Source organism: Halovulum sp. GXIMD14794 (assembly GCF_054457455.1).
On record NZ_JBTLNF010000004.1, the window covers coordinates 389173 to 839495 of the forward strand.

Consider the following 450323-nt stretch of genomic DNA (forward strand, 5'->3'; position numbering starts at 1 on the left):
TGTTGAACCAGAAGTACCCGCCGACATAGTCGGGCTTGTCGACTTCGACCGCTTCTCCCGTGTAGAGGTCGCCGTCGATGTCCAGGACCATCTCGCCGCCGCCCGCAGGCACAAGACCGAGCGATGATGGCGCGAAGACCGCCATGTATCCGCGCGCATCAACCTTGTTGATGCCGATCTGCAGATCGACATCGTCTTCGAGGCGCTTCTCGATAAGGCAGCCCTGCATCTTGGTATTTGCCAGAACGCGCCAACCGCCGGCTTCACCATAAGGTTCGAAAGTCTGGGAAAGCCCCATAGTGGCACTCCCCGCAAGGGCGAAAGAAGCGATAGCAATTGAACGGAACATGTTTCCCCCAGTGTTGAAAATAGCAATCACCCTACATGATTAAACAGGTGCTTGCGACAGGGGTGTGACCCTTTCAGAATGCCGCGAAACAAGCAGGATATCGTGGGGCAGATCATGAAGACGGCAGTTGTCGGTTGCGGCGCAATGGGCGCGCCAATGGCAGAAGCGCTCATGAACGCAGGGGCCGACATCATCGGTCTGGATGTCCGGCCGAGCGATGCGTTCGGACCGCTCATGCCGGTGATGACCAGCGACCCCAAGGCGCTTGCGGATCGGCAGGTGGTGATCTCGGTTGTTCGGGATGTATTGCAAACCGAACAGATCCTGTTCGGACCTGACGCATTCCTGCCCCATGCCGCAGCGCTGGAAACACTTGTCATTAGCTCGACCCTGTCTCCGCGTTACACTCGGTCGCTGGCCTCGCGCCTCCCCGCCAGCGTCACCCTGATCGACGCCCCCATGTCCGGCGCTCCGGTCGCCGCGATCGAACGTCGACTTACGTTCATGCTTGGCGGCGACAGCGACCGGATCGGACAGCTCATGCCTCTCTTTGAGGCGATGGGCACCAGGTTCCACCATATGGGCGGGACCGGCGCCGGAATGACTGCCAAGGTGCTCAACAACCTGATCGCCGCCAGTTCCACCGCCGCCACCCGCACGGCTCTCGAGATCGGCAAAGCGCTGGATGTCGACGACGAACGATTGCGCGCGGTCTTCGCCGACAGCTCGGGACAGACATGGTTTGGCAGCAATTTCGACCGCATATCATGGGCACGCGAAGGATTTGATCCCGAGAATACGATGGGCATTCTGAAAAAGGATGTAGAGGCAGCCATCGACGCCGCGACCGAAGACGCAGAAGTCGAGTTGCCACGCGCCATTATCGCCGCAATCAGCCGGCTTGCGCCGTTCGACTAAGACAGCATGCTCCCGCAGCCCATCCAGAACTGGTTCGCGGCGCGCGGCTGGTCTCCGCATCCTCACCAGCTCGCACTCCTGGACCGGGCGGCGGAACCTGCAACGCTGCTGGTCGCACCAACTGGCGGCGGCAAGACGCTGGCGGGTTTCCTTCCGACGCTGGTCGATCTGAGCGAGGCCACGCACAAGGGCATGCACACGCTCTATGTCTCGCCACTCAAGGCATTGGCCGCCGATATACGCCGCAACCTGCAGGTCCCGGCGGATGAACTGGGCCTCGACATCCGCATCGAAGATCGCACCGGCGACACCCGGCAGGCGGCACGCGCCCGCCAGCGGGTAGACCCACCGCAGATCCTGCTGACCACGCCCGAAAGCCTTGCGCTTCTGCTCAGCTACGAGGATGCGCCGCGCATCTTCGCGGGCCTGCGCCGTGTCATCGTGGATGAGATCCACGCGCTCGCCGAAAGCAAGCGCGGCGACCAGCTGATGCTGGGGCTTTCGCGCCTTCAGGCGCTGCGCCCAGACCTGCGACGAGTGGGCCTGTCGGCGACCGTCGAGAACCCGCCGCGGCTCGCCGAATACCTCGCCCCCGCGCGCGGCGCCTGCGCGGTGATCCACGCCGATCCAGGTCCCGAGCCGGACATTTCGCTGCTGGAAACGCCCGAGCCGCCACCATGGGCAGGTGCCGGCGGGCGTTACGCTGCGGCGGCGGTGATGGAGCGTATCCGCGAGGCCCGCACGACGCTCGTATTCATCAACACCCGCGCCCAGGCCGAGCTGTTCTTCCAGGCGCTCTGGGCCGAAAACCACGAGGCACTGCCGATCGCGATCCACCATGGCTCGCTGGCGCGCGAGGCGCGCGAACGGGTCGAACAGGCGATGGTCGCGGGGCAGCTCAAGGCCATTGTCTGCACCGGCTCGCTGGACCTTGGGATCGACTGGGGCGATGTCGATCTGGTTATCCAGATCGGTGCGCCGAAGAACGTCAAACGGCTGGTGCAACGAATCGGCCGAGCCAACCACCGCTACGACGAGCCCTCTCGCGCGCTGCTGGTCCCCGCAAACCGTTTCGAGGTCATCGAATGCCGCGCCGCACTGGAAGCGGTGCACGAGCGCGACCTTGATGACGACGGTCGCGGCGACGGTCCGCTCGACGTGCTTTGCCAACACATACTGCTGACCGCCTGCGCCGGGCCGTTCGACGCCGCAGAACTGTACGAAGAGGTGCGCGGCGCTGGTCCGTACCGCGACCTCGACCGCACGGATTTCGATGACTGCCTGCAATTCTGCGCCACCGGCGGCTATGCGTTGCGGGCCTACGACCGCTGGCAGCGCCTCATGCAGACCGGGGGGCGCTGGCACCTGCGCGACCCGCGCACCGCCCGAAACCTGCGCATGAACATCGGCACGATCGTCGAGACGGAAACACTTTCCGTTCGCATGCGCGGCCGCGGCGGCGCCCCCCTTGGCGAGGTCGAGGAAGCCTTCGCCGCCACGCTCACCCCCGGCGACACATTCCTGATCGGCGGCCAGACCGTGCGCTACGAGGGCCTGCGTGAGATGGTCGTCGAGGTCTCGCGCAAGCCTGACCGCAAGCCGCTTATCGCGGTGTTCTCGGGCGTGAAGATGGCGACCTCGGTGGAACTGGCAACGCGGGTTGTCACGTTGATCTCCGATCCGTCGCACTGGCGCGACCTTCCCACCCATACGGCCGACTGGCTAGAATTGCAGAGCCAGATCTCGGCCCTGCCCCGCCCCGACCGGTTGCTCGCCGAAACTTTCGAGCGCGCGGGGCTCAACTATCTCTGCCTCTACAGTTTCGCCGGGCGCAACGCCAACCAGACCCTCGGCCTGCTGGTCACCCGCCGGATGGAGGAGGCGGGCCTCGGCCCCATCGGTTTCGTCGCAACCGACTATGCTCTGCTGATCTGGGGACTGGAGCGCGTGACAGACCCGGCGCCCCTGCTCAGCCCCGAGAATCTGCGCGCGGGGCTGGACAGTTGGCTGGCCGACAACGCGGTGATGAAACGGACCTTCCGCACCGCCGCCGTCATCGCCGGACTGATCGAACGCAACATGCCCGGCCGCCGCAAGACCGGGCGGCAGGCGACGTTCTCGTCCGATATTCTCTACGATACGTTGCGCAAGTATGACCCCGACCACCTGCTGATGCGCATCACGAGGACCGAGGCCGCGCGCGGCCTTGTCGACTATGGCCGGATCGAGGAAATGTTGGCCAGAGTTCAGGGTCGGATCGACATGGTTGCCGCACCCCATGTCACCCCGCTGGCCGCGCCACTGCTGCTGGAGATGGGCAAGGTGCCGATCAAGGGTGCGGCACAGGAGAGCGCACTGGAACTGGAGGCCGAGCGCCTGATGCAGGAGGCCGGCCTCGGTTGAACCGCTTGGCGTTTCTTTCGCAGGAGTTGTGACATCCCTGCATCACACCGCAGAAGTGCGCTTGCATCCACCCCTATGTTCTTGTTTTGTATTTTCATGACCGACACTCGATTTTCCCTCTGTGGCGCCGCCTTGTCGGCACGGCCTTCCGGCGCCTTGTGGTGGGCCGATGCCGGGATTCTGTGTGTGGCAGACCTGCACCTAGGAAAATCAGAACGGTTGGCTCGTCGCGGCGGCGCGCTTTTGCCACCCTACGAGACGCGCGCCACGCTTGATCGGCTTGAGGGGGAGATCGCGGCACTCGATCCGCGCAGCGTGATCTGCTTGGGCGACAGTTTTGACGATAGCACCGTGCTGGAATCACTGGACGACGCGACACGCTGGCAACTCAGCACCCTGATGTCGGGCCGCCGGTGGATCTGGATCCTTGGCAACCACGACCCTCAGGCTCCCGGCCTCGGTGGCACGGCGATGGAGGAAGTTTCTCGCGGCCCGCTGACTTTCCGCCACATCGCCCATCCTCGTACAGAACCGGGCGAGGTCTCGGGCCACTATCATCCGAAGATGAGCGTTCCGACGCGTGCCGGCACTATATCTCGTCCCTGTTTCGTGCATGACACGCGGCGGCTGATCCTGCCTGCCTTCGGCACCTATACCGGCGGGCTCAGCTGCACCTCGGGCCCGTTGCAGACCCTGTTCGAAGACGATGCCGTGTGCATCTTGACCGGCAGCAAGACCGCCGCCGTTCCGCTACGCCGCTGCGAAGAGTCCGCCTAGACGGTCAGGCCCTCGGGCTCCGGCAGGCCGTTGATGCGGCAGCACGCCGTCACCGTGTTGGCCAAAAGACAGGCGATGGTCATGGGGCCGACACCGCCCGGCACAGGCGTAATCGCGCCCGCGACCTGCGCCGCGCTTTCGAAATGCACATCCCCGATCAGCTTCGTGCTACCGGCTTTCTCGGGGTGAGGCACGCGCGTGATCCCCACGTCGATCACCGTCGCGCCCGGCTTGACCCAGTCGCCCTTGACCATCTCGGCACGGCCCACTGCGGCCACGAGGATATCGGCACGCCGACAGACCTCCGGCAAGTCGCGTGTGCGCGAGTGGGCCACGGTTACCGTGCAGTTCTCCCTGAGCAGCAACTGTGCCATCGGCTTGCCGAACAGGTTTGAGCGACCAATGACGACCGCCTCAAGGCCGGACAGGCTGTCAAACCGGTCGCGCAGCAACATCAGGCATCCCAACGGCGTGCAACTGACCAGCGCGTCCAGTCCGGTCGCAAGACGCCCCGCATTGGTCACACTCAGCCCGTCGACGTCCTTCGCCGGATCGATCCGGGCGACGGTACGCCTTTCGTCCAGATGGTCCGGCACCGGGAACTGGCAGAGAATCCCATGCACCGCCGGATCCGCATTCAGCTTGTCGATCAGCGCAAACAAGTCTTCTTCGGACGTATCCGCAGGCAGCCTATGTTCGAACGAAGCCATGCCTACGGCAACGGTCGCCTTGTGTTTGTGGCTGACGTAGACCTCGCTCGCCGGATCCTCGCCGACGAGGATCACCGCAAGACCGGGACGGATACCGTGTTGGTCCCGCAGTTTCGCGACCTCGGCCGCCACGCGCTCGCGCACGTTGGCCGCGAAAGCCTTTCCGTCAATGATTTCCGCCGTCATGAGCTACTCCTGAGTACCGGTTCTGCCGAAGCCGATCAGTCTGGACAGGCGCGGCTTGCGCGTGGCCACGGTCGGTTCTTCCGGCCGGACAAGCCCGAGCAATTCCAGATCGGACCTGTAGATCTGCCTGATCCGTGCCTCTTGCTCCGGCGTCAGCGTAATGTCCACCTTGGTGCTCTTCTTCTTGTGCGGATAGGTGATCGGCGTACCGTAGCGGCGGTCCAGGAACCCGGTCACTTCGTCGAAGCGCTCCAGGTGAAAGACGTGGTCGAACCAAGCCAGATCACTGCCCAAATAGTACGTCATCGGCATGAAATGACGCTTGATCATTCCGGATTTCGCCCGGTAGCGGTCGAACTTCCTCAGGAACAGATCTAGGTCAGGCTCGGTCGGCAGCTTGCTTGACTTCACGGTGTCCGCACCGTCCATCAGCCGTCGCAACTGTCCGCTCAGGATCTTGTTGACATATCCGGAGACGAACCGCTTTACCGGCTCGCGCACGATCGCCACGGTCTGGTAGGAGCGGCCCTTGCGTTCCAGATCAGCTTTCGACTCCTCGAAGGACCGCGCGCGGATTTCGGCCGTAGTCTTATCCGCCGCCCGGTAGGCATCGACCTGCGAGACGTCGAGGTCGTTGTTCACCGCGTACAGCACCGAACGCATCGTCGAGGATCCGATCTTCGGCACGGGGAAGTACGCGATGTTCAGGCGGTCGGAGTATATCGGCATATCGGTCCGGATTCTGGTTCCGCCGCAAGATCGTGGAGAACCGTGGTCAGAACAACCCCTCGATTTGCCCCGCGTCATTGAAGCGGATCTGCTCGGCAGAGGGCAATCGGGGTAGACCCGGCATGGTCATGATCTCACCGCAGATCACCACGACGAAGCCTGCACCGGCCGAGAGCCGGACCTCGCGCACCGGGACCGAGTGGCCGGTCGGCGCGCCGCGCAAGTTCGGATCGGTCGAGAAAGAGTATTGCGTCTTCGCCATACACACCGGCAGATGCCCGTACCCTGCATCCTCCCAAGCGCGCAGCTGGTCACGGATCTTCTTGTCGGCAAGCACCTCGTCAGCACGATAGATCCGCTTCGCAACGGTTTCGATCTTCTCGAAAAGGCTCATATCGTCGGGGTAAAGCGGCGCGAACTGCGACATGCCGCTGTCAGCCAGTTCGGCAACCCGAGTCGCAAGATCACGGATCCCCGCGCTTCCCTCGGCCCAGTGGCGGCACAAGATCGCCTCGGATCCCTGACCTGCGACGTAGTCCTTCACCGCAGCGATTTCGGCATCCGTATCTGTGACAAAGTGGTTGATCGCGACGACGGCCGGCACACCAAATGACCGCACGTTGGCGACGTGCCGCCCGAGGTTGGCGCAGCCTTTCTTGACCGCATCTACGTTCTCGGTTCCAAGGTCTTCTTTCTTCACGCCGCCGTTCATCTTCATCGCGCGGACCGTCGCGACGATCACGACCGCATCCGGCGCGAGATCAGCCATCCGGCACTTGATGTCCATGAACTTCTCGGCGCCAAGGTCCGCGCCAAACCCCGCCTCGGTCACGACGTAGTCCGCCAGCTTCAGCGCTGTTTTGGTCGCGATGACGCTGTTGCAGCCATGGGCGATATTGGCGAACGGACCACCGTGCACGAAAGCCGGGTTGTTCTCGAGCGTCTGCACCAGGTTGGGTTGCATCGCCTGGGCAAGCAGCACGGTCATCGCACCGTCAGCCTTGATGTCGCGCGCATAGATCGGCTCTCGGTCGCGCGTGTAGGCGACGATGATCCGCCCCAGACGCGTCTGCAGGTCCTTCAGGTCGGTCGCCAGGCACAGGATCGCCATGACCTCCGAGGCGACGGTGATGTCGAAACCGCCCTGGCTCGGGAAGCCGTTCGCGACGCCGCCTAGGCTGGTCACGATGTCCCGCAGCGCACGGTCATTCATATCCATGACCCGCCGCCAGACGACACGACGCTGGTCAATACCAAGCTCGTTGCCCCAGTAGATGTGGTTGTCGATCATCGCCGACAGCAGGTTGTGAGCGCTGGTGATGGCGTGGAAATCACCTGTGAAATGGAGATTCATCTCTTCCATAGGGACGACCTGCGCCATGCCGCCGCCCGCGGCGCCGCCCTTCATGCCGAAGCATGGGCCGAGGCTGGCCTCGCGGATGCAGATCACCGCCTTCTTGCCGATCGCGTTCAGCCCGTCACCGAGCCCGACGGTCGTCGTGGTCTTGCCCTCGCCCGCGGGGGTCGGGTTGATCGCGGTGACCAGGATCAGCTTTCCGTCAGCCCGATCCCCAAGCGAGCCGATGAACTCGGCCGAGACCTTGGCCTTGTCGTGCCCGAAAGGCAGCAAATCGGCCTCGGGGATTCCCAGCCGGGCGCCGATCTCCTGGATCGGTTTCTTGTTCGCCTCGCGAGCAATCTCGATATCAGTCTTGTACGCCATCGGTGTCAGGGCTCCCTTCCCGAGGATTGTTTCCGCCATAAGGGGCTACCTGCGCAATCTCCGGTATCGGATTTCCGACAGAACATCGGGCAAATTCGACCGTCTGTTGCACCGTCCGTTTCGGAACGGAAACCTGCGCCTGCGTTCCCGGCTCCGAGACCGCGCAAAAGAAAACCCCCGGACCTTGCGGGTCCGGGGGCTGGCGTTCACGTTAGCGTCAGGCGCTGGGCTCGGGTTCCAGCGGGCCGTCACCTTCGGGGCGCTTGCGCGGCCGGCCGGTCTTCGGGATCGCCGCGACGCTCGGCTTGTCGCCGCCACCCTCATCCGAGCCTTCGTCCGAACCACGGTTCAGCGGCTCGCCATTGATCACACGGGTGATCTCGGGGCCGGTAAGTGTCTCGTACTCAAGCAAGCCTTCGGCGAGGCGCTGCAGATCGTCGGATTTCTCGGTCAGGATCCGCTTGGCGGTGTCGTAGCCCTCATCGACCAGCCGGCGGACCTCCTGGTCGATCGCCTCCTGCGTATCCGGTCCAGCGTTCACGCCACCCTGTTGCGGGCCGAGATAGCTGAACTGTTCGTTCGCATAGTCGATGTTGCCCAGCGTCTCGGACATGCCAAAGCGCGTGACCATCGCGCGGGCGATGCGCGTCACCTGCTGAATGTCGCTAGCCGCACCGCTCGTGACATTGTCGGCACCGAAAGTCAGTTCCTCGGCAACCTTGCCGCCCATCGCCATAGCGATCTGCGACTTGTACTTGGTCTTGGTCACCGACAGTTGGTCCCGCTCGGGCAGCGACAGGACCAGACCCAGGGCGCGGCCGCGGGGGATGATCGTCGCCTTGTGGATCGGGTCATGCTGCGGCACGTTCAGGCCGACGATGGCATGCCCCGCCTCGTGATAGGCGGTCAACTTGCGCTCGTCGTCGGTCATGACCATCGAGCGCCGCTCGGTGCCCATCATGACCTTGTCCTTGGCGTTCTCGAAATCCTCCATCGTGACGAAGCGCTTGCCGGTGCGCGCGGCCATCAGCGCAGCCTCGTTCACGAGGTTCGCCAAATCTGCGCCCGAGAAGCCGGGCGTACCGCGCGCGATGATGCGCAGGTCCACGTCAGGACCAAGCGGCACCTTGCGGGCATGCACTTCGAGGATCTTCTTGCGGCCATTGATGTCCGGGTTCGTCACCTGAACCTGGCGGTCGAACCGGCCGGGGCGCAGAAGCGCGGGGTCCAGAACGTCGGGGCGGTTGGTCGCGGCCAGCAGGATCACGCCTTCGTTGGCCTCGAAACCGTCCATCTCGACCAGCAGCTGGTTGAGGGTCTGCTCACGCTCGTCGTTACCGCCGCCATAACCCGCGCCGCGGTGGCGACCGACGGCATCGATCTCGTCGATAAAGACAATGCACGGCGCGTTCTTTTTCGCCTGTTCGAACATATCACGCACGCGGGAAGCGCCGACACCAACGAACATCTCGACGAAGTCGGAGCCCGAGATGGTGAAGAAGGGAACGCCCGCTTCGCCCGCAATGGCTCGCGCGAGCAGCGTCTTACCGGTGCCCGGAGGGCCAACCAGCAGCGCGCCTTTCGGGATCTTGCCGCCGAGACGGCTGAACTTTTGCGGGTCGCGCAGGAACTCGACGATCTCTTCAAGCTCTTCCTTGGCCTCGTCGATTCCGGCGACGTCGTCGAACGTCACCTTGCCCGATTTCTCGGTCAGCATCTTGGCCTTGGACTTGCCGAAGCCCATCGCGCCGCCTTTGCCGCCACCCTGCATGCGGTTCATGAAGAATATCCACACGCCGATCAGAAGCAGGAACGGCAGCCACAGGCTGAGCGTCGCCATGAAGGTCGACTGTTCCTGCGGGACAACGTCGATGTTCACATCCGCGGCGCGCAGTTCCGGCAGCGGGTCCGCACCGCGCGGCTGCACGGTCTGGAGCGTCCGGTTGTCCCGGGTCGAAATCAGGACGTTTTCGCCGTCCAGCTTCACCGAGGTGACCTGATCGCTCTCGACCATGTCGAGGAACTCGGAATAGCTGACATCCCGCGCCGACTGCGCGGGCCCACCGTTGCTGAACACGTTGAACAGCGCAAGCATCAGGACGAATATGATCACCCAGAAGATGATGTTCTTAGAATTTCCCACGAGGGCTTCTCCCGCTCGGATCGGACGCTGGTGACGCCCTGTTCCCGTTTGCGATACCACATAAGGGATGTCGCAAAGGTTTCAATCTGGCCCCAGGTCAGCGATGAACCGGTCCGGCGCCGTCAGCAGCCAAGAATGACAGGGTTTTCGGGGCAATGCAAAGGGTGCGGCAATCAGCGCCCCCCGATTACGAAATGCGGGAAGTGTCACCAGCGCGGTGCGCGGGTGCCCCAAGGCGCGCCAGTCGGGCAATTCTGCAATGCCGTCTTCGCCCAGAGCCGAGACCATAAACTCGGCTTCCCCGGGCGCAGTGCCCCACCGCCCGTCCCAGATCTCGCCTGCCGCTACCTCGGGCCCGACGCGGCCGGGTTCGCGGCAGATCGTCAGCCCGATCCTACCCCTCTCGACAATGCATCCATGTAGGGTTCGCCGGTCCAGCAGCCCGCCTTCGATGGCCCAGTGGTCGAGTGCCTCCAGCGCAGACAAGCGCGGCGTATAATCGGCTCCCGAAACCCAGCGCAGCCCCTCGGCCAGAAGTCGAAGCCGCAGCTCTGGCTCGGCGGCCGCCATCTTCGCCGCATCAAGCGTAATGTAGCCCAGAGGACTTATGTCGGCGGCATCGCGGGCCAGCGCCTCCACCGCGCGGCGCACGATCCGTGCCGCCCGCGAGAGAGACGCGGCGGTTTCCGTCAGCCGGTCGACCGAAAGGCCAATCGCTTCAAGTTGCGGCATCGCCGCGCGCAATCGTGCACGGTCGAACCGCATATCCTCGTTGCTGGGATCCTCGGCCCAGCGGATTCGCCGCTCCCGCAAGAGATCGCGGAGCGCCGTCCGGCGAGCGTTTAGAAGCGGGCGAAGCCACACGATCCCCTCGGCCTCGATCTTGGGCTGCATCCCGGTCAATCCGTAGAGACCCGAACCCCGGGCCAACCGCATCAGGACCGTCTCGGCCTGATCGTCCGCGGTGTGCGCCAGCGCGACATGGGTCAACCGTTGCTCCCTCGCCCAGCCGGCTATCAGACTGCGGCGGGCACGCCGGGCTGCGTCTTGCAGGTTACCCTCCGGATGGCCGGTCCATCGAAGGATGTCGTGCGGTACCCCGAGCGCCTTGGCGGTTGCCCGCGCCTGAGCGGCTTCCTCTGCGCTTTCCGCACGAAGGCCATGGTCGACTGTCACCGCCCGAAGCGCGGTGCCCCGGCTGGCCGCGCGGTCGGCCATCAGTACAAGCAAGGCGATAGAGTCACCGCCGCCGGAAACCGCTACGCCGAGCGGCGCGGAACCGACCGGGTCCAACGCCTCCGCGATTTGTCGGGCCAGTGTCTCTTCCGTCACCGCCTCAGTTACAGTTGAGCGCCCGGCGCTCGCTTTCGGTTTTCTGTATCAGGTCCAACGGGGCGCCGGGATAGCGCAGGCTTACCTCTGACAAGGTCAGGCAAGCCTCGTTCAGCTGCCCGATCCGACCGAGCGAAACGCCTAGCCGGTAGAGCGACTCCGGTGCTTTTGACCCCTGCGGTGCGCCGGAGAAACTGTCGAGATAGCTGCGCGCTGCGTTGCTCCAGTCGCCCTGCGCCGCGAGCGCTTCGCCGCGCCAGAACGCAGCTTCTCCTGCAAGCGGGCCGCCGGGATAATTCGCGAGGAAGTCCTGGAACCCCTGCGCCGCCTGCCCGTAGTTCCCGCTGTTGAAGGCGTCGAGCGCGCGTTGGTAGTCCTCACGCTCGGCCACGGCCAGTTGAGGCCCGCCGGATGCAGGATCGGGAAGCGTCGCGACCTGCGGCGTCGGTGCGGGCGTTGCCGGCTCGGGTGCCGGCACAACAGGAGCAACTGCCTCGCGTTCCGGCAGTCCGGCGGATTGGGCTTCCGGACGCGGGGCCGGGCTCACCGCGCTTCCACCACCCAAACCACTCAGATCCGGGCGGAGCACCGGTCGCAACGCACCGAGATCGATCTGTCCCGCGCCGTCTGTGCTGGTCCCGGCACTTTCGGTCCCGGATGTCTGCGGCCTAGGCACCGGGGCGCTCGTGTTGCCCTCGCCCAGCGGCACCGTCTCGCCGAGGGTCGAGAAATCGCCACCCTCTAGCTCGGTCAGGCGGAACTCAAGATCGCCGATCCGGTTGGTGCCGTCAGCGACCACCTGATCGATCCGGAAGCGCAACGCCTCAACCTGCGAGGTCAGGCGGCGCACTTCCTCGTCCAGAAGGTCGGTACGCTCAATAAGAGGCGCCGCGTTTACGACGCCGGTCGCTACCGGGTCGGCTACCTGCAACTCGCGCCGCAGGCTTTCGATCTGACCCTTCAGGATCTGAAGGTCGGCACGGATGCCGGCCAGTGTCTGCTGGTCGGGGGCCGGCTGCGCGACGGCAACCGCCGCCATCAGCCAGACACCGGATACAGCCATGAGGATGGATCGCATGGTCCTCGGACCCCCGTATTCCTTGACTATTCCCCGAGCCTCAGACGCCCAGCCCGCCGGTGACCACGGTCACAGCCCGGCGGTTCTGCGCCCAGCAGGACTCGGTCGAGCATACCGCAACCGGCCGCTCCTTGCCGAAGGGAATAGTCGACAGGCGGTTATCGGGAATGCCGCGCGTAACCAGGTAGTCGCGCACCGCGCTGGCACGGCGGGCCGACAGGCGGAAGTTGTACTCTCGCGTACCGGTCTCGTCTGCATGGCCTTCGATATTGATCTGCACGTTCGGACGGGCCAGCAGCCACTGAGCCTGCTGGTCGAGGATTCCTTTCGCCTCGGCGGTCAGATCGCTCTGATCGACGAGGAACAGCACCCGGTCACCGATGATCTGGTTGAAGTAATCGACCGAGTTGACCGAGATCGGCTGCCCGTCGGGCCCGATCACGGTGCCCTCCAGCGAGGAAGGGCCCACCCCGCCAGCGCCCGCCGTGCCGCCAGGGCCGCCGCCGAACAGGGCATCGGGATTTTCCCCCTGCGAGCAGGCGCCCAGCGCCAGCGCCGCGCAGAGAACAAGTGCGGTCGGTTTCATCACTGCTTCACCTCTGAGTGTTCCATCTACGCCAGGCGTGGGCCCCTTGTTCCGGGGCTTGCGCCGGTTTCTAGCATTTTTTGCGCGATCCGCCTACTGCGATCCCCGAGTACGCCTCAGGGCAGCAGCGAAGACCAGCTGGGGTCCGAAGCGCCTTCAGGCGTCGGCAGCACCTTCAGGTTCCGGCCCGTGATGTCCACGGTGTAAACCCGGCCCTGCCCAGCCTCGCCCGCAGTTTCGCGGTAGAAGGCGATCACCCGTCCGTTCGGCGCCCAGGTGGGTCCTTCGTCGAGGAAGCTCGCGGTCAGCAGCCGCTCTTCCGAGCCGTCGATCCGCATTACACCGATATGAAACCGACCCTGATACATCTTGGTGAATGCGATCATGTCGCCGCGCGGCGACCAGACCGGCGTACCGTAGCGGCCCTCGCCGAAACTGATCCGCTTCGCCTCTCCGCCCGAAACGGGCATGACGTAGATCTGCTGGCTACCACCACGGTCGCTCTCGAATACGACCTGGCTGCCGTCGGGCGAGAAGCCGGGCTCAGTCTCGATCGCGGGAGTGTCAGTCAGGCGGGTGGAGGAGCCACTCTGCAGATCCAGGACATAGATATCCGAGTTGCCCGCATCGCCCGCCGCATAGACCACGCGCCGCCCGTCGCTCGAGAAGCGCGGGGCCGAGGTGAAGCCCGAAACGCCTGCCAACGGCTGCTTCTGCAGCGTGCGGGTATCGAGCATGTAGACACGGGGCGCACCGGATTCATACGAGGTGTAGACGATGCGGCTGTTGTCGGGCGACCAGCGCGGCGAGAACACGATCGAGCTGTCGTCGGTCAGGTACCGCACGTCCGCACCGTCCTGGTCCATGACCGCCAACCGCTTGCGGCGGTCGTTCTTGGGACCGGATTCCGACACGAAGACAATCTTGCTGTCGAAATAGCCGCTTTCCCCGGTCAGCCGCGAATACACCTGGTCCGAGACCTTGTGCGCCATCCGCCGCCAGTCGTTGGTCGACCCGACGAACTGCTGGCCCTCGCCCAACTCGCTGTTTGCGAACGTATCGTGCAAGCGGAACTTCACCGCGACGCGCCCATCCCCGGTCATCGAGACCGCCCCGGTCAGCAGGCCTTCGGCGTTGATCGCTGTCCAGTCGCTGTATTGGATAGGCGTATTGAAATCGGTGATCCGGCCGATATGCGCCGACTGCGGCACCTCGCGGAACAGGCCCGAGCCAGTCAGGTTGCGCGCGATCACCGCTGTGATGTCGGCGGCAAGTTGCTGCGCCTGCGGCGTCTCGGCCACGAATTGCGGCAGCGCGATCGGCAGCGGTTCGATGACCCCTTCGGTGATCTCGATGCGCAGCGGCGGGCGGTCGGACTGAGCCTGCGCGATCGGTGCAAGTGCCAGCAGCGCGGCGGCCATCACGGCCAGGGACGTTCTTACCATCTGGACAACATTCCTTTCGGGTCGAAGGCGACCTCGAGGTTCTTCCACTGGGCGAATTTATCTTGCGGCAGCTCGTAGCCGCTGCCCTGGCAGCGAAGCAGGGCCCGACGGGCGGCCTCGAAGGCGACCCGGATCTCGGGCCGGTTCGCATCGGCCGGCTCGATCAGCCGGGGCTGCCCGACGATCTGCCCGTTGGGGCTGAGTTCCACGGCTACGACGACGCGCAAATCAGTGGCATTCGGCAGGCCCGCAGGTACGTTCCAGCACCGCTGTACCGACAGACGCAGCGCGTCCTTCTCGCCTTGTGTGAGCGGCGGGCCGACCGGCAGGTCCTGCGTCACGCTGCTCGGCGGAGCCATCGGGTCCGAGTCAGGCGCGGTCTGCTGATTGTCCTGGGCGGAGGCCAAGGCTTCGGCCACAGCAGCGGCCTCAGCCTCGCGGCGCGCCTCTTCGGCGGCACGGGCGGCCTCTTCCTCACGCTCACGCTGCTCGGCGGCGGCAACACGCGCAGCTTCCTCCTGCCGCTCGCGTTCGGCCTCGGCCTCGGCAAGCTGGGTCTCGAAATTGCGCGGACGTGCGCGCGGAGCGGTGGACCTGCGCAGCGCGCTGCCCTCCTCTGCGCCGCTTTCGACCTCGCTCGGTGGTGCCGGGCTAGCCTCTTCAGGCTGGGCCACAGTCTCCGGCTCGGCGGCAGCGGTCTCGGTCTCTTCCGGCGTCGTCTCGGGCTCGGCCTCACGTTCCGATGGCGGGCTCGGAGGCGCGGGCGGCTGGAAGTCCGCGATCCGCGGCGCGCTGCGCGGTGCGGGCGGCGCGGCCATCTGCGGCCCGCGCGGCGTCTCGTTGCGACTGTCGAGGCCCGTATCCCCGGGCATCGCCAGCGCGGGCGGCGCAGCGTCCGGCGCTGTCGCGCTTTCATCCGGCGCCGCCACGTCCACCGCGACGTCGGGCTCGGCCACTTCTTCCAGCAGGGCGGTCAGATCCGCCTCAGTATCGCGGGCAGAGGGATCCTCGATGTCGTCCTTTACGGTCTCGGTCGGCGCCAGGTCCGCTTCGGGCGCTGGGCCTGCATCGGGATCGAAATCCGGCGCGGCGATAGAGGCCACCTGCTCGTCCACCTGCGGCGCGTTTTCAGGCGGTGTCGGCGCCTGTTCCCGGTCGCCCTGGGGCGCGGTGATGATTGATACCTCAGTTACCCGGCTTACGTCGCGGTCACGGTCGTCATTATACGGAATAGCGAACAACCCGGCGGCCAGAGCCACCAGGTGCAGGGAGATCGATATGATCCAGCCCTTCTGCATGGCGGTTCCGCCATTACTCCGTTTCGGTCAGGGTCGGGCCGCCGCCATCGGTCACCAGACCGATGTTGCGGAACCCTGCCGCGTTGAGTGCCCCCATGACCTCCATAACCTGCGAATAGGAGACCTGGCCATCGGCGCGCAAGAAAACCTTGTCGTTCTGCCGCTCGCCAGCGACGTTCGTCAGTAGCGTCACCAACCGCTCGCGCGGCACTTCCGAGTTCTGCAGCGTGATCGCACCATCAGCCGTCATGGCAATCGTCAGCGGTTCCTGTTCGTCCTGCTGAAGAGGCGTGGCCGCGGTTTCCGGCAGTTCGAGCGGCACGCCGACGGTCAGCAGGGGCGCTGCGACCATGAAGATGATCAGCAGCACCAGCATCACATCCACGAAGGGCGTGACGTTGATCTCGGCTATAGGCCGCGAACGCTGACGGCCGCGACCTGCACCGCGCCCGCCGCCCCGCCGCTGCATGACACCGGCACCCATTCAGCTCTCCTGCGTTTCGAGTTGCCGCGACAGGATGACCGAGAACTCGTCGGCGAAGGACTCGTAGCGCGCTGCGATGGCATCCGCGTCCGAGGAAAGCTTGTTGTAAAAGATGACAGCCGGGATTGCGGCCAGCAGGCCAAGCGCAGTCGCCAGCAACGCCTCGGCGATACCGGGGGCGACGACGGCAAGATTGGTCGACTGCTGGATGGCGATCTCCTCGAAAGCGTACTTGATGCCCCAGACCGTTCCGAACAGACCCACGAACGGAGAAATCGAGCCGACCGTCGCCAAGACGCCCAGCCCCGCGTTGATATAGTCCTGCTCGCGCGCGATTGCGATGTTCATAGCCCGGTCGATGCGCGCCTGCGCCCCGGCGATCAGCCCACCCTGCAGCGTGTGCGACTTGCGCCATTCGCGCATACCGGCCACGAAGATCTTCTCGGGACCGCCTTCAGGCTCGTCTTCGATCTCCTCGTAGACCTCGTCGAGCGGCTGGCCGGACCAGAAGGCGTCCTCAAATTCAAGCGCCCGCGAGCGGGCGTCGCGGAAGTTCAGGTGTTTCTGGATGATGATTGCCCAGGACCAGATCGACGCCAGAATCAGCAGGATCATCACGATCTTGACCGTGAGTGTTGCCCGCAGGAACAGGGAAAGCAGCGAGAAATCAATCTCGCTGGCTGCTGCCAGTACTTCGGTTTCCATCGCTGCTGCTCATTATCAAGGGTTTGCCCGCGCCGATCATCGTCGGCTTGCGCGTCACCATATCGAATTAAGGGGCGTTTGTGTCGAAAAAACGCCCCAAAGTCCAGTGTTTCGGATCAAATCTGCGCCAGATTCGCAAGCGCCGCGCGGACCTCCGCCGGAAACCGCGCAGGCCGGCCCTCCAATGTCATGCATATGACGCGTATCATCGCCTCCACGACCAGCCGATCGCCAACGCGGATGACCTGCGGCATGATCAGCGACGCACCGCCGACGCGGCCGATCCGGGTCTCGACGGTCACCACTTCGTCGAAGCGGGCCGGGGCGCGAAAGTCCATCTCGGCGCGGGCGACCGCGAACACGATGCCCACCTCGCGCATCGCGGCCTGGTCGATCCCGGCCGCGCGCACCAGGTCCGAGCGTCCCCGTTCCAGGTACTTCAGATAGTTCGCGTAGTAGACGATCCCGGCCATGTCTGTGTCTTCGTAGTAGACGCGGAATTCCGAGATGTGCATGAGGCAGGCTCCGTGGCGGCGGTCTCCGTTCTGGGCAATGCCAACACAGGGGTCAAGCGTCGCTTGCCCTTCCCCCCAAGCCAACTATGGTGGCAGCCCATGGCTTTCGCACCGCAAAAGGGACACCGGTCCGCATGACATCGCTGGAGGATATGCCCCTCGAGTCGCTGATCGCCTGCCCCCAGTGCGACGCCTTGCATCACGCAACGACGCCACCCGACGGAGGCAACGCGCGCTGCATCCGCTGCGGAACAGTGCTGATTGCCCCTCGGCGCGGCGCTTTTCTGCGCGTGCTGGCGCTGGCGATCACCGTGATGATCCTGATGTTCGGTGCGACCTTCTTGCCGTTCCTGGGGATCTCGGCTGCCGGGGTAACGAACGAAAGCTCGGTCTTCGATGCGGCGCTGGCCTTTTCCGAAGGTCCGCTGATCGGACTTTCGATCGCGGTCGCAGCGATGATCATCTTTATCCCGGTGCTCAGGATGCTGCTGCTGGTCTACGTCATCGGCCCGCTGGTGATGGGGAGAGGCCCGGCACGACAGGCCGCACGCGCGTTCCGCCTGTCCGAAACGCTGCGCCCCTGGTCGATGGCCGAGATCTTCATGATCGGCGTCGCCGTGGCGCTGGTGAAGATCGCAGGCCTGGCCTCGGTGGTGTTGGGGCCGGCCTTCTGGATGTTCGTGGCGCTGGTCATAGTGGCGGTGCTCAAGGACGGCTATATGTGCCGATGGACGATATGGCAGGCGCTGGAACGCACACCCCGGTAATTTCCGCCCGCGATGCGGGACTTGTGGCCTGCACGCGCTGCACCCGGGTCTGGCCCCAAGGCCAGGAACGCTGCAGCCGCTGCGGAAGCCGTCTGCGCTCGCGAGACGACACCAGCCTGCAGCGGGTTTGGGCCTGGTGGATCGCAGGGTTGATCGCCTACATCCCGGCCAACCTTTATCCGATGCTCACCACCAGCACTCTTCTGAGCACGCAGCAGAGCACCATCATCGGGGGCGCGGTGGAACTGTTCGAAATGGGCTCCTATGGCGTCGCCGTCGTGATCCTCTTCGCCTCGGTGGCGATCCCGGTGGGGAAGTTCATGGCCGTCGCCTTTCTCGCCATCAGTGTGCGCGGGGCGCGGCGTCATAGCGACCACCACAGGCATCTGCTTTATGAACTTGTCGAATTCATCGGCCGCTGGTCGATGATCGACGTCTTCGTCGTCGCAATTCTGTCGGCGCTGGTTCACCTCGGCTCACTGGTCGAGATCTCGCCAGGCCCCGCGGCAGTGACCTTCGCACTTTCGGTTGTGTTCACGATGCTCTCGGCCCAAAGCTTCGATTCACGCATGATCTTTGACCAGACCGGACCTTCAGAATGACCGACCAGCTCCCCGATCCGCAGATGCAAGGCCCGAAACCTGGGCTTTGGCAGCGGATCTCACCCGTCTGGCTGGTGCCGATCATCGCCGTGCTGATCTCGGTTCTGGTTGTGTGGCAAAACTATGCCAGCCGTGGCCCGGTCATCGAGATCTTGTTCGAGAACGCCTCGGGCGTGGTCGCGAAGCAGACAACGCTCCACTATCGCGATGTCCCCGTCGGCGTTGTCGAGAAAGTGCAGTTCGCCGCCGGGCTGGAGAACGTCATCGTCTCGGTGCGCCTGGAACCCGAAGTTGCGCCTTATGTCGACAGTGAAAGCCAGTTCTGGGTCGTGCGCCCGCAGCTGACTACGCGCGGCGTCTCTGGCCTCGAGACGGTAATTTCCGGTGTCTACATCGAAGGCATATGGGACACCAACGCGGGGACCTCGCAATACCGCTTCACCGGGCTCGAACAAGCGCCGATCAGCCGCTCGGACCGCGAGGGCGTGACGGTGGTGCTGGAATCCCGCGACGGCGACGGGCTGGCCGAGGGGACGCCGGTACTCTACCGAGGGATCGAGGTCGGCGCCGTTGGGCGCCCCCAGCTGTCCGAGGACGGCAACTCGGTCATCGCCGAGGCCTTCATCGAAGCGCCCTACGCGCGGCACGTGACCACCGCGACGCGGTTCTGGAACGCCTCCGGCTTCAGTCTGACCTTCGGCCCCGGCGGCGCGCAGCTTGATGTCTCCAGCCTTGCCTCGCTCGTGGCGGGCGGTGTCAGCTTCGATACAGTGATCAACACCGGGCGCCCGATCGAGCCAAATGCCAATTTCGAGCTGTTCGCCTCCGAGCAGGACGCCCGCTCCAGCCTGTTCTCAAGCGGTGGCGCGCCGATGGTTCGCCTTTCGATGATCTTCGAAGGCGACACTGCCGGGCTTGACGCCGGAGCCGCCATCGATCTCGGCGGCGTCGAGGTCGGGCGCGTCGCCGCCGTCAGCGGGGTCGTCGACGAGGATCGCTTCAACGACGGGCGGGTGCGGATGCTCGCTACCGCCGAGATAGACCCGGCCAAGCTCGGTTTCTCCGGCGACGACGCGCAGCAGCAGACGCTGGATTTCCTGGCCGATGCCGTCACCCGCGGGCAGCGGGCGCAGCTAGAACCCGCCAGCATCCTGACCGGCGGCCTGCGGATCGTGGTCTCCCCCGTGGACGGTGCCGCACCAGCGGAATTCGCCGCCACCGACACCCCGTTCCCCGAGTTCCCCACCCTGCCCTACGAAGGCAGTGGAACTGCAAGCTCGGTCGAAGGGCTGATCGACCGTGTCGCCAACCTTCCCTTCGAGGACATGATGGACGAGGCCGTGGGCGTGCTCCAGAACGTCAACGGGATCCTCGAGGACGAGAACATCCGCCGCATCCCGCAGGAGACCGCCGACCTGATGGCGGCGGCACGCGGCGTGGTCGACTCGGATGAAGTCCAGGCGCTGCCCGAACAGGTCGGCAACCTGCTGGGCAGCCTCGAATCCGCCGCCGGTCAGGCCGAGCAGTTGATCGCCCGGCTGACCGAGGCCGGCGCCGCCGAGCAGCTGGCCCAGACGCTCGAGGCGGCGGCGCGCGCCGCAGACGGCATCGCCCTGACCGCCGAGGATCTGCCCGCGCTGGTCGAAGATTTGCAAACGCTAGCGGGCAAGGTGCAGGAGCTGCCGCTCGGCGACGTGGTAGCCAATGCCGACGGCCTGCTGACCGATGCGCGGAACGTGCTCTCCGACCCCGCGATCCAGGGCATCCCGGCGCAGGTCGAAACCGCTCTCACCGATCTGGGCAGCGCCGTCGCAGACGCGCGCGAACTGGTTGCGGGTCTGGCCGAGGGCACGGTTTCAGAGGATCTGGCCGCAACGCTCGCCAGCGCCCGCCAACTGACCGAGGATCTGGCCGCCGCGGCGGATCAGGTGCCCGGCCTGATGGGGCGGCTCGACGCGACCGCTGCTAATGTGCAGGACCTGCCGCTCGACCGCATCGCCGAACAGCTTTCCGGCGTGCTCGAAAACCTGCGCGGCCTTACCGCAACCGAAGCGGCGCAAGCGCTGCCCTCGCAGGCCGGGGCCGCGCTCGCTTCGCTGGAGGAAGCCCTGCAACGTGCCCGTGACCTGCTGGGCGCGGTCGATGCCCAGCAGCTTTCGGCCGACATCAGCCTGACCCTGACCGATGCACGCCGCGCCGCCGCCTCTGTCGCCGAGGCGACCGAAGCGTTGCCAGGCCTTACCGAACGGCTGGACAATATCGCGACCCGCGCCGAGCAGGTGCCGCTGGACCAACTCGCCGCCGAGGCCGAAGGTCTGCTGGCCGATGCCCGCAGGGTGATCGGAACCGATGACGCGCAGGCCCTTCCCGGCGCGTTGAACGGTGCTTTGGCGCAGATCGAGGCGGTGCTCGCCGACCTACGCGAAGGCGGCGTCGCCGAGAACACCAACGCGACGCTTGCCGCGGCTCGCGAGGCGGCGGAATCCGTCGCCACCGCCGCCGAGAGCTTGCCAGCCCTGACCGCGCGATTGCAGACGCTCTCGGATCAGGCACGGCTGACGCTGTCCTCGGTCGACTCGAATTCGCGCCTCTACTCCGAGATCAGCCGAATGCTATCGGCGGTCGAAGGGGCCGCCCGCTCGGTCAACTCGCTCTCCCGCGCAATCGAGCGCGACCCGAACTCCTTGATCCTGGGAAGATGACATGATCCGAACGACCGCCGCCGCGCTTCTGACGTTCACGCTCGCCGCTTGCGGATCGACCGAGGGCCCGCTGCGCTACGAAGTGCCCATCCCGCCGCCGCAAGAGCAGATCCGCGTCGCCTCAAGTTCGGTCGAGTTGCGGGAGGTGTCGCTGCCACTATACGCCGAGCTCGAGACCATTTCGGTCCGCTCGGCTGACGCCAGCTTGCGGTCGGATACCGAAGTCCTTTGGGCGGACGAGCCCGTACGAGCCATCTCGCGGGGGCTAGTCACATACTTGTCGGCGCTGACCGGAGCACGGGTGGCGGAAAGCCCCTGGCCGCTGGCGGATCTGCCGGATTCCGAACTGGAAGTGCGCTTCGACCGCCTCGTCGCGGACCCGGACGGCGTATTCCGTGCCTCGGGCCAGTACTACATCGCTCCGCGCGGTGGCAGCGGGCGCGAGGTCACCGGCCGCTTCGCCGCCTCGGCCCCCTACCAGCCTGAGAACCTGGCTTCGGTCGCCGCAGCCAAGGGATCGGTCATCGCGGAAATCGCACGGCAGATTGCACGCGGCGGTCTCTGAGAGGACGCGCCTCAGAGGTCAAGCGTCGCCGAAGCAAGGCGAACCCCGACGGCGCGCCCTTCAGACAGGGCGGCGGCGTCGAGCCGGGCAACGGCGGCCTCGGCCGCAGCGAAAGAACGCTCCAGACGGGGCACGAGGAAGTCGATCAGCCCCGGCTTCGGCAAGATGTGCCGGTCCGCGAACAGCTTGACCAATACCCCGGCCATAAGCGCCTCATCCGGCGCGTCCAGCCGGGCGACCCCGGCAGCGGACACGCGGCTCGCCAGGTCCGGGAGTACCAGAGGCCAGTGGTTGGGCGCGGCGCGCCCCGTCAGCAACAGCCGCCCACCCCGCGACAGAACGGCGTTGTGAATATGGAAAAGTCGCTCCTCGGCGGCACGATCCCCGGCGATCCGGTCGACATCCTCGACCGCCAGAAGGTCCGCGTCGAGCGCCAGCGGCCCCGGAGCCGACGCCTGTACTACAAGCGCCCCCGCGCTTTCCGCCCAGACATGCGCCAGGTGCGTCTTGCCGGTGCCTGGCCCGCCAACCAGCGCCTGCTTGCCGCCGGGCCAGTCAGCCCAGGCGTCCACCGCCGCGAGCGCGCCGGCATTGGCCGACGAGACAAGGAATGCCTCTCGCCCCAGCGCGGGGCGCCGGCCAAGATCGAGTGCAAGCTGGCCCGTCATCCTATTCCGCCGCGTCACGGCCGGCAGACCCGGCGGTGGGTCCAGTGTAGAGACGCCCGGACTTGTACTGTGCCACCGCGTAGCGGATCAGCACGCCAACCACTGCTGCTGCCGGCACCGCGATCAGCAGACCGGAGAAGCCCAACAGCGCGCCGAACGCGGACAACGCGAAGATCAGCCAGACAGGATGCAGCTTGATCTTGTCGCCGACGATCTTGGGGCTGAGCACATTGCCCTCGATCATCTGGCCCGCGACGAACACCGCTGCCACCGCAGCGACCCACTGCCATTCGCCCCAGAACTGGAACAGCGCCAGCCCGACCGACAGGATGCCGCCAAGAATCGAGCCGACGAAGGGTATGAACGACACCAGCCCCGCGAACAGGCCGACGACCACGCCGAACTGCAATCCGATAAGCGCCAGCGAGATTGCATAGAACCCGCCCAACAACAGGCAAACCGAGAGTTGCCCGCGCACGAACCCGCTGAGCACCTCGTCGACCTCGGAGGCCAGGCGGCGCACCTCGGGGGCATGCTCACGCGGCAGCAGATCGTCGATTCCCGCGATCAGCCGATCCCAGTCCATCAGCAGGTAGAAAGCAACGACCGGTGCCAGCACCAGCACCAGCAGGAAGTCGATCAACGCCAGCGACGAGGTCAGGACCGAGGTCACGACCTTCAGCCCGCCCTCGCGCAGCGCGTCTTCCATCCCAGCCAGCCCACGCCGTACGGCAGAGCCCTCGGCAAAAAGTTCCGGGTAGCGCAGGTCCATCTGGTTGCGGAACTGCTCGACCAGGCCCGGCAGCGCGTCGATGAAATCGCCAATCTGGCCCACGAGGAACGGGATCACGACCAGCCCGGTCAGTACCAGAAGCAGTACCGCGATCCCGGTGATCAGTGCCGTGGCCGCAACTCGCGGCAAGCCTGCGGCCTGCAACCGGCTGGCGGCCGGATTCAAAAGGTAGGCGATGGCGGCACCGATCAGGAACGGCAGCAGCGTGTTTCCCATGACCCACAGGAAAGCCACGAGCACCACGGCGGCGATACCCCAATAGCGGACCTGTTGCTGCGGGCTCAGTGCCAAGGTGTCGTTTCTCCGTGGTTGCGGTGCGCGGCCGGTACTCCCTTCTCTGCGAGGCTGCCTCGCTTGGCAAGGTCAGACGAACTGTTCCCGGATCAGCCGCTCTTCCAGCCCGTGCCCTGGATCGAACAGCATCCGGTGCGTCACCTCGGGCTCGGTCCGGATGTCGACGGCGGTCACGTCGCGAACCTCCAGCCCATCGGCAGCGGCCAGAACTGGGCGCTTGTCCTCTTCCTGGACCTCGATCCGCACCTTAGCATCGCTCGGCAACAGCGCACCGCGCCAGCGCCGGGGCCGGAAAGCGGCCATTGCGGTCAACGCAAGAACCCCCGCGCCAATCGGCAGAATCGGTCCATGGGCGGAATAGTTGTAGGCGGTCGATCCGGCCGGGGTGCTAAGCAACGCGCCGTCGCAGACCAGCTCTTCCATCCGGGTCTGACCGTCGACGATGATCCGCAGCTTGGCGGCCTGCGGCCCGGCACGCAGCAGGCTGACCTCATTGATCGCCAGCGCCTCCTGCATCCGGCCCCAGAGCGTGGTCGCGGTCATCCTTAAGGGATGCAGCTCGGCAAGCTCGGCGGCGTCCAGGCGTTCGCGCAATCCGTTCTCGGCATAGGTGTTCATCAGGAAGCCCACCGTGCCACGGTTCATGCCGTAGACCGGGATGTTCAGGTGCTGTGTGTCGTGCAACGTCGTCAGCGCGAACCCGTCCCCCCCCAGTGCCACGACCACATCCGCCGACTCGGTCGGATAATCGCCATAACGCCTGGCCAGCCTTTCGCGCGCCTGCTGCGCCACCGGCGCCGACGAGGCGGTGAAGCTGATCCTGTCAAAGGCCAAGTGCGGCCCTCCCCTCGCTGCGCGGCTGAGGGCATCTTTAAGGTCATGGTCCGGGCTTGCAAGCGGGATCGCGGCGCCGATGCACGGCAGTTGTTGCCGATTGGCGACGTTTGGAGGCGCGAGAAGCGTCGAGGTGCGTCGCTATCGGGCTTTATGGCTCGCGCCAATTGGCGTATTGACCGCGCCAACCGAAACCATCCGGGGGAACCCTGACCGATGAAGGACATTGTGCGCGACGACGGCTTCTTCACCGAGCCACTTGCCAGCCGCGACCCCGAGCTTTCCGCTGCCATCACCGACGAGCTCACCCGCCAGCGCGACGAGATCGAGCTTATCGCCTCCGAGAACATCGTCTCGGCCGCCGTGATGGAAGCCCAGGGCTCGGTGCTGACGAACAAGTACGCCGAGGGTTATCCCGGCCGCCGCTACTACGGCGGCTGCCAACATGTCGACGTGGCCGAAAACCTGGCCATCGAACGCGCCTGCAAGCTGTTCGGCGCCAAGTTTGCCAACGTTCAGGCGAACTCGGGCAGCCAGGCGAACCAAGCGGTGTTCCTGGCACTGCTCCAGCCCGGCGACACGTACCTGGCGATGGACCTGGCCTCGGGCGGGCACCTGACCCACGGCGCGCCGCCCAACATGTCGGGCAAATGGTTCAACGCGATCCACTACGGCGTGCGCGAGGATACGCTGGACATCGACTACGACCAGCTGGAAGCCCTGGCGCTCGAGCACAAGCCCAAGCTGATCCTGGCCGGCGGCTCGGCGATCCCGCGGATCATCGATATGAAGCGGTTCCGCGCGGTGGCCGACAAGGTCGGCGCCTACCTTATGGCCGACATGGCGCATTTCGCCGGCCTGATCGCGGGCGGCGTCTATCCGAACCAGATTGAGGACGTGCACGTCCTGACCTCGACCACGCACAAGACCCTTCGCGGTCCGCGCGGCGGCCTGATCCTAACCAATGACGAGGCGATCGCCAAGAAGATCAACTCGGCCGTGTTTCCCGGCTTGCAGGGCGGCCCGCTGATGCACGTCATCGCCGGCAAGGCCGCGGCGTTCGGCGAGGCGTTGCGCCCCGAATTCGCCGAGTACCAGAAGCAGGTCGTGAAGAACGCGCAGGTGCTGGCCCAGACCCTGATCGACGGCGGTCTGGCGATCACCACCGGCGGCACCGACACCCATGTCATGCTGGTGGACCTGCGCCCAAAGGGCGTGAAGGGGAACGACGCCGAGAAGGCCCTGGGTCGTGCGCACATCACCTGCAACAAGAACGGCATCCCCTTCGATACCGAGAAGTTCACCGTAACCAGCGGCATCCGTCTCGGCACTCCAGCGGGCACCACCCGTGGTTTCGGTGAGGACGAGTTCCGCGAGATCGGCGAACTCATCGTAGAAGTCGTTGACGGCCTGGCCGCCAACGGCCCCGAAGGTAATGCCGAGGTGGAAGAGCGCGTGAAGGCGAAGGTCAAGATGCTCTGCGACGCGTTCCCGATCTACGAAGGGCTCTGATCGGAACAACTGCCGCAATAAACGTCGCCAAATCGATGCTCCGGAGTACCATGCTGGGGCATCGCACTGCTTACCAAATGATCCGGAAGGCCTTGCTCTACGCAGCGTCACAGCAAGCGAAATTGGGAGGAGAATCCCATGAAGACCCGCGTCGTGACACTCGGACTTTGCGCAGCACTCTCAGTTCTGGCGATGGCCAACGCGGGCGGCAACAAAGACGCAGCCTAAAGCATGGTAGAGGACCTGGATGCAAAAGAAGCAACTACCAACGTGGCAATGGAACTTCGCATTCGAGGGACGTAGGCACAGCCGACTGGCGCACGAGTTTGGGACAACGCAGGCAGTGATATTACGGTCCGGCTAGAAGCTTTCCGGCAAAGACAAGACAAAATAAGCAGATAGCCTTTCTTTTCCGGCGCACCCGCGTCCGAAACTAGAAAGTTCTTACCGGCTAAGCGCTGTGATCTGGCGCTTCACCCAACTGGGACGAGCGCTGGGAATCAGGACCGAATAATCACCCTCATCCACGGCCGCACGCATGGTTGCGCGATAGAGTTCCTGAGTGGCCGCGGAGCTGTCACGCGAAAGCTGAGCGCCGTCGAGGACCCGACCGGCCCGAATCCTGAAGGTGTGGTCGTTCTTGTTGATGACCTCGTGGAACAACGTGACATCCCGTAGTGTCGGGTGGATCGCGTCGAACAGGTAGAACAGCACCGAGTTCCGCGCCGTGATGTGGATCGGCACGACGGGCAGCTGGTACTTCCGCGCCAGCATCGCGGCCGACGGCATCCAGGGCCGCTCGTAGAGCTTCAGCCCTCGCCGCTTGGCCAGCCGCCCAGACGGAAACAGCACCGCCATCCGGCCCTGCTTGAACGCCTGCGCGGCATAGGTCAGCGTCTCGCGGTTGGAGCCGTGGCTGCGCTTCTCGGGCCGCCATTCGACCGGAGCGATTATCTCGTGGGTCTGCGGCATGACCCGGATCGCGTCGCGGTTGGCGAAGAAGAACAGGTCCGGACGGCGCTGGCGCAGGACGGACCACAGGATGATCCCGTCGGCGATCCCGGTGGGATGGTTGCACACCACCATCGCGGGACCGTCCTCGGGGATGCGCTCCAATCCCGAAACCTCGACATTGTGGGCAATCATCGCCGACAACGCGTCCATCAACTCCGGCGCGGGAAGATGCTGAAGCTGCTCACCGATACTGACGGTCAGGTCATAGCCAAGAAGAAGGTGGAGCAGGCCGCGGACCGTGCGGATATGCGGTCCCTTGCGGTAAAGCCACGGCGCCCGTTCTTCGATAAGGGGGTCGACACGCTCTCTCATGGTGCAGGTCCCGAAGCTGCTGCGGCACGTCTCAGGGACATAGGTCGACGGGCGCGCTTGTCACCCCCGGCAGTCCTCCCCCCGAACTCCGGGCAGTTTACCAAACCACGCGGTATCTCAAAACCCCCGCGTCACCCTGTCTCGGGCAACCGGCGCGATCAGGCCGTTTCGCTCACCGCGTCGCCTTGTGCCGTTGCCTCGGCAGCACCTACGGCGCCAAAAGCAAGCTCGCAATATATGTCTTCGATCCGGTCTGGAGGCAGCCGTCCCCCGGCACGGAACCACGTGGTGATTCCCGCGAGCATCGCGATTAGCGCGAGGCTGGCGACTCGCGGGTCCGAGACACGGAAGACGCCCGCGACGACCCCATCCTGGAGGATGTCCTCGACCACCTGCTCGTAGAGCCGGCGCAGCCGCTCGACCCGCAGGAAGTTCTCATCCGTCAGGTTGCGCAGTTCCATGTAAGAGATGAAAACGCGATCCACGCGGTCGAGGTGAAAGCGGATATGGAATCGGACGAAGCGCTCCAGACTTGCAATAGGATTGTCTATCTCGTCGGGCTGCTCACCCCAGGCCGAGAGAAGCTCCTCGAGATGCTCTATCATCAGGTCAGCAAGAAGGCTCTGCTTGTCGGGCGTGTAGAGGTAGAGAGCCCCGACGCCCACACCGACTTCCTGCGCGATCTGCCGCATGGATACGGCCGCATAGCCGTGTTCCGCGAACAGCCGAAGCGCCGCGGCCCGAACTTCGCGAGCGGTGCGCTCGCCACTCGATCCTGAGCGTCTTGCCATGACAATCACGTTACTGAACGCCCGTTCACAAGGCAAGTCGCCCGCCTCCAAGTCGCTGCGATTGCGGGATAACCCGCCGATCACGGCCGCGTGAACGACGAAGATATGACACTTGGTCGCGCGTGTGGATTGAAGCAAGCTGCCGCGGGGCATTGCCCGACAACGCGACTTGATCGGAGTTCGACTTATGCAGACCAAGCCTATTCTTGCAGCTATCCTCACCACCGCCTTAATCGGCTCGGCCGGCATTCTCGCCGCGCAGGACGTCAACGAAGTCGCACAGCGCGAAGCCGCGATGAAGAAGGTCGGCAGCGGCGCCAAGACGATCGGCGACATGCTCAAGGGCGAGACCGAGTTCAACGCCGACCGCGCCAACGCGGCACTGGCCGAGATGCATTCCGCTTCGATGAATTTCGAGAACCTCTTCCCCGAGGGCACCGCCGGCGCTGGTTCGAACGAGTTCGTCGCCTCCGAGAAGATCTGGGAAGACTTCACCGGATTCGAACGCGCCGTCGCCACCTTCCGCAGCGACATCGAAGCTGCCCAGCAGCAGGCGCCGCGGGACAAGGAACAGCTCGCCGCCGCCTTCGGCACCATCGGCAAGAACTGCCAGTCCTGCCACGAGACCTACCGCACCAAGAAGTAAGGACCAGCCATGCGCCGCGTTATTGCGGTCCTGGCGGGCCTCGCGGTCCTGGGGGCCGCAGGTTTCTGGTGGCTGACCCGTCCTGCACGGGTCAGCGCCGCCGCCCTTCCCGCGCACCAGGCCGACGCCGAGGCTGGAAAGCTGGTTTTCACCGCCGGAGGCTGCACGTCTTGCCACGCAGCTCCCGAGGCCGAGGAAGACCAGAAGCTGGTCCTTTCCGGTGGCCTACGGATCGAAAGCGATTTCGGAACGTTTCTTGCGCCCAACATCTCGCCGCACCCCGAGGCGGGTATCGGCGCTTGGACCGAGGCCGAGTTCGTCACCGCCATGCGAGAGGGCACCTCGCCGCGCGGGCGGCACTATTACCCCGCCTTTCCCTATACCAGCTACGCGCGGATGACAGACGGGGATCTGCTGGATCTCTTCGCCTATCTCAAGACGCTACCGCCATCGGACGTCGCGAGTCAGCCGCACGAGATGGGTTTCCCGTTCAATATCAGCCGCGGCATCGGGCTCTGGAAGATGCTGAACCTCGATCCCTCGCCGGTGCTTGCCGATGTGTCCGACCCGCTGGTCGAACGCGGGCGCTACCTGGTCGAAGGGCCTGGGCATTGCGGCGAATGCCACACGCCGCGCGACGCGATGGGCGGGTTGAGATACGACGCCTGGCTCTCTGGCGGGCCGAACCCGGATGGCGAGGGTTCGATCCCCAACATTACGCCGGGCGGGCTGGATTGGGCCGCATCCGACATCGCCTATTACCTCGAAAGCGGCTTCACCCCGGATTTCGACAGCGCAGGCGGATCGATGGTCTCGGTCATCCGAAACACCTCGCAACTGCCCGCCGAAGACCGCGAGGCAATCGCGGTCTACCTGAAAGCGGTACCTCCGGTCGCATCGGAGTGAGAAGGGCGGCCCCGTCGCCGCCCTCCCCGCATCACTCGCCGATGGCAAAACTCATGTTTACCGTGGCGCTCACCGTCACTTCGCCCTCGGCGACTGGCACTGCGCCGCGCATCATATCGGACTCCATGGCCATCATCGGCTGCGGACCGCTGCGCACGGTCGGCTCGGACAGCGAGACGATCTCGCCCAGCACCACTCCGGCGGCATCGGCATAGAGCCCGGCCTTGCGCACGGCGTCCTGCACCGCCTTGCGTCGGGCCTCGTCGGTCGCCTCGGTCGGATCCTGAAGACCGAAGCTCAGCCCACCCAAGGTGTTCGCCCCGTCCGAGACCACGGCATCGAGAATGCCCCCGAGCGTATCGAGGTCACGCACCGTCGCACTGACGGTGTGGTTCGCGACGAACGCCTCGATTGCCGGTTCGGTGCCGTCCACGGGCCGCGCGTCCCCGCGCCGGGGATAGAGCGACAGGTTGCCGGTCTGCAGGTCAGCCTCGGCAACGCCCTGCTCGGCAAGCCGAGCCAGAACGGCGGCGGTGGCTTCGGAGTTGGCAGCGAGTGCGTCGGCTGCAGCTTCGGCCTGGGTCGTCACGCCAACCTGGACCCGCGCCAGGTCTGGCGCGACAGAGACCTCCCCCTGACCGGTGACGTGGATCTGCGGAACCTCCTGTGCCAGCGCAGGCAGCGGCAGCAGCAAGATGGCGAGTGCAAAGAAGCGTCGCATGGATGTCTTCCGGATCTGGCCGCATCGGCGCCCGCGGGTGCCGGCGGCGATTGAAATTCAGTCCCGGCCCCGTCGCCAGCGCCGGCAGTGCAGGGCCGCTCTAAACGCGTCCCCCCTTTTCAGTAGTCAGCCGCAGGATTCCGTGCAAGCGGGCGCACCGGCCCGGACCGTGCGAGGGCGCACGTTCGCCAACATCAAGCTGTGGCCCTCAGCCAGCTTTGCGAAGCTTCCGGCGGTCCGCAACTTCGTCCGCCGAGGGCGTCGGGTAGTCGAAGTAATCCGCCGTCCCAGCGTAGCCATCGCCTCCCATCCGTCCGATCGCGTCCAGCCGGGAATGATCCGAGTAGTAGGTTCCGGTGTCGATGATGTCCTCGCGGACATGTGCCATAACGATCCGGCCCAGGATGATCTCGCGGGCTGAACTGACCTCGATCCCCAGATAGCGGCGGCATTCGAACGCGACCGGAGCCTCGGCGATCCGGGGGCAGGCGACCTGCACGCCAGGCGCGGCGGTCAGACCGGCCATCGCAAGCTCGTCCACCTCGGGGGCGAAGCCTGCCGCCGTTTCGGCCATCGCGGGCACGTTGGTGCGGTCGACGATATTGACCGTGAAGCACTCGGTCATGCGGATGTTCCAGGCGGTGTCCTTGAAGCTGCGGTCGGGCTTGTTCTCGACGCCAAGCGCAAGGATCGGTGGATCGGCGGACAGGCAGTTGAAGAAGGAGTAGGGCGCGGCGTTCACCACCCCGTCGGACGAGATCGTCGTGACCCAGGCGATAGGACGCGGCACGATGGTACCGATCATGACCTTGTAGGCCTCGCGCGGGGTCAGCGCGGCGAAATCGAGGGCGTGATGAGTCATTGCGCCAGTTCCTTTCCGTAATGCGACAGGATCGAGCGCACATTGTCCGGCTCGGGCTTCAGGTCGGCACGTTCGGCGACGGCACCGAGGTGATGTTCCATGATCCGGATGGCGCGCGCCTCGTCGCCGTCGCGGATCGCGTTGATGATCTGCGAATGCTCGTCCACTGCGCAGTCGGAGGAGTGCACCCGCGCGTACATCGACATGATCAGAGAGCAGCGCAGCACAACCTCGGAGACATAGCGGGCGAGCACCGCGTTGCCGGTCAATTCGGCCAGCAGCATGTGGAATTCCCCAGCCAGGCGAATCGAGACCGGGCCGTCCTTGCCGCGCACCGCCTCTTCGTTACGGACATGCGCTTCGAGCTGGTCGTAACCACTTCGTGGCATGCGCTTGCAGAGCAGCCGGATCACCTCGGTTTCCAGGCAATGGCGAACTTCGAAGATCTGCTCGGCCTCTTCCTGCGAGGGCTCGGCAACGAAAGCGCCGCGGTTGCGCCGCGTTACCACAAGCCCCTCATTTTCAAGGCGAACCAGTGCGTGCCGCACGATGGTCCGGCTGACGCCGAACTGCTCGCCGACCGTGTCTTCCGGCAGGCGCATGCCAGGTTTGAGCGCCTGCTCGATGATCGCCCGGCGAAGCAGGTCATAGACCGAATAGGTCAGGCTGTTCTTGCTCTCGCTCATTTCACTCGCTGCCTACCAAATGCGCATAATTCATGACGCATACGATTTATCTCGTCAACTGGATACAATTTTCTTGCAAACCTGAATACACCAGTCCATCAGAAGTGCATCGTATCCAATCTGGTCGATTCTGAAATACAATCCGAACCAACAGGGACCGAGATCATGAAACCCAGAAATTTCCTTCTCGCGACGGCGGCGCTTGCCACGCTGGCGGGCGCGGTGCAGGCCGAAAACGTGCTGAAATGGGGCGCCAACCGCGACATCGGCTCGCTCGACCCCTATTCCTTCGGGGACAGCTTCACGATCAACGTGCTGAACCACGTCTACGAAGGGCTGGTCCGCTACAACAAGGACCTGAAGATCGAGCCGGCTCTTGCCGAAAGCTGGGAGATCCTGGACGACCAGGTGACGTGGCGTTTCAAACTGCGCGAGGGTGTCACCTTTCATAACGGCAACCCGTTCACTGCCGCCGACGTTGTCGCCTCGCTGGCCCGCGTCAGCCACGAGACCTCGCCGCTGAAGGGCAATCTGCCGGCCTATGTCAGCTCGGCCGTGGTTGACGATCTGACCGTCGACATCACGCTGAACGGCACCTACCCGCTGCTGCTGAACGATCTGACCAACATCCACATCTTCGACGAGGAGTGGATGACCGAGAACGACGCCCTGTTGCCCACCGACATCGGCGCGGGCACCGAGGGTTTCGCCACCTACAACGCCAACGGCACCGGCCCGTTCATCGTCGAAAGCCGCCAGCCGGACGCCAAGACCGTGTTCGTCGTGAACCCCGACTGGTGGGACGAGCCGCAGCACAATCTCGACCGGGTCGAGCTGAGCCCAGTGACCTCGGCTGCCACCCGCGTTGCCGCCCTGCTGTCGGGCGAGATCAACTTCACCAACGACGCCCCGGTGCAGGATCTGCCGCGCCTCGAGGCCGCGCCCAACGTCAATGTGCTGGAAGGCGTCGATCTGCGCACCGTCATGATCGGCTTTCCGTTCCGCGAGACGCTGACCACCGGCGAGCCGAACCCGTTCTCGGACATCAAGGTGCGCGAGGCGCTCTACAAGGCGATCGACCTCGACCTGATCCACCAGAAGGTCATGCGTGGCAAGTCCCGCATCGCCGGCGCCACCATCGCGCCGCCGATCCCCGGCTATGCCGAGGAACTGGATACCCTGCCCGAGCACGATCCCGAGGCCGCCAAGGCGCTGCTGGCCGAGGCCGGTGTGCCCGAGGGCCTGGAGTTCGAGTTCAACTGCCTCTCGGACGGGCTGGTGAACGAGGAACAGTTCTGCCAGGCGATCGCCTCGATGTGGAGCCGTATCGGCCTTGCGCCGAAACTGGACGTCGCGCCGCGTGCGGTGCAATCGCCCAAGCGGACCACCGGCAAGACCGATGTCTACACGCTGGGCTGGGCCACGCTGCCGATGCTGGATGCCTACTCGCCGCTGATCCAGATCTTCCACAGCAAGGAAGGCAACTCGGGCGTGTTCAACTGGGGCGGCTGGTCCTACCCCGAACTGGACGCGCTGGTGCAGGCCGCTGGTAGCGAGCTGGATCTGGAAAAACGCCTGTCGCTGGAGACCCAGGCGCTGCAGATCGTCAAGGACGAGCACATCATGATCCCGCTGCACCAGCAGCCGATGGCCTGGGCGGTCACGGATGCGGTCGCGGACATGCCTCTGTTCCCTGACAACAAGCCGCGTCTGTGGTTCGCCAAGGTCGGCTCGGACAGCTGATCCCCTACGGCCGGGCCCGCGTGGGCCCGGCCCCTTCCGCCCTGCAGGAGACCGCCATGCTCGCCTTTCTCATCAAGCGGACCGCCAATGCCGCCTTCGTCATGCTGGCCGTGGCGCTGCTGGCCTTCCTGATCTTCCGGTTCTTCGGCGACCCGGTCGAGATGATGGTGAACGAGCAGGCCACCCAGCAGGACCGCGCCGAACTGCGCGAACGGCTTGGACTGAACGACGGGTTCGTGACCCAGTACACACGCTTCGTCACCAATGCCGTGCAGGGTGAGTTCGGGATCTCCTACCGGAACCAGCAGGACGTGATGGTGCTGATCAAGGAGCGCTTCCCGGCAACCTTCGAGCTGGTGCTGGTGGCGACGATCATCTCGCTGGTCGTAGGTATCCCACTCGGGGTGATCACCGCCGTCCACCGGGACAGCCGGCTGGCGGATGCGCTGCAACTCGGCTCCATCGTCGGAGTCTCGCTGCCAAGTTTCGTGGTCGGGATCCTGTTGATCCTCGCCTTCTCGGTCACGCTGGGCTGGCTGCCAGCCTTCGGGCGGGGCGAGACAGTGGATATCGGCTGGTGGTCCATGGGGCTGCTGACGCCGTCGGGCCGCGCGGCGCTGGTGCTGCCTGCCGTTTCGCTTTCCACCTTCCAGATCACGCTGGTGATGCGGCTGGTCCGGGCCGAGATGCTCGAGACGCTGCGCACCGACTATGTCAAGTTCGCCCGCGCGCGGGGCGTTCCCGCGGCCCGCGTCCACTGGCGCCACGCGCTGCGCAACTGCCTGATGCCGGTCATCACCCTGACGGGCATGCAGATCGGCAACCTCATCGCCTTTGCGCTGGTGACCGAGACGGTCTTTCAGTGGCCGGGCATGGGCCTGCTGTTCATCCAGGCGGTGACCTTCGTCGATATACCGGTGATGGCCGCTTACCTGATGCTCGTTTCCTTCATCTTCGTCGCGCTGAACACGCTGGTCGACATCACCTACGCCTGGGTGGATCCGAGGCTGCGTGACGATACCGCCCGCGCCGGAGGCTCCAATGGCTGAGACCGCTGCACCCATGACCCAAGCCCGCCCCGCCCCGCAGCCGAAGACCTCGCGCCTGAGACGGATGCGCGACAGCGACCTGTGGCATTCGTTCAAAAGCCATCCCAGCGCGGTTTTCGCTGCCGTGCTGCTGGCGCTTGTCGCGGTCACCGCGCTGCTGGCGCCGCTGATCACGCCACAGAACCCCTATGACCTCGCCGCGCTGGAACTCTGGAATGCCGAGATCCCGCCGATCTGGGCAGCCGAAGGCCAGTGGCCCTACGTGTTGGGCACGGATACGCAGGGCCGGGACATCCTGTCGGCGATCCTCTACGGCTCGCGGATCTCGCTGGTGATCGGCTTCGCCTCGGTGATGGTCGCGCTCAGCGTCGGGCTGACGCTGGGGCTGATCTCGGGCTATTTCGGCGGCCGGGTCGACAACGTCATCATGCGCATCGGCGACGTGCTGTTGTCGATGCCCTTCATCCTGATCGCGATCCTGATCACCGCCATTGCCACCGCCTCGCTACCGGCGGGCCTGAAGGATGCGCTGGCCGCACCGATCCTGATCATGGCGATCGCGGTGCCCTCGTGGGTGCAGTACGCCCGCACTGTCCGTGCCTCGGCCATGGTCGAGCGCAAGAAGGAATACGTGCAGGCCGCCCGGCTGATCCGCGTAAAATCCTGGCGGATCATGCTGCACCACATCCTGCCGAACTGCCTGACCCCCATCATGGTCGCCGCGACGCTGAACTTTGGCCTGGCTATACTGTCCGAGGCGACGCTCAGCTTTCTCGGTGTTGGCATGCCACCGGACCAGCCCAGCCTCGGGACGCTGATCCGGATCGGCAACCAATACCTGTTCTCGGGCCTGTGGTGGATCGTCGTGTTTCCGGCCGTCCAGCTGTGCCTGATCGTGCTGTCGGTCAATATGATCGGCGACTGGCTGCGCGATGCGCTCAACCCCAAACTTCGGTGATACCGTGACTTCCAAGACCCTCAAGAACGTTCGCCCGATGGGCGGCCCCGCCACCGACCTGCACATCGCGGAGGGCTGCTTCACAGACAGCGCACCCGACGGCGCCGAGGTGATCGACTGCGGCGGGCGCATCCTGATCCCCGGCCTCGTCGAGGCGCATACCCATCTCGACAAATCGCTGCTGGGCCTGGCCTGGTATCGCAACGAGGTCGGCCCCCGGCTGATCGACAAGATCACCAACGAGCGCGAGGTAAAGGTCTCGCTGGGGCTCGACCCGCAGGTGCAGTCGGAACGTCAGGCGATCCTGTCGCTGTCCCACGGCACCACGCAGATCCGCAGCCATGTCGACGTGGACACGCATCACGGCCTTGCCGGGATCGAAGGGGTGATGGCTACGCGCGAGAAACTGGCCGGGCTGGTCGACATCGAGATCGTCGCCTTCCCGCAATCCTCGATGATGCCGCGCCCCGGCACGGTCGAGATGATGGACGAGGCGCTTTCGCTGGGCGCCGAGGTGGTCGGCGGCATCGACCCCTGCGGAATCGAGCGCGATCCCAGGGGCCATCTCGACGCCGTGTTCCGGCTGGCCGAGAAGCACGGCAAGCCCATCGACATCCACCTGCACGAGCGCGACGCACTCGGCGGCTTCTCGATGGAAGAGATCATCGCCCGCACCAAAGCGCATGGCATGCAAGGCAAGGTCACGATCAGCCACGCCTTCTGCCTTGGCATGACCGACCGCAGCTATGCCGCGCAGCTGCACGAACAACTGGCCGAGAACCGCATCCACATCATCACCACCGCCCCTGCCGCAGCGCCTGTGCCGGTGGTCAAGGAACTGAAGTCCGCCGGGATCCTGACCGGCTCGGGCTCGGACGGGATCCGCGACACCTGGGGGCCTTATGGCAACGCGGACATGCTGGAGCGCGCCATGTTCATCGGCCTGCGCAACAACCTGCGCCGCGACGACGAGGTGGAACTGGCGCTGGACATCTGCACATTCGGCGGTGCCTCGATCATGGAAACCGAGGGTTACGGCCTGACGCCCGGCTGCCGTGCCGACTGCGTGCTGGTCGAGGGCGAGACCCTGACCGAGGCCGTCGTGCTGCGCGCTCCCCGCAAGCTGGTGCTCAAGGGCGGCAAGACCGTCGTCCGCGACGGCGCCTGCCTGGTCGACGCCCCATGACCGGGGGCCGCACCCTTCTGACCGCACGCTGGGTCATCGGTCACGCCGATGGCCGCCACATCGTTCACGAGAACGGCGGCGTCGTGGTCGAGGGCGACACCATCCTGCATGTCGGCCCCGGTTTCGACGGCGAGGTCGCCCGGCGCATCGACTACGGGCAGGCGGTGATTTCGCCGGGGTTCATCGATTTGGACGCGCTGTCGGACCTCGATACGACAATCCTCGGCTATGACAACGGTCCCGCCTGGAAGAAGGGCCGCGTCTGGCCTGAAACCTACGTCGCGCGCGGTCCCTACGAGATGTATTCGCCGGACGAACTGGCCTTCCAAAAGCACCACGCCTTCGCCCAGCTGATCCGCAACGGCATCACCACGGCGCTGCCGATCGCCTCGCTGTTCTACCGCGAATGGGGCGAGACTGTCGCCGAGTTCGACGCCGCCGCTGATGCCGCCGAGACACTTGGCCTGCGGGTCTACCTCGGCCCTGCCTATCGGACCGGCGGGCAGGTCACGGACGATCAAGGCAAAATCCGCGCGGTATACGACGAGCCGCGCGGATTGCGCGAACTGGCCGACGCCGCCGCGTTCGCCGCCCGGATCGAGGGCCGCGCGGATGGACGGATCCGCGCAATGTTCGCCCCCGACCGGATCGAGACCTGTACCGAGACGCTTCTGCAACGCACCGCCGCGATAGCGTCCGAGATGGCTGCCCCGGTCCGCCAGCACTGCTGCCAGTCCCCGACCGAATTGCGGCTGGTCCGCGAGCAGCATGGGCTGGCGCCGATCCAGTGGCTCGACCGGATCGGCGCGCTGGGGCCGAACTGGCTGCTGCCCCACGGCACGCACGCAACCGAAGCCGAGTTCGACCTGATCGCGGCACGTGGCGCGACGCTGGTACATTGCCCGCTGGTCTCGGCCCGGCATGGCGGGATGCTGCGCAGCTTTCCCCGCTGCCGGGCGCGGGGCATCAACATCGGACTGGGCACCGACACGCACCCTGCGGACATGATCCTCAACATGCAGATCGGCATGATGACCGCCCGACTGTCCGACGGGATCGAAGCGATCCGCTCGGAAGCCATGTTCGATGCGGCGACGCTCGGCGGGGCGCAGGCGCTAGGGCGGGGCGACCTCGGGCGGCTCCAGCCGGGCGCGAAGGCGGATATCGCGGTGATCGACCTGTCGCAAACCCTGCAGACCCCGGACCCGGTGCAGACGTTGATGACCTCGGCGAGCGGGCGCGACGTGCGCGATGTCTGGATCGACGGCCGCCCGGTGATGATAGACGGCGAGATCCCCGGCGTGGACGCCGCCGCCGACGCCGCCCGCGCGCAGGCCCAGTTCGACGGGCTGGTCGCGAAATACCCCGAGCGGACCGTCGGCCACCCGCCGGTCTCCGAAATCTTCCGCCCCAGCTATGAAAGGAGCGACGCGCCATGAGTGACATCGTCCTGGATGTACGGAACCTCAGCGTCGAGTTCCCGACGCGAAAGGGCACGCTGACCGCCGTCGACGACATCTCGCTGCAGATCCGGCGAGGAGAGATCCTTGGAATGGTCGGGGAAAGCGGCGCGGGCAAGTCGATGACCGGCATGGCGATCCTCGGCCTGCTGGAGCCGCCGGGCCGGATCGCCAGCGGCTCGATCCACCTGTCCGGCGACCGGATCGACAACCTGGATGAAGGCGCGATGCAGCAGGTGCGTGGGCGTCGGATCGGTGCGATCTTCCAGGACCCGCTGACCTCTCTCAATCCGCTGTTTCGCATCGGTGACCAGCTGGTCGAGACGATCCGCCTTCACACCGACCTGACCCGCGCCCAGGCTCGCGAGCGCGCGATGGAGCTGATGCGCGAGGTTGGCATCCCGGCCGTCGAGGAGCGGATGGACAGCTACCCGCACCAGTTCTCGGGCGGCATGCGCCAGCGCATCGTGATCGCGCTGGCGCTCTGCGCTGAGCCCGAGCTGATCGTCGCCGACGAGCCGACCACCGCGCTCGACGTGTCGATCCAGGCGCAGATCACCGCGCTTCTGAAACGGCTCTGCCGCGAGCGCGGCACTGCCGTGATGCTTGTCACCCACGACATGGGCGTGATCGCCGAGACCGCAGACCGCGTCGCCGTGCTCTATGCCGGGCGTCTGGCCGAGGTCGGCCCGGTCGAGGACGTCGTGCGCCGCCCCCGACATCCCTATACCGAGGGGCTGATGGGCTCGATCCCCAGCCTGCGCCGCGACACCGCGGAGTTGCGGATGATCCCCGGCGCGATGCCTCGGTTGGGAGCGATCCCGCCGGGCTGCGCCTTCAACCCGCGTTGCGCCCACGCCGGGCCGAAATGCCGGGCCGACGTGCCCCGGCTTCACGGCGAGGGCGCCGCCTGCTGGCTGGCCATGGAAGGAGTGAGCGCATGAGCATTCGTCAGAACGCGATCCTCGAGGTCGACGCGCTCCAACGCCAGTTCGACATCTCGGCCCCCTGGCTGAACCGTGTGCTGGAGCGCAAGCCGCGCCGCACCCTGCGCGCCGTCGACGGCGTCGATTTCGTGATCCAGCGCGGCCAGACCCTGGCGCTGGTCGGCGAATCCGGCTGCGGCAAGAGCACGATCGCCAAACTGGTCACCGGCTTGCACGCGCCCTCGGGAGGATCGATCCGTTTCCACGGCGACCGTGACCGTCTGCAGATGATCTTTCAGGATCCGTTCGCCAGCCTGAACCCGCGTTGGCGCGTCGGCCGCATCGTCGCCGAACCGCTGCGCACCCTGCGCCCGGATACGCCCGCCGCGCAGGTGTCGGCCCGTGTCGACGAACTGCTGCGCACCGTGGGTCTTTCCCCGGCCGACGGGCTGAAGTTTCCGCACGAGTTCTCGGGCGGGCAACGGCAGCGCATCTCGATCGCCCGCGCGCTGGCCGGCGAGCCCGAATTCCTGGTCTGCGACGAGCCGACCTCGGCGCTGGACGTTTCGGTCCAGGCGCAGGTGCTGAACCTGATGAAACGGCTGCAGGCCGAATTGGGCCTGACTTACCTTTTCATCAGCCACGACCTGAGCGTCGTGCGGCACATGGCCGACGTGATCGCAGTGATGTACCTGGGTCGCATCGTCGAGATCCAGCCGACCGCCGACCTGTTCGCCAACCCGCTGCATCCCTACACGCGGATGCTGCTCGAGACGATCCCGGACCTCGAAGCCCCGAAGCGCGACCGCGTGCCGATGGGCGGCGAGGTGCCTTCTCCGGTCGCGCCGCCGCCTGGATGCAGCTTTCACCCGCGCTGTCCGTTAGCATTCGAGCGGTGTCGCACCGAGCGCCCGCAACGGCGCGCGGACGTCCACAACCGCCGCGTCGCCTGTTTCGCGGCCGAAACCGCCAGCTGAGCGAGGTTCCATGTACAACGAACACTTCATGCGCCGTGCCATCGAGATTTCCGCGCAAGCCCTCGACACCCCCGGCACCGAGCCCTTCGGCGCCGTCGTCGTCAAGGACGGGCAAATCGTGGGCGAGGGCATCAACCGCTCGAAGCTGAACCACGACCCGACCTCGCATGGCGAGACCGAGGCGATCCGCGACGCCTGCCGCACCCTGGGCACGGTCGATCTTCGGGGCTGCGAACTCTACACCAGCTGCGAGCCCTGCGCGCTGTGCGTTGCCGCCATGAACATCGCCGGGATCTCGGCGCTCTATTACGCCGCCGACATGGCCCAGGCCGGTGCTGCACTCGGCAACCTGCCCGAGGCGGCGCGCTTCCCCATCGACGTCGCGCGCCTGACCCACGAATGCGGCCGCGCGGTCGGTGACCGCCACATGCCGGCGGCACAGGCGCACGGCCTGGAGGCGGCGCAAATCCTTCAGGACTGGGCGAAGAAAGTGCGGGGCACCACCGCCTGATCCCACGTCGGGTTCCGATCCGCAATCTGAGCTCCGCAACGTTCGAGCAACCGCCGCGCTCAGGCGGGCTCGAAGCCTTTGGTTTTTAGGTCAACCTCACCGGCCGCTGCCGACGAGGTATGAGAGCTGGTCCAAGGCGTGCGGCCCCTTTCCATTATTGTTATCGGATCTTCTGCCATGGCACGGCATTCGCGCGCCACCGATGGGGGGACGCCCCGCAGATCATCGTGGTGGAACCCGAGGCTGCGCCCGGCCTGTTCGAGCGCATCTCGCAAGGTCGGATCGTCACAGCCAAGGGGCCGGTGTCTTCGATGGGGCGGCTGGATTGCAAGACTCCGTCAGTGATCGCCCTGAAGGGCCTCTCGCGGGACACCGACGTGTTCGCCACGATTTCCGAAACCGAGGCGGAACGCGCCCTGCCGGTGCTGGCGAAACATGGACTGGCGACCAAGCCATCTGGCAGCGCCGGTCTTGCAGCGCTTCTGGCCGGTTTGTCTCTGCCGACCGATACCCGCGTCTTGGCGATACTCAGCGGGGAGGCCTCATCAGCCTGAGACTTGCGGGGATGACGGATATCTGCACGCGGCGGGTTTGCGCGGAAGGCCTTCTGCGGTAGCGTCGGCCGGAACAGACCCGGGGGGACACCATGGACTTGCTTGCGCGCGCCACCGCGATCGTCGGGGGCACGATGGTTCTGCTGAGACGCATGAACGCGCCCGGCAAACAGGCGATCGGCACTTCGCCAGATATCCCGGAGGCGCGCAGCCAGGGGATCATGACCCTGAAGATGCCGACAGCGCAGGGCTGGGCTCCGGGCCAGGTGCCGAAGGCCGCGGAGGGGCTCAAAGTCAATGCCTTCGCGAGCGATCTGCTGCATCCGCGCTGGATCGAGGTGCTGCCGAACGGCGACGTACTTGTCGCCGAGGCGCTGCAGCAGGCCTCGCCCCCGAAAAGCCTGATCGACCGCGCCGCGCAAGCCACCATGCGTCGCGCCCGCGCTCTCGGGGTCAGCGCCAATCGCATCACGCTGTGGCGCGACGAGGACGGCGACGGCGTCGCCGAACGCCGCGAGACCTTCCTCGAGAACCAGAACCAACCCTTCGGCATGGCGCTCGTAGACGGCACGTTTTACGTCGGGAATACCGACGGCATCGTCGCCTTCAAATACGAGAATGGCGCCACCAGCCTGAGCGGCGAAGGTCGCAAGCTGGTCGATTTCAAGCCAGGCGGGCATTGGACGCGCAGCCTGATCGTCTCACCCGACCGGACGAAGATCTACGCGGGCGTCGGCTCGCTTTCAAACATCGCCGACGAAGGGATGGAGGCCGAGGAAGGCCGCGCCGCGATCTGGGAACTGGACCTTGCAACCGAACAGGCACGGATCTTCGCCTCGGGCCTGCGCAATCCGGTCGGCGTGGCATGGGAACCCAACACCGGCGCGCTCTGGACTGTCGTGAACGAGCGCGACGGGTTGGGCGACGAGACCCCGCCCGACTACCTGACCTCAGTGCAGGAGGGCGGTTTCTACGGCTGGCCCTATTGCTACTGGGGGCAGATCGTCGACGACCGGGTACCTCAGGATCCCGAAATGGTCGCCCGCGCGATCCAGCCGGACTATGCGCTTGGCGGGCACACAGCCTCGCTCGGACTTTGCTGGATGCCCGAGGGGACGCTGCCGGGCTTCCCGGACGGCATGGTGATCGGCCAGCACGGGTCGTGGAACCGCTCAACGCTCAGCGGCTACAAGCTGATCTTCGTGCCCTTCGAGAATGGCAAGCCCTCGGGCCCCCCGCGCGATATCCTCTGGGGGTTCCTCGCCGAAGACGAGAGCGTCTCCTACGGGCGGCCGGTCGGAGTGGCCATCGGCCCCGACGGGAAGTCCCTGCTGATGGCGGATGACGTGGGCGACGTGATCTGGCGCGTCACAGGGGCTTAGGCGAAACGAGGGGGGAGAATGATGCGAACGTTGATCTTGGGGGCTGCCGCAGCCTTGGCCCTTGCCGCGCCGGTCTTCGCCGAGGGAGACCCGACGACGCGGGCCACGCGCCTCGATCCGCTGGAGTTGGACGCGGCGAGCGGGTTCTCGATCACCGAATACGAGATCGAGTCCGGCGTCTACTACCGATGGCGCATCGTCAGCGACGGGCTGGAGGAGTACAAGCTGCTCGCCCCTGGTCTCTTCCGTGAGAGCTGGATCGATCAGGTGGTGATCGAGGACAAAGAGGTCAAACCCTTCGGCCTCCACGCCGTCGAGTTCGATGACGAGGGCGAGATCGATGTCTGGTTCATCCCGATCCGTCCTGGCACCTACGAATTCTTCGTCGAGGGCCTGGCGTCGCAGGGCTTCTCGGGCACGTTCGTGGTCCGATGATCGCGCGGGCGTTCACATTGGTGGCGCTCACGTTAAGCGCACCTGCCTGGGCCCAGCCGCAACAGAGCCGGGTGTGCGATGCACTGGCGGCGCGCATCACGCAGTCGCCAGCGCAGCTTGAGGGACGCGTCCTGAACGAAGCGCTGTTCGAAGCTGCCGCGTTGGACTGCTTTGAAATCGCAGCGGATCTGCTGGACAAGGGTGCCTCGGTCGCCGCGCGCAACCGCTTCGGCGCCACACCGCTACATACAGCGGCGGCGCGCGGCTCACTCGAGATCGCGGACATGCTGCTGGAGTACGGGGCCGATCTGGACTTCGCCAGCCTCGGTGGCGGAACTCCCTTGTTGGCCGCCGCCCGCGAGGGACGACGGCGCATGGTGGCAGAACTGCTCGCGCGTGGCGCGGATGTTAATGCCGCAGACCGACAGGGCATCACGCCGCTCATGGCAGCTGCCTTCGACGGAGACGTTCGGCTTCTGTCGATGCTGCTCGACGCTGGTGCCGACCCCGAGGTGCGGGACGTCCAGGGCAAGGGCGCACTGCTCTACGCCGCCGGGCGAGCCTTCCCGCAGGTGGTCGCGGCACTGCTCGAGGCGGGGGCCGAGCCGGACGGAACCTGGGGAAACGACCTCACGCCGCTGATGTGGGCCGCAGGTCATGCCAACGACGCCCCCGCCGAGGACGGCGTTGCAGTGGCGGAACTGCTGCTGTCCGCGGGCGCTCGGGTCAACGCGGTGGATGACCGGGGCCGAACCCCGCTGATGATCGCCGCCGAACGGGGCCACCGGCAGATGATCGCCCTGCTTCTGGCGCAGGGGGCCGACCCTTCGATCACCGACAAGGACGGCCTGGCTGCATCCGATCTGGCGGCGGACGAGGCAACCCGCACCGCCCTCGCCCCTTGATCTAGAGGCCCGACAGATAGCGGGAGAGCGACTCGATGGTCGCCTCGTCCAGCTGTTTCATCGTGCTGATCTTGTCCGGCGCGTTCATCCGCACCTCGTTCTTGAAGTCCAGCATCGTCTTTTGCAGATAAGCCGGCTGTTGCCCAGCGAGGCGCGGGATGCGGCTGTCGCCCTCCCACTTGCCGTGGCAGGCGCTGCACTGGCCGCCCGTGATCCCGCGCTCGGACGCGGCTTGATCGCCATCCTGTAGCGCCGGGGCCTCGATCGCCGGCCAAGGCAAGTCCGCGAAATACTGCGCCAGCGCCTTGGCCTGGTCCCGGTCATAGGGCGCGGCGATATCGGTCATGATCTCGTGCTGCCGCCGGCCTGCGCCGTAGTCGCGCAACTGCGTGTAAATGTAGAAATACTGTTGTCCGTGGATGATCGGGTAATCCGGCTCGATCGGGATGCCGTCCTCGCCATGGCAGCCGAGGCAAAGCTGGGCCTCTTCCTCGACGTTGAAATCCTGGGCCGCCAGAGGAGCAGCGAACAGCACGAGGGCGAACGCCCCGGCTACAGGGTTGAAAGGCAGTCGCATTCAGGAAACTCCGGTGACTGACGCGACAAGGCGGGCCCGAGGGCCCGCCCGGTTCGCATCACTGTTGGCAGTGGTCATTCGGTAAGCGAGAAGGCGATGATATTGTTGCCCCGCTTGTAGTTGAGCTGCGCGTTGCCCCCTGCACCCACGACGATGAACTGCTGCCCGTCGACCGTGTAGCTGGACGGCGGCGCGTTCACGCCGGCACCCGCCTGGAAGCGCCACAGTTCTGAGCCGTTTTCGCTGTTGTAGGCGCGGAAAAGCCCGTTGCCTTCGCCGGTGAAGACCAGCCCGCCTGCCGTGGCCAGAATGCCGCCGATCATCGGCTGCTCGGTCCGGACCTTCCAGCGGATCGTGCCGGTGTCATAGTCTACCGCCGCGATATTGCCCCACTGCTCTTCCTCGGGGATCACGTCGAACGAGCCGCCGAGCCACAGCTTGCCTTCGGGGTACGGAGTCGAGCGCACCGTGTAGGTCATCGGCTGGTGCAGGTTGATGACATAGGACAGCCGGTGGTTCGGATCGATCGCCATCGGCGACCACTCGGTCCCGCCGTTCGCGCCCGGCAGCATCCGCGCGCCGTCCTCGGTCGGCAGGGTCCACATGTCCTCCTGCGGCACCATCGCCTCCGAAAAGCGGATCATCGTGCAGTCGTCCGCCTTGTGGACGTAGACATGCCCAGTCTTACCAGCGTGCAGGATGCCCTTCACGTCGCCGCCGCTTTCGTCCTTCACCGAGGTGATGACCGGTGGCGAAACCGCGTCGAGGTCCCAGACGTCATGAGCGATGTACTGGAAGTGGCAAACGTATTCGCCCGTATCGAGGTCCACCGACACGAGGCTGTCGGTATAGAGGTTGTCGCCCGGCCGCAGCGAGCCGTCGAGGTCCGGCGACGGGTTACCGACCACGAAATAGATCCGACGCGTTTCCAAGTCGACCGCCGGGTTCTGCCAGACACCGCCGCCCAGGGTCTCGTAGGGATCGCCCATCTCTTCATAGGAGGCCTTCTCGGCTTCGATGTCGCGCTTCATGTCGCGCCCGGTGGCATCATGCGTGGCCCATACCCCGCGCGAATCCTCCGGCGTGGTGTGGAAGGTCCAGATCTCCTCGCCGGTTTCGGTATCGAACGCCTTCACGAAGCCACGGATACCGTACTCGCCGCCGTTGGTTCCGATGAGCACCATGTTCTCGACCACGGTAGGTGCCATGGTCTCGGAATAGCCAAGCTCGGGCTCGGCTATCTGGGTTTCCCAGACCTGCTTGCCGGTCTTGGCATCGAGCGCCACCAGCTTGGCGTCGAGCGTGCCCATGAAGACCTTATCCCCAGCCACAGCGACGCCGCGGTTGTTCGGGCCGCAGCAATAGGTCGTCACCGGCCCCATCGCGTGCTTGTGGTGCCAGATCTGCCGGCCTGTCCGCGCATCCAGCGCGTAGACGTGGTTGAACGAGGTGGTCACGTACATGATCCCGTTCACCACGATGGGCGAGGTCTCGAGACTGTCGACCACCTCGGTCTGGAAGATCCACGCCGGGCGCAGGTTCTTCACGTTGTCCGTGTTGATCTGGCTGTTCGGATAGTACCGGGTCTGCTCGTAGTTGTGGTTCGTATGCAGGAACCCGTTTCCATCACCCGCCGCGCGGCTGAGCATGTCCTGGGTGACATACTGAAGATCGCCGTAGAGCGTGCTGGCAGAGGTTTCCTCCTGCGCCATCGCCATTCCGGCAACGGCTGACATCGCCACGGCTGACGCCGCGGCCTTCACCGCTTTTCTCATCGATTATCCTCCCCCTCGTTGGCGATTTTTATCGCCGGTATAATAAATATAGCCGAATATTTCCTCCGATGGTAGGGATTGCTTGGGGAGGAAAATAAATGAAAGCGGTAGCGACCCTGCTTGCGGGCGCCCTCGCGGCGGCTGGCGCCATGTCCGCTCACGCGAACGGCAGCGGGTTTGCCATCGTGCCGAACGAGCGCGGCGACACTCTCACGGTCATCTCTCCCGAACTCGAGGTCATCCGCACCGTGGAGACTTGTGCTCGTCCCCGCGGCATCCACTTCAACGACGACCGCAGCCGATTTTTCGTGGGCTGCGCAGACGACGATTTGATCGCGATCTACCACACTGAAACTCTGGAACTGGTTGGCCGCATCACCGGTGTTCCCGCGCCCGAAACTTTCGATCTGCATCCGGATGGACGACGACTGATCGTCTCGAACGAGGAGGACGCAGCCGCCAGTGTCTTCGACGTCGAGACCGGCGAATTCCTCGCGGAGTATTTCACTGGTGAGGAGCCCGAGGGCGTCCAAGTCACCTCGGACGGGCGGCTGGTCTTCGTCGCCTCGGAGGCCGCCAACCTGGTTCACGTCATCGACCTCGAGGCCGACGAGGTCATCAAGGACATTCTGGTCGACACCCGTCCGCGGCGCTTCGCACTGACGCCCGACGAGCGCGAACTCTGGGTCTCGGCAGAGTTGGCAGGCATCGTGAACATCATCGACGTCGAGAGCCTCGAGTTGATCGACGACATTCCTTTCCTGCCGACCGGGTTCCGCCCCGAGCAGGTGACGCCGGTCGACCTGCTGATCACCGCCGACGGCAGCCGCGCCTACGTCGCTCTGGGCCGTGCCAACCACGTTGCCGTGGTGGACGTCGCGAAACGCGCGGTGATCAACTACGTGCTGGTCGGCAAGCGCGCGTGGGGCCTGGAACTCAGTGCCGACGAAAGCCGGCTCTACGTCGCCAACGGGCTGTCGGACGATGTGACGGTGATCGACACCGGCAGCCTGAAGCCCGTCGTATCCATCCCGGTCGGGCGGGTGCCCTATGACATTCTTCTCGATGATCGCTAAGGCCCTTGCCGCGCTGGTGGTGCTGCTGCCCGCAATGGCCATCGCGGAGGGGCAGATCGTCTATGTCGGGCAGCCGGATGACCCGTACTACGAGCCGCAAAAAGCTTATACCGGCCTGTCCCTGCGCGACCGCAGCCGCCCCCTGCCCGGCGCCGAGGTCGCGATGCGCTCGGCCCGAGTGCTGGAGCGCGCCCTGGGCATCGAATTCACTCTGGAAGAACGGCTCACCGACGACCCCGCCGCAGCCGTGAACGAAGCAGCAGCGGGCGGCGCGGCGGCCGTGCTGCTGGACCTGCCGCCTGATGCGATGACGGCGGTGCTGGCGGATCACGGGACGGGCGGGACGACTCTCTTCAATATCCGCGACGCTCATCCGGCCTGGCGCGGCGCGGACTGCGCGCCGGCGATGCTGCACACTATGCCCTCGCAGGAGATGCTGGCTGACGCCTTGGCGCAGCACCTTCGCGCGCAGGGCTGGGATCGGGTGCTGCTGCTGACCGGTACCGCACTTGAAGACGAGGAGGAGGCGCAGTCCGTCCGCCGTGCGATCGCCAAGTTCGGCCTGCGCCTCGCCGACGAGCGCAGGTTCGAGTTGTCGAACGATCCGCGCCAGCGGGACCTCAACAACATCCGGCTGCTGACCGGCGGCATGCGGCACGACGTGATCTGGCTGATCGACACCGTGGGCGAGTTCGGTCGTTATGTTCCCTTCGCGACCCAAGACCCGGTACCGGTCGTTGGCTCCGAAGGACTGCGTCCGCTGGCTTGGCACTGGACGCTCGAACGCTACGGCGCACCGCAACTCAACCAGCGTTTCCAGAGACTTGCCGGTCGGGACATGAGCGACGGGGACTGGGCCGCCTGGGCTGCCGCCCGCGCGGTGATCGAGGCCGCCCAGCGCACCGGCGGCGCGGATCCGGCTGCGATCTCGGCCTATTTGCGGGGCGAGGACCTGTCGCTGGACCTCTACAAGGGCGTTGCGGGGAGTTTCCGCGCGTGGGACGGACAGCTGCGGCAGCCGATCGTGCTGGCGACGCACAACGCGGTAATTGCGCTCCCCCCTCTGGACGGGTTCGAGCATCGGACGGACACTCTGGACACGCTGGGCCTGGACGAGCCGGAAAGCGCGTGCGACCGCGACTGAAGGATTGACCGCGCGCACCCAAGACGGGACGGTGCCGCGCAGATGGAAGACCCGCAAGGGGGAGGAAGGAATGACACCCAGCTGGATCCGCTGCCTGACCGCCGCACTGTTCTGCAGCCTGGCGCCGCTGGCGCAGGCAAAGGACCTGCCGGTTCTGAAGATCGCCGTGCTGGAGTTCGGCACCGTGAACTGGGAACTCGACACCATCGACAGATACGGGCTGGACGAGGCAAACGGGTTCGAGATGGAGGTCATGGGAGTCGCCGGCGGCCCGGCGGCGCAGGTGGCGTTCCAGGGCGATGCGGCGGACATCATCGTGACCGACTGGATCTGGGTTGCCCGCCAACGGGCGGCGGGAAAGGACTACGTCGTGCTGCCCTACTCCACCGCCGTCGGCGGTGTGATGGTGCCCGGAGACAGCTCGGCACAGTCGCTCGAGGATCTGCGGGGCACCGATATCGGAATTGCCGGCGGGCCGCTCGACAAGAGCTGGCTGATCCTGCGCGCCTATGCCCAGCAGACCCACGGCATGGACCTCGCCGCTGAAACCTCGCAAGTCTTCGGCGCACCGCCGCTAATCTTCAAGCAGGCGCTCGACGGAGAGATGGCCGGAGCGATCAACTTCTGGCATTTCATGGCAAAGATGAAGGCTGCCGGCATGCGTGAACTGATCTCGGTCACCGCCGCGGCCGAGGCACTCGGCCTCGATCCGGCAACGCCGCTTCTGGGCTATGTCTTCAAGGGTGAGATGCTGCGCGAGCAGCCCGACCTGGTGCGCGCCTTCGCGGAAGCCTCGCGGCAGGCCAAGGAGAGGCTCGCCAGGGACGATGTCGCCTGGGAGGAGCTGCGCGAGCGGATGCGCCCGGAAACCGATGCCGAGTTCGAAGCCCTGATCGAGGGCTTTCGCGCCGGTATCCCGACCTCCGCCAGCGTTTCGGACGAAGATGCAGCCGCCTTCTTCGCGCTGATGGCCGAGCTTGGCGGGCGCGATCTGGTGGGGGATGCGACCGAACTGCCCGAAGGGGTGTTTGTTGACCTTGAAGACTAGGCCCTCGCCGCTGCCGGTGGCGGCGCTTTCGGTCCTGGGGATGGTGGCGGCCTGGTCGCTGGCCGCGCTTGTGACCGCCGACGCCTCGGTCCTGCCCGCGCCTTGGCAGGTCGCACCGCTGATCTGGCGCGAATTGGTTTCGGGCGCCCTCCCCTATCACCTGGGGGCCACGCTCGCGCGCGTAGCGCTGGCCTTCGTCCTTGCCATGTCAATCGGCATCGCGCTCGGCCTCCTGATGGGCCGCAACGGACGCGCCGACCGCTGGCTGGACCCGTGGCTGATCGCCTTCCTGAACCTGCCCGCGCTCGTGACGATCGTACTCTGCTACCTCTGGATCGGCCTGACCGAGGCCGCCGCCGTCGCCGCTGTCGCCATCAACAAGATCCCCACTGTTGCCGTCACCATCCGCGAGGGCGCACGGGCTCTCGACCGGCAACTCGACGATATGGCCCGCGTCTTCGCGATGGACCCGATGACGCGCCTGCGCCATGTGGTGCTTCCGCAGCTGGCGCCTTACGTCGCCTCCTCGGGCCGAGCTGGGATCGCGCTCATCTGGAAGATCGTGCTGGTGGTCGAGTTCCTTGGCCGCAACAACGGCGTCGGCTTCCAGATTCACCTCTATTTCCAGCTCTTCGACGTCGGCATGGTGCTGGCCTACGCGCTCAGCTTCATCGCGGTGATGCTTCTGATCGAGGGCTTTGTCCTGCGCCCGTGGGAGAGCTGGGCGACACGGTGGCGCCGCGCATGATCTCGGTGGACATCAAGGAAAAAGCGTTCGCGGACACGACGATCCTGGGGACCGTCAGGTTCACGCTTGATCCCGGTGAGACGCTGGCCATCTCGGGTCCCTCGGGTATCGGGAAAACCACCCTGCTGCGGATCGTGGCGGGCCTCGACGGCGACTTCGACGGCGCGGTGCACGACGCGCGCTCCACAGCAATGGTGTTCCAGGAGCCCGTACTGCTGCCGTGGCGCTCGGCACTTAGGAACATCACCCTCGCCACGCGGATCAACGAGCGGGCCGCAACCGAGGCACTGGCCGAGGTCGGACTTGGCGCCTATGCCGACCGCTTTCCCGGCCAGCTCTCTCTTGGCCAACAGCGGCGGTTGTCACTGGCCCGCGCACTCTCGGCAAGCCCGGATCTGTTGCTGATGGACGAGCCCTTCGTCTCGCTCGATCCGGCACTGGCGGAAGAGATGCTGGCCCTGACCGATCGGCTATTGAAAGCGCGGCAGATGGCGACGATCCTCGTGACACACACCGAAAGCGAAGCGCGGCGACTTGCGACCCGCTTCGCGCGGCTGGAGGGGCAGCCCGCGCAACTGGTCGAGACCTAGATCCGCTTGCGGATCATCCCGCGGGCCGGATCGTAGCCCCAGACCGCGACCCCCAGCAGCAGTACCAGCGCCAGCAGCACCCAAGCCAGAGCAGACAGGCTGACTTGCTCGTGCAAGGCAAATCGGATCGCCTCGACCGCGTAGGTGAACGGGTTGGCCGAGCAGATCCGGTAGAGCAGTTCCGAACTCTCCCGCATCTTCCAGAGCGGATAGAGCGCCGAGGACAGGAAGAAGGCCGGAAAGATCACGAAGTTCATCACCCCTGCGAAATTCTCCAGCTTCCGCACCGTCGAAGATAGCGCCAGCCCCAGCGCGCCCAGCATCAGCCCGGTCAGCAGCAGCACCGGCAGCGCCAGAAGATAGCCCAATACCGGCAGCACGATCCCGAACAGCGCCGCCACGGCTAGGAACGCATAGACCTGCAACAGACCGACTGCCGTGCCTGCGATCAGCTTGCAGGTCAGCAGCCACCAGCGCGGCAGCGGGCTGGTAAGCAACAGCCGCATCGAACCCATCTCCCGGTCGTAGACCAGCGACAGCGAGGACTGCATGCCGTTGAACAGCTGCACCATCCCGCAGAGACCCGGCAGGATGTAGACCTCGTAGGTGATGTATGTCTCGTAGGGCGGGATGATCGACACGCCCAGCGCCGAGCGAAAGCCCGCCGCGAAAACCAGAAGCCAGATCAGCGGCCGTACCAGCGCCGAGACCAGCCGACCGCGCTGATGCGCAAAGCGCAGCGCCTCGCGCAGGACGATGGCCCGCAGCGCGATCAGCGCGGCCCGCATCAGGCCGCCGTCATCGACAGAAAGGCCGCGTCCAGCGGTTTCCCTGCCGCGATATCGGCGGCGATGCCCCGCGCCAGCACCCGCCCCTTGTGCAGCACGACCAGATCGTCCCCGGGCCGAACCTCGTCCACAAGGTGCGTCGCCCAGAGCGCACAAAGCGCCTCCACCTCGCACAGCATGTGGACGTGATCCACGATCCCCGACCGGCTGGCGGCGTCTAGCCCAACGGTCGGCTCATCCAGCAACAGCACGCTTGGTCCGTGGACCAGCGCACGGGCGATCTCGGCCCGGCGCCGATGTCCACCGTTCAGGTCGCGCGCTCGCTCCCCGGCGCGTTCGCGCATGTCCAGCAGATCGAGCGCCCGGTCGATTGCCCGCTCCATCGGTGCGCCGGAAAGCCCGTGCAGCGCCGCGAAGTAGCAAAGGTTGCGGTGCACTGTCAGATCAAGGTCCAGCGTGGCTTGCTGGAATACGACCCCGATCTGCGCCAATGCGCGCCTGGGCGTCGTGGAGAGATCCTCCCCCGCCACCACGATATGCCCCGATTGCGGCAGCAGAAGCCGCGTCATCAGTGCAAAGAGCGTGCTCTTCCCCGCGCCGTTCGGTCCGAGTAGCGCGCAGAATCGGCCCTCGGCCACATCGAACACGACGCCGTCCAGCGCGGCCCGTGGCCCATAAGAGTAGCCGACATCGACAACCTGCAAACACCCGCCAACGCCGGTCTTCATGCGCCCCCCGAACCTGCCGCCCCACATCCGGGCACGACGTCCGCTCAGTTTCCGGCGGAAGCGCGGGTTCCGCAAGCACCCAACTCGTGTTTGGCTCGCAGAACAGTTGGCCGTTGTGGCGTCAGTCCGCCCCGTGCGCGATGTTCTCGGCCTTGATCCCGCCCCGCTGGATCAGCACAAGGGCCGCGGCGATGGCCAGGCCGATGCCGTCCGTGAGCCAGCCTCCGGCGATCATGGTCAAACCGCCGACAGCCAGCGCCGCCCGCACAGCGATGTTGGCAGAACCGAAGAACCAGCCCTGCACCGATGCCGACAGCAGGTAGACACCGAAGATCGCGGTGATCGAGATGTGGACGATCTCGAACCACCCGCCGCTCAGCAGCATCGCCGGAGAGTAGAAGAACATGTACGGCACGACGAAGGCGGCCAGACCGATCTTGAAGCTCTCCACGCTGGTTCGGATCGGGTCCGACCCAGCCAGTGCCGAGCCTGCATAGGCTGCGAGCGCGACAGGCGGCGTGATCGCCGACATCACCGCGAAGTAGAAGATGAACAGGTGGGCGGTCAGCGGCGCGACGCCAAGGTTGATGACGCCCGGCGCGATCACGCTCGCCGCCACCGCATAGGCCGCCGTCGTTGGCATCCCCATGCCCAGGATGATCGACACGACCATCGCGAAGAACAGCGCGAGGAACTGGCTCTGGTCGGCGAGCGAGAGCAGCACAGTCGAGAAGCGCGAGCCAATCCCGGTCAGCGCAATGACACCGACGATGATCCCGGCCGTGGCGCAGACTGCCACCAGTTGCAGCACCATCCGCGCGCCGTTGTCGAGCGCCTGGAACAGCTGCCGCGGCCCCATCCGGTGCGGCGTCAGCCACGACACGACAGCCGCGGTGATCATTGCAAGCGTGCCGCAGCGGATCACCGAGTAGCCTGCGAAGAGCGCGTAGATCAGCACCACGATCGGCAGAAACAGGTAGATCTGCCTGATCAGCTTGGCGAGCTTCGGCAGCTCGTCCCGGGGCAGGCCCTGCATGTTGGCCTTCTTAGCGGCCAGATCGACCATGAAATAGACCGAGATGAAATACAGGACCGCCGGAATGATCGCGGCGTAGACGATCTCCATGTACGAGATCCCTGTGATCTCGGCCATGATGAAAGCACCCGCGCCCATGATCGGCGGCATGATCTGCCCACCGGTTGAGGCCGCGGCCTCGATCGCCGCCGAAGTCTGCTTCCGGTAACCGACTTTCTTCATCATCGGGATTGTCAGAGATCCGGTGGCAACCACGTTGCCCGCGCTGGTACCGTTGATCATGCCCATCAGCCCCGAGGCGAAGATCGCTACCTTGGCCGGACCGCCCCGCCGGTGCCCGGCAGCGGCAAAGGCTAGGTTCACGAAGTACTCGCCCACGCGCGTCGTTTGCAGGAAGGCCGCGAAGACCACGAAGAGGATGATATAGGTGGATGAGATCGCGATCGGTGCACCCAGCACCCCGTTGTCGGTGAAGATGTACGAGAAGAAGCGCTTCACGTCATAGCCGCGGTGCTCGAAGATCCCGGGCAGCCAGGGACCGGCGAAGGCATAGGCGACGAAGACACCGGCAATAATGACCAGCGCCAGGCCGGCAAGGCGGCGGGTCAGCTCGATGATCAGCAGCACGCCGGTGATGGCGGACCACATGTCTCCCGGCAGGGCCATCGGCATGCCCGCCCGCAATTGCAACTGCCGGGCGAAGAAGATGAGATAGGCGATGGCGGCCACGGCTGCGAGGCCCAGAAGCACATCTCCCGGTGCAAACTGTGCGCGTCCTCGATGCGGAAAAATCCAGCCGTGCACGATGGCCAGCACCGTCCCGGCCGTCAGCGGAATGCCGAAAGTCGACATCGCCCACTGCGGCGGCAGCGCCTCTCCCAGTACACGGCCATTGATCCAGATCGCGACGACCGCGAACAGCCCGTAGAGGATGCCGGCACCGGCGAGGAACAGCATCGCCTTCGACAACAAGCCTTCAGAGCCAGCCAAATCATCGTCTGCCGTGAACGGCTTTGAGCCGAACAGCAGAAACCCCAGTAACAACCCGCCCCCGACGTGGGTCAGTCGATAGGCCCAGGTCTCGAGCGGGTAGATATTCATCACAACCAGATGGAACACGGTGTAGGCGACGCAGAGCGTGGCGATCAGCGCGTTCCGGCGCCCCGTGAACAGCCGCTGATTTCCCGCGACCGGATCGGCATCGACATGCGCGCGGGCCAGTTCCTGCTCGAACGCCGACATGCCGTCGGGACCTGCCTGGGGGGTAGCGTTCTGCGAAGAGGTCATGGATCAGCGCCACTCGAAATCTGGATGGAAAGGCGACACGGGCGCGGTCGACACGTCGCCCGCCCGTGTCGGTTCGGCATCTTTTGGGCCGGGGTACGCGCCCCGGCGCCCGAACTACTCGATGGTCGGAACGTCGTAGCCGTTTTCCTCGAACCAGCGGGCAGCGCCCGGGTGGAACGGGATCACCTGGTTCTTGTCGACGAACTCGGGCAGCGTCTCGCGCGCCGCGGCATGGTTCGTCATCATGCGCTCGTGGTTTTCCATCGCCAGAGCGGTGATCGCGTAAGCCAGATCCTCGGGCATGTCCTGGTGCGCGATTGCGAAGTTCCACAGCGAGGTGGTCTCCAGCGGCTCGGGCTGGTCCTCGTAGGTGTTAGCGGGGATGGTGAAATCGGCCATCGCAGGCACGATCTCCTTCATCTTGCCTCGCGTTTCGTCATCCATCGACAGGAAGCGCACATCATTCTCGACAGCGAGCTGCGAATAGGCCCCTGTCGGCAAGCCTGCGGCATAGACGAAAGCGTCGATCAGCCCGTCCTTGAGCTGCCCTGCAGTGTCCGAGCCACCGGCGTTCGACACGGTCACGTCGTCATAGCCTTCAGCGTTCTCGAAGAACCGGGTCCAGTAGGTGGCCGAGGTGCCGCCCGCCGGGCCGACGCCGATGCGCTTGCCCTGCAGGTCCTGGAAGCTTTCGATGTCCGACGGGGCCAGCACCGCAGCCTGCAGCGGGGTCTGGTACATCGGGAAAAGTGCGCGAACATTCTCGTGCGGCGTGCCGGGCATCAGCGGGCTTTCGCCCTTGCGTGCCTCGTCCGCCGGGCCGAGGGTGACGAAGCCAAGCTGATGCTCGCCGGTCTCGACCAACGTGACGTTCTGGACCGGGCCGCCGGTGATCTCGACGCCGGCGTTGACGCCCAGCTCTTCGGTGATCATCGCCCCAAAGCCCGAGCCATAGCCGAAATAGGTCCCGCCCTGGCTGCCGGTGCCTATCGTGAGGCTCGCAGGCCAGTCGGGGTTTTGCGCAACGGCGGGCGCTGCCAGACTGCCGGCAACGGCCAGCGTCGCATAGAACGCGGTGGTGAACTTCATGATGCTTCCTCCCGTTGAATTATTGACCATCCGGATAGCTCCGGGATGTTGCCAAAACGGTAGGCGCGCCGGGCACTGCGCGGCAACTCGGCGTAGATTGTATAATATTGGTAAATAATATCAGGCGGTGGCCTCAATGGCCTCCAATCGGCCTTCGAGGCAAGCCATCAACGCGTCGCGCCGCGCATCGCGAGTCCCGCGCATCCACGCGGCGGCCAGCGCAAGCTTGTTCATCGCGATGCCCTCGCCAACCGCGATCGGTACGTAGCGTACGCCTGGAACGGCCAGCCGCGATGTCCAGCGCGGCACGATGGCAAGGCCAAGCCCGGTGCTGACGATATTGACGATCGTATGTTTTTCCTCGGCGATCTGCGCGACGCGGGCGATCAGCCCCGCCTCAAGAAACAATTTCATTGTCAGGTCATGGCTGTGCGGCCGCGACCTCCGGTCTGGCACGATCAAGGGCTCGTCCGCCAGCTCGGCGATCTCGACGCTCGCTCGCTGGGCAAGCCGGTGATCCTCGGGCATGGCGACGACCGCTGTCTCGTGGAAGAGCGACTGGAACACGACATCCGGCGGTCGCGATTCCGGTGGCCGCACGAAGGCGATGTCGAGACGCCCGGACCTGAGGCGCGGCAAGAGGCGGATGGTCTTCTGCTCGAAAAGGCTGACCTTGATGTCCGGATGCTCGGCCCGGAAGTAGTTCAAAAGTTGCGGCATCAGCCCCGCCGCCGCACTGTCGATTGCACCGACCCGCAGCATACTCTGGGTCTCGTTCTCCATAGCGTGCGCCGTCGCCTCGAGCTGATCTGCCCGCTTGAGGATGTCGCGCGCCAGTTCCAGCAACTGCTCGCCTTGCCCGGTCAGCGCGACATGCCGCGTGGTTCGCGCGACCAGTTCGACTCCAAGCGCATCTTCGAGGTTCCGCAAGTGCCGCCCAAGCGAGGCCGGCAGCATCCCCAGGTTCTGCGCCGCCTTGCCGAAATGCAGGGTCTCCGCCACCTCGCTGAAGCAGCGCAACTGGACGAGTTCCATGGGCGATTCCTTCAAATCAGGCGAAATACAATATGCAAACTTGCTCTGCGGAGCATATCGAGCGTACGGCGGACCAGCTAGAGATTATTCAAAATTATTATACTATAAGTGTGGCCTTGAGAGCGTGCGCCCGCGCGGCCTACGATCCGCACCGACCACAGAGACCAATGCGCCCGGGGAGAATGTACGCCCATGAAGACCTACAGGATTGCAGCCATACCGGCGGACGGCATCGGCCCCGAGGTCATCGCAGCCGGCCTGCAGGCTCTCGACGCGCTGGCGCGGCGCGACGGTGGTTTCCAGCTCGACGTGACCGAGTTCGACTGGGGATCGGATCGCTACAAGAAGACCGGCGCGCTGATGCCGGAGAACGGGCGTGATCAGATCAAGGATTTCGACGCGATCTTCTTCGGTGCGGTCGGTGCACCGGATGTGCCGGACCACGTCACCCTCTGGGGCCTGCGCCTGCCGATCTGCCAGGGCTTCGACCAGTACGCCAATGTGCGGCCGACCAAGATCCTGCCGGGAATCACCTCGCCGCTGGCAGGGGTCGGGCCGGGGGATCTCGACTGGGTCATCGTGCGCGAAAACTCCGAGGGCGAATATTCCGGCAACGGCGGGCGCACCCACCAGGGCATGCCCGAGGAAGTTGGCACCGAGGTTTCGATCTTCACCCGCACCGGCGTGACCCGGATCATGCGCTATGCGTTCGAGCTCGCCCGCGCCCGCCCTCGCAAGCTGCTGACGGTGGTGACAAAGTCCAACGCACAGCGTTTCGGCATGGTGATGTGGGACGAGATCGCCGCCGAGGTCGCGGAGGATTATCCCGACGTGACCTGGGACAAGATGCTGGTCGATGCGATGACCGTCCGCATGGTCAAGAACCCGCAGAGCCTAGATACGATCGTCGCCACTAACTTGCACGCCGACATTCTCAGCGACCTCGCCGGCGCGCTGGCCGGCAGCCTCGGCGTGGCCCCGACCGGAAACATAGATCCCGAACGACGCTACCCGTCCATGTTCGAACCGATCCACGGCTCGGCCTTCGACATTACCGGCAAGGGCATTGCAAACCCGGTCGCGACCTTCTGGACCGCCAGCCAGATGCTCGACCACCTCGGCGAGGCCGACGCCTCGGTCCGCCTGATGCGCGCGGTCGAGAAGGTCTGTTCCGAGGGCATACTCACCCCGGACGTGGGCGGCACCGCCACGACGCAGCAAGTGACTGATGCCGTCTGCGAGGCAATCCGGGGCGAGAATATCTGACCGGCCAGGCGCTTACGTCCGGCTGAGCCGGGCGATCTGGGCGTACCCCCGGTAAAGAGTGTCGTACTGAACCTCGGCACCTTGTTGCTCAGCAAGACGCCGGATTTCGGCGGCGAGTTCGGTCCTGGGAGTCACGTGGAACTGCTCCAGCCAGCGATAGAGAACGCGTTTGAACGATTTCGGCAGCCCTGCCTGGTCACCGAAATCGACAACGTGCAGGGTTCCACCCTCGGCAACTTGGCGGAGAGCCTCGGCCAGCGCCGCCTGCCAGTCAGGGATCATCGACAGGCTATAGCTGAGGAAGACGTGATCGAACCGGTCGCGCCCGAACATCGCCTGCGCGTCGAAATCGCAGGCGTTGCCCCGCGCCAGGGTCACGCGGTTGCCTAGCTTGGCGCGCGCCGTCGAGAGCATCTCGGACGAGATATCGAACCCGTAGAGCGAGCGGCCTGGAAACTTCCGGTCCACGATGTCGAGGTTGCGCCCGGTACCGCATGCGACTTCGAGGATATGTGCATCGGCAGCCGGGTCGATCTGATCGATCATCCGATCCCGGCCGAGCAGGTAGTATTTGCGCGTCGCGTCATAGATCCACCGCTGGTGGCGGTAGATCCCGTCCATCAGCGCGCCGTGAGCTTCGGTGCCGTCGCTCATGCGGCGGCCCCCTTGCGCCGATAGACGTGGAATCCGCCGTAGATCGCAGAGCGGTCGTTCCGCGTACCCTCGCGCGAGGCCTCGGCGTCGTAGTGCCACTGGCCCAGGATCTCGGGAAGAACGCGGCCGGGCAGGATGTCGTCGGTCCCGCCGGTACGGAAAATCACCCGCGCGCCCTCGGACGCGGTCCGCGTGATCTCTGTCCACAGAGCATTGAGTTGTCGATCCGACATCCAATCCTGTGCATCCAGCAGGACAAAGGCCTGCTTGCTGGCCCCATCGGCCTCGGCCAGCACATCGGTCAGGGATCGGTTCAGTACCGTGACCCGCGCCGCGTTCCGCTTCACGATCTCGAAATTGCGTGCCTCGAGATAGGGCGGTACCGGACCGCTCCCATCGGGGCAGTAGCCGCGCGCTGCAGCCTGCCAGGCGAAATAGTTCTCGCCCACGGGGAAGTCGCAAAACAGCTTCCGGGTACGCTCGCGCAGCACCGCAACGATGTCGCCATCAGCATCGGCGGCCAGTTTGTGATATTGCGCCGGCGGAATGCCCAACCCGAAAAGCGAGGCCCGACGGTGCGCCAGTGCCCGCACCAGGCGCGTCTCGTAGAGCGGCGCGATCTCGGCCTCGAAGAACGCCCTCTGCTCGTCGAGATTGCGCGACGCGAGAAAGGGCCGGAAATCGACCCGCCCAAGTTTGGCGACGAGGTGCGCCGCGCCGATGAACCGGCCAAGGGCCCCGTGCCGGTACAGCCCCTTGCGGAAGAAGCTCTTGGGCCGCCCGGTCGCCGTGCGCTTGTTCCAGTAGGCCAGCGTCTCGGCATCCAGATGCGGCGCCAGGTGTTCGTCGATCAGCGCGATGTTCGAGTCCAGGTCGGCACGCCCGAACAGGTCGTAGAACCGCTCGTGATCCGGCAGGTGGCGCGCCGCGGCCAGCTTCAACCGGATCAGCGCGACATGCGCGGGCGACAGGTCAACCGCAGTGATTGAGGCAGGGTCCGCACAGAGATACGACATCACGTTGCACCCGCCCGATGCGATGCAGACCGCATGATCCTGCGGGCCAAGTTGCAGCGCCTGCATGTCGACGACAGGATCCTCCCAGATCTGGGCATAGACGAGGCCCCGGAACATCTGTCCGAAGGCACGCTCCAGCATGCCGTCGCGCGTCGACGTGGCATTCTGGCTCACCGCCGCCTTGATCTGGCCGGCAACGATATCCGCTTGGGTCATTGGCAATCCTCGGGTGACAATATCAGGGCTCCGAAAGTTCGCGGCGCCGGCGAGCCTTGCTGCGAGCCCGCATCCGCTTGCGGCTCATCTCGGCTTCCCAGTCGATGAGCCGGAGCACGCCGTCATCGTCCTCGATGATCGCGGTGCAGCTTTCCACCCAGTCGCCGGTGTTGACGTAGGTAATCTCATCAATCTGGCGGATGTTCGCATGGTGGATGTGACCGCAGATCACGCCGTCGAATCCGCCGCGCCGAGCGTCGTCGGCCAGCACTTCCTCGTACTCGCCGATGAAATTGACGGCCTGCTTGACCTGCTGCTTGGCCCACTTGGACAACGACCAGTACTGCCCGCTCCAAAGCCGCCGAACCTGGTTGATGCGCGGATTGAGCCAGATAAGGAAGTTGTAGGCACGGTCACCCAATCGGGCGAGCCACTTGGCGTTCATCACGATGACGTCGTACTGGTCCCCGTGGGTCACCAGGAATTTCTTGCCGTCGCGTGCGGTGAACTCGGCATCGGCAACCACCTCGATCTCACCGAAATGGGTGCCGAGATAGCCGCGCATGATCTCGTCGTGGTTGCCCGGAATGTAGATGATCCGCGTGCCCAGTCGCGCCTTGTCGAGAAAGGCCTGCACCACGTCGTTGTGCGTCTCGGGCCAATGCCAGCCGCGGCGCAGCTTCCAACCATCGAAGATGTCGCCAATCAGGTAGATCGTCTCGGCATCGTGGCGCGACAGGAACCGGAGCAGAAGTTCGGCCTGGCACCCTCGCGTTCCAAGGTGAATGTCCGAGATGAAGATCGTTCGACAGCGCAAGTTGCGTCCCACCAGCGAATATTTTGCCTGAGTATTGGATTGCCGTCACAGATATATGACACTGCAAATCTTGTAGCCGAACCAGAGCCGGCTACCAAGTGTGCGATATGGCCTGTCTCATCCCCAAGTCTGGCGGCAAAGGCGCTCGGTTCTAATGTGACGCCAATTGGACGGGCCTAGCCTGCCGCTGCGATTTCTAAACAATCCGCTGGCCCAGGCGCAAACCACATGCCGCCCAAACTCCCCCACCTGCTGGAGCCGTTAGTGTGCCAGACGAAGCACCCTCGCGACGTCGCGGGCGATCTGGCGCTCTTCGCGTGCCGGAACGACGTGCACCGGCACGTTGCCGAGGAACTGCAGGCGCTCGATGATGCCGTTGCGGACAGTGGCGGCGTTCTCGCCGATGCCTCCGGTGAAGGCTAGGGCGTCGAGGCCGCCCATGGCCACAACCATTGATCCCGCGTGGCGCGCAGCCCAGTAGCAGAAATGCTCGACGGCGAAGCGCGCGGCGTCATCCGTTCGGTCCAGAAGCGTGGCCATATCGTTGCTTCCTGCCAATGCGAGGAGACCGCTTTCGTTGTTCAGCAACACTTCGGCCCGCTCCGCCCCAAGCTCGCGGGCAAGGCGCAGGGCAACGGATGGATCGAGCGAGCCGCTGCGAGTGCCCATCGTTAAGCCATCGAGCGGCGAGTAGCCCATGGTGGTCGCGACGCTCTGGCCGTTCTTTATCGCGCAGAGGCTGGCGCCGTTGCCAAGATGCAGCGCCAGCAGCCGATCCGGCAGGTCGGGGCGCAGGGCCTCGACGAGGGCGGCGTAGCTGATCCCGTGGAACCCGTACCGACGCAGACCTTTCGCATCAAATTCCGCCGGAATCGCGTAGCGACGGGTGACTTCGGGGTTGGTGGCGTGAAACGCCGTGTCGAATACACCGACTTGCGGCAGGGCGGGCGCGATGCCGCTCAGCGCGCGGATCGCGAGCAGGGCTCTGGGATTGTGAAGCGGGGCTAGCGGGGCCGCCGCCTCGATCGCCGCGTCCACATCCGGAGTGATCCGCGCGGGAGCCGTCAGCGTCTGGCCGCCGTGCACCACCCTGTGGCCGACGCCCGCGAGGTCCTTCAGCATGATGCCTCCCGTTTCGAGCGCCGCGAGGACCACCGACAGCGCCGTCGCGTGGTCGGGCATCGGCACGGAACGGGCACGACCCGCAAGCGTCAGCCTGCCCGAAGCGCCGATATCCGACGCCTCGCCGCGCAGCCGCTCGTCGAGTGCCGGGTCGAAAAGCGCGAACTTGATCGAGGACGACCCGGTATTGACGACGAGGATGTGACTCATGTCCCGCTCTCAGCGCTACCTGCGCATGTCGGCCGGGTCGATCCCTGCCACCTCGACCGGCTTCTTCATGGCGTCACGGCGGAACGGCTCGCCCAGTTCCTGATTGATCATCGCCTCGATCAGAGTGGTCTTGCCGTGCTTCATCTGATCCTCGATTGCGGTGTTAAGCGCGGCTGTCAGGTCGTCCATCGTGCGCGCCTGAACGCCCTGCAGGCCGCAGGCTCGGGCAATCCCGGCGTAGGAGACCTGCTCGTCAAGCTCAGTGCCGACGAAGTTGTCGTCGTACCAAAGTGTCGAATTGCGCTTCTCCGCCCCCCATTGGTAATTGCGGAACACGACCATGGTGATTGCTGGCCATTCCTTGCGGCCAATGGCCGTGAGCTCGGTCACCGCGATGCCGAAGGCGCCATCCCCGGCGAAGCCGACAACCGGCACATCCGGGCAGCCGATCTTCGCGCCTATGATCGAGGGGAGCCCATAGCCGCACGGCCCGAAAAGACCGGGGGCCAGATATTTGCGCCCCTCGTCGAAATCCGGGTAGGCGTTGCCGATCGCACAGTTGTTGCCGATGTCGGATGAGATGATCGCATTGCGCGGCAGCGCCGACTGGATCGCACGCCACGCCATGCGCGGGCTCATCCAGTCGGGCTTCGCAGAGCGGGCGCGCTCATTCCAGGTCGTGCCGGGATCGTCATCTTCGTGATCCATGGAGGCGAGCTGCTGCGCCCATTTGGACTTGGTTTCCCCAATGCGGGCCTTGCGCTCCGCCCGCGCGTCGTCCCCGGCGGTTTCGGAGAGATCGCCCAGAATGCCGCGCGCCACCTTGGCAGCGTCGCCCACGATGCCGACACTGATCTTCTTGGTCAGGCCGATCCGGTCTGGATTGATGTCCACCTGTATGATGGTCGCATCAATAGGCCAGTACTCCATCCCGTAACCGGGTAGCGTGGAGAATGGGTTCAGACGGGTGCCCAGCGCGAGCACCACGTCCGCGTCCTTGATCAACTCCATCGCGGCCTTCGAACCGTTGTAGCCGAGCGGCCCCGCGAACAGCGGGTGCGACCCGGGGAAGGCATCGTTGTGCTGGTAGCCGACGCAGACAGGCGCATCCAGCCGCTCCGCCAGCGCCATGGACGCCGCGATACCACCATCGGACAGAACCACCCCTGCTCCATTGAGGATAACCGGGTTCTTCGCTTGGGAAAGCAGCGCGGCGGCCCGCGCGATGGAGTTCTCGCCGCCGGGCGAACGCTCGAACTCGATCGGCTCGGGAACGTCCACATCGATGACCTGCGTCCACATGTCCCGCGGGATGTTGATCTGGGCGGGACCGCTGAGCCGCTTGGCCTGGGCGATCACCCGCGTCAGGACCTCTGCCACACGGGAAGGGTCGCGCACTTCCTCCTGGTAGGCCACCATGTCTTGGAACAGCGCCATCTGCTCGACTTCCTGGAAGCCGCCCTGGCCGATCGTCTTGTTGGCTGCCTGCGGCGTGACCAGAAGAACCGGGGTATGGTTCCAGTACGCAGTCTTCACGGCGGTCACGAAGTTGGTGATGCCGGGGCCGTTCTGCGCGATCATCATCGACACCTTCCCGGTGGTGCGGCTGTAGCCGTCGGCCATCATGCCGCCCGATCCCTCGTGCGCGCAGTCCCAGAAAGTGATCCCGGCCTTCGGGAAAAGATCCGAAATCGGCATGAACGCCGAGCCGATGATACCGAAAGCGTGTTCGATCCCGTGCCGCTGAAGTACCTTAACGAAGGCCTCTTCGGTCGTCATTTTCATCGGCGTCTCTCCTGGTTTTCGTTGTGCTGGCAGCCCGCTCCGCCAACGGTTTCCCCGTGTCATACCCGTGATGAAAGGGACGCGAATAGGGCCAATCTCTAGTGTTGGATATATCCAGACGCCTCCATGCGTACCGCGATCCGGCGAATCCCTTCCGCGATTTTCGCGCTATCTATCGAGGAATAGCTGAGGCGGAAGAAGCGCCGCCCCGCCTCCCGGTCGGCAAAGAAGACGCCGCCGGGCTCGATGACCACACCGTCGGCAAGGAGATCGCGGGCAAGCTTTGTCGTATCGACACCGTCACCTGCCTCGAGCCAGAAGCTGGACCCACCGCGCCGCGCGGGTCCCGGCAGCCGCAGCATGTCATGCGCCTTCAGTGCGGCTTCCATCTCGGACCGGCGCCGATGGTATGCGCGCGCCATGCGGTTCACCTGGCTGTCATAGTGGCCCAGGGACAGAAAATAGGCCGCGGTGCGCTGGATGTGCCCGGGTGGATGACGCAGAACCAGACCGCGCAGGGCCCGCGCCTCCCGGATGAACGCCTCGTCTGCGACGAGGTAGCCGAGCCTCAGTCCCGGGAACAGCGATTTCGAAAAAGACCCGACGTGAACGACCGCACCACCCCTGTCCATCGCCTTGAGCGAAGGCGCCGGCGCGGCGTTGTTCGGAATCTCGAATTCATAGTCGTCCTCGACGATGATGAAACCGCGCTCCGCCGCCAGTTCTATCAAACGCCGTCGCCGCTCCACCGGCATGGTCACGTTCGTGGGGCACTGATGGCTGGCGGTGGTGAAGACCACATCGACCCTATCTGGCAGGCTTTCGGGGTCCAGGCCGTCCGCGTCCACGTCCAGAGCCACGGTCGTGCACCGGGTCCGCTCCAGAATCTTCCGCTGCTCGGGGTAGCAAGGGTTCTCGTGGGCGGCGACGCGCCGCTGTGTAAGCAGTATCTCCGCCGCCATCCAGAGCGCGTTCTGTGCGCCCATGGTTATCAGGATCTGTTCCGGCCGCGCCCGTATTCCGCGCCGCGGAAGGATTTGGCGCTGCACGACGTCCACGAGCTTCGGATCGTCCTGGTCGTACTGATCCAGCGTCATCGCCTCGAACTCGCGCGGGGCAAGCGCCTTCAGTGCGCAAGCGCGCCAGTTATGATGATCAAAGAGCCGGGCATCCGCCTGCCCGTAGATGAAAGGATAGGGATAGTCGCGCCAGTCCTTCGGTCGCATCACGGTTTCGCTGCCGGCAAAGCGGGTTCCGATCGCGCGACTCCAGTCCGTCGAGGGGGCGGCGTCCCCTTCCGGTATCCTGAATTCAGGTTTCCGAGGCGCGTTCTCCGAAACGAAGTACCCGGATCGCCCTCGGGACACGAGATAGTCGGAGGCGACGAGGTCCGTATAGGCGAGCGTGACGGTGATCCTGCTGGTCCCGAGATGTTCGGCAAGCTTCCTGCTGGATGGCAACCGGGCGCCGGCGGGAAACAGGTTCGAGACGATCCCGTCCATCACCATGCAGCGCACCTGCTGCTGAAGGGTCCCCTCGCCGCCGGGGGTCAGAAAGAATGCTTCGACCGGGATCTCCATGACGCCGATCATAGACCCGGACGAAGCTTCGGAAAATGCCTCCGGCGGCAGGGCCGCCGCCAACCTGTTCAGCCGAAAACCTCGGTGAGGGCGGTATCGATCGCACCGGTGATCTGGTCGACCTCGTCCGCAGTGACGATCAGCGCCGGCGCAAGGCAAAGAGTGTTGTTGTACCCGGGCAGGGAGCGGTTGGTGACGCCGATGATCACGCCCTGGCGGTTGCAGCTTGCCACGACCGCCTGCGCCAGCTTCTCGTCCACGGGCTCCTTGCTGGTACGATCGGCGACAAGCTCGGCCCCGCAGAACAGACCCTTGCCGCGGACGTTCCCGATCACCCTGTGCTTGTCCATAAGGGCATGCAGGTTATCCATCAGGCGTTCACCCATCCGGGTGGTGTTCTCCAGCAGACCTTCGTCCTCGATGATGCGGAGGTTCTCGAGCGCCGCCGCCGGACCGGCGGTACAGCCGCCGAAGGTCGAGATATCTCGGAAGTAGCTTAGCGGATCGCTGGAATCGTCCTTGAACATCTCGAAGACCGCTTCGGTCGTGACCGTGCAGGAGATCGCTGCATAGCCTGAGGCGACACCTTTCGCCATGGTCACGAAGTCCGGCTGCACGCCATAGTGCTGATAGCCGAACCAGGTTCCGGTGCGCCCGACGCCGCAGACCACCTCGTCGATGTGCAACAAAACCTCGTACTTGCGGCAGATCTCCTGAACACGCTCCCAGTATCCCTTGGGAGGCACGATCACACCGCCGCCAGCCGTAATAGGCTCGAGGCACAGCAGGCCCACGCTGTCGGGGCCTTCCCGCAGGATCACCTTCTCGATCGCATCCGCTGCCGCAACGCCGTAGTCCTCAGCGTCCGGGTACTGGTTGCGGTATTCCAGGCAATGCGGCACCTCGACGAAACCGTCGGGAAAGGGACCGTACATCGCCGCCCGCTGCGGCTGCCCGCCCGCCGCCAGAGTGGCGATTGTCGTGCCGTGATAGTCCCGCTCCCTGAAGAGGATCTTCGACTTCTTCCCGCCGTGGTGACGGTGCGAGATCTGACGCACCATCTTGAAGACCTTCTCGTTCGCCTCCGAGCCAGAGTTGGAATAATAGACCCGGCTCAATCCGGGCATCTTCCCGATCAGCTTCTCCGAGAACAAGGCGCCAGGCACCGATCCGAGAACGCCCGCGAAGTAGTTCATCTTCAACAGCTGGTCGCGCACCGCGTTGGCGATGCTCTCGCGACCGAAACCCACGTTCACAGTCCAGACACCGCCCGATACCGCGTCGATCAACTCGACGCCGTTCTGGTCCCAGACCCGCAACCCCTTTCCGTCGACGATGATCCGCGGGTCGGCACCATCGAGGGCCTTGTGCTGAAACAGGTGGTGCCAGACATGCGCCTTGTCGGCATTGACGATCGAAGACATGTCATTGGCGGTGTGCGCGATGTTCATGGGCTCTGTCCTTGTGGCGAAGCGAAATGGGGCACGCCGCAGATTCCGGCTGCTCAATATTCACCACTAATCGCGCCCCTCAGATAGGGCCAATGCGCAATTAGGCTTAGATCCAGATCCGCCGCTCAGCTTGCTTCCCGCCGCGGGCTGACCTTTTCGACTTCCTCGCGGATGATCTGTCCGATCATCGCACAATCGGCCTCGGAAAACGTGAGCGGCAAACGCATGTCGAACAGTGTCGCGAGTACATGGTCGGTTCTTGGCAGATCGTGTGCCGCGACATAGCGCCAGCTTTGGTGCGCGGATGTGAAACCGACCGGCTCCGCATTGCCGAACCACTTGAGCTCGACGCCGCGCGTGCCGGTGCGCGCGATAACCTCCCTGCAGCCGGCCGCGTCGAGGTCCGGGACCCGAAACTGGATCGACGAGCCGACCATGCGCTCGGCTTCGGGCCGATGTGGCAGCACGATGCGGCTGAAAACGCCAAGCTCGTCGGCGACAGCACGGTATCTACGGTTCCAGCGGTCGACGTTGGCATTCAGCAGCGGGAGTTGCGGACGAAGGATCGCGGCGCGCAACTCGTCCATGCGCGCCGACATGTTGGCCATCTCATAGCGCGGTGCGTCGAAGCTCTCGGGATCCGGACCGGCGCCATGCCGCGCGTAGTTCATGTAGCTACCCGAGAGGATGGTCGCCCTCGCAATGAAATCGGGATCATCCGAGGTAAGCAACCCGCCTTCGCCCGAGTTCATGTGCTTGTAGGTTTGCGTCGAAAAACATCCCGCGAGGCCGAAGTTGCCGGAGGGCGTGCCGTTCCAGCGGGCGCCCATCGTGTGCGCGCAGTCCTCGATTACGGTGATGCCGTGGGACCGCGCGATCTCCATCAACCGGTCCATGTCGCACAGATGGCCGCGCATGTGCGAAAGCAGCAGGTACCCCGCACCCGAAAACAGGGCCTTGCGCGCAACATCATCAAGGTCGAGCCTGAGGTCCTCGTCTATTTCCACCAGGACGGGGCGCGCACCTACAGCGTGGATTGCCCCGGGAACCGGCGCGAGCGTAAAGGCATTGGTGAGGACCGGCGCGCCAGGAGCAACGCCCGCCGCCCTCAGCGCGATCTGGAGTGCCTGCCCGCCCGAGGTCACCGCTAGGCAATAGCGACTCCCCTGCCAGGCGGCGAACTCGCGTTCCAGTGCAGCCGTTTCGCCTTCTTCCCCCGGTGTCACTCCATAGCGATGCAGTCGCGCTCCGCGCAATACGGCGACGGCCGCTTCGATCGCCTCTTCGGGGATCGGCTCCTGCTGCGTGAACTTTCCGGTGAAGCGATACGATGCCATGGGCGCTGGTTTCCAATCGACGTCGGTCAGGCGCGGACGCGCGCAAAGTCAGGGTCATAGGGGCTCGGCTCTATGACCCTGACGGGGATACGTTCGCCCAGCAGATCGATGGTCGCCTCGGCGCCCGGGGCGGCCCGGTCGGGGGTGACAAACGCATAGGCGAGGTTCAGGGACATTCGATGCCCCCATGCGCCAGAGGTGACGGTACCGACGACAGCGTCTCCATCCATGACCGAGGCGCCAGGATGCGCCGGGCTATGGGTGCAATCCAGAACCAGCGTCACAAGCTTGCGGCGCGGGCCATCCGCAAGTCGCCGCCGAAGCGCCTCGCGGCCGAAGAACGCGCCCTTGCCGAGTTTCACGAAACGCTCGAGGCCCGTCTCAAAAGGATCGAACTCGGTCAGGATATCGGCTTTCCAGTGCAGGAAGCCCTTCTCCATACGCATGGAGTCCACGGCCCGCGCCCCAAACAGCCGCATGCCGTGTTTGTCTCCGGCCTCGCGCAAGGCCAGGTAGGCTGCGCAGAGAGAGGCGTTGGGTACATGAACTTCGTAGGCCAATTCGCCCGAGAAACTCACCGCCATCACCGTCGCGGGCGCGATGCCGACAAAGCACTCACGCACAGACAGCCATGGGAAGGCCTCTTTCGACCAGTCCCCACGCGCCGCGGCGGAAAGCACGTCTCGCGCGTTCGGCCCGGCGACCACGAGGATCGTCTGCTCGTTCGTCAGGCTACGGATCCGAACGTCCTCCCCGGGCAGGACATGGGCGGTGAGCCAGTCCATATCGTGATACTCGCTCGCGGCAGCCGAGCCGTAGATAACCCGCATTGGTCCCCGGTCTGAGGCCGCTAGGTTCGCAATGGTCGCTTCGGATTTCAGCATGCCGTGGTCATTCAGCATGTACCCGAGTCCAACGCGTCCCAAACGCCGCGTGACCCTTCCGCAGAACAGCCGGTCGAGGAAATCGTGGGTATCCGCGCCACTGATCTCCAGCCGGTTGAAACCGTTCACCTCTGTCAGGCCAACACCATTCTGAACGGCGGCGACCTCCTCGGCCACAACATCGAAGGCCTCGTCGAAGCGGAAACCCAGCGTCGGATGGAAGGATGGCGCCGGCTTTATGTACTCGACTCTCTCCCAGCCGTTCACGACAGTGAACTCGGCCCCCTCCGCCGCCAGAACCGGGGTAAGTGGCGTGGTCTTGGCCGGACGCCCCGCAGAACGATGCTCGTTTGGAAAGTGGAAGCGGAATTCGTTCTGGTAGTCCTCGATCGCCTTCACCGCGGTGAGTTCCACGTTGGCATGGCCGGTGAACCGGCGGGGATCGATCACCCAGGTGTCATAGCACGCCTCGCCGTGGACGATCTGTTGGGACAGCAGCCAGCCGTGCCCGCCCCCTTCCCCAAGACCGGCCCGAAGACCGATGATGCAGAACGCGTTGCGTTTACCCGGGATCGGCCCCACCAACGGCGCGCCGTCGATCGTGTAGGTGATCGGTCCGTTGATGACGGTATGGATTCCCACCTCGCCCAGTGCAGGCAGTCGGGCGATCGCGCCCTCCAGAACGTCCGTGATCCGGTCCAGATCATCCGGGCATAGCGCGTTGGCGAAATGCGGGTCGATCCCGTCCATCCCCCAGGTCTTGCAATCCTGCTCATAGAACCCAACAAGCAAGCCCTGCTTTTCCTGCCGGCAGTAGAAGTCGCTGATCGGGCATCGAATGAGAGGCATCCGGCGGCCGGATTCGGCGATGGCAGAGATGGGCTCCGTCAGGAAGTACTGGTGCTCCATCGTGGCGACCGGGTGGTGCACACCCATCATCGCGCCGACCTCGTTGACGCGGTAGCCCGCCGCGTTGACGACGATCTCGCAGTCGATGTCCCCCTTCTCGCTATGAACGGTCCAGCTGTCGTCTGGGCGCTGGGTTATGCCGGTAACCGGCGTATGGCGATAAACCTCGGCCCCGGCCTTCCGCGCACGGCGCACGAGCGCCTGACAAAGCTGCGCCGGATCTATGTCCCCGTCGAGCGGGTCCCAGAGTCCGCCAATCAGGTCGTCAGTAGAAATCAGCGGATGCCGACGCGCGCATTCTTCGGCGTCGATGACCTCGAAGTCCACCCCCATACCTCGCGCCATCGAGGCGAAATGGCGGTATCCGTCCATTTGCGCCTCGGTATTGGCAAGGCGAAGCCCACCGTCGGCGTGGTGGTAGTTGATCGGATACTCCTGGTCCTCGGCCAGTTCCTTGTAGAGCGCGATCGAATGGCTCTTCAGACCGACCATGGTCTGGGTCATGCCGAAGTTCGTGACCTGCGCCGCCGAGTGCCAGGTGGTTCCGGAGGTCAGCTCGTCCCGTTCCAGAAGCACGACGTCGGTCCAGCCTTCGCGGGTCAGATGATAGAGCGTGGAGCAACCGGCGATCCCGCCACCGATAATCACGACGCGCGCGCTACCCTTCATCGAAACCTCCCCAAGCCACACGTCTAGAACGGACGACTGGGCGAGTTCGTCAACAGAACCGCAGAAGCTGCGATATATTCGAAACTAGATTGGGACCAATAGCAAAGTCTTTCGGAGGCCCAGAGCTGCGAGACAACACGTGCCGCGACCCCGATCCGGCTAGGGTTCAAGGATGCGGAAATCCGGAGCGAGCCATGGGTAGCTCGTCGACATCGGCTCGACGAAATACCTGTTGATGAGGCGACGCAGAGACCCGGCGATAAGCTCGGCGGAGGCCTGCGGATACAAGTCGGTTGAGAACAGCGACAAGGTGCGTGCAAATCCCCGGCCGGGATAGGGATGCAGGACGATCTGATCCTGAAAGCGCTTGGCCCGCACATAGCTCGCGGGAGTGGTGATTGCCCACCCGCTGCCGTCGGCGACCATGCCAAGAAGGGACTGATTGCTTTCAAGCTCGAAGCGGTTCGCAAGATTTACCCGCGACCGCCGCAGATGGGCCTCGATCTGGGTGCCGATGAGTTGCTGACTCGAATACCGCAGCAACGGCAGGTTGCTTCGCTCCGACAGGCAGTCTTCTGGCGAGACCTGTACGGACGCGGGCGTTGCCAGGACGTACGGGTCCCGCAGCAAGGGGAATTCAGTCAGGCCTAACGACTCGGTGATTGGCCTCGTGGCGACGCCCGCATCGAGCTTCCGTTCCGAAATCAGACGGATGATCTCGTGACTCGGGCGCGTATGATGCTTGAAGGTGCACTTGGGCATGGCCCGTGCAAGGAACTGGGCGAGTTCCGGCGCAACCTCGCTGTCGAAATCATCTACGATACCAAGCCGGAGTTCGCGCACCTGCGCCAGGTCACCGGAAGTAAGCTCGGTCTCCCCTCTCTGGATTATCCGAAGCCCTTCCTCCACGTGGCGCGCGAAGATACTGCCAGCCGGGGTCAGCACCATCGGTCGCCGCGAATGGTCGACGAGGCTGACGCCCAGGCTCTCCTCGACCCCGCGCAAGTGATGCGAAACGGTACTGATCGAAAGCCCGGTTTCGTTCGCGACCTGCCTGACCGAGCCCGATTTCGCGACCAGTCGGAATATCTCGAGTCCCCGGAGGCTGAGGTTCGTCCGCTGCATAATTCGTCACCAGTCCTTCGCAACAAGTGCGCGATCGCCTTTCGATAAATTCGAAAGTGTAATCCCTTTTTCTCGCAAACGTTGCATTTTTTGAACGCGCTCATTGAAAACATTGCGAGATGGCGCCTGCCCGTAGTCAAATCCAGCTTGGAAAGACCAAGTGGCGGCCGTCAAAAAAACAGGGAGTGCAACATGAAATCGAAGTCCATCAAGACCACCCTCGCGGCGCTTGTGGGAAGCGCATCGATCTTCGGCGCCTCGCATGCGATGGCCGAAAGCATCACCGTCGCATACTTCCTCGAATGGCCCATGCCGTTCGAATACGCCAAGCAGAAGGGCACCTACGAGGAAGCCCTCGGCGTCGATATCAATTGGGTCAGCTTTGAAAGCGGCGTGAAGATGTCGGCCGCGATGGCTTCGGGCGACGTGCAGCTCTCGGTGAGCCAGGGGATGCCCCCCTTCGTGGTCGCCACCTCCGCCGGACAGGATCTGCAGATCCTCGATGTGGCCGTGTCCTACGCCGACAACGACAACTGCGTCGTGCGCGCGGAACTTGAGATCGACGCTTCTAACGCCGGTGAGCTCTCCGGCAAGAAGGTCGCCGTGCCGCTCGGAACTGCTGCACACTATGGCTTCCTCAAGCAGATGAACCACTTCGGCGTCGATATCTCGACGATGGACGTGGTCGACATGGATCCACCCGACGGCGCCGCAGCAATCGCGCAGGGCGCGGTCGACATGTTCTGCGGCTGGGGCGGCTCGCTGCGCCGCGCGCTCGAGCACGGCAACGTGCTGCTCACCGGCGACGAGAAGACCGAGCTTGGCATCCTCGTGTTTGACGTGACTTCGGGTCCCGCCGACTGGGTCGCGGAGAACGAAGAACTGGTCGCCAAGTTCCTCAAGGTGACGGCGGACGCCAACGCGATGTGGGCCGATGAGGCCAACCACGCCGAGATGCTGCCGCTTATCGCCAAGGACGCGGGCATGGACGAAGAAGCGACGATGGAAACAATCTCCACCTTCAAGTTCCCCTCCGTCGATGAGCAGCTGAGCGAAGCATGGCTCAACGGAACGGCTCAGACCTACATGAAAGAGGTTGCGGACGTCTTCGTCGAGGCCGGATCGATCGACTCGGCGCTGGACACCTACGAGAATGCCGTAAACACCGGCCCGCTGGCTGCCTCCAGCGGAATGTAAGACGCGGATCCGGGCGGCGGACACCGTGCGCCGCCTGGCACCTTTTCAGCGATAGATGCCTCGCGCGGAATAGCTGGGCGAAACCGCACTGCCGAGCCGAATACACCCGAAATTGAGAAGGCGGACCATGACAGGACTGTCTATTGAAAACATCTCGATGCGGTTCGACTTGCCCAATGGCAGTTCGGTCCAGGCACTGAAGGATGTCTCGCTGCACCTGAACGAAGGTGAACTGATGAGCGTTCTGGGCCCCTCGGGGTGCGGCAAGACCACCTTGCTCAACATCGTCGCGGGGTTTCTCGCACCAACCGACGGTCAGGTGGTGATGAACGGGCACAAGGTCACCGGACCTGACGCCGAACGCGGGATGGTGTTTCAGCAGGGCGCGCTGTTCGAGTGGATGGACGTCCGGGCCAATGTCAGTTTCGGTCCGCGGATGAAGGGCCTGAGGGAAGCGGACTGGGGTGCGCAGGTCGATCACCTGCTCGACGTCACCGGCCTTCGGGACTTCAAGGACAAAGCCATCTACGAGCTGTCCGGCGGTATGCAGCAGCGTGTCGCGCTCGCGCGCTGCCTCGCGAACGATCCCGACGTGATCCTGATGGACGAGCCGCTCGGCGCCCTCGACGCGCTGACCCGCGAGAAGATGCAAGGCCTCGTGCTGCGGCTCTGGAAAGAGACCGGCAAGACCATCATCCTGATCACGCACTCGGTCGAGGAGGCGCTGCTTCTCGGAGAGCGGCTGCTGGTAATGGCGCCGAGACCGGGCCGGATCCACAAGGAATACAAGCTTCCCTTCGCCGACATGGGCGTCGGTGCGGACCTGCGGGAGGTGAAGCATGCCGAAAGCTACGCCGAAACGCGCGAAGAGATCCTTGGCATGATCTGGAACATGGAAGAGGAAATCATGGGTCGTTCGGAGGCTGAACAATGATCGGCCTCATGATCCTTCTGGTCTACATCGCGATCTTCGTGTTGTCGTTCCTTGCCGTGCGCTTTCTCGCACGCAAGACGACGCGAGATTTCACCTCGCTCAAGACGGTCACCTTCGGCGACGAAAGCGCGGTCACGTCAAACCGGTTCGCCTCGGTCATCTCGGTTCTCACGATCTTCCTGATCTGGGGCTCCTTCACCGGCTCGGCGTGGGTTCCCGGCTTTCTTCACGCACCGGCACCGTTCGTGGGCGAGACCTCGTTCACGTACACACTCGAAACCGCGGACGGCGAACGCGACGATGCGACGGTGTTCGTCCGCGTGGTCGATTTCGGTCAGGAGACCGAGAACTTCGACGTCGATCCAGGAGAGGGCTTCGCCAAGGACGACGCGGTTTCGATGAACGCCTCGCGCTCATCCACGATCCTGTTCGACAGGAACGACGAGGTCACCCGCAAGGACGGTGCGCAGGTCGTCGCGATCGACGGCGTCGAAATCGGTCCGGGCAAGGATGTCCGCACCGATACCGGCCGCTTCGCACTGACGGACAAGGGTGCGATCAGTTTCTCGCCGCCATCGGGACTTCAGATGGAGCCGATCTGGCTGCCGCCCCCCGAGGACGTGCTCAAACGCCTGGTCGAGATCGCCACCGAAGGCTATCGCGACAGCACGCTGTGGGAACATCTTGGCTACTCGCTCTTCCGTGTCATCGCGGGCTTCCTGCTTGGCGCGCTGCTGGGCATCCCGCTGGGCTACGCGATGGGCCTGTCCGACTGGTTCCGAGGCTGGTTCGAGCCGATCGTGGAATTCATGCGTCCCGTCCCCCCGCTTGCGTTGATCCCGCTCGTGATCATCTGGTTCGGGATCGGCGAAACCGGCAAGATCATCCTGCTGTTCCTCGCCTCGCTCTGGATCATGGCAATCGCAGCCCGTGCAGGAGTGTCGGGGGTCAACATCTCCAAGGTCCACGCGGCATACTCGCTCGGCGCGAGCAAGTTCCAGATCATGCGTCACGTCATCATGCCGAACTCGTTGCCCGAGATCTTCACCGGCGCGCGGGTCGCGATGGGTGTCTGCTGGGGAACCGTGGTCGCCGCCGAACTGGTCGCCGCATCGGAAGGCGCGGGGATGATGATCATGGTCGCCTCCAAGTTCCAGCTGACGGACATCGTCCTGATGGGGATCATCCTGATCGGCGTGATCGGCTTCGGCATCGACATCCTGATGCGCAAGATCGAGAACGTCCTGGTGCCCTGGAAGGGCCGGAGCTGAGGTCCTCCCCAGACCCCGGATCCTTATAAAACTTTTGGCCCAGGCCGCGCGCGATCTGATCGCCCGCGGCCGCCGCTCCAGCGCTCGCGAAACCCTGCGCCTCTGAGCGCCCGTGAGCGGTCTGCTAAGGCTTCGATCTTCGCAAAAAACGGAGCGCGTGAAATTCCTGCGCAATTTTTCATTTGGCGTTAATGAAAATTTCCGCGATTATTTCACGACACAACCTGGCGGGTCTGGAGCCGATGACGGACACGAGCGCGATAGGAACGGACATTCGCGCCCTGCGCAGCACGCGCAGGATGACGTTGACCGACCTTGCCGAGGCCCTTGGCAAATCGGTGGGATGGCTAAGCCAGGTCGAGCGCGGCATCTCCACCCCCAGCATCAGCGACCTTCAAGCCATCGCACGCACCCTCGAAGTGCCCATGTCCATGTTCTTCGGCTCTCACCAGGGGCCCGAGGAGGAACGCGGCCTCGTCGTCCGCGCCTCTGGCCGCCGCGAGATCGGCGAACGCGACAATGGCCTTGTCGAGGCGCTCTTGTCGCCCGATCTGACCGACGCGTTCGAGGTCGTTCACTCGACCTTCCTGCCCGGCGCATCGCTGGATCAGCCCCGCCAACGCGCGACCTCGGAAGTGGTCTATCTCGTGTCCGGAACGCTCGACCTCTGGATCAACGATCAGCCGTTCACCATTCACGCCGGCGACAGTTTCCGCATCAAGGGCGCGCAGTATCGCTGGGCCAATCCGTACGACACACCGGCCTGCGCGATCTGGGTCATATCTCCTCCGGTCTATTGAGGTTCCGCCATGTCCATTCCTTCCACAGCTCGTGTGGTCATCATCGGCGGAGGCATCGTCGGCGTATCGGCGTTGTACCACCTCGCCAAAGCAGGCTGGACCGACTGTGTCCTGTTGGAAAAGAACGAACTGACCGCAGGATCGACCTGGCACGCAGCGGGCAACTGCCCGAACTTTGCCGCCAACTATGGCGTGATGAACATGCAGCGATACGGCCTGGCGCTGTACCGGGGTCTTGCCGAAGAGGTCGACTACCCGATCAATTACCACGTCACCGGCGCGGTCCGCCTGGCGCACACCCATGAACGTATGATGGAATTCGACCGCGTGCGCGGAATGGCGGCGCATATGGGCCTGACCATGGAAATGTGCACGCCCGAAGAATTGCAGGCCCATTTCCCGTTCATGGAAACCCACGACCTCGAGGGCGGGCTTTGGGATCCGCTCGACGGCGACATCGATCCCAGCCAGGTCACGCAGGCGCTCGGCAAGGGTGCGCGCGCGGCGGGGGCCACCATCCTGCGGTTCACGCCGGCGACCGGCGTCAGCCGTAAGAATGGCGAATGGATCGTGCACACCGCAAAGGGCGACATCCGCTGCGAATACGTCGTGAACGCCGCCGGCTACTATGCCGCGCGGGTCGGCGAATGGTTCCTGCCGCACGGCGGGCGCCCGGTCCCCCTGACCGTCATGAGCCACCAGTATTTCCTGACCGAGGCCATCCCCGAAATCAAGGAATGGACCGAGGCCAACGGCCGCAAGGTGCCGCTGCTGCGCGATGTCGACAGCTCCTACTACCTTCGTCAGGACACCTACTCGCTGAACCTCGGCCCCTACGAGCGCAACTGCCGGCCCGCTTGGGCCACCCCCGATGAGCCGATGCCAGACGATTTCAGCTTCCAACTCTACCCGGACGACTTGGACCGGCTTGAATGGTATATCGAGGATGCCATGGCCCGCGTCCCGCTTCTGGGCACGCAGGGCGTGCAACGGAACATCAACGGCCCTATCCCCTACGCGCCTGACGGCCTGCCAATGCTGGGCCCGATGCCCGGCGTCCCCAACGCCTTCGAGGCGCACAGCTTCACCTTCGGCATCGCGCAGGGCGGCGGCGCAGGGAAAGTGATCTCGGAATGGATCATGCATGGCCATCCCGAGTGGGACATGTGGTCGGTCGATCCGCGTCGATACACCGATCACGCCGACCCGCAGTTCTGTCTCGGCAAGGCGATGGAGACCTATGGCCACGAGTACGCGATGCATTTCCCGCATCACGAATGGCCGGCTGAACGCGACCGGAAGCTGTCGCCGAACCACGACCGCCTGCTGGCGGATGGGGCGCAAATGGGGGCTTACAACGGCTGGGAACGCGCAAACTGGTTCGCCAGGAACGGTGACGACATCTCCGAGGAGGCGACCCAGACCTGGAACCGCTCCGGTCCCTGGGAACCGCGCGTACGCGCAGAAGTAGAGGCCGTTCGCAATAGCGCGGGGGTGATCGACCTCTGCGGCTTCTCGCGGTTCGGCATCAACGGCGATGGCGCGGCAGAGGCGCTTCGCGGCCTCATCACCGGGGCGCTGCCCAAGGTCGGGCGCATGAACCTGATCTACATTGCCGATGCACGCGGCCACGTGCTGACAGAGATGTCCTGCATTCGTCACGGCGAGGATGAGTTCACCCTGATGACCGCGGCGGTTGCGCAGTGGCACGACCGCGACGTGCTCAGGACCGCCCTGCCCGACGGCGTAGCGCTCGTCGACAAGACCCGCGATGTCATCGCCCTGCTGGTGACCGGCCCGACGTCGCGCGATGTGCTGGCCGCGATCAGCGACGCGGACCTGTCTCTAGGCTGGCTGACGCACCAACAGGCCAGCGTCGCGGGCAGACCGGCGATGCTCGTGCGGGTGTCGTTTGCCGGCGAGCTCGGCTGGGAAGTGCATTGCGCCCCTCAGGATACCCCGGCGGTCTATGCCGCCATCCGCGACGCGGGCGCGGCTCCGTTCGGCATGTATGCTCTGAACTCCATGCGGATCGAAAAGGGCTACCTGACCTGGAAAGGCGACCTGTCCTCGGACTACACCCTATTCGAGACCGGTCTCCACCGGTTCGTCAAACTCGAAAAATCGCAGGATTTCCCCGGGAAGGCAGCGCTTCTGGCCGCCGCCGAGACAGAACCGGCCAGACGGCTCGTGACGCTGACCGTCGAGCAGGGACAGCAAGACGCCCCCTACATGGCAACCGTCTATGCCGGTGGCTTGCGCGTGGGCGAAGTCCTGTCCTCGGCCTATGGTTACCGTGTCGATGCCGCAATCGCGATCGCCATGCTCGACGCGTCGGTTCCCGCCGACGCCAGCGTCGAGGTGGACGTCTACGGCAAACGCCTCGGCGCGACAGTGCAGACCTCTCGATGCCTTTGGGATGCGGACAACGCCCGCATCCGTGCCTGATCACTGACGCAAGGAACGAAGAAGATGGCTCTGCCTCCTGAAAAAGCCCGCGTCGTCATCGTCGGCGGCGGTGTCATCGGCTGCTCGGTCGCCTATCATCTGACGAAACTCGGTTGGACCGACGTGGTGCTGCTGGAACGCAAGCAACTGACCTCGGGTACCACCTGGCACGCGGCGGGGCTCATCGCTCAGCTGCGCGCGACGCAGAACATGACGCGGCTCGCGAAATACAGCCAGGAACTCTATGGCAGTCTCGAGGAGGAGACCGGTGTGGCCACCGGGTTCCGCCGCAACGGGTCGATCACCGTCGCGCTGTCGGACGAGCGCCGGGAAGAGATTCTGCGACAAGCCTCGATGGCCCGCGCCTTCGGCGTCGAAATCGAGGAAATCAGCCCCTCGGAACTCAAATACCGCTACCCGCACGTCAACGTCGATGACGTCACGGCGGCGGTCTACCTCGACAAGGACGGCCAAGGCGATCCGGCCAACATCGCGCTGGCGCTGGCCAAGGGCGCCAGGATGCGCGGCGCGCAGGTGCTGGAGCGCACCAAGGTCACCGGCTTTCGGAAGGACGGCCGCCGCATCACCGGCGTGTCATGGAAGGCGGATGGCCAGACCGGCACGATCGCCTGCGAAATGGTCGTGAACTGCGCCGGGATGTGGGGCCATGAGGTCGGTCGCAAAATGGGCGTGAACGTTCCGCTGCATGCCTGCGAGCATTTCTACATCGTCACCGACACCGTGCCGGGGCTGTCGCAACTGCCCGTGCTGCGCGTGCCCGAGGAATGCGCCTACTACAAAGAGGACGCTGGGAAGATCCTTCTGGGAGCATTCGAACCTGTCGCCAAACCCTGGGGCATGGCCGGGATATCCGAAGACTTTGAGTTCGACCAGTTGCCCGAGGACTTCGACCATTTCGAGCCGATCCTCGAACTCGCGGTGAACCGAATGCCGCTACTGGCCGAGGCGGGGATACACACGTTCTTCAACGGTCCCGAAAGTTTCACACCTGACGACGCATACCACCTCGGACTCGCGCCGGGGATGGACAATGCCTGGGTCGCAGCAGGCTTCAACTCCATCGGGATTCAGTCTGCAGGCGGGGCCGGTATGGCGCTGGCCGCCTGGATGGACACCGGCGAGAAGCCCTTCGACCTGGGCGATGTCGACATCGCGCGCATGCAACCCTTCCAGGGCAACAGGGCCTATCTCTTCGAGCGGTCCAAGGAAACGCTTGGGCTGCTCTATGCGGACCATTTCCCCTATCGTCAGAAGGCCACGGCTCGCGGCATCCGCCGATCGCCCCTCCACGAGGCGTTACTGCGCGCAGGCGCGGTGATGGGCGAACTGGCGGGATGGGAGCGCGCCAACTGGTTCGCCGACCCGGGGCAGAAGGCGGAATACGAATACTCCTGGAAGCGCCAGAACTGGTTCGAGAACGCCGCGCGCGAGCACAAGGCCATCCGCGAGAACGTCGGCATCTACGACATGTCCTCCTTCGGAAAGATCCGCGTGGAAGGTCCGGACGCGGAAGCCTTCCTGAACTACGTCTCGGCCAGCAACCTCTCCGTCCCGGTCGGCAAGATCGTCTACAGCCAGTTCCTGAACGCCTCGGGCGGGATCGAGGCTGACGTGACGATCACCCGCCTGTCCGAAACCGCCTATCTCGTGATCACGCCCGCAGCGAGCCGCCTCGCGGACCAGGAGTGGCTCCGCCGCCATCTCGGCGATTACCGCGTCACGCTCTTCGACATGACCGCCTCCGAGGCGGTGATCTGCGTCATGGGCCCCAATGCCCGCGCGCTGCTGCAAAAGGTCTCTCCCAGCGATTTCACGAACGAGGTCAACCCGTTCGGCACATGCCAGGAGATCGAGATCGGCATGGGCCTCGCCCGGGCCCATCGGGTGACCTACGTCGGCGAGCTCGGGTGGGAGCTATACGTATCCACGGACATGGCCGCGCATGTCTTCGAGGTTCTGCAAGAGGCGGGCCGCGAGTTGAACGCGAAGCTCTGCGGCCTGCACATGATGGACAGCTGCCGGATGGAGAAGGGCTTCCGCCACTTCGGCCATGACATTACCCCCGAGGACCATATCCTCGAGGCAGGATTGGGCTTCGCGATAAAGAAAACCGACGTCGATTTCATCGGTCGCGCGGCGATCCAGCGCAAACGCGACGAAGGCCTGCAGACCCGGCTGGTGCAGTTCATGCTGACCGACCCCGAACCGATGCTCTACCACGCCGAGCCCATCGTCCGCGACGGCCGCATCGTCGGCCACCTGTCGTCCGGAGCCTACGGCCACCACCTCGGCGCCGCGATGGGCATGGGTTACGTCCCCTGCACGGGAGAAACCCCGGCCGATCTCCTGACCTCGCCTTTCGAGATAGAAGTGGCCGGAAGACGGTTCCAGGCAACAGCCTCCCTAAGGCCATTCTACGACCCGAAGTCCGAGCGGGTGAGGGCTTGAATCAATACTCCGCGGAGCATCGGTTGGCGACAAGGAGACCACGTTCAAGCAAGTCATCGAGGGGTCCCGGGATGCAGTCGATGTCCTCCGGAAATTTGGGGTCGATATCCCAGAGACGATCCTGGACTGGAGCCCGGTGAAGACAGCCGGCTCCAGACGAAACCTGAACGGCACACCCTTTCCGACCAAGGTTGTCCAGTCCCCGGCGATGCGGGGATGCCCGGCCTGCCTACGCGAGGATGCGGCAGGTTCCGACCTTCCGTCACATCTGGCCATGGCGATGCGCGGGCACTGGCTGGTCCCGCATGTGTTCCTGTGCCTGGAGCACGAGCACCCACTGGTCCCCTTGTGGCGGGATCCCAGCCCCACATCCCGCTTCGACTCCGTCCGCCACCTGGCAGAGATCGACGATGACCTGATCTCGGGCAGGTTCGACAAGACCCTCCGCGACCCCACCGATTTCGATCTCTGGCTGGACGACCGGCTGCAGGGGATCGCGTCAGGTGGATGGCTCGACAGGCAGCCGCTTCACGCGGCCGCCAACTTCTGCCTGATGCTCGGCTATGCCCTGCTGCGGCACGAAGAGATCGCCCCTTCCGCCATCGACCCGGATGACCGCTGGGGGCTCCAGCAGATGGGATTCGAGATCGCCCGGGGCGGAGAAGACGCCGTCCGTGCCGCGCTCCGAGGCCTGCAGGCCCTGCCGGGCGGCCCCCACGAAGGGCCAAAGAAGGTCTTCCCGGTGCTCTACGATCGGCTGTCCCACCACTACCATGACAACCCGGACTACGCGGCCTTCCGGGCGATCCTGCGCGCCCACATGCTGGAGACCTGGCCTCTGGGGATCGGGGATGAGGTGATGGGCGAGCCGGTCATGGAGCGCCGGCTGCATTCCGTCAGAACCGCGGCGGCGGCGACCGGCATCGACCCGCGGCGCTTCCGCAAGATGCTCTCCGCTGCGGGGCTGGTCCCGGACGGCGGGGACGCGTTGCCCGACGCGTGGCAGGTCTTCGAGGCCGAGGCCGCCGAGCCGCTCCTGCGCGATCTCCAGCACCTGGTCACCACCAGCGCCTTCGCGCAGCTCATCGGCGCCTCACGGTCCCAGTTCGATCTGCTGGTCGCTGACGGAGTGCTTCAGCCCGCGTTGAATGCCCCGGACTTGAAGGCGGTCTGGAGCCCCGCAGACGGCACCGCCTTCCTCTAGAGCCTCCTCGTCGGCGCGACCCAGCTTCGGCAGGCGCAGCATGGCTGGATCCACATCTTGAGATCGGCACAGAGGCTGAAGATCCAGCCAAGCGAGATTATGGCCGCAATCCGGGAACGCCGGATCACGCGCATCGGCAACCACATGGATCATGAGGGCTTCGCGGCTGTCTATGTCTACCACCCCGAGGTCATGGGGATCCTCGGATCGGAGGAGCCGAGTGCGCAGACCATCGAGTTCTTCGCAAAATCCGTCGGCATGCGGCAACCCAGCAGGATGCGGCGACTCATCATGGACGGGCACACCCCGGCGACCCTGATGACAAACCCGAAAACTAAGGCGCTACAGTACTACGTGACCAAGGAGGACGCCGAGGCCTTCCACGAGCGGTTCTTCACCTCACGGACGATGGCGCAAGCGCTCGGGCGCAGCTGGCAGAGCCTGCGCGCGGATCTTCGGGGGAAGAGCATCGAGCCGTTCTCCCCGAATGATGAAGACTACGGGATCCTCTACTTGCGCAGGACCGTACTCTCCCGCCTCGGCTAAAATATCATACCCGGAAACCAAATCAGGCGGAGCCATGTGCTCCGCCCTTGTTTCTATGGCGTTTCGCGTTCGCCCGGAAAAAGGATGGTGTGAAACGCGGAAAAGGGATGGGGGGCCTGACAGACACGATGCCCCATCACCTCACCCGCATTTCGAGTGTCCGCAATCCGCGCAAGTCAGGCACCCTTCCACCATACGCAGCGAATACTGGCCGCAGTTCGGGCAGGCAGGCCCACGCGGCTTCTCTCCTGCGCGCAAGGCGGCGATCTGCGGGTCTTCCGCCGCAGCGGTGCCCTCACCGGCCAGGAAGCCGATGGCGATCATGTGCCGCTCGATCACGCCGCCGATCGCCGCCAGGATCGAGGGGATGTACTTGCCCTGCACCCAGGCGCCGCCTCGGGGGTCGAAGACCGCCTTTAGCTCCTCGACCACAAAGCTCACATCGCCGCCACGACGGAACACCGCGCTGATCATCCGCGTCAGCGCCACGGTCCAGGCGAAATGCTCCATGTTCTTGGAGTTGATGAAGACCTCGAACGGACGCCGCACGCCGCCGACCACCAGGTCGTTGATGGTGATGTAGATCGCATGCTCGCTTTCGGGCCACTTGATCTTGTAGGTCGTGCCCTCCAGCTCCTGCGGGCGGTCCAGCTTCTCGGAAAGGTAGACCACCTCGCCGCTCTCGTCCGGCTCGGGCTTGGCCTCCTCGGCCGAGGGCGTCACGCTCAGGACCGAGCCAGTGACGTCGTTCGGGCGGTAGGTGGTGCAGCCCTTGCAGCCCAGTTCCCACGCCTGCAGGTAGACGTCCTTGAAGTCGTCGAAGGCGATGTCCGCCGGGCAGTTGATCGTCTTCGAGATCGACGAGTCGATCCACTTCTGCGCCGCCGCCTGCATGCGGACATGCTCCAGCGGTGTCAGGCTCTGTGCGTCGACGAAATGATCCGGCAACGGAGCGTCGCCGTTGCGGTCGCGCCAGGCCTGCACGGCGTAGTCGACCACCTCTTCCTCGGTCCGCGAGCCGTCGTTTTGTAACACCTTGCGCGTGTAGCTATGGGCGAAAACCGGCTCGATCCCCGACGATACGTTGCCTGCGAACAGGCTGATCGTCCCGGTTGGCGCGATCGAGGTCAGCAGCGCGTTACGGATGCCGTGCTTGGCGATGGCGTCGCGCACGTCATCGTCCATCTCCTGCATGGTCTCGCCCGCAAGGTACTTCTCGCGGTCGAACAAGGGAAAGGCGCCCTTCTCGGCTGCCAGCTGCGCCGAGGCCAGATAGGCCGCGCGGGCGATCCGCTTCAACCAACGCTCCGTGACGCGCGCGGCCTCCTCGGAGCCGTAGCGTTCACCGACCATGACCAGCGCGTCGGCAAGGCCGGTGACGCCAAGGCCGATGCGGCGCTTGTTGGCGGCTTCTTCCGCCTGCTGCGGCAGCGGGAAACGCGAGGCGTCGACCACGTTGTCCATCATCCGCACTGCGGTGGCGACCAGGTCGTCCAGCGCGTCTTCGTCCAGCGCGGCGTCCTCGCCGAAGGCATCCGTCACAAGCTTCGCCAGGTTGATCGACCCCAGCAGGCACGCGCCGTAGGGCGGCAGGGGCTGCTCGCCGCAGGGGTTTGTCGCGGCGATCTGCTCGGCATAGTAGAGGTTGTTGCGCTGGTTGATCCGGTCGATGAAGATCACGCCCGGCTCGGCGTAATCATAGGTCGCGCGCGTGATCTTGTTCCACAAGTCGCGCGCCTGGATCGTGTGATAGACCTTCCCGTCGAACTTCAAATCCCAGGGGCCGTCGGCCTTAACCGCGTCCATGAAATCGTCGGTCACCAGTACGCTGAGATTGAACATGCGCAGCCGCGCCGGGTCCTGCTTGGCGGTGATGAAGCTCTCGATATCCGGGTGGTCGCAGCGCATCGTCGCCATCATCGCGCCGCGGCGCGAGCCTGCGGACATGATCGTGCGGCACATCGCGTCCCAGACGTCCATGAACGACAGCGGCCCCGAGGCGTCGGCGGCCACTCCCTTCACCACCGCGCCGCGCGGGCGGATGGTCGAGAAGTCGTAGCCGATGCCGCCGCCCTGCTGCATGGTCAGCGCGGCCTCTTTCAGCATGTCGAAGATGCCGCCCATGCTGTCGGGCACGGTGCCCATCACGAAGCAGTTGAACAGCGTCACGGTCCGGCCGGTGCCGGCACCCGCCACGATCCGGCCCGCCGGCAGGAAGCGGAAATCCTCGAGCGCCTCGTAGAACTTGTCTTCCCAGGTTTCCGGCTTCTTCTCGACCGAGGCCAGATCGCGGGCGATACGGCGCCAGGTGTCTTCGACGCTGGCGTCGATCGGCGTGCCGTCAGCCTCTTTCAGGCGGTACTTCATGTCCCAGATGGATTCGGCGATGGGGGCGGTAAAGCGGGTCATGTCGGACGCCTTCGATTCTGCGTGTCGGTACGTTTGGGAGGGCGTTCGACCATATGGCGAACGCCGCCTCAGGTCAATCCGCCGACCGCAATATACGGCGGCCCGATTTGATCGGAAAACCATATATCGTGGCTCGGCAGCACTGACGCGAAAGCTTCACCAAATATTCAAACACTTGGCACCTCGCTGCAAAGCATGGTCGTCACCCTGCCCCGGTGCGCACTCCGCGCCGTCCAGCCGAACAGCCAGACAGGACAGGGATCATGACCCGGAAACCCCTCATCTCGCCGCGCCTCAGCCGCCGTACCGTGCTTGCGGGCGGCACCGCCTTCGCCACCACGCTGGCCGCCCCGGCGCTGGTCCGCGCCGCGGCCCGCCCGGTCTTCACCCACGGCGTGCAGTCGGGCGATGTCGACGCCGCCTCGGGCATGATCTGGACCCGCACCGACCGGCCCGCACGCGTCGCCGTCGAGGTCGCCACCACCGAAAGCTTCAAGGACGCACGCCAGCTGGCCCCGCTACACGCGCTGCCAGAGAGCGACTTCGCCGTGAAGCGCCTGATCGAGGGCTTGCCTTCGGACCAGGAGATCTTCTACCGCTTCACCGCCACTGACCTCTCGGACGTCAACGCGACTTCCGAGCCGCTGGTCGGTCGTTTCCGCACCGCGCCTGCCTCGCGCCGCTCGGTCCGTTTCGCCTGGTCGGGCGACACCGCCGGTCAGGGCTGGGGCATCGACGACGACGGCATGGCGACCTATGCCACCATGGCGCAGCACCAGCCGGACTTCTTCCTGCATTCGGGCGACACGATCTATGCCGACGGCCCGATGACTGACGAGGTCGAGCTGGCCGACGGCAGCCTGTGGAAGAACACCACCCTGATCGACGAGAAGCGCAAGGTCGCCGAGACCCTCGACGAATTCCGCGGCCAGTGGAAGTACAACATGATGGACCGGCACGTGCAGGCGCTGAACGCCGTTGCGCCGACCTTCTTCCAGTGGGACGACCACGAGGTCGTCAACAACTGGTCGCCGGGCAAGGACCTGAGCGGCGACGACCGCTACACCGAGAAGTCCATCGACCTGCTGGCCGCCCGCGCCGGCCGCGCCTTCCACGAGATGACGCCGATCCGCTTCGCCCCGTCCGAGCCCGGCCGCGTCTATCGCAAGATCGCCTACGGCCCGATGCTGGACGTGTTCTTCCTCGACCTGCGCTCCTACCGTACCGCGAACAGCGAAGGCCTGCAGGATCAGCCCTCGGACGCCACCCGCGCCCTGGGCGCCGAGCAGATCGCCTGGCTAAAGCGCGAACTGGCGAGCTCGCAGGCGACGTGGAAGGTCATCGCCTCGGACATGCCCATCGGCCTTGTGGTGCGTGACGGCGACTATATCGAGGCCGTCGCGAACGGCGAGGACGGCAGCCCCAAGGGTCGCGAATTCGAGATCGCCGACCTGCTGCGCTTCATCAAGACCGCCGGCGTCACCAACACCGTCTGGTTCACTGCCGACGTCCACTACACCGCTGCACACCATTACAGCCCGGACCGGGCCGCCTTCCAGGACTTCGAGCCGTTCTGGGAGTTCGTCTCGGGCCCGCTCCACGCCGGGACCTTCGGGCCGAACGCGCTCGACGGCACCTTCGGTCCCGAGGTCCGTTTCGTGAAGGCCCCGACCGAGGAACAGGGCGTCAACCTGCCGCCCAGCGCCGGGCTGCAGTTCTTCGGTCTGGTCGACATCGACGGCGCGACCGAGCAGATGACCGTGCGCCTGATGGACCGCGGAAACACCGAGCTTTGGTCGACCACGCTCGACCCGCAGCGCGCCGCGCTCTGACACTGGACCGGGCCGCCGCCTAAGTCGCGGCGGCCCGTTTCCCCTTCCCGTCCCGCTCTGCTAGGTTGCCCGCCTCACCGGAAGAATCGCGAGGCATCGGCGGTGGCGAAACTGCATCTGATCAAGCTGTCCGTAGGCACCGAAAGCGTCGATACGCTGAACGAGTGGCAGCGGGTCGTGGCCGACCGCAACCGCGCCGCGGGCCTTGGCCCCATCGTCACCCATGTCACCCGCATGTGGCCCCGGCGGCAGGATGAACTGCTCGACGGCGGCTCGATCTACTGGGTGATCAAGGGTACCGTCCTGGCCCGCCAACCGGTGCTCGACCTTCAGGAGCGCATCGACGCCGAGGGCATCCGCCGCTGCGCCATCGTGCTTGAGCCGGGCCTGATCCGCACCCACCCGCAACCGCGCCGCGCCTTCCAGGGCTGGCGCTATCTCAAGCCCGAGGACGCGCCGCGCGACTTGCCCGAAGGCGCCGACGGCGAGGACGAGTTGCCGCCGGAACTGCACTCCGCCTTGTCGGATTTCGGCATTCTCTGACCCCCGTCTTGGCACCGGGGTCACGAACGCGTGATCGCGTGACGGAATTTGGCTTCCCCTGCGTAAAAAGGTTGGGCCAATCCAACAGGGGGAACCTATGACCCGTCTCACCGCAAAAGATTTCGACCAGCGCGTGCTGGATCTGTTCGACGGCTACGTGCATGGCAAGATCACCAAACGTGATTTCATGGACGGCGCGGCGAAGTTCGCCATCGGCGGCATGACCGCCACCGCCATGTTCGAGGCGCTCAAGCCCGATTACGCCCTGGCCCAGCAGGTGGCCGAAGACGACCCCGACATCGTGACCGAGCGCGTGACCTACAACTCGCCCAACGGGCATGGCGAGATCAGCGGCCTCATGGCGCGGCCGTCCTCGGGCGATGGTCCGTTCGGCGCCGTCCTTGTCGTGCACGAGAACCGGGGCCTGAACCCGTATATCGAAGACGTCGTGCGCCGCGTTGCCAAGGCCGGATTCCTGGCGCTCGGCCCCGACGGCCTGTCCCCGCTGGGCGGCTATCCCGGCACTGACGAGGAAGGCCGCGAAATGCAGGCGAGCATGGACCGCCCCAAGCTTCTGCAGGACTTCTTCGCCGGCTATGAGTTCGTCCGCGACCACGAACTGTCGAATGGCAAGGCGGGCGCCGTCGGTTTCTGCTACGGCGGCGGCGTCTGCAACGCGCTGGCCGTGGCCTACCCCGAGATGGCAGCCTCGGTCCCTTACTACGGCAGCCAGCCGGACACTGCCGACGTGCCGAAGATCCAGGCGCCGCTGATGCTGCAATACGCGGGACTCGACGAGCGTATCAACGCCGGCTGGCCCGCCTATGAGGAAGCGCTCCGGACGAACAGCAAGGCCTTCTCGGCCCACTTCTATCCGGACGTGAACCACGGCTTCCACAACGACACGACCCCGCGCTACGACGCGGATGCGGCGGAGCTGTCCTGGAGCCGGACGATCCTGTTCTTCGAGAACCACTTGGCAGCCTGACCCGGCCCGCCAAGCGTGCCTGTCACCGGGCCAACAGGTCTGGGACGGGCACGTTGTCTATCAATCGTGCGCTGCCCAGACGGGCAGCCACGAACACCCGCGCACCCTTACCGGGAGAAGGCGCGATCCGCAGCGTCTCGGCGTCGCGGCACTCCAGATACTCGACCTCGTTGAACCCGGCGATGATCAGGTTCTCAGCGGCCTCGACGCAGGCCAGCTCGGTCGGCTCGCCCTCGGCGATGCGGCTGGCGACGCGCGTGATCTCTGCAAAGAGGCGCGGCGCGATGGCCCGGTGCTCGGCGCCGAGATGGCGATTGCGCGTGGACATCGCCACGCCGTCGCCCTCGCGCACCGTCGGGACCCCGACAATCCGGGTCGGATAGTTCAGGTCGCGCACCAGCTTGCGGATCAGCTGCAACTGCTGCCAGTCCTTCTCGCCGAAATAGGCGCTGTCGGCGCGTGCCATGTTCAGCAGCTTCGTGACCACCTGCGCGACCCCATCGAAATGACCCGGGCGCCCGGCAGCGCAAAGCACTTCCTCGTCGTACTCGACCAGCACCTTGGTCGAGAAGCCGCGCGGGTAGATCTCGTCGACCTTCGGAGCGAATGCCAGGTCCACAAATTCGATCCGGGCCAGTTCCAGGTCGTCATCCTCGGTCCGGGGATAGTTCGCCAGGTCCTCGTTCGGTCCGAACTGCGTCGGGTTCACGAAGAGCGTCAGGATGACTTTCTCCTCGCGCTCCTTCGCGGCGCGGATCAGCCGTGTGTGTCCGCCGTGCAGCCCGCCCATTGTCGGCACCAGGCCGATGCGCTCGCCATCCTCATGCCAGGCGGCGACGCGCGCGGCCAGCTCGGCCACCGTGCGGACTAGTTCCACGGCGGAACGCCGGTTTCGCCCGGCAGCAGTTTCTCGGTCAGTGCGGTGTACGCGGCGCGCATCTCGTCCCCCCAAGCGGCCCGGCGAGAGGCGAACAGCGTCGCCTGCGACCGCAGGATTACCCCGTCGGACAGGACTTTCAAGTGGTTCGCCCTGAGCGTCTCTCCGGTCGAGGTGATGTCGGTTATCGCCTCGGCAGTCAGGTTCTTCACCGTACCCTCGGTCGCGCCCTGGCTGTCCACCAGGCTGTAATCCGCGACGCCCTGCTCCTTGAAGAAGCGGCGGGTCAGCGTGTGGTACTTGGTGGCGACGCGCAGCCGGTGGCCATGCGCTTGCCGGAAAGCAGCGGCGGCGGCGTCCAGATCGTCCATTGTGTCGACATCGATCCAGAATGCGGGGACTGCGACGATCAGGTCAGCATGGCCGAAACCCAGTTCGGCCACCTCGAGCGCCGTGCCGGGTCGCAGCTTCTCGGCCACGAGGTCCTGCCCTGTGACGCCCATGTGGATGCGGCCCTGCGCCATCTCGCGCGGGATCTCGCCCGCCGACAGCAGCACCAATTCGACGCCTTCGACGCCGTCCACCCGTCCTGCGTATTCGCGCCCCGAGCCGGTTCGCTTCAGCACCACGCCCCGTTCCGCGAACCACGCGAACGTGTCATCCTGCAACCGCCCCTTCGAGGGCACGCCCAGCTTCAGCGTCATCGGCCTGCCTCCAGCGCCAGCAGAGCCTCGGGCCGGATGATGCCGCCCACCGCAGGCACACCGCCGCCCGAAACGTCGAGGACGCGGGTCAGCGCGTCGTAGCGCCCGCCGCTGGCGATCACCGGCAGGTCCGGTCGCTCCGGCGCATAGAAGCCGAACACGAAGCCGTCGTAATACTCCAGCGAGGTCCGCCCGTAGGAGCCCTCGAACGGTAGCGCATCCACATCGACCCCGCGCGCCGACAGCGCATCCAGCCGCGCCGCGAACCGGTCTACCGCGGGCGCGAGCGTCGTCGACTCGCCCGCCAGATCGCGCAACGTGACCAGCGCCTTCGCTGCCGGGGCGCGCAGCTCCAGCAGCGCCTCGATCAATTGCACTTCCATGTCGGCCAGCGGCGGCGTTGCCGCATCGCGCACCAGCCGCTTGATCCGCTGGGCAACCTCCTGCGCGCTGCGCTTGCCCACCGCGCGGCCGGCCGCCTTGATCGCCGGCATCGGGTCATCGCCCACCGCCGACACCAGGTCCGCTTTCGGATGCTGCATGGAGCCATAGCGCTCCAGCAGCCGATGGAACCGCGCCGGTCGCCAGACATGTCGGCGCAGCGCATGGCGGCGGTCGTCGGTGGTGGCCAGCCCGTCGATCGCCGCGAACAGCAGCCCCATGTCGCCGGTGGCAGGCTGCAATCCCCGCCCGTCCAGCGCCTTGGCGAACAGCGCGAAGGCCTCGGCGTCCGAGGCCGCCGGATCGGCGCCGTCGAACAACTCGAACCCACACTGCAGATACTCGGACGCCCGGCCGGTCCCGGTCTCCTGCTTGCGCCAGACCCGGCCCGCATAGCAATAGCGCGCGGGTTCGGCCCCGTGCGCCATGTGCCGCTCGACCACGGGAACGGTGAAATCCGGGCGCATCATCATCTCGCGCTCGCCATCCGAAGTCACAAACGCACGCGCGCGGATATCCTCGCCGTAGAGGTCCAGCAGCACCTCGGCGGGCAGCAGCGCGGCGGGATCGACCTTGGCCGCACCGGCCTGCGCGAACAGGTCCAGCAGGCGCGAGACCTCGGCCTCCAACCGCTCCAGCCCGGCACCGGTGCGGGCACCGTCGAGGTAGGCGCGTTCCATCATCGGCTCAGCCTGCGCGCGCGATCATCTTGCGGACTTCCTCGACCAGAGCGCCGCGCGGCACCTCGATCTGTGCGGGCTGGGACTTCCACTCGTCATGCGTCTCCATCTCGGCCGCCAGCCGCTTGCCCAGCGCCAGATCCTTCAACTGGATCACACCGCGGGCCTTCTCGTCGCCGCCCTCGATGACGGCGACCGGGCTCTGCCGCGTATCGGCATATTCCAGCTGCTTGCCGAATTTGTTCGGATTGCCCAGGTAAACCTCGGCCCGGACTCCGGCGTTGCGCAGCTCACGCACCATCTGCTGGTAGTCGGCCATCCGCTCGCGATCCATGACGGTGACCACTACGGGCCCCGCCGCCTCGGCCGCGTGGCGACCCTTGGCAGCCAGCGCCGCCAGCAACCGGTCGACGCCGATCGACACACCCGTTGCGGGCACCGCCTGCCCAGTGAAGCGTTTGACCAGATCGTCATAGCGCCCACCGCCGGCGACCGAGCCGAACTGACGCGGACGCCCCTTCTCGTCGGTGATTTCGAAGGTCAGCTCGGCCTCGTAGACCGGCCCGGTATAATACCCAAGACCGCGCACGACCGAGGGATCGATCAGAAACTGGTCGGTGCCGTAACCCTGCGCCGTGACCAGATCGCCGATTTGCTCAAGCTCGTCGACGCCCTCGGTTCCGGAGGCCGAGCCGGTGACCAGCCCGCGCAGGTTGGCGATGGTCGCCCCCGCATCGGCGCCGCGCGCCTGCATGAAGCCCATGACCACCTCGGCCGCATCCGCCGACAGGCCCGCACCCTTGGTGAAATCGCCGCTGTCGTCTTTGCGGCCCTCGCCCAGCAACGCACGTACGCCATCCAGACCCAGCCGGTCCAGCTTGTCGATGGCGCGCAGCACAATGCCGCGCCGGTCTGCGTGGGCATCAGGATCCGAAGGATCCAGAAGCCCCACGACCTCCATCACCCCGTTCAGGACCTTTCGGTTGTTTAGCCGCACGATGTAATCGCCGCGCGCGATCCCGACCGCCTCGAGCGTGTCGGCGAGCATGGCGCAGATCTCGGCATCGGCCCCGGCCGAGGCCGAACCGACGGTGTCCGCATCGCACTGGTAGAACTGTCGGAACCGCCCCGGCCCCGGCTTCTCGTTGCGCCAGACCGGGCCGACGGCATAGCGGCGGTAGGGATTCGGAAGATCGTTGCGGTACTGCGCGTAGACCCGCGCCAGCGGCGCGGTCAGGTCGTAGCGCAGCGCCATCCAGCTTTCGTCCTCGTCCTGCCAGGCGAAAACGCCCTCGTTCGGACGGTCCACGTCGGGAAGGAACTTGCCCAGCGCCTCGACGGTCTCGACCGCGCTCGTCTCGAGCGGATCGAAGCCATACGCATGGTACACGCCGGTGATCCGCGCCAGCATCTCGGCACGCCCGGTCACTTCGGACCCGAAATAGTCCCGGAATCCCTTGGGCTGCTGCGCCTTGGGGCGCGGCGCCTTCTTCACTTTAGCCATTCGGATGTCTCCCGCCTGCGCGCGTGTCCTATCGCAGGGCTTGAAAGGGGGCAAGCGTGCCACATTCCGGGCGGATCCTCGCCGATCGAAACGCCCGAGGGAACCGCGGGTTGTCAGAGACCCGTGGGTCACAGCACTTCATCCGGGAAGGCAACTACGACGGACAGCACAATGCTCGCAGCGTTCCCCCGGTTCATCATCCTCTCGGCCGCACTTGCGACGGCCGCCTGCACCGCCCCGCAAGTCGACGAGATCTCTCGTGCCGATACCCAGACCGAGGCGGTCACCTACTCCCAGTCGGACTTCACCTGCCTGCGCGAGGCCATCTACCACGAGGCCGCGGCGCATTCGCTCGACGGCCAGCGTGCCGTGGCGAACGTGATCATGAACCGTGCGGACGATCCGCGCTTCCCCAACAGCATCTGCGGCGTGATCGCCGACGGCTGCCAGTTCTCCTACCGCTGCGACGGCAAGCCGGAAGTCTATGCAGACAAGGTAAAACTGGCCAACGCCACCAAGGCGACCGAGATCGTTCTGGCCAACCCGTCCGAGGATGTCAGCGGCGGCGCCCTGTTCTTCCACGCAGCCCGGATGGCCCCGGGCTGGTTCGCGACGCTGAAGCGTACCGCGACCCTGGGCGGGAACATCTTCTACCGCTGAAGCGGGCCGCCAAGGCCCCGATAGCTGCCGCAGTGAAAGACCAGCGGGGCGCCTCCGCCCTGCTCCAGCCGCAGCACCTCTCCGACCATGATCAGATGATCGCCACCCTCGTACTGGGCGGCGTGCGCGCATTCGAGCCGCGCCGCGCAGCCGTCGATGAGGGGCGAATCGCCCAGCCCGGCCACAGTATCGATTCCCTCGAAATCCGCGCCAGTGCGCGCAAACCGGTCCGCCAGCCAACGCTGATCCTCGGTCAGCACGTGAATCGCGAAATGTGAAGCCTTCTGGAACGCCGGGAACCGCTGCGAGCGGCGCGCCGGCGCCCAGAGCACCAGCGGCGGATCCAGCGAGACCGATGCGAAACTGTTCGCGGTGATTCCAAGCGGACCGTCCCCGGTCAGCGTCGTCACCACGGTCACGCCGGTCGCGTACTGTCCCAGCGCGTCGCGCAGTTCGCGTTGGTCGATGCTCATCTCGGCCCTTCCGGTCTTACCCTGCTGTTCCGGTTCTGCCCCCATGCACGGCGATTGTCACGCGGGTTGCGCCCGCCTATCTGTCGCGCAAGACGCCCCGGAGGATGCAGATGACCCAGGATGACCGCCTGACAAGGCTAGAAGAGATGCTGACCCACCAGGCCGCAACGATCGAGGACCTGTCCGAGATCGTCCGCAGCCAAGCCGACCGGATCGACATACTGGAACGCCGCGTGCAGCAACTCCGCGAACGCGCCGCTCAGGCCGAAGCCGAAGGCGGCCACGTCTACGGAGACGAGCGGCCGCCTCACTACTAGGGCCTAGAATTCCTCGACATGCGCAACGCCCGGGACGTGCTTGATCGCCCCCATGATCTGCGGCGTCACCGGGTAGCGCTTGGGGAGTTCCACCTCGACCTCACCCGGTAGCTCGGGGTGCATCAGGATCAGGTTCACCGGCCCACCCGCACGCTTCACGCCGCCAGCCGCCTCCTCGAGCCGGGTCGCGACCGAGCCCAGCGCCGTGGGATCGTCCACGAAGATCTTCAGTCCGGCGGGGGCCGCGCCCATCACCGCTTCGTCCACGGTCTGCACGCCGCGCGCCAGCAACTTAAGCTGCTCTGACTCGTAGGTCGCCTCGACCGCCAGCACCACGTTCGCGCCCGGCTCCAGCAGGTCGCGGAATTTCTCCAGCGGCTCCGAGAACATGGTCACTTCGTAGATCCCGGTCGGATCGCTGAGCGTGACAAAGGCGAACCGGTTGCCCTTGGCCGACTTTCGCTCCTGCTTTACGGCGACGGCCCCGGCGATCTTGGCGGCGATCGGCCCGCCTTTCACCTTCTGCTCGATCTCGGTCAGCGTCATGACGCGCTGGCGCTTGAGCGGGCCCATGTAGTCGTCCAGCGGGTGCCCGGACAGGTAGAAGCCCACCGCCATGTGCTCCGCCCCCAGCCGCTCGGTCGCCAGCCAGTCCTCGGGCTGCGGCAGCTTGGGCGCGGGCAGTTCCTCTCCCGCCGCGCCGAACATCGAGATCTGCGCCGAAGCCTTGTCTTCGTGCGCCGCCGCCGAATAGGCGACCAGCTTGTCCACCGCCTCGAACATCCGTCGCCGGTTGCTGTCCAGCCCGTCGAACGCCCCGGCGCGCGCCAGCATCTCCAGCGGACGCTTGCCGACCCGCTTCAGATCCACCCGGCGGGCGAAATCGAAGATGTCGCTGAACGGGCCGCCCTCCTCACGCGCGCGGACGATCATCCGCATCGCCTCGGTCCCGACGTTCTTCAGCGCGCCGAGCCCGTAGACCACGCGCCCCTCGGAAACACTGAACAGCGCCTCCGAACGATTCACGCAGGGCGGGATCACCTCGATCCCCAGCCGGTCGACCTCCTGCTTGTAGATGCTCAGCTTGTCGGTCAGGTGGATATCGCAGTTCATGACCGAGGCCATGAACTCGACCGGGTGGTTCGCCTTCAGCCAGGCGGTCTGGTAGCTGACCACCGCATAGGCGGCGGCGTGCGACTTGTTGAAGCCGTAGTTGGCGAACTTCTCCAGCAGGTCGAAGACCTCGGTCGCCTTGGCCTTGTCGACACCGTTCGCCTTTGCGCCCTCGACGAACTTCGGACGCTCGGCGTCCATCGCCTCCTTGATCTTCTTGCCCATGGCGCGGCGCAGCAGGTCCGCGCCGCCAAGGCTGTAGCCCGCCATGACCTGCGCGATCTGCATCACCTGCTCCTGGTAGACGATGATGCCCTGCGTCTCTTCCAGGATGTGGTCGATCAGCGGATGGATCGAGGCGATCTTCCGCTGCCCGTTCTTCACCTCGCAATAGGTCGGGATGTTCTCCATCGGACCGGGACGATAGAGCGCCACCAGCGCGACGATATCTTCGATACAGGTCGGCTTCATGCGCCGCAGCGCATCCATCATGCCGGTGGATTCCACCTGGAACACCGCCACCGTCTTGGCCGAGGCATAAAGCTGATAGGTCCGCTCATCCTCCAGCGGGATGGCGTTGATCTGGTTCTCAGCCCCCTCGGGCGGCTCATAGAGAGTGCTGCCATCCGGCGCGATGTGCAGGTCGCGCCCCTGCCCGTGGATCAGGTCGATCGCCCCCTGGATCACCGTCAGCGTCTTGAGGCCCAGGAAGTCGAACTTCACCAGCCCTGCCTGCTCGACCCACTTCATGTTGAACTGGGTCGCCGGCATGTCCGAGCGCGGATCCTGGTAGAGCGGCACGAGCTGCACCAGCGGCCGGTCCCCGATCACCACACCGGCAGCGTGGGTCGAGGCATTCCGGTAAAGCCCCTCGACCTTCTGCGCATAGTCGAGCATGCGCGCGACGACCTCTTCCTGCCGCGCCTCCTCGCGCAACCGGGGCTCGTCGCTGAGCGCCTTCTCGATGCTCACCGGCTTCACGCCCTCGACCGGGATCAGCTTCGACAGCCGGTCCACCTGGCCATAGGGCATCTGCAAGACGCGGCCGACATCGCGCACGGCGGCCTTCGACAACAGCGCACCGAATGTGATGATCTGAGCGACCTTGTCGCGGCCGTACTTCTCCTGCACGTACTGGATCACCTCCTCGCGCCGATCCATGCAGAAGTCGATATCGAAGTCCGGCATCGAAACACGTTCCGGGTTCAGGAAGCGCTCGAAAAGCAGGCTGTAGCGCAGCGGGTCGAGGTCGGTGATCGTCAGCGCATAGGCGACCAGCGAACCGGCGCCCGAGCCACGTCCCGGCCCCACCGGAATGTCGTGGTCCTTGCCCCACTTGATGAAGTCCGCAACGATCAGGAAGTAGCCCGGAAAGCCCATCCCCTCGATGATGCCCAGCTCGAAATCCAGCCGCTTCTGGTACTCCTCGACCGGGGCCGCATGCGGGATCACCGCAAGCCGCGCCTGCAGGCCCTCGTTCGCCTGGCGGCGCAGTTCCTCGACCTCGTCATCGGCGAACTTCGGCAGGATCGGATCGCGGGTCCGGGCGCGATAGGCGCAGCGGCGCGCGATCTCGACGGTGTTCTCGATCGCCTCGGGCAGGTCGGCGAACAGCTCGGCCATCTCTTCGGGCGTCTTGAAATAGTGCTGGTCGGTCAGCACCCGGCGCGGCGCGGCCTGGTCGACATAGGCCCCGTCGGCGATGCAGAGCAGCGCGTCGTGCGCCTCGTACATGCCCGGATCGGTGAAATGCACGTCGTTCGTGGCCACCAGCGGCAGGTCCAGCGCATAGGCCAGGTCGACCAGCGCCGGCTCGGTCGCCGCCTCCGCCGCCGTACGCTTTCCCCCGTCCGAGGGATGCCGCTGCACCTCGATGTAAAGCCGGTCCCCGAACAGCCGCTTCAGCCGCTCCGCCAAGACCTTCGCCTCGGCCTCCTGGCCGTCGCGGATCAGCTGCCCCAGCGGCCCCTCGGCGCCGCCGGTCAGGCAGATCAGTCCCTCGGCATGGGCTTCCAGGTCCTCGAGCGTGATCCGCGATTCCTCGTCGCCGCTTTCCAGGTAATAGGCCGAGGACAGCGCCATCAGGTTCATGTACCCCGGCTCGTCCTGCGCCAGCAGCACGATGGCACGCGGCGGCGCGCCCTTCTCGCCGGGCCGGGCAGGCGGCGCATAGGCCAGCGCCAGCTGGCAGCCGATGATCGGCTGCACGCCCGCCTTGGCGGCGATCTCGGAAAACTCCAGTGCGCCGAACAGGTTGCCGGTATCGGTCACGGCGACAGCAGGCATCCCGGCGGATTTCGCCATGCCAGCCAAGGCCTTGACCTGAATCGCCCCCTCCAGCAGCGAGTATGCAGAATGGACGCGAAGGTGGATGAATCGGGGCTGGGTCATTGGCAGATATAGCCGCGCCTGGCGGTCCGGGGTCAACCCCGCGTTCCCGCGCCCACTGCAGGGCCGCCCACGGCCCTGCACGGGGTCTTGCGCGCGCCAGCGCGCTCCGCATGATCAATGGAAGATCCCCCGATGAGACGCTTGCACCACGCAGGTTTTTCCGGTCCATTTGACCAAACGGACAAAAATGACGCCGCGCGTCCGCGCCCGGCCCGACAGGAGAGACCCATATGGGCCAGATCCGCTTCCTCTTGAACGGGACGCCCGTGACGCTGGACGACCCGGCGCCGGACGAGACCCTGCTCGACTGGCTGCGCCAAACCCGCCGCCTGACCGGCACCAAGGAGGGCTGCAACGAGGGCGATTGCGGCGCCTGCACGGTCTGCGTCACCGCGCTCGAGGACGGCGCGCAGGTTCACCGCGCACTCAATGCCTGCATCCTGTTTTTGCCGCAGCTCCACGGCCGCGCCGTGCGCACGGTCGAGGGCATTTCGGGCCCCGACGGCGCGCTTCACCCGGTCCAGCAGGCGATGGTCGAGCACCATGGCTCGCAATGCGGCTTCTGCACCCCCGGCTTCGTCATGTCGCTCTTCACCGCGCATCGTGACGGGCGGCAGGACTTCGACGACATCCTTGCAGGCAACCTCTGCCGCTGCACCGGCTACGCCCCGATCCTGCGCGCCGCCGAAGCCGCCGCCCAGATGCCGCAACCGAAATGGCTGCTGGACGAGACCGAAGCCCTCGCCGCGCTCGACACCGGCGAGGACGTCACCGGCCCCGGTTATTGCGTGCCTGCGACCCTCGACGGGTTCGCCGACTGGTACGCTGCAAACCCCGATGCGACGCTGGTTTCGGGCGCGACAGACGTGGGCCTCTGGGTCACCAAGGCGCTGCGCCAGCCCCGCCCGCTGGCCTTCCTGCACCGGCTCCGCGAGCACCAGCAGATCACCACCAACGACAGCGGTGCGCTCATCGTCGGCGGTGGCGTCACCCTGACCCGCTTGCGCGGCATCATGGCCGCCCGTCATCCAGACTTCGCCGAGATGATCCGCCGCTTCGGCGGCGCGCAGGTGCGGGCGGCGGCGACCGTCGGCGGCAACATCGCCAACGGCTCGCCGATCGGCGACAGCCCGCCCGCGTTGATCGCCCTCGGTGCGACGCTCACCCTGCGCCTCGGAAACGAACGCCGCACGCTTCCGCTCGAGGATTTCTTCATCGACTACGGCAAGCAGGACCGCCGCCCCGGCGAATTCGTCGAAAGCGTCACGATCCCCGCCCAGGCAGACCGGCTGCGCTGCCACAAGCTTTCCAAACGCTTCGACAGCGACATCTCGGCGGTCTGCGGCTGCTTCAACATCGCCGTCGAAAACGGCACCGTGACCTCCGCCCGCATCGCCTTCGGCGGCATGGCCGGCACCCCGAAACGCGCGACCCAGGTCGAGCAGGCCCTGACCGGCCAGCTTTGGACCCTCGCCACAGTCGAGGCCGCGCTACCTGCCTTCGCCCGGGACTTCACCCCGCTCACAGACATGCGCGGCAGCGCCGAGTACCGGCTGCGGACCGCCGCCAACATGCTGCTGCGCACCTTCCACGAGGATCAGGGCACGCCGACGCGCCTCGCCCGCGCTTCCCGCATCGAAGGGGTCTCGGCATGAGCGTCCACCAGTCGAAATCCCACGACAGCGCGCCGCTGCACGTCACCGGCCGCGCCCGCTATACCGACGACGTGCCGCTGCCGGACAACGCGGTGCACCTGGCCTTCGGCCTGTCGCCGGTGGCACGCGGCAAGTTGAACGGCCTCGACCTCTCCGAAGTGCGCGCCGCGCCCGGCGTCATCGACGTGCTGGCCGCCGAGAACCTCCCCTTCGCCAACGACGTCTCGCCCGCGCCCGCGCCCGAGCCGATGCTGGCCACCGACCGCGTGCACTTCCTGGGCCAGCCGCTGTTCCTGGTGATCGCCGACAGCCACCTCGCCGCCCGCCGTGCCGCGCGTTTGGGCAAGCCCGACATCGCCGAGGACCCGCCGATCCTCTCCATCGAGGACGCGCTGGAACGCGGCGCGCCGGAACTGGAACCTCCGCTGACCTTCGCGCAAGGCGACGCCGAGGGGCAGTTGCCGAACGCCCCGCGCCGCCTGCAGGGCAGCATCCACATCGGCGGGCAGGAGCATTTCTACCTCGAAGGCCAGGCCGCGCTGGCCCTGCCGGGCGAGGGCGACGTGACGGTGCACTGTTCCACCCAGCACCCGTCCGAGATCCAGCACAAGGTCGCCGCCGCGCTCGGCCTGCCCTATGCGCTGGTCCGGGTCGAGACCCGCCGCATGGGCGGCGGTTTCGGCGGCAAGGAAAGCCAGGGCAACGCGCTGGCTGTTGCTTGCGCCGTGGCCGCCATGCGGACGGGCCGCGCGGCACGAATGCGCTATGACCGCGACGACGACATGGTCATCACCGGCAAGCGCCACGATTTCCGCATCGATTACGACGTCGGCTATGACGAGACCGGCCGGATCACCGCGCTGGATGTCGTACAATACTGCCGCTGCGGGTGGAGCGCCGACCTGTCGCTGCCCGTGGCCGACCGGGCGATGCTGCACGCCGACAACGCCTATTACCTGCCGCACATCCGCATCCGCTCGCACAGGCTGGTGACCAACACCCAGTCCGCGACAGCCTTCCGCGGCTTCGGCGGCCCGCAGGGCATGGTCGGGATCGAGCGTATCGTGGACCACGTCGCCCACGCGCTGGACCGCGACCCGCTCGAGGTCCGCCGGGCGAACTTCTACCGCGACAGCGACACTTCGGCCCCCGCGCCTCACGGCAACCAGCCCACGGCAATCGACGTGCCCGGCGACGAGGCCTCGCGCGGCGCCGAAGTCCCCGCGCCCAAGGTCCACCCCCCGGCGACCGATCTGCAGACCACGCCCTATCACATGCCGGTCGAGGACTGCATCATCAACGCCCTGACCGAACGGCTGGCCGAGACCTCGGACTACGCCGCCCGCCGGGCCGCGATCGAGGTAGCCAACCTCGACAGCCCGATCCTGAAACGCGGCATCGCATTGACCCCGGTGAAGTTCGGCATCTCGTTCACGCTGACCCACCTCAACCAGGCGGGCGCGCTGGTCCATGTCTACTCCGATGGCTCGATCCACCTGAACCATGGCGGGACCGAGATGGGCCAAGGCCTGAATACCAAGGTCGCGCAGGTCGCCGCCAAGGTGTTCGAACAGCCGCTCGACGCCGTGCGCATCACCGCCACCGACACCGGAAAGGTGCCGAACACCTCGGCCACGGCGGCAAGCTCGGGCTCGGATCTCAACGGCATGGCCTGCAAGGCCGCCTGCGAGACGATCCGGCAACGCCTGGTCGACTTCGCCGCCGAGCGCTGGCAGACCGAGCCCGCGCACATCCGCTTCACCCCCGTGGGCGTCGAGATCAAATCCGAGCGTCTCAGCTTCAAGGAACTGGTGCAGGCTGCCTACATGGCGCGCGTTTCGCTGTCGGCGACCGGCTTCTATGCCACGCCCAAGATCGTCTGGGACCGCCGCGCCGGGAAGGGCCGGCCGTTCTACTACTTCGCCTACGGGGCCGCCGTGACCGAGGTCGCCATCGACACGCTCACCGGCGAGAACCGCATCCTGCGCACCGACATCCTGCACGACTGCGGCGCCTCGCTGAACCCGGCCATCGACATCGGCCAGATCGAGGGCGGCTATGTCCAGGGCGCAGGCTGGCTGACCATGGAGGAGTTGGTCTGGACACCGGACGGCCGCCTCGCCACCCACGCGCCGTCCACCTACAAGATCCCCGCCTGCTCGGACCGCCCGCGCGAGTTCAACGTCGCGCTCTGGGAGGGCGAGAACCGCGAACAGACGGTCTATCGCTCCAAGGCCGTCGGCGAGCCGCCCCTGATGCTGGGCATCTCGGCCCTGATGGCATTGGGCCATGCCGTGTCGCAATGCGGCGACGGCAGCGTCTATCCCGACCTATCGGCCCCCTCCACGCCCGAGCGCATCCTGCGGGCCGTGGACCACGTGCGCGGCAACCCGTGGAGCGCGGGATGAGCCTCGACCGGCCCGCGCTGGCGCAAGCCGTGGCTGCGCACGGCGCGGTCGCACGCGTCGTCGTCGCCGGGCACGCCGGATCGACCCCACGCGAGACCGGCACCGCGATGCTGGTCTGGGCCGACGGCCAGCAGGGCACCATCGGCGGCGGCGCGCTGGAATACGACGCCGCCGCCCAGGCCCGCCGCTTGCTGACGGACGAAACGCCCTTCGCCCGCCGCCTGCTGACCCAGCCGTTGGGCCCCGCACTGGGCCAGTGCTGCGGCGGCTCAGTCACGCTGCTGATCGAGCGGATCGCGCAAACCGAGCTTGCCGCGATCCCCGAAACCGGCACCTTCGCGCGCCCCACAGCCTCGGGCCAATCGGAGCCACCGCTCTCCGTCACCCGCATCCTTCGCGGTGCGCGCGGTGGCCAGCCGGTGACCCCTTCGCTCGCCGACGGTTGGTTCATCGAGCCGACGACCGAAACCCCGGTCCCGGTCTGGATCTGGGGCGCCGGCCACGTCGGCCGCGCGCTGGTCGGTACGCTTGAGGGCCTGCCGGTCCGCGTCAGCTGGATCGACGACGCCCGTGCCCGCTTCCCCGAGGCAATCCCGGCCCACGCCGACATGCTGGTCGCCGCCGATCTGCCCCGCGCCGCCACTCACGCACCCGCCGACGCGCGGCATTACGTGCTGACCTACTCCCACGCGCTCGACCTCGAGCTGTGCCACACGATCCTCTCGCGCCCCTTCGCGCGGCTCGGGCTGATCGGCTCCGCCACCAAGAGGGCCCGCTTCCTGAACCGCCTGCGCGACCTCGGCCACCCACCCGAACGCCTCGCCCGCCTCGACTGCCCGATCGGAGACCCGGCGTTGGGCAAACAGCCGCAAGCCATTGCCGTCAGCGTGGTTCATGCGCTACTCAGTGATCTGGCCGCCGACAGAAGCGGCAACGGAACCGGAACCGGCACCGACAGGGACAAGAAGGCGAAGGGGCACTCCGCTTGAGCGCACTCCTCTCGATCCGTGGACTCACGAAGTCCTATCCGGGTGTGCTGGCCAACAGCGACATCCATTTCGAAGTCGCGCCCGGCGAAATCCACGCGCTTCTGGGCGAGAACGGCGCCGGCAAGTCCACTCTGGTCAAGACGATCTACGGCCTCGTCACCCCCGACAAGGGCGAGATGTACGTCGACGGAAACCTCTACGAGCCGCGCGGCCCGCAGGCCGCCCGCGCTGCCGGGGTGTCGATGGTGTTCCAGCACTTCTCGCTGTTCGAGGCGCTGTCCGTGGCCGAGAATGTCGCGCTCGGCATGTCCGACCCGCCGGGCCGGACGGAACTGGGCCAGCGCATCCGCGACGTCGCCAACGCCTACGGTCTGCCGCTCGACCCGGACCGGCTGGTGGGGGACCTGTCTGTCGGTGAACGCCAGCGGGTCGAGATCGTGCGCTGCCTGCTGCAGAACCCGCGCATCCTGATCATGGACGAGCCGACCAGCGTGCTGACCCCGCAAGAGGTCGAAACGTTGTTCCACACCCTGCGGCAGCTGGCGTCGGAAGGTGTCGCGATCCTCTACATCTCGCACAAGCTGGAAGAAATCCGCACCCTTTGCGACCGCGCGACGATCCTGCGCTCGGGCCGCGTGGTGGCCGAATGCCGCCCGGCCGAGAAGACCGCGCGCCAGTTGGCCGAGATGATGATCGGGCTGGAACTGACCCGCCCCCTGCCCCGGCTCTTCAGCCCCGGCGCACCGCTCCTGCGGCTGCGCGACCTGACATTGCCCGCCGAAACGCCCTTCGGCACCACACTCCGGAACGTCAGCATGGAGCTGCGCACCGGCGAGGTGCTGGGCATCGCGGGTGTCGCCGGCAACGGGCAGGAAGAGTTGATGCGCGTCCTCTCGGGCGAGACCCGCGTCGACGCCGACAAGCTGGTGCTCGAATCCCGCCAGATCGGCGCGATGGGCCCGACCGAGCGCCGCCAGTACGGCCTGCTTTCGGCCCCCGAGGAACGGCTGGGCCACGCCGCCGCTGGCGACATGAGCCTGATCGAGAACGCCTTCCTGACCGGCAACCGCCGCCAGCGACTTGCCTATCGCGGCTTCATCAAGCCCGCGACCACCGCGAACTTCGCCCGCGCCGTGATCCGGCGCTTCGACGTGCGGACCCCTTCGGCGGAAACCAAGGCGCGGGCGCTGTCGGGCGGCAACCTTCAGAAATTCGTCATCGGGCGCGAGATCATGCAGCGCCCCCGCGTGCTGGTCGTGAACCAGCCCACCTGGGGCGTGGACGCCCACGCCGCCGCCACGATCCGCACCGCGCTGCGCGACCTTGCCGCCGAGGGCACAGGGGTGCTCGTCATCAGCCAGGATCTCGACGAACTGATGGAGATCTCGGACACGTTCTCGGTGCTGGAAGGCGGGCGGCTCTCGGCCCCGCAACGCACCGGCTCGCTGACCATAGACGAGATCGGGCTGATGATGGGCGGCTCGATGAAGGACCAGACAGGAAAGGACGCGCCCCGTGCTGATGCTTGAGCCGCGCACCGCGCCCCCGGCGGCGCTCCAGGCGGCGGTGCCGGTTCTGGCGGTCGTGCTGACCATGATCGCGGGTGGCATCCTGTTCGCCGCGCTGGGCAAGAACCCGGTCGAGGCGATCCGCATCATCTTCGTCGATCCGCTGCTGGACCCGTTCTCGCGCTCGGAACTGCTGGTCAAGGCCGCGCCGCTGACCCTGATCGCCGTGGGCCTGTCCTTCGGCTTCCGCGCAGGCGTCTGGAACATCGGCGCCGAGGGCCAGTTCATCATCGGCGCGCTCTCGGGCGGCGCGGTGGCGCTGGCCTTCTGGGACGTGCCGGGGATGTGGCTGCTGCCGCTGATGGCCTTCGCGGGTATGCTGGGCGGCTTTCTCTGGGCGATGATCCCAGCGCTCCTGAAGATCCGCTTCGGCGCGAACGAGATCCTCGTCTCGTTGATGCTGGTCTACGTGGCCGAGCTGTGGCTTTCGGCCCTCGTCTCCGGCCCGCTGCGCAACCCCGCGGGCTTCAACTTCCCCGAGAGCCGCATGTTTCACGATAGCGCCACGCTGCCGATCCTGCTGGGCGGCACACGCGCCCATATCGGCGTCCTGATCGCCCTCGGCGTCGCGGTCGCGGCCTATGTCACGCTGCACCGGCACGTCTTCGGCTACCGCGTCCGCCTGATGGGCGCAGCGCCGCGCGCGGCGCGCTTCGCGGGTATCTCGACCAACGCGATGGTCGCGGCCTGCCTTGGCCTGTCCGGTGCCCTGGCGGGCCTCGCCGGCATGTTCGAGGCCGCCGGTCCCGTCGGCCAACTGGTGCCCTCGCTGCCCGTCGGATACGGCTTCACGGCGATCATCGTGGCCTTCCTGGGCCGGCTCGACCCGCTCGGGATCGTGCTGGCGAGCCTTGTCATGGCGCTGACCTATATCGGCGGCGAGACGGCGCAGTTCACCCTGCAAATCCCCGCCGCCGCTATCTCGGTCTTCCAGGGCATGCTGCTGTTCTTCCTGCTGGCGACCGAAGTCCTGTCCCGCTACCGCCTGCGCCGTGTTCGGAGGGCTGCATGAACCGCCCCGCCCTGCCCCTGCTGGCCGTCACCCTGACCGCGATCCTCGCGCTGATCGTCTTCGCGACGGTCAACGGGCTGAACCCGGTGGCGTTGACCGTGTCGATCATGGTCGCCGCAACCCCGCTGATGCTCGCTTCGCTCGGAGAGTTGGTGACCGAGAAATCCGGCGTCCTGAACCTCGGCGTCGAGGGCATGATGATCATCGGCGCGGTCGCGGGGTTTGCCGTCGCGGTCGAGACGACCTCGCCGCTGCTGGGCGTCATCGCCGCCGCACTGGCCGGGGCCGCGCTGGCGTTGGTCTTCGGCGTGCTTACGCAGATCCTGCTGTCGAACCAGGTGGCGACGGGTCTGGCGCTGACGCTGTTCGGCCTTGGCCTCGCCGCGCTGATCGGCCAGCCCTATGCCGGGGTGAAACCGCCCGCATTCCCGCGGCTGGATTTCTTCCTTTCCGACATCCCCGTGATCGGACCGATCCTCTTCGGCCACGACCTGATGCTCTACCTTGCCTTCGCGCTGCTCGCGGGCGTCTGGCTGTTCCTGACCCGCACCCGCGCGGGCCTGACCCTGCGCGCGGTGGGCGAGAACCACGACGCCGCGCACGCGCTCGGCTACAACGTCATCGGCATCCGGTTGGGAGCCATCGCCTTCGGCGGCGCATGCGCGGGCCTCGGCGGCGCGGCGCTGTCGCTGGTGCGCGTGCCGCAGTGGACCGAGGGCATGACCGCAGGCGCTGGCTGGATCGCGCTCGCCATCGTCGTCTTCGCAAGCTGGAAGCCGGGCCGCGTGGCGCTCGGCGCCTATCTCTTCGGCGGCGTCACCATCCTGCAGCTGAACTTCCAGGCCGCGCGGATCACCCCGCTCTGGCTGCTGGCGCTGGCGCTGCTGCTGCTGGCGGTCAACGCCACGGTCAGCCGCTGGCAGAAGGGCCAGCCGATCGCGCCCGCGGCCGGCTGGTGGGCCGCCACTGCCGGCGCGGCCGTGCTGGCGCTGACCTGGGCGCCCTCGATCCAGTCGCAATACCTGTCGATGACGCCCTATATCTGCACCATCCTGGTTCTGGTGGTGATGTCGGGCGACCGGCTGCGCGCCAGCCTCTCCGCGCCTGCCTCGCTGGGCCGCGTCTTCCACCGGACGGGCTGAATGGATGGCATTGCGGGCCCGGATCTACGATGTGCTGGAGGGGAACGACCCCCGTTTCGGCCGGCCCTACCTCTTCTTCAACAACGCGGTGATCGTGCTGGCGGTCGTGGCCTACGCGGCCTCGACCATGCCCGACCTCTCCGAGAACACGCGCCTCGTCCTCTACGCCATCGAGACGGTCGTAATATTCACCTTCGCTCTCGACTATATGCTGCGGCTGATTTCGGCGCCGAGCGCCCTGGGCTACGTGTTCAGCTTCTGGGGGATCGTCGACCTGATCGCCTGGGCTCCCGCGCTGCTTCTGGGCGGCACGGACCTCAGCTCGACGCGGATCATTCGGCTGATCCAGCTCGCGCGTGTGCTGAAACTTCTGCGCCTCGCCAAGGCCTTCGACATCCTTCTCGGGGCGCTCAAGGACGTGCGCGAGCAGCTGATCGTCTTCGTGATCTTCACGCTTATCATGCTGTTCCTGGCCTCGGTCGGGATCTACCAGTTCGAACACCCCGCCCAGCCCGAGCTGTTCAAGTCCGTGCCGCACTCGATGTGGTGGGCGGTGGCGACCCTGTCGACAGTGGGCTACGGCGACATCTACCCCGTGACCGCGGGCGGGCGCATCTTCACCGGCATCGTGCTGCTGGTGGGCCTGTCGGTGATCGCGGTCCCGACCGGCCTGATCTCGGCCGCGCTGGTCCAGAAAACACGAGAAGAATCCAACAAGGAGAATGAGCATGAAGAGACGTAACCTGCTGCTCACCGCGGCCGCGCTGTCCGTGGGCATTGCCACCGGCGCCGTCGCCCAGGACGATCCGGTCAAGGTCGGCTTCGTCTATGTCGGCCCGATCGGCGACTTCGGCTGGACCTACCAGCACGAGCTCGGCCGCCAGGCCGTCGAGGCCGAGTTCGGCGACAAGGTCGAGACCACCTACATCGAGGATGTGCCCGAAGGCCCCGATGCCGAGCGCGTGATCCGTCAGCTGGCACAGTCCGGCCATGACCTGATCTTCACCACCTCGTTCGGCTTCATGAACCCGACGCTCAAGGTCGCCCAGCAGTTCCCGGACGTGAAATTCGAGCACGCCACCGGCTACCAGCGCGCCGACAACGTATCGACCTACTCGGGCCGGTTCTACGAGGGCCGCGCCGTGATCGGCCACATTGCCGGGCACATGACCGAGAGCAACACGATCGGCTACATCGCCTCGTTCCCGATCCCCGAGGTCGTGCGCGGGATCAATGCCGCCTTCCTCGCCGCCAAGGCGGTGAACCCGGACGTGCAGATGAAGATCATCTGGGTCAACAGCTGGTTCGATCCGGCCAAGGAAGCCGACGCCGCCAACCAGCTCTATGATCAGGGCGCGGACGTGATCATGCAGCACACCGACTCGACCTCACCGATGGCGGCGCTCGAGGGCAAGGACGTCACCATGTTCGGCCAGGCCTCCGACATGGCCGAGTTCAAGCCCGCCCCGCGCGTCAGCTCGATCATCGACAACTGGGCGCCCTACTATGTCGAGCGCACCCGCGCCGTGATCGAGGGCACCTGGGAGAGCGTCGACACCTGGCACGGCATCAAGGACGGCATGACCGAGATCGGCGAGATGACCGAGGCGATCCCCGCCGAGGTTCGCGAGAGTGCGCAGGCGCTGGCCGACGGCATCGCCGCCGGCGAGATCCACCCGTTCACCGGCCCGGTCAACAAGCAGGACGGCAGCCCCTGGCTGGCCGAGGGCGAGACTGCCGATGACGGCACCCTGCTCGGCATGAACTTCTACGTCGAGGGCATCGAGGACCAGCTGCCGAACTGATCCCGACCCGATGCACCTTGGCCCCGCGCTTCCCGGCGCGGGGTCTTTCATGTCCGGAGCCCCGCATGAGCTACACCCTCGCCGCCGAGACGCCCGACGTCGAAACCTACCTGATGCTGCGCCGGGTGGCGGGCCTCAGCCCGTTCTCCGAAGACGCCGCGCGCCGCGGCCTGCCCGGAAGCTGGCACGCGGTCCTGCTCCGTCACGAAGGCGCGCCCGTCGGCATGGGGCGGATCATCGGCGACGGCGGCTGCTTCTTCCAGATCACCGACATCGCCGTGCACCCGGACCATCAGGGCAAGGGCCTCGGCAAGCGGATCATGGCCGCGCTGATGGAGCATTTCCGCGCGCACGCGCCCGCCTCGGCCTACATCAGCCTGATGGCCGACGTGCCCGCCGACCGGCTCTATGCCCAATACGGTTTCGAACCGACCGCGCCCGCCTCCATCGGCATGGCTCAGATTCTGAACTGACGCCGCCTCAGCAGCCGCCCGTCGATCGCCGCGAGCCCCGCACCGATCAGCGCCATGCCCGCCAACTGCGCGGGCGTCAGCACCTCGCCCAGCAGGCCCACGCCCAGCATGATGGCCGAGACGGGGACGAGGAAGGTCACCAGCAGGATATTCGTGGCCCCGGCCCGCGCCAGCACTCGGAAATAGAGCACATAGGCCAGCGCGGTCGACAGCACCGCCAGCGCCAGCACTGCCGCCCAGACGCCGATCCCCGGCGCGGGCAACGTCCAGGGCCGGTCCAGCACCAGTGCCAGCGGCACCAGCATCAGCGACGAGGCGGTAACCTGCCCCGCAGCGACCGCCACCGGATCGACGCCCCAGCCCCCGAACCGGCGCCCGAACGTGCCGCCGCAGGCATAGGACAGCGCCGCGCCCAGAATCGCCAGCTGCGCCCAGCCCGCGCGCCCCAGCCCGCCCAGCGCCTCGGGGCCGATCATCACCACGACACCCGCGAACCCCAGCGCCACACCGGCCAGCTTGCGCGCACTGATCCGCTCGTCCGGCAGCGCGAGTCCCGCGATCAGCACGGTGAACAGCGGCGTCGTCGCATTGAGGATCGAGGCCAGCCCCGCGCCGATGCTGGTCTGCCCCCAGACGATCAGCCCGAAGGGTATGGCGTTGTTCACCAACCCCATCACCAGCAGCGCGCCGATCACTCTCGGCTCCGCCGGCACGCGCCGCCCGGTCAGCAGCAGCACCGCCCAGAGTGTCAGCGCCGCAAGGCTTACCCGCAGCGCGACAATGGTCAGCACCGGCAGACCCGTGACCGCGATCCCGACGAAATAGAACGACCCGCCCCAGAGCACCGAGAGCGCCAGCAGCATCGCCCACTCTGCACCGCCCATGACAGGCGTGATCGTAGCATTTCGGGTCAGACTCATCGGGCATCTCCTGGGGCAGTCCGTTCCTGATAGCCTGCCCAAGGCCCGCGGCGCGACCCGCTTCCTGCGGGTTGTTTGCATCCTCCGGACACGCTTGTTAGGCTCTCTCTCGAATTCCGGCAGGTCACGCCCAGCACAAGGGAACGGCGTGACCCCGGCAAATCCACCCGAAATCCAGGAGCCTCACATGACCAAAGCCGCTGCGGCCGGAGACACCTTGCGCCTGCACTACAAAGGCACGTTCGAGGACGGCACCGTGTTCGATTCCTCCGAAGGGCGCGACCCGCTCGAGTTCCAGCTCGGCTCGGGCCAGATCATCCCAGGCCTCGACAAGGGCGTGACCGGCATGGAAGTCGGCGAGGAACGCTCCGTCACCGTTGCCCCGACCGAAGGCTATGGCGAGCGCGACGAGAAGCTGGTTCAGGCTGTCCCGCGCGAGACGATCCCCGACCACATCCCGACCGAGCCGGGCACCCAGCTGCAGATGCAGACCCCGCAGGGTCAGCAGATCCCCGTGGTCGTCACCGGCGTGACCGAAGAGACGATCGAGCTGGACGCCAACCATCCGCTGGCCGGGAAGACCCTCAAGTTCGACGTCAAGCTGGTCGAGATCGCCTGATCGGCGCCGCCAGCCCAGACTGAAAGACAGAACGCCCCCGCGACTGCTCGCGGGGGCGTTTTTCGTCTCGCGAAGGCCCGGGGGTTACAGCTCGCCAAGCCCGCTGTCGGCGGGATCGCGATAGAGCGCCAGTGCCAGCGCGCCGGCCATCACCGCACGCCGCAGCGCCTCGTCGCCCCCCGCGGGAAGGTGTACCACCGGGCGGCCATTCGTCTCGACAGCGCCGACCGGTTGGCCTGCCTGGGTAAACACATAGCCCAGCGGTGCCGCCGCGGGCAGACCGCCCGATGCCGCCTTGTGGATCGAGCGGATCTGCAGCACGACCCGGTCCAGCGCGATCTCGCCGCGCCGCTGCTCGACCGACAGCGCGCCTGCCGGGCCCGAAACTGCCTGCTGAAGTTCGAACCGGGCCGGGATCGGCCGTCCGCCGACCGTGAACGCGCAACGGTAGGACACCGGGCGCGCCCGGAAATCGCCAACGTCCAGCGTGATCGCCGCCCCGCGGATCGCGCAATCCGCCTCCAGCGGCCCTGACAGCGCCGGGCCATTCAGCGTGTAGCGCGTGTAGCCGCCGCGCCGGTCGACGGTATCCATCACGGTCAGCCGCGTTTCCGACCGCCGGAAGGTTCCGGAATACTCCGCCGCGCCGTAGCTGCCCTTGTTGCCGCCGCCGATGCCGGCGATTGGAACCGCGTCGGTGCGGCCGGCAAGACCCTCGGGCATCGCCATGGTCGCCACGCCCACCATGTCGCAGCCGGCAAGCAGGAAGACCAGACCCAGACCGGCGGCTGAAATAGCCGTTCCTGTGCTCCGGGAAGGGCCGGACTCCGGCCCTGTTTTGGTGAAGAACACGATACGAAAGTCCTTTTGAAAACACCTGCGGCCATGATGCTCATTCCATGGCGAAGTCAATCGGCCCCTGTGCGTTTCGCTACACCTCGGATCACATCGCCAGCGGCGGCCCCGGATCACGGGGGCGCAAACGAAAATGCCTGCCGCTTTCACGGCAGGCACTCTTTCTGTCTCGATAGGCCGGTTACCCGGTTCGTTCAGCCCTTGGCGAGCGTCTTCGCCTGGCCCACCCAGTCGTCGCGGCGGATACGGCCCGGCAGGCCGCCCAACGCCTCGTCCATCTGGTCGATCTTGGCGTCGTCCCAAGCGGCGATGTCGGCAAATCTGGTGACGCCCTGATCCTTCAGGTTCGCGGCCATTTTCGGCCCGACACCTTTCAGCAGGGTCAGGTCATCGGCAACCTTCGGCGTGGACTTGGGGGCCGCCTTCGGAGCTTCCGCCTTCGGAGCCTCAGCTTTGGGGGCTTCAGCTTTGGGGGCGGCGGCCTTGACCGGCTCGGGCTTGGCAGCCACCGGCTTGACCGGCTCTGGCTTCGCCGGAGCAGGCGCCGCCTTGACCGGAGCCGCCTTCACGGGCTCGGGCTTGGCAGCCTCGGCCTTGGGCGCGGCTTTGGTTGCAGCCTTAGGGGCCGCCTTTGCGACCGGTTTGGCAGTGGGTTTGGCGGCGGCTTTCGGCGCAACCACCTCGGCGTCCACCGCGTCCTTGCGGATCGGGCTGCGCTTCGGGGCGGCGGCACGGCGCGGCGTGGGGCGGCTGGTGTCCTGCTCGGCGAAGCGCCACTGGACGCCGAAGAACGGCGCCATCGGGCTCAGCGAAGTCCAGTACTCGACCGGCCCCTCGCCGGGGCGCGGCCACCAGCGGGTCAGGTCGACGTTGGCAGCGAAAAACATGTCCTCTCCGGAGTTCTGTTGTATCGTCGGGGTTCGTGATGTCTTTCCAGTATAATGGAGATTGCCACGCTGCGCTGCAAGGCAATTTATGCCGCAGTGCACAATAAACGGCGACGACCCGCCGATTGCACCTTCCGGCCGCTTCGGCCAAGCTCCGCCCAAACCAGACCAACCCCGGAGGATCGCCCCATGTCCCAGGCCCATTCGCAGGACCTGTCGCCCAAGCTCGGCAAACCCGTTTCCCGCTTCGCCTTCGGGGTGATGCAGTTCGGCGGCAAGGCCGACGCGGCGGCATCCGCCACGCTCTATCACCGTTGCCGCGAGGCCGGGATCAACATGTTCGACAGCGCCTACGCCTACACCGAAGGCCGCTCCGAGACGATCCTGGGCGAACTGGCCGAGGCCGAACGCGACGACGTGGTGCTGATTTCGAAATGTCTCACCGCCACCGGCCAGCGCGGCTCCGAGATCGAGGCCCAGGCCGCCGAGAGCCTCAAGCGTCTGCGCACCGATCATGTCGACGTGCTTTACCTGCACCGCTGGCCGGGCGACGATCTGCTGGACGAGATCCTGACCTCGATGGCAACGCTCTACCGGCAGGGGGTCTACAAGGTGATGGGCGTCTCGAACTTCGCCGCGTGGCAGGTGATGAAGGCGCAAGCCCGCGCCGAGGCGCTGGGCGCGCCCCGCGTCGAGATCCTTCAGCCGATGTACAACCTCGTCAAACGCCAGGCCGAGGTCGAGATCCTGCCGATGGCCATGTCCGAAGGCATCACCATCCACAGTTACTCGCCCCTGGGCGGCGGGCTGCTGACCGGCAAATACGCTGCCGGCGGTGCGGGTCGCCTGACCGAGGACACCATGTACCGCGACCGCTACGCGCCGGCCTGGATGCACGCCGCCGCGACCGGGCTGTCGGCCATCGCGACCGGCCTTGGCGTGGATCCGGCGACGCTGGCCGTCGCCTGGACCGCAAAGCACAAGGGCATCAGCGCACCGATCATCTCGGCCTCGCGCCCGGAACAGCTTGAGCCGTCGCTCGCCGCGCTCGACTTCGACATGACGGATGCGCTGTACAACGAGATCGCCGCGCTGGTCCCGGCTCCGCCGCCCCCCACCGACCGTCTGGAAGAAGCCTGACGCAAGGTCGCCTGTCCAAACCGGTCGCGGGCGGGACAACTCCTGTCGCAATCGCCCGCGAATCGGTCCAACCATGGGCGCAGTCTCGACCTGAAGTCGTCTGGGGCTGAACAAGGGAGGCCCGCCCATGAAAGCCGCCGTCTGCCGCGCGTTCAACGCGCCGCTGAGCATCGAGGACCTCGACCTGGCCGGCCCCGGACTGGGCCAGGTCAAGGTCCAGATCGCCGCCTGCGCCATCTGCCATTCCGACATCTCCTACGCCGAGGGCCTCTGGGGAAGCACGCTTCCGGCCGTACTCGGCCACGAGGCCGCGGGCATCGTCACTGAAACCGGCCCCGGCGTGCGCGGCATCAGCACGGGCGACCGCGTACTGGTCACCCTGATCCGCGCCTGCGGCGGCTGCCCCGCCTGCCGCACCGGCGCGCCGACCAACTGCACCCACGCCTGGGATACCGACACGCCGCTGCGCGACGCCGACGGCCCGGTCACGCAAGGCATGTCCACCGGCGCCTTCGCCGAGGCGGTCACCGTCGATCAAAGCCAGATCGTGCGCCTGCCGGACGGGCTCGACATGGCCTCGGCCTCGCTGCTGTCCTGCGGCGTGCTGACCGGCGTGGGCGCTGTCACCAACACCGCGAAACTGCGGCCCGGAGAGACCTGCGCCGTGATCGGCGCGGGCGGCGTCGGGCTCAACACGATCCAGGGCGCGGCAATCGCGGGCGCGTCCAGGATCTTCGCCGTGGACATCGCTGACGAGCGGCTCGACAACGCCCGCCGCTTCGGCGCGACCCACGGGCTGCGCGGCGACGATCCGGACCACCCGGCGCAGTTGCGGGCGCTGACGAATGGACTGGGCGTCGACTATGCCTTCGTGACGACCGGCGCGGTGCAGGTCTACGCCACCGCCAGCGCGCTGCTGGCCCCCGGCGGCGCGGTCGTGCTGGTCGGGATGCCCGCGACCGACCTGGAAGTGCCCTTCGCGCCCACGCTCCTCGCTTCGATGAACCAGCGCTTGCTGGGCAGCCGCATGGGCCAGTCGGTGCCCTCGCGCGACGTGCCCTGGCTGATCGACCACTACACCGCCGGGCGGCTGCAACTCGACACGCTCATCACAGCGCGCTACCCGCTGAGCGCCATCAACGAGGCCATCGAACACACGCTCTCGGGGCACGCCCTGCGCAACGTCATCACCTTCGACGGCGTCGCCTGATGCGGCTGACCGACCTCGACGTCATCGTCACAGGCAACCCGCCGCCCGGCTTCGGGGGCCGCTATTTCACCTTCGTCAAGGTAACGACCGACACCGGCATCACCGGCTGGGGCGAATGCTATGCCGCCACCGTCGGCCCCGAGGCGATGACCGCCGTGATCCGCGACGTCTTTGCCCGCCACATGGAGGGCGAGAACCCCGAGAACGTCGAAACCATGTTCCGCCGGGTCTATTCCGCAGGGTTCAGCCAGCGTCCCGACCCGACGGTGATGGGCGCCTTTTCCGGGCTGGAAATCGCCTGCTGGGACATTCTCGGCAAGGACCGCGACCGCCCGATCCACGCGCTGATCGGCGGCAAGGTGCAGGACCGGCTGCGGGCCTACACCTACCTCTACCCCTCCGAGGCCGAGGACCCGGCGACGTTCTACAACGACCCGGACCGCGCGGCGCAGGCGGCGATCGAATGGCTGGCAAAGGGCTTCACTGCGCTGAAGTTCGACCCTGCCGGACCCTACACGATCATGGGCGGGCACCAGCCCACGCCCGAGGACCTGGAGCGCTCTGCCGCCTTCTGCACGAAGATCCGGGCGGCCGTGGGCGACCGCGCGGACCTGCTGTTCGGCACGCACGGTCAATTCACCCCCTCGGGCGCGATCCGCATGGCGCAGGCCATCGCACCCTCGCGGCCCCTGTGGTTCGAGGAACCGGTCCCGCCCGATGACGTGGCGGGCATGGCGCAGGTCGCCGCCGCCTCGCCGGTCCCGGTGGCGAGCGGCGAGCGGCTGACCACCCGCTTCGACTACGCGCCGCTGCTGGCCGCCCGCGCCGTGGGTGTCGTGCAGCCCGCGCTTGGCCGCGTCGGCGGCATCTGGGAGGGCCGCAAGCTCGCCGTGCTGGCGGAGGCCGCCGGGGCGCAGGTCGCGCCGCATCTCTATGCCGGGCCGATCGCCTGGGCCGCCGGGCTGCAACTGGGCGCGAGCCTGCCGAACTTTCTGCTGGCCGAGACCATCGGCACCGGCGCGGGCTTCCACGCCGAACTGCTGACCCGTCCCGTCGACTTCGCGGACGGTTACCTGCACTTGCCGGACGCGCCGGGCCTCGGTGTCGAGTTGAACGAAAAGGTCGCCCGCGCTCACCCGTGGACCGGTGACCGGCTTCACCTCGAGATGCAGCAGGACCCGCACCGCCCCGGCTCGAGACTCTTCGCCGGCGGATGATCGCCGCCCCAGATGGACAGCCCCCGCGCCCGGCGATAGATTGCGCGCCCATCGAAGCAGTGAGGACTCCCCCATGATGCGCGTCATCACCCTTGTGCTGATCCTGACCACCCTCGCCGCCTGCGAGACCGTGAAGGGCGTCGGCCGCGACGTGACCAACGCGGGCCAGGCGATGGACAACGTGTTCTGAGACTTGATCCGGCGCGCCGCGCCCGGTTAGGCTTGCGCTGCCCAGCGGGGGGCATCCCGGTCCGCGGACAGCGCCAACGCGCACCCGTCGCCTGACTTTACAGCCATCCGGTTTTTCACCGGCCCGCGCCTGGCGGACACTCGGGCCCCGAAGGGGAAGAACCGATGTCGACCACCCGCATCTCGCGCCTGCGCGCCGACGCCAAGCACCTCCGCCGCGCCTTTGACAAGGGCGAGGCCGACGCCCGCGCCCGCGTCGCCGCCGTCCTTGGCCGGACCGACAGCCTCAAACATGCCGACGCACTGCACGTCATCGCCCGCGAGCAGGGCGCCGAAAGCTGGCCCCGCCTGAAATTTTCGCTCGAGGCTGCAGGCATGGACCGTGCCGCCCGCGCCCAGCGTCTGCGCATCGCGCTCTACCACGGCCAGCACTGGGTCGTGCGCCACCTGCTGGCGCAGGACCCGGACCTTCCCGACGAGGCGCTCGACCTGCAGATCGCGACCTATGACCTGCCCGCCGTGCAGGCGGCGCTGACCGACCCCGAGGCCGCAACGCGCCCCCTCGGCCGTCGCACCCCGATCCTGCACCTGGCGTTCTCGCAATACATCCACATGGCGCCCGAAAAACACGAGGACATGCTCGCCATCGCCCACCTGCTGCTGGACAGCGGCGCTGACCCGAACGACGGCTTCCCTTGGCAGCCCGGCGAAGAGCACAAGCTCTCCGCCCTTTACGGCGCGCTCGGCCACGCCAACAACCTGCCCTTGGCCGAGCTACTGCTGGACAGCGGCGCGACGCCCAACGATAACGAGTCGCTCTATCACGCGACGGAACTGCCCACCCGCGACGGCCTGCGCCTGCTGCTCAAGCACGGCGCGGACCCCACCGGTACCAACGCCCTGCCCCGCGCACTGGACTTCGGCGATCTCGAAACCATCACCCTGCTGCTGGAACACGGCGCCGACCCGAACGAGGGCGTCGCAGACCATCCCTCGGGCGAGGCGCCGATTGCCCTGCCCGCGCTGCATCAGGCCGCCCGCCGCTGGTGCTCGGGCGAAGTCGTGCAAGCCCTTCTCGACCACGGCGCCGATCCCGCCGCCCGCTGGCAGGGCCTGACGCCCTATGCCACCGCTCGCGTCTATGGCAACGCCGAGGCCGCCGAGGTGCTGGCCCGCGCCGGCCACGCGCCTACGCTGACCGAAGCCGAGGAAACCCTCGCCGCCTGCGCCGAGGGCCGCACGCCGTCCCGCCGCCTCGACCCGGCAGGCCTGCCGCTCGAACTCGCCCGCCTCGCCACCCGCATCGCGGCGCGGCCCGAGCGGCTCGACCACCTGCGCTGCCTGCTGCTGGCGGGCCTCGATCCCGAACAGGGCGACGAGATGGACCTCACCCCGCTTCACATCGCCGGGTGGGAGGGGCTGCCCGAGCAGGTCGCCTACCTGCTGACCCTCTCGCCCGATCTTACACGCCGCAACGCCTATGGCGGCGACGCGCTGGGCACGGTTATACACGGCGCCGAGTTCTGCCCGGCCCGCGCCACCCGCGACCATGTCGCCTGCGCGAAACTGCTGCTGGACGCGGGCGCAACGCTCGACCCCGAACAGGCCCGGGCCACCGGATCCGAGGACATGGCAGCCTTTCTCGAGTCCCGACTGCCCTGAAATCGCCTGTTCCCAATTCGGAAACTCCGCGTTTCCATAAACCTCCCGGTTTGCCTTCGCGGGGGCTTGGGTCCATGTAGCCTCCATACCTACGGAGAGCTTTTCATGTCCGCCAGCATTGCCGACGCGGGTCCGGTCCCCGCGAAAGACCCCGGCCCGGCCGGGGTCGCCGTCCTGTTGTTCTGTTCGATGATGACCATCATGGCGGGTGCGACGATCTCGCCCTCGCTGCCGCAGATGGTCGAGGCCTTCCAGGGCACACCCAATGCCGAGATCCTGGTTCGCCTGGTCATCACTATCACCTCGCTCGCGATCGCCTTGACCGCGACGCCGGTTGGCGCACTCGCCGACCGCTTCGGGCGGCTGCCGCTGCTGACCGGGGGCATCGCGCTCTACGTCGCCGCGGGCACGGCGGGGCTCTGGATCGACCACCTTTCTGCGCTGCTGGCCTCGCGCGTGCTGCTGGGCATGGCGGTCGCGGCGATCATGACCTCGGCCACGGCGCTGATCGGCGACTATTTCGATGGCGAGAAGCGCGGCCGCGTCCTCGGCTGGCAAGGCTCGGCGATGGGGTTCGGCGGCGTCGTGTTCATCACCCTCGGCGGGCTGCTGGCGCAGACCGGCTGGCGCGGCCCGTTCTGGGTCTACGCGATCCCGCTGCTGCTGATCGTCGCCGTTCCGCTGATCCTGCACGAGCCGGACCGCACCCGACCCGGCACGAACGGCGCCACTGCCGAGCGCGAGCCGCAGGGGCCCCGTTTCATGCTCTACGCCGCCGCCTTCCTGGTGATGGCGGGCTTCTACGCGATCCCCGTGCAGATGCCCTTCCTGCTGGCCGAGCAAGGCCACCCCGAGCCAAAGCTCGCAGGCATGGCGCTGGGCACCGTCACCTTGGTCTCGGCGGTGGCGAGCCTCAACTTCGGCGCCGTCACCCGCCGCCTCCGCCCCGGTTTCGTGGTACCGCTGGCAACCTTGCTCACCGGCGCCGGCGTGCTGGTCGCGGGCCTCTCGACTGCGCTGCCGGTGACCTTCGTGGCACTGGCCGTCATCGGCCTGGGCCTTGGCCTGACGATGCCCGGCCTGCCGAGCTTCCTGATGCGGATCACGCCCCACGCGCGGATGGGCCGGGTCATGGGAGGCTTCACCACGGCGATCTTCCTCGGTCAGTTCGCCTCGCCGCTGCTGCTGCAACCGGTGATCGCCGCCGGGGGCATCTCGGCGGGGGTCGCCTCGGCCGCGGCGCTCTTTGTCGCCGCCGCCGTGGTGATGCGATTGATCGCGCTGCGTTACCGCCGCGAGCAGGCCGCCGCTCAGTAAAGCTTGCCGCGGGCGGTGACGGGCCACAGCGCCTCGACCCGTCCGCCGCGCATGGCGACCATCCAGTCATGAAGGTTCACCGTCGGGTCGCAGTGCCCCGGCATCAGCCGCACCCGCTGGTTCAGCCGCAGCGCGCCTTCGGGCGCGTCCAGCAGCCCGTGCTCGTCGCTGGCCCCGGCATAGACCACCCCCGGCGCCCCTGAGACCACCGGCAACCCACTGTCCACGGCCAGCGCCTTCAGCCCGGCATCGCAAACGCCGCCCTTGGCGCGCGCCGTCGAGATCACCGAGGCAAGGACGAACATCGCCTGCCGGTAGCGCCCGACACCTTGCGCCTCGGGGTCCAGCACCCGGCTATAGTCGGCGTCCATGAACGCGTAGCTGCCGCACTGCAGTTCGGTGTAGACCCCCGAGCGGCCCTCATAAGGGTAAGTCCCGGTGCCGCCACCGCCGACCACACCACAGGTCAGGCCAGCGGCCTCCAGCGCCGCAACCGTCTCGCGCGCCAGGTCGGCCACACCCGCCACTGTCGCCGCGCGCTCCCCGGCATCGCGGATATGCTGCGCGCTGCCGTGGTAGGCCTGAAGCCCGGCAAAGCGCAGCCCCGGCGCCGCTGCGACGGCCTGCGCCAGTTCGACCGCCGCCGCGCCTGGCGCCACCCCGCAGCGCCCCGAGCCACAGTCGATCTCGACCAGAACGTCCAGCGTGACGCCCTCGGCCTCCGCGGCGCGGGACAGCGCGGCCACATTGCCCGCATCGTCCACGCAGACCGAGACGCGTACCTGCCCCCCCAGTTTGACCAACCGCCCGATGCGCAGCGGATCGGTCACCTGGTTCGTCACCATCAGATCGCGGATCCCCGCGCGGGCGAAAGCCTCGGCCTCAGACAGTTTCTGGCAGCAGATCCCCGAGGCCCCCAGCGCGATCTGCCGCTGCGCGACCTCGGCGCATTTGTGCATCTTGCCGTGCGGGCGCAGCGCCACGCCCATCGCCGCGCAATCGTCGCGCATCTGCGCGAGATTGGCCTCGAACGCATCCAGATCGACGATCAGCGCCGGGGTCTGCACCTCGTCCTCGGCCATGCCCACCGCTGCCGGCACGTCATAGCCGATCTCCTGTCCGTCCTGCATCACCACCTCCGCTGCTGTTGCGGCGATCTTGCACAGCACACGCCTGGGCGAAAGAGGCTCAGCGCTGCTCGGCCTCGATGAAAGCCGCCGCCTGCCGCATGGTGTCGGCGTCGATCTGGCCTTCGCCATCCGCGACCATGTCAGCCAGCGTCTGCGCCCGCAGCGCGTCGCGCCAGACCCGCTCGGCCCGCAGCATCCGCGATTTCACGAAACAGTCGCGACGATAGGCGCAGGGGTCCGCTGCCTTTACCGGCCCCTTCTGGCGGATCTCCCGGCAGACGAAGGCAGGCCCCGCCCCGTCGATCGCCTCGACGATATCCAGCATCGACACCTGCTCGGGCGGTCGCGCCAGCCGATAGCCGCCACGTGGCCCCGGCACTGCCTCGACCACGCCTGCGGCGGCCAGCAGGCGCATGTGCTTCAGCAGATAGCTCTCGGACAGCCCGTGATAGGCCGCCAGCGCCTTGCCGGGCATGACCCGCCCCTCGGGCACCCAGGCCAGCAGGAGCGCGCAGTGCAGCGCCGCCTCGACCCCGTCGCTCAGCCTGCGCATTCAGCCTCCTTGTTGACGGTCCGCGATAATCATGGACAATTTATATCCACGAATCAGACCGCATTCAAGGAACCCGACATGCAACGCTTCAACCTCCCCCAACTGGCACCAGAGCTTTACCGCGCCGTCTTTGCGCTCGAGACAGCCGTGCGGGACTCCGGCCTGGATGCGCAGCTTCTGCACCTGGTAAAACTGCGGGCCTCGCAGCTGAACGGCTGCGCCTTCTGCATCGACATGCACGTATCGGAAAGCCTCTCCGACGGGATCCCGGCGCAGAAACTGCACCTGCTCTCCGCCTGGCGCGAATCGTCCTGGTTCGACATCCGCGAGCGCGCCGCCCTCGCCTGGACCGAGGCCGTGACCCTGTTGGCCGACACCGGGGTACCCGACGCCGCCTACGATGAGGCGCGCACCGCCTTCTCTGACGAGGAACTCTCCAGGCTCACCGTCGCCATTGCCACGATCAACGTCTGGAACCGCATTGCCGTCAGCACCCGGATGCAGCACCCGGAACCGGCAGCCGCCGCCTGACCGCGGACCGGGGCGCCTAGAGCGCCCCGCCTGCCCCAAGCGCCTGCACCTGCGTCACCCGGCCGCCGTTCATCACGCACTGCCAGGGCGTCCGCCCCGCGCCGACGCCCACGGTCACATAACCCGCCGCCGAGGACATCAGCGCCACCTCCGAGGTTCCCGCCTGCCGCGCCACTTCGCTCAGACAGGCGTCCTCGCCCTTGCTGGTCTTGGCCTCGGGCACGCCGCCCCCGCCGCAACCCGCCAGTACCGCCAGCGCAAGAACCCCGATCCCGCCTCGTCTCATCTGCCGATCCTCCCTCTTGCCTGGCCCCAGTATGCCCCGATCGGCCCCCGGCGGATCAAGCCCCAAGGCGCCCCTCGGCACAAAGCCCCCTTGCGTCCGCCGCCGGAAGGCGCAAAACAACCCCGACCCGAGCAGGAGGCCGCGCATGTTCCCGAACACCTTCCCCGCCCGCGACGAGATCGCCCGCCTGACAGCCCGCATGCTGTGGGAGGTCGAGGCCGTGCATTTTCGCCCCGAAGAGCCCTACATCTTCACCTCCGGCCTCGCGAGCCCGGTCTACATCGACTGCCGCAAGCTGATCTCGTTCCCGCGGATCCGCTCGGCGCTGATGGACTTCGCCGTCGCCGGCCTCAGCCGCGACGCGGGTTTCGAGCAGTTCGACGCCGTCGCCGGCGGCGAAACGGCAGGCATCCCCTTCGCCGCGTGGATCTCGGACCGCATGGGCCTGCCGATGCAATACGTCCGCAAGAAGCCCAAGGGCTTCGGCCGCAACGCGCAGATCGAGGGCGTGATCAAGGAAGGCCAGCGCGTCCTTCTGGTCGAGGACCTGGCGACCGACGGCGGCTCCAAGCTGCGCTTCGCCGAGGCGGTGCGCGCGACCGGGGCGACCTGCGCGCACACGTCCGTCATCTTCTACTACGACATCTTCAAGGGCGGTATCGAGACACTGGCCGAGAACGGGCTGAAACTGCACTACCTCGCCACCTGGTGGGACGTGCTGGCCGCCGCGCGCGAGGACAAGCTCTTCGACGAGCCGACCATCAAGGCGGTCGAGGAATTCCTGCACAACCCGCTGGAATGGTCGGGCGAGCACGGCGGCGTCACCGAAGTCGTGGCCAAGGGCTGATGCACCTCTCCGCCGTCGCGCTGGTGGTGCCGGACTACGACGCCGCCATCGCCTTCTACACCGGCCCGATGGGCTTCGCCCTGACCGAGGACATCGACCAGGGTGAAGGCAAGCGATGGGTCACGGTGCAGCCTCCGGGCGGGCAGACGCGGCTGCTGCTGGCGCAGGCCGCGACGCCGGACCAGCAGGCCGCCATCGGCAACCAGACCGGCGGCCGCGTGGGCTTTTTCCTGTCGGTCGAGGACTTCGACGCCGAACACGCCCGCATGAGCGCCGCCGGCATCCGCTTCCTCGAAACACCCCGCGACGAGCCCTACGGCAAGGTCGCCGTGTTCGAAGACGCGTTCGGCAACCGCTGGGACCTGATCCAGTACCGGCAGGCTTGACTCGACTCCCCGGAACAACGCCCAATCGGGCCACGTATAGTCATCAGTTCCGGATTGGCCTCATGCTCAGAATTACAGCCCTGACGCTGGCGGTGCTCACCGCCGCGCCCGCCATCTCGCAACAGCTCGATGTTCCGATCACGATACCGCCCGGCGACGGCCAGGCCGGCGATTGCGCTACGTCAACGGTTTCGGGCCTTGATCCGAACGGCGACGGCTTTCTGTCCGTTCGCTCTGGTCCCGGCACCGAATTTCGCAAAATGGACGAACTGCACAACGGCGACGTGGTTGCTACCTGCCAGAAATCCGGCCCTTGGCATGGCGTTCTCTACGATGGCCGTAACCGCCGGGGATGGGTTCACGGCAACTGGCTGACCGATCTCGCCGGCTGAGGCGGGTCTACCCCTTCTCGGGCAACTCGACCCCCGCCCGCTCGGCCAGAAGGCGGGCGATCGAGGCATCGGCCTCGCGACCCATCCCGGCGGCCGAGGCCTCCTGGAACAGCGACAGCGCGTGGCGCACCAGCGGTAGCTCGGTCTCTCCGGCGATGTTCTCGACCAGGCCTAGGTCCTTCAGCACGATCTCGACCGACGAGCGCGGGGCGTAGTCCCCCGCCGCAACCTGTGCGCCGCGGGTATCGAACATGCGCGACTGGCCGGTGCTGTCGCTGACCACCTCGCGCACCGCGTTCAGGTCCAGCCCCTCGCGCGCGGCAAGCACCATCGCCTCGGCCATGGCGGCGATGTGCACGCCCGCCAGCAGCTGGTTGATCATCTTGACCCGCGCGGCCACGCCCGGCGTCTGGCCCAGCCGGTAGATCTTCGAGGCGATGGCCTCCAGCGCCGGCAGGGCCACCTCGAAAGCGGCATCCGCCCCCGAGGCGATCAGGGTCAGCTGTCCCGCCTCGGACCGCTCCCGTGCACCTGAAACGGGCGCGTCGATCACCTTCATCCCGGCCGCGATCAGATCGTCGGCCAATTGCTCGGCCTCCTCGGGGCTCATCGTCGCGTTCAGCACGAAGACCGTGCCCAGGTCGGCGGCGGCCACAGCGCCGTCGCGGCTGCCGAACAGGACACTGCGCACCTGCTGCGCGTTGCGCAGGAAGACCAGCACGACGTCCGCGCCCTTCACCGCGCCCTCGGCGGTGTCGGAACGGCCGCCACCCTCGGCTGCGAGCGCGTCCAGGGCTTCCTCGACCATGTCGCATCCGGTCACCTCGATCCCCGCGCGCATCAGCGAGCGCGCGGCCCCCATGCCCATCGCGCCCAGTCCGATAACAGCAGCTTTCATTGCAATGTCCCCGCTTCCGATCCCTATCGGGTCAGCGTCCGCTGAACCGCATCCTTCCACCCGGCATAACGCCGGGCGCGCTCCGCATCGTCCATCTGCGGCTCGAAGCGCCGCTCCAGCGCCCAGCCCCGCGCGAACTCTTCCTGATCCGGATAGAGCCCCGCCTTCATTCCCGCCAGCCAGGCCGCGCCCAGCGCAGTCGTCTCCAGCACCTCGGGGCGGTCCACCGGCGCGCCCAGCATGTCGGCCAGGAACTGCATCGTCCAGTCCGACGCGGACATGCCGCCGTCGACGCGCAGCACCGCTTCGCCGCCCTCGCCCCAGTCGGCGGCCATCGCCTCCCACAGATCGCGCGTCTGGAAGGCGACCGACTCCAGCGCGGCGCGCGCGAACTCCGCCGGGCCGGAACTGCGGGTCAGACCGTAGATCGCCCCCCGGCATTCGGCATCCCAATAGGGCGCGCCAAGGCCGGTGAACGCGGGCACGAGGTACAGCTCCTGCCCCTTGTCCGCCCGCTCGGCCAGCGGCTGCGTCTCGGATGCCTCACGGATGATCTTGAGCCCGTCGCGAAGCCATTGCACCACAGCCCCGGCAATGAAGATCGAGCCTTCCAGCGCATAAGTCGGCTTGCCGTCCAATTGGTACGCCACCGTGGTCAGCAGCCGGTTCTTGCTGGCCACCGGTTCGTCCCCGGTGTTCAGCAGCGCGAAGCAGCCCGTGCCATAGGTCGATTTCATCATGCCCGGCTGGAACACCGCCTGCCCCACGGTCGCGGCCTGCTGATCGCCCGCCACGCCCAGGATCGGCACTTCCCGCCCAAACAAGTCGGGTCGGGTCATGCCGAACTCGGCGGCGCTGTCCTTGATCTCGGGCAGCAGCGACATCGGGATGTTCAGCAGCTTGCAGACTTCCTCGTCCCAGCCGCCCTGCCGGATGTTGTAGAGCATCGTCCGGCAGGCATTGGTCGCGTCCGTGACATGCGCCTTGCCGCCGGTAAGCCGCCAGATCAGGTAGGTGTCGACCGTCCCGAAGGCCAGCTTGCCCGCCTCGGCCCGCTCGCGGACGCCGTCCACGTTATCGAGGATCCAAGCCAGTTTCGTCGACGAGAAATACGGGTCCAGCAGCAGCCCCGTGCGTTCGGTGATCATCGCCTCGTGGCCCTGCTCGCGCAGCCCTGCGCAGAACGAGGCCGTGCGGCGATCCTGCCAGACGATCGCGTTGTAGACCGGCTTGCCGCTCTCGCGGTCCCAGACCACGGTCGTCTCGCGCTGGTTGGTGATGCCGATGGCGGCGACGCTGTCGGGGCCGAGGCCCGCCCGCTCAATCGCGGCACGGCAGGTGCCGGCGGTCGTGGACCACAGGTCCTGCGGGTCATGCTCGACCCAGCCGGAGTGCGGGAAATGCTGCGGGAACTCCTCCTGCGCCGAGGCGACGATCTTCAGCTTGTCGTCGAACAGGATGGCGCGGCTCGACGTCGTGCCCTGATCAATCGCCAGCACATGGGTCATGGGGTTCCCTCCGGGTGCGTTCATGGTCGTCTTTTCGGCGCGAGAGTGCATCGCACCGCAGGTGCCCGCAACCCCCGCCTGACCCGCCCGAAAACGGGTCCCGTGTGCCATTAACGATGTTTTAAGGAAGTTTTCAGAAGGAATTTCATAAGGTTAAGGGGGTTTTCACGATGAAATCCCGGGATTTCATCCCATCGTGCCGATGTTCGACACGGGCGTTGGTCGGTTTACCCGTCCTAAACCTTGCGATTCTAAAGCTGAAGACCGGACCGCCCCGGCGGCCGCCGCGTTCGCCGCAGTCGGGTGCTCTCTCCCCCAACGGGCTCCCCCGCGCCGCGGCGCCGCACCGGGTGACGGGGCGGTCCTCCGGTTTCAGGATGAAAGGGCATTGCAGGATGAAAGCACCCCCAGAAACGGAAAACCCCGCGCGGCGGATCTCACCGCCGGCGGGGTCTTTCAAATCCGGATCGGAATGGTGCGCCGGCGCTCTGGCCGGGGCACCCCGGCGTCCGGCGGGGTACTACGTCAGGCCGCGGCCCGGCGTTCGCTTTCTTCGCGGCTCAGCGCGACGGAGGTCCGCACGCCTTTCGAAACGAAATCCATCAGACCTTTCACGGTCCGCTCATTCGCCTCGATCCCGGCACAGGTCAGCACTTCGCGGCCGTCGCGCGAGCGCGCCCAGCGAGCGATGACTTCCTGGCCGTTGCCGTATTTCTTGTCGTCCGCGATGGCATCATCCAGTGCCGCCAGAACCACGGCGGCGAACAGCTTCTGAGCTCGCTTTCCCTGGTCGTTGGCATACGCGGTCTGATCAACGTAATCGAACATACGCTTCCTCGATCTCCCGTCTGTCGTGGTTGTGGCGCAATATGACCTTTTTTTGACGTGTGGCCATTGCAATCTGCTCAAGCCACCCATGCATTCAGCGCATAACACTCCAAACTGGTCGGGGATCCGTTAAAACGGGCAATTTCATGCCGTTAAGGGGTCACCCGGCCGCTTAACACTACAAACATGCAGCGCCGAACAAGTTTAGATATGGCGCGGCCGGGCCATGAAACAAGGGGTCCGGGGGGGCGAATCGCTCAAAATCGACACATTTCCGGCGAACGATCTGCAACCGGTTTCCGTCAGGACCGCATGCGCGCGCCACTGGGATCGAAGGGCGGCTCGACAGCAATCCGCGCGGGGCGGCGCTCGCCAAGGATCTCGACCTGAAAGAGGCCGTCCTCAGCCATTCCGGCCAACGCCGCCGGGACATAGCCCTGCGCCATCGAGGCTCCTACACCATGCGCATAGCCGCCCGAGGTCACCCAACCGACCACGCGCCAGTCGCCGTCGCGCTGCATCTCGGGCCGGGGCAGCGGGCCGTTCCCCGAATATCGCGCAACGCCGGTATCATGCGGGGCCGCGGTCGTTCCGTAGTCGGTTTCGCCGACCCGCGCCCAGACCGGCTCGTCGGCCATAACGTCGGCTGTCCCCGCGTCGATCACGAAGGACACCCGGCGCAGGCGCGGGCCTTCGGCATGTTCGCGCGCAGCCGCTTCACGGCCGATGAAGTCGTTCTTGTCGAGCTTCACGAACCGCTCCATCGCACCCTCGAAGGGACCGTAGATCGGGCGCAGCTCATGCCCCCAGGTTGGAAAATTCTTTTCCAGCCGCATCGAGAGCAGGGCGCGCATCCCGAAATCGCGCAGGCCATGCGCCGCTCCGGCCTCTTCCAGCGCGAGGTAGACCCGCCGTTCATAGGTCGGCTCCATCCAGATCTCGTAGCCCAGATCGCCGGTATAGCTGATCCGGTTGACCGCGCAGGGGCAGCCCGCCACGTCGATCTGCCGATGATCCATGAATCGGAACGCTTCGGGTCCGATGTCCACGTCGACCAGTTTCGCCAGCACGTCGCGCGACTTCGGTCCGGCAATCATCAACCCGACAAGGGTCTGCCCAAGCCTGCGCACGGAGACCGAGCCGTCGTCCGGCAAATGCCGCTCGAACCAGCGCATATGGTAGATCTGCGCGGCGGAGGAGCCGAACACCAGGAAATTGTCCTCGTCCCGGCAGGCCACGGTGAAATCGCCGATCATCTTGCCGCGTTCGTTCAGCATCGGGGAAAGCGCGATGCGTCCCGGCTTCGGCATACGGTTGGTCAGCAGGCGGTCGAGCCAGCCGCGCGCGCCCTTCCCCGTCACCTCGTACTTCGCGAAGTTGGCTATCTCGGTTACGCCGACGCCCTCGCGCACGGCGCGGACCTCGGCGCCGACGTGCTCGAAATCGTTCGAGCGGTGGAAGCTGGGCACATCCTTCGCCGCCTCGGCCGAGGGCGCATACCAGAGCGGCACCTCCAGTCCCCAGCTGTCGCCCATGACCGCGTGGTTGTCCCGCACCTGAATGTCGTAGAGCGGCGTCGTCTGCTGAGGCCGCGCGGCGGGCAGTTCCTCGTTCGGGAAGCGGATCGAGAAGCGGCGGGAATAGTTCTCGCGCACCTTGGCGTTGGTATACTTCAGGGTCGCCCACTCGCCGAACCGGGCCACGTCCATGCCCCAGACGTCGAAGCCCGGATCGCCTTCGGTCATCCAGTTGGCCAGCACCAGCCCTACGCCTCCGCCCTGTGAGAAGCCTGCCATGACCGCGCAGGCGGACCAGAAGTTCGTCAGCCCCTGCACCGGCCCGACCAGCGGGTTGCCGTCGGGGGCAAAGGTGAAGGGGCCGTTGATGATTTGCTTGATTCCGGCCCGCTCCAACGCCGGGAAGTGGCGGAAACCGACCTCCAGGTTCGGCGCGATGCGGTCGAGGTCCGGCTCCAGCAACTCGTGGCCGAAGTCCCAGGGGGTGTTCTGCGGCGACCACGGGCGGCAGGCCTGCTCGTAGGTGCCGACCAGCAGGCCGTTGCGTTCCTGCCTTGTGTAGATCTCGCCCTTGAAGTCGATGATATGGCAGACCTCGCGCCCGGTTTCCTTGTTGTAGGCGACGATCTCGGGGATTTCCTCGGTCAGCAGGTACATGTGCTCCATGGCGAGCAATGGCAGTTCGAGGCCGACCATCCGCCCCACCTCGCGCGCCCAAAGGCCGCCCGCGTTCACCACATGCTCAGCGCGGACGGTGCCCTGCTCGGTGATCACGTTCCAGGTGCCGTCGGGGTCCTGAGTCAATTCCTTCACCGGGTTGCGCAGGACGATCTGCGCGCCAAGGTTCCGTGCCGCCTTGGCGTAGGCGTGGGTGGTACCGGACGGATCCAGATGGCCTTCGACCGGATCCCACAGCCCGCCGACGAAATGGCTGTCGTCGAGGATGGGGAACATGGCCTTGGCCTCCGAGGCTGAAACGAGTTCGGTCTGCATTCCCAAGGCCCGACCCTTTGCATGGGTGTAGCGCAGGAAGTCCATCCGCTCCGGGCTGTCGGCCATCATGAAGCCGCCGGTCAGGTGCAGGCCGCAGGACAGGCCCGAGGCTTCCTCGAGCTCCTTGTAGAGACCCACGGTGTAGGACTGCAGCTTGGCGACGTTCGGATCACCGTTCAGCGTGTGGAAGCCGCCCGCCGCGTGCCAGCTGCTGCCGGAGGTCAGTTCGGACCGCTCGATCAGCATGACGTCGGTCCAGCCAGCGCGCGCCAAATGGTAGAGCACCGAACAGCCGACGACCCCGCCGCCGATCACCACAACCCGAGCCGTATCCTGCATTCCCACGCCCTCCAATATTGACACGCTCAGGGGGCCACGCGGCGCGCGCGCCATCTACCAGTTCAGGACGCTTGAAGGTCCGTTTGCGACGTCAGGAAAGCAGGCAGCGTGTCAGAGGACTGTCGGGGGCGGTCAGCCCCTCGATCACGCTGAAATGGTGCGTGCCCGCATCGACCACCTCGGCCATGTCCGCGCCGAGCCCGGTCCACACATTGGCAAGCAGCGCCGCCTGCCGCAGGAACTCGGGTCGTTCGTCGCCGCCGACCCAGGCGGTGACGCTGGCATTCTCGCGGGGGGTCAGCAGAGCGGGGCTTTCGGCGGCGGCAGAGGCCGCGTCCAGGCGCAGCGTATCGTTCATCTTCGTGCGCAGCAGCGGGCGCAGATCGTGCAGGCCGCTGATCGAGAGGACATGCTCCAGCCGGTCCTGCGCCTCGGGGGGCAGCGTCGTGTCGGTGCAGGCGAGGCGGCTGACGAGGTGTCCGCCCGCCGAATGACCGGTGGCGCGGATCGGGCCGGGAACCAACCGCGCAGCTTCCGCCACGGCGTCGGCGATCTCGGTGGTCATCGTGGCGATCGACGCCTCGGGCGCGAGCGTGTAGCTGGGCAGCGCGACCGCCCAGCCCGCAGCGACCGCACCCTGCGCATAGGCCGACCATGTCGACTTGTCGAAGGCCATCCAGTAGCCGCCGTGGACGAACACGACCAGCCCGCGTACGGGACCATCGGGGGCGAACAGGTCCAGCCGGTGGCGTGGCGACGGACCGTAGGGATGATCCAGCCGCGCGCGACCGGCGTTCGAGAGTTCCTTCCGGAACGCCGCGGCCTCGCCCGGCCAGCGGTCGATGTAGTCGGCGGCATCGGGGATGTGGTCGCGGTTGGCATAGGCGTCGTCCCAGTCGGTGATCCGCATCTCAGATCCCCAGCCGGTCGCGCATCGCGTACCAGCTCATCGCAGCGACAAGCAGCGGCTGGCGGGCCCATTCGCCCCCCGGGAACGGCGGCGGCGAAAGCTGCGCGAAGGCTTTGAAACCGTCCTTGCGGCCGACCATGTACTGCGCCATCAGCTTGCCCGCGAGCGTCGCCAGCGCAACGCCATGCCCCGAGAACCCGCCCGCAGAAAGCCGGGTCTCGCCCATCGCGCGGAAATAGGGCAACCGCGAGCGGGTGATGCCCAGCGTACCGCCCCAACTGTAGTCCACGCGGACGTCCTTGAGCTGCGGGTAGACCTCCGAGAGGTTGCGTCGCACCAGCCGTTCGATATTGCCGGGGTAACGGTAGGAGTAGGTCTCGCCGCCGCCGAAGAGCAGCCGGTTGTCCGCGGACTTGCGCCAGTAGTTCACCACGAACTTGCTGTCGGCCACCGCCACATCGCCGGGCAGAATTTCGGAACAGGTGCTGGGGCTCAGCGGTTCGGTCGCGACGATGAAATTGTTGATCGGCATGACCCGCCGGGCGCCGCGCGGCTCCAACCCGCCGTGATAGCCGTTGAGCGCGTAGAACACCCTCTCGGCCGTCACGCTGCCTTTCTCGGTCTTCACCACGTGCGGGCGATCCTCCGAAACCGAGAGCACCCGGCTCTTCTCGAAGATCTTCGCCCCGGCCTCCTGCGCGGAGCGGCCAAGGCCCCGGGCGAAGCTGAGCGGGTGCAGGTGCCCTGCGCCCATGTCGAGCACCCCGCCCGCGTAAAGCGATGAGCCGGTATGCTCGGCCACGGTGGTGCGGTCCAGTACCGTCAGCTTGCCGTAGCCCAGATCCTCGCGCAGGTGCGCGGCCTCCTCGGCGGCATGCTCGAGGCCTTTCTCGCTCAGTTCAGCACGGATGTGCCCTGCCTTGAGATCGCAGGCGATGCGGTGCTGCGCGACCAGGCTGCGGACGTGGTCCTTGGCATCTTCGGCCAGGCGCCAAAGCTCGGCCGCGCGCTCCTCGCCCAGCATGCCGCGCAGCTCCAGCTGGCCGAGGCGCTGACCCGAGCCAAGCTGGCCACCGTTGCGCCCCGACGCGCCCCAGCCGACGCGGTTCGCCTCCACCAGGACCACGTCGAGGCCCCGTTCGGCCAGGTAAAGCGCAGCCGACAGGCCGGTGAACCCGGCGCCAATGATGCAGACATGGGCCTTCCGGTCACCCTTCAGCGTATCGCAAACGGGCGCGGGCCCGGCAGTCGCGGCGTAATAGCTCTGCGGGTGCTCCCCGTCGGGTTCGTTCAGGCGCAGCAGGTCCGTCATACGTTCAACAGCAGGTGTTCGCGTTCCCAGGGGCTGATGACAGCCAGGAAGCTCTCCGCCTCGTGCCGCTTCAGCTGGGCGTAGACGGTGCAGAACGTCTCACCCAGGACCTCGTGGAACTCGGTGTTCGCCTCGAACGTGTCGACGGCTTCCAACAGGCCGCGCGGCAGGGCGTAGTCGTAGTCATAGGCCTCGCCGTTGACCGGCGGGCGCGGCGTCAGGCCCGCCTTCATGCCAAGATAGCCGCAGGCCAGCGAACCTGCGATGGCCAGGTACGGGTTGGCGTCCATACCGACGATCCGGTTCTCGACCCGCCGCGCACCGGGCGAGGAGACCGGCACGCGCAGACCTGTCGTGCGATTGTCAGGCCCCCATTCCAGGTTGATCGGCGCCGAGCCGTTCGGCACGTAGCGCCGGTAGCTGTTCACATAGGGTGCCAGCATCGGCATCACCTTCGGCAGCCAGGTCTGGTGCCCGGCGATGAACGCACCGAAGAGATCGGTGCTTTCGCCATTCTCGCCGGTAAAGACGTTCCGCCCGGTCTCGATCTCGACCACCGACTGGTGAATGTGCATGGCCGAGCCCGGCTCGTGCTGCATCGGCTTGGCCATGAAGGTGGCGAAGCAGTTCTGCCGCAACGCCGCCTCGCGGATGGTGCGCTTGAACAGGAACACCTGATCGGCCAGCGCGACCGGATCGCCGTGCATGAAATTGATCTCGATCTGCCCGGCGCCGCCTTCCTGGATGATCGTGTCGATCTCGAAACCCTGCGCCTCGGCGAAATCGTAGATGTCGTCGATCACCGGCCCGTACTCGTCCACGGCGGTCATTGAATAGGCCTGGCGCGAGGCCACCACCCGTCCGGTGCGCCCGATCGGAGGCTCGATCGGCAAGTCCGGGTCGGTGTTCGGCTTGGTGAGATAGAACTCCATCTCGGGCGCGATAACCGGCTTCCAGCCCTCGGCGGCATAGAGGCTCATCACCCGCTTCAGCACGTTGCGGGGCGCCAAAGGCATCGGGTTGCCGTCGTGGTCGAGAATGTCGTGGATCACCTGTACCGTCACATCGTCGGCCCAGGGCGACGAGGTCGCGGCGCTGAAGTCCGGCACCAGGACCATGTCGCTCTCGGTCCACTGGTTGGGGATGTCCATATCGACATAGGCCCCGTCGATGGTCTGGTAGAAGATCGACATCGGCAGGTACATGCGGTCGCCGCGGATGAACTTGGCATTGGGCATCGCCTTGCCCCGGCTGATGCCCGCCATGTCGGCGATCACGCATTCGACCTCTTCCACGCGGCGGCCCGCCAGCCATGTCTGCACGGCCCCGGGCAGTCGCGTGGTCCAGTCTTCGGTTGTCATTACGTCACCGTTCTAAAATGTCAGAGCCGGCCCACCGCATGGCGCGTCGCGCCCTTCGCCTCGGCCAGCAGGCACAGCCAGTCGTGCGCCACCGTCGCCGCCGCGATCGCGGTGATCTCGGCATGGTCATAGGGCGGCGAGACCTCGACAAGGTCAAGCCCCACCAGGTTCAGCCCCGCAAGGCCACGCAGGATCTCCAGCGCCTGCCAGTTGGCCAGCCCGCCCGGAACCGGCGTACCTGTGCCCGGGGCGAAGGCCGGGTCGAGCACGTCGATGTCGAACGAGATGTAGACCGGCGCATCGCCCACCCGGTCGCGCAGCGCCTCGACGGTGGCGGCGACACCCTCGCGGTGGATGAAGGGCGCGGTCAGAATCTCCAGCCCCTCGTCGCTGTCGTGGAAGGTGCGGATGCCGACCTGCGCGGATTTCGAGGCATCGACCAGTCCGTCGCGGATGGCGCGGCCCATCATCGTGCCGTGGTCGATACGTTCGGGGTCGTCCTCCCACAGATCGCCGTGCGCGTCGAACTGGATCAGCGCCAGCGGCCCGTGCTTCGCTGCATGGGCCTTCAGCAGCGGCCAGGTCACGAAGTGATCGCCGCCGAAGGTGAGCATGGTCGCACCCGCGTCCAGGATCGCGGCGGCGTGCGCCTCGATCGCGGGCGCGACGCTTTGCGGATGATGCGGGTCGATCCACGCATCGCCCCAGTCGATCACCTTGAGCGTCTCGAACGGATCGAATCCCCAGGGGAACGCCTTGAGCTGCGCCGTCTCGGCCGACGCCGCGCGGATCGCCCGAGGCCCCAGACGGCAACCGGGCCGGTTGGTGGTGGCACCGTCCCAGGGCAGACCACTGACGACCACGTCGGCACCAGCCACGTCGCGGCTGTAGGGCCGCCGCAGAAAGCTCAGCGCGCCGGCATAGCCCATTTCGGCCCAGCGGCCGTGCGGGTCGGGTTTGCGGAAGGCCTGATCGCCCTGCTCGTCCATGTCACTCTCCGTTTCAGTGCGCCGGCGCCGATCCTTGAAATGTCGTCAGCGGCGCCGGCGCATCGCCAGCCCGGCCAGGGCCACGCCGATCGCGACCACCACGAGGATGATCGTCGCCAGCGCGTTGATGTCCGGGCTGACGCCCAGCCGCACCTTCGAGAAGATCACGATCGGCAGCGTCGAGGCCCCAGGCCCCGTCGCGAAGCTCGCCACCACCAGATCGTCCAGCGACAGGGTGAAGGCCAGCAGCCAGCCCGCGATCAGCGCCGGGGCGATCACCGGCAGGGTGATGTCGAAGAACACCCGCACCGGCCCCGCGCCCAGATCCCGCGCCGCCTCTTCCAGGCTTTCGTCCATGTCGGCCAGGCGCGACTGCACGATGACCGCGACATAGGCCAGGCAGAAGGTCGTGTGCGCGATCACGATGGTCAGCACCCCGCGCCCTTTCGGCCAACCGAGCGTCTGCTCCATCGACACATACAGCAGCAGCAGCGACAGGCCCAGCAGCACCTCGGGCATGACCAGCGGCGCCGCGGTCATCCCGCGCAGCACCGGTTTGCCCCAGAACGCGCCGAACCGGATCAGCACGAAGGCCGCGAGGGTTCCGAAGACCACCGCGAGCGAGGCGCTGATCAGCGCCACCCGCAGGCTGACCCAGACCGCGCTGATCACCTGTTCGTCGCGCAGCAGCTCGCCATACCACTTGGTCGAGAAACCCGCCCAGACCGTCACCAGTTTCGACTCGTTGAAGCTGTAGACCACCAGACTGACGATCGGCACCCACAGGAAGACGAAGCCGAAGCCCGCCGTCAGCCACAAGAACCAAGACCGACCCATCACGCGCGCTCCAGGTGTTTCTGAAGGAACAGGATCGGGATCACGATCAGCGCCAGCATCGCCACCGCCACCGCGCTCGCCACGGTCCAGTCGCGAGCCGAGAAGAACTCGTTCCACAGCACCTGCCCGATCATCAGCGTATCCGGCCCGCCCAGCAACGCCGGGATCACGAACTCGCCGATCGCCGGGATGAACACCAGCATCGAGCCCGCGACGATCCCCGGCAGCGACAGCGGCAGGGTGATCTTCAGGAACGTCACCGCAGGATGCGCGCCGAGGTCGGCCGAGGCCTCCAGCAGCGCGTCGTCCAGTTTCGAGAGCACCGCGTAGAGCGGCAGGATCATGAACGGCAGGTAGGTGTAGACGATGCCGACATAGACCGCGAAATCGGTCTGCCGCATCACCAGCGGCTCGCCGATCAGCCCCAGCCACAGCAGCAGCTGGTTGATCGGCCCCGTCGGGTTCATCAGCCCCACCAGCGCATAGACCCGCAGCAGGAACGAAGTCCAGAACGGCAGGATCACCAGGAACAGCAGCACCGTCCGCCAGGGCTCGCGCGCCCGCGCGATGGCGTAAGCCATGGGATAGCCGATCAGCAGCGCCAGAACGGTCGAGAAGAACGCAAACTGGATCGAGCTGAGATAGGCGTTGATGTAAAGGCTGTCGGACAGCAGGAAGACGAAGTTCTCGAGGTCACCGGTGAACCTGCCGTCTTCCCAGATCGGCGTATAGGGCGGCCGCGCCAGCGCCGGGTCCGCCAGCGAGATCCGGGCGACCTCGAGAAATGGCAGCAGGAAGAAGATCCCCAGCCAAAGCATCGGGATCGCCACCACCAGCCAGCGCCGCCAGGTCATGCGCATGGCGCCCCCAGTCATGCTGTCAGCACCACGCCGGCGGCCGAGGAAAAGCCCACGTGCACAGTCTCGTCCCAGGTGATCGGCCGAGCTTCCAGCCCGTGGTTTGCCTGGCTGACCTTGATCGTGCGCCCGCCGGGCAGCGCCAGCTTGTAGATCGTGACGTCGCCCATGTAGGCGTAATCGACCACGGTCGCGGTCAGCTGGTTGTCCGCGCCCGAGGGCTCGCGGGTCAGGCTCATCTTTTCCGGGCGGACGGCGACGGCGACCTGCTGGTTCGCGCTCAACCCCTCGACCGGTTTGACCAGCACCGGCCCGTCCGCGGTCTGCACGCGCATCGCATCGGGCGCGGCGACGTCCACCGTGCCGTCGAAAATGTTCACCGTGCCGATGAAATCCGCGACAAAGCGGTTCGCAGGGCGCTCGTAGACCATGCGCGGCTCGTCCACCTGGCGGATCTGGCCCGCGTCCATCACGCCGATCCGAGTCGCCAGCGTCATCGCCTCTTCCTGATCGTGAGTCACGACGATGAAGGTGATGCCCAGTCGGTCCTGGATGTTCATCAGCTCGAACTGGGTCTCCTCGCGCAGCTTCTTGTCGAGCGCGCCCAGGGGTTCGTCCAGCAGCAGCAGCTTGGGCCGTTTGACCAGCGAGCGGGCCAGCGCCACGCGCTGCCGCTGACCGCCCGAAAGCTGGTGAGGCTTGCGCTTTTCCATGCCTTTCAGCTGCACCAGACGCAGCATCTCGGCGGTCTTTTCCATTGCCTCGGCGCGGCCCATGCCCTCGCGGCGCAGGCCGTAGGCCACGTTTGCTTCGACGCTCATGTGCGGGAACAGCGCATAAGACTGGAACATCATGTTCGTCGGCCGCACCTCGGGAGGCACGTTCGACAAGTCCTGGCCGTCGATCTCGATACTGCCCGAGGTCGGCGTCTCGAACCCCGCAAGCATCCGCAGCAGGGTGGACTTGCCGCACCCCGACCCGCCCAGCAGACAGAAGATCTCGCCCTTCCAGATGTCGAGCGAGACGTCGTTGACGGCCTCCACCTCGGCGAAGCGCTTGGTGATGTTGCGGATCCGAACGAACGGCGGCTCGGACGCACTGCGCCAGGGCTTGAGTTCACCGGCCGTCTGGGCTGCGGGCTGAGGGGGGATCTGGGTCATGCGAGAGATGCCGATAGGGTCCGGCCGGCCCCCGGAAGGGCCGGCCGGATCAGGTTACTGACCGGTGGTGACGCGGGTCCAGAGCCGGGTGACGACCCGGTCCGTGCGGCTGTCGTAGACCGGCGCGGTCCACAGCTTTTCCTTCACCTCGGGGGTCGGGAAGATGCCCGGATCCGAGGTGATCTCCTCGTCGATCAGCGGATAGGACGCCTCGTTCGCGCTGGCGTACCAGACGTAGTTGGTGATGTCGGCATTGATCTGCGCGTCCATCGTGAAGTTGATGAAGGCATGTGCCGCATCCGGGTTCGGCGCATCGACCGGGATCGCCAGCATGTCGAACCACACCAGTGCACCCTCGTTCGGGATCGTGTAGACGATGTCGACGCCGTTCTCGGCCTCGATCGCGCGGGCCTGGGCCTGGAACAGGTCACCCGACCAGCCGACCGAAACGCAGACGTCGCCGTTGGCGAGGTCGGTGATGTACTGCGACGAATGGAAATAGCGGATGTGATCGCGCACACCCTCGATCACCTCGGCGCCTTTCTCCAGGTCGGCCGGATCGGTCGACCGCGGGTCCAGCCCGATGTAGGCCATTGCCGCCGGAATGATCTCGGTCGGAGCGTTCAGCAAGGTCACGCCGCAGTCGGCCAGCTTGCCGACCACTTCCGGATCGAAGATCAGCGACCAGCTGTCGGTCGGCGCATCCTCACCCAGACGCTCGGCGACCATGGCTTCGTTGTAGGCGTAACCGGTGGTGCCCCACTGGTAGATCACGCCGAACTCGTTGCCGGGATCGTAGGCCGCGGCCTGTTCCATCAGCTCCGGATCCATGTTCGAGAGGTTCGGCAGCTTGGACTTGTCCAGCTTCTGGTAGGCGCCCGCCGCGGCCTGACGCTGCAGGAAGTCCGAGGTCGGCACGACCACGTCATAGCCCGAGTTGCCCGCGAGCATCTTCGCCTCGAGCACCTCGTTCGAGTCGTAGACGTCGTAGTTCGGCTTGATGCCGGTCTTGGCCTCGAACTTCTCCAGCGTGTCTTCGGCGATGTAGTCCGACCAGTTGTAGATGTTCACCGTCTCTTGCGCGGCCAGAGGGCCGGCGACGAGCGCGGTGGTCAGGGTCAGCGCGATGGGGGTCTTCATGAGCGGTCTCCCGTGCTCCCGGTTGCAGTCATATTCCCAGTCGGTCGCGCAGCCCGTACCACCAGCTGCCCGCGACAGAATAGGGAACTCTCAGCGCCTGCCCGCCCGGAAACGGGCTCCACGGCAGGTTGGCAAATGTGTCGAAGCGGGACAAGTCGCCCGTGATCGCCTCGGCAAGGATGCGCCCGAAGAGGTGGCTGCCGGTGACGCCGTGCCCCGAATAGCCGTGCGCGAAATAGGTGGATCGGCCCAGCCGTCCCAACTGAGGAACCCGGCTGAAGGTCAGGGCGAAGTTGCCCGACCAGGCGTGGGTTAGTCGCACGCCCTTGAGCTGCGGAAAAACCTTCTCGAGGTTCGGGCGCAGCTTCTTCTCGATATCGTTGGGGGTCGAGCCACCGTAGACAGTGCCGCCGCCGAACAGCAGCGAGCCGTCCGCCGCCAGCCGGAAATAGTCGAGGATGTAGCGCAGATCCTCGACGCACAGGTCGGTCGGCAGCAGGTCCTTCGCGCGGTCGCCCAGGGGTTCCGTCGCCACGATCTGTGTCGACGCGGCCAGCACCCGCGTCGCCAGTTCGGGCACCGTGCGCCCGAGGTAGGCGTTGCCGCACAGCACCAGCGTGCGCGCAGTGATCCGGCCACTGTCCGTGATCACCACCGGCTTCTCTGCCGAGGTGTCGACCGATCGCACCGGGCTGCGCTCGTGGAGCACGCCGCCTAGGGATTCCACCGCTGCGGCCTCGCCCAGCGCCAGGTTCAGCGGGTGCAGGTGCCCGCCCGACCAGTCGATCATGCCGCCGACATAGGCGTCAGTGCCGACATGCTTGCGAACCCCGTCGCGGTCGAGCATCTCGTGCTCGTCCATCCCGAACCTGGACCAGAGCTCCCGCTTGGCCTCCAGCTCCTGCATCTGCCGGTCGGTATAGGCGGCGAACAGGTTGCCGGGTTTCAGATCGCAGGCGATGCCATAGCGGTCGACCCGCTCGCGAATGATCTGCCCACCCTCGGTCACCAGCCCGCCGACGAAGGCCTGCACGCGCTGCCCGTAGAGGCGCCCGATCTTGTCGAGCGGCGCGTTGATCCCGTTGACCAGCTGCCCGCCGTTACGCCCCGAGGCGCCCCAGCCGACGCGGGCGCCCTCGATCAGCGTGACCTTGTGGCCCTGCTCTGCCAGCGACAGGGCGCAGGAGAGGCCCGTATAGCCCGCGCCCACAACGCAGACCTCGGCCTCGACCTCGCCCTGGACGGGCGGGCGCTCGGGGGCCGGGTTGGCCGTCGCGGCATAGTAGGAGGCGGGATAGGCGCCGTCGGGCGGGAAAGTCATTCAGACGACCTCGAGGTAACTGTCGATTTCCAGCCGCGTCATCTGCGCCCGGAACCGGGCCAGTTCCTGCGCCTTGCAGTCGGCAAATATGTCGACCAGCGGCTGCGGAAAGGCCCGTGAGGGGATCTCGGACTCGCGGAAGGCGGTGATCGCCTCGTGCCAGCTGGTGACCAGCGACGGTCCCTCGCTGCCCGGTGGCAGTGGCTCCATCTTGCGTTCGATGCCGTCGAGCGCCGAGGACAGGATCGCCGCGATCACCATGTAGGGGTTAGCGTCGGCCCCGGCGAGGCGATGCTCCATCCGCCGTGCGACGCCGGGCCCGCCGGGCACGCGCAGCGAGACGAACCGGTTCTCGTAGTCCCACTCGACCCGGTTCGGCGCATGTGGCTCGGGCGAGATCCGGCGGTAGGAATTCAGGTGCGGCGCGAAGACCAGCAGCATCGGCTCCATCGCCTCCAGACAGCCGGCAAGCGCATGGAGCAGTAGCTCGCTGCCCTCGTCGGTGCCGTTGTCGAAGACGTTGCGTCCCTCATCGTCCACTAGGCTGATGTGCACATGAAACCCATTGCCCGACGCCTCGGGGTACGGCTTGGCCATGAATGTCGCCGCCAGCCCGTGCTTGCGCGCGGTGCCGCGGATCAGGTGCTTGAGCAGCGCGGCGTCGTCGGCGGCGGCCAGCACGTCGTCGTGATGGTTCAACGCGATTTCGAACTGGCCGGGGCTGGCCTCGGCAATGGCCGAGGCGAGGCTGATCCCGGCGGCCTCGGCGGCGCGGAAGATGTCTTCCAGCACACCCTCGAAATTGTCGATGTCGGCGATGGCGTTGATGTTGTCCGCCATCACCCGCCGTCCGGTGCCGGGCGTGTTGGGCGGCGCGGGCCGCGCCTCTTGGGGGTCGACGAAATGGAACTCGACCTCGGTGCCGACAACGGCGCGCAGGCCCATGCCCTTCGCACGCTCGGCTACGGCGGCCAGCGCGTGGCGCACGTCGAGCGGGTTCGGCTCGCCGGTGTCGGTGAAGGACCAGAGCGGCAGCAGCGCTGCCGGGTGCGCCAGCCAGTCCACCATCAGGGGCATCCGACCCGTGGGACGGCACAGCCCGTCGCTGTCGCCCGCCATCAGGAACGGGCTGCCTTCGACGTCCCGGCCCCAGATGTCCAGCGCGGCGACGGTCAGCGGCATCCGCATCTGCCCCCGGCCCGCCTTGCCCGCGTCAGCCACGGGGATGCGCTTGCCGCGGAAGCAGCCGTTGATGTCGCACAGCACGACCTGAAGGCTCGCAAGCTCGGGGCGTGCGGCAATCCAGTCGTTCAATTTCAGGGTCCAGGGGTCGGTCATGAATTCGGACGCTAGCAGCAAGTTTGCGCTGCACAAGTGGAATTACGATGACACGGCGCGCCCCAAGAACATTGCACTGCGCTGCGGTTTCGGGCCAGTTATGCGCGAGAATACGAAACGGGGGAAACGCACGGCATGGAAGCCAGCCTTTTCAAGGAAATGACCTGCGCACTGGGCGAGGGTCCGCTGTGGGACGAGGACCGGCTCTGGTTCTTCGACATCACGGGGCTGAACGTGGGCGGGCCGCGGCTCTACTGCCTGTCCGAGGGCGGCACCGTGACCGAGAACTGGGACGGCGAGCGGATCTCGACCGCTGCGGCGCGCACCACCAAGGGCGGGTTGCTGGTCGCGACCGAGACCGACCTGATGCATTTCGACCCGGCACGCGGCATTGCCGACAGCATCTGCCCGCTCGAGGCGGACAACCCGGTGACCCGCTCGAACGACGGTCGCGCCGACCCGCAGGGCGGGTTCTGGATCGGCACCATGGGCAAGAGCGCCGAGCACGAGGCCGGCGCGATCTACCGGTTCTACAAGGGCGAACTGCGCGCGCTGCGCAAGGGCGTGACGATCCCCAACGCGATCTGCTTCGCCCCCGATGGTTCCGAGGCGTTCTTCGCCGACACCCGCCTGAAGACGATCTACCGCTGGCGGCTGGACCAGGACGGCTGGCCCATCGGCGCACCGGCGGAATTCCACGTGATGGAGGGCGGCGACAATCCGGACGGCGCCATTGTGGACGAGACCGGCTCGCTCTGGGTCGCGGTCTGGGGCGGCTGGCGCGTGCAGCGCATCAGCCCCGACGGCGTCGCGCGCGAGCAGATCCGCCTGCCCGTGTCCAACGTCACCTGCCCCGCGCTGACACCCGAGGGCCGGATGTATATCACCACGGCGCGGCAGGGGCTGCAGCCGTCCGATCTTGAAAAGCAGCCGCTGGCGGGGTCGATCTTCATGGCCGACATTCCGCAGCGCGGTCTGCCCGAGCCGATGGTGTGGCTGTGATGGACGAGAACGCCCTTCTGCGCGAGCTGTTCGCCGCCGCCGTCGATGCGGCCCTGCCCGAGCGCATCGTCCCGCCCTTCGTACCCGACCGCGTGCCCGGCAAGCTGGTCGTCGTCGGGGCGGGCAAGGCGTCTGCCGCGATGGCCGCGGCGGTCGAGGCGCATTACGACGGGCCGATGACCGGGCTGGTCGTGACCCGCTACGACCACGCCGTGCCCTGCAAGCACATTGAGATCGTCGAGGCCGCTCACCCGGTACCCGACGCCGCCGGGGCCGAGGGCGCGCGGCGGATACTGGACCTGCTGCAAAGCCTCGGCGAGGACGACGTGGTGCTGGCGCTGATCTCGGGCGGCGGCTCGGCCCTGCTGACGTTGATGGCCGAGGGCATGGACCTCGACGACGCGGTGACGCTGAACAAAGCGCTGCTGGCCTCGGGCGCGGGGATCGACGCGATGAACTGCGTGCGCCGGCACCTTTCGCAAAGCAATGGCGGGCGGCTGGCGGCGGCGGCGCATCCCGCGCGGATGATCACGCTGGCGATCTCGGACGTGCCGGGGGACGATCTGCTGAACATCGCCTCGGGGCCGACGGTGGGCGATCCGACCACGCTGGAGGATGCGCGGAAGCTGGTCGAACGCTACAAGCTGGACCTGCCCGCGCACATGATGGACGCGCTGAACGATCCGTCGAACGAGAGCGTCAAGCCCGACGATCCACGCCTGGCCCGTGCCGAAGCGCACCTGATCGCCGCGCCCCTCGCCTCACTGGAAGCGGCGGCCGAAGCGGCGCGCAAGCATGGCCTTAGCGTCGAGATCCAGGGCGATGCGCTGGAAGGCGAGGCCCGCCTGCTGGGCGCCGAGTTCGCCGAACTGGCGCTGGAACGTCAGAAGGCGATGAAACCGGGCGACGCGCCGCACGTGATGATCTCGGGCGGCGAGACGACCGTGACCCTGCCCCGCGACGGGCGCGACCTGGGCGACGGCGGGCGCAATGTGGACTTCCTGCTGGGTCTTGCGCAGCGGCTGGACGGCGCGCCGGGGATCTGGGCGATGGCAGGGGACACAGACGGCGTCGACGGCCTGGCCGAGGTCGCGGGCGCGATCGTCAAACCCGACACGGTCGCGCGCAGCGGCAGGGAGGCGTTGGAAACCGCACTGCACCGGTTCGACGGCCACGGCTTTTTCGCGGCGCTTGGCGATCAGGTCGTGACCGGCCCGACGTTGACCAACGTCAACGATTTCCGGGCGATCCTGGTCCAGCCGCTCTAGGCGCTCTCGATCTGCCCGACCAGGTCGGGCAGGTCCCCCAGCCGGGACAGCTCGCGGAACCGCGGCGCGCCGGTGGGCGGCTCGGCATGCTCGATCACCCAGGTCAGGTCATGGGGCACGTGGACGCCCCAGGCTCCGGCCTCGATTGCTGGGATCACATCCGACTTCAGCGAGTTGCCGACCATGATCGCATGCTCGGGTCCGTCGCCATGCGCGGCGAAGATTCGGGCGTATGTCTCGGGGACCTTGTCGCTGACGATCTCGATCCCCTCGAACCGCTCGCCAAGCCCCGACTGCGCCAGCTTGCGCTCCTGGTCGAACAGGTCGCCCTTGGTGATCAGCACGATCCGGTGGCTTTCGGCCATCCGCGCGACGACGTCGGCGGCATCGGGCAGCAGCTCGATCGGGTGGGCGTGCAGCTCGCGCCCCGCCTCGAGGATCTCGGCCAGCACCGTGGCCGGGACCCGCGCCTCGGTGATCTCGATCGCGGTCTCGATCATCGACAGGGTGAAGCCCTTCACTCCGAAACCATAGTGCGACAGATTGCGCCGCTCGGCTGCCAGCAGACGTTCGCTAAGGTGGTCCGGGTCGCAATAGTCGCCCAGCAAGCGCTGGAAGCGTTCCTGCGTGATGCGGAAGAACTGCTCGTTCTGCCAGAGCGTGTCGTCCGCGTCGAAGCCGATGGTCGTGATCTTCATGGCCGCATCAAGCACGCAGGCAGGGGCGGTGTCGAGAGGGCGATGGACAACGCCCGCCGATTGCGTAAGGTGCGGCCAAGGGAGGACTGATATAATATGTCTGATACAAGACTCGCGCTGGACCTGTCCCCGCCCGTCGCCGACCGGATCGAGCAGACGACCTGCTACATGTGCGCCTGCCGCTGCGGCATCAACGTGCACATCAGGGACGGCGAAGTCTCGTATATCGAGGGCAACCGCGACCATCCGGTGAACAAGGGCGTGCTTTGCGCCAAGGGTTCGGCGGGGATCATGCAGCACAAATCCCCCGCCCGGCTGCGCGCCCCGATGAAGCGGGTCGGCCCCCGCGGCTCGGGCCAGTTCGAGGAAATCACCTGGGACGAGGCGCTGGACATGGCCGCAGGATGGCTGACCCCCGTGCGCGAAACCGCACCCGAGAAACTGGCCTTCTTTACCGGCCGCGACCAGTCGCAAAGCTTCACCGGCTGGTGGGCGCAGCAGTTCGGCACGCCGAACTATGCCGCGCACGGCGGCTTCTGCTCGGTCAACATGGCCGCTGCCGGGATCTACACCCTGGGCGGCGCTTTCTGGGAATTCGGCGCCCCCGACTGGGAGCGGACCGAGCTCTTCATGATCTTCGGCGTGGCCGAGGACCACGACAGCAACCCGATCAAGATGGGCCTTGGCCGCCTGAAGGAACGTGGCGCCAAGGTGATCGCGGTGAACCCGGTGCGGACCGGCTACAATGCCGTAGCGGACGAGTGGGTCTCGATCACCCCGGGTACCGACGGGCTGTTCATCCTGGCTCTGGTGCACGAGCTGCTGAAGGCCGGGAAGATCGACCTCGACTACCTGTGCCGGACGACGAACGCGCCGGTGCTTCTGGACGCGGACGGCCTGTTCGCCCGCGACGCGGACGGCAAGGAACTCGTCTGGGACCGCGGCACGAACAAGGCGATGCCCTTCGACGCCCCCGGCCTCAAGCCCGCGCTGCACGGCACCTTCGACGGCATGACCCCTGTATTCCAGCACCTGGCCGAGCGCTATCTCGACCCGTCCCACGCACCGGAAGCGGTGGCCGAGCGTTGCGGCATCCCCGCCGCGACGATCAAGCGCATCGCCGCCGAACTGGCGCACGCCGCCTTCGAGAAGCAGATCACCATCCACCAGCCCTGGACCGATTTCCGCGGCCAGCGGCACGAAACGATGACGGGTCGCCCGGTCAGCTTTCACGCGATGCGCGGGATCTCGGCCCATTCCAACGGCTTCCAGACGGCGCGGGCGCTGCATATGCTGCAACTGCTGCTCGGCTCGGTCGAGGTACCCGGCGGCTTCCGCTTCAAGCCGCCCTACCCCAAGCCGGTCTCCGCCCACCCGCGCCCGCACGCCAAGGTCACGCCGGGCAAGCCGCTGGACGGCCCGCACCTGGGCTATCCGCGCGGCCCCGAGGATCTGCTGCTGAACGAGGACGGGACGCCCAAGCGCATCGACAAGGCCTTCACGTGGGAGGCGCCGATGTCCGCCCACGGGATGATGCACATGGTCATCTCGAACGCGCACGCGGGCGATCCGTACCCGATCGACGTGCTGTTCATGTACATGGCCAACATGGCGTGGAACAGTTCGATGAACACGTCCAAGGTCATCGAAATGCTGACCGACACGGATGAGAATGGCGACTACAAGATACCGAAGATCATCTACTCCGACGCCTACTCATCCGAGATGGTCGCCTATGCTGACCTGATCCTGCCGGACACGACCTATCTTGAGCGGCACGACTGCATCAGCCTGCTGGACCGCCCGATCTGCGAGCCCGACGCCGCCGCCGACGCGATCCGCTGGCCGGTGGTCGAGCCCGAGCGTCCCGGCCACGAGGGCGTGAGGGGCTTCCAGACCGCGCTCATACAGCTGGGCGTGCGCCTCGGCCTGCCCGGTATGGTCGATGCCGAGGGGAACGCCGTCTATCAGGACTACGCCGACTATATCGTGAACCACCAGCGCCGCCCGGGCATTGGGCCGCTGGCGGGGTTCCGGGGCGACGGCACCCAATCGGGGCGCGGCGCGCCGAACCCCGACCAGATCGAGGCCTACAAGCGCAACGGCGGCTTCTGGCTGGAGCATGTTCCCGAGGAAGCGCAGTATTACAAACCGACCAACGCCGCCTACCAGGACTGGGCGGTGAAGATGGGCTTCTACACCGACGATCTGCCCGCACCCTACCTGTTCCAGCTTTACTCTGAGCCCCTACGCAAGTTCCAGCGCGCCGCCGAGGGCCATGGCGAGCATCAGCCGCCCGAGCATCTGCGCGCGCGGCTGAAAACGGCGATGGATCCGCTGCCCCGCTGGGAGTCTCCTTTCGAGGAAACGCGCGTCGATACGGACGATTTCCCCCTGCACGCGATCACCCAGCGCCCGGCGGCGATGTACCATAGCTGGGGCTCGCAGAACGCCTGGCTGCGGCAGATCCACGGGGCGAACCCGCTCTATGTTCCGCGCGACGTCTGGGAGAAGCATGGGTTCAAAGAGGGCGACTGGGCCCGGCTGACCTCGGCGCACGGGGCGATCACCATTCCGGTCGCGCGGATGGATGCACTGAACCCCAACACCGTCTGGACCTGGAACGCCATCGGCAAGCGCCGGGGCGCCTGGGCGCTGGACGAGGACGCGCCGGAGGCCACGAAAGGCTTCCTGCTGAACCACCTGATCCATGAACTGCTGCCGCCCAGGGGCGACGGGCTGCGCTGGTCGAACTCGGACCCGGTCACCGGCCAGGCCGCCTGGTACGACCTGCGCGTGCGGATCGAGAAGGCCCCTGCCCAGAGCGCGACCCAGCCGGCGATCCCGGCGCAGGCCTCGCCCGTCGGGCGCGGAAACGACAAGGTGAACGCATGACCTCGCTGCCCGAGAAAACCGAAAAGAGCCTCGGCCTGGTGATCGACCTCGACACCTGCGTCGGCTGCCATGCCTGCGTGATCTCGTGCAAGGAATGGAACACTGCGAACTACGGCGCGCCGCTGGCGGACCTCGATCCCTATGGCGCCGAGCCGCTGGGCACGTTCCTCAACCGCGTCCACAGCTTCGAGGTCGCCAAGCCCGGCAAGCCCGCGCAGGTCGTCCACTTCCCCAAGTCCTGCCTGCACTGCGAGGATGCGCCCTGCGTCACCGTCTGCCCCACCGGCGCCAGCTACAAGCGCGAGGACGACGGCATCGTTCTGGTGAACGAGAGCGACTGCATCGGCTGCGGCCTGTGCGCCTGGGCCTGCCCCTATGGCGCGCGCGAGATGGACGGCGCCGAGAAGGTGATGAAGAAGTGCACGCTCTGCGTCGACCGGATCTACAACGAGAACATCCCCGAGGTGGATCGCGTGCCGTCCTGCGTGCGCACCTGCCCGGCGGGCGCGCGACATTTCGGCGACCTGTCCGACCCCGAAAGCAGCGTCTTCAAGCTGGTCGAGGATCGCGGCGGTTTCGATCTGATGCCCGAGCAGGGCACGCGGCCCGTCAACAAGTACCTGCCGCCCCGCCCCAAGACGGACACCACCGACGGTCCCGACGTTCTGGGACCGCTGCTGGCCGAAAGCACCGAGGGCGCCGGGGGCTTCCTTGGCTGGCTCGACCGCGCACTGGATCGGATCTGACATGCACCCGGCACCTTCCCTCATCGTCTTCACGACCCTCTCGGGCCTCGGCTTCGGCCTGATGGTGTTCCTCGGCATCGACCCTCCGGCCAAGGGCGGCTGGGTCATGGCCGTCTTCGCCGTGCTGGCGCTGGGGCTGGCGAGCATCGGTTTGCTGGCCTCGCTCTGGCACCTCGGCCACCCCGAGCGCGCGTGGAAAGCCCTGTCGCAATGGCGCAGTTCATGGCTCAGCCGCGAGGGCGTGCTGGCGATGGCGGCGATGTTCAGCTTCTCGCTCTACGCCGCGCTGATCGTGCTGGCGGGCGCGCAGGTCGCTTTGCTGGGCTGGCTCTCGGCGCTGCTGGCGCTCTGCACGGTCGCGGCGACGGGCATGATCTATGCGCAGCTTCGGTCGATCCCCCGCTGGTACAGCCCGCTGACCCCGGCGCTGTTCGTGCTCTACGCGCTGGCGGGCGGGGCGCTGCTGGCCGGGCAGGTCTCGCTCGCGGGGTGGCTGCTGCTGGCGCTCGGCGCTGTGCAGCTGGTCGCCTGGCACCGGGGCGACGGCGCGCTGGCGGCCTCGGGCACCACGGCTGAAACGGCGACGGGCCTGGGCCACCTCGGCCGCGTCCGCCTGCTGGAGGCCCCGCACACCGGCAAGAACTACCTGCTGAAGGAGATGGTCTTCCGCATCGGCCGCAAGCACGCGGCGAAACTGCGGATCATCGCCTTCGCGCTGGCCATCGCCCTGCCTGCGATCATCGCCCTGCTAACCGAGCCGCACCACCTGCTGGGCGGGCTTCTGGTGCTGAGCCATCTCGCGGGGACCGTGGTGGCGCGCTGGCTGTTCTACGCCGAGGCCGAGCATGTCGTGGGCCTTTATTACGGAGCGGCACAACCCGCCTGACAGCGAAACTGTCAGATTGCTGTCATCAAATTTTTGTACACTGGACATCCGGAGGGCGGAGGCCCAACTTGCCGGGCCGGGCGCATGCGCCCGTGACCAATCAAGAAGCGCCGGACGACACGGCGACCGGAGGCAGAATGGCAAAGAAGACTGAAAGGAGCAGCGCCGAGCAGGTATTGCGCGCACATCGTCTGCCCCGCAGGCATCTGCAATACGGTGCGCTCTGCTATCGCAAGACGGGCAAGGGACTCGAGATCCTTCTGGTGACCTCGCGCGGCACGCGCCGCTGGGTGGCACCCAAGGGCTGGCCGATCCGGGGCAAGGGGCCGGCAGGGACCGCCGCGCAGGAAGCCTGGGAAGAGGCCGGCGTGAAGGGCCGCGTCACCGGCGACAGTGTCGGCGTCTACACCTACCGCAAACATCTGCCGAAGGGCCGCTCGATGACCTGCGTGGTCGAGCTGTTTCCTGTCGAGGTCGCCGACAACCTCAACCGCTTTCCCGAGGCGAAGGAACGGCGCACCAAGTGGATGAAGCCGAAGAAGGCCGCCAAGGCCGTCGACGAACCCGAGCTTGCCCGGCTCATCAAGCGCTTCGGCGCCGAATTCGCCTAGCTCACGCCGCGCGCAGGTAGTCCGCGTCGCGCAGCGGCACCAGCGCCCGCGCGCCCAGTCGGGCGCGGGCCGGCTGCGGCAGCCGTGCCAGCCCCTCGCTCAGTGCCTCCCAGGCGGCATCGGGATCGAACCGGCGCGACAGGATCACCGGCGTGCCCGGATGCGGCGCCGTGTGACCGGCGATCCGCAGGCCAGAAAGCCGCCCGGGCACCCGTTTCAGATAGCGCCAGGTCACTGCATCGATGGCGGCGATGTCAGCCAAGCCCGCCTTGAGCGCCCGGACCGAGTTCACGTGCGCGCCAGTCACAAGCGGCTGACGCGGCGGATGGCCCAGCGCCACCAGCGAGCCGTATCCCGAATGGCTGTCGGTTCCGTTGATCGCCACCCGCCCCTGCTCCAGCAGCAGACGTGGCGGACGCACCTCGGAATGCCGAACCACCAGGTGCGAGCGATACCAGCCCGGCGGGCAGCCCGGCAGGCCGAAATCGAAGGCCCCGACCACCGCCATGTGCCGCCGCAGCCCGTCTCGCCAGGGCGGCGCGCAGGTCTGGCTCAGCACGAGGCGCGGATCGCTCCAGTGCGGCAGCACATCCGGCGGCCGCGAGAGTTTTACCGGCGCCGGAATACCCGCGCGCAAAAGGAAGGGCCGCGCTCTCCCCCAAAGCGCAGCCCAGTCTGCCCGTACCCCGGGCAAATCGTACATCGGCAGGCTTGCAAGCCTCATGCGGGCGCGATCACCATTCGGCGGCAGCATCCGCCCAGAGCTGGTTCAGCCCCGGCATGTGGTTCTTCAGCGTGTCATACACATCCGAGCCAAGCGCCTGCCCGGCCTCGGTATCGCTGCGATAGTGCAGGCCCATGACCTCGCGGTTGCGGCCGATGCGGTCGGCCATGTCCTGCAGCGGATCGCGCACCAGCGGCGGGCGCGGCGCGGTGGGCGACTGGCCGAAATGGTTGGCGGTCAGGTCGGGCATCAGCTCGCGCAGCACCATCGACATCGCCTGGCTTTGCGTCGCGTGCCCGCTGGGGAAGCTCGCATGCTCGGGCGGGTCGATCGGCGGCATCAGCATGGGCGACATCTGGCTGGGCCGCTGCCGCGCATAGGTCCGCTTGAAGTGCATCACGGCGAGGGTCGAGCACTCCTGCGCCAACCCGACCAGTTTCGACGTGTTCGGATGCGTCAGGCGGCTGTAGCTGAGAATGCCCCGGAAATCGTCCTCGATATCGTTGATCTGAGCGATGCACTCGCCCATGACCGCCGGGCGGTATTCGATCAGCAGGGTCAGCTCGGTCAACTCGTCCTCGACTTCGGGGCCGAGGTTCCAGCCGTTCGCGCCCTGCGCCCACGCAGGGCGGTAGTCGTGGCCCCACTGCTGGAACGCCTGCGAGAACTCGCCCAGCCAGGACAGCGCCCAGTTCAGCGGCGAGAAGAAACGCTTGTCGAAGGCCGGACCGTTGGTCTTGCCGTAGATGTCCTGAATCCGCACCGGCCCGTCGTTGAGCCCCTGCCCGGTGAACGCCACCGGATTGGCCTGCGGCCACTGGTTGGTGTGCCAGTACCAGTTCTCGACCGGCTCGTTCGGGTTCGCGGCGACCTTGTAGGGCGACATGCCCAGGAAGCGGCTGCCGCTCCCTACTCCGTTCGCGTTGTTGGCGTTGTTGGCGTTATTCGCGTTGTTGGCGTTGTTCGCGTTATTTGCATTGTTGGCATTATTCGCGTTGTTCGCGTTCGACTTCGAAATAGCCATGCTCCGCCCCCCGGGTGACTCGTTAGTTCAGTCCTGCCGTCCGCAAATGGTCGGCATACATTTCTCGATCCACGGTTTCCCGGAACGGACAGAAGTTCTCAATGAACGGCTCTATCTCGAAGTCCGGGTCACGCTCCTTGATTTTCCGACCGAAAAGCCGCGCGCGGTCGAGTCTACCGGCGGCGGCGTTGCTCACCGCCATCAGGCGCCAGTTCGACGTGTAGTCCGGCTTCTCGGCATAAGAGCGCTCGCCCCAGACAACAGCATTCTCGAAATCCCGGTTCAGGTAATAGGCCATGCACAGGAAATCGTAATACTGAAACGCGTCTGGATCATTCGGCGACAGACGTAGACCGTGTGTTGCGTGCTCTACTGCTTCGTCGGCGCGTCCGACATAGCACAGCGTGCCCGACGACAGCACCCAGGCCATGGCCTGGCTCGGCCCCATCTCGCGGGCGCGGTCGAGGAACACGAGCGCGGTGTCGTAGTCGCGCTCAAGATAGGACTTAACGTGACCATAGGCCGCCAGCGCCAGCGCGTTCTGCCGGTCGAGGCTCACCGCGCGGGACGCCAGTTCGCGCGCCGCCGAGACGTATTTTTCACGCACGTCGTCCCAGCCCTGCCCGATGTAGATGCAGTGCCAGCGCGTCGCATAGGCCACCGGCATCGCGAACTCGGGGTCCAGCTCCATCGCGGCTTTCAGATGCCTGTAAGCCTCGTCGTAGCTGGCCTTCGTCAACTCGTTCATCAGATGCAGGGCCTTCAACGTCAGATCGTAGGCCGTGAAGTTGTCGGGGGGTTTTCTCAATGCCTTTACTCTCTCGGACGCTCTCACATTCGGAGCGATGAGCGATACAATATGCTCAACAATTCTGTCCTGAGTTTCGAAAAGGTCGCTGTGGTTAAACTCACTGCGATCTGAGAATATGACCTCCCCGGTCGAAGTATCCGCCAATGAAACGGAAAGCCTGATCTTGGTCGCCGAGCGGCGAAGTGTGCCCATCAGCACATATCTGACGTCGAGTACGCGCCCAACTTCGCGCGGGTCTGCCGGAGCATTGCCGAAAGCAAGCGTAGAAGCCCTTGAAATGACGAGAAGTTCCTTCAAGGATGACAGCGAGACGATGATATCCTCGACAACCCCGTCCGAGAAATATCGAAACTCCTCGTCCACGCCGAGGTTCTGCATCGGCAGAACGGCGATCGACGGCAGTTCCTGCTTGGTTCGCTTCAGCCCGTGCTCGTCCTCGCTGTCGGGACGCAGCACCTCGTAGGCCCGGATCGGGTCGCTGATGTTCTTCAGCGTCAGGTAGCCGAGGTTCCGCACCTCGAGCTTCAGCGACTTCTTCGTGGCGTGGTACAGCTCTTCCGAGATGATGATCCCGTCCGGCGCGATGCTCTCTTGTAGCCGTTTGGTGACGTTCACCCCGTCGCCATAGATATCGTCGCCGTCGCGGATCACCTCGCAGACATGCGCCGCGACACGCAACGACAGGCCCGGATAGCGCGCGGTCTTGCCGGTGCGCCCCTCGATGACGCGGTTTTGCACGCTCCGCCCCCACTCGACCGCAGCCGAGGTGCTGGCAAAGGTCAGCAGGATACCGTCGCCGAGTGTACGGATGATGGCCCCGCCATGGCGCGCAGTCTCAGGCTCGATCACCTCGCCGATGAACCGCCGCAGCATGCTGTGAGTGCCCGATTCGTCGCGCGAGGTCAGCGCGGAATAGCCGGCCACGTCCGCGAACACGACGCAGAGAAGCTGCCGCGCGGTATGATTCGCGATCGCGACGTCCATAGTCCCCAATTCCTCTCGGCTCCCCAAAGCTTCGAGGCGTCTACCATAGATTCCGGCAACGCCTATGTCAGCAGAAATACTTTCAAGGGCTGAAATCGTTAATAATGTGGCAATGTACACGTGACAGCACACGCGCGCCGCGTACGGTGCACACGTTAGGGTTTTGGGGGCATCATGAGCAAGGTCAGGACGGTTCTGCGGAAGCGAATCATCGACGAGGGTGATTTGCAGGAGGTCCTGGACACACAGGACAAGGATCCAGAGAAGGCGCTCGGCCTCTGCCGCGGCTTCGCCAGGCCCAAGGCCCGCAGCCGCGACGACGCGCTCGAGGACATCGCCCGCGAGGCGCCGACCTGGGGGTACCTTCAGCCGGAGGGCGACCCCGAGAAGGTCCGCGCCGGCCTTGTCAGCCCCTCTTGTCTGCTGACCCGGGTTCTCGGTCCGAAGGACAAGCGCACGTCCGGGAAAACGGCCGACCCCTCGCCCGATCAGAAATCACCGGAAACAGTTGACACCGACTACCTGGAGGAGCTGTTCGAGGTCGAATTCGACTCGCTCACCGATGAAGAGCAGCGGTCGCTTGGCGTCGACCAGCCGATCTCTCCGGTGGACGCCTATTTCCGCGCCCGGCAGTACTGGACCACAGGCAAGAACGGCGCCCCCGGCTTCGGCGACGCCACTCAGGCGATGCGGTTGATCGGTGCGGACTGGGTCGGCTGGCCCGAGTTCCAGGCCCCTGCCGGGCAGGATGGCGACGGTGTCAACGTCGTCATCGTCGACGAGGGCTTCAATCTCGACTATCTGCGCCAAGTCGTGCCCGGGTTGAACTATGGCGGCGGGTTCATCGACCGCAACCGGCGCCGTCCTTTGCCCGGCAAATACGTCAACCCGTTCGAGGCGCCTCAGAACTCACACGGCAACATGATCGCGCGTAACATCCTGCGGATCGCGCCGAAGGTGCGGCTGTTCGATGCGCCCGTGCTGCCCTCGCAGGTCACCGACATCGACGCGTACACCTACGACGTCGAGCAACTCTATATCGGCATCCTACGCGAAGCGCTGTTCGGCCCCTACGCCGGACAGCCCTGGGTTCTGGTAAACGCATGGTCGGTCGCCAACACTATCGAGGAATGGGACAGCCCGGCGCCCCCCGCGTTCCGCTATTCCGACGGGCCACTGCATCCGCTGAACCTGCTGATGCAGCTTATGGGCTTCCGGTTCGACATCGTCTTCGCGGCCGGGAACTACGGCGAGTTCGACCCGGCCACGCTCTCAGGCATCTACGACCGCGGCCCCGAACGCTCGATCCGCGGCTCGAATGCGCTGAGCAATGTCCTGTGCGTGGGCGCCTGCGACATGACCGGCAACTGGGCCGGGGCGTCGTCTCAGGGCGACGGGCCGCAAGCGCTGAAATACGACGAGCGCTGCGAAGGCAAACCCGACCTGGTGACCCCCTCCTGGTTCGCCGAACCTGGGGATCCGGGCACCGTCTCGACCGGCACCTCGGCCAGCTGCGCAGTCGCAGCAGGTGTGGTCGCCGCACTCAGGACCAGAGATCCCGGAACTCCGCCGCGCCAACTGTTCCAACACCTGCGCGATACGGCCCTGCGCCCGGACGGCGAGGGCTGGAACAACCGCACCGGCATGGGCATTCTTCAGGTCCCGCAGCAGGCCATGGCTGCCAGCGCCTGAGCGGCGTTTCACAAAAAGAAAAGGCGCCCGCGAAGGGCGCCGTTCTTTGCCATCCGGAGTGTGATGGCGGACCGAGGAGGATTCGAACCCCCGACCCCTTGATTCGTAGTCAAGTACTCTATCCAACTGAGCTATCGGTCCGTGGAGCGGGGTCTTACGCCCCGTGGCCGGGGTTTGCAACCCCTCTTTGCGACCCTTTTCGAAGGAAATCGCGAAGCGGCGAAAATCGACTTCTCAGCTGGCCTGCGCAAGCTGGCGCGGCAGGAAGATCCGGAAGATGGTGCCCTCGGCCGAGGTACGCTTCAGCTCCAGGACACCACCGTGGCCGCGCACCAGCTCGGCGGCGATGGCAAGTCCAAGTCCCGTGCCGCCGCGCCGCGCACCGCCCTTGAAGGGCTGGAACAGGTTCTCGCGGGCACGCTCAGGCAGGCCGGGGCCGTTGTCCGAGACTTCGACCTCGATGCCTCCGTCGCACTCCACGGCGGTCACCCTGATCTCGCCCGGCTTGCCGGTGCCGGCGATCGCCTGCCGCGCGTTTCGTACCAGGTTCGCCAGCACGCGGAAGAACTGCTCCGAATCCGCCTCGACGTGCAGCTCGTGCGGCACGTCGCAGATCAGCGTGACCTCGCCGTCCTCGATCTGCACCCGATCCCCCTCGAGCACCTCCTCGACGATCTGGCGCAGAATGTGCAGCTGCAACTGAGGCGCGGGCTCCTCGGCCTTGCCGAAGGTCAGGGTTCGCTCGCAAAGCGTGATCGCCCGGTCGAGCGAGCTGATCAGCTTGGGGGCGCTGCGCTTCACGGTCGGGTCCTCGGACCGCTCGAACCGGTCGGCCAGCAGCTGCGCCGTGGTCAGCATGTTGCGCAGGTCGTGGCTGATCCGGCTGACCGCACCGCCCAGCGCCGCAAGGCGCTCTTTCTGGCGCAGCGACTTGGTCAGCTGGGTCTGTAGGTCCGCCAGCGCGACCTCGGCGTCCATAAGCTCGGTCACCCGCGAGGTCGGCTTGATGATCCGGTGGCTGTCCTCGGGATCCTCGGCATAGGCGGTCATCGAGCCGACGACGCGCTTCATCGGCCTCACGATGAAGCGCCGCACCGCCATGAACAGCAGCGCCGCCGTGAAAGCCGAGATCACCAGCGAAAGCCATAGGATGTTCAGCCCGTATTGCAGCATCGCCGCGCGTAGCGGCATTTCCTTGAGCGTGACCTCGATCTCCACCCCGCCGCCCTTGACCGGCATCCCGATCACCCGGATCACCCGGTCCTCGGCGCGCACCAGCGTCGTCAGCGCGTCCCAGATCAGGGTGCCGGGGGAGGGATCGCGCAGATCGAACGTTTCGGCGACCGGGTCCGGCATCGGCGTGGCCAGGATCAGTTCGCGCATCGCGTCGCGCCGCAGCACGACGTTCAGCACTTCCGCGTTCTTCAGAAGCTCGACCTCGAGATCGGGCGAGACCATGTCGTTCGGGGTCGCGAGCAGCGACAGCGAGGCGATTTGACTCAGCTCCAGGCGCTCCTGAAGGTATTCCACGCGGAACCGCGCGACCGACGGCACAAAGATCAGCACTTCGGCCAACATCAGGAAGATGACCGTCAGCGTCAGGACGCGCCCGGATAGAGTGTTGACCAGTCTCTTCATGCCCAACCGGCTCCGTTCACCGCGCGAGGTATTGCGCCCGAGAACCGGTTGCAAGTCCATCAGAACCTCTGCACCAGCGAAACGTAGCCACGAACCTTGGAATTCCCGAACAATCTTGGCGAGAAATACTCGCTCGCCGCACGTTTGCTCACTTCACCCAGCGTCGGATAGGGCGCGACCATGTTCGCAATGGCCGTCATCTTCAGCCTGTTGGCGATGGCCAGCGCCCAGACCTGGATCAGTTCGCCCGCGTGCGGGCCGACGATCGAGGCACCGACCGGACGTCCGCGCACCACCATAACCTTGATCATGCCCTCGGTCTCGCGCTCGGCGCGGGCACGGTCGTTGCCACTGAAGCGGGCACGGACCACCTCAAGCCGATCGCCATGCGTCTCGCGCGCGGCCTTTTCGGTCAGGCCGACCTGAGCAAGCTCAGGGTCGGTGTAGGTCGCCCACGGGATGTGCGCGTTGGTTGCCTTAGCAGGCAGGCCGAACATCGCCTTACGCACCACGATCCCGGCGTGATAGCCCGCGACATGGGTGAAGTTCAGCCCCTGCGCCGCGTCGCCAATGGCAAAGACCCGGCGGTTGGTCGTTCGCAGGCCCGAGTTCACCTTCACGCCAGTCCTGTCGTACTCGATCCCGGCAGCCTCCAGCCCAAGGTTCTGCACATTCGGCGACCGGCCCACGGCCAGCAGCAGATGCGAGCCGGTGTACGCCTTGCCGTCCTTGGTGTGCACCGTGATCGCGCCGCCCTGCTCCGAGACCTTCTCGGCCAGCGCGCCCTCGACGATCTCGACGCCCTCGGCGCGCACACGGTCCAGAGCGATGGCCGCAAGCTCCGGATCATCCTGTCCCAACGCCTTGGCGCCCTCCAGCACGGTGACCTTCGAGCCCAGCCGTACATGCGCCTGCGCCATCTCGATGCCAATGGGCCCGCCGCCGATGACGATCAGGTGCTCGGGCTGCTCGCGCAGATCGAAAAGGCTTTCATTGGTCAGGTATGGCACGTCCTCCAGCCCCGGGATCGGCGGCACTAGCGGGGCCGAACCGGTTGCGATCACGATCCGCCGCGCGGTGATCCGGTAAGCGCCCGCATCCACCGTGTCATGAGCGATGAACCTGCCGAACTCGCGGATGACCCGCACGCCCAGCCCCTCGAACCGCTCCTGGCTGTCGTGGGGCGCGATACCGGCGATGGTCTCGCGTACATGCTCCATCGCGCGGGCATAATCGACCTGCGGCTTGACCGGCGACACCCCGAACACCTCGCCCGAGCGCATCGCTTGAGCATGGGCGGCAGCCGCGATCAGCGCCTTGGACGGCACGCAACCGAAATTCAGGCAATCGCCGCCCATCCGGCCGGCCTCCAGCAGCACCGTGTCCACACCCAGCTGCGCCGAGCCCGCCGCAGCAGACAGCCCGCCGGACCCCGCACCGATCACCAGCAGGTCGGTCTCGATATGCTCGCCCATCACACACCCTCGGTCTTGCGGAGTTTCTTCAGCAGGATCGGCAGCGCCGACAGCACGCAGAGCGCCAGGATCGGGCCCAGCACCTGCCATTCGAACAGGATGCCCAGGTCAGGCTTCTCGCCGCGGGCAAAGACCTCGCCCAGGCCCGCACCGACCCATGTGTAGACGACGGTGCCGGGCATGATGCCGAAGAAAGTGGTCAGCACGTAATTGCGCAGTTTCACGCCCATCAGCGCGGGCGCGAGGTTCGCCACGAAGAAAGGGATCGCCGGAACCAGCCGCATCAGGAACAGATAGCTGATCTCGTTCTCGCGCAAGCCATCGCGGATCCGGGTCATCATGCCCCGGCTCGCATCCATCTTCGCCTCGAGCATCTCACCCAGACCGAACCGTGCCGCCAGAAAGATCAGCACCGCCCCGACGGTCGCGCCCGTCACCGTCAGCAGAGAGCCCGCGACCAGGCCAAACAGGAACCCGCCGGTCAGCGTCATCAGCAGCGCGCCCGGCAGACTGAACGCCACCACGGCGACATAGATCAGCACGTAGACCGACGCCGCAAGCACGTAGGACTGGTCCCGCCAGGCCAGCAGAGCCTCGCGGTTGTCTGCCAACGTCCGGAAACTGATCACGTCGCGAAACGCGAAGCCCACCGCCGCCACCAGGGCGATGATGGCCAGCGGCCAGATCCGGCGCAGGGAAATGCCCGGGCGCGGTCTTGTGTGAGCGGTCATGTTGTCCTCGTCCATGTGTCCGCCAACAACTGGCCCAGAAACCCCGGCCTGGATAGTGGGTCTCACGCGGCGTTTATCGACCGTGGGGCTTTGTTACACCTGCGGGCGCGGCGGCATGGCGGCCGCTCTCGAATGCGTGAGCAATCGTGACGTGAAGACGTCTTTATGTCATCCTGCGGGCATTCCAATTGTGCGCTGCGGAAAATCCTTCGCCTCACTCCCCCGTGTGACCACATTACAGGAAGCCCTGATCATGCAGATCCTCACCCTCGCCCGTGCTGGCAGCGTTTCGCTCGCCGCCGCGCTGGCGGCTGGCGCCGCCGTCCCTGCCCTCGCCCAATCCGTACCGCTTGAGTTCTCCGGCCCGAACGGCTCGAGCGCCAGGTTCTACGGCCAGATCAACCAGGGCTTCCTCTACTATGACGACGGTGGCGAGTCCGAGACTTTCGCCCCGGTCGACAACGACAACTCCTCGACCCGCTTCGGCGTCGAGTTCGAGTACCCCGTCGGCAACTGGGTGATCGGCGGCACGGCCGAGGCCGAGTACCAGGTCCGCCCGTCGAACAAGGTCAGCCAGACCGACCGCTACTACGATGACGGCTGGAAGTTCGACGAGGAAGACATCCGCAAGGTCGAGATCTACTTCGCCACTCCCTACGGTAAGCTGTCGCTCGGCCAGGGCAGCATGGCCACCGACGGCATCGCCGAGATCGACCTCTCGGGCACCGGCGTGATCGCCTATTCTAGCGTCGCCGACACCGCCGGCGGCCAGTTCTTCCGCAACGACGCTGGCGATCTGACCGACATCACCGTCGGCAGCGTGTTCGACAACCTCGACGGTTCGCGCCGCTTCCGCGTCCGCTACGACACCCCGACCTACGCCGGGTTCACCCTTTCTGCAGCCTACGGTCAGGAAGTCATCGCGGATGGCGACGATGATGACTACTACGACTTCGCCCTGCGCTACGCCAACGTGTTCGGCGACTTCGAGACCGAGGCCGGCGTCGGCTACGGCTTCGCGGGCGACGATGTCGAGACCCTGTCGGGCTCGGCCTCGGTTATGCACACCCCGACCGGTCTGAACCTGACCGTCGCGGCGGGCGAGGAAGACCAGGACGGCGGCGACAGCCTGTCCTACGGCTACATCAAGGCCGGCCTGCAGCGCGACTTCTTCGCCTTCGGTGCGACCGCCTTCTCGGTCGACTACTATGGCGGCGATACGGAACTGGGCGAATCCTGGGGCCTCGCGGCCGTGCAGAACTTCGACGCGCAGAACCTCGAAGTCTACGGCACCGTCCGGAACTACAGCTACGATGGCGCGGACGATGACCTCGACGACGGTCTGGCCGTGTTCTCCGGCGTGCGCTGGAAGTTCTGATCCTCGGGATCACCTGAAAAAAGCGGCGGGTCCATGCCTCGGGCCCGCCGCTTGCACGTTGACAGTTCGCCAGAGAATCCCTAATAGCCGGGGTCTGAAATTTCAGAGGAGCGTCGCACCGGCAGCGCCCCTTGCAAGGAGAAACCCGATGAAACGCACTTTCCAGCCCTCGAACCGGGTGCGCAAGAACCGTCACGGCTTCCGTGCCCGCATGGCGACCAAGAACGGCCGCAAGATCCTGAACCGCCGTCGCGCTCAGGGCCGCAAGCGGCTGTCGGCGTAAGCCGGACGGCGCTCAGGCCAGGCACATGCCCGGCCCCGAGACCTTCCCCCACGCCGATCGCACGCCCGAAAGCCCGGCGATGATCGAGACGCTGCGCCGCCGCCCGGATTTCCTGGCAGCAGCGCGCGGCCGCCGTCAGGCCACTGCGGGCTTTGTGCTTCAGGCCCGCCGAAGAGATTCGGACACGCGGGATTTGCCCAAGGACGCGGAACGCGCTGCCACCCTGCCCGGACCCGATCTGGTCCGCGTGGGGTTTACCTGTTCCAAGAAGGTCGGCAACGCCGTCGCCCGCAACCGCGCCAAGCGCCGCCTGCGTGAAATCGCCCGGCTTGTCCTGCCGACACACGGCCGTCCGGGCTGGGATTACGTGCTGATCGGCCGCAAGGACGAGACGGCGGTCCGCGACTTCGCCCGCCTCCAGACCGAACTGGCCGAGGCGGTGGAGCGGATCCATGCGCCTCGTGAAAAGCGCGAACCCCGCCCCCCCGAATGACCTGGGCTGCCGCGATCCTGGCGCTGCCGGTGCGCGCCTATCGCCTGATCGGCAGTCCCTGGGTCGGGCGCAGTTGCCGCTACCAGCCGACCTGCTCGGCCTATGCGCTCGAGGCGCTGGAAAAGCACGGCGCCCTCAAGGGCGGCTGGCTGACCCTGCGCCGCCTCGGTCGCTGCCATCCCTGGGGCGGCTCGGGCATCGACAACGTGCCGGACTGACCTCAGCTCCCACTAATCCCTTGCCCCGTTGACCGGGCGGCTCTAACACCACGCACATGCTCGACGACAGCGAAGACATTCATCCCCTGTTCCGCGGCGCGCCCGCGACGACCGAGTTCCGCAAGCTGCGGAAGCGGATCGTCCGCCATACCCGCGAGGCCATCGAGAGCTACGGGATGATAGAGCCCGGCGCCCGCTGGCTGGTCTGCCTCTCGGGCGGCAAGGACAGCTACACGCTGCTCGCTGTCCTGCACGAGCTGCAATGGCGTGGCCTGCTGCCGGTGGACATCCTCGCTTGCAACCTCGACCAGGGGCAGCCGGGCTTTCCGGCGACCGTGCTGCCGAAGTTTCTGGAAGAGCGCGGTGTGCCGCATCGGATCGAGTATCGCGACACCTACTCCGTCGTAGTCGACAAGATCCCCGAGGGCCGCACCTTCTGCGCGCTCTGCTCGCGCCTGCGCCGCGGCCATCTCTACCGCGTCGCGCGCGAGGAAGGCTGCTCGGCGGTGGTGCTCGGCCATCACCGGGACGACATCCTCGAGACGTTCTTCATGAACCTCTTTCACGGCGGCAAGCTGGCGACCATGCCGCCCAAGCTGGTCAACGACGAGGGCGACCTCTACGTGCTGCGCCCTCTCGCCCATGTGGCCGAAGAGGATTGCGACCGTTTCGCCCGCGCGATGAACTACCCGATCATTCCCTGCGACCTTTGCGGCAGCCAGGACGGACTGCAGCGCAAGCAGATCAAGGGAATGCTGGACGAATGGGAGCGCCGCGCGCCGGGCCGGCGGCAGAAGATCTTCCGCGCGCTGACCAATGCGAATCCTAGCCACCTGATGGATCCCCGCTGGTTCGACTTCGCGGGCTTGACCCGGCCCGAGCCGCAGGACAAGGACTGAGCCGCGAAAAACTGGCGTGCCAGTGGCGATCCGCCGCCCGTATCAGGGCTGGCGGCCCTTGACCTTTGGCCCCCGGCCCTGTTGAACGCATCCAACCCCGATTTACCGCTGCGGAGCCCTTGATGGACGACCAGAACAAGAACCTGATCCTGGCGACGGCGCTGAGCTTTCTGGTGATCCTCGTCTGGTTCATCCTGTTCCCGCCCGAGCAACAGGTCGACACGACCGTCCCGAACCAGGAAGTCGTCGAAGGCGCGCTGACGCCCCCGGCCGCGGGCGGCGACAGCGCCACCGCTCCCGTCGCGCAGTCCGCCGAGCAAAGCCGCTCGGACGCGATCGCCGAGGCCCAGCGCGTGACCATCGACACGCCCAGCCTCTCGGGCTCGATCTCGCTGACCGGCGGGCGCATCGACGACCTGTCGCTGAAGAACTACCGCGAGGAAGTCGACCCCGACTCGCCCATCGTCACCCTGCTTTCGCCCGCCGGCACCCCGGCCGCCTACTATGCTTTCCACGGCTGGGGCGGCGCCGGTGGCCTGGCGCCCGACCAGCTTCCCGGCCCCAGCACCGAATGGCAGGTCGAGGGCGATACCGCGACTCTCGGCGTCGACAGCCCCGTCACGCTGGTCTGGGACAACGGCCAGGGCCTGACCTTCCGCAAGACCATCGCGCTCGACGAGGACTTCCTCTTCACCATCACGCAAAGCGTCGAGAACACCACCGAATCCGAAGCGCGGCTCTATCCCTACGGCATCATCGCCCGCGAGGGCGAGCCCGAGCAGGTCGGCTTCTTCGTCCTGCACGAGGGCCTGATGCTCTCGGCCGACGGCAAGCTGACCGAGGAAAGCTACGACGCGATGACCGACTATGACGCGGTCCCCGCCGAGGGCGGCACCGCGTTGCAGACCCAGGTCTCCGAAAACGGCTGGATCGGCTTCACCGACCACTACTGGATGACCACGCTGATCCCCGAACCCGGTCAGAGCTTCACCGCCGTGGCCAAGCACGTGACCGGCGCCGACGTATTCCAGACCGACATTCGCCTGCCGGTGCAGGCCGTCGCCCCCGGCGCCTCGATCGAGAAGACCAGCTACTTCTTCGCCGGCGCGAAGCAGTGGGAGGCGATCTCGGGCTACCAGAAGACCTACGGCATCAACCAGTTCGTCGACTCGATCGACTGGGGCTGGTTTGCCTTCCTGACCAAGCCGATCTTCCGCGCCCTGCACTGGCTGAACCTGGTGATCGGCAACATGGGCCTCGCGATCATCGCGCTGACCCTGATCATCAAGGCGCTGCTGTTCCCGCTGGCCTACAAGTCCTACGTCTCGATGTCGAAGATGAAAAAGCTTCAGCCCGAGATGGAGAAGATCAAGGAACGGGCCGGCGACGACCGCATGAAGCTCCAGCAGGAGATGATGGCGCTCTACAAGAAGGAAAAGGTCAACCCGGCCTCGGGCTGTTTGCCGATCCTTCTGCAGATCCCGATCTTCTTCTCGCTCTACAAGGTGATCTTCGTGACGCTCGACCTGCGTCACGCACCGTTCTTCGGCTGGATCACCGACCTGAGCGCGCCGGATCCCAGCTCGATCCTGAACCTATTCGGGCTGCTGCCGTTCACGCCTCCGGGCCCCGAGAGCCTGCTCGGGATCCTCTCGATCGGCGTGCTGCCGATCCTCATGGGCATCACCATGTGGATGCAGCAGAAGCTGAACCCGGCGCCGACCGACAAGACCCAGGCGATGATATTCGCGTGGATGCCCTGGATCTTCATGTTCATGCTGGGCACCTTCGCCAGCGGCCTGGTGCTGTACTGGACGGCGAACAACATCATCACATTCACCCAGCAGTACGCGATCATGCGCAGCCAGGGCGTGAAGCCGGACGTGTTCGGCAACATCATGTCCTCGTTCAAGCGCAAGAAGGAAGCCGACTGACATGCCCCGCCTGGTCTCCATCGAGCGGCACCCGATCAAGGCCATCGGGCGCGAGGAGATCGGGCGGGTCACGCTCACGGCCGACCAGACCCTGCCCGGCGACCGCCTCTGGGCAGTGGAACACGAAGCCTCCCGATATGACCCGAGCGACGGCTGGGGTCGTTGCATCAACTTCGTGCGCGGCGCCAGCTCGGCGCAGCTGATGGCGGTTCGGGCGGAAACGCTGGCCGATGGTCGCATCCGCCTGAGCCACCCGAGCCGCCCGGTGCTCGAGGTGGATCCGGACATTCCTGAAGACGCCGCACGACTGATCGACTGGGTCACGCCGATCTGCGATCCGGACCGGGCGCAGCCGGTCCGCGTCGCGCGCGCCGGAGCGCAGGGCATGACCGACAATCGCAATCCCTGGCTCTCGATCCTCTCGACCGGATCGCTCGCCGCCCTCTCCGAGGTCGCGGGCACCGAGCTCGAACAGGCACGCTTCCGGGCGAATCTCTGGATCGACGGGCTTGCCCCCTGGCAGGAGTTCGACCTCGTCGGCAAGCGCCTGACCATCGGCGCCGTCGAGTTCGAGATCGCCGAACGGATCGAGCGGTGCCAGGCGACCTCGGTCGATACGGCGACCGGCGTGCGCACGGTCGATACGCTGAAGCTGCTCCAGGAAAACTGGGGCCATCGCGATTTCGGTGTCTTCGCCCGTGTGGTGAACGGCGGCGAGATCGCCACCGGAGACGAGGTCACCCTGCCATGAACGGACCGTCCCCCGACACGCTGCATCCGATGGAAGGCTACCCGCGCGTGGTCTATCTACGGGCGTTTGCCCAGAACCGCCCCAATGTCGAGGTTGGCCGGTACACCTACTACGACGACCCGCACGAGCCCGAGAAGTTTTTCGAGCGCAACGTGCTGCATCATTTCGAGTTCTTCGGCGACCGGCTGATCATCGGTCCCTTCGTCGCCATCGCCACCGGCGTGCAGATCTTCATGAACGGCGGCACCCATGCGATGAGCGGGTTCTCGACCTACCCGTTCAACATCTTCGGCCACGGGTGGGAGGAAGGCTTCGATCCCCAGACCTGGTCGCTAGAACACAAGGGCGACACGGTGATCGGCGCCGATGTCTGGATCGGTCACCAGGCCGTGCTGATGCCCGGCGTCACCATAGGCGCGGGCGCGATCATCGCCGCACATTCCGTCGTCACCCATGACGTCGCGCCATACACCATCGTCGCCGGCAATCCCGCGCGTGAGGTGAAGCGCCGCTTCGACGAGCCCACCGTCGCGCGCCTTCTGGACATCGCATGGTGGGACTGGCCCGCTGAGAAGATCACCCGCAACCTGAACGCAATCCGCGGGGCCGACCTGGATGCGCTGGAGACCGCGCAATGACCACCCCGACCTTCCCTCTGGCCGAAACGCCCGACGCCGAGGCCGCCGAGGCCGGGCGCCTGATGTTCGCGCGGCAGGCCGATTTCGTGAAAGGCGTGGTCGCGATGGACGGCCTGCCCCCCGGAGACCGGCTCGAGATCTGCTTCGCGGGCCGCTCGAACGTGGGCAAGTCCAGCCTGATCAACGCGCTCACCGGCCGCAAGGCGCTGGCGCGCGCCTCGAACACGCCGGGCCGCACGCAGGAAATCAACTTTTTCACCCTCGACCCGATCTACCTTGTGGACCTTCCCGGCTATGGCTTCGCCAAGGCACCGGTTGCCGTGGTGGCGAAATGGCAGGCGCTGCTGAAGGACTACCTTTCGGGCCGTGCCAACCTGCGCCGGGCCTTCCTGCTGATCGACAGCCGCCACGGCATCAAGGACGTCGACGAAGAGATCATGAAGCTGCTTTCGGTCGCCGCCGTGCCGTTCCAGGTGGTGATGACCAAGGCCGACAAGCCGAAGAAGGCGGATCTTGAGAAGTCGCTGGCGTCGACCCGCAAGAAACTCACCAGCTATGCCGCCGCCTACCCCGAGATGATCCTGACCTCCTCGGATACCGGCGAGGGCCTGGATACGCTGCGCGCGACGATCGCCGCTATGGTATCCGACTGAGCAGATAGGCGTCGTTGAAGCCCATCGCCTCGGCCAGCCTGAGCGCCGCGCCTTCCTCTGCCGGAGAGCGCAGCGGCCCCAGGAACACCCGCCGTCCCAGCCCCGGCGCGCCCTTGGTCTGCACTGGGTATCCGAGGTTCCTTGCTTCCGAGGCCAGCCTGTTCGCAACGTCGTCCGTCGCCCCTGTCGCCAGGTGGACATAGCGCGTCGGCCCGCTGCCGCGCGCCGGGGCGCGCAGTGCGGCCGCATCCAGCGACGCGAAATCCGGCAACTCGCTAGCATAGGTCACGCAATTGTACTGCCGCAGCCCGCCGAGGTTCAGTGTCGGGTACGCCGTGCGCGTCCGGGCGGTACCCATGAAGCCCGAAGCCGGTCCCCGCAACTCGAGGTCGCGGTCATAGCGCTGGAACAGATCCCGGCAGATCCCTGCGCGGCTGGCATCGCTGACCGGCGCCGTCGTGCAGGCCCCGACCAGCAGCGCCGCTCCCATAAGTCCTAGTGCTCGCACGGCGGTTTCCTTTCCGTTTCGTCTGGAACCTTTTCCAGATATTACCTATGCAGCACGCATTTGCACGCCCCCGGAGAGCCCGCAGAATGGAGAAGTCACAGGCCATGAACCGCGACTGGATCGCCACCGCCCGCACCCTGTCCGAGGCCCTGCCCTATCTCCAGCGCTATGACGGCGCGACGGTCGTCATCAAGATGGGCGGCCATGCGATGGGCGACGACGAGGCGATGACCCGCTTCGCCCGCGACATCGTCCTGATGAAGCAATGCAACGTGCACCCGGTGCTGGTCCACGGCGGCGGCCCGATGATCAACCAGATGCTCGACCGCCTGGGCGTCCAGTCCACCTTCGTCGGCGGCAAGCGCGTCACCGATCAGGCCACCGTCGAGGTGGTCGAGATGGTCCTCTCGGGCACCGTCAACAAGCGCATCGTGCAGGCGATCAACGACCAGGGCGGCCGCGCCGTCGGGCTCAGCGGCAAGGACGCCAAGCTGATCGTCTGCGAGAAGGCGCAAGGCCCCAAGGGCGAGGATCTGGGCTTCGTCGGCGAACCCAAGCAGGTGAACCCGGCGGTTCTGCGCACCTTCCTCGACAGCGACTTCATCCCGGTCGTCGCCCCGCTCGGCACCGGCGCGAACGGCGAGACCTTCAACATCAACGGCGACACGGCGGCGGGCGCCATCGCCGCGGCGATGAAGGCCGACCGCCTGCTGCTGCTGACCGACGTGGCCGGGGTGAAGGACGGCGACGGCGACGTGATCACCAACCTCACCTCGGAACAGGTCCGAAAGCTGACCGAGGAAGGCGTGATCGCCGGAGGCATGATCCCCAAGACGCAGACCGCGCTCGACGCCATCGACGGCGGTGTGCGCGCGGTGGTCATCGTCGATGGACGCGCCCCTCATGCCGTCCTGCTGGAGCTCTTCACCGAGCATGGCGCCGGCTCGCTGATCCGGGCGCAACCCAAGGCCTGAGGTGCTTCGCGGCATCGCCTCCGCGCTCGCCCCGCACGGGCTGACCGTGCTGGGCACGCTGCGGGCCAACCCCGGCGACGACCTGCCCGAGGGCACGCAATCTCTTGCCCTCGTCGGCCCCGATGGCCCTGCCATGTGGCCGGTGTTCCGCGCCTCACCCGAGTTTGCCGACGGCCAGCCCGACCCGCTCGACCGCTGGTCCCGGCGCACGCTCGACGCCGTGGCAACGGACCTCGGCACGGCGGCGCTCTACCCGTTCGGCGGCCCGCCCTGGCACCCGTTCATCGCCTGGGCGCTGCGCACGGGCCGGATCCACGCCTCGCCGGTCACGCTCCTCGTCCATGACACCCACGGCCTGATGGTGTCCTTCCGCGGCGCGCTCGCCCTTCCCGTGGCGCTCGAACACCGCACCTCCCCCAGCCCTTGCGAGACCTGCGCGACGCAGCCTTGCCGCACCGCCTGCCCGCCCCGCGCGCTGACCCCAGAGCGTTACGACGTGCCCGCCTGCCGCGCCCATATCGCGTCGCCCAAGGGCACGGACTGCCGCGACGGCTGCCTCGTCCGCCGCGCCTGCCCGGTCGGCCAGGGGTTGCGCCGCGCCGAGCAATCGGCCTTTCATATGGCCGCATTTACCGGAGGCCCTCCATGAAGACCCTGATTCTGATGCGCCACGCCAAATCCTCCCGCCCCGAAGGGGTCGAGGATTTCGACCGCCCGCTCAGCGAGCGCGGCACGCGCGGCGCGCAGGCCGTCGGCGCCTGGATGCGCGACAAGGGCCACCTGCCGCAGAAGGCGCTGGTCTCGGCCTCGAACCGCACCCGCGAAACGTGGGAGGGGCTGGGCCTTGAAGACGACTGCCCGGTGCGCCTGACCAAGGAACTCTACGACGCCGCCTCGGGGCAGGTCCTGGGCGCGATCGCACGGCAGGAAGCCAATGCGCTCCTGGTCATCGGCCACAACCCCTCGATCGAGAACATCGGCGCGCACCTCCTGCGCGAGGCCGAGGTCCCCGAGGATCTGGCGCGCTGGAAGCCCGGCACCGTCGCGGTGATCGAGTTCGACATCGAGGACTGGAAAGCCGCCGGGACGGCACCGGGCCGGCTGGTGGACTACGCCACGCCAAAGGGGCTAGGGGTTACCGCGGACGCCGAGTGATCCGTCACGGATCTGTCGCGAACCATCGCTAGGGCTGCCGAAAACGGAGCCCGCCGATGACTTTGACCCACGGGCTTGCGGATTTCGCCGCAAGCGCGCACACCGCACCGCCCGCACGCCTCGGCACCCGCTACGACAGCACCCGCTTCCTGCCCGAGGCCGGGAACACCGTCGTCTGCCATCTCGATCTCGATGCCCCCGGTCACGAAGCGGTGCTTGAGGCCCGCGCCCGCATGCAGGCGTTGCCCGGGGCCAAGAACTTCCTCTTCACGCCGATCCCCAGCTTGCACATGACCGTGTTCGAGGGCGCGCTGGAGACCCGCCGCAGGCCTGACGCCTGGCCTGCCTGGGCGGCGCTGGACGCCCCGATAGATCAGGTGACCCAGGCCCAATTGCTCCGCCTCGAAGGTTTTCGCGCGCCGCCGCCCTTCTCGGTGAGAGTGGTGGATCTCAAGCCGACCGGCCTACAGCTGGCAGGCGCGACGGACAAGGACGAGGCCGCGTTGCGCCAATGGCGCGAGGCGCTTACCGCGCCTTTCGGCTACCGGCATGCGGACCACGACGCCTATGTCTTCCACATGTCCTTCGCCTACCCGCTGGCCTGGCTGCCGGACGTGTTGCTGCCCCGCTGGCAGCAGGACTACGACGCGATCCTTGCCGATCTTCAGCAGGCCGCCCCGGTCATCCCGCTCAGGCGACCCGCGTTCTGCAGGTTCCCCGACATGACCGTGTTCGAGGAACTGCTGGTCCTCTGAGCCCTCAGGCGCTGGTCTCGGACTTGCCCGTGATCGGCGCCACCACCTTGGTCATCACGGCGACGATCACCGCGCCCAGCGCCAAGCCCAGGATGCCGTCCAGCACCGCCTTGACCAGCCATTTCACCGCTCCGGCCCAGTCGCCCGCGCCGCCGCCGAGGCTGGCCGCGATGCCATCGATGAAATGCTCGGGCCCGTGCCAGCCGATCTCGGCCAGGCTGTGCACGATGATCGAGCCACCGACCCAGAGCATCGCCGCGGTGCCGATGGTCGTCAGCAGCTTCATGAACGCGGGCATGCCGCGCACGATCAACTCGCCCAGCTTGCGCGTCACAGTCAGACGGCCCGCGCGCGCGAGGAACAGGCCAAAATCGTCTGCCTTCACGATCAGCGCAACGCTGCCGTAAACCAGAACCGTGATCCCCACGGCGACCACGGCCAGTGCCGCCGCCTCCATCCAGATGCCCGAGTCGGGAAGCTGCGACAGGGCAATCGTCATGATCTCGGCCGAGAGGATGAAATCCGTCTTGATCGCGCCCTTTACCTTCTTCTCCTCGAGGTGGGCGTCTGACAGCTTCTCCTGGTAAAGGTCCTCCTCGTGGTGGTCTGCGGGATTGAGGACGTGCCAGACCTTCTCGGCGCCCTCGAAGCACAGATAGCCGCCACCCAGCATCAGCAGCGGCGCAATCAGCCAGGGCGCGAACGCCGACAGCAGCAAAGCGACCGGCAGCAGGATCACCAACTTGTTGAAGATCGATCCGCGGGCGATCTTCCAGACGATGGGAAGCTCGCGGTCGGCCGAGAAGCCGTGCACGTATTTCGGCGTCACCGCGGCATCGTCGATCACCGCGCCCGCCGCCTTGGCCCCGGCCTTCGAGGCCTGTCCGATCACGTCATCGACCGAGGCCGCCGCCACCTTGGCAATGGCCGCAACATCGTCAAACAGCGCCAGCAGTCCGCTCATCGTTCCCCCAGTTCCCGCGTCGGTTCCGGCCCAAGGACCGGCAGTTGATCTAGGGCGAAGCTTTAGCCTGTCACCCGGCAGTCCCGAAACGAAAATCGGCCCCGTTCGGGGCCGATATCACGCGTTTACGAAGTTTTCATAAACTTTTCACCATATATTTCATGGCGTTAAGGGGGTTTTCACGATGAAATCCCCCTTTTGCACGGTGAAAGGCCCCGCCCGGTCAATGCCCCAGGATCTGGCTGAGGAACAGCTTGGTCCGGTCGCTCTGCGGGTTGTTGAAGAACTCCTTGGGCTCGTTCTGCTCGACGATCTGGCCCTGGTCCATGAAGATGACCCGGTTCGCCACCGCCTGCGCAAAGCCCATCTCGTGGGTCACGCACAGCATGGTCATCCCCTCTTCGGCCAGCTCGATCATCGTGTCGAGCACCTCCTTGATCATCTCGGGGTCAAGCGCCGAGGTCGGCTCGTCGAACAGCATGATCCTTGGCATCATGCAAAGGCTGCGCGCGATCGCCACGCGCTGCTGCTGCCCGCCCGACAGCTGGCCCGGATACTTCAGCGCCTGGTCGGGGATCTTCACCTTGGTCAGGAAGTGCATCGCCCGTTCCTCGGCCTCTTTCTTGGGCGTCTTGCGCACCCAGATCGGGGCCAGCGTGCAGTTCTCCAGGATCGTCAGGTGCGGGAACAGGTTGAAGTGCTGGAACACCATCCCGACTTCGGACCGGATCTTGTCGATGTTCTTCAGGTCGTTCGACAGCTCGATTCCGTCGACGACGATCTGCCCCTTCTGGTGTTCCTCCAGCCGGTTGATGCAGCGGATCAGCGTCGACTTGCCCGACCCCGAGGGGCCGCAGATCACGATCCGCTCGCCCTGATAGACGGTCAGGTTGATGTCGCGCAGCACGTGGAAGTCCCCGTACCACTTGTTCATGTCGGTGATGTTGATCGCCACCTCGTCCGAGACTTGCATCTTGGCGGCGCCGGTCTCTGGTGCAGTATCAGCCATCAGAGCCTCCTTACCTGTGATCCGTGCGGAGCCTGCGCTCCAGATGTTGCGAGTAGCGGGACATGCTGAAGCAGCAGATGAAGAACAGCAGCCCGATGAAGACGAAGAGCTCCCAGTAGATCCCCTGCCAGGCAGTATCGGCGCGGATCGCGTTCGACATGCCGATCGGGTCCAGCAGGCCGATGAAGACGACCAGCGTGGTATCCTTGAACAGTCCGATGAACGTGTTCACGATGCCCGGGATCGAGATCTTCAGCGCCTGCGGCATGATGATCAGCCGCTGCGCCTTCCAGTAGTCCAGCCCCAGCGCATCCGCCGCCTCGTACTGGCCGCGCGGCAGCGCCGCGAGGCCGCCACGGACCACCTCGGCGATGTAGGCGGCGGCGAACAGGGTCACCAGGATGATCACCCGCAGCATCAGGTCGAAGTTGGTGCCCGGTGGCAGGAAGTAGTTGAGCAGCAGCGACGCCGTCAGCAGCCAGACGATCAGCGGCACGCCGCGGAAGATCTCGATGAAGGCGATGGAGCACTTGTTGATGATGAACAGGTTCGACTGCCGCCCCAGCGCCAGCAGGATACCCAGCGGCAGCGACAGGATGATACCCGAGACGCCGATGATGAAGGACAGCATGAAGCCGCCGAAGTCCTTCGAGGGCACGAACCGCAGCTCGAGCGGGATGATCGAGCCCAGGACCCCGGCAACCGGGCCGGTCAGGAACATCCAGTAGAGGATCGGCAGCACGATCGCCGCCACCGTCCCGGCCAGCGAGCCGACCTGCTTGCCGATCACGACCATCGCGGCCCAACCGACCACGAAGCCCAGCGCCACGGCGAGGGGTACGCCGATCGACCCGCCCCACATGAACCAGTAGATCAGGAAAGGCGCGGCGAGCGTGAACCAGATCAGTTTGCGCGGCAGCGAACTGAACAGCGCCGGCGCGCAGCCGGCGAGGAACACGATCAGGCCAACCACCGGCCGCCAGTAGAGATCTTGCGGATAGAAACCGAACAGCAGCTGGTTCCAGCGCTCGGCGATCACGGCCATGCAGGCTGAGGCGACGCCGTGGCCTCCGTCGCTTGGCCCGTGAATCGCGTCGCGGATCTCGCGGCACTCGCCGAGCGAGCTGGCGTTCCAGACCGAGTTCCAGAACCAGGGGATGATCCCCGCCAGGACCGTCCAGATCGCCAGCAGACCAAGCACCGTCAGGATCACGTTCAGCCAGCTTGAGAACAGGTTCTCGCGCATCCACTTCACGGCGCCCCGCTCGGCCGCGGGCGGCTCGCTCGGCGGCAGCATCGTCTCACGGACGTAGGCAACGGTTTGTGCGTGCGTATCGCTCATATCACCGCTCCTTCAGCTTGATGGCCGAGTTGTAGGCGTTCATCACCGCCGAAATCCCGAGGCTGACCACCAGGTAGAATATGCCGACCAGCAGCATCCCCTCGAGCTCGCGCCCGGTCTGGTTGATCGTCACCCCGCCCAGCGTACTGCGGACGTCCATGTAGCCCACGGCGATGGCCAGCGAGGAGTTCTTGGTCAGGTTCAGGTACTGAGAGATGAGCGGCGGAATGATGACCCGCATCGCCTGCGGCAGGATCACCAGGCTCATCGTCCGGCGCGGCCTCAGCCCGAGGGCGAATGCTGCCTCGGACTGGCCTTTCGAGATGGCGAGAATGCCGCCACGCACGATCTCGGCAATGAAGGCGCCGGTGTAGAGCGACAGCGCCAGCCAGAGCGCGATCAGCGAGTTGCGCAGATGCAGGCCGCCACCAAAGTTGAAACCTTTGAGTTCCGGGTAGCTGAGCGTCACCGGGCTGCCGAGCAGGAAGTAGAAGAGGATCACCGGCAGGAAGAACAGCGCCGCCGAGATGGCGAACACGGGCATGATCTCACCGGTCGCTTCCTGGCGCTTGTGGGCGTAGCGGCGGAAGGCCCAGATCGCGACCAGCGAGGCCGCGAACACCGCGACGAGGATGCCCGAGCCCGAGCCCCAGACCGGCATCGGCAGGTAGATGCCCCGGTTGGTGACCGCGATGCTTTCGAACCACATCGACGCGTCGCCGCCCTCGCGGAAGTCACGGGGCTGCGGCATGCTTTCGGACATGATCGCGAAGATCGCGATGATCCACAGCAGCAGCGGAACATTGCGGAAACCCTCGACGTAGACCGTCATCAGGCGTGCGACCAGCCAGTTGTTCGACAGGCGCAGAACGCCGGCGATCACGCCGAGGACCGTCGCCAGGATACAGCCGAGGAAGGCCACGAGCAGCGTGTTGAGGATGCCGACCAGTGCCGCGCGGGTGTGCGTGGAGTCGGAGGTGTACTCGATCAGGCGTTGATTGATGTCGTAACCGGCGCGCTGGCTCAGAAACCCGAAATCGAAATCCTTGCCCTGCGCGGCCAGGTTCTGAACAACGTTGGAGAGCAGCCAGGACAGTCCGAGAACTATCAGTATCGCGGCGATGACCTGGATCGTCAGAGAGCGGTAGCGGGCGTCGTAGAGCAACATGCTCGGATGAAACGACTGCCCCGCCTCGGCGGACATGGTGGACATCTTCGGCCCCTTTTCCCTGTTGGCACGTCGCCCCCTGTGTCGGGCGGCCCGGTTTATCCGGCCCTGCCCTGGGTGCGATCTGAACGCATGATACACCAAGGGCGCCGAATTCAAACGGCGCCCTTGATCGTCAGTATGTTACCGGAACGGCGGCGAGTACATCAGGCCACCCTGGGTCCACTGCGCGTTCAGGCCGCGCGACAGACCGATCGGGGTGCCTTCACCAATGTTCGAGGCGAAGATCTCGCCATAGTTGCCGGCGACGGCGATGGCGCGCTTGGCGAACTCGTTGTCGAGGCCCAGCATCTCGCCCAGATTGCCTTCGTTGCCCAGCAGACGGTTGATCTCGGGGTTGTCGGTGCCTTCGGCCATCTTCTCGAGGTTGGCCGAGGTGACGCCGTACTCTTCCGCGGCGATCAGCGCGTTCAGCGTCCAGCGGACGATGTCGGCCCACTGGTCGTCACCGTGGCGAACGAGCGGACCCAGCGGCTCTTTCGAGATGATCTCGGGCAGGATCATGTGCGCGTCCGCATCCTCGAACGTGGCGCGGGTCGCGGCCAGGCCCGAGGCATCGGTGGTGTACACGTCACAGGCACCGGCCTGGTACTGCTGGATGGCCTCGGCGTTGGTCTCGATCGGGACCGGCTCGTAGGACATGTTGTTCACGCGGAAATAGTCCGCGAGGTTCAGCTCGGTCGTGGTGCCGGTCTGGATGCACACGGTGGCGCCGTCCAGTTCGGTCGCCGAGCTGACGCCCATGTCCTTGCGGATCATGAAGCCCTGGCCGTCGTAGTAGTTCACGCCGACGAAGGTCTGCTTCAGGTCGACGTCGCGGGTGAACGTCCAGGTCGTGTTGCGCGACAGCAGGTCGATCTCGCCCGAGCCCAGCGCGGTGAAGCGGGTCTGGGTGGTCAGCGGAACGAACTCGACCTTGCTCGAGTCGCTCAGCACGGCCGCGGCCACGGCACGGCAGACGGCTACGTCGAAGCCCTGCCATTCACCGTTCGCGTCCGGCGCCGAGAACCCGGCCAGGCCGGTCGAGATGCCACATTTCAGGACATCGTTCGCTTTCACGTCGTCCAGCGTCGCGGCACCTGCCACACCTGCGGCCAGGCCAGCAGCGGCGAACGTGCCGAGAAAGACTGATTTCTTCATATTTACCTCTTCCTGATGATCCGACCCTGTCCCCGCATGAAACGCAAGCGAGCCGGCACCTCCCGGTTGTTGAAGGGGTCCTTTGCGGACCAGTGCGCACAGAATGTCGGCTTGAGAGCAAAGGTCAAGTACGCTCTGCCTTACAAAAATGCGGAAGATATGGGGGAATAGTCTGAAAATTGCCTGCGATGTGAACGCGTTCCCCGGGGGGTGTGCAAAATCAAGGCAGTAATGCGGCAAGGTTCACGCAACGTCACCTTTGCCGGGAGACTCAGGCGGGCGCCCCGCGCAGGAGGTCGAGCAGCCGCCCAGCGGAGGTGACCGCAGCGCGTCGCTCTTCAGCCATCGCGTGCGCCTCGTCGTCCCGGCCCCAGAGTTCTTCCTGCCAAAGCTCGTCGATGCGACTGAGATCCCACGCCTCCGAAGCGCTGAGCACGTTGCGGCTGACCGCAAGTCCCAGCACCAGCGAGCCGGTGAGCGTCACCAGGTCGTGCAGCGCCGTCATCTCGAAATCGTCGTGGCGGGCAACCTCTCCGGCAAGGTTCGCGAGGCTTTCGGAGGGCTGCGGCTGGTGCATGACGCCAGCGATGCGGGTCAGCGGGGCCGAAAGCTCGCGATCAGCCCAGTCGAGCCACGGGTCCCAGGCGTCGGACTGGCGCTGCACCAGCCCCTCGGGCGCGTCGGCGCGATAACACAGCAGGTCGGTCCCGCCATAGGCCGCCAGCATCTCGGCCACGGCGTCGCGGTTCACGGCGACCTTGTCAATGGCGGCGTTGGCCGCACGGGTCAGCGGCATGTCCTGCGGGCGGATCTGTTCGGTCTGAGCGTCCCATTCCTCCGCCACAGCCTCGGCCAGCGGGCGCGAGGGCAGGATCAGCGGCGCCTTGGCCGGGGTCCGCACCGGGCGGTCGTCCAGCGTGACCTCGAGCCCCGCCCCGCCCTCGCGGATAGCGACGGTTTTCCAGAAACGGCGCTTCAGGGACGGGGTCATTCCAGCTCCTCGAACGGATCGTCGGCGACCTCGGAGACATCCCAACCGAAGGTGTCCCAGGTCTTGGCCATATGCGGCGGCAACGGTGCGGTCAGCGAAAGCCGACCGCCGGTCACCGGGTGCGTCAGGTTCAGGTGGCGCGCATGGAGGTGCATCTTGCGGCTGATGTCGCCGCCAAGCTGCGCACCCCAGCCATCGCCCAGGTTCTCTTGCGCGTTGGTGCCGTACTTGCCGTCGCCGATGATCGGGTGGCCGATCTCGGCCATGTGGGCGCGCAGCTGGTGCGTGCGCCCGGTGATCGGCGCCAGCGCGACCCACGCGCAGCGGCGTGCGGCCGCCGATATCACAAGATAGTCGGTCGTCGCCCGCTTCGCGCCGGGCGTGTCGTCGATCCGGTTCGGATGGACGCAAACCATCTTTTCGCCCGCGCCGTGCGGTCCGTGACCCGGGGCCTTGACCAAGCCGTAGCGAATCGTGCCCATCGGCGGCTTCGGCCCGCCTGCCACGGCCGCCCAGTAGATCTTGCGGGTATCCCGGGCCTGGAAGGCACGGGTCAGTGCGGCGGCCATGCGGCCCGTGCGTGCCAGCAGCAGCACGCCCGAGGTGTCCTTGTCCAGCCGGTGTACCAGCCGGGGCTTTTCATCCATCCCGAAGCGCAGCGCTTCGGCCAGCCCGTCGACATGGCGGGTCTGGTTCGAGCCCCCCTGCACCGGCAGGCCCGGCGGTTTGTTCAGCGCGATGATATGGTCGTCGCGATAGATCACCGCCTCGCGGATCATTCGGGCGTCGGCCTCGCTGATCGGCTTCGCGGTCTTCCCGGCCTCGGGGGGCGGCCCCTCGGGCAACGGCGGCAGGCGCAGCGTCTGCCCCTCCTCCAGCCGGGTCGAGGCCTTCACCCTGCCACCGTCGACGCGGATCTCGCCCTTGCGGCACATCTTCTCGATCCGGCCTTGCGGCACGTGCGGGTACTGCTTGCGCAGCCAGCGGTCGAGGCGCTGGCCCTCGGCCTCAGCATCCAATGTCAGTGTCTGCACACCGCTCATGCGAAGATCCCCCGTGCAAGGACGATACCGACAAGGCAGCCGCCGATGGCACCGGCAAGTGTCAGGACGACATAGGCGAGCCCCAAGCCGTATTCGCCGCGCTCGAACAGATAGACGGTTTCAAGCGAGAAGGCGGAATAGGTCGTGAACCCGCCCAGCAGGCCGGTCATCAGAAAAGGGGTGAAGCCTTCGCGCGGGGTCAGAGTCATTGCAAGCAGCCCCATGACGAACGATCCCAAGACATTGGCCGTCAGCGTACCCCAGGGAAAGTCGATGCCGAACCGGCGCACCGACACCTCGACAAGCAGATAGCGCAGCGAGGCGCCCGCGGCGCCGCCAATGGCGACTTGCAAGAGTGGCGGCATGGCCCTGGTTTCCTTTTCCGATCGCGCCCGACAAAAGGCAGCAGCCCCGCATTGTCAAGCTGGGCAGGCGATTCAGCCGTTCCGGTCTGCCCTGAGCCGGTCGAAATACTCCACCCGCTTCTTCAGGTCACGCTCGAAACCGCGGTCCACGGGGTCGTAGAAACGGGCGCGCTCCATTTCCTCGGGGAAATAGTCCTGCCCTGAGAACGCCTCCTCCGCGTCGTGGTCATACTGGTAGCCGCTACCGTAGCCCTGATCCTTCATCAGCGACGTCGGCGCGTTCAGGATATGCTTGGGCGGCATCAGCGAGCCGGTCTGCTTCGCCGACGCCCGTGCCGCCTTGTAGGCGACATAGGCCGCGTTCGACTTCGGCGCGAGCGCGAGGTAGGCGACCGCGTTGGCCAAGGCCAGCTCTCCCTCGGGGCTGCCGAGCCGCTCGTAGGTTTGCCAGGCCGAAAGGCAATGAGCCTGCGCCTGCGGATCGGCCAGGCCGATATCCTCGACCGCCATGCGGGTCAGCCGGCGCGCGAGGTACCGTGGGTCCTCGCCGCCGTCGAGCATCCGGGCGAACCAGTAGAGCGCCGCGTCCGGGTCAGAGCCGCGGATCGACTTGTGCAGCGCCGAGATCAGGTTGTAATGCGCATCGCCCGACTTGTCGTATTTCGGGGCGGATCGGTTCAGCCGCTGCGCCAGCGCCTTGGGATCGAACGGCCCGCCGTCCCAGGCGAAGACCTGCTCGGCGAGGTTCAGCAGTGCGCGTCCGTCGCCATCGGCCATGTCGACCAGCCGGTCGCGGGCCTCGGCGGTCAGCGGAAGTTGGCGACCAAGCGTGGTTTCCGTGCGCGAGAGCATCGCGTCGAGGTGCTTCGGCTCCAGCCGGTTCAGGACCAGCACCTGGCTGCGGGATAGGAGCGCGGCGTTCAGCTCGAACGAGGGGTTCTCCGTTGTGGCGCCGACCAGCACGATCACCCCGGCCTCCATATGTGGCAGGAAACCGTCCTGCTGCGCCTTGTTGAAGCGGTGGATCTCGTCGACGAACAGCAGCGTGCCACGCCCGTTGGCGTGGCGAAGCTTGGCGGCCTCGAACACCTTCCGCAGGTCCTGCACACCGGTGAAGATCGCGCTGATCTGCTCGAACGCCAGGTCGGTCGCCTGCGCCAGAAGCCGCGCGATGGTGGTCTTGCCAACGCCGGGCGGCCCCCAGAAGATCAGCGACGGCAAATTCCCTGCGTCGATCATCGCCCGCAGACTGCCCTCGGGGCCTAGAAGATGGTCCTGGCCGATGACCTCACCGATGGTCGCCGGGCGCATCCGGTCGGCCAGCGGCCTTGGGCCGTCGGGTTTCGCGGAGGCGGGTGGCGCAGGCTGCGCCGGAGTGTCGAAGAGATCGGCCATGCGGGGAATTTAAGGTGCCCCGCCCCGGATAAAAAGCCTTACCGGAAGCGGAGCGCGTGGCGGCGCCCGTCGCGGGACAGGCGCAGGTCAACGCCCCGGTCAAGGGTGCGTGCCACGGCCTCCAGATCGGCGGTCGTCTCGATCCGGCGGCCGTTAACCTGCTCGATCACGTCGCCCGACCGCAGGCCAAGGAGACGCCCCGCCTGCCCCGGCTCGCGCACCACTACGCCCGAGGTGTTGAGCGGCAGATCCATCTCGGCGATCACGCCGGGGTTCACCGTCTCGGCCAGCATGCCCGAGAAAAGGTTGCCGGTGCCGCCCAGCCGCAAGGGATCGCGGGGCGGGTCCTCGGGCGCTGCGGCGACGTCGACGCGCGCCTCGGCGCGGGAGCCGCCGCGCAGATAGACGATACGCGCGGTTTCCCCTAAGGGACGAGTCTGGATGCGGTATTCCAGCTCTCCGGGCGTGGCGACCGGCAGGCCGTCGATTTCCAGCACCACATCCCCAGGGGTCAGCCCAGTGGCAGCGAAGGCGCTGGCGGGGTGCACCTCGGACAGCAGCACGCCTTGCGGGCGGTCGAGGCCCAGAGCCTGCGCCAGTTCTCCGTCGACGGACTGCCCGGTGATGCCCGCCCACGGCCAGGGCTGGGCGCCTTCGCCCGCGCGGTCGACATAGGCCCGCACGAGGTTCGAAGGGATCGCGAAGCCGATGCCGTTCGACCCGCCGGAGCGCGTCAGGATCGAGGTGTTCAGCCCCAGCAGACGCCCGGCCATGTCCACCAGCGCGCCGCCGGAGTTCCCCGGATTGATCGCCGCGTCGGTCTGGATGAAGTAGGCCTCGGTCCCGTCACCGGGCCGGGCCGAGCGGGCCAGCCCCGAGACGATGCCGCTGGTGACGGTCTGGCCGACGCCAAACGGGTTGCCGATGGCCAGAACCAGGTCGCCCACCTCGGCCCGGTCGCTGTCGGCAAGCTCGAGTGCAGGCAATGGCGCGTCGGCCTCGACCTTCAGCACCGCGATGTCGCGCGCCTCGTCGGTCAGCAGGACCTCGGCGGCGTACTCCCGGCGGTCGGACAGCACCACGCGGATCTCGGTAGCGCGGCCGACGACATGGTGGTTCGACACGACGATGCCAGACGGATCGACGATCACGCCCGAGCCCAGCGAGTTCTGCAACCGCGGCGCGGTGCGCGGCTGGAAGAACCGCTCGAAAAACGGATCCCCCGCAAACGGGCTGAGCCGCTGCTGCACGACGCGTGTGGCATAGATGTTCACCACCGCCGGGATCGCCTGCTTGGCGACGGGCGAGAAACTGAGCGAGATCTCGGCGCGGCTTTGCGGCACGTCCTGCGCGGGCAAAGCGCTGGCGGCGAGGGTGAGGACAAGGGCGAGCAGAGGGAAGGGGCGCAATATCATGGGCGGGATTTGAGCACGAAGGCCGCACCGGTCAAGATGCCCGCCGCCTCGCCCTCACAAAAGCAAAAGGCCGCCGCGAATGAACGCGGCGGCCTGCGGTCCCCGAAGGGAGGAATGATTATTCGACTTCGGCGGCTTCTTCAGCTGCGACGCGGGCGCGGTCAGCGGCGCCTTTGGCCTCGGGGTCGCGGTCGACCAGTTCGATGATCGCCATCGGGGCCATGTCGCCGTAGCGGAAGCCGGCCTTCAGGACGCGGACGTAGCCGCCCTGGCGCTCCTGGTAGCGGGGGCCGAGGATGTCGAACAGTTTCTTGACGGCCTCGTCCTGCTTCAGCTGGCTGTGGGCCAGACGGCGGGCGTGCAGGTCGCCACGCTTGCCCAGCGTGATCAGCTTGTCGGCGATGCGCTTCAGCTCTTTCGCCTTGGGCAGGGTGGTCTTGATCTGCTCGTGCACCAGCAGGCTGGAAGCCATGTTCGCGAACATCGCCTTGCGGTGTTCGTGGGTGCGGTTGAGCTTGCGGTAACCGTTACCGTGACGCATGTGATCTATCCTTCTTTATGCTTTGTCCGGCGGCCCTGCGTACGGGTCCACTCTCCTTGGGGCGGGATTGCCCGGGGTTGGGGGGCGGGCCTGAGGCCCGCGCCCCGAATGCTCAGAACTGATCTTCGAACTTCTTGGCCAGGTCCTCGATGTTCTCGGGCGGCCAGTCGACGATATCCATGCCGAGGTGCAGACCCATGCCGGTCAGCACTTCCTTGATCTCGTTCAGCGACTTGCGGCCGAAGTTCGGGGTGCGGAGCATCTCGGCTTCGGTCTTCTGGATCAGGTCGCCGATGTAGACGATGTTGTCGTTCTTCAGGCAGTTCGCCGAACGGACCGACAGTTCCAGTTCGTCCACCTTCTTCAGCAGAAGCGGGTTGAACTCGAGATCGTCGTCCTCTTCCTGACGGCCGGCGGCTTCCGGTTCGTCGAAGTTGACGAACACGCCCAGCTGGTCCTGCAGGATGCGGGCGGCATAGGCCACCGCGTCCTCGGGGCTGACCGAGCCATCGGTTTCGATGTTCAGCGTCAGCTTGTCATAGTCCAGCACCTGGCCCTCGCGGGTGGGCTCGACCTTGTAGCTGACCTTCTTGACCGGCGAGAACAGCGCATCGACCGAGATCAAGCCGATCGGCGCATCCTCGGGGCGGTTCTTGTCGGCGGCGACATAGCCTTTGCCCTGCTCTACGGTCAGCTCCATGTAGAGGCTGGCACCTTCGTCCAGGTGGCAGATCACGTGATCCTTGTTCAGGATCTCGATGCCGGCGCTTTCGGTGATGTCACCGGCGGTGACGACACCCGCGCCCTGCTTGTTGATCGAGACGCGCTTCGGCCCCTCGACGTCCATCTTCAGGCTGACGCCCTTGAGGTTCAGGACGATGTCAGTCACGTCCTCGCGGACGCCGTCTACGCTGGAGAATTCGTGCAGCACGTTGTCGATCTGCACGCTGGTGATCGCGGCGCCCTGCAGCGACGACAGCAGCACGCGGCGCAGCGCGTTGCCCAGGGTCAGGCCGAAGCCCCGCTCCAGCGGTTCGGCAACGGCGGTCGCCGTGCGCATCGCATCGGCACCAGGCTTGATGTCCAGGCCGGTGGGCCGGATCAGTTCTTGCCAGTTCTTGTGGATCATGCGTGGGCCTCCATTCTCGCGCTCCGCTCCGATCCCGTGCAGCGGTCGCCCTCGAGGGTCTTTTCAAACAGGAACGGCCAGCGACGGCGCAAAGCCCCCGCTGACCCCCAGTAGTCCGAACGGATCAGACGCGCCGGCGCTTCGGCGGGCGGCAGCCGTTGTGCGCGATCGGGGTCACGTCCCGGATCGCGGTAATGGTGAACCCGACAGCCGACAGAGCGCGCAGTGCGCTCTCGCGACCCGAGCCGGGGCCCTGAACTTCGACTTCCAGGGTGCGCATGCCATGCTCCTGCGCCTTGCGGCCGGCGTCTTCGGCGGCCATCTGGGCGGCATAGGGGGTCGACTTGCGCGAACCCTTGAAGCCCATGGTGCCAGCGGACGACCAGGAAATGGCGTTGCCCTGCACATCGGCGATCAGGATCTTGGTGTTGTTGAAGCTTGCGTTGACGTGGGCAACACCGGCCGAGATGTTCTTCTTGACCTTCTTCTTGCCGCGCAGCTTGGTATCACGTGCCATCAGCCTGCCCCCTTATTTCTTCTTGCCGGCGATCGGCTTGGCCGGGCCCTTGCGGGTCCGCGCGTTGGTGTGGGTCCGCTGACCACGCACCGGCAGGTTGCGGCGATGACGCAGACCGCGGTAGCAGCCCAGGTCCATCAGACGCTTGATGTTCATCGAGCGCTCACGGCGCAGGTCGCCTTCGACGACGAGGTTCGCGTCGATGTGCTCACGAACCTGCAGGACTTCGGCGTCGCTGAGTTCGTTCACGCGACGGCTGGTGTCGATACCGACGGCTTCGCAGATCTCGCGAGCGGCCGAATCACCGATGCCGTGAATGTAGGTGAGTGCGACATGCACCCGTTTGTTGGTGGGGATGTTCACCCCGGCGATACGGGCCAAATGCTTTCTCCGTCTCGTTGCGGTTCCGTAGTACCAGAACCTTTTTTCACAACAGCAGCCCACCCGCGGATGCCGGTGGGCCGTTGATTTCTCACAAAAGGGTCATGCGACTCGCTCTGGTGGAGAAGCTGGCAAAATATGCATCGGCAAGTCGGTGTCAACCCCCGATGTCATCAGCAGCTTTCCCGGGCCTCAGCCCTTGCCGTTTAGCGCGCCCTTGACCCGGTCCGACACTTCGTCGATGGCGCCCAGACCGTCGATGGAGACCAGCTTCCGGCCGGCGTAGTAATAGCCGATCAACGGGGAGGTCTCTTTGTAATAGGCCAGCAGCCGGGTGCGCATGGTCTCGGCGTTGTCATCGGCGCGGCGCTTGAACTCGGTACCGCCGCACTTGTCGCATTTGCCGTCAACCGCCGTCGGCTTGGTCTTGTCGTGATAGACCTCGCCACAGTTGCCGCAGGTGAACCGGCCCGACACACGCCCGACCAGCTCCTCGTCATTGGCGACCTGCATTTCGACAACGGCATCGAGGGTCTTGCCCTTCTTCGCCAGCAGGTCGGCCAGCGCATCCGCCTGACCCAGGGTGCGAGGGAAGCCATCGAAGATGATGCCCTTCTCGCCAACGCCCTGGTCGAGTTGTTCCTCGATAAGGCCGATGACTATCTCGTCGGTCACCAGACTGCCGCGGTCCATGATCTCGGCAACCTTGTTGCCGAGGTCCGTCCCCGAGGAGCGTGCCGCCCGCAGCATGTCACCTGTGGACAGCTGCACCATGCCGCGTTCCTCGACCAGCCGATGCGCCTGAGTTCCTTTCCCCGCGCCCGGCGGGCCAAGCAGAATGATGTTCATCTACGCGCCTTCGTCTTTTTCCGTCCCTTGCTCCGCAGCCGCGACTTCTCGATCAGCCCTTCGTACTGGTGCGCGAGCATGTGGCTCTGCACCTGGGTGATCGTATCCATGGTCACCGACACCACGATCAGCAGCGAGGTGCCGCCGAAGTAGAACGGGATGGCAAACTGCGAGATCAGAAGCTCGGGCAGCAGCGCCACGGCGGCCAGGTAGGCCGAGCCGACGACCAGAATACGGCTTACGACGTAGTCGAGGTAGTCCACCGTACGCGGTCCGGGCCGGATGCCCGGAATGAAGCCGCCCTGCTTTTTCAGGTTGTCGGCCACATCCTCGGATTTGAACGAGACGTTGGCGGTGTAGAAATAGGCGAAGAAGACGATCAGCGCCACGAACAGCAGGTAGTAGAGCGGCTGGCCACGGCCCAGGTACGCCTGGACATAGCTCAGCGGCCCGGTGCCCGGCGTCGAGAAGGTTGCGACCGTCGTCGGCAGCAGCAGCAGCGACGAGGCGAAGATCATCGGGATCACGCCAGCCGGGTTCAGCTTGATCGGCAGGTTCGAGGTCTCGCCGCCGTACATCTTCTGCCCGACCTGACGGCGCGGGTACTGGATGTGGATCTTGCGCAGCGCCCGCTCGACGAAGACGATGAACATGATCACCGCGATCGCCATCACGATCACGCTGATGATCACCGCCGGGCTCAGCTGGCCGGAACGACCGCTTGCGAAGAACTGCGCCAAGGCGGCGGGAAGTTCCGCGATGATACCGACGAAGATGATCAGCGAGACGCCGTTGCCGATGCCGCGCTGGGTGATCTGTTCGCCCAGCCACAGCAGGAACATCGTTCCGCCCACCAGGGTGATCACGCACGAGGCGCGGAAGAACCAACCCGGATCTAGGACTAGCTGCTGGCTCTCGAGCCCGACGGCGATGCCGTAGGCCTGGAAAGTCGCCAGCAGGACGGTGCCGTAACGGGTGTACTGGTTGAGTTTCTTGCGGCCCTGTTCACCCTCTTTCTTCAGCGCTTCGAGCTGCGGGACCATCGCAGCCATGAGCTGCACAATGATCGAGGCCGAAATGTAGGGCATGATGCCCAGCGCGAAGATCGCCATGCGGCTGACGGCGCCGCCGGTGAACATGTTGAGGATCCCGCCGATCCCACCCTGCGCCTGCTCGAAGAAGCGCTGGAGCTCGAGGGTGTCGATGCCGGGAACCGGAATGAAGGTGCCGACGCGATAGACGATCAGAAGGCCGAGCGCGAAAAGGATTCTCTGCTGGAGTTCCTTGGCCTTTCCGAAGGCCCCCCAGTTGAGGTTGGCGGCCATCTGCTCCGCGGCTGATGCCATGAGGCGTCTCTCCCAAAACTGCGCCGCGGAACGCTAGGGCGTTCAGCGGCGCGAACTGTCTCGAAACGATGTAAGGTGTGGGCGCGAGGCCCACAACCTCTTATTCCGCCGCAGCTTCGGCGGGGGCGCTCACCGTGACCGAACCGCCGGCCTTTTCGACCGCTTCGATGGCAGCCTTGGAGGCGCCAGTGACGGTCAGGTCCAGCTTGGCGGTCAGCTCGCCTTTGGCCAGCAGACGCACGCCGTCACGCTTGCGGCGCACCAGGCCGCATTCGACCAGCTTGTCCTCGTCGACCTTCGAGCCGGCTTCCAGCTTGCCAGCATCGACGAATTTCTGCAGCACACCGAGGTTGATGACGGCGTGGCGCTTGGCGTTGATGTTGTTGAAGCCGCGCTTCGGCAGGCGCTGGTAGAGGGGCATCTGGCCGCCCTCGTACGCGTTGATCGCAACGCCCGAACGCGATTTCTGACCCTTGATACCGCGACCGGCGGTCTTGCCCTTGCCCGAACCGGGGCCGCGGGCGATGCGCTTCTTCGAGCGCGCTGCGCCCGGATTGTCGCGAAGTTCGTTCAATTTCATGTCGCTTGCTCCTCTGGCCGGACGCGCCAAACCAGCGACGGTGTAAGGCGGCCACGGCAATGATGGGTTGCCCCTTTCCGGGACCGGGTGGACTTACCGATTCCAAGCCCGCAATGCAAGAGGCACCGGGGTGCGGGCTTACCTGCCGGTGTTCGGGTCGAGAACTCACTGCATGTCGCACATTAAATCGGCATCGCGGCGCCGAAATATGCAATCCCGCGACACGACGATCCAATGCTCCACTGGATCGTTGTGGCAAACAGCAAATTGCCGCCACTGTTTTCCCAGTGTTTGCAAAGGTAGCGGCGGAAGATGGACATGACACCCGATCCTCGGCCTTCCGGTCCGGTCGAAAGCTATCTCGGATGCCTGCACCGGGACATAGCCACACTGTCGGACGGTGAGGTCGCGGACTACATCCCCGAGCTCGCCAAGTCAGACCCCGAGGATTTCGCGATCGCGATCGCATCGGTCGATGGCGCGCTCTACACGGCGGGATGCGCAGACAAAGCGTTTACGATCCAGTCAGTCTCAAAGCCCTTCATGTTCGCATATGCCATCGAATCCTGCGGTATCGACGCCGTGATGCAGAAAGTCGGCGTGGAACCGACTGGGGATTCGTTCAATTCTATCGTCCTGGACGAGGTGAACAATCGTCCGTTCAACCCGATGGTAAATGCTGGCGCCATCGCAATGTCCGAACAGATCCGGGGGGACACATTGGAGGCACGTGAAGCCGAACAGATCGGGTTCTTCAGCCGTATCGCCGGACGGGATCTCGGGATGGACCATACGGTTTACCTTTCGGAACGCGAGACCGGGCACCGGAACCGTGCCATCGCCCACATGATGCTCAACAATGGGATGATCAGGAGCAAGCCCGACGATGTCCTCGACATCTATTTTCGGCAGTGTTCGACCCTCGTCACCGCCGAGGATCTGGCGATCATGGGCGCGACGCTCGCGGCCCACGGTCGAAATCCGCAAACCGGAAAGCGGGTCCTCTCGCCCACTACCGTTCGTGACGTTCTGTCGGTCATGGCGACATGCGGCATGTACAACTACGCCGGACAGTGGATGTTCGATGTCGGTCTGCCGGCGAAGAGCGGCGTCTCGGGCGGCATACTTGCCGTGCTGCCCGGCCAGTTCGGCATTGCCGTCTATTCGCCGAGGCTGGATGACGTGGGCAATTCGGTTCAGGGGATCGAAGTCTGCAAGCGGCTCTCCCGGGACTTCGGGCTGCATGCCTATGTCGACCGGACGGACACCAGGAACGTCGTTCGCCGAAGCTACAGCGGCGCGCGAGTTCGCTCTAACCGGGTTCGAACCTCGCGCGATCTCGATACCCTCGCGGAAGCCGGCGGAAGCATCGCGGTGGTCGAGGCCCAGGGGCCGCTATATTTCGGATCCGCGGAGCGGCTGATCCGGGAGGTCACCGCTTTGCCCGCCGATCCGACGGAGATCATCATCGATCTGCGCCGAGTCACTTATGCCGATACGGCAGCCGTCACATTGCTTCGCCACGCCGTGCAGAACATGGCCACCGGACGAGGTGCGCGCTTGAATTTCACCGAGGCTCAGAACAACGCGAACCTGGAAGGCTTTCGGGCTGCCTTCTCTCAAGAGGAAGCAAGCGGTCAGTGCCGCTTCCACGCGAGTATCGATGAGGCGCTGGAAGAAGCAGAGGACGACATACTCGAGTTCGCCGGTAGATCACGCGCGGACGAGCGGCTTTCACTCGGAGAGCTCGAGCTTTTCCAGGGCATGCCGGAGGATGATCTCGCGGTGCTCGAAACGGCGATTTCGACGTTCTCCTTCGCCCGTGGCGAGACAATCCTGACCACCGGGGACGAGGCAAAACTGACTTTCGTAGTCGCGCGCGGCTCGGTCAGCATCCTTATTCGGGACGAGGCTGGACAGAAGCGACGTACAGCCTCAATCGGCCCGGGGCAGAGCTTCGGTGAAATGGCCCTGCTCGACGGTGGAAGGCGGTCCGCAGATGTCCGAGCGGACACCGAGGTCCTGGCCTATGGCATCTCTGTCGCGGAACTCAAAAGGCTCGCGAAGGATCGCCCCCTCATGCTGCCGACTATTCTTGGGAACATCATCCGCTCGGTTTCGACGCGGCTTCGAAACGCCAACGACCAGATTAGGGCCATGCAATAGCGAGCCGGCCTCGGGCAGACCTTCGCGCACCGCGGAGCCTTCACCAACGTCGCATTTCTTTCGACATGCTCAAACGAAAACGCCCCGCAATGAGCGGGGCGATTCCTATCCTGTCCTGCACCTAGGCGGCTAAGGAATTCAGGCTTTCTCTTCGATGATCTCGACCAGGTGCGGGATCTTGGCGACCATGCCGCGGATCGCGGGCGTGTCTTCCAGTTCCCGGGTCTTGTGCATCTTGTTCAGGCCCAGACCGATCAGCGTCTCACGCTGGATCTTCGGGCGGCGGATGGGCGAACCCACCTGCTTCACGACGATCGTAGCCATGCTCAAGCCTCCTCAGCGACCGCTTCTGCCGGCGCGTCGTCGCGCTTGGGCAGAATGTCGGCGACCTTCTTGCCACGACGCGAAGCCACCTGGCGGGGGCTCGATTCCTGGCGCAGGCCGTCGAGCGTGGCGCGGATCATGTTGTAGGGGTTCTGAGACCCGGTCGACTTAGCGACCACGTCCTGGATCCCCAGCATTTCGAACACGGCGCGCATCGGACCACCGGCGATGATGCCGGTACCGGCGGGGGCAGTACGCATGACCACCTTGCCGGCGCCATGACGGCCCTGCATGTCGTGGTGCAGGGTCCGGCCCTCACGCAGCGGAACGCGGATCAGGCCGCGCTTGGCCGCTTCGGTCGCCTTGCGGATCGCCTCGGGGACCTCTTTGGCCTTGCCCTTGCCGAAGCCCACGCGGCCCTTCTGGTCGCCGACCACCACGAGAGCCGCAAACCCGAAGCGCTTGCCGCCCTTCACGGTTTTCGACACGCGGTTGATCGCAACCAGCCGGTCCTGGAACTCGGGGTTCTCGTCGCGGTCGCGACGGTCGCGGCGGTTATCGTCTCTTGCCATCTCGTCGTCCCTTAGAATTTCAAACCACCTTCGCGGGCAGCATCCGCGAGGGCCTTGACCTTGCCGTGGAACAGGAAGCCGCCACGATCGAAGAAGACTTCCTCGACCCCGGCCTTCTTGGCCCGCTCCGCGATGGCGGCACCGATCTTGGCGGCCGCCTCGACGTTGTTCTTGCCCACGAGGCCCAGATCCTTCTCGAGGGTCGATGCCGACGCCAGGGTCCGACCCTGCACGTCGTCGATGACCTGAACCGAGATGTTCTTGGACGAACGGTGGACGCTGAGCCGCGGCCGGCCATTGGCCAGCTTGCGCAGCTTGCTCCGGACGCGCATGCGGCGCTTGCGGAACAGTTCCAGTTTGCTGTTTGCCATTGCCTTGCGCCCTTACTTCTTCTTGCCTTCCTTGCGGAAGATGAACTCGTCCTTGTAGCGGATACCCTTGCCCTTGTAGGGCTCGGGCGCGCGCCAAGCACGGATGTTCGCCGCAACCTGACCGACGACCTGCTGGTCGATACCCTCGACGACCACTTCGGTCGGCTTGGGGGCCTGTATGGTCACGCCTTCCGGGATGTCGAAGTCGACGTCATGGCTGTAGCCGAGGCTCAGCTTCAGAACCTTGCCCTGAACCTGCGCACGGTAACCGACACCGGTGATCTCCAGCTCTTTCTTGAAGCCTTCGGTCACACCCTGGACGCAGTTCGCGACCTGGGTACGGCTCATGCCCCACTGCTGGCGAGCACGCTTGGAGGTGCCGCGCGGAGTGACGGTGACGGCATTGTCCTCGACGGCCAGCGTCACGTCGTCGGTCGCGGTGAAATTGCGGACGCCTTTCGGGCCCTTCACCTCGATCGACTGACCCGACACAGACGCGGTGACGCCGCTGGGCAGAGAAACGGGTTTTTTGCCGATACGGGACATCGAACCCTCCTCAGAATACCGTGCAGAGCACTTCGCCACCAACGTTGGTGGCGCGCGCCTGCGCGTCGGACATGACCCCGCGGGGGGTCGAGACGATGGCGACACCCAGACCCTGACGGACCTGCGGCAGCTCCTTGACGCCCGAGTAGACGCGACGGCCCGGAGTGGACACGCGCTTCAGCTCGCGGATCACCGGCTCGCCTTCGTAGTACTTCAGGCTGATTTCCAGCTCGGGATGACCGGCCGCGCTTTCAACCTTCTCGTAGCCACGGATGTAGCCTTCGGACTGGAGCACATCCAGAACCCACGCGCGGACCTTCGAGGCCGGCGTGCGAACGGTAGACTTGTGCCGCATCTGAGCGTTGCGGATACGGGTGAGCATATCGCCCAGAGGATCATTCACAGACATATCGGATCCCCCTTACCAGCTGGACTTGACCATGCCGGGGATTTCCCCACGGCTCGCCAGATCGCGCAGGGCGATACGGCTCATCTTGAGCTTCCGGTAGTAGGCACGGGGACGACCCGAAACCTCGCACCGGTTGTTCAAACGGGTCGGCGAAGAGTTGCGGGGAAGTTCGGCCAGCTTCAGGCGCGCCTTGAAGCGCTCTTCCATCGGCAGGTCCTCGTTCTTCGCAATCTCTTTCAGCGCCGCGCGCTTGGCAGCGTATTTCGCCACCAGCTTCTCGCGCTTTTTCTGGCGCTCGATCATGCTGACTTTCGCCATAAGCTTCTCTCCTCCGCTCAGGCCGTGAAGGGCATGTTGAATTGCTTCAACAGCGCCTTCGCTTCCGCGTCGGTCTTCGCGGACGTGCAGATAACGATGTCCATGCCCCAGACCTCGTCGACCTGGTCATAGTTGATCTCGGGGAACACGATGTGCTCTTTCAGGCCCATGGCGTAGTTGCCACGGCTGTCGAAGCTCTTGCCCGAGATCCCGCGGAAGTCGCGGATGCGGGGCATCGCGATGGTCACGAGACGGTCCAGGAACTCGTACATCCGGTCGCCGCGCAGGGTGACCTTGACGCCGAGCGGCATCTCTTCGCGAACCTTGAAGCCGGCGATCGACTTCTTCGCCTTGGTGATGACCGGCTTCTGACCGGCAATCGCCATCAGATCGTCATGGGCGGACTTGATCTTCTTCGAGTCCGCAACGGCTTCGCCGATGCCCATGTTGAGCACGATCTTCTCGAGGCGAGGGATCATCATGTCGTTCTTGTAGCCGAACTCTTCCTTCAGAGCAGGCCGGATCGACGTTTTGTACTGCTCGCGCAGGCGCGGCGTGTAGGTGGCAGCGTCAAGCATCGATCACTTCCCCCGATTTCTTGGCAAAACGGACCTTCTTGTCGCCTTCCATACGGAAGCCGACGCGGGTCGGACCGCCTTCTTTGGGATCGACCAGAGCCAGATTCGACAGCTGGATCGGCATCGGCGTGGGGATGCGGCCACCCTGGCTGTTCTGCGACTGTTTCTGGTGGCGGATGGCGACGTTGACGCCCTCGACCACGGCCTTGCCGTCCTTCGGCATGACCTGGGTGATGGTGCCCTCGCGGCCCTTGTCCTTGCCGGCGAGCACGACGACCTTGTCGCCTTTACGGAGCTTGGCAGCCATTACAGCACCTCCGGAGCGAGCGAGATGATCTTCATGAAGTTCTTCGCGCGCAGCTCGCGGACGACCGGGCCGAAGATACGGGTGCCGACCGGCTCGCCCGCGTTGTTCAGGATCACGGCGGCGTTGCGGTCGAAGCGGATCGAGGTGCCGTCTTCACGACGCACTTCCTTGGCGGTGCGCACGACGACGGCCTTGCGGACGTCGCCCTTCTTCACGCGGCCGCGCGGGATCGCTTCCTTGACCGAGACCACGATGATGTCGCCGACCGAAGCGTATTTCCGCTTCGAGCCGCCGAGAACCTTGATGCACTGCACCCGGCGTGCGCCGGAGTTGTCAGCGACATCCAGATTGGTCTGCATCTGGATCATTGGGTTACTCCCGACCTGTGGAGACCTACAGGGATGCTTTCCCCTGCCCCACGGTTTCGATTAACCGGAATGTCGTTGCCTTACTCGGCGACGACCTCCCAGCGCTTGTTCTTCGAGTGCGGAGCGCACTCGCGGATCCGGACCACGTCACCGACCTTGAACTGCTCGGCTTCATCGTGGGCGCGGTATTTCTTCGACTTCCGGATCGTCTTCTTGAGAACCGGATGCGTGAAGCGACGCTCGACCGACACGGTGACGGTCTTGGCGTTCTGGTCGGACGTGACGGTGCCCTGAAGGATACGCTTGGGCATTTACGCCTCCGATGCGGCCGTTGCCGCCTTTTCGTTCAGAATGGTCTTCACACGGGCGGCGTCGCGGCGGACGACACGCATGCGCGCGGTGTTTTCCAACTGGCCAGTTGCGGCCTGGAAGCGGAGGTTGAAGGCCTCCTTCTTCAGGCTTTCGAGCTGGGTGCGCAGCTCGTCCGGCGTCTTGTCACGCAGTTCTGCGGCGTTCATAGCCTCTACCTTTATTCAACATCACCGGTAGGCCCCTTGAAGGGTCACCCTGATTCCGGTGGAGTTCTGGATGAGCGGTCGCTCTACTCAATGCGTACCGGAAAGGCAAGGACTTTCGGGCCCGATATCCCCATCGGAAAGATTTCCCGGGCAAGGCCGGTCGATCCGCCCGTCCCGATCCCCGGAACGCGAAGCCCCCGGCGACGGATCGCCGGGGGCCAAAACTGTCAGCGAAGCGGTCTTACCAGTCTTCGCGGGTGACGAAGCGGCACTTGACCGGGAGCTTCATCGCGGCCAGGCGCAGGGCCTCTTTCGCGATGTCCTCGGGGACGCCGTCGATCTCGAACATGACGCGGCCCGGCTTGACCTTGGCCGCCCAGTATTCGACCGAGCCCTTACCTTTACCCATACGGACTTCGGTGGGCTTCTTCGACACGGGCACGTCGGGGAAGATACGGATCCACACGCGGCCCTGACGCTTCATGTGGCGCGTCATGGCACGGCGGGCAGCCTCGATCTGGCGCGCGGTGATGCGCTCCGGCTCTGTGGCTTTCAGCCCGTAGTGACCGAAGTTCAGGTCGAACCCGCCCTTCGCCTCACCGTGGATGCGGCCCTTGTGCTGCTTGCGGAATTTCGTGCGTTTCGGTGAAAGCATCTCTCAACTCCTCAGCGGCGCGCGGGGCGGCCGCCGCCTTCCTGCAGTTCCGACTGGCGCCGGTCGCGGGCCTGCGGATCATGCTCCAGGATCTCGCCTTTGAAGATCCAGACCTTGATGCCGATGATCCCGTAGGCCGTCGACGCCTCGTAGTGAGCGTAATCGATGTCCGCGCGCAGGGTGTGCAGGGGCACACGACCTTCGCGGTACCACTCGGTACGCGCGATCTCGGCACCGCCCAGGCGGCCGGCGACGTTCACGCGGATCCCAAGGGCACCCATACGCATGGCGTTCTGCACCGCGCGCTTCATGGCGCGACGGAAGCTCACGCGGCGCTCGAGCTGCTGACCGATGTTCTCGGCGACCAGCTGGGCGTCGATCTCGGGCTTGCGAACCTCGACGATGTTGAGGTGCAGTTCCGACTTGGTGAACTGGGCCAGCTTCTTGCGCAGCTGCTCGATGTCGGCGCCCTTCTTGCCGATGATGACGCCCGGACGCGCGGCGTGAATGGTCACACGGCACTTCTTGTGAGGACGCTCGATCACGACACGGCTGATGCCGGCCTGACTGACGTTCTTCTTGATGTACTCGCGGATCTTCAGATCCTCGTGCAGAAGATCGCCGTACTCGCCGGTGTTGGCGTACCAGCGGCTGTCCCAGGTGCGGTTGACCTGAAGGCGCAGCCCGATCGGATTGACTTTATGACCCATTAGGCTTGCTCCTCTTCGGTCACCTGGCGAACCTTGATGGTCACCTGGCTGAACGGCTTCAGGATCTTGCCGAACCGGCCGCGGGCACGGGGACGACCGCGCTTCATGACCAGGTTCTTGCCGACCCAGGCCTCGGCCACGATCAACTCGTCAACGTCGAGACCATGGTTGTTCTCGGCGTTCGCGATCGCGGACTGGAGGGTCTTCTTCACATCCTCGGCGATCCGCTTCTTCGAGAAGGTCAGATCGTTGAGCGCCTTGTCCACCGGCTTGTTGCGGATCATCTGGGCAACAAGGTTCAGCTTCTGGGGCGAGGTACGCAGCATGCGGCTTACGGCCATCGCCTCGTTCTCCGCCACGCGGCGGGGGTTCTTTTCCTTGCCCATGGCTTACTTCCGCTTCGCTTTCTTGTCCGCCGCGTGCCCGTAGTAGGTGCGGGTGGGCGAGTACTCGCCAAACTTCTGGCCGATCATATCCTCGGTCACGTTGACCGGGATGTGCTTCTGGCCGTTGTAGACGCCGAACGTCAGGCCCACGAACTGGGGCAGGATCGTCGAGCGACGCGACCAGATCTTGATCACTTCGTTGCGGCCCGATTCGCGCACTTTCTCGGCCTTCTTAAGGACGTGTGCGTCGACAAAGGGGCCTTTCCAAACAGAACGTGCCATAGATTACCGCCCCTTCTTCCGAGCGTGGCGCGAGCGGACGATGTACTTGTCCGTCGCCTTGTTGGTGCGGGTGCGGGCGCCTTTGGTCGGCTTGCCCCAGGGGGTAACCGGATGACGGCCGCCCGAAGTCCGGCCTTCACCACCGCCGTGCGGGTGATCGATCGGGTTCATGACGACACCGCGAACCGACGGGCGCTTGCCAAGGTGACGGTTGCGACCGGCCTTGCCGATGTTGGTGTTCGAGTGATCCGGGTTCGACACGGCACCGACGGTGGCCATGCATTCCTGGCGGACCATGCGCAGTTCGCCCGAACCGAGACGGATCTGGGCATAGCCGCCGTCACGACCGACGAACTGGGCGTAGGTGCCTGCAGCGCGGGCGATCTGGCCGCCCTTGCCGGGCTTCAGCTCGATGTTGTGGACGATGGTACCGATCGGCATGCCCAAGAACGGCATCGCGTTGCCGGGCTTCACGTCTGCCTTCTCGGATGCAACCACCGAATCGCCAACCGCGAGACGCTGCGGGGCCAGGATGTAGGCCTGCTCGCCGTCTTCGTAGCGGATCAGCGCGATGAACGCAGTCCGGTTCGGATCATACTCGATCCGCTCGACGATCGCGGACACGTCGCGCCGTGCGCGCTTGAAGTCCACGATGCGGTAGAGCCGCTTCGCGCCGCCGCCACGGCGGCGCATGGTGATCCGTCCGGTGTTGTTCCGGCCCGCCTTCTTCGTCAAACCCTCGGTGAGGGCTTTGACCGGGCGGCCTTTCCAAAGCTCCGAACGGTCGATCAGAACCAGCCCGCGCTGGCCAGGCGATGTCGGCTTGTACGACTTGAGTGCCATGCTTTCTGTCTTCCGTTTGCTTTAACGAAGGGTGGGCCTTAGACCCACCCGACAAAAAAGTAAAGGTGGGCGCAGGCGCCCACCGATGTTTTTCGATCAGAGACCGGTCGAGACGTCGATGGTGTTACCCTCTTCGAGCGTCACATAGGCTTTCTTGACCGTATTGCGCGTGCCGAGACGACCCCGGAAACGCTTGTGCTTGCCCTTGGTGACGGTGGTGTTGACCGCCTTCACCTTGACACCGAACAGAGCCTCGACCGCTTCCTTAATCAGCGGCTTGTTGGCGTCGACGGCAACTTCGAAGACCACGGCGTTGTTCTCGGACGCCAGGGTCGCCTTTTCCGTGATGATCGGCTTGCGGATCACGTCGTAGAGTGCTGCCTTGTCGGTCATTTCAGACGCGCCTCCAGCGCTTCGACTGCGGCCTTGGTCAGCACGAGCGTGTCACGGCGCAGGATGTCATAGACATTCGCACCCTGGCTCGGCAGGACGTCCAGGCCCTCGATGTTGGCGGCCGCACGAGCAAAGTTCTCGTTCAGCTCGGGACCGTCGATGAGCAGCGCGCGCTTCCAGCCCAGGTCCTTGACGGCCTTGGCCAGCAGCTTGGTCTTGGCTTCGGCCAGTTCGGCCACGTCGATGATGATCAGCTCACCGGCGGTCGCCTTGGCGCTCAGCGCGTGACGCAGACCCAGCTTGCGGAATTTCTTCGGCAGGTCGTGGGCGTGGCTGCGCGGGGTCGGGCCCTTGTAGACGCCACCCTTGCGGAAGATCGGCGCGTTCCGGTCACCGTGACGTGCGCCACCGGTGCCCTTCTGGCGGTAAATCTTCTTGGTCGAGTAGCTGGTCTCGGACCGGGTCTTGACCTTGTGCGTGCCCTGCTGACGCTTGGCCAGCTGGTAACGCACGACGCGGTGCAGGATGTCGGCGCGCGGCTCGAGCCCGAAGATCGCATCGTCGAGATCGATCGAACCGGCCTTGCCCGCGTCGAGTTTGATGACGTCGGTCTTCATTTCTCCTCGCCTCCTTCCGGAGCCTCGGGCGCTTCGGCCTGGGCTTCGGTTTCGGCCTGCTCGATGGCGGCCTGCTCGGCAGCTTCAGCGGCCTTGCGTGCGGCTTCTTCCTCGGCAGCGGCCTGGGCGGCAGCTTCCTCGGCAGCGCGCTTGGCTTCCTCGGCGGCGGACTTCAGGGCTGCGGGCAGGATCGCGGTCTCGGGGAACGGCTTCTTGACCGCATCCTTGATGGTGACCCAGCCACCTTTCGAACCGGGAACGGCGCCCTTGACCATGATCAGGCCACGCTCTGCATCGGTCTTGACGACCTGCAGGTTCTGCGTGGTGACACGGACCGAGCCCATGTGACCGGCCATCTTCTTGCCCTTGAACACACGGCCCGGGTCCTGGCACTGGCCAGTCGAACCATGCGAACGGTGGCTGATCGACACACCGTGCGAGGCGCGCAGACCACCGAAGTTGTGGCGCTTCATGGCACCCGCGAAACCCTTACCGATGGTCGTGCCCGCGATGTCCACGAACTGACCTTCGAAGTAATGGTCGGCGGTGATTTCCTCGCCCACGCCGATGAGGTTCTCGGCGCTGACGCGGAACTCTGCCAGCTTGCGCTTCGGCTCTACCTTGGCGGCGGCGAAATGACCGCGCATCGGCTTGCTGGTGTTCTTCGCACGTACGGCACCTGCGCCGAGCTGAACGGCATTGTAGCCGTCCTTGTCACCGGTGCGCTGTGCGACGACCTGGCAACCCTCCATGGCGAGGACGGTCACCGGAATCTGCCGGCCGTCTTCCATGAAGAGCCGGGTCATACCCAGCTTCTTTGCAATAACTCCAGAACGCATCTCTAACGCCCCCTCAGAGTTTGATCTCGACGTCCACACCAGCGGCGAGGTCGAGCTTCATCAGCGCGTCCACCGTCTGGGGGGTCGGATCGACGATATCAAGAAGACGCTTGTGCGTCCGGATCTCGAACTGCTCACGGCTCTTCTTGTCCACGTGGGGACCGCGAAGAACGGTGAATTTCTCGATCTTGTTCGGCAGCGGAATCGGGCCGCGCACGCGCGCGCCGGTCCGCTTGGCCGTCGACACGATTTCCGCGGTGCTGGCATCCAACACACGGTAATCGAAGGCCTTCAGCCGTATTCTTATGTTCTGGCTCTGCATGTCCGTCGCTTTCGTGCTGTCCGGGGGGCGGGAGATCCCGCCGCCCCGGGGATGTCATCACTCGATGATTTTCGAGACGACGCCTGCGCCGACGGTGCGGCCGCCTTCACGGATGGCGAAGCGCAGGCGCTCTTCCATCGCGATCGGGGCGATCAGTTCCACGTCGAACTTCAGGTTGTCGCCCGGCATCACCATCTCGGTGCCCTCGGGAAGCTGAACCGTGCCGGTCACGTCCGTCGTGCGGAAGTAGAACTGCGGACGGTAGTTCGCGAAGAACGGCGTGTGACGGCCACCCTCTTCCTTCGTCAGGATGTAGGCCTCGGCCTCGAACTTCGTGTGCGGCGTCACCGAACCCGGCTTGCACAGCACCTGGCCACGCTCGACCTGCTCGCGGTCCACGCCGCGCAGCAGCGCGCCAATGTTGTCGCCCGCTTCGCCGCGGTCCAGCAGCTTGCGGAACATCTCGACGCCGGTGCAGGTGGTCTTGCGGGTGTCCTTCAGACCGACGATCTCGATCTCGTCGCCCACGTTGATCACGCCACGCTCGACACGGCCGGTCACCACGGTGCCGCGGCCCGAGATCGAGAACACGTCCTCGATCGGCATCAGGAACGGCTGGTCAACCGGACGCTCGGGGGTCGGGATGTACTCGTCGACGGCGGCCATCAGCTCGCGGATCGAGTTCTCGCCGATCTCCGGATCACGGCCCTCCATCGCCGCCAGGGCCGAACCCTTGACGATCGGCAGGTCGTCGCCGGGGAAGTCGTACGAGCTCAGCAGCTCGCGCACTTCCATCTCGACCAGCTCGAGCAGCTCTTCGTCGTCGACCTGGTCGACCTTGTTCATGTACACGACCAGCGCCGGAACACCGACCTGACGCGCAAGCAGGATGTGCTCGCGGGTCTGCGGCATCGGGCCGTCGGCCGCGTTCACCACCAGGATCGCGCCATCCATCTGCGCCGCGCCGGTGATCATGTTCTTCACGTAGTCGGCGTGGCCCGGGCAGTCGACGTGGGCGTAGTGACGGCCCTCGGTCTCGTATTCCACGTGCGCCGTCGAGATCGTGATCCCGCGGGCTTTCTCTTCCGGCGCGCCGTCGATCTGGTCGTAGGCCCGGAAATCCCCGAAGTACTTCGTGATCGCAGCCGTCAGCGTCGTCTTGCCGTGGTCAACGTGACCGATGGTCCCGATGTTAACGTGCGGCTTCGTACGCTCAAACTTTGCCTTTGCCATAATGGCCTCCTTATGTCCTGTCAGGCGCCCCGGACCGGGTCCGGGGCACGCTTGTGCTGGCTCAGGCGTACTTCGCCTGGATCTCTTCGCTGATGTTCTGCGGCAGCGCTTCGTAGTGCGAGAACTGCATGGTGAAGTTCGCGCGACCCGAGGACATCGACCGCAGGGTGTTGATATAGCCGAACATGTTCATCAGCGGGACGTTGGCGTTGATCGCCACCGCGTTGCCGCGGGTGTCCTGGCCCTGAACCTGCCCGCGACGGGAGGTCAGGTCACCGATGATGTTGCCGGTGTACTCCTCGGGGGTCACGACCTCGACCTTCATGATCGGCTCGAGCATCTTCGCACCGGCCTTGCGCAGGCCTTCGCGCATCGCGGCACGGGCCGCGATCTCGAACGCCAGGACCGACGAGTCGACGTCGTGGAACTTGCCGTCCACCAGAGCGACCTTGAAGTCGATGACCGGGAAGCCGGCCAGCGGACCCGAGTCCATGACCGAGTTGATCCCTTTTTCGACACCGGGGATGTACTCCTTCGGCACCGAACCACCAACGATCTTCGACTCGAACGAATACCCTTCGCCCGGCTCGGTCGGCGAAATGACCAGTTTGACCTCGGCGAACTGACCCGAACCACCCGACTGCTTCTTGTGGGTGTAAGTGATCTCGGCCTCGTGGCTGATGGTCTCGCGGAAGGCCACCTGCGGCGCACCGATGTTCGCCTCGACCTTGAACTCGCGCTTCAGACGATCGACCAGGATGTCCAAGTGAAGTTCGCCCATGCCCTTCATGATGGTCTGACCGGACTCGAGGTCGGTCTCGACGCGGAAGGACGGGTCTTCGGCGGCCAGACGGGCCAGACCCTGGGACATCTTCTCCTGGTCGGCCTTCGTCTTCGGCTCGACCGCGATCTCGATGACGGGATCGGGGAAGGTCATGGTCTCCAGAACGACCGGCTTCTGCGCGTCGCAGAGAGTGTCACCGGTGGTGGTCTCTTTCAGACCGGCCAGCGCGATGATGTCGCCCGAACCTGCCCACTCGATCTCTTCGCGCGAGTTGGAGTGCATCATCATCATGCGACCGATGCGCTCTTTCTTGCCCTTGGTCGAGTTCAGGACCGAACCGCCCTTCTGCAGCAGACCCGAATAGATCCGCGTGAAGGTCAGCGAGCCCACGAACGGGTCATTCATGATCTTGAACGCGAGGCCGGCGAACGGCTGATCGTCGCCAGGACGACGCTCGATGTTGCGCTCTTCGGTCTCGTCATCCGGCGCGAAGCCCATGTACGGCGGCACGTCCAGAGGACCCGGCAGGTAGTCGATCACAGCGTTGAGCATGGGCTGGACGCCCTTGTTCTTGAACGCCGAGCCGGCCAGCACGGGAACGAACGACAGCGACAGGGTGCCCTTGCGGATCAGGCTGCGCAGCGTCGGCAGATCGGGCTCGTTGCCCTCGAGATACGCTTCCATCGCATCGTCGTCCTGCTCGACGGCGATCTCGATGAGCTCGGCGCGCATCTCTTCGGCCTTGTCCTTCAGCTCGTCGCGGATGTCCTGAATGATCCACGAGGCGCCGAGGTCTTCGCCCTGCCAGACCCATTCCTTCATGGTCACCAGGTCGACGATGCCTTCCAGCTGATCCTCGGCACCGATCGGGAACTGGATCGGGGCGGGGATCGCGCCGGTGCGGTCCTTGATCATCTTCACGCAGTTGAAGAAGTCGGCACCGATCTTGTCCATCTTGTTGACGTAGACGATGCGCGGGACCTTGTACCGGTCGGCCTGACGCCAGACCGTCTCGGTCTGCGGTTCGACACCGGCGTTGGCGTCAAGAACGCACACCGCGCCGTCGAGAACGGCCAGCGAGCGCTCGACTTCGATGGTGAAGTCAACGTGTCCCGGGGTGTCGATGATGTTGAACCGGAAACGGGCTTCTTCCGGCGTGTCGCCGTAGATGCCGGTCGGGTTCTTGCCATCTTCGGTGCGGAACCAGAAGGTCGTGGTCGCAGCCGAGGTGATGGTGATCCCCCGCTCCTGCTCCTGCTCCATCCAGTCCATCGTCGCGGCGCCGTCATGGACTTCGCCAATCTTGTGCGACTTGCCGGTGTAGTAGAGGATACGCTCCGTGGTCGTGGTTTTCCCGGCGTCGATGTGCGCCATGATACCGAAGTTACGGTAGCGTTCGAGGGAATATTCGCGGGCCATGGGAATGGGTCCTTAGAGCCTGAGCTTCGGTTACCAGCGGTAATGGCTGAACGCTTTGTTCGCGTCGGCCATCTTGTGGGTGTCTTCACGCTTCTTGACGGCAGAGCCGCGCGACTGGACAGCGTCCAGCAGCTCGCCTGCCAGGCGCTCTTCCATGGTCTTCTCGTTGCGGGCGCGGCTGGCGGTGATCAGCCAGCGGATCGCCAGCGCCTCGCGGCGCTCGGGGCGCACCTCGACGGGGACCTGGTAGGTCGCACCGCCAACACGGCGGGAGCGGACCTCGACCGACGGCTTGATGTTGTCCAGAGCCTCGTGGAAGACCTCGATGGGCTCTTTCTTGAGCCGGTCCTCGACACGGGTCAGGGCGCCGTACACGATACCCTCGGCGACGGACTTCTTGCCGTCGTACATCAGGTTGTTCATGAACTTCGTCAGGACCACGTCGCCATACTTGGCGTCGGGGAGAACTTCGCGTTTCTCTGCGCGGTGACGTCGCGACATCTGTTATCTCCTCACTTCGGCCGCTTGGCGCCGTACTTCGAGCGACGCTGCTTCCGGTCCTTGACGCCCTGGGTGTCGAGCACACCGCGCAGGATGTGGTAGCGCACGCCCGGAAGGTCTTTGACGCGACCGCCGCGGATCAGGACCACCGAGTGCTCCTGCAGGTTGTGGCTTTCGCCGGGGATGTAGCTGATGACTTCGTAGCCGTTCGTCAGGCGCACCTTGGCGACCTTACGCATGGCCGAGTTCGGCTTCTTCGGCGTCGTGGTATAGACGCGCGTGCAGACACCACGCTTCTGGGGGTTACCCTCCAGGTGCATGGATTTGTTCGAGCGTCGCTTGGGCTGCCGCGGCTTGCGGATCAGCTGCTGGATCGTAGGCATGCGGTCGATAACCCCGTCTGATACCGTTTTTTCCGTATGCGCATAGTGCGCGTTCAATTCGAAGCGGCCCCTCCCGTCCGGTGACGGAAAAAGCCAAACTGCCGCACGCGGCGCCCGTGAGGGCCGGTGCGGCGGTGTTCCAGAGGACCGGAGGTCATACCTCGGGTCATGATCGCCAGTAACGGCTATTTTTTCAGGGTCGCATTGCGGTCCCTTGAGCGCGCGGAACCTAGGTCCGGTGAACCCCTGTGTCAACAGCAAAACGTCGGGAGTCGGGAAACCCGGCCTGAGGGGCACCAGGTACACGATTGAAGGCCATTATCCGCTGTTTTGCAGCTCTTCTGCGCAAGGAAATTCTGCGGCTGCCCCCCCCTTTGGGCGAATCGTCAGGCGGCGTTCAAAGCACGCAGGTCCAACCCGAAACGCTCCTCCAGCAGGCGCGCCGCCGTTCCCTGCGGAATCTCGTCCATCGAGTTGGGGATTCTCATCCCGGAGTCCTGGTCCTCGTGAGAGCTTTGCAGATACATCAGCGGCTTCGGAAGACTGACCAGCGGGATATGTTGCCAGATCTTGTGATGCGCGTATCCCATGACGGTCTTCACGCCGCGGTCCCGTGTCACCAGCGTCATGCCCTGCGAGGTATGGATGCGCCGGTTGTGGATGATCGTCTGTATCTCGCCGTCTTTCCAGAACACCCGAAGCCCGTGTGTATAGTCGAGGCCAACACCGGGCGTCTCGCTATCGAGGTGAAGCCGCGCCACTTCCGGCGCATGCCGTTTCAAGGTCGCTACGAAATCCAGCGCCAGACCGTCGTCGTCGTCCAGCCGAAACTGGGCTGTCAGGTCCGGCTGGAGCGTGAGACCGGATTGGACCGCCTCCCGGACGGCACGGTACTGCGGCATTGCCGGCAACTGGAGCACGCTCCCGTTCGGTAGCTTTGCCACAGCCGCCCTCAACCGCTCTAGGTGATGTGCTGGCAGGTTTTCCGCGGTCAGCACGACCAGCGTGAAATCAGGATCTGTCTGCGCCGCAAGGCTCGGGATCGTCACCCGCTCGAACATGCGGAACCGGCGCTCCATCCGGGTGTCGTCGAACAGGTGCGCCGCGGCTTCGTCCGGGTCTTCGGGAACGCTCTGGAACCCGCCACTGCCGAGGTAGGAGAACCGGACCAATCCGACCACTTGCACCGGTTCCGTTTCACCGCCTGCGACGCTGCCTGTCATGTTTGGCCTCCCCTTGGCTGGATCCCAAACAGCGAAATAGCGCACCGGCACGGGGAGTTACACCCCCGCGCAAATGCAAACGGCCGGCCCCGTTTCGGGGGCCGGCCGCACCGGGCCAGAAACAGCCCTTGGTCTTGATACGATCAGTTCAGATCGAAATCGCTCATGTCGGGTCCACTGCCTTCGGGCACTTCGACAGGGCCTTCCAGAACGGCAGCGGCTTCGGCCATCTGCTTGCGCTCCTCGATGATCTTCGCATCGCGGGTTGTCGCCACGCGCTTGATCTCGTGGGTGGCGCGACCGGTACCGGCCGGGATCAGGCGACCGACGATCACGTTCTCTTTCAGGCCGATCAGCTTGTCGCGCTTGCCCTGGGTGGCAGCTTCGGTCAGCACGCGAGTCGTCTCCTGGAACGACGCGGCCGAGATGAAGCTGCGGGTCTGCAGCGACGCCTTGGTGATCCCCAGCAGGACCGGCGCACCCTTCGCGGGGTCGCGGCCTTCGGCGATCGCCTTCTCGTTGGCCTCGTCGAACTCCACCTTGTCGACCTGCTCGCCCTTCAGAAGGATCGTGCCACCCGAGTCGGTGACCTCCCACTTCTGGAGCATCTGCCGGACGATGACCTCGATGTGCTTGTCGTTGATCTTCACGCCCTGGAGGCGATAGACGTCCTGCACCTCGTCGATCAGGTAATCGGCCAGCGCCTCGATCCCCAGAATCTGAAGGATGTCATGGGGGGCAGGGTTGCCGTCCATGATGTATTCACCACGCTGGATGAAATCCCCTTCCTGAACCGGGATATGCTTGCCCTTCGGGACCATGTACTCGACAGGCTCCGCACCTTCCTCGACCGGGACGATCGTGATGCGACGCTTGTTCTTGTAGTCCTTGCCGAAGTGCACGTGGCCGTCGATCTCGGCGATGATGGCGTGATCCTTCGGACGACGGGCCTCGAACAGTTCCGCCACGCGGGGAAGGCCCCCGGTGATGTCCTTGGTCTTGGCGCCTTCGCGCGGGATACGGGCGACAACGTCGCCTGCCTTCACCTCGGTACCGTCCTCGACCGAGAGAATGGCGTCCACCGACATCGCGTAGGTCACAGGGTTGCCCTGCTCGTTGCGCACGGGTTCGCCGTCCTTGTCTACCAAGATGATCTCGGGCTTCAGCTCGTTGCCCTTCGGGGCCGCGCGCCAGTCCGAGACAATCCGCTGGCTGATGCCGGTCGCATCGTCGGTTTCCTCCCGGATCGAGATACCGGCGGTCAGGTCGACGTATTTCGCAACACCGTCCTTCTCGGCGATGATCGGCAGGGTGTACGGATCCCACTCGAAGAGCTTGTCGCCACGGTTCACCTTCACGCCATCGCGTGCGTGGATCTTCGTGCCGTAGCCCAACTTGTAGGAGGCCCGTTCGATGCCGTTGTCGTCGACGACCGCCATCTCCATGTTCCGCGACATCACGATCAGCTCGCCGTCGCGGTTGTCGAGGGACGTGCCACCGCGCAGCTCCACCTTGCCTTCGTGGCCGGCTTCCTGGAACGACTGGCTGCCGCCCTGAGCAATACCGCCAATGTGGAAGGTCCGCATCGTCAGCTGGGTGCCCGGCTCGCCGATCGACTGCGCGGCGATGATGCCGACAGCCTCGCCCGGGTTCACGCGGGTCCCGCGCGCCAGATCACGACCGTAGCACTGCGCACAGATGCCGTCCTCGGCCTCGCAGGTCAACGGGCTGCGGATCTGAACAGTCTGCAGACCAGCCGCCTCGATGGCGTCGGACAAACGCTCGTCCAGCATCTCGCCACGCTTGGCCAGCACTTCGCCGGTCGCCGGGTTGATCACGTCCTCGGCCACGACACGGCCCAGGATGCGCTCGCTCAGCGACGAGACCACCTCGCCATCGTTGACCGCCGCCTGCGCGGTGATCGACAAGTCAGTGCCGCAATCGTCGATCTTCACGATGCAGTCCTGCGCCACGTCGACCAGACGACGGGTCAGGTAACCCGAGTTCGCGGTCTTCAGCGCGGTATCCGCAAGGCCCTTACGCGCACCGTGGGTGGAGTTGAAGTACTCCGACACGGTGAGGCCTTCCTTGAAGTTCGAGATGACCGGCGTTTCGATGATCGAACCGTCCGGACGGGCCATCAGGCCGCGCATGCCGCCCAGCTGTTTCATCTGGGCGGGCGAGCCACGCGCACCCGAGTGGCTCATCATGTAGACCGAGTTCGGCTCCATCTCGGCGCCCGCATCGTCCACGCGCATGGCCGAGATCGCACCCATCATGGCGTCAGCAACCTTGTCCGACGCCTGGGACCAGGCATCGACGACCTTGTTGTACTTCTCGCCCTGGGTGATCAGGCCGTCCATGTACTGCTGTTCGAATTCCTTCACCTGGTCGCGGGTCGCGTTCACGACCTCCCACTTGGCGTCCGGGATCAGCATGTCGTCCTTGCCGAACGAGATACCGGCCTTGAACGCCTCGCGGAACCCTAGGGTCATGATCTGGTCGCAGAAGATGACCGACTCCTTCTGACCGCAGTAGCGGTAGACGGTGTCGATGACCTCACCCACCTCTTTCTTGCGAAGCAGGCGGTTGACGATCTCGAACGGGGCCTTGTGGTTCTTGGGCAGCAGTGCGCCCAGCCGCAAACGGCCCGGCGTGGTCTCGACGCGGGCCATGTAGGAGTTGCCCTCTTCGTCGATCTGCTCGATGCGCGCCTCGATCTTGGCGTGCAGGTGCACCTCGCCGGCGTTCAGCGCATGCTCCACCTCTTCCAGAGAGGCGAACTTCATGCCCTGGCCCTTCATGCCCTCGCGCATAAGCGTGACATAGTAGAGACCAAGGATCATATCCTGCGACGGAACGATAATCGGCTTGCCGTTTGCGGGCGACAGAACGTTGTTCGTCGACATCATCAGGACGCGCGCTTCCAACTGGGCCTCGAGGCTCAGCGGAACGTGCACGGCCATCTGGTCGCCGTCGAAGTCCGCGTTGAAGGCCGAGCAGACCAGCGGGTGAAGCTGGATCGCCTTGCCTTCGATCAGCACCGGCTCGAACGCCTGGATGCCCAGACGGTGCAGGGTCGGCGCACGGTTCAGCATCACGGGATGCTCGCGGATCACCTCGTCGAGGATGTCCCAGACCTCGGGACGCTCTTTCTCGACCAGTTTCTTCGCCTGCTTGACGGTGCTGGACAGGCCCTTCGCGTCGAGGCGCGAATAGATGAACGGCTTGAACAGTTCCAGCGCCATCTTCTTGGGCAGACCGCACTGGTGCAGCTTCAGCTCAGGGCCGGTCACGATGACCGAACGGCCCGAGAAGTCGACGCGCTTACCCAGAAGGTTCTGGCGGAAGCGGCCCTGCTTACCCTTGAGCATGTCCGACAACGACTTCAGCGGGCGCTTGTTGGCACCCGTGATGACGCGGCCGCGACGGCCGTTGTCGAACAGAGCGTCGACGGATTCCTGCAGCATCCGCTTCTCGTTGCGGATGATGATGTCCGGCGCCCGCAGCTCGATCAGCCGCTTCAGACGGTTGTTCCGGTTGATGACCCGGCGATACAGATCATTCAGGTCCGAGGTCGCGAACCGGCCGCCGTCCAGCGGCACCAGCGGGCGCAGTTCGGGCGGGATCACGGGGATCACGGTCAGCACCATCCACTCGGGACGGTTGCCGCTTTCGCGGAAGTTCTCGACCAGCTTCAGGCGCTTGATGATCTTCTTCGGCTTAAGCTCACCGGTTGCCTCGGCCAGATCCTCGCGCAGCTTGATCGCCTCGGCTTCGAGGTCGATGGCCGCCAGCATCTCGCGGATCGCCTCGGCGCCGATGCCGGCGCGGAAGGCGTCAGCGCCGTACTGGTCCTCGGCGTCCAGGAACTCTTCCTCGGTCATCAGCTGGCCATAGGACAGGTCCGTCAGGCCGGGCTCGATGACGACGTAGTTCTCGAAGTAGAGGATCCGCTCGAGGTCGCGCAGGGTCATGTCCAGCATCAGGCCGATGCGGGACGGGAGCGACTTCAGGAACCAGATGTGCGCAACAGGCGCGGCCAGTTCAATATGGCCCATGCGCTCGCGGCGGACCTTCTGCAGCGTGACTTCCACGCCGCATTTTTCGCAGGTCACGCCACGATACTTCATACGCTTGTACTTGCCGCACAGGCACTCGTAGTCCTTGATCGGACCGAAGATGCGCGCGCAGAACAGGCCGTCACGCTCGGGCTTGAACGTGCGGTAGTTGATGGTTTCCGGCTTCTTGATCTCGCCGAAGGACCAGCTCAGGATCCGCTCGGGGCTCGCGAGGGAAATCTTGATCTCGTCGAACGTCTTGAGCGGCTGAACCGGGTTGAACGGGTTCATGATCTCTTGATTCATGGTATCCACCTCGAATGTCTAAGGCCGCGGGCCCCGTGGGCCCGTCGGCGTTGGCCGGGGCAGGCTATTGCCCACCCCGCGCCGCTCAGTCCGTCTCTTCGTCCAGCAGCTCGACGTTCAGGCCCAGCGAGCGGATCTCTTTCACAAGCACGTTGAACGACTCGGGCACACCGGCCTCGAAGTTGTCCTCGCCCTTGACGATCGACTCGTAGACCTTGGTCCGGCCTGCCACGTCGTCCGACTTCACCGTCAGCATCTCCTGCAGGGTGTAGGCGGCGCCGTAGGCTTCCAGGGCCCAGACCTCCATCTCCCCGAAACGCTGACCGCCGAACTGCGCCTTGCCGCCCAGCGGCTGCTGGGTAACCAGGCTGTACGGGCCGGTCGAACGGGCGTGGATCTTGTCGTCCACCAGGTGGTGCAGCTTCAGGATGTACTTCATCCCGACGGTGACTTTACGCGAGAACTGCTCGCCCGTGCGGCCATCGAACAGGACCGACTGGCCCGACTCGTCGAAGCCCGCGCGTTTCAGCGCGTCGTTGACGTCGTCTTCCTTGGCGCCGTCGAAAACCGGGGTCGCGATCGGCACGCCGCGGGTCACGTTGCCGGCAGCCTCGACAAACAGGTTCTCGTCCATTTCGGACAGGGCCTGCTCGTAGACTTCGTCACCGTAGGCCAGACGCATGGCTTCACGCACGGGGGTCAAATCGCCCGAACGCTTGTAGTCCTTCAGCGCCTCGTCGATCTTGATGCCCATGCCGCGTGCGGCCCAACCCATATGGGTTTCGAGGATCTGCCCGACGTTCATGCGCGACGGCACACCCAGCGGGTTCAGAACAACGTCGACCGGGGTCCCGTCCTGCAGGAAAGGCATGTCCTCTTCCGGAACCACCTTCGAGATGACACCCTTGTTGCCGTGGCGGCCGGCCATCTTGTCGCCCGGCTGAAGCTTGCGCTTCACCGCGATGAAGACCTTGACCATCTTCATCACGCCCGGCGGCAGGTCGTCGCCCCGGCGCACCTTCTCGACCTTGTCGTCGAAGCGGCGGTCCAGAGCCTTCTTCTGGATCTCGAACTGCTGGTGAAGGGCCTCGACCTCGGTCGCGTCCTTGTCCTCGCCCAGCGCGAGCTGCCACCACTGGCCACGGCTCAGGCCGTCCAGCAGCGCCTCGTCGATGGTCGAGCCGGCGGCCACACCCTTGGGACCCTTCACGGCAGTCTTGCCGAGGATCAGCGACTTGAGACGCGCGTAGATGTTGCGCTCGAGGATCGCCAGCTCGTCGTCCCGGTCACGGGCCAAACGCTCGACTTCCTCACGCTCGATCTGCAGTGCACGCTCGTCCTTGTCGACGCCGTGACGGTTGAAGACACGCACTTCCACGACGGTACCGTAGTCGCCCGGCGGCAGACGCAGCGAGGTGTCGCGCACGTCGGAAGCCTTCTCGCCGAAGATGGCGCGCAGCAGCTTCTCTTCCGGGGTCATCGGGCTTTCACCCTTGGGCGTGATCTTGCCCACAAGGATGTCGCCCGGGCCGACCTCGGCGCCGATGTAGACGATGCCCGCCTCGTCGAGGTTGCGCAGGGCTTCCTCGCCGACGTTCGGGATATCGCGGGTGATCTCTTCGGGGCCGAGCTTGGTGTCGCGGGCCGCAACCTCGAATTCCTCGATGTGGATCGAGGTGAACACATCGTCCTTCACGATGCGTTCTGAGATCAGGATCGAGTCCTCGTAGTTGTAGCCGTTCCACGGCATGAACGCGACTAGCACGTTCTTGCCCAGCGCCAGCTCGCCCAGGTCGGTCGACGGTCCGTCGGCGATGAACTCGCCCTTCGATACCGTGTCACCCACGTTCACCAGCGGGCGCTGGTTGATACAGGTGTTCTGGTTCGACCGCTGGAACTTGCGCAGACGGTAGATGTCCACGCCAGGATCGCCCGGCTCCAGATCGCCGGTCGCGCGGATGACGATGCGCATGGCGTCGACCTGGTCGACGATACCCGCACGGCGCGCGGTGATAGCCGCACCCGAGTCGCGGGCCACGACCTCTTCCATGCCGGTGCCGACATAAGGCGCTTCGGCCTTCACGAGCGGCACGGCCTGACGCTGCATGTTCGAGCCCATCAGCGCGCGGTTCGCATCGTCGTTCTCGAGGAACGGGATCAGCGAGGCGGCCACGGACACGAGCTGTTTCGGCGACACGTCGATCAGATCGACGGCGTCGGTCGGGTTCAGCATGTACTCGCCCTGGCGACGGGTCGAAACCAGTTCGTTCACGAACTTGCCGTCTTCGTCCAGCACGGCGTTGGCCTGCGCCACGGTGTGACGCATTTCCTCGGTCGCGGACATGTAGACGACCTCGTCCGAGACCTGGCTGTCGCTCACCTTGCGATAGGGGGTCTCGATGAAGCCGTACTTGTTCACGCGGGCGAAGGTGGCCAGCGAGTTGATCAGACCGATGTTCGGGCCTTCCGGCGTCTCGATCGGGCACATCCGGCCGTAGTGGGTCGGGTGAACGTCGCGAACCTCGAAGCCGGCACGCTCGCGGGTCAGACCGCCCGGGCCAAGCGCCGAGAGGCGACGCTTGTGCGTGACTTCCGACAGCGGGTTGGTCTGGTCCATGAACTGCGACAGCTGCGACGAACCGAAGAACTCGCGCACGGCGGCGGCGGCAGGCTTCGCGTTGATTAGATCCTGCGGCATGACCGTGTCGATTTCGACCGACGACATTCGCTCCTTGATCGCGCGCTCCATGCGCAGCAGGCCGACGCGATACTGGTTCTCCATCAGCTCGCCGACCGAGCGCACACGGCGGTTGCCGAGGTGGTCGATGTCGTCGATCTCGCCCTTGCCGTCACGCAGCTCGACCAGCGCCTTGACGCAGGCGATGATGTCCCCGTTGTCCAGGGTGCGCTGGGTATCCGGCTTGTCCAGGTTCAGTCGCATGTTCATCTTGACCCGGCCCACGGCCGACAGGTCGTAGCGCTCGGCATCGAAGAACAGCTGGTCGAACAGCGCCGAGGCGGCCTCGACGGTGGGCGGCTCGCCCGGACGCATGACGCGGTAGATATCCATCAGCGCGGTTTCGCGGTTCAGGTTCTTGTCCGCCGCCATGGTGTTGCGGATGTAGGCGCCGACGTTGACGTTATCGATGTCGAGCACAGGGATGTCGGTCACGCCCTCGTCCAGCAGCTTCTTCAGCGTGCCGCCGGTGACGTTGCCGTCCTTGTCGGTCTCCCAGGTCAGCTCGTCGCCGGCCTCGACCCAGATCTCGCCGGTGTCCTCGTTGATGATGTCCTCGGCGGCAAAGCGGCCGACGATCGCCTGGAACGGGACCTTGATCTCGGGCAGGTTGCCCTCGTCGAGCAGCTGCTTGACGGTGCGCGGGGTGACCTTCTTGCCGGCAGGCGCGATGACCTCGCCGGTGTCGGCGTTGACGATGTCATAGGCCGGCTTCGTGCCCCGGATACGCTCGGGGAAGAAGGTGGTGGCCCAGCTGTCGCCCAGCTGCCGGTAGGTAACGGTGTCGTAGTACGCCTTCATGATGCCTTCCTGGTCGAGGCCCAGGGCATACAGAAGGGTCGTCACCGGAAGCTTCCGGCGGCGGTCGATACGGGCGTACACGATGTCCTTGGCGTCGAACTCGAAGTCCAGCCAGGAACCGCGGTAGGGAATGATGCGGCTGGTGAACAGCAGCTTGCCCGAGGAATGGGTCTTGCCGCGGTCATGGTCGAAGAACACGCCAGGGCTGCGGTGCATCTGGGAAACGATGACCCGCTCGGTGCCATTGACGATGAACGTGCCGTTCTCGGTCATCAGGGGCATGTCGCCCATGAACACGTCCTGTTCCTTGATGTCCTTCACCGACTTGGCGCCGGTATCCTCGTCCACCTCGAACACGATCAGGCGCAGGGTGACCTTCAGAGGCGCGCTGTAGGTCATGTCGCGCTGCTGGCATTCCTCGACGTCGTACTTCGGAGTTTCCAGCTCGTACTTCACGAATTCCAGCACGCTGGTCTCGTTGAAATCCTTGATCGGGAAGACCGACTGGAAAACACCCATGATGCCTTCGCCGTCCATCGGCTGGGGCTCGTCGCCCGAGCGCAGGAACAGGTCGTAGGACGACTTCTGGACCTCGATCAGGTTGGGCATATCCGCGACTTCGCGGATCTTGCCGTAGAACTTGCGAATTCTCTTGTGGCCGGAGTGGGTCTGAACCATGTGCGTCGCGTACCTATCTTTGCTCGAACCGGTCGGCGCGTGGGGCGCGCGCTCTCGCGGTCCTGCCAGGGGCAAGGGATCCCATGCTTTGCGGAAGGTCCCAACTTCCGCACCCGGATCATCTGCACCTTCTGCAACGTCCCTCGGGACGCTGGAAAAGACGCAAATGGCCGGCCCCGGAGCTCCCGGGACCAGCCTTCAATCACGCTCCCCGAAGGGAGAGTTGATTACTTGAGCTCAACCTTGGCACCAGCCTCTTCGAGCTTTTTCTTGATCTCTTCGGCTTCGTCCTTGGTCGCGCCTTCCTTGACGGCCTTGCCGCCGGCTTCGACCAGATCTTTCGCCTCTTTCAGGCCCAGGCCGGTGATGGCGCGGACTTCTTTGATGACGTTGATCTTCTTGTCGCCAGCTTCGACCAGGATGACGTCGAACTCGTCTTTTTCCTCAGCGGCGGCGGCGTCGCCACCGGCAGCCGGACCAGCCATCATGACAGCGCCGCCGGCGGCGGGCTCGATGCCGTACTCGTCCTTGAGGAGTTGCTTCAGTTCCGAGGCCTCGAGAAGGGTCAGACCGACGATCTCTTCGGCAAGTTTCTTGATATCAGCCATTTGTGCGTTTCCGTTCAGGTTTCAAGTAGGTTCCGGTGCGTGCCGTGCACATCCACCGGCCCAATTGTTGCTTCGACTTATGCCGCTTTCTCTTCGATCGTCTCGAGGATCGAGGCGATGTTCGAGGCCGGCGCGCCAATCGCGGAGGCAAGGTTCGAGGCGGGCGCGCCCAGCATGCCGGCGATCTGCGCGAGGAGTTCCTCGCGAGACGGCATGGCGGCGACGGCCTTGACACCGTTGCGGTCCAGAGCGGACTCGCCCATAGCACCACCGAGGATCACGAGCTTTTCGTTGTCCTTGGCGTAGGCCTCGACCACTTTCGCGGCCGTGACCGGGTCTTCGCTATAAGCAAGTACCGTCTGCCCTTTCAGGAGATCCGCGATGCTTGCGCTCGGGGTGCCTTCCAGGGCGATCTTGGCGAGCCGGTTCTTAGCGACACGGACAGACCCGCCGGCTTCGCGCATGCGATTCCGGAAATCCGTCATCTCGGCAACAGTCAGACCGGCGTAGTGTGCAACCACAACCACACCAGAGTCCGTGAAGATCTGGCCGAGTTCCTCGACAACAGCTTCTTTCTGGGCTCTTTCCAACTTATTGCTCCAGTCCATGGGGGTTTCCCCCCGGCTCAGTTTCGGCCTGTCCGAGGACAAGCCACTCGGGTCCTTTCTTACGGGTCCCGACCAAAACCGCCCGAGGCATGACGCCCTGGCTGATCCTGTTCGCTCCCCGTCTCAGGCAGGAGATTAAGCCGTCACCCCGAGGGGATCAGGCGCCCGCCTTCTCGGACGTACCCGGGCGGACATCCCGCCCGGAGGATGACCGGGGTCGCCCCCGGCCTACGGAACATTGCCGTTCCGATCTCGTACGGGCCGGCACGGGGCCGACCCGAAAAACTCACTCGGCAGCAGCCTGCTGGGCAGCACCGGTCGCAGCGGCGACGTCGACGGTCACGCCGGGGCCCATGGTCGAGCTGAGCGCGATCTTCTTCAGGTAGGTGCCCTTGGCGCCCGACGGCTTGGCCTTGTTCACCGCGTCCACGAACGCGCGGATGTTCTCGGCCAGCTTCTCGGCGTCGAACGAGGCCTTGCCAACGCCGGCGTGCACGACACCGGCCTTCTCGGCCTTGAACTGCACTTCGCCGCCCTTGGCTGCTTCCACGGCCGCTTTCACGTCCATGGTCACGGTGCCGACCTTGGGGTTCGGCATCAGGTTGCGCGGGCCCAGGATCTTACCCAGACGGCCGACGATCGGCATCATGTCCGGGGTCGCGATGCAGCGATCGAAGTCGATCTTGCCGCCCTGGATGGTCTCCATCAGGTCTTCAGCACCGACGATGTCGGCACCGGCGGCTTGAGCTTCCTCGGCCTTCGGACCGCGCGCGAACACGGCGACGCGGACATCCTTGCCGGTGCCGTTGGGCAGGCTGACCGTACCACGGACCATCTGGTCGGCATGGCGCGGGTCGACGCCCAGGTTCATCGCGATCTCGACGGTCTCGTCGAACTTGGTGCTGGCGTTGCTCTTGATCAGGGCAACCGCGTCCTCGACCGACAGGTTGGTCTTGCCGTCGAAGGCCTTGCGGGCCGCCTGCATGCGCTTGGAAATCTTCGCCATGGCGTTACCCTTTCACCTCGATACCCATCGACCGGGCCGAGCCCAGGATGATCTGCATCGCGGCATCGACGTCGTTCGCGTTCAGATCCTTCATCTTCGCTTCCGCGATTTCCTGGACCTGCTTGCGGGTCACGGTGCCGACGACTTCACGGCTGGGCGTCTTGGCGCCCGACTGAAGCTTCGCAGCCTTCTTCAGATAGTACGACGCCGGCGGCGTCTTGATGTCCATCGTGAAGGACTTGTCGACATAGTACGTGATCACGGTCGGGCACGGCGCGCCGGGCTCCATTTCCTGCGTGCGGGCGTTGAACGCCTTGCAGAATTCCATGATGTTGATGCCGCGCTGACCCAGTGCTGGGCCAACGGGGGGCGACGGGTTCGCCTTACCGGCGGGCACCTGAAGCTTCATGGTGCCGGCAACTTTCTTGGCCATCGAGGCCTCCTCTCTTCCAAGCCCGTCGCGCGCGTCGCTCGGGGCGTCTCATGGCGTGGTCCGGTCCGCCCGACGCGTCGGGCTCGCCTCCCACGAAGATCACTCAGGACTGTTTGGCGACCTGGGTGAATTCCAGCTCGACCGGGGTGGCCCGGCCGAAAATCGAAACGGTCACTTTCAGACGGGCGTTTTCCTCGTCCACGTCCTCGACCATGCCGGCGAACCCTTCGAAGGGGCCGTCGGTGACGTTCACCTGCTCGCCCACGTCGAACGAGATCAGGGCGCGAGGACGCTCGACGCCCTCTTCGACCTGGTTCAGGATCGCGTTCACCTCGGCGTCGCGCATCGGCACCGGACGACCTTGCGGACCAAGGAACCCGGTCACGCGGTTCGTGCTGTTGATCAGGTGATAGGCGCGGTCGGTCATCTCCATCTGCACCAGCACGTAGCCGGGCATGAACCGGCGCTCGGTCTGCACCTTCTTGCCGCGACGAACCTCGATCACCTCTTCGGTCGGCACAAGCACCTGCAGGATCTCTTCCTCGAGGCCGTTCTGCTGAACAGTCTCACGGATCGACTCCGCAACCTTCTTCTCGAAATTGGAAAGGACGCTGACCGCGTACCACCGTGCTGTCATCTCAGCTCTGAACCTCGGTCTGCCCGTTTGCGCCCGCCTACCGCAACGGTCGTGAATTCTGCCTGCCCGCGACGTCCGCGCCCGAAGGCGAAATGGCGCGCACGACGAATCGTTTTGCGCCCGACATTACGCGGAGACGCGAGCCTATAACGCCGCGCCGCCGCAGGATCAAGTGCGGATCGTCAGGACGCCGCGGAAATGAAGATCTCCAGCCCGAAGCGCACGATCTGGTCGACGATGAAGAAGAACGTCGCGGCCAGGGCCGAAAGCACGAAAACCATCGCCGTGGTCAGCAGGGTCTCGCGGCGCGTCGGCCAGACGACTTTCGCCGTTTCGCTGCGCACCTGCTGCATGAACTGCAGGGGATTGGTCTTGGCCATTGCTACCACTCCTTCGGGGGACTCGGCACCATGTAAAGATCGTCGCGCCGGGATGCAAGCCGCGCCTAATATCGTGCGCGCAGACGTACGGCGTCCACGAAACGGCCCGCGGCAATAAGGTCAGAGGCGAAAATGCCGATCATGTGCTCGCCGATGCCCAGCTTCACCGCCTCGTCGAAGCGCGCCATGCCGTCGTCCGCTCGCCCTGCGTTCACCAGCGCCACGGCTGCATAGTAGTGCGGATAGGGCATCGTGCCGTCGAGCGCGAGCGCCTGTTCGGCAGCGGCGAACGCCGTTTCGTAATCCTTCAGTTCGACAGCGATGTAGGCCTTGAGGCTCAGATCGTACTGGTCCCCGTCGGCACGCGCGACCGCACGGTCGATCACCTCGGCAGCCCGGTCCATCTGGCGGTCATTCGAAAGGACATCCGCGTACCAGTGAAGAAGATAGGCGTTCTCGGCCCCCTGTTGCAGAGCCTCTGCGAAGGTAGTGATCGCCTCGGCGCGACGACCGAGCGACTCCTGCGCCAAGGCAAGCTGGACGTAACCGCCTGGCCAACCAGGCGCCATTGATACCGCCCGCTGCGCCTCGGTTATCGCCTGCGCGTTGCGATCCAATCGGCGCAGCACGAAGGCCCGATGCGCGTAGGTCCAGTAGCGTGAAGGGTCAGACGCAATCGACGCGGCGATCGCCTCGAGCGCGGGCTCGTACTGCTCGGCCTGCGCCAAGGTGCGCGAGCGACCGTAGTGCGCGTTCCAGTCGTTCCCAGCTAGTGCCAGCGCCGCGTCGAATGCGTCGAGCGCCGTCTCGGTCTCACCCTCGTCCAGCGCGATCCAGCCACGTTCCCTAAGCGCCCAGACATACTCGGGCTCGATGGCCAGAGCGGCATCTATCAGCGCCAGCGCCTCTTCCGCGCTCCCCTGCCCCGAACGGTAGAGCGAGCTGCCCAGCCCGCCGAGCCCGTCGGCGGTCGGCCGAAGATCAACGGCGCGCCGGAAGTGGACGACCGCCTCGGCCTCACGGTCGTTGTTCCACAGAAGCCAGCCCATGCCGGTGTGCGCCCGCACATGTCCCGGGTCCGCCTCGGCCGCGGCGCTGAAGGCTTCCTCGGCTTCCTCGACACGGTCGAGCAAATCCAGCGCATCCCCCAGCAACGTGAGCAGGACCGCACGCTCAGCGGCGGTCGGGGCGCCATCGCGCAGGGCTTGGGTGCAGGACTGGATCAACCGCTCGGGCGTGTCGTCGAACGCCCGACAATGCCGCGCGGCGGTCTCTTCCGAGCTGGTGATGAGGGGCTTGGCCAAGGTCATGCCGCCAAGGGCAAGACATAAGGTCAAGGCCGGAAAGAGGTGTTTCAGCACGGGCAGGTCCAGTTCACGCTGCGCGGAAGGTGCGCGGCCCGGGAACCTTAAGCTCCGATTGGGGCAACCCGAAGGCCGATGTGCAAAGGGGCCGGCGTGGCACCGGCCCCTTCGGAGTCTACTGGTTGCGCGCGGTGCGCAGCAGCGGCGTGATGCGGCGCACCGTGGCGCGTCGGTTCGCCCGAATGTCCCCCTCGCGCGCGACCTTGAGGAACTGCTCCCCGTAGCCTTGCACGACCAGGTTCTCCGGCGGCACGTCGAAGTACTCGGCCAGAGCGAGCGCCACGCTCTCGGCCCGGCGATCAGATAGCGCCAGGTTGTAGAGTGCATCCCCAACGGTGTCGGTGTGCCCCTCGATCAGGAACATCTCATCCGGGTTCTCGTCGATGACCGCGGCGATCTCGCGCCCCAGCGCGGCCAGCGCTTCAGCCTGGTTGGGGCGGATCGCTGCCGAGTTGGTGGCGAAGGTGATGTTGTCCAGGTCGATCGGCGGCATCAGTTCGCGGACCTCCCGCAACTCGCGCACCTGCCGCAGCGAGTAGTTCCGGTCGATCCCCCGGTTCGCCTTGCGCAGCGCACGGCGCAAGGCGGCGTCGTCGGCCTGCTGGTACTCTACCCGCTCCGAGGCGGCAGCCTGACGCAGACGGCGCACATCGACCGGCCGCTCCTCGACCGCGGTCTCGTCAATCAGCACGATTTCCGAGCCGTCCGGTTGCACTCGGGTGCGGTAGAGCACGCTGCCGTCCGCAGCGCGCACGGTAACCACGCGGTCGCCATCTGGCTGGGTCACGATGCTGCGCGTGGAGCCGTCCGAGAAGCTTTGCGTCTGCACTTCCGTGCCGGGCCGACGCAAGAGTTCGTTCTCATCCTTCAGAACCACATACTCGCCGTCGCGGCGGACGATTACCCGGTCCTGCGTGGTCTGTACCACTTCGTCATCCGGGCTGAGCAACTCGTTCAGCGCGAACCCGGCAGCAGCGCCACCCAGGATCTTTGCAATGTCCGAGAGCGTGTCGTCGTTATCATCGACCCGGCGCACCACCTCGTCCTCGTCGCTCGAGCGCGAGGTCTCCTCGGTCACCACCTCGGTCTCGACCTTGGCGTCCGCTTCACTCTTGCCGGCCTGTTGGGCGGCGAGGGCCTTGGCCGCCTGCCGGCGCTCGCGCCGTTCGGCACGGCGCTCCTCCCGCGCCTGGAGCTGTTCCTCGGTGAGTTCAGGCTCCTCGACGCTTTCGCTTTCGACCTCGGTCTGCACCTCAGTCTCAGCCTCGGCGTCAGTCTCACCCGCCACGTCCGCTTCTCTCTCAACAGTCGCATCGGCGCCCGGCTCGGCTAAAGGCTCAGCAGGTTCCTCATCCTGTGCCGAGTCTGGCTGAGCGGAGGTCTCCACCGGCTCTTCGGCCTCTTCGGGCTCAGCCTCCGGCCCGGCTTCCGCCTGCACCGGCTCATCCTGAGTTGCCTCTTCCTGTGGCGCTTCAGCGTCGGCCGGCGCGGGGGCGTCGATTGGCGCAGCCTCGGCGTCCGCGTCAGCCTGCTCAGATGCTTCGGTACCCTCCTGTGCGGGTTCCTTGTCACCAGTCTCTACCGCTGATTCGGCTTCAGAATCAGCCTCTACCTTGGCCGCCTCTGCTTCTTCGGTTTCGGTCTCTGTCTCGGCGGCATCACGGTTCGCACGCCGCTCCTCCCGCGCCTTCTGGCGTTCCTCGCGGGCCTGCTGGCGCTCTTCCTTGGTTTTCTTGTGCTGCTCACCGGCCGCCTCGGGGCAGTCCTCGACCAAGGGATCGCACACCGGGGCCGCGTCCTGCGCGGCAACCGGAGCGACCAGGGACAGGCCCAGGACGATCGCAGTGGTGGTCATCAGCGTATTGCGTGCCATTCCGGCCTCCATTGTTCCGTCGGGCACAACGGCCCGATTGCCAAGACAAACGCGGCAGCGGGAGGAATGGTTCGCACGTCCGTATCAAAGCATGTTGCATATTGCGACGGCCCGCCGAAGCGGACGCGCTGTCACCGTCGAACGATCTATCGATTGAGGAAGGCGGCCGGTCCATCCTCGCGGATGGCAGGGGCGGAGGGGCTCGAACCCCCGACCCTCGGTTTTGGAGACCGATGCTCTACCAACTGAGCTACACCCCTAGGCCGCCGGCAGGTCGTACCCACTTCCGATACGGGATGCAAGAGGAAGCGAAGGCCGCTGCTACGGCTGCCACAGACCGTGATCCGTCATCACCCGTGGCATCTGGTGCAGGTAGTGCGAGGTGACGTTGATGCTCCCCGTGGTGATCGCGAGATTGAGGACCAAAAGAACAGTAAAGACCGGCCAGTCCAGCATGGCATCCCCACGGCGCCCTTCTCCGTGGCCGGCACGGTGCAGTACGGCCAGCACGAGAAATCCTGACAATACAGACATTGTGCCGAAACGCACCACGTCATAGGCGATTGCATTCAGCGTCAGTGGCGCGACGATAACCCCTATCGCGATCAGGGCCGTCAGCCGGTCGGGCGCGATCCGCGCGGCTGTCCTGCCCAGCCAATAGCTCATAAGCGCAAGCGGGAGGCCGTCGAACACCAGCCAGCGGTGGTATTTGCCATCGGTCCAGTAGCTGGACACGAGATGCTCCAGATGGTCACCCAGGGACCGCGACATGATTGGCTCACTCGAGAATGTGTAGCGCGGATCAAGCCGTGCGGCGATCTGCGCATCCTGTGCCGCCACCACCGCCGGCCCAACCTCGCCGAAAAGGCTCACGAAACCGTAAGCCAGAAGCGCGGTGAGCATCGGAATGGCCGAGACGGCCGCCCGCCCAATGAACGGACTGTCGCGCCGAACGAGCCAGATCTCGAACACCATCAGTGGCGCGATCCAGGCAAGCGCGATCTCATGCGCGAGTACTGCAACAACGATACAGATTGCCCGCAACAACACACCCGCCGTGCCGGAGGCGGGCAGCGTCATCGCGACTGCGGCCAGAACCAGAAGTACCCCTTCCATGTAGCCGGTCGTGCCGACATAGGACCGGAAAGCGAAGCTCGAGAACAACAGCACGATCACCAGCTGCCCGGGCAGGCTGCGGCGCATATCCCACACCATGAATGCCAGTGCAGCCGCCCCCGCCAGCGTCACCAGCGCAGCGGCAAGATACAGCTCCGACAGTGTGACCATCGGGCCGAAAACAGGCTTCAGCAGTTCGCCCACCAACCCGCGTTTGATCAGCCCTCCGGAGTAATCCAGCAGCAGCGATGCAATCGCATAGTACTTTGGCGGGAACATCGACCCGGCAATCGCCAGCAGCGCGGCAAGCCCTGCGGCGGCCATGAGGATCTTCGCCGTGCGCTCGGGCGATTGGCCGGCGGAAGCGTTGGTTAGGCGCTCGGTATCGGGATGCGTCGTCAAACCATGCGTCTCTGCGATCTCCGCCCGCGCCGGGTCGTTGCGAGGAACCCCGCGACCGTCCCCGCGTTTCTAGAGGGTAACGCCAAATCAGGCAACAACACAGGATTGAACGATGACCATGAACTCGCTCAAGGACGTCTACCTCGATCAGCTGCAGGATCTCTACAGCGCGTGCAAACAGTCGATGCAGGTCACGATCGAACTGGGGCGAGCCGCCTCCAGCGACGAGCTGCAGAAGGCACTGAAGGACGGCGCCAACGGGATCAGCGACGGGATGGACAAAATCGCCTCTATCTGCGCCGAGCACGGGATCGACCCGACCGGCGAGCACTGCAAAGGAATGGAGGGGCTCGTGGCCGAGGCCCGCGCCCATGGACTGGAGGAGGACTTCGGCGACGAAGATGCGCGCGACGCGATGATCATCAGCCAGTACCAGCGCATGGTGCACTACGCACTTGCCGGGTACGGCACTGTGGTCGCCTTCGCAAACCGGCTGGGCCTGGATGGCGATGCGGCCATCCTGCAGGAGTGCCTCAACAACACCTACGACGGCGACAGGCGGGCGACGCACATCGCTACGCACGGCGTGAACAAGGCCGCCGCCTGATCCGTTAGAACCATCGGATCGCGCGCAGGATCAGAACCTGCACCACCAGGATCACGCCCAGCATCCCGGTGAATACCCAGAAGGCCGGGGGCCAATTCGCCCCCGGCATTCCCGCGAGATTGATCCCCATCAACCCGGTGAGAACACCCAGTGGCAGAAACACCGCTGAGATCACCGACAGCAGATAGAGGTTGCGGTTCAGCCGATCCGACAGGGCGCTTGCAAGCTCGTCCTTTAAGACGACCAGCCGGTCGCGAAGGCTCTCCACCTCCTCCACGGCACGCACAAGACGATCGTAGGCTTCGGCCAGACGCAGCCGGTCGTCGCCGTTCAGCACCGGCGCCCGCTCGCGCGAGAGCGTCCCGACCGCATCCCGTTGCGGAACGAGGAACCGGCGCAGATCGACCAACTCGCCGCGGATGTCCGTTACCCGAGCCCGGAGCGCTGGATCGGCCCCGGCGAGGACAGCCTGTTCCAGCCCATCGCCTTCGGCATCCAGCGAGGTCAGATGGTCTTCGATCCGCCCGTTGAGCAGCTCGATGAGCCGCACCAGCAATGTACCGCTTCCCCTCGGGCCCTCGCCAGCGGCCACCTCCTCGGCCAGCGTGTCCAGCGACACAAGCGGCCGCTTCGACAGCGAGACCACCCGCCCTTCCGCGACCCACATCCGCACGGACACCATGTCCTCGGGATCGGCACCGGGGTTGAGATTAACCCCTCGCAGAATGACGAGAACGCCATCGCCGTAGGCGAGCGCCCGTGGCCGGGTCTGCGGCTCGAGCAGGGCGGCCCGAACCGGTGCAGGCAGGTAGGCAAGATAGCGCTCCATCCATTCGACCGTACCGGGATGGTCCGCCTGCAGGTGGACCCATGCCGGTTCTGGTGCGGCGAGTGCGGCGGCAATCGCCTCGCTGTCGTTCAGGGCAATCCCCGGCTTGCCGTCGGTATCGGCGGCCTCCAGCGAATAGGCGAAACGGATGAAATCGGGCATGGCGCAAGTCCGGCAGGCAAATATCTACCAGCGACCCTAGACCGGCGCGGGGCAATTGAAAGACCCGCAACGAAAAAGGGGCGCCCGAAGGCGCCCCTTGGATCGGAACGGCGGACATGCCGCCGATTGGATCACTCGATGATTTTCGAGACGACGCCTGCGCCGACGGTGCGGCCGCCTTCACGGATGGCGAAGCGCAGGCGCTCTTCCATCGCGATCGGGGCGATCAGTTCCACGTCGAACTTCAGGTTGTCGCCCGGCATCACCATCTCGGTGCCCTCGGGAAGCTGAACCGTGCCGGTCACGTCCGTCGTGCGGAAGTAGAACTGCGGACGGTAGTTCGCGAAGAACGGCGTGTGACGGCCACCCTCTTCCTTCGTCAGGATGTAGGCCTCGGCCTCGAACTTCGTGTGCGGCGTCACCGAACCCGGCTTGCACAGCACCTGGCCACGCTCGACCTGCTCGCGGTCCACGCCGCGCAGCAGCGCGCCAATGTTGTCGCCCGCTTCGCCGCGGTCCAGCAGCTTGCGGAACATCTCGACGCCGGTGCAGGTGGTCTTGCGGGTGTCCTTCAGACCGACGATCTCGATCTCGTCGCCCACGTTGATCACGCCACGCTCGACACGGCCGGTCACCACGGTGCCGCGGCCCGAGATCGAGAACACGTCCTCGATCGGCATCAGGAACGGCTGGTCAACCGGACGCTCGGGGGTCGGGATGTACTCGTCGACGGCGGCCATCAGCTCGCGGATCGAGTTCTCGCCGATCTCCGGATCACGGCCCTCCATCGCCGCCAGGGCCGAACCCTTGACGATCGGCAGGTCGTCGCCGGGGAAGTCGTACGAGCTCAGCAGCTCGCGCACTTCCATCTCGACCAGCTCGAGCAGCTCTTCGTCGTCGACCTGGTCGACCTTGTTCATGTACACGACCAGCGCCGGAACACCGACCTGACGCGCAAGCAGGATGTGCTCGCGGGTCTGCGGCATCGGGCCGTCGGCCGCGTTCACCACCAGGATCGCGCCATCCATCTGCGCCGCGCCGGTGATCATGTTCTTCACGTAGTCGGCGTGGCCCGGGCAGTCGACGTGGGCGTAGTGACGGCCCTCGGTCTCGTATTCCACGTGCGCCGTCGAGATCGTGATCCCGCGGGCTTTCTCTTCCGGCGCGCCGTCGATCTGGTCGTAGGCCCGGAAATCCCCGAAGTACTTCGTGATCGCAGCCGTCAGCGTCGTCTTGCCGTGGTCAACGTGACCGATGGTCCCGATGTTAACGTGCGGCTTCGTACGCTCAAACTTTGCCTTTGCCATTGCGCATTCATCCTTGCAGAGTCCGTGCCCCGCGCGCCGGGGCCGCAATTTCGATGCGGGCCAGATAATCGCGCGGGGGTCAAAAGACAACCGGTTTCTGCCCCGCGCGGCGTCCCGGCCTAGCGAAGACGGCGCAACGCTTGCTCCCCTGCCGGCATTTGCGTACACCGCAGGCGCAATTCCCCGCAAAGAGGCGCCCGCCCATGTCCCGCATCCTGATTACCTCTGCGCTGCCCTACATCAACGGCATCAAGCACCTGGGCAACCTGGTCGGCAGCCAGCTGCCCTCGGATGTCTATGCCCGTTACATGCGCGCTCGCGGGAACGAGGTGATGTACATCTGCGCCACCGACGAGCACGGTACGCCGGCCGAGATCGCCGCCGCCAAGGCAGGCAAGCCGGTGGCCGAGTACTGCGCCGACATGTGGCAGACCCAGAAGGACATTGCCGAGGGGTTCGGCCTGTCCTTCGACCATTTCGGTCGCTCGTCCTCGAAGCGGAACCACCGGCTGACGCAGCACTTCGCGGCCCGGCTGGCCGAAGCCGGTCTGATCCGCGAAGTGTCCGAGAAGATGATCTACTCGAACGCCGACGGCCGCTTCCTGCCCGACCGCTATGTCGAGGGCACGTGTCCGAACTGCGGCTACGACAGCGCCCGCGGCGACCAGTGCGAGAACTGCACCAAGCAGCTCGATCCGACCGACCTGATCGACCCGCGCTCGGCGATCTCGGGCTCGACCGATCTCGAGATCCGCGAGACCAAGCACCTGTTCCTGCGCCAGTCTACGCTCGCCGAGACGCTGGAAGAGTGGATCGACAGCAAGGCCGACTGGCCGATCCTGACCACCTCGATCGCGAAGAAATGGCTGCGCGATGGCGACGGGCTGCAGGACCGGGGCATTACCCGCGACCTCGACTGGGGGATCCCGGTGCAGAAGGGCGATGCGCCCTGGCCGGGGATGGAGGGCAAGGTCTTCTACGTCTGGTTCGATGCACCGATCGAATACATCGCCGCGACCGCCGAATGGGCGGATGCGAACGGGCTGGACGACAGCGCGTGGGAAAGCTGGTGGCGCACCGACAAGGGCGCGGACGACGTGCGCTACGTGCAATTCATGGGCAAGGACAACGTGCCCTTCCACACGCTCAGTTTCCCCGCCACGATCATCGGTTCGGGTGAGCCCTGGAAGCTGGTCGACTACATCAAGTCGTTCAACTACCTGAACTATCAGGGCGGACAGTTCTCGACCTCCAAGGGTCGGGGCGTGTTCCAGGACCAGGCGCTCGAGATCCTGCCGGCGGACTACTGGCGCTGGTGGCTGATGTCGAACGTGCCGGAAAGCTCGGACAGCGAATTCACCTGGGAAAGCTTCCAGAACGGCGTGAACAAGGACCTCGCCGACGTCCTGGGCAACTTCGTCAGTCGCGTGACCAAGTTCTGCCGCTCCCGCTTCGGCGAGGAAGTCCCCGCGGGCGGCGACTGGACCGAGGCCGAGCGCGCTGTCGTGGCCGAGCTGACCACCCGCCTTGCCGCCTATCAGTCCGCGATGGACGCGATGGAGATGCGCAAGGCCGCCGCCGAGCTGCGCGGGATCTGGGTTGCGGGCAATGAGTACCTGCAGGCCGCCGCCCCCTGGGCCGCGTTCAAGGAAGACCCGGAGCGCGCCGCCGCCGTGGTCCGCTTCGCGCTGAACCTGATCCGGTTCTACGCCGTGCTGTCGGCGCCATTCATCCCGCACGCCTCGGCGCAGATGCTCGAAGCGCTCGGGGTCGAGGCCGCCGACTGGCCGTCCGACGTGGAAACCGCGCTGGGCGCCCTGTCCGCAGGCCACGGGTTCACGACGCCGGATGTGCTGTTCGCGAAGATCACCGACGAGCAACGCGAGGACTGGGCGACGCGCTTCGCCGGCGCTCGCTGAACTTTCGTGCGGCGGACCTGTCGCACGCAGGACCGCCGCACGACAAGTTTCCTTGACATGCACAGGGGCCGTGCGACGCTGAACCCATGCGCAATGTCCCGGCCCTCGCCGCTCTCCTGACCGTGCTCGCCTTCAGCGCGCAGGCCGACTGCCCGCCCTCGCTTGACCGGGCGGATGCCCGAGCGGAGTTGCACACGCGCCTGCTCCAGTCGCGCTCCGAGGCCGAGGCCAACCGGATCGCCGACCAGCTCTGGCAGATCTGGCTCGAAGCCCCGGACGCGCAGGCACAGGCGTTGCTCGACACCGGAATGTCGCAGCGCGAGGGGTATGCCCTGGCCGACTCCGAGGCGACACTGGACGCCCTGATCGCCTACTGTCCGGACTACTCCGAGGGCTACAACCAGCGCGCCTTCACCCGGTTCCTCCGCGCGGACTACGACGGCTCGCTTGCCGATCTGGATAAGGTCCTGGCCGCCGACCCCTATCATTTCGGCGCGCTGTCCGGCCGTGCGCTGAACCTGATGCAGCAGGGCCGCGCACAGCTGGCCCAGCAAGCTCTGCGCGATGCGGTGAAGGTGCATCCGTGGCTCAAGGAACGCCACATGATCTCCGGGGACGCGGATCCTATCTAACGGAAAGGTCTAAGTCGTGCCGGCGCGCTCGAACACACTTTCGGTAAGCTCAGACGCGCAAACGCCGAAGTCCGAGCCGTGTGTACCTAGACCGCGGCTATCCCGCCGAAACCCCGACCGCCCGTCCGACCCAAACGCCCACGGCGGCGGTGCCGCCGGTAAGCACCATGCCCCAGGCAGTATCGACGGCGACCATGCTCCAGCTCCAGCCCTTCAGCGTGGTCATGTTGGTGAACTCGTAGGTTCCGTAGGCCAGGAAGCCCAGCGCCAGTCCACGGCCAACGGCAGTCAGAACCGCGTCTTCGCGCAGACCCGGCAGGACGCAGAACCAAAGGATGCCCACAACGTAGGCCAGGTAGAAGCCCGCCGCGGCCGAGAGCAATATGTCCTCGCGCAAGAGGTCACCCACATGGCGCTCGAACAATGGACGCATCACCTGGGTCAGCCAGACCGCGTCCACCGCAAGGAACGCGACCAGCATCGCGAGGTAGATCCACAAATACGCCATCGCCGTCTCCTGCCAGTTGCCCGTTCACGCCAGGGGAGCCCAACACCTGGCCCCGTCAGCGCTTCTCGGCAGATAGCACAGCCTGCCGCGCCGGCGAGCCATTGGCGGACGACTATGCCATGACCGACCGATCCCGGCCCTCGCCCTGCGCATCGGTCAGCGCCCGGTCGGCGCGGTCGATCAGGATGATCCGGTCGTCCCCCTCCTGCAACTCGGTCACACCGACCGACACCGAGAGCTGCCCGATCATCCCCTTCGCACCATCGAGTTCCTTGAACCGCTGACGCAGCGCTTCGGCCAATTGCAGGCCTTCGACCGGCTCCATCTCGGGCAGAACCATCGCGAAGCGCGCGCCCGCGAAACGCGCCGGGGTCTGCCCCTGGCGCAGCACCCGGCGAGTGATTTCGGCGAATGCTTTCATCGTCTCGTCCCCGGCACTGAGCCCGTGGGTGCGCGTGACCGCCTCGAGATTGTCCAACGCGCACATCATTAACGCCAGCGGATGCTTCTTTTGCCGTGCATCGAAGATCTCGTTATCCAGCACTTCGTCCAGCGCCCGCCGGTTCGGCAACCCGGTCAGGTAGTCGGTGTTGGAACTGCGCTTCACCTCGAACAGCTCGTTCTTCAGCTTGGCGACCTGGGCCCGGCTTTTCTCGAGCTGCAGCCCCAGCTTCTGCGCCGCCTGAAGATGTTGCTGGTTGGCCCTGTGCAGTTCCCTTATCACGCCTGAAACTTCACCCTTGGAACTGCCCTGCGCCAGATGCCTGCCCGCATTGCGCAAGGTGCCCGAGAAGAGCGAGTGCTCCTTCAGGTTCTCGCCCAACGCATCCGAGACACGCGTCAGCGTGCCATGCAGATCGCCCCCGATCCGGTCCAGCGCATCGCCCGCCGACTGCGGCGACAAATGCTCGCTGTAGAGCTTGGTCAGGAACTCGACATCCAGGTCCTGGCCGGTGTTCATCGCCCGATCCAGCACCTCGTTGATCTGGGGATTGTCCCGCGCCGAATAGGTGTACCAGACCTCGAACACTTCCGGCGTCAGCTGGGTGCCGTATTTGCGCGCGAACCCCAGCGCGCGCTCTGGAATATCCTCTGCCGAGCGGGTCGGACCGCCCGGTTTGCGCTGCTGCGCGGCCGACGTCGACGAACTGAACATGAGCCCCTTCCCTTCAACCTTGAACCCGAGGGTCAGCTGTAAGGGCAGAGGGCTTACGAAGTGGTAAAACCCGCGGCGAAATCCGCCGCGGGCAGTGCCATCAGACCTCGAGGCACCAACGCATGATCGCTTTCTGCGCATGCAGCCGGTTCTCGGCCTCGTCGAAGATGACCGAAGACGGGCCGTCCATAACCTCGTCGGTGACTTCCTCGCCGCGATGCGCGGGCAGGCAGTGCATGAACAGGGCGTCCGGCGCAGCCTTGGCCATCAGCGCCTCGTTCACCTGGTAGGGACGCAGCTGGTTGTGGCGACGCTCGCGCGCACTCTGGGCGTCATGCATCGACAGCCAAGTGTCGGTAACGACCAAATCCGCCCCAGCGACAGCCTTGGCCGGATCACGCTCGATCTCGACAGTACGGCCCTTTGCGCGGGCATACTCGACCGCCGCGGCGGGCGGGTCCAGCGTCGGTGGGCCGGTGAATGTCACGTCGAAGCCGAACTGCCCTGCGGCGTGCAGAAAGCTCGCGCAGACGTTGTTGCCGTCGCCCGCCCAGACGACCTTTCGCCCGGCGATCGGGCCGCGATGCTCCTCGAAGGTCATCACGTCTGCCATGATCTGGCACGGGTGGCTTGAATCGGTCAGCCCGTTGATCACCGGCACGTCGGCGTATTCGGCCATCTCGTGCAGGGTTGCCTCTTCGAAGGTGCGGATCATGATCAGGTCGACATAGCGCGAAAGCACGCGGGCGGTGTCGGCGACAGTCTCGCCGTGGCCCAGCTGCATCTCGGCGCCCGAGAGCACGAGCGTCTCGCCGCCCATCTGCCGAATGCCGACATCGAAGCTGACACGGGTCCGGGTCGAGGGTTTCTCGAAGATCAGCGCGACGACACGGCCCGCAAGCGGTCGGTCGGCGTCCGGTGCGCCACGGCTCTGGCCTTCGCGCTCACCCTTCATGGCGCGCGCGCTGTCAATGATCCTGCGCAGCTCGGCAGCATCGGTGGTGTGCAGGTCCAGGAAATGCCTCATGACATGGCCTCCTCGACCGCCTTGGCGGTCTTTTCCAGCCGGGCCAGACCCTCGTCCACCTCGGCATCGGTCAGGTTCAGGGGCGGAAGGATCCGCACCACGTTCTCGGCGGCCGGAACCACAAGCAGATGCTGGGCATAACCAGCCTGCACCACCTCGCCGCAAGCGGGCTTGCAGACGAGCCCCAGCATCAGGCCCTCGCCGCGGATGCCGGTGAAGACGTCCGGATGGTTCGCCACAAGGCTCTCGAGCCCCTGGCGCATGCGGCCCGCGATATGGCGCACGTTGTCGAGGAACCCGTCCTCGAGCATCACCGTCAGCACCTCGGCACCCACGGCGCAGCCCAGCGGGTTGCCGCCATAGGTCGAGCCATGCGTGCCCGCCGTCATGCCCGAGGCCGCGTCTTCGGTCCCGAGACATGCGCCCAGCGGGAAGCCCCCGCCGATGCCCTTGGCCACGGCCATGATGTCCGGCGTCACACCGGCCCATTCATGCGCCCAGAGCTTGCCGGTCCGGCCCATGCCGCACTGGATCTCGTCGAAGATCAGCAGGATACCCTCGGCATCGCATAGCGCGCGCATCTCGCGCAGCGTCTCGGTGCTGTGCACCTTGATCCCGCCCTCGCCCATGATCGGCTCGACCGCCAGCGCGGCGGTATTGGGACCGATGGCGGCACGCAGCGCATCCATGTCGCTGAAGGGCACATGGTCAAAGCCCGGCAGCAAAGGCTCGAAACCCTTAGTCAGCTTGTCGCCGCCCGCAGCCGCGATCATGCCCATGGTCCGGCCGTGGAACGAGCCCTGGATGGTGATCACCCGATGCCGCTCCGGCTGGCCTTTGGCCGCGAAGTGCTTGCGCGCCATCTTGATCGCGCACTCCATCGCCTCGGTGCCCGAGTTGGTGAAGAACACGGTGTCCGCGAAGCTGTTGTCGACCAGCAGGCTCGCAAGCTTTTCCTGGTTCGGGATGCGGTAGAGGTTCGAGGTGTGCCACAGTCGTCGCGCCTGCCCCTCCAAAGCTGCCACGAGCCGGGGGTTCGCATGGCCAAGGGCGGTCACGGCAATGCCGCCCCCCAGGTCCATGAAGCGCTCTCCGGTCTCGGTCGTCAGCCAGGGGCCCTCACCTTCCACGAAGGAAAGCGGTGCCCGTGCATAAGTCGGCAGGACGGGCGAAATCACGACTGGTCTCCTCTTCTCGCCATCTGCAAAAGACAACGCCCCGGTCCGCTTCCGCGCGGCCGGGGCGTCAGGTGGTGATGGCGCAAAGCGAACAGGCTGTCAATTCGCTGTTCCGCGCAGCCACACCGCGTTGCATAGCGGTCGCAAGCCTGTAGGCGTGCACGCAAAGCTGCGCTATGGATTGGCCGAACGCGACAAGACAGGAGCAACCGGTGCGCACTCTGCTGACCGTCACGACGCTGGCCGCGCTGGCCGCCGCGCCCCTCTGGGCACAGGACCAGACCACGGGCGACACCCCCACCAACGGCGAGGAAACCGCCGCGCCTGCCACCGATACCCCGGCCGAGCCGGAATGGAACGGCACGGCTTCGGGCACGGTCTCGGGCGTCGCCTTCAACGTCCCGGTGGTCTGTGCGGGCTTCCCCGAGGGTCCGGCAACGGCCAAAAGCGATCCGAACACGCCCGGAGAGGACGGCAACGGCGACGGCGTGATCATCGACGTGACGGCCCAGCCCTCGGGCGATATAACCATGTCCCTGATGGCGGGCGGAATCGCGTTCGGCTTCGACGACGACACCGCGACGATCGACGGCAACCGGCTGGACTACAGCGTGACGATCAGCTTCGTGGGCGGCCAGGACGACACGATCGAATATTCGGTCGTCTGCGACGGCTAAGAATCGGGGCCGGGCGCTACGCCCGGCTTCTCCTCAGGGCTTCAGGCGATAGCCGATCCGGAACCAGTGCCAGACGAGCGCGCCGAGTCCGCCGTTGACCAGCACCAGAACTCCCAGCCCCAGCCACGGCGAACTGTCAGACACCCCCAGCGTGCCGTAGCGGATCCCGTCAATCATGTAGAAGAACGGGTTCACGTGGCTGATCGCCTGCATCCAGCCCGGCAGGATGCTGATCGAGTAGAACGTCCCGGACAGGAAACTCAGCGGCATCACGATGAAATTGGTGATCGCGGCAATGTGGTCGAATTTCTGTGCGATGATCGCCGCCAACGCGCCCAGCAGCGCCATGACCCCTGCCCCGAGGATCACGAAGATCAACGCCCAGAGCGGGTGCGCGACACCCAGCCCTACCAGCGGGAAGATCGTCGTCGAGATCGCAATCGCGACAATCACGCCCCGCGTCACGCCGCCCACCGCGTAGCCCAGCGTCAGTTCGAAGGCGCTCAGCGGCGGCATCAGAGTGTCGACGATGTTGCCCTGCACCTTCGAGACCATGATCGAGGACGAGGTGTTCGCGAACGCGTTCTGGATCACCTGCATCATCAGGATGCCCGGAGCGATGAAATGGGTGAACGCTTCGGCGCCGTCCTCGCCCGCGCGCCGCGCCGCGAAAGCCAGCGAGAACACCGCCATGAAGATCCCCGCCGTCACCACCGGTGCGGCCAGCGTCTGCGTCCAGACATTGGTGAACCGCCGCACTTCGCGCAGGATCAGGGTCCACAGACCCAGCAAGTTGAACCGCCCGAAGCGGCGCTCGGCCATTGGGCGCATGGGCTGGGAAGTGTGGCTTACGGGCTGCGCGTCACTCATCCGGGAGACTCCTTCGGCGATCTTGCGGCACCCCGCCTTGTAACGGCTGAGCCAGTGGTTACAATAGGAGCCGACCGGGCCAGGTCGGGATGCCCCCTTCCTGGCCCTTTGCTGTTGCCACCCACTCGCGGAGATGTCCCATGTCATGGACCGATGAACGCGTCGAGACGCTCAAGAAGATGTGGTCCGAAGGCAAGTCGGCGTCGCAGATCGCCAAGGAACTGGGCGGCGTGACCCGGAATGCCGTGATCGGCAAGGTGCACCGCCTTGGCCTGTCGAACCGGACCCCCGCCGCCAAGCCAGCTGACGAAGCCCCTGCCGCCAAGCCCGTCGAAGAGGCCGTGCGCCCCGCGCCCGCCGCGCCCAAGCCGGAGCCGGCACAGCCCGCGGCCGCCGCGCCCAAGCCCGCGCCAAAGCCGGAACCGGCCCAGCCCGCCGCCGCCGCGCCCTCGGCGCAGCCGCCCGCGCCGCGCCGCCCGATCCCCGGCCAGCCGCTGCCGCCGCAGCCCAGCCAGTCCGAGATCTCCGAGGAAACCCGCGCCAACCTGGCCGCGCTCGAGAAACGCGCCCGCAAGCTGACCCTGCTGCAGCTGACCGAGCGCACCTGCAAATGGCCGATCGGCGACCCCGCGACCGAGGATTTCTGGTTCTGCGGTCATCCGACCCAGCCCGGTAAGCCCTATTGCGAGACACATGTGTCGGTCGCCCTGCAGCCAATGAGCAGCCGCCGCGACCGCCGCTCGTCATCGCGCTAAGCTGATGGGGGCCGGTTTCAACCCGGCCCCCGCCATCCTATCTCTCGGGTGAAAGGGGACCGCATGACCCAGGACACCCGCACCATCGCCTTCGACAACAGCTACGCCCGCCTGCCCGAGCGCTTCCACGTGCGCCTCGACCCGACCCCCGTGGCCGCGCCCGGCCTGATCCGGGTGAACCACGCGCTGGCGCGGCAGCTGGGCCTCGATCCGTCCGAACTTGAGTCTGCTGAAGGCGTTGCCCTGCTTGCCGGAAACCGCGTGCCCGAGGGCGCCGAGCCTCTGGCGATGGCCTATGCCGGCCACCAGTTCGGCGGCTGGGTTCCCCAACTCGGCGACGGCCGCGCAGTCCTGCTGGGCGAGGTTCTCGATGGCTCGGGCGCCCGCCACGACATCCAGCTCAAGGGCGCGGGGCGCACACCGTTCTCACGCATGGGCGACGGCCGCGCCTGGCTGGGCCCGGTGCTGCGCGAGTACGTGGTCTCCGAGGCGATGGCCGCACTCGGCATCCCAACAACCCGCGCGCTGGCCGCCGTCACCACCGGAGAGCCCGTTTACCGCGAGGCCACCATGCCCGGCGCGGTCCTGACCCGCGTCGCCTCCAGCCACATCCGCGTCGGCACGTTCCAGTATTTCGCCGCACGGCGCGACCTCGACGCGCTGCGTCTGCTCACCGATCACGTCATCGCCCGGCACTACCCGGACCTAGATCCCGGCGACGCGCTCGGCCTGCTGAAACGCGTGGCCGAGGCGCAGGCGCGGCTGATCGCCCGCTGGTTGGGCGTCGGCTTCATTCACGGCGTGATGAACACCGACAACATGTCAATCGCGGGTGAGACCATCGACTACGGCCCCTGCGCCTTCCTCGACGCCTACCACCCGGACACGGTGTTCAGCTCAATCGACCAGATGGGCCGCTACGCCTACCGCAACCAGCCCGCGGTGGCGCAGTGGAATCTGGCGCAGCTGGCGTCCTCACTGCTGCCGATCATGGCCGACGACCCCGAGGATGCCGTCCCCGAAGCGCAGGCCGCCGTGGACGCCTTCCAGCCGCTCTACCAACAGGCCTGGGCCGAGGTGTTTCGCGCCAAGCTGGGCCTCGCCGACCCGCAGGAGGACGACCCGGCACTCGCTACCGCGCTACTTGACGCAATGGCCGCGACCCGTGCCGACTTCACCCAGACTTTCCGCGCACTGGCCGAGACGCCCTCCGAGGCCCCGTTGCCAGCACACATTTCGGACGACATCGCTCCACTCGAGGACTGGCGCACCCGCTGGACTGCCCGGCTGGCCGCAGAGGGCGCGACGCCGTCGGACCGCCAGCCCGGCATGACCCGCGCGAACCCCGCGATCATCCCGCGCAACCACCGGATCGAACAGGCGATCACCGCCGCGCTGCAGGGCGACCTCGCCCCGTTCCACGCCCTGACAGAGGCGCTCGTGAACCCCTGGCAGGCCGCGCCCGACAGCCCGCTGCGCGCCGCTCCGGCCCCCGGCCAGGAAGTCGCCCAGACCTTCTGCGGCACCTGAGCCAAAGGCCGCCAGCAGGAAACCCACCGCCTTCCACTTCCCCCGAATATCCCCGCCGGAGGCATCCGCCGCCGGCCCGGGAAAGCAGCGCTAGTAAAAGGAAAACAGCGCCGCGAACTGATCGCGACGCCGTTCAGCAATCTCCGGCCGGGGGCTGCACTCCCCCGAAAATCAACCGGCTTTCCGGGCAGCCGCGCCGCCCTGGTAGGTCTCGTCCAGGGCATAGCCGCTGGCGCGCACCGTGCGGATCGGGTCCGCCTCGCCGCGCCGGTTGAGCGCCTTGCGCAGCCGCCCGACATGCACATCCACGGTGCGGATCTCGACATAGACATCGGTGCCCCAGACCCGGTCCAGCAGCTGCTCGCGGCTAAACACCCGGCCCGGACGCTGCATCAGCGTATCCAGCAGCCGGAACTCGGTCGGGCCAAGGTGGATGTCCCGCCCCGCACGCCGGACCCGGCAGGTTTCGCGGTCGAGGGTGATATCCGCAAAGGTCGCGACGTCCCCGGCGATGGTCGGCCGGGTCCGGCGCAGCACGGCGCGGATCCGGGCGACCAACTCGGACATCGAGAAGGGCTTGGTCACGTAGTCATCCGCGCCGAGTTCAAGGCCGCGGATACGGTCCTCTTCCTCGCCGCGGGCGGTCAGCATGATCAGCGGGATCTCCCGCGTCGAGGTCTGCGCGCGCACCTGCCTGCAGATCTCGACGCCCGAGACGTTCGGCAGCATCCAATCCAACAGGATCAGGTCCGGCTTTTCCTCGTCGATGGCGATCAGCGCCTCTTCGCCGTCCGCACAGACGGCGATGTCGAACCCTTCCTTGCCGAGGTTGTAACTCAGCAGGTGGCTCAGGGCCTCTTCATCTTCGACAACAAGGATCTTCGCACACATCGACGCGTTTCCTCCGTCAATCGATCGCCGGGCTGACCGGCTCGCCCTTGGGACGGTCGTCGCCCAGAGGCTCACCTTCCTGGATATAGTAGGCCATCTCGGCGATATGGGTGGTGTGATCGCCGATCCGCTCCAGGTTCTTGGCGATGAACAGCAGTTGGCTGCCCGCACCGATCATCCTGCTGTCTTCCATCATGTAGGTCACGACCTCGCGGAACATGGCATTGTACATCTCATCGATGTCCACGTCCTTCCGCCATACCGCGACAGCGGCCTTTGTATCGTGGCTGGAATAGGCGCTGAGCACCTCCGACAGCAGTGCCTGCGTCGCCCGGCCCATGCGCACGATCGAGGGCGTGGTCGGCAGCGGCCCCAGCTTCGAGATCGCGGCCGAGCGTTTGGCGATGTTCTTCGACAGATCGCCGATCCGCTCCAGCGTGGTGGAGATCTTCAGCGCGGCGATGACCACGCGAAGGTCCTGCGCCACGGGCGCGCGGAGCGCGATCACCTGGGTCGCGAATTCCTCGATCTCGTTTTCCATCTGGTCAACGCGCTTGTCGCGCGCGACCACCTTGTCGGCGAGGGTCGTGTCGCGGGTCTCGACGGCCTCGAGCGCGCCGGCCAGCAGATCCTCGGCAAGGCCACCCATCTCCGAGATGCGGGCCTCGATCTTCTCGAGGTCCTGGTCGAAGGACGAGACGATATGATCTCCCATAGGGAAACTCCCTTGATCCTGATATGCCGACGGGCTCAGCCGAAGCGGCCGGTAATGTAATCCTGGGTCCGCTGATCTACCGGGTTGGTAAAGATCTTCGGCGTATCGTCATACTCGACGATATAGCCCAGGTGGAAAAACGCGGTCTTCTGGCTGACGCGCGCGGCCTGCTGCATCGAGTGGGTCACGATGACCACCGAGAAGCTCTGCTTCAGCTCGTCGATCAGCTCTTCGACCTGCGCGGTCGCGATCGGATCGAGCGCCGAGCAGGGCTCGTCCATCAGCAGCACCTCGGGGGCGGTGGCGACGGCACGTGCGATGCAAAGGCGCTGCTGCTGGCCGCCCGAAAGGCCGGTGCCGGGCGCGTCCAGGCGGTCCTTCACCTCTTCCCACAGTGCAGCGCGGCGCAGCGACTGCTCGACCACCGCGTCCAGATCCGCTTTCGACGAAACCAGACCGTGGATGCGCGGACCGTAGGCCACGTTGTCATAGATCGACTTCGGGAACGGGTTCGGCTTCTGAAACACCATGCCCACGCGAGCGCGCAGCTGCACCGGATCAACCTTGCGATCGTAGATGTCACCACCATCGAGCAGGATCTTCCCGGTCACCCGGCAGATGTCGATCGTGTCGTTCATCCGGTTGAGGCAGCGCAGGAAGGTGGACTTGCCGCACCCCGACGGGCCGATGAAGGCCGTCACGGTGTTGTCGAGGATGTCCACGTCCACGCCTTTGATGGCCTCGTTCTGGCCGTAGTAGACGTGCACGTCCTTCGCGTGGATCTTGATCTCGTCGGACCCCGGCGCCTGGTTGTTGGTCCGGATATCGGTCATGTCAGCATTCGACATCGGTTTACTCCTGTCCGCCCTTACCAGCGGCGCTCAAATCGTTTGCGAAGGAAGACGGCCAGCGCGTTCATTAGCACCAGGAACAGCAGCAGCACGCAGATAGCTGCAGCGGTTCGGGATTCGAAGGCGCGCTCGGGGAAGTCAGACCAGCGGAACACCTGCACGGGAAGCACGGTGGCGCTGTCGGTGACGCCCGAAGGGATGTCCACGATGAAGGCAACCATGCCGATCATGATCAGCGGCGCGGTCTCGCCCAAGGCCTGGGCCATGCCGATGATCGTGCCCGTCAGTATACCCGGCATCGCCAGCGGCAGGACGTGGTGGAAGCTTGTCTGCAGCTTCGATGCGCCCAGGCCCAGCGCCGCGTCGCGGATCGAGGGCGGCACCGCCCGGATCGCCGCGCGGCTGGCGATGATGATCGTGGGCAGCGTCATCAGTGCCAACACGATCCCGCCGGCCAGCGGCGACGAACGCGGCACCCCGAAGTAGCCCAGGAACACGGCGAGGCCCAGCAGACCGAACACGATCGACGGGACCGCGGCCAGGTTGTTGATGTTCACCTCGACGAAATCCGTGATGCGGTTCTTCGGCGCGAACTCTTCCAGGTAGATCGCCGCGCCGACCCCGATCGGGAAGGCCAGCAGGAAGGTCACAAGCATTGTCCAGAACGAGCCGACGATGGCGCCCCAGATCCCGGCAAGCTCCGGTTCGCGGCTGTCGCTCGCGGTGAAGAAGCGGGTATTGAACACCTCCGAGACTTGGCCACGTTCCTGCAGCGTGTCGATCCAGATCGCCTGACGGTCGGTGATCTTGCGGGCATTCTCGGGCAGCTCGTAGATGTAATAGCCCCACTGGTCTGCCGGCAGGTCATCGACCGCCTCGACCGGCGTGATCTGCTCGGCCAGCCCGGTCGTCGCGCCGACCTCGAGCATCTTCAGCCAACCGTCGCCAACCCGCAGCAGCACCGACGGCGCCGAATTGTCCAGCGGCTCGAACCCACCTGCCTGGGTGGCACGTGCGTCGAGATCGTCGGCGATGTCCAGCAGCCGGTCCCGCTCGACCGCGCGGCTCTGCGCCGAGGCAAGAAGCTGGTCGCGTTCTTCCTGGGTCTCGGCGTTCTCGGCCTGCGCCGTGAACACCTCGAAACCGCGGTTCTGCAGGCGCGCCTGGTTGCGCTGGAAAAGCGCCTGTTCGCGCAGCGCGGTCTTGGCGACCTGCAACGCCTCTTCAAAATCGTTGGCGCTGGTCAGGATCCGGACGTTGTCGCTGTCGGCGATCGGGACGATAGAGAGCGCGCCGGCATGAGCGACCTTCTTCATCCCGCCATAGACGCCCTTGAGATAAAGATCCGTGACGTCCGAGGCCAGCAGCGGTATCTCGACCGAGCCGCCGACCAGGTCGGGGTTGTCGATCACCTGCTGGCGCAACTCGAACTGCGCGCCCGAGCTGACGAGGTCATATAGCTCGCGCCGCTCGGTCCGGCCGCTGACCGTGGGGAACTCCTCCTTGAGGACGTCCTTCACAAGACCGTCGTAGTTGAACCGCGCGATGCTTTCGGGGTCGTTGGCATCGAGGCCCTCGTCGTCCAGCGGCACCTCGGCGGTGATGTAGCTTTCGGTCAGCACCTGCATCGCGTTGCCGACAACCGTGGACATCAGGGCCACCAGCGCCAGCCCGGCGAACAGGATCGCCAGAATACCGTAGGTTTTCAGTCTCAGCTCGGCCCAGCGGCGGTTCTTCAACCGGCGCGCGGAAGCCTCCGTGCCGTGCTGGGCGGAGAGATCTGCTATCGCGACCATCTTGGACGCCCCCTCAATCGTAGAGTTCGCGGTACTTGCGCACGATGCGCAAGGCGACGACGTTCAGAATCAGCGTCACGCAGAACAGCGTGAAACCCAGCGTGAAGGCAGGACCGGCGGCCACGCTGGCCTCGGTATCGCCGGTGATCAGCATGACGATCTGCACCGTGACGGTCGTGACCGCTTCCAGCGGGTTCAGGGTCAGGTTGGCGCCCTGCCCCGCAGCCATCACAACGATCATGGTCTCGCCCACCGCGCGGGAGATCCCGAGCAGTACCGCCGAGACGATCCCCGGAAGCGCCGCCGGCAGAACAACCTGGCGTATCGTTTCGGCCTTTGTCGCGCCCAGCCCGTAGGAGCCGTCGCGCAAGCTCTGCGGTACCGCATTGATGACGTCGTCGGACAGCGACGAGATGAACGGGATGATCATGATCCCCATCACCAGGCCCGCGGCCAGCGCCGATTCCGACGCCACGCTCAGTCCCAGAGACTCACCCGTGCCGCGGATGAACGGCGCCACGGTGATCGCGGCGAAAAAGCCGTAAACCACCGTCGGCACGCCGGCCAGTATCTCCAGCATCGGCTTGGCCCAGGCCCGGACCCGCTTGGATGCGAAGTCCGACAGGTAGATCGCGGCGAACAGACCGACCGGAACCGCGACCAGCATGGCGATGGCGGTGATCAGCAGCGTACCGGCGAACAGCGGCACCGCGCCGACCTTGTCCGGGTCCATCTCGCCGGAATGCACGCCGGAAAGCGGCGACCAGCGGGTGCCGAACAGGAACTTGTCGATGCGCCAGCCGATGTTGTTGAAGAAGGTCAGGGTCTCGAAGATCAGCGACAGGACGATACCGATGGTCGTCAGGATCGCGATGATGGCGCAGATTGCCAGGACCGAACGGATGATCGTCTCGGATCTGTTGCGGGCCCGGAACTCGGTGCTGATCGACCGCAGCGCCATCAGCCCGCCCAGCGCGGCGATGCCGAGGCTCAGGATGATCGTACCCCAGAAGCGTAGGCTTTCGAGCCTGCCGTAGCGGGCCGCGATATCCTCGCGCAGTTCGTCCTGCGTCGAGGCCACACCGCCTGAGGCGATCGACTTGGCATCCGACAGGATCAGCTGCCGCTCGATGCGCGGTGCATCGGGCACCGCATCGGCAATGGCTCCGCTCAACGAGCTGTTGATGTACATCCCGAACAGCGTCGAGACGACGAGCAACGTAATGATGCCGCCCAGCGCGGCCAGAAGAAACGCGTAGAGGCCGTGGTAGGTCGGCCGGGAGTGCAGAATCGCCATGTCGCCTTCCGCGATCGCCGTGGACCGCTGACGCGCGAGGAACATGAAAACGAATGCTAGGACGAAGGTTACGAGAATTACGGCGGTAGACATGCGGGTTGTCCCTGACCAGTCGCGGCACCGCGTCCCCGGGCCGCACAAACAGTGAGCAGGGGCGGGAAGATCCCGCCCCTGCAGGCATCAGACGATGCGGATTATTCCAGAGCCGACTTTTCCAGCGACTTCAGGTTGGCAATCGCGTCGGCGTTCTCGTTGAACAGCTCTTCCGGCAGCGGGATCAGGCCCTTGTCGACCAGATAGCCTTCTTCACCGGCGGCAGCTTCCGACGAGAACTCGGCGGCGTACTCTTCGATGCCGGGAACGACGCCGACGTGCGCTTTCTTGATGTAGTAGAACAGCGAACGCGAGACCGGGTAGTCACCGGCGGCGATGTTGTCGAAGGTCGGCTCGACGCCGTCGACGGTGGCGCCTTGCAGGGCGTCGGCGTTCTGGTCGAGGAACGAGAAGCCGAACACGCCCAGGGCGTTCGGGTTGGCTTCCAGCTTCGAGACGATCAGGTTGTCGTTCTCGCCGGCTTCGACATAGGCACCATCTTCACGGATCGAGATGCCTTCGCACTCGATGCCGGCGCCTTCGCAGCCTTCTTCCATCACCAGTTCTTCAAAGGCGTCACGGGTGCCCGACGACGGCGGGGGGCCCAGGACTTCGATCTTGATGGCGGGCAGCGAGGGATCAACTTCGTCCCAGGTCATCGGCTTCGGGCCCTGCTCGGCCAGCGCGGTGACGATCTGCTCGCGGGTCAGCGCGAACGACGGGCCGCCCTTGGCGTTGGCGATGACGATGCCGTCATAACCCACGATCGACTCGGTGATGTCGGTGACACCGTTGGCCTGGCAGTCGTCGAACTCCGACGGCTTCATGCGGCGCGAGGCATTGGTGATGTCCGGGTGCTCGACGCCAACACCGGCGCAGAACAGCTTCAGGCCGCCGCCCGAACCGGTCGACTCGACGACCGGGGTCGCGAAATCGGTGGTCTTGCCGAACTGCTCGGCCACGGCGGTCGAGAACGGGAACACGGTCGACGAACCGACGATGCGGATCTGGTCGCGGCCCTGGGCAGCGGCGGCACCGGCGACAACGGCGCCAGCAGCAGCAAGAGCGAGAATGTTGGTGAGTTTCACGGGATTTCTCCGAATACCATTCGTTTCGGTTGTACAGGGTTTGGTCCCTGCCGGTTTACAGGGCGCCTCCCTGCCGAGCGGCAACCTAGGCCGACGACGTGCAGGTTTTATTGCGATTCGATGACGGTTAAATGACAGTCCAAGCTATTGCGCCGGAACGGCTTTTTCGCCTTCCGCAACGTCAACTTCAATTTCGGACGCCTGCGGAATCCACAGTGTGAAGCAGCTTCCGTGCCCCTGTTTCGAGCGGATATCGATCGCCCCGTGATGCCGAGACAGGATGTGCTTGGTGATCGCCAGACCAAGCCCGGTTCCGCCCATGTCCTTGCTCTGCTTCGCGTTCACACGGAAGAATCGTTCGGTGAGTCGGGGGATGTGCTCCCGGGCGATTCCCGGCCCCTGGTCGATCACGCTGACGCCGTAGTGACGCGGATAGCGCGGGTCCGATTCGGCAGCAACCACGCGCACCTTCTGCCCCGACCCGCCGTACTTGATCGCGTTGTCGATCAGGTTCGTCACCACCTGCGTGAGCTGGTCGTGGTCGCCGAACACTATGGCCTGTTCGCCCTCGCGCGGCAATTCGATCTGCAGCAGCACATCGGCCCGGGTCGCCTGCGGGAACATAGCGGCCGCCGCCTCGTGCGCCGTGGAATAGAGGTCGATGCGGTCCTCGGGGCGCACATGGGCGTTCATCTCGATCCGGCTCAGCGACATCAGGTCGTCCACTAGCCGCTGCATCCGGCCGGCCTGGTTCATCATGATGCCGAGGAACAGCTCGCGCGCCTCGGGGTCGTCCTTTGCGTGGCCCTGCAAGGTCTCGATATATCCGAGGATCGAGGCAAGCGGAGTGCGCAACTCGTGACTCGCGTTGGCCACGAAGTCCGAGCGTGTCTGTAGCAGCGCCTTGTCCCGCGTCCGGTCCTCGATCTGCACGATGACTTGCGCGCCATCACCGAAATCGGCAGCGGCACTGGCGGGAAGATAGGACGCGCGGGCCTCGTAAAACCGCTCACGTCCGCGGACCTGGCTGAAGGTGAAGCTGATGTCCTCGTGATCGCGCAGGATCTCCTCGATCGCCTCGACGAAGGCGGGCGCGCGAATCACCGTGGCGAAATGCGCCCCGGGCCGCACGGCGGGCAGAATCTTCTCGGCCGCCGGGTTGGCGTAGGTGAACCGTTCCTCCTCGGAGATCACCAGCAGTGGCGCGGGCATCCGATGCAGCAGCGTGCGCCCGGGCCCCATCTGCAAAGGCGTGGCCGCCGCGTCAGACTGCGGCGACGACAGAAGGCCCTTACGCTCCGCGCGCCTGGTGCCCCATCCATAGACGGCAACAAGCGCCACCAGGATAACTGCAAGCCAAACGTCCCCCATCCCGAGGCGCGCGGTTGCGAACACGGCCAGGATACAGGCGGCGCCAAGGGCCAGCAGCGGATATGTCCGACGGATCGGCACGGGTCCTCTCGCAGTTTTGGGTGCGGGCCCCTACCTAGCATCGTCGGCAACTCGACGTAAGCGATATTGCTTTCAAGAAAATGTCTTATATCTGGATAGAGAACACCGAGCAGAGCCAAGATGATCAAGTACCAACTGCAATGTCCCGACGGCCACCGCTTCGACAGCTGGTTTTCTTCCAGCGCGGACTACGAACGCCTTGAGCGTTCCGGGCATCTGTCCTGCGCGGTCTGCGGCGGTTCGGGCATCAGCAAGGCCCTGATGGCACCGCGCGTAACCACCTCGGAAGAGGCCGAAACCGCGAAACCCGCCCCGGCGCCGCTGTCGGCCCCCGCCTCGCCAGCGGAACAGGCGCTCCGCGCGCTGCGCAAGAAGATCGAAGCGGAAGCCGACAACGTCGGCCGCGACTTCGCCCGTGAGGCCCGCGCCATGCACGAGGGCGAGGCGCCCCGCCGCGCGATCTATGGCGAGGCCCGGGCGGACGAAGCCCGCGATCTGATCGAGGACGGGATTCCCGTCGCGCCCCTACCCTGGCGGAACCGCACCGACAGCTGAGGATCGCTGATCCGGCAAAGCTTGCGCGCATTCCGCGACTGACACGGGATCGACACACGTCGGCGCCCGAGCTCCCCGGCAGACCCAAAGTGCGCTTGCGGCTGCCCGCGACCACGGCTAGGAACCGGGGGTCTTGTACTATGCATCGGATTGCCCATGCCCCGCCTGGTGATGAAATTCGGCGGAACCTCCGTCGCCGACCTCTCCCGCATCGAAGCCGCCGCCGAACGCGTCAAACGCGAGGTCGAGGCCGGCTATGACGTGATCGTCGTGGTGTCGGCTATGGCGGGCAAGACCAACGAGCTCGTGGGCTGGGTGCGCGACACCTCCGTGCTCTACGATGCACGCGAATACGATGCGGTCGTCGCCTCGGGCGAGATCGTGACCTCGGGCCTGATGGCGCTGCGCCTGCAGCAGATGGGCGTAGACGCGCGCAGTTGGCAGGGCTGGCAGGTGCCGGTGCGCACCACCTCGGCCCACGGCGCCGCCCGGATCGAGGAGATCGGCACCGACAACATCGCCGCCAAGTTCGACGAAGGCATGCGTGTGGCCGTGGTCGCCGGTTTCCAGGGCATCAGCCCGGAAAACCGCGTGACGACCCTCGGCCGGGGCGGCTCGGACACCACCGCCGTCGCCTTCGCCGCTGCCTTCGAGGCGGAACGCTGCGACATCTACACCGATGTCGACGGCATCTACACCACCGACCCGCGGATCGAGGACCGCGCCCGCAAGCTGGACCGCATCGCCTACGAGGAGATGCTGGAACTGGCCTCGCTGGGCGCCAAGGTCCTGCAGACCCGCTCGGTCGAGCTTGCGATGCGTTACAAGGTCCGGCTGCAAGTGCTCTCGTCCTTCGAGGACAAGCCGGGTACACTCGTGTGCGACGAGGAGGAATTGATGGAAAGCAATGTCGTTTCGGGGGTCGCCTTCCAGCGGGACGAGGCGAAGATGACGCTGATCTCGGTGGCCGACCGGCCCGGGATCGCGGCCGCCATCTTCGGCCCCCTCGCCGACGCCGGGGTGAACGTGGACATGATCGTCCAGAACATCTCCGAGGACGGGCGCACCGACATGACCTTCTCGTGCCCGGTGGCCGAGGTCGACCGTGCACGCGCCGCGCTCGAGAAGGCCCGCGACGAGGGCCAGTTCAACTATCATGAACTGGACGCCGACATCGACGTGGCCAAGGTCTCGATCGTCGGGATCGGCATGCGCAGCCACGCGGGCGTCGCCAAGCAGATGTTCAAGGCGCTGGCCGACGAAGGGGTCAACATCAAGGTCATCACCACCTCCGAGATCAAGGTCTCGGTCCTGATCGACCGCAAGTATCTCGAACTGGCCGTCCAGGCCCTTCACGACGCTTTCGAGCTCGAAAAGGCCGGCTGAGCGCGATGTCCCCGGGCACCACGCAGGCGGTCGAGAGCCGCGTTCTGCTCAAGCGGCTGCGTGACACCCTCGCCGAGGCCGGCGAGGGGCAGGAGCGCTTGAACCGGATCACCGACCTCGTGTCCCGGTCTCTGGCCTCGCAGGTGTGCTCGATCTACCTGAAGCTACCGGACGACACGCTCGAGCTGTGCGCGACAACCGGTCTGAACCCGGACGCCGTGCACCGCACCCGGATGCGCGTACGCGAAGGCCTCGTGGGCCGTATCGCCGACACCGCCGAGCCTGTGGCGACCTCGGACGCGCCGCACACCCGCGGCTTCCAGTACTTCCCGGAAACCGGCGAAGAGATCTACGCCAGCTTCCTCGGCGTGCCGATCCAGCGCCTGGGCGAGGTTCTGGGCGTGCTCGTCGTGCAGAACCAGCAAGCGCGGGAATACAGCGACGACGAAATCCACGGGCTCGAGATCGTCGCTATGGTCCTCGCCGAGATGGCCGAGCTGGGCGCCTTCACCGGCACCGCGCCGACCGATCCGCCCGCACCGCACCGCGGCCCGTTCCACGTCCGCGGCCTGATCGGGCAGGAGGGCGTCGCCGAGGGCACCGTGCTTATGCACGACCCCAAGATCGCCATCCTGAACCCGGTCGCTGACGATCCCACGGCAGAACACGCCCGGCTTTCGGACGCGTTGAACCGGCTCCGCGCCGAGGTGGACGAGATGCTCGCCGCCGAGCACCTCGACATGGACGGCGAGCACCGCGAGGTGCTCAACGCCTGGCGCATGTTCGCGCATGACAAGGGCTGGGTACGGCGGATGATGGAAAGCATCGACGCCGGTCTCGCCGCCGAGGTCGCGGTCGAGCGCGAGCAGTCCGCCACCCGCGCCCGCATGAGCCGGGTCAAGGATCCCTACCTGCGCGACCGGCTGCACGATCTCGACGATCTGTCGAACCGCCTGCTGCGCCTGCTGACCGGCGGAGACGGTGTGAACGAGGGCGAGATCCCGCCCGACGCCATCCTCGTCGCCCGCAACATCGGCCCGGGCGAACTGCTGGACTACGGCCGCAAGCTGAAGGGCGTCGTGCTCGAGGAAGGTTCGGTCGGCAGCCACGCCGCCATCGTCGCCCGCGCGCTGGCGATCCCGCTGGTGCTGCAAGCGACCGCGATCACCCGTGAGGCGCACAACGGCGATCCGCTGCTTGTCGACGGCGATCAGGGTGTCGTCCACCTGCGCCCTGAAGACAGCGTCCGCGAGGCCTTCCGCGCCAAGATCGACATGGTCCACGAGGCGCAGGAAACCTACTCCGAGCTGCGCGACAAGCCAGCCGTGACGCTGGACGGCGTCCGGGTGGGCATGCAGATGAACGCGGGCCTGATGGCCGACCTGCCCAGCCTTGTGCCTTCGGGCGCCGAGGGCGTCGGTCTCTACCGCACCGAGCTCGCCTTCCTTGTTCGCCGCACCGTGCCCAAGCGCGGCGAGCTGATGGCGCTCTACAAGCGCATCCTCGACGCCGCGGGCGAGCGCCCCGTGACCTTCCGGACGCTCGACATCGGCTCGGACAAGGTGCTGCCCTACATGAACCGACCAGAAGAGCCAAACCCGGCGCTCGGCTGGCGCGCGATCCGCGTCGGGCTGGACCGGGCTGGCGTGATGCGGATGCAACTGCAAGCCCTGCTGCGAGCCGCCGAAGGACGGCCGATGCGGATCATGTTCCCGTTCGTCGCACAGTTCGACGAGTTCCGCGCCGCGCGCAACATGGTCTATCGCGAATTGGAGCGCGAGCAGGGCTTCGGCCACAAGGTCCCATCAGAGATCAGCATCGGCGCGATGCTGGAAACCCCCAGCCTCGCCTTCGCGCCGGACCAGTTCTTCCGGATGGCGGATTTCATCTCGATCGGCGGGAACGACCTGAAGCAGTTCTTCTTCGCCGCCGACCGCGAGAACGAGCTGGTGCGCCGCCGCTACGACACGCTCAACGTCAGCTTCCTCAGCTTCATCGAGCAGATCGCCGCGCGCTGCGACCGGTTCGGCACGCCGGTCAGCTTCTGCGGCGAAGACGCGGGCCGCCCGGTCGAGGCGCTGGCCCTGACCGCCATGGGCCTGCGGCACCTGTCGATGCGCCCAGCCTCCATCGGTCCGGTCAAGCGGCTGCTGCGCGCCGTCGACCTGTCCGAAACCCGCCGCCAGATCGACGAGGCCCGCCGGTCCGGCGACCAGTCGGTTCGCCCCGCGCTGATGGACTGGCTGAAGGAAACCGGCGCGCCCCTACCCTGACCTCAGGTTGCCCTGACCTCAGGCCGGGATCGCCGCCCGTTCGGCCGGCCACGGCGCGACCGCCCCGCTCAGCCCGTCTAGACCGCCCTCCTGCAAGGCATGGCCCAACACCCGGTCCGGGTTGGTCGGCGCGGGAAACTCCACCGGCACATGGTCGAAGCCGAAACGGATGTAATAGGGCCGGTCGCCCACCAGAAGCACCCGCGCCCAGCCCGCCTCGCGCGCGCGGGACAGGCTTTCCGACATCAACAGCGCGCCGATGCCTTCACCCTGGCGCGTCGGGTGAACGGCAATCGGCCCCAGCAGCAGCGACGGTGTCTCCCGCTCTCCCACGACCACGGGCCAATAGCGGATTGCCCCCGCGACGGCGTCGTAATCGTCCCGTGCCACCAGCGACAGTCCAGACAGCATCGGCACGCCGTCGCGCAATCGATAGGAACTCAGCGCTGTCCGGCCGGGCGCGAAGGCCGTGTCGAACAGCTGTTCGACTTCCGGCGTGTCTTGAGGGCGTTCAGGGTAGAGTCGAAACATCGGCGGGCAGGCTCGCGGCAAACGGGGAACGGACGGCGGCGGAGATTGGCCCCCTTCGTCGCGCGTTCATCGCCTCCTGATCCCTGCTTGCGGGCGCACCCGATCCTCCATGGCTCGACACTCCGGTAGCACGCGACTAGATGGGTCACAAACCGGAAAACGAAGGAGCGTCCATGTTCTACCGCCCCGGCCTCGACGATCATGGCCTGCCGCACAACCCGTTCAAGGCCATGGTCGCCCCGCGTCCCATCGGCTGGATCTCGTCCATTGGCGCAGATGGCAACGTCAATCTCGCCCCCTACAGCTTCTTCAACGCACTGGCCGACAACCCGCCGCTGGTCATGTTCTCGAACACCGGCACCAAGCCTGACCGCGAAGGCGCGAAGGACAGCGTATCGAACATCCGCGAAACCGGAGAGTTCGCGACCTCCATCGTCGGCCTTGCGCTGCGCGATCCGATGAACGCCAGCTCCGGCGCATACGAGGCGGGCGTCGACGAGTTCGAGGTCGCTGGGCTCGAGAAAGACCCGTCCGAACTGATCGCCCCGCCCCGCGTGAAGGGCGCCGCCGGGTCGTTCGAATGCAAGCTCTGGAAGATCATCGACCTGCCCGGCCCCTCTAACGTCATGGTCATCGGCGAGGTCGTCGGCATCCACATCGACGAAGCGTTCCTCACCGACGGCATTTTTGACGTCACCAAAGTCCAGCCGCTGTCGCGTCTCGGCTACCGAGACTATGCCACGGTCACGGAAGTGTTTTCCCTGAACCGCCCCGGCCAGACCTGAGCGGCTTGCCTCACCGCGCCGCGCCGCTAGTGTGAGCGCGCCAAATCGACGGAAAGGGGCAGGCATGGAAACGGTTCTCGGGATCATCGGCGGCAGCGGCGTCTACCAGATCGAGGGGCTCGAGGGCGCCGAATGGACCACGGTGGACACGCCCTGGGGCGCGCCGTCGGACCAGGTGCTGGTGGGTCGGCTCGGCGGCGTGAAGATGTGCTTCCTGCCCCGCCACGGCCGCGGCCACGTGCAGACCCCGTCCTCGGTCAGCTACCGGGCAAACATCGCCGCGCTCAAGACACTGGGCGTAACCGACGTGATCTCGGTCTCGGCCTGCGGCTCGTTCCGCGAGGAAATGGCGCCGGGCGATTTCGTCATCGTCGATCAGTACATCGACCGCACCTTTGGCCGCGAGAAGTCCTTCTTCGGCCCGGGCTGCGTCGCGCATGTCTCGGTCGCGCACCCGACCTGCCCGCGCCTGTCGGCCGCCTGTTCTCAGGTCGCCCGCGCCAACGGTGTGAAGGTTCACGACGGCGGCACGTACCTGGCGATGGAAGGCCCGCAGTTCTCGACCCTGGCCGAGTCCAGGCTCTACCGCGAAGTCTGGGGCTGCGACGTGATCGGCATGACCGGCATGCCCGAGGCCAAGCTCGCCCGCGAGGCCGAGCTTTGCTACGCGAGTGTTGCCATGATCACCGACTACGACAGCTGGCACCCGGACCACGGCGAGGTCGACGTCTCCGAGATCATCCGCACCCTCCTGGGCAATGCCGACAAGGCCCGCGGCATGGTCGGCGGCCTTCCCGCTCTGCTGGGCGGCGAGCGCGCGCCCTGCCCTCACGGCTGCGACCGGGCGCTGGAATACGCGATCCTGACACAACCCGACGCGCGGGATCCTGAAATGGTCGCCAAACTGAAAACGATCGCGGGCCGCGTGCTGGCCTGAGACAGCCCCGCCGGCTTCAGCTCTCGTCCGAAGCCGGCGCGTTCTCTTTCACGAACCGGCGCATGAAGTGCCGGATCTCGCGCGAGGCCGAGGTATCGAGCCTGTCGCACAGGGCAACGAAGGCATCCCGCTCGTCCCGGTCGACCCGGATGACCAGCTGGCTGCCTTTCTTGCCGCCCCTCTTCTCTGACTTATGTTTCGACATTGTCCGGTCTTCGGGCGTCCGTTCTGGGGGCATTCAAGTGCGATGTGGCCACTTATTGACGTATCCCTTGATTTTTGCACCGTCAATGTATATACAATTGCTATACGAAAACAGGCGGCCCAGTCGCCACGGGCAGGAGATGACCATGAATTTGCACGACGCACGCATCATGCTGATGCTCGACCGCCGCGACCAGAACCGTCCGCGGCTGCGCTGGCTGCCGGAGTCGCTCTACCGCAGCTTCTCGGCCGCGCATAAGCACCTGCTGCGCAAGTAAACTCTGCGCCTGCAGGCGGGCAGGGCGCTTGCCCGGTCCCCGAGCGGCGGCTAGGGTCCGCGCGCCATAGACGCGAGGACCCGGCCAATGCCCGAAACACGGGATGTGAAAAGCTACATCCGCACGATCCCCGACTTCCCCAAGCCGGGGATCCAGTTCCGGGATGTCACAACGCTGTTCTCGGACCCGCGCGGCTTCCGCGTTGCGGTCGACCAGCTGCTCCACCCCTACGCCGGCATCCGCATCGACAAGGTCGCCGGCCTCGAGGCGCGCGGCTTCATTCTGGGCGGCGCAGTGGCGCACCAGCTGTCCGTCGGTTTTGTCCCGGTCCGCAAGAAGGGCAAGCTGCCCGGCGCGACGATCTCGCAGGACTACGCGCTGGAATACGGCACCGCGACGATGGAACTGCACGATGACGCCATCCAGGCCGGCGAGCGCGTGCTGATCGTCGACGACTTGCTGGCCACCGGTGGCACCGCCGAGGCAGGCGTGAAGCTGATCGAGAAACTGGGCGGCGAGGTCGTCTCGCTGGCCTTCATCATCGACCTTCCCGACCTCGGGGGCCGCGCCCGGCTCGAGAAGCTCGGCCTCGACGTCCACGCCCTCTGCGCCTTCGAAGGCGACTGAACTCGCACAACCCATCCGCGAGGAATTCGCCCAAAGACGCGCCGAACGTGCTAGTCTGAGGGCGATTTCAGAAGATGGGTATTTCAATGCGAGGACTGATTTTCGGCGCGCTTGCGCTGCTCCTTCCGACACTGGCGACGGCCCAGACCATCCCCGGCGCCGACGACCCGCGGCTCCGCGCCGCTGCTTTGGCGTGGCTGAACGACGAAGACCCGGCCGCCGACGTGCGACGCTTGGGCGAACTTGCCGCCGAGGGCAATATCGCCGCCCAGCTCTTCATAAACCGGGTGGTCCTTCTACAGATCCACTTTGATTTTCCGCTACTCGATCGAAAGGAGAGACTTGCCCTTCTCGCACCCGGCGACGACCCCGACAGATTCCGATATGGCCGGTACCTGATTGACCGAGAGCTTGTTCCAAAGGATCGAATGTGGTCAGCCGAAACACAGGAAGAGCTCGCCGAAGCCGGGCAAACCTTGCTGGATGCCGGGCAGCGTGATCGCGCCCTCTGGAACGTAGCCGGCATGCCGATGAACCGTCCGGATATCGACATAGAAGCTGTGAAATGGGCCGAAACCTGGGTTTCGACGGGCGAACAAGCCAAGACGGTGCTCTGGGCTTTTCGAATTTCCGAAAGCCGCCTTCTCGAATATTCGGAAGAAAGCAACCCTGCGAAAGTCGCAGAGCGCCGCGCACGATGGGGAGAGCCGCCTTGGAACAGCAGGGTTGAACAGGAATTCCTCCAAGCCCTTTCCGAAGGTCGATGGACCGCGATTTACGCCGCCCTTCTGACGGCACAGCTAGCCCCGGATCTCATCCCACCGGGCGAACAACGAGAGAAGATCGAGCGTTGGCACGATATTTGGCTGAAGACGCTACCTAGATCTCGCGGCGATGCGCCTAATATTTCTCCAACAGAACTGGAATCGCTCGGGCAAGCGATCCTGGATGATGCGGAAGACACGCCGTTCCTTTGGCCATTGAGAAACGCCTGCCGCCAGCATTGTTCGGGCGAGATACGACACTGCGTAGCGACCACTGCAGTGAAGGGAATGAACACAAATTACAGTGAACCTGGTATGGAACCCGTTCTAACGACACAGGAATATTTTGCTTCGAACCGAGCCGCACGCTCAATGCTTTACCGCCTCGGCTTTCTCCGTAATCACCCAGACGAAAGCACAGCTGCAGCCATACGAGAGCAAACAGAAGTCATCCCGGGTTGCTTGCGAGATGCTGCGGATCGTTTGACGGAGCCCATTCTGCGCCAAAGGTGATTTTTCCGTCACCTGCGACCTGCGTTAACCTTCCACTAACCAGTTGCCCGCTATCACACATTCACTGGCCCCCACAGCCGGTGTTGCTTGCGAAACAGGTCCCGAACACCCCAATCCAGGGCCAAGGTAAGAGGACTTGAACAACCGCGCCTCCCGGCTTTACCCACCGGGGGGCGCGTCCCGTCTCACCCCCTGAGAACCGCGCCGGGGTTCATGATCCCAAGCGGGTCCAACGCGGACTTTATCGCCCGCATCGCCGCCAGCTTGGCCGGATCCCCGTATTTCTCAAGATCTCCGACCTTGAGCCGCCCGACGCCGTGCTCGGCGCTGAACGAGCCGCGATAGCGGTGCACAAGGTCGTGCACGCAGTCCGTCACCGCTGCGCGCTGGCTGTCGTGCAGGTCCCGCTGACCCGCCTCTTCCGGGAAGACGTTGAAATGCAGGTTGCCGTCGCCGAGATGCCCAAAACAGTTGATCCGGAACCGCGCGTCGATCCGTTTCAACGCGGGGACGGCCTCGGCGATGAACGCGGGCACCTGTCCGATCGGCAGCGAGATGTCGTGCGAGGCGACCGCGCCGACCTTCCTGTTGGCTTCGGGAATGCGCTCGCGGATGTCCCAGAACGTCGCCGCCTGCGCCCGGTTCTGCGCGATCAATGCGTCATGGATCAACCCGCGCTCGAACGCATCGGCCAGCGCGGCCTCCAGCCGTTCCGAGGTCCGCGCGCCCTCGGGGCCGCCGGTCTCGACCAGCACCGCCCAGTCGGGGCGCTCGGCGAACGGCTGGGCAACCTCGGGCAGCACCTCGGCGAGGAAGTCGAAGCTGGTGCGCGCGATCAGCTCGAACGCGGTGATCCCGTCGCCAAGCGGGTCGCGCAGCCGCCCCAGAAGCTCCAGCGCGGCCGCAGGACTGTCCGTCGCCAGTAGCGCGGTCGCCTCCTCTGCCGGGCGCGGGAACAGCCGCAGGCTGGCGGCGGTGATGATCCCCAACGTGCCCTCTGCGCCGATCAGCAGGTGCCGCAAGTCGTAACCGGTGTTGTCCTTGCGCAGCCGCTTGAGCCCGTCCAGGACCGAGCCATCAGGCAGCACTGCCTCGATCCCCAGCACCAGATCGCGCGTGTTGCCATAGCGCAGGACGTTCACGCCGCCCGCGTTGGTCGACAGCAGCCCGCCCATGCGCGCCGAGCCTTCCGAGGCCAGGGCCAGCGGAAACAGTCGCCCCTCGGCCTCGGCGGCGGCCTGAACATCGGCAAGGATCGCGCCCGCCTCGGCCACCATTGTATTGCCTGCCGGGTCCACATCGCGCACCGCGCTCATCCGCTCCAGCGAGACCAGCAGCGTCGGCGGCCCCTCGGGTAGTTGCCCCCGCACCAGCCCGGTGCCGCCGCCATAGGGCACCAGCCCGACCCGGTGCGCCGCGGCGAAACGGACGACCGCGGCAACCTCTTCGGTCGAGGCAGGCCGCACCAGCGCGCTTGCGGTGCCGTTCACCCTCCCGCGCGGGTCCTCGGAATAGGCGGGCGGGACCTCTCCCACGCGGCCCTCGGGCAATGTCTCGGCCAAGGCCTGGACGATCTCGGGGCTCGCGGAGGTCAGGGTCATGGTCAGTCCGGAAGGTCGTAGTAACGGGGCAGCAGGACGCGCACGGTAGGCTGGCGCGGCAGCGTGCGCAAGCTGACGGTCATGCTGCTTTCGTCGGAACTGTCGACCTCGAACTCGTCCGACATGCCCGCGACGAAACTGTTCAGCGTGCCGCGCCCAAACCAGTGCATCGGCAGCACGATCCGCGACTTCAGGCGCTTGAGCACCCGGATCATCGTCGGCAGGTCCACGGTCATCCCGCCATCCACCGGAGCCATCACGATATCCAGTCGCCCGATCGCGGCGTATTGCTGCTCGGAGGGCTCATGGTGCAGATGCCCGAGATGTCCGATGCACAGGCCCGCCACCTCGAAGATGAAGATCGAGTTGCCGTCCTCCTCGGCGCCACCGAAGCCCGAGCGGATGTTGGTCGGCACATTTCGGATCAGAATTTCGTCATCCAGCACAAGCCGGTGATCCGCGGGCCCTTCCTCGTCGCCCCAGCCCGGCAGGACATGTTCGATTCGCGGATCGACATTGGGCGTCCAGTGGCTGGAATGGGCGTGGTTCATCGTCACCACGTCAGGCACGACGTCCACGCCGACATAGCCGTTGAAGTCGGTCACGATGCCCCGGCCCGAGGGCGTCTCGATCATGAACATCGAGTGATCGACATAGCTGATCCGCACCTCTTCGTTGGTCAGCCCGTCCCCGAAACTCGCGAAGCGGATGTCGGAAAACTCGTTCTGGACCAAGGCGATGCAATGGCTTTGCAGGGTCTGGGCGGAAAGGGAAGGCGCGGCAGCGGCCAAGGCCAGAGCGGCAAGCGCAGCGGACAGGGTGCGCATGTGGAAAACCTCCTGTTGTGTGCCTGCGATGCTGCCCCATCCGCGGCCCGGTCTTGATCCGGGTCCACGCGCGCTATTGTTCTGGCCCATGAGCACCGCCGAGTCCTCCCCCGCCGCGGCCACGCCCAGGGCGCGCAACGCCACAATACATGTGGCGAGCCTGTCGTGCAGCAAGCTCGCGGACGGCTTGATCGACCCCAAACTGGTCCTGTCCTGGCTGCTGACCTCGCTGGGGGCGCCCGCGCTTCTGATCGGTCTGCTTGTTCCCGTTCGCGAGGCGGGCGCGCTGCTGCCGCAGCTCTTCATCTCGGCCCGGATCCGGGCGATGCGCGCCGCCCGCTATGCCTGGGCCGGGGGCAGTGCCGCGCAGGGCGCGGCCGCCGCCGCGATTGCCGGTGTCGCGTGGGCGTTTGAGGGCGCACTGGCCGGTGTGCTGATCGTCGCGCTTCTGGCGGGACTGGCCTTAGCGCGCAGCGTCTGCTCTGCCAGCTACAAGCACGTGCTTGGCAAGACCGTCGAGAAACAGTCCCGGGGCCGCACCACTGGCCTTGCCGGCTCCATTGCCGCCGCAGGCGTGCTGGCTTTCGCCGCGATCCTGACCTTCGGCCCCGGCGCGAGCCTCGGCCTGATCACCGCCGCCATCGCTCTCGCCGCCGGTCTGTGGCTTGCGGCGGCGGGGCTCTTTACCCGGCTGGACGAGCCGGAGGGGACCGATGAGGGCGACACGGATGCCGCCAGTTCGGCGCTTCGGAACCTCAAGCTGCTGCGGACCGACGCCGCGCTGCGCCAGTTCATCCTGACGCGCGGTCTGCTGATCACAACCGCGCTCGCGCCGCCGTTCGTGGTCACGCTGGGCGAAGCCTCGCTGGACCGTTTGGGGTGGATGGTCGCCGCTTCTTCGCTCGCCGCACTGGTGTCGAGCTATGTCTGGGGCAAGCTCTCGGACCGCTCGTCGCGCAAGGTTCTGATGCTCTCGGGCATCGTGGCCGCCGCGATCCTGGCGCTGACGGCGCTGCTGGGCTCGGGCTCGTCCGGCGCGGTGACTGCGGCGCTGCTGTTCGGGCTGATGATCGCCTACCAAGGCGTCCGGTTGGGCCGCTCTACGCACCTCGTCGACATGGCGACCGAGGACACGCGCGCCGCCTATACCGCCGTCTCGAATACGGTGATCGGCCTGCTGCTGCTGGCCGGAGGGCTCTACGGCGTGGTGGCCCACACCTTCGGCACGGTCCCGCTTCTGTGGCTAATGGCAGGCCAGTCGGCCCTCGGCGCGCTCGCTGCTACGAGGCTTTCGGAGGTGCAGCAGCGGGGGTGACACCCTCGACCCGGCCGCGCCGATCGCTGCGCAGGTTCGCGTAGAGCACATGCGTCCGCCAGCGCCCGGCGATCTGCAGATAGCTCTGGGCGACGCCCTCGTACTTGAATCCAGCGCCTTCCAGCAAAGACCGCGAGGGCGTGTTCTCGGGCAGCGTCGCCGCCTCGATCCGGCTGAGGTCGAGATCGCGGAAGGCATAGTGCACCAGCGCCAGCAGCGCCTCGCGCATGTAGCCCTGCCGTGCATGGGGCGCGCCGATCCAATAGCCCACGGTCCCCGACTGCGCCGGCCCCTTGCGGATGTTGTCGAGGGTGATCCCGCCCAGCAGTGCGCCGTCGCTGCGGCGGATCATGAACAGCGGCAGCGCCCGGTCTTGGTCCATCGCCCGCGCGGCCCAGTTGACCCGGTCGCGGAACGCCCGGCGCGAGGTCTGATCGCCCTGCCGCACCGGCTCCCACGGCTGAAGGAAGGTCTCGGAATCGCGCCGCAGGTTCACCCAGTCGGCGTGATCCTCCATCTCAGGAAGGCGCAACGTCATGCGCTCGGTGTCGATCGACAGCCGTGCGCGCTTCAGGAACATCGCCGCCCCGTCAGGCCGCCAGACGCGCGCGGATCCCTTCGTGATCCGGCGCCGCCGACACGGGCCCGTAAAGCGCCAGCGCCGGATCGGCCTGCGCGCAGACCTGTTCGGCAAAGGCAGCGAGGTCGGCGCGGCCCACGGCATCAATCTTCTCGACGGTCTCCTCGACGCCGGGAACGCGGTCCCAGATTGCCGTCATCCGCGCCAGCCGCTCGCAACGACCCGAAGCGCTCTCCAACCCCATCAGCATCCCGGCCTTGATCTGGGCGCGGGCGCGCTCCAACTCGGCATCGGTGACATCGCCCGGCAGACGCCGCATCTCGTCGATGACGACCTGTATCAGCTCGGCAAGGCTGTCCTCGGCAGTGCCGGCATAGATCATCAGCGACCCGCTGTCGGCATAGCTCGCGTTCTGCGCGAAGATCGAATAGCAGAGGCCGCGCTTCTCGCGCGCCTCCTGGAACAACCGCGATGACATGCTGCCGCCGAGGATCCCGGCGTGCAGCTGCGCGGCATAGACATTGCTGTCCAGATAGCCCGGCCCCTGCAGCGACAGCGCGAAATGCGCCTGCTCCAGCCCGCGGACCACCCGGCGTTCGCCGCCCTGGAACTTCGCCGCCTCGACCGCGCCGGTCGAGCGCCGCGCCAGCCCCCCGAACATCGCCTCGGCCTGCGCGACGATCTTGTCGTGATCGACCTTGCCCGCCGCGCTGATGATCAGCCGCTCAGGTCCGTAATGGCCGTGGACAAACCGCGTCAGGTCGTCCCGCTGGAAAGCCGAGACTCGCTCTGGCGGTCCCAGGATCGGACGGCCCATGCTCTGCGAGGGGAACGAGACCTCCTGCAGCCAGTCGAAGATGATGTCGTCCGGTGTGTCTTGCGCCTGGCCGATCTCCTGCAGGATCACGCCGCGTTCGGTCTCGATCTCGCGCGGATCGAAAGCGGGGTTCAGCAGGATGTCGCCCAGCACGTCCAGCGCCAGAGGCACGTCCTCGTCCAGCACACGGGCGTAATAGGCGGTCATCTCGCGGCTGGTATAGGCGTTGATGTAGCCGCCCACGTCCTCGATTGTCTCGGCGATCTGCAAGGCGGTCCGGCTGGCGGTGCCCTTGAACGCCATGTGCTCGAGGAAATGCGCGATGCCGTTCTCGGCTTCGGTCTCGTGACGGCAGCCGGCGGTCACCCAGACGCCGACGGCGGCGCTGGCGAGGCCTGGCATTTCTTCGGTGACGATCCTCAGCCCGTTGGCGAGGCGGTGCATCCTGACGGTCATGCGCGCTGATTTGCCACGAAAGCCTTCAACGCCGCAAGGTCATTCGGCAACCGCTCGACCCGCTCGGGACGGTCGAAGAGGTCCGCCATCCGCTCGGGCAGACCGGGGCGGATGCCCGTGGCGGCTTCGACCGCATCGGGGAACTTCGCCGGATGCGCGGTCGCCAGCGTGATCATCGGCACCGTGCTTTCGGGCTGCTCCTCGGCCACCTTCACGCCGCAGGCGGTATGCGGGCAGATCAGCTCGGCCGACACCTCCAGCGTCCGCCGGATCGTCGCCGAGGTCTCCTCCTCCGACGCGCGCCCGCTGTCGAACTCGCGTCCCAGCCGCTCCCGTGCGCCCTGGTCCAGCGCGAATCCGCCCTCGTCCTTCAGCGCGGTCATCAGCTGCTCCACCGCGGCGCCCTCGCGGTCGTAGATGTCGAACAGCAACCGCTCGAAGTTGGAGCTGACCTGAATATCCATCGACGGCGAGATCGAGGGCGTCACCCCCTCCTTCCGGTGCTCGCCGCTCGCCAGCGTCCGGTGCAGAATGTCGTTCTGGTTCGTCGCGATCACCAGCCGGTCGACCGGCAGGCCCATCCGCTTGGCGACATAGCCCGCGAAGATGTCCCCGAAGTTCCCCGTGGGAACCGTGAAGCTGACCTTGCGATGCGGCGCCCCCAGCGCAACGGCCGAGGTGAAGTAGTACACCACCTGCGCCAGCACCCGCGCCCAGTTGATCGAGTTTACGCCCGCCAGCCCGACCTCGTCGCGGAACGCGTGGTCGTTGAACATGTCCTTGAGCCGCGCCTGGCAGTCGTCGAAATCCCCGTCCACGGCGATGGCATGCACGTTTGCCTGCGGCGGCGTCGTCATCTGCCGGCGCTGCACCTCGGACACACGGCCGTGCGGGAAAAGGATGAACACGTCGACCGCGTCCAGCCCGGCAAAGGCCTCAATCGCCGCCGAGCCGGTGTCGCCGCTGGTCGCGCCCACGATCGTCACCCGCTTGCCCGAGCGCTTCAGCGAGACCTGGAACATCTGCCCGATCAGCTGCATCGCGACGTCCTTGAACGCCAGCGTCGGGCCGTGAAACAGCTCCAAGAGGAAATGGTTCGCGTCCAGCTGCTTGACCGGGCAGCGCGCCGCGTGGCCGAAGCCCGCATAGGCGCGCGCGATGATCCCGCGGAATTCCTCGTCCGAGAACGTGTCGCCAATGAACGGCTTCATCACCCGGAAGGCGGCCTCCTCGTAGGAGACACCTGCCAGCGCCGCGATCTCGTCCGCGCTCATCTGCGGCCAGCTTTCCGGCACGTAGAGGCCGCCATCACGGGCCAGCCCGCTCAGCATCGCCTCTTCGAAGCTCAGCGCCGGCGCCTGGCCGCGGGTCGAGATATAACGCATGGTCGGTTCAGCCCTTCGCAGCTTCGGTCCGGGTGATGCGGTACACCAGGTAGCCGGTCATCGCCAGCCACAAGGCAGCCAGCAGCCCCCAGGTGACCGCATAGGACAGGTGGTTGTTCGGAATGTCGACGCCCACGGGCACCGGACGCGGGCTCGGATCGCCCGTCGGCTGCGAGGCCACGATCAGCACAGGTTCGGTCCCCAGCGCCTCGGACATCAAGTCCACGTCGCGGGCGAACCAGATGTTCCGCTCGAGATTCGGCTCCGGCGTGAACATGTCCGTCTCGCGCGGCCAGACCAGCAGACCGGAGACAGACACCGGCCCCGCATCGAACACGGCGGCCTTATCCGTTTCGGTCACATACCCCCGGTCCACCAGGATCCGACGCCCGTCCCCCGTCTCGAAGGCCTGCACCACAAGGTAACCCGGCCCGCCCTGCCGCTGACTGGTCAGCACATGCAAAGCGCCTTCGCCGAACGTCCCGTCGACTGTGACGGGAGCGTACCGGTCCTCTCCCGGCGAAGGCGCCTCCGGCAACGGCCCAGCCGCCTCGGCCATCCTTGCGTCGATCTCGGCCAGCATCCCCTCTTTCCACTGAAGCCGCTGCACCTGCCAGACGCAAAGCGCGATGAGCACGGCAGCACCACCGAGACCAAACAGGAGAGGGACGAGAAGCCGACGTTCTCGGGACTTATTGTACATGGTTTCAGTTCGCTATTCGAGATTTCAGCGCGGCAATGATCTGTCCAAGCACCAGCGCACCATAGGCCTCCGACATGTGCGCATGGTCGGCGGTGGGATTCGCCGCTGTCCCGGCAGCCCAAGCCTTTGACCATTCATCGCGCGTTCGGAAGTCCGGCGTCAACGTCTCCTGCGGTTGTGGAAGATACTTGGCACCAAGCGTTCCGAGTACTCCATCCGCCAGATGATTGAAACGCTCGAACTGCTCCTCAGAAAGTACAGGCAGCCCCCGCGCGCGCCGAGAACCCGCGCGCCAAACAGGCTGCGCGACTGAAATCAATGGACCGTCAATCACTTCACGAGCCGCCCTCAACAATTTCGCAGCGGGTCTGTTGCTCACCCAGTCCTCGAACGTCGCGCACAGAAAACCATCCGAATACTCTTCGAGATTTGCGCTTCGGCCCCTCAGCCCCGTAAGGAACAATGGCATCGCTATGGGTTCGGCCACCAAAACGAGCGCATCCAGGCCGGCAAAACAGAACGATGCTCTCCCTGGGCCATTGACTTTCTCGGCTTTGCGCGAATTCGCGTGGGTGACGGTGTCTTCGGTCACGCGGATCTTTTGGAACTCTCCAGGCAAACCCCAGAAGTCGAAGTCGAGCCCGGTGCCGTGAAAAACCGATGGATCAAAACTCTTGCGCAATGCCCCAAGGTGACTGTTCCCTATCAGACCAACCTTCATGGATGGCAAACTCCAGGCTCAAATTAATGATCAGCGCCCCGCAGGCTTGGAAAACGCCTCGAGCAATTCTTCCTCGCAGGTCAAACGGTCTTCGGATCGTGCTTTTGACCGCGGTCTCCCGTGACGCTGTTCGTCCGGAGCCGGGCTGATCAGTTCTTCCGAAGCCTCGCCGATGCACTCGAAAAACCGAGCCATGACGAAGTCCACACCGTCGGCGGTAACGCTTCGTTTGTTCTCTGCAAAGAAATCCCGACTGTTCAGGGACGACGTAACGATCTCGTAGGACGGGAAATAATCGACGCAATCCAGTTCTGCCTGAAGCGTGCCAGCCACCGCCCGCAGAACCGACTTAGAGTAGGTCGTAGCAACCAAGACATGCTGATTGGTCGCGGTCGCGGTCAGCGGGACCGGCGAAACGGTCAGGAGAACACGAGTATCGGGATTGATCCTTCTCAGAACAGCAATTGCCGCTCTCATATCGTCAAGCACACGAACATAGTCGAAGTTCTCGAAGACATGCTCGGATGCATCAAAATTTCCCGCGACCGTGCCAGGGCACACCGGGTAGATTGTTCCGCGTTTCTTGTTGACCCACGCCTCGGTCAAACCCAGCGTAAATACGAACAGATCCGCGCGCTTGGCCGATTTACGAAACGCCCGGATGGTCGTCCGGCGGCTGTTCATCAATTCTTCGCGGGACGAAAACCCGTTGGGCTCGATCGCTGGGCGAAACGGATCGTACCAACGGTCCCCCTCCTGCCAGGCTTCATCGTCCCCAACGGACTTAACGTCTGCCCACTCCAACCACTGCCGAAGCGAAGCCGCCGTGTAGATATTGCCAGTACGCGAGGAATAGATGCCGTAGTTATAGGTTGTCGCGACCTCGGGCGTCGCTACCGACGGCGCGCTTTCCATATCGAGCCATTGAAACCCGCGCTTCACTAGTCGCCGACTGAAATGCTGTGCGAAGCAGGATCCGTAGGTCGCGATACGCGTCGTTCGGTCTATTGGCGCTCGCGGAACCCAAATGCCTGAAAAGGCTCTATTGCGTCCCTCTGCGACGGTTCGCTTCCAGAAAGAAGTAGCGGGCAATCCCTCATAGGGATTGCCCGCCGCAGGTAGATCACTTGGCGTATGATTTCCGGTAAGTTTCGCGCGAACGCGACGGAACATCAGCCACCCCAGATATAGACGGCGAAGAACAGGAACAGCCAGACCACGTCGACGAAGTGCCAGTACCAGGCCGCCGCCTCGAAGCCGATGTGCTTCTCGGGGGTAAAGTGCCCCTTCAGCGCGCGCACCAGGCACACGGCCAGGAAGATCGTGCCGATGATGACGTGGAAGCCGTGGAAGCCGGTCGCCATGTAGAAGTTCGCGCCATAGATGTTGCCCGCGAAGCCAAAGGCGGCGTGGCTGTACTCGTAGGCCTGGAACAGCGTGAAGATCGCACCCAGGGCGATGGCCAGCGACAGGCCCCAGACCAGACCCTTGCGGTCGTTGTCATGGGCGATGGCGTGGTGCGCCCAGGTCGCGGCACAGCCCGAGCAGAGCAGGATCAGCGTGTTGATCAGCGGCAGGTGCCAGGGGTCGAACGTCTCGATGCCCGGCGGCGGCCAGGTGTTGTCGATCGCCTCCATCGGGTAAAGCGCGTGCTTGAAGAACGACCAGAACCAGGCGGCGAAGAACATCACCTCCGAGATGATGAACATTATCACGCCCATGCGCAGGCCGATCTGCACTACCGGGGTGTGATCGCCCGCACGGCTCTCGACGACCATCTCGGACCACCAGGCGAACATGGTGTAGAGCACCACCGCCAGGCCGATCAGCATGACCCAGGGGCCGTTGCCGTGGAACAGCAGCACCATACCGAGCAGCATGACGAAGGCGCCGACGCTGCCCACGAAGGGCCAGATGCTCGGGGCCAGGATATGGTAATCGTGGTTCTTCTCGTGCGCCATGACGCGTGGTCCCTTGTCTAGTTCCAGGCTCAGTTGACCTGGTTCTCCTGGTTGGTCTCATAGGCCGAGACTTCCTCTTCGGGAAGCTCGGTTTCATGGAAAGTGTAGCTCAGCGTGATCGTGTGTGCGTATTTCGCCTCGCGGTCGTCCACGATCTCGGGGTCGACATAGTAGGTGACCGGCATCGAGACGCGCTCGCCTGGCTGCAGCACCTGCATCTCGAAGCAGAAACAGTCGATCTTCACGAAATAGGCGCCCGCCGAATAGGGCGTGACGTTGTAGCTCGCGGTGCCCGCGACCGGCCGGTCGGTCGGGTTGTAGGCCTCGTAGAAGGCCAGCCCGGTCTCGCCAATCTTCACTTCGACCTCGGTCACCTCGGGCTTGAACTCCCAAGGCATGCCGCGCTCGCGCGAGGCGTCGAAGCGGATCCGGATCGTCTCGTCGAGCACCGTGTCCGAAGCCTGCGAGGCGACGCCGGTCTCGCCGCCATAGCCAGTGACGCGGCAGAACCAGTCGTAAAGCGGAACCGCGGCGAATGAGGCGCCGACCATCACCACCACGACGCCAGCGAGCGAGGCGAAGGTTTTGGTATTGCGATTCATTGCGCGGCCTCCGAGCTGGCGGGGGCGGCGGGGACCGTCTCGAACGTGTGGTCGAAACCCTTCATCTCCACGCCCGAGGCCAGCTTCACGATGGTCACGGCGAAGATCATCAGAACGACGCCCAGCAGGCAGCCGCCGATCGCGAGGTTGCGGCCCCGGCGACGGGTGTAGACCTCGTGGCTGTCGGGCAGCAGCCCGTTTTCGATGCCCTTGTTCATGCTCAGGCTCCCGTTCATCCGATCACCGGCCAGCCGTCCAGCACCAGACCCGTGGCGCGCAGCGTCGCCTCGGCCAGGATCAGCGCGAAGTGCAGGAACAGATAGGCGATGGAGAAGCCGAAATAGCGCTTCTCGGCGCGATAGCCATCGGCCTCGGCCGCGGCATCGTCGCGTTTCCGGATCGCCCAGGCACCGGCCACGAAACGCGCGTTCAGGTAAAGCGCCGCGGCGAGGTACAGCGGTCCGCCGATGCCGGTGAAAGCCGGCAGGATCGCCACGGGGGCCAGGATCAGGGAATAGATGAAGATCTGGTTGCGGGTCGCGCGGGTTCCGGCAACGACCGGCAGCATCGGCACGCCTGCGGCGGTGTAATCATCGTTGCGGAACAGCGCCAGCGCCCAGAAGTGCGGCGGCGTCCACAGGAAGATCAGCGCGAACATCAGCACCGACTCGAGGTTGACGCCGCCCGTGGCCACGGCCCAGCCGATCATCGGAGGGAAGGCGCCCGCAGCGCCGCCGATCACGATGTTCTGCGGCGTCGCCCGCTTCAGCCACATGCTGTAGACCACGGCGTAGAAGAAGATGGTGAAGGCCAACAACCCGGCGGCAGCCGGGTTGCCGAAGAGGAACAGGAACATCACCGACAGGACCGACAGGGTCAGGCCGACGGCCAGGGCCTCGTCGCGGGTGACGCGGCCCGACGGGATCGGCCGCCCCTGGGTACGGGCCATCAGCCGGTCGATGTCCGCATCCCACCACATGTTCAGCGCGCCGGACGCGCCGGCGCCCACCGCGATGCACAGAATCGTCGCCACCGCGATCACCGGGTGCACCATGCCCGGCGCCGCGAGCAACCCGACGGCGGCGGTGAAAATCACCAGCCGCATGACGCGGGGCTTGAGCAGTTCGACGTAGTCGCCGAACTGCGCCTCTCCGGGCTGGGTGCTGGATACGGTGGCGTCGCTCATCGGATCAGTTCGCCTCGGCGACCTTCAGCTCGGTCGGAAGACCGGCAACGGTTCCACCCTGGCTCTCGATCCACTGGGCATACTGGGTTTCGCTGACGACCTTCACGGTGATCGGCATGTAGGCATGGTACATGCCGCACAGCTCCGAGCACTGGCCGAAGTAGACGCCTTCTTCCTCGGCGCGGAACCAGGTTTCGTTCAGGCGGCCGGGAACGGCGTCGATCTTCACGCCGAAGGCCGGGATGGTCCACGAGTGGATCACGTCGCCAGCGGCAACCTGTAGACGGACGACCTTGTTCACCGGCACCACGACGGCGGTGTCGGTGGCCAGCAGCCACTCGTCCTCGGAATAACCATACTCGGCAAGTTCCGCGCGTACTTCGTCGTCCATCACGGCCTTGCCCGCACCCAGCATGTAGCTGTCGAAGGCGATGTCGTTGTCCGGGTACTCGTAGCTCCAGAACCACTGGTTGCCGGTGGCCTTGACTGTCACGTCGGCCTCGGGGATCTCGAGCTGGTTGAACAGCGTCGGCAGGCTGAACGAGCCGATCACGATCAGGATCAGGATCGGCACCAGCGTCCAGGCAACCTCGACCGTCGAGTTGTGGGTGAAGGTCGCCGGGTCCTGGTTGGCACGGCGGTTGTAGCGCACGACGACCCAGGCCAGCAGCGCGGTCACGAACAGCACGATCACGGTGATGATCACCAGGATGAAGCTGTCGAGCCAGTGGATGTCCCGCGCCAACGAGGTCGCGGCGGGCTGGAACCCGATGCCGCCTTCGACGGGCTTACCGATCACGGGCAGGCCCGAAAGGTCCGGACCGTCCTGGGCCCAGGCAACCGGGGCCAGTACCAGGCTCGAGGCCAGGGCGCCGACCGCCGCGAAAACCGAATGAATCTTCATGCGCTTGTCTTCCCGCTATTCCTGCCGGTTTGGAAAGCGCCGGCAGCGGCCGCACATACGGCTCCCCGCCTGCGCACCGCTCCGGGCTGACTTGGGCGTGAAATTTGCACAGCCGGCCGGGAAGAACAAGCGCATGCGACGCCCTTGCCGCGCGCCCTGTCGCCGCAGGCAGCGCAGACCGGGCGCGCTTGGCTCTGGTCACCGGGCGTTTCAGGTCCCATGTTCAAGGCAGATGCAAAGGGCCGAAAGGCCGCGACGCAAGGACGATCATGACCGATTCATTCCGCCCCTTCGACACCGACCTCGACGAATCCGCCGCGCTGCGCATCCTGCGCGAAGCGACCGACGGCGCCGATGACGGCGAGCTTTTTCTCGAACGCCGCCGCTCGGAAAGCCTGATGTTCGACGACGGGCGGCTCAAAAACGCGAGCTATGACGCCTCCGAGGGATTCGGCCTGCGCGCCGTGAGGGGCGAGACCGCGGGCTACGGACACTCCACAGATCTCTCCGAAGCCGCCCTGAAACGCGCCGCCGAGACCGCCCGCCTCGCTGTGGGCGCGGGCGGCGGCACGCTGGCCGACGCGCCTCCGGGCACCAACCGGCACCTTTACGACAGCGTCGACCCGGTCTCGCAGGCGCCGTTCGTCTCCAAGGTCGACTTGCTGAAGGAACTCGACGCCTTTGCCCGCTCGCTCGACCCACGCGTGGTGCAGGTCTCGGCCGCATTGGCGGCGTCGGTGCAGGAGGTCGAGATCCTGCGCCCCGACGGCCAGCGTCTGTCGGACCTGCGGCCGATGGCCCGGCTGAACGTCTCGGTCACCGTCGAACAGGACGGCCGCCGCGAATCGGGCACCTCGGGCGGCGGCGGGCGCCACGGGATCGAACAGCTGATGGTGCAGGACCACTGGCAGGCTCAGGTCCGCGAGGCGCTGCGCATCGCGCAGGTCAACCTTGCCGCCGAGCCCGCCCCCGCCGGGATCATGGACGTCGTTCTCGGCCCCGGCTGGCCCGGCATCCTGCTGCACGAAGCGGTCGGCCACGGGCTCGAAGGCGACTTCAACCGCAAGAAATCCTCGGCCTTCGCGGGGCTCATGGGCCAGCGCGTCGCCGCGCCGGGTGTCACGGTGCTCGACGACGGCACGATCCCGGACCGCCGCGGCTCGATCACCTTCGACGATGAGGGCACGCCCTCGGGCAAGAACGTGCTGATCGAGGACGGAATCTTGGTCGGCTACATGCAGGACCGCCAGAACGCCCGGCTGATGGGTGTCAAACCCACCGGCAACGGGCGGCGGCAGAGCTATGCCCACGTGCCCATGCCGCGCATGACCAACACCTACATGCTGGGCGGCGACGCCGATCCCGCCGCGATTCTCGCCGACCTGAAGGACGGCATCTATGCCGTGGGCTTCGGCGGCGGTCAGGTCGACATCACCAACGGCAAGTACGTGTTCTCCTGCACCGAGGCGTACCGCGTGAAGAACGGCAAGATCGGCGCGCCAATAAAGGGCGCAACCCTGATCGGCGACGGCGCGACCTCGATGCAGAAGATCCGCGCCATCGGCAACGACCTGGCGCTCGATCCGGGCATCGGCAACTGCGGCAAGAACGGCCAGTGGGTGCCTGTCGGCGTCGGCCTGCCCACGCTGATGATCGGCGGCCTGACTGTCGGCGGCAGCCAAGCTGGATAGTGAAATGGCGGCGAGCGGCCCTTGGCGAAGTACGAAAGTATTCAGCCAGCAGGTTGGGTTCGCCGCCATTTGCTTCGCCGCACTTCTATCCCTTCTCGCAGTACCCTTGGTATCCCTGACCGTGTTCAAGTTGGTGGGCGCTCTAGTCTCGATCGCGGTGCCACCGACGGCTGCCGAATCCGCTTCGCAATCCGACCCGAACGCAGCAAAATCAGTTCTTGGGCTACTGGCTACAGTCGGCGTCCTCTCACCATTGCTCGCCTGGATGTATCTTCCCTTCGGCGCCGTGGCCGCTTGGATCATGGCGCGGACCGGCTGGTTCGGATGGCTCTCGACTACGCTGGTCGGCTTTGCAATGCCGATGCTCCATCTCGACTCCATGGGGAAAGCGGGGGACGGTGCCTTTTTCCCCTTCCTGCTGTTTGGCGGTTTTGGCGCGATGTACGCCATCTCGCTCTGGTGCATTGCCAAACTGATCCATGAGATCTTCTCTTTGGACTGAGGCGTCCGCGATCCCCCTTGGCCCGGCGGGTTTCGAGTAACTCGAATGTCCGCTTAAGCGCGGCTTAACCAATCCGGGGCAAGGCTGCGCCCCATGACCATCGCGCCACGCCTGCCTTTTCCCGACCCCAAGCCGCCCGCCCTCTCGGGGGCCGAGCGGCTGGCCTGGGTGCGGCTGATCCGGTCGTCCCGCGTCGGGGCGACGACCTTCCGGCGGCTGCTGGACGAGCATGGATCGGCACAGGCGGCGCTCGAGGCCCTGCCCCGCGTGGCGCGCGAGGCAGGCGTCGACGACTACCGCCCCTGTCCCGCAGGCGTCGCGCAGGCGGAACTCGACCGGGGGGCGGCGCTTGGGGCGACCCTGCTGGCCCCCGGCTTCCCCGGCTACCCCGAGGCGCTTGTCCGAATCGACGACCGCCCGCCGCTGCTGTGGGCCTTGGGCGATCCGGCCCTTGCGGCGCGCCAGTCGATTGCGCTGGTCGGCGCCCGCAACGCTTCGGCGCTGGGAGTGCGGATGGCGACGCATCTCGCGAAAGGGCTGGCAGAGCTTGGCTTCGCTGTCGTCTCGGGCCTTGCGCGCGGCATCGATACGGCGGCGCATCACGCGGCGCTGGATACCGGCACCATCGCCGTCGTCGCCGGCGGCATTGACGTCACCTACCCTCGCGAGAACGAGGAGCTTCAGCGCAAGATCGCCCAGCACGGCCTGCTGCTGTCGGAAATGCCCCCCGGCCTCAGCCCGCAGGCCCGCCATTTTCCGCGCCGCAACCGCATCATCTCGGGGCTCGTGCCCGGCCTCGTGGTGGTCGAAGGCGCGGCGAAGTCGGGCAGCCTGATCACCGCGCGCACCGCGCTCGACCAGGGACGCGAGGTCATGGCCGTCCCCGGCCACCCGTTCGACGCCCGCGCCTCGGGGTGCAACATGCTGATCCGCGACGGCGCGACGCTGGTCCGCTCGGCCGAGGACATCGCCGCCGCGCTGGACCTGCCCCGCCCCGAACGCCGTGCCCCCGCCGCGACGGCCGCGCCGCAGCCCCAACCACGGCCTGCACCTTCGGGCCTGCCGCTGGGCTCCGAGATCCTCAACCTGCTCGGACCTTCGCCGATCAGCGAGGACGCCCTCATCCGCCAGATCCGCCGCCCCGCCCCCGAAATCCTCGCCGCGCTGGGCGAGCTGGACCTCGCCGGTGCCATCGACCGCCACCCCGGCGGCCTCGTGTCCCGCTCGACGGCACGCTGACGCCTCTCGATCATCAGGCGCTTGGAAATCCGCCGAAGCACCGCCAACGCCGCAATTCGGTCAACTTGCGCGGTATCACCCGTATTCATGAAACAGAATGCGATTCCCCCCTGGCTCGCCGGCTGCCTCTTCGTCGGCATCGCGGCCCTGCTATATGTCGTCATTTTCGGCAGCACCCGCACCTTCTGGTGGGACGAGGTCTATACCCTCGCCGCCGCCGCCGTAGGTCGCCCGGTCGAATGGGACTTCGTCCTTCGCGACGTGCACCCGCCGACCTATTACATGCTGGTCCGAGGCCTGGGCCTCGCCACGGGGATGGACGATTTCGGCCTGCGCGCCATCAACCTGCTGGCACTGCCTCCTGCACTCGGCGCGTTCTGGATCCTGCGCGAGGTCTTCGACCCACGCAAACTCGCGCTTCTGGCGGTTCTGTTCCTCTGCAACTATTTCGTGCTCTTCCTGTCAGTCGACCTGCGCTCCTACGCGATCACCATGTGCCTTGGCCTGCTGGCCCACTCTGCCCTGTTGCTGGAGCTGATGGGCAAGCGTCCGCGCGCCGCCATCCTTATCGGCGCGTGCACTGGGCTCTGGGCGCTGCACTTCTTCGGTGCGGGAATCGGTCTGGCGGTTCTTGCCGTCAGCGTCTTGCACGGCTGGCGCACCGGCATGAGCCGGGGTCAGATCGCCACCCGCATCGCGGCAATCCTGATCCTCGGCGTGCTGTTCGTAGTCTGGGTCGTCGGTGTCTCCAACGCGCTCGACATGACCGGCGGTAATCTCTGGATCCGCAACACACCCAAGCCGCTGATCGACTTCATCGGCTGGCAGTCGATTGCCTTCGCCACATTGATCGCAGCGCTCGTCGTCCGCCGCCGCAGCCCGGCGGAGCCCGTGCCGAATGCCGCGCTATGGATCCTGCTCCCCTCGGCAATGCTGCTGACCGTGGCGATCCTGGTCTCGTTCCACACACCGGTCATCTCGTCGCGCAACACCAGCTATTTCGTGGCCGGGACGCTTCTGGCCATAACGCTCTATGTCCCGGACCAGCTTCTGCGCCCAAACCTCGGCCTACCCAAGGAAGGGCTTGCGAGGTTCGCTGGCCTGATCGCCATCGTGATCGTGGCGATCCCCACGATCCGCACAGCCGACAGCGCCACCCGCAACGGCGAGCTGATCCGCTGGACCGTGCAGCAGGCCACCCCGCCCGAGTGCGAGGGCCAGCCGGTTTTCGTCAAGCGCCCGGACGAACTCGACACCCGCGCGCAGATCGTCTTCACCGGCCGCATGCAGCGCGAACCGCTCGACTACCCACTGTACGAAAAGGGCCTGATCCCCGAAGAGTGCCGCGTGATCGGTATGGGCTGGCACGAAGTCGGTGACGTGAAGATCGTAGTCGACTTCTTCAAGGAACGCGGCGTCGACGTCAGCATCGTCCGGCCCCCCGAAGAGCGGCTGGTTCCCCACCTTTCAATGCTGCAAGGCTACATCGTGATCCGTGAAAGCGAGTAGCGCGGTCGCTTGACACGCCTTTCGCATCGCCACATGTAAGACCCCTTGTTCAGCCACCGGGAGCGTTCATGGCCGTCGTCGTCGTCGAGAGCCCTGCAAAGGCCAAGACCATCAACGCCTATCTGGGCAAGGACTATACGGTCCTCGCCTCCTACGGTCATGTCCGAGACCTGCCGCCCAAGGACGGCTCGGTCGACACCGAGCATGATTTCGAGATGCTGTGGGAGGTCGATCCCAAGTCGCAGAAACACGTCCGCGCCATCGCGGATGCGCTGAAGGACGACGACCGGCTGATCCTCGCCACCGACCCCGACCGCGAGGGCGAGGCGATTTCCTGGCACCTGCTCGAGGCGCTGACCAAGCGCCGCGCGGTCAAGAAATCGACCGAGGTGGAGCGCGTCGTCTTCAACGCGATCACCAAGAACGCCGTCACCCAGGCGATGCAGAACCCGCGCCAGATCGACATGGAACTGGTCGAGGCCTATCTGGCCCGCCGCGCGCTGGACTATCTTGTGGGTTTCAACCTCAGCCCGGTCCTGTGGCGCAAGCTGCCCGGCGCCAAGTCCGCAGGACGCGTCCAGTCGGTCGCCCTGCGCCTGATCGTCGAGCGCGAGATGGAGATCGAGGCCTTCAATCCGCGTGAATACTGGTCGGTCCGCGCGATGCTCGAGTCGCCCCGCGGCCAGGCCTACGAGGCGCGGCTGACCACGCTGGGCGGCAAGAAACTCGACCGCTACGACCTGGAAAACGCCGAGTCCGCCGAGTTGGCCGTCGCCGCCGTCGCCTCGCGCAGCCTCAAGGTCGCCTCGGTCGAGGCCAAGCCGCAAAGTCGCAACCCTTCGGCGCCGTTCATGACCTCGACCCTCCAGCAGGAGGCGTCGCGCAAGTTCGGCATGGGCGCGCGAGCGACCATGTCGGCAGCCCAGCGCCTCTATGAGGCCGGGCACATCACTTACATGCGGACCGACGGCATCGACATGGCCCCCGAGGCGGTGATGTCCGCCCGCGACGCGATCAAGGCGCGCTATGGCGAGGAATACCTGCCGAACAGCCCGCGCATGTACAAGAACAAGGCCAAGAACGCGCAGGAAGCGCACGAATGCATCCGGCCCACCGACATGAGCAAGTCGCCGGACCGGCTGAACGTAGAGCCCGAGCAGCGCAAGCTCTACGACCTGATCTGGAAGCGCACCATCGCCAGCCAGATGGCCGCCGCCCGGCTCGAGCGGACCACCGTGGACGTTGCCTCCGACGACGGCCAGGTCGTGCTGCGCGCCACCGGCCAGGTGGTGATGTTCGACGGCTTCCTGAAGGTCTACGAAGAGGGCCGCGACGACGTCGAGGACGATGACGACAAGCGCCTGCCGCAGATCCACGAGGGCGAGGCCGCGACGCTGTCCTCGGCCGCGCTGCGCGCCGATTTCGACAAGGTCGCCGATGGCAAGGGCGCCAGCGGCGACAAGATCGTGCGCCACGACGCGGCGCTTCTCGGCGGCGACGGCGCGATCCTCGGCCAGCAGCACTTCACCCAGCCGCCGCCCCGCTACACCGAGGCGACGCTGGTCAAGCGGATGGAAGAACTGGGCATCGGCCGCCCCTCGACCTATGCCTCGATCGTTTCGGTGATTCAGGAACGCGACTATGTCCGCAAGGAAAAGAACCGCCTGATCCCCGAGGACAAGGGCCGTCTGGTGACGGCTTTCCTCGAGAACTATTTCCGCAAATACGTGGGCTACGACTTCACCGCCCAGCTGGAAGAGGATCTCGACCGGATCACCAACGGCGAGATCGACTGGCACAAGGTGCTGCGCGGCTTCTGGCAGGATTTTTCGGCCGCGATCGAGGAGACCAAGGAACTCCGCATCACCGACGTGCTGGAGAAGATCAACGAGGTTCTCGCCCCGCACATTTTCCCGCCCGAGGCTGACGGTTCGGACCCGCGCATCTGCAAGAACTGCGGCAACGGCCGGTTGAGCCTCAAGACTGCCCGCTCCGGCGGCGCGTTCATCGGCTGCTCGAACTATCCCGAGTGCCGCTACACCCGCCCCCTTTCAGGCGAGGTGGAGGGCGGCGATCTGGCCGGTCCCGACGGCAAGCTGCTCGGCCATGACGAGGCGGGCGAGCCTGTCACCCTGCGCACCGGCCGCTTCGGCCCCTATGTCCAGTTGGGCGAGCTGACCGAGGACAACCCCAAGCCCAAGCGGGCCTCGATCCCCAAGGGCGCGGATCTAAGCGCCGTGGACCTAGAGCGCGCCCTGCAGCTGCTATCGCTGCCGCGCCGCGTTGGCGATCACCCGGACGGCGGCGTGGTCGAGGCCGCGATCGGCCGCTTCGGCCCCTATGTCGTGCACGAAAAGCCGCCCGCCGAGGGCGAGAAGAAGCCGACCAAGATCTACGCCAACATCAAGGATCCCGAAGAGGTCTACACCATTGGCATGAATCGCGCGATGGAGCTGATCGCCCAGAAGGCCGCCTCGCGCGGCGGGCGTGCGGCGGCCAAGCCCCTGAAGGAACTGGGCGAGCATCCCGACGGTGGACCGGTGAACGTCATGGACGGTCGCTACGGGCCGTATGTCAAATGGGAGAAGGTGAACGCCACGATCCCCAAGGGCACCGAGCCGCAGGACGTCACCATGGAAATGGCCGTGGAGTTGATCGCCGCCAAGAAACCGGCGAAAAAGAAGGCCGCGGCCAAGAAGACGACGGCGAAGAAGACGACCGCCAAGAAGCCAGCCGCGAAGAAAACGGCAACGAAGAAGACCGCCGCGAAACCGGCCGACTGACATCGGACGCAGGAAAGGCGGGGAGGGTTCATGCTGCTCAACCTCGTCTACGGCTTCGCGTTCGTCGGCTCGACCGTCACTGTGATCCTCGCCGCCTGGCTACTGACCCGGCGGCTGGCCGGTGAGCCGGAGCCCCGCACCGCCGAGCTTGCCAGCTCCGTCGTCTTCCGCATTTCCGCGCTGCACGGCCTGATCCTCGCGCTCGCCTTCGCGCAGGAGGGCGCGGAGTACCAGCGGCTAAAGACCGAAAGCTACCAGGAAGCCAGCGCGATCGCCGACATCTACAACGACGCCCGGCGCTACAGCCCGCAGGCCGCCGAGGCGATCCGCCCGGCGCTCGACGATTATGTCCGCACCATCGTCGAGGTCGAATGGACACGCACCGGCCTCGCCGCCACGCTCTCGGCCACCGCCTGGGCGCATTGGGAGACCGCCTACGAACTGATGCTGGACCTCGATCCGCAGACGCCACGGCAAGCCTCGCTCCGCGAGCACATGCTCGACCGCATCCACCTGATCGCCGAGACCCGCGACCTGCGGCTCAGCCACCGCAACAACGCCGTGCTCAGCGTGTTCTGGTTCGCCGCACTCTCCGGCGTGGTGCTCGTCGCGATGGTCTACTACCCGTTCCCGCCGCGGCGCCAGAACGTGGTGCTGCTCTGCCTCTTCGGCACCTACACCGGCATTATCCTGTTCCTGATCTACGCCCTCTCGAACCCGTTCGGCGCCCCTGGCGCGATACCGCCGCCCGCGTTCTCCGCACTCCAGGACGTCGGCATCGGCGCATCGCCACCCCAAAACTGACGCCACGGCCACAATTGCGCCCGCGCGCCGCCGCAATCACGGTCGGATCGACGCCCGAAAACAATCTGAAGAAGAAGACCCCATCTGCGCGTTGGGCGATGCATACGTGAAGAATTTTCTTTGCAGTCCCGCCGATTAGTGTCGCACGAACCGGTTTTGAGCCAGCCAGAACAGGCTTCCCGCCACCCACAATCTTCTCGGCTCACGGGCAAATGGCCAGGGTTCGGTCACATCGCAACACAACCTGAGATTGTCATTATTCCGGATGCATTCCCGCCACAATCATGGCCGAGTCTGGTTTCGTAGTCACGAGTAGTCCGGCGGATGCATGTTCCCGCCACCCCAGTTTCCCCCGGCCTCAGGGCCCTTGAACCCGGACTCGTACGATGACCCTCGCTGATCGCATTCACCGCTTCCGCACCGACGCAACCGGCTCAGCCACCGTCGAGCATGTGATCTGGCTGCCGTTCTTCCTGCTGCTCATCTCGGTGATCGTCGATCTGTCGCTGATCCTCACGGCAAACGCCGGCATGTGGGACGCGGCCCGCGACGGCGCACGCCGGATGGCCATGCACCAGATGAACGAGGACGAGGCTGTCGCCTACGTCCAGTCCCGCGTCTCGTCCCGCTACGAACATCTGTCCGTCAGCGCCCGCAACGATGGCGACGACGCCGTCATCCACGTCACCGTCCCGATGGAGGAGACCGCCGTCTTCAACATCCTGACCGGCCCCTCCTGGGGCTCGCTCGAGGCACGCGTGGTCATGGTGAAGGAGCCCGTCTGATGCCCGCCGCCCCCCGCACGTCGAAGCCGCTGCCCCCAGGCGGACGCCGGTTCCGCAGCTATCTCTCCCGGATGCGGAACCGGCTCTTCGCGGACGATCGCGGCGGGGTGACGGCGCCGAACGTGCTCTGGACCGTGGTCTGTCTGGCGATCGGCGGCCTCGCCGTCGACGGCGCGCACGCCTGGCGCGTCAAGGCCATGCTCCATGCCGCCGCCCAGGCCGGAGCCCATGCCGGCGCAGCAGCGATGACCCGCAACGACCTGCTGGATCCGGCGCTCGGCACAGACGAGGATCCGGCGCAGGTCGCCCTCGACCAGGTCGCGCTCAATCTTACGCACCCAAGCTTCCGGGATGCCCTGGTCCCCCAGGATGTCGCCCTCGGAAACTGGGACAGCGACACGGGCAGCTTCACCGCATCCGCCGTCGACCCCGACGCGATCCGCGTCACGCTCCGCCGGGACCGGATCAACGGGAACAGCCTGCCCACCAACTTCCTCCGCGTGATCGGCTTCGACCGCTGGGACATATCGGTGCAGGCCGTCGCCCGCACGGTCGAGACCCGGCGGGCCGAATGTGTGGATCCCCTGCTCAGCCTCCGCACGAGGGCGGATGTCGAGAACGTCGACGTCTTCGTCGGGCTCTGCCTTCACGCTCGCGCCGACATCGAGGTCGCCGAGGACGGCGCCTGGCTGCCAGAGCAGGTGATCGACATCGTCGACAGCGTCTTCGCCTCGGCGGTCCTGGACCAGGTTCCCGACCTCGGACCACTGGATCCGCTCGCCCTGCTCCCGACCCTCACAAGCCGCCTCGTCGCCGACCTTCCCGATCTGCTGCTGACCGACGCCCAGATGACCAGTGTGCTCGCCGACCTCGTGGCGGGCGCGGACACCCGTACCACGCTCGATCTCTTCGAATTCGCGGGCGTCCAGGCGAACCAGACCGTGCACGTCACCTGTCGCGCGAACGAAGTGCTGGCGATCCCCGCAGACGTCGCGTTGCCGGGCGTCACCCTGCTCTCCGACTGCCCGGTCAAGGTCAGCGAGGGCGCGAACCTCTCCAGCACGATCGTTATCTCGAACCTCTGGTCGATCCTCGACCTCGAACTGTCCGGGCAGCTTCCCTCGGCGCTCGCCGTCAATTCCCGGACCAATTGCGGCCCCGGCGACGGTGTCCGCATCCTTGTCTTCGTCGATGCCGCCGCCGCTGCCCGGATCCAGCTATTCGACATCGCCCCGTTCTCGGACCTGCTGCTGACCGCGCAACTGGCCCGCGACACCGACATCGAGGCAGACGGCGCGATCTCTGCCGTGATCGACGCCAGCGGCGAACTCACCGGGGACGTCCTGCTCGACCCGCTCGCCGGGATCTGCTTCGGCGCGCGCTACATGATCGAGACCCAGGCCATCGCCCTCGCGAACTGACCCAAAGGCCGGACGCAGGCCAACCGTCCGCTCCCGCCTTCCACTTTCCCCCAAATATCCCCGCCGGAGGCATCCGGCGCCTGCCCGCCAACCCGCCCTCCGGCCCCAGGCAATACCACCGCCCTTTCGCCGTCCCCCGGCGCGTGCTACGCCGCGATCATGGACAACCTACCCTCCAAGGACGCCATTCTCGCCTGGATCCGCGAGAACCCGGGCGAGACCTCGAAACGTGAAGTCGCCCGTGCCTTCGGCATCAAGGGCGCCGACCGGATTCCGCTCAAGCGGATGCTGAAAGAGCTCGAAGCCAGCGGCGACATCACCAAGGAGGGCAAGCACATCCGCGAGCCGGGCGCGCTGCCCCCGGTCTCGGTGCTGCGCGTGACCGGGCCGGACGCCTCGGGCGATCTCTGGGCCGAGCCCGCGCAATGGGAGAGCGACGAGCCGCTACCCCGGATCCTGGTGCATCTGCGCGCCTCGGAACCCGCACTCGGCGAGGGCGACCGGATCCTCGCCCGGCTCAGCCCCTCCGAGGATGAGGGCGTCGCCTACACCGCCCGCCTCATCCGCCGCATCGGCCAGGGCCCACGCAAGGTCCTCGGCCTCTACCGCGAGACCGAGGCCGGCGGCCGGATCCTCTCGCTCGAACGCGGCACGGGCCACGAATGGACCGTCAGCGCCGGGAACCGCATGGGCGCGCAGGATGGCGAACTGGTCGAGGCCGAGCAGACCGGTCCCCGCGACCGGCTCGGCCTGCCGCGCGCGCGGATCACCGGACGACTGGGCGATCCCTCGGCGCCGCGCTCGGTCAGCCTGATCGCGATCCACGCCCACGGCATCCCCGACGAGTTCCCGCGCGAGGCGGTCGAGCAGGCCGAGAACGCCAAGCCGATCACCACGCCCGAGGGCCGCGAGGATCTGCGCCATCTGCCGCTCATCACCATTGACCCCTCGGACGCGCGTGACCATGACGACGCGGTCTGCGCCCTGCCGGACGGCAACGGCGGCCACGTGGTCTGGGTCGCCATCGCCGATGTCGCCGCTTATGTCCGCCCCGGCACCGCGCTCGACGACGCGGCGCGCGAGCGCGGCAACTCGACCTATTTCCCCGACCGCGTCGTGCCGATGCTCCCCGAGGCGCTCTCTGCCGACCTCTGCTCGCTGCACGAAGGCGTCGACCGTCCCTGCATCGCCGTCGAGATGAAACTCGACGCCGAGGGCCGCAAGACGTCGCACCGCTTCACCCGCGGCCTGATGCGCTCGCCCGCCGCGCTCGCCTATGAACAGGTCCAGGCCGCAATCGACGGCCAGCCCGACGAGACGACCGCCGAGTTGCTGGAGCCAGTGCTGAAACCCCTCTGGGCCGCCTGGCGCGCCGCCGACAGCGCCCGTGACCGGCGCCAGCCGCTGAACCTCGACCTGCCCGAGCGCAGGATCGTGCTCGACGCCGACGGAACCGTGCTGTCGGTCGCCTTCCGCGACCGGCTCGACGCGCACCGGGTGATCGAGGAATTCATGATCCTCGCCAATGTCTGCGCCGCCGAAACGCTGGAGCGCAAGCACACACCCCTACTCTACCGCGTCCACGAGGAACCCAGCCCCGAGAAACTCGACAGCCTGCGCGAGACCGTCTCGGCAGCGGGCCTGAGCCTCGCCAAGGGGCAGGTGCTCACGACCAAATCGCTGAACCGCCTGCTCGACCAGGCGGCGGGCCGCGACGAGGCCGAACTCATCAACCTCAGTGTCCTGCGCTCGATGACCCAGGCCTACTATTCGTCCGAGAACTACGGCCACTTCGGCCTGGCGCTGCGCTCCTACGCGCATTTCACCTCGCCCATCCGCCGCTATTCCGACCTGATCGTGCACCGCGCGCTGATCCGCGCCCATGGCTGGAAGGGCGGCGAGACCAAGGCGAAGGACGCGCTCTCCGATCTCGACGTCGAGCGGCTGGACAGTACGGCGGAGTGGATCTCCTCGACCGAACGCCGCTCCATGCAGGCCGAGCGCGACACCACCGACCGCTACCTCGCGGCCTATCTCGCGGACCGGGTCGGCAACGAGTTCACCGGCCGCGTCTCGGGCGTGGCGCGCTTCGGGCTCTTCGTGAAACTGGACGAGACCGGCGCCGACGGCCTGGTGCCGATCGCGACGCTGGGCGACGAGTACTTCCACCACGACCGCGACGCGCAGACCCTTATGGGCGACCGGTCGGGCAAGATTATCGGCCTCGGCCAGCGCGTCCTCGTCCGTCTGACCGAAGCGCAGGCCGTCACCGGCGGCCTCGTGTTCGAGCTTCTCGAACTCGAGGGCGAGGCGCTGCCCCGGTCCTCCCGCCCCGCCGGGCGCCCGACCCGCCGCGCACCGGGCCGCGCGAAGGCCAAGCGGATCAGCACGAAGAAGAAGCTCAAGCGCCGGGGCCGCCACTAGACGCCAACCGCCCGGATCCCGCCGCAGGCGGGGCCGGGCTCAAGGGTTGCATCGCGGCTCCGCCGCGATACCGCCGGATCACCGGCAATGCTTTTGCCGCGCCGTCATTCGCGCTACACTCTCCGGCAAAACAACAAGACCCCGAGCAGCAACCCAAGCAGGACCCGGCCATGAAACGCCTGACCCTTCTCACCGCCGCGGCGCTGATCGCCGCCCCGGCCACGGCGCAGGACACCCGCCCGATGCTCCGCAGCAGCGGCAACGCCCAAGGCGCCGTCCAGCAAAACGTCCAGCTCGCCCAGTCCGGCAGCGCCTTCGTCCGCTGGCGCGAAAGCTTCCGTCCCCGCGCCTACGCCGCCGGCATCTCGCAACGCACCTTCGACACCGCCTTCCAGGGCGTCGGCATGAACGCAGAGGTCGTCCGTCTCGACAGCAAGCAGGCCGAGTTCACCAAGCCGATCTGGGAATACCTCGACACCGCCGTCTCCAGCGCACGGATCTCCACCGGCCGCGAGAACTACCGCAGGTACCAGCAGACCCTCGGCGCGATCGAACAGACCTACGGCGTCGACGCCTCGGTCGTCGTCGCGATCTGGGGGATGGAAACCAACTACGGCTCGTTCCGCGGCTCGACCCCGGTGATCGAAGCGCTCGCCACCCTCGCCGTCCAGGGCCGCCGCCGCGCCTTCGCCGAGGAGGAACTGATCGCCGCGCTCAGGATCCTGCAGAACGGCGACGTCTCGCCCGCAGGCATGCGCGGCTCCTGGGCAGGCGCCATGGGCCACACCCAGTTCATTCCGACCAGCTACCAGTCCTACGCGCAGGACTTCAACCGCGACGGCCGCCGCGACGTCTGGTCCGAGGACCCGACCGACGCGCTGGCCTCCACCGCCAACTACCTGCGCCAGTTCGGCTGGACCAAGGGCCAACCCTGGGGCGTCGAGGTCCGCCTGCCCGCCGGGTTCAACTACGGCAACATCGACCAGGATCTGCGCCGCCCGGTCCGGCGCTGGACCCAGCTCGGCGTGCGCGGTCTCGACGGCAAGGCGGTGCCGAACTACGGCGAGGCGGCGCTGATTGCCCCCGCTGGCGCGCGCGGCCCGGTTTTCATGGTGTTCAACAACTTCCGCGTCATCAAGCGCTACAACAACGCCACCTCCTACGCGATGGGCGTCGGCCACCTGGCGCAGCGGATCATGGGCGCCCCCGACTTCAGCGCCCCCTGGCCCCGGAACGAGCGCACGCTCTCGCGCACCGAGAAGGTCGAGATGCAGCAGCGCCTCACCGCCAAGGGCTACAGCACCGGCGGCGCGGACGGGCTGATCGGGCCGAACACGATGGACGCGATCCGCGACTACCAGCGCTCGCAGGGCCTGGTGCCCGACGGGTTCGCCTCCTCGAGCCTGCTTCAGCGGCTTCGGGGCAGCTGAACTGCCAAAAAATATGGCTCCGCGATCACAATGCCGCGGGGCCAGTACCCAAAACCTCGACTTGCAACCAGTTTCACGCTAGGTCACCCGGCGATAAAAGTTCGCCGGACCGGAAGACCATGCTCAAGACGCTGCAACTGCTGCTTTTTCTCTCTCTGACCGCGCTGACCGCCTGCGGTGTCCGTCCCGACGCCGACATGGGCCCGGAAATCGCGACACAGGATCAGATCGCCGAACTCAGCCGCGCCTTCCGGGACCTCGGTCCCGAGGTCGATCCCGAAGAGGCGCAGCGCGCCGCGCAGGTCGCCTACCAGTACACCAATGTGCTGGCCAAGGAGTACGAGATCACCGACCGCCCGCTGGTGCACAACACCAAGGTCAACATGGGCATGAAGCCGCGCGGCCTGTGCTACCAGTGGGCCGACGATCTCGAGGCCCGCATGGCGAAGGAGGGGTTCCGCACCCTCACCCTGCACCGCGGCATCGCCAACTATGACAAGACCTTCCGCATCGAGCACAGCACGCTGATCGTCAGCCGCCGCGGCGACGGCATGTTCGACGGCATCGTGCTCGACCCCTGGCGCAAGGGCGGCCGCCTGACCTGGGTCGGCACCGACGAGGACAAGTACGACTGGATCGAACAGGACACGGTCTTCGCCTGGAAACGCGCCGCACGCGGCGACGCCGTCACTCAGGTTGCGAAAGCGGAATAAGCCGCGCGAAGATCATTCACGCGCGCATCGGTTGTCTGATAGTCTACCCGATAGGGAGGCACATTCATGACCACGGACGTACCGAAGGCCGACGTCGGCCTCGACCGCGACGTTTTCCTGCGCGAGCTGCTGCGGCAGCTGTCAGGTACGCTTGAACAGGTCGTCGGCATAGACGCCGCCGAGGGCTATATCAGCACCGTCGGCGGACAGGTCGGCCGCTGGATCGACTCCGACTACCGCGCGGCGCTTGGCCGCGATCATCTGGACCGCGACCATGTCGCCGAGGTCTGCGTGGACCTCAAGGCCCGGATCGGCGGCGATTTCTACCTGATCTCGGCCGATGACGGGAAACTTGTGTTCGGCAATCGCCGTTGCCCGTTCGGAGACAAGGTGCGCGACCGGACATCGCTGTGCATGATGACCTCGAACGTGTTCGGGCGCATTGCGGCAGACAATCTGGGCTATGCGCGCGTGGAGCTGGACGAAACCATCGCCGCCGGCGCGCCGGGCTGCCGCGTGGTCGTCCACCTGGAGCCCTCGGAAGAGCTGTCTCACAACGAGCGGGAGTACTATCGCCTGCCCGATTTCGGAGACAGCGGCAGCCAATGACCGCGGACATGCAGCCCTGGATCGCCCAGCTCGCACTGGCCGATCATCCGGTTGCCACCCTGGTCGTCGATCTCGGGGGACATGTGCTCTTCGCCAACGCTGCCGCCCGAAAGGCCTTCGGCGCAATGGTGGACGGGCCCGCGACGCTCGCAACGCTGGAGGGCTGGACCACGCCGGGGACCTCGTTGCCGGAATTGCTGGGGCAGATCGCGGGATCGTCGAACTGGGTTCCGGTCCGGCTCCAGCGCGACGGGCAGGTTGTCCCGGCGCGGGCACGCGGCGTTAGGCAAGACCGGTCGAGACCGCCGCTGGTGCTGATGACCTATTTCAACGATCTCTCTGAACCCTTCGTCGAGCATGCCAAGCAGATCCGCCAGCTCAACCGCCAGCTTGCGCTGCAACGCGAGACCGAGGCGCAGCTGCGGGCCGCGATGGAGATTTCCGAAGGGCTCAAGCGCGAGCTCGTCCACCGGGTCAAGAACAACCTGGCGATCATTTCATCCCTGCTGCGCTCGCAGGCGCGGTCCTCGGGCGAAAACAGCACAAGCCTCGCGCTCGAGACCGCAGCCTCCCGGATCCGGTCGATTGCTGTGGTTCATGACCTGCTCGACGCCAACCGCGAGGTCGAGATCCTCGGCACCGGACAGCTGCTGACCGATCTGCTGACGCACATCCGCGACGCGATCTGCCCGCCGGAAGTGGTTCTCGACGGCCGGTTCGAGGATGCCGAGATTCACGTCGAGCGGGCGCTGCCGCTGGCGCTGCTGACCAACGAGCTGGTCACAAACGCGATCAAGCACGCCTTCCCCGGCCAGGACGGCGGCCGTGTCGAGATCGCCTTTCGCCCGGATGCGGGGGGCTACCGGCTCGACGTCGTCGACGACGGTATCGGATTGCCCAAGGGCGGTGACGGAAACTGGCTGACCCCGCGGATCGTCGCCGCACTCGCCACGCAACTCGACGCTCGGCTGGAGTGTACCGTCGAAGGCGGCACCGCGTGGAGCCTCCACGTTCCATCGCTCGACAAGCCCGTACCGGACCCGCGTTAAGCCCGAGCCGGAAAAGGCGCGTGCATCACCGTCTGCCGGACAAAGGGGCTCATGGCGATCAGTACCAACCCGATCGAGAACAGGCACCAGATCGCCGGCATCTCGTTCGGGTCGTCGGTCAGCATCATTGCCAGGATCGGCCCGGCCACCGCATGGAACAGCACCAGCCGCCAGGCGCCGTAGATCAACGGCAGGGCAAAGACCGCCGCCAGGTAGAACGGGAATTCCCCGGGCAGTCCCAGCACCGCGGGCAGATCGTTCAGCGGCAGTTGCCAGGCGATGTGCCAATTGCCCGAGGTCAGGCAGATCGCATCGCCGCATAAAGGATCGCCGATCGCGCATCGCCCCAACGCCTCAAGCGGCACCAGCCTCAGCAGAAGCATCGCGGTCGCCAGCCCCGACAGCGCCCAGACCCAGCGCCGCGTCGCGCGGGGCACTTCGCGCGGCGCGACCGCCATGGCGAAGGCGTTGATGACGATCGGCTGGAAACAGATGTGCAGGTAGGACAGCAGCGTGATGTTCCGGTTCGCGGCCGTACCGCATTCATCGACGACCGCGTAGCCGGTCGACTGAAGCGCCTCCATCAACGTGAAATAGGCCAGCGTTCCCCAGATCGCCGGGCGCTCGCCGCGCATCACCGTCACCGCCGTAGCGGCGCTGCCGATGACGACCATTCCGACCGATGCGGAAGCGCTCCAGCACATCCGCCGCCCTCCGGTTGCTTCTCGTTCCGGACATTGGATCAGACATGAACGGGCTTGGCTCTGATGCAGGTCAACTGCCCTAACCCGGAGGTTCGAAAGGGGTTTACGAAGTTTTCATAAACTTTTCAGCATATATTTCATGAGGTTAAGGGGGTTTTCACGATGAAATCCAGAATTTCACGCCCCTTTTCACGCCGCCTCATCCCTCGGCGGGCGGCCACTCGCCGCTACGCATTTCCTCCAGCCGCGAGGCCGTGCGCCCGAATTCGAACGCCCCCGCCCCCTCGACATAGAGCTTCTCCGGCTCCGCCGCGGCCGAGCAGATCAGCCGCACCTTCCCCTCGTAAAGCGCGTCGATCAGCGTGACGAACCGCTTCGCCTCGTTGTTCTGGGCCCGGCTCAGCAGCGGCACCCGGTCGAGGATCAGCACCCGCACCGCTTCGGCCAGCGCAAGGAAATCCCCCGGCCCCAGCGGCTGCTTGCACAGATCGTCGAAACTCGCGCGCGCGACCCCGTTCGCCGCCTGCGGGATCACCACGTCCCGCCCCTTCCGTTTCAGCGTGAGAGGCGCGCCCGCGCCGCCCGCCAGCTCCTGCCACCAGCCATCCAGCACCGCGTCCGCCTCGGCCCCCAGCGGCGAAACATAGACCTCCCGCCCCCGCATCCGCGCCTGCCGGTGATCGGTATCGCTGTCGAGCGCGTGGACCTCCATCCGCTCCTTGATGAGCGCGATGAAAGGCAGGAACAGGTGCCGGTTAAGCCCGTCCTTGTAGAGATCGTCCGGATGCCGGTTTGAGGTCGCCACCACCACGACACCCCGCTCGAACAGCCGCTGGAACAGGCGGCCCACGATCATCGCATCGGTGATGTCGGTGATCTGAAGCTCGTCGAAACACAGCAGCGTCGCCCCGTCCGCGATCGCGTCCGCGACCGGCATAACGGGATCGTCGATTCCCTTGGCCCGCGCCGCGTGGATCCCCTCGTGGACCTCCTGCATGAAGGCGTGGAAATGCACCCGACGCTTCGGCTCGATGGGCGCCGTCTGGAAGAACAGGTCCATCAGCATCGACTTGCCCCGGCCCACGTCGCCATAGATGTAGAGCCCCGGCACCTCGCGGTTCTCCATCCGCTCGCGGCCCCAGCCGAAGAGGCCCAGCAGCACCTTGCGCGGCTGCGCCGGCTCGTAGCCTTTCAGCCGGCTTTCCAGCAGTTGCAGCTTCTCGACCGCCAGCCGCTGCGCCGCGTCATCGCGCAGCGCGCCCGAGGCAACGCGCGCCCTCCAGGCCTGGAGCACGCCCTGGTGTACGGTCTGCGGCATGGGAGGACTGTCCTTTCGCGACGGTTTCATCGTGAAACGGAATGGGTGACTTCACTCATTATCCTTTGACCTCCGCAACCCGGGAAGTAAAGACTGCCGCCGAAAGGACTTCCCATGACCACTGCCGCCTTCGCCTCGCCTCCGAGGCTGTTCACCCCTGTGCTCATCGCAGGCTCCGTGATCCTGATGCTTGGCTTCGCTATCCGCGCGTCCTACGGCGTTTTCCAGATCCCGATCGCGGACGAATTCGGCTGGCTGCGCTCGGAATTCTCGCTTGCGATCGCCATCCAGAACCTGGCTTGGGGCATCGGCCAGCCAGTGTTCGGCGCCATCGGCGAGCGGTTCGGAGACCGCCGCGCGATCATCCTGGGCGCGCTGACCTACGCGCTGGGGCTGGTCCTCTCCTCGCAGGCCGTCACCCCCGAGGCGCACCAGATGTGGTCGATCCTCGTCGGTTTTGGCGTCGCGGGCACCGGTTTCGGCGTGGTCCTGGCCGTCGTCGGCCGCGCCGCCGCGGACGAGCACCGTTCCATGGCGCTTGGCGTCGCGACGGCGGCGGGCTCTGCCGGGCAGGTCGTCGGCCCACCGTTCGCCGAGTACCTGCTTGGCTTCATGAACTGGTCAGGCGTCTTCATGGTGTTCTCGGTCATCATCCTCGGCGCGCTGCTGATGCTGCCCCTGATGCGCGGGGCCGAGGCCGCCAGCCGCACCGAGTTGGAAGAGAGCATGGGCCAGGTCCTGCGCCGCGCCTTCCGCGACCCGTCCTATGCGCTGATCTTCATCGGCTTCTTTTCGTGCGGCTACCAACTGGCCTTCGTGACCGCCCACTTCCCGGCCTTCATCACCGAGGTCTGCGGCCCCATCGACCCGGCGGGCATCCTGGCCGGCATCGGGATCGGCGATACCGCCGCGCTGGGCGCCTGGGCGATGGCGCTGATCGGGATGGCGAACATCGCTGGCACCATCACGGCGGGCTGGCTGGGCAAGCGCTACAGCAAGAAATACCTGCTGGCGGGGATCTACGCGGGGCGGACCCTGTTCGCGGCGCTGTTCATCCTGTTCCCGATGACCCCGCTGACGGTGATCCTGTTCTCGGTTGGCATGGGTGCGCTGTGGCTGGCGACGGTGCCGCTGACAAGCGGGCTGGTCGCGCATCTCTACGGCCTGCGCTATATGGGCACGCTCTACGGGATCGTCTTCTTCTCGCACCAGCTGGGCAGCTTCATGGGCGTCTGGCTGGGCGGCAAGCTCTACGACATCTACGGGACCTACGATCAGGTCTGGTGGATCGGTGTCGGCGTCGGCGCGTTCTCGGCCATCGTGCACCTGCCGGTGCGCGAGAATCGGGCTGCGGCGGCGGTACCAGCCGCAGCCTGAAGGCTCAGAAGCTGCGGTTGTACTGGATGCTTCTGCCGGACAGGATCTTGTCGATCCGGGCGTTCTGCTGCTGGGTGTTCAGCGAACTGTCGTTTCGAATGTGATGGATCGTCGCGATTTCGGTCGAGTTGAGCTGACCGGCGTACTCGGGCGGAATCCCGGCCGACACCTCAATCTGGCTGCGGCCGTCGCTGGGCGGCGTGCAGGCCGCCAACACGGCAGCGAGTGCGGAAAGTGCAATAACGCGCGTCATGATGATCCCCATTCAAAGCCCGCTATGACTCGGGCGGTGCGATTTCTGCTAATATAGTACGTCCGCGCAGAATTACGTCCGCGGCGTATCGTCGGATACTTCCCGCGCCCGAAGCAGGTCGATCTGCCGCTGCCGCTCGCGGAACCGCGCCCGGTCCGCGTCGCTGTGCTCGTGCATGCACCGATGGCAACTGACGCCGCGCTCGTACTCCGGACGCTCGATATCCTCGGGCTCCAGCGGACGGCGGCAGCCGTGGCACATCAGGTGCGGCCCTTCCTCCAGCCCATGCGTGACCGAGACCCTGTCGTCGAAGACAAAGCAGGCACCGCGCCAGAGGCTTTCGTCCGCGGGCACGTCCTCGAGGTATTTCAGAATGCCGCCGTCCAGGTGGTAGACCTGTTCGACGCCCTGCTCCTTCAGATAGCTGGTCGCCTTCTCGCACCGAATCCCGCCGGTGCAGAACATGGCGACGCGCTTTCCCTCGAATCGCGCGGCGTTCTGCTGCCACCACTCGGGGAACTCGCGGAAACTGCGGGTTTCCGGGTCCACCGCGCCCTCGAACGTGCCGATGCCCACTTCGTAGTCGTTGCGGGTGTCTATCACCGCGACATCCGGCGCCGAGATCAGCGCGTTCCAGTCCTGCGGGGCGACATAGGTGCCGACGCTGCCGAGCGGATCGATGCCGGGCTCGCCCATGGTGACGATCTCGGACTTCAGCCGGACCTTGAGCTTGCCGAACGGCGGCTCGGAGGCGGTGCTGTACTTCGGCTGAAGATCGGCGCAGCCGGGCAGCGTGCGGATATGCGCCACCGCCGCGCGGATGCCGTCCTCGCGGCCGGCGATGGTGCCATTGATACCTTCCGCCGCCAGGATCAGCGTGCCGCGCACATCGCCTTGCGCGCAGACATGACGAAGCGGACCTGCCAAGGCGGCGGGATCCTCGAAACGGGCGAAGCGATAGAGGGCAGCGACAGTCTGCATGCGCGGCGGATTATCAGAGCGCGCGGCAGGACTGAAGCGCCTATTTCCCGCCACAACCAAAGCGTAGCGTTTCGCGCATGAGGGTTCTGCACGACAGCGACGAGCGCCTGGTGGTGGCCGGCCGCCCCGGTCCGGCGGCCTGGATGACTGCCGGTATGGGCATGATCCTTGCCGTCGTCGCGCTTACCGGAAACGGTGCCGACGAGCGCTGGGAGCGGCTGGTGCCCGGCCTGCTGGGGCTGGGCCTTCTGGGGTTGGCCTGGATGGCGTTTCCATGGACCCGGACCGTCTTTGCACGAGCCGAAGGCGTCGCCGTCCACGAAGAGCGGCGGCTGCTGCACCGTCGCCTGACCGCGATTCCACTGCACGCGGTCGAGGGCGCGCAGGTCGAGGCCGAGTGGAACGAGGGCTCACGCCAGACGCGGCTGACGTTGCTGACCGCGGACGGATCCCTGCCGCTCGAGCGCAGCTACGGTTCGGGCGACCGCCGCGCCGTCGAGACCGCGATCAACGACTGGCTGACCCGGCCTTCCGCAGGAGCAGCGGGTAGCTGAAGCCTTGCGCAGAAAGCAAGCCTCAGACATACTTCGTGCATTAAGGAAATGTTCATACCATGAAAAAGCGCCCGCTTATTCTCGACAACCAGTTGTGCTTCGCGCTCTACGCCGCGTCCAACGCCATCGTCCGTTCCTATCGCCCGCTGCTGGCCGCCATCGACCTGACGTATCCGCAGTACATCGTCATGCTGACGCTTTGGCAGGACGGGCCGGGCACGACGCGACACATTGCGGACCGGCTGAAACTGGCGCCGAACGCGATCACACCGCTGATCGACCGGCTGGAGGTTGCGGGTCTCGTGCGCCGCGAGCGGGACACCAGAGACCGCCGCGTGGTGCATGTCATGCTGACCGATAAGGGGCGCGATCTGCGCGAAGCGGCCTCGGACGCCCAGTTCCAGGTCGCCTGCGCCACGGGGTTGACGGACGAGCAACTGGACGAGATGCGCGACTCGCTCCATGCGCTGACGGGTCAACTCGAGACGTCGGACGGCGCCGCCTGAGACCACCCAAGCTTGACCGCTGACGCCTTTGCGTGTACGCGGACACGGATTCCGGAAGGTCGACATCTTCCGGTCCTGAACTTACGTCAGGATCGCCACCCGTCAGCGCGTTGCGCCCGCGGGTGCGATCGCGGTTTGGCGAACGGAATTTTGCATGGCTTGCACGGCTGCATTTGCTGGGACGGGAACGGGGCGGGACTTCCGCGCCGCCTCCGGCTGTGCCTGCAAGCCTGACCTCCGTTTCCCGGCTGCGCCGGATTTGAAGGAGCCAGCCGATGTTTGAGAATCTTTCCGAACGCCTGTCAGGTGTCTTCGACAAGCTGACTAAGCAGGGCGCACTGAGCGAAGCCGACGTCTCGACCGCGCTGCGCGAGGTGCGCGTCGCGCTGCTCGAGGCGGATGTCTCGCTGCCGGTTGCGCGGGACTTCGTGAAATCGGTGCAGGACAAGGCCGCCGGGCAGGCTGTCACCAAGTCGGTGACGCCGGGCCAACAGGTCGTCAAGATCGTCCATGACGAACTGGTCAACGTGCTGGCGGGCGACGACGCCGATGCCGCCAACCTGAAGATCGACCAGATCCCCGCGCCGATCCTGATGGTCGGCCTGCAGGGCTCGGGCAAGACGACCACGACGGCGAAGCTGGCCAAGCGGCTCAAGGACCGCGATGGCAAGCGCGTGCTGATGGCCAGCCTCGACACCCGCCGCCCCGCCGCGATGGAGCAGCTTGCAGTGCTGGGCACGCAGATCGGCGTCGACGTGCTGCCGATCGTGCCGGGGCAGGACGCCGTGGGCATCGCAAAGCGGGCGAAACAGCAGGCGAGCCTGGGCGGGTACGACGTCTACATGCTCGACACCGCCGGCCGCCTGTCGATTGACGACGAGCTGATGGCCGAGGTCGAGGCCGTCCGCGACGCCACGTCACCGCGCGAAACGCTGCTGGTGGTTGATGGCCTGACCGGTCAGGACGCCGTGCATACCGCCGAGAACTTCGACGGGCGCATCGGCATTTCCGGCGTCGTGCTGACCCGCATGGACGGCGACGGCCGCGGCGGTGCGGCGCTGTCGATGCGCGCCGTCACCGGCAAGCCGATCAAGTTCGTCGGCCTTGGCGAGAAGATGGACGCGCTGGAAGAATTCCACGCCGACCGGATCGCCGGGCGCATCCTGGGCATGGGCGACATCGTCGCGCTGGTCGAGAAGGCTCAGGAGACCATCGAGGCCGAACAGGCCGAGCGGATGATGAAGCGCTTCCAGAAGGGTCAGTTCAACATGAACGACCTGAAGATGCAGCTTGAGCAGATGCAGAAGATGGGCGGCATGCAGGGCCTGATGGGCATGATGCCGGGCATGGGCAAGATGGCCAAACAGATCGAGGAGTCGGGCTTCGACGACAAGATCGTCCGCCGCCAGGTCGCGCTGATCCAGTCGATGACCAAAAAGGAACGCGCCAACCCGCAACTTCTTCAGGCCAGCCGCAAGAAGCGCATCGCCGCCGGTGCTGGCATGGAAGTCAGCGAGCTGAACAAGCTGCTGAAGATGCACCGCCAGATGGCCGACGTGATGAAGAAGATGGGCAAAATGGGCAAGAAGGGCATGATGCGCGGCGGCCTCGGCGCCCTGTTTGGCAAGGGCGGGATGCCTCCGGGCATGATGCCGCCCGGCGGAATGGGCGGCGGCATGCCGAAGATGCCAAGCGGTGACGCGGGCGGCCTGCCTCCGGGCTTTCCCGGTGGCGCGGGCACGCCCTCGCTGCCGCCGCTGTCCGGCTTCGGGAAGAAGAAATGACCGTCACGCCGATCCTGGAAACCGAACGGCTGTTGCTGCGCCGGCCCGCCCCGCGGGATGTCGAGGGGTTCATCGGCCTGATGACTTCGGAGCGCGCGCGCCACATGGGCGGGCCGAAGACCCGCGCCGAAGCCTGGCGCGGCTTCTGCACCGAGCTGGCCCATTGGGACATGCGCGGCTACGGCATGTTCGCGGTGACCATGAAGGGCGACGACACCTGCCTGGGCCTGATCGGCCCGTGGTTCCCCGAAGGCTGGGCCGAGCATGAGATCGGCTGGACCCTGTGGGCCGCCGCCGAGGGCCGGGGCATTGGAACCGAGGCCGCGCAGGCGACCCGGTCCTGGGCCTATGACGAATTGGGATGGACCACCGCGGTCAGCTACATCGCGCCCGAGAACGGCCGCTCGCGCCGTCTGGCCGAGCGTATCGGCGCCAAAGTCGACCCCGACGCGAAGCACAATTTCGGCGATGAGCCGGTGCTGATCTACCGCCACCCCTCGCCGGAGGACCTGGGATGACGACCGAAGCCGCCAAGCGCGCCGCTGCCCTGCTGGCCGAACACCGCAAGTCGATCGACCGGCTGGACGCGGTGATGATTTACACGCTCGCCGAGCGGTTCCGCCTGACCCAGGACGTGGGTCGGCTGAAGGCCGAGCATGAACTGCCGCCGTCCGATCCTGCCCGCGAAGAGCGGCAGATCGCCCGGCTGGAAGCCCTTGCAAAGGAAGCCGACCTCGACCCGGCCTTCGCGCGCAAGTTCCTGAACTTCGTGATCGCGGAAGTCATCCGTCACCACGAACAACTACGTACCGGGGACGCCTGAGGCGCCCCGACCCCGCCATTCAGAGGAGATACGACAATGGCAATCAAGATCCGTCTGGCCCGTGGTGGCTCGAAAAAGCGCCCGTTCTACCGCATCGTCGCCGCCGACACCCGGATGGCCCGTGACGGCCGCTTCATCGAGAAACTGGGCACCTACAACCCGCTCCTGCCGAAAGACAGCGAAGAGCGCGTCAAGATGGACATGGAGCGCGTGCAGCACTGGCTGAGCCAGGGCGCGCAGACCAGCGAGCGCGTGTCGCGCATGCTGGAAGCCGCCGGCGTTCTGGAGAAGAAAGAGCGCATGAGCCCGCAGAAGATGCAGCCGGGCAAGAAAGCCCAGGAGCGCGCCGAGGAGAAAGCCGCCAAGGCCGCTGCCGCCGCCGAAGCCGCTGCTGCCCCCGCCGAGGAAGCTCCGGCCGAGGAAGCTTCGGAAGAAGCCGCCAGCTGATCGGTCTGACGCGTCGTCGGAGGGCACATCATGGCCAGGCGGCCTGAGGGCATGGTCTGCGTCGGCGCGATCGCCGGCGCCTTCGGCGTGCAGGGCGAAGCGCGGGTCAAGTCGTTCTGCGCCGATCCCGAGGCGATCGCGGACTACGGACCGCTCAGCCTCGAGGACGGGCGCAGCCTGACGATTCGCCTGACCCGCCCGGTGAAGGGCGGTTTCGCCGTCCGGCTGGGCGGCGTCCCGACCCGCGAGGCGGCCGAGGCGCTGAAAGGTCAACGCCTCTACGCGCCGCGCGAAAAGCTGCCCGCCCTGCCCGACGACGAGTTCTACCACGCCGACCTGATCGGGCTGGAGGTGGTGGACACCGGCGGGCAGATCCTGGGCAAGGTCCGGGCGGTACACGACCACGGCGCGGGCGACCTGTTGGAGGTCGGCGTGCCCGGCGTCTCGCAGCCCGTGCTGCTGCCCTTCACCCGCGAGGCGGTGCCGACCGTCGATCTGGCCGCGCGCCGGATCGTCGCCGACCCGCCAGCCGGTATATTCCCCGAGCGGGCCGATGACTGACCGGCCCGCCCGATCCCACGGGCGGCTCAGCATCCGCCCGACGGCACAGCCGCGTGACCTGATGGCCGAGAGCCATGCCACCGCCGGCAGTTGGACTGCGCGGGTCATCACCTTGTTTCCCGAGGCTTTTCCCGGCGTTCTGGGCCTGTCGCTGACCGGCCGGGCGCTGAAAGACGGGCTCTGGTCGCTGGAAACGCTGCAGTTGCGCGACTTCGCCACCGGCAAGCACCGCAACGTCGACGACACTCCCGCGGGCGGTGGCGCCGGCATGGTGCTGCGCGCCGACGTGGTGGGCCGGGCGCTTGATACTGCGGCGCAGGGCGCGAGCGGTGACTGGCCGGTGATCTACCTTTCGCCGCGCGGCGTGCCGCTGACGCAGAAGCTGGCGCAGCGGCTGGCACGGGCCGATGGCGTCACCCTGCTCTGCGGCCGGTTCGAGGGCGTGGATCAGCGCGTGCTGGACGCGCGCAACGTGATCGAGGTGTCCATTGGCGACTACGTCCTGTCGGGGGGCGAGATCGCTGCTCAGGTCTTGATCGACGCAACAGTTCGGCTTATACCCCGCGTTCTCGGGAACTCGGCGTCGGTGGAGGAAGAAAGCTTCACCCACGGACTGCTGGAGCACCCGCAATATACCCGGCCTGCCGAATGGGAGGGCCATGAGATACCCGAGGTCCTGCTCTCGGGCGATCATGGCAAGGTCGCCGAATGGCGCCGCGCCCAGTCACAGGCCCTGACGAAGGAACGTCGTCCCGATCTCTGGCGGGCTCACGAAAGTGGGGACCCGATGCAAGGCCAGGAGCTCTCGGACGCGCACACCATCGCCGCAAAAGGCGAGCATGAGGACTGATACGATGAACATCATCGAGACGCTCGAGAAAGAGCAGATCGCGGAGCTGGGCAAGGACATCCCCGACTTCGCCGCCGGCGACACCATCCGCGTCGGCTACAAGGTGACCGAGGGCACCCGGACCCGTGTGCAGGCCTATGAGGGCGTCTGCATCAGCCGCAAGAACGGCAAGGGCATCGCCGGCTCGTTCACCGTGCGCAAGATCTCGTTTGGCGAAGGCGTCGAGCGTATCTTCCCGCTGCACTCGCCCAACATCGACAGCATCACCGTGGTTCGCCGCGGCAAGGTCCGCCGTGCCAAGCTGTACTACCTGCGCTCGCGCCGCGGCAAATCGGCCCGTATCGCCGAGAAGACCAACTACAAGCCGCTGGCCGACAAGGCAGAAGCCTGAAGCCCGAGGCCTACGGGCCACAATCGGCATGAAATTCGAGGGCGGTCCCGCACGGACCGCCCTTTTTCGTACCGGCGCCTGCGCGCGTCCACTTTTCGCCATGATCCGCCGTAGACTGCGGCCCCATGTCGATCCCGATGTTCATACTCCGCGCTCTCTGGATCACGCCGCAGGTAATGCTTCGCTTCCTGCCGGTGCTGATCGCTTATGTGATGATCTCTGTCGGGCTGTTCTTCACGACCGACAACCCCTGGGTCATCGGCCTGATCCTCTTCATGCTGGGCACGCTCGGATACGCCTTCCTGGTGGTGCAGGGTCTACGCGCGGCGCTGCAGGCGCTGAAACTGACCTCCGCCCCTACGGCAAGCGGACTGCTGAGGTCATCGGGAAGGATGCTTTTCGTCTTCTTCCTGCTGCAACTGCTGATGCTGCTGCTGTTCGGCGGCATTTTGCTGGCACTGTTCTACTATGTGATCTTCCCCGCGATCGATCCTGCTCTGGTGGACTACATGCGCCTGCTGGCCGAGATCGAGACATCCTCGCCCGGCACGCTGGGACCGGAGGGTGCGCTTCAGCAGAGCGAGCAGGTACAGGCCATGTTGGACGCGCAGACCAGCACCGGCATCATGTTGCTGAACTTCAGCATGTACCTGCTACTGGGCTTCGTCATGGCGCTGTTCGGCGTTCCTATGGCGGCGGTCGCCGCCAACGCGGTGCAGTACTCGCCGAACCACGATCTGATCTACGGGCTCGGCCGCTATATGCCGCATCAGGTGCTGCTCTACATGCTGCTGGTGGCGCTGCCCTCGGCACTGTTCGGGCATCTGCCGATGGAAATGCTGCTGACCATGTCTGAGCCGAACCTGACGATGCTGGCCGCGATCGGCGGCGTGCTCCTGCTCTATGGTCTCTTCGCCATGTGCCTGCCGTGGAGCGGAATGGCGCTTGCATACGGCCAGGTGCGCGAACGCGTGGTGCGCGAGCGCCAGGCCGAAGCCCGTCCCGAGATCGACTACGATGCGGCCCGCGCCGACCTGCGCTCGCTGCGGCAGGCCCGAACCTCGGAGCGCTCGGGCACTACGATGTACGACCCGAACGCCGCACGCCGGGACATGCCGCCCGCCGACGGCTGAGCGGGCTTGCGGCAGAACGGCTTTCCTGCTATCGCGCGGCATCCCGACACATGGGGGCGACCGGTTCCCGGCGCGACATTGATCGCGGCCGCAACCGGATCAGTCCCCGACCAGAGGACCTGAGATGAAAAAAGACCTGCACCCCGAATACCACGTCATCGACGTCAAGATGACCGATGGCACCACGATCCAGATGCGCTCGACCTACGGCGCCGAAGGCGACTCGCTGCAGCTGGACATCGACCCCAGCTCGCACCCGGCCTGGACCGGCGGCTCGACCCGCCTGATGGACACCGGCGGCCGCGTTTCGCGCTTCAAGAAGAAGTACGAAGGCTTGGGCTTCTGACGACCCTTTTTGGTGCCGGGGCTCTGGCCCCGGCCCGATTGCTTCGGCTATAGATTGCGACACGGCGCGCTGTCCTGCGCGCATGTTTCCGATCAAGGGGTGGCATGGCGCACATCATCGTTCTGGGGAACGAGAAAGGCGGGTCCGGCAAGTCGACCACCGCCATGCATGTCACCACCGCTCTTCTGCGCTCCGGCTATACCGTTGGTGTCATCGACATGGATCTGCGCCAGCAGAGCCTGATGGCCTACGTCCGCAACCGGCAATCCTTCGTCGCGCGCGAGGGGCTGGCGCTGCCGATGCCCGAGAGCCACGAACTCTACCCCTCGGACGAGGACAGCCAGCGTGCCGCCCAGGTCGAGGAAGAGGCCCGCTTCACCGAGGCGCTGGACAAGCTCGACCGCAACAACCGGTTCATCGTGATCGACTGCCCCGGCGCGCACACGCGCTATGCGCAGATGGCGCATTCCACGGCGGACACGCTGATCACGCCCCTTAACGACAGCCTGATCGACTTCGATCTGCTGGCCCGACTGGATCCCGGGACCGGCAAGGTGATCGGCCCCTCGATCTATGCCGAGATGGTCTGGAAAGCCCGTCAGCTACGCGCCCGCGCCGGGCTGGAGCCCGTTGACTGGGCGGTGTTGCGTAACCGCGTCTCGACCACGGACGCGATCAACAAGCGCAAGGTCGGCAAGGCCCTGAAGGAATTGGCGAAGCGCATCGGCTTCCGGATGATTCCCGGCTTTTCGGAGCGCGTGGTGTTCCGTGAGCTGTTTCTCGACGGACTGACCCTGCTGGATCTCGGGGATGCCGGTGGCGGGCGTCTTACAATGTCGAACATCGCCGCGCGGCAGGAACTGCGGGACCTGATGCGGTCTCTGAACCTGCCGGATACCGAACTTCACATCTGAAAATCGCTGGAGAAGTTTCCGCCCGGGCGCCCCGCGTGGGGGGGAAGTGAGGGCGCCCGGGCGCGTGGTCTCAGCCGCCTTGCATGACTTCGCAGGGGGTCTGGCGGGCAGCGAGGCGGGCACAGGCAGTCTGTGCCTGGTCCTGGCTGAGACCAACGAATCGGGCCCTGTACCAGCCGGGGCTTCCGGCGGGTTGCATTTCGCGCTTGGAGCCTTCCAGCGCTTCCATTTCCTGCAGGGCCGTTGTCAGCAGCAGGCGCTCGGCCTGGCTGCGGTTGTGGGTTCCGCCGAGCTGGACCACCCAGGAGCCGCCGCGGTCGGCGACACGGATGGTCTTGGCCGGCGTCGGCGCGCTACCTGCGCCCGCGTGATGAGCGACGCGGACGGTGCTCAGCCCGTTCGGACGCGCGGGCGGCGCGCTGGCGGTAGGGACGCGGCTGCCTTCGGCAGGGCCGGTCGGCACGCGGTTTGCAGCGGCCGAAGCTGTCTCGATCGCATCGGTCGGGACCGACTTGGTAGCGATCAGCGGCTCGGCATCGGCGGCGCGGATCGATGAGGCGACCGAGCGTGCGATCTCGGCCGCGGCCGCATCGCCGGCGGCAGCGGTTACGACTGGACGCGGACGCAGCTCGGGGCGCGGCGCTTCGCGCACAACGCTCGCCTTGGCGACAACGACCGACCCTGCGCCGGGCACGCTGATCCGTGCGGGACGGACGACGGCGGTACGGCGCGGCATCTTGGACAGTCCGAGGTCCATCAACTTGGCGACCTGCGCGTTGCGCGCGGCCGACGAGGAGCCACCGAACATCGACACGATCACCCGGCGGTCACCGCGCTTGGCCGAAGACACCAGGTTGAAGCCCGCCGCGCGGGTGTAACCGGTCTTGATCCCGTCCGCGCCCTCGTAGGCGTCCAGCAGGCGGCGGTTGGTGTTGTAGACCGTCTTGAGCTTGGCGTTTGTCGAGCGACGGCTGAACAGGTTGTAGTACTCGGGGAAGTCATAGAACAGCTGCCGGCCCAGGATCGCCATATCGCGCGCGGTGGACAGGTGTCCATCCTGCGTGAGACCGGAGGCGTTCTTGAATGTCGTGTTCTTCATGCCCATTTCGCGCGCGGTGGCGGTCATCAGGCGGGCAAAAGCGGATTCGCTGCCGGCGACGGCTTCCGCCATGGCGGCGGCGGCGTCGTTCGCCGATTTCACTGCCGAAGCACGGATCAGGTAACGCAGTTCGATGGACGAACCGGCGCGCATTCCGAGTTTCGAGGGCGGTTTCGAGGCCGCGTATTTCGAGATCGGGATCTGCTGGTCAAGGCTAAGCTTGCCCTTCTTTACCGCGTCAAAAACGAGGTAAAGCGTCATCATCTTCGTCAAGGATGCGGGGTGGAGTCGGGTATCCGCGTTATCGGAGTGAATGACACGCCCGTTACGCGCGTCCATGACCAGTGCCGCATAGGGTGCTGCCTGCGCTACGGTGGTCCAAGCCATGAGGACCACAGCGAGCAAAAGCCCGCTTCTTGCCTGATGTCGCATCGGTTTCTCCGCCGACTTGTGCCTGCCTCATGGAATCGCTTTTGCGATCCCTTTTTATTGTTCCTTGACGGTAGCACGGGTGTGGATAACCGAAAACCCCTTTATTTCAATGACTGGGGGCGTGTTCTTCATGCAACGGGAAAACATTTCGCGCTTGCCATGTGTTCTTGACGCAGTGCAGCAAACCGTTTATGTTGCACTGCAATAAATCACCTTTACGTGGAGAGACGACAATGGCCACCGCCGCCGAGACCGCGACCGCGAAGGTCGAAGAATTCACCGCCGACGCTCAGAAGAGCATGACCGAGCAGATGGAAAAAATGACCAAGGGTTTCGAAGACATGACCGCCTTCGGTCAGGAGAACCTGGACGCCATCGTGAAGTCGTCCGAGATCGCCGCCAAAGCCGCTGAAGGCATCGGCAGCGAAGTGTCGGCCTACTCGAAGAAAGCCTTCGAAGAAGGCGTCGCCGCCGCTCAGGACCTGGCCTCGGCCAAGAACATGACCGAGCTGATGGAAAAGCAGACCGCCTTCGCGCAGTCGGCTTTCGAAGGCTTCATGAGCCAGGCCACCAAGATGAACGAGATCTTCATGGCTGCCGCCAAGGACGTGTCCGCGCCGCTGAATAAGCGCGTTTCGGCCGCGACCGAGTCGATGAAGTCGTTCGGCGTCTGATCCTCCCTGATTTCGCCAACGACCGGAAAGGGGGCTTCGGCCCCCTTTTCATTTCTGATCATTTCATTACCACCTGTGTCCGTTCACCCCTTTTCTCATGCGGCGAGCCCGATATATAAAGGCCAACCGAGCCAGACCCGCGATGGCAGTTTGGGGAGAGCGATGCTGACCGAAATGATGGCAGGACCGTCGAAGGATGACGACGACGGCGGCGACGGTGCGGGTGAACTGGGGGTCGCGACCAAGACCAAGCCCAAGACCCAGCGTCCGCCGCTCTACAAGGTTCTGCTGCTGAACGACGACTACACCCCGATGGAGTTCGTGGTGCATGTGCTGGAGCGTTTCTTCGGCATCAACCACGCCCAGGCGGTGGAAATCATGCTTACGGTGCACAAGAAGGGCGTTGCCGTGGTCGGCGTGTTCTCGTTCGAGATCGCGGAGACCAAGGTGACGCAAGTGATGGATTACGCCCGGCGGAACCAGCACCCTCTGCAGTGCACCATGGAAAAAGAGTAGCCCCATCCTGACCTCCCGCATTTCGCTGCCCTTCGACGCGGGGCTTGAGCCCGCCGAAGGACCGGTGGTCGCGTTCGACCCGGCAGGGCCGGTCGACGGCCCCGCCCCGTTCCAGGACGCGCTGCACGTCACCGGCTTCCGTCCCGCCTGGGACCGGATCGCCGCACGCGGCGCTCATGTTGCGCTGGACGCACCCGAGAACGAGGCCGCGCTGGCGCTGGTCTGCCTGCTGCGCGACCGGACCGCCGCCTATGCCCGCATCGCCCAGGCCCTGCGCACCCTGCGTCCGGGCGGCTGGCTGTTGGTGGACGGGCAGAAGTCCGAAGGTGTCGACACAACGCTGAAGACCCTGCGCAAGCTGCTGCCTGCCGAGGGCGTCGCCGCCAAGGCGCATGGCAAGATCGCGTGGTTCCAGCGGCCCGCCGACCTTCCCGCCGAGTTCGCCGAGTGGGAAAAGGCCGCCGAACCCAGGGCGAACGCCGACGGCCTGCTGACCGCCCCCGGCATGTTCAGCGCCGACCGCGTTGACCCGGGTACCAAGATGCTGATCGAGCATGTTCCCGCAGACGCCAAGGGCGCGGCGGTGGACCTTGGCGCGGGCTGGGGCGCGCTGGCGAAAGGCGTACTGGAAAAGGCGCCGGATCTCGCCTCGCTGGACCTGGTCGAGGCGGACCACGCCGCGCTCGAGGCGGCCAAGGCCAATGTCACCGACCCGCGCGCCCGGTTCCATTGGGCCGATGCGACGCGCTGGGGGGGCGGGCCCTATGACCTGGTCCTGTCCAACCCGCCGTTCCATGTCAGCCGCGCCGCCGATCCCTCGCTGGGGCAAGCGTTTATCGCGGCGGCGGCGAAGCTGGTGTCTCCCCGCGGGCAGGTGCTGCTGGTGGCGAACCGGCAACTGCCCTACGAGCGCACGCTCGACGAACATTTCCGCAAGCGCGAGATTCTCGGCGGCGATTCGCGCTACAAAATTCTCGCGGCAAGTCTGCCGCGTCGCACCGCCAAGTCCGCCTGAGCCTGTCGGAGGGCCCTTCCCATGGCAAACTCACTCGACGGCAAGTCCGTCATCGTCACAGGCGCAAGCCAGGGGGTTGGCCTCGCCATTGCCCGGCGCTTCGCAATGCACGGCGCGCGGGTCATGATGACCGGCACCGACGAAGACCGGCTTGAGGACGAGGCCGAGGCGCTGAGAAAGTCCGAGCACGAGGTGGCCTATTTCGCGGGCGACCTGCGTGAGCGGCTGACGGTCAACAACCTGATCGCCGCCACGGTGGACCAGTTCGACCGGATCGACATCCTGGTGAACGCCAGCCGCGAGGTTCGCAAGTCCGACCCGCTGGACCCCGAGGACACGACATTCGAGACGCTGATGGACCTGAATGTCCGACCTACCCTGCATCTGAGCCAAGCCGTCGCGCGGCGGATGATCAAGTTAGCGGGCGAGATGGACCCCGAGGCCCGTAACGGCATCGGCAGCATCGTCAACGTGACCTCGATCGCCTCGCGCCGCACCCTGCCCGAACTGATGGCCTATTCGGTGGCGTCGGCGGCGGTGGACCAGCTGACACGCTCGATGGCGGTAGCCTTTGCCTCGCACGGGATTCGTGTCAACGCGATCGCGCTTGGCTCGGTCCTATCGACCAGCCTGCAAAGCGCGCTGAAAGACCGCCGGGACCTGCAGGAGAACCTGACCGCCGTTACGCCGCTGGGCCGGATCGGCGAGGCGGACGAAGCCGCTGAGGTCGCCGTCTTCCTGGCCTCGGACAACGCCAGCTTCGTCACAGGTCAGATCCTGGCAGTGGACGGCGGGCGCACCATGCTCGACCCGATGGACACGCCCGCCCACTAAGGGGCGGACCGCAACAGCATCCCGTAAAGATCGCGCGGATCGTCAGGGTCCGCCAGCAGGTCGAGCATCTGGCAGTGCCCGGTCCGCTCGACCAGCTCCCGGACATAGCACAGCGCCGAGAAATCCTCGATCGCGAAGCCGACGCTGTCGAACAGCGTGATCTGGTTTGCGTCGCGCCGACCCTGCGCCTGCGCGGTGATGACCTGCCACAGCTCGGTGACCGGATGATCCTCGTCCAGCTGCTGGATCTCGCCCTCGACACGGGTCTGCGGCGGGTACTCTACGAAGATGTCACTGCGCAGGAGGATGTCGCGGTGAAGTTCGGTCTTGCCCGGACAATCGCCCCCGATGGCGTTGATGTGCACGCCGCTGCCGATCATGTTGTCGGTCAGGATCGTCGCATACTGCTTGTCCGCGGTGCAGGTCGTGATGATCTGCGCGCCCGCGACGGCATCCTGGCCGCTGGTACAGCTGGTGACGCGCATACCGGCGCCTGAGAGGTTCCGCGCCGCCTTCTCGGTCGCCCCCGGGTCGATATCGTAGAGGCGCACCTCCTCGATCCCCAGCATGGCCCGGAAGGCCAGCGCCTGGAACTCGCACTGCGCGCCATTGCCTATCATCGCCATGACCTTCGAGCCCTCGGGCGCCAAGTGCCGCGCCGCCATCGCCGAGGTCGCTGCCGTGCGCAGCGCGGTTAGCAGCGTCATCTCGGTCAGTAGCGCCGGATACCCGGTGTCTACGTCCGAGATCACGCCGAATGCAGTTACCGTCTGGTGCCCAGTGCGAAAGTTCTTCGGATGCCCGTTGACGTATTTGAACCCATAGGCCTTGCCGTCGCTGGTCGGCATCAGTTCGATAACGCCCTCGGGCGAGTGTGCGGCGATGCGCGGGGTCTTGTCGAACTCGGGCCAGCGACGGAAGTCGGCTTCGATCCGGTCGGCCAGCTCGGTCATCATCCGCTCGGCCCCGACATCGCGGACCATGCGCATCATGTTGTCCACGCTGACGAAGGGCACCATTGCCAGTTTCGAGGGCGCGGGCGGGGTAAAAGCGTTCATCTCGGGCTCCCTTCTCAGTGGCTGCGGGTCGGACGGTCGAGGATGCGGCGGCCCATCAGGCTGGCGGTCAGGTCCACCATCAGCCGGGCGGTACGGCCGCGCTCGTCGAGAAACGGGTTCAGTTCGACGAGGTCCAACGAAGTGACGAGACCGCTGTCGTGCAGCCGTTCCATAATCAGATGAGCCTCGCGCACGGTCGCGCCGCCGGGAACGGTGGTGCCAACCGCAGGCGCGATCTCTGGGTCCAGGAAGTCGACGTCCAGCGAAACGTGCAGCAGACCGTTCGCGGCCTCGACACGCTCGAGGAACGGCTCCAGCAGGCGCAGGACGCCGTGGGTGTCTATGGCGCGCATGTCATGGGTGACGAAGGCCTGCTCGGCCAGGCGTTCGACCTCGGTCTCGTCGACCGAGCGCAGGCCCATGAAGCAGACGTTGGCGGGATCGACGCGCGCGCTCAGCGGCGGGAACAGCCCGTCGAAGCCCGGCTGCCCGGTGACATAGGCCAGTGGCGTGCCGTGCAGGTTGCCGCTGCGCGTCGTGTCGGGCGAGTGCATGTCCGGGTGCGCATCCAGCCACAGCACGAAGAGCGGGCGACCGGTGGTATTGGCATGACGCGCGACCCCGGCGACGGTCCCGGCGGAAAGCGCATGATCGCCGCCCATGAACACCGGGAAGCCGTCATGCGCCGCAGCCTCGGCAGCATCGGCCAACGCGGCAGTCCAGCCCGAGATCTCGGGCAGGTGCTTCACGCCCTGGGGCGCGGGCCCCACATCCACCTTTCGTCGCGCGACATTGCCCCGGTCCTCGACATTTCGGCCAAGGCCGGCCAGTGCGGCGGCGATCCCGGCGGTTCGCAGGGCATCCGGCCCCATGATGCACCCGGGACGCCCGGCGCCCTCCTGCACGGGTGCGCCGAGAAGAATGCAGGTTCCCTGCGTCATGAACTGCCTCCAAAAACAGGTTTTCGGCAGAATGCCCTGATCTGGATGTTCTCAGATAGTTGGAGAGTTGGTAGGTTTGATGAATATGCTGCACAAAACGCACACCACTTTGCGCAAATCGTAGAAGCGCCCATGATCGACGGCACCGACCGCACCCTGATCGCCGAGCTGCGCCGCGACGCGCGGCAACCGGTATCCTCTCTGGCCGCGCGGCTGGGCCTTTCGCGGGCGACGGTCAAGGCACGGCTGGACCGGCTGGTCGAAACCGGCGCAATCCGGCGCTTCACGGTAGAACTGGGCGAGGGTAAGGAGGACCACCGCGTGCGCGCCATCGTCCTGATCGAACTGGAGGGCAGCCTGTCGCGCACGGTGATCCGGTCGCTCTCGGCACTGCCGCAGACCGCGCGGCTGCACTCGACCAACGGGAACTGGGATCTTGTCGCGGAACTGGAGTGCGCCGACCTGAGGGACTTCGACCAAGCGCTGCGGCGTGTGCGCGAGGTTCCGGGCGTGGTCAGCAGCCAGTCCTGTCTGTTGCTGGACACGGTGGGCTGACCCGCCGGAGGGCGGAGGCGGCCCGAAAGGCCGCCACCGGGATCACTTGTCGTCTTCGTCGTCCGAGTCGCTGGACTCGGGCAGGTTGAACAGGCTGTCCGGATCGAACTTCTTTTCCTGCTCCTCCTCTTCGTTCTCGTTGCCGCCGAGCGTGAAATTCTCGAAGCCCGAGATGTTCGAGGGCATCTTCGGCTCGTCTTCCATCGCCAGCGCCTGCTCGGTCGAGACCAGCTTCATGCGGGCCTCGTCGCTCATCGCCTCGCCGGTCTTGGCGGCGCGTTTGGCGGCCTTGGCAACGGCGGCGTCCAGCTCGATCTGCTTGGTCAGGCCCAGAGCCACCGGATCGACCGGCTGGATGTTCGCCATGTTCCAGTGGGTACGGTCGCGGATCGTCTGGATTGTCGGCTTGGTGGTGCCAACCAGCTTGGCGATCTGGCCGTCGGACAGTTCCGGGTGGAACTTCACCAGCCAGGCGATAGCCGCGGGCCGGTCCTGACGCTTGGACAGCGGCGTGTACCGCGGGCCCTTGCGCTTGGTCTCGCCTTCGGCGGCCGGGTTGTACATCAGCTTGAGCCGCGCCTTGGGGTCTTTCTCGCAGCGCTCGATCTCTTCGGCGGTCAGCTGGTGATTCGCGATCGGGTCGAAACCCTTGATGCCGGCGGCGACTTCACCGTCCGCGATCCCGTTCACTTCGAGTTCATGAAGGCCACAGAACTCGGCGATCTGCCTGAACGTCAGGGTTGTATTCTCGACCAGCCACACAGCCGTAGCCTTCTGCATAAGGGGCAGCGCCATGAATCTTCGTCCTTGTCTCAACACACGGGTTTCCCGAGGAAAACCGCGGGGCATTTGCCGTATTTGCAGTTTGTCGGGGAATGCAATCGGGTGTATACCGACAAATGACAAACAGGGAAAGGGGGCTTCCGATGAAGCGGGTCCTGTCTTTGTTTTTCATGGTTGCGCTGTGCGCGCGCGTCGAAGCCGAAGAAATCGGAAATTTCGACTACTATGTCCTCTCGATGGGATGGTCGCCGAGCCTCTGCTCCACCGCAGGTGGCGAAGACTGCGCTGACCAGGCTCAGCGCGGTTTCATTCTGCGCGGCTTCCTGCCCAGCTTCGAGCGGGGGGCACCTTCATTTTGCCTTGGCGGCGCTTCAGGGCCGACGCGGGAAGTCGCGGACGCCATGGACGACATCATGATCGATGGCGACCGCGCCTGGTGGATGTGGAAGAAACACGGCAGCTGCTCGGGGCTGGAGGGAGAGACGTATCTGCGCGCCGCCCGCTACGCCTACGAGTCGATCACGCAGCCCTGGTCGCTGAAGGAGTTGGAACGCGACGTCGAGGTACCGCTCGACGCGATCCGCGAGACGATCCTGATGCTGAACCCGGAACTGCCGGAAACCGGCGTTGCCGTCACCTGCGAGCGCGGCCGCATGACCGAGATCCAGATCTGCCTCGACAAGGATCTGACACCGCGCGAATGCGGGACCGAGATTCTGCGCTCCTGCACAGAGGACCGCATCGCCATCGCGGCGATCCCGCAGGGGTAATACCATGCCCGGGGGCCCTCAGCCCCCGGCGACGTTCAGGATGATCTTCCCTATGTGACCCGAGCTTTCCATGCGGGCGTGCGCCTTGGCCGCGTCCGCAAGCGGGAAGCTTTCGTCCATCACAGGCGCAATCCGCCCGGCGGCCAGCAGCGGCCAGACCTCCCGCTCCAGATCCTCGGCAATGGCAGTCTTCGCCGCCACCGACTGCGGCCGCAAGGTCGAGCCGGTGATGGTCAGCCGCTTCACCATCGCGGGCGCGAGGTTCAATTCGACCTTCGGGCCTTGCAGGAAGGCGATCATCACCAGTCGCCCATCCTCGGACAACAGCTTGATGTCGCGGGCAATGTAGTCGCCGCCAACCATGTTCAGGCTGACGTCGATCCCTTGCCCGTTCGTCGCCGCGCGCAGCGCGTCGACATAGTCCTCGTCCCGATAGTTCACGGCCCGCTCGGCACCCAGCGACTCACAAGCGGCGCATTTCTCGGCCGAACCGGCGGTGGTGAATACCCGCGCGCCACGCAGCTTGGCCAGCTGGATCGCGGTCGTCCCGATGCCGGAAGAGCCGCCATGCACCAGGAACCGCTCGCCGGCCTGAAGGCGCGCGCGCTGGAAGACGTTGGTCCAGACGGTGAAATATGTCTCGGGCAGCGCGGCCGCCTGCTCCAGGCTCAGGCCGTCTGGCACCGGCAGGGCGTGGGTCGCGGGGCAGACGACGTATTCTGCATAACCGCCGCCCGGCAGCAGCGCGCAGACGGCATCGCCCTCGGCCCAGCGGCTGACGCCCGGGCCGACGGCTGCGACTTGGCCGCTGCACTCCAGCCCCGGCAGATCGGACGCGTCAGGCGGCGGAGCATAATTGCCCGCCCGCTGCAGGGCATCGGGTCGGTTCACGCCCGCATGGGCGACACGGATCAGGATCTCGCCCGCGCCGGGCACGGGCACCGGTCGCTCGACCGGTTTCAGCACCTCGGGGCCGCCGGGGGTGCTGATCTCCACGGCGGTCATGGTGGCGGGAAGGCTCATCAGACGGTCTCCAGCTCGGAATGGGCGAACTCCCAATAGAGCTCGCGGGCCTTGCGCATGACGGGACCGATGGGAAGGTCGCGGTCCTCGAAACGGGTCACCGGCATGACCTTGGAGGCGTTGCCGGTCAGGAAAATCTCGTCCGCCCGGTGGAAATCCGAAACGCTCAGCGAGGTCTCGACGATCTCGTGACCCGCGTCGCGCAGCAAGCCGATGACCCGTGCGCGCGTGATCCCGGCCAGGAAGGTGCCGTTCGGGACGGGCGTAAACACGACCCCGTCGCGCACCATGAACACGTTGGTCGAGGCTGTCTCGGCCACGTGATCCTCGAGATCCAGCGACAGCGCGTTGTTGAAGCCACGCTTGCGGGCGTCCTGGATGATGCGCGCGTTGTTCGGATAGAGGCAGGCGGCCTTGGCTTCGGTCAGGGCGGTATCCTGCCGGGGACGTCGGAAAGGCGAAACGGTCAGCGACAGGCCCGTCGGCTCGGGCATCGGCAGATCCTCGAGGCAGATCGCGAAGGCGGTCGAGCCGGGCTCCGCATCGATCAGGGCTGCCGACGCCTCGGTCGACCACATCATCGGACGCAGGTAGAGCGCCGCGCCGGGGGCAAAACGCTTGAGCCCATCGCGGATCAACGCGGCAATCTCGGGTCCTTCCATGACCGGATCCATGCCCATCGCGCGGGCCGAGCGGGCAAGGCGGGCGCAATGCGGCTCGAGATCCGGGGTCACGCCCTCGAAGGCGCGGGCGCCATCAAAGACCAGCGTGCCCTGCCAGGTGCCGTGATCCGCCGCGCCGAGAATGGGCAGGTTCCCCTCGTGCCATTTGCCCTGGAACCAGGTGTGCGCGACGGTGCCCATTGCCATGTTCTGTCCTTCCCGGGATCTGCGGCCGGACAAATGCCGGCCTTCATGCGGCGCGCATCTTCGCGCCGCGATCCGCCGGGTGCAACCCCGCGCGGGCGGCTAGTGCCGCCAGCGTCCAGGCAGATCCGCACCGCGCGAGCCGGGGGCGCGGATGCCGCCCAGAATACGGCCCGGACCGGCCATGAACGCGCGTCCCAGGGGATTGTCACGAACCGCCGCTTTCACCTTTTCGAACTGCATCACGTTCTCGATCCGCCGGTCGATGAAGCCCAGCGTGTCGATATGGTTCGGGCTGTCATCGCCCAGCCAGTAGAGCACGCAGGAGGAATAGACACCCGACAGCGTCATGCGCTTCGTGTACCAGTTCACATCGTCCGAGCTGTCGCCCAGCGCATTCCAGATCGTGTCTGCGGTGTGCCAGACCGCCCGCGCGCCATCCGCTGCGTGGATCGGCAAGGCAAAGAGGGCGGCGCCGCGGCGGACGGCTTCCCGGTGCGGGGCGGCGATCTCGAGTCGGGTTGCGATGGCATGGGCGACCCGCTCGGAGTAGCGCATATGAGCCAGGTCCTCGGAGGCAAGTCGACGCGCCAGTTCGTCATCGTTGGCCATATGGAACGCCATCGCCAGGTCGATGCCGCCACGTGGGAAGGCGAGACGCGCAAGCGCCGGGTCGACCTCGGCGCTGCGGACGGCATCGGCGAGGGTGCGATCCGTCCAACCGTCGAAGACGACATTGGGCAGTGCGGCGGCCAGAACGGCGTCGCGCACCTCGGTGACGGGGTCGGCCTGTGGCTTTGTCTCCTCGGTCATGCTCGGTCTCCGGCTTGGGGTGTGGAATCTCCTGTCCGGGTGTGGACAGGCCGTCTTGCGGTTGTTATATAGCGCGCTCCTGCGAAGTATCGAAACTCCAACCGCGGAAAGGTGGTGAAAACCAGTGCAGGTACAGGTACGCGACAACAATGTCGACCAGGCGCTCCGGGCTCTGAAGAAGAAACTTCAGCGCGAGGGTGTGTTCCGTGAGATGAAGCTTCGGCAGCATTTCGAGAAACCCTCGGTTAAGAAAGCTCGCGAAAAGGCCGAGGCCGTTCGCCGCGCGCGCAAGCTCGCGCGTAAGAAAGCACAGCGCGAAGGGCTTCTCTAAGCCGGCATTGCCACGCGTTGCGGGCCTTCGCGCCCGCCGAGACGGGCCCCGGGCGCAAGCCGCGGGGCTTTGTCGTTTTCAAGCTCAGGATTTGGAACCATGCCCGGAACCGACCGGCGGCGGATTTATGCGATCGGCGATATCCACGGATGCCTCGACCTGCTGGACGGTATGCTCGAGCGCATCGCGGATGATCTTGACCGGCGACCGCACGACAAGCCGCTGATCATCTTCCTCGGCGACTATGGCGACCGGGGACCGGACACGCGCGGCGTGATCGACCGGCTGATCGAACTGGAACAAGGGCCTGTCCCGACGGCGTTCCTGCTGGGCAATCATGACTTCCTCTTCCTCGAGTATCTCGACGCGATTCCTGACGCCGAAACACCGCGCATGGACTGGCTGAACCGGAACCTGGGCGGGACACAGACGCTGGCCTCCTACGGGGTCCGGGTCGGCGCCTTCGGTCAACGCCGCGCGCGCGAAGACTTCGCCAAGGCCGTGCCCGAGGCGCATGTCGCCTTCCTGAAGCGCGCCGAAAGGCTGGTGGAACTGGGCGACTACATCTTCGCCCATGCCGGGATCCAGCCCGGCGTACCGGTCGCGAGCCAGCAGCTGACGGACCTGATCTGGATCCGGGAGCCGTTCCTCTCGGACCCACGCCAGCATCCGGGGATCGTCGTTCACGGGCATACGATCGTCGAGCGGGTCGAAAACCGTGGCAACCGGATCGCGGTCGATACCGGGGCAGTGTTCACCGGGAACCTCTCGTGCGTGGTTCTGGATGGGCCGCGGCAGGAACTGCTGACCGACGCCGGGCCTGTCGAGCTTCCGGTGATCCGCTGAGGCTCAGCGCATCCCTGCGAGGACGCGGACGAAGGTCAGCATGTCTTCGGTCGCACCGAAGCGCCCGAGGTCCTCGTGTCCGCCGCCTTCGTAGACCCGGATGAACTTCGGTTCCTTAGCCGCATCGAACAGCTCCTCGGCCTGCTCCAGCGGCACCCGGTCGTCGCCCGCCCCGTGCAGGATCATCAGCGGAGCATCCACGTCACCAATATGGCCGAGAACCTCGTACTCCTCGCCCGCCAGCATCCAGCACCCGGGAAGAAGACCGATCAGGCCCGACGTCGCCTCGCACAGCCGAGTGAACGGCGCTTCGAGGATCACGGTCAATTCTTCCTGCTCTGCTGCCAGACGTGCGGCAATGGCGGCGCCCAGAGAGAAGCCGTAGATCACGCGCTTGTTCTCGTCGATGGGGCGGCCGAACAGATCGTCCAGCCCGGCGAAGAGACGGCGGGCGTCGCGGAACAAAGCCTCTTCCGAAGGCTCGCCGGGTTGAGCGCCACCGCCTCGGTAGGCCATCGCGGCGATGCCGAAACCGGCGTCGGCGATGTCGCGCAGCCGCGGCTCGTAGACCGACAGCGCACCCACGTCCCCCATGAAATAGACGAAGATTGGATGCGCTTCGGTTTCGGGCTGGGTGACCCAGACCTCGAGCGCGGGGTCGTCACCATGCGCAGGCAGCAGCTCAACCGACGTACGCGGCAGGTCTGCCGGTCCCGCCTCGGTCGTTGTGAACAGGTATATGAAATCGGTGCGCAGGAACCAGAGCGCGCCGAACAGGAGCGAAACGATCAGAACGACGACGAGGGCGAGACGACCGGCTGCGTCCATCAGTTAATCGCCCCGCGCGCTTCGGGCGGGAGCTCCTTGGCGGTATCATACTCGTAGACGTAGCGGTCTTCGACCTGCAGCATCCGGGCGACCTGCGAACGCAGCTTTTCAGGGTAGAAGCTCGACTCGAACTGCGGCAGCCCGTCGACGTCGTTCAGAACCTTGATCGTGTGCGTTGTGCAGAAGGATTTCGGGGACGGACCCTGCGCCTGTGCGCGGCGCAACGTCTGTTCGGCCACGTCGCGGGAGACGTAGATCTTCTGCACATGCACATGATGCGAGAACCTGGCGTGGTAGCGCTCGTAGTAGTCGATCATACGATCAGTCGCACCATAGTGAATGTCGCCGCGTTCCGGCATCGAGTCATGCTGAAATGTACCCGCAGGGTCGTAGATCACCCTTTCGGAGGCGTTAATGAAAAGCGCCGTATGCGCCGCCCTGTCGGACTTGTTCGAGACCATCGAGACGACCGCGACATATGGTTCTTCGTCCGAGACGTGACGCGCGCGCGAGATCTCTTCGTAGGGGGCGGCCTCTTCCACCGCGCAGCCGGCCACGGTCATCAACAGCAGCACCGGGGCAAACAGGCGTACAAGACGCATGGGCGATTCCTTCGTCAGGAGCTTCGCGCCGCGCGCGTGCACTCCTCCTGTATCCGTCTGTAGTCCGGGCCGTACCGCTCGTCGAAGGCGACGATGGTCCGGTCGTCGAACTGCGCGTCTTTCGATAGCACGTCCATCAGCTTCATCAATGCCGAGACGCCGCCGCTGCCGAAACCTGATTCGAAACGTGTCAAGATGCACACGGCACGGGACTGCCGCTGACCGGCATCGAAGCCGGCGATCGGGGAATTCGGAAGTTGTGCGTGAAACCGGTCGCTGAGCCGAACGAAACGGCCGACGGTGGTCGAATCAACGGACCACACGGGCGCGGCGACCAGGATCATCCACGCCGCCAGCGCCCCACTGAGAATGCGCCGCGAGGCGCGTTCCATCAGGAATTGAAGATCGCCAGGAAGATCAGAATGCCGGCGCTGAGGCCGAACAGCCAGATCCAGAACTTGATGAACCCCTCAAAGGTCTTTTCCTGTTCGGTGATGTCCATCTTGCCGTGCTCGTATTCCGACATGTCATGGTCTCCGGTTGCAAAGCCTAGCGTTGCCGCTCCATTACGAAAAGCGCAGGGGATTGTCACGCGCAATCCGTGGATTCCGCAAGTCTCCAGGCCCAGGCGCCGTCATTGCGGCGTCGTCGTGCGATACAGCCCAGCCGGTGCAGGTGGTTCAGATGGCCCACCGCCTCGACCAACGCCAGCCCATACTCTCCTTCGCCGATCTCGCGCCGGTAGAGCGCCGGGAAGCACTCGTGCGCGGTCCGCTCGACGCTCAGGTGCTTCTCAAGCCGGGCGAGCGCGCCGTGGTGATTTCCGATCAACTGCTCCAGCCGTTCGGGCAGGCCATAGAATGGCAGCTTGTGCCCCGGCAGGACGTAGTGCCGATCCGTCGCCAGCAGCTTCAGGCGCTGGCAACTGTCCAGCCATTCGCCGACCGGGTCGGCCTCGGGCTCGGTCGGATAGACGCCGAGGTTCGGCGATATCCCCGGCAGCACCTGGTCGCCCGCCAGAACGAGCGTCCCGTCCAAGGACCAGAAGGTCGCGTGATCCGGCGCGTGCCCGTTGCCCAGCCGCACCGTCCAGGCCCTGCCACCCATTTCGACCACGTCGCCCTCGCCGATCCGGCGGAAGCCCAGCGGGATCGAGTGCACGACGTCCGAGAAATTGAACGGGCGTTCAGAGATGCGTTTCTGAAGCAGCGGCGCGGGCATGCCGGCGCTGCGCAGGAACTCGATCTGCGGCTCGGTCGCCTTTTCCTGCACATCGAGCGTCAACATACGCGCCATCAGCCAGGCGGTACGGGTGGCCCAGATTTCTGCACCGTGCGCGGCGAACCAGCCCGCCATGCCGACGTGATCCGGGTGGTGATGGGTCAGCACGACTTTCGTCACCGGCTTTCCCGCAAGCGGACCAGTCAGCAGGTTCTCCCACAGCGCGCGGGACTTCCCGGAGTGGAAGCCGGTGTCGATCAATGTCCAGCCGTCCCCTTCGTCCAGCGCGTAGACGTTGACGTGATCCAGCTTCATCGGCAGCGGAAGGCGCATCCACAGGATGCCCGGCGCGACCTCCTGCGCCTCGCCCGAGGCGGGCGGACTGTCGTGCGGGAAGCGCAGGTCGTCCAATCCGCCGTCCATGCTCAGGAGGCCAGCGCGTCGGCGTCGAGCGCGTAGAGATCCGCCGCCCCTGCCCCGGCGGCAGTGCAGAGCGCCGGCACCTCGGGCAGCATTTGTAGAATCGCGAAGCGCGCGAGCGGCAGGCGGTCGGCCTCGGCCAGCCCGGCCTTGAGCAGGTAGTGCCCGCCCAGTACCAACGCGAAGGCGCGCAGGAACGGCGCGGCCCCGGCGAAACGGTCGTTCAGATCCTCAGCAGCCAGCATATCATCGAGCGACGCGGCAAGCGCATCGGCCGCCGCCTTCAACCCTTCGGCCAGTTCCGGCACGCCGCCCGCAGCCGCAACGGTGGCCGAGACCTCGTCCAGGAGCGCCCGCGCTGCCGCGCCGCCGTCCATCAGCTTGCGCGCCACGAGGTCCATCGCCTGGATGCCGTTGGTGCCCTCGTAGATCGCGGTCACGCGGACATCGCGGTAGAATTGCGCCGCGCCGGTTTCCTCGATGAAACCCATGCCGCCGTGCACCTGAACGCCAAGCTCCGAGACGCGGCAGCCGGTGTCGGTGCCGAAGGCCTTAGCGATCGGAGTGAGAAATGCGCCCCGCGCAGCCCAGTCGTCGCCCTGTCCCGCCTTGGTCATGTCGAGGCTCAGCGCGCAGTCGAGGCAGATTGCCCGCGCCATCGCGGTCTGCGCCTTCATCGTCATCAGCATCCGACGCACGTCGGCATGATCAAGGATCGTACCGGTACCGCCCGCAACCATCGGCTTGCCCTGCTTTCGCTCCAGCGCATAGGACAGCGCCTTCTGATAGGCGGCCTCGGCCTGGCTCAGTCCCTCGACGCCGACGCCGAGGCGGGCGTTGTTCATCATCGTGAACATCGCCGCCATCCCGCCATGCGGCTTGCCGACGAGCCAGCCTTTCGCGCCGTCAAACTGCATCACCGCCGTCGGCGAGCCATGCAGGCCCATCTTGTGCTCGAGCGATACGACCGACAGGCTGTTGGCCTGCCCCGGATTGCCTTCTGTGTCCGGAATGTATTTCGGCACCAGGAACAGGCTGATGCCCTTGGTCCCTGGCACCCCGTCCGGCAGGCGCGCGAGCACCAGGTGACAGACGTTCCCGGCCACGTCGTGATCGCCCCAGGAGATGTAGATCTTCTGTCCGCTCACCGCATAGGTGCCGTCGTCGTTCGGCTCGGCCCGGCTGCGCAGCGCGCCAACGTCCGAGCCCGCCTGCGGCTCTGTCAGGTTCATCGTGCCGGTCCACTCGCCCGAGTTCAGCTTGGGCAGGTAGAGGTCGCGCAAGGCATCGTCCGCGTGATGCTCCAGCGCCTCGATCTGGCCCTGGGTCAGCAGCGGGCACAGCGACAGCGACAGGCAAGCGCTGCCAAGCATCTCGTTCACACAAGAGGTCACGGTCATCGGCAGACCCATGCCGCCCCATTCGGGATCGCCGGAGATGCCCACCCAGCCGCCCTCGGCGATGGCGCGGTAGCCATCGGCATAGCCCGGAGAGGTCCGCACGACACCGTTCTCGAGGTAGGCCGGATGCAGGTCGCCCGCCCGGTTCAGCGGCGCCAGCACATCCTCGGCCAGGCGCGCGGCCTCGGCCAGGATGGCGTCGGCGGTGTCGGACGTCGCCTCGGCATAGCGCTCGGTGGCGGCCAGCCGATGGCCTCCCAGAACCGTGTCCAGATAGAACCGCATGTCGCGGATCGGCGCGCGATAGGTCATCCCGTCCTCCCGATTGCCGCTTGTCACGCGGCGCATTACCTCTCATACCGCAGGCCCGAACCGTAGAGCCCGCCCCACTGGTGGACAAGGACCGACGCTGCGTCATGAAGCACCCGCCGTCCGAGAACACGATCCGGCTGAGCGCCACAGACCGCGGACTTCGCGCCGCGGCAGCGATGCTGCGCGATGGGCGGCTGGTCGCATTCCCGACCGAGACGGTCTACGGGCTGGGCGCGGACGCCACCGACGACCGGGCGGTTGCGGGCATCTTCGACGCCAAGGGCCGGCCCCGGTTCAATCCGTTGATCGTCCACGTCCCCGACCGCGCTGCCGCCGAGGCGCTGGCCGAGTTCGACCACGACGCCGAGATCCTTGCCGACGCCTTCTGGCCCGGCCCGCTGACGCTGGTACTGCCGCGCCGGCCCGGCGGTCCGCTGGCCGACCTTGTGACTGCAGGCCTGCCAAGCGTCGCGATCCGGGTGCCTGCGCACAAGACTGCACAGGCACTTCTCCGCAGTTTCGGCGGGCCGCTGGCCGCACCTTCGGCCAATGCGTCCGGCAAGATCAGCCCCACGACGGCGGATCATGTACTGGAAACGCTCGGCGGTCGCGTCGCCGGGGTGGTCGACGACGGACAGACGGGAGTCGGGCTCGAGTCCACCATCGTCGGTCTGACAGACGGCGTGCCGCGCCTGCTGCGTCCCGGCGGACTGCCCGCCGAGGCAATCGAGACCGCGCTGCGTCGCCCCGTCTCGGGACCGGCCGAGGCCGAGGGGATTACCGCGCCGGGGCAGATGAGCTCTCACTATGCGCCGGGCGTGCAACTGCTGCTGAATACCGACGTTGCGGATGCGGGCGCGCTGTGGCTGGCCTTCGGCCCGCTCGAAGGCCGGCGGGGGCTGAGCCTTTCGGAAAGCGGCGATCTGGTCGAGGCGGCGGCGAACCTCTTCGCACATCTGCACAGCCTCGATGCGATGGCGCGCGAGGCGGGGATGGACCGCGTGCTGGTGGACCCGATACCGGACACCGGTCTGGGTCGGGCGATCAATGACCGGCTGCGCCGCGCAGCCGCGCCGCGTCCCGGCGACGCCGAGTAATCACTGCGAAATATCAGGCCCGACCACCCTCGGCCGACAGCAGGCGCGGGTCGATGCCGATCCGCTCCATCGCGCTGGCCCAGCGGTCCTCGGGCCGGGTGTGGAACACCAGCGCTTCGTCCGCATCGCAGGTCAGCCAGCCGTTCGCCTGGAACTCCTGCTCCAGTTGCCCCGGCCCCCAACCCGCGTAGCCCAGCGCCAGAAGGCTGCTTTGCGGACCATTGCCCTCGGCGATGTCGCGCAGGATGTCCAGCGTCGCGGTCATGCCAAACCCGCCCAGCACAGGCATGGTCGCACCCTCGACGGAATACTCGCCCGAGTGCAGCACGAACCCGCGGCCATGCTCCACCGGGCCACCGAAATAGACCGGCGGACCCTTGATCCGGCCCGAGATCGGAATTTCCAGCTGTTGAAGCAGGTCGGGAAAGGTCAGCTCGTCCGCGCGCTTGTTGACCATCAACCCCATGGCCCCGTCCGAGGAATGGGCGCACATGAAGATCACGGCACGTTCGAACCGCAGGTCCCCCATGCCGGGCATCGCGACCAGCAGCTTGCCCTCGAGAAAGGCAGGTGTATCGTTCATACTCAAATAGATGGCGTGTGGCCGGGAACCGATCAAGCGCCATCTGACGTTCAAGTCGCGCTAACCGAGACGTGAGTTCCCATGCGCGGCCGCAATGCCTAGATATTTCGCAACGCAAATGGAACGACCGAGGCACCGTGCCCAAACCGCATATCCGCGCAGCTCTTCTGCTTTCGACCGTCCTTGCGTCGGCCGCACCGGGCCTCGCCGTGGCCCAGATGGCCAAGATGACGCTGCTTCCCGGATGGCAGACCGAGCGCGGAACGCGGATGGCCGGGATCCGGATCACACTTGAACCCGGATGGAAGACCTACTGGCGCGCGCCCCAGGGCTCCGGCATCCCGCCGCAGTTCGACTGGAGCGGCTCGCAGAACCTCGCCGGGCTGACCGTGCACTTCCCCGCGCCCGAGATCTTCGAGAGCTATGGCATGCGCTCCCTGGGCTACCACGACCAGGTGGTGTTCCCGGTCGAGATCGCGGCCAAGGACCCGGCCCAGCCGATCTCGCTGGTGCTTGGCATGGGATATGGCGTCTGCGAGGATGTCTGCATTCCGGCGGTCTCCAGCGACCGCCTGACGATTCCGGCGGGTGCAAGCGGCAATGAGGCCGAGATTCGGGCCGCCTGGCAGAGCCGCCCCGTTTCGGCCAAGGCGGCGGGTTTTTCGGGCGCGGGATGTTCCATCCGCCCGGAGGGCGACGGCTACGCCATGACCGCGCTACTCGACTACCCCGGCACTCCAGCCAAGCCCGAGATGGTGGTCTTCGAGACCGGAGCCGAGGATGTCTGGATCACGCCCGAGCGGATATCCACAGGTTCAGGCGGCCTTCGGATCGACGCCTCGGTCGAGTATTTCGGCGATGGCGCGTTTGCACTGGACCGCAGCGCGCTTCGGCTGACGATGTTCGGAGAAGGGCAGCCGGTCGAACTTCTGGGTTGCCCCGCGCTCTGATCGCTAGAACGGCAGGTCGATGCGCCCGGCCAGCCAGTGCTCGATGAGGAAATGGGCGATGGCACCCTTCCGCGCGGGCCTCAGACGCGGTGTCTCGGCATGGCGCTCGGCCAGCAATTCCTCGCGGGAGATCCAGAACGCATCCTGAAGCTCGATCGGGTCCAGCGTGATTTCGTCGGTCAACGCCTCGGCCCAGCAACCGATCATCAGCGACGCGGGGAACGGCCAAGGCTGGCTGGAGAGATAGCCCACCCGGCCCACCTTCACCCCGGTCTCCTCGACTACCTCGCGGCGTACGGCGGCCTCGATGCTCTCGCCCGGCTCCATGAACCCGGCCAGCAGGGAATACATATCCTCGGGCCAGGCGGGCGAACGTCCCATCAGCAGGCGGCCCTTGTGCAGCACCAGCATGATGACGACCGGATCGGTGCGCGGGAAATGGCTCGCCCCGCAGGACGGGCACTTGCGCTGCCAGCCAGCCTGGCTCACCTCGGAGGGCGCGCCGCAACGCGCGCAGAAGCCGTGCGTCTCGTGCCAGGCCAGTATTCCCTTGGCCGCCGCGGCATCGCCAGCATCCTGTGGCTCGAGCCTCGACATCGTGCCGCGCAGGTCCAGAAACCCGTACTCGGGGGCCGAGGGGTGGCAGTTCACTGTCACATCGGCAAACCCGGTATCCGTGGCCGCCGCTGGATCGATCCAGGCGGATATATCATGCGCGAACCGGGGCGCTCCGTCCTCAAGCCCAAGAAAGATCGGCGATTCGGCGGCATCGCCCAGAATCGGCGCATCGGGCGGCAGCCATGCGAGACGCGGAGCTTCTTCGCCCTCGAACAGCACCTTGCCGCGCCAGAGCACCATGCTCCGCGTGCGCGGATCGTCCAGCAGCGTCTCTGCATTGCCCCGCAGATGCGCCGCGCGGTCGATGCGGCCGCCGGCGAACAGCACGTCTTCACTGTCGAACATGTCGCGCTCCCTTGCCTGTCCGGTTGCTTCTAGCAGGCAGGGACGGCGTGCCAAGGGCCAGCTGGGCTGGGGTCCTTGTCTCCGCGGAACGTGATCGCTATATGGGGAATTGAGAGGTTGGTGCGGGCGAGCGCCTCGCCAACCCGGTCAGGTCCGGAAGGAAGCAGCCGTAACGAGCCCCGTTCGGGTCGTTTCCAGCCTCTCACCCATCACCACAGGTGAGTTTGCGCCGCGCGCCCGATCCTATCGGGCGCGCGTGCATGTTCAGTTCAACGCAGAGCGCTTGCGAGACGGCCGGTGACCGTCGCACGCGCTGCCGGGCCATAGGTCCGAACGTCCGAGCGAAGCTCGGGGAACAGTTTCAGGATTTCTTCGCGGACCGCTTCGCCGACCTTGTCCAGCGCGATCTCGGCGGGATGGAAGCTTTCCGACGGAGCGCCGTTACCGAAGATGATCTCGTGACGGTCGAACAGGACGTGCACGTACTCGACGGTGTCCAGGTCGGTGGCGACGCGAATGTCGCTGTCGTTGACCAGGTCGCGGGCGGGGATCAGCACTTCCGACTCACCGAACAGCGCCTGGGCCTTCCAGCCCGAGACCAGGACACGGTGCCACGGCGACACCAGCAGGTCCTGCGCCGGGCTCTGCTCTCCCAAGGCGCCGGCCTTGATGCGGATCGGTGCAAGCTCGCCCGCCGCGGTGGCCATACGGCGGCCGACCCAGCGCACGGGCTGCGCACCGTGGTCGGCGGTTAGGACCAGGTCACCCTCTACGAGCGCCTCCACGGCGACTTCACCCGTGGGGGTGCGGATCATGGTGCCGGCGGCGAAGCAAACGGCGATACCAGCGTCACCGTCGATCGGCGTAGCACTATCCACGTTATCGAGGACGTCCTTGCGGAATTTCTCGTCAACCGGGAGCTGACCGCCATCGGCGTTTGCGAAATAGAGCGTTCCGTCAGTCGCCTCAACAATGACGACGTCGTAGCTGTCGCCGTCCTTCGCCACGACGGTATTCGTGTAGAAGTTGCCGTTTTCGAGCGGCGTCCCAGTCAGGTCGCTGCTGGAAAGTACGTTGTCACCAATATCGACGCTCAGCGCCGGGTCGAATTCGGTCTCGGACCCGGCACCCTGCCCCGACGGATCAGCAAGGTAGAACTCCAGAATTGCCATCTTACTTCCTTACTCAAAGACGTTTCTTGCCACTCGACACCAAGCCGCGGCGATTTTTGGTTTTCGGAAACGCGCGCTTGGTACGCGCGTGATTGCTGCAAGGCGTCTGTTGCCGGTTAAATATGGTTAAGGAATGATAAACAACGTTTTCTTTGTGGCACTGTTAATGAAAATCTACCAATGGTTGTAAAATTAACTGGATTATTATTTTTGAGTTGATCGACTGCACAATAAAAGCGCGAAGCCCGCTGAATCTCTACAGCGGGCTCACGTTTTTGTGTTTAAGTCTATACGCTCAGAACAGCGCGCGCGCATCCCGTCCGGTAACCGTGGGGCGCGCCGAGCGCCCAAAGGCCGTATAGTCGTCACGCAATTCCGGGAACAGTGTCAGGATCTCGCCGCGGACGGCCTCGCCGACCTTTTCGAGTGCCAGTTCTGCCGGATTGAAGCTCTCGCTCGGCGCGCCGTCGGCCCAGACGATCTCGTGACGGTCGAACAGGATATGCACGTATTCGACCGTCTTCATGTCCTCCACCGGGCGAATGGTCTTGTCATTTATCAGGTCCCGCGCGGGCACAAGTAGCTCCGGCTCCCCGAACAGCGCCTGGGCGCGCCAGCCTGAGATCATCATCCGGTGCCAGGGCGAAACCATCAGTTCGCGAGTCGGGACCCGTCCATCGATCGCCCCTGCCTCGATCCGCACCGGAGCGAGTTCCCCATTTGCTGAAACGGTGCGCCGCCCGACCCAGCGGACGGTTTGCGGACCGTGGTCAAGCGTAAGCACCGTATCGCCGGGCTGAAGAGACTCGACCGGAACCTCGCCGGTCGGGGTCAGGATCATCGTCCCGGCAACGAAGCAGATGACGACATCGTCGACGGGGCCAGTGGCGCCGTCGATGCTCGCAAGTTCATCATACCGAAAGTTGACGTCGGTCGGCAGTGTACCGCCATCAGCTGCCGCGTAGTAGTAGACACCATTCACGTCGAGAACGATGACATTGTAAGTCGGCGCGTTCACACCACCCTTCGCAGTGATAGTCTCGGTATAGATCTCAGCGCCGTCATATGGCGTGCCATCCAGATCACTGGTGCTGAGCGTCTGATCTACAATGTCAATCAGCTCATCTTCGGTGAAGTAGGTATCAGAGTCGTTTGAAGGCGATCCACCATCAGGGACGATCGAATAAAATTGCAGCAGGGCCATGTACTACTCCTCACCTGGTTAACCGCCTCGCCAGCAGTGCTTGCGGTCGGGCGTCCGACCGGCACCTTGTTTTTGCGAGTGCGCGATCCAGTCGCCGATCTGCACCCACTGCCACTATATTGTGTTTACGTTATGTTAACCTATGGCAAAATGTTGACGAAGTTAATTTCGGACGAGGCGTTGCGCGGCCGCCGCGATTGACCCCGGCCCGAAACCTGATAGCGGTAACCCATGGAAGCGACCTCCCCGACGCCATACCAGGTTCTGGCCCGGAAATACCGGCCAGCCAACTTCGCCGACCTGATCGGGCAGGACGCGATGGTGCGCACCCTGCGCAACGCGTTCGAGGCCGACCGCATCGCCCATGCCTTCGTGCTGACCGGGGTGCGCGGGGTCGGTAAGACCACGACCGCGCGGATCATCGCCAAAGGGCTCAACTGCATCGGACCGGACGGCAACGGCGGCCCGACCACAGATCCCTGCGGCGAGTGCGAGCCCTGCAAGGCGATCACCGAAGGCAGGCATGTCGACGTGCTGGAAATGGACGCCGCAAGTCGCACTGGCGTCAACGACATCCGCGAGATCATCGACAGCGTGCACTACCGGGCGGCCTCGGCCCGCTTCAAGGTCTACGTGATCGACGAGGTGCACATGCTGTCCACCTCGGCTTTCAACGCGCTGCTGAAGACGCTCGAGGAACCGCCCGAGCACGTAAAGTTCATCTTCGCCACGACCGAGATCCGCAAGGTGCCCGTCACCGTGCTATCGCGCTGCCAGCGCTTCGACCTGCGCCGGATCGAACCCGAGGTGATGATCGCGCACCTCTCCGGCATCGCCCAGAAGGAAGGCGCCGAGGTTGACGCGGACGCGCTGGCGTTGGTCGCCCGCGCCGCCGAAGGTTCGGTGCGCGATGCGCTCTCGCTGCTCGACCAGGCGATAGCCCACGGGCATGGCGGCGTCGGGGTCGAGCAGGTCCGCGGTATGCTGGGCCTCGCCGACCGGGGCCGGGTCATGGACCTTTTCGACATGATCTTGACCGGTGACGCCCCCGGCGCGCTAGGCGAGCTGTCGGAACAATACGCCGCCGGGGCCGACCCGATGGCCGTACTGCGCGACCTGGCCGAGATCGCCCACTGGCTGTCGCTGGTGAAGATCACCCCCGAAGCCGCCGACGATCCCGCTATCGGGCCGGCCGAGCGTGACCGGGGCCGCGAGATGGCCGGCGGGCTCGGCCTGCGGATCCTGACGCGGATGTGGCAGATGTGCCTGAAGGCGCTGGAGGAGGTCTCCGCGGCCCCCAGCCCGATGATGGCCGCCGAAATGGCCGTGATCCGCATGACGCACATGGCCGACCTGCCGACGCCGGGCGATCTGGTCCGGCAGTTGACCGAGAACCCGCCGCTGCCGCCCGCCCCAGGCCCGGCACCGGCGGCTCCGGCTCCGCAGGGCGGTGCGTCCGGCCCGACCGCGCACGCCCGCGCCGGCGCGCCCGGCGGCATGACCCACGCGCCCCGTGCGCAGGCCCAGCGCGCCCCGCGCGCCGAGGCCGATCCGCTGGCGCGCTTTGCCAGTTTCGACGATGTGGTCGAACTGATCCGCACCCGCCGGGACGTCCACCTGCTGATCGAGGTCGAGACCGGCCTGCGCCTTGCCCGCTATGCACCGGGGCGCATCGAGTTCGAGCCGACCGCAAGCGCGCCGCAGGACCTTGCCGCGCGCCTCGGCCGCCAGCTCCAGACCTGGACCGGCGCCCGCTGGGCGGTCTCGGTCGTCAGCGAGGGCGGCGGCAAGACCATCGCCGAGGAACGCGCCGAGCGGCGCACCGACCTCGTAGGGCAGGCCATGCGCCACCCGATGCTGCAGGCGGTGCTGGCCGCCTTTCCCGGCGTGACCGACGCCAACATTCGCGTCAACGAGGCCCCGGCCGAGGACGCGCATGCGGCTCCTCCGCCCGAGCCGGACGACGACTGGGATCCACTCGACGATTTCGACTGACAACAGGCACGACCGAGCCGCGTGGCTTGTCTCGCACCGGTGCCGACAGTATGTGAGGCGCAATCCGCCGCAACGAAGGGGCATTGATATGCTGAAGGGACTGGGCGGTCTTGGCGATATGGCCAAGATCATGAAACAGGCGCAGGAGATGCAGCAGCGCATGGCCGAGGCGCAGGAAAGCCTCGACCGGATCACGGTCACCGGCGAGTCCGGTGCCGGGTTGGTGAAGGCCACCGCGACCGCCAAGGGCGAGTTGACCGGGCTGGATATCGATCCGTCAATCTTCTCGCCAGACGACAAGGAAGTCGCCGAAGACCTGATCCTCGCGGCAATCAAGGACGCGCAGGCCCGCGCCTCGGAAGCCGCCAGCGCCGAGATGGCCAAGGTCACCGAAGGCATGGATCTGCCGCCGGGAATGAAACTGCCGTTCTGAGAGGACGGCTCCCCCGCTTTGCGGACCGGGATGCGGCCCTCTTGTGGTACTGTGGCGCTGGCCGGAGCAAACCGGCCGCGTAACGATCACGAGGGGGAGGGTGCGATGTACGCACGCATAACACGCTACAAGGTCAAGCCCGGACATGTCGAAGCGGCGACGGCGCAGGCCGAGTCGATGAAATCCGACATCATGAGCCTTCCGGGGATCAAGCATTTCGTCAACGCCATCCGCGAGGACGGCGAGGGCTACATCGTCGCCCTGATCTCCAGCGAAACCGACGCACGCGAAAGCCTGCCCCGCGTGCGCGAGATCTGGGGCCGAATGGCCGACCATCTCGACGGCATGCCGGCGCCCGAGGGCTTCGAGGTGGTCGCGCAATGGGACAATCCCTGATCGCATTCCACGCTTGACCCGCCATGCCAACCGGCTAACACCGGGACATGGGTGAAGGTGGCAAGGAAATCGAACGGCTCGTGGACCTGATGGCCCGGCTGCCGGGGCTGGGTCCCCGGTCTGCCCGCAGGGCCGTGCTGGCCATGATCAAGAAGCGCGAGCTGGTGATGGAGCCGCTGTCGCGCGCCTTGGCCGATGTCGCCGCGACCGTCCGCGAGTGCGAGATCTGCGGTAATATCGGCACCGGTCCGCGCTGCGCGATCTGCCTCGATCCCCGGCGCTCGGATGCCGAGCTCTGCGTGGTCGAGGATGTCGCCGATCTCTGGGCGATGGAGCGGGGCGGCAGTTTCCGCGGCCGCTACCATGTTCTGGGCGGCGTGCTGTCGGCGCTCGACGGTGTCGGCCCTGACGAATTGCGGATCCCGGCGCTGGTGGCGCGGGTCGAGACCGGCAATGTCTCCGAGGTGATCCTTGCGCTGAACGCCACTGTCGACGGCCAGACCACCGCGCATTACATCGCCGACCAGTTGGAACGGATGCCGGTCGAGGTCACCTCGCTGGCGCAAGGCGTCCCAGTGGGCGGCGAGCTCGACTACCTGGACGACGGCACGATCTCCGCCGCGTTGCGGGCCCGTAAGAAGTTCTGAACCTCAGGCCTCCGGCCCATGACCTTCGTTTTTTCAGGCCTCCGGCCCGCCGGGTGCCCGCGACGCCGCGCGCAAACGCCGGCGCCGCACCGCCTCGCGCTGCGCGATATAAAGCGTCGATGACACGATGATCGCCGCCCCCACCAGCGTCGGCGCGTCGATCACCTCGTTATAGACCAGGTAGCCCGCCAGCCCGACGATGACGATCCGCAGATAGGTCACCGGCGCCAGCACCGAGGCCTCGCCATGCCGGTAGGCCTGGATGTCCGCCAGCCCGCGCAACGTCCCCGCCGCGACCAGCACCATCAGGATCGCCCAGTAGCCCGGCGTGGACGGCAGCGACCACACCGGCAACCCCGCCGGAACCGAGACGATCAGCGTCATCACGTTCGCCGAGACCAGTCCCGCCGCTGGCCCGTCCGCCTCGGCCAGATCCCGCGACTGGGTCAGTGCCACCGCATAACAGGCCGAGGACGCCAGCGCCGCCAGCATTCCCGCATCCCATCCCTGCACGCCGGGCCTCAGGATCACGATCGCCCCGACAAAGCCCGTGGCGACCGCGGCCCAGCGGCGCGGGCCGACCCGCTCGCCCTGCAGGGTCGCGGCGAGGATGGTCGCGAAGATAGGTGCGGTGAAGAACAGCACCGATGCGGTCGCCAGCGGCACATGCGACAGCGTGTAGAATCCGAGCTGCGTGGCGATCCCGATCAACGCGCCCCGAACGACATGGAGCCAGGGGCGTGAGAACCGCATGCTTCGCAACTGCTTGCTGAAAGGCAGGACGGCAAGGATCAACGCGACGATGATGACCGCACGGACCAGCACGATGGCGCGGCTGTCGACGTCGACGCTCAGCGCCCGGACGGCGACCGCCATGACGCTGGCCATGAGGACGGCGACCAGCATCCACGCAATCCCGCGCAGATTGTCGATCGCACCGGATGTCGCGGTGCGGGAGGTCCCGATGGCTTGTTGCGGCATGGGTTCTGCTTAGACCCGCCTCACCGTCGGCGCAAGCGGACCCGTTGCCCAATGGCAGGCACCACCGGCATTCTGGCGAACCGGCAGCCGCCATAGGCCGCAGTGGCAGGCTACGGATCGCCGAAAAGAAGACGCTCTCGCCGCGCGTTTCCTGCGGGACGAGAGCGCACAGTCAGGGGAGATCTCAGTCGCGGCGCAGTCTGGTGCGCGGCTCCAACGTCGGCGTGCCGCGCTTGCGATCGACCTTGCGCTCGCCAAGCAGGTAGTCCTTGAGGAAAAGGACCATACCGATCAGCCAGATCGCGCCGATGATCAGGAGTATGGTATTTCGATCCATCTATTCTATTCCGTCAGTCTCGGTTCCCTGCTGTTATCGGCATGTAATGGGGCAGGAAAACGACGGTGGCTTCTTCATTTTTGGGCAGAATCACGTTGTTATGGTTAATAAACCTCCTGAACCGCAGCATGCGGTCTGGAGAACAGGGGCGCGCTACGCCCCGGCCTGAGCGCCGCCCTCGTGCGTTTCCGCATCGCGTCATCGGCATACCTGTGGTTAGCAGCGCATGGCTCATCGGCGAACGGGCCACCTAAACGCCCTCGCTTTCTTCATCCCCAAATACTCCCGCCGGAGGCATCCAGCGGCGGCCCCGGGATCCGAGCTCAGTCCTCGTGACGCCGCATTGCCGCCGGGTAGACCCCGAGCACGTTCAGATACGAGGTGAAGTACTTCAGCTCTTCAAGCGCACGAGCGACCGGCGGATCTTCGGGGTGCCCCTCGATGTCGGCGTAGAACTGGGTCGCGGTGAACGAGCCGTTCACCATGTAACTCTCCAGCTTCACCATGTTCACGCCATTGGTCGCGAACCCACCCATCGCCTTGTAGAGCGCGGCGGGAATGTTGCGGACTCGGAAGACGAACGTGGTAACCACGTCACCGCCGCGCGGCTGCTCCAGCGGCTCGGGCGCCATCAGAAGGAAGCGGGTGGTGTTGTGGTGGTTGTCCTCGATGCCGTCAGCCAGCACGTCCAGCCCATAGATCTCGCCAGCCAGTGGCGAGGCCAGAGCGGCAAGCGAAGGATCGCCCGCCTCGCGCACATGCTTGGCAGCGCCGGCGGTATCGAACCCCGTGACTCGCGCGATGTCATGCGCCTTCAGGAAACCGCGGCATTGCCCCAGAAGGACTGTGTGCGACATTGCCCGCTTCACGTCTTCCAGCCGGGTACCCGGCGCGCCCAGCAGGTTGATGTGAACCCGCACGAAGTGTTCACCGACGATATGCAGGCCGGATTCGGGCAGCAACTGGTGCACGTCGGCGACACGGCCGTAGGTAGAGTTCTCGACCGGGATCATCGCCAGGTCCGCCTCACCGGCGCGGACCATGTCGATGGCGCCTTCGAAGGTCGGCATCGGGTGCGGTTCAAGCTGCGGAACGGCCTCAATACAGGCCTGGTGCGAATAGGCTCCAGGCTCGCCCTGATAGGACACGATCCCCGTCTTGCCGCTCATCTGCCTCTCCCGGTCGTTTGGTCGCGCTTACTATACCTTGCAGAGCAGCAGGGGAAGCGGATAGATACCCCACGGACGGCTTTGGCCGATGCGGACAGGAACAGTGCGGGACGAACCAGCATGGACACGATGGAAATCACCAAGATCGTCGGCGGGGTCTGCGGCAGCCTGCTGGTGTTTCTTCTGATTCAGACGGGCGCGAACGCCCTAATCGGCACCGGCGAGGAAGGCCACGGCGAAGAGCATCACTTCGCTTACAACATCGAAGTCGAGGAAGCCGGCGGCGAAGCCGAAGCCGAGGAAGAGGCCGTGCCCTTCGCGGATGTCTTCGCCAGCGCCGACGCCGCCTCGGGCGAGCGCCTGTTCCGCGCCTGCGCCTCGTGCCACAAACTGGAAGACGGCGCGAACGCCGTTGGCCCGCACCTCTTCAACGTGGTTGATCGCGATATCGCCGCAGTCGGCGGGTACAGCTACTCGGACGCGCTGGCCGGGCTGGACGGCGCCTGGACGCCGGACCACCTGAACGAATTCCTCCTCGCACCGGCTGACTACGCACCGGGCACCAAGATGAGCTACCGCGGCATGGCCGACGTCGAGGATCGGGCGAACCTTATCGCCTATCTGCAAAGCATCGGCGGCTGACCCCAGCCCCGCAGGATCCGAGGCCCGGCAAACGCCGGGCCTTTTTCTTTCCGGCTGTGCTTCCGGACCCACCCCGACGGAGCAGACCCGCCCCATGATCCCGCAGGACACCCAACGCCCCGGTGCCGAGTACATCGTGCTGATCGCACTGATGATCTCGATCGTGGCGCTGGCGACCGACATGATGCTGCCCGCGCTGGACGTGATCGGGCAGGACCTTCAGGTGGCGCGGGCGAACGACACGCAGATGGTCGTCTCGGCCTTCTTCCTGGGCCTCGCGTCGGGGCAGATGCTGGTCGGCCCGCTCTCGGACAGCTTCGGGCGCAAGCCGGTGATCTACGCAGGTTACGGCGTCTTCTTGCTCGGCTGCCTGCTGTCGATGCTGACGACCGAGTGGAACCTGATGCTGCTTGGCCGGGTCCTTCAGGGATTCGGTGCCGCCGCCCCGCGGATCGTGACGCTCGCACTGGTCCGCGACCGCTACGAGGGCCGGGCGATGGCGCGGATCATGTCCATCGTCATGGCGGTCTTCATCCTCGTACCGGTGCTGGCTCCGGCGATTGGTCAGGTGCTGATCTCCGCCGCCGGCTGGCGCGCCACTTTCGCCGGCCTGATCATCCCTGCGCTGATCGCCTTGGCCTGGTTCGGGCTGCGCCTGCCCGAGACGCAACCCCGCGAGGCCCGCACGCCGTTTTCGCTGGGACGCGTCGCGCAGGGCCTCAGGTCCATCATCGGTAACCGCCGGGCGATGGGCTACACGGTTTCGACCGGCTTCGTCTTCGGCTCGTTCCTCGGCTATCTCAGCTCGGCGCAGCAGATCTTCGACGTCACCTTCGGCGCGGGCGATCTGTTCGCCCTCTATTTTGCCATCGCGGCACTCTCCATCGGCGGCGCTTCGGTCGTCAACTCCCGGCTGGTGATGCGCCTCGGGATGCGCCGGCTGAGCGGCATCGCGCTGACCGGGGTGATCGGCCTTTCCCTGGCCTTCCTCGCGGCGCTGATCCCGATGGGCGGAGTGCCGCCGCTGCCGCTGTTCATCTGCTGGCAGCTTTCGGCCTTCTTCTTCGTCGGGCTGCTCTTCGGCAATCTCACCGCCCTGTCAATGGAGCCTCTGGGCAAGATGGCGGGCCTTGGCGCGGCCTTCGTCGGCTCGCTCTCGACGTTCATGTCGCTGCCGCTGGCTTGGATGATCGGCCACCGGTTCGACGGCACCGTTCTGCCGCTGGTGACGGGCTTCGCCGTCCTTTCCGCGGCGGCACTTCTGGTCATGCGCTGGGCAGACGGGCGCGCCCTTCCCGAGGTCGCCGCCGCGACAGATTGCGGGCCGACCGAAACGTGACCGGGCTTTCGGCTTTACGGCCCCATTTATTGCATTAGTCTGTTCGCAAACGCACCCAAACGGACCGGAGGAAGCCGACGATGCGGGCGAAGGCCATGACCGCCAACATCCCGACCGACCCTGCCACGCTGGGCCTGCCGCTACTGGCCGCCGCGCTGATCGCGCTGGCGTTGCCCGCCCGCGGGCAGGAGGCCGAGGTCATCACGACACACGGCATCTCGACCTTCGGGGATCTGAAATACGGCCCCGACTTTCCGCATTTCGACTACGTGAACCCGGACGCGCCGAAGGGCGGGCGTATGACCTTTCGCGGCACCGGCGCCTCGGCGACCTTCGACAGCCTGAACCCGTTCATCCTGAAGGGCGAACCGGCGCAGGGCCTCGGACTGCTGCACGACAGCCTGCTGGCGGGCTCTGCGGACGAGCCGGACAGCGCCTACGGCCTGGTCGCCGAACGGTTGGAATTCCCCGAGGACCGGTCCTGGGTGATCTTTCACATGAACCCCGCCGCGACCTTCTCGGACGGCGAGCCGATCGAGGCGTCGGACGTGGTCTTCACCTACAACGTCCTGCTCGAGAAGGGCCATCCGGCCTACAAGATCAGCTTCAAGGACTTCAAATCGGTCGAGGCGCTGGACACCCATAAGGTCAAGTTCACCTTCAACGACGATGCGCCCAAGCGCGAGTTGATCCAGCAGGCCGGCGGCATCTCGATCCTGCCCGAGCACTACTACCAGGAAGTCGACTTCGCGAAATCCACGTTGACACCGCCGGTCTCTTCCGGCGGCTACATGGTCGAAGACGCCAAGCCGGGCCGCTCGATCACCTATTGCCGCAACCCCGACTACTGGGGGTGGGAGCATCCGGTGAACGTGGGGGCCAACAACTTCGACTGCTACACCTACGAGTATTTCGCCGACTACACCGCTGCGTTCGAGGCGTTCAAGGGCGGCTCCTATCTGCTACACGAGGAATTCTTCTCGAAGCTCTGGGCGACGGGCTACGACTTTCCCGCCATCGACGAGGGCTGGGTCGTAAAGGAATCCGTGGCCGACAACCGCCCGTCAGGAACGCAGGGCTTCTGGATCAACATGCGCCGCGAGAAGTTCCAGGACCCGCGCGTGCGCGAGGCCATCGGGCTGATGTTCAACTTCGAATGGTCGAACCAGACGTTGTTCTACGGCATCTACCAGCGCACCGACAGTTTCTGGGAGAACACCCAGAACATGCAGGCCGAAGGCGTGCCCGAGGGACGGGAGCTGGCAATACTGGAAGAGCACCGCGACGTGCTGTCCGAAAGCATCTTCACCGAACCCGCCTACACGCCGCCGGTGAACCAGCCCAGCCGCACCGACCGCGCCGCGATCCGCCAGGCCTCGCGCCTGCTGGACGAGGCCGGCTGGACCCTGCAGGGCGGCGTGCGCAAGAACGCCTCGGGTGAGACGCTGACGCTCGAGATCCTCGACGACAGCGCCAGCTTCGAGCGGGTCTTCAACCCCTATGTCGAGAACCTCAAGCGCATCGGCATCGACGCGCGCCTGTCGCTGATCGACGCGGCGCAATACCAGCAGCGGCAAGAGGATTTCGACTATGACGTCATCCCGGGCCGCCTGGTGATGTCGCTGACCCCGGGTCTGGAACTGCGGCAGATCTTCGGCTCGGACAGCGCGAAGGAGGCAGGGACGGCGAACTTCTCGGGCGTTTCCGACCCGGTGGTGGACGCGCTCGTCGAAACCGTCGCGGGCGCCGACAGCCGCGAGGAGCTGGAAGCCTCGGTCCGGGCGTTGGACCGCGTGCTGCGCTCAATGCACATCTGGGTGCCGAACTGGTACAAGGGCGAGCACAACCTGGCCTACTGGGATGTCTTCGGCAAACCCGAGGAAAAGCCGCTCTACTCGCGCGGCGACGCCTACTGGTGGTGGGACGAAGACAAGTACCAGGCCCTCAAGGCTGACGGAGCGCCGCTGCCGTAATGGGCGCCTACATCCTTCGACGCCTTCTGCTGGTGATCCCCACGTTGATCGGCATCATGCTGATCAACTTCGTCTTGGTGCAATTCGTGCCCGGCGGCCCGGTCGAGCAGATCATCGCGCAACTCGAAGACGCCGCCTCGGCCACCGACCGGATCTCGGGCGGCGGCGGTGACGCGGGCGGCGGCGGTGGCGGCGCCGAGGACGGCGGCTACCAGGGCGCGCGCGGCCTGCCACAGGATTTCATCGAGGACCTCGAGCGCCAGTTCGGCTTCGACAAGCCCGCCTGGCAGCGCTTCCTGACGATGCTCTGGAACTACATGCAGTTCGACTTCGGCGAGAGCTATTTCCGCTCGATCTCGGTCGTCGACCTCGTGCTGGAAAAGATGCCGGTGTCGATCACGCTGGGCCTGTGGTCTACGATCATCGCCTACCTGGTGTCGATCCCGCTGGGCATCCGCAAGGCCGTCACCGACGGCTCGAAGTTCGACACCTGGACCAGCGGCATCATCATTGCCGCTTATGCGATCCCCGGGTTCCTCTTCGCGATCATGCTACTCGTGTTCTTCGCGGGCGGGTCCTACTTCCAGTGGTTCCCGCTACGCGGCCTGACCTCGGACAATTTCGACGACCTGTCGCTGATGGGAAAGATCGGCGACTACCTCTGGCACATCGCGCTGCCGGTGACCGCCGCCACCATCGGCGCCTTCGCGACGCTAACGCTGCTGACCAAGAACAGCTTCCTCGACGAGATCAAGAAACAATACGTCGTGACCGCCCGCGCCAAGGGCCTGACCGAAAGCCGGGTGCTCTACGGGCATGTCTTCCGCAACGCGATGCTGATCATCATCGCCGGATTTCCAGGCCTGTTCCTGTCGGTCCTCTTCGGCGCCTCGCTGATCATCGAGGTGGTGTTCTCGCTGGACGGGCTCGGCCGGCTGGGCTTTGAATCCGTGCTCAACCGCGACTACCCGGTGGTCTTCGGCACGCTCTACTTCTTCGGGCTGATCGGCTTGCTGATCGGCATCATCTCCGACCTCATGTATGTGTGGGTCGATCCCCGCATCGACTTCGAATCCCGCGAGACCTGATGTTCAAGCTCAACCCGCTGCAAAGACGGCGCTGGAACAACTTCCGCTCGAACCGCCGCGCCTTCTGGTCGCTGATCCTGTTCGCGGTGCTCTTCGTCGTGTCGATGGCCGCCGAGATCGTCGCCAACGATCGCCCCATCGTGCTCAGCCACAAAGGCGAACTGATGTTTCCCGCGCTCGGCGGCACCTATGAAGAGGCCGATTTCGGCGGCGATCCGGGCTTCGTTGCGGATTTCACCGATCCGGTGGTGCAATGCCTCGTGGTCGCGGCAGGGCTCGAAGACTGCTTCGACACCCCCGAGGACACAATGGTCGCCGCGCAAGCCGGGGACCTGGAGATCGAGGCAGGCTGGATGGTCTGGCCGCCGATCCCCTATTCCTTCAACACCATCAACTACGACGTGCTGACCGCCCCCTCCCCCCCCGACGCCGAGCACTGGCTGGGCACGGACGATCAGACCCGCGACGTGCTGGCCCGGGTGATCTACGGCTTCCGCATCTCAGTCATCTTCGCGCTGATCGTGACCTTCTTCTCGTCGGTCGTGGGGATCTTCGCGGGCGCGGTACAGGGCTATTTCGGCGGCACGCTCGACCTGATCTTCCAGCGCCTGATCGAGATATGGCAGGCGACCCCGGCGCTTTATGTCATCATTATCATGGGCGCGATCTTCCAGATGAGCTTCGCCCTGCTGACCTTCCTGATCGTGCTGTTCTCGTGGACGGCGCTGGTCGGCGTGGTCCGGGCCGAGTTCCTGCGCGCCCGCAACTTCGAATATGTCCGCGCCGCCAAGGCACTCGGCGTCAGCGACGGCACGATCATGCGGCGCCACATGCTGCCGAACGCGATGGTCGCGACGATCACCCTGCTGCCGTTCCTTGTGACCGCAGCCGTCGGTACGCTGACCGGCCTCGACTTCCTGGGCTTCGGCCTTCCGCCCTCCTACCCCTCGCTCGGGGAACTGGCGCTACAGGGCAAGAACAACCTGCAAAGCCCGCACCTGGGCATCACCGCCTTCGTCACCCTGACCGTGCTGCTGTCGCTGCTCGTCTTCATCTTCGAGGGCATCCGCGACGCCTTCGACCCCAGAAAGACCTTCGCATGAGCGCCCCGATCCTGACGGTAAAGGACCTGACGGTCGACTTCGTGCAGGGCGACAACACCACCCGCGCGGTCCGCGGCGTCAGCTTCGACATCGCCGCCGGCGAGACGGTCGCGCTGGTCGGCGAGAGCGGCTCGGGCAAATCGGTCACCGCGCTCTCCACCGTCAAGCTGCTGGGCGACAGCGCCCACACCGGCGGCTCGGTCATCTACAAGGGCACCGAGATGATGACCGCGCCGGACCGCGAACTGCGCCGCGTCCGGGGCAACGACATAAGCTTCATCTTCCAGGAGCCGATGACTTCGCTGAACCCGCTCCACACGCTGGAAAAGCAGCTGGGCGAGTCCCTTGCCCTGCACCAGGGCCTCGATGGCGAGGCCGCGCGGAAACGCTCGCTGGACCTGCTGACGCGCGTGGGCATCCCGGACCCAGAGACCCGACTGAAGTCCTACCCGCACCAGCTTTCGGGCGGACAGCGCCAGCGCGTCATGATCGCGATGGCGCTGGCGAATGGTCCAGAACTGCTGATCGCGGACGAGCCAACGACCGCGCTCGACGTCACCATCGAGGCGCAAATCCTCGACCTGCTGGCCGAGATCCAGCGCGAGGAAGGGATGGGGATGCTGTTCATCACCCATGACCTGGGCGTGGTCGAGAAGATCGCAGACAAGGTCTGCGTCATGCAGAACGGCGAGATCGTCGAGACCGGACCGACGGCGCAGATCTTCGCCGACCCGCAACACCCCTACACGAAGAAGCTGCTGGGCGCCCTGCCCTCTGGCCAGCCGGAACCAGTGCCGGCCGAGGCCGAGAAAGTGGTCGAGACCGAGAATCTGCGCGTCTGGTTCCCGATCACCCGCGGCTTCCTGCGCCGCACCGTCGGGCACATCAAGGCGGTCAACGCCGCGACGGTGACTGTACGGCAGGGCGAGACCCTTGGTATCGTGGGCGAGAGCGGTTCGGGCAAGACCACGCTGGCACTGGCCATCATGCGGCTGATCTCTTCCGAGGGACCGATCGTCTTCATGGGGCGCAACGTGGACGGGCTCCAGCACAAGCAATTGCGCCAGCTGCGTGCCGACATGCAGATGGTCTTCCAGGACCCGTTCGGCTCACTCAGCCCGCGCATGACGGTCGAGCAGATCATCGCCGAGGGGCTGACCGTCCACAGCCGCCCCGGCGACCAGCGACAGCTGGTGGCGGACATCATGACCGAGGTCGGGCTGGATCCGGCGACGATGGACCGCTACCCGCACGAGTTCTCGGGCGGCCAGCGGCAGCGTATCTCGATCGCGCGGGCGATGATCCTGCAACCCCGACTGGTGGTGCTGGACGAGCCGACCTCGGCGCTGGACATGACGGTGCAGGTGCAGATCGTCGACCTGCTGCGAGACCTGCAGCGGAAATACGGACTGGCCTACATCTTCATCAGCCACGACCTGCGCGTGGTGCGTGCACTGTCGCACCGGGTGATCGTGATGAAGGACGGCGACGTAGTCGAGCAGGGAACCGGAGACCAGATCTTCGACACGCCGCAGACCGATTATACCCGTACGCTGCTCGACGCCGCATTCCGCAAACGCCGCAGCGCCTGAAACTACGTATCCACAAAATAGTACCGCCGCCACGCGGGGACGCGGCGGCGGCAATCGGCCTCTGAGGTGGTGGGGTCAGAGGCCTTTAAACGCGAACCGTCCTCGGTGTGGTAGGGGTGGGGTACGGTGGTTCGCGACGAGTGCTCCGATGCCTGGGTGGGGTCACCGGGGAAGCAGAGCTAACGTTGCCGGCACTGATGGCGTCATGGGCAAGGCAGGATGCGATCCATTCGAGATCCATTTCCGAACTCCCCGCCGCGGCAAGCCACGGCTCGACTAACTACCAGTGTAAACGACTTCGTATTTACCCGTGCTTCCTGCGGCACATGCTCACATTTAGATGTGATTCTGGTAGGGGTCTAGGTCAGTTAGTCATTTCAAGGCGAATTGTCGCCAATCCGGAATCGGCGTCAACTTGCTTTCTGGACAGATGCTGCAATGCAACAGGTTGCAAAAAGTGATGCAGATTCAACGGGAAAGACGATTCCAAACAAAAAGTTTCAAACTGGATGAATAGCGCGATGCCCGAAGGAATCTTTTTTGGAGAAGTTTCAGTTCTCTAGCAGCCGAAGCGTGATTTGGTCAGCTTCATTGTCATAAAATCGCACGAGAACGTCACGAAACGTATCGTCCGGGGAAACTGAGTCGAAAAGCGTCATGCATGAACGAAGTTTCGTGGCATCCACCGATCCGAAGACCTCGACCGGATCATTCGTCTCCAGCGCCAGCAAAAGCTTGGTACATTGGCGCAGACGCGGCCCCAGAACAGGGTGCGCGAGAAATGTCCGGGCCTCTGACCCATCCGCAAGCCCGTAGAAGCGCGCAGTCTGCGACCGCCCCAGCCCCATCAGCTGGGGAAACACGTACCACATCCAATGGGTGACTTTCCGACCCGTCCGCAGTTCCCCGAGGATCGCCTCCCATTGGCGATCCTGGGCCTCGACAATACGCTCGAGGCTTGTAGCCAATGCTACTCTCCGAACGGGGTAAACCCGCCACCCGACGGCGTATCCAGCCAATATGTATCGCCCGGCGAGAGTTCCGTCCGGTCGGCAGAACGGAGTTCTTCCGTACCGCCTCCCGCGCGGATCACCCGGCCGATGCCCTTGGCGCCCGGACCGCCGTCCTCCAGCCCCGGAGGCGGCACGACGCGATGGCCGGTCAGCACCGCCAGCGTCATCGCTTCGAGGAACCGGGTCTTGCGCCTTGTCCCGTCGCCGCCGCGCCAGCGCCCCTCGCCGCCCGAGCCGCGGCGGATCGAGAATTCGTCAAGCACCACCGGGAAGCGCCATTCCAGCACCTCGGGGTCGGTCAGGCGAGAGTTGGTCATATGCGTATGCACGCCCCCCGTCCCCGGATGCCCTGAGCCGTCCGCCAGTCGCCCGGCGCCCGAGCCGCCACAGATCGTCTCGTAATACTGGTGCCGGTCGTTGCCCCAAGTGGTGTTGTTCATCGTCGACTGCGCCGCCGCCTGCACGCCCAGCGCCAGCAGCAGGGCCGAGGTGACGGCCTGGCTGGTCTCGACGTTACCGGCGATGATCGCGGCCGGATACTCGGGGCTGAGCATCGTCCCTTTCGGCAGGATCACCTTCAGCGGCTTCATCACCCCTTCGTTCATCGGGATGTCGTCGGCCACCAGCAGGCGGAAGACGTAAAGCACCGCCGCCATCGTCACCGGCTCGGGCGCGTTGTAGTTCGTCTTGAGTTGCCCGGTAGTGCCGGTGAAATCTACCGTGGCCGAGCGCGCCTCATGGTCGACGCTGATCTTGACCTCGATCTTGCGATCTTGCCCGTCGTAGTCCGGGTCCATGTGATAGGTGTAGGTCGCATCTCGCAGCGTCGCGATGGCGCGGCGCACGCATTCCTCGGCATTGGCCTGCACATGGCCCATGTAGGCCTGCACCACGTCCAGCCCAAATTGCGCGACCATCTTGCGCAGTTCCTGCGCGCCCTTCTCGCAGGACGCCACCTGCGCCTTCAGGTCCGCGATGTTGATATCGACCGAGCGCACCGGGTACTTTGCGCCCAGCAGCAGCTCGCGCGTTTCGGACTCGCGGAAAGTGCCGCGATCGACCAGCTTCCAGTTGTCGATATAGGCGCCCTCGTCGTGGATCGTCCGGCTGTCCGGCGGCATCGAGCCCGGCGTCAGCCCGCCTACGTCGGTATGGTGCCCGCGCGCCGAGGTGAAAAACAGGATCTCGGTCCCGTCCTCGTCCCAGACCGGCGTAACCACGGTGATGTCCGGCAGGTGCGTGCCGCCGTTGTAGGGGGCGTTCAGAACGAACACGTCGCCCGGCACCATATCCGGGTTCTGCGCGATGATCGCCTTCACGCTGGCGCCCATCGAGCCCAGATGCACCGGCATGTGCGGCGCGTTGGCGATCAGATCGCCAGCCGCGTCGAAGACAGCGCAACTGAAATCCAGCCGCTCCTTGATCGTCACGCTCGCGGCGGTGTTTTCCAGCACCGCGCCCATCTGCTCGGCGATGGACATGTAGAGGTTGTTGAACACCTCCAGCATCACCGGATCGGCCTCGGTGCCGACGGCATAGGCGTCGGCGCGCGCCTCGACGCGCAGCAGGGCGACGTGGTCATGTTCGGTGACCCGCGCCTGCCAACCGGGCGAGACCAGGATCGAGGTATGCGGCTCGACCAGCACCGCGGGGCCGGTCAGCGTATCGCCCGGCCGCATGTGCTCGCGACGCACAAACCGGGTATCGGTCCATTGGCCGTTGATGAAGACCGGCGCGGTCATTGCTGTCCTGTAGGCGTCCTCGGGCCGTTCGGAGGTTGAGTGCGAGACCTCGGGCATCGCCCCGGTCTCGCCCACAGCCTCGGCGCTGACGGCCTCGATGATCAGCTCGGCGTCGCCCGGATCGAAGCCGAAGCGGGCGCGGTGCGCCTGCTGGAACTCGGCGCGCATCTCAGGCAGGTCGCCGAAAGGGATCGGCAGCGCGGTGTCGGTGCCCTTCACCTTCAGGTGCACGGTCATTGCGACGCGGATTGCATCCTCGCGCAGCCCCTGTTTCTCGATCTCGCCAGTCACGGCGGCACCCAGCCCGTCCAGCACGGCGGCGGCGCGTAACCGACCCTGGTCGTCAAGCGTCGCCTCCACAGCCTCCTCCCGGCTGGCGCGGATGTCCGCCAGCCCCATGCCATAGGCCGACAGCAGCGAGGCGAACGGGTGGATCAGGCAGCGCGTCATGCCCAGTGTATCGGCGACAGCGCAGGCATGCTGCGCCCCCGCCCCGCCAAAGACGCAGAGCGCGTAACCCGACACGTCATAGCCGCGCTGCACGCTGATCTTCTTGACCGCGTTGGCCATGTTCTCGACGGCGATGATCAGGAAACCCTCGGCGGTTTCTTCGGGGCTGAGGCCAGTCTCGGCCGCAACTTCCTCGAACTTCGCGCGGGTGGCGGCCACATCCAGCGGCCGATCCGCCTCGGGGCCGAAGATCTCGGGGAAGAACTCGGGGCGCAGGCGCCCGGTCATCACGTTGGCGTCGGTCACGGCCAGCGGCCCGCCGCGCCCGTAGGCGGCAGGTCCCGGGTTGGCCCCGGCGCTTTCCGGCCCCACCCGCATCCGCGTGCCATCAAAGGTCAGCAGCGAGCCGCCCCCGGCGGCGACGGTATGAATGTGCATCATCGGCGCGGTGATCCGCACGCCCGCAACCTCGGTGTTCAGCACCCGCTCGTAGTCGCCCGCGTAGTGGCAGACGTCGGTCGAGGTCCCACCCATGTCGAAGCCGACGATCCGGTCCTCGCCTGCGATGGCACTTGTCCGTACCGCGCCGACCACACCGCCTGCAGGGCCCGACAGGATCGCGTCCTTGCCCTGGAACAGCTGCGCGTCGGTCAGCCCGCCCGAGCTTTGCATGAACATCAGCTTGCCAGCCGGATCGCCGTCGAACGCCGCCGCGACCCGGTCGATATAGCGCCGCAGGATCGGCGAGAGGTAGGCATCGACGACCGTGGTGTCGCCCCGGCTGACCATCTTCATCAGCGGGCTGACCTCGTGGCTGACGCTGACCTGGGCAAAGCCGATCTCGCGCGCGATGCGGCCCGCCTCGGCCTCGTGGGCGCGGTGGCGGTAGCCGTGCACGAAGACGATGGCGCAGGCCTCGATCCCGGCGTCGTGGGCGGCCTGCAACTCGGCGCGCAGGTGGTCCGCATCCAGGGGCTGCTCGACGGTGCCGTCGGCGCGCACCCGCTCCTGCGCCTCGATCACCCGGTCATAGAGCATCTCGGGCAGCACGATATGCCGGTCGAACAGGCGCGGGCGGTGCTGGTAGCCCAGGCGCAGCTGGTCCCCAAGCCCCTTGGTCGTGACCAGAACGACCGGCGCACCCTTGCGCTCCAGCAGGGCGTTTGTGGCAACGGTGGTGCCCATCTTGACGGCGCCGACCCGGTCCAGCGGAATTCTCGCATCCGCGTCCAGCCCCAGGAATTGCCGGATGCCGTGCAAGGCGGCGTCGGCATAGACCTCGGGGTTCTCGGACAGGTATTTCGCCGTCAGCAACTCGCCCTCGGGTGTGCGCGCGACGATATCGGTAAAGGTGCCGCCACGGTCGATCCAGAAATCCCAGGTTCCCGAGGTCTCGGCCATGCGTGCACTCCTTTGTTCGTGCTCTTTTGTTAGGGCCTCCCACAAGCGGGTGCAATCGCAGGCCCCTAACGGACGTTACAAATCCGTGACCGATTGCCGCCGGACTGGCGGGCGCCCGCCGGGGCGGATAAAATCATCTCATGTCGATCTGGAGCCGCATCGCTGAAGCACTCAAGGCCCTCGCGAGCGGCGAAAGCCTCTCCGAGCTGTTTGGCCGCATGCGCACACCGCCTGAGCGGTCGGTTGCGTTCACAATCGCCGTCATCTCGCTGGGCGCCAAGATGGCAAAGGCCGATGGCGAGGTGACCCGGAACGAGGTCCGCGCCTTCCGCGAGATCTTCTATATTCCGCCCGAAGAGGAACAGGCCGCTGCGCGGGTCTTCAACCTGGCCCGGCAGGACGTTGCCGGCTTCGACGTCTACGCCCGCCGAATCGCGCGGATGTTCGACGACGACCCGAGCATCCTGGAAAACCTGATGGAGGGACTGCTCCACATCGCGATGGCGGACGGCAACTACCACGAGTGCGAGAACCAGTTCCTCGAAAAGGTCGCCGCGATCTTCGGCATGGACGAGCTGACCTTCCGCGCCCTGCGTGCCCGCCACGTACCCGACGCCGCGCCTGATCCCTACACGGTGCTGGGCGTCACCCCGGACACCCCGATGAAAGAGATCCGCCTGCATTGGCGGCACCTCGTCACCGAGACGCACCCCGACCGCATGGTCTCGCGCGGGGTTCCGGAAGAGGCGATCAAGCTCGCCACCCGCCGGATGGCCGCGATCAACGCGGCCTGGGAGGAGATCCGCCAGACGCGGGCCGCCTGATGCGCATCGCCACCTGGAATGTCGAATGGTTCGCCGAACTGTTCGACGACAGCAACAAACTGCTGGCCGACGAGGAACGCTCGCACCGCTACAAGATCAGCCGGGGCGAGCAGGCTGACGCCATCGCCTGGGTGCTGGAGCGGATCGACGCGGACCTGACGATCATCATCGAGGCCCCCGACACGGGCAGCACGCGCAACACCGTCACGGCGCTGGAAAGCTTCTCGCAGAGCTACGGACTGCGGCAGAGCAAGGCCCTGATCGGCTTTCCCAATCACACCATGCAGGAGATCGCGGCGCTCTACGACCCAGCAAAGCTGAGCCTGCGCCACGCCCCGTTGGACACCCCGCACGCACCGCGCTTTGACGGCGAGTTTCGACTGGACGTCGATGTCGACGGGCAGCCTGACATGCACGTCTTCTCGAAACCGCCGCTGGAATTGGAGCTGACCTCAGGCGAGCTGGACCAGCCTTTCCGTCTGATCGGTGTCCACGCCAAGTCCAAGGCACCCCACGACGCCACAGACGAGGCCGAGTTCCTTCGCCTTTCTATCGCCAACCGGCGCAAGCAATTGGCGCAGTGCGTCTGGCTGCGGCGCCGGATCGACGACATGCTGGCCGACGGCCTTCCGGTCATGGTGATGGGCGATCTGAACGACGGCCCCGGCATCGACCACTACGAAAAGCTTTTCGGGCGTTCCTCGGTCGAGGTGGTGCTCGGTGATCCCGAGGATCCCGGCACCCTGCTCTACGATCCGCACGCCGAGGCATGGCTTAACCCTAGACAGGGCTGGAGCCTGTCGACCGCGCGCTTCTACTACCGGCCGATGCAGCGCTACGTGAACGCGCTGCTCGACTACATCATGGTCAGCCCGGACATCCGCCGCGACTACAAGCTGCGCTGGCGCATCTGGCATCCGTTCGATGACCCGCGCATCTACGCCGACGCACCCTTGCGCGATGCCTTGCTCAGCGCCTCGGACCACTTCCCGGTGACCGTCGATCTGGGGTGACTTTCCGCCCCGCCGCCCCCATATTGGCGGCATGCGCACCTTGATCCTCGCCCTGTCGCTGACCCTCGCCGCGCCGGTTCTGGCGCAGGACGCCACCCCCGAGGCGGAGCCCGAACAGGGCCGCCCGCTCGACTCGATCCTCGAGATGTTCATTGACCGCACCGAAGAAGCGATGCGCGAGATGGTCGAGGGCATCGAGCCCGAGCTGAACCAGCTTCTGCAGAAGATGGAGCCCGAGATGCAGCGCCTCATGGGCCAGATCCTGCCCGAGCTTCAGGCCCTGTCGGAACTGGTCGGTGGCATCGACAACTACGAGATGCCCGAGGTGCTGCCCAATGGCGACATCATCATCCGGCGCAAGGACGATGCGCCGCCCCTGCCCGAAGGCCTGATCGACGAAGACGACTCGATCGACCTCTGATCCACGCTTTCCCGGAGTTTTCATGACCGACGCGACACCTTTCCGCCTGTCCGTTCCCCAGCCCCTGCGCGACGCCGCCGAACCCGGCGCGGCCCAGTTGGGCGATCTGCCCGAATGGAATCTCGATGATCTCTACCCGGGGATGGAGTCGGACGCGCTGAAGGCCGACCTCGACAAGCTCGCCGCCGATTGCACCAGCTTCGCCACCGATTACGAGGGCAAGATCGCCGATCTCGACGCCACCGGGATGCTGACCTGCATCCAGCGTTACGAGACGATCAGCGAAACCGCCGGTCGCATCATGAGCTACGCGGGCCTGCTCCACGCCCAGGACACCACCGACCCGGTGCGCGGCAAGTTCATGTCGGACATGCAGGGCAAGGTGAACGAGGCGACGACCGCGCTGGTGTTCTTCTCGCTCGAGATGAACCGTGTGCCCGACGCGACGCTCGAGGCTAACCTCGAGGCAAATGCGGATCTCGCCCGCTACAAGCCGGTGCTGGATCGTCTGCGCAAGATGAAGCCGCACCAGCTGTCGGACGAGCTTGAGCATTTCCTCCACGATCAGGGCGTCGTTGGCGCGTCGGCCTGGGTCCGCCTGTTCGACGAGACGATGGCCGGCCTGCGCTTCGACGTCGACGGCGAGGAAAAGGCGCTGGAAGCCACGCTCGACATGCTGTCGGACCATGACCGCACGACGCGGGAGAAAGGCGCCCGGGCACTGGTCGAGGTGTTTGCAAAGAACGTGCCGCTGTTCTCGCGGATCACCAACACGCTCGCCAAGGAAAAGGAGATCGAGGACCGCTGGCGCAAGCTGCCCTCGCCGCAGGCCGCGCGCCACCTTGCGAACGACGTGGAACCCGAGGTCGTACAGGCTCTGCGCGATGCCGTGGTCACCGCCTATCCGCGCCTCAGCCACCGCTACTACCGGCTCAAGGCGAAATGGCTGGGTCTAGACAAGCTCCAGGTCTGGGACCGCAACGCGCCTCTGCCGATCGAAGAGCCGCGCACCTTCGACTGGGATGCTGCCCGCGACACGGTGATGACCGCCTATTCGGGGTTCGATCCGCGCATGGCCGAGATCGCCCAACCCTTCTTCGAGAAAGGCTGGATCGACGCCGAGGCGAAGCCGGGCAAGAGCCCCGGCGCCTTCGCGCACCCGACCGTGGTCAGCGCGCACCCCTACATCCTGCTCAACTACCTGGGCAAACCGCGCGACGTGATGACCCTGGCGCACGAACTGGGCCACGGCGTGCACCAGGTCTTGGCGGCCGACCAGGGCGAGCTGCTGTCCTCCACCCCGCTGACGCTGGCCGAAACCGCCTCGGTCTTCGGCGAGATGCTGACCTTCCAGAAGATGCTGGACGAAGCACCCAGCAAGAACGCCCGCAAAGCGATGCTCGCGTCCAAGGTCGAAGACATGATCAACACGGTCGTGCGGCAGATCTCGTTCTACGATTTCGAGACCCGCGTCCATGCCGGCCGCCGCGAGGGAGAGTTGACGCCCGACCAGATCGACGCGCACTGGATGGCGGTCAGCCAGGAATCCCTGGGCGATGCCTTCGAGTTCATGGACGGCTACGAGCACTTCTGGAGTTACGTGCCCCACTTCATCCACTCGCCCTTCTACGTCTACGCCTATGCCTTCGGCGACGGGCTGGTGAACGCGCTTTATGCCGTCTACGCCGAAGGCGGCGCGGACTTCCAGGACAAGTATTTCGAGATGCTCAAGGCGGGCGGATCGAAGCACCACAAGGAACTGCTGGCGCCCTTCGGCCTCGACGCCACGGACCCGGCGTTCTGGGACAAGGGCCTGTCGATGATCGAAGGCTTCATCAACGAGCTGGAAGCGATGGAGGACTGATCCCCACGTCGGATCCCATGTGTCGAATGGCCCGGATCTCCGGGCCATTCGCGTTTCCGGGACTTACTGCTTCGGCGTGAACGAGCCGGATTCCTGCCGCGGCGGGGACTCCTCGAAGGTCGCCATGAAGGCGCCAACCAGATCCTGCAGCGGCACGAAGACATACATCCGGCGCAGCAGCCAGTCGTCGTAGTAGGAACTGTCCAGCGGCGCCATTTCGAACGGATCGGCACGCAAGTCGATCAGCATCGGCGCCTTGCGCGGCTTCTGCGGCTTGAGCCAAGCGGACATGCCCTCTTCCTCTTGCGTGGTGAAGTGGAACTTGAACCGGTCGTAGCGCACAGCGCCCAGGCTTCCGTCATCGACGAAGGCGAAGAACTCCTTGCGCGGCCATTCATCTGCCTCGCCGGTCAGGCTGGGCAGAAGGTTGTAGCCGTCAAGATGCACTTTGAACGTCTTGTCGCCCGCGGCATGGCCCTCAAGCAGCTTGTCCTTGATGTCCGGCTCTCCAGCGGCGGCCATCAGCGTCGGCACCATATCCTCCAGCGACAGGATCTCGTTCGAGACCTGCCCGCCCTCGATCCGGCCCGGCCATTTCATCAGGAACGGCACACGGATACCGCCTTCCCAGGTGGTCGCCTTCTCGCCCCGGAAAGGTGATGTGCCGCCGTCCGGCCAGCGTCGGGTCCTCGGGCTGAAGGCCCAACGGATCACCCGGCATGCCGATCTTCAGCAACCCCGTGCGCTTCGGAGATTGCCCCGTGATGAACGACGCCCGCCCGGCTGTGCAGCTTTGCTGGCCGTAGGCATCGGTAAATCGCACGCCCTCGGCAGCGATGCTGTCGATGTTCGGGGTCCGATAACCCATCATGCCGCTGTTATAGGCGCTGGTGTTGAACCAGCCGATGTCGTCGCCCATGATCACGAGGATGTTCGGCTTGTCCCCATCCTCCTGCGCATGAGTAATTCCAGCCGACAGCACAATTGCCGCGGCCGCCACCAAGGTCATAAATCGCATCTTATTCCCCCAAGAAATTGAATGTCGTGAGGGGTGGCACGACCCTAGTTTGGGCGTCCCAAACGACCAAGCCCTTTCGCGCGCCTAGGTTTTTTACACCTCGGGAAGCAGGCATGAAAAAACCCGCCAGCACAAGGCCGGCGGGTAGAATCGCTCTCTCTCGATCCCCGATCTGCGGTCCCCCGACCGCTGCCGTACCGCCGGGCGAAACCGGCGGAACCACTCGGTACACTACACACTCAATGAACGTTTCCTGCCCCACAGGTCCGGGCTATCCACGCCACTGCACTCGTCACTCACACCGTACCCGATTACCCTTTACTCACACTGGGCGCCGGGGATCGCCACCTACTTATCGAATTTTATTTAAGTCTGTCCACAATATTTAGGGTTAATTCACTCTCTGTTGCGCCAGTACGACAGTCAGGCACACGTTAGAGTGGAATTCTTGATTAATCGTCACCTCCGGCGGCGTCATAGATCATGTCGATCATCTTCTGGTTGCCACGCGAGAACTCCAGCGGGCAGTGATAAGGCGCACCATTCAGCACAGTCGCGTTGAAATTGTCGATCTGCCGGACGTATTGATGCGCCAGCGGGAAACGCTCGGTCACTATTCGGTCGCCGTGGCGGATGCGGATCGTGTCATCACCGTAGAGATGACTGTTGAACGGCGTATCGACCGTCAGCGTCGCCTTGTCGCCGTGGAAGACCATCTGCTGACGCTGGGCCATCCGCATCGAGACATAGAAATCCATCGTGAAACTTGGGAACTTCGCCCAGACGCGCGCGGTCGCGTCGATCCCTTCGTCCCAGTCGATCTCGGCCTTGATGCTCTCCGGCTCCTCGCCGGTGGCGAAGCGGGTCGTGACGCTGGGATAGACCCCGATGTCGCGCAACGCGCCGCCGCCGAGGCTCGCCATGTTGCGAATGTTGCCCCTGTCGTCGTTGTAGAAACTGAACGCACCCTGAACGTGGCGCAAGCGGCCCAGCTCGCCGCTCGCCAGGATCTCGTGGACGCGGTGCCATTGCGGATGGTGTGTGACCATGAATGCCTCGGCCGCGAACTTGCCCGAGGCATCGCGGGCGGCGATCAGATCGTCCACGTCCTCGACCTTCAGCGCAATCGGCTTCTCGCAGAGCACGTGCTTGCCCGCCGCCAGCGCCTTCTTCGTCCACTCGACGTGATCGCCGTTCGGCAGCGGGATGTAGACCGCGTCGATGCCGTCATCGGCCAGCATCGCGTCATAGTCGTCGGTCACTCGTACATCGCCATAGGGCGTCGCAAGGTCCTCGGCCTTGCCCGGAGTGCGGCTGGCGATCAGCGCGACCTCGCCGGCCTGGCTCATGTGGATGGCCGGCGCCACCCAGTCCTTGGCAATCTTCGCCGCGCTCAGAATGCCCCATTTCACGCGTTCGGCCATGTCGTCCCTCCCCATCAGACGCTTGTTTGACGTCAACCTAGCGAAGGACGTGCCCAAACGCGAGCGGCGCCGGACCCGAAAGCCCGACGCCGCTCTACACTGCACAATAGAGACTTATTCAGCCTCAACCATGACACCCGATTCGAGCGCCATCTCTTTCATCGCCTTCTGAAGCTTCTCGAAGGCGCGAACCTCGATCTGGCGGATGCGCTCACGGCTAACGTCGTAAACCTGGCTGAGTTCCTCGAGAGTCATCGGACTGTCCTTCAGCCGACGTTCGGTCAGGACATGGCGCTCACGCTCGTTGAGCGTTTCCATCGCCTGCTCCAGCAGCGCGCGGCGGCTGTCGAGCTCGTCCTGCTCGGCATACTGCTCAGCCTGGTTGGCGTCCTCATCCTCGAGCCAGTCCTGCCACTCTGCCGCGCCTTCGCCATCCGCCTTGATCTGGGCGTTCAGCGAAGCATCGCCGCCGGACAGGCGCCGGTTCATGCTGATGACCTCGTCCTCGGTCACGTTCAGCTCGTTTGCGATCCGGGCAACGTTTTCGGGGCGCAGATCGCCTTCCTCGAGCGCACCGATCTTGTTCTTCGCCTTGCGCAGGTTGAAGAACAGCTTCTTCTGCGCGGCGGTGGTGCCCATCTTCACCAGCGACCAGGACCGCAGGATGTACTCCTGGATCGCGGCACGGATCCACCACATGGCATAGGTTGCCAGGCGGAAGCCCTTCTCAGGATCGAAGCGCTTCACAGCCTGCATCAGGCCCACGTTCGCCTCGGACACAACCTCGGCTGTCGGCAGCCCGTAACCGCGGTAGCCCATGGCGATCTTGGCGGCCAGACGCAGGTGCGAGGTCACCAGCTGGTGCGCGGCGTCGGTGTCCTGGTGATCGACCCAGGCTTTCGCCAGCATGTATTCCTGCTCCGGCTCCAGCATCGGGAATTTCCGGATTTCCTGCATGTAGCGGCTCAGCCCCTGTTCGGGGGACGGAGCCGGGAGTGTGCTGTAGCTGCTCATTTCGCAATTCTTCCCCTGTTCACGACAGGCGATGTAAGCACTGCTCACTACGCCTTCAAGGCTTGTACGACCCTACGCCCCCCTATCCGTCGCGCAATACGGTCAACAATTTGTTGAACGCATCGGGAGGCGCGGCCTCGAACACCAGGTTTTCACCGCTCACCGGGTGCACGAACCCCAGCGTGGCGGCATGCAGCGCCTGTCCGGGCATGGCGGCAAGGGCCTCGCGCGCATTGTCGCTCATTGCACTCACAGCACCTTTACGCGCGGCGCCGTAGATCGGATCTGCCAGCAGCGCATGACCGATATGCGCTGCATGCACCCGGATCTGGTGGGTGCGCCCGGTTTCCAGCCGGCATTGCAACAAAGCGCACAAGCCGCCGGCCAGCGATTCGACCCGTTTCAGCCGCGTCACCGCCCGCCGTCCACCATCGCGGCGCACCGCCATCTTCTTGCGGTCCGCCTTGTGACGGCCCAGCGGCAGGTCGATCCTGACCACGCCGCCCGGCTCGAACGAGACGCCCTCCAGCCCGGCGAGCCTCGGTGCGCCCGCATCCGGCACACCCCAGCAGATCGCATCGTAGCGCCGCTCGACGTCATGCGCCGCGAACTGCGCCGCAAGGCCCGCATGGGCCCGGTCGGACTTGGCCACGACCAGCAGCCCCGAAGTATCCTTGTCGATCCGGTGCACGATGCCCGGACGCTCCACCCCGCCGATGCCCGACAGGCTGGCCCCGCAGTGATGAAGCAACGCATTCACCAGCGTTCCGGTTTCAGCACCGGGTGCGGGATGCACCACCATCCCTGCCGGTTTGTCGATCACGATGAGATCGTCGTCCTCATAGACTACCGACAAGGGGATTGCCTCCGGCCCGGCCTCGGCGGGCGTGGGATCCGGCAGGCTCAGCACCAGCGTGTCCCCCGCCCGGACCTTGGTCTTGGGATCGGGCAGCACCGTTCCATCGCGCGAGACGCCCCCGCCCGAGATCAGCGCCTGTACGCGGCTGCGGCTCAGCCCCAGCGCCTCTGGCAGCGCGGCGGCCAATGCCTTATCCAGACGCGGCGCGTCTGCCGCGATGGTGACGCGTATGATGCGGGAAGGATCCTCCATGACGCACGCTGATACTCCTGACGAGCCGCCCGAGCCACCCCGGATCCGCCAGCTGCGCCGGTTGGTGACGCTGCTGACCGTGGTGATGATCGTCGGCATGGTCGTCGTCGTCGGCCTGCTGATCTGGCGTTTGACCGGGCTGGAGACCACCGCAACTCCGCCGCTCCCCGAGCAGATCGCCTTGCCCGAGGGCGAGCGTCTGACCGGCTTTGCCCGCAACCCCGACTGGCTGGTGCTGATCACCGAAGGCCCAGACGGCCAGCGTCTGCACCTCGCGGCGCAGGACGGCACCATCCGGCAAAGCGTCGAGATCACCGCCACGCCCGACTAGCGGGTCTTGCCGACTCTCCCTGACAAGGCGATATTGCGCCATGGCCCTGCCGGACGGATTCCTCGACGAACTCAGAAACCGCGTGTCCATCGCCCAGGTGGCGGGGCGCAAGGTCACGTGGGATACGCACAAGTCGAATCCCGCGAAGGGCGACATGTGGGCGCCCTGCCCGTTCCACAGCGAAAAGACCGCCTCGTTCCACGTCGATGACGCCAAGGGCTTCTATTACTGCTTCGGCTGCCACGCGAAGGGCGACGCGCTGAGTTTCGTGCGCGAAACAGAAAACGTCGGTTTCATGGAAGCGGTCGAAATCCTCGCCTCCGAGGCGGGGATGACCATGCCCGCGCCCGACCCCAAGGCCCGCAAGCGCGAGGAAAAGCGTGCTGGCCTTGCCGAGGTGATGGAAATGGCCGTCGCCTGGACCCGGATGCAGCTCAGCTCCGGCGCGGCACAGGCGGCCCGCGACTACATCCAGCGCCGGGGCCTGAGCCCCGAGACGATCAAGACCTTCGAGATCGGCTTCGCCCCCGACAGCCGCACCGCGATGCTCAGCCACCTGCGCGACAAGGGTGTCCCAGAGGCCGACATCGTCGCGGCGGGTCTCGCGATCAAACCCGACGACGGCGGCAGCGCCTATGACCGGTTCCGTGGCCGGATCATGTTCCCGATCCGCGACGCCCGCGGTCGCGCCATCGCCTTCGGTGGCCGCGCGATGGACCCGAACGCCCGCGCCAAATACCTGAACTCGCCCGAGACGGCACTCTTCGACAAGGGCCGCGCACTTTATAACGTGCAGCGCGCGCGCGAGGCTTCCGGCAAATCCGGCGCCCTGATCGTGACCGAGGGCTATATGGACGTCATCGCGCTGGCTCAGGCGGGCCTGGCCCATGCGGTCGCGCCTCTGGGTACCGCGATCACCGAACACCAGCTCCAGATGCTCTGGCGGATCTGCCCCGAGCCGGTCATCGCGCTCGACGGGGACCGTGCGGGGATCGAGGCCGCCATGCGCCTGATCGACGTCGCCCTGCCCCTGCTGGAACCGGGCCGCGCCCTGCGCTTCACCATCCTGCCCGACAAGATGGACCCGGACGACCTGATCAAGGCCGAGGGTGTCGAGGCAATGCAGGCGCTGCTCGACAAGGCCCGGCCGATGGTCGACCTCCTCTGGCAGCGCGAGACCGAGGGCCGTAACTTCGACAGCCCCGAACGCCGCGCGGCGCTCGACGCCAAGCTGCGCGATGCGATCAAGCTGATCCGCGACCCGATCCTGCACTCCCATTACCGCGATGCGATTCGCGACAAGCGGGCCGAGCTGTTCGGCACCCGCCGCGACGAGGGTGGCCCACGCCGCGATGGTGGCGGCTACAACGGCTACAATGGTGGCGGTTTCCAGGGCGGTAGAGGCAAGGGCGGCAAGTTCCGCGGTCGCGGCGGCCCGGCGATGCCGCTGCCCTCGACCCGCGCCTCGATCCTTGCGCGCACCGATGCGGATGTCGCGATCAGCGTCGCCCGAATCCGTGAAAGCGCGATCCTGCTGGGCTGCCTCAATCACCCCTCCGTCATCGCCGAGATCGAACCGGAACTCGACGCCATGCGCTTCCTCTGCCCGGACCTCGACAACCTGCGCCGCACGGTCTTGCATGTCGCCGAAAACACGTTACATGCCAGCGGCATCACGGAAGATCCCGCCGCATACCGGGCCAATGTCGCGCAATTACATGGAAGCGACCCGGCCGACACCCTGATGGCCGTGGGACAGGTGAGAGACAATCCGCATCTGCGGCAGACGGCACCGGTCGCTGCCGTACTGGCGGTTATCCGCGAAGAGATGACCAAGCACCGCGCCGCGCTGGGCGCCGAGGCCGAACGAATCGAGGCGGAAACCGAGATCACCGGTGTCGCGGACGAGGGTCTGACATGGCGGTTGCAGCAGGCGGCGGCGGCGCGCGAGGAAAGCATGAGGTCCTCGGCGCGAGAGAACGAAGGCGGCGAAGAAGACACGGCAGCGTTGCAGAATGCGCTGCAGGACATGATCACGAACGAGATCTGGCGTAAACGCCGGGGATAGAATCAGTTTGCGAATCGCTGATTCGCACTGCAGGTTCCGAAGCTGTGCGATGCGAAGGGGCATTCGGACGCGACGGCTTCGCGAAAGGAGCGCATGGAATGGCAGCCAAAGACAACGATCAGCCGAAGGGCGAAGACACCCAGGAGATCCAGGGCGGCTCGCTCGACATGAGCCAGGCGGCGGTCAAGAAGATGATCGCCCAGGCCAAGGCACGCGGCTACATCACCTATGACGAACTCAACGAGGTGATGCCGCCCGACCAGGTCAGCTCCGAGCAGATCGAAGACGTCATGGCGATGCTGTCCGAAATGGGCATCAACGTGATCGAGGCCGAAGAGGCCGACGAGGACGGCGACAACAGCGGCAGCACCGAGGTGGCGACCACCGGCGGCGGCTCGGGCTCGCGTGAAGTCGCGACAACCTCGGCCAGTTCGGAAACCCTCGACCGCACCGACGACCCCGTCCGCATGTACCTGCGCGAGATGGGCAGCGTCGAGCTGCTGTCGCGCGAGGGCGAGATCGCCATCGCCAAGCGGATCGAGGCCGGCCGCAACACGATGATTTCGGGCCTGTGCGAAAGCCCACTGACCTTCCAGGCGATCACCATCTGGCGCGACGAGCTTCTCGAGGAAGCGATCATGCTGCGCGACGTGATCGACCTTGAGACGACTTTCGGCGCCGCGATGGAAGACGACGAGGCCGAAGAGCCGCTCGCCGCCAACACGAACGCCCCTGCCGACAGTGCCAAGCAGGAGCCCGCCGAGTCCAAGTCCGAGGACGACGAGGACAGCGGCTCCGATGATGACGTGGACGAAGAGGAAGAACAGGCCAACCTGTCGCTCGCCGCGATGGAGGCCCAGCTCAAGCCGCAGGTTCTCGAGACGCTCGACCGGATCGCCGCCGACTACGTGCGCCTGTCGGAAATGCAGGACGTCCGGATGCAGGCGACGATGACCGCCAGCTCCAGCTTCTCGCTCCAGCAAGAGCAGGAATACCAGCACCTTCGCTCGGAAATCGTCGAGCTGGTAAACTCGCTCCACCTGCACAACAACCGTATCGAGGCGCTGGTCGACCAGCTCTACGGCATCAACCGCAAGATCATGTCGCTCGACAGCGCGATGGTGAAGCTCGCCGACCAGTCGCGCATCACCCGCCGCGACTTCATCGACGAATACCGCGGCTCCGAACTCGATCCAGGCTGGGTCGAGCGCGTGGCGCAGCTTCCTGGCCGCGGCTGGGACGCGCTGACCGGCAAGCACCGCGAGGAAGTCGAACAGATCCGCACCGAGATGGCCGAGGTCGGCCAGTATGTCGGCGTCGACATCTCCGAATTCCGCCGCATCGTCTCCCAGGTGCAGAAGGGCGAAAAGGAAGCCCGCATCGCCAAAAAGGAGATGGTCGAGGCCAACCTGCGCCTCGTGATCTCGATCGCCAAGAAATACACCAACCGCGGCCTGCAGTTCCTGGATCTGATCCAGGAGGGCAACATCGGCCTGATGAAGGCGGTCGACAAGTTCGAGTACCGCCGCGGCTACAAGTTCTCGACCTACGCGACCTGGTGGATCCGTCAGGCGATCACCCGCTCGATTGCCGATCAGGCGCGCACCATCCGTATCCCGGTCCACATGATCGAGACGATCAACAAGCTGGTCCGCACCGGCCGGCAGATGCTGCACGAGATCGGCCGCGAGCCGACGCCGGAAGAGCTGGCCGAAAAGCTGCAGATGCCGCTGGAAAAGGTCCGCAAGGTGATGAAGATCGCCAAGGAGCCGATCTCCCTCGAAACGCCCATCGGCGACGAGGAAGACAGCCAGCTTGGCGATTTCATCGAGGACAAAAACGCCGTCCTGCCGCTCGACAGCGCGATCCAGGGGAACCTGAAGGAAACCACCACCCGCGTGCTGGCCTCCCTCACCCCGCGCGAGGAACGCGTGCTGCGCATGCGCTTCGGCATCGGCATGAACACCGACCACACCCTCGAAGAGGTCGGTCAGCAGTTCAGCGTGACCCGCGAGCGGATCCGCCAGATCGAGGCGAAAGCCCTGCGCAAGCTCAAGCACCCCAGCCGCTCGCGCAAGCTCCGGTCCTTCCTCGACCAGTAACCAAGGCAAGGCTGGCGGGAGGGCCGGTGAGGGGCAGAGCCCCGAACTCGGGGCCCCGCCAGCCGCCGCCGCTCACGTCTCGCCGTTCAACGGCTTCACGTAAAGCTCGTCCAGCAGCACCATCCCGACCACCGCCAGCGGCGCGCTCAGGATGACACCCGCGATCCCGAACAACGCTCCGAAGGCGACGAAGGACAGCAGGAACACCGCCGGCGGCACGTTCGCGACGCTACGCTCGATCAGCGGCATCAGCAGGTTCGACTCCACCTGCTGCAAACCGACATAAAGCGCCCCGGTCCACAGCACCGTAGACATCCCCATCGTCGCCGCCAGCACCAGCGCCGGCACCGCCGCTGCGATGGGCCCGACCACCGGCACGAATTCCAGCAGCCCAGCGATCAGCCCCAGTGCCAGTGGCGCGGGCAGCCCGATCGCCCAGGCGCCCAGCGTGACGCCCGCGCCGATCGCCAGCATCGCGACCAGCTGCCCCAGAACCCAGGCGCGCAGCCCGCGCCCGGCGCAGTTCAGCCCGTGCGCGACCCGCTCCTGCTGCGCGGGCGGGAACAGCCGCACCGTACCCCCCCGGTACATCTGCGGCGCAGCCGCAAGGAACACACCCGCCAGAAGCACGAGCACCAGCGTCGAGACCCCGGCCACCGCCGCCTTCGACCACTCGCCCAGCTTGCCCGCCGCCTGCTGCATCATCTCGCCGGCTGGCAGTGCGCTTTCCGGGATCACGCCACCGATGCGCTCTTCTAGCTGGCCCAGCGCGTCCGGCATCTGCTCTACGAGCCGCCCAAGCTGAACCGAGGACGAGGGCCAGATCACCCAGATCGCCACGACCAGAAGCAACAGGATCGCCAAGGTCGCCGCCGCCACCGACCAGACATGCGGCAGCCGGGTCCAGCGGCAGAGCGGCCGCGCAAGGCTCAGAATGACGGTCGCGACGATCACCCCGCCAAAGCCGATCAGCAGCGCCTGCTGCACCTGCCAGAGCAGCAGCGCCACCGCGACCAGCGCGATTGCGATGATGGTTTCGCGGATGAAGCGGCGCTCGGCGGCGGGGGGGCGGATCTGTTGCATGCCGCCAAACGCGCGGCAGGCGGCGCGGTTCCCGCCCGTCAGGCGTCAACCAGCGCTTCGGCCCGCGCCAGGTCGACCGAGACCAGCTGGCTCACGCCCTGCTCGGCCATGGTGACGCCGAACAGCCGGTCCATCCGGCTCATGGTCACCGCATGGTGCGTGATGATCAGGAACCGCGTCGCGGTGCGCTTGGTCATCTCGTCCAGCAGGTCACAGAACCGGGTCACGTTGGCATCGTCCAGCGGCGCGTCGACTTCGTCCAACACGCAGATCGGGCTGGGGTTGGCCAGGAACACCGCGAAGATCAGGCTCATCGCGGTCAGCGTCTGCTCGCCGCCCGACAGCAGGCTCAGCGTCGACAGCTTCTTGCCCGGCGGCTGGCACATGATCTCGAGCCCCGCATCCAGCGGATCGTCGCTCTCGACCAGCACAAGGTTCGCGTCGCCACCGCCGAACAGGGTCCGGAACAGGGTCGAGAAATTGGCGTTCACCTCTTCGAACGCCGCCAGCAGCCGCTGCCGCCCCTCGCGGTTCAGGTTGGCGATGCCGGTGCGCAGCTTGTGCACGGCTTCTTCCAGGTCCGCCTTCTCGGCCGAAAGGCTCTCGAACTCGGTCCGCACCTCGTTCGCGTCCTCTTCGGCGCGCAGGTTGACCGCACCCAGCGCCTCGCGCTGGCGGGCCAGCCGCGCCGCCTCGATCTCCAGCGCGTCGCTGTCCGGCATCTCGTCCGGGTTCTTGTCGAGCGATTCCAGCAGCGCCTCGGGGGTCTTGTCCTGCTCCTCGCGGATCCGCTCCGCCGCCGCCTCGACCCGCTCCGCCGCCGCTTCGGCCAGCGCCTCGGCGCGCGCACGTCCCTCGCGCGCCTCGGAGGCCGCCCGCTCGGCGGCCCGCTCGGCGGCCTCGGCCTCGCGCAGCGCGGTCTCGCCCGTCGCCAGCGCGTCCGAGGCCTTGCGGCATCGATCCTCGGCGCTGGTGATCAGCTCCACCAGCTTGGCGCGCTCTTCGAGAATCTGGTCCGGCACCGCCTGCGCCTCTTCCAGCGCCTCCATCTGCTCCTCGATGCGGCTGGCCAGATCCAGGCTGCGGCTCTCGGCGGTCTCCAGCCGCGCCTTCCAGCCCGACAGTTCCTTCGTAACCGACTGCGCGCGGCCGCGCCGCTGGTCGATCTCGCGCCGCAGATCATCGAGCGCCTGCCGTGCCTCCATCATCGTCGCCCGTGCCGCCTCGACGGCGGTGCGGCGGTCCTCCAGCGCGGCACGGGCACTGTCGAGATCCTCGAGCTCCTCACGCGCGGCATGCGCCTCGGCGATGGCCTCCTCGGCCTCCGCCAGATCCTCGGCGCGGCGGGCGCGGGCGTGAGACACCGTCTCCAACCGCCCCTTCAGCGTCGTCTCGGCACTCTCGGCCTGCCCGGCGGCGCGCTGCGCCTGGCTCCAGGCGGCCTCGGCCTCCTTGCGCGCCCGGCGGGCGGCGGTCTCGGCGGCCTGCGCGGTTTCCAGCGCGGCCTTCGCATCCTCGTGCGCCTCGCGGGCGGCATCGGCCTTGGCCTCGGCCTCGTCCAGCTGCTCCTGCAAGGCGCGCAGCCGGTTCTGCTGCTGCAACCGCAGCGCGGCGGTCGAGGGCGCATCCTCGGCCCGCGTCGCATAGCCGTCCCAGCGCCACAGGTCGCCCTCGCGGCTGACCAGCCGCTGCCCCGGCGCCAGCAGCGCCTGCAGGCGCGGCCCGTCCTCCTGCGAGACCAGCCCGACCTGCGCCAGCCGCCGCGCCAGCACGGCGGGCGCCTCGACGTGACCCGACAGCGGCACCGCGCCGCCCGGCAGAGAGGCGCTGTCGCTTGCCTCGACCAGCCGCCACCCCGAACGATCGTCGCCGTCCACTTCCGGCGCCTTCAGATCGTCGCCCAGCGCCGCGCCCAGGGCGGCCTCGAAGCCCGGATCGGCGCGGACGCTGTCCAGCACCTGCGGGCCTTCACCCTTCTCGCGCTCCAGCAGCCGCCGCAGCGCCGAGACCTCTGCCCCCAGCGCCGACACCGCGCCATCCGCTTCGGCCCGCGCGCCGCGCGCGGTGGCTTCCTCGCCCTGCGCATCGCCCCGTGCGGCCTCGGCCTCGGTCAGCATGTCCTCGGTGCGGGCGGCCTCTTCCTGCGCGGCTTCCAGCCGTTCCTCGGCTGCGGCGCGTGCCTCGGCCGCGCCCTCCAGCTCTTCTCGCAGACGTTCCTCGGCGGCCTCGGCCTCCTGCAGCTCGCCGGCCATACGGCGCGCCTGCCCTTCGGCATCCGCGACCCGGCGCTCGGCCGACTGGTGACGGGCGGCCAGCCGCGCCGTGTCCTCTGTCAGCTGGTCGAGCCCCGCTTCCTGCTCCTTCAGCGCCGCCGCCATCTCGCGCGAGCGCGCCTCGGCCGCATCCAGCGCCGCGTCCTGCCCCTCCGAGGCCTTCTCCAGCGCCGCCTTTTCCCAATCCAGCTCGGTGATGCGCTCGTTCGCATCCCGGTTCAGCCCCTGCTCGCGCTCGGCGTCGCGGGTCAACTGCTCGATCCGCGCCCGGGCCTTGCCGATCTCTTCGCGCGCACGCGCCTCGCGCTCGTCCAGCTGGTCGCGGGCGACAAGCTGGCGTTGCATGACCGCGTTTGCGACGGCCTCTTCCTCGCGCAGCGGCGGAACCGCGGCATCCGCTTCCTCGCGCGCCTTGGCGGCCCGCGCCGCCTCGGTCTGCGCGCGGCCTGCAAGGGTCACAGCCTCGGTGAAGGCAGCGGCGGCTTCGGCCCGCTCGGCCTCGGCCTCCTGCCAGCGCCGATAGAGCAGCATGCCCTCGGTCGCCCGCAGCAACGCCGCGATTTCACGGTAGCGGCGCGCCTGCCGGACCTGTTTCTCCAGCGCGCCCAACTGGCCGCGCAACGCCTCCAGAACGTCCTCGACACGGGCGAGGTTTGTCTCGGTCCCCTTCAGCTTCAGCTCGGCCTCGTGCCGCCGCTGATACAGCCCCGAGATCCCCGCGGCCTCTTCCAGGATCCGCCGCCGCGCCTTGGGCTTTGCGTTGATAAGCTCGGAAATCTGGCCCTGCCGCACCAGCGCAGGCGAGTGCGCCCCGGTCGAGGCGTCGGCGAACAGCATCTGCACGTCGCGCGCCCGGGCTTCCTTGCCGTTGGTCTTGTAGGCCGAGCCCGCATCGCGGGTGATCCGGCGCACGATCTCAAGGTTGTCCTGATCGTTGAACCCCGCCGGCGCCAGCCGGTCAGAGTTGTCCAGGTGCAGCGTCACTTCGGCGTAGTTCCGCGCCGGACGGCTGGCGGCCCCCGCGAAGATCACGTCCTCCATCCCGCCGCCGCGCATCGCGGTCGGGCGGTTTTCGCCCATGACCCAGCGCAGGGCCTCCAGCAGGTTGGACTTGCCACAGCCGTTCGGGCCCACCACACCGGTCAGACCCGGTGCGATGTGCAACTCCGTCGGATCGACGAAGCTCTTGAAGCCCAGCAAGCGCAGCTTGGTGAAATGCATCCGCCCGAAACGTCCGTTTGTTGCCTGTGTGTGCCCGTGGTGATCTTTTACGCGCCGATTCCGGCCTGACAGGCAGGTTCAGCCCCCACGGCCGATGAGTCAAGCCCCGGGACACATCATCTGGCGGGTTTCCGCCCGCCCTACACAAGATATCCCCCGCACAGCCGTGATTGGACCTCGGCACCCCCAGCCCCTACTTGTCTGGAGAACCAACAAGGAATCCCGCCATGACCTACACCCACCGCCTGCTGGGCATCTCGGGCTCGCTGCGCAAGGCTTCCACCAACACCATGCTGGTGCACGAGGCTGCGCGGGCCTTCGGACACTGCCAGCTGACCCTCGGTGACATCCGATTCCCGCTCTACGACAAGGACCTCGAGGACGCCGAGGGTATCCCCGAGGGCGTCTCGCGGCTCGTCGAGCAGATGAAAGCGGCCGATGCCATCGTGATCTCGACACCGGAGTACAACAAGAACCTGCCGGGGGTGCTGAAGAACGCGCTCGACTGGGTCAGCCGGGCAGACATGACCGCGATGCGCGACGTCCCTCTGGCGATTGTCTCGTCTGCAGCGGGCCGCGCCGGGGGCGAGCGCTCGCAGTTCTCGCTGCGGCATTGCCTGACGCCGTTCCGGCCCCGCGTGCTGCAAGGCCCCGAGGTATTCATCGCCGGTGCCGCCAAGGCGTTCGGAGAGGACGGCCGCCTGCTGGACCCGCGCAGTTTCGAGCTGCTTCAGCAGCTCATGGGCCAGTTGCAGCAGGAAATGGCGCTGGCAGCCTGATCAGCGGGCCATCTGCTCGGCCGCCGCGAAACCCGCCGGCAGCGGCGGCACCTGCCCTTCCAGCATGTCGGCCAGAACCTCGCCCACCAGCGGGGCGAGACCAAATCCGATCTTGAACCCGCCCAGCGCCGCGAAGACGCCCTCGATCCCCGGCACCGGCCCCAGCAGTGGATCCGGGCGCGGCGCCCGGGGGCGGACCCCGGCCCAGCGCTCGACCACCTCGGCCCGCGCCAGCAGGGGCGAGAGCGCGCGGGCGGTCTCGATCACCGGGTCGAGGAGCGCGTCCGTTCCATCGTGCGAGAACCGGTTTTCCGAGGTCGAGCCGACCGCCACCAGCCCGCCCGGCTGCGGCACCGCGTAGACTCCGTCGGCATAAATCAGCGGCGCCCCCTCGGGGGTTTCGGCGCGCAGCAACGCCGCCTGCCCCTTCACACCCTTGCCCTTCGCGATGCCCAGCAGCGGAAAGCCTGCGACTCCCGCCGAAACGACGATGTACCGCGCCCGGAGCGGGCCCTCGCTGGTCGTAGCTTCTCCGGGCGCGATCTGCTCGACGGGCAAACCTTCCCGCAGCTCCACGCCCTCGGCCCGTGCCGCTCCGGCCAGCGCGGCGCAGGCGGCGCGGGGGAAAAGCCGGGCCGACAGGGTCTCGTGGACCGCTCCGAAGGGCGCGGCCTCGGGGGCCAACCAGCCGGGGGCCGCGTCCACGACCTGCCAGCGCGCAACCTCGCCCCAATGCTCCGAGGCCCCGGCGGCGCGTTCCTCGGCCAGCGCCCGGGTGGCGGCGTCGGGCAGAGGCATCAACCGCCCCGAGGCCGCAAAGCCCGTCGGCAGGCCCGAGGCCGCCTCGACAGCCCGCCAATAGTCCGGTGCCATCTGCAGCGCGCGGAACTGGAACGCCTTCTTTCCGTTCCATCGCTCGGGGACATGGGGCGAGAGCGCGCCGACGATCCCGCCCGAGGCTCCTGCCCCGACGCGCGCGGCCTCGGCGACGATCACCGAGAAACCCCGCGCCCGGGCGGCGCGGGCGGTCGCAAGGCCCCAGACCCCGGCCCCGATCACGGCGACGTCCCACGTCCGGTTTCCGATTGCACTTGCCATGCCGCCCCTTATGGTCGCCGAGGTTTCACCCGGGGGGATAGAGCATGGAACGGGGGCAGCCGCCAAGCCTGGCATGGCGGGACGAGGGCACGCCGGTGTCGACCCGGTTCGACGATCCCTATTTCTCGATGACCGACGGCGTGGCCGAGTCGCGCCATGTCTTCCTGGATGGCAACGGCCTGCCGGACCGGCTGCGCCCCGGTTTTCACGTTGCCGAGCTGGGCTTCGGGACCGGGATGAACCTGGTGCTGCTGTCGATGATCGCCACGGTCCCGATCCGCTACACCGGGTTCGAGGCCTTCCCGATGGAGGCCGAGGACGCCGCCCGTGCCCTCTCGCGCTGGCCCGCACTGGCCGAGGTCGCCGCGCCGATGCTGGAAGCGCGGGCCGGGGGCGCGACCCGGTTCACCCTGGGCTCCGTCGAGGCCGAGGTGCTGGTCGGCGACGCCCGCGAGGTGCTGCCGGGCTGGCAGGGCCGCGCCGATGCCTGGTTCCTCGACGGGTTCAGCCCGGCGAAGAACCCCGAACTGTGGTCCCCCGCACTGATGGCCGAGGTCGGCCGCCACACCGCGAGAGCCGGGACCTTCGCCACCTATACCGCCGCCGGTCATGTCCGGCGCGGGCTGGAGGCGGCGGGTTTCAACGTGGAGCGCCGTCCCGGGTTCGGGACCAAGCGGCACATGAGCGTCGGAGTGCTGGGCGATGACTGAGAACGCCAGGGCCGGCATCCTGCTGATGCTGGCGACGACGACGATCTTCGCGGTGCAGGACGCGTTCTCGCGGCACCTGGCCTCGACCTACAACGTGCTGACCATCGTGATGATCCGCTACTGGTTCTTCGCGGCCTTCGTGATCATCTGGGCAGCGCTGCACCGGGGCGGGATCCGGCGAGTGGCGAAGACCGCGCACCCGAAATTGCAGGTCGCGCGGGGCATCCTGCTGGTCGCCGAGACCTGCGTGATGGTGCTGGCCTTCACGCTGCTGGGGCTGGTCGAGAGCCACGCGATCTTTGCCTGCTACCCGCTGATCGTGACCGCCCTGTCCGGCCCCGTGCTGGGCGAGCAGGTCGGCTGGCGGCGGCGGGCGATGGTGGGCGTCGGCTTCCTTGGCGTGCTGATCATCCTGCGGCCCGGCCTGCGGGTCTTCGAGCCCGAGGCGCTGGTCGCGCTGACCGCCGCGACGCTGTTCGCCTGCTATGGCCTGATGACCCGCTATGTCGGCGCGCGGGACAGCGGCGAGACGAGCCTGTTCTACACCGGCGTGGCCGGCGCGGTGGCGATCACGCTGGTCGCGCCGTTCTGGTGGCAACCGCCGCAGGGGCCGGCGGACTGGGCGATGATGGCCTCGGTCTGCGTGACGGGAGTGCTGGGGAATTTCACGCTGATCATGGCCTACAAGATGGCGCAGGCCAGCACTGTGCAGCCCTTCGCGTACTTCCAGCTGGTGCTGGCGGCGGCAATCGGTGTGACCGTCTTCGGCGACGTTCTGGAACTGCCGGTGGTGGTCGGGGCGGCGCTGGTGACCGGCGCGGGGCTGTTCACGATCTGGCGCGAGCGCGTTCGGGGACGCAAGGCGGCCCGAGGTTTGAAATCAGCGTGAAAATGGGGGATTTCATCGTGAAAACCCCCTTAACCCCATGAAATACAAAGTGAAAAGTTTCTGAAAACTTCGTTAACGCCGCTTTGGCCAGGATTTCAGGCCTTGCGCGCGGGGCTGGCGGGGGCCTCCGGCGGGGATATTTTCAGAAAGTGGAAGGCGGGGGCGCGCCGGGTTTCAGGGCGCGCCGCCCGTCGTCAGCGGAGTTTGGGGCGCGGGGCCGTGCTGAGCCGCGTGGTGCCCGGCGCGTGGCTTTCCCGGGCCAGACTGTCCAGCGGCGTCGCCGCGGCGCGGCTGACCGGGGCGCGGTTGACTGTGGTGGGGGCCGAGACCGCGGGCACCGTCGACGCGGCGGCGACCGGCGCTGGTGCCGGTGCGGGCGCGGCGCCCGGCGGGGTCGGCAGCGGGCCAGCGAGGGGCGCGCCCAGCATGTGCGACAGGCCGATCGGCCCCGCCTGCCCGGCGATGCGCGAGCGGTAGACGTGCATGCTCTCGGCGATGCGCTGGACGTAGTTGCGCGTCTCGCGGAAGGGGATCATCTCGGTCCAGAGCACCGGGTCGACGCCGGGGCTGCGCGGGTCTCCGAAGCGGCGGATCCATTCGTCGGCGCGCTGCGGCCCGGCGTTATAGGCCGCCGCCGCCAGGATCACCGAGCCGTCGAAGCGCGCCAGCATCATGGCAAGGTACCGCGAGCCGAGCTGCACGTTGTAGTTGGGATCCGAGGTCAGCCGCGCCTGGCTGTAGGAAAGGCCAAGGTCCCCTGCGACCAGCTTGGCTGTGCCGGGCATCAGCTGCATCAGCCCGCGCGCCCCGGCTGGCGAGATCGCGGCGGGGTTCATCTCGCTTTCCTGGCGGGCGATCGACATCGCGAGTTCCGGCGGAATGCCGCGCGCGGCGTCGGTCTGCCCAGTCAGCGGGTAGTAGGCGTCGGGCCAGACCGCGCCCTCACGCGCTATGCGCTTGGCGATGCGGACCGCCACCGCCGTCTGCCCCAGTTCCAGCGAAAGCCGGGCGAGCGCGGCGCTGTCCTCGGAGCCGAGGCTTTCCTGAACGTGGAGCAGGAAGCGCGTCGCCGTCACCGTGTCGCCCGAAGCCAGCAGCAGCCGCGCCGCGTGCACCGGCTTGGAGCGGGCGAAGCCGCGGTTCTGCCATTCGGGCAATCCGCGCTGAACGATCTCCTGATCCGGGGCGATGCCGGCGCGTTCCGCCGCAAGCTGGCCGTAGAACGTGGTCTGGTGCCGCGCGCCCTGCGCATAGGCAGTGCGGGCGGCGGCGATGTTGCCGGTCGCCTCGTGCGCGCGGCCCAGCCAGTAGCCCGCGCGGCCCAGCGAGATCGGCGTCTCGACCGCCGCCTGGAAGCGCTGGAAGTGCTGCGCCGCCGTGACCGCGTCGCCGAGGTGGACCAGCGCCAGATAGCCCGACAGCCATTCGAGATCGGCATAGTCCGAGCCGCCGGCCAGGTAATGCCGCGAGGCGATCCGGTAGGCCACCGGGTTGCGCCCGTCGCGCATCGCGTCGCGCGCCAGCGAGCGGCGGCGGTTCGACCAGGCCTCGGGCCGGCCCAGCGCCTGCGCCGAGGTGGACTGGGCGAGGATCAGCTCTTCTCCGCCGTCCCAGCGGCCCTTGGACATCCGCCATTCGAAGCGGTCATGCGCCAACCCGCCATCGCCCGCGTGGCTGGCAGGCACGGCGGCGATCAGGTCGTCCACCCCCGGCGCCTTGCGTTGCAGGGCGATCCGGGCGCGAGCCAGCGCTGCCTCGGCCTTCGGGACCAGCTGCAGCATCGCGGCGGCGGCGTCGGTCTCGCCCGCCCAGAGCATGTTGCGAAGCCGGGTGACGTGGTGCGGCGCAAGCTCCTTGCCGAAGCGATCGAGGAAGCTGGCGCGTTCCGAGCTGCTCATCGGCAACTCGGTCCAGGCGCGGGCGCGCTCCGCTGCCCCGGCCTGCCCGCCGAGCGCGCCAGCGTAGATCATCGCGCCGCGTCCGGTCTGCGGTTTCTGCACCGAGAAGAAAGCGCGCACCTGGTCGGCAGGCAGCGCGCCGGGCATCGCGCCCTCGGCCCGGCGGCGCATCAGCTCCAGCCCCGGCCAGTCGGCGTTGGCGGTCAGGAAGCGGGCATACTCGCTCCAGTCGCCGCGTCCGGCGCGCAGCCGGTGCCAGTCGACGATGTCCACGGCCACCGGATCGCCGGCGCGGGAGGCAGTGGCGCGGGCGCCGTCGTAATTGCGCGCCCAGACCTGCTTCATCGCGTCCGACAGCCGGTCGGGCTGAAAGGCGTGGGTTTCGGTCGGGGTCAGGACAACGGCCGCGGGCGAGGCAATGGCCAGCAGCAGGCACGTCAGTCGCGCCGCAGCGCGGGGGAATCGCATCATCGATCTGCTCGTCATCGGTGTGTCGGTTTTTCCGGGAGGCTACCAGATCGGCGGCCGCTCGTCTGCCCCTTTCGGGCTTCCGGCGCTGGACGCGCGGCGCATTCGGGGCTAAGGCAGAGCCACTCTGAAACAAAGGTGACAGATCATGTTCAAGGGCTCGATTCCCGCACTCATCACCCCCTTCAAGGACGGCAAGGTGGACGAGGATGCGCTGAAGAAGCTGGTGGACTGGCATGTCGCCGAGGGCAGCCACGGCCTGGTCGCGGCCGGCACCACCGCCGAAAGCCCGACGCTGAGCCATGCCGAGCATCGCCGCGTCGTCGAGATCGTCGTGCAACACACCGCCGGGCGGATCCCGGTGATCGCGGGCGCCGGCTCGAACAACACCGCCGAGTCGATCGGGCTGATCCAGCACGCCGAAGAGGTCGGCGCCGATGCCGCCCTCGTGGTGACACCCTATTACAACAAGCCCAGCCAGCGCGGGCTTTATGCGCACTACAAGACGTTGCACGACTGCTGCGAGCTGCCGATCATCATCTACAACATCCCCGGGCGGTCGGTCATCGACATGACCCCGGCGACGATGGGCGAGCTGGCCAAGCTGCCGCGCATCATCGGGGTGAAGGACGCGACCGGCGATGTCAGCCGGGTGTCGGACACGAGGATCACCTGCGGGCCGGATTTCATCCAGCTTTCGGGCGAGGATGCCTCGGCGCTGGGCTTCAACGCGCACGGCGGCGTGGGCTGCATCTCGGTGATCGCGAACGTCGCGCCCAGGCTCTCGGCCGAGTTCCAGGAGGCGATGCTGGCCGGCGACTACGCCCGCGCGCTGACCTACCAGGACCGGCTGATGCCGCTGCACCGCGCCGCCTTCATGGAGCCGAACCCCTGCCCGGTGAAATACGCGCTGAGCGTGCTGGGCAAGTGCGAGAACGAGCTGCGCTCGCCGCTGGTCACCGTGACCGAGGAAACCCAGACGGTGATGGACGACGCGCTGCGCCACGCCGGGCTTGTGAACTGACATAGAAAGCCGGGGCCCAGGCCCCGCCTTCCACTTTCTTCAAATATCCCCGCCGGAGGCACGCGCCGGCCAAGGCCGGCGCGTTCGAACCTCACCCGGCGGCCTGAGTGTCCGGCTCCAGTTCGATGCCGGACAGTTCCTCGCCCCGGATCTGCGCTTCGAATGCTGCGAGGCGTTTGTAGATCGACATCAGCTCGACGATCGTCGACCAGTTGTGGACCAGGAACTGGAAGCTGTCCTCGACCCGGCCGAAGGCGCGGATGATCTGCTGCATCACGCCCAGGGTGAACCCGGCGGCGATGATCGTCGGCCCGAGTGCCAGATAGGGCACCATCACCCCAGCCTGCAGGTAGGTGAACCGGGCGATGTCGAAATAGAGGTAGTTCAGGTAGAGCCGGAAGTAGTTCTTCCGCACGTTCGCGTAGAGCTCGCGCACGGTGGGTGGCTCGGCGCGTTCGGCGTGGTCCTCGCCCAGCACCAGTTCCTTACGGTAGGCGGCCTCGACCCGCTGGTTTCGGAACTCCAGCCCCGGCAGCCGGATCCCGGCCAGCGCCAGAAGCCCGGTGCCCATCGCCGACCAGATCAGGGCGGTGAAGACCAAAGCCTGCGGCACCTCGCCGATCAGCGGCAGTTCCTTCACGAAGGATGACAGCCCCCAGAGGATCGGGGTGAAGGCGATCAGCGTCATGATGCTGTCGATGAAACGGGTGCCCAGCGTCTCCATGATGCGGGCGAAGCGCATGGTGTCTTCCTGCACGCGCTGGCTGGCGCCCTCGATGTGGCGGATCCGGGGCCACATGCCCATGTAGCGGTCGTTCATCGCCGTGCGCCAGCGAAACACGTAGTGGCTGGTGAAGAAGTTATTGATGACAGCGACGATGATGTAGACCAGCGCGATCTTCAGGAAGGTGGCGAGGTTCGCATAGTAGTCGCCTGCGCTGACCGTTTCCTGCCCGCCCAGCGAGACCTGGATCAGGTCGTAGAAGCTGCCGAACCATTCGTTGATCATCACGTCGAGCTGCACCAGGAACCAGGCGACGAAGACGATCACCGCGCTACCCAGCACCGACCAGCGCGCCCAGGGATGCGGCGCCCGGACCATCCAGAACCCGACGAAGGCGGCGAAACAGGCGACGAGGTACTGCCAGAACCAGAAGCCCCGCGCCGAGTCGAACGCCGCCTGGTAGGCCGCCTGTGCCTCTTCGCCCGCGTCCGGAGGCAGCGCCTCGGGATAGGTCCAGCCTCCGATCCAGCCGAAGCTGAGCGCGCCGCCCCAGTCCTTGGCGGTCACGAACCACAGCACCACGCAGAACAGCGTCCAGGCGAGGGCCGAGCCGAAGAATTGTCCGGGCTTAGGGAAGAAGGATGAGAACACGGGGAAGAGCCTCTTTGCCGAAGGCGCGCTGGGGTGCGCCGGGGCGCAAGGCTAGGCGGGTGCGGGCGGCGGTTCCAGTGAATTCCCTGTCATGCGCGGGTGAAACGCGCTTTGACAGGTCCCCTGCGACCACATACATCCCGTACATGGCCAAGAAACCCGCATCCAATTCGCGCACGATCGCCGAGAACCGCAAGGCGCGGTACAACTACGCCATCGAGGACGATGTCGAGGTCGGCATCATGCTGGAAGGGTCCGAGGTTAAATCCCTGCGTCAGGGCAACGCCCAGATCACCGAGAGCTATGCCGAGGTGAAGGACGGCGAGTTGTGGCTGGTGAACGCCTATATCGAGGGCTACGACAAGGCCAAGACCTTCGGCCACGACGAACGCCGCCGCCGTAAGCTGCTGGCCAGCAAGCGCGAGATCGCGAAAATGCACCAGAACGTCGGTCGCGAGGGCATGACGCTGGTTCCGCTGTCGCTCTATTTCAACGGGCGCGGCATCGCCAAGCTGAAGCTGGGGCTGGCCAAGGGCAAGAAGGTCGCCGACAAGCGCGAGACCGAGAAGAAGCGCGACTGGAACCGGCAGAAGCAGCGCCTGCTGAAGGCGCACGGCTGAGGACCGGCCCGGTGGCACGCAAGCGGCGCGGCAGCGGCAATCCCACCATCATGGACGTTGCGCGCGCCGCAGGGGTCAGCGCGATCACCGTCAGCCGCGCAATCCGCACCCCCGACCGGGTGTCATCCGAGGCCCGCGCGCGGGTCGATGCGGCGATCCGGGATCTCGGTTATCGACCCGATCCGGCGGCAAAGGCGCTGGCCTCGAGCCAGTCGGACATCATCGGCGTGCTGGTGCCCTCGGTCACCAACTCGGTCTTCCTCGACACGATGCGCGGGCTTTACGAGGTGTCCGAGACCACCGACTACCGGGTGCAGATCGCCAACACCCGCTATTCCTCGGCCGAAGAGGAGCGGCTGCTGCGCACCTTCCTCGCGCAGCGCCCCGCCGGGCTGATCGTCACCGGGATCGACCAGTCGGCGGCGACGGCGGCGATGCTGCGCGACGCGCCCTGCCCGGTCGTGCAGATCACCGAGATCGGTCCCGCACCCTTCGACATGATGGTCGGCTTCTCGCATTCCGAAGCCGCCCGCGCCGCCGCCGAGCACCTTGTCGAGGCGGGCTACCGGCGGATCGGGTTCCTCGGCGCGCGGCGCGATGCGCGCTCGACCCGGCGTCTGTCGGGCTTCCGGGCGGGGCTGGAGGGCAAGGGGCTCTACAATCCGGCGCGGGTGCTGTTCTCGGACCGGCCCAGTTCGGTGCCGTTGGGGGCCGAGCAGCTGGTCGAGCTGCTGACCCGCGATCCCGAGGCCGACGCGGTGCTGTGCAACAACGACGATCTGGCGCTGGGGGTGCTGTTCGAATGCCAGCGGCGCGGCATGGCGATCCCGAACCGGTTCGGGATCTGCGGTTTCAACGATATCTCGGCGATGGCGACGGCCTATCCCTCGGTCACCTCGGTTCAAACCCCGCGGCGCGAGATCGGGCGTCAGGCGATGACCATGCTGATCGCGCGGCTGGCGGACGAGGACCCGGGGCGCACGGTGCGTAACCTCGGGTTCAATCTCGTGGTCCGGGACAGCACCCGGCGCAGCGCGGCGGCGGGCAAGATCCGCCCTATTGCGTGATTCCGCCGCTCATCGCCTCCTGACCAAGATGCACCAGCTTGCCGGTTTCGGCGGCGTACTGTTCCAGCGCGTCGCTGACGAACTCGGTCTGGATGCGGCGCAGTTCTTCCATGTCCTTGCAGTGCAGCAGCCGGTGCTGAAGCTGCAGGTCCTGCTGCAGGCGGTCGGACAGGAATTGCGCGACCTCGGTGGTGAAGCCGGTGACGCTGTACATCCAGTTCGTGCCCAGCATCGCGAATGTCTTCAGGCTCGAATCACGCAGGCCCTCGACCGCGGCGAAGGCGGACAACGGGTCCGGTATGGCAGGTGCTTCGAGCACGGCCTTGCGTGCCATGTATATTCCCCCCTGGTCTTGGTGCCCCGGGATCGCGCTTCGCCGTAACGACTCCGCGTCGGATCGCAGGTTAATATTGCAATGTTACGATACATTACGAATCCCGCAAGACGCGTGATCGCGCGGTAAGCGGATCGGCGGAGAATCCCCCCGCAACCCGGTCCGGTATCAGGGAATGGATTTGAAGCTGGTGCGCAGGGCTTCCGACCAGGCGTCGGACATGGCGGCGAAATCCGGATCCCCGGCCTCGATTCGCGTCTGCTCGGCGATGTCGCATTCATCCCGGCGCAGCATCAGCAGGTCCAGCGGCATCCCCACCGAGAGGTTCGAGCGCAGCGTCGAGTCCATCGACAGCAACGCCGCCTTGCGGGCATCCTCGAGGCTGGTTTCGGGCGTCACCACCCGGTCGAGGATCGGCTTGCCGTACTTGTGCTCACCGATCTGGAGATAGGGCGTATCCTCGGTCGCCTCGATGAAATTGCCCTCGGGGTACAGCAGGAACATGCGTTCGCGCCCGCCCTTGCGCTGGCCGCCCACGATCATCGAGGCGGTGGCGGACTGGCTCATCCGGTTGACCTTGGCCGAGATTTCGGCGGTGACGTCGGACAGCAGCTGGCCGACCATCTCTGCGACGCGCAGCATGGAGGGCGCCTGCATGATCGAGAACTCGGGCGCGCTGTCAGGTTCATCGATCGCCTCGGTCAGCTTGGCCATGACGGTCTGGGTGACCGACAGCGAACCGGCGGTCTGGATCACGATGATCCGCTCGCCCGGCTCGCAGAACACGAACTGCTTGCGAAAGGTCGCGATGTTGTCGACGCCCGCATTGGTGCGGGTGTCGGAAAGGAAAACCATGCCTGCGTTCAGCAGCAGGCCCACGCAATAGGTCATCTACTCGTCCTGCCCGGGCGGCGGCCCTATTGTTGGGCAGCAACGCTGACCTGAATATCCATGCTTTCTTCGCCATCGCCAAGCGAAATCCCTCGGATCGGCGCGGCGTCGTGCGCGTCGAGCCCCGAGCCGACCCGGATGTAGCGCTCATCAGGGCAGCATTCGTTGGCCGCGTCGAAGCCCACCCAGCCCAGATCCTGGACGTAAAGCTCGGCCCAGGCATGGCTGGCCTCGGTCCGGTCATTGGCCTCGTCCTCGCCGCCCGACAGCATGTAGCCGGTGACGTAGCGCGCAGGCATGCCCTTGATCCGCGCCAGGGCGATCAGCACCTGCGCCTGGTCCTGGCAGACCCCGGCGCCCAGCTCGACCACCTCGGCGGCGGTGTTGTCATGCTCGGTCGCGCCGGGGGTGTACTTGATGCGCTCCGCGACCAGCCGTGCCATCTCGTGCGCGGCGGCAAGGGTGCAGCCGTCTTCCTCCAGCGCCTCGGCCAGTTCGATGAGCCCGACGCCCGGCGCGGTGGCCCATGTCTCGCGCAGGTAGGCGAGCGGGGTCATCTGCTCGCGCATGCCGCGCAGGATGCCCGAGGTATCGGTGGTCTCGACCAGTCCGCGCACGCTCACGGTCATGGTCTCGACCGGACCGGGCAGCGTCATCGTGATGACCCGGTTGCCGGCGCCGTCAACGAAGGCGGCGCCGAAACTGGCGCCCTCGACCGTCACGGACCAGTCGAGGATCCGCTGGCTGTCTGAATCGACCGGGGTCAGGCGGTGGCTCTGCACCACGCGCCGGCGCGGCGTTTCGAAGTGGTAGTTGGTGTCGTGCTCGACAAGCAGGCGCATGAGGGTTCAGACCTTTCCGAACAGGTAGCTGTCGGCAATGCTTTGGCCGAGCGCGGCATTCTGCATGATGAACCGGCCGAGGAACTCATGCAGCCCCTCGTCGATCACGTCCTCGATCCGCGCCTCGGCCAGCTCGCCCAGCAGCCGCGCGGCGTTCTCGTTCGCCCGCGAGCGGCCGCCGCCCATCCGGCAGAGCTCGGTCAGGTGAGTCTCGGCCGAATTCACGCAGTAGACCAGCGAACGCGGGCAGGCGAGGTTCAGGATCAGGAAATGCGCAATTTTCGACGGCGCGTAGTCGCCGCCGTAGGCCCAATGATAGGCGCGATGCGCCGACAGCGCCCGCAGCAGCGTGGTCCACTGATAGTTGTCGACACCGCCGCCCACCATGTCGATGGTCGGCAGCAGGACGTAGTATTTCACGTCCAGCAACCGCGCGGTGTTGTCGCCGCGCTCGATGGCATGGCCGAGGTTGAAGAAACGGTAGCCCTCGTTCTCCAGCTGGGTGTTCTCGTGCGCGCCGCGCACCAGCGCCGCCGAGCGCTTGGTCCAGTCGCAGATCTGCGGCAGCGACAGTTCCGAGCGCGGCTGGCGTTCGATGTCGAGGAATTCGAGATAGGCGCGGTTCAGCGCCTCCCACACCTCGGTGGTCAACGCGGTCCGCACTGCGCGCGCGTTCTGCCGCGCCGCGGTCAGGCAGCTCTTGATCGACGAGGGGTTGGCCGGGTCGAACACAAGGTAGCTGACGACGTTGCGCTCGACCGGATCGCCGTAGCGGTCCGAGAAATCGGCCTGCACGCCCGCCGCCGCCAGCACCGAGCGCCATTCGCTGGCGAAGCCGCCCGCGGCGCTGGGGATCAGCTGCATCCGGTAGCCCATTTCCAGCAGGCGCGCGGTGCTGTCGGCCCGCTCCATGTAGCGGGCGGTCCAGTAGAGGTTGTCTGCGGTCCGGCTCAGCATGGTGTTCACTCCGCCAGTACCCATGTGTCCTTGACCCCGCCGCCCTGCGACGAGTTCACGACCAGAGACCCCTCGCGCATGGCGACCCTGGTCAGGCCGCCGGGTGTCAGGTGGACCTTCTCGCCGACAAGGCAGTAGGGCCGCAGGTCCACATGGCGCGGCGCGAGGCCCTGGTCCACGAAGGTCGGCGAGGTGGACAGCGCCAGCGTCGGCTGGGCGATGAAATCGGCCGGGTCGTGCTTGATGCGCGCGGCATAGGCCTCGATCTCTTCCTTGGTCGAGGCGGGGCCAACTAGCATTCCGTAGCCGCCCGAGCCGTGGACCTCTTTCACGACCAGTTCGGCCAGGTGCTCCAGCACGTATTTCAGGTCGTCCGGTTCCGAGCAGCGCCAGGTCGGCACGTTCTTCAGGATCGGCTCTTCGCCAAGGTAGAAGCGGATCATGTCGGGGACGTAGGTGTAGATCGCCTTGTCGTCCGCCACACCCGCGCCGGGGGCCGAGCAGATCTGCACCCCGCCCGAGCGATAGACGTTCATCAGCCCCGGCACGCCGAGCATGCTGTCGGGCCGGAAGCAGAGCGGGTCGATGAACGGATCGTCGATCCGGCGGTAGATCACGTCGACCCGGCGCGGGCCTCGGGTGGTGCGCATGTAGACGAAGTCGCCGTCGACAAAAAGATCCTGCCCCTCGACCAGTTCGACGCCCATCTGGTCGGCGAGGAAGCTGTGCTCGTAATAGGCCGAGTTGAACGCGCCCGGCGTCAGCACGACGATTGTCGGATCGCCCTCGCATTTCTGCGGCGCGACCGAGGCGAAGGTCCGGCGCAGCGCCTGCGGATAGTCGTCCACCGGCATGATCCGCGACTGGCGGAACAGGTCCGGGAACAGGCGCATCATGATCTCGCGGTTCTCCAGCATGTAGGAGACCCCCGAGGGCGTTCGGCAGTTGTCCTCGAGCACGAAGAACTCGTCCATGCCGGTGCGCACCAGGTCCACGCCGACGACGTGGGAGTAGACCCCGCGCGACGGAGAGGTGCCCACCACCGAGGGCTCGAAGGCCTCGTTGCGCCAGATCAGTTCGCCGGGGATGCGTCCCGCGCGGACGATCTCGCGCCGATGATAGATGTCCCAGAGGAAGGCGTTCAGGGCGCGGGCGCGCTGCTTCACGCCGCGGTCCAGCTTGCGCCATTCGTTCTCGGTGAAGACGCGCGGCATCATGTCGAAGGGGATCAGGCGCTCGGTGGTCTCTTCGCTGCCGTAGACGGCGAAGGTGATGCCGATGCGGCGGAAGATGGCCTCGGCCTCCCGGCGCTTCTGATCGAAATGCTCCGGAGGGAAGCTGTTGATCCACTCCATAAGGTTTGCATAGGCCGGGCGGACATCCGCCCCGTTGTACATCTCGTTGAAATATTTCGACGTCACTTTGGCCCCCTGTCCGAGAACAGAGTTTCAAAGGCCGAAGCGGAATGCAACTGCGGTGGCGAGGCCCGGCGCAAGCGGTTCAACCTCTGCCCGATTTTCAGGCAATCGCCGCGCGGGCGATCAGACCGCTTCATTTCCTGGCGTATATGTCCTCGTATCGGACGATGTCGTCCTCGCCGAGGTATGCGCCGGTCTGGACCTCGATCAGGACGACCTCGACCTTGCCGCGGTTGGCGAGGCGGTGCGTCGCGCCGAGCGGGACGTAGACGGACTCGTTCTCGGGCACCATCCTGACCTCGTCGCCGACGGTGACCTCGGCGGTGCCCGAGACCACGACCCAGTGCTCGGCCCGGTGCAGGTGGCTCTGCAGGCTCAGCACGCCGCCGGGCGTCACGGTGATCCGCTTCACCTGGAAGCGTCCGCCGGTGGCCAGCGATTCGTAGCTGCCCCAGGGACGCAGCACGCGGCGGTGCTCGGTCGCCTCCTCGTGGCCGGCGGATTTCAGGTGCTTGACCACCGCGCCCGCCGCCGCCGGATCGCCGCGGCCGGTGACCAGCACCGCGTCGGGAGTGGCGACGACGACCAGGTCCTCGACGCCCTTGACCGCGACCAGCGGGCCGTCGCTGTGGACATAGCTGTTGCGGCTGTCCAGCACCTCGACGTTGCCGCGCGTGGCGTTGCCGTCCGGCCCCTGGCGCGCGATCTCCCACATCGCGTTCCAGGACCCGAGGTCGGACCAGGTGAACTCGGCCGGGACCACGGCGGCGGTGGCCGTGCGCTCCATCACCGCGTAGTCGATCGACAGGTCCGGGCAGGCGACCAGCGGGTCCGAGGCCAGCCGCAGGAAGTCGAGATCGCGCGCCGCGCCCGAGAGCGCGGCCTCGGCGGCGGCGAGCACCTCGGGCGCGTGGGCGCGCATCTCGTCCAGCAGCAGCGCGGCGGGGGCGGCGAAGATGCCGGCGTTCCAGAAGTGCTGGCCGTCGGCGACATAGGCCTCGGCGGTGGCGAGGTCCGGCTTCTCGCGGAAGGCGTCGACCTTGGCGCCGCGCGCGCCCAGGGACGCGCCGCGGCGGATGTAACCATAGCCGGTCTCGGGCCCCGTCGGCGTCACGCCGAAGGTGACGATATGACCCTGCGCGGCCAGCGTGGCGGCATGCTGCGCGGCGGCGCGGAAGGCGGCGGCATCGGGAATGTAGTGATCCGCCGGCGAGATCAGCAGCACCGCGCCCGGCGCGTCGCGCTCGGCCATCAGCGCGGCCACGGCGCAGGGCAGCGCGGTGTTGCGGGCGAGCGGCTCCAGGACGATCTGCGCGGGATGCCCGGCCTGCTGGACATGCTCGGCGACCTGGAAGCGCGAGGCCTCGGCGCAGAGGATCAGCATGTCCTCGCCCAGCGGCGCCAGCCGGTCCAGCGTCTCGCGCAGCATGGTGCGCTCGCCGGCCAGCGGCAGGAACTGCTTGGGCCGCGCCCGCCGCGAGATCGGCCACAGCCGCGAGCCGCTGCCACCAGAAAGAACAACCGGCAGAATGCGTTGATCCATCAGTCGATTTCCCTTTGTCTCATAGGCATGTTCTTGCCCGATGCGCCGGACCGGGGAAAGCCCCGCAGGCGATTCGCAGCACCCTATGTGGCGGGGGTGAGGCAATCCTGTGCCGTCGGCTGGGCAGCGCGGATGCGCGCATTTTTGCAACATACAATATGCGCTGGAACAACCTCGCAAACACGGATAACTCCATGGAAATCAGGGCGATGAAGCGCCGCCTCTGCCCCCTTCCGGCGCCCCGCACCAACAACCGGTTGCAAGTTGTTGCCGAACGGCGCGATTCCGTCGCCTCCGCGTGTGGACATTCCCCCAGCCGCGATTTTATAGCTGCAACAAAGCATTCGTGCACAATTCTGACGTTAGTCGCATGTTGAGTAGGTTGTACCGCACTCCGATAGATCAGACCGGGCACCGGAACGCCGCGCTCTATTCACTGTCCGATCTCGGGCTGGTGAATGCGCCGCCGGACTCCGCCTATGACCGGATCACCTCGCTGGCGCAAACCGTGACCGGCGCGCCGGTCGCGATGCTCAGCGCCATCGAGGCCGACAAGAACCGGCAGTTCATGACCTCGGTTCAGGGCGTGCCTGAACCGCTGGCCAGTTCGCGCGAGATGCCGCTTGAATATTCGATCTGCGCCCATGTCAGCGAAAGCGGTGCGCCGCTGGCGATCGACGATGCGCGCTACGACCTGCGCGCGCAGCGGGTGCAGGAGTTCGGTCGCGTCGCCGCCTACCTCGGCGTACCGGTGCGCGGTCCGGTCGATGACGTGATATGCGTGCTGAGCGTGATCGATCATACGCCGCGTAGCTGGACCGAGGACGACCTGGCCGCGATGGAGCAACTGGCCGGACTTGCCGGGCGCGAGATCCTGCTGCGCGCCTCGATGCGGACGCTTGGCCTGCTGCAAAGGGCCTCCCGCGGAGTCGCCTGACGTCGCACTGGACGCGGGCCTAGGCCGACAAACGGTCTTTTTCGCATAATAAATTATTTGCGTTTTCGCGACGCCGGGGCAATCATTCCTCCGGGCCGTCCCGCATGGGAACCGTTTCATCAAGGAACGGGCGGCGGCCCTCGGTGCGGCGTTCCGCCGTTCCGGCAAGGAAGTTGGGGAGTGAAAATCATGAAGATCACGACACGTTCGGCGCTGCTGGCGGCGGCGGCTTCGGTTGCGGTGACGCTGGCACCCGCCGCACTGGCGGATACCTCGGACAAGCGGATCGCGCTGTCGAACAACTACGCGGGCAACAGCTGGCGGCAGGCGATGCTGCGCAGCTGGGAGAAGGTGACGGGACAGGCGGTCTCGGACGGGGCTGTGGCCGCCGCGGACGCCTTCACCACCGCCGAGAACCAGGTGACCGAACAAGCCGCGCAGATCCAGAACCTGATCCTGCAGGGCTATGACGCCATCGTGCTGAACGCCGCCTCGCCCGAGGGTCTGAACGGCGCGGTCAAGGAGGCCTGCGACGCGGGCGTGGTCGTGGTCAGTTTCGACGGCATCGTGACCGAGCCATGCGCCTGGCGCATCGCGGTGGACTTCCACCAGATGGGCAAGGACGAGGTACTCTACCTGGCCGACCGGCTGGACGGCGGCAATCTGCTTGAGATCCGCGGCCTCGCCGGGGTCTTCGTCGATGACGAGATCAGCGCCGGCATCCACGAGGGCGTGGAGGAGACCGGCAAGTTCGAGATCGTCGGCTCGGTCCACGGCAACTGGGCGCAGGACGTGGCGCAGAAGGCGGTCGCGGGCATCCTGCCGTCCCTGCCCGAGGTCGCCGCGGTCGTCACCCAGGGCGGCGATGGCTATGGCGCGGCGCAGGCCTTCAAGGCCGCCGGGCGCGACATGCCGATCATCGTCATGGGCAACCGCCATGACGAGCTGACCTGGTGGAAGGAGCAGAAGGACGCCAACGGCTACGAGACGATGTCCGTCTCGATCGCGCCGGGCGTGTCCACGCTGGCCTTCTGGGTGGCGCAGCAGATCCTCGACGGCGCGGACGTGCCGAAGGACATGACCGTGCCCTTCCTGCGGATCGACCAGGACAACCTCGAGGACAACCTGGCCAATACCGAAGAGGGCGGCGTCGCCAACGTGGAGTACACGCTCGACGACGCCAAGGCGGTCATCGCGGAGGCGTCGGGCAGCTGATCCGGGCCTTTCACGGCAGATGACTGGGCATGATCCCATCGTCCGGCTGGACGGCGTCGAAAAACGGTTCGGCGCCGTCCGCGCGCTGTCGGGCGTATCGCTCGACCTGGCCGGGGGCGAATGCCTCGGGCTGGTCGGGCACAATGGCGCGGGTAAATCCACGCTGATGAACGTGCTGTCGGGCGTGCTGACGCCCGACGCGGGAACGATAACGATTGCCGGGACGGACGTGACCGGTGGCTATTCGACCGCGAACGCGCAGGCGCATGGCGTGCGCTGCGTGTTTCAGGAGCTGTCGCTCTGCCCCAACCTTACGGTGGCCGAGAACGCCCGGATCTCGCACCCGTCGATCCGTGGCGTGGGCTGGCGGCGGCAGGCGCGCAAGCTGATCGGCGACAAGCTGGACGAGGTGTTTCCGGGGCACGGGATCTCGCCGAACGATCTGGTTGGGGACCTTTCCATCGCGCGGCGGCAGATGGTCGAGATCGCCCGCGCCTTCGCCGTCACCGACCGGCCCGCGCAGGTGGTAATCCTGGACGAGCCGACAAGCTCACTGGACAGCGTGGCCGCGGGGCTGCTGTTGAAGCACGTGCGCCGGTTCGTGGCCGAGGGCGGGACCTGCGTGCTTATCTCTCATCTGCTTGGCGAGATCCTGGAAACCTCCGACCGGATCGCGGTGATGCGCGATGGCGGCGTGGTGGCGCTGGACGCGGCCTCGGCCTTTGACCGCCACTCGCTGGTTGCGGCGATGGGCAGCGTGACCGAGGAGCACGGGCAGGCCGATGCCGCGCCGAAGCGCGGGGCCGCGCAGCCGGTGGTGCGGGCAGGGCCGGTGAAGCAGCCCGACGGGATGGAACTGACCGCCCATGCCGGTGAGGTCGTGGGGCTGGCGGGCCTGTCGGGACAGGGCCAGACCGAGCTTCTGGTGCGGATATTCGACCACGCGCCGGGGACGGATGTCGCCGGGCCGGTGGCGCTGGTCGCGGGGGACCGGCAGTCGGACGGGGTGTTTCCCTTGTGGTCGATCGCCGAGAACATCGCCATCGGCTCGCTCAGGCGCTTCAAGCGAAAGTGGCTGCTGGACGAAGTCGGGATCACCCGCTTCGCCGAGGACTGGCGGCAGAAGATCGGCATCCGCACGCCGGACGTGGACAACCCGATCCTGTCGCTGTCGGGCGGAAACCAGCAGAAGGCGCTGTTCGCCCGCGCGCTGGGCTCTGACGCGCAGATCGTGGTGATGGACGACCCGATGCGCGGCGTCGACGTCGGCACCAAGCAGGAGGTCTATGGCATGATCCGCGAGGAGGCCGCCAAGGGCCGCTGTTTCCTCTGGTACACGACCGAGATGGACGAGCTGCGCAATTGCGACCACGTCTACGTCTTTCGCGAAGGGATCATCGCCGCAGACCTGCCGCGCGCCGAGATGACCGAGGAAAAGGTCATCCACGCCAGTTTCCGCGAGGACGCGTGATGGGCGCGCTCGTCTCTCCGCGCGTGCTGCGGGCGATGCTGCCGCCGCTCTCGCTGGCGGCGCTGCTGATCACCATCTTCTGGCTGCAGCCGCGCACGCAAAGCTATTTCGGGCTGAACCTGCTGCTGAACCTCGCGATTCCCATCGCGCTCGCGACCATCGCGCAGATGTTCATCCTCTGCGTCAACGAACTGGACCTGTCGATCGGCGCGTTCGTGAGCCTTTGTGCCTGCATCACCGCGACATGGCTGAACGACACGCCGCTGCTGGGCGTGCTGGCACTGGCGGGGCTGGTGGTGGTCTACGCCCTGCTCGGGGCGCTGATCTACCTGCGGAACCTGCCAAGCATCGTTGTCACGCTGGGCATGTCCTTCGTCTGGCTGGGCCTTGCGGTGCTGGTGCTGCCGACGCCGGGTGGCGCCGCGCCGGGCTGGATCCGGTCGCTGATGACGCTGAAGCCGCCGCATGTGCCATTCCCGATCATCGCGGCGGTGGTGATCGCGCTGGTGGTCCATGTCGGGCTGATGCGCTCGGCCTTCGGGACGGTGCTGCGCGGGGCGGGTGGCAACCCGGCCTCGCTGGCGCGGGCCGGCTGGTCGATCCTGCGGATCAAGATGACCATGTTCGCCCTCGCGGGTTTCTTCGGCGTGCTGTCGGGCATGGCGCTGGTCGGGCTGACGACCTCGGCAGATGCGAACATCGCGCTGCGCTACACGCTGCTCTCCATCGCCGGGGTGATCCTGGGCGGGGGCGAGTTCGTCGGCGGCCGCGTCTCGCCCATCGGGGCGGTGATCGGCGCGGTGACGCTGGCGCTGGCGGGCTCGTTCCTGTCGTTCCTCAGGCTCAACCCCGACTGGCAGATCGGCGCACAGGGCGCGATCCTGATCCTGGTGCTGGCGCTGCGCATCCTGATCAGCCGAGGGGAGGCGAAGCGATGAGCGTGCTTCTTCGCCAACCCTGGCTCTGGGCCTGGGTCGGCGCCTTCGCGGTCTGGCTGGCGACGGCGCTGTTCACCGGCGGCACCGGCTCGGCCGAGGTTCTGAGCGCTGCGCTGACCTTCGGTGCGTTCTACGTGATCGTCGCGCTGGGGCAGATGTTCGTCATCACCCTCGGCCCCGGCAATGTCGACCTGTCGATCCCGGCCTGCATGACGCTGGCGGGCACCGTCTCGATGAAGGTCATGGACGGCGCGGCGGCGATGCTGCCCGTGGGGCTGGTGCTGGCTTTGCTGATCGGCTTTGGCGTGGGGACAATCAACTTCGCGCTGATCCGCCTGCTGAGGATCCCGCCGATCATCGCGACGCTCTCCTCCAGCTTCATCTTCCAGTCGGCGGCGATCTGGTACAACCGCGGCCTGCGGGTGAAACCACCCGAGCCGCTGGCCGATTTCACCACCGCCAAGATCGCGGGCGTACCGGTCATCGCGCTGGCCGTTGCGCTGCTGGCGGTCGGGATGCACCTGCTGCTGACCCGCACGCTCTATGGCCGCGCGGTGCTGGCCATTGGTCAGAACCCGCGCGCGGCGCACCTGGCAGGCATCAAGGTCGAGCGCACGCGGGCACTGACCTATCTGATGTGCGCGACTTTGGCCGGGCTCTGCGGGTTCCTGCTGGCCGGGTTCTCGGGCGGCGCGGCGCTGAACATGGGCGAGGAATACCTGCTGTCCTCGATCGCCGTCGTGGTGATCGGCGGCACCTCGGTCGCGGGCGGCTATTCCAACGTGCCGGGCCTCTGGGGCGCGGCGCTGTTCCTGTTCCTGCTGGTCACCATGCTCAACACATTCGGCGCGGGCGCCGGGGTGCGGATGGTGCTGACCGGGCTGATCATCATCGGCGTCATCGTCGCGGCCAGTGGCGGGCGCAAACGGGCTTGAGGGGGGATTTCACATGGCCTTGGTGGGCGACGATTACGAATACCACGACGACCGCTTCCGGGCGCTGACCGTGCCGACGGCGGCGGTCGAGACGCTTTACGACGGCTGCCGCTGGGCCGAGGGACCGGTCTGGTTCGGCGACGGCAATTTCCTTGTCTGGTCAGATATTCCGAACAACCGGATGCTGCGCTGGGTGCCGGATATGGGCGTCGGCATATTCCGCGCCGACAGCAACTTCGCAAACGGAAACACCCGCGACCGGCAGGGGCGTCTGGTCAGCTGCGAGCACGGCGCGCGGCGCGTGACACGGACCGAGGCCGACGGCGCGATCACGGTGATCGCCGACAGCTACAAGGGCAAGCGGCTGAACTCGCCCAACGACGTCGTGGTGCGGTCCGACGGCTCGATCTGGTTCACCGATCCGACCTACGGGATCATGAGCGACTACGAAGGCCACAAGGCCGAGCCCGAACAGGACGGCTGTTTTGTCTACCGTGTGGACCCATCGGGGCAGATCTCGGTCGTGGCGGATGATTTCGTGAAGCCGAACGGGCTGGCATTCTCGCCCGATGAAAGCCAGCTCTACATCGCCGACAGCGGGCTGAGCCACGATCCCGACGGGCCGCATCATATTCGCCGGTTCGACGTGGGCGCGGACGGCAAGCTGACGGACAGGGGCGTCTTCGTCGAGGTCTCCCCCGGCGTGCCCGACGGGTTCCGCTTCGACCGAGAGGGAAACCTCTGGACCAGTTCGCAGAACGGTATTCAGTGCTTCGCCCCGGACGGCACGCTGCTGGGCCGGATAAAGCTGCCGCAGATGGCCGCGAACCTGTGCTTCGGCGGGCCGAAACGGAACCGGCTGTTCATCACCTCGACCCACGCGCTCTATTCGGTCTACGTCGGCGTCAGCGGCGCGCAGGTGCCGTGAGGGCTTGACCGGCCGCCCGGCCCTGCCCGACACTTCGGGGAGTCGCCGGGACCGACCAAGGCCCGACCAAGGCGCCCCGATCCCGACGCCACGAGGCAGGCCCCACACGGCTGGCCCCGGCCACGCCCGGGCAAGACCACCCGTCGTTGCAGCGGCCCGCGCGGATGCGCGGACCCAACGCAAACAGGGAGGGACTGCGCATGAGGGTGTTCACCATCATCGGCCCGTCGCAATCGGGAAAGACCACGCTGGCAGACGCGCTCGGCGGCCTTGAGGGCCGCGCCAGCGTGAACGACTTCTCGGACGCCGCCACGCTGCGGCGTTTCGAGTATCTGGGGGACCCCTGGGCCAGTATCGACGTCGCCGGCGGGCCCGAGAATCTCGGCACCGCCGCGCAGGCGTTGCTGGCCAGCGACGCCGCTGTGGTCGTGGTGCCGCCCGATCCCTTCGCCGCCGTCTTGACCGCCCCCTACCTGCGGCTGGTGCAGGAGGCAGACATCCCCGCCGTGCTGTTCGTCAACCGCATCGACGCGCCCTCGGGGCGGGTGCGGGACATCGTGGCGGCGGTGCAGGCCTATTGCCCGCAGCCGATCATCCTGCGCCAGGTGCCGATGCGCGACGGCGACACCGTCACCGGCACCATCGACCTGATTTCCGAGCGCGCCTGGCAGTTCAACGAGGGCGAACGCTCGGACCTGATCGAGATGCCCGACACCGCGAGGGAGCGCGAGCAGGAGGCCCGCACCGAGCTTCTGGAGCATCTTGCCGATTTCGACGACGCGCTGCTGGAGCAGCTGATCGAGGACAAGCGCCCCGCGACAGACGACGTCTTCGGGCTGGCCGCCAAGGTGCTGGCGACCCATGCCGCGATGCCCGCGCTGCTGGGCGCGGCCAGCCACGGCAACGGCGTGCAGCGGCTGATGAAATCGCTGCGTCACGAGGTGCCGGGGCCCGAAGCCGCGCAGGAGCGGCTGGGCGGACCGCTGGCCGTCGCGGCGCTGGCCGACATCCGCAAGCATCTTGGCAAGGTGACGCTGATCCGCGCGCTGGGCGCGGGCGTCGCCTCGGGCAAGCCGCTGGGCGGGGCGGCACCGGGGAACCTGATGGATCTTGACGCGCGCACGCCGGTCGATGCCGTCGAACCCGGCGCGCTGGCCTTCGCCGTGAAGTCCGATCACCTGATGGCGGGCACGCTGCTGAGCGAAGGCGGCGCCGATCCGGGGCCGGACTGGGTGCGCGGGCGCACGCCCTTCCACCGGCAGATCGTCTCGCCCGCGCATGAGCGCGACGACGTGCGGCTCTCGGGCGCGCTGGCGAAGCTGGCCGAGGCCGATCCCGCGCTAAGGGTCGAGCAGGACGCCGCGACCGGCAAGCCCATTCTGGCGACGCAGGGACCGATGCACGCGCGCCGGATCGCCGCCAAGCTGGCCGAGGATTTCGGGATCGAGATCCACGAGGCCCCGGTGCCCCCGGCCTATCGCGAGTCGATCACCAAGCCGGTCGAACAACACCACCGGCACCGCAAGCAATCCGGCGGCGCAGGGCAGTTCGCGGACGTGAAGCTGCGAATCGCGCCCACGGATCGCGGTGCGGGCTTCGCCTTCGACGAGCAGGTGAAGGGCGGCGCGGTGCCGAAGAACTACATCCCCGCCGTCGCCTCGGGCGCGGGGGACGCGCTGCGCACCGGGCCGCTGGGCTTTCCGGTGATGGATGTCTCGGTGACGCTGCTGGATGGCAAGCACCATGCAGTCGACAGCTCGGACTTCGCCTTCCGCACGGCGGGCGCGGCTGCGGTGCGCGAGGCGCTGAAGGACGCCGCGCCGGTCCTGCTGCAACCGATCTTCCGGGTGGACATCCACGTGCCCTCGACGCTGTCGGGCGGGCTGGTGCCGGTGATCAACGGGCTGAAGGGGCAGGTGGTGGGCTTCGAGGCGCATGCCTCGGCGCATGGCTGGGACGTGTTCTCGGCGCTGCTGCCCGCCGCCGCGCTGGAGGAACTGGAGCGCTCGCTGGGCAGCGCGACGCAGGGTACCGCCTGGGCCGAGGCGCACTTCGACCACTACACCGAGGTCTACGGCCGCGAGGCCGAGAAGCTGAGCGCGGCGATGACCGGCGAGCCGGCGTGACCCGACTGCGGGCGGCGCATTGCGCCGCCGCCCGCAAGCTGATTGGATAAGGGGATAGATTTCCCGAAGGGGCATCCGCCCGTGTCCAGCGCCATTTCACCTATAGACCGGATCGCCGGAGGGCTCGCGCTCGCCGTCACGATCCTGATGATCCTGCGCGACTGGGGCGGGCCGGGCTGGTCCGGGCCGCTGGCCGCCGTGCTGGCGGCGGCACTGGTTCTGCTGCTGGCGACGCAGGTGCGCTGGTCGCGGCGGCTTTTCGTCGGCATCGGGCTAGCGCTGGTGCTGGCCGCGATGCTGACCCGCGAAAGCTGGCTGGCGGACGTCGAACGCGCGCTCGAAAGCGCCGCCTTCATCGCGGCCTTCTTCACCGCGCTGACCTCGCTGCGGCACGTTGCGGATACCTCCCCCTCGATCCACCGGGCGGGGATGTTCCTGGCGCAGCAGCCGCCGGGGCGGCGCTATCTTGCGCTGACCGCGGGCGGGCAGGTCTTCGGGCTGCTGCTGAACTACGGCGCGATCGCGCTGCTGGGCGCGATGTCCGTGACGAGCGCGGGGAAGGAGCCGGACCCGCAGATCCGCGAGATCCGGGTGCGGCGGATGTTGCTGGCGATCCAGCGCGGGTTCACCTCGACGCTGGCCTGGTCGCCGCTGGGGTTCGCGATGGCGATCTCGACGACGCTGGTGCCCGGCGCGACCTGGGCCGCCGCCCTGCCCTTCTGCCTGGTGACGGCGGCGCTGCTGGCGGGTGTGGGCTGGGCGCTCGACACGATCTTCAAGCCTACGCTGTCCGGGCCGCGCCCTGCCCTGCAACAGCCCGAGGGCGGCTGGGGCACCCAGGCGCCGCTGCTGTGGCTGCTTCTGCTGCTGGTGGTCAGTGTCGGCGGGCTGCACATCACGACCGGCGTGCGCGCGGTGGGCGTGGTGATCGCGGTGGTGCCGCTGATCTCGCTGGGCTGGATACTGATCCAGGCCGCGCCCGGAGAGCGCCTTTCCAGCGTGGCCACGCGCAGCCGCGACTACCTGCTGCGCGACCTACCCGGCTATCGCGGAGAGATGGTGCTGCTGATGATGGCGGGCTTCATCGGCACGCTCGGCGCGGCGCTGCTGGTGCCGCTGGTGCAGGCCTCGGGGCTGGACCTGTCGGCAGTGCCCGGCTGGGCGGTGCTGCTGGCGCTGATCTGGCTGATCCCGCTGACCGGGCAACTGGGGATGAACCCGATCCTGACCGCCTCGCTGCTGATCCCGGTACTGCCGCTGGCCGAGCAGATGGGCGTGACGCCCGCCGAGATGATCGTCGCGATCACCGGCGGCTGGGCGCTGAGCGGGGCAAGCTCGCCCTACACCGCCTCGACGCTGATGATCGGTGCGCTCGCGGGCGTCGACGCGCGCCGCGTCGGCATGGTCTGGAATGGCGGCTACGTTCTGGCAGGCGGGCTGGCGGTGTCGGCCTGGGTGCTGGCGCTGGTCCTGACCTAGGCGGTATCGCGGGCCACGAGGTCCGCATAGAGCTGCCGGATCCGCTTCGTCACCGGGCGGCTGCCATCGCCGATCGGCTTGCCGTCGATCTGCCCCACCGGGGTCTGCGCGCCGAATGTGCCGGTCAGGAACGCCTCGTCCGCGCCATAGGCATCGACCAGCGAATAGTTCCGCTCGTAGACCGGAATGCCGTTCTCGCGGCAGAGCCGGATCACGTTGGCCCGCGTCACGCCGTTCATGCAGTAGTCCCCGGTCGAGGTCCAAACCTCGCCCTTGCGGACGATGAAGAAGTTGCAGGCGTTGGTCGTGTTCACGAACCCATGCGGATCGAGCATCAGCGCCTCGTCCGCGCTGGCCTGCTCGGCCTGAAGGCAGGCGATCACGCAGTTCAGCTTGGAATGGCTGTTGTACTTGGCGTCCTGGCTCATTGGCAGGCCGCGCACCTGCGGCACCGTCGCCAGCCGGATGCCACGGGACTGCAGCGCGTCGACGGGCTTGGAATGCTCCATGATGATGACCACCGTCGGACCCGAGCGGGATAGCGACGGATGCTGGAAGGGCCGCACCTTCACACCCCGCGTCACCATCAGGCGGCAGTGCACGTCATGGGTCATGCCGTTCGCCTCGGCGGTCATCGCCAGCGCCCGCGCGATACCGTCACGGTCCATGCCGATGTCCAGCGAGACCGCCTTGCAAGCCTCGAACAGCCGGTCCATGTGCGCGTCGAAGAACGCCCATTTGCCGTTGTAGAGGCGCATCCCCTCCCACATGCCGTCGCCCAGCATGAAGCCGCTGTCGTAGACGGAAACCACCGCCTGATCCCGCGGCACCAGCTTGCCGTTCACATATATCAGGATGTCGCGGTTGCGCGGGTCGTCCTCGGCGTCGTGGGTGGTGGTGTGGTCGGTCATGTGGCGGTCCTTTCGGGGCGCAGCGCGAGGGTGCGCAGGCGGTCGTAATGGGGCAGCGCCTCGTCGAGCACCGGGCGCAGGTGCTCCGGCACGTCCGGCAGCGCCCCCTCGGGACCGGCGAACCCGGTCGAGCGGTGCACCGCGCCGTACCAGTGCGGCGCCCAGACACCGTCAGAGGGGTGCCCGCCAGCGGGCCAGGACAGCATCGCCGGATCGAACTCCAGCCCGATCGCGGCGCAGAGCGCGCGGAGCATCGGGCCGGGCGCATCGCGGATATCGGCGCTGTCGATGACCACCGGCGCGATGCCGGAAAGCTCGGCCGCGCGATCAAAGAGCACCGCCTGCTCGGCCGCGCCGATGTCGGCGGCGACCGGGTTCTGCCGCTTGGCGTGGTAGCTGGCGATCACGCGCGCCGGGTGGCGGATCAGGAACACGTTCACCGCGCCCGCCATGAAGGACAGGTCGAACCCGTCCAGCATGTGCTGGGCCATGTGCTTCTGGTAGAACACCGGCTTCCCGTCCGGCGCGCCCTGGGCACAGGTCTCCGAGACCTTTGCGGGGTCGCGCTCTCCGGCGTTCAGGATCTCGGCAGCCATGGGGTGATCGAGCCCGGTGCGGTCCAGGTAGGCGGCGTAGAACGGCTCGTCCCAGACGGCGCAATCGGGGCGCGCACCGAAGGCGTACATCATCGCCGTCGACAGGTTTCGCGGCCCCGACCACATGGCGATGTTCATGCCTGATCTCCCGTTTCAGGTGCCGCGCGACGGTACACGCTGGAGCGCCGGCGGCAACCCGGCGGATCACGATTTGCGGTTCCCCTACGTCAATCCCAGAGGTGGAGTTGCAAGACCTCGAAAAGCCGTGTCTTATTCGGCACGCGCCGCGCATAAGGCGTGGTCCAACTTGGGAGATACTCATGAAATTTGCACGGAGAGTGACGGCAGGCTTGCTGCTGGCCGCGATGTCGGCCGGGGCGGCTTCTGCCCAGACGCTGGTCTATTGCTCCGAGGGCTCGCCCGAGGGCTTCGATCCGGCCCTGTACACTGCCGGCACCACCTTCGACGCCTCGTCGCACACGGTCTACAACCAGCTGGTCGAGTTCGAGACCGGAACCACCAAGGTTCTGCCGGGTCTCGCCGAAAGCTGGGAAGTGTCCGAGGATGGCCTCGAGTACACGTTCAAGCTGCGCCAGGGCGTCAAGTTCCACAGCGCCGACGGGTTCACGCCCAGCCGCGACTTCAACGCCGACGACGTGATCTTCACCTTCGAGCGCCAGCTGAAGGACGACCATCCGTACCACGAGGTGTCGGGTGGCACCTGGGAATACTTCGACGGCATGTCGATGCCCGACCTGCTGGCCTCGATCGAGAAGGTGGATGACTACACCGTCAAGTTCGTGCTGAACCGCCCCGAGGCGCCGTTCGTTGCGAACATGGCGATGGACTTCGCCTCGATCCTCAGCGCCGAATATGCCGACGCGATGATGGAAGCGGGCACGCCCGAGATGCTGAACCAGGCGCCGGTCGGCACCGGTCCGTTCAGCTTCGTCGCCTACCAGAAGGACGCCGTGATCCGCTACGCGCGGAACGACGAGTACTGGGGTGATCCGGCGGGCGTCGAGAACCTGGTGTTCGCGATCACGCCCGACGCTTCGGTCCGCTACCAGAAGCTGCAGGCCGGCGAATGCCACGTCATGCCCTACCCGAACCCGGCCGACATCGAGGCGATGAAGGCGGACGACGGCATCGTCATGATGGAGCAGGAAGGTCTGAACGTGGGCTACCTCGCCTACAACACGACCCAGGCGCCGTTCGACAACGCCAACGTCCGCAAGGCGCTGAACATGGCCATCGACAAGCAGGCCATCATCGACGTCGTGTTCCAGGGCTCGGGCCAGATCGCAAAGAACCCGATCCCGCCCACCATGTGGAGCTACAACGACGCGATCGAGGACGACCCGTACGATCCCGAGGGCGCCAAGGCGATGCTCGAGGCAGAAGGCGTGACCGACCTGTCGATGAAAGTCTGGGCGATGCCGGTGCAGCGTCCCTACAACCCGAACGCCCGCCGCATGGCCGAGCTGATCCAGGAAGACTTCTCGCAGGTCGGCGTGGACGTGGAAATCGTCTCCTACGAGTGGGGTGAGTACCTCAGCCGTTCGCGCGAACTGGACCGCGACGGCGCGATCCTGCTGGGCTGGACCGGGGACAACGGCGATCCGGACAACTTCCTGGCCGTGCTGCTGGGCTGCGACGGTGTCGAGAACTCGAACCGTGCGCAGTGGTGCCACGAGCCGTTCGAGGACCTGATCCAGAAGGCCAAGGTGACCTCGGACCAGGACGAGCGGACCGCGCTTTATGAAGAGGCCCAGGTCATCTTCAAGGAGCAGGCGCCGTGGGCGACCATCGCGCACTCGGTCGTCTACATGCCGATGCGTCCCGAGGTGAAGGGCTACGTGGTGCACCCGCTGGGCGGCCACCTGTTCGACAACGTCACCATCGAGTGATGCGCGTCTTGTGACACTCTTGCGGGCCGGGGAGACACCTCCCCGGCCCGCTTGCTTTCAGATCAAGCCACGCTTCCCGCGCAGCCAGAGGACCGGATGGACCGCTACAGCGAATACCGCGCCGTCGCGCGCGCCCTGAACACCGATGCCGTCGCCCTGGTGCCCGGCCCGAATTTCGAACGGCTGTTCCACCACAGCTTCCACAGCCACGAGCGCCCTCTGGTCATCGTGATCCCCGCCGAGGGCACGCCCGCCGCGCTGGTGCCGAACCTTGAGCTTCGCTCGTTCGATCTGCTGGGCTTCGAGGGCGAGGTCTTCGACTGGCGCGACCAGGACGGCTATGACCACGCCTTTGCCGCGCTCGCCGCTCACATGCCGCTGCAATCGCTGGCGGTCGAGGGCCAGGTGATGCGGGTCTTCGTGCATCACGCGCTTGCCAAGGCCTATCCCAACCTGCGGATCGTCGACGCCGAACGCGAGATCTCGGGTACGCGCCTGCGCAAGCGCCCCGACGAGATCGAGACGCTGGAACGCGCGATCAAAATCTCCGAGACCGCGCTGGCCGAGGTGCTGGAGCAGGTCCGCGCCGGCCAGACCGAGAAGCAGGTCGAAAGCCTGCTGACCCAGGCCCTGTTCCGCCACGGCGCCGAGGCACACGCTTTCGGACCCATCGTCGCCGCCGGCGACAACTCGGCCCGCCCGCATGCCCATGCCCGCGCCGACTATGCCATTCAGCCCGGCGATGCGCTGCTGTTCGACTTCGGCGCCCGGCTGGACGGGTTCTGCGCCGACATCACCCGGACGGTTTTCGTGGGTCATGCCGACGACGAGGCGCAGGCGGTCTATGACACGGTACTTCGCGCCAACCTGCGCGGGCACGAGGTGACCCGCGCCGGGGCGACGGCCCATGATGTGGACGATGCGGTAACCTCTGTGCTAGAGGCCTCCCCTTATTCGGACCGGATTCGCACCAAGACCGGCCACGGGCTGGGCCGTGACGTGCACGAGGCACCGTATATCATGCGTGGAAACCGCCAGGTCCTGGAGCCTGGCATGGTCTTCACCATCGAGCCGGGCCTCTATCGCATCGGCGGTTTCGGAGTGCGGATCGAGGATGACGTGGTCGTCACCGCAGACGGCTGCCGATCCCTGACCGGGTTCGACAAGACGCTGACCGTGGTGGGCACCTGATGCTGAAATTCCTACTGAGCCGCCTGCTGACCTTCGTCCCGACCTTCTTCGGGGTCACGCTGATTTCGTTCGCGTTCATCCGCGTTCTGCCCGGCGACCCGATCCTGGTGATGGCGGGCGAGCGCGGCATGACCGAAGAACGCTACAAGGACCTGCAACAGCAGTTCGGGTTCGACCAGCCCCTGCTCCAGCAGTACATCGACTATCTCGGCGGTGTGCTGCAGGGCGATCTGGGCGAGAGTTTCGTCACCAAGCGCCCCGTGTGGGACGAGTTCTTCGCGCTGTTCCCGGCGACGCTGGAGCTATCGATCTGCGCGATGATCTTCGCGCTGCTGATCGGATTGCCGGCGGGCGTGATCGCCGCAGTGAATCGCGGCAAGCTCTTCGACCGGGCGCTGATGTCGACCGCGCTGGTTGGCTATTCGATGCCGATCTTCTGGTGGGCGCTGCTGCTGATCATCGTGTTCTCGGGCAATCTCGGGTGGACGCCGGTCTCGGGGCGGATCTCGCTGATGTACTTCTTCGACGACGTGACCGGGTTCATGCTGATCGACTCGCTGCTGTCGGGGCAGAAGGGGGCGTTCGGCTCGGCCGTGCAACACCTGATCCTGCCTGCGATCGTGCTTGGGACGATCCCGCTGGCGGTGATCGCGCGGCAGACCCGCTCGGCCATGCTTGAGGTACTGGGCGAGGACTACATCCGCACCGCGCGCGCCAAGGGCCTGCCGCCGAAACGCGTCGTCGGCCTGCACGCGCTGCGCAACGCGATGATCCCCGTCATCACCGTGATCGGCCTGTCAGTCGGCACGCTGCTGGCCGGGGCGATCCTGACCGAGACGATCTTCTCCTGGCCGGGCATCGGTAAGTGGATGGTCGACAGCATCTTCCGCCGCGACTACCCGGTCGTTCAGGGCGGGCTTTTGCTGATCGCCGTCATGGTGATGATCGTGAATCTGACCGTCGACGTGCTCTACGGCTTCATCAACCCCAAGATCAGGAAGGCGTAAGATGGCGACCGTGTCTCAACCCGATACGCTATCGACCGAGGTGGAACGCCCCGGCCGCCTGCGCGAGTTCTGGTTCTATTTCCGCGAGAACCGTGGTGCCGTCTTCGGCCTGTGGGTCTTCCTCGCGTTCCTGTTCATCGCCATCTTCGCCCCGCTGATCGCGCCGCACGATCCGACGCAGCAGTTCCGCGAGGCATTCCTGCAGCCCCCCGTCTGGCAGGAGGGCGGCACCTGGCAGTTCCCGCTGGGCACCGACATGGTCGGACGCGACATGCTGAGCCGCCTGCTCCATGGCGCGCGCTTCTCGTTCTTCGTGGGCATCGTCGTGGTCGTCATCGCCGCGACCGGCGGGATCACCGTCGGCCTGCTGGCGGGCTTCGCGCCGCGCTGGCTCGACACGATCATCATGCGGCTGATGGACATCATCCTGGCCTTCCCGTCGCTGCTGCTGGCGCTGGTTCTGGTCGCCATCCTCGGCCCGTCGCTGCTGAACGCGATGATCGCCATCGCGATCGTGCTGCAGCCGCATTACGTGCGCCTGACCCGCGCAAGCGTGATGTCGGAACTGCCGAAGGACTACGTGACCTCGGCCCGCGTTGCCGGTGCCTCGCTGCCCCGGCTGATGTTCGTGACGGTGCTGCCGAACTGCCTTGCGCCGATCATCGTGCAGGCGGCGCTCAGCTTCTCGACGGCAATCCTCGACGCCGCCGCGCTGGGCTTCCTGGGCATGGGCGCGCAGCCCCCCACCCCGGAATGGGGCACCATGCTGTCCGAGGCGCGCGAGTTCATCCTGCGCGCCTGGTGGGTGGTGACCTTCCCCGGCCTCGCGATCCTGGTGACCGTGCTGGCGATCAACCTGATGGGCGACGGGCTGCGCGACGCGCTCGACCCGAAACTGAAGCGGAGCTGAGATCATGGCGCTGCTTGAAATCCGCAACCTCTCGGTCGAGTTCGAGACCACATCGGGCCGGTTCCGCGCCGTCGACGGTTTCGATCTGACGATGGACAAGGGCGGGATCACCGCCGTTGTGGGCGAGTCCGGCTCGGGCAAGTCGGTGTCGTTCCTGGCGCTGATGGGCCTGCTGCCGTGGACCGCCACGATCACCGCCGACCGGCTGATGTTCGACGGCACCGACCTGCGCCAGGCCACTGCCGCCCAGCGCCGCAGGATCATCGGCAAGGACATGTCGATGATCTTCCAGGAGCCGATGTCCTCGCTGAATCCGTGCTTCACCGTGGGCTTCCAGATCAAGGAGGCGCTGCGCCAGCACCTCGGCCTCGACCGCAAGGCGCGTCATGCCCGCGCGGTCGAGCTGTTCGAGCAGGTCGGCATCCCCGCCCCCGAGCAGCGGCTCAAGGCCTTTCCGCACCAGCTGTCGGGCGGCATGAACCAGCGCGTGATGATCGCCATGGCCATCGCCTGCAAACCCAAGCTGCTGATCGCGGACGAGCCGACGACGGCGCTCGACGTAACGATCCAGGCGCAGATCCTGGAGCTGCTGACGTCGCTGCAGGAGGACACCGGCATGGCGCTGGTGCTGATCACCCACGACATGGGCGTGGTCGCCGAAACCGCCGAGCAGGTGAGCGTGCAGTACGCCGGCCAGAAGGTTGAGCAGCAGGAGGTGCGCTCGCTGTTCAGCACGCCGCACCATCCCTACACCGCCGCGCTGCTTCAGGCCCTGCCCGAGCGGGCGACCTCGAAACATCTGCCGACGATCCCGGGCGTGGTGCCCGGCCAGTTCGACCGGCCCGCGGGCTGCCTGTTCAGCCCGCGCTGCGCCTTTGCGGACGACACGTGTCGCACCACCCCACCGCCGGTCCTCAGCACCGAGCTGGGCCGCGCCCGGTGCCACTACCCGCTGAACACGGAAACCGAGGAGCAGGCATGACCCAGCCTGTCGTGATCGCTGACCGCCTGTCGCGGCACTACGAACTGAGCGGCGGGATGTTCGGGCCGAAGCCCGTCGTCCGCGCCCTGACCGAAGCCAGCTTCAAGCTCGAGCCGGGCAAGACCCTGGCCGTCGTCGGCGAGTCCGGCTGCGGCAAGTCCACGCTCGCCCGCGTCGTGACGATGATCGAGCCGCCCAGCGACGGCACGCTGACGCTCGACGGCAAGACCGCCGGGCCGGATACCGCCGCCGAGTTGCGCCAGACCGTGCAGATCGTGTTTCAGGACCCCTATGGCTCGCTGAACCCGCGCCAGCGGATCGGTGCGATCCTGGAAGAGCCGCTGAAGATCAACCGCCCCGACATGTCCGCCGAGGCCCGGCAGGAGGCGGCGCGCAAGATGCTGTCGCAAGTCGGCCTGCGCCCTGAGCATTATGACCGCTACCCGCACATGTTCTCAGGCGGGCAGCGCCAGCGCATCGCCGTGGGCCGCGCGCTGATGCTCGAGCCGAAGATCCTGGTGCTGGACGAGCCGGTCTCGGCGCTCGACCTGTCGATCCAGAGCCAGATCCTGAACCTGCTGGTGGACCTGCAGGAACGGCTGGGGCTGGCGTATCTGTTCATCAGCCACGATCTGTCGGTGGTGAAGCACATCGCCGACGATATCATCGTGATGTACCTCGGCCGCCCGGTCGAGACCGGCTCCAAGGAAGAGGTCTTCGCGCATCCGAAGCACCCCTATACCAAGGCGCTGCTGTCCGCGACGCCGATGGCCGACCCGTTCGCCCAGAAGGAGCGCATCCGCCTGACAGGGGAGCTGCCCTCGCCGCTGAAGATCCCGCAGGGCTGCCCGTTCTCGCCGCGCTGCTGGAAGGCGCAGGACAAATGCCGGGCCGAGCGGCCCGAGCTGGACGGCGACAGCCACGCGGCGGCCTGCTTCTTTCCCGAGTGACCCGAACCTGATCCCGCCGCGCCCTGACAGGGGCGCGGCATGTTCCGCACTGGAATAGTGCGCCAGAACCGGCATTATCCTCCGCGAAGAAACTGCCCGGTCCTGCTGCCATGCCCCTATACCTCAGACTTCTCGTCGGCGGCCTGCTGTGCGGCCTCGGTGTGCTGGCGCTGATCCTGCTCAGCCGGGACATCCTGCCGCCGCGCAAGCTGACCTTCGCCGCCGGGATCGAGGGCGGCGGCTACTGGCAGGTGGCCGAGCAATACCGGCAATCCCTGGCGCGCGACGGCATCACGGTCGAACTGATCGCCACCGGCGGCTCGGAAGAGAACGCCCGGCTGCTAACGGACGGCAAGGCAGATGTCGGCATCCTGCAGGGCGGCACCCCCGCACCGGCTGATACCGAGACGCTGGGCGCCCTGTTCTACGAGCCGATATTCATGTTCGCGCGGACCGAGCTGGAGCTCAGCCAGATCCCCGCGCTCTGGACCGGAGTTGACGTCGCCGTCGGCGCGCCCGGCTCGGGCACCCACGCCGCCTTCGACGCACTGGCCCGCGCCTCGGGGTTGGAGGACGGCACCCTGACGCCGGTTCCGCTGGGCGGGCTCGACGCGGTCGAGGCGCTGATCGAGGGCAAGGTGGACGCCGCCTTCTTCGTCGCCCCGGCGACTGCGCCCTACCTGACGCCGCTCTTCATGTCGGACGATGTCGAACTGCTGGACCTCGACTATATCGACGCGCTGGCGCGGCTGATCCCCGGCGCACAGGTGGTGACCACGCCCACCGCCTCGGTGATGCGGCAGCCGGCCATTCCCGACCGCGACCGCAGGCTTCTGGTCCTCGTCGCCCAGCTTGCCGCCAGCGAGACGTTGCATCCGTCGCTGGTGAACCGGCTGGTGATCGCGGGCCACGACATGCACGGCGCTCCGGACGCTGTGACGCCGGCCGGGACCTTCCCCGCCATCGTGCCCAGCGATCTGCCGCTCGACAGCTATGCACGGCGACTGCTGGTGGACGGGCCCAGCTACCTGCATGACTACCTGCCCTACTGGGTGGTGGCGCAGGTGGTGCGCTTCGCGATCCTGCTGCTGCCGCTGCTGTTCATCGTCGTGCCGCTGCTGCGGATGTTCCCCGCAATCTATCGCTGGCGGCTGCGCCGAAGAGTATTCCGCCACTACCGCGCGATCCGGCTGCTGCACGCCAAGGTCACCGAGGCCGACAGCCCCGAGCGGCTGGACGATCTGGAACGGCGGCTCGACGTGATCGAGGAATCCCTGCGGCAGGTGAAGCTGCCCCTTGCCTTCTATGACTACGCCTACAACGCGATGATGCACACCGAGATGATCCGCGCGCATATCCACACGCGCAAGCAGCTGGTCCAGGCGCGCGCCGAGATTCAGCCCGAGGCGCGCGCGGTCAGCAGCGGTTCTTCGGAGGCGTCGCCGAACAGCAGCAGCGCGCCGGTCTCGTCGATCTCGTAGCGGGTGACGCGGCCCAGCGCGTCGAAGAACGCCTGTTCCTGGTTCATCAGCGCTTCGGGGCACATCTTGCGGGTCGCAGCGGCGGGACCGATGGTCAGGGAGCTCCCATCGACCTCGTAGCTGGCGGTGTAGGTGTTGCAGGCCGCCAGCCCGGCGACGCGGCCCTCGGCGAAGTCCAGCGAGGTCTTGGCGATGTCCATTACCCCGCGCTGCTCGATATCCTCGACGATGTGCTCGCCGGTTGGCAGGCCGTCCTGCGCGCAGGCAGGCAGCGCGAGCGCGAGGGTCAGGGCAATGGATCGGATGAAAGGCATCGGGCAGCTCCGCGCGGCGTGAGTGATGCGCGAAAGGTGCGGGCTGCCCCGCGCCGCGTCAACAGCGGCGCGGGGCAAACGGCGTTACAGGCAGGATTCCAGCAGCGCGCGGGTGTTGTCATAGTCCATGCCAACCGGGTTGCCGCCGACGCTGGGATCGGCCAGCGCCGCACGGGTCAGCGTGTCGAGGTCGGGATCCTTCACACCCAGATCGGTCAGCGTCTTGGGGATGCCCAGGCTTGCGTTCAGGTCGTCCACGAAGCTGCAGAAGCCGTCAAAGCCGCCCTCGATCCCCAGGTAGGCCGCCGCCAGCCCGAACCGCTCTTCGATGGCCGAGCGGTTGAACTGAAGCACCGCGGGCATGAACACCGCGTTCGTGGTGCCGTGGTGCGTGTGGTGCCATGCCCCGACCGGGTGGCTCAGCGCGTGGATCGCGCCGAGGCCCTTCTGGAAGGCCGTCGCGCCCATCGCCGCCGCGCTCATCATCTGCGCCCGCGCCTCGATGTCCGCGCCATCCGCATAGGCGCGCGGCAGGTAGTCCTTGACCAGCCGCATCCCCTCCAGAGCGATGCCCTGGCTCATCGGGTGATAGTGCGGCGAGGAATAGGCCTCGACGCAGTGCGCGAACGCGTCCAGCCCGGTGCCGGCGGTGATCGCCTTGGGCATGCCGACGGTCAGCTCGGGGTCGCAGATCACCACCGAGGGCAGCATCTTCGGGTGGAAGATGATCTTCTTCTCGTGGCTGTCGGTGTTGGTGATAACGCCCGCGCGGCCAACCTCCGAACCGGTCCCGGCAGTCGTCGGCACGGCGATGATCGGCAGGATCGCGTCGGCGTCGGCGCGGGTCCACCAGTCGCCGATATCCTCGAAATCCCAGACCGGGCGCGACTGCCCGGCCATAAAGGCCAGCACCTTGGCCAGATCCAGCCCCGAGCCGCCACCGAAGGCGATCACGCCGTCAAAGCCGCCCTCGCGCAGCACGGCCAGCCCTTCGGCCAGGTTGGTCTCATTCGGGTTCGGATCGACGTCCGAGAACATCGCGCGGCCCAGCCCTGCCCCTTCGAGCAGGTCGAGCGTGCGGGCGGTGATCTCCATCCCCGCAAGGCCGCGGTCAGTGACCAGCAGCGGTTTCTGGATGCCGGTGGCGATGCACGCCTCGGCGATCTCCGCGATGCGTCCCGCGCCGAAGCGGATGGCGGTCGGGTAGGACCAGTTGCCTGTCAGCGTCACGAGCTCAGCCCTTCTTCAGGTGGTAGGATTTGGGACGGGTCAGGGCGTGGAAGCCCAGCACCGAAAGCCCCGCGCCGCGGCCGGTGTCCTTGCAGCCGGTCCAGCACAGCGCCGGGTCGAGATAGTCGCAGCGGTTCATGAACACGGTGCCGGTTTCCAGCCGGTCGCCGATCGCCTCGGCGGCCGCGGCGTCCCTGGTGTAGATCGCGGCGGTCAGGCCGAAACGGCAGTCGTTCATCATTTCGATCGCCTGATCGTCGTCCTTGACGGGCATGATGCCGACGACGGGGCCGAAGCTCTCGTCGCGCATCACGCGCATGTCGTGGGTGACGTTGGTCAGTATCTGCGGGGTCAGGTAGGCGCCGCCGTCGTCCTTCGGATCGGTCTCGATCAGCGCGGTGGCGCCGTCGGCCACGGCCTCTGCGATCTGGGCGCGCACCTCCTTGGCGAAACGGACACTGGCCATCGGACCCATCGTGGTTTCAGCCTCCAGCGGATTGCCCAGCTTCTGCGCCTTCACCCACGCCACGGCCTTCTCGACGAAAGCGTCGTAGAGCGACTCGTGGACATAGATCCGCTCGATCCCGCAGCAGCACTGACCGGCGTTGAACATCGCGCCGTCCATCAGCCCGTCCACCGCCGCATCCACGTCGGCATCGGCGCGGACATAGCCGGGGTCCTTTCCGCCGAGTTCCGTGGACACGGGCGTGAAGGTACCCGCCGCCGCCCGTTCCATCGCCTGACCGCCGCCGACCGAGCCGGTGAAGTTCACGAAATCGAACGCCTTCGCGCCGATCAGCGCGCTGGTGGTGTCATGGCTGAGGAAGAGGTTCTGGAACACGTCCTCGGGCACGCCCGCCGCGTGGAAGGCCTCGGCCAGCCGCTCGCCCACCTGGAGCGTCTGCGTCGCGTGCTTCAGCACCACCGTGTTCCCGGCGATCAGCGCAGGCGCGACAGTGTTGATCGCGGTCATGTAGGGGTAGTTCCACGGCGCCACGACGAAGACCACGCCATGCGGCAGACGCTTGATCTGCCGGGTGAACGCGTCGCTGTCCTCGATCACGATGGGGGCGAGCGCTTCCTCGGCGATATCTGCCATGTAGCTGGCACGCTCGTTGAAGCCGCCGAACTCGCCGCCATAGCGGACCGGGCGGCCCATCTGGTGCGCCAGTTCCGTCGCCATCCGGTCGGTGTGCTTGCCGACCTCGGCCACGGCGGTGCGGACCAGCGCCACGCGCTCGGCCAGCGGTCGGGCGGCCCAGGCTGGCTGCGCTGCGCGGGCCTTTGCCGCGGCGGCCTTGGCCTCCTCCAGCGGCATCGCCGGGCGTTCCAGGTACACCGATCCGTCGATCGGCGAGATGCATTTCAGCGTCTCTGTCATGTCGCGTCATCCGCATAGCTGCTGACCTCGACGAGATTGCCGTCGGGGTCGTTGAAATAGACCGAGGTGATCGCCCCTCGCGCGCCGGACTTCTGCACCGGCCCTTCGAGGATCGCCACCCCCTGTTCGTGCAACCGAGCCATGACCTTATCGGGGGGCAGCGACGTCAGCAGGCAGATGTCGCCCGACCCGATGCAGGCGTGGTTGCGTGTCTCCTGCCCGATGGTCTGGAGGTTGATCTTCTGGTTGCCCGCCAGCAGCGCGCGCCGGCCACCGGCGAAACTGATCGCCTGCATGTCCAGCACCCGCGTGTAGAAGGCCACCGCGCGCTCGATGTCGCGCACGGTCAGCACCACATGGTCGATGCCGGTGATCATCAGGCCCGCTCGAAGCCGCGCGCGATCTCCCAGTCGGTGACCACGCGGTCGAACTCTTCCTGCTCCCACGCGGCGCAGCGGACATAGTGATCAACCACGGCGTCGCCCATCGCTTTGCGCAACATGGTGGAGTTCCGCAGCGTCTCGGTCGCCTCACGCAAGGTGGTCGGCACTTCCTCGGCGTGCTCAGCCTCGTAGACGTCGCCCTGGTGCGGGGCGGGCAGCTCAAGCCCCTCTTCGATCCCGGCAATACCCGCCGCGATCAGACCGGCCTGCGCGAGGTACGGGTTCAGGTCTGAGCCACCGATGCGGCACTCGATCCGCACGCCCTTGGTGCCCTCGCCGCACAGGCGGAACCCGGCGGTGCGGTTGTCGACCGACCAGATCGTCTTGGTCGGCGCGAAGGTTCCCGGCACGAAGCGCTTGTAGCTGTTGATGTAGGGAGCCAGAAAGAAGGTGTAGTCGCGGGCATAGGCGATCTGACCGGCGACAAAGCTCTTCATCAGGGCCGACATGCCATGCGCGTCGTCCTTATCGAAAAACGCCGCCTCGTCGCCCTTCCACAGCGACAAGTGGACATGCGACGAGCTGCCGACCTTGTCGTGATGCCATTTCGGCAGGAAGCTGGCGGCCCGGCCCTGCGTCCAGGCGATTTCCTTGACGGCGTGCTTGGCGATCGTGTGGTGATCGGCGCAGGCGAGCGCGTCCGCATAGCGGATGTTCAGCTCTTCCTGCCCGGTCTCGGCCTCGCCCTTGGTGTTCTCGACCGGGATGCCCGCACCGACAAGATGGTTGCGGATCGGGCGCATCACCGCCTCTTCCTTGGTGGTCTGGAGGATGTTGTAATCCTCGTTGTAGCCACTGATGGGAACGAGATCGCGGAAGCCGCCCTTGCGCAGCTCGTCATAGCCCTGCTCGAACAGGAAGAATTCCAGCTCGGTCGCCATCATGGCGGTGTAGCCCAGCGCTTCCAGCCGCTCGATCTGGCGCTTGAGCACCTGCCGGGGCGAATGCGGCACCGGCTTGTGGGTGTGGTGGTCGAGGATGTCGCACAGCACCATCGCCGTGCCCTCGAGCCACGGTATCCGCCGCAGCGTCGAAAGGTCGGGCTGCATGACGTAGTCGCCATAGCCCTGCCGCCAACTGGTCGCGGCATAGCCCTCGGGCGTCGCCATCGCCAGGTCGGTGGCCAGCAGGTAGTTGCAGCAATGTGTTTCCTGGTGCGAGTGGTCCAGGAAGTTGGACACGTGGAACCGCTTGCCCATCAGCCGGCCCTGCATGTCCACGAGGCATACCAGCACGGTGTCGATCTCTCCGGCGTCGTAGGCGGCGCGCAGGCTGTCCAGGGTCAGGGTGCCGGTCATGGCGGGCTCCGTTTCTTGAATTCGGTCGGGCCCCGGAACGATCCGGGGCCCAAGGCAGTGTCAGGACAGGTCAGCCATTGGTGTACGGAGGACCGGCCTGGTTGATGACGCCGTTGTACTCGCGGAAGATCTCGACGATCTTCGCGTGGATCTCGCCTTCCTGGGCGATCTCGTCCCAGAACGTCTTGGCGGCGTCCTCGACCTGAGCCCATTCGTCGGCGGGCACGGTCCGCAGCTCCAGCTTGTCACCCTGCGCGCGCAACCGCGCCTCGCCGCCCCAGTACCACTGGTTGCGGTAGGTGTGGCCCGCCTCGATCCCGGCCATGACCAGCTGCTTCAGGTGGTCCGGAAGGTCGGCCCAGCGCTGCTGGTTGACGAAGAACGAGCCGATCCACGCGCCCGAGATGTTGTTGGTCAGGAAGTAGTCGGTCACATCCGCCCAGCCGACGGTGTAGTCCTCGGTGATGCCCGACCAGGCCATGCCGTCCAGCTCGCCGGTCTGCACCGCGACCTCGGCATCCTCGTAGGGGATGTTCACCGGCACCACGCCGAACTGCGACAGGAACCGACCCGCGGTCGGGAAGGTGTAAAGCTTCAGCCCTTCGAGATCGGCGACCGAGGTGATCTCTTTCTTGGTGTTAAAGTTGCACGGGTCCTGCCCGGCGGCCGACAGCCACTGGACGCCGACCTTGGCGTATTCCTCGCGCCAGATATCGGCCAGGCCGTACTGGTTGAACAGCACGGGCACGTCGAGGATGTGCTTGGTCGCAAACGGGAAATAGCCGCCGAACACGCGCAGCGGCGTGGGCGAGGCCATCGAGTCGTCGTCCGAGTGCACGCCGTCGATGGTGCCGCGCTGCAGCGCCTGGAACAGCTCGCCCGTCGGCACGATCTGGTCGGCGTAGAACAGCTCGATCTCCATCTCGCCGTTCGCGCCGGCGTTGATGTAGTCGATGATCGGCTTGGTCACCTGCTCGCCCAGGGCGGCGCCGGCATAGGTCTGGAAGCGCCAGCGGATCGGCTCCTGCGCCTTGACGATGGCAGGGCTCGCCAGCGCCGCGGCGCCACCGACACCGGCCGTGGTCAGAAACTTGCGTCTTGAAGTCATCACTCTCTCCTGTTGTTGCGGCTCGATTGTTCGGCGTGCTCCGTTGGCGGAGTTCTCGGGTTATTTTCCATAGACCAGCTCCGGCAGCCAAAGCGCGACCTGCGGGAAGGTCATCACCGTCGCCAGCGCCACCGCCATGACCATCACGAAGGGGATGATCGAGCGATAGATGTCGCGGATCGTGATCTCGGGCGGGGCCATGGCCCGCATCAGGAACAGGTTATAGCCGAAGGGCGGTGTCATGTAGGCGATCTGGCAGGTGATGGTGTAGAGAACACCGTACCACACCAGATCGAAACCGAGCTCCCCCACCAGCGGCACGTAGAGCGGCGCGACGATGACCAGCATCGCGGTATCGTCGAGGAAGGTGCCCATGACGATGAAGCTGAGCTGCATCAGGATCAGGATCACCCAGGGGTCGAGGCCCAGCCGCTCGGTGAACAGGTCGTCGATCGCCTTGACCGCGCCAAGCCCGTCGAACACCGCCCCGAAGGCCAGCGCGGCGAGGATGATCCACATGAACATGCACGAGATCGCCAGCGTCTGCCGGACCGAGGTCTCGAACACCTCGCGCGTCATCCGGCCCTTCAGCACCGCCGCGATGAAGGCCGCGATGGCGCCGATGGCCGAGCTTTCCACCAGCGAGGTCCAGCCGTTCACGAACGGGACCATCATCACCGCGAAGATGATCAGCGGCAGCAGGCCCGCGCGCAGAAGGCGCAGCTTCTCGCCCATCGGGATGTCCCGCTCCTCGGGCGACAGCACCGGGCCGAGCGAGGGCGTGATCCTGCAGCGGATCGCGATGTAGATGATGAACATCGCCGCCATCATCAGCCCCGGCAGCACGCCTGCGAGCCACAACTGCCCCACTGGCTGCCGCGCGATCATCGCGTAGAGCACCAGCACCACCGAGGGCGGCACGAGGATCCCCAGTGATGAGCCGGCTTGGATCACCCCGGTCACCATACGCTTGTCATAGCCGCGCTTCAGCAGTTCCGGCAGCGCGATGGTCGCGCCGATCGCCATGCCCGCCACCGACAGCCCGTTCATCGCCGAGATCAGCACCATCAGCCCGATGGTCCCGATGGCAAGACCGCCCGACAGCCCGCCCATCCAGACGTGGAACATCTTGTAGAGGTCGTCGGCGATCTTCGATTCCGACAGCACGTAGCCCATGAAGATGAACATCGGCAGCGTCAGAAGCGGATACCATTTCATCAGCTTCATCGCCGCCGCGAAGCCCAGGTCATAGCCGCCCCGGTCGCCCCACAGCAGCAGGGCCGCGACCACGGCGACGAAGCCGATGGCCCCGAACACGCGCTGGCCGGTGAACAGCATCAGCATCATGGTCGAGAACATCAGGATCGCGATCATCTCGTACGGCATCAGATGTCGTGTCCCTTTATGCGCAGCAGGTCCTTGAACAGTTCCGAAAGGGCCTGGAGCAGCATCAGCGCGATGCCGATGATCATGATGACCTTGACCGGCCAAAGGTACGGCCGCCAGGCGCTGGCGCTGCGCTCGAGATGGCCCAGTTTTTCCGAGGCCGCCTGCGGTCCCTCGGTGAAGAACGTGCCGATCAGGTCGGCGAAGAAGCGGAACGGCTGCCCCGAGAAGTCACCCAGCGAATAGGCGGTGGAGCTGATCGCCCCCCACAGCAGGATCACCAGGTAGAAGATCAGGAAGAACACGGTGAACGCATCGACCCAGGCGCGCTTGCGCAGCGACCAACTGCCGTAGAACAGGTCCATCCGCACGTTCGAGCCCAGCTGGATCGAGTATGGCCCGCCCAGCACGTAATAGGCGACCATGGCGAACTGGGCCATTTCCAGCGTCCACAGCGTCGGCGTGAAGAAGGTCTTCGAGATCGAGGACCACAGCAGGATCCCCATCATCGCGAAGATCCCGAACATCATGATCCGCCCGACGCCGCGGTTGAACCAATCCACCCAGCGGACATAGCCCATTGCGAAACGGCCGAACCGGCCCGGCTGTAGCGTCGCCTCGCTCACCGTGCCGCCTCCGGCACCGCGGGAACGCAGGCGCGGATCATCCCGGCCAGCCCGTCGGCGATCTTCTCGATGGCAGGCGCATCGCCGAGCAGATCGTTGCGCACCTCGATCATCACATTGGGCAGACCGCGCGGCGTCGCGTGCTCGCGCAGCGTATGGGTCACGCCATCGGCTGCGGAATAGGGCTCGTTCAGCATGGTCATCAGGTCCAGATGCGCCGGTGCCGCGTCCAGCATGGCCTGCGCCAGCGAGGCGTCGGCATCGTGCAAAAGGCCAAGCTCCACCGCCCGCGAGACACCATCGTAGACCGGCGTGAAGCTGTGGACGGTGACCATCGTGCACGGCGCCTTGGCGTCCAGCGTCCGGGACAGCAGGTCGCGAAACGGCTGGTAGACATCGCGGACGCGCCGCGCGCGCTGTGCCTCGGTCAGGTCGCGATTGCCGGGCACCTCGAACGCCTCACTGCGCTCGGGCATCGCGCCGGCTGCCTCGGGCGGGCGGTTGCAGTCGTAGACCAGCCGCGAGACCCGGCTGCGCACCAGCGGCGCATCCAGCCGCGCGCTCAGCGCCCGCGCCAGCTCCAGCGCGCCGATGTCCCAGGCGGCGTGCGAGACCCGCGCCGTATCGTCCAGCCCCAAACCGTCCAGCGCCGCCGGGATCCGGTTCGAGGCATGCTCGCAGACCAGCACGATCGGGGCCGACCCGCCGGGGGTCTCGACCACCGCCGCTGGGCCTTCGCCCGGTCCGATCAGGGGGGATGCATCACGCGTCATGGCGCGAGTTAAGAACGCCCGAGAGACGTCTGTCAACGATTTCTGTAGACGTTGCTACAAACGCAACCTAGCGTATAACAATCGCTACAAGGGGTATTGGATGGCCGAGGCGCTGGTCGTCAAAGAGATGATCCGGGACGGATTGGACGGGTTCACCCCGGCCGAGCGCCGTCTGGCCGACACTTTGCTGCAAGACTACCCGGTTGCGGGGCTGCAATCCATCACCCGGCTGGCCCGCGCCGCCGAGGTCTCGACCCCCACGGTCATCCGCATGGCCCGCAAACTCGGCTTCGAAGGCTTCCCGGCGCTGCAAGAACGGCTGCGGCTGGAGGTGGGCGAGCAGATCAAGCAGCCGCTCTCCAAGCGCGACGTCTGGCAGGCCAAGGCCGCCGACGAGCACGTGCTCAACCAGTTCGCCAAGGCGATCTCGGCCAACCTCGGGCACACGCTCGACCGGCTGGACCCGGCCATGTTCGACACGGTGGCCGCGCTGCTGGCCGACACCGCGCGTCCTGTCTTCCTTGCGGGCGGGCGCATCACCCGCTCGAACGCCGATTACTTCTTCAACCACCTGCAGATCATCCGACCCGGCGTGACCTCGCTGAACCAGTCGCCGAATGTCTGGCCGCAATACCTGCTGGACATGGACGAACGCTCGATACTGGTGATCTTCGACATCCGCCGCTACGAGCAGGACCTGCTGAAGCTGGCCCGACTGGCGCACGAGCGGGGCGTGACGATCATCCTGTTCACCGACCAGTGGGGCTCGCCCATCGGCAAGCTGACCGAGTTCAGCTTCAATGCGCTGGTCGAGGCGCCGTCGAACTGGGATTCGACGATCTCGCTGATGATCATCGTCGAGGCACTGATCGCCCAGGTCCAGAGCGCCCGCTGGGAGGACAGCAAGGGCCGTATCGACGAGCTCGAATCGATGTTCAGCGAGACCAAGCTGTTCCGCTCTCCCGACCGCGCGGGCCGTTGACCCATATCAACGCCCCACGGACGCCGACACTGTAGGCATGAGCCGGAACGCCGCGATTGGCGGCAAGGGGGCATCCATGCGCGCAATGGTTTTCACCGGGGCCGGGCAACCGCTTCAGGCGCGGGACATTCCCGTGCCCGCACCCGGGCCCGAACAGGTGCTGATCCGGGTCGAGGCCTGCGGCGTCTGCCGCACCGACCTGCACATCCTCGATGGCGATCTGACCGAGCCGAAACCAGACCTCGTGCCCGGGCACGAGGTTGTCGGCCGCGTCGTGGAATGCGGCCCCGGCGTCGCGCTCGCCAAGGGCCAGCGCGTCGGCGTGCCGTGGTTGGGCCATGCCTGCGGTCACTGCCCCTATTGCACTGCCGAGCGCGAGAACCTGTGCGACGCACCGGGCTTTACCGGCTACACGCTCGACGGCGGCTATGCTGAGTACTGCGTCGCGGACGCCCGCTTCGCCTTTCCGCTGGACGAGGCCGCCGACCCGGTCGCGCTGGCCCCGCTGCTCTGCGCCGGCCTCATCGGCTATCGCAGCTTCGCCAAGGCCGGACCGGTGGAGCGCCTGGGCCTCTACGGTTTCGGCGCGGCGGCTCACATCCTCTGCCAGATCGGCGTGCATCAGGGCATCCGCGTCCACGCCTTCACCCGCGACGGCGACACCGAGGCGCAGGCCTTCGCCCTGTCGCTGGGTGCGACCTCCGCCGCCGGGTCCTCGGACCCGCCACCCGACGAGCTCGACGCCGCGATCATCTTCGCCCCCGTCGGCGCGCTCGTCCCGCAGGCCCTGCGCGCCGTGCGCAAGGGCGGCCGGGTGGTCTGCGGAGGCATCCACATGAGCGACATTCCCACCTTCCCCTATGCCGACCTCTGGCAGGAGCGCGAGATCCTCTCGGTCGCCAACCTCACACGCGCCGACGGCGAGGCGTTCTTCCCGCTGGCACAGGCGGCGGGCGTGCGCACGCACACGGTCCCCTACCCGCTGGAACGCGCGAACGAGGCGCTCGACAACCTGCGCGCGGGCCGCCTGCAAGGCGCGGCGGTGCTGGTGCCATGACCGAAGACGACCAGCGCCCGGTGATCGACTTCCTTTCGAAGCCCGCCACCCACGGCGGCGCCGAGGTGACACGGACCGAGACCCACATCAGCCGCATCTTCCTCGCCGGCGATCATGCCTGGAAGTTGAAGCGCGCGATCCGCACCAACTACCTGGATTTCACCGAAATTGCCGAGCGCGAGCGTCTTTGCCGCCGCGAGGTCGAACTGAACGCCCGCACCGCGCCTTTCTACGAGGGGGTCGTGCCGGTCTGCCGCGACGGCGGGCGGCTGACGCTGGGTGGACCGGGCACGCCGGTCGACTGGCTGGTGAAGATGCGCCGCTTCGACCGCAGCCAGGAACTCGACCGGCTGGCGGAGGCGGGCGCGCTCGACTGGAGGCTGACCGAGGCGCTGGCCGACGAGGTCGCCGCCATGCACCGGGGCGCCCCGGTGACGCCGGGCTATGGCGATGGCCGGGACGTGCGCGCACGCATCGACCAGATCGCCGGGGCGCTGAAGGCGGCGGGCGCGGACCCGGGCGACTGGCACCGCGTGGCACTGGACGCGCTGACCCCGCTGGAGGCGCTCTGCAACCGCCGCGCCGTCGCCGGCCGCGTGCGCCGCTGCCACGGAGACCTGCACCTGGGGAACATCGTCCGCATCGGCGGGCGGCCCGTGCCCTTCGACGCCATCGAGTTCAATGAGGACATCGCCTCGATCGACGTGCTCTACGACGTGGCGTTCACGCTGATGGACCTGCTGACGCGGGCGCGGGCGGACCTCGCCAACGTGCTGCTGAACCGCTACCTCGGCGCGACGCGGGACTACCGCGGCCTGACGCTGCTGCCGCTCTACCTGTCGATGCGCGGTGCAGTGCGGGCGATGGTCGCCGCCTCGCGCGGGAACGCGGACGAGGCGACGCGGGACATGGACTTCGCGATGCGCGCGCTCTCGACCCATGCGCGACCGGTGCTGCTGGCGGTGGGCGGGCTGTCGGGCTCGGGCAAATCCACGCTGGCGCGCGCGCTGGCGCCGCAGCTTGCGCCGATGGCCGGCGCCGTGGTGATCCGCTCGGACGTGGTGCGCAAACGCCTGCTCGGCGCGGCGCCAGAGGAGCGGCTGCCACAAAGCGCCTATTCCGCCGAAGTCAGCCGCAAGGTAATGGCACGAATGGCCGCCGAAGCGCGGCAGGTGCTGCGCGCGGGCCTTCCTGCGATCCTCGACGCGACCTTCCTGGGCGAAGAGGCCCGTGCCTGCGCCCCGACGCTGGCCCTGAACGCGGGCGTGCACTTCCACGGGCTGTGGCTGGATTTGCCGGAAGATGCCGCCTGCGACCGGCTCGAGGCGCGGGGCCCGGACGCGTCGGACGCCGACGCTGCGGTTCTGGCGCGTCAGGCGGCGCAGGCCGCGCCGCCCGAGGGCTGGCAGGTCGTCGATGCCAGCGGCACGCCCGAAGACGTGCTCGGGCGCGCGCTCGCGGCTCTCGGGCTCTAGGCCTCCGGCGGCTCGACCGCGCGGCGGTAGAGATGCCAGGTGGCGTGACCCAGCACCGGGAAGACCACGATCATGCCGACGAAACCGGGGATCATCGCGAGCGCGCTCAATACGCCCACGATGAGCGCGAAGTAGATCATCGGTCCCTTGTTCGCCAGCACGGTCTGGACGCTCACGATCATCGCGGAGACCACGTCGATCTCCCGGTCCAGCAGCATCGGGATTGAAACGACGGTGATCGCGAACAGGATCAGCGCCAGCGCGCCGCCGACGGCCGTGCCGACCAGCAGCATCATCAACCCGGCCGGTGTCGTCAGGATGCCGAAAGACGAGCTGACGTTCGTCATGGGCTGCGAGGCCATGATCAGCGCAAAGATCAGGTGCGCGAAGTAGACCCAGCTCATGTAGAAGAACAGCACCACGAAGGCCATGTAGGGGATCTGGCTGCCGCGCTCGCGCCCGATCACCGTCAGCACGCCGTTCCAGTCAAGCGGCTCGCCCGCCTCGCGTCTGCGGCTGACCTCGTACAGGCCGACAGCGGCGAACGGGCCGATCAACGGGAAGCCGGCCATCACCGGCAGCAGCCAGTAGCTGGTTTCCCACACCACCAGTTGCGCGAAGATCACCATACCCACGATCGAGAAGATCGCGCCGAAGAACAGGCCGAAGGCTGGGGCGGCCTTGAAATCGGCCCAGCCGGCGGCAAGCGCCGCCTTTACGTCGGCATTGGTAATCTCCCGCGGCTCCGGCAGGGGCACGGGTACGGTTGTGTCGGTCATCTCTCCCTCCTGTCCGGATATTCCGGGATTGTTTTCCCGCATCATACCCCGACCGGGACGTTCGGCCAACATTCCGCAGTTAGGGCTTGGTTCGAGGCGGATCAGGTTGCTAGTCTCTGGCTGCACACCGGGGAACACCCCGGGCCGCATGGACTTAACGGGAGGTACCACATGAACAAGTTCGCTCGCTCGGCGGCTGCCGCCGCCGCGCTGGTCGGCGCTGCCACGCTCGCCGCCCCCCAGGCCCAGGCCGAAGAGGCCAACTACATCCTGGCCACCGCCTCGACGGGCGGCACCTACTATCCGGTGGGTGTCGCGCTCGCCACGCTGGTGAAGGTCAAGCTGCAGCCGGGCGAGGGCATCGGCATGTCGGCGATCAACTCGGCCGGCTCGGGCGAGAACGTCCGCCTTCTGCGCGAGGGCGAGGCGCAGTTCGCCATTCTCCAGGGTCTCTATGGCTACTACGCCGCCACCGGCACCGGCCCGCTTGAAGAGTCGGGCAAGCAGGAGAACCTGCGCTCGGTCACCATGCTCTGGCAGAACGTCGAGCATTTCGTGATCGCCAGCGACAAGGCGCAGGCGGGCACCCTGTCGGACATGGCCGCGCTCAAGGGCGAGGCGATGGCCCTCGGCAGCCAGAACTCGGGCACCATCGGCTCGAACGCGGCGCTGCTGTCCGGCCTCGGCGTCGACATCGAAACCGACTACGAACTGGTCTACGGCGGCTACGGCCCCTCGGCCGCGGCGCTGCAGGACGGCCAGGTGGCAGGGATCGGGACGCCGGCGGGCGTGCCGGTGGGCGCGATCAGCCAGCTTTTCGCCTCGGTCGGGGACCAGGTCACGCTGCTGAACGTCACCGACGAGGAACTCGCCAAGGCCGACGGCGGGCGCGAACTGTGGACGCCCTATACGATCCCGGCGGGCACCTACCCGGGCCTTGACCAGGACGTGACCACCATCGCGCAGCCGAACTTCCTTGCGACCAGCGCTGATGTCTCGGAAGACAACGTCTACATGATCACCAAGACGATCTACGAGAACCTGCCCTTCCTGCAGGCGATCCACCCGGCGACCAAGGCGATGGCGATCGAGAAAGCCATCGCGGGCCTGCCGCTGCCGCTTCATCCCGGCGCGCTCAAATACTACGAGGAAGTCGGGATCGAGGTTCCGGACCGGCTGAAGCCGTAAGCGACAGGCGGCGGCCGCCGGTCCCGCACCGGCGGCCGCTACCCTTCGCGATCCGCGCCCGATGACCGAGACCGACAAGACCGAGGAGGCGTCCGCCCTCCCAATGCGCGCCATGCCCGCCTGGGCCGGGCACGCGATCACCCTGCTCTGCGTCGCCATTGCGCTCTGGCATCTCTATGTCGCGCGCTACCCGGTGGTGTCAGAGCTGACACGCAACGCGCTCCATTACGCCGGCTTCGCCTTCCTGGCCGCCGTGCTGACGCCCGCCTTCACCGGCGCGCGGGGCAAGACCTGGCTGGTGTTCGACGCCTTGTTCGGCGCGGCCATCGCGGTGTCGGCGATCTGGCTGTCGCAAGCCGAGAACGCGATCTACGACCGGGGCGTGAAACTGTCCCCCATCGACTGGACCGCCGCGATCATCTGCATCGTCGGCGCGGTCGAGCTGACCCGCCGCCTGACCGGCGTGATCATCCCGATCCTGATCCTGCTCTCGATCACCTATGTCTCGGTCTGGGGCGCGTGGGTGGGCGGCGTCTTCAGCTTCTCGGGCCTCAGCTGGGAGACGGTGATCTTCCGCTCGATCTACGGCGACGACGCGATGTTCGGCACCATCGCGCGGATCTCGTCGACCTATGTTTTCCTGTTCATCATCTTCGGGGCCTTCCTGCTGCAATCGGGCGCCGGGGATTTCGTCATCGCGCTGGCCCGCGCCGTCGCCGGACGGCTGGTCGGCGGCCCCGGCATCGTCGCGGTGATCGCCTCAGGGCTGACCGGCACGATCTCGGGCTCGGCGGTGGCCAACACCGCGTCGACGGGCGTCATCACCATCCCGCTGATGAAACGCGCGGGCTTCAAGCCTGCCTTCGCGGGCGGGGTCGAGGCCGCGGCCTCGACCGGCGGGCAACTCATGCCGCCGATCATGGGCGCCGGGGCCTTCGTCATGGCCAGCTTCACCGGGATCAGCTACGAGACCATCGTCGCCGTCGCCGCCCTGCCCGCGCTGCTCTACTTCCTGTCGGTCGCCTTCTTCGTCCGGATCGAGGCGAAACGGCTGGACCTGCCGCCCCTGCCCTCGGACGGCGAGACCGTCGGTTCGGCCTTCGCCAAGGGGGGCGCCAGCTTCGTCATCCCCATCGCGCTGCTGATCGGCCTGCTGGTCGTCGGCTACACGCCCACATTCGCCGCCGTCAGCGGCATCCTCGCGGTGATCGCGTCGAGTTGGCTGACGCAGAACCGTATGGGACCGCGCAAGATCTTCGCCGCGCTCGCGCTGGGCACGCGGAACATGGTGATGACGGCGGTGCTGCTCTGCGCCGTCGGCCTGATCGTCAACGTGATCGCGACGGCGGGGGTGGGCAACACGTTCAGCCTGATGATCGCCGACTGGGCGGGGGGCAACATCCTCATCGCCATCGTGCTGATCGCGCTCGCCAGCCTGATCCTCGGCATGGGCCTGCCGGTGACGGCGGCCTATATCGTGCTTGCGACGCTGTCGGCCCCCGCGCTGGCCGGGATGATCTCGGACCGCGCGGTGATCGCCGCCATGGCCGCCGGAGAGCTGGGGCCGCAGGCGCAGGCGATCATGATGCTGGCCTCGCCCGAACTGGTGCCGCGCCTCGCCGCGCCGATCCCCTTCGCCGAAGCGCAGGAGATCGTCCGCGGCCTGCCGCTCGAGGTCGCGGGCCCGCTTCGCGACATGGTCGTCCCGCCAGAGGCCGCGCTGACCGCGCTGCTTTCGGCGCACATGATCATCTTCTGGCTCAGCCAAGACAGCAACGTGACGCCCCCCGTGGCGCTCGCGGCCTTCACCGCGGCCGCCATCGCCGAAAGCCCGGCGATGCGAACCGGGGTCGCAAGCTGGAAGCTGGCCAAGGGCCTCTACATCGTGCCGATCCTTTTTGCCTACACGCCGCTTTTGGCGGGCGATCCGGGCGCGGCGCTGATCGTCTTCGGCTTTGCGGTGGTCGGCATCTACGCGCTGGCGGCGGGACTTCAGGGCTGCATGGAGCGGCCCCTGAACCCGGTCCTGCGCGCCCTGGCACTGGCCGCCGGGATCGCCTGTCTCTGGCCCTGGTCGCTTCCGGTGCAGATCGCGGGCGTCGCGGCGACGGCGGCGTTGTTCGCGCTCAACCTGCGCGGCCCGCGCCCCGCAGCGGCCTAGACTTTCCGGCGCTTCCGTTTCTTCCGGAAGCCGAAGCGCCGGTAGGCCACGTTGCAGACCACGACCGTCAGCGTGATCCGGAACAGGTGGTTGGCCGAGACGATCACCGGGTTCGCCCCAAGGCTCAGCGCGACCAGCCCCATCTCGGTCACGCCGCCGGGGGCGAAGCTGATGAACAGAGCCTCGAACGATAGCGGCACCAGCTGGTGCAGCACCACCGCAAATCCTGCGCCCAGCGCCAGCATCATCGCGACCGAAGCCGCGCCCAGCCCGAAGGTCCGCAGGATCAGCCTGAGCGTGACGCCGGTGAACATCGTCCCCAGCCCGACGCCAACGACCAGCTGCGACAGGCTCAGCAGCCACGCCGGGCTGACCGTGTCGACCAACCCGCTGCCGTGAAAGATCGCGCTCAGCAGCAGCGGACCCATCATGTGCCCGGCGGGCAGCTTCACGACCCGACCAAGGCCCAGCCCCGCAGCCGCCAGCGCCGAGATCACCAGAAGGTCCACCAGACCCCAGCCGCCCGCCTCGAAGGTCATCCCGGCGGCACTGCCGACCGTGTGGCCGGTCCAGATCAAAAACAGGAAGGGGATCGTCAGCACCGTTATCACGACCCGCGCGAAATGCTGCACGCTGAGGATCCGCACGTCACCGCCCGCCGCCTCGCCCATGGCCACCGCCTCGATCAGCCCGCCGGGCATGGCGGCATAGAGCGCCGTCACCTCGTCGTAGCGGCCGATGCGACGGAAGAACTGGTAGCCCAGCGCATGCGCCGCCACGACGTAAAGCAGCATCGCCACGAACACGAGCCAGAGCGACGGCAGCACCGAGACCAGCTCGCGGCTGAACGCGCCGCCGATCATCACGCCGATGAAGGCAATGAAGACCTTGCGGATCTTCTGCGGGAAGCGCACCTCGCGCCCCGCGACATTGAACATGACGATCGTGTAGATCCCGATCGTCACCAGCCCGCCCACGAGGAAGGGCATCGGCATCCCCAGCGCCTGTGCGGCGAAACCGCCCAGCGTGCCAAGCGCCAGCAGCAGGGCGACGGTCGCCGCCCGCTTGAGCAGATCGGGATATGAATCGGGTTCGTCAGACAAGATGCGCCCGTAATGAACCCGTCGCGGGCGGTATGCAAGCGCACACCGCCCGTGGCGCCCTTGCGTGCCTCAGTCGAGGAACCGCGCCGTGACCCAATCGCCGAACGCGGGCTTCTCGGCCAGCGGCGCGCCCGAGCCATCGCGCAGGATGCCGTTCTCGAACAGGAACGTGCCCATGGTCTCGAACTTCGCCGGGTCGATGACGCCGACCTTGCCCGCCTCGTTCACCATCAGGCCGCTGTCCACGATGACCTGCATCGACTTTTCGACCAGCTCCGGATTGGTCAGCATCCCGTCCGAGGCCTCGACCAGGATCCGCGCGGCCTCCTGCGGGTTTTCGGCGGCGAAGGCATAGCCCCGCGCGGTCGCACCGATGAAAGCATCCGCCGTCGCGGCGTTCTCGTCCAGCCATGCGCTCCGCGCGCCGATGTAGCCGCCATGCTGGTCCGGCACGCCGTAGTCGGCATAGGCGAAAGACTCCTGCGCACGGCCCTGAAGCTCGGCCGCGACACCTTCCCAATGCGCGACCTCCAGCGTGAAGTCCACGCGGCCCGCCGCCAGCGCCTCATAGGCCGAGGTGCCCAGTGTCACCGTCTCGAACTCGCCCTTGCCGCCTGCGGCCTGGATCATCGTTTCCAGCAGCGCCTGCTCCCAGCCGGTGCCGAAGCCCGCATAGGTCAGCCCGTCCAGATCGGCGGGCGTCTCGATGTCGTCGCGCCCGGCGTTGAAGACCAGCCGCCCGGTCTCGTGCTGCATTATGGCGTAAAGCCCCACCAGATCGGCCCCCGCCGCGCGCTGGGTATAGAAGCCCAACGAGGTCAGCACGCCGAACTCCGCCACGCCGTTCGCGACCAGCGTGCTGGACGCCGTGTCGGTATAGGGCAGGATCTCCACGTCCAGCCCGGCGTCCTCGTACCAGCCCTTGGCCTGCGCCACGTACAGCCCGATGTGGTTCGTGTTCGGCGTCCAGTCGAGCGCCACGGTCACGTCCTCGGCCCCGTTTTCGGCAAGTGCGGGCGAGGCGATCAGCAGGGCTGCGGTCAGTATCCGTTTCATGCGCTGTCTCCATTCAGCAGGTCGGAAAGAATGCGCGCCTCGAGCGCGTGTGCTTCGTCGGGAAGCGGGCGGGCAAGGCGCGGACGGGGATAGGGCAATCGGTATTCGTGCAGAACGCGGGCGGGACGGGGCGACAGGACATAGATCCGGTCGGACAGGGCCACCGCCTCGCGCACGTCATGGGTGATGAGCAGCGAGGTCCAGCGCGCCTCGGCCCAGCGGGTTTCCAGCCAGCGCTGCATCCGCACGCGGGTCAGCGCGTCGAGCGCACCGAAGGGCTCGTCGAGCAGCAGCATGGGCCGGTCCTGCACCACCGTCCGCAGCAGCGCCGCGCGCTGGCGCATGCCACCCGAAAGCTGCGCGGGGTACTGCCGCTCGGTCCCGGCGATGCCGAAGGTCTCGAAATGCGGCAGGACGCGCGCGCGGGCCTCGCGCCTGCTCACGCCCTGCACCTCGAGGCCCAGAGTCACATTGTCGAGCACACGCCGCCAGGGCAGCAGCGCGTCCCGCTGCGGCATGAAGGCGAAGGGCCGCGCGCCGGGCACGGGCGGCGCGCCGTCGATCCGGATGTCCCCGGCATCGGGGGTCAACGCCCCGGTCAGCAGCTTGAAAAGCGTGGATTTCCCCGCGCCGGAGGGCCCGAGGATCGAGACGAACTCGCCCTCGCGCAGGTCGAGCGACACGCCGTCCAGGATCGGCGTGCCCGACAGGCTCAGGCGCAACCCGCGAACCTCAAGCACGGCCGCCCCCGATCCGCCGCCAAGGCATCGAGACATGCTGGATCAGCGCCGCCGTACCGAACAGCAGCAGCGTCAGCGAGGCGCTGACCGCCACCGCCGACAGCACCAGGTCGGGCCGGAAACTGTTCTTGGCGTTGAGGATGTAGATCCCCAGCCCCCGCTTCGCCCCAGCGTATTCGGCGAAGATCGCCGCGACGACCGCGTAGGTGATGGAAATCCTGAGCCCCGCAAAGAAATAGGGCGCCGCCGAGGGCAACCGCGCGCGCCGAAAGATCCCCGCCCGTCCCGCGCCCATGCTGGCCAGCAGCTCCTCGACCTCGGGCTCGGTGGAATCGTAGCCGTCGACCAGCGCCACCAGCATCGGAAAGAAGGTCACCAGCGCCACCAGCAGGATCTTGGGCAGCAGGCCGAAGCCGAACCACAGCACCACGAGGGGCGCGATGGCGACCAGCGGGATCGTCTGGCTGATCACCAGCACCGGGAACAGCGCGCGGCGCAGCGGGCGCACGAAGTCGATGGCGATGGACAGCAGGAACGCCGCGCTCAGCGAGCAGGCAAAACCGCTCAGCGTCGCCAGCAGCGTCGGCCAGGCGTTCGCCGCCAGCACCGCGCGCTCGGCCCAGATCTGCCCGCCCACGCGGCTGGGCGAGGGCAGCATCGAGGGTGCCACGCCCGTCAGCCGGACATAGGCCTCCCACAGCGCCAGAAGCGCCGCAACGGACAGGATCGCAGGCAGCACCCGCGCGCCGGCCCTGCGGCCCGCGCGCGCCCAGTCATTGGCCATGGGATCAGGCCAGCGAGGGGCTGTTCGCCGAAACCGTCAGATCGAGGGTGACATGCCCGTCGGGCGGACCGAACCGGTAAAGCGCCTCGCTGATCGTCGCGAAGACCCGGCCCGCGTCGCCGTCCAGCCGCGAACAGAAGTTCTTCTCGACAGTGAAGACGCCGCTGTCCTTGAGGAACTCGATGCAGCCGAGGATCTCGTCCATGTGGCCGCCCTGCCCCATCACGTAGAGCGAGAATTGCGCCGAGACCGTCTGCCCGACCTCGGGCGCGTCCTGCACGGCCGCGCGGGCCTGCGCCTGCCGCTCGGCCAGGTCGCCCTCGGCGCGGGTGGTCGCGACGCTGTCATCGCCGGGCAGCTGAGGCCCGCCAGGACAGCCCCGCGACAGGGTGGCGTGCATCACCGCATGGGTGCCGGTCGATGCCACGCTGACGAACAGGTCGCGCATCGCCGGGATCAGCGCGTCGGGCGGGCCGATCATCAGCGTGGACAGATCGTCCGTCTCCATCCGCAGCCGGTCCCGGTACGGGTCCAGTGCGCCGAGCGCGGTCACGATGATGTCGATGAAGCTATCCGTCATCGGATAGAGCGAGACTTGCGCCCCAGTGTACATAGCGTCCTCCTTGCTACGCCGGTGTGAACCGGATCAGCTGCTAAGGGTCCCGGACTTCGCGTCCGTATCTCAGCCCCGGCACTACGGGACACCCCTGTGGAATGCGCGCACCCAAACACGGCGCGCCGCGGAACGCAAGGTCCCGCGGCGGCGGTTTGGTGGGAAGTATTCCGGGCGGTGGAGGACTCGCCCTCGACTTCGGTCAGCTGGTCTCGTCGATGAACAGATAGGACAGTTCCGCGTCGGTCAGGCCCTGCCCCTCGACACCCAGGATCCGCTCGAGCTGCGTGCGGCTCTCGGGCGTCGCGCTGATGCTCTGGGTCGAGATGATCGAGCCGTCATGCGAGACGTGGCGCGGAGTGTAGTCCTCGTCCGCATCCATCGCGGCGCGCATCTGCGCCAGTTCAGCGGTGCTGTAGACACCAGGCTCGACGCCGACGCTGCGCGCAAGCTGTGCGTTGCTGGCCGATCCGCCGACGCTCTGGGTCGAGATAACTGCGGTATCCTTGTCCAGAAGCTGGTGCAGACGATAGTCGTCGTCGGCGTCCATCGCAGCGCGGATCTGGATCAGTTCGGCATCGCTATAGACCCCGGGCTCCAGTCCCATCGAGCGGGCCATCTGGTCGTTCGCGTACGCCCCGGTTGCGATCAAGAGGACGGCTGCGGATGACAATAGCATTTTCATGGTCTTCTCCTTGGATGTGACGTTGGCCTTACCTCCGGGGAACCCGGACAGGGCGCTGGCCGTTGTCCTGTTGAAAAGAATGCCCGATCCCGAAACACGCAGGCTTGAAGCGACGTACCGCTTTCTTGAACCGAGCCGGGGCATACGCATGCACCGGGTGCGGCAATCATTCGCGCATGGTGAGAAAATTGTATTTTACTGGAAAAGAATCACTTATAAGGGCGACCAAACCCCACCGGAGGATCTGCTTGAGACGCACGACATCGCTGCCGCGCCCCCTGCCCCTTTGTGCCCGATTCGCGGGCTTTTCGTTTGTTGGCCTCAGAAAATTCGCCGCCGCGACACTGGCGGTGGCCGCCGTTTCCGTCCTTTCCCCGATATCCGCGGCCAGCGCGCAGACCGCGCGCGCGACCATGTCGACCGCCGCCACCGGCGGCGCTGCGGGGCTCACGGACCTGGCGCTGCGCTACCGCGCGCTGGAGAACCGGCTGGTGTCGCAAGGCGGGCTTCGCGCCGACCGCAATGCACGCGGCGTGGGCTGGGACCAGACGCACCTGGCGCGCAACTTCGTCTCGATCGCGATGTTCAGCGAATACGGCCGCGGACTTTCAGGCAGCCCGACGCGCGGTGTGCTGCGCCGCTGGACACAGCCGGTCGGGATCAGCGTCAGCTTCGGCGGCAGCGTCCCTCAGGCTCAACGCGCCAGCGACATGAACAAGATCGGCAGCTACGCCCGCCGGCTTTCGCAGGCGACGGGGCACCCGGTCGGACTGACGCGCGGAAATGCGAACGTGCATGTGCTGGTGGTCTCGGATGCCGAGCGCAAGGGCCTCGGGCCGCTCCTGAACAGGATCGCCCCCGATCTGGGCCGCAGCGCCCGCAACGCGCTGATCAGCGCGCCGCCCAACATCCTGTGCATGGTTGTGGCGCAGCCGCACCAGGACGCCACGCGCGGCTATGCGCGGGCGGTTGTCCTGATCCGGGCCGAGCATCCGCCCCGGATGCGCACCTCCTGCATCGAGGAGGAACTGGCGCAGGCCATGGGTCTGCCGAATGATGCCCGAAACGCCCGCCCCTCGATCTTCAACGACAACGAGGAATTCGGCGTCCTGACCAATCACGACCAGGCGCTGCTGCGAATGCTCTACGATCCCCGGCTCAAGCCAGGTATGAACCTGGCCCAGGTCGAGCCGATGCTTCCCGAGCTAACGCGGACAGCGCTGCGCCGGTGACGGCGGGGGCCGAAAGGCCCTGCCGGAAAGCCTTGGGCGTCACGCCGTAGCGCGCCTTGAAGCTGCGCGACAGATGCGCGTGATCGGCGAAACCGCACTCGGCCGCGATCGTCTTCAGGCTCGCGCCCGGATCCTGCATCATCTCGCGCGCCGCCCGCAGCCGTGCATGCATCACGAACTCGGCCGGGGTCATGCACAGCCCTTCGCGCAAGCTGCGGATCAGCCCCGAAATGCTTGTCCCCGCGGCCTCGGCGAGGTCGCTGCGCAGGATGCGCCCGGAGAGGTTCGCCTCGACATAGGCCTCCAGCCGCCGCAGTTGCGGCGACGAGAGCCGTCCCGCCGGGCCCGCAAGCCGCCGCCGGACGAGCCCGTGGTTTCGGGTCCAGACCACCATGAAGACTGAGGCCAAGGCGCCCAGAACCACGTCCGCGCCGATCTGCTGGCCGATGATGACCCGCGTCATCTGTTGCGCGATCCCGCAAAGCTCGGGATCGTGGAGCAGGGGCCGCCCAACGAGCTGTTCCTCGGCCAGTGCGCCATGCATCTGGCCTTCGACGAAATCCGACAGCACGGCGGGCTCGATCTGGATCAGCATCGCCCGCATTTGCCGCTCGACCCGCCAATGCACCCCCGCACCCGCCGCGGCGAGAGCCATCATGCCCGGCATCAGCTCGAGGTCCGCGCTGCGCCCGGCAAGGTGCAGTTCCAGCGCCGCCGGCCGGGCCGGCAATGGGATCAGCAAGGCGTGCCGGTCGCGTGCCGCCTCGGGCACGTCACCGGCGTCGAGTTGCAGGTAATCGCAAGTCATCAGCCCACCCGCCGGGCAAGAGAGGCGCACCGTTTCGGGCGACGGAAGGGCCCAATGGGGGGCAACGGCATAAGCAACGGCAATCATCTGAGAGCCCATTCGATGAAACACATGTACCAGTTACATTGGGGCGGACAGGGCCTCAGCCATCCCTAAGCCGAGGCCCGATACTCGGGGTTCCCTACGGCTCCGCCAGTGTCGCATCCTTGGCGCCCGGCTACCTCCCGTACGCGGATGCGACGTCGTATTCATTAATCAAAATGTATAGGATTGTTTGTATGCAAGCAATTGCACCAGCCCTGAGACTGTGACGAAGTGCAATGTTTTGGGGTTTTGAAGGCATCACGAAGCGGTGAGCCGTATGAATCCCGTATGGTGCGGACGGCGGGACTCGAACCCGCATGCCGATCACGGCGCAAGATTTTAAGTCTCGTGCGTCTACCAATTCCGCCACGTCCGCGCGCTGTCGACGCGCTGCGAGACCGGTAGCAGCGTCAAGCGCGCCTCACAAGACGCGAGTTGACCGCGCATCGACGGTTCCACTCGCGGCCGGCTTTCCGCAGGTCAGACAACAACGTCTCTCCACAAATCAGAGGCGCGCACATTGATGTCAGTCAACACGGGATCCGACAAAATGGGAGAAACTTGGGCGTGTTGGTAGCTGGTTGGGGGGAGGAACCATATGCCTGGGAATGCGCCAAATCGAATATTCGGGACGAGCGGGAACGACAATCTGCTCGGCACGGGCGATAGAGATATCATGAACGGCTTCAGCGGGCGCGATGACATTCGGGCCGGGGGAGGCGACGATATCGTGATCGCCGGCCCGGGCCGCGACGGTTTTGTAGCTGGCGGCCCCGGAAACGACCTGCTGATAGGTGGCCCGGGCAACGACTTTATGGCCGGATCCGACGATGACGACCGACTGGTCGGCGGTTCAGGCGACGACGGGCTCTTCAACGATGCCGGAGACGACGCAGCGATCGGGGGCGGAGGCGATGACTGGTTGGCCACGAGCTATGGGAACGACCTACTGACCGGCGGTGGAGGCGCAGATACGTTCAGCTTCAATACCGTCCTCGACACACAATCCGAAACCGTAACTGACTTCGACGGATCCGAAGACATTCTGAACTTTCGAATGGTCTTTGACGACGTGCCCGACAACGGCGCCGTCGGCTTGGCAGACGATATCGATGCGGTATCGACGATCACGGACACCGGACCGGGTGGGGATGTAATTCTGGAGATGGATGCCGGGACCACGATTGTCTTCAAGAATGCAGGAACCGGCTCGGTCGACAGCGTTGCCGACTTGGTCGACGATCCACTGACACAGATTACCAGCGATGTGTTTGACTGGGCCTGAGTGAACGCTGACATTCATGGGACGCGGCGCACTGACGACCTCACGAACCATAACGTCTGAGCTCTCTCCATTGCGGCACTGACCGCTCAGACCGCCAGCGCGCGCACGTCGTTCGTCGCCGCGTCCAGCGCCGCCCGGTCCGAGGAGCGCAGCACGATGTTCACCGCGAACTGCCCGTCGCGCTGGAACGGGTAGCTGCCGATCGAGACCTCGGGGAAGCGTGCGTCGATCTCGGCCAGCGGCCCGGCGATGTCGCCTTCGCCCCGGTCGATGCGGACGTTCTCGGTCATCAGCGGCGCGCCTCCGGTCAGGCCGGGCAGCAGGCTTTCCACCATCGCCGTGAACACCGAGGGCACGCCGGCCATCACGTGCACGTTGCCGATGCTGAACCCCGGCGCCTTGCTGACCGGGTTCTCGATCAACGTGGCGCCATCGGGGATCCGGGCCATGCGCAACCGCGCCTCGTTCAGGTCGGCCTCGCCGTTCGGATAGTGGCTGACAAGGATCGCCCGGGCATCGTCCCGCACGCCGATGCCGACGCCGAAGGCCCGCGCCACGCAATCGGCGGTGATGTCGTCATGGGTCGGCCCGATCCCGCCGCTGGTGAAGACATGCGTGTACCGCGATCGCAGCGCGTCCAGCGCCTCGACGATCACCTCGGGCACGTCGGGAACGATCCGCACCTCGCGCAGGTCGATGCCCTTCTCGGAGAGCTTCCCCGCAAGGTGGTACATGTTCGCATCGCGGGTCCGGCCCGACAGGATCTCGTCGCCGATCACCAGCATCGCGGCGGTGGGATTGCTCATCTCGGGCCCTCGTTCTTGTCCTTCCCTGCGCGGCGCGGTAGCCGGAGGCATGCAATTCGCCCGCCCCCTTGTCCGCGCCACGCTCGTCCGCAGATATAAACGCTTTCTGGCCGACGTCACGCTGGAAGACGGCACGGAGGTCACCGCCCACTGCGCCAACCCCGGCGCGATGACCGGGCTGGCCGACCCCGGCACCGCTGTCTGGCTGGAACCCTCGGACAACCCCAAGCGAAAACTGCAATGGTCTTGGAAACTGGCCGAACTGCCCGGCGGGCATTTCGCCAATGTCGACACGAGCCTTGCCAACAGGCTGGTCGCCGAAGCGCTGGCCGAGGGCCGCATCCCGGCGCTGCAAGGCCACGACACCATCCGCCCCGAAGTCCGCTATGGCGAGGCCAGTCGCGTCGACTTCCTGCTCAGCGGGCCCGAGAGCGACACCTATGTCGAGGTCAAAAGCGTCACCCTGCGCCGCAGCGGAACGCTGGCCGAATTCCCCGACACCGTGACCGCCCGCGGCGCGCGGCACCTGGCGGAACTGGCCAAGGTCGCGCAGGCCGGGCACCGTGCGGTGCTGCTCTACGTCACGCAGCGCACCGATTGCACCGAGGTGGCGCTCGCCGCCGACATCGACCCGGCCTATGCCGCCGCCGCGAATGCCGCCCGCGCCGCCGGGGTCGAGGTGCTCGCCCACGCCGCGACGATCACACCCGCCGCCATGCACCTCGCGCATGGCTTGCCCGTCCGCCCCTTGGGTTGATAAACCACCCCCCACGGGCCACATTGCACTCAGCCCAGCCGCCGAAACCCAGAGGAGCCCATGTTGGAAGGCTTGAACATCGGCCGTCTGAACCGCGACGGCATCCGCATTCACGAACCCGCGCATTTCGCGGGCATGCACAAGGCCGGGAAGCTGGCGGCCGAGATCCTCGACGCAATCGCCCCGCACGTCGTACCGGGCATCGAGACGGGCGAACTCGACCGCATCATCCACCAACACGTCAAGGACGCCGGCGCGGTCTCGGCCACGGTGGGCTACAAGGGCTACCAGCACGCCAGCTGCATTTCGATCAACCACGTGGTCTGCCACGGGATCCCCTCGGACAAGAAGCTGCGCGACGGCGACATCCTGAACATCGACGTGACCGTGATCGTCGACGGCTGGTACGGTGACACCAGCCGCATGTACGTGGCGGGCAAACTCTCGCGCAAGGCCGAGCGGCTGATCGACATCACGCACGAAAGCCTGATGCGCGGCATCGCCGCCGTGAAGCCGGGCAACACGTTCGGCGACATCGGTCACGCGATCCAGACCTATGCCGAGGGCCAGCGCTGCTCGGTCGTGCGGGATTTCTGCGGCCACGGGCTGGGCCGGGTGTTCCACTCCGCCCCCAACGTGCTGCACTACGGCCGCGCGGGGTCGGGCCCCAAGCTGGAGGCGGGAATGTTCTTCACCATCGAGCCGATGATCAACCTCGGCCGCCCGGAAACCAAGGTGCTGGCCGACGACTGGACCGCCGTGACCAAGGACAAGTCCCTGTCCGCCCAGTTCGAGCATTCCATCGGCGTGACCGAGGACGGGTGCGAGATCTTCACCCTCTCGCCCGGCGGCAAGTTCCACCCTACCTGGGGCTGACCTTCCGGCGCAGCCCCCGCGCCACGCTGCGCACCGAGCGGATGTCCCAGGCGGGCAGCCCGTCGAAGCGCGGCGTGTCGTCCAGCGAATACCCGATCCGCGCCTCCTGCGCGGTGTCCAGCTGCTCGGCGATGAACGCCAGATCCGGCGCCGAGATCGGCGGCAGCTGTTTCGGGATGTACGGGCTGGTGGTGATCCCCTTGAAGGTCTCGACCGGCGTATAGGGCTTCAGGCGGATTCCGAACCCTTCGGCCAGCGCTTCCAGCGTCGCCTTGGCGTCGCGGTTCACGTCCTCGTAGCGTAGCCAGACCATGCGTGCGGGCATCTCGGCCATTTCCTCGAAATAGGCGATCTTGGCGCTGCGCAGCTTCAGCGGGTTGGCGAAATTGACCTTGGTCTTGGGCTCCATGTCGGCGGTCGAGGGTTCCTCGCCCCAGTCCTTCTTGAAGGCCCCTTGCCATTCGTGGCGGATGAAGTCGGAAAAGCTCAGCCCCCGCATCGCCTGGCTCAGGTCCAGCGGGCGGGCATGCAGGCTTTGCAGCCAGCGCAGCGGGTGGCGATAGACCAGTACCGTCAGCAACCCTTCGGTCTGCGCCACGCGCCTGTCGATGAACCCGTGCTTCCAGCCATAGGCCGGGTTGCGCTCGACGCCGTCGAGGTTCCGCAGCAGCAGTTGCGTCACGAAATTCGTGCCAGAGCTGCGCTCTCCCAGCACCTGAAAGCCGGTAATCGGATCGTCGAGATTGCGCGCGATGCGCGGGGCCTGCCACTTCATGGGGCGAGGCTATGTCATGGAACGCGGGGATTTTCACGCGTTTTTCGCGTCGCCCGCGATTAAGCGCGCGTTAACCGGCGCGCGCGCAAATGAACGCATGAGACAGCGCCGCCCCTCCGCTCACGAACTGGCCGAAGCGCCGCTGCTGGCGCTGACCGGCGGCCCCGACAGCGACGAGGCTTTGTCCCCCGGCGCGGGCAAGGTGCCGTCCTACCTTGCAGACCACCGCAAGCGCCTGCGCGGGCGGTTCATGCGCGCGGGCGCGACCGCGCTCGAGGATTACGAACTGCTCGAACTGGTGCTGTTCCGCGCCATCCCCCGCCGCGACGTGAAGCCTCTGGCCCGCGCCCTGCTGGACGCGTTCGGGGACTTCAACCACACGATCTCGGCCCCGCCGGCCCGGCTGGCCGAGGTGCCCGGCGTGGGCGAGGCGGTGATCTGCGAACTGAAGATCGTCGAGGCCGCCGCCCACCGCCTGGCCCAGGCCCGCGTGTTGGGGGCCGAGGTGCTCAGTTCCTGGGACGCGCTACTGACCTATTGCAAGACCTCGATGGCGCACCGGGACACGGAACAGTTCCGGGTGCTCTACCTCGACCGCAAGAACGTGCTGATCGCGGACGAGCCGCAGGGACGCGGCACCGTCGATCACGTGCCCGTCTACCCGCGCGAGGTGGTGAAACGGGCGCTGGAACTCGGCGCCTCGGCATTGATCCTTGTTCATAACCATCCTTCAGGCGACCCGGCCCCCAGCCAGGCCGACATCACCATGACGCACAAGGTCCAGGACGCGGCCGAGGCTTTGGGCCTGACCCTCCACGACCATGTGATCGTGGGCAAGGAACGGGACACCAGCTTCCGCAGTTCAGGCCTGCTTTGAGCGCCCGAAATGCTGTTTACGAAGTTTTAAGGAAATTTTCACGTTATATTTCATAGACTTAAGGGGGTTTTCACGATGAAATCCCGGATTTTCACATGGTTTGCACGTTGAAACCCGGCCCGCGGAAAGACAAACGGCGGCCCCTTAGGGACCGCCGTCGAACCGGATGCATCAGCCGCGCTCAGTAGGCGTCGGCGATCTCGATCTCGGTCAGGCCGAACTCGGCCCCGGCCACGCTGTCGCCATCGCAGGCCCGCGTATCGATCGCCATGTCGGCCTGATCGACGATATGCGCCTGCTCGGAGCGGAGAACCCGGACCACCGGCTGCTTCGTGCAGGCGTCCGAATAAGCGCTCAGCTCCAGCGAGAAGTCGATCTTGCCGCTGTCGGTCCTCAGCGTTTCGAAGATCGTATAGACCTCGGCCCGCGCGCCCGGTCCCTTGAACGGGCCCAGCAGTTGCAGATAGCCGCCGCCCGAACGCCGCGCGGTGCGATAGTCGCGGGGGTTGCCCTCCCAGATGTCGCTGCCGCTGCCGGCCTCGGCGCCGAACTCGCGGGCGTGCAGGTCGAAATCCAGCTCGTCCGACCAGATCACCGCAACGCGGGTCATGCGCGACATGCCCTCGACAGTCACCCGGTCGACGGCAGTGCCGCCATCGGGGAAGGTCACCCGGACGATGGCGTTGGTCTGCATCGCCGGCACGATGAACGTCGCGACACCATCCGCATCGGTATCGGCGGTGAACACCAGCCCGGCATGATCGACCGCGAAAGTCTTGCCCGGGCGGCAGGGTGACGACAGCGAGACGACCAACTCGGCACCGACCTGGACCTGCATCGACAGGTCGATCTCGCAGGAGACGCCCGTGACCAGGCCCGGCGTCAGCCAGGGCAGGTCAAGCTCGGGATCGTCGCCAGCCAGCGGCAGCGCCGCTACCTCGGTTTCTTCCGTTCCAGTCTCGGGCGCGGGCAGGCCGTTTGCGGCAGGCGCGGTGACGCCATCGCGCAGACGGGGACGCAGATCGGCGCCGTCCGGGCTCAGCGCAGCGACCTCGGTGCCGTCCTCGCCGATGACGGTCGCACCTTCCTTCTCGCCGCTCAGCATCAGCTGCAGCGGGGTCAGCGCCTGCTCGGTGCGGCGGCGGTAGGGCTCGGCATCGCCGGTTTCCAGCGCGGCGATCTCGACCGGCTTGCCGATCGGCTCGGGGCGCGAGTCGATGGTCACCGGCAGCGTGCCCAGCGCCTCTTCGATCTCGATCGTGTCCAGATCCAGGGACGCAACCTCGGTCACCTCCTCGGGGCGCGGCGCGGAAGCGGTTGCGATCACTTCCCGCGGGGCCGAGGTTTCTTCGGGGCCGAACAGCGCCTTTGCGGCCGAAACGGTCGCACCCAGAACGGTGTTGCTGCGCGCAAGGCTGGCGATCAGGCTCCGCTCCTCCGGCTCGGGAGCCTCGGCCTGCTCGGGCTGCGCGGTCTGCGCCTCGGGCTCGGCCGGTGTAGCAGCCGCAACCTCGGTTTCTACAGGCGCCGGTGCGGGCGCGGCGTTCTCCACCGCAGGCGCCTCTGCTAGCGCCGGACCGGCGGGGGCGGGCGCGCTGTTGTCGGTGGCTGGTGCGGCGAGGCCGGCGACTTCCATCGAAACAGCAGGAGCGTCGTCGGCAGGCGTTGCAGACTGGTCGCCAGCATTCGGCAAACCGGCAAGCGCTGTGTCTGCCTCAACAGTGGGAGCGGATCCGATATCGGTGGCGACGACCGGTCCGGCTTCGGCTTCCACGGCCTCGGCTTCTGCGGTCTCGACTTCTGCGGTATCGACTTCTGCGGTATCGACTTCTGGGGCCTCAGCGGTTTCAGCAGGGGTCGGTGCGGTGGCGAGGCCGGCGGACGGGCTGTCCACGGAAACGGAGGGCATCGAGGGGATGCTGGCCATGACCTGCGGGTTCGCCGCATCGGGACGCGACGGAGGCTCGAAGGCAGGCGCGGGCGAAAGACCGGTGCGCGGCGCTTCGGCCAGGCCCATCGGGGCCATGCTGCGGCGCGGGCTGCTGTCGGTTGCGCCGTTCGAGGCCAAGGCGATACCCGAGCTTTCCCCAACCGGAGAAGGCGCGGCCATCTCGGTACCGACCACCGAGACCGAGCCGGTGCGGGCAGAGGTGCGCGAGACGTTGACGTTCGATTCGTGGCTGGCGTCGGCTTCCTGCACCACGGCCTGCGCGGGCTCTCCGCCCATGCGCCGCACCTCGGCGGTGGCTTCGGACGGGGTGATGACCTCGGATTCGGACGGCAGCGTCAGGCGCATCGGCTGACGCATCGCCAGTTGATCCTGCGCAGGAGCGCCGCCCTGCTCGACCTGAGCGGCAGGATCGGGCGCGGTCGCGACGCTCTGCGACGTGCCCTGCTGAGAGATCACGCGCAGGGTGACGGACACCACCTCGCATGCGCCATCGAAGGGCACGCAGTAGGAAAGTGCAATTGAGCCATCGCAATTCGGCGGGCTGGAATACTGGATGGCCCCGTCGAGAACCGTTGCGGTGCCGCAGTTCGGCGGCTGCACGAGGGTCAGCTCGGCCGGATCGACGCGGTCAGGATTGCGGTCGTTCAGCAGCACATCCAGCGCCTGGGACCTCCCGGCGCGCAGAGTGAAATTGTCGGGTCTGGGTTCGTAGGTGCCGCCGCCGCCGAACAGGGACGATCCATCCTCGTCACGCTGGATCACAGCGCCGACGCCGACGATGAGGAACATCGCCGTCATGATCGTCATGAACCGCTCGTCGAGCTTCACACCACACTCCTCGTTCAGCCACCGGAAATGCTTCCGCCGACTATTTAGGAAAAAGGCGCACCGCGCACCCGTTTCCTGCGATTCGCAGCGATTTCGGCCACGCATTGCTGCTACGCGGACCCATCGCCCCAGCCCCACCGCTAGAGGGCGAGTCTGGCGACAATATGGTTACGGCCGCCTCAAAATGGACAACTCGTTAAAAAACGCGCGATACCGGGAACTTGCGCAAGGATACGCAAGCCGGCGACGCGGCGCAATGTCGCGCCGCATCACCGGTAAATCGAAAGTGTCCGAATTGTCACGACCGGCGTTGCCGGTCTGCGACGCGCCCTGCGTTCAGACCTGGCCGTGGCAGTGCTTGAACTTCTTGCCCGAGCCGCAGGGACACGGCTCGTTCCGCCCGGTCGAGGCCCATTCGGCGGGCAGCTCGTCGGTATCGCCCGCAGGCTGGGCCGCGTTGACCGCAGCCTGCACCCCGTCCCGCGCTTCCGGAGCGGTCGCCGCCGGTGCAGGACCGGCGAGGTTCACCCCGGCCTCGGCCGCACGGGCCTGCTGCTGCTGAAGCTGCTCGATCAGCGCGCGCTGCTCTTCCTCGGTCAGCAGTTTGATGTGCGCCATGCGGCGGGTCACGTCGACGCGCAGCTTGGTCAGCAGGTTCTCGAACAGCTGGAAGGCCTCGGACTTGTACTCGCTCAGCGGGTCGCGCTGCGCATAGCCGCGGAAGCCGACGACCGAGCGAAGGTGGTCCAGCGTCAGCAGGTGGTCGCGCCAGCCCTGGTCGATGGTCTGCAGCAGCACCTGCTTCTCGATCTTGCGGATCGGCTCGGCGCCGTATTTCTCTTCGCGCTCGGCCGCAGCCTTGTCCGCGGCCTCGATCAGGCGCTCGCGGATGATCTCGTCATCGACGCCCTCTTCCTCGCCCCAGGCCATGATCGGCAAGTCGAGGTTCAGCACGCGAATCGCCTCGGCATAGAGACCTTCAGTGTTCCACTGGTCGGCATAGGCCTTGGGCGGGATATGCTCTTCGACCAGATCGTCGATCACCTGGTCGCGCATGTCCTTGATGGTCTCCGAGAGATCCTCGTCCTCCATGATCTCACGGCGCTGCTCGAAGATCGTCTTGCGCTGATCGTTCATCACGTCGTCGAACTTCAGCAGGTTCTTGCGGATGTCGAAGTTGCGCGCTTCGACCTTCCGCTGAGCCTTTTCCAGCGCCTTGTTGATCCAGGGGTGGATGATCGCCTCGCCCTCTTCCATCCCGAGCCGCTGGAGCATGCCGTCCAGGCGTTCCGAGCCGAAGATACGCATCAGGTCGTCCTCGAGGCTGACGTAGAACAGCGTCAGGCCCGGGTCGCCCTGGCGGCCCGAACGACCGCGCAACTGGTTGTCGATGCGGCGGCTTTCGTGGCGTTCGGTCGCCAGCACGAACAGGCCGCCGGCCTCAAGTGCCTCGCGCTTGGCGTCGGCTATCTGGGCCTTCACCTCTTCGCGGATCTGGTGCGGGTCGGCGTCCGGATTCTCGTCGATCTGTTTCTGGATCTCGGCGTCCATGTTGCCGCCGAGCTGAATGTCGGTGCCGCGGCCGGCCATGTTGGTCGCAATCGTCACGGCGCCGGGCATACCGGCCTGGGCGATGATCTCGGCCTCCTGCTCGTGGAAGCGGGCGTTCAGCACCTGGTGCGGGATGCCCTTTTCCTTCAGCAGGTTTGAGATGTATTCCGATTTCTCGATCGAGATCGTTCCGACCAGCGTCGGCTGCTTCTTTTCGTGAGCCTGGGCGATACGGTCGACCACGGCGGCGTATTTCTCGCGCTGGGTCCGGTAGACGCGGTCGTCCAGGTCCTTGCGTTCGATCGGCTTGTTGGTCGGCACCTCGACCACGCCGAGGCCATAGATGGTCATGAACTCCTCGGCCTCGGTCTGCGCGGTGCCGGTCATGCCGCCGAGCTTCTCGTAGAGGCGGAAGTAGTTCTGGAAGGTCACGCTGGCGAGGGTCACGTTCTCGGGCTTGATCGAGACGCTTTCCTTGGCTTCCAGCGCCTGGTGGAGGCCGTCCGACAAGCGGCGGCCCTGCATCATGCGGCCGGTGAACTCGTCAATCAGCATCACCTCGTCGTTGCGGACGATGTAATCCTTGTCGCGGGTGAACAGCTGGTGCGCGCGCAAGCCCTGCTGCACGTGGTGCACGAGGCTGGCGCTTTCGGGATCGTAGAGCGAGGCGTCGCTGTCCAGCAGGCCGGCGGCGTGCAGGCGCTGCTCGACGAACTCGTTGCCCTCGTCGGTGAGCGTGGCCTGGCGGGCCTTCTCGTCGATCTCGAAATGCTCGGGCTGAAGCTCGGGGATAATCGCGTCGATGCGGGTGTAAAGCTCGGTGCGGTCCTCGGTCGGGCCCGAGATGATGAGCGGCGTCCGCGCCTCGTCGATCAGGATCGAGTCGACCTCGTCGATGATCGCGAAGTAGTGGTCGCGCTGGAAGATCTCGGACAGCTCGGACTTCATGTTGTCGCGGAGGTAGTCGAAGCCCAGCTCGTTGTTGGTCGCGTAGATCACGTCGCAGGCATAGGCGGCCTGTTTGGCCTCGTTCTCCATCTGCGGAACGACGACGCCGCAGGTGATGCCGAGCGCGTGGTAGACCTTGGACATCCATTCGGCGTCGCGGCGGGCGAGGTAGTCGTTCACGGTGACGACATGCACGCCGCGCCCGGTCAGCGCGTTCAGGTAGACCGGCAGCGTCGCCATCAGCGTCTTGCCTTCGCCGGTCTTCATTTCCGATATGTTGCCCTGGTGCAGGAAGATCCCGCCCATCAGCTGCACGTCGTAGGGCCGCAGGCCCAGAGTCCGTACGGCGGCCTCGCGGGCGTTGGCGAACGCCTCGGGCAACAGGTCGTTCAGCCGCTCACCCTTGGCGAGTCGGTCCTTGAACTCCTGGGTCTTGCCCAGAATCTGCTCGTCGGTGAGCTTCTGGAACTCCGGCTCCAGCGCATTGATGCGCTCGACGAGCGGGCGGACGGATTTGATCTTCCGGTCGTTCGGGGTCCCGAAGACCTTCTTCTGCAACGTGGCGAGGCCCAGCATCGGCTCTCCGTTCGTTCATGTCGGCGCGCGCCCGCACCGAGCAAGGATTTGCGCATGGCCGCGCTGTTCGATCAGCTGTCGGCGTCCGGCCTTGCCCGTCGGAAAGCGAGTGTCTAGGTAGGTCGGGACGGCGCGCGAGACGCTTGATCCAAGTCGAAAGCCATGTAAGCGGCGTGTGCAGGGCTGTCAACGCTGCCCACCCGGCAGGCTGGATCGACGGGGGCGGGCGCAGACGGGCGACAACACTTCCGCGCTTCCCGCGGACACCGAATTCCCGCGCATTCCGCGCGAGCAAAGGAGAGAGATCTTCATGACACACCGCATTCCGTTCACCGCGATCCTTGCGGGCGCCCTTGCCATCGGCGTCCCCGGCTTCGCGCAGGACCAGCAGACCGCCGACCAGACCGAAACGGAGACGGCCGAGGATGCTGGCGCGGAGGTCACAGCCGACACCGTCGTCGCACGCATCGGCGACACCGAGATCACCATGGGCCACGTCATCGCCGTGCGTCAGCAGCTGCCCGAGCAGTACCAGCAGCTGCCCGACGACGCGCTGTTCAACGGCATCGTCGACCAGCTGATCGACCAGTACCTGCTGGCCGAGGAACTGGCCGAGGTTCCCGCTGCCGTCGCGCTGCGGATGGAGAACGAGCAGCGCGCGATCAAGGCGCAGGAAGTCATCGGTCAACTCGTTTCCGAAGAAATCTCGGAAGAGGCACTGCAGACCTCCTATGACGAGACCTATGGCGAAGTGGCGCCAACCACCGAGTACAACGCCAGCCACATCCTGGTGGAAACCGAGGAAGAGGCGCAGACCATCGTCGAGGAACTCGAAGGCGGCGCCGATTTCGCCGAGCTGGCGACAGAGAAGTCGACCGGCCCGTCGGGTCCGCGCGGCGGCGAGCTGGGCTGGTTCGGCCAGGGCGCAATGGTTCCCGAGTTCGAGGAAGCCGTGATCTCGCTGGAGCCCGGCACCATCTCGGCCCCCGTGCAGACCCAGTTCGGCTGGCATGTCGTCAAGCTGAACGAAACCCGCGAGGTGCCCCCGCCATCGCTGGATGAAACCCGCGACGAGCTGTCCGAGATCATCCGCCAGAAGCGCGTGCAGGAGAAGATCGACGGTCTGCGCGAGAGCGCCGGCGCCGAGATCCTGACCGATGGCATCCCCGCCGCGGCGTTCCGCGACGACTCGATCCTGGCGGAGTGACCTGACATGGCCGGTCCGCTGCCCCGGTCGCCGCTCGCACCCGCGGGCGGCTTCCCTGCCCTTCCGCCTATCGCCGGCGTGCGCTTCGCCGCCGCAGAGGCCGGGGTGCGCTACAAGAACCGCAAGGATGTGATGCTGGCGGAAATCGCCGCCGGCAGCGCGGTGGCAGGCGTGTTCACGCGCTCGGCCACCCGCTCGGCCCCGGTGCTGTGGTGTGAGGAGAAGATCGCCGCTGCCCACGATCCGGCGCAGGGCTTCGGGATCCTGGTGAACTCGGGCAACTCCAACGCCTTCACCGGGAAGAACGGTCGCGACGCGGTCGAGCAAACCGCGCAGGGCGCCGCCGACGCGCTCGGCGTGCCGCTGAACCATGTCTTCGTCGCCTCGACCGGGGTGATCGGCGAGCCGCTTCCCGCCGACCGGATCACCGCCAAGCTGGCGGAACTGGCCGGAGCCCTCGACGAGGGCGCCGCCGAGGCCGCCGCGCAGGCGATCATGACCACCGACACCTTTCCCAAGGGCGCGGCCGCAACGGCCGAGGTCGGCGGCAAGACCGTGACCATCGCCGGTTTCGCCAAGGGCTCGGGGATGATCGAGCCGAACATGGGCACCATGCTGGCCTATGTCTTTACCGACGCCGCCGTGACGCAGCCCGTGCTGCAGCAAATGCTGCGCGAGCTGACCGACGTGACCTTCAACGCGATCACCGTGGATAGCGACACGTCCACGTCCGACACGCTGATGGTCGCGGCGACCGGCAAGGCTGGGAACCCTTTGATCCGGAGCTCGGATGGGCCGGACGCGCAGGCTTTCCGCGACGCGCTGCACGGGGTTCTGCTGGACCTTGCGCAGCAGATCGTGCGGGACGGCGAAGGCGCGACCAAGTTCGTATCGATCACGGTCGAGGGCGCGGCAAGCGACGCCTCGGCCCGGATCATCGGAAAGGCGATCGGGAATTCGCCACTGGTCAAGACCGCGCTGGCGGGCGAGGACCCGAACTGGGGCCGCATCGTCGCCGCCATCGGCAAGGCGGGCGAGCCCGCCGACCGCGACCGCATCGGGATCCGCTTCGGGGACATCCTGGTGGCCGAGAACGGCTGGGTTGCGGAAAGCTACGAGGAGGCCGACGGCGCGGCCTACATGAAGCAACCCGAGATCGCGATCACGGTGCAGATGGGCGTGGGCGACGGCCGAGCGACGATCTGGACCTGCGACCTGACACACCAGTACATCTCGATCAACGCGGACTACCGCTCGTGAAAATGGTTCTTGTTTCGGCCGTCGCGCTCATCGATCGCGACGGCCGGGTGCTGCTGACGCAGCGCCCCGAGGGCAAGTCGATGGCCGGTCTGTGGGAGTTTCCCGGCGGCAAGGTCGAGCCGGGCGAGACGCCCGAGGCCGCGCTGATCCGTGAACTGCACGAGGAGTTGGGCATCGACACCTGGCAAAGCTGCCTCGCGCCGCTGACCTTCGCCTCGCACGCTTACGATAGCTTCCACCTGCTGATGCCGGTCTTTGCCTGTCGAAAATGGCAGGGCGAGCCACAAGGCCGCGAGGGTCAGCAGCTGGCCTGGGTGCGCCCGCAGAAGCTGCGCGATTACCCGATGCCGCCCGCCGATCTGCCGCTGATACCGGTGCTGCGCGACTGGCTCTGAAGTCACGGTTCCTCAGATTGCTGCGATTTATCGACGGAGGGACTTGTTTTCCTGCGACAATTTCGCACACTTAAGAGCAGAGACCGCATAACGGTCCGAATGCCGGAGGAATATTTGGAATGCTGCAGACTATCGTGACCGCGAGTCACATATCTGTTCAGGGCGAACTGGTGAAGAAACTCGCAGATGGCCGCGTGATGGTGCGCGTCGGGGCGATGGAATTCATCGGAATGCCAATCCGCGCCCTGCGCCGACGCCGCCGGACCCTCAAGGCGGTCTGAGCCCGGATAGCGCCGCGTCCTGGGCCGGCGTCAGCCGACCCAGCCACCCAATTCGCGCTCGATCACGGCCATCATCATTGCGATGTGGGCCGCGTCGTCGTTCAGGCACGGGATATAGGTGAAGGTCTCGCCACCCGCGTGCTCGAAGCTTTCCTTGATCTCTTCGTTGATCTCTTCCAGCGTCTCGACGCAATCCGACGAGAACGCAGGCGCCATGATCGCCAGATGCTTCACGCCCTCTTCCTTCGCGAGCCGCGCAACCTCGTCGACGGTGTAGGGTTTCAGCCATTCCTCGGGGCCGAAACGCGACTGGAAGGTCGTCCGCAGCGCGCCCTTCTCCCATCCCAACCGCTCGCGCAGCAGGCGTGAGGTCTTCTGGCATTGGCAGTGATAGGGATCGCCTTCCATCAGGTAGCGTTCGGGCACCCCGTGGTAGGACGTGACCAGCAGGTCGGGCTTGCTGGGCAACGCCGCATAGGTGCGCTCGACCGACTGGGCCAGCGCCTCGATGTAGAGCGGATCCTCGTAGTAGGCGGGCACCGTGCGGACCGACGGCTGCCAGTTCATCTTCATCAGCGTGCGGAAGGCGTGGTCGCAGGCGGTCGCGGTCGTCGCGGCCGAGTATTGCGGGTAGAGCGGGAAGAACAGGATCCGCTCACAGCCCTGCTCTTTCATCCGGCGGATCACCGAATCGGTCGAGGGATTGCCGTAGCGCATGCAGAAGTCGACCAGCACGCCGTCGCCCCATTTCTCCTGCACCTGCGCGGCCACTGCCTGCGCCTGCCTGCGGGTCCAGGTCAGGAGCGGACCCTCGTCTTCCTCGGTGTTCCAGATGCTGCGATAGGCTTCGCCCGAGCTGAACGGGCGCTTGGTCAGGATGATGAGCTGCAGCAGCGGCTGCCATTTCCATGGCGCGTAGTCGATCACGCGGCGATCCGAGAGGAACTCGTTCAGATAGCGGCGCATCGACCAGTAATCTGTGCCGTCCGGGGTGCCGAGGTTCGACAGGATCACGCCAACGCGCGCCTTGGCGACCGGCGGGTGGTCGGGCTGCGCATGCGCCAGTCGGCCCTCGCCAGGCTGCACGAGCGGGTAGGTCTGCGCGCCATCCAACATGTCGTTCCCCTTTCGTCCGGTATCGCGCGGAAACTATACCTCAGACCTGAGGCTTCAACTGCCGTCTTTGTCGCGCCCGGTCGGATCGCCGGCGGGCAACTCGAACGTGCCCAGCGCGTCCGCCAGCCGGCTGCGGGCCGAGCCGGGGCGCAGCGGCTGTTGCTGGTTGGGCGCGGGTTTCCAGCCGGTCAGCAGGACGATCTCGGCAGTGGCGCGGATCCGGCCGGGCTTTTCCGGATCGGGGTAGCTTTGCGCGTAGAGCGCTGCGGCCTGCGCGAACAGCGCGCGGGAGGCGGGGCGGCGGTCGCGGGCCGCGAGCGCATTGGTCTCGCCCATGGCGCGCAGGTCGCGCATCAGTGCCAGCGCGTCGGAATAGCTGACCGGCAGCACCAGCGAATCCGCCACCGGCAGGGCAAAGCCTGCCCGTTGCAGCAGACCGCCAAGGTCGCGGATCTCGCCCATCGGCACGACGCGGGGGCTGAGCCCGCCGCGCAGCGCCACCTCGGCCTCGGCGAGGCTAGCGCGCAGTTCCTGCAGCGAACGCCCGCCGAACTGGGCCGAGATCATCAGCCCGTCGGGCTGCAGGGCATGGCGCATCTGCACCAGCTGGCCCACCGGATCGTCCGCCCAGTGAAGGGCAAGCGCATGGATCACCAGGTCATGCGCTTCGGGCTTCAGCGTCAAAACCTCGCTGTCCTCGGCCAGGGTCGCGGCCTCGATTACACCGTCCGCAACCAGAAGATCGCGCCATAGACCCGCCATCGGCCCGATGATCGCGGCCCGCGTAAAGCGCCTGTTAACCTCGGCCAGCCTTTCTGAGACTTCCTGCGCCGCCGCACGGTGCAGGAAATCCGCCGGGTCGCGTCCGGCGCGCTCGCGGTGCAGCGCGAGCGCGGCGCGGTCCGTCAGTCTGGGCGGCTGGGGCAAGGGTCACCTCGTCGCTTGGGGATGCGCGTGACTTAGGCGCCCAGGCGCCAGAAGGGAAGGTTTGGCATGGGACTGCTGCCCGGATCGCTTCTGAACCTCGTCTACCCGCCGGAATGCGCCCGCTGCAGGGAGCTGACCGACAGCAACTATGGCCTGTGCCCGGCCTGCTGGCGGGAAACCGCGTTTATCACGGGCGCCGCGTGCGGCTGCTGCGGGATGCCGGTGCCGACCGCCAACCCCGGCGATGATCTGCGCTGCGAGGGGTGTACCAGCCACCCACCCGCCTGGGACCGAGGCCGCGCGGCAGTGCTCTACCAGGGCGCGGCGCGCGAGGTGATCCTGAAGTTCAAGCACGCGGACCGGCTGGACCTGGCTCCGGTGCTGGCGCGCTGGCTGGCGCGGGCGGGCGCGCCGCTGCTGGCACAAGCAGACCTGATCGCGCCGGTGCCGCTGCACTGGACGCGGCTGCTGAAGCGGCGCTCGAACCAGGCGGCGGAACTGGCGCGGCGGCCGGAACTGGGCGCGCGGTCGCGGGTGGTGCCGGACCTGCTGCGGCGTCCACGTGCCACCCGGCAGCTGAAGGGCACCACGCGGGACGAGCGGCACGCGATCCTGCGCGCGGCGATCGAGGTCTCCCCACGACGCGCAGCGCTTATCTCCGGAAAGCATGTTCTACTCATCGACGACGTGATGACCACCGGGGCCACGCTGTCCGCCTGCGCCGAAGCCTGCCGGGACGCCGGGGCCACAGCCGTTGACGTGCTGGTCGTCGCGCGAGTTGCAAGAGAGGATTTCATGCTTAATTAATCGCGTCGATCCATGAGGAACGACAGGCAATGAAACCCGTAACTCTTTATACAACCCCGATCTGCGGATACTGTGCCGCCGCGAAGCACCTGCTGAAGGGCAAGGGCGTGAACTACACCGAGATCGACGTGATGCGTACGCCGGAGCGGCGAAGCGAGATGACCCAGCGTGCCAGCGGCCGCCGCACCGTCCCGCAGATCTTCATTGGCGAGACCCATGTCGGCGGCTTCGACGACATGGCTGCGCTGGACCGCGCCGGCAAGCTCGACGCGCTGCTGGCCGACTGAGCGGCATGCGGGCGGGGCTGATCCAGCTGACATCCTCGGATGTTCCGGCAGACAACCTCGCCGCCGCCTCTGCGCTGATCCGGGACGCCGCCGCCGATGGTGCGCGGCTGGTGCTGACGCCCGAGGTCACGAACTGCGTCTCCACCTCGCGTGCGCGGCAGGAAGAGGTCCTGTCGCTTCCCGAGGACGATCCGGTACTGGCTGGCCTGCGCGAGCTCACCGCCGATCTGGGCATCCATCTGCTGATCGGCTCGCTGGCCGTGAAGACCGGCGGGCCGCGTTTCGCCAACCGTTCGTACCTGATCGCGCCCGATGGCGGGATCGCCGCCTGGTACGACAAGATCCACATGTTCGACGTGGACCTCGGCAATGGCGAGGCTTACCGCGAATCCGACGGCTACCGCTCCGGCGAGCAGGCGGAAACGGCGGGACTGCCGGACGGCGTCACCCTTGGCCTATCGATCTGCTACGACCTGCGCTTTCCAGCGCTCTACCGGGTGCTGGCCCAGGCCGGCGCGAACGTGATCGCGATCCCCTCGGCCTTCACCCGCCCGACCGGCGCCGCGCATTGGGAGCCGCTGCTGCGTGCCCGCGCAATCGAGACCGGTGCTTGGGTGTTGGCACCCGCGCAAACGGGCGAACACCCCTCGCAAACCGGCAAGGCGCGCACCACCTGGGGGCATTCCATGGCCGTCGCGCCCTGGGGCGAGGTGGTGCTGGACATGGGAGAAGCTCCGGGTTTCGCTTGTGTCGATCTCGACCTTGGCGCAGTCGACAAGGCCCGCGCGCGGGTGCCCAGCCTGACCCATGACCGCCCGTTCACGGGGCCTAGCCATGACTGAGCCGGTCTCGACCGATCCGCTGGCCATCGGCCTTTTCTCCGAAATCGCGACTGTCGATCAGCTGATGCGCGCACGCCTGTCCAAGGCGCTGCCCAAGGGCATGGAGCTGTCGCATTTCACCCTGCTGAACTACCTCGCCGGCATCCACGCCGAACGGACGCCGGCGCAGCTGGCACGGGTCTTCCATGTCACGCGCGCGGCGATGACCAACACGCTCAGCCGGCTGGAGCGGGCCGGGTATATCCACATCCGCCCCGATTGGGACGACGCGCGGCAGAAGTTCGTGGCGATCAGCCCGGCGGGGCGCCGGGCGCGGGATCACGCGGTCAGCATGATCGTCCCGGTGTTCGACGACGCGATGAAGGATCTTGGGGCGGACAACGTCCGCGCAGCACTGCCGGTGCTGCGACGGCTGAGAACGCTGCTGTCGACCGAGGGCTAGTCTTCGACGCCGATGGACCGCCAGAAGGCAAGATCGCGGTCATCCTGCCAGCGGGACCGAAGCGCAACCCATAGACACAGCGTAAGAACGATCAGCGTTACCATGGGGTTATTCTACGGCGCATCGGTGCGTTCCGCCAGCGTCAGGCAGGCTTCACGCTGGCAGTGACGTAGTTGACGCTCAGATCACGATCCGAGATCGACCAGTCCCAGCTGAGCGGGTTGAACACGAAACCCTTGCGGTCCACCGGGTCCAGCCCGGCTTTGCGAAGCAGGTCGAACAGCTCGTCCGGAGTGATGAACTTCCGCCATTCATGGGTGCCCTTGGGCAGCCAACGCATGATCTGCTCGGCCCCGACGATGGCCATCATGTAGCTTTTCGGGTTCCGATTGATCGTCGAGCAGATCATCAGCCCGCCGGGCCGCAGCAGTGTGCGGCAGGCGGTGAGGTAGTCGAGCGGGCTGGCGACATGCTCGACCACTTCCATGTTCAGCACCACGTCGAATTGCTCGCCCGCGTCGGCCATCGCCTCGGCGGTGGTGTGGCGATAGTCGATCTCGAGCCCCGACTGGGCGGCGTGCACCTCGGCAACGGGGATGTTGCGGGCCGCGGCGTCGGCACCGATCACGGTTGCGCCAAGCCGGGCCATCGGTTCGCACAGCAGGCCGCCGCCGCAGCCGATGTCCAGCAGGCGCAGGCCCTCGAACGGACGCTCGCCGTCCGGGTCGCGGCCGAACTCGGCGCTGATCTGCTGGACGATGTAGTCCAGGCGGCACGGGTTGAGCATGTGCAGCGGCTTGAACTTGCCGTTCGGATCCCACCATTCAGCGGCCATCGCCTCGAACTTGGCGACCTCGGCGGGGTCGACGGTGCCCATCGTCGGGGCGGTCTGGGTCGTTGCACTCATGTTTCCAACCTGCGATGCTGTCGACGTATAGATTTAGCACGAAGGTCCATGCCGGAAACCCAATCCCCGAGCGGCGCGGCGCCAAGGCGCACCCTCTACCCGCCCCGAGAGCCGTTTCGGCAGCAGGTCATGGACATGCCGGGCGGCCACCGGGTCTATGTCGAGGAATGCGGCATCCGCAACGGACAGCCGGTGATCGTGCTGCATGGCGGTCCGGGCGGAGGCTGCTCGCCGGGGATGCGGCGATTCTTCGATCCTTCGCACTATCGCGCAGTGCTGTTCGACCAGCGCGGCTGCGGGCGATCGACGCCGCATGCGAGCGTCGAGAACAACACCACCTGGGACCTGGTCGAGGATATCGAGCGGATCCGAAAAGCGCTGGGCATCCACAAGTGGATCGTCTTCGGCGGCTCCTGGGGCGCAACGCTGGCCCTGGTCTATGCGCAGACCTATCCCCAGCAAGTCGAGGCGCTGGTGCTGCGTGGCATCTTCACCATGACGCGGGCCGAGCTCGACTGGTTCTACGGCGGCGGCGCGGGCGCATTCTGGCCTGAGCAGTGGCGCGCATTCTCGCACATGGTGCCGAAGGACGAGCGCGACGATCTGATCGGGGCCTACCACAAGCGACTGTTCAGCGAGGACATCGCCGAGCAGACACGTTTCGCCCGTGCATGGGCGGGCTGGGAAAGTGCGCTGGCGGTGCTGTCGCCGAACGGGCCGCGGGGCACGCCCTCGGGCGCCTATGCCCGCGCCTTCGCCCGTCTCGAGAACCACTATTTCATCAACGACGGCTTTCTGGACGCGGACGGCAAGATCCACCGCGACATGGGCCTGCTGAAGGACATTCCCGGTCATATTGTACAGGGGCGCTACGACATGGTCTGCCCGCCCTCCACCGCGCAGCGGGTGCATGAGGCCTGGTCCGGCTCGAGGCTGACGATGATCCCGGACGCCGGGCATGCGCTGTCCGAGCCCGGCATCTCCGAGGAACTGGTCGGCATCATGGACCGTCTGCGCGATCAGGACCGAACCGAGCGGCTGAAACGGCACATGGCCTGAACCGGCCGGCAAGGTTCTGTTAACCCTTCCTTAATCTTTCCTAATTTCTCGCGTATGGATCCCCTATACCCGCAGTTCGGCTTTGCGGGAGAAGGGATTTTCATGCGCGTTTTCATTGGCTTGATTGGTCTGGCACTGGCGGGACTGGCGGCCTTGACGCTGTCGGGCCGGGCATCCTCGGTCGCGGGTCTGTCGTCCGAGGTGCGGGTGATCGACGGTGACACGTTCGAGATGGGCGAGTATCGCTACCGGCTGCTGAACATGGATGCGCCAGAGATGGGGCAGACCTGCCGCAAGGCGAACGGCGCCGACTGGCGCTGCGGAGAGGCCGCCGCGAATGCGCTGCGCAAGCTGGTCTCGGGCGCACGCGTGGCCTGCGATGTGGACGGCACCGACGCCTACGGCCGGAGGTTGGCGCACTGCGCGGCAGGCGGGGTCGATCTTGGCGGCGCGCTGGTGGAACAGGGCCTCGCGGTCGCATTTCTGCGCTATGGCGACGAGTATCTCGACGCCGAGATCGCGGCGATGGAGGCCCAGCGCGGCATGTGGGCGGGCAGTTTCACCCGCCCCGCCGAGTTCCGTTCTGCCAAGTGGAGCGCCGGCGATCAGGCCGCGCCCAGCAAGGATTGCCCGATCAAGGGGAACATCAACGGCGAGGGCGAGCGGATCTATCACACGCCTTATTCACGGCACTACGGGCGCACCAAGGTCTCGACCGCCAAGGGCGAGCGCTGGTTCTGCACCGAGGCCGAAGCGGTCGCCGCGGGCTGGCGCGCACCTTACTTCTAGAGTTTCGCGGCCAGACGCGCGCCCTGATCGATGGCGCGCTTGGCATCGAGTTCAGCCGCGACGTCCGCGCCGCCGATGACATGCACGCTGCGGCCTTGCGCCTCGAGTGCGTCGGCCAACGAACGCTCGGGCTCCTGCCCGGCGCACAGGACGATGGTATCGACCTCGAGCAGTTCGGTCCCTTCGCCCCGGCCAAGACGGATGCCGCCGGGCTCGATGCCCTCGTAGCTGACGCCCGCCAGCATCTGCACCCCTTTGGCGCGCAGCGACGCGCGGTGGATCCAGCCGGTCGTCTTGCCGAGGCTCTTGCCCGGTTTCTGCGCCTTGCGTTGCAGCAGTGTGATCTGCCGCGCCGCCGGTTCCGGATGAGGTGCGGTCAGGCCGCCGCGGTCCTGCCACGGGCGGCTGACGCCCCATTCCTCGGCCCATTCGCCGGGGTTGAGCGTGGCGCTTTCGCCCTCCTCGGCAAGGTAGGTCGCGACGTCGAAGCCGATCCCTCCCGCACCGATGATGGCGACCCGCTTGCCGACCGGTGCGCCGCCCGCGAGCACGTCGATGTAGCGCAGAACGTTCGGCGCATCCTGCCCCGGAATCCCCGGATCGCGGGGCGCAACGCCGGTGGCGACAACCACTTCATCGAAGCCTGAGAGGGCCTCGGGCGTCGCCTCGGTGTTCAGGCGCAGGTCGATACCAAGGCGCGAGACTTCTTCGCCGAACCAGTCGACGAGGCCGTGAAATTCCTCTTTCCCCGGAATGCGGCGCGCCATGTTCAGCTGACCGCCGATGGCCGCGCCCCGCTCGAACAGGGTGACGGCGTGGCCGCGTTCGGCAGCGACCATCGCGGTCATCAGCCCGGCGGGACCGGCGCCCACCACGGCGACGGTTTTCGGTGTCTCGGCCTTAGTGTAGACCAGTTCGGTCTCGTTGCAGGCGCGGGGATTCACCAGGCAGGTCGAGACCTTCATCTGGAACGTGTGGTCGAGGCAGGCCTGGTTGCAGGCGATGCAAGGCGCGATCTGCTCCGCCTGCCCGGCCCAGGCCTTGGCGACGAAATCAGGGTCCGCCAGAAACGGGCGGGCCATCGAGACCAGGTCGGCGCAGCCCTCGGCCAGCACCTCTTCGGCGACCTGGGGCGTGTTGATCCGGTTCGAGGTGATCAGGGGGATCGACACCTCGCCCATCATCCGCTTGGTCACGTCCGCGAATGCGCGGCGCGGCACCGACGTCGCGATGGTCGGAACCCGCGCCTCGTGCCAGCCGATACCGGTGTTGATGACCGACGCGCCAGCGGCCTCGATCGCCTTGGCCAGCGTCACCACCTCGTCCCAGGTCGAGCCGTTGGGGATCAGATCGATCATCGACAGCCGGTAGATCAGGATGAAGTCCTCGCCCACCGCCTCGCGGCAGCGGCGCACGACCTCGACAGGTAGGCGCATGCGGTTCTCGTAGGCTCCGCCCCACGCGTCGGTGCGCTTGTTCGTATGGGTGACAAGGAACTGGTTGAGGAAATAGCCCTCGGACCCCATCACCTCGATCCCGTCGTACCCGGCTTCGCGGGCGCGGGCGGCGCTGGTGGCGAAATCGTCGATCTGCTTGAGGATGCCCGCCTCGTCCAGTTCCGCCGGGGCGAAGGGGCTGATCGGTGACTTGATCGCCGAGGGCGCGACGGCTTTTGGCGAATAGGCGTAACGACCCGCGTGCAAGATCTGCATGGCGATGCGCCCACCCTCGGCGTGGACGGCGTCGGTGACGATCCGATGGTTGGCCACGTCCTGCGCGTCGAACAGGCCCGGTGCGCCGTGCATCACGCCGCCCTCGGCGTTTGGGGCCATGCCGCCGGTCACGATCAACCCGACCCCACCAGCGGCGCGGGCGGCATAGAACGCGCCCATGCGGTTCCAGTCGCCGACTTCTTCCAGCCCGGTGTGCATCGAGCCCATGAGCACCCGGTTGGGCAGCGTCACATGGCCCAGGTCGATGGGCGCGAACAGGTTCGGGTACAGATCGTGCGTCACGCGGGCCTCCGTTTCGGCGTCGTTCCGGCGTCCGAGAGCGCAGTTAGCCTTGGCTGGCGGCCCGTGTCACCTGCGACGCGGCGGCAGGTGCCGCCACGGCATTGGCCGCACGGGTGCGGGCGACCAGCTCGGTCAGCACGGCGCGGGCCTGCGCGTCCGAGATGCTGCTGTCGGCGAACCCCGTGAGCGAGGCGCTGACCAGCCGGGGGCCGGCATCGAAGAACACGCGCCAGAATTCAGCCGAAGCGCCGGGGATCGGCTGCGGACCGGTGTCGCGCACCTTGATGTAAAGCGCATCCGACGTGCGGCTGCGGGCGCGGATGCTGATCGCGTTAGGCTGGCCGCTCTTGCCAAGCGTGGTGATGCCGGGCCCGGTGAGGAAGGTTTCCAGATCCGCCAGCGAGCCGGGCAGATCGCCGCTGGTGACGCTGACCGCCAGCACACCCGGCAGGCCGGGACCGGCGGTCGGCGCGGTCGCGCCCAGCACGTCGCAGCCGGTGATCAGCATGTAGCCGCCCGCGCGGCCCACATCCAGCGAGGCCGGATCCACGCAGAGACCTGCGGGCGCGACGATGGTCACCGTCTCGCCCAGCACGCGGACCTCGGCGCGGTCCGCGGCCGGCAGGCTTGTCGCGCAGGCGGCGAGCAGGCCCAGAAGGCCAGCGACGCCTGCGCGCGCCGCTTTAGAGATCGGCGTAGACATGGGCCTCTTTCGCGCCACCGGGATGGGTGACGGCGCCCTTGTAGGTCTCGCCCACCAGCTGTGCGTATTTCCACAGCGCGCCCGAGGTGTAGATGGTCTCGCGCGGGCCTTTCCAGTCGGCCTTGCGCTTCTCCAGTTCCTCGTCAGACAGGTCCACGCTGATCGAGCCCTGCTTGGCGTCGAGCGTGATCATGTCGCCATCCTTGAGCAGAGCGATCGGGCCGCAATGCGCGGCCTCGGGGCCGACGTGGCCGACACAGAAGCCGCGGGTCGCGCCCGAGAAGCGGCCGTCGGTGATGAGCGCGACCTTCTTGCCCATGCCCTGCCCCGAGAGCGCGGCGGTGGTGGCCAGCATCTCGCGCATGCCGGGGCCTCCCGAGGGGCCCTCGTTGCGGATCACGATGACTTCGCCTTCCTTGTACTCGCGCGCCTGCACGGCGGCGAAGGCGTCTTCCTCGCATTCGAAGACGCGGGCGGGGCCGGTGAAGACCATCTGGTCCTCGGTCATGCCGGCGACCTTCACGATGGCGCCGTCGGGTGCCAGGTTGCCCTTCAGGCCGACCACGCCGCCCCAGGAGGAGATCGGCGTCTCGACCGGATGGATCACGCGGCCGTCGGCCTCGCGCTCGACGCGGTCGATTTCCTCGCCGATGGTGCGGCCGGTGACGGTCATGCAATCTTCGTGGATCAGGCCCGCCTTGCGCAGTTCCTTCATCACGACCGGCACGCCGCCCGCCTCGTAGAGGTCCTTGGCAACGAACTGGCCGCCCGGCTTGAGGTCGACGAAATAGGGCGTGTCGCGGAAGATGTCGGTCACGTCCTGCAGGAAGAAGTCGATGCCCGCCTCATGCGCGATGGCCGGCAGGTGCAGGCCGGCGTTGGTCGAGCCGCCGGTGCAGGCGACGACGCGCGCGGCGTTTTCCAGCGACTTGCGGGTGACGATGTCACGGGCGCGGATGTTCTTCTCGATCAGGTGCATGACCGCGGCGCCCGACGCCTCGGAATACTGGTCGCGGCTTTCGTAAGGGGCCGGTGCGCCCGAGGAGTTGGGCAGCGCAAGGCCGATCGCCTCGGAGACGCAGGCCATCGTGTTGGCAGTGAACTGGCCGCCACAGGCCCCGGCCGAGGGACAGGCGACCGCTTCCAGCTTTTCCAGCTCGCAGGTCGACATGTTGCCGGCCTGGTGCTGGCCCACGGCCTCGAACACGTCCTGCACGGTGACGTCCTTGCCGTCGAGCCGGCCCGGCAGGATCGAGCCGCCGTAGATGAACACCGACGGCACGTTCAGGCGAACCATCGCCATCATCATGCCGGGCAGCGACTTGTCGCAACCGGCAAGGCCGACGAGCGCGTCATAGCCGTGGCCGCGCATCGTCAGTTCCACGGTATCGGCAATCGCCTCGCGGCTGGCCAGCGACGAGCGCATGCCCTCGTGGCCCATCGCGATACCGTCGGTCACCGTGATGGTGGTGAACTCGCGCGGGGTGCCGGCCATCGACTTGACGCCCAGCTTAACCGCCTGCGCCTGGCGGCTGAGGGCGATGTTGCAGGGCGCCGCCTCGTTCCAGCAGGTCGCCACGCCGACGAAGGGCTGGTGAATTTCCTGCTCGGACAGGCCCATCGCGTAATAGTAGGACCGGTGCGGCGCGCGGGCCGGACCCTCGGTCACATGGCGGCTGGGCAGTTTGGATTTGTCGTAACGGCTGGCGTCCATCGGGCGGCCTCCCTAAGGCGAACGTGGCTTGATGCGTTGCGCGTCAGGATTATGGGAGCGCGGGGGAAAGCACAAGGCGAAGCAAGGTGAGAGCCAAGGCGGCGACGGGTCCCCGTTGGGGGGCGGGGACCCGTGCCTGGACCCCTCGTCCCATCAGGGATGGGTCAGGGTCAGAATGTGCCGCCGCGCCCGAAAAGCGGGGTCGGCGGCACTATGCTCGATCGGTCTGCCTTTGCGGCTTCCCACTCGGGGGGGATGAGTGGGCGTTGACCAAAAAGCATTCCGCGCCAGAGCTTGGGGTCGCTCGGGTCGGCGGGTTTGCGGGGTTTATCGGTTGCAAACCGGGGGTCCAATCCCCGAAGTCGGTGTCCCGCGATCACGTGGCGAGAACCTGAAATTTTACGGATTTACGACGGAAGATTTTGTTAAGACGGAAGGTCTTGCGGCGAGCGGCCCGTCAATATCCGCGAATGAGACCGCTTCCCAGCGCCTTCACCACCGCGGATATCCGATCGGTTGTGCCCAGCTTGTAGAACACACGCCTGAGGTATGCGTCAACCGTGTGCGGCGAGATGTTCATGATCTCAGCAATAACACTGTTGCTCTTGCCTCGGGCGACCCAGCCCAGCAACTCGCGCTCGCGGGTCGACAGCACTGGGAGGCTCTGCATCTGGGTCCGGACTATGCGGCAGTAACGCAGGTGCGCCGCCTGGCAGGCTGCCTGGTAGCGCACCAGGTCGCCCTGGTTGAACTCCGGCTCTTCGCGCTTCACGCCCAACCCGAAATAGCCGTTCCGCCCGCCGGGACCAAACACTGGAACGGCGATGCCATCGAGCCGCCCGCAGCCCTCGAGCAGATCCAGCGTCGACTTCTCGGCCGGGGTCATGTCGCGAAGCTGGCGGATGTCACCCCAGCGAAAAGGCTCTTCGCCGGTCAGCGCCTGAGCGGGCATCGGGTCGGTGCGGAACAGCTTCTCGCCGATATAGCGCTGCTCCCAGTCCTTGGGGTAGCCCCACGAGGCGACGCGAATGTTGTCCTCATCAGGCGCGCCGAGCGGCGGCAGATGCTGGTAGCACAGCGTGTCGAAACCCTCGGTCTGGAAATGCTCGATCGCGGCGAACCAGAGCGACTCGGTCCATGCGGCCTTGGCACACAGATCAAGGAACGCCACGAGCGCATCGGCGACGCCGGTTTCGGAGCTCTGGCTCACGGTCTCTCCAGACAATCGGAAGTTACTTCTACCGGATTAGTTTAGCACGCAGCGTGCAGGTTTGATATGCCTTGCCCGGTCGCCACCATCAAGGACGCTCCATGACGACGCCGCTTGCCCAGTACCTCAACGATGTCGCACCCTTGCGACCGCGCGCCGGGATCTGGCGGATCCTGTTGGGGCTCGCGTTCGCCGTTGCCGGGCAGATCGTCGCGACAGTTGTCATCTTCGCGCTTTATGCCGTGGTGACGAGTGCGACAACCGACATGGGGTTCGGAGAGGCGCTCGATCGCGCGGGGGCGCTCAGATCGCCCGGCTCGCTGATCGCCGTGCTGCTGACCTTCATCGGTCCGATTCTGGGGGTCTGGCTTGCGATGCGCTGGCTGCACAAGGCGGGCACGGGCATCCTGATGGGGCATTCCGGGCAGCTCGACATCGCGCTTTTCAACCGGGCGGCGGCGATCTTCCTTGTCCTGGGCGTCGCGGCCTTCCTGGTGACGCTGCCGCTCCAAGGGCTGGAGCGGAACCTGCCGATGAGCCGCTGGCTGGTCTGGGTGGCCCCCGCGCTGGTGGTGACCTTCGTGCAGGTCTTCGCCGAGGAACTGCTGTTCCGCGGATACCTGCAATCGCACTTGGCCGCCCGCTTTCGCAGCCCGTTGATCTTCGTGGGTATCCCGACGCTGATCTTCGGCGCGGCCCATGCCTCGAACGCGGCGGCTTTCGGAGCGAACGCCTGGATCGTGCTTCTGGCACCGACGCTGATCGGGCTGATGGCAGCGCACCTGACGATCCGCACCGGCAACCTCGGGCCGGCCGTGGGCCTGCATTTCGCGAACAACACACTGGGCCTGCTGCTGGTCGCGGTGCCCGGACCGTTCGGACAGCTGAGCCTGTTCCTGCACCCGTTCGACATCCAGGACGTGGCCACCGTGCGCCCGTTCATCATCGGCAACCTGGCATTCCTCGGCCTCGCCTACATCGCCTTCTTGGCGCTGGTCCCACCGCGCCGCGCCGGATTGCAACGCCCGGCGGACGTGTTTAAGTAACCGCCAGCCACGGCCCTGAACGAGAACGGAGGCAGCCGGGAATGAACTGGATCACGAACTACGTCCGGCCCAAGATCAACTCGCTGTTCTCGCGCCGCGAGGTGCCTGAGAACCTTTGGACCAAATGCCCCGACTGCGGGCAGATGCTGTTCCACCGCGAACTGTCGGATGCGCTGTACGTCTGCACCAACTGCAACAGCCATATGTACATCTCGCCGCGCCGGCGGTTCGAGTCGCTTTTCGATGGCGGGCTCTATGTCGATGTGCCGGTCCCCGAGCCGATCGTCGATCCGCTGAACTTCCGCGACAAGAAGAAGTACACCGACCGGCTGAAGGATGCCCGGCGCGAGTCCGAGGCGCCCGATGCCATGCTGGTCGCCGAGGGCGATATCGGCCGGATGAAGACCGTCGTCGCCATTCAGGACTACAAGTTCATGACCGGCTCGATGGGGATGTATGTCGGCAACGCCTTCATCGCGGCCGCCGAGCGCGCGGTCGAGCTGAAAGCGCCGCTGATCGTGTTCACCGCCGCCGGGGGCGCGCGGATGCAGGAAGGCATCCTGTCGCTGATGCAGATGCCGCGCACCACGGTCGCAGTGCAGATGCTGAAAGAAGCCGGGCTGCCGTACGTCGTCGTGTTGACCCACGCGACCACCGGCGGCGTGACCGCCAGTTACGCGATGCTGGGCGACGTTCAGATCGCCGAGCCGAACGCGCTGATCTGCTTCGCCGGTCCCCGCGTGATCGAGCAGACCATCCGCGAGACGCTGCCCGAAGGTTTCCAGCGGTCCGAATACCTGCTGGATCACGGCATGCTGGACATGGTCGTGGACCGCAAGGACTTGCGGGTCGAACTGGGCCGCGTGCTGCACATGCTGATGAAGGCCCCGCCGATGGTGACGGGCGATCTGCCCGCCCCCGACGCGGCACTGCCGCCTCCGGAGCCGCCGGTCGACGAGGCCAAGCCAGCGAAGGCGGTGGATGACAAGCCTGCCGACGCCGCCTCCAAGTCGCAGCCTGCCGCGAAAGCGGACGCCAAGCCGTGACGCCCGAGTCCAGCGACACGCTTCTGTCGCGCATGATGCAACTGCATCCCAAGGTCATCGACCTGTCCCTGGGACGCATGAGCCGCATCCTGCGGGCGCTGGGCAGCCCCGAGCAGAAGATCCCCCCGGCGGTGCTGATCGCCGGGACCAACGGCAAGGGCTCGACCCTGGCGATGATCCGCGCCGGGCTGGAGGGTGCGGGCAAGACGGTGCACACCTATACCTCGCCGCACCTTGCGCGCTTCCACGAGCGGATCACCGTCTCGGGCGAGACCATTGCCGAACAGCACCTCACCGAAATCCTGGCCGAGTGCGAACTGGCGAACGAAGGCCGCCCGATCACCTATTTCGAGATAACCACGGCCGCCGCCTTCCTCGCCTTCTCGCGCGCCGAGGCAGACTACACTCTGCTTGAAGTGGGCCTTGGCGGGCGGCTGGACGCGACGAACATGGTGGTGCCCAAAGTCTCGGTCATCACGCCCGTTTCGGCGGATCACCAGGCTTTCCTCGGCGATACGGTCGCGCAGATTGCGGGCGAGAAGGCTGGCATCCTGAAAGAGGGTGTTCCCGCGGTGATCGCACCGCAAGTGCCCGAGGCCGAAGAGGTCATACTCGCCGCTGCCGAGCGACGCGGAACGCCGGTGTCCGTAGGCAACCGTGACTGGCAGATCTGGGAGGAGCACGGCCGCGTCGCCTTCCAGGATGAGCACGGCCTGCTGGACCTGCCGCTTCCGCGCCTGATCGGCGCGCACCAGGTGACGAACGCGGGCACCGCGCTGGCAACGTTGCGCCTGCTGGGCGAGGGCGATCCCGAGCGTGCCTTGACCGAAGCCGTGTGGCCCGCCCGTCTGCAACGCCTGAAGCGCGGCCCGCTGGTCGAATTGGCCGAGAATGCCGAGCTTTGGCTCGACGGCGGTCACAACCCCGCCGCAGGCCATGCACTGGCCGAGGCCGTCACGCGCCTGACGCCGCGCCCACTGCATCTTGTTTGCGGAATGCTGAAGACCAAGGACGTGCGCGGCTACCTGACGCCGCTGGCCCAGGCCGCCGAAAGCCTGCATGCGGTATCAATTCCGGGCGAGACCGCGACCCTGCAAGCCGAGGAAACCGCAGGTTTCGCGCGCGAAGCGGGGTTTGACCGGGTCGCCTCCGCCGAGAGTGTCGAGGCGGCTGTCCGGACCATCCTGTCGGAAGCGCCCGAGGCGCGGATCCTGATCTGCGGGTCACTCTACCTTGCCGGCGTCGTCCTGCGCGATCACGGCTGAGCGCGGATCCGCCTCTAAGGCGGCGCCCCACAAAGCAACGGACCGCCGGTACAGGTACCCGGCGGCCCGTTGACGCGATCCGCGCCACTTTTAACGCGCCTGCCCATGCTCCCCCAAGCGGACAGGCTATACGCCACACTCGACTCGAACCGCGCGACCCCCGCAATCCCCACGCGGAAGGCCCTAGAAAAGGGCCGACGGCACTCGTTACAAATTTGCTGGTAACCAGCGGAGAGAACCGCCGCTGTCGTCCAACTACACACCTAGAACGCACCAAACGCCGGCTGGTTCCGTGTCTGGACGATTTTTCTTTGTATCCGATTAACTTAAGGCGCTCTTTTTCACGCAGGCCGGATCCGCACACGAAAGAGGCCCCGGCATCGGGTGCCGAGGCCTTTGGACGTCATTCGTCGCGGATCAGATCGAGTCTTCGATCCAGCCCTGCAGCGCGGCCTTGGGGGCGGCACCGGTCTTGTTGGACACGACCTGGCCGTTCTTGAACAGGAACAGCGCCGGGATGCCGCGCACGCCAAGCTGGCTGGGCGCGCCCGGGTTCTCGTCCACATTGACCTTGGCGATCTTCACCTTGCCTTCGTATTCCTGGGACAGCTCTTCCAGAGCCGGGCCGATCTGCTTGCAGGGGCCGCACCATTCGGCCCAGAAGTCCACGACCACGGGGATATCCGAGTTTACGACCTCGGCCTCGAAGGTCCCGTCGGTCACTTTCACAGTCGCCATCGCTGGCCTCCAATCGCTTTGCGTCTTTGCGTCAGGGACCGAAGCTATGGTCGCCGGTGCCCGGGGTCAATGCCCCGAGTGCTCGGCCTCGACAGCCCTCACGGCTTCGTGGTCCAGCTCGGTCAGCCGCCGCGCGCCGGTCCACAGGACGGCCGCACGAACCGACTTGCCGGGGTAGATTTGGGCAAGCGCCGAGACGTACATGGCAAGCTGTCCCGCATAGGCGACAGGCAACGGCGCGCCCTCGGGCGGGGGGGTGGCATCGGTCTTGAAGTCGATGGCCCAGACCTCGCCACCGGTCACGATCAGCCGGTCGATCTGGCCGCGCAGGACCTTGTTTCCAAGAGCGGCGACACGGCCCACCACGGGCACCTCGGCCAGCGCATTCTCGGCAAAGATCCAGCCGAGGGACGGGTCCGCCAGAAGCGCCTCGGCTTCGGAGAGTAGGGCCGTGCGGGCCTCGGGTTCGAGATCGGGCAGAAGGGAGTCGGCATAGGCGGCGCGTAGCTCCGGCGCGGTTCCCGGCAGGTGCTCCAGCAGCAGGTGCAGGTGCAGACCACGCTCCCGCGCTTCCTCGGCGGTGAGCGGACCGGCGGGCAGGTCGGTGTCGGCCACATGCTCGCCGCCGTCACGAGAGGGGGCAAGCGGTTTCACCGGCTCGGGCGGCGGCGTGGCATGGGTCATGGCCCAGGCGGGCAGCGGCGCCGGGGCTGCAGGCTCTGCCGCTGCGCCCATCGCAGCGCCCTGCTCCCAATGCTCGGCCAACACCAGCGCACCGTCGGCGGCTTCCTCGGCGCCCAGCCGGGTCATGCCTTGCGCGACCGCGGCATACCAGGCCTTCTCGGGGTCGTCGGGCACTTTCGGCCCGGCCCCGGCGACGATCAGCCAGCGCTCGGCCCGCGTCAGCGCGACATAGAGCAGGCGCCAACGCTCCTCGGCCTCCTGCGCGGTGCGAATGTCCTCGGCGGCCTGAAGCGCGGGCGGACGATCGGGCTTGGCCCCGGCCAAAGCAGCGACATCCGGGCCCAGCGCCCGCAGCGGCGGCCCGCCCCGGTTGCCGCCCGGCGCCGCGGTGTCGGGCAGGATCACCACCGGAGCCTCGAGTCCCTTCGCGCCGTGCACGGTCATCACCCGCACCTCGCCCGAGCGACTGTCGAGCTGGCGCTTCACTTCGGGATCGCCGCTGCCCATCCAGTCGAGGAACCCGGTCAGCGTCGGCGGCTCCACCCGCTCGTAGTCGAGTGCGAGGTCCAGCAGCGCCGCGACCGCCTCGTCCGCCTCGGCTCCCATCCGGGCGCGGATCCGGGCACGCGCGCCATGCCGCACGAGGATCCGCTGCAGCATCTCGAACGGCCGCAGGAAGTCCGCCTGATTCCGCAGATCGTCCCAGAGTGCCCACGCGCCCGGGAACTCGGCGCGGCGGTTCCGAAGCGCAGCGGCCAGCGTGCCCGAGCGGCCATGCGCCAGCCGGAACAGATCAGCCTCGGAAAGGCCCATCAACGGCGAGCGCAGCGCCTCGGCCAGCGACAGATCGTCGGCGTCTGTGGCGACCGCGCGCAGCAGCGACAACAGGTCCTTGACCGCCAGCACCTCGGCGATCTTCAGGCGATCGGCCCCGGCGACGGGCACGCCGGCGGCCTTCAGCTCCGAAATAAGCGCGGTGAACAGCCGCCCCCGGCCCTGCACCAGGAACAGGATGTCCCCGGCCGAGATCGGCCGGTCGGTGCCGGGAATCGGGCGCCCCTCGGCCAGCAGATCGCGGACCCGGTGCGCAAGCTGTCGGGCCAGCACCAGACGCGGATCGGTCGCGGCGGGCTGATCGACAGGCAGGTACCAGGGTTCGGGCTCGCCCGGCTCTTCGGGAGTAAGGAACGGCAGCAGTTCGACCCGGCCGGGGCGGGTTTCATGGAACGGCACATGCCCTTCGGCCCCGCCCTGCGCCGGCTCGCGTCCCTCGAATACCGCGTCCACCAGCCGCAACACCGGCGGCGCCGAGCGGAAGGAATGCAGCAGCGCGCAGTCCTGCAGCTCCTGCGCCACGTCCTGAAGCGCGTCGGCATAGCGCCTGCGCTGGCGGCCAAACTCGCGCGGCTCGGCGCCCTGGAACGAATAGATCGACTGCTTCTCGTCACCGACGACAAAAACCGTGCGGCGGCCTTCGTGGATGCCATCGCCGGCGAAAAACTCCCGCGTCAGCGCGTCGATCACAGCCCACTGGGTCGGGCTGGTGTCCTGAGCCTCGTCGACCAGCACGTGCTCGATCCCGCCGTCGAGCCGGTAGCGGATCCACTCGGCCGCGTCCGAGCGGGTCAGCAGCGCCAGCGCCTTCTGGATCAGGTCGTCGAACTCCAGCGCGCCCAGTGCCTGCTTGCGCGCGTCATGTGCGGCGATGAAGGCGCGGGCGAAACGGGTCAGCGCGCGGGTACTTTGGACAGCGCGGACGTTTCGGGCATGGTCCCGGTGCTCAAGCACCGTCGCGCCGATCTGGGCCAGAAGCTCCGCCGCGTCGGGCAGCGAGGCAATCACAGGCTTGGTGCAGTGGCTTTTGCGCAGACTGCCGTCCTTGGTCAGGAAGGCCTCGCACACCGCCGGGTCCGAAGGGTCAGTTCCGTTCGCCAGCGCGAACAGCCCGGCGTGCGTGTTGTCGTTGGTCTTGCCGCCGACGCCGGAAAGCGCCGACAGCAGCGCCTCGATCTGGGACGGCACGATGCCATCCAGCGGAGGCGGGGGCGGATCGCCCAGCCCGAAGGCTTCGGCGATGGCGGAGGAGGCCGGATCGTGTTCGAACCGGTCACGCTGCCGGATCAGGTCCTGCAGCAGCCCGTCGATGCTGAACTCCAGCGACAGGATATGGGGCGCGAGCTGCGCGAAGCCGCTAGCGGGATCCTCGGCCAGCTCTTCGAGCAGTGTCTGGCGCAACTGCGCGCCGCGCCGGTCCTCGAGCACCTCGAACTGAGGCGAGACTCCAGCTTCCAGCGGAAACCGCCGCAGCAGAGCCTCGCAGAAGGCGTGGATGGTCTGGATCTTCAGCCCACCGGGCGTCTCCAGCGCGCGGGCAAACAGAGTCCGCGCCGCCGCCAGATCCCGGTCCGAAATCCCCCGCGCGGTTTCATCGAGCGCATGAAGCTCGGCGCGCAGGGCCTCGTCCTCAAGCATTGCCCATTTGCCGAGGCGGCTGAACAGGCGGTTCTGCATCTCGCCGGCGGCGGCCTTGGTAAAGGTCAGGCACAGGATGCGCCGCGGGTCGGTGCCATGTAGCAACAGCCGCGCCACGCGGTCCGTCAGCACGCGCGTCTTGCCCGAGCCCGCGTTGGCCGCCACCCAGGACGAGGCGTCGGGCCGTGCGGCGCGGACCTGCGCCTCGGTGGCGGCGTCGCGCCCGCTCATGCCACATCCTCCGCCTTGTAGGGATCGCCGTCGACCCACTCGCCCCGGCGGGCCAGTTGGTCGTAATCGCCCTTGTCGAACAGAAGCTTCGGCCGCAGCCGGGCGGGATATGGCAGATCGCCCGACTGGTAGGCGGCGATCATCTCGCGGAACCGGTCCCAGGTCTCGTTGAGCGCGTCAGTGGTTGGGTCGAAGTCCAGAAGCTGCCCCTTCAGCCCGATGAGCTGCAGGGCAACGATGGCGCGCGGAGTCCAGCCCTTGAAGCCACCGCGCAGGGCGATCCCGGCCTCGAGCGGAAGCTGCTGGTTGAACTGCGCTGCCTGGTTCGCGCTGGGCAGGTTTCCGGTCTTGTAGTCATAGATCGCCAGCGCGCCGCTTTCGTCACGGTCCACCCTGTCTGCCTGTGCACGCAGCAGGAACGGACTCGGCAGGCCGTCGACCTGCACTTCGCCCTGATCCTCGTGCAGCCAGGGGCTGGCGGTGGCGCGGCGCTCGACCTCCGTTTCCGCCAGCCACGGCGCGATGCCTGCCATGCGCTGTCGCCAGATCACCCGCGAGGCGGGCCAGGGCACGGTGCGCGCCATCTCCTCGGCCGCGAGGCGCGTCAGCAGGTCCGCGGCATCCTCGGGCAGACCGTCCTGCGTCTCGTCGAGGAAGCGCGCTACAACCGCGTGCAGGCTGGTGCCGCGCAGCAGCGCATCGGCGGTACGGGCCAGCGGGGCCAGCGGCCGCAGCTTCAGGATATGCCCGGCGTAGAGCGCGTAGGGGTCGCGCACCAGAGTCTCTATCCGCGTGACCGAGAGCCGTTCGGGGAATGCCTCGCCCGGCGGCCGTGGCGCGGGCCGCGGCGCCGGGTCCACGCGCGGCGCATCATCCAGCCGTGCGGCGATGTCGAGGTAGCGCGCCCCTCGCGCCTGCATCGCCGGAACCACTCCGCCGGGGTCAAGACCCTCGGCCAGGTTGGTCAGGCGCAGCAGCCAACGGGCGGGCACGGTCGGCGCCTCGCCGTCGCGCAGGGCGCGGGACAGGATCACGCGCGGACCGCCGACAGCCTGTTGGAAATCATGGGCCGACAGGCCGATCTGCCGCTCCGGCAGCGGCAGCCCCGCCTCGGCCCGCATCTCGCGACTGAGCCACGGGTCGGGGCGCGGAAGGCGCGGCCAAGTGCCCTCGTTCAGCCCGCCAAGGATGGTCAGCGGCGCGAACTGGGTCCGCGCCTCGAGCGTGCCCCAGATCGCAACGCCCGGATGCGGTCGGAAGGGCGCGGGCGGCACCGAGACACCGGCCAGCACGCCGCGCAGCAGCGCCGGATATTCGGTCGGCTCCAACGTGCCGCCAGCAGGGGCATGTTCCAGCAGGTCCGCCATCGCGGTAGCGGCCTTCTTGCCGGTGTCCTCTTGCCAGAGCGGGCCGGGATCGGTGCCTCCGGGTCCCGCCGCCAGCGCGGTCGCGAGCGCCAGGTGCTTTTCGACAAGTGTCTCCAGCGGAGCCGGTGTGCGTTGCGGATCGGCCAGCAACGGCGCAAGCCAGTCGACCCAGGCCGCGCGCGCGTCGTCGCCTTGCCCGGCCCAGTCGCGCAGGACCTGTGGCGTGACCACCGGGCCGCCGTCGCGCAGGACCTTCAGCTCCAGCTTCTCGACCTGATCAAGATGCGCGCCGCGCCCACCTTGCCCGGCGGCGCAGAGCGGGTGCTTGAGCAGTGAAACCAGCGTCACCGGATCCGGCGGCGCGGTCATCAGCTGCGCGCAGAGCCGCAGGAACGCGCCCGGAGGCGTGAGGTCCAGCGGCCGCCCGGCGCTGTCGTCTGGCTCGATCCCCCAGCGGTCGAGTGCTGCCGTCACGCGCCGCGCCAATGTGCGGTCGGGCGTGACCAGCGCGGCCGGAGTGCCCTCCTCGACCGCCTCACGCAGGATCAGGGCGATGGCCTGCGCCTCGGCCTGCGGGTCTGGCGCTTCGAGCAGGGTCAGGCCCTCGGTCGCCTCGGCCAGCGTCGGCGTCAGTGTGGGCCCCTCGGCCAGCCACTGGTCGGTGACCGGCGCGGGCCGGAGCGCCAGCGACACCAGGGCCGCGCGGGGCGGGCTGGGCGGTTCGGTGTCCGTCCAGCGCGGCAGCGTCCAGGGCTCGGCACCAAGGTCGCGGCAGAAAGCGGCGAGGCCGAACTGCGGGTGATCGGCAGCGTGACGCGGATCCTCCAGCCGCTCCCAGACATATTGCGGCAGGTCGAAATCCAGTCCGGGCAGGATCACCGCGCCCTGCGGCAGTGCAGCGACCGCGCGCATGAACCCGGCTGTCGCCCCGCGCGAGCCGGTAGAACCGGCGATAAGCACCGGGTGCTGCGGAGGCTCGACCGCCCAGTGCGCCACGCGAGCCGCCATCGCCAGCACCATGCGGCGATCGGGATCAGCGCCGTCCCCGTCCGGGGCATCCAGCACGTCGCGGATCAGGCGCAGGAAGGACAGCGCGCGCTGCCAGTGACCGGCGTCATCCGGCGCGTCGAGGCCAGCGACCGCACCGAAGGACACACCCTCGATGTGCATCTCGGCCAGCAGGTCCGACAGGCCCTCAGCCAGCGGATAGGCGGCTGTGCGGCCTGCCGTATCGGGCGCGGCGGCGATCAGTGCGCGGACCAGCCGCGCCAGTTCCAGCCGTCGCTTCAGGGGCGGCATCACCGGGGGCAGGTCGGGCGCGTCGTCGACCAGTTCAGACAGCGCGCGGATGCGGGGCGGCAGGCCGACCGGATGATCCTCAAGCAAGGAGAGCAGCCTGCGGCGGGCGCGTTCGGTGTTTACCCAAAGCTCGATCCGGGCGCAGTCCTCGGGGGGCAACGCGGCGGTGCGCGCGCGCAGGCCGTTCAGAACCTCGGCGGCGAAATCGACACCGGGAGGCAAGCCATAGACGCCGGATTTCACGCTGAGCTCAGGCATCGGCGAGCAGGCTCTCGGCCAGCGGGATACTCTCGGGCTGGCCGACATCGCACCATTCACCATCGTAGACCGCGCCGTAGAGCCGCCCCTCGGCCAGCATCGCATCCCAGGCGACGTTCAACGAGAACGCCCGCTGATCGATCCGCGCCACAGGCGCCGGGTCGATGATCTGCAGGCCGGTATAGACGTAGGGCGCGCTATCCGCCTGCCCTCGGCGGCGCAGCTGACCGTCCGGTTCAAGGAAGAAATCGCCGACGCCCTTGTGCCCGATCGCCCGATCACGCGGCACCAGCAGCAGGCGCGCGCCGCCGGGAACGGCGCCCGCAACGGACTTCAGCGGATTCGGCCCGCGCCAGATGGCGTCCGGGTTCAGCGTCCAGACCGGGCCATCACCCAGCAGCGGCGCGGCGTGTCGCAGGCCACCGCCGGTTTCCAGCAACTCGCCATCCTCGGGCGAGAGGTCGATGCTCATCCGCATCTCCGCCGCCAGATGCCGGGCGATCTGCGCGCCGAGGTAGTGCGTGTTCACCACCACCCGCCGAACGCCTCCGCCCGCCAGAAGATCGAGAGCATGGTCGATCAGCGGGCGTCCCGCGACAGGCACCAGCGGCTTGGGGCGGTCCGTGGTCAGGTGGCGCATCCGCGTGCCGCGTCCGGCCGCAAAGAGCATGGCGATATCGGGGATCACGCAGGCCTCATTCGGTCCAGGCGGCGCGCAACCGGGCCAGCACCTCGGCCGAAGGCGGCGGCAGGTTGCGCGCGACCCACGCCTTCAGCGCCGCCAGGTCGGGATGGCTGAGGTCCCGCTCGACATGCGCCCAGACGCGCGGGATCAGGCCCAGGTACTGCGGCTTGCCATCCCGCAGCCAGAGCCGGGCGAAAATGCCGACGATCTTCAGGTTCCGTTGCGCTCCAAGCGCCGAATAGGCGGCGCGGAACGCCCGCGGGTCCGCGCCCGAAGCCGCGACATAGCGCGCGATCATCGCCTGCTGTAGCGCGTCCGACGTGTCGCGCCGCGCGTCTTCCAGCAGCGAAACCACGTCGTAGGCCGGATGCCCGGCCAACGCGTCCTGATAGTCGAGCAGGCCCACGCGCGCATGGCCGTCCCGCTCGGGCAGCCAGACGAGGTTCTCGGCGTGGTAGTCGCGCAGGACGCAGACGGGCGTCTGAGGAACGTGCGGCGCGCAGGCGGCCTCGATCAGGTCGAGGTATTCGGCGCGAAGGTCGTCGGGCGTGGGCGCGCCGGTCGCGGCGGGCATGTACCAGTCGGTCGCCAGCGCCGACTCGCGTCTGTAGACTGCCGCGTCATAGGGCGGCAGACCCGCGGCAGCCTGCGGCAGACGGTGCAGCGCCGCCAGCAGGTCGATAGCGGCAGAGTAGAGCTCATCCTCGTCGCCCGGCGAAGCCTCCAGCACGCGGGCGTAGATCGCATCGCCAAGGTCCTCGAGCAACAGCAGGCCGGTTTCGGGGTCCTGCGCGTGGATCTCTGGGGCCGAGAGGCCGGCCCCGCGCAGGCGCTTGGTTACGTCCACGAAGGGCCGGATATCCTCGCCTTTCTCGGGCGGGGCGTCCATCAGCACCGTCGGGGCATCACCCTCCAGCAGCAGGCGTTCGTAGCGCCGGTTCGAGGCATCGCCCGCAAGATGCGTCCGCCGGGCTGCGGCCCAGTGCCCGCGGGACAGGAACGCATCGATCAGGTTCTCCCGGGTGGTGGCGTCAGCGGTCATCATGCGGCGGGCACTCCGGTCATCGCGGTCAGCGCAGCCTCCCAATTTCCGCCTTCGGCTCGGATGGTCAGATGCCGGGCCTCGTCGATGTCCGGGTCGGGTTCGAGGTGGAGGCGCAACGCGCGAACCGGCGCAGCCTCGCCCAGACGTTCGGGCCATTCGAGGAAGACGATTGCGCTTTGGAACGCCTCGTCGAGGCCCAGTTCCACCAGTTCGTCCGGGTCGCCAAGGCGGTAGAGATCGGCGTGCCAGATCTCTGCCGGGCCAGCCTCGTAGGCCTGCACGAGCGTATAGCTTGGGGACGGGACTTCCTCGGGCTGGCGGCCCTCGGCGGCTTGCCGGGCGCGGATCGCGGCGCGGGCGAAGGCGCTTTTCCCGGCACCGACCGGGCCAGACAGCAGCACGGCATCACCGGGCCTCAGCGCGCGTGCCAGAGCAGCGGCAAGCGACTCGGTCTCGGCCTGCGAATGCAAGATGCGGGTCTCGTCCACGGTGTTTGCGCCTGTATCGTGCCTCGCGCGGGATTCTGACCGCCGAAGCGGCCGGATTCAAGCGCCTTCGCGCAAGCGGGGCCAGTCAGGCACAGTTCACCCGACGCCAGGCCGGATCCGGCGCAGACGTGCGCGGCGCGACGGCGGACTGGCGGTCGATGACGCCAAGCAAGGTCGATCCATCGGGCATGGCGCTGGCCCGCAACAGCAGCTTGCCGCCCGCGCCCAGCTCGGCCACACCTTCCCAATGCT

At 66.3% G+C, this 450323-nt stretch carries 427 protein-coding genes, 3 tRNA genes, 1 other RNA gene, 1 pseudogene and 1 riboswitch (2 of these 433 only partly in view); of the genes and pseudogenes, 195 read left to right on the plus strand and 237 right to left on the minus strand.

What is annotated here, in order from left to right; genetic code table 11:
- Positions 1-298, minus strand: the 5' portion of a protein-coding gene (locus ACW9UR_RS08575) for a hypothetical protein (protein WP_458916548.1). Its footprint begins 146 nt before the window's first position; the window shows 298 of its 444 coding nt (coding positions 1-298); the start codon lies at positions 296-298; the stop codon falls past the left edge of the window.
- A 153-nt stretch (positions 299-451) separates the two neighbouring features.
- On the opposite strand from ACW9UR_RS08575, the gene ACW9UR_RS08580 reads away from it, so the two are divergent.
- From ACW9UR_RS08580 to pdeM, 3 genes are all read left to right on the plus strand, one after another.
- Positions 452-1267 (plus strand): NAD(P)-dependent oxidoreductase, encoded by an 816-nt coding sequence (locus ACW9UR_RS08580; protein ID WP_458916549.1) that lies wholly within the window; start codon positions 452-454, stop codon positions 1265-1267.
- 6 nt (positions 1268-1273) lie between these two features.
- On the plus strand, positions 1274-3670 hold the full coding sequence (locus tag ACW9UR_RS08585; RefSeq protein WP_458916550.1) for a ligase-associated DNA damage response DEXH box helicase: 2397 nt from the start codon (positions 1274-1276) through the stop codon (positions 3668-3670).
- Between the two features lie 96 nt (positions 3671-3766).
- Positions 3767-4447 (plus strand): ligase-associated DNA damage response endonuclease PdeM, encoded by a 681-nt coding sequence (pdeM, locus tag ACW9UR_RS08590; protein WP_458916551.1) that lies wholly within the window; start codon positions 3767-3769, stop codon positions 4445-4447.
- Here the strand turns inward: pdeM and folD are convergent.
- The 12 genes from folD to ybgC all read right to left on the minus strand — a co-directional run bounded on the left by folD (position 4444) and on the right by ybgC (position 17381).
- Positions 4444-5343 (minus strand): bifunctional methylenetetrahydrofolate dehydrogenase/methenyltetrahydrofolate cyclohydrolase FolD, encoded by a 900-nt coding sequence (gene folD / locus ACW9UR_RS08595; RefSeq protein WP_458916552.1) that lies wholly within the window; start codon positions 5341-5343, stop codon positions 4444-4446. The two genes, pdeM and folD, sit on opposite strands and share 4 nt — an antisense overlap.
- 3 nt (positions 5344-5346) lie before the next feature.
- The gene (locus ACW9UR_RS08600) at positions 5347-6150 is read right to left on the minus strand and encodes a sulfotransferase family 2 domain-containing protein (protein ID WP_458916553.1); all 804 of its coding nucleotides are present in this window, start codon (positions 6148-6150) and stop codon (positions 5347-5349) included.
- Complete coding sequence (locus ACW9UR_RS08605; protein WP_458916554.1) at positions 6119-7795, minus strand: formate--tetrahydrofolate ligase; 1677 nt, start codon at positions 7793-7795, stop codon at positions 6119-6121. The genes ACW9UR_RS08600 and ACW9UR_RS08605 overlap by 32 nt, the downstream gene beginning before the upstream one ends.
- A 217-nt stretch (positions 7796-8012) precedes the next feature.
- Positions 8013-9938: an ATP-dependent zinc metalloprotease FtsH gene (gene ftsH, locus ACW9UR_RS08610; protein ID WP_458916555.1), complete on the minus strand. Its 1926-nt coding sequence runs from the start codon at positions 9936-9938 to the stop codon at positions 8013-8015.
- 81 nt (positions 9939-10019) lie between these two features.
- On the minus strand, positions 10020-11270 hold the full coding sequence (gene tilS / locus ACW9UR_RS08615) for a tRNA lysidine(34) synthetase TilS (protein WP_458916556.1): 1251 nt from the start codon (positions 11268-11270) through the stop codon (positions 10020-10022).
- A gap of 4 nt (positions 11271-11274) precedes the next feature.
- The gene (gene ybgF, locus ACW9UR_RS08620) at positions 11275-12348 is read right to left on the minus strand and encodes a tol-pal system protein YbgF (protein ID WP_458916557.1); all 1074 of its coding nucleotides are present in this window, start codon (positions 12346-12348) and stop codon (positions 11275-11277) included.
- 40 nt (positions 12349-12388) lie between these two features.
- Positions 12389-12934 (minus strand): peptidoglycan-associated lipoprotein Pal, encoded by a 546-nt coding sequence (gene pal, locus ACW9UR_RS08625; protein ID WP_458916558.1) that lies wholly within the window; start codon positions 12932-12934, stop codon positions 12389-12391.
- A 116-nt stretch (positions 12935-13050) separates the two neighbouring features.
- On the minus strand, positions 13051-14379 hold the full coding sequence (gene tolB, locus ACW9UR_RS08630) for a Tol-Pal system beta propeller repeat protein TolB (protein WP_458916559.1): 1329 nt from the start codon (positions 14377-14379) through the stop codon (positions 13051-13053).
- A complete protein-coding gene (locus tag ACW9UR_RS08635) occupies positions 14373-15677 on the minus strand; it encodes a hypothetical protein (protein WP_458916560.1) in 1305 nt (434 codons plus the stop codon). The genes tolB and ACW9UR_RS08635 overlap by 7 nt, the downstream gene beginning before the upstream one ends.
- Positions 15678-15690: 13 nt before the next feature.
- Positions 15691-16161: a protein TolR gene (gene tolR, locus ACW9UR_RS08640; RefSeq protein ID WP_458916561.1), complete on the minus strand. Its 471-nt coding sequence runs from the start codon at positions 16159-16161 to the stop codon at positions 15691-15693.
- Complete coding sequence (gene tolQ, locus ACW9UR_RS08645) at positions 16162-16866, minus strand: protein TolQ (protein ID WP_458916562.1); 705 nt, start codon at positions 16864-16866, stop codon at positions 16162-16164.
- Positions 16867-16982: 116 nt separating this feature from the next.
- Positions 16983-17381 (minus strand): tol-pal system-associated acyl-CoA thioesterase, encoded by a 399-nt coding sequence (gene ybgC, locus ACW9UR_RS08650; RefSeq protein ID WP_458916563.1) that lies wholly within the window; start codon positions 17379-17381, stop codon positions 16983-16985.
- A gap of 134 nt (positions 17382-17515) precedes the next feature.
- Between ybgC and ACW9UR_RS08655 the strand changes: the two genes are divergently transcribed.
- From ACW9UR_RS08655 to ACW9UR_RS08670, 4 genes are read left to right on the plus strand one after another with little or no spacing between them, the layout of a single operon-like run.
- Positions 17516-18148, plus strand: coding sequence for a paraquat-inducible protein A (locus tag ACW9UR_RS08655; protein WP_458916564.1), 633 nt, complete (start codon positions 17516-17518; stop codon positions 18146-18148).
- Positions 18118-18750: a paraquat-inducible protein A gene (locus tag ACW9UR_RS08660; RefSeq protein WP_458917166.1), complete on the plus strand. Its 633-nt coding sequence runs from the start codon at positions 18118-18120 to the stop codon at positions 18748-18750. The genes ACW9UR_RS08655 and ACW9UR_RS08660 overlap by 31 nt, the downstream gene beginning before the upstream one ends.
- Positions 18747-21452, plus strand: a complete 2706-nt coding sequence (locus tag ACW9UR_RS08665) for a PqiB family protein (protein WP_458916565.1) — start codon at positions 18747-18749, stop codon at positions 21450-21452. The genes ACW9UR_RS08660 and ACW9UR_RS08665 overlap by 4 nt, the downstream gene beginning before the upstream one ends.
- Before the next feature lies 1 nt (position 21453).
- Entirely contained in the window at positions 21454-22017 is a 564-nt protein-coding gene (locus ACW9UR_RS08670; RefSeq protein WP_458916566.1) for a PqiC family protein, read from the plus strand.
- Between the two features lie 11 nt (positions 22018-22028).
- Here the strand turns inward: ACW9UR_RS08670 and ACW9UR_RS08675 are convergent, their stop codons facing one another.
- The 3 genes from ACW9UR_RS08675 to ACW9UR_RS08685 all read right to left on the minus strand — a co-directional run bounded on the left by ACW9UR_RS08675 (position 22029) and on the right by ACW9UR_RS08685 (position 24606).
- On the minus strand, positions 22029-22685 hold the full coding sequence (locus ACW9UR_RS08675; protein ID WP_458916567.1) for a P-loop NTPase family protein: 657 nt from the start codon (positions 22683-22685) through the stop codon (positions 22029-22031).
- Between the two features lies 1 nt (position 22686).
- Positions 22687-23769, minus strand: a complete 1083-nt coding sequence (locus ACW9UR_RS08680; protein WP_458916568.1) for an AI-2E family transporter — start codon at positions 23767-23769, stop codon at positions 22687-22689.
- A gap of 72 nt (positions 23770-23841) precedes the next feature.
- On the minus strand, positions 23842-24606 hold the full coding sequence (locus ACW9UR_RS08685; protein ID WP_458916569.1) for an NAD kinase: 765 nt from the start codon (positions 24604-24606) through the stop codon (positions 23842-23844).
- A 216-nt stretch (positions 24607-24822) separates the two neighbouring features.
- On the opposite strand from ACW9UR_RS08685, the gene glyA reads away from it, so the two are divergent.
- Positions 24823-26118 carry a serine hydroxymethyltransferase gene (gene glyA, locus ACW9UR_RS08690; RefSeq protein WP_458916570.1) on the plus strand — a complete coding sequence of 432 codons (1296 nt, stop codon included), beginning with the start codon at positions 24823-24825 and terminating at the stop codon, positions 26116-26118.
- Between the two features lie 444 nt (positions 26119-26562).
- On the opposite strand, the gene ACW9UR_RS08695 is transcribed toward glyA, so the two are convergent.
- Together ACW9UR_RS08695 and ACW9UR_RS08700 are read right to left on the minus strand one after the other, a co-directional pair.
- Positions 26563-27444: a 1-acyl-sn-glycerol-3-phosphate acyltransferase gene (locus ACW9UR_RS08695; RefSeq protein WP_458916571.1), complete on the minus strand. Its 882-nt coding sequence runs from the start codon at positions 27442-27444 to the stop codon at positions 26563-26565.
- A gap of 158 nt (positions 27445-27602) precedes the next feature.
- On the minus strand, positions 27603-28235 hold the full coding sequence (locus ACW9UR_RS08700) for a TetR/AcrR family transcriptional regulator (protein WP_458916572.1): 633 nt from the start codon (positions 28233-28235) through the stop codon (positions 27603-27605).
- 187 nt (positions 28236-28422) lie between these two features.
- Between ACW9UR_RS08700 and ACW9UR_RS08705 the strand changes: the two genes are divergently transcribed.
- Positions 28423-28881 (plus strand): c-type cytochrome, encoded by a 459-nt coding sequence (locus ACW9UR_RS08705; RefSeq protein ID WP_458916573.1) that lies wholly within the window; start codon positions 28423-28425, stop codon positions 28879-28881.
- Between the two features lie 9 nt (positions 28882-28890).
- Complete coding sequence (locus tag ACW9UR_RS08710; protein WP_458916574.1) at positions 28891-29787, plus strand: cytochrome c; 897 nt, start codon at positions 28891-28893, stop codon at positions 29785-29787.
- A gap of 31 nt (positions 29788-29818) precedes the next feature.
- Here ACW9UR_RS08710 and ACW9UR_RS08715 read toward each other — a convergent pair whose 3' ends face one another.
- The 3 genes from ACW9UR_RS08715 to ACW9UR_RS08725 all read right to left on the minus strand — a co-directional run bounded on the left by ACW9UR_RS08715 (position 29819) and on the right by ACW9UR_RS08725 (position 32056).
- Positions 29819-30508 carry an SIMPL domain-containing protein gene (locus ACW9UR_RS08715; protein WP_458916575.1) on the minus strand — a complete coding sequence of 230 codons (690 nt, stop codon included), beginning with the start codon at positions 30506-30508 and terminating at the stop codon, positions 29819-29821.
- A gap of 208 nt (positions 30509-30716) precedes the next feature.
- Entirely contained in the window at positions 30717-31370 is a 654-nt protein-coding gene (locus ACW9UR_RS08720) for a flavin reductase family protein (protein ID WP_458916576.1), read from the minus strand.
- Positions 31367-32056 carry a GntR family transcriptional regulator gene (locus tag ACW9UR_RS08725; protein WP_458916577.1) on the minus strand — a complete coding sequence of 230 codons (690 nt, stop codon included), beginning with the start codon at positions 32054-32056 and terminating at the stop codon, positions 31367-31369. The genes ACW9UR_RS08720 and ACW9UR_RS08725 overlap by 4 nt, the downstream gene beginning before the upstream one ends.
- Positions 32057-32221: 165 nt before the next feature.
- On the opposite strand from ACW9UR_RS08725, the gene ACW9UR_RS08730 reads away from it, so the two are divergent.
- The 12 genes from ACW9UR_RS08730 to ACW9UR_RS08785 all read left to right on the plus strand — a co-directional run bounded on the left by ACW9UR_RS08730 (position 32222) and on the right by ACW9UR_RS08785 (position 44142).
- A complete protein-coding gene (locus tag ACW9UR_RS08730; protein ID WP_458916578.1) occupies positions 32222-33799 on the plus strand; it encodes an ABC transporter substrate-binding protein in 1578 nt (525 codons plus the stop codon).
- A 56-nt stretch (positions 33800-33855) separates the two neighbouring features.
- Positions 33856-34848 (plus strand): ABC transporter permease, encoded by a 993-nt coding sequence (locus ACW9UR_RS08735; protein WP_458916579.1) that lies wholly within the window; start codon positions 33856-33858, stop codon positions 34846-34848.
- Positions 34841-35806, plus strand: coding sequence for an ABC transporter permease (locus ACW9UR_RS08740; RefSeq protein ID WP_458916580.1), 966 nt, complete (start codon positions 34841-34843; stop codon positions 35804-35806). The genes ACW9UR_RS08735 and ACW9UR_RS08740 overlap by 8 nt, the downstream gene beginning before the upstream one ends.
- A 4-nt stretch (positions 35807-35810) precedes the next feature.
- Positions 35811-36992: an amidohydrolase family protein gene (locus tag ACW9UR_RS08745; protein WP_458916581.1), complete on the plus strand. Its 1182-nt coding sequence runs from the start codon at positions 35811-35813 to the stop codon at positions 36990-36992.
- Positions 36989-38431: a chlorohydrolase family protein gene (locus tag ACW9UR_RS08750; RefSeq protein ID WP_458916582.1), complete on the plus strand. Its 1443-nt coding sequence runs from the start codon at positions 36989-36991 to the stop codon at positions 38429-38431. Before ACW9UR_RS08745 ends, ACW9UR_RS08750 begins: the two co-directional genes overlap by 4 nt.
- Entirely contained in the window at positions 38428-39396 is a 969-nt protein-coding gene (locus ACW9UR_RS08755; RefSeq protein ID WP_458916583.1) for an ABC transporter ATP-binding protein, read from the plus strand. Before ACW9UR_RS08750 ends, ACW9UR_RS08755 begins: the two co-directional genes overlap by 4 nt.
- The gene (locus tag ACW9UR_RS08760) at positions 39393-40355 is read left to right on the plus strand and encodes an ABC transporter ATP-binding protein (RefSeq protein ID WP_458916584.1); all 963 of its coding nucleotides are present in this window, start codon (positions 39393-39395) and stop codon (positions 40353-40355) included. Before ACW9UR_RS08755 ends, ACW9UR_RS08760 begins: the two co-directional genes overlap by 4 nt.
- A gap of 10 nt (positions 40356-40365) precedes the next feature.
- The gene (locus ACW9UR_RS08765) at positions 40366-40866 is read left to right on the plus strand and encodes a nucleoside deaminase (RefSeq protein WP_458916585.1); all 501 of its coding nucleotides are present in this window, start codon (positions 40366-40368) and stop codon (positions 40864-40866) included.
- A 119-nt stretch (positions 40867-40985) separates the two neighbouring features.
- Positions 40986-41420: a pyridoxal-phosphate dependent enzyme gene (locus ACW9UR_RS08770; protein ID WP_458916586.1), complete on the plus strand. Its 435-nt coding sequence runs from the start codon at positions 40986-40988 to the stop codon at positions 41418-41420.
- A 92-nt stretch (positions 41421-41512) separates the two neighbouring features.
- Positions 41513-42802 (plus strand): PQQ-dependent sugar dehydrogenase, encoded by a 1290-nt coding sequence (locus ACW9UR_RS08775; RefSeq protein ID WP_458916587.1) that lies wholly within the window; start codon positions 41513-41515, stop codon positions 42800-42802.
- Positions 42803-42823: 21 nt separating this feature from the next.
- The gene (locus ACW9UR_RS08780) at positions 42824-43237 is read left to right on the plus strand and encodes a cupredoxin domain-containing protein (RefSeq protein ID WP_458916588.1); all 414 of its coding nucleotides are present in this window, start codon (positions 42824-42826) and stop codon (positions 43235-43237) included.
- Between the two features lie 71 nt (positions 43238-43308).
- On the plus strand, positions 43309-44142 hold the full coding sequence (locus tag ACW9UR_RS08785) for an ankyrin repeat domain-containing protein (protein WP_458916589.1): 834 nt from the start codon (positions 43309-43311) through the stop codon (positions 44140-44142).
- Position 44143: 1 nt separating this feature from the next.
- Here ACW9UR_RS08785 and ACW9UR_RS08790 read toward each other — a convergent pair whose 3' ends face one another.
- Both ACW9UR_RS08790 and ACW9UR_RS08795 read right to left on the minus strand, forming a co-directional pair.
- Positions 44144-44719 (minus strand): c-type cytochrome, encoded by a 576-nt coding sequence (locus ACW9UR_RS08790; RefSeq protein ID WP_458916590.1) that lies wholly within the window; start codon positions 44717-44719, stop codon positions 44144-44146.
- A gap of 74 nt (positions 44720-44793) precedes the next feature.
- Complete coding sequence (locus ACW9UR_RS08795) at positions 44794-46494, minus strand: outer membrane protein assembly factor BamB family protein (RefSeq protein WP_458916591.1); 1701 nt, start codon at positions 46492-46494, stop codon at positions 44794-44796.
- Positions 46495-46592: 98 nt separating this feature from the next.
- On the opposite strand from ACW9UR_RS08795, the gene ACW9UR_RS08800 reads away from it, so the two are divergent.
- From ACW9UR_RS08800 to ACW9UR_RS08820, 5 genes are all read left to right on the plus strand, one after another.
- Complete coding sequence (locus ACW9UR_RS08800; protein ID WP_458916592.1) at positions 46593-47570, plus strand: PQQ-dependent catabolism-associated beta-propeller protein; 978 nt, start codon at positions 46593-46595, stop codon at positions 47568-47570.
- On the plus strand, positions 47545-48714 hold the full coding sequence (locus ACW9UR_RS08805) for a type 1 periplasmic-binding domain-containing protein (RefSeq protein ID WP_458916593.1): 1170 nt from the start codon (positions 47545-47547) through the stop codon (positions 48712-48714). The genes ACW9UR_RS08800 and ACW9UR_RS08805 overlap by 26 nt, the downstream gene beginning before the upstream one ends.
- Positions 48715-48784: 70 nt before the next feature.
- A complete protein-coding gene (locus ACW9UR_RS08810) occupies positions 48785-49762 on the plus strand; it encodes an ABC transporter substrate-binding protein (protein WP_458916594.1) in 978 nt (325 codons plus the stop codon).
- Between the two features lie 40 nt (positions 49763-49802).
- Positions 49803-50510, plus strand: coding sequence for an ABC transporter permease (locus tag ACW9UR_RS08815; protein ID WP_458917167.1), 708 nt, complete (start codon positions 49803-49805; stop codon positions 50508-50510).
- Entirely contained in the window at positions 50507-51100 is a 594-nt protein-coding gene (locus ACW9UR_RS08820) for an ABC transporter ATP-binding protein (RefSeq protein WP_458916595.1), read from the plus strand. The genes ACW9UR_RS08815 and ACW9UR_RS08820 overlap by 4 nt, the downstream gene beginning before the upstream one ends.
- Here the strand turns inward: ACW9UR_RS08820 and ACW9UR_RS08825 are convergent.
- From ACW9UR_RS08825 to ACW9UR_RS08845, 5 genes are all read right to left on the minus strand, one after another.
- On the minus strand, positions 51097-51888 hold the full coding sequence (locus tag ACW9UR_RS08825; protein ID WP_458916596.1) for an ABC transporter permease: 792 nt from the start codon (positions 51886-51888) through the stop codon (positions 51097-51099). The genes ACW9UR_RS08820 and ACW9UR_RS08825 overlap by 4 nt on opposite strands.
- Positions 51888-52616, minus strand: coding sequence for an ABC transporter ATP-binding protein (locus tag ACW9UR_RS08830; RefSeq protein ID WP_458916597.1), 729 nt, complete (start codon positions 52614-52616; stop codon positions 51888-51890). Before ACW9UR_RS08830 ends, ACW9UR_RS08825 begins: the two co-directional genes overlap by 1 nt.
- 121 nt (positions 52617-52737) lie before the next feature.
- Entirely contained in the window at positions 52738-54939 is a 2202-nt protein-coding gene (locus tag ACW9UR_RS08835) for a TRAP transporter permease (RefSeq protein ID WP_458916598.1), read from the minus strand.
- Positions 54940-55053: 114 nt separating this feature from the next.
- Positions 55054-56028: a TAXI family TRAP transporter solute-binding subunit gene (locus tag ACW9UR_RS08840; RefSeq protein ID WP_458916599.1), complete on the minus strand. Its 975-nt coding sequence runs from the start codon at positions 56026-56028 to the stop codon at positions 55054-55056.
- Between the two features lie 120 nt (positions 56029-56148).
- Positions 56149-57063: a LysR family transcriptional regulator gene (locus ACW9UR_RS08845; RefSeq protein WP_458916600.1), complete on the minus strand. Its 915-nt coding sequence runs from the start codon at positions 57061-57063 to the stop codon at positions 56149-56151.
- 192 nt (positions 57064-57255) lie between these two features.
- Between ACW9UR_RS08845 and ACW9UR_RS08850 the strand changes: the two genes are divergently transcribed.
- Positions 57256-58329, plus strand: a complete 1074-nt coding sequence (locus ACW9UR_RS08850; RefSeq protein ID WP_458916601.1) for a tartrate dehydrogenase — start codon at positions 57256-57258, stop codon at positions 58327-58329.
- Positions 58330-58341: 12 nt separating this feature from the next.
- On the opposite strand, the gene ACW9UR_RS08855 is transcribed toward ACW9UR_RS08850, so the two are convergent.
- The 10 genes from ACW9UR_RS08855 to ACW9UR_RS08900 form a co-directional block, all read right to left on the minus strand.
- Complete coding sequence (locus ACW9UR_RS08855) at positions 58342-58983, minus strand: class I SAM-dependent methyltransferase (RefSeq protein WP_458916602.1); 642 nt, start codon at positions 58981-58983, stop codon at positions 58342-58344.
- Positions 58980-60215 (minus strand): BtaA family protein, encoded by a 1236-nt coding sequence (locus tag ACW9UR_RS08860; protein WP_458916603.1) that lies wholly within the window; start codon positions 60213-60215, stop codon positions 58980-58982. The genes ACW9UR_RS08855 and ACW9UR_RS08860 overlap by 4 nt, the downstream gene beginning before the upstream one ends.
- A 22-nt stretch (positions 60216-60237) precedes the next feature.
- Complete coding sequence (locus ACW9UR_RS08865; protein WP_458916604.1) at positions 60238-61032, minus strand: UDP-2,3-diacylglucosamine diphosphatase; 795 nt, start codon at positions 61030-61032, stop codon at positions 60238-60240.
- A 261-nt stretch (positions 61033-61293) separates the two neighbouring features.
- Positions 61294-62364 carry an acetate/propionate family kinase gene (locus tag ACW9UR_RS08870; protein ID WP_458916605.1) on the minus strand — a complete coding sequence of 357 codons (1071 nt, stop codon included), beginning with the start codon at positions 62362-62364 and terminating at the stop codon, positions 61294-61296.
- A gap of 15 nt (positions 62365-62379) precedes the next feature.
- Positions 62380-64149 carry a sulfoacetaldehyde acetyltransferase gene (gene xsc, locus ACW9UR_RS08875; RefSeq protein ID WP_458916606.1) on the minus strand — a complete coding sequence of 590 codons (1770 nt, stop codon included), beginning with the start codon at positions 64147-64149 and terminating at the stop codon, positions 62380-62382.
- 98 nt (positions 64150-64247) lie between these two features.
- Positions 64248-65741: a MocR-like pyridoxine biosynthesis transcription factor PdxR gene (gene pdxR / locus ACW9UR_RS08880; RefSeq protein ID WP_458916607.1), complete on the minus strand. Its 1494-nt coding sequence runs from the start codon at positions 65739-65741 to the stop codon at positions 64248-64250.
- Between the two features lie 56 nt (positions 65742-65797).
- Positions 65798-67180, minus strand: coding sequence for an aminotransferase family protein (locus ACW9UR_RS08885; RefSeq protein WP_458916608.1), 1383 nt, complete (start codon positions 67178-67180; stop codon positions 65798-65800).
- A gap of 125 nt (positions 67181-67305) precedes the next feature.
- Complete coding sequence (locus ACW9UR_RS08890; RefSeq protein WP_458916609.1) at positions 67306-68517, minus strand: DegT/DnrJ/EryC1/StrS family aminotransferase; 1212 nt, start codon at positions 68515-68517, stop codon at positions 67306-67308.
- Between the two features lie 26 nt (positions 68518-68543).
- A complete protein-coding gene (locus tag ACW9UR_RS08895; protein ID WP_458916610.1) occupies positions 68544-70979 on the minus strand; it encodes a GcvT family protein in 2436 nt (811 codons plus the stop codon).
- Positions 70980-71138: 159 nt separating this feature from the next.
- Positions 71139-72104 carry a LysR family transcriptional regulator gene (locus ACW9UR_RS08900; RefSeq protein WP_458916611.1) on the minus strand — a complete coding sequence of 322 codons (966 nt, stop codon included), beginning with the start codon at positions 72102-72104 and terminating at the stop codon, positions 71139-71141.
- Between the two features lie 192 nt (positions 72105-72296).
- On the opposite strand from ACW9UR_RS08900, the gene ACW9UR_RS08905 reads away from it, so the two are divergent.
- The 8 genes from ACW9UR_RS08905 (at position 72297) to ACW9UR_RS08940 (ending at position 82973) form a co-directional block, all read left to right on the plus strand.
- Positions 72297-73301 (plus strand): taurine ABC transporter substrate-binding protein, encoded by a 1005-nt coding sequence (locus tag ACW9UR_RS08905; RefSeq protein ID WP_458916612.1) that lies wholly within the window; start codon positions 72297-72299, stop codon positions 73299-73301.
- Positions 73302-73428: 127 nt separating this feature from the next.
- Positions 73429-74235: an ABC transporter ATP-binding protein gene (locus tag ACW9UR_RS08910; RefSeq protein ID WP_458916613.1), complete on the plus strand. Its 807-nt coding sequence runs from the start codon at positions 73429-73431 to the stop codon at positions 74233-74235.
- Positions 74232-75506 (plus strand): ABC transporter permease, encoded by a 1275-nt coding sequence (locus ACW9UR_RS08915; RefSeq protein ID WP_458916614.1) that lies wholly within the window; start codon positions 74232-74234, stop codon positions 75504-75506. The genes ACW9UR_RS08910 and ACW9UR_RS08915 overlap by 4 nt, the downstream gene beginning before the upstream one ends.
- Positions 75507-75748: 242 nt before the next feature.
- Positions 75749-76306, plus strand: coding sequence for a helix-turn-helix domain-containing protein (locus ACW9UR_RS08920; protein WP_458916615.1), 558 nt, complete (start codon positions 75749-75751; stop codon positions 76304-76306).
- Between the two features lie 9 nt (positions 76307-76315).
- The gene (locus ACW9UR_RS08925; RefSeq protein ID WP_458916616.1) at positions 76316-78754 is read left to right on the plus strand and encodes a GcvT family protein; all 2439 of its coding nucleotides are present in this window, start codon (positions 76316-76318) and stop codon (positions 78752-78754) included.
- A gap of 24 nt (positions 78755-78778) precedes the next feature.
- Positions 78779-81223: a GcvT family protein gene (locus ACW9UR_RS08930; protein WP_458916617.1), complete on the plus strand. Its 2445-nt coding sequence runs from the start codon at positions 78779-78781 to the stop codon at positions 81221-81223.
- Positions 81224-81344: 121 nt separating this feature from the next.
- Positions 81345-82427, plus strand: coding sequence for a TniQ family protein (locus tag ACW9UR_RS08935; protein ID WP_458917168.1), 1083 nt, complete (start codon positions 81345-81347; stop codon positions 82425-82427).
- Between the two features lie 99 nt (positions 82428-82526).
- A complete protein-coding gene (locus ACW9UR_RS08940; RefSeq protein WP_458916618.1) occupies positions 82527-82973 on the plus strand; it encodes a hypothetical protein in 447 nt (148 codons plus the stop codon).
- 141 nt (positions 82974-83114) lie between these two features.
- Here the strand turns inward: ACW9UR_RS08940 and ACW9UR_RS08945 are convergent, their stop codons facing one another.
- Complete coding sequence (locus ACW9UR_RS08945) at positions 83115-85382, minus strand: adenosylcobalamin-dependent ribonucleoside-diphosphate reductase (protein WP_458916619.1); 2268 nt, start codon at positions 85380-85382, stop codon at positions 83115-83117.
- Between the two features lie 263 nt (positions 85383-85645).
- On the opposite strand from ACW9UR_RS08945, the gene ACW9UR_RS08950 reads away from it, so the two are divergent.
- The 3 genes from ACW9UR_RS08950 to yghX all read left to right on the plus strand — a co-directional run bounded on the left by ACW9UR_RS08950 (position 85646) and on the right by yghX (position 88745).
- Positions 85646-87214 carry an alkaline phosphatase D family protein gene (locus ACW9UR_RS08950; protein ID WP_458916620.1) on the plus strand — a complete coding sequence of 523 codons (1569 nt, stop codon included), beginning with the start codon at positions 85646-85648 and terminating at the stop codon, positions 87212-87214.
- Between the two features lie 102 nt (positions 87215-87316).
- Positions 87317-87757 carry a DUF1489 family protein gene (locus ACW9UR_RS08955; protein ID WP_458916621.1) on the plus strand — a complete coding sequence of 147 codons (441 nt, stop codon included), beginning with the start codon at positions 87317-87319 and terminating at the stop codon, positions 87755-87757.
- A 97-nt stretch (positions 87758-87854) separates the two neighbouring features.
- On the plus strand, positions 87855-88745 hold the full coding sequence (yghX, locus tag ACW9UR_RS08960; RefSeq protein ID WP_458916622.1) for a YghX family hydrolase: 891 nt from the start codon (positions 87855-87857) through the stop codon (positions 88743-88745).
- A 22-nt stretch (positions 88746-88767) separates the two neighbouring features.
- On the opposite strand, the gene panC is transcribed toward yghX, so the two are convergent.
- The 4 genes from panC to hisS are packed head-to-tail and all read right to left on the minus strand — an operon-like array spanning position 88768 to position 92951.
- The gene (gene panC, locus ACW9UR_RS08965) at positions 88768-89622 is read right to left on the minus strand and encodes a pantoate--beta-alanine ligase (protein WP_458916623.1); all 855 of its coding nucleotides are present in this window, start codon (positions 89620-89622) and stop codon (positions 88768-88770) included.
- Positions 89613-90326: an ATP phosphoribosyltransferase gene (hisG, locus tag ACW9UR_RS08970; RefSeq protein ID WP_458916624.1), complete on the minus strand. Its 714-nt coding sequence runs from the start codon at positions 90324-90326 to the stop codon at positions 89613-89615. The genes panC and hisG overlap by 10 nt, the downstream gene beginning before the upstream one ends.
- Positions 90323-91450 (minus strand): ATP phosphoribosyltransferase regulatory subunit, encoded by a 1128-nt coding sequence (locus ACW9UR_RS08975; protein ID WP_458916625.1) that lies wholly within the window; start codon positions 91448-91450, stop codon positions 90323-90325. The genes hisG and ACW9UR_RS08975 overlap by 4 nt, the downstream gene beginning before the upstream one ends.
- Positions 91451-91454: 4 nt before the next feature.
- Positions 91455-92951 (minus strand): histidine--tRNA ligase, encoded by a 1497-nt coding sequence (gene hisS / locus ACW9UR_RS08980; protein WP_458916626.1) that lies wholly within the window; start codon positions 92949-92951, stop codon positions 91455-91457.
- A gap of 171 nt (positions 92952-93122) precedes the next feature.
- Here hisS and ACW9UR_RS08985 point away from each other — a divergent pair, with 171 nt between their 5' ends.
- On the plus strand, positions 93123-93611 hold the full coding sequence (locus ACW9UR_RS08985) for a cell wall hydrolase (RefSeq protein ID WP_458916627.1): 489 nt from the start codon (positions 93123-93125) through the stop codon (positions 93609-93611).
- On the opposite strand, the gene ACW9UR_RS08990 is transcribed toward ACW9UR_RS08985, so the two are convergent.
- Positions 93602-94084 carry a flavin reductase family protein gene (locus tag ACW9UR_RS08990; protein WP_458916628.1) on the minus strand — a complete coding sequence of 161 codons (483 nt, stop codon included), beginning with the start codon at positions 94082-94084 and terminating at the stop codon, positions 93602-93604. The two genes, ACW9UR_RS08985 and ACW9UR_RS08990, sit on opposite strands and share 10 nt — an antisense overlap.
- A 110-nt stretch (positions 94085-94194) precedes the next feature.
- Here ACW9UR_RS08990 and ACW9UR_RS08995 point away from each other — a divergent pair, with 110 nt between their 5' ends.
- On the plus strand, positions 94195-94401 hold the full coding sequence (locus ACW9UR_RS08995) for a SlyX family protein (protein ID WP_458916629.1): 207 nt from the start codon (positions 94195-94197) through the stop codon (positions 94399-94401).
- Positions 94402-94404: 3 nt separating this feature from the next.
- Here the strand turns inward: ACW9UR_RS08995 and dnaE are convergent, their stop codons facing one another.
- Entirely contained in the window at positions 94405-97905 is a 3501-nt protein-coding gene (dnaE, locus tag ACW9UR_RS09000; protein WP_458916630.1) for a DNA polymerase III subunit alpha, read from the minus strand.
- A 230-nt stretch (positions 97906-98135) separates the two neighbouring features.
- Here dnaE and xdhA point away from each other — a divergent pair, with 230 nt between their 5' ends.
- From xdhA to ACW9UR_RS09045, 9 genes are all read left to right on the plus strand, one after another.
- Entirely contained in the window at positions 98136-99560 is a 1425-nt protein-coding gene (gene xdhA / locus ACW9UR_RS09005) for a xanthine dehydrogenase small subunit (RefSeq protein ID WP_458916631.1), read from the plus strand.
- Complete coding sequence (gene xdhB, locus ACW9UR_RS09010) at positions 99557-101968, plus strand: xanthine dehydrogenase molybdopterin binding subunit (protein ID WP_458916632.1); 2412 nt, start codon at positions 99557-99559, stop codon at positions 101966-101968. Before xdhA ends, xdhB begins: the two co-directional genes overlap by 4 nt.
- Positions 101965-102957, plus strand: a complete 993-nt coding sequence (xdhC, locus tag ACW9UR_RS09015) for a xanthine dehydrogenase accessory protein XdhC (RefSeq protein WP_458916633.1) — start codon at positions 101965-101967, stop codon at positions 102955-102957. Before xdhB ends, xdhC begins: the two co-directional genes overlap by 4 nt.
- A complete protein-coding gene (locus ACW9UR_RS09020; RefSeq protein ID WP_458916634.1) occupies positions 102954-104486 on the plus strand; it encodes an ABC transporter ATP-binding protein in 1533 nt (510 codons plus the stop codon). Before xdhC ends, ACW9UR_RS09020 begins: the two co-directional genes overlap by 4 nt.
- Positions 104473-105537, plus strand: coding sequence for an ABC transporter permease (locus ACW9UR_RS09025; protein ID WP_458916635.1), 1065 nt, complete (start codon positions 104473-104475; stop codon positions 105535-105537). The genes ACW9UR_RS09020 and ACW9UR_RS09025 overlap by 14 nt, the downstream gene beginning before the upstream one ends.
- Positions 105538-105644: 107 nt before the next feature.
- Entirely contained in the window at positions 105645-106679 is a 1035-nt protein-coding gene (locus tag ACW9UR_RS09030; protein WP_458917169.1) for an ABC transporter permease, read from the plus strand.
- A 4-nt stretch (positions 106680-106683) separates the two neighbouring features.
- The gene (locus tag ACW9UR_RS09035) at positions 106684-107421 is read left to right on the plus strand and encodes an ion transporter (protein WP_458916636.1); all 738 of its coding nucleotides are present in this window, start codon (positions 106684-106686) and stop codon (positions 107419-107421) included.
- Positions 107408-108484, plus strand: a complete 1077-nt coding sequence (locus tag ACW9UR_RS09040; RefSeq protein ID WP_458916637.1) for a BMP family ABC transporter substrate-binding protein — start codon at positions 107408-107410, stop codon at positions 108482-108484. Before ACW9UR_RS09035 ends, ACW9UR_RS09040 begins: the two co-directional genes overlap by 14 nt.
- Before the next feature lie 65 nt (positions 108485-108549).
- A complete protein-coding gene (locus tag ACW9UR_RS09045) occupies positions 108550-108957 on the plus strand; it encodes a GNAT family N-acetyltransferase (RefSeq protein WP_458916638.1) in 408 nt (135 codons plus the stop codon).
- On the opposite strand, the gene ACW9UR_RS09050 is transcribed toward ACW9UR_RS09045, so the two are convergent.
- On the minus strand, positions 108942-109877 hold the full coding sequence (locus ACW9UR_RS09050; RefSeq protein WP_458916639.1) for a DMT family transporter: 936 nt from the start codon (positions 109875-109877) through the stop codon (positions 108942-108944). The two genes, ACW9UR_RS09045 and ACW9UR_RS09050, sit on opposite strands and share 16 nt — an antisense overlap.
- Positions 109878-110064: 187 nt before the next feature.
- Between ACW9UR_RS09050 and ACW9UR_RS09055 the strand changes: the two genes are divergently transcribed.
- Positions 110065-110496 (plus strand): FKBP-type peptidyl-prolyl cis-trans isomerase, encoded by a 432-nt coding sequence (locus tag ACW9UR_RS09055; protein ID WP_458916640.1) that lies wholly within the window; start codon positions 110065-110067, stop codon positions 110494-110496.
- An 84-nt stretch (positions 110497-110580) separates the two neighbouring features.
- On the opposite strand, the gene ACW9UR_RS09060 is transcribed toward ACW9UR_RS09055, so the two are convergent.
- Together ACW9UR_RS09060 and ACW9UR_RS09065 are read right to left on the minus strand one after the other, a co-directional pair.
- On the minus strand, positions 110581-111348 hold the full coding sequence (locus ACW9UR_RS09060; RefSeq protein ID WP_458916641.1) for a VV20781 family protein: 768 nt from the start codon (positions 111346-111348) through the stop codon (positions 110581-110583).
- 197 nt (positions 111349-111545) lie between these two features.
- Positions 111546-112238 carry a hypothetical protein gene (locus tag ACW9UR_RS09065; RefSeq protein WP_458916642.1) on the minus strand — a complete coding sequence of 231 codons (693 nt, stop codon included), beginning with the start codon at positions 112236-112238 and terminating at the stop codon, positions 111546-111548.
- A gap of 189 nt (positions 112239-112427) precedes the next feature.
- Between ACW9UR_RS09065 and ACW9UR_RS09070 the strand changes: the two genes are divergently transcribed.
- From ACW9UR_RS09070 to ACW9UR_RS09095, 6 genes are all read left to right on the plus strand, one after another.
- On the plus strand, positions 112428-113378 hold the full coding sequence (locus tag ACW9UR_RS09070) for an aldo/keto reductase (protein WP_458916643.1): 951 nt from the start codon (positions 112428-112430) through the stop codon (positions 113376-113378).
- A 127-nt stretch (positions 113379-113505) separates the two neighbouring features.
- The gene (locus tag ACW9UR_RS09075) at positions 113506-114588 is read left to right on the plus strand and encodes a Zn-dependent alcohol dehydrogenase (protein ID WP_458916644.1); all 1083 of its coding nucleotides are present in this window, start codon (positions 113506-113508) and stop codon (positions 114586-114588) included.
- The gene (locus tag ACW9UR_RS09080; protein ID WP_458916645.1) at positions 114588-115805 is read left to right on the plus strand and encodes a mandelate racemase/muconate lactonizing enzyme family protein; all 1218 of its coding nucleotides are present in this window, start codon (positions 114588-114590) and stop codon (positions 115803-115805) included. Before ACW9UR_RS09075 ends, ACW9UR_RS09080 begins: the two co-directional genes overlap by 1 nt.
- A 73-nt stretch (positions 115806-115878) precedes the next feature.
- A complete protein-coding gene (locus ACW9UR_RS09085) occupies positions 115879-115995 on the plus strand; it encodes an entericidin A/B family lipoprotein (protein WP_458916646.1) in 117 nt (38 codons plus the stop codon).
- A 164-nt stretch (positions 115996-116159) separates the two neighbouring features.
- A complete protein-coding gene (locus ACW9UR_RS09090; RefSeq protein WP_458916647.1) occupies positions 116160-117656 on the plus strand; it encodes an ankyrin repeat domain-containing protein in 1497 nt (498 codons plus the stop codon).
- A 105-nt stretch (positions 117657-117761) separates the two neighbouring features.
- Entirely contained in the window at positions 117762-118973 is a 1212-nt protein-coding gene (locus tag ACW9UR_RS09095) for an MFS transporter (protein ID WP_458916648.1), read from the plus strand.
- On the opposite strand, the gene ACW9UR_RS09100 is transcribed toward ACW9UR_RS09095, so the two are convergent.
- Together ACW9UR_RS09100 and ACW9UR_RS09105 are read right to left on the minus strand one after the other, a co-directional pair.
- Positions 118967-120103: a DSD1 family PLP-dependent enzyme gene (locus ACW9UR_RS09100; protein ID WP_458916649.1), complete on the minus strand. Its 1137-nt coding sequence runs from the start codon at positions 120101-120103 to the stop codon at positions 118967-118969. The genes ACW9UR_RS09095 and ACW9UR_RS09100 overlap by 7 nt on opposite strands.
- Positions 120104-120161: 58 nt before the next feature.
- Complete coding sequence (locus tag ACW9UR_RS09105) at positions 120162-120656, minus strand: RrF2 family transcriptional regulator (RefSeq protein WP_458916650.1); 495 nt, start codon at positions 120654-120656, stop codon at positions 120162-120164.
- Between the two features lie 78 nt (positions 120657-120734).
- Between ACW9UR_RS09105 and ACW9UR_RS09110 the strand changes: the two genes are divergently transcribed.
- Positions 120735-121187, plus strand: a complete 453-nt coding sequence (locus ACW9UR_RS09110) for a carboxymuconolactone decarboxylase family protein (RefSeq protein ID WP_458916651.1) — start codon at positions 120735-120737, stop codon at positions 121185-121187.
- 16 nt (positions 121188-121203) lie between these two features.
- Here ACW9UR_RS09110 and ACW9UR_RS09115 read toward each other — a convergent pair whose 3' ends face one another.
- Entirely contained in the window at positions 121204-121473 is a 270-nt protein-coding gene (locus ACW9UR_RS09115) for a hypothetical protein (protein WP_458916652.1), read from the minus strand.
- A gap of 145 nt (positions 121474-121618) precedes the next feature.
- Between ACW9UR_RS09115 and ACW9UR_RS09120 the strand changes: the two genes are divergently transcribed.
- The 3 genes from ACW9UR_RS09120 to ACW9UR_RS09130 all read left to right on the plus strand — a co-directional run bounded on the left by ACW9UR_RS09120 (position 121619) and on the right by ACW9UR_RS09130 (position 123098).
- On the plus strand, positions 121619-122320 hold the full coding sequence (locus ACW9UR_RS09120; RefSeq protein WP_458916653.1) for an orotate phosphoribosyltransferase: 702 nt from the start codon (positions 121619-121621) through the stop codon (positions 122318-122320).
- Positions 122320-122706, plus strand: a complete 387-nt coding sequence (locus ACW9UR_RS09125; protein ID WP_458916654.1) for a VOC family protein — start codon at positions 122320-122322, stop codon at positions 122704-122706. Before ACW9UR_RS09120 ends, ACW9UR_RS09125 begins: the two co-directional genes overlap by 1 nt.
- A 62-nt stretch (positions 122707-122768) precedes the next feature.
- Complete coding sequence (locus ACW9UR_RS09130; RefSeq protein ID WP_458916655.1) at positions 122769-123098, plus strand: SH3 domain-containing protein; 330 nt, start codon at positions 122769-122771, stop codon at positions 123096-123098.
- A gap of 7 nt (positions 123099-123105) precedes the next feature.
- Here ACW9UR_RS09130 and ACW9UR_RS09135 read toward each other — a convergent pair whose 3' ends face one another.
- The 14 genes from ACW9UR_RS09135 to ACW9UR_RS09200 all read right to left on the minus strand — a co-directional run bounded on the left by ACW9UR_RS09135 (position 123106) and on the right by ACW9UR_RS09200 (position 140406).
- Positions 123106-123996 (minus strand): NAD(P)-dependent oxidoreductase, encoded by an 891-nt coding sequence (locus tag ACW9UR_RS09135; protein WP_458916656.1) that lies wholly within the window; start codon positions 123994-123996, stop codon positions 123106-123108.
- A 23-nt stretch (positions 123997-124019) separates the two neighbouring features.
- Positions 124020-125504, minus strand: coding sequence for a glycerol kinase GlpK (gene glpK, locus ACW9UR_RS09140; protein WP_458916657.1), 1485 nt, complete (start codon positions 125502-125504; stop codon positions 124020-124022).
- 525 nt (positions 125505-126029) lie between these two features.
- On the minus strand, positions 126030-126332 hold the full coding sequence (locus ACW9UR_RS09145; protein ID WP_458916658.1) for a DUF6280 family protein: 303 nt from the start codon (positions 126330-126332) through the stop codon (positions 126030-126032).
- Positions 126333-126634: 302 nt separating this feature from the next.
- Complete coding sequence (locus tag ACW9UR_RS09150; RefSeq protein WP_458916659.1) at positions 126635-129181, minus strand: GcvT family protein; 2547 nt, start codon at positions 129179-129181, stop codon at positions 126635-126637.
- Between the two features lie 91 nt (positions 129182-129272).
- Positions 129273-130091, minus strand: a complete 819-nt coding sequence (locus ACW9UR_RS09155; RefSeq protein WP_458916660.1) for an alpha/beta hydrolase — start codon at positions 130089-130091, stop codon at positions 129273-129275.
- 1 nt (position 130092) lies between these two features.
- A complete protein-coding gene (locus ACW9UR_RS09160; protein WP_458916661.1) occupies positions 130093-131403 on the minus strand; it encodes an NAD(P)/FAD-dependent oxidoreductase in 1311 nt (436 codons plus the stop codon).
- A complete protein-coding gene (locus ACW9UR_RS09165; RefSeq protein ID WP_458916662.1) occupies positions 131400-132764 on the minus strand; it encodes a glutamine synthetase family protein in 1365 nt (454 codons plus the stop codon). Before ACW9UR_RS09165 ends, ACW9UR_RS09160 begins: the two co-directional genes overlap by 4 nt.
- A gap of 20 nt (positions 132765-132784) precedes the next feature.
- Positions 132785-133753: an agmatinase gene (gene speB / locus ACW9UR_RS09170; RefSeq protein WP_458916663.1), complete on the minus strand. Its 969-nt coding sequence runs from the start codon at positions 133751-133753 to the stop codon at positions 132785-132787.
- Positions 133754-133798: 45 nt separating this feature from the next.
- The gene (locus ACW9UR_RS09175) at positions 133799-134590 is read right to left on the minus strand and encodes an ABC transporter permease subunit (protein ID WP_458917170.1); all 792 of its coding nucleotides are present in this window, start codon (positions 134588-134590) and stop codon (positions 133799-133801) included.
- Positions 134590-135444 carry an ABC transporter permease subunit gene (locus tag ACW9UR_RS09180; RefSeq protein WP_458917171.1) on the minus strand — a complete coding sequence of 285 codons (855 nt, stop codon included), beginning with the start codon at positions 135442-135444 and terminating at the stop codon, positions 134590-134592. Before ACW9UR_RS09180 ends, ACW9UR_RS09175 begins: the two co-directional genes overlap by 1 nt.
- A 17-nt stretch (positions 135445-135461) precedes the next feature.
- Positions 135462-136607 carry an ABC transporter ATP-binding protein gene (locus ACW9UR_RS09185; RefSeq protein WP_458916664.1) on the minus strand — a complete coding sequence of 382 codons (1146 nt, stop codon included), beginning with the start codon at positions 136605-136607 and terminating at the stop codon, positions 135462-135464.
- 54 nt (positions 136608-136661) lie between these two features.
- Positions 136662-137747, minus strand: coding sequence for a polyamine ABC transporter substrate-binding protein (locus ACW9UR_RS09190; protein WP_458916665.1), 1086 nt, complete (start codon positions 137745-137747; stop codon positions 136662-136664).
- A 28-nt stretch (positions 137748-137775) separates the two neighbouring features.
- Positions 137776-139068, minus strand: coding sequence for an NAD(P)/FAD-dependent oxidoreductase (locus tag ACW9UR_RS09195; RefSeq protein ID WP_458916666.1), 1293 nt, complete (start codon positions 139066-139068; stop codon positions 137776-137778).
- Positions 139069-140406, minus strand: a complete 1338-nt coding sequence (locus tag ACW9UR_RS09200; protein ID WP_458916667.1) for a glutamine synthetase family protein — start codon at positions 140404-140406, stop codon at positions 139069-139071.
- Positions 140407-140541: 135 nt separating this feature from the next.
- Here ACW9UR_RS09200 and ACW9UR_RS09205 point away from each other — a divergent pair, with 135 nt between their 5' ends.
- Both ACW9UR_RS09205 and ACW9UR_RS09210 read left to right on the plus strand, forming a co-directional pair.
- A complete protein-coding gene (locus tag ACW9UR_RS09205) occupies positions 140542-141408 on the plus strand; it encodes an SMP-30/gluconolactonase/LRE family protein (RefSeq protein WP_458916668.1) in 867 nt (288 codons plus the stop codon).
- The gene (locus ACW9UR_RS09210; protein WP_458916669.1) at positions 141408-142676 is read left to right on the plus strand and encodes a glycerate kinase type-2 family protein; all 1269 of its coding nucleotides are present in this window, start codon (positions 141408-141410) and stop codon (positions 142674-142676) included. The genes ACW9UR_RS09205 and ACW9UR_RS09210 overlap by 1 nt, the downstream gene beginning before the upstream one ends.
- Here the strand turns inward: ACW9UR_RS09210 and ACW9UR_RS09215 are convergent.
- A complete protein-coding gene (locus tag ACW9UR_RS09215; RefSeq protein WP_458916670.1) occupies positions 142673-143374 on the minus strand; it encodes an HAD family hydrolase in 702 nt (233 codons plus the stop codon). The two genes, ACW9UR_RS09210 and ACW9UR_RS09215, sit on opposite strands and share 4 nt — an antisense overlap.
- A gap of 96 nt (positions 143375-143470) precedes the next feature.
- Here ACW9UR_RS09215 and ACW9UR_RS09220 point away from each other — a divergent pair, with 96 nt between their 5' ends.
- From ACW9UR_RS09220 to ACW9UR_RS09235, 4 genes are all read left to right on the plus strand, one after another.
- Positions 143471-146269 (plus strand): molybdopterin oxidoreductase family protein, encoded by a 2799-nt coding sequence (locus tag ACW9UR_RS09220; protein ID WP_458916671.1) that lies wholly within the window; start codon positions 143471-143473, stop codon positions 146267-146269.
- Complete coding sequence (locus tag ACW9UR_RS09225; RefSeq protein WP_458916672.1) at positions 146266-147015, plus strand: 4Fe-4S dicluster domain-containing protein; 750 nt, start codon at positions 146266-146268, stop codon at positions 147013-147015. The genes ACW9UR_RS09220 and ACW9UR_RS09225 overlap by 4 nt, the downstream gene beginning before the upstream one ends.
- Before the next feature lies 1 nt (position 147016).
- Positions 147017-147901: a dimethyl sulfoxide reductase anchor subunit family protein gene (locus ACW9UR_RS09230; protein ID WP_458917172.1), complete on the plus strand. Its 885-nt coding sequence runs from the start codon at positions 147017-147019 to the stop codon at positions 147899-147901.
- Positions 147902-148038: 137 nt separating this feature from the next.
- Positions 148039-148512 carry an NUDIX hydrolase gene (locus ACW9UR_RS09235; RefSeq protein ID WP_458916673.1) on the plus strand — a complete coding sequence of 158 codons (474 nt, stop codon included), beginning with the start codon at positions 148039-148041 and terminating at the stop codon, positions 148510-148512.
- 1 nt (position 148513) lies between these two features.
- Here ACW9UR_RS09235 and ACW9UR_RS09240 read toward each other — a convergent pair whose 3' ends face one another.
- The 3 genes from ACW9UR_RS09240 to ACW9UR_RS09250 are packed head-to-tail and all read right to left on the minus strand — an operon-like array spanning position 148514 to position 152055.
- On the minus strand, positions 148514-149236 hold the full coding sequence (locus ACW9UR_RS09240) for a phosphate/phosphite/phosphonate ABC transporter substrate-binding protein (protein WP_458916674.1): 723 nt from the start codon (positions 149234-149236) through the stop codon (positions 148514-148516).
- Between the two features lie 10 nt (positions 149237-149246).
- Positions 149247-150260, minus strand: a complete 1014-nt coding sequence (locus tag ACW9UR_RS09245; RefSeq protein ID WP_458916675.1) for a phosphatase PAP2 family protein — start codon at positions 150258-150260, stop codon at positions 149247-149249.
- 22 nt (positions 150261-150282) lie between these two features.
- A complete protein-coding gene (locus ACW9UR_RS09250; RefSeq protein WP_458916676.1) occupies positions 150283-152055 on the minus strand; it encodes an adenylate/guanylate cyclase domain-containing protein in 1773 nt (590 codons plus the stop codon).
- A gap of 174 nt (positions 152056-152229) precedes the next feature.
- Between ACW9UR_RS09250 and ACW9UR_RS09255 the strand changes: the two genes are divergently transcribed.
- Positions 152230-153747 (plus strand): S8/S53 family peptidase, encoded by a 1518-nt coding sequence (locus ACW9UR_RS09255; protein ID WP_458916677.1) that lies wholly within the window; start codon positions 152230-152232, stop codon positions 153745-153747.
- A gap of 64 nt (positions 153748-153811) precedes the next feature.
- Here ACW9UR_RS09255 and ACW9UR_RS09260 read toward each other — a convergent pair.
- The 4 genes from ACW9UR_RS09260 to ACW9UR_RS09275 form a co-directional block, all read right to left on the minus strand.
- Positions 153812-153888, minus strand: a tRNA-Arg gene (locus ACW9UR_RS09260).
- A 93-nt stretch (positions 153889-153981) separates the two neighbouring features.
- On the minus strand, positions 153982-155376 hold the full coding sequence (locus ACW9UR_RS09265) for a sensor histidine kinase (protein ID WP_458917173.1): 1395 nt from the start codon (positions 155374-155376) through the stop codon (positions 153982-153984).
- Positions 155377-155444: 68 nt separating this feature from the next.
- Positions 155445-156860 carry a dihydrolipoyl dehydrogenase family protein gene (locus ACW9UR_RS09270; RefSeq protein ID WP_458916678.1) on the minus strand — a complete coding sequence of 472 codons (1416 nt, stop codon included), beginning with the start codon at positions 156858-156860 and terminating at the stop codon, positions 155445-155447.
- Positions 156860-157591, minus strand: a complete 732-nt coding sequence (locus ACW9UR_RS09275; protein ID WP_458916679.1) for a TVP38/TMEM64 family protein — start codon at positions 157589-157591, stop codon at positions 156860-156862. Before ACW9UR_RS09275 ends, ACW9UR_RS09270 begins: the two co-directional genes overlap by 1 nt.
- 253 nt (positions 157592-157844) lie before the next feature.
- Between ACW9UR_RS09275 and ACW9UR_RS09280 the strand changes: the two genes are divergently transcribed.
- From ACW9UR_RS09280 to yihA, 9 genes are all read left to right on the plus strand, one after another.
- Positions 157845-158969, plus strand: a complete 1125-nt coding sequence (locus tag ACW9UR_RS09280) for a porin (protein WP_458916680.1) — start codon at positions 157845-157847, stop codon at positions 158967-158969.
- Between the two features lie 148 nt (positions 158970-159117).
- A complete protein-coding gene (gene rpmH, locus ACW9UR_RS09285) occupies positions 159118-159252 on the plus strand; it encodes a 50S ribosomal protein L34 (RefSeq protein WP_458916681.1) in 135 nt (44 codons plus the stop codon).
- A gap of 25 nt (positions 159253-159277) precedes the next feature.
- Positions 159278-159745 carry a ribonuclease P protein component gene (rnpA, locus tag ACW9UR_RS09290; protein WP_458916682.1) on the plus strand — a complete coding sequence of 156 codons (468 nt, stop codon included), beginning with the start codon at positions 159278-159280 and terminating at the stop codon, positions 159743-159745.
- Positions 159742-159963 carry a membrane protein insertion efficiency factor YidD gene (gene yidD / locus ACW9UR_RS09295; RefSeq protein WP_458916683.1) on the plus strand — a complete coding sequence of 74 codons (222 nt, stop codon included), beginning with the start codon at positions 159742-159744 and terminating at the stop codon, positions 159961-159963. Before rnpA ends, yidD begins: the two co-directional genes overlap by 4 nt.
- A 56-nt stretch (positions 159964-160019) precedes the next feature.
- Positions 160020-160862 (plus strand): tRNA 2-thiocytidine(32) synthetase TtcA, encoded by an 843-nt coding sequence (gene ttcA / locus ACW9UR_RS09300; RefSeq protein ID WP_458916684.1) that lies wholly within the window; start codon positions 160020-160022, stop codon positions 160860-160862.
- A gap of 122 nt (positions 160863-160984) precedes the next feature.
- A complete protein-coding gene (yidC, locus tag ACW9UR_RS09305) occupies positions 160985-162796 on the plus strand; it encodes a membrane protein insertase YidC (RefSeq protein WP_458916685.1) in 1812 nt (603 codons plus the stop codon).
- Position 162797: 1 nt separating this feature from the next.
- A complete protein-coding gene (locus ACW9UR_RS09310; RefSeq protein ID WP_458916686.1) occupies positions 162798-163547 on the plus strand; it encodes an MOSC domain-containing protein in 750 nt (249 codons plus the stop codon).
- The gene (locus ACW9UR_RS09315; protein ID WP_458916687.1) at positions 163544-164185 is read left to right on the plus strand and encodes a CatB-related O-acetyltransferase; all 642 of its coding nucleotides are present in this window, start codon (positions 163544-163546) and stop codon (positions 164183-164185) included. Before ACW9UR_RS09310 ends, ACW9UR_RS09315 begins: the two co-directional genes overlap by 4 nt.
- Positions 164182-164838 (plus strand): ribosome biogenesis GTP-binding protein YihA/YsxC, encoded by a 657-nt coding sequence (gene yihA / locus ACW9UR_RS09320; protein WP_458916688.1) that lies wholly within the window; start codon positions 164182-164184, stop codon positions 164836-164838. Before ACW9UR_RS09315 ends, yihA begins: the two co-directional genes overlap by 4 nt.
- Here the strand turns inward: yihA and ACW9UR_RS09325 are convergent.
- Positions 164822-165346 (minus strand): SPOR domain-containing protein, encoded by a 525-nt coding sequence (locus ACW9UR_RS09325; protein WP_458916689.1) that lies wholly within the window; start codon positions 165344-165346, stop codon positions 164822-164824. The genes yihA and ACW9UR_RS09325 overlap by 17 nt on opposite strands.
- A gap of 104 nt (positions 165347-165450) precedes the next feature.
- Between ACW9UR_RS09325 and argB the strand changes: the two genes are divergently transcribed.
- From argB to ACW9UR_RS09345, 4 genes are read left to right on the plus strand one after another with little or no spacing between them, the layout of a single operon-like run.
- On the plus strand, positions 165451-166320 hold the full coding sequence (argB, locus tag ACW9UR_RS09330; RefSeq protein WP_458917174.1) for an acetylglutamate kinase: 870 nt from the start codon (positions 165451-165453) through the stop codon (positions 166318-166320).
- A gap of 1 nt (position 166321) precedes the next feature.
- Complete coding sequence (locus ACW9UR_RS09335; RefSeq protein WP_458916690.1) at positions 166322-166969, plus strand: ferredoxin; 648 nt, start codon at positions 166322-166324, stop codon at positions 166967-166969.
- Positions 166966-167475 (plus strand): SixA phosphatase family protein, encoded by a 510-nt coding sequence (locus ACW9UR_RS09340; RefSeq protein ID WP_458916691.1) that lies wholly within the window; start codon positions 166966-166968, stop codon positions 167473-167475. The genes ACW9UR_RS09335 and ACW9UR_RS09340 overlap by 4 nt, the downstream gene beginning before the upstream one ends.
- A 56-nt stretch (positions 167476-167531) precedes the next feature.
- Positions 167532-168230, plus strand: a complete 699-nt coding sequence (locus ACW9UR_RS09345; protein ID WP_458916692.1) for a DUF1868 domain-containing protein — start codon at positions 167532-167534, stop codon at positions 168228-168230.
- 4 nt (positions 168231-168234) lie between these two features.
- Here the strand turns inward: ACW9UR_RS09345 and ACW9UR_RS09350 are convergent, their stop codons facing one another.
- The 17 genes from ACW9UR_RS09350 to rplO form a co-directional block, all read right to left on the minus strand.
- On the minus strand, positions 168235-169194 hold the full coding sequence (locus ACW9UR_RS09350) for a DUF808 domain-containing protein (protein WP_458916693.1): 960 nt from the start codon (positions 169192-169194) through the stop codon (positions 168235-168237).
- A 223-nt stretch (positions 169195-169417) separates the two neighbouring features.
- On the minus strand, positions 169418-170167 hold the full coding sequence (locus ACW9UR_RS09355) for an amino acid ABC transporter ATP-binding protein (RefSeq protein WP_458917175.1): 750 nt from the start codon (positions 170165-170167) through the stop codon (positions 169418-169420).
- Between the two features lie 46 nt (positions 170168-170213).
- A complete protein-coding gene (locus tag ACW9UR_RS09360) occupies positions 170214-171545 on the minus strand; it encodes an amino acid ABC transporter permease (protein ID WP_458916694.1) in 1332 nt (443 codons plus the stop codon).
- A 1-nt stretch (position 171546) separates the two neighbouring features.
- Positions 171547-172758, minus strand: coding sequence for an amino acid ABC transporter permease (locus ACW9UR_RS09365; protein ID WP_458916695.1), 1212 nt, complete (start codon positions 172756-172758; stop codon positions 171547-171549).
- A 138-nt stretch (positions 172759-172896) separates the two neighbouring features.
- Positions 172897-173913: an amino acid ABC transporter substrate-binding protein gene (locus ACW9UR_RS09370; protein WP_458916696.1), complete on the minus strand. Its 1017-nt coding sequence runs from the start codon at positions 173911-173913 to the stop codon at positions 172897-172899.
- A gap of 271 nt (positions 173914-174184) precedes the next feature.
- Positions 174185-174904: an ATP12 family chaperone protein gene (locus ACW9UR_RS09375; RefSeq protein ID WP_458916697.1), complete on the minus strand. Its 720-nt coding sequence runs from the start codon at positions 174902-174904 to the stop codon at positions 174185-174187.
- Complete coding sequence (locus ACW9UR_RS09380) at positions 174901-175947, minus strand: RluA family pseudouridine synthase (RefSeq protein WP_458916698.1); 1047 nt, start codon at positions 175945-175947, stop codon at positions 174901-174903. Before ACW9UR_RS09380 ends, ACW9UR_RS09375 begins: the two co-directional genes overlap by 4 nt.
- On the minus strand, positions 175944-176312 hold the full coding sequence (gene crcB / locus ACW9UR_RS09385) for a fluoride efflux transporter CrcB (protein ID WP_458916699.1): 369 nt from the start codon (positions 176310-176312) through the stop codon (positions 175944-175946). The genes ACW9UR_RS09380 and crcB overlap by 4 nt, the downstream gene beginning before the upstream one ends.
- Positions 176313-176384: 72 nt before the next feature.
- Complete coding sequence (locus ACW9UR_RS09390; protein ID WP_458916700.1) at positions 176385-177707, minus strand: replication-associated recombination protein A; 1323 nt, start codon at positions 177705-177707, stop codon at positions 176385-176387.
- Positions 177708-177745: 38 nt separating this feature from the next.
- A complete protein-coding gene (locus ACW9UR_RS09395; RefSeq protein WP_458916701.1) occupies positions 177746-179122 on the minus strand; it encodes a trypsin-like peptidase domain-containing protein in 1377 nt (458 codons plus the stop codon).
- A 118-nt stretch (positions 179123-179240) separates the two neighbouring features.
- Positions 179241-179663, minus strand: a complete 423-nt coding sequence (rplQ, locus tag ACW9UR_RS09400) for a 50S ribosomal protein L17 (RefSeq protein WP_458916702.1) — start codon at positions 179661-179663, stop codon at positions 179241-179243.
- Positions 179664-179775: 112 nt separating this feature from the next.
- The gene (locus ACW9UR_RS09405) at positions 179776-180792 is read right to left on the minus strand and encodes a DNA-directed RNA polymerase subunit alpha (protein WP_458916703.1); all 1017 of its coding nucleotides are present in this window, start codon (positions 180790-180792) and stop codon (positions 179776-179778) included.
- Between the two features lie 124 nt (positions 180793-180916).
- Positions 180917-181309, minus strand: coding sequence for a 30S ribosomal protein S11 (gene rpsK, locus ACW9UR_RS09410; RefSeq protein ID WP_458916704.1), 393 nt, complete (start codon positions 181307-181309; stop codon positions 180917-180919).
- A 12-nt stretch (positions 181310-181321) separates the two neighbouring features.
- Positions 181322-181690, minus strand: a complete 369-nt coding sequence (gene rpsM / locus ACW9UR_RS09415; protein ID WP_458916705.1) for a 30S ribosomal protein S13 — start codon at positions 181688-181690, stop codon at positions 181322-181324.
- A 192-nt stretch (positions 181691-181882) separates the two neighbouring features.
- Positions 181883-182539 (minus strand): adenylate kinase, encoded by a 657-nt coding sequence (locus tag ACW9UR_RS09420; protein ID WP_458916706.1) that lies wholly within the window; start codon positions 182537-182539, stop codon positions 181883-181885.
- Complete coding sequence (gene secY, locus ACW9UR_RS09425; RefSeq protein ID WP_458916707.1) at positions 182536-183885, minus strand: preprotein translocase subunit SecY; 1350 nt, start codon at positions 183883-183885, stop codon at positions 182536-182538. The genes ACW9UR_RS09420 and secY overlap by 4 nt, the downstream gene beginning before the upstream one ends.
- 100 nt (positions 183886-183985) lie before the next feature.
- Positions 183986-184465 carry a 50S ribosomal protein L15 gene (rplO, locus tag ACW9UR_RS09430; protein WP_458916708.1) on the minus strand — a complete coding sequence of 160 codons (480 nt, stop codon included), beginning with the start codon at positions 184463-184465 and terminating at the stop codon, positions 183986-183988.
- Between the two features lie 312 nt (positions 184466-184777).
- Between rplO and glsA the strand changes: the two genes are divergently transcribed.
- A complete protein-coding gene (gene glsA / locus ACW9UR_RS09435; protein ID WP_458916709.1) occupies positions 184778-186631 on the plus strand; it encodes a glutaminase A in 1854 nt (617 codons plus the stop codon).
- Positions 186632-186769: 138 nt separating this feature from the next.
- Here the strand turns inward: glsA and rpmD are convergent, their stop codons facing one another.
- The 37 genes from rpmD to ACW9UR_RS09620 form a co-directional block, all read right to left on the minus strand.
- Positions 186770-186955 (minus strand): 50S ribosomal protein L30, encoded by a 186-nt coding sequence (rpmD, locus tag ACW9UR_RS09440; protein ID WP_458916710.1) that lies wholly within the window; start codon positions 186953-186955, stop codon positions 186770-186772.
- A 2-nt stretch (positions 186956-186957) separates the two neighbouring features.
- Complete coding sequence (rpsE, locus tag ACW9UR_RS09445; protein ID WP_458916711.1) at positions 186958-187527, minus strand: 30S ribosomal protein S5; 570 nt, start codon at positions 187525-187527, stop codon at positions 186958-186960.
- A gap of 11 nt (positions 187528-187538) precedes the next feature.
- Positions 187539-187898: a 50S ribosomal protein L18 gene (rplR, locus tag ACW9UR_RS09450; RefSeq protein ID WP_458916712.1), complete on the minus strand. Its 360-nt coding sequence runs from the start codon at positions 187896-187898 to the stop codon at positions 187539-187541.
- Positions 187899-187910: 12 nt separating this feature from the next.
- Positions 187911-188444 carry a 50S ribosomal protein L6 gene (rplF, locus tag ACW9UR_RS09455; RefSeq protein ID WP_458916713.1) on the minus strand — a complete coding sequence of 178 codons (534 nt, stop codon included), beginning with the start codon at positions 188442-188444 and terminating at the stop codon, positions 187911-187913.
- A 10-nt stretch (positions 188445-188454) separates the two neighbouring features.
- Entirely contained in the window at positions 188455-188853 is a 399-nt protein-coding gene (gene rpsH / locus ACW9UR_RS09460; RefSeq protein WP_458916714.1) for a 30S ribosomal protein S8, read from the minus strand.
- A 12-nt stretch (positions 188854-188865) separates the two neighbouring features.
- A complete protein-coding gene (gene rpsN / locus ACW9UR_RS09465; RefSeq protein ID WP_458916715.1) occupies positions 188866-189171 on the minus strand; it encodes a 30S ribosomal protein S14 in 306 nt (101 codons plus the stop codon).
- Between the two features lie 17 nt (positions 189172-189188).
- Positions 189189-189749: a 50S ribosomal protein L5 gene (gene rplE / locus ACW9UR_RS09470; RefSeq protein ID WP_458916716.1), complete on the minus strand. Its 561-nt coding sequence runs from the start codon at positions 189747-189749 to the stop codon at positions 189189-189191.
- Positions 189742-190056, minus strand: coding sequence for a 50S ribosomal protein L24 (gene rplX / locus ACW9UR_RS09475; protein ID WP_458916717.1), 315 nt, complete (start codon positions 190054-190056; stop codon positions 189742-189744). The genes rplE and rplX overlap by 8 nt, the downstream gene beginning before the upstream one ends.
- Positions 190056-190424, minus strand: coding sequence for a 50S ribosomal protein L14 (gene rplN / locus ACW9UR_RS09480; protein ID WP_458916718.1), 369 nt, complete (start codon positions 190422-190424; stop codon positions 190056-190058). Before rplN ends, rplX begins: the two co-directional genes overlap by 1 nt.
- Before the next feature lie 80 nt (positions 190425-190504).
- A complete protein-coding gene (gene rpsQ / locus ACW9UR_RS09485) occupies positions 190505-190735 on the minus strand; it encodes a 30S ribosomal protein S17 (protein ID WP_458916719.1) in 231 nt (76 codons plus the stop codon).
- The gene (rpmC, locus tag ACW9UR_RS09490) at positions 190736-190942 is read right to left on the minus strand and encodes a 50S ribosomal protein L29 (protein ID WP_458916720.1); all 207 of its coding nucleotides are present in this window, start codon (positions 190940-190942) and stop codon (positions 190736-190738) included.
- Between the two features lie 241 nt (positions 190943-191183).
- The gene (rplP, locus tag ACW9UR_RS09495) at positions 191184-191597 is read right to left on the minus strand and encodes a 50S ribosomal protein L16 (protein ID WP_458916721.1); all 414 of its coding nucleotides are present in this window, start codon (positions 191595-191597) and stop codon (positions 191184-191186) included.
- Between the two features lie 11 nt (positions 191598-191608).
- The gene (rpsC, locus tag ACW9UR_RS09500) at positions 191609-192307 is read right to left on the minus strand and encodes a 30S ribosomal protein S3 (protein WP_458916722.1); all 699 of its coding nucleotides are present in this window, start codon (positions 192305-192307) and stop codon (positions 191609-191611) included.
- On the minus strand, positions 192307-192693 hold the full coding sequence (gene rplV / locus ACW9UR_RS09505; RefSeq protein ID WP_458916723.1) for a 50S ribosomal protein L22: 387 nt from the start codon (positions 192691-192693) through the stop codon (positions 192307-192309). Before rplV ends, rpsC begins: the two co-directional genes overlap by 1 nt.
- A gap of 3 nt (positions 192694-192696) precedes the next feature.
- The gene (gene rpsS, locus ACW9UR_RS09510; protein WP_458916724.1) at positions 192697-192975 is read right to left on the minus strand and encodes a 30S ribosomal protein S19; all 279 of its coding nucleotides are present in this window, start codon (positions 192973-192975) and stop codon (positions 192697-192699) included.
- A gap of 3 nt (positions 192976-192978) precedes the next feature.
- Complete coding sequence (rplB, locus tag ACW9UR_RS09515; protein WP_458916725.1) at positions 192979-193818, minus strand: 50S ribosomal protein L2; 840 nt, start codon at positions 193816-193818, stop codon at positions 192979-192981.
- A 96-nt stretch (positions 193819-193914) separates the two neighbouring features.
- Positions 193915-194211 (minus strand): 50S ribosomal protein L23, encoded by a 297-nt coding sequence (locus ACW9UR_RS09520; protein ID WP_458916726.1) that lies wholly within the window; start codon positions 194209-194211, stop codon positions 193915-193917.
- A complete protein-coding gene (gene rplD, locus ACW9UR_RS09525; protein WP_458916727.1) occupies positions 194208-194828 on the minus strand; it encodes a 50S ribosomal protein L4 in 621 nt (206 codons plus the stop codon). The genes ACW9UR_RS09520 and rplD overlap by 4 nt, the downstream gene beginning before the upstream one ends.
- Positions 194825-195667: a 50S ribosomal protein L3 gene (rplC, locus tag ACW9UR_RS09530; RefSeq protein WP_458916728.1), complete on the minus strand. Its 843-nt coding sequence runs from the start codon at positions 195665-195667 to the stop codon at positions 194825-194827. The genes rplD and rplC overlap by 4 nt, the downstream gene beginning before the upstream one ends.
- Before the next feature lie 13 nt (positions 195668-195680).
- Positions 195681-195989, minus strand: a complete 309-nt coding sequence (rpsJ, locus tag ACW9UR_RS09535) for a 30S ribosomal protein S10 (protein WP_154449015.1) — start codon at positions 195987-195989, stop codon at positions 195681-195683.
- Between the two features lie 57 nt (positions 195990-196046).
- Positions 196047-197222, minus strand: coding sequence for an elongation factor Tu (gene tuf / locus ACW9UR_RS09540; protein ID WP_458916729.1), 1176 nt, complete (start codon positions 197220-197222; stop codon positions 196047-196049).
- 61 nt (positions 197223-197283) lie between these two features.
- On the minus strand, positions 197284-199425 hold the full coding sequence (fusA, locus tag ACW9UR_RS09545) for an elongation factor G (protein WP_458916730.1): 2142 nt from the start codon (positions 199423-199425) through the stop codon (positions 197284-197286).
- A gap of 30 nt (positions 199426-199455) precedes the next feature.
- Positions 199456-199926, minus strand: a complete 471-nt coding sequence (gene rpsG, locus ACW9UR_RS09550) for a 30S ribosomal protein S7 (RefSeq protein ID WP_458916731.1) — start codon at positions 199924-199926, stop codon at positions 199456-199458.
- 11 nt (positions 199927-199937) lie between these two features.
- Complete coding sequence (gene rpsL, locus ACW9UR_RS09555; RefSeq protein WP_154449396.1) at positions 199938-200309, minus strand: 30S ribosomal protein S12; 372 nt, start codon at positions 200307-200309, stop codon at positions 199938-199940.
- A gap of 386 nt (positions 200310-200695) precedes the next feature.
- Positions 200696-201532, minus strand: coding sequence for a glycosyltransferase (locus ACW9UR_RS09560; protein ID WP_458916732.1), 837 nt, complete (start codon positions 201530-201532; stop codon positions 200696-200698).
- 143 nt (positions 201533-201675) lie between these two features.
- Entirely contained in the window at positions 201676-205899 is a 4224-nt protein-coding gene (gene rpoC / locus ACW9UR_RS09565) for a DNA-directed RNA polymerase subunit beta' (RefSeq protein ID WP_458916733.1), read from the minus strand.
- 85 nt (positions 205900-205984) lie between these two features.
- Complete coding sequence (gene rpoB / locus ACW9UR_RS09570) at positions 205985-210115, minus strand: DNA-directed RNA polymerase subunit beta (RefSeq protein ID WP_458916734.1); 4131 nt, start codon at positions 210113-210115, stop codon at positions 205985-205987.
- A gap of 227 nt (positions 210116-210342) precedes the next feature.
- A complete protein-coding gene (gene rplL, locus ACW9UR_RS09575) occupies positions 210343-210723 on the minus strand; it encodes a 50S ribosomal protein L7/L12 (protein WP_458916735.1) in 381 nt (126 codons plus the stop codon).
- A 77-nt stretch (positions 210724-210800) separates the two neighbouring features.
- Positions 210801-211313, minus strand: a complete 513-nt coding sequence (rplJ, locus tag ACW9UR_RS09580; protein WP_458917176.1) for a 50S ribosomal protein L10 — start codon at positions 211311-211313, stop codon at positions 210801-210803.
- Positions 211314-211617: 304 nt separating this feature from the next.
- Positions 211618-212337: a 50S ribosomal protein L1 gene (gene rplA, locus ACW9UR_RS09585; RefSeq protein ID WP_458916736.1), complete on the minus strand. Its 720-nt coding sequence runs from the start codon at positions 212335-212337 to the stop codon at positions 211618-211620.
- A 4-nt stretch (positions 212338-212341) separates the two neighbouring features.
- A complete protein-coding gene (rplK, locus tag ACW9UR_RS09590; protein WP_458916737.1) occupies positions 212342-212770 on the minus strand; it encodes a 50S ribosomal protein L11 in 429 nt (142 codons plus the stop codon).
- A gap of 103 nt (positions 212771-212873) precedes the next feature.
- Entirely contained in the window at positions 212874-213407 is a 534-nt protein-coding gene (nusG, locus tag ACW9UR_RS09595) for a transcription termination/antitermination protein NusG (RefSeq protein WP_458916738.1), read from the minus strand.
- Positions 213408-213589: 182 nt separating this feature from the next.
- A complete protein-coding gene (gene secE / locus ACW9UR_RS09600; RefSeq protein ID WP_458916739.1) occupies positions 213590-213787 on the minus strand; it encodes a preprotein translocase subunit SecE in 198 nt (65 codons plus the stop codon).
- Positions 213788-213852: 65 nt separating this feature from the next.
- Entirely contained in the window at positions 213853-215091 is a 1239-nt protein-coding gene (locus ACW9UR_RS09605; protein ID WP_458916740.1) for a tetratricopeptide repeat protein, read from the minus strand.
- 175 nt (positions 215092-215266) lie between these two features.
- Complete coding sequence (locus tag ACW9UR_RS09610) at positions 215267-217024, minus strand: OmpA family protein (protein WP_458916741.1); 1758 nt, start codon at positions 217022-217024, stop codon at positions 215267-215269.
- A 184-nt stretch (positions 217025-217208) separates the two neighbouring features.
- Positions 217209-217284 (minus strand) — tRNA-Trp (locus ACW9UR_RS09615).
- Positions 217285-217345: 61 nt separating this feature from the next.
- Entirely contained in the window at positions 217346-218542 is a 1197-nt protein-coding gene (locus ACW9UR_RS09620) for a hypothetical protein (RefSeq protein ID WP_458916742.1), read from the minus strand.
- A gap of 112 nt (positions 218543-218654) precedes the next feature.
- On the opposite strand from ACW9UR_RS09620, the gene ACW9UR_RS09625 reads away from it, so the two are divergent.
- Positions 218655-219149, plus strand: coding sequence for a ferritin-like domain-containing protein (locus ACW9UR_RS09625; protein ID WP_458916743.1), 495 nt, complete (start codon positions 218655-218657; stop codon positions 219147-219149).
- Positions 219150-219153: 4 nt separating this feature from the next.
- Here ACW9UR_RS09625 and ACW9UR_RS09630 read toward each other — a convergent pair whose 3' ends face one another.
- Complete coding sequence (locus ACW9UR_RS09630; RefSeq protein ID WP_458916744.1) at positions 219154-220140, minus strand: zinc transporter ZntB; 987 nt, start codon at positions 220138-220140, stop codon at positions 219154-219156.
- A 131-nt stretch (positions 220141-220271) separates the two neighbouring features.
- Positions 220272-221447 carry an elongation factor Tu gene (gene tuf, locus ACW9UR_RS09635; RefSeq protein ID WP_458916729.1) on the minus strand — a complete coding sequence of 392 codons (1176 nt, stop codon included), beginning with the start codon at positions 221445-221447 and terminating at the stop codon, positions 220272-220274.
- A 203-nt stretch (positions 221448-221650) separates the two neighbouring features.
- On the opposite strand from tuf (ACW9UR_RS09635), the gene metG reads away from it, so the two are divergent.
- Both metG and ACW9UR_RS09645 read left to right on the plus strand, forming a co-directional pair.
- Positions 221651-223366 (plus strand): methionine--tRNA ligase, encoded by a 1716-nt coding sequence (metG, locus tag ACW9UR_RS09640; protein ID WP_458916745.1) that lies wholly within the window; start codon positions 221651-221653, stop codon positions 223364-223366.
- 86 nt (positions 223367-223452) lie between these two features.
- Entirely contained in the window at positions 223453-223998 is a 546-nt protein-coding gene (locus ACW9UR_RS09645; RefSeq protein ID WP_458916746.1) for a tetratricopeptide repeat protein, read from the plus strand.
- A gap of 97 nt (positions 223999-224095) precedes the next feature.
- Here ACW9UR_RS09645 and ACW9UR_RS09650 read toward each other — a convergent pair whose 3' ends face one another.
- The 4 genes from ACW9UR_RS09650 to ACW9UR_RS09665 form a co-directional block, all read right to left on the minus strand.
- Positions 224096-224506 carry a DUF2177 family protein gene (locus tag ACW9UR_RS09650; protein WP_458916747.1) on the minus strand — a complete coding sequence of 137 codons (411 nt, stop codon included), beginning with the start codon at positions 224504-224506 and terminating at the stop codon, positions 224096-224098.
- A 112-nt stretch (positions 224507-224618) separates the two neighbouring features.
- Positions 224619-225662: a GGDEF domain-containing protein gene (locus ACW9UR_RS09655; protein WP_458916748.1), complete on the minus strand. Its 1044-nt coding sequence runs from the start codon at positions 225660-225662 to the stop codon at positions 224619-224621.
- A gap of 100 nt (positions 225663-225762) precedes the next feature.
- The gene (gene argF, locus ACW9UR_RS09660) at positions 225763-226689 is read right to left on the minus strand and encodes an ornithine carbamoyltransferase (protein ID WP_458916749.1); all 927 of its coding nucleotides are present in this window, start codon (positions 226687-226689) and stop codon (positions 225763-225765) included.
- Positions 226686-227867: an acetylornithine transaminase gene (locus ACW9UR_RS09665; protein ID WP_458916750.1), complete on the minus strand. Its 1182-nt coding sequence runs from the start codon at positions 227865-227867 to the stop codon at positions 226686-226688. Before ACW9UR_RS09665 ends, argF begins: the two co-directional genes overlap by 4 nt.
- Positions 227868-228079: 212 nt before the next feature.
- On the opposite strand from ACW9UR_RS09665, the gene ACW9UR_RS09670 reads away from it, so the two are divergent.
- Positions 228080-228544, plus strand: coding sequence for a hypothetical protein (locus ACW9UR_RS09670; protein WP_458916751.1), 465 nt, complete (start codon positions 228080-228082; stop codon positions 228542-228544).
- Positions 228545-228577: 33 nt separating this feature from the next.
- Here the strand turns inward: ACW9UR_RS09670 and ACW9UR_RS09675 are convergent, their stop codons facing one another.
- Positions 228578-229414 (minus strand): ABC transporter permease, encoded by an 837-nt coding sequence (locus ACW9UR_RS09675; protein WP_458916752.1) that lies wholly within the window; start codon positions 229412-229414, stop codon positions 228578-228580.
- A gap of 140 nt (positions 229415-229554) precedes the next feature.
- On the opposite strand from ACW9UR_RS09675, the gene ACW9UR_RS09680 reads away from it, so the two are divergent.
- Positions 229555-230169, plus strand: coding sequence for a GcrA family cell cycle regulator (locus tag ACW9UR_RS09680; protein ID WP_458916753.1), 615 nt, complete (start codon positions 229555-229557; stop codon positions 230167-230169).
- A 63-nt stretch (positions 230170-230232) separates the two neighbouring features.
- The gene (locus tag ACW9UR_RS09685) at positions 230233-231699 is read left to right on the plus strand and encodes a protein adenylyltransferase SelO (protein ID WP_458916754.1); all 1467 of its coding nucleotides are present in this window, start codon (positions 230233-230235) and stop codon (positions 231697-231699) included.
- A 171-nt stretch (positions 231700-231870) separates the two neighbouring features.
- On the opposite strand, the gene phoB is transcribed toward ACW9UR_RS09685, so the two are convergent.
- From phoB to ACW9UR_RS09720, 7 genes are all read right to left on the minus strand, one after another.
- Positions 231871-232590, minus strand: coding sequence for a phosphate regulon transcriptional regulator PhoB (phoB, locus tag ACW9UR_RS09690; protein WP_458916755.1), 720 nt, complete (start codon positions 232588-232590; stop codon positions 231871-231873).
- A 16-nt stretch (positions 232591-232606) separates the two neighbouring features.
- Positions 232607-233305, minus strand: coding sequence for a phosphate signaling complex protein PhoU (gene phoU, locus ACW9UR_RS09695; RefSeq protein WP_458916756.1), 699 nt, complete (start codon positions 233303-233305; stop codon positions 232607-232609).
- 35 nt (positions 233306-233340) lie between these two features.
- Entirely contained in the window at positions 233341-234138 is a 798-nt protein-coding gene (pstB, locus tag ACW9UR_RS09700) for a phosphate ABC transporter ATP-binding protein PstB (RefSeq protein WP_458917177.1), read from the minus strand.
- Positions 234139-234173: 35 nt separating this feature from the next.
- Entirely contained in the window at positions 234174-235952 is a 1779-nt protein-coding gene (pstA, locus tag ACW9UR_RS09705; protein WP_458916757.1) for a phosphate ABC transporter permease PstA, read from the minus strand.
- A 13-nt stretch (positions 235953-235965) separates the two neighbouring features.
- On the minus strand, positions 235966-237342 hold the full coding sequence (pstC, locus tag ACW9UR_RS09710; RefSeq protein WP_458916758.1) for a phosphate ABC transporter permease subunit PstC: 1377 nt from the start codon (positions 237340-237342) through the stop codon (positions 235966-235968).
- A 101-nt stretch (positions 237343-237443) separates the two neighbouring features.
- Positions 237444-238430 carry a substrate-binding domain-containing protein gene (locus ACW9UR_RS09715; RefSeq protein WP_458916759.1) on the minus strand — a complete coding sequence of 329 codons (987 nt, stop codon included), beginning with the start codon at positions 238428-238430 and terminating at the stop codon, positions 237444-237446.
- Between the two features lie 144 nt (positions 238431-238574).
- On the minus strand, positions 238575-239882 hold the full coding sequence (locus ACW9UR_RS09720; RefSeq protein ID WP_458916760.1) for an ATP-binding protein: 1308 nt from the start codon (positions 239880-239882) through the stop codon (positions 238575-238577).
- A 120-nt stretch (positions 239883-240002) separates the two neighbouring features.
- On the opposite strand from ACW9UR_RS09720, the gene ACW9UR_RS09725 reads away from it, so the two are divergent.
- The 3 genes from ACW9UR_RS09725 to ptsP all read left to right on the plus strand — a co-directional run bounded on the left by ACW9UR_RS09725 (position 240003) and on the right by ptsP (position 244096).
- Entirely contained in the window at positions 240003-240437 is a 435-nt protein-coding gene (locus tag ACW9UR_RS09725; RefSeq protein WP_458916761.1) for a DUF1178 family protein, read from the plus strand.
- Between the two features lie 156 nt (positions 240438-240593).
- A complete protein-coding gene (locus ACW9UR_RS09730; RefSeq protein WP_458916762.1) occupies positions 240594-241823 on the plus strand; it encodes an aspartate kinase in 1230 nt (409 codons plus the stop codon).
- A 5-nt stretch (positions 241824-241828) separates the two neighbouring features.
- Complete coding sequence (gene ptsP / locus ACW9UR_RS09735) at positions 241829-244096, plus strand: phosphoenolpyruvate--protein phosphotransferase (protein WP_458916763.1); 2268 nt, start codon at positions 241829-241831, stop codon at positions 244094-244096.
- An 18-nt stretch (positions 244097-244114) separates the two neighbouring features.
- Here the strand turns inward: ptsP and ACW9UR_RS09740 are convergent, their stop codons facing one another.
- Positions 244115-244627, minus strand: a complete 513-nt coding sequence (locus ACW9UR_RS09740) for a GNAT family N-acetyltransferase (RefSeq protein ID WP_458916764.1) — start codon at positions 244625-244627, stop codon at positions 244115-244117.
- A 173-nt stretch (positions 244628-244800) separates the two neighbouring features.
- On the opposite strand from ACW9UR_RS09740, the gene ACW9UR_RS09745 reads away from it, so the two are divergent.
- Positions 244801-245412 carry a flavin reductase family protein gene (locus ACW9UR_RS09745; RefSeq protein ID WP_458916765.1) on the plus strand — a complete coding sequence of 204 codons (612 nt, stop codon included), beginning with the start codon at positions 244801-244803 and terminating at the stop codon, positions 245410-245412.
- Between the two features lie 64 nt (positions 245413-245476).
- On the plus strand, positions 245477-246349 hold the full coding sequence (locus tag ACW9UR_RS09750; RefSeq protein WP_458916766.1) for an S-methyl-5'-thioadenosine phosphorylase: 873 nt from the start codon (positions 245477-245479) through the stop codon (positions 246347-246349).
- 16 nt (positions 246350-246365) lie between these two features.
- Here the strand turns inward: ACW9UR_RS09750 and ACW9UR_RS09755 are convergent, their stop codons facing one another.
- Entirely contained in the window at positions 246366-246554 is a 189-nt protein-coding gene (locus ACW9UR_RS09755) for a hypothetical protein (RefSeq protein WP_458916767.1), read from the minus strand.
- A 145-nt stretch (positions 246555-246699) separates the two neighbouring features.
- Here ACW9UR_RS09755 and ACW9UR_RS09760 point away from each other — a divergent pair, with 145 nt between their 5' ends.
- The 3 genes from ACW9UR_RS09760 to ACW9UR_RS09770 all read left to right on the plus strand — a co-directional run bounded on the left by ACW9UR_RS09760 (position 246700) and on the right by ACW9UR_RS09770 (position 248735).
- Positions 246700-246831 (plus strand): hypothetical protein, encoded by a 132-nt coding sequence (locus tag ACW9UR_RS09760; protein ID WP_458916768.1) that lies wholly within the window; start codon positions 246700-246702, stop codon positions 246829-246831.
- Positions 246832-246918: 87 nt separating this feature from the next.
- Complete coding sequence (locus ACW9UR_RS09765) at positions 246919-247458, plus strand: adenine phosphoribosyltransferase (RefSeq protein ID WP_458916769.1); 540 nt, start codon at positions 246919-246921, stop codon at positions 247456-247458.
- 86 nt (positions 247459-247544) lie between these two features.
- Positions 247545-248735: a hypothetical protein gene (locus ACW9UR_RS09770; RefSeq protein WP_458916770.1), complete on the plus strand. Its 1191-nt coding sequence runs from the start codon at positions 247545-247547 to the stop codon at positions 248733-248735.
- Positions 248736-248920: 185 nt separating this feature from the next.
- Here ACW9UR_RS09770 and ACW9UR_RS09775 read toward each other — a convergent pair whose 3' ends face one another.
- Positions 248921-250336 carry an FAD-binding oxidoreductase gene (locus ACW9UR_RS09775; RefSeq protein ID WP_458916771.1) on the minus strand — a complete coding sequence of 472 codons (1416 nt, stop codon included), beginning with the start codon at positions 250334-250336 and terminating at the stop codon, positions 248921-248923.
- Between the two features lie 2 nt (positions 250337-250338).
- Complete coding sequence (locus ACW9UR_RS09780; protein WP_458916772.1) at positions 250339-251163, minus strand: MBL fold metallo-hydrolase; 825 nt, start codon at positions 251161-251163, stop codon at positions 250339-250341.
- A gap of 187 nt (positions 251164-251350) precedes the next feature.
- Between ACW9UR_RS09780 and ACW9UR_RS09785 the strand changes: the two genes are divergently transcribed.
- Positions 251351-252478, plus strand: coding sequence for an MFS transporter (locus ACW9UR_RS09785; RefSeq protein ID WP_458916773.1), 1128 nt, complete (start codon positions 251351-251353; stop codon positions 252476-252478).
- On the opposite strand, the gene ACW9UR_RS09790 is transcribed toward ACW9UR_RS09785, so the two are convergent.
- Genes ACW9UR_RS09790 through coxB form a run of 11 tightly spaced genes read right to left on the minus strand, consistent with a single transcriptional unit; the run spans position 252444 to position 261793 of the window.
- Positions 252444-253058: a GNAT family N-acetyltransferase gene (locus ACW9UR_RS09790; protein WP_458916774.1), complete on the minus strand. Its 615-nt coding sequence runs from the start codon at positions 253056-253058 to the stop codon at positions 252444-252446. The two genes, ACW9UR_RS09785 and ACW9UR_RS09790, sit on opposite strands and share 35 nt — an antisense overlap.
- A gap of 10 nt (positions 253059-253068) precedes the next feature.
- Positions 253069-254331: a M16 family metallopeptidase gene (locus tag ACW9UR_RS09795; protein ID WP_458916775.1), complete on the minus strand. Its 1263-nt coding sequence runs from the start codon at positions 254329-254331 to the stop codon at positions 253069-253071.
- Entirely contained in the window at positions 254328-255716 is a 1389-nt protein-coding gene (thrC, locus tag ACW9UR_RS09800) for a threonine synthase (protein ID WP_458916776.1), read from the minus strand. Before thrC ends, ACW9UR_RS09795 begins: the two co-directional genes overlap by 4 nt.
- Before the next feature lie 7 nt (positions 255717-255723).
- Positions 255724-256419 carry an SURF1 family protein gene (locus tag ACW9UR_RS09805; RefSeq protein WP_458916777.1) on the minus strand — a complete coding sequence of 232 codons (696 nt, stop codon included), beginning with the start codon at positions 256417-256419 and terminating at the stop codon, positions 255724-255726.
- 4 nt (positions 256420-256423) lie between these two features.
- Positions 256424-257140: a hypothetical protein gene (locus ACW9UR_RS09810; RefSeq protein WP_458916778.1), complete on the minus strand. Its 717-nt coding sequence runs from the start codon at positions 257138-257140 to the stop codon at positions 256424-256426.
- Positions 257141-257170: 30 nt separating this feature from the next.
- On the minus strand, positions 257171-258313 hold the full coding sequence (locus ACW9UR_RS09815) for a GSCFA domain-containing protein (protein WP_458916779.1): 1143 nt from the start codon (positions 258311-258313) through the stop codon (positions 257171-257173).
- Positions 258313-259101, minus strand: coding sequence for a cytochrome c oxidase subunit 3 (locus tag ACW9UR_RS09820; protein ID WP_458916780.1), 789 nt, complete (start codon positions 259099-259101; stop codon positions 258313-258315). Before ACW9UR_RS09820 ends, ACW9UR_RS09815 begins: the two co-directional genes overlap by 1 nt.
- 29 nt (positions 259102-259130) lie before the next feature.
- Complete coding sequence (locus ACW9UR_RS09825; RefSeq protein ID WP_458916781.1) at positions 259131-259703, minus strand: cytochrome c oxidase assembly protein; 573 nt, start codon at positions 259701-259703, stop codon at positions 259131-259133.
- The gene (locus ACW9UR_RS09830) at positions 259700-259921 is read right to left on the minus strand and encodes a hypothetical protein (RefSeq protein ID WP_458916782.1); all 222 of its coding nucleotides are present in this window, start codon (positions 259919-259921) and stop codon (positions 259700-259702) included. Before ACW9UR_RS09830 ends, ACW9UR_RS09825 begins: the two co-directional genes overlap by 4 nt.
- Before the next feature lie 14 nt (positions 259922-259935).
- Positions 259936-260889, minus strand: a complete 954-nt coding sequence (gene cyoE, locus ACW9UR_RS09835; protein WP_458916783.1) for a heme o synthase — start codon at positions 260887-260889, stop codon at positions 259936-259938.
- A 4-nt stretch (positions 260890-260893) separates the two neighbouring features.
- Entirely contained in the window at positions 260894-261793 is a 900-nt protein-coding gene (gene coxB, locus ACW9UR_RS09840; protein ID WP_458916784.1) for a cytochrome c oxidase subunit II, read from the minus strand.
- 269 nt (positions 261794-262062) lie between these two features.
- Between coxB and tldD the strand changes: the two genes are divergently transcribed.
- From tldD to ACW9UR_RS09905, 13 genes are all read left to right on the plus strand, one after another.
- Complete coding sequence (gene tldD / locus ACW9UR_RS09845; protein WP_458916785.1) at positions 262063-263484, plus strand: metalloprotease TldD; 1422 nt, start codon at positions 262063-262065, stop codon at positions 263482-263484.
- Positions 263485-263488: 4 nt separating this feature from the next.
- Positions 263489-263986, plus strand: coding sequence for a hypothetical protein (locus ACW9UR_RS09850; protein WP_458916786.1), 498 nt, complete (start codon positions 263489-263491; stop codon positions 263984-263986).
- A 93-nt stretch (positions 263987-264079) separates the two neighbouring features.
- The gene (gene dprA, locus ACW9UR_RS09855; RefSeq protein ID WP_458916787.1) at positions 264080-265225 is read left to right on the plus strand and encodes a DNA-processing protein DprA; all 1146 of its coding nucleotides are present in this window, start codon (positions 264080-264082) and stop codon (positions 265223-265225) included.
- Between the two features lie 87 nt (positions 265226-265312).
- Complete coding sequence (locus tag ACW9UR_RS09860) at positions 265313-266734, plus strand: hypothetical protein (RefSeq protein ID WP_458916788.1); 1422 nt, start codon at positions 265313-265315, stop codon at positions 266732-266734.
- Between the two features lie 68 nt (positions 266735-266802).
- Positions 266803-269517 carry a type I DNA topoisomerase gene (gene topA, locus ACW9UR_RS09865; protein WP_458916789.1) on the plus strand — a complete coding sequence of 905 codons (2715 nt, stop codon included), beginning with the start codon at positions 266803-266805 and terminating at the stop codon, positions 269515-269517.
- 30 nt (positions 269518-269547) lie between these two features.
- The gene (locus tag ACW9UR_RS09870) at positions 269548-270321 is read left to right on the plus strand and encodes a bestrophin-like domain (protein ID WP_458916790.1); all 774 of its coding nucleotides are present in this window, start codon (positions 269548-269550) and stop codon (positions 270319-270321) included.
- A 386-nt stretch (positions 270322-270707) separates the two neighbouring features.
- Positions 270708-271106: a TadE/TadG family type IV pilus assembly protein gene (locus ACW9UR_RS09875; RefSeq protein ID WP_458916791.1), complete on the plus strand. Its 399-nt coding sequence runs from the start codon at positions 270708-270710 to the stop codon at positions 271104-271106.
- Positions 271106-272527 (plus strand): TadG family pilus assembly protein, encoded by a 1422-nt coding sequence (locus ACW9UR_RS09880; protein WP_458916792.1) that lies wholly within the window; start codon positions 271106-271108, stop codon positions 272525-272527. The genes ACW9UR_RS09875 and ACW9UR_RS09880 overlap by 1 nt, the downstream gene beginning before the upstream one ends.
- A 159-nt stretch (positions 272528-272686) precedes the next feature.
- On the plus strand, positions 272687-274951 hold the full coding sequence (rnr, locus tag ACW9UR_RS09885) for a ribonuclease R (protein WP_458916793.1): 2265 nt from the start codon (positions 272687-272689) through the stop codon (positions 274949-274951).
- Between the two features lie 170 nt (positions 274952-275121).
- The gene (locus ACW9UR_RS09890; protein WP_458916794.1) at positions 275122-276381 is read left to right on the plus strand and encodes a lytic murein transglycosylase; all 1260 of its coding nucleotides are present in this window, start codon (positions 275122-275124) and stop codon (positions 276379-276381) included.
- Between the two features lie 119 nt (positions 276382-276500).
- Positions 276501-277094, plus strand: coding sequence for a hypothetical protein (locus tag ACW9UR_RS09895; protein ID WP_458916795.1), 594 nt, complete (start codon positions 276501-276503; stop codon positions 277092-277094).
- Between the two features lie 66 nt (positions 277095-277160).
- Complete coding sequence (locus tag ACW9UR_RS09900) at positions 277161-277703, plus strand: methanogen output domain 1-containing protein (RefSeq protein WP_458916796.1); 543 nt, start codon at positions 277161-277163, stop codon at positions 277701-277703.
- A complete protein-coding gene (locus ACW9UR_RS09905; protein WP_458916797.1) occupies positions 277700-278752 on the plus strand; it encodes a sensor histidine kinase in 1053 nt (350 codons plus the stop codon). Before ACW9UR_RS09900 ends, ACW9UR_RS09905 begins: the two co-directional genes overlap by 4 nt.
- Here the strand turns inward: ACW9UR_RS09905 and ACW9UR_RS09910 are convergent.
- Entirely contained in the window at positions 278749-279456 is a 708-nt protein-coding gene (locus ACW9UR_RS09910; protein ID WP_458916798.1) for a DUF5765 domain-containing protein, read from the minus strand. The genes ACW9UR_RS09905 and ACW9UR_RS09910 overlap by 4 nt on opposite strands.
- A gap of 199 nt (positions 279457-279655) precedes the next feature.
- On the minus strand, positions 279656-280774 hold the full coding sequence (gene zapE, locus ACW9UR_RS09915; protein ID WP_458916799.1) for a cell division protein ZapE: 1119 nt from the start codon (positions 280772-280774) through the stop codon (positions 279656-279658).
- Between the two features lie 114 nt (positions 280775-280888).
- Between zapE and ACW9UR_RS09920 the strand changes: the two genes are divergently transcribed.
- Complete coding sequence (locus ACW9UR_RS09920) at positions 280889-282151, plus strand: MFS transporter (RefSeq protein WP_458916800.1); 1263 nt, start codon at positions 280889-280891, stop codon at positions 282149-282151.
- A gap of 4 nt (positions 282152-282155) precedes the next feature.
- Here the strand turns inward: ACW9UR_RS09920 and ACW9UR_RS09925 are convergent, their stop codons facing one another.
- Positions 282156-282416: a hypothetical protein gene (locus ACW9UR_RS09925; RefSeq protein ID WP_458916801.1), complete on the minus strand. Its 261-nt coding sequence runs from the start codon at positions 282414-282416 to the stop codon at positions 282156-282158.
- 60 nt (positions 282417-282476) lie between these two features.
- On the minus strand, positions 282477-283385 hold the full coding sequence (trhO, locus tag ACW9UR_RS09930; protein ID WP_458916802.1) for an oxygen-dependent tRNA uridine(34) hydroxylase TrhO: 909 nt from the start codon (positions 283383-283385) through the stop codon (positions 282477-282479).
- A 77-nt stretch (positions 283386-283462) separates the two neighbouring features.
- On the opposite strand from trhO, the gene ACW9UR_RS09935 reads away from it, so the two are divergent.
- The 12 genes from ACW9UR_RS09935 (at position 283463) to ACW9UR_RS09990 (ending at position 291694) form a co-directional block, all read left to right on the plus strand.
- Positions 283463-283939 carry a hypothetical protein gene (locus ACW9UR_RS09935; protein ID WP_458916803.1) on the plus strand — a complete coding sequence of 159 codons (477 nt, stop codon included), beginning with the start codon at positions 283463-283465 and terminating at the stop codon, positions 283937-283939.
- Positions 283940-283998: 59 nt separating this feature from the next.
- Entirely contained in the window at positions 283999-284445 is a 447-nt protein-coding gene (locus tag ACW9UR_RS09940; protein ID WP_458916804.1) for a MarR family winged helix-turn-helix transcriptional regulator, read from the plus strand.
- Between the two features lie 275 nt (positions 284446-284720).
- Positions 284721-286229 carry a signal recognition particle protein gene (gene ffh, locus ACW9UR_RS09945; protein WP_458916805.1) on the plus strand — a complete coding sequence of 503 codons (1509 nt, stop codon included), beginning with the start codon at positions 284721-284723 and terminating at the stop codon, positions 286227-286229.
- On the plus strand, positions 286226-286747 hold the full coding sequence (locus tag ACW9UR_RS09950; RefSeq protein ID WP_458916806.1) for a GNAT family N-acetyltransferase: 522 nt from the start codon (positions 286226-286228) through the stop codon (positions 286745-286747). The genes ffh and ACW9UR_RS09950 overlap by 4 nt, the downstream gene beginning before the upstream one ends.
- Positions 286744-287052, plus strand: coding sequence for a chorismate mutase (locus ACW9UR_RS09955; protein ID WP_458916807.1), 309 nt, complete (start codon positions 286744-286746; stop codon positions 287050-287052). Before ACW9UR_RS09950 ends, ACW9UR_RS09955 begins: the two co-directional genes overlap by 4 nt.
- A gap of 36 nt (positions 287053-287088) precedes the next feature.
- Positions 287089-287499 carry a 30S ribosomal protein S16 gene (gene rpsP, locus ACW9UR_RS09960; RefSeq protein ID WP_458916808.1) on the plus strand — a complete coding sequence of 137 codons (411 nt, stop codon included), beginning with the start codon at positions 287089-287091 and terminating at the stop codon, positions 287497-287499.
- 30 nt (positions 287500-287529) lie between these two features.
- Entirely contained in the window at positions 287530-288060 is a 531-nt protein-coding gene (gene rimM, locus ACW9UR_RS09965) for a ribosome maturation factor RimM (protein WP_458916809.1), read from the plus strand.
- Positions 288053-288910 carry a tRNA (guanosine(37)-N1)-methyltransferase TrmD gene (trmD, locus tag ACW9UR_RS09970; protein ID WP_458916810.1) on the plus strand — a complete coding sequence of 286 codons (858 nt, stop codon included), beginning with the start codon at positions 288053-288055 and terminating at the stop codon, positions 288908-288910. The genes rimM and trmD overlap by 8 nt, the downstream gene beginning before the upstream one ends.
- 4 nt (positions 288911-288914) lie before the next feature.
- Positions 288915-289301, plus strand: a complete 387-nt coding sequence (gene rplS / locus ACW9UR_RS09975) for a 50S ribosomal protein L19 (protein ID WP_458917178.1) — start codon at positions 288915-288917, stop codon at positions 289299-289301.
- Between the two features lie 125 nt (positions 289302-289426).
- Complete coding sequence (locus tag ACW9UR_RS09980) at positions 289427-290434, plus strand: hypothetical protein (RefSeq protein WP_458916811.1); 1008 nt, start codon at positions 289427-289429, stop codon at positions 290432-290434.
- A 124-nt stretch (positions 290435-290558) separates the two neighbouring features.
- On the plus strand, positions 290559-290780 hold the full coding sequence (gene rpmE, locus ACW9UR_RS09985; protein WP_458916812.1) for a 50S ribosomal protein L31: 222 nt from the start codon (positions 290559-290561) through the stop codon (positions 290778-290780).
- A 104-nt stretch (positions 290781-290884) separates the two neighbouring features.
- Positions 290885-291694: a division plane positioning ATPase MipZ gene (locus tag ACW9UR_RS09990; protein ID WP_458916813.1), complete on the plus strand. Its 810-nt coding sequence runs from the start codon at positions 290885-290887 to the stop codon at positions 291692-291694.
- 70 nt (positions 291695-291764) lie between these two features.
- Here ACW9UR_RS09990 and ACW9UR_RS09995 read toward each other — a convergent pair whose 3' ends face one another.
- Entirely contained in the window at positions 291765-293180 is a 1416-nt protein-coding gene (locus ACW9UR_RS09995) for a D-alanyl-D-alanine carboxypeptidase (protein WP_458916814.1), read from the minus strand.
- Between the two features lie 278 nt (positions 293181-293458).
- Between ACW9UR_RS09995 and ACW9UR_RS10000 the strand changes: the two genes are divergently transcribed.
- The 4 genes from ACW9UR_RS10000 (at position 293459) to ACW9UR_RS10015 (ending at position 296264) form a co-directional block, all read left to right on the plus strand.
- Entirely contained in the window at positions 293459-293899 is a 441-nt protein-coding gene (locus ACW9UR_RS10000) for a phasin family protein (RefSeq protein WP_458916815.1), read from the plus strand.
- Between the two features lie 162 nt (positions 293900-294061).
- Positions 294062-294415 (plus strand): ATP-dependent Clp protease adapter ClpS, encoded by a 354-nt coding sequence (gene clpS, locus ACW9UR_RS10005; protein ID WP_458916816.1) that lies wholly within the window; start codon positions 294062-294064, stop codon positions 294413-294415.
- Positions 294416-294479: 64 nt separating this feature from the next.
- Positions 294480-295430 carry a class I SAM-dependent methyltransferase gene (locus tag ACW9UR_RS10010; protein WP_458916817.1) on the plus strand — a complete coding sequence of 317 codons (951 nt, stop codon included), beginning with the start codon at positions 294480-294482 and terminating at the stop codon, positions 295428-295430.
- A 21-nt stretch (positions 295431-295451) separates the two neighbouring features.
- Positions 295452-296264, plus strand: coding sequence for an SDR family NAD(P)-dependent oxidoreductase (locus ACW9UR_RS10015; protein ID WP_458916818.1), 813 nt, complete (start codon positions 295452-295454; stop codon positions 296262-296264).
- On the opposite strand, the gene ACW9UR_RS10020 is transcribed toward ACW9UR_RS10015, so the two are convergent.
- Positions 296261-297322, minus strand: coding sequence for an ornithine cyclodeaminase (locus tag ACW9UR_RS10020; protein ID WP_458916819.1), 1062 nt, complete (start codon positions 297320-297322; stop codon positions 296261-296263). The genes ACW9UR_RS10015 and ACW9UR_RS10020 overlap by 4 nt on opposite strands.
- Before the next feature lie 14 nt (positions 297323-297336).
- Complete coding sequence (rocF, locus tag ACW9UR_RS10025) at positions 297337-298263, minus strand: arginase (protein WP_458916820.1); 927 nt, start codon at positions 298261-298263, stop codon at positions 297337-297339.
- Positions 298264-298395: 132 nt separating this feature from the next.
- Here rocF and ACW9UR_RS10030 point away from each other — a divergent pair, with 132 nt between their 5' ends.
- Positions 298396-298818: an Lrp/AsnC family transcriptional regulator gene (locus ACW9UR_RS10030; protein WP_458916821.1), complete on the plus strand. Its 423-nt coding sequence runs from the start codon at positions 298396-298398 to the stop codon at positions 298816-298818.
- Positions 298819-298860: 42 nt separating this feature from the next.
- Here the strand turns inward: ACW9UR_RS10030 and ACW9UR_RS10035 are convergent, their stop codons facing one another.
- Complete coding sequence (locus ACW9UR_RS10035) at positions 298861-299613, minus strand: DUF1013 domain-containing protein (protein ID WP_458916822.1); 753 nt, start codon at positions 299611-299613, stop codon at positions 298861-298863.
- Between the two features lie 131 nt (positions 299614-299744).
- Between ACW9UR_RS10035 and ACW9UR_RS10040 the strand changes: the two genes are divergently transcribed.
- On the plus strand, positions 299745-300371 hold the full coding sequence (locus ACW9UR_RS10040; RefSeq protein ID WP_458916823.1) for a ribonuclease T2 family protein: 627 nt from the start codon (positions 299745-299747) through the stop codon (positions 300369-300371).
- 18 nt (positions 300372-300389) lie between these two features.
- On the opposite strand, the gene ACW9UR_RS10045 is transcribed toward ACW9UR_RS10040, so the two are convergent.
- From ACW9UR_RS10045 to ACW9UR_RS10055, 3 genes are all read right to left on the minus strand, one after another.
- Entirely contained in the window at positions 300390-301394 is a 1005-nt protein-coding gene (locus tag ACW9UR_RS10045; RefSeq protein ID WP_458916824.1) for an NAD(P)H-quinone oxidoreductase, read from the minus strand.
- On the minus strand, positions 301394-302263 hold the full coding sequence (locus tag ACW9UR_RS10050) for a branched-chain amino acid aminotransferase (protein ID WP_458916825.1): 870 nt from the start codon (positions 302261-302263) through the stop codon (positions 301394-301396). The genes ACW9UR_RS10045 and ACW9UR_RS10050 overlap by 1 nt, the downstream gene beginning before the upstream one ends.
- A gap of 99 nt (positions 302264-302362) precedes the next feature.
- Positions 302363-303073 (minus strand): COQ9 family protein, encoded by a 711-nt coding sequence (locus ACW9UR_RS10055; RefSeq protein ID WP_458916826.1) that lies wholly within the window; start codon positions 303071-303073, stop codon positions 302363-302365.
- A 124-nt stretch (positions 303074-303197) separates the two neighbouring features.
- Here ACW9UR_RS10055 and rpsU point away from each other — a divergent pair, with 124 nt between their 5' ends.
- Together rpsU and ACW9UR_RS10065 are read left to right on the plus strand one after the other, a co-directional pair.
- Positions 303198-303404 (plus strand): 30S ribosomal protein S21, encoded by a 207-nt coding sequence (rpsU, locus tag ACW9UR_RS10060; RefSeq protein WP_161860351.1) that lies wholly within the window; start codon positions 303198-303200, stop codon positions 303402-303404.
- A 99-nt stretch (positions 303405-303503) separates the two neighbouring features.
- Positions 303504-304250 (plus strand): metallophosphoesterase, encoded by a 747-nt coding sequence (locus ACW9UR_RS10065; protein WP_458916827.1) that lies wholly within the window; start codon positions 303504-303506, stop codon positions 304248-304250.
- Positions 304251-304253: 3 nt separating this feature from the next.
- On the opposite strand, the gene ACW9UR_RS10070 is transcribed toward ACW9UR_RS10065, so the two are convergent.
- The 6 genes from ACW9UR_RS10070 to ACW9UR_RS10095 all read right to left on the minus strand — a co-directional run bounded on the left by ACW9UR_RS10070 (position 304254) and on the right by ACW9UR_RS10095 (position 309033).
- Positions 304254-305078, minus strand: a complete 825-nt coding sequence (locus ACW9UR_RS10070; protein WP_458916828.1) for an alpha/beta hydrolase — start codon at positions 305076-305078, stop codon at positions 304254-304256.
- Positions 305078-305680, minus strand: a complete 603-nt coding sequence (locus ACW9UR_RS10075; RefSeq protein ID WP_458916829.1) for a hypothetical protein — start codon at positions 305678-305680, stop codon at positions 305078-305080. The genes ACW9UR_RS10070 and ACW9UR_RS10075 overlap by 1 nt, the downstream gene beginning before the upstream one ends.
- Before the next feature lie 14 nt (positions 305681-305694).
- Positions 305695-306072 (minus strand): hypothetical protein, encoded by a 378-nt coding sequence (locus ACW9UR_RS10080; protein ID WP_458916830.1) that lies wholly within the window; start codon positions 306070-306072, stop codon positions 305695-305697.
- Entirely contained in the window at positions 306072-306206 is a 135-nt protein-coding gene (locus ACW9UR_RS10085) for an aa3-type cytochrome c oxidase subunit IV (protein ID WP_458916831.1), read from the minus strand. Before ACW9UR_RS10085 ends, ACW9UR_RS10080 begins: the two co-directional genes overlap by 1 nt.
- Positions 306207-306268: 62 nt before the next feature.
- Entirely contained in the window at positions 306269-307324 is a 1056-nt protein-coding gene (locus ACW9UR_RS10090; protein ID WP_458916832.1) for an MBL fold metallo-hydrolase, read from the minus strand.
- 2 nt (positions 307325-307326) lie between these two features.
- Positions 307327-309033, minus strand: a complete 1707-nt coding sequence (locus tag ACW9UR_RS10095; protein ID WP_458916833.1) for an acyl-CoA dehydrogenase — start codon at positions 309031-309033, stop codon at positions 307327-307329.
- Positions 309034-309137: 104 nt separating this feature from the next.
- Here ACW9UR_RS10095 and ACW9UR_RS10100 point away from each other — a divergent pair, with 104 nt between their 5' ends.
- A complete protein-coding gene (locus tag ACW9UR_RS10100; RefSeq protein WP_458916834.1) occupies positions 309138-310130 on the plus strand; it encodes an L-threonylcarbamoyladenylate synthase in 993 nt (330 codons plus the stop codon).
- A 13-nt stretch (positions 310131-310143) separates the two neighbouring features.
- Here the strand turns inward: ACW9UR_RS10100 and ACW9UR_RS10105 are convergent, their stop codons facing one another.
- Positions 310144-310713 (minus strand): YqgE/AlgH family protein, encoded by a 570-nt coding sequence (locus tag ACW9UR_RS10105; RefSeq protein ID WP_458916835.1) that lies wholly within the window; start codon positions 310711-310713, stop codon positions 310144-310146.
- 137 nt (positions 310714-310850) lie between these two features.
- Here ACW9UR_RS10105 and ACW9UR_RS10110 point away from each other — a divergent pair, with 137 nt between their 5' ends.
- Positions 310851-311663, plus strand: a complete 813-nt coding sequence (locus ACW9UR_RS10110; RefSeq protein WP_458916836.1) for a protein-disulfide reductase DsbD domain-containing protein — start codon at positions 310851-310853, stop codon at positions 311661-311663.
- A gap of 3 nt (positions 311664-311666) precedes the next feature.
- Here ACW9UR_RS10110 and nudC read toward each other — a convergent pair whose 3' ends face one another.
- Entirely contained in the window at positions 311667-312626 is a 960-nt protein-coding gene (gene nudC / locus ACW9UR_RS10115; protein WP_458916837.1) for an NAD(+) diphosphatase, read from the minus strand.
- Between the two features lie 110 nt (positions 312627-312736).
- Between nudC and ffs the strand changes: the two genes are divergently transcribed.
- Positions 312737-312834: signal recognition particle sRNA small type (gene ffs, locus ACW9UR_RS10120), an RNA gene on the plus strand.
- A gap of 61 nt (positions 312835-312895) precedes the next feature.
- On the opposite strand, the gene ACW9UR_RS10125 is transcribed toward ffs, so the two are convergent.
- Entirely contained in the window at positions 312896-313798 is a 903-nt protein-coding gene (locus ACW9UR_RS10125; protein ID WP_458916838.1) for a Hint domain-containing protein, read from the minus strand.
- A 295-nt stretch (positions 313799-314093) separates the two neighbouring features.
- Entirely contained in the window at positions 314094-315002 is a 909-nt protein-coding gene (locus ACW9UR_RS10130; RefSeq protein WP_458916839.1) for a Hint domain-containing protein, read from the minus strand.
- 231 nt (positions 315003-315233) lie between these two features.
- Here ACW9UR_RS10130 and ACW9UR_RS10135 point away from each other — a divergent pair, with 231 nt between their 5' ends.
- The 4 genes from ACW9UR_RS10135 (at position 315234) to recR (ending at position 318473) form a co-directional block, all read left to right on the plus strand.
- Positions 315234-316997: a DNA polymerase III subunit gamma/tau gene (locus ACW9UR_RS10135; RefSeq protein ID WP_458916840.1), complete on the plus strand. Its 1764-nt coding sequence runs from the start codon at positions 315234-315236 to the stop codon at positions 316995-316997.
- Positions 316998-317085: 88 nt separating this feature from the next.
- On the plus strand, positions 317086-317430 hold the full coding sequence (locus tag ACW9UR_RS10140; RefSeq protein WP_458916841.1) for a YbaB/EbfC family nucleoid-associated protein: 345 nt from the start codon (positions 317086-317088) through the stop codon (positions 317428-317430).
- 105 nt (positions 317431-317535) lie between these two features.
- The gene (locus tag ACW9UR_RS10145; protein WP_458916842.1) at positions 317536-317826 is read left to right on the plus strand and encodes a hypothetical protein; all 291 of its coding nucleotides are present in this window, start codon (positions 317536-317538) and stop codon (positions 317824-317826) included.
- Positions 317827-317873: 47 nt separating this feature from the next.
- Positions 317874-318473: a recombination mediator RecR gene (gene recR / locus ACW9UR_RS10150; protein WP_458916843.1), complete on the plus strand. Its 600-nt coding sequence runs from the start codon at positions 317874-317876 to the stop codon at positions 318471-318473.
- A gap of 33 nt (positions 318474-318506) precedes the next feature.
- Here the strand turns inward: recR and ACW9UR_RS10155 are convergent, their stop codons facing one another.
- The 3 genes from ACW9UR_RS10155 to ACW9UR_RS10165 all read right to left on the minus strand — a co-directional run bounded on the left by ACW9UR_RS10155 (position 318507) and on the right by ACW9UR_RS10165 (position 320960).
- A complete protein-coding gene (locus tag ACW9UR_RS10155; protein WP_458916844.1) occupies positions 318507-319454 on the minus strand; it encodes a DMT family transporter in 948 nt (315 codons plus the stop codon).
- 184 nt (positions 319455-319638) lie between these two features.
- Complete coding sequence (locus ACW9UR_RS10160) at positions 319639-319791, minus strand: hypothetical protein (RefSeq protein ID WP_458916845.1); 153 nt, start codon at positions 319789-319791, stop codon at positions 319639-319641.
- A 323-nt stretch (positions 319792-320114) separates the two neighbouring features.
- A complete protein-coding gene (locus ACW9UR_RS10165) occupies positions 320115-320960 on the minus strand; it encodes a prephenate dehydratase (RefSeq protein WP_458916846.1) in 846 nt (281 codons plus the stop codon).
- 120 nt (positions 320961-321080) lie between these two features.
- Between ACW9UR_RS10165 and ACW9UR_RS10170 the strand changes: the two genes are divergently transcribed.
- The 6 genes from ACW9UR_RS10170 to ACW9UR_RS10195 all read left to right on the plus strand — a co-directional run bounded on the left by ACW9UR_RS10170 (position 321081) and on the right by ACW9UR_RS10195 (position 328697).
- Positions 321081-321602 carry a c-type cytochrome gene (locus ACW9UR_RS10170; protein WP_458916847.1) on the plus strand — a complete coding sequence of 174 codons (522 nt, stop codon included), beginning with the start codon at positions 321081-321083 and terminating at the stop codon, positions 321600-321602.
- A 94-nt stretch (positions 321603-321696) separates the two neighbouring features.
- Complete coding sequence (locus ACW9UR_RS10175) at positions 321697-322941, plus strand: multidrug effflux MFS transporter (protein ID WP_458916848.1); 1245 nt, start codon at positions 321697-321699, stop codon at positions 322939-322941.
- A gap of 80 nt (positions 322942-323021) precedes the next feature.
- Positions 323022-324914, plus strand: coding sequence for an extracellular solute-binding protein (locus ACW9UR_RS10180; protein WP_458916849.1), 1893 nt, complete (start codon positions 323022-323024; stop codon positions 324912-324914).
- On the plus strand, positions 324914-326002 hold the full coding sequence (locus ACW9UR_RS10185) for a microcin C ABC transporter permease YejB (protein WP_458916850.1): 1089 nt from the start codon (positions 324914-324916) through the stop codon (positions 326000-326002). The genes ACW9UR_RS10180 and ACW9UR_RS10185 overlap by 1 nt, the downstream gene beginning before the upstream one ends.
- Entirely contained in the window at positions 326002-327105 is a 1104-nt protein-coding gene (locus ACW9UR_RS10190) for an ABC transporter permease (protein ID WP_458916851.1), read from the plus strand. The genes ACW9UR_RS10185 and ACW9UR_RS10190 overlap by 1 nt, the downstream gene beginning before the upstream one ends.
- Entirely contained in the window at positions 327102-328697 is a 1596-nt protein-coding gene (locus ACW9UR_RS10195; RefSeq protein ID WP_458916852.1) for an ABC transporter ATP-binding protein, read from the plus strand. Before ACW9UR_RS10190 ends, ACW9UR_RS10195 begins: the two co-directional genes overlap by 4 nt.
- 551 nt (positions 328698-329248) lie before the next feature.
- Here ACW9UR_RS10195 and ACW9UR_RS10200 read toward each other — a convergent pair.
- Together ACW9UR_RS10200 and ACW9UR_RS10205 are read right to left on the minus strand one after the other, a co-directional pair.
- The gene (locus ACW9UR_RS10200) at positions 329249-329665 is read right to left on the minus strand and encodes a DUF1810 domain-containing protein (protein WP_458916853.1); all 417 of its coding nucleotides are present in this window, start codon (positions 329663-329665) and stop codon (positions 329249-329251) included.
- A gap of 2 nt (positions 329666-329667) precedes the next feature.
- A complete protein-coding gene (locus tag ACW9UR_RS10205) occupies positions 329668-333303 on the minus strand; it encodes a hydantoinase B/oxoprolinase family protein (RefSeq protein WP_458916854.1) in 3636 nt (1211 codons plus the stop codon).
- A gap of 140 nt (positions 333304-333443) precedes the next feature.
- Between ACW9UR_RS10205 and ACW9UR_RS10210 the strand changes: the two genes are divergently transcribed.
- Genes ACW9UR_RS10210 through ACW9UR_RS10225 form a run of 4 tightly spaced genes read left to right on the plus strand, consistent with a single transcriptional unit; the run spans position 333444 to position 337425 of the window.
- The gene (locus ACW9UR_RS10210; protein ID WP_458916855.1) at positions 333444-334127 is read left to right on the plus strand and encodes a TerB family tellurite resistance protein; all 684 of its coding nucleotides are present in this window, start codon (positions 333444-333446) and stop codon (positions 334125-334127) included.
- Positions 334127-335140, plus strand: coding sequence for an endonuclease/exonuclease/phosphatase family protein (locus ACW9UR_RS10215; protein WP_458916856.1), 1014 nt, complete (start codon positions 334127-334129; stop codon positions 335138-335140). The genes ACW9UR_RS10210 and ACW9UR_RS10215 overlap by 1 nt, the downstream gene beginning before the upstream one ends.
- A gap of 31 nt (positions 335141-335171) precedes the next feature.
- Positions 335172-335561, plus strand: coding sequence for an AAA+ family ATPase (locus ACW9UR_RS10220; RefSeq protein ID WP_458916857.1), 390 nt, complete (start codon positions 335172-335174; stop codon positions 335559-335561).
- Between the two features lie 22 nt (positions 335562-335583).
- Positions 335584-337425 carry a M3 family oligoendopeptidase gene (locus ACW9UR_RS10225; protein WP_458916858.1) on the plus strand — a complete coding sequence of 614 codons (1842 nt, stop codon included), beginning with the start codon at positions 335584-335586 and terminating at the stop codon, positions 337423-337425.
- A 63-nt stretch (positions 337426-337488) separates the two neighbouring features.
- Here the strand turns inward: ACW9UR_RS10225 and ACW9UR_RS10230 are convergent, their stop codons facing one another.
- The 5 genes and pseudogenes from ACW9UR_RS10230 to ACW9UR_RS10250 form a co-directional block, all read right to left on the minus strand.
- Entirely contained in the window at positions 337489-338037 is a 549-nt protein-coding gene (locus ACW9UR_RS10230; RefSeq protein WP_458916859.1) for a hypothetical protein, read from the minus strand.
- Positions 338038-338200: 163 nt separating this feature from the next.
- Positions 338201-338443: pseudogene (locus ACW9UR_RS10235) on the minus strand (sulfatase-like hydrolase/transferase); the annotation flags it as partial.
- A gap of 452 nt (positions 338444-338895) precedes the next feature.
- Complete coding sequence (locus tag ACW9UR_RS10240; RefSeq protein ID WP_458916860.1) at positions 338896-339867, minus strand: Gfo/Idh/MocA family protein; 972 nt, start codon at positions 339865-339867, stop codon at positions 338896-338898.
- Between the two features lie 114 nt (positions 339868-339981).
- The gene (gene rpoH / locus ACW9UR_RS10245; protein ID WP_458916861.1) at positions 339982-340881 is read right to left on the minus strand and encodes an RNA polymerase sigma factor RpoH; all 900 of its coding nucleotides are present in this window, start codon (positions 340879-340881) and stop codon (positions 339982-339984) included.
- An 82-nt stretch (positions 340882-340963) separates the two neighbouring features.
- Positions 340964-341992: an RluA family pseudouridine synthase gene (locus ACW9UR_RS10250; RefSeq protein ID WP_458916862.1), complete on the minus strand. Its 1029-nt coding sequence runs from the start codon at positions 341990-341992 to the stop codon at positions 340964-340966.
- Between ACW9UR_RS10250 and ACW9UR_RS10255 the strand changes: the two genes are divergently transcribed.
- From ACW9UR_RS10255 to rpoD, 3 genes are all read left to right on the plus strand, one after another.
- Entirely contained in the window at positions 341991-342323 is a 333-nt protein-coding gene (locus tag ACW9UR_RS10255) for a DUF6476 family protein (protein ID WP_458916863.1), read from the plus strand. The two genes, ACW9UR_RS10250 and ACW9UR_RS10255, sit on opposite strands and share 2 nt — an antisense overlap.
- A gap of 40 nt (positions 342324-342363) precedes the next feature.
- A complete protein-coding gene (gene dnaG, locus ACW9UR_RS10260) occupies positions 342364-344391 on the plus strand; it encodes a DNA primase (RefSeq protein ID WP_458916864.1) in 2028 nt (675 codons plus the stop codon).
- Between the two features lie 98 nt (positions 344392-344489).
- Positions 344490-346493 carry an RNA polymerase sigma factor RpoD gene (gene rpoD, locus ACW9UR_RS10265; protein ID WP_458916865.1) on the plus strand — a complete coding sequence of 668 codons (2004 nt, stop codon included), beginning with the start codon at positions 344490-344492 and terminating at the stop codon, positions 346491-346493.
- A gap of 72 nt (positions 346494-346565) precedes the next feature.
- Here rpoD and ACW9UR_RS10270 read toward each other — a convergent pair whose 3' ends face one another.
- On the minus strand, positions 346566-347576 hold the full coding sequence (locus tag ACW9UR_RS10270; protein WP_458916866.1) for an AI-2E family transporter: 1011 nt from the start codon (positions 347574-347576) through the stop codon (positions 346566-346568).
- A gap of 38 nt (positions 347577-347614) precedes the next feature.
- Positions 347615-351070, minus strand: a complete 3456-nt coding sequence (smc, locus tag ACW9UR_RS10275; protein ID WP_458916867.1) for a chromosome segregation protein SMC — start codon at positions 351068-351070, stop codon at positions 347615-347617.
- A gap of 227 nt (positions 351071-351297) precedes the next feature.
- Between smc and ACW9UR_RS10280 the strand changes: the two genes are divergently transcribed.
- Entirely contained in the window at positions 351298-351849 is a 552-nt protein-coding gene (locus ACW9UR_RS10280; RefSeq protein WP_458916868.1) for an NADPH-dependent FMN reductase, read from the plus strand.
- Here ACW9UR_RS10280 and ACW9UR_RS10285 read toward each other — a convergent pair whose 3' ends face one another.
- Entirely contained in the window at positions 351850-352947 is a 1098-nt protein-coding gene (locus tag ACW9UR_RS10285; RefSeq protein ID WP_458916869.1) for an NAD(P)/FAD-dependent oxidoreductase, read from the minus strand.
- Positions 352948-352991: 44 nt separating this feature from the next.
- Here ACW9UR_RS10285 and mnmD point away from each other — a divergent pair, with 44 nt between their 5' ends.
- Both mnmD and ACW9UR_RS10295 read left to right on the plus strand, forming a co-directional pair.
- A complete protein-coding gene (gene mnmD, locus ACW9UR_RS10290; protein WP_458916870.1) occupies positions 352992-353657 on the plus strand; it encodes a tRNA (5-methylaminomethyl-2-thiouridine)(34)-methyltransferase MnmD in 666 nt (221 codons plus the stop codon).
- Entirely contained in the window at positions 353650-354546 is an 897-nt protein-coding gene (locus ACW9UR_RS10295; RefSeq protein WP_458916871.1) for a DMT family transporter, read from the plus strand. The genes mnmD and ACW9UR_RS10295 overlap by 8 nt, the downstream gene beginning before the upstream one ends.
- 194 nt (positions 354547-354740) lie before the next feature.
- On the opposite strand, the gene ACW9UR_RS10300 is transcribed toward ACW9UR_RS10295, so the two are convergent.
- Positions 354741-356915 carry a lytic transglycosylase domain-containing protein gene (locus ACW9UR_RS10300; protein ID WP_458916872.1) on the minus strand — a complete coding sequence of 725 codons (2175 nt, stop codon included), beginning with the start codon at positions 356913-356915 and terminating at the stop codon, positions 354741-354743.
- A 145-nt stretch (positions 356916-357060) separates the two neighbouring features.
- On the opposite strand from ACW9UR_RS10300, the gene dapA reads away from it, so the two are divergent.
- Positions 357061-357936: a 4-hydroxy-tetrahydrodipicolinate synthase gene (gene dapA, locus ACW9UR_RS10305; protein WP_458916873.1), complete on the plus strand. Its 876-nt coding sequence runs from the start codon at positions 357061-357063 to the stop codon at positions 357934-357936.
- Positions 357937-358027: 91 nt separating this feature from the next.
- Here dapA and sbmA read toward each other — a convergent pair whose 3' ends face one another.
- Positions 358028-359311 carry a peptide antibiotic transporter SbmA gene (gene sbmA, locus ACW9UR_RS10310; RefSeq protein ID WP_458916874.1) on the minus strand — a complete coding sequence of 428 codons (1284 nt, stop codon included), beginning with the start codon at positions 359309-359311 and terminating at the stop codon, positions 358028-358030.
- Between the two features lie 146 nt (positions 359312-359457).
- On the opposite strand from sbmA, the gene smpB reads away from it, so the two are divergent.
- Positions 359458-359931: an SsrA-binding protein SmpB gene (gene smpB / locus ACW9UR_RS10315; RefSeq protein WP_458916875.1), complete on the plus strand. Its 474-nt coding sequence runs from the start codon at positions 359458-359460 to the stop codon at positions 359929-359931.
- Positions 359932-359942: 11 nt separating this feature from the next.
- Positions 359943-360998 (plus strand): HTH-type transcriptional regulator GntR, encoded by a 1056-nt coding sequence (gene gntR / locus ACW9UR_RS10320; protein WP_458916876.1) that lies wholly within the window; start codon positions 359943-359945, stop codon positions 360996-360998.
- Here gntR and ACW9UR_RS10325 read toward each other — a convergent pair.
- From ACW9UR_RS10325 to ACW9UR_RS10350, 6 genes are all read right to left on the minus strand, one after another.
- Entirely contained in the window at positions 360988-361332 is a 345-nt protein-coding gene (locus tag ACW9UR_RS10325; protein ID WP_458916877.1) for a phasin family protein, read from the minus strand. The two genes, gntR and ACW9UR_RS10325, sit on opposite strands and share 11 nt — an antisense overlap.
- A gap of 168 nt (positions 361333-361500) precedes the next feature.
- Positions 361501-362223 carry a peptidase gene (locus ACW9UR_RS10330; protein ID WP_458916878.1) on the minus strand — a complete coding sequence of 241 codons (723 nt, stop codon included), beginning with the start codon at positions 362221-362223 and terminating at the stop codon, positions 361501-361503.
- Positions 362224-362249: 26 nt separating this feature from the next.
- Positions 362250-363065 (minus strand): transglutaminase family protein, encoded by an 816-nt coding sequence (locus ACW9UR_RS10335; protein WP_458916879.1) that lies wholly within the window; start codon positions 363063-363065, stop codon positions 362250-362252.
- Between the two features lie 6 nt (positions 363066-363071).
- Entirely contained in the window at positions 363072-364022 is a 951-nt protein-coding gene (locus ACW9UR_RS10340) for an alpha-E domain-containing protein (protein WP_458916880.1), read from the minus strand.
- 5 nt (positions 364023-364027) lie between these two features.
- On the minus strand, positions 364028-365419 hold the full coding sequence (locus tag ACW9UR_RS10345; protein WP_458917179.1) for a circularly permuted type 2 ATP-grasp protein: 1392 nt from the start codon (positions 365417-365419) through the stop codon (positions 364028-364030).
- Positions 365420-365573: 154 nt separating this feature from the next.
- On the minus strand, positions 365574-366983 hold the full coding sequence (locus tag ACW9UR_RS10350; protein ID WP_458916881.1) for a mannose-1-phosphate guanylyltransferase/mannose-6-phosphate isomerase: 1410 nt from the start codon (positions 366981-366983) through the stop codon (positions 365574-365576).
- Positions 366984-367353: 370 nt separating this feature from the next.
- Here ACW9UR_RS10350 and ACW9UR_RS10355 point away from each other — a divergent pair, with 370 nt between their 5' ends.
- The 8 genes from ACW9UR_RS10355 to ACW9UR_RS10390 all read left to right on the plus strand — a co-directional run bounded on the left by ACW9UR_RS10355 (position 367354) and on the right by ACW9UR_RS10390 (position 377012).
- A complete protein-coding gene (locus tag ACW9UR_RS10355) occupies positions 367354-367920 on the plus strand; it encodes a GAF domain-containing protein (protein ID WP_458916882.1) in 567 nt (188 codons plus the stop codon).
- Between the two features lie 189 nt (positions 367921-368109).
- The gene (locus ACW9UR_RS10360) at positions 368110-369135 is read left to right on the plus strand and encodes a substrate-binding domain-containing protein (RefSeq protein WP_458916883.1); all 1026 of its coding nucleotides are present in this window, start codon (positions 368110-368112) and stop codon (positions 369133-369135) included.
- Positions 369136-369154: 19 nt separating this feature from the next.
- Positions 369155-370606, plus strand: coding sequence for a sugar ABC transporter ATP-binding protein (locus tag ACW9UR_RS10365; protein WP_458916884.1), 1452 nt, complete (start codon positions 369155-369157; stop codon positions 370604-370606).
- A complete protein-coding gene (locus ACW9UR_RS10370; protein ID WP_458916885.1) occupies positions 370606-371544 on the plus strand; it encodes an ABC transporter permease in 939 nt (312 codons plus the stop codon). The genes ACW9UR_RS10365 and ACW9UR_RS10370 overlap by 1 nt, the downstream gene beginning before the upstream one ends.
- Entirely contained in the window at positions 371541-372479 is a 939-nt protein-coding gene (locus ACW9UR_RS10375; protein ID WP_458916886.1) for an ABC transporter permease, read from the plus strand. The genes ACW9UR_RS10370 and ACW9UR_RS10375 overlap by 4 nt, the downstream gene beginning before the upstream one ends.
- Positions 372480-372492: 13 nt before the next feature.
- Positions 372493-373407: an SMP-30/gluconolactonase/LRE family protein gene (locus ACW9UR_RS10380; protein WP_458916887.1), complete on the plus strand. Its 915-nt coding sequence runs from the start codon at positions 372493-372495 to the stop codon at positions 373405-373407.
- 200 nt (positions 373408-373607) lie between these two features.
- Positions 373608-375533 carry an elongation factor G gene (locus tag ACW9UR_RS10385; protein ID WP_458916888.1) on the plus strand — a complete coding sequence of 642 codons (1926 nt, stop codon included), beginning with the start codon at positions 373608-373610 and terminating at the stop codon, positions 375531-375533.
- A gap of 81 nt (positions 375534-375614) precedes the next feature.
- Complete coding sequence (locus ACW9UR_RS10390) at positions 375615-377012, plus strand: hypothetical protein (protein ID WP_458916889.1); 1398 nt, start codon at positions 375615-375617, stop codon at positions 377010-377012.
- On the opposite strand, the gene ACW9UR_RS10395 is transcribed toward ACW9UR_RS10390, so the two are convergent.
- Positions 377009-377923 carry an aminotransferase class IV gene (locus tag ACW9UR_RS10395; protein WP_458916890.1) on the minus strand — a complete coding sequence of 305 codons (915 nt, stop codon included), beginning with the start codon at positions 377921-377923 and terminating at the stop codon, positions 377009-377011. The two genes, ACW9UR_RS10390 and ACW9UR_RS10395, sit on opposite strands and share 4 nt — an antisense overlap.
- Positions 377920-378657 carry a sulfotransferase-like domain-containing protein gene (locus tag ACW9UR_RS10400; RefSeq protein ID WP_458916891.1) on the minus strand — a complete coding sequence of 246 codons (738 nt, stop codon included), beginning with the start codon at positions 378655-378657 and terminating at the stop codon, positions 377920-377922. Before ACW9UR_RS10400 ends, ACW9UR_RS10395 begins: the two co-directional genes overlap by 4 nt.
- A gap of 182 nt (positions 378658-378839) precedes the next feature.
- Between ACW9UR_RS10400 and ACW9UR_RS10405 the strand changes: the two genes are divergently transcribed.
- From ACW9UR_RS10405 to ACW9UR_RS10435, 7 genes are all read left to right on the plus strand, one after another.
- Entirely contained in the window at positions 378840-380429 is a 1590-nt protein-coding gene (locus ACW9UR_RS10405; RefSeq protein ID WP_458916892.1) for an ABC transporter substrate-binding protein, read from the plus strand.
- Positions 380430-380525: 96 nt separating this feature from the next.
- On the plus strand, positions 380526-381620 hold the full coding sequence (locus ACW9UR_RS10410) for a M24 family metallopeptidase (RefSeq protein ID WP_458916893.1): 1095 nt from the start codon (positions 380526-380528) through the stop codon (positions 381618-381620).
- Positions 381620-382627 carry an ABC transporter permease subunit gene (locus ACW9UR_RS10415; protein ID WP_458916894.1) on the plus strand — a complete coding sequence of 336 codons (1008 nt, stop codon included), beginning with the start codon at positions 381620-381622 and terminating at the stop codon, positions 382625-382627. Before ACW9UR_RS10410 ends, ACW9UR_RS10415 begins: the two co-directional genes overlap by 1 nt.
- 1 nt (position 382628) lies before the next feature.
- Positions 382629-383537: an ABC transporter permease subunit gene (locus ACW9UR_RS10420; RefSeq protein WP_458916895.1), complete on the plus strand. Its 909-nt coding sequence runs from the start codon at positions 382629-382631 to the stop codon at positions 383535-383537.
- Between the two features lie 4 nt (positions 383538-383541).
- Positions 383542-384519 (plus strand): ABC transporter ATP-binding protein, encoded by a 978-nt coding sequence (locus ACW9UR_RS10425; RefSeq protein ID WP_458916896.1) that lies wholly within the window; start codon positions 383542-383544, stop codon positions 384517-384519.
- Complete coding sequence (locus ACW9UR_RS10430) at positions 384516-385469, plus strand: ABC transporter ATP-binding protein (protein ID WP_458916897.1); 954 nt, start codon at positions 384516-384518, stop codon at positions 385467-385469. Before ACW9UR_RS10425 ends, ACW9UR_RS10430 begins: the two co-directional genes overlap by 4 nt.
- A gap of 110 nt (positions 385470-385579) precedes the next feature.
- Positions 385580-386950 carry a TAXI family TRAP transporter solute-binding subunit gene (locus tag ACW9UR_RS10435; protein WP_458916898.1) on the plus strand — a complete coding sequence of 457 codons (1371 nt, stop codon included), beginning with the start codon at positions 385580-385582 and terminating at the stop codon, positions 386948-386950.
- On the opposite strand, the gene ACW9UR_RS10440 is transcribed toward ACW9UR_RS10435, so the two are convergent.
- From ACW9UR_RS10440 to ACW9UR_RS10480, 9 genes are all read right to left on the minus strand, one after another.
- A complete protein-coding gene (locus ACW9UR_RS10440; protein ID WP_458916899.1) occupies positions 386866-387264 on the minus strand; it encodes an META domain-containing protein in 399 nt (132 codons plus the stop codon). The genes ACW9UR_RS10435 and ACW9UR_RS10440 overlap by 85 nt on opposite strands.
- A gap of 84 nt (positions 387265-387348) precedes the next feature.
- A complete protein-coding gene (locus ACW9UR_RS10445; protein ID WP_458916900.1) occupies positions 387349-388494 on the minus strand; it encodes an iron-containing alcohol dehydrogenase in 1146 nt (381 codons plus the stop codon).
- 4 nt (positions 388495-388498) lie between these two features.
- On the minus strand, positions 388499-389875 hold the full coding sequence (locus tag ACW9UR_RS10450; protein WP_458916901.1) for an aldehyde dehydrogenase family protein: 1377 nt from the start codon (positions 389873-389875) through the stop codon (positions 388499-388501).
- A complete protein-coding gene (locus ACW9UR_RS10455; RefSeq protein WP_458916902.1) occupies positions 389872-390252 on the minus strand; it encodes a VOC family protein in 381 nt (126 codons plus the stop codon). The genes ACW9UR_RS10450 and ACW9UR_RS10455 overlap by 4 nt, the downstream gene beginning before the upstream one ends.
- Complete coding sequence (locus ACW9UR_RS10460; RefSeq protein ID WP_458916903.1) at positions 390252-391616, minus strand: glutamine synthetase family protein; 1365 nt, start codon at positions 391614-391616, stop codon at positions 390252-390254. The genes ACW9UR_RS10455 and ACW9UR_RS10460 overlap by 1 nt, the downstream gene beginning before the upstream one ends.
- A 70-nt stretch (positions 391617-391686) precedes the next feature.
- Positions 391687-392724 carry a TRAP transporter substrate-binding protein gene (locus ACW9UR_RS10465; RefSeq protein ID WP_458916904.1) on the minus strand — a complete coding sequence of 346 codons (1038 nt, stop codon included), beginning with the start codon at positions 392722-392724 and terminating at the stop codon, positions 391687-391689.
- 60 nt (positions 392725-392784) lie between these two features.
- The gene (locus ACW9UR_RS10470) at positions 392785-394110 is read right to left on the minus strand and encodes a TRAP transporter large permease (RefSeq protein WP_458916905.1); all 1326 of its coding nucleotides are present in this window, start codon (positions 394108-394110) and stop codon (positions 392785-392787) included.
- Positions 394110-394691 carry a TRAP transporter small permease subunit gene (locus ACW9UR_RS10475; RefSeq protein ID WP_458917180.1) on the minus strand — a complete coding sequence of 194 codons (582 nt, stop codon included), beginning with the start codon at positions 394689-394691 and terminating at the stop codon, positions 394110-394112. Before ACW9UR_RS10475 ends, ACW9UR_RS10470 begins: the two co-directional genes overlap by 1 nt.
- A gap of 41 nt (positions 394692-394732) precedes the next feature.
- Complete coding sequence (locus ACW9UR_RS10480) at positions 394733-395509, minus strand: N-formylglutamate amidohydrolase (protein ID WP_458916906.1); 777 nt, start codon at positions 395507-395509, stop codon at positions 394733-394735.
- 100 nt (positions 395510-395609) lie between these two features.
- On the opposite strand from ACW9UR_RS10480, the gene ACW9UR_RS10485 reads away from it, so the two are divergent.
- From ACW9UR_RS10485 to ACW9UR_RS10495, 3 genes are all read left to right on the plus strand, one after another.
- Positions 395610-396491: a MurR/RpiR family transcriptional regulator gene (locus tag ACW9UR_RS10485; RefSeq protein WP_458916907.1), complete on the plus strand. Its 882-nt coding sequence runs from the start codon at positions 395610-395612 to the stop codon at positions 396489-396491.
- Between the two features lie 76 nt (positions 396492-396567).
- Positions 396568-397548 (plus strand): zinc-dependent alcohol dehydrogenase family protein, encoded by a 981-nt coding sequence (locus ACW9UR_RS10490; RefSeq protein WP_458916908.1) that lies wholly within the window; start codon positions 396568-396570, stop codon positions 397546-397548.
- Complete coding sequence (locus ACW9UR_RS10495; RefSeq protein ID WP_458916909.1) at positions 397545-399023, plus strand: bifunctional aminoglycoside phosphotransferase/ATP-binding protein; 1479 nt, start codon at positions 397545-397547, stop codon at positions 399021-399023. Before ACW9UR_RS10490 ends, ACW9UR_RS10495 begins: the two co-directional genes overlap by 4 nt.
- On the opposite strand, the gene ACW9UR_RS10500 is transcribed toward ACW9UR_RS10495, so the two are convergent.
- The gene (locus ACW9UR_RS10500) at positions 399020-399802 is read right to left on the minus strand and encodes a DUF2189 domain-containing protein (protein WP_458916910.1); all 783 of its coding nucleotides are present in this window, start codon (positions 399800-399802) and stop codon (positions 399020-399022) included. The genes ACW9UR_RS10495 and ACW9UR_RS10500 overlap by 4 nt on opposite strands.
- A 171-nt stretch (positions 399803-399973) precedes the next feature.
- Here ACW9UR_RS10500 and ACW9UR_RS10505 point away from each other — a divergent pair, with 171 nt between their 5' ends.
- Both ACW9UR_RS10505 and ACW9UR_RS10510 read left to right on the plus strand, forming a co-directional pair.
- Complete coding sequence (locus tag ACW9UR_RS10505; protein WP_458916911.1) at positions 399974-400990, plus strand: TAXI family TRAP transporter solute-binding subunit; 1017 nt, start codon at positions 399974-399976, stop codon at positions 400988-400990.
- Positions 400991-401051: 61 nt separating this feature from the next.
- The gene (locus ACW9UR_RS10510) at positions 401052-403151 is read left to right on the plus strand and encodes a TRAP transporter permease (protein WP_458916912.1); all 2100 of its coding nucleotides are present in this window, start codon (positions 401052-401054) and stop codon (positions 403149-403151) included.
- On the opposite strand, the gene ACW9UR_RS10515 is transcribed toward ACW9UR_RS10510, so the two are convergent.
- From ACW9UR_RS10515 to ACW9UR_RS10540, 6 genes are all read right to left on the minus strand, one after another.
- Positions 403148-404254: an AbrB family transcriptional regulator gene (locus ACW9UR_RS10515; RefSeq protein ID WP_458916913.1), complete on the minus strand. Its 1107-nt coding sequence runs from the start codon at positions 404252-404254 to the stop codon at positions 403148-403150. The two genes, ACW9UR_RS10510 and ACW9UR_RS10515, sit on opposite strands and share 4 nt — an antisense overlap.
- A 69-nt stretch (positions 404255-404323) precedes the next feature.
- Positions 404324-405310, minus strand: coding sequence for an ABC transporter substrate-binding protein (locus ACW9UR_RS10520; protein WP_458916914.1), 987 nt, complete (start codon positions 405308-405310; stop codon positions 404324-404326).
- Positions 405307-406050: an ABC transporter ATP-binding protein gene (locus ACW9UR_RS10525; protein ID WP_458916915.1), complete on the minus strand. Its 744-nt coding sequence runs from the start codon at positions 406048-406050 to the stop codon at positions 405307-405309. Before ACW9UR_RS10525 ends, ACW9UR_RS10520 begins: the two co-directional genes overlap by 4 nt.
- Positions 406043-406834, minus strand: coding sequence for an ABC transporter permease (locus tag ACW9UR_RS10530; protein ID WP_458916916.1), 792 nt, complete (start codon positions 406832-406834; stop codon positions 406043-406045). The genes ACW9UR_RS10525 and ACW9UR_RS10530 overlap by 8 nt, the downstream gene beginning before the upstream one ends.
- A gap of 4 nt (positions 406835-406838) precedes the next feature.
- Positions 406839-407447 carry a YkoF family thiamine/hydroxymethylpyrimidine-binding protein gene (locus ACW9UR_RS10535; protein ID WP_458916917.1) on the minus strand — a complete coding sequence of 203 codons (609 nt, stop codon included), beginning with the start codon at positions 407445-407447 and terminating at the stop codon, positions 406839-406841.
- Positions 407440-407553: riboswitch (TPP riboswitch) on the minus strand. (Overlaps the previous gene by 8 nt.)
- Positions 407554-407649: 96 nt before the next feature.
- Positions 407650-408132, minus strand: a complete 483-nt coding sequence (locus ACW9UR_RS10540; RefSeq protein WP_458916918.1) for a hypothetical protein — start codon at positions 408130-408132, stop codon at positions 407650-407652.
- A gap of 248 nt (positions 408133-408380) precedes the next feature.
- Here ACW9UR_RS10540 and ACW9UR_RS10545 point away from each other — a divergent pair, with 248 nt between their 5' ends.
- Entirely contained in the window at positions 408381-409364 is a 984-nt protein-coding gene (locus ACW9UR_RS10545) for a DUF2927 domain-containing protein (RefSeq protein ID WP_458916919.1), read from the plus strand.
- On the opposite strand, the gene ACW9UR_RS10550 is transcribed toward ACW9UR_RS10545, so the two are convergent.
- Together ACW9UR_RS10550 and ACW9UR_RS10555 are read right to left on the minus strand one after the other, a co-directional pair.
- Positions 409291-410172 (minus strand): helix-turn-helix domain-containing protein, encoded by an 882-nt coding sequence (locus ACW9UR_RS10550; protein ID WP_458916920.1) that lies wholly within the window; start codon positions 410170-410172, stop codon positions 409291-409293. The two genes, ACW9UR_RS10545 and ACW9UR_RS10550, sit on opposite strands and share 74 nt — an antisense overlap.
- 373 nt (positions 410173-410545) lie before the next feature.
- Positions 410546-410632, minus strand: a tRNA-Leu gene (locus ACW9UR_RS10555).
- A 300-nt stretch (positions 410633-410932) separates the two neighbouring features.
- Between ACW9UR_RS10555 and ACW9UR_RS10560 the strand changes: the two genes are divergently transcribed.
- Positions 410933-411541 carry a calcium-binding protein gene (locus ACW9UR_RS10560; protein ID WP_458916921.1) on the plus strand — a complete coding sequence of 203 codons (609 nt, stop codon included), beginning with the start codon at positions 410933-410935 and terminating at the stop codon, positions 411539-411541.
- A gap of 86 nt (positions 411542-411627) precedes the next feature.
- Here the strand turns inward: ACW9UR_RS10560 and ACW9UR_RS10565 are convergent, their stop codons facing one another.
- The gene (locus ACW9UR_RS10565) at positions 411628-412347 is read right to left on the minus strand and encodes a competence/damage-inducible protein A (protein ID WP_458916922.1); all 720 of its coding nucleotides are present in this window, start codon (positions 412345-412347) and stop codon (positions 411628-411630) included.
- Between the two features lie 49 nt (positions 412348-412396).
- Between ACW9UR_RS10565 and sfsA the strand changes: the two genes are divergently transcribed.
- Together sfsA and map are read left to right on the plus strand one after the other, a co-directional pair.
- Positions 412397-413104 carry a DNA/RNA nuclease SfsA gene (gene sfsA, locus ACW9UR_RS10570; protein ID WP_458916923.1) on the plus strand — a complete coding sequence of 236 codons (708 nt, stop codon included), beginning with the start codon at positions 412397-412399 and terminating at the stop codon, positions 413102-413104.
- Positions 413105-413164: 60 nt separating this feature from the next.
- On the plus strand, positions 413165-413980 hold the full coding sequence (gene map, locus ACW9UR_RS10575) for a type I methionyl aminopeptidase (RefSeq protein ID WP_458916924.1): 816 nt from the start codon (positions 413165-413167) through the stop codon (positions 413978-413980).
- Here the strand turns inward: map and ACW9UR_RS10580 are convergent.
- The gene (locus ACW9UR_RS10580) at positions 413967-414755 is read right to left on the minus strand and encodes a hypothetical protein (RefSeq protein ID WP_458916925.1); all 789 of its coding nucleotides are present in this window, start codon (positions 414753-414755) and stop codon (positions 413967-413969) included. The genes map and ACW9UR_RS10580 overlap by 14 nt on opposite strands.
- A gap of 97 nt (positions 414756-414852) precedes the next feature.
- Here ACW9UR_RS10580 and radC point away from each other — a divergent pair, with 97 nt between their 5' ends.
- Positions 414853-415632, plus strand: a complete 780-nt coding sequence (gene radC / locus ACW9UR_RS10585) for a RadC family protein (protein ID WP_458916926.1) — start codon at positions 414853-414855, stop codon at positions 415630-415632.
- Between the two features lie 181 nt (positions 415633-415813).
- On the opposite strand, the gene ACW9UR_RS10590 is transcribed toward radC, so the two are convergent.
- Complete coding sequence (locus ACW9UR_RS10590) at positions 415814-418411, minus strand: hypothetical protein (RefSeq protein ID WP_458916927.1); 2598 nt, start codon at positions 418409-418411, stop codon at positions 415814-415816.
- Positions 418412-418747: 336 nt separating this feature from the next.
- Positions 418748-421486, minus strand: coding sequence for a preprotein translocase subunit SecA (secA, locus tag ACW9UR_RS10595; RefSeq protein WP_458916928.1), 2739 nt, complete (start codon positions 421484-421486; stop codon positions 418748-418750).
- Positions 421487-421796: 310 nt separating this feature from the next.
- On the opposite strand from secA, the gene ACW9UR_RS10600 reads away from it, so the two are divergent.
- From ACW9UR_RS10600 to ACW9UR_RS10615, 4 genes are all read left to right on the plus strand, one after another.
- A complete protein-coding gene (locus tag ACW9UR_RS10600; RefSeq protein ID WP_458916929.1) occupies positions 421797-422693 on the plus strand; it encodes a peptidylprolyl isomerase in 897 nt (298 codons plus the stop codon).
- Between the two features lie 6 nt (positions 422694-422699).
- Positions 422700-423953: a bifunctional glutamate N-acetyltransferase/amino-acid acetyltransferase ArgJ gene (gene argJ / locus ACW9UR_RS10605; RefSeq protein WP_458916930.1), complete on the plus strand. Its 1254-nt coding sequence runs from the start codon at positions 422700-422702 to the stop codon at positions 423951-423953.
- Positions 423950-424348 (plus strand): 8-oxo-dGTP diphosphatase MutT, encoded by a 399-nt coding sequence (gene mutT, locus ACW9UR_RS10610; protein WP_458916931.1) that lies wholly within the window; start codon positions 423950-423952, stop codon positions 424346-424348. The genes argJ and mutT overlap by 4 nt, the downstream gene beginning before the upstream one ends.
- 119 nt (positions 424349-424467) lie before the next feature.
- On the plus strand, positions 424468-424629 hold the full coding sequence (locus ACW9UR_RS10615) for a hypothetical protein (protein WP_458916932.1): 162 nt from the start codon (positions 424468-424470) through the stop codon (positions 424627-424629).
- Positions 424630-424659: 30 nt separating this feature from the next.
- Here the strand turns inward: ACW9UR_RS10615 and hemH are convergent, their stop codons facing one another.
- Together hemH and ACW9UR_RS10625 are read right to left on the minus strand one after the other, a co-directional pair.
- A complete protein-coding gene (gene hemH / locus ACW9UR_RS10620) occupies positions 424660-425745 on the minus strand; it encodes a ferrochelatase (protein WP_458916933.1) in 1086 nt (361 codons plus the stop codon).
- 54 nt (positions 425746-425799) lie between these two features.
- On the minus strand, positions 425800-426672 hold the full coding sequence (locus ACW9UR_RS10625) for a methyltransferase domain-containing protein (protein ID WP_458916934.1): 873 nt from the start codon (positions 426670-426672) through the stop codon (positions 425800-425802).
- A gap of 66 nt (positions 426673-426738) precedes the next feature.
- Between ACW9UR_RS10625 and ACW9UR_RS10630 the strand changes: the two genes are divergently transcribed.
- Genes ACW9UR_RS10630 through ACW9UR_RS10645 form a run of 4 tightly spaced genes read left to right on the plus strand, consistent with a single transcriptional unit; the run spans position 426739 to position 429050 of the window.
- A complete protein-coding gene (locus ACW9UR_RS10630; RefSeq protein ID WP_458916935.1) occupies positions 426739-427479 on the plus strand; it encodes a ComF family protein in 741 nt (246 codons plus the stop codon).
- Between the two features lie 29 nt (positions 427480-427508).
- Entirely contained in the window at positions 427509-427766 is a 258-nt protein-coding gene (gene grxC, locus ACW9UR_RS10635) for a glutaredoxin 3 (protein WP_458916936.1), read from the plus strand.
- 5 nt (positions 427767-427771) lie between these two features.
- Positions 427772-428608: a carbon-nitrogen hydrolase family protein gene (locus ACW9UR_RS10640; protein WP_458916937.1), complete on the plus strand. Its 837-nt coding sequence runs from the start codon at positions 427772-427774 to the stop codon at positions 428606-428608.
- A complete protein-coding gene (locus tag ACW9UR_RS10645) occupies positions 428601-429050 on the plus strand; it encodes a MarR family winged helix-turn-helix transcriptional regulator (RefSeq protein ID WP_458916938.1) in 450 nt (149 codons plus the stop codon). Before ACW9UR_RS10640 ends, ACW9UR_RS10645 begins: the two co-directional genes overlap by 8 nt.
- A gap of 142 nt (positions 429051-429192) precedes the next feature.
- On the opposite strand, the gene ubiG is transcribed toward ACW9UR_RS10645, so the two are convergent.
- Positions 429193-429957, minus strand: a complete 765-nt coding sequence (gene ubiG / locus ACW9UR_RS10650; RefSeq protein WP_458916939.1) for a bifunctional 2-polyprenyl-6-hydroxyphenol methylase/3-demethylubiquinol 3-O-methyltransferase UbiG — start codon at positions 429955-429957, stop codon at positions 429193-429195.
- A gap of 48 nt (positions 429958-430005) precedes the next feature.
- Here ubiG and pip point away from each other — a divergent pair, with 48 nt between their 5' ends.
- On the plus strand, positions 430006-431016 hold the full coding sequence (gene pip, locus ACW9UR_RS10655) for a prolyl aminopeptidase (protein WP_458916940.1): 1011 nt from the start codon (positions 430006-430008) through the stop codon (positions 431014-431016).
- 102 nt (positions 431017-431118) lie between these two features.
- Complete coding sequence (locus tag ACW9UR_RS10660) at positions 431119-431805, plus strand: thermonuclease family protein (protein WP_458916941.1); 687 nt, start codon at positions 431119-431121, stop codon at positions 431803-431805.
- On the opposite strand, the gene ACW9UR_RS10665 is transcribed toward ACW9UR_RS10660, so the two are convergent.
- The 4 genes from ACW9UR_RS10665 to ACW9UR_RS10680 all read right to left on the minus strand — a co-directional run bounded on the left by ACW9UR_RS10665 (position 431802) and on the right by ACW9UR_RS10680 (position 437447).
- Positions 431802-433820, minus strand: coding sequence for an oxidoreductase (locus ACW9UR_RS10665; RefSeq protein ID WP_458916942.1), 2019 nt, complete (start codon positions 433818-433820; stop codon positions 431802-431804). The two genes, ACW9UR_RS10660 and ACW9UR_RS10665, sit on opposite strands and share 4 nt — an antisense overlap.
- A gap of 43 nt (positions 433821-433863) precedes the next feature.
- Positions 433864-434523: a hypothetical protein gene (locus tag ACW9UR_RS10670; RefSeq protein WP_458916943.1), complete on the minus strand. Its 660-nt coding sequence runs from the start codon at positions 434521-434523 to the stop codon at positions 433864-433866.
- Positions 434504-436237, minus strand: a complete 1734-nt coding sequence (gene ilvD / locus ACW9UR_RS10675; protein ID WP_458916944.1) for a dihydroxy-acid dehydratase — start codon at positions 436235-436237, stop codon at positions 434504-434506. The genes ACW9UR_RS10670 and ilvD overlap by 20 nt, the downstream gene beginning before the upstream one ends.
- 457 nt (positions 436238-436694) lie before the next feature.
- Positions 436695-437447, minus strand: a complete 753-nt coding sequence (locus ACW9UR_RS10680; RefSeq protein ID WP_458916945.1) for a helix-turn-helix transcriptional regulator — start codon at positions 437445-437447, stop codon at positions 436695-436697.
- A gap of 101 nt (positions 437448-437548) precedes the next feature.
- Between ACW9UR_RS10680 and ACW9UR_RS10685 the strand changes: the two genes are divergently transcribed.
- The 3 genes from ACW9UR_RS10685 to ACW9UR_RS10695 are packed head-to-tail and all read left to right on the plus strand — an operon-like array spanning position 437549 to position 440804.
- The gene (locus ACW9UR_RS10685; protein ID WP_458916946.1) at positions 437549-438493 is read left to right on the plus strand and encodes a CPBP family intramembrane glutamic endopeptidase; all 945 of its coding nucleotides are present in this window, start codon (positions 437549-437551) and stop codon (positions 438491-438493) included.
- Positions 438494-438534: 41 nt separating this feature from the next.
- Positions 438535-439539, plus strand: a complete 1005-nt coding sequence (accD, locus tag ACW9UR_RS10690; protein ID WP_458916947.1) for an acetyl-CoA carboxylase, carboxyltransferase subunit beta — start codon at positions 438535-438537, stop codon at positions 439537-439539.
- On the plus strand, positions 439536-440804 hold the full coding sequence (locus tag ACW9UR_RS10695; RefSeq protein WP_458916948.1) for a bifunctional folylpolyglutamate synthase/dihydrofolate synthase: 1269 nt from the start codon (positions 439536-439538) through the stop codon (positions 440802-440804). Before accD ends, ACW9UR_RS10695 begins: the two co-directional genes overlap by 4 nt.
- Before the next feature lie 417 nt (positions 440805-441221).
- Here the strand turns inward: ACW9UR_RS10695 and trxA are convergent, their stop codons facing one another.
- The 7 genes from trxA to ACW9UR_RS10730 form a co-directional block, all read right to left on the minus strand.
- Positions 441222-441542, minus strand: a complete 321-nt coding sequence (gene trxA / locus ACW9UR_RS10700) for a thioredoxin (RefSeq protein ID WP_458916949.1) — start codon at positions 441540-441542, stop codon at positions 441222-441224.
- Positions 441543-441608: 66 nt separating this feature from the next.
- Complete coding sequence (gene addA / locus ACW9UR_RS10705) at positions 441609-444929, minus strand: double-strand break repair helicase AddA (protein WP_458916950.1); 3321 nt, start codon at positions 444927-444929, stop codon at positions 441609-441611.
- Positions 444926-447853: a double-strand break repair protein AddB gene (gene addB / locus ACW9UR_RS10710; RefSeq protein WP_458916951.1), complete on the minus strand. Its 2928-nt coding sequence runs from the start codon at positions 447851-447853 to the stop codon at positions 444926-444928. Before addB ends, addA begins: the two co-directional genes overlap by 4 nt.
- Positions 447846-448541, minus strand: a complete 696-nt coding sequence (locus tag ACW9UR_RS10715; RefSeq protein WP_458916952.1) for a nucleotidyltransferase family protein — start codon at positions 448539-448541, stop codon at positions 447846-447848. The genes addB and ACW9UR_RS10715 overlap by 8 nt, the downstream gene beginning before the upstream one ends.
- Before the next feature lie 7 nt (positions 448542-448548).
- Positions 448549-449583, minus strand: a complete 1035-nt coding sequence (locus ACW9UR_RS10720; protein ID WP_458916953.1) for an aminoglycoside phosphotransferase family protein — start codon at positions 449581-449583, stop codon at positions 448549-448551.
- Positions 449580-450071, minus strand: coding sequence for a tRNA (adenosine(37)-N6)-threonylcarbamoyltransferase complex ATPase subunit type 1 TsaE (tsaE, locus tag ACW9UR_RS10725; protein ID WP_458916954.1), 492 nt, complete (start codon positions 450069-450071; stop codon positions 449580-449582). The genes ACW9UR_RS10720 and tsaE overlap by 4 nt, the downstream gene beginning before the upstream one ends.
- Positions 450072-450156: 85 nt before the next feature.
- Positions 450157-450323, minus strand: the 3' portion of a protein-coding gene (locus tag ACW9UR_RS10730; protein ID WP_458916955.1) for a PAS-domain containing protein. The gene runs 1150 nt beyond the window's last position; the window shows 167 of its 1317 coding nt (coding positions 1151-1317); the start codon falls outside the window, past its right edge; its stop codon occupies positions 450157-450159.

Bases quoted from the DNA above. Each gene is read 5' to 3' on its own strand.
- ACW9UR_RS09900 (WP_458916796.1), top strand. From the start codon at position 277,161: ATGACCACGGACGTACCGAAGGCCGACGTCGGCCTCGACCGCGACGTT.
- ACW9UR_RS09155 (WP_458916660.1), bottom strand. From the start codon at position 130,091: ATGCGGATCACCGACTGGGACGACGCCTATGCCAACCGCGACCACATC.
- ACW9UR_RS09805 (WP_458916777.1), bottom strand. From the start codon at position 256,419: ATGTACAATAAGTCCCGAGAACGTCGGCTTCTCGTCCCTCTCCTGTTT.
- rocF (WP_458916820.1), bottom strand. From the start codon at position 298,263: ATGACGCAGGGAACCTGCATTCTTCTCGGCGCACCCGTGCAGGAGGGC.
- ACW9UR_RS09100 (WP_458916649.1), bottom strand. From the start codon at position 120,103: ATGCAGGACGGACAGGAGATCGGCTATGACGTGCCGGCAGCGGTGGGC.
- phoU (WP_458916756.1), bottom strand. From the start codon at position 233,305: ATGGGAGATCATATCGTCTCGTCCTTCGACCAGGACCTCGAGAAGATC.
- ACW9UR_RS10630 (WP_458916935.1), top strand. From the start codon at position 426,739: ATGGGACTGCTGCCCGGATCGCTTCTGAACCTCGTCTACCCGCCGGAA.
- ACW9UR_RS10130 (WP_458916839.1), bottom strand. From the start codon at position 315,002: ATGGCCCTGCTGCAATTTTATTCGATCGTCCCTGATGGTGGATCGCCT.
- ACW9UR_RS10225 (WP_458916858.1), top strand. From the start codon at position 335,584: ATGACCGACGCGACACCTTTCCGCCTGTCCGTTCCCCAGCCCCTGCGC.
- ACW9UR_RS08905 (WP_458916612.1), top strand. From the start codon at position 72,297: ATGAAATCGAAGTCCATCAAGACCACCCTCGCGGCGCTTGTGGGAAGC.
- ACW9UR_RS08850 (WP_458916601.1), top strand. From the start codon at position 57,256: ATGAAGACCTACAGGATTGCAGCCATACCGGCGGACGGCATCGGCCCC.
- ACW9UR_RS10040 (WP_458916823.1), top strand. From the start codon at position 299,745: ATGAAGCGGGTCCTGTCTTTGTTTTTCATGGTTGCGCTGTGCGCGCGC.
- topA (WP_458916789.1), top strand. From the start codon at position 266,803: ATGGCCGTCGTCGTCGTCGAGAGCCCTGCAAAGGCCAAGACCATCAAC.
- rpsP (WP_458916808.1), top strand. From the start codon at position 287,089: ATGGCAATCAAGATCCGTCTGGCCCGTGGTGGCTCGAAAAAGCGCCCG.
- ACW9UR_RS09375 (WP_458916697.1), bottom strand. From the start codon at position 174,904: ATGACCCCGTCCCTGAAGCGCCGTTTCTGGAAAACCGTCGCTATCCGC.
- xdhB (WP_458916632.1), top strand. From the start codon at position 99,557: ATGAGCGTCCACCAGTCGAAATCCCACGACAGCGCGCCGCTGCACGTC.
- ACW9UR_RS10430 (WP_458916897.1), top strand. From the start codon at position 384,516: ATGACCCAGCCTGTCGTGATCGCTGACCGCCTGTCGCGGCACTACGAA.
- ACW9UR_RS09340 (WP_458916691.1), top strand. From the start codon at position 166,966: ATGAAGACCCTGATTCTGATGCGCCACGCCAAATCCTCCCGCCCCGAA.
- ACW9UR_RS09745 (WP_458916765.1), top strand. From the start codon at position 244,801: ATGTTCTACCGCCCCGGCCTCGACGATCATGGCCTGCCGCACAACCCG.
- argJ (WP_458916930.1), top strand. From the start codon at position 422,700: ATGGCCGGTCCGCTGCCCCGGTCGCCGCTCGCACCCGCGGGCGGCTTC.
- ACW9UR_RS09910 (WP_458916798.1), bottom strand. From the start codon at position 279,456: ATGTGCTGGAGCGCTTCCGCATCGGTCGGAATGGTCGTCATCGGCAGC.
- ubiG (WP_458916939.1), bottom strand. From the start codon at position 429,957: ATGAGTGCAACGACCCAGACCGCCCCGACGATGGGCACCGTCGACCCC.
- ACW9UR_RS10185 (WP_458916850.1), top strand. From the start codon at position 324,914: ATGGGCGCCTACATCCTTCGACGCCTTCTGCTGGTGATCCCCACGTTG.
- ACW9UR_RS08790 (WP_458916590.1), bottom strand. From the start codon at position 44,719: ATGCGACTGCCTTTCAACCCTGTAGCCGGGGCGTTCGCCCTCGTGCTG.
- ACW9UR_RS09795 (WP_458916775.1), bottom strand. From the start codon at position 254,331: ATGACCGTCAGGATGCACCGCCTCGCCAACGGGCTGAGGATCGTCACC.
- rpmH (WP_458916681.1), top strand. From the start codon at position 159,118: ATGAAACGCACTTTCCAGCCCTCGAACCGGGTGCGCAAGAACCGTCAC.
- ACW9UR_RS09180 (WP_458917171.1), bottom strand. From the start codon at position 135,444: ATGACCTGGCGGCGCTGGCTGGTGGTGGCGATCCCGATGCTTTGGCTG.
- ACW9UR_RS10395 (WP_458916890.1), bottom strand. From the start codon at position 377,923: ATGACCGACCACACCACCACCCACGACGCCGAGGACGACCCGCGCAAC.
- pstC (WP_458916758.1), bottom strand. From the start codon at position 237,342: ATGTCTACCGCCGTAATTCTCGTAACCTTCGTCCTAGCATTCGTTTTC.
- ACW9UR_RS08755 (WP_458916583.1), top strand. From the start codon at position 38,428: ATGAGTGACATCGTCCTGGATGTACGGAACCTCAGCGTCGAGTTCCCG.
- ACW9UR_RS09830 (WP_458916782.1), bottom strand. From the start codon at position 259,921: ATGAACAAGGGCATCGAAAACGGGCTGCTGCCCGACAGCCACGAGGTC.
- ACW9UR_RS08940 (WP_458916618.1), top strand. From the start codon at position 82,527: ATGGCCGCAATCCGGGAACGCCGGATCACGCGCATCGGCAACCACATG.
- ACW9UR_RS09135 (WP_458916656.1), bottom strand. From the start codon at position 123,996: ATGAAAGCTGCTGTTATCGGACTGGGCGCGATGGGCATGGGGGCCGCG.
- tolQ (WP_458916562.1), bottom strand. From the start codon at position 16,866: ATGGAAACCGAAGTACTGGCAGCAGCCAGCGAGATTGATTTCTCGCTG.
- rpsH (WP_458916714.1), bottom strand. From the start codon at position 188,853: ATGTCTGTGAATGATCCTCTGGGCGATATGCTCACCCGTATCCGCAAC.
- pal (WP_458916558.1), bottom strand. From the start codon at position 12,934: ATGAAACCGACCGCACTTGTTCTCTGCGCGGCGCTGGCGCTGGGCGCC.
- ACW9UR_RS08845 (WP_458916600.1), bottom strand. From the start codon at position 57,063: ATGGAACTCGTCCAGTTGCGCTGCTTCAGCGAGGTGGCGGAGACCCTG.
- smpB (WP_458916875.1), top strand. From the start codon at position 359,458: ATGGCCAAGAAACCCGCATCCAATTCGCGCACGATCGCCGAGAACCGC.
- dprA (WP_458916787.1), top strand. From the start codon at position 264,080: ATGACCATCGCGCCACGCCTGCCTTTTCCCGACCCCAAGCCGCCCGCC.
- ACW9UR_RS10085 (WP_458916831.1), bottom strand. From the start codon at position 306,206: ATGTCGGAATACGAGCACGGCAAGATGGACATCACCGAACAGGAAAAG.
- xdhC (WP_458916633.1), top strand. From the start codon at position 101,965: ATGAGCCTCGACCGGCCCGCGCTGGCGCAAGCCGTGGCTGCGCACGGC.
- ACW9UR_RS09875 (WP_458916791.1), top strand. From the start codon at position 270,708: ATGACCCTCGCTGATCGCATTCACCGCTTCCGCACCGACGCAACCGGC.
- ACW9UR_RS09085 (WP_458916646.1), top strand. From the start codon at position 115,879: ATGATGCGCGTCATCACCCTTGTGCTGATCCTGACCACCCTCGCCGCC.
- rpsJ (WP_154449015.1), bottom strand. From the start codon at position 195,989: ATGCAGAGCCAGAACATAAGAATACGGCTGAAGGCCTTCGATTACCGT.
- ACW9UR_RS08820 (WP_458916595.1), top strand. From the start codon at position 50,507: ATGATCTCGGTGGACATCAAGGAAAAAGCGTTCGCGGACACGACGATC.
- ACW9UR_RS10350 (WP_458916881.1), bottom strand. From the start codon at position 366,983: ATGGATCAACGCATTCTGCCGGTTGTTCTTTCTGGTGGCAGCGGCTCG.
- ACW9UR_RS09050 (WP_458916639.1), bottom strand. From the start codon at position 109,877: ATGAGTCTGACCCGAAATGCTACGATCACGCCTGTCATGGGCGGTGCA.
- ACW9UR_RS08910 (WP_458916613.1), top strand. From the start codon at position 73,429: ATGACAGGACTGTCTATTGAAAACATCTCGATGCGGTTCGACTTGCCC.
- zapE (WP_458916799.1), bottom strand. From the start codon at position 280,774: ATGCCGCAGACCGTACACCAGGGCGTGCTCCAGGCCTGGAGGGCGCGC.
- nusG (WP_458916738.1), bottom strand. From the start codon at position 213,407: ATGACAGCACGGTGGTACGCGGTCAGCGTCCTTTCCAATTTCGAGAAG.
- ACW9UR_RS09120 (WP_458916653.1), top strand. From the start codon at position 121,619: ATGTTCCCGAACACCTTCCCCGCCCGCGACGAGATCGCCCGCCTGACA.
- ACW9UR_RS09395 (WP_458916701.1), bottom strand. From the start codon at position 179,122: ATGATATTGCGCCCCTTCCCTCTGCTCGCCCTTGTCCTCACCCTCGCC.
- ACW9UR_RS09035 (WP_458916636.1), top strand. From the start codon at position 106,684: ATGGCATTGCGGGCCCGGATCTACGATGTGCTGGAGGGGAACGACCCC.
- ACW9UR_RS10580 (WP_458916925.1), bottom strand. From the start codon at position 414,755: ATGAAGTGGCAGGCCCCGCGCATCGCGCGCAATCTCGACGATCCGATT.
- rplX (WP_458916717.1), bottom strand. From the start codon at position 190,056: ATGGCTGCCAAGCTCCGTAAAGGCGACAAGGTCGTCGTGCTCGCCGGC.
- yghX (WP_458916622.1), top strand. From the start codon at position 87,855: ATGACCCGTCTCACCGCAAAAGATTTCGACCAGCGCGTGCTGGATCTG.
- ACW9UR_RS10475 (WP_458917180.1), bottom strand. From the start codon at position 394,691: ATGGGCTATGTCCGCTGGGTGGATTGGTTCAACCGCGGCGTCGGGCGG.
- ACW9UR_RS09125 (WP_458916654.1), top strand. From the start codon at position 122,320: ATGCACCTCTCCGCCGTCGCGCTGGTGGTGCCGGACTACGACGCCGCC.
- ACW9UR_RS10215 (WP_458916856.1), top strand. From the start codon at position 334,127: ATGCGCATCGCCACCTGGAATGTCGAATGGTTCGCCGAACTGTTCGAC.
- ACW9UR_RS08735 (WP_458916579.1), top strand. From the start codon at position 33,856: ATGCTCGCCTTTCTCATCAAGCGGACCGCCAATGCCGCCTTCGTCATG.
- ACW9UR_RS10325 (WP_458916877.1), bottom strand. From the start codon at position 361,332: ATGGCACGCAAGGCCGTGCTCGAAGCACCTGCCATACCGGACCCGTTG.
- ACW9UR_RS08765 (WP_458916585.1), top strand. From the start codon at position 40,366: ATGTACAACGAACACTTCATGCGCCGTGCCATCGAGATTTCCGCGCAA.
- ACW9UR_RS10240 (WP_458916860.1), bottom strand. From the start codon at position 339,867: ATGGCCGAACGCGTGAAATGGGGCATTCTGAGCGCGGCGAAGATTGCC.
- rpsC (WP_458916722.1), bottom strand. From the start codon at position 192,307: ATGGGTCATAAAGTCAATCCGATCGGGCTGCGCCTTCAGGTCAACCGC.
- ACW9UR_RS08995 (WP_458916629.1), top strand. From the start codon at position 94,195: ATGACCCAGGATGACCGCCTGACAAGGCTAGAAGAGATGCTGACCCAC.
- ACW9UR_RS09860 (WP_458916788.1), top strand. From the start codon at position 265,313: ATGAAACAGAATGCGATTCCCCCCTGGCTCGCCGGCTGCCTCTTCGTC.
- ACW9UR_RS08770 (WP_458916586.1), top strand. From the start codon at position 40,986: ATGAGAGCTGGTCCAAGGCGTGCGGCCCCTTTCCATTATTGTTATCGG.
- radC (WP_458916926.1), top strand. From the start codon at position 414,853: ATGAGACAGCGCCGCCCCTCCGCTCACGAACTGGCCGAAGCGCCGCTG.
- glyA (WP_458916570.1), top strand. From the start codon at position 24,823: ATGAAGGACATTGTGCGCGACGACGGCTTCTTCACCGAGCCACTTGCC.
- ACW9UR_RS09190 (WP_458916665.1), bottom strand. From the start codon at position 137,747: ATGAAGACCCCCATCGCGCTGACCCTGACCACCGCGCTCGTCGCCGGC.
- ACW9UR_RS09230 (WP_458917172.1), top strand. From the start codon at position 147,017: ATGCACCCGGCACCTTCCCTCATCGTCTTCACGACCCTCTCGGGCCTC.
- ACW9UR_RS10175 (WP_458916848.1), top strand. From the start codon at position 321,697: ATGATCCCGCAGGACACCCAACGCCCCGGTGCCGAGTACATCGTGCTG.
- ACW9UR_RS10145 (WP_458916842.1), top strand. From the start codon at position 317,536: ATGTACGCACGCATAACACGCTACAAGGTCAAGCCCGGACATGTCGAA.
- addA (WP_458916950.1), bottom strand. From the start codon at position 444,929: ATGAGCGGGCGCGACGCCGCCACCGAGGCGCAGGTCCGCGCCGCACGG.
- coxB (WP_458916784.1), bottom strand. From the start codon at position 261,793: ATGAAGATTCATTCGGTTTTCGCGGCGGTCGGCGCCCTGGCCTCGAGC.
- ACW9UR_RS08795 (WP_458916591.1), bottom strand. From the start codon at position 46,494: ATGAGAAAAGCGGTGAAGGCCGCGGCGTCAGCCGTGGCGATGTCAGCC.
- ACW9UR_RS10660 (WP_458916941.1), top strand. From the start codon at position 431,119: ATGCGCGTTTTCATTGGCTTGATTGGTCTGGCACTGGCGGGACTGGCG.
- ACW9UR_RS10250 (WP_458916862.1), bottom strand. From the start codon at position 341,992: ATGGAGGATCCTTCCCGCATCATACGCGTCACCATCGCGGCAGACGCG.
- ACW9UR_RS10125 (WP_458916838.1), bottom strand. From the start codon at position 313,798: ATGGCAATTCTGGAGTTCTACCTTGCTGATCCGTCGGGGCAGGGTGCC.
- ACW9UR_RS09980 (WP_458916811.1), top strand. From the start codon at position 289,427: ATGTCGATCCCGATGTTCATACTCCGCGCTCTCTGGATCACGCCGCAG.
- tolR (WP_458916561.1), bottom strand. From the start codon at position 16,161: ATGGGTGCCGGTGTCATGCAGCGGCGGGGCGGCGGGCGCGGTGCAGGT.
- ACW9UR_RS09270 (WP_458916678.1), bottom strand. From the start codon at position 156,860: ATGGGCGAGCATATCGAGACCGACCTGCTGGTGATCGGTGCGGGGTCC.
- ACW9UR_RS09750 (WP_458916766.1), top strand. From the start codon at position 245,477: ATGGAAACGGTTCTCGGGATCATCGGCGGCAGCGGCGTCTACCAGATC.
- pstA (WP_458916757.1), bottom strand. From the start codon at position 235,952: ATGGTCGCGATAGCAGATCTCTCCGCCCAGCACGGCACGGAGGCTTCC.
- ACW9UR_RS09730 (WP_458916762.1), top strand. From the start codon at position 240,594: ATGCCCCGCCTGGTGATGAAATTCGGCGGAACCTCCGTCGCCGACCTC.
- ACW9UR_RS09250 (WP_458916676.1), bottom strand. From the start codon at position 152,055: ATGGACGTCGCGATCGCGAATCATACCGCGCGGCAGCTTCTCTGCGTC.
- ACW9UR_RS10485 (WP_458916907.1), top strand. From the start codon at position 395,610: ATGGCCGAGGCGCTGGTCGTCAAAGAGATGATCCGGGACGGATTGGAC.
- ACW9UR_RS10220 (WP_458916857.1), top strand. From the start codon at position 335,172: ATGCGCACCTTGATCCTCGCCCTGTCGCTGACCCTCGCCGCGCCGGTT.
- speB (WP_458916663.1), bottom strand. From the start codon at position 133,753: ATGGACGAGCAGGGCGATCAGGCCTTCCGCAAACCCGACCCGCACGGC.
- ACW9UR_RS08655 (WP_458916564.1), top strand. From the start codon at position 17,516: ATGACATCGCTGGAGGATATGCCCCTCGAGTCGCTGATCGCCTGCCCC.
- ACW9UR_RS08800 (WP_458916592.1), top strand. From the start codon at position 46,593: ATGAAAGCGGTAGCGACCCTGCTTGCGGGCGCCCTCGCGGCGGCTGGC.
- pstB (WP_458917177.1), bottom strand. From the start codon at position 234,138: ATGACCGATATCCGGACCAACAACCAGGCGCCGGGGTCCGACGAGATC.
- rpsL (WP_154449396.1), bottom strand. From the start codon at position 200,309: ATGCCTACGATCCAGCAGCTGATCCGCAAGCCGCGGCAGCCCAAGCGA.
- ACW9UR_RS10090 (WP_458916832.1), bottom strand. From the start codon at position 307,324: ATGGACGGCGGATTGGACGACCTGCGCTTCCCGCACGACAGTCCGCCC.
- rplN (WP_458916718.1), bottom strand. From the start codon at position 190,424: ATGATCCAGATGCAGACCAATCTGGATGTCGCTGACAACTCCGGCGCA.
- ACW9UR_RS08990 (WP_458916628.1), bottom strand. From the start codon at position 94,084: ATGAGCATCGACCAACGCGAACTGCGCGACGCGCTGGGACAGTACGCG.
- rpoD (WP_458916865.1), top strand. From the start codon at position 344,490: ATGGCAGCCAAAGACAACGATCAGCCGAAGGGCGAAGACACCCAGGAG.
- ACW9UR_RS09095 (WP_458916648.1), top strand. From the start codon at position 117,762: ATGTCCGCCAGCATTGCCGACGCGGGTCCGGTCCCCGCGAAAGACCCC.
- rpsQ (WP_458916719.1), bottom strand. From the start codon at position 190,735: ATGCCCAAGCGTATCCTTCAGGGCACCGTCACGTCCGACCAGAACGCC.
- sfsA (WP_458916923.1), top strand. From the start codon at position 412,397: ATGCAATTCGCCCGCCCCCTTGTCCGCGCCACGCTCGTCCGCAGATAT.
- secY (WP_458916707.1), bottom strand. From the start codon at position 183,885: ATGGCATCAGCCGCGGAGCAGATGGCCGCCAACCTCAACTGGGGGGCC.
- ACW9UR_RS10615 (WP_458916932.1), top strand. From the start codon at position 424,468: ATGCTGCAGACTATCGTGACCGCGAGTCACATATCTGTTCAGGGCGAA.
- ACW9UR_RS08830 (WP_458916597.1), bottom strand. From the start codon at position 52,616: ATGAAGACCGGCGTTGGCGGGTGTTTGCAGGTTGTCGATGTCGGCTAC.
- accD (WP_458916947.1), top strand. From the start codon at position 438,535: ATGAACTGGATCACGAACTACGTCCGGCCCAAGATCAACTCGCTGTTC.
- ACW9UR_RS10170 (WP_458916847.1), top strand. From the start codon at position 321,081: ATGGACACGATGGAAATCACCAAGATCGTCGGCGGGGTCTGCGGCAGC.
- ACW9UR_RS08605 (WP_458916554.1), bottom strand. From the start codon at position 7,795: ATGGCGTACAAGACTGATATCGAGATTGCTCGCGAGGCGAACAAGAAA.
- ACW9UR_RS09175 (WP_458917170.1), bottom strand. From the start codon at position 134,590: ATGGGTCGGTCTTGGTTCTTGTGGCTGACGGCGGGCTTCGGCTTCGTC.
- rpmC (WP_458916720.1), bottom strand. From the start codon at position 190,942: ATGAACGCCGCAGAACTGCGTGACAAGACGCCGGACGAGCTGCGCACC.
- ACW9UR_RS10415 (WP_458916894.1), top strand. From the start codon at position 381,620: ATGCTGAAATTCCTACTGAGCCGCCTGCTGACCTTCGTCCCGACCTTC.
- tuf (WP_458916729.1), bottom strand. From the start codon at position 221,447: ATGGCAAAGGCAAAGTTTGAGCGTACGAAGCCGCACGTTAACATCGGG.
- argB (WP_458917174.1), top strand. From the start codon at position 165,451: ATGAACCGCGACTGGATCGCCACCGCCCGCACCCTGTCCGAGGCCCTG.
- ACW9UR_RS10685 (WP_458916946.1), top strand. From the start codon at position 437,549: ATGACGACGCCGCTTGCCCAGTACCTCAACGATGTCGCACCCTTGCGA.
- ACW9UR_RS09940 (WP_458916804.1), top strand. From the start codon at position 283,999: ATGAAAAAGCGCCCGCTTATTCTCGACAACCAGTTGTGCTTCGCGCTC.
- ACW9UR_RS09675 (WP_458916752.1), bottom strand. From the start codon at position 229,414: ATGAGTGACGCGCAGCCCGTAAGCCACACTTCCCAGCCCATGCGCCCA.
- ACW9UR_RS10370 (WP_458916885.1), top strand. From the start codon at position 370,606: ATGGGCGCGCTCGTCTCTCCGCGCGTGCTGCGGGCGATGCTGCCGCCG.
- ACW9UR_RS10550 (WP_458916920.1), bottom strand. From the start codon at position 410,172: ATGACTTGCGATTACCTGCAACTCGACGCCGGTGACGTGCCCGAGGCG.
- ACW9UR_RS09760 (WP_458916768.1), top strand. From the start codon at position 246,700: ATGAATTTGCACGACGCACGCATCATGCTGATGCTCGACCGCCGCGAC.
- ACW9UR_RS09420 (WP_458916706.1), bottom strand. From the start codon at position 182,539: ATGAACATCATTCTGCTTGGCCCGCCGGGCGCGGGGAAAGGAACTCAG.
- xsc (WP_458916606.1), bottom strand. From the start codon at position 64,149: ATGAAAATGACGACCGAAGAGGCCTTCGTTAAGGTACTTCAGCGGCAC.
- ACW9UR_RS09355 (WP_458917175.1), bottom strand. From the start codon at position 170,167: ATGCAAGTCTCGGACGAGGTGGCGATCAACATCACCGACATGAACAAG.
- ACW9UR_RS10345 (WP_458917179.1), bottom strand. From the start codon at position 365,419: ATGTACAACGGGGCGGATGTCCGCCCGGCCTATGCAAACCTTATGGAG.
- secA (WP_458916928.1), bottom strand. From the start codon at position 421,486: ATGCTGGGCCTCGCCACGTTGCAGAAGAAGGTCTTCGGGACCCCGAAC.
- rpoC (WP_458916733.1), bottom strand. From the start codon at position 205,899: ATGAATCAAGAGATCATGAACCCGTTCAACCCGGTTCAGCCGCTCAAG.
- ACW9UR_RS09315 (WP_458916687.1), top strand. From the start codon at position 163,544: ATGAACGGACCGTCCCCCGACACGCTGCATCCGATGGAAGGCTACCCG.
- ACW9UR_RS09740 (WP_458916764.1), bottom strand. From the start codon at position 244,627: ATGTTTCGACTCTACCCTGAACGCCCTCAAGACACGCCGGAAGTCGAA.
- ACW9UR_RS09090 (WP_458916647.1), top strand. From the start codon at position 116,160: ATGTCGACCACCCGCATCTCGCGCCTGCGCGCCGACGCCAAGCACCTC.
- ACW9UR_RS08675 (WP_458916567.1), bottom strand. From the start codon at position 22,685: ATGACGGGCCAGCTTGCACTCGATCTTGGCCGGCGCCCCGCGCTGGGG.
- ACW9UR_RS10195 (WP_458916852.1), top strand. From the start codon at position 327,102: ATGAGCGCCCCGATCCTGACGGTAAAGGACCTGACGGTCGACTTCGTG.
- ACW9UR_RS08840 (WP_458916599.1), bottom strand. From the start codon at position 56,028: ATGAAGTTCACCACCGCGTTCTATGCGACGCTGGCCGTTGCCGGCAGT.
- ACW9UR_RS08585 (WP_458916550.1), top strand. From the start codon at position 1,274: ATGCTCCCGCAGCCCATCCAGAACTGGTTCGCGGCGCGCGGCTGGTCT.
- ACW9UR_RS10160 (WP_458916845.1), bottom strand. From the start codon at position 319,791: ATGGATCGAAATACCATACTCCTGATCATCGGCGCGATCTGGCTGATC.
- ACW9UR_RS09255 (WP_458916677.1), top strand. From the start codon at position 152,230: ATGAGCAAGGTCAGGACGGTTCTGCGGAAGCGAATCATCGACGAGGGT.
- rpsS (WP_458916724.1), bottom strand. From the start codon at position 192,975: ATGGCACGTTCTGTTTGGAAAGGCCCCTTTGTCGACGCACACGTCCTT.
- ACW9UR_RS09995 (WP_458916814.1), bottom strand. From the start codon at position 293,180: ATGGCTTGGACCACCGTAGCGCAGGCAGCACCCTATGCGGCACTGGTC.
- ACW9UR_RS09185 (WP_458916664.1), bottom strand. From the start codon at position 136,607: ATGACCCAGATCCCCCCTCAGCCCGCAGCCCAGACGGCCGGTGAACTC.
- ACW9UR_RS10100 (WP_458916834.1), top strand. From the start codon at position 309,138: ATGAAGCACCCGCCGTCCGAGAACACGATCCGGCTGAGCGCCACAGAC.
- hisG (WP_458916624.1), bottom strand. From the start codon at position 90,326: ATGACGCTGAAGCTGGGCGTGCCCTCGAAGGGGCGGTTGCAGGATGAC.
- ACW9UR_RS09275 (WP_458916679.1), bottom strand. From the start codon at position 157,591: ATGACCGCTCACACAAGACCGCGCCCGGGCATTTCCCTGCGCCGGATC.
- phoB (WP_458916755.1), bottom strand. From the start codon at position 232,590: ATGTGTGCGAAGATCCTTGTTGTCGAAGATGAAGAGGCCCTGAGCCAC.
- rplD (WP_458916727.1), bottom strand. From the start codon at position 194,828: ATGAAGACCGACGTCATCAAACTCGACGCGGGCAAGGCCGGTTCGATC.
- tldD (WP_458916785.1), top strand. From the start codon at position 262,063: ATGACCGATTCATTCCGCCCCTTCGACACCGACCTCGACGAATCCGCC.
- ACW9UR_RS10105 (WP_458916835.1), bottom strand. From the start codon at position 310,713: ATGAACGATACACCTGCCTTTCTCGAGGGCAAGCTGCTGGTCGCGATG.
- ACW9UR_RS10165 (WP_458916846.1), bottom strand. From the start codon at position 320,960: ATGAGCGGCAAGACGGGGATCGTGTCCTATCAGGGCGAGCCTGGAGCC.
- ACW9UR_RS10000 (WP_458916815.1), top strand. From the start codon at position 293,459: ATGGCCACCGCCGCCGAGACCGCGACCGCGAAGGTCGAAGAATTCACC.
- ACW9UR_RS09645 (WP_458916746.1), top strand. From the start codon at position 223,453: ATGCGCAATGTCCCGGCCCTCGCCGCTCTCCTGACCGTGCTCGCCTTC.
- rplR (WP_458916712.1), bottom strand. From the start codon at position 187,898: ATGGCAAACAGCAAACTGGAACTGTTCCGCAAGCGCCGCATGCGCGTC.
- ACW9UR_RS10030 (WP_458916821.1), top strand. From the start codon at position 298,396: ATGATCGACGGCACCGACCGCACCCTGATCGCCGAGCTGCGCCGCGAC.
- ACW9UR_RS09370 (WP_458916696.1), bottom strand. From the start codon at position 173,913: ATGAAGAAATCAGTCTTTCTCGGCACGTTCGCCGCTGCTGGCCTGGCC.
- ACW9UR_RS10190 (WP_458916851.1), top strand. From the start codon at position 326,002: ATGTTCAAGCTCAACCCGCTGCAAAGACGGCGCTGGAACAACTTCCGC.
- ACW9UR_RS09610 (WP_458916741.1), bottom strand. From the start codon at position 217,024: ATGGCACGCAATACGCTGATGACCACCACTGCGATCGTCCTGGGCCTG.
- ACW9UR_RS09205 (WP_458916668.1), top strand. From the start codon at position 140,542: ATGGAAGCCAGCCTTTTCAAGGAAATGACCTGCGCACTGGGCGAGGGT.
- ACW9UR_RS09110 (WP_458916651.1), top strand. From the start codon at position 120,735: ATGCAACGCTTCAACCTCCCCCAACTGGCACCAGAGCTTTACCGCGCC.
- ACW9UR_RS08600 (WP_458916553.1), bottom strand. From the start codon at position 6,150: ATGACGCGGGGCAAATCGAGGGGTTGTTCTGACCACGGTTCTCCACGA.
- ACW9UR_RS09165 (WP_458916662.1), bottom strand. From the start codon at position 132,764: ATGACAACCGAAGACTGGACCACGCGACTGCCCGGGGCCGTGCAGACA.
- ACW9UR_RS10455 (WP_458916902.1), bottom strand. From the start codon at position 390,252: ATGATCACCGGCATCGACCATGTGGTGCTGACCGTGCGCGACATCGAG.
- ACW9UR_RS10330 (WP_458916878.1), bottom strand. From the start codon at position 362,223: ATGACCTATTGCGTGGGCCTGCTGCTGAACGCAGGCATGGTTTTCCTT.
- ACW9UR_RS09950 (WP_458916806.1), top strand. From the start codon at position 286,226: ATGACCGTCACGCCGATCCTGGAAACCGAACGGCTGTTGCTGCGCCGG.
- ACW9UR_RS09150 (WP_458916659.1), bottom strand. From the start codon at position 129,181: ATGCAGGATACGGCTCGGGTTGTGGTGATCGGCGGCGGGGTCGTCGGC.
- ACW9UR_RS08700 (WP_458916572.1), bottom strand. From the start codon at position 28,235: ATGGCAAGACGCTCAGGATCGAGTGGCGAGCGCACCGCTCGCGAAGTT.
- ACW9UR_RS10380 (WP_458916887.1), top strand. From the start codon at position 372,493: ATGGCCTTGGTGGGCGACGATTACGAATACCACGACGACCGCTTCCGG.
- ACW9UR_RS10365 (WP_458916884.1), top strand. From the start codon at position 369,155: ATGACTGGGCATGATCCCATCGTCCGGCTGGACGGCGTCGAAAAACGG.
- ACW9UR_RS10420 (WP_458916895.1), top strand. From the start codon at position 382,629: ATGGCGACCGTGTCTCAACCCGATACGCTATCGACCGAGGTGGAACGC.
- ACW9UR_RS10015 (WP_458916818.1), top strand. From the start codon at position 295,452: ATGGCAAACTCACTCGACGGCAAGTCCGTCATCGTCACAGGCGCAAGC.
- ACW9UR_RS10530 (WP_458916916.1), bottom strand. From the start codon at position 406,834: ATGGCCAATGACTGGGCGCGCGCGGGCCGCAGGGCCGGCGCGCGGGTG.
- ACW9UR_RS09890 (WP_458916794.1), top strand. From the start codon at position 275,122: ATGAAACGCCTGACCCTTCTCACCGCCGCGGCGCTGATCGCCGCCCCG.
- ACW9UR_RS09310 (WP_458916686.1), top strand. From the start codon at position 162,798: ATGCCCCGCCTGGTCTCCATCGAGCGGCACCCGATCAAGGCCATCGGG.
- mnmD (WP_458916870.1), top strand. From the start codon at position 352,992: ATGGAACGGGGGCAGCCGCCAAGCCTGGCATGGCGGGACGAGGGCACG.
- argF (WP_458916749.1), bottom strand. From the start codon at position 226,689: ATGAGGCATTTCCTGGACCTGCACACCACCGATGCTGCCGAGCTGCGC.
- pdxR (WP_458916607.1), bottom strand. From the start codon at position 65,741: ATGATCGGCGTCATGGAGATCCCGGTCGAAGCATTCTTTCTGACCCCC.
- hemH (WP_458916933.1), bottom strand. From the start codon at position 425,745: ATGTTGGATGGCGCGCAGACCTACCCGCTCGTGCAGCCTGGCGAGGGC.
- ACW9UR_RS09160 (WP_458916661.1), bottom strand. From the start codon at position 131,403: ATGACGGACCTGCTGCGCCTGAACGAACCCGACGGGGAGCACCCGCAG.
- ACW9UR_RS10335 (WP_458916879.1), bottom strand. From the start codon at position 363,065: ATGCGCCTGCTTGTCGAGCACGACACCAACTACCACTTCGAAACGCCG.
- ACW9UR_RS09880 (WP_458916792.1), top strand. From the start codon at position 271,106: ATGCCCGCCGCCCCCCGCACGTCGAAGCCGCTGCCCCCAGGCGGACGC.
- ACW9UR_RS09200 (WP_458916667.1), bottom strand. From the start codon at position 140,406: ATGACCGACCCCTGGACCCTGAAATTGAACGACTGGATTGCCGCACGC.
- ACW9UR_RS08835 (WP_458916598.1), bottom strand. From the start codon at position 54,939: ATGACCTCTTCGCAGAACGCTACCCCCCAGGCAGGTCCCGACGGCATG.
- rplV (WP_458916723.1), bottom strand. From the start codon at position 192,693: ATGGGCAAGGAAAAGAACCCCCGCCGCGTGGCGGAGAACGAGGCGATG.
- ACW9UR_RS09040 (WP_458916637.1), top strand. From the start codon at position 107,408: ATGAAGAGACGTAACCTGCTGCTCACCGCGGCCGCGCTGTCCGTGGGC.
- trmD (WP_458916810.1), top strand. From the start codon at position 288,053: ATGACTGACCGGCCCGCCCGATCCCACGGGCGGCTCAGCATCCGCCCG.
- rplL (WP_458916735.1), bottom strand. From the start codon at position 210,723: ATGGCTGATATCAAGAAACTTGCCGAAGAGATCGTCGGTCTGACCCTT.
- ACW9UR_RS10460 (WP_458916903.1), bottom strand. From the start codon at position 391,616: ATGACCGGCACCCTGACCCTGGACAGCCTGCGCGCCGCCTACGACGCC.
- rplC (WP_458916728.1), bottom strand. From the start codon at position 195,667: ATGCGTTCTGGAGTTATTGCAAAGAAGCTGGGTATGACCCGGCTCTTC.
- ACW9UR_RS09195 (WP_458916666.1), bottom strand. From the start codon at position 139,068: ATGACTTTCCCGCCCGACGGCGCCTATCCCGCCTCCTACTATGCCGCG.
- ACW9UR_RS09825 (WP_458916781.1), bottom strand. From the start codon at position 259,703: ATGAATCGCAATACCAAAACCTTCGCCTCGCTCGCTGGCGTCGTGGTG.
- rplO (WP_458916708.1), bottom strand. From the start codon at position 184,465: ATGAAATTGAACGAACTTCGCGACAATCCGGGCGCAGCGCGCTCGAAG.
- ACW9UR_RS10645 (WP_458916938.1), top strand. From the start codon at position 428,601: ATGACTGAGCCGGTCTCGACCGATCCGCTGGCCATCGGCCTTTTCTCC.
- addB (WP_458916951.1), bottom strand. From the start codon at position 447,853: ATGCCTGAGCTCAGCGTGAAATCCGGCGTCTATGGCTTGCCTCCCGGT.
- ACW9UR_RS10340 (WP_458916880.1), bottom strand. From the start codon at position 364,022: ATGCTGAGCCGGACCGCAGACAACCTCTACTGGACCGCCCGCTACATG.
- recR (WP_458916843.1), top strand. From the start codon at position 317,874: ATGGGTGAAGGTGGCAAGGAAATCGAACGGCTCGTGGACCTGATGGCC.
- ACW9UR_RS09780 (WP_458916772.1), bottom strand. From the start codon at position 251,163: ATGCGCACCCTGTCCGCTGCGCTTGCCGCTCTGGCCTTGGCCGCTGCC.
- ACW9UR_RS09790 (WP_458916774.1), bottom strand. From the start codon at position 253,058: ATGTTCCTGAAGCGCGCACGGCTGTCGATCGACACCGAGCGCATGACG.
- ACW9UR_RS10405 (WP_458916892.1), top strand. From the start codon at position 378,840: ATGAAATTTGCACGGAGAGTGACGGCAGGCTTGCTGCTGGCCGCGATG.
- ACW9UR_RS10065 (WP_458916827.1), top strand. From the start codon at position 303,504: ATGCCCGGAACCGACCGGCGGCGGATTTATGCGATCGGCGATATCCAC.
- ACW9UR_RS09755 (WP_458916767.1), bottom strand. From the start codon at position 246,554: ATGTCGAAACATAAGTCAGAGAAGAGGGGCGGCAAGAAAGGCAGCCAG.
- rpmE (WP_458916812.1), top strand. From the start codon at position 290,559: ATGAAAAAAGACCTGCACCCCGAATACCACGTCATCGACGTCAAGATG.
- ACW9UR_RS09630 (WP_458916744.1), bottom strand. From the start codon at position 220,140: ATGCCCGATTTCATCCGTTTCGCCTATTCGCTGGAGGCCGCCGATACC.
- ACW9UR_RS09770 (WP_458916770.1), top strand. From the start codon at position 247,545: ATGCGAGGACTGATTTTCGGCGCGCTTGCGCTGCTCCTTCCGACACTG.
- hisS (WP_458916626.1), bottom strand. From the start codon at position 92,951: ATGGCTAAAGTGAAGAAGGCGCCGCGCCCCAAGGCGCAGCAGCCCAAG.
- ACW9UR_RS10140 (WP_458916841.1), top strand. From the start codon at position 317,086: ATGCTGAAGGGACTGGGCGGTCTTGGCGATATGGCCAAGATCATGAAA.
- ACW9UR_RS08945 (WP_458916619.1), bottom strand. From the start codon at position 85,382: ATGACCCGCTTTACCGCCCCCATCGCCGAATCCATCTGGGACATGAAG.
- ACW9UR_RS09345 (WP_458916692.1), top strand. From the start codon at position 167,532: ATGACTTTGACCCACGGGCTTGCGGATTTCGCCGCAAGCGCGCACACC.
- ACW9UR_RS10450 (WP_458916901.1), bottom strand. From the start codon at position 389,875: ATGACAGAGACGCTGAAATGCATCTCGCCGATCGACGGATCGGTGTAC.
- metG (WP_458916745.1), top strand. From the start codon at position 221,651: ATGTCCCGCATCCTGATTACCTCTGCGCTGCCCTACATCAACGGCATC.
- ACW9UR_RS10470 (WP_458916905.1), bottom strand. From the start codon at position 394,110: ATGCCGTACGAGATGATCGCGATCCTGATGTTCTCGACCATGATGCTG.
- rplE (WP_458916716.1), bottom strand. From the start codon at position 189,749: ATGCTTGACGCTGCCACCTACACGCCGCGCCTGCGCGAGCAGTACAAA.
- ACW9UR_RS09115 (WP_458916652.1), bottom strand. From the start codon at position 121,473: ATGAGACGAGGCGGGATCGGGGTTCTTGCGCTGGCGGTACTGGCGGGT.
- ACW9UR_RS09130 (WP_458916655.1), top strand. From the start codon at position 122,769: ATGCTCAGAATTACAGCCCTGACGCTGGCGGTGCTCACCGCCGCGCCC.
- rpoH (WP_458916861.1), bottom strand. From the start codon at position 340,881: ATGAGCAGCTACAGCACACTCCCGGCTCCGTCCCCCGAACAGGGGCTG.
- ACW9UR_RS09045 (WP_458916638.1), top strand. From the start codon at position 108,550: ATGAGCTACACCCTCGCCGCCGAGACGCCCGACGTCGAAACCTACCTG.
- glpK (WP_458916657.1), bottom strand. From the start codon at position 125,504: ATGACCCATGTGCTGGCGATTGATCAGGGCACGACGTCGAGCCGCGCC.
- map (WP_458916924.1), top strand. From the start codon at position 413,165: ATGTTGGAAGGCTTGAACATCGGCCGTCTGAACCGCGACGGCATCCGC.
- ACW9UR_RS08715 (WP_458916575.1), bottom strand. From the start codon at position 30,508: ATGCGACGCTTCTTTGCACTCGCCATCTTGCTGCTGCCGCTGCCTGCG.
- ACW9UR_RS08660 (WP_458917166.1), top strand. From the start codon at position 18,118: ATGGCAGGCGCTGGAACGCACACCCCGGTAATTTCCGCCCGCGATGCG.
- ACW9UR_RS09240 (WP_458916674.1), bottom strand. From the start codon at position 149,236: ATGAGGCTTGCAAGCCTGCCGATGTACGATTTGCCCGGGGTACGGGCA.
- ACW9UR_RS08665 (WP_458916565.1), top strand. From the start codon at position 18,747: ATGACCGACCAGCTCCCCGATCCGCAGATGCAAGGCCCGAAACCTGGG.
- ACW9UR_RS10205 (WP_458916854.1), bottom strand. From the start codon at position 333,303: ATGGCCGAGACCTCGGGAACCTGGGATTTCTGGATCGACCGTGGCGGC.
- ACW9UR_RS08805 (WP_458916593.1), top strand. From the start codon at position 47,545: ATGACATTCTTCTCGATGATCGCTAAGGCCCTTGCCGCGCTGGTGGTG.
- ACW9UR_RS10600 (WP_458916929.1), top strand. From the start codon at position 421,797: ATGACACACCGCATTCCGTTCACCGCGATCCTTGCGGGCGCCCTTGCC.
- ACW9UR_RS09075 (WP_458916644.1), top strand. From the start codon at position 113,506: ATGAAAGCCGCCGTCTGCCGCGCGTTCAACGCGCCGCTGAGCATCGAG.
- rpoB (WP_458916734.1), bottom strand. From the start codon at position 210,115: ATGGTTCAGACCCACTCCGGCCACAAGAGAATTCGCAAGTTCTACGGC.
- ACW9UR_RS10135 (WP_458916840.1), top strand. From the start codon at position 315,234: ATGGAAGCGACCTCCCCGACGCCATACCAGGTTCTGGCCCGGAAATAC.
- ACW9UR_RS09765 (WP_458916769.1), top strand. From the start codon at position 246,919: ATGCCCGAAACACGGGATGTGAAAAGCTACATCCGCACGATCCCCGAC.
- ACW9UR_RS10510 (WP_458916912.1), top strand. From the start codon at position 401,052: ATGACCGAGACCGACAAGACCGAGGAGGCGTCCGCCCTCCCAATGCGC.
- ACW9UR_RS08890 (WP_458916609.1), bottom strand. From the start codon at position 68,517: ATGGCATCGTATCGCTTCACCGGAAAGTTCACGCAGCAGGAGCCGATC.
- rplP (WP_458916721.1), bottom strand. From the start codon at position 191,597: ATGCTTTCACCGAAACGCACGAAATTCCGCAAGCAGCACAAGGGCCGC.
- ACW9UR_RS08780 (WP_458916588.1), top strand. From the start codon at position 42,824: ATGCGAACGTTGATCTTGGGGGCTGCCGCAGCCTTGGCCCTTGCCGCG.
- ACW9UR_RS10295 (WP_458916871.1), top strand. From the start codon at position 353,650: ATGACTGAGAACGCCAGGGCCGGCATCCTGCTGATGCTGGCGACGACG.
- rimM (WP_458916809.1), top strand. From the start codon at position 287,530: ATGGCCAGGCGGCCTGAGGGCATGGTCTGCGTCGGCGCGATCGCCGGC.
- ACW9UR_RS09775 (WP_458916771.1), bottom strand. From the start codon at position 250,336: ATGACCCTGACCTCCGCGAGCCCCGAGATCGTCCAGGCCTTGGCCGAG.
- ACW9UR_RS09870 (WP_458916790.1), top strand. From the start codon at position 269,548: ATGCTGCTCAACCTCGTCTACGGCTTCGCGTTCGTCGGCTCGACCGTC.
- rplA (WP_458916736.1), bottom strand. From the start codon at position 212,337: ATGGCGAAGATTTCCAAGCGCATGCAGGCGGCCCGCAAGGCCTTCGAC.
- ACW9UR_RS10490 (WP_458916908.1), top strand. From the start codon at position 396,568: ATGCGCGCAATGGTTTTCACCGGGGCCGGGCAACCGCTTCAGGCGCGG.
- trxA (WP_458916949.1), bottom strand. From the start codon at position 441,542: ATGGCGACTGTGAAAGTGACCGACGGGACCTTCGAGGCCGAGGTCGTA.
- ACW9UR_RS09685 (WP_458916754.1), top strand. From the start codon at position 230,233: ATGACCCAGGACACCCGCACCATCGCCTTCGACAACAGCTACGCCCGC.
- ACW9UR_RS10055 (WP_458916826.1), bottom strand. From the start codon at position 303,073: ATGACCGAGGAGACAAAGCCACAGGCCGACCCCGTCACCGAGGTGCGC.
- ACW9UR_RS10155 (WP_458916844.1), bottom strand. From the start codon at position 319,454: ATGCCGCAACAAGCCATCGGGACCTCCCGCACCGCGACATCCGGTGCG.
- ACW9UR_RS09220 (WP_458916671.1), top strand. From the start codon at position 143,471: ATGTCTGATACAAGACTCGCGCTGGACCTGTCCCCGCCCGTCGCCGAC.
- grxC (WP_458916936.1), top strand. From the start codon at position 427,509: ATGAAACCCGTAACTCTTTATACAACCCCGATCTGCGGATACTGTGCC.
- ACW9UR_RS08815 (WP_458917167.1), top strand. From the start codon at position 49,803: ATGGTGGCGGCCTGGTCGCTGGCCGCGCTTGTGACCGCCGACGCCTCG.
- ACW9UR_RS09725 (WP_458916761.1), top strand. From the start codon at position 240,003: ATGATCAAGTACCAACTGCAATGTCCCGACGGCCACCGCTTCGACAGC.
- ACW9UR_RS10020 (WP_458916819.1), bottom strand. From the start codon at position 297,322: ATGAACGCTTTTACCCCGCCCGCGCCCTCGAAACTGGCAATGGTGCCC.
- dnaE (WP_458916630.1), bottom strand. From the start codon at position 97,905: ATGACCCAGCCCCGATTCATCCACCTTCGCGTCCATTCTGCATACTCG.
- ACW9UR_RS09145 (WP_458916658.1), bottom strand. From the start codon at position 126,332: ATGTTCGATTACGTTGATCAGACCGCGTATGCCAACGACCAGGGAAAG.
- ACW9UR_RS10720 (WP_458916953.1), bottom strand. From the start codon at position 449,583: ATGATGACCGCTGACGCCACCACCCGGGAGAACCTGATCGATGCGTTC.
- ACW9UR_RS10520 (WP_458916914.1), bottom strand. From the start codon at position 405,310: ATGAAACGGATACTGACCGCAGCCCTGCTGATCGCCTCGCCCGCACTT.
- ttcA (WP_458916684.1), top strand. From the start codon at position 160,020: ATGCTCGACGACAGCGAAGACATTCATCCCCTGTTCCGCGGCGCGCCC.
- ACW9UR_RS09815 (WP_458916779.1), bottom strand. From the start codon at position 258,313: ATGTTCCGTCGCGTTCGCGCGAAACTTACCGGAAATCATACGCCAAGT.
- crcB (WP_458916699.1), bottom strand. From the start codon at position 176,312: ATGCCGCCACTCTTGCAAGTCGCCATTGGCGGCGCCGCGGGCGCCTCG.
- ptsP (WP_458916763.1), top strand. From the start codon at position 241,829: ATGTCCCCGGGCACCACGCAGGCGGTCGAGAGCCGCGTTCTGCTCAAG.
- rpmD (WP_458916710.1), bottom strand. From the start codon at position 186,955: ATGGCTACGATCGTCGTGAAGCAGGTGGGTTCGCCCATCCGCCGCCCG.
- ACW9UR_RS09935 (WP_458916803.1), top strand. From the start codon at position 283,463: ATGAGGGTTCTGCACGACAGCGACGAGCGCCTGGTGGTGGCCGGCCGC.
- ACW9UR_RS10050 (WP_458916825.1), bottom strand. From the start codon at position 302,263: ATGGCAATGGGCACCGTCGCGCACACCTGGTTCCAGGGCAAATGGCAC.
- smc (WP_458916867.1), bottom strand. From the start codon at position 351,070: ATGCATTTCACCAAGCTGCGCTTGCTGGGCTTCAAGAGCTTCGTCGAT.
- ACW9UR_RS09680 (WP_458916753.1), top strand. From the start codon at position 229,555: ATGTCATGGACCGATGAACGCGTCGAGACGCTCAAGAAGATGTGGTCC.
- xdhA (WP_458916631.1), top strand. From the start codon at position 98,136: ATGGGCCAGATCCGCTTCCTCTTGAACGGGACGCCCGTGACGCTGGAC.
- ACW9UR_RS08930 (WP_458916617.1), top strand. From the start codon at position 78,779: ATGGCTCTGCCTCCTGAAAAAGCCCGCGTCGTCATCGTCGGCGGCGGT.
- ACW9UR_RS10270 (WP_458916866.1), bottom strand. From the start codon at position 347,576: ATGCAACAGATCCGCCCCCCCGCCGCCGAGCGCCGCTTCATCCGCGAA.
- ACW9UR_RS10360 (WP_458916883.1), top strand. From the start codon at position 368,110: ATGAAGATCACGACACGTTCGGCGCTGCTGGCGGCGGCGGCTTCGGTT.
- rpsN (WP_458916715.1), bottom strand. From the start codon at position 189,171: ATGGCGAAAGTCAGCATGATCGAGCGCCAGAAAAAGCGCGAGAAGCTG.
- ACW9UR_RS09105 (WP_458916650.1), bottom strand. From the start codon at position 120,656: ATGCGCAGGCTGAGCGACGGGGTCGAGGCGGCGCTGCACTGCGCGCTC.
- secE (WP_458916739.1), bottom strand. From the start codon at position 213,787: ATGGCCAAGACCAATCCCCTGCAGTTCATGCAGCAGGTGCGCAGCGAA.
- ACW9UR_RS10385 (WP_458916888.1), top strand. From the start codon at position 373,608: ATGAGGGTGTTCACCATCATCGGCCCGTCGCAATCGGGAAAGACCACG.
- glsA (WP_458916709.1), top strand. From the start codon at position 184,778: ATGGACATGACACCCGATCCTCGGCCTTCCGGTCCGGTCGAAAGCTAT.
- dnaG (WP_458916864.1), top strand. From the start codon at position 342,364: ATGGCCCTGCCGGACGGATTCCTCGACGAACTCAGAAACCGCGTGTCC.
- ACW9UR_RS09850 (WP_458916786.1), top strand. From the start codon at position 263,489: ATGGCGGCGAGCGGCCCTTGGCGAAGTACGAAAGTATTCAGCCAGCAG.
- ACW9UR_RS09065 (WP_458916642.1), bottom strand. From the start codon at position 112,238: ATGTTTTTCGCTGCCAACGTCGACCTGACCCGCTGGTGGCCGCGCCCC.
- ACW9UR_RS09650 (WP_458916747.1), bottom strand. From the start codon at position 224,506: ATGGCGTATTTGTGGATCTACCTCGCGATGCTGGTCGCGTTCCTTGCG.
- ACW9UR_RS10505 (WP_458916911.1), top strand. From the start codon at position 399,974: ATGAACAAGTTCGCTCGCTCGGCGGCTGCCGCCGCCGCGCTGGTCGGC.
- rplQ (WP_458916702.1), bottom strand. From the start codon at position 179,663: ATGCGTCACGGTAACGGTTACCGCAAGCTCAACCGCACCCACGAACAC.
- folD (WP_458916552.1), bottom strand. From the start codon at position 5,343: ATGACGGCGGAAATCATTGACGGAAAGGCTTTCGCGGCCAACGTGCGC.
- ACW9UR_RS08915 (WP_458916614.1), top strand. From the start codon at position 74,232: ATGATCGGCCTCATGATCCTTCTGGTCTACATCGCGATCTTCGTGTTG.
- ACW9UR_RS09990 (WP_458916813.1), top strand. From the start codon at position 290,885: ATGGCGCACATCATCGTTCTGGGGAACGAGAAAGGCGGGTCCGGCAAG.
- ACW9UR_RS09055 (WP_458916640.1), top strand. From the start codon at position 110,065: ATGACCAAAGCCGCTGCGGCCGGAGACACCTTGCGCCTGCACTACAAA.
- ACW9UR_RS09905 (WP_458916797.1), top strand. From the start codon at position 277,700: ATGACCGCGGACATGCAGCCCTGGATCGCCCAGCTCGCACTGGCCGAT.
- ACW9UR_RS09955 (WP_458916807.1), top strand. From the start codon at position 286,744: ATGACGACCGAAGCCGCCAAGCGCGCCGCTGCCCTGCTGGCCGAACAC.
- ACW9UR_RS10080 (WP_458916830.1), bottom strand. From the start codon at position 306,072: ATGGAACGCGCCTCGCGGCGCATTCTCAGTGGGGCGCTGGCGGCGTGG.
- ACW9UR_RS09365 (WP_458916695.1), bottom strand. From the start codon at position 172,758: ATGTCCACCATGTCCGCCGAGGCGGGGCAGTCGTTTCATCCGAGCATG.
- ACW9UR_RS10425 (WP_458916896.1), top strand. From the start codon at position 383,542: ATGGCGCTGCTTGAAATCCGCAACCTCTCGGTCGAGTTCGAGACCACA.
- rnpA (WP_458916682.1), top strand. From the start codon at position 159,278: ATGCCCGGCCCCGAGACCTTCCCCCACGCCGATCGCACGCCCGAAAGC.
- ACW9UR_RS08855 (WP_458916602.1), bottom strand. From the start codon at position 58,983: ATGAGCGACGGCACCGAAGCTCACGGCGCGCTGATGGACGGGATCTAC.
- ACW9UR_RS10210 (WP_458916855.1), top strand. From the start codon at position 333,444: ATGTCGATCTGGAGCCGCATCGCTGAAGCACTCAAGGCCCTCGCGAGC.
- rplF (WP_458916713.1), bottom strand. From the start codon at position 188,444: ATGTCCCGTATCGGCAAAAAACCCGTTTCTCTGCCCAGCGGCGTCACC.
- ACW9UR_RS09380 (WP_458916698.1), bottom strand. From the start codon at position 175,947: ATGAGCGGTGTGCAGACACTGACATTGGATGCTGAGGCCGAGGGCCAG.
- ACW9UR_RS10300 (WP_458916872.1), bottom strand. From the start codon at position 356,915: ATGATGCGATTCCCCCGCGCTGCGGCGCGACTGACGTGCCTGCTGCTG.
- ACW9UR_RS08810 (WP_458916594.1), top strand. From the start codon at position 48,785: ATGACACCCAGCTGGATCCGCTGCCTGACCGCCGCACTGTTCTGCAGC.
- ACW9UR_RS10095 (WP_458916833.1), bottom strand. From the start codon at position 309,033: ATGACCTATCGCGCGCCGATCCGCGACATGCGGTTCTATCTGGACACG.
- yihA (WP_458916688.1), top strand. From the start codon at position 164,182: ATGACCACCCCGACCTTCCCTCTGGCCGAAACGCCCGACGCCGAGGCC.
- tuf (WP_458916729.1), bottom strand. From the start codon at position 197,222: ATGGCAAAGGCAAAGTTTGAGCGTACGAAGCCGCACGTTAACATCGGG.
- ACW9UR_RS08885 (WP_458916608.1), bottom strand. From the start codon at position 67,180: ATGAACATCGCGCACACCGCCAATGACATGTCTTCGATCGTCAATGCC.
- ACW9UR_RS10280 (WP_458916868.1), top strand. From the start codon at position 351,298: ATGACCTACACCCACCGCCTGCTGGGCATCTCGGGCTCGCTGCGCAAG.
- ACW9UR_RS08750 (WP_458916582.1), top strand. From the start codon at position 36,989: ATGACCGGGGGCCGCACCCTTCTGACCGCACGCTGGGTCATCGGTCAC.
- ACW9UR_RS10495 (WP_458916909.1), top strand. From the start codon at position 397,545: ATGACCGAAGACGACCAGCGCCCGGTGATCGACTTCCTTTCGAAGCCC.
- ACW9UR_RS09655 (WP_458916748.1), bottom strand. From the start codon at position 225,662: ATGTTCAGTTCGTCGACGTCGGCCGCGCAGCAGCGCAAACCGGGCGGT.
- ACW9UR_RS09810 (WP_458916778.1), bottom strand. From the start codon at position 257,140: ATGAAGGTTGGTCTGATAGGGAACAGTCACCTTGGGGCATTGCGCAAG.
- ACW9UR_RS08635 (WP_458916560.1), bottom strand. From the start codon at position 15,677: ATGCAGAAGGGCTGGATCATATCGATCTCCCTGCACCTGGTGGCTCTG.
- ACW9UR_RS10400 (WP_458916891.1), bottom strand. From the start codon at position 378,657: ATGAACATCGCCATGTGGTCGGGGCCGCGAAACCTGTCGACGGCGATG.
- ACW9UR_RS08695 (WP_458916571.1), bottom strand. From the start codon at position 27,444: ATGAGAGAGCGTGTCGACCCCCTTATCGAAGAACGGGCGCCGTGGCTT.
- ACW9UR_RS10560 (WP_458916921.1), top strand. From the start codon at position 410,933: ATGAACGGCTTCAGCGGGCGCGATGACATTCGGGCCGGGGGAGGCGAC.
- ACW9UR_RS10035 (WP_458916822.1), bottom strand. From the start codon at position 299,613: ATGGCGCTGCCCCTTATGCAGAAGGCTACGGCTGTGTGGCTGGTCGAG.
- ACW9UR_RS08985 (WP_458916627.1), top strand. From the start codon at position 93,123: ATGCTCGCAGCGTTCCCCCGGTTCATCATCCTCTCGGCCGCACTTGCG.
- ACW9UR_RS09070 (WP_458916643.1), top strand. From the start codon at position 112,428: ATGTCCCAGGCCCATTCGCAGGACCTGTCGCCCAAGCTCGGCAAACCC.
- ACW9UR_RS08725 (WP_458916577.1), bottom strand. From the start codon at position 32,056: ATGAGCGAGAGCAAGAACAGCCTGACCTATTCGGTCTATGACCTGCTT.
- ACW9UR_RS10045 (WP_458916824.1), bottom strand. From the start codon at position 301,394: ATGAGCCTTCCCGCCACCATGACCGCCGTGGAGATCAGCACCCCCGGC.
- ACW9UR_RS09520 (WP_458916726.1), bottom strand. From the start codon at position 194,211: ATGACCGACAAGGCAGCACTCTACGACGTGATCCGCAAGCCGATCATC.
- ACW9UR_RS10500 (WP_458916910.1), bottom strand. From the start codon at position 399,802: ATGACCGACACAACCGTACCCGTGCCCCTGCCGGAGCCGCGGGAGATT.
- ACW9UR_RS09210 (WP_458916669.1), top strand. From the start codon at position 141,408: ATGGACGAGAACGCCCTTCTGCGCGAGCTGTTCGCCGCCGCCGTCGAT.
- ACW9UR_RS08705 (WP_458916573.1), top strand. From the start codon at position 28,423: ATGCAGACCAAGCCTATTCTTGCAGCTATCCTCACCACCGCCTTAATC.
- ACW9UR_RS09895 (WP_458916795.1), top strand. From the start codon at position 276,501: ATGCTCAAGACGCTGCAACTGCTGCTTTTTCTCTCTCTGACCGCGCTG.
- ACW9UR_RS08860 (WP_458916603.1), bottom strand. From the start codon at position 60,215: ATGACCCAAGCGGATATCGTTGCCGGCCAGATCAAGGCGGCGGTGAGC.
- ACW9UR_RS09405 (WP_458916703.1), bottom strand. From the start codon at position 180,792: ATGATCCACAAGAACTGGCAAGAACTGATCCGGCCCACCGGCCTGGAC.
- cyoE (WP_458916783.1), bottom strand. From the start codon at position 260,889: ATGAGCGACGCCACCGTATCCAGCACCCAGCCCGGAGAGGCGCAGTTC.
- ACW9UR_RS10255 (WP_458916863.1), top strand. From the start codon at position 341,991: ATGACGCACGCTGATACTCCTGACGAGCCGCCCGAGCCACCCCGGATC.
- ACW9UR_RS10070 (WP_458916828.1), bottom strand. From the start codon at position 305,078: ATGGACGCAGCCGGTCGTCTCGCCCTCGTCGTCGTTCTGATCGTTTCG.
- ACW9UR_RS09390 (WP_458916700.1), bottom strand. From the start codon at position 177,707: ATGGCCGATCTCTTCGACACTCCGGCGCAGCCTGCGCCACCCGCCTCC.
- tolB (WP_458916559.1), bottom strand. From the start codon at position 14,379: ATGGTAAGAACGTCCCTGGCCGTGATGGCCGCCGCGCTGCTGGCACTT.
- ACW9UR_RS09360 (WP_458916694.1), bottom strand. From the start codon at position 171,545: ATGAGCGATACGCACGCACAAACCGTTGCCTACGTCCGTGAGACGATG.
- rplK (WP_458916737.1), bottom strand. From the start codon at position 212,770: ATGGCCAAGAAAGTTGCCGGCACCATGAAGCTTCAGGTGCCCGCCGGT.
- ACW9UR_RS08895 (WP_458916610.1), bottom strand. From the start codon at position 70,979: ATGAAGGGTAGCGCGCGCGTCGTGATTATCGGTGGCGGGATCGCCGGT.
- fusA (WP_458916730.1), bottom strand. From the start codon at position 199,425: ATGGCCCGCGAATATTCCCTCGAACGCTACCGTAACTTCGGTATCATG.
- ACW9UR_RS10435 (WP_458916898.1), top strand. From the start codon at position 385,580: ATGCCCCTATACCTCAGACTTCTCGTCGGCGGCCTGCTGTGCGGCCTC.
- rplB (WP_458916725.1), bottom strand. From the start codon at position 193,818: ATGGCACTCAAGTCGTACAAGCCGACATCGCCTGGCCAGCGCGGGCTG.
- ybgF (WP_458916557.1), bottom strand. From the start codon at position 12,348: ATGCGATCCATCCTCATGGCTGTATCCGGTGTCTGGCTGATGGCGGCG.
- ACW9UR_RS09235 (WP_458916673.1), top strand. From the start codon at position 148,039: ATGGCAAAGAAGACTGAAAGGAGCAGCGCCGAGCAGGTATTGCGCGCA.
- ACW9UR_RS10285 (WP_458916869.1), bottom strand. From the start codon at position 352,947: ATGGCAAGTGCAATCGGAAACCGGACGTGGGACGTCGCCGTGATCGGG.
- ACW9UR_RS10410 (WP_458916893.1), top strand. From the start codon at position 380,526: ATGGACCGCTACAGCGAATACCGCGCCGTCGCGCGCGCCCTGAACACC.
- ACW9UR_RS10535 (WP_458916917.1), bottom strand. From the start codon at position 407,447: ATGTACACTGGGGCGCAAGTCTCGCTCTATCCGATGACGGATAGCTTC.
- ACW9UR_RS10640 (WP_458916937.1), top strand. From the start codon at position 427,772: ATGCGGGCGGGGCTGATCCAGCTGACATCCTCGGATGTTCCGGCAGAC.
- ACW9UR_RS09925 (WP_458916801.1), bottom strand. From the start codon at position 282,416: ATGGGGATCATCATGACGCGCGTTATTGCACTTTCCGCACTCGCTGCC.
- ACW9UR_RS08720 (WP_458916576.1), bottom strand. From the start codon at position 31,370: ATGACTCATCACGCCCTCGATTTCGCCGCGCTGACCCCGCGCGAGGCC.
- yidC (WP_458916685.1), top strand. From the start codon at position 160,985: ATGGACGACCAGAACAAGAACCTGATCCTGGCGACGGCGCTGAGCTTT.
- ilvD (WP_458916944.1), bottom strand. From the start codon at position 436,237: ATGGACGCCAGCCGTTACGACAAATCCAAACTGCCCAGCCGCCATGTG.
- ACW9UR_RS09245 (WP_458916675.1), bottom strand. From the start codon at position 150,260: ATGGCTATTTCGAAGTCGAACGCGAACAACGCGAATAATGCCAACAAT.
- rpsG (WP_458916731.1), bottom strand. From the start codon at position 199,926: ATGTCGCGACGTCACCGCGCAGAGAAACGCGAAGTTCTCCCCGACGCC.
- ACW9UR_RS10180 (WP_458916849.1), top strand. From the start codon at position 323,022: ATGCGGGCGAAGGCCATGACCGCCAACATCCCGACCGACCCTGCCACG.
- ACW9UR_RS10465 (WP_458916904.1), bottom strand. From the start codon at position 392,724: ATGACTTCAAGACGCAAGTTTCTGACCACGGCCGGTGTCGGTGGCGCC.
- clpS (WP_458916816.1), top strand. From the start codon at position 294,062: ATGCTGACCGAAATGATGGCAGGACCGTCGAAGGATGACGACGACGGC.
- ACW9UR_RS10075 (WP_458916829.1), bottom strand. From the start codon at position 305,680: ATGCGTCTTGTACGCCTGTTTGCCCCGGTGCTGCTGTTGATGACCGTG.
- ACW9UR_RS10440 (WP_458916899.1), bottom strand. From the start codon at position 387,264: ATGCCTTTCATCCGATCCATTGCCCTGACCCTCGCGCTCGCGCTGCCT.
- ACW9UR_RS10670 (WP_458916943.1), bottom strand. From the start codon at position 434,523: ATGTCTACGCCGATCTCTAAAGCGGCGCGCGCAGGCGTCGCTGGCCTT.
- ACW9UR_RS09030 (WP_458917169.1), top strand. From the start codon at position 105,645: ATGGTCGCCGCAACCCCGCTGATGCTCGCTTCGCTCGGAGAGTTGGTG.
- rpsK (WP_458916704.1), bottom strand. From the start codon at position 181,309: ATGGCACGTGATACCAAGCTGCGCGGCAAGAAGAAGGTCAAGAAGAAC.
- ACW9UR_RS09820 (WP_458916780.1), bottom strand. From the start codon at position 259,101: ATGGCGCACGAGAAGAACCACGATTACCATATCCTGGCCCCGAGCATC.
- ACW9UR_RS08950 (WP_458916620.1), top strand. From the start codon at position 85,646: ATGACCCGGAAACCCCTCATCTCGCCGCGCCTCAGCCGCCGTACCGTG.
- ACW9UR_RS08710 (WP_458916574.1), top strand. From the start codon at position 28,891: ATGCGCCGCGTTATTGCGGTCCTGGCGGGCCTCGCGGTCCTGGGGGCC.
- ACW9UR_RS10480 (WP_458916906.1), bottom strand. From the start codon at position 395,509: ATGACGCGTGATGCATCCCCCCTGATCGGACCGGGCGAAGGCCCAGCG.
- trhO (WP_458916802.1), bottom strand. From the start codon at position 283,385: ATGCAGACTGTCGCTGCCCTCTATCGCTTCGCCCGTTTCGAGGATCCC.
- dapA (WP_458916873.1), top strand. From the start codon at position 357,061: ATGTTCAAGGGCTCGATTCCCGCACTCATCACCCCCTTCAAGGACGGC.
- ACW9UR_RS09350 (WP_458916693.1), bottom strand. From the start codon at position 169,194: ATGAGCGGACTGCTGGCGCTGTTTGACGATGTTGCGGCCATTGCCAAG.
- ACW9UR_RS08925 (WP_458916616.1), top strand. From the start codon at position 76,316: ATGTCCATTCCTTCCACAGCTCGTGTGGTCATCATCGGCGGAGGCATC.
- pip (WP_458916940.1), top strand. From the start codon at position 430,006: ATGCCGGAAACCCAATCCCCGAGCGGCGCGGCGCCAAGGCGCACCCTC.
- ACW9UR_RS08825 (WP_458916596.1), bottom strand. From the start codon at position 51,888: ATGCGGGCCGCGCTGATCGCGCTGCGGGCCATCGTCCTGCGCGAGGCG.
- yidD (WP_458916683.1), top strand. From the start codon at position 159,742: ATGACCTGGGCTGCCGCGATCCTGGCGCTGCCGGTGCGCGCCTATCGC.
- ACW9UR_RS09920 (WP_458916800.1), top strand. From the start codon at position 280,889: ATGACCACTGCCGCCTTCGCCTCGCCTCCGAGGCTGTTCACCCCTGTG.
- ACW9UR_RS08775 (WP_458916587.1), top strand. From the start codon at position 41,513: ATGGACTTGCTTGCGCGCGCCACCGCGATCGTCGGGGGCACGATGGTT.
- ACW9UR_RS09625 (WP_458916743.1), top strand. From the start codon at position 218,655: ATGACCATGAACTCGCTCAAGGACGTCTACCTCGATCAGCTGCAGGAT.
- ACW9UR_RS08670 (WP_458916566.1), top strand. From the start codon at position 21,454: ATGATCCGAACGACCGCCGCCGCGCTTCTGACGTTCACGCTCGCCGCT.
- ACW9UR_RS09215 (WP_458916670.1), bottom strand. From the start codon at position 143,374: ATGAAGATCACGACCATCGGCTTCGACGCGGACGACACGCTCTGGCAG.
- thrC (WP_458916776.1), bottom strand. From the start codon at position 255,716: ATGCGTTATATCTCGACCCGCGGCCAGGCGCCGGCGCTGAGCTTCGAA.
- ACW9UR_RS08760 (WP_458916584.1), top strand. From the start codon at position 39,393: ATGAGCATTCGTCAGAACGCGATCCTCGAGGTCGACGCGCTCCAACGC.
- pdeM (WP_458916551.1), top strand. From the start codon at position 3,767: ATGACCGACACTCGATTTTCCCTCTGTGGCGCCGCCTTGTCGGCACGG.
- ACW9UR_RS08740 (WP_458916580.1), top strand. From the start codon at position 34,841: ATGGCTGAGACCGCTGCACCCATGACCCAAGCCCGCCCCGCCCCGCAG.
- ACW9UR_RS09225 (WP_458916672.1), top strand. From the start codon at position 146,266: ATGACCTCGCTGCCCGAGAAAACCGAAAAGAGCCTCGGCCTGGTGATC.
- ACW9UR_RS08920 (WP_458916615.1), top strand. From the start codon at position 75,749: ATGACGGACACGAGCGCGATAGGAACGGACATTCGCGCCCTGCGCAGC.
- rpsE (WP_458916711.1), bottom strand. From the start codon at position 187,527: ATGGCAAGAGACGATAACCGCCGCGACCGTCGCGACCGCGACGAGAAC.
- ACW9UR_RS10540 (WP_458916918.1), bottom strand. From the start codon at position 408,132: ATGAAAATGCTATTGTCATCCGCAGCCGTCCTCTTGATCGCAACCGGG.
- rnr (WP_458916793.1), top strand. From the start codon at position 272,687: ATGGACAACCTACCCTCCAAGGACGCCATTCTCGCCTGGATCCGCGAG.
- ffh (WP_458916805.1), top strand. From the start codon at position 284,721: ATGTTTGAGAATCTTTCCGAACGCCTGTCAGGTGTCTTCGACAAGCTG.
- ACW9UR_RS08730 (WP_458916578.1), top strand. From the start codon at position 32,222: ATGAAACCCAGAAATTTCCTTCTCGCGACGGCGGCGCTTGCCACGCTG.
- ACW9UR_RS10355 (WP_458916882.1), top strand. From the start codon at position 367,354: ATGTTGAGTAGGTTGTACCGCACTCCGATAGATCAGACCGGGCACCGG.
- ACW9UR_RS09280 (WP_458916680.1), top strand. From the start codon at position 157,845: ATGCAGATCCTCACCCTCGCCCGTGCTGGCAGCGTTTCGCTCGCCGCC.
- nudC (WP_458916837.1), bottom strand. From the start codon at position 312,626: ATGTTCGACAGTGAAGACGTGCTGTTCGCCGGCGGCCGCATCGACCGC.
- ACW9UR_RS09080 (WP_458916645.1), top strand. From the start codon at position 114,588: ATGCGGCTGACCGACCTCGACGTCATCGTCACAGGCAACCCGCCGCCC.
- ACW9UR_RS08975 (WP_458916625.1), bottom strand. From the start codon at position 91,450: ATGATGGAACGCGCCTACCTCGACGGTGCCCGCACCGGTGCCGGGCTG.
- ACW9UR_RS09560 (WP_458916732.1), bottom strand. From the start codon at position 201,532: ATGACAGGCAGCGTCGCAGGCGGTGAAACGGAACCGGTGCAAGTGGTC.
- ACW9UR_RS08900 (WP_458916611.1), bottom strand. From the start codon at position 72,104: ATGCAGCGGACGAACCTCAGCCTCCGGGGACTCGAGATATTCCGACTG.
- ybgC (WP_458916563.1), bottom strand. From the start codon at position 17,381: ATGCACATCTCGGAATTCCGCGTCTACTACGAAGACACAGACATGGCC.
- rplS (WP_458917178.1), top strand. From the start codon at position 288,915: ATGAACATCATCGAGACGCTCGAGAAAGAGCAGATCGCGGAGCTGGGC.
- ACW9UR_RS08870 (WP_458916605.1), bottom strand. From the start codon at position 62,364: ATGAGTCACATCCTCGTCGTCAATACCGGGTCGTCCTCGATCAAGTTC.
- ACW9UR_RS10565 (WP_458916922.1), bottom strand. From the start codon at position 412,347: ATGAGCAATCCCACCGCCGCGATGCTGGTGATCGGCGACGAGATCCTG.
- ACW9UR_RS10375 (WP_458916886.1), top strand. From the start codon at position 371,541: ATGAGCGTGCTTCTTCGCCAACCCTGGCTCTGGGCCTGGGTCGGCGCC.